A 461,373-nucleotide genomic window follows, 5' to 3' on the forward strand; every position below is an offset into this window, starting at 1 on the left:
CTCTCCTCGTGACAATCGACCTGACAACTCCGATTCGTCGCCATCTGCAACGACACAGGCGCCGGTGCCGCAGCCCATGGAGAGGCTGCACCTGACTGACAGTCAGGCATGCCCTAGGTGTCCAGGTCTTTGCCTTCTCCCACCCAGGATCTGTAGGTGCCGAACTCGTCAGTCGGCACAGCCTCTGCCCGCCCGCATCTTCGGATGCGCTAAGGAGGCCAAGTTCATGGGGTCATGCCCTCGCTCCCGGTCGTAAGGAGCCGTTCGTTCCGCGTCAGTGAACACCTCACAGGTCGCAGGGGCCTTGATCCCTGATAACACTCAACAGCTTTGGCGGGAGTACGTGAGGACAACCAGCAATCACCGAGGAGAGGGCCCATGCAGCAGTTAGATCCGAAGCTTGAACTACCACGATCCCCTCGACCGTTAATCGAGTCGAATCCGGAGGCCGAACCTTATCCGGTTCAGGCGTTGGGGGGCATTCTTGGTCCCGCGGTCGAGCGCATGGCCGAGGTGATCGGCGTGCCTCAAGCACTGGCAGCACAATCGGTCTTGGCTGCCTCAGCGCTGGCCACTCAAGGTCATGCAGGCTTACACCTCGACGGAAGAAATTACCACCTGTCGCTGTACCTGATCACGGTGGCCGCGTCAGGTGATCGCAAGACCGCCGCAGACAGGTTTGCATTGCTGCCAGCACGACAATGGGAGCGTGAACAGTGGCAGCGCTACCGCGAACAGCTCTCCCGGTACCGCGCCGCACAGCGACAGGCGCAGCGTATCAATCCTGCCGACCCCGACTCCGCAAATGACGTGCTGCTCGAAGCGGAGCCCTCTGCACCTCGGCTGATCACCACAGACCCGACTATCGAGGCCTTAATTAAGGGGCTTTGTCATGACTTGCCCAGCATGGGGCTGTTCTGTGATGAGGGCGGACAATTCCTCGGTAGCAGCACCATGAGTCGCGATAACCGTTTGAAAGCGATCACGACCTTGTCGTCACTCTGGGACGGGAGCCCGATTGATCGTGCTCGCTCCATGGTCGGTGAAAGCCTACGAGCCTACGATCGGCGCGTGAGCCTGCACCTGATGCTGCAACCGTACTTGGCCATGCAGTTACTCAGTGATCCGTTGCTGCAAGGGCAAGGCATCCTCGGTCGCTGTCTGATGACCTGGCCCACGAGTCTGGCTGGACAACGCAGCTACCAGGCTGTCGACTTGTCCAAAGACGCCGCACTAAAGCGATATCACCAACGCCTTTCGGCCCTGTTTCATCAGCCTTGGTCACTTTCCGCTGACGGTGCTCTCCAGCTATCACCGTTGAACCTCAGTCCATTGTCCCGTCGTCGCTGGATTGATTTGCATGACGCCATCGAAGCCCAGTTGGGTGAATTTGGGGAGCTGGCCAGCGTGCGGCCTAGCGGATCGAAAGCCGCCGACAACCTGCTGCGCGTCGCTGGCATTTTGGCCGTGGTGGAGGAGAGCAGTGTCGTGGAGGTCGATCATATCCAACGAGCCTCCGCTTTAATCGGCTACTACCTCAACGAGATCCAGCGCCTGACTGAACAGGAACCGGTGTGCCGGGTAAAGGAAGAGGCGGACCGGCTGCTGCGCTGGCTCCAGATCAAAGATTGGAAGCGCTTCAGTATTCGAGAGCTGAATCGCAACGGTCCCCGCTTTGCCCGTAAGAGCAGCCGTCATGCCGCTAAGCTGCTGGTCGAGTTGATTGATCATCAGTGGCTGATCACCGACGGGAATACCTTCGAGGTGCGCCATGTTCAATCTTGATGAGGCGCTGCGCAACCATCTGGCTCAGCGCCAAAAGGAGCCGAAAGCGCGATTTGTCGCCGCGACTGTCGCCACTTTGTCGCCACGCTCAAAGCCAGGCAGGACAAGGGTTGTCGCCGCTGTCGCCGCTGTCGCCACCACCCGTAAAGCTATCACCTCGACGACAGCCATCATCCAATGCTTGAAAGAGGAGGGCGCGCATCTCTATGTCACCGACAACACGCTGTGTTTTCGCCCGACTGATTGGGCTCAGCTCGCCATCGTGAGCGCGCACTGGCGAGCCCTTTTACATGATCTTGCTGCAGTCAATCAGGAGCAGAAAAATGGCTCGGGTCGGTAAGCGAGCTGGGCGCAATTTTGGTTTCGGTCGCCAGCTCAGCTATGCCGGACCGCAAGCCCTGAAAGAACTGTTTGGCGATGGCCATTTTGGTACCGTCAAAGCCCATAGCGATCGCTGGCAGGCCTTCGTGCAATGGTGTCGATCCGAAGAAGGACCGAGGCTCAATGACGCGCGACAGATCGACCGCGAGATCCTCATGCGGTACGCCGCCCACGTGCGCGAGCAGGTTAATCAGGGCAACGTCGGCATCGCCACCGCGCAGAATCGCCTGTCCAGTGTGAACCGAACCATAGCCGCGCTGCGCGGTGATCAGTACGTCAAAATCCCCAGTCCAAGTAAGGCGCTTGGCTTGCAGCGTTCAAGCGTTCGTAGTGAGGCGCCGCAAGGCCAAGACCGTGGGCAGGTCGAGTTGATCGCACAGGCGTTGTCAGAGCTAGGCCAGCAATCGAGGGTGAGTGCCATTGTGCTCCTTGCTCGGGAGACCGGCATGCGCCTGCGCGAAGCGATCTTGGCGGACTTGCTCCGGCTGAAACGTGAGGCTCGGCAACTGGGCAAGATCAATATCCAGGACGGCACCAAAGGCGGTCGATCAGGCGCATCGGCACCGCGTTGGATTGCGGTCACGGATCAAGTTCGTGGCGCCCTGAATAGAGCCAGTGAGGTCTCACCCAGTGGCAGTCGGAATTTGTTGGCGCCCGACGAAAGCTACAAAGACTTCATGCAGACAGTCGTGCGACCGGCGCGGGACCTCCTGCATGAGCAGGGGGTGAAGGGTTTTCATGAGCTGCGGGCGGCTTACGCCTGTGAGCGCTATGAGCAACTGACGGGTTTCCCTGCACCCGTCAATGGCGGTCGTGGTCATCGAGAGGATCAAGAGCTTGACCAGCGTGCACGAGAGCAAATCAGCCACGAGCTGGGACATAACCGCATCGATGTGGTCAGCGCCTACATCGGAGGTCGGCGATGAAGTCCGAGTTTGATATGACGTTGTTTCTGAATCCGGTGCTCAAAGGTGCGCATGCCACGCGGCAGCGGCACATCAGGCAAGCAGAAAGGATGCACGAAGTAATTCGTGAGCAATGGGGGTGTGCCACTCCTTGGGGCTGGCGGGAAAAGCATGTGAGATGGTTTTTTGGTCACTATCTGCGTTGTTCAGCACCAGCGACCGTCTACTACTACGAATTAACAGCAGGGCTGATCCGCCGCAGAAAGGCGCAAGTCGTAATTGTTTGATAGACGCTTTAAGCGTGAGCCCCTGAGTATGGGAATGCGGAGCCTTCCCATACTCAGGGGCTTGGCTGAAGAGGAGCAGGCATACCAGAGATTTAGCGACAGTCGTCACTCCTGTCGCCCTGCTGCACGACACGGATTGTAGCCGGCGTCGCGTATCTTTGGATGCTCAGCGAATGGGTACGACGTTGCGGTCCCTGGTTTGATTGATGGCCGATGCCGACAGGCTGCCGGTGGCCGCCTTCTGGATATGTTCACTCCACCAGGCCATCATCGGACGCCGGCGTTCGATATAATCCGCCCGGTTGTAGGCGCTACGAACTTCGTCCTTGTCGACATGCGCCAGCGCGACCTCGATCAGCTCCGGATCCCAGCCATGCTCATTCAGGATGGTGCTCGCCATCGAGCGCAAGCCGTGGCTGACTAGACGGTCCTGAAAGCCCCTGCGCTTCAACGCCATGTTGGCGGTCTGGCTATTGGCATGGGTGCGGGGGTTTCTATCTGAGGGGAACACGTACTCTCTGTTACCGCTGAGTTGCTTGAGTGTCTCCAGTAACGAAAGTGCCTGATCGGTAAGAGGGATTGTGTGCGGCCGACGCTTTTTCATGCGCTCTGGCGGAATGGTCCAAATGCGCTTGTCGAAGTCGATATCTGACCATCGCGCGGTGGCTGCTTCGGCAGGGCGGGTCATCGTGTGCAGTTGCCATTCGATCAGGCAGCGGGTCGTGCGCTTGATGCTGGCGTTCGCGATTTCCATCATGAGCTCGGGAAGCTCCTCAGGTGGTAGCGCAGCCATGTTCTCTTTCTTGGGTTTCTTGAACACCGCCCGAATTCCATTGAGGGGGTTCGCAAATATTAGCCCGGAGTTGACCCCGTAGGTCATGATCTCGTTGAGTCGTTGGCTCAATCGTTTCACGGTTTCGAGGCTCCCTTTGGCCTCGATTGGGCGAAGGATCTTGATAACCATCGGAGCAGTGATTTGAGAGAGCGGTGTTGTTTTCATACTTGGGAAAACATGAAGCGTCAGCGATCTCCAAATGTCTTCGGCGTAGGCTTTGGTTACGGAGTCTTTCTTCAGCTCGAACCAGGCCGTGGCCACCTTCTCGAAAGTGTGTTCACTCTCAGCAAGTTTGGCTTGCCTTACCTCATCACGCTGGGTTTTGGGATCAATGCCCAAAGCGAGCAACTCACGCGCTTCTGCGGCTTTCTTCCGGGCGTTGGCTAGCGAGAGGTCGGGGTATGGACCAAGCGCCATGTTGATACGACTTCTGGCCAACGGTTCGCGGTAATTGAAATTCCACATCATCGAGCCGCTGGCGCGTACTCGAAGCTGCAAGCCATCGCCGTCGCTGAGGACGAAGTCTTTACCAGTTGCCTTGACTGCCTTGAGCTGGCGATCGGAGAGGCGGGTTGCGTTAGTAGGCATGGGGACTACCTCCAGCACCGTTTTGGTATCCTGAAAATAGCATTTGGTAGTCCGGGATACCACCTGGGATACCAAAGCGCCTGGAACTCAGAAATCCTCCAAAGCCCAAAAAAGCGCTGAACCCCCTGTATTCACTGGATTTCAGACACAAAAAAAGACGTCCGTGGACGTCTTTAGATGATGAAGTGGTGGAGCCGGGGGGATTTGAACCCCCGTCCGCCAGTACTCCGCTGTCGGTACTACATGCGTAGCCGTGTCTATTAAGTTAACCCTCAGCGACCCGACGGGCAGGGTGCTTTGGGCGAGTTGTGTAAGTTTTAGCCGCTTCGTCCACAACGTACTGCACGGCGATTCTGTTCTATATGACAATCATTTCGGGTTTACAGACATCCCCTGATGATTGCTGGACCCGAAGGTACCAGGAGCATTGTCAGCTGCAATTAAGCAGCGAGAGCAACACCGTATTGGTCGTCATTGGCAACTATAAGTAGTTGCAACAGTGGATTTACGACTTCTGTTACCAAGTCGGCATGCACCTAGAGTTTCGCAACCGGCGTCGAATCCTAAACGGCCCCGAACTCATTGCCCGGTGAATCTGATCGGGCAACAAGCGTGCACAGTGTACGTCAATCTGCCGACGAGGCCAACCCGCAGGTTGGCCCGTCAGCATGGATCAGTTGTTGGTGCCGGTGGCTTTGCGCAGTTCTACGATGGTTTGCGAGGTTTCCGCAACGCAGTCGTCGATTTTGCCTTCGGCTTTGAGCGATTGGGCCTTGGTTACGCTGGCTACGGCGCGCTGGCTCAATTCCGGATTCGCCGACAACTGCCCTTTGGCGTTGTTGATCGTCTGGATATTGGCATCGCACAGATCGGCAGGCTTGTCTGCGGCGAACGAAGTGGACGCCATCATCGAGGCAGTAACGAACAGACCTAACAGTACAGAACGCTTCATGTGTATCTCCTTGAACTGAGGGATCCAGGCTTCGCTGACCGCTGCGCGAGCCACCGAATGGAGGAAAAGCCCCGATTTGTCGGGGCCTGTTCTGTGGATTGCCGCTTCGCTCAAGAGTTCTATTTTTCTTCAGACGACTTTTGCCCGTGTCACCCGATCCACCAGATAAACCAGCCCGTGGTAGTCGATTCCACCGTGCTGGGTCAGGCCGATTTCGCACGTGCGGCTGGTGGAAATCCCCTCGCTGCAGTGCTGCACGGCGTCCTTGAGCGTACGCAGTGAATGGCGGTTCAACTCCGGTGTGGTGAAGCCTTTGTCGCCGGCGAACCCGCAGCAATGTATGCCTTCGGGAATCACCACTGTCTTGCTGCACTTTCGCGCCAGATCGATCAGCGCCTGGCTTTCGCCCAAGTGCTGAGTGCTGCAGGTCACGTGCACGGCAATCGGTGCTTCCTGGGGTGTGAAGTCCAGACGATCCAGCAGATGCGTACGGATGAAGCGCACCGGATCGTACAGATCCAGTCGCGTTTCGCCGATGTCCTGAACCAGACGCAACGTACACGGGCTGGTGTCGCAATAGATCGGATCGAGTCCGCCGCGACTCGCATGGAGCAGGGCGCTGATCAGTTCCTGGCGTTTGTGCTCGGCCTGTTCGGCGTAGCCTTTGGAGGCGAACGGCTGACCGCAGCAGAGGTTGTCCTGGTTGTCGGGGAAGACTACCTGGTAACCGGCTTTTTCCAGCAGGCCACGGGTTTTGTCGTACAGCGACATCTGTTCCATGTCGCCCGCCGCCGGGCCCATGACCCGCGAGACGCAAGCCGCCAGATAGACCACGCGCGGGCGCTCATCGGCCACGCTCGGGCTGAAGCGAATGGCTTTTTCCGGTTGTGGCATGGCGTTGGTCCACAGCGGGACCTGGCCTTTGGACAAACGCGTAAGCGTTGCCGACAGCTTCGCCAGACGCGCCGCCCCGAGCATCATTCGCGCGCCGTTGGCCACATGCAGAGTGAAGCGCGCGCCTTGCAGGGTCTTGGCGAAATTTCCTTCGATCCAGTCGGCGGTTTTCTGATGCGTGGCGTGTCGGCCACGGAGCTTTTTCACCAGCTCGCCGGTATTGATGCCTACAGGGCAGCGTTGTGCACACAGGCCCGTCGCGGCGCAGGTGTCGATGCCTTGGTAGTCGAAGGCTTTTTCCAGTTCGGTGGTGTCGACGCCAGCGCGTTTTTTCGCCTGGATATCGCGCCAGATGACGATGCGCTGGCGCGGGCTCAGGGTCAGGCCTTTGGATGGGCAGACCGGTTCGCAAAAGCCGCACTCGATGCACTTATCCACAATCTCGTCCGCCGCCGGCAGTGGTTTCAGGTGCTTGAGATGGATCTGCGGATCTTCGCTAAGCACCACGTCCGGATTGAGAATGCCGTTGGGGTCGAGCAGGCGTTTGAGCTGCCACATCAGTTGGTAGGCGTCGCTGCCCCATTCCAGTTCCACGAACGGTGCCATGTTGCGGCCGGTGCCGTGTTCGGCCTTCAGCGAGCCGCCGAATTCCACTGCGACCAGTTGCGCGACGTCGTCCATGAACGCTTGGTAGCGTGCGATTTCTTCCGGGCTGTTGAAGCCTTGGGTGAAGACGAAGTGCAGATTGCCTTCCAGTGCGTGTCCGAAAAGGATCGCTTCGTCGTAGGCATGTTTGTCGAACAGCTCGATCAGGCGATTGACGCCGATCGCCAGTTGTTCGACCGGGAAGGTCACGTCTTCGATGATCACTGTGGTGCCGGTTTTGCGCACGGCGCCGACGGCAGGGAAGGTGTCCTTGCGAATGGCCCAGAGTCGGGCGTTTTCCACTGGGTCTTCGGTGAAATCGACCTGCTTCTCTACGGGAAAATCGCGCAGCGACGCCATGATTTGCGCCAGTTGTTCCTGCAGTAATGTCGACGAGGCGGCGCGGGATTCGATGAGCAGCGCGCAGGCATTTTCCGACAGCAGCTGTACGAAAGCCGGCATGCCTTTTTTGTCCTGCACCGAGCGCAGACTGCGTCGGTCGAGCAGTTCCACTGCGGATACCGGTTGGCTTTTCAGCACGGTGACGGCGTTGCAGCAAGTTTCGACATCGGGGAACACGATCAGCGCCGAGGCCTTGTTCGGGTGATCGATGACGGTGTCGTAAGTCACCGCGCTGATAAAGCCGAGGGTGCCCTCGGAGCCGACCAGCAGGTGGCTCAAGATATCCACAGGCTCGTCGAAATCCACCAAGGCATTCAGCGACAGACCGGTGGTATTTTTCAGACGGTATTTGTGGCGAATTCTCGCGGCCAGTTCGGCATTGGCGCGGGTCTCGCGTCCCAATGTCGCCAGTCGTTCGAGCAGTTCGCCGTGGCTTGAACGAAATGCCGCGACGCTGACGGGGTCTTCGGTGTCGAGGCGCGTGCCGTCGGCCAGCACCAGACGAATCCCGGCCAGGGTGTGATAGGTATTTTGCGCGGTGCCGCAGCACATGCCGCTGGCGTTGTTGGCGACGATGCCGCCGATTTTGCAGGCGTTGATCGACGCCGGATCCGGGCCAATCTTGCGCCCGAACGGTGCCAGCCAGACGTTGGCTTGCGCGCCGATCACTCCCGGTTGCAGGCGGATTTGCGTGCCCTGGCCACGAATCTCGCGGGCGTTCCAGTTATCCCCAAGCACGATCAGCACGGAATCGCTGATCGCCTGCCCGGACAGGCTGGTGCCGGCGGCGCGGAAGGTCACCGGCACCTTGTCGCGCTGGGCCAGTTGCAGCAGCGCCACCACTTCGTCTTCGGATTCGACGCGGATTACCAGTTTCGGGATCAGTCGATAGAAACTGGCGTCGGTGCCAAAGGCCAGGGTCGACAGCGGATCGTCGAAGCGCCGCTCTGGCGGTATCAGTTGCTCGGCATCACGCAGGAAAGCGGCAGAAAGACTCATTGATCCTCCAGAATCAGCACGACCAGATCTTTCGGGCCATGGGCGCCATAGGCGAGGACCTGTTCAATATCGGCGGTTTTCGACGGGCCGGAGACCAGCAGCGCGTTGGTCGGCATGCCTTGCGCCCATTCGAACTCCTGTTGCACTTGATAGAAGTTGTCGCGGATTTCGCTGGCCTTGAGCAGGGCGAAATGCACCGGTGGTACCAGGCTCATCAAGCGTGGCTCTTCACGGGTTGGCCAGATGATCAGGCTGCCGGTCGCGGCGATCGCACCGAGGGTGCCGGTGAGGCTGGCCGGGGTGTCGTTGAATAGCTCGGCTTTCCATTCTTCCATCGGCCGGTCGTAGGATTTCAGCGCTGGCAGCTCGGGATTATTCGCCCAGTGCTGTGTGATGCGTTGCCCGTGGGTTGTTGTCGGAGCGATCAGCAGGCTCGGCAATTGGCGGTCGCGCAGCAGTTGCGCCAGTAATGCCGGCCACTCGGCGCCCGAGGTCAGGTGGATTTCGGTGTGCACCGCTTCCATCAGTTTGCGCAGTTGCGGGATGCGTTGCTCGGCGCTGTAGGTGTAGGTCTGGGTGACCAGATCGACGTCGAAGGTGTCGGCGATCGGCGTGGTGCCGGTCAGACTTTTCCGCAGCTTGCCGAGGATATTTTGCTTGGCGCTCATCGACGCTCTCCCTGTTTGCCCAGATGCTCGCGGGCCATGTCATGCAACGAACGCGCGGCGGGTTTTGGTGCGCTGTGGTTTTGCGTCCACGGGCCGACGTTGCTGGGTGTCAGCCCGCGCAGGCGCGTGGCGAAAAAAGCAAAGATTCGGTACAGCGTTGGCGAGCTGTTGAGCCTGGCCCAGGCGTTCCAGATAAAACGCTCCTTGCGTGAATATTTGCTGCCCTGACCGCGCATCACCTGATTCGGCGCGTCCGGGGCTTTGACGTTTTCTTCGCGCAGACGGCGCAGGATCGCCGGGATCGGAATTTTCACCGGGCAGACTTCACCGCAGGCGCCGCACAATGAGGACGCGCTCGGGTGGTCCGGAACCTTGGCCAGGCCGACCATGTGTGGGGTGATGATTTTGCCGATCGGCCCCGGGTAGACCTCGCCATAGGTGTGGCCGCCGACGCGGGTGTACACCGGGCAATGATTCATGCAGGCGCCGCAGCGGATGCAGTTCAGGGTCTGGCGCAATTCACTGTCGGCGAAGGCCTGGCTGCGACCATTGTCGAGCAGGACCAGATGCACTTCCTGCGGGCCGTCGAGTTCATGTTCCTTGCGCGGGCCGGAGATCATGTTGACGTAGGTGGTGATCGGAATGCCCAGCGCCGAGCGCGTCAGCAGTGACAGCAGCGGCACCACGTCGCGCAGGTTTTCCACGACTTTTTCGATGCCGGTCACGGCGATGTGCACCGGCGGCACGGTGGTGGTCATGCGGCCGTTGCCTTCGTTTTCCACCAGCAGCAGGGTGCCGGTTTCGGCCACGGCGAAGTTGACGCCGGAGACGCCGATGTCGGCTTCGAAGAATTTCTGCCGCAGGACCCTGCGACCGATCTGAATGAGTTGGTCAACGTCCTTGGTGTATTCCACGCCAAGTTTGTCGTGGAACAAGGACGCGACCTGACCGGCATTCTTGTGGATCGCCGGCATAATGATGTGTGAAGGCTTCTCGTGGTCGAGCTGGACGATGTACTCCCCCATGTCGGACTCCAGACATTCAATGTCCCGAGCCTCGAGGAAATGGTTCATCTCCATCTCTTCGCTGACCATCGATTTGCCCTTGATCACTTGCCGCGCCTCGTGAGCGCGGATGATCGACAGGACGATGCCATTGGCCTCGTCCACCGTTTCCGCCCAGTGCACTGTCACACCGTTGCGGGTCAGGTTCTGTTCCAGTTGCTCGAGCAGGTCGGGCAACTTGGACAGCGCGCGGGCCTTGATCGAATTGCCCAGTGCGCGCAAGTGTTCTCTTTCGTGGGCATCGCTGAAAGCCGCTGCCCGCTTGGTCATCAGTGAATCCATGGCAGTGCGGAAGTTGTTCCGCAACTGCTGATCGCCCAAAGCGTTGTGCGCCCGGGTGCGAAAATCTTCTTCTACGGCGACCGTAGGAATAATCGTCGAGGTGCTCATTGCGCACCTCCGGTTCGCTGCCAGAGAAAGCTCGCCAGATGTTGCCCGCGTAACGCTTCCTGCTGTTTCTCCAGCGCGCCGTTGATGTTCATCAAACAGCCGCAGTCTGCACTCAGTACCTTGTGCGCGCCTGATTCCTTCAGTGCGCGGGTCTTGTCAGCCACCATCGCGCCGGAAATGTCTGGCATACGGACGCTGAATGTCCCACCAAAGCCACAGCATTCACTTTCGTGGTCGTGATTGACCCGTTCCACATTGCTCAACTGCGCCAACAACTCGCGGCCGTGCAGGTGGGTGTTCATTTCGCGGCGTGCCGAACACGACGTGTGCAGCGCGACTTTCACCGGTTCGCCGCTGTCCTTGAGCTGCACCTTGCAGACAAACAGCAGAAATTCGGCCAGTTCATAGGTGCGAGCCGCAAGGGCCTGCACCTGTTTCAACGTCTCCGGCTCGTCCTTGAACAAGTCGGCGTAATGCTCGCGCAGCATGCCGGCGCAGGAACCCGAGGGCACCACCACCGGATAATCCCCGGCAAACAGCGCCAGTTGCGAGCGCGCTACGGTCCGCGCCTGCTCGGTGTAACCCGAGGTGTAGGCCGGTTGGCCGCAGCAACTCTGCCCCTGCGGATACTCGACCCGGATCCCTTCGCGCTCCAGCAGATGGATCGCGTCCATCCCGGCTTCGGGGTAGAACAGGTCGACCACACACGTGCCGAACAGGTAGACCCGCGACGGTTTTTCGCTGGGGTATTGCCGAGGTTCGGGCAGTGGCGGTGCCACGCGGGTCGCGTTCGGCACAGCGTTGTAGAAAAGCTCGCTCATCAGGCGTGTCTCCGGGTGGGCCCGGTTATCCGTCTGCTGCGGCTGCCGAATATAAAGCGCGTTGCTTTCAGCAGCCTTACAGACCCGGTGGTGAATTGCTGACGCCGGATCACGGGCCGGCGTCGGTTTTTTCTGTGTTTCTTGTAGGCTTCTTGTAGGTATTAGTGCTGCACCAGCATGCCGGTGAACCAGTAGGCCTGAGCCAGGGTGATCAAACCGACAATCGTTGCAAAGAATAGGCTGTGCTTGAGGGTGAAGCGGAACAGATCCGATTCCTTGCCGACCAGACCGGTCGCGGCGCAAGCCACGGCGATCGATTGCGGCGAGATCATCTTGCCGGTCACGCCGCCGCTGGTATTGGCCGCCACCAGCAAGGTGTCGTTGACGCCGATCTGGTGCGCCGTGGTCGCTTGCAACGAACTGAACAGCGCGTTCGACGACGTATCCGAACCGGTGAGGAACACGCCCAGCCAACCGAGGAACGGCGAGAAGAACGGGAACGCGGCGCCAGTACCCGCCAGCACCAGGGCCATGGTCGAGGACATGCCGGAATAGTTGGTCACGAAGGCAAATGCCAGCACCATGCCGATCGACAGGATCGGCCAGCGCAGTTCGTAGAAGGTCTCTTTCAAAGTGGTCAGACCAGTTTTGAAATCGATCTTCAGCACCAGCATCGAAATCAGCGCGGAGAAGAAAATCGCCGTGCCGGTGGCGGAAATCGGGTCGAGTTTGAACACCGCTGGAATGGCAGTCGGGTTGGCTACGATCGGTGCAGTCTTGATTACCACTTGATCAAGGTGCGGAATCGCGAAGTTGAATACCCAGCTGTACATCGAGCCGCCAGCAGCGAACATCGCTTTGAAAGGCTTCAGCGTCCAGATCGTCACCAGTACGGTGAGGATCAGGAACGGCGACCAGGCCTTGAAAATTTCCCCGAGGCTGTAGGGCGAAGCCACGGTGGTGCGCTTCTGGCCAAAACCGCCGACGCTGGCGCTGACCACCGAAGCCGACACGGCGCCGACGATGTGCTGGCCGGCGGCGCGGCGTGGTTGCCAGACCTTGAGGAACAGGGTCAGGGAAATCAAACTGGCCAGCGCCGAGGTGATGTCCGGCAGTTCCGGGCCGATGAAGTTCGAAGTGAAGTACTGGGTGATGGCGAAACTCAAACCTGCCACCAGCGCGGCTGGCCAGGTTTCGCGCACACCGCGCAGGCCGTCCATCATGAACACCAGCCAGAACGGCACGAACAGCGACAGCAGTGGCAACTGGCGACCGGTCATGGCGCCGATCTTGAAGGCGTCAATGCCAGTGACCTGACCCGCAACGATGATCGGAATCCCCAGCGCGCCGAATGCCACCGGAGCGGTGTTGGCGATCAAGCACAGGCCGGCGGCGTACAGCGGATTGAAGCCCAGTCCTACAAGGAGTGCGGCAGTAATCGCGACCGGCGCGCCGAAACCGGCGGCACCTTCCAGAAATGCGCCGAAGCAGAAACCGATCAGCAGCACCTGCAAGCGTTGGTCATCGGTGATCGAAAGAACCGAGCTGCGGATGACCTCGAACTGACCGCTCTTCACCGTCAGTTTGTAGAGGAATACCGCCGCGACAATGATCCAGGCAATCGGCCACAGACCATAAGCGAAACCATAACCGGCGGCGGCGAACGCCATGTCCACTGGCATCTGGAAAGCGAAAATCGCCACGGCAATCGAAAGCGCGAGGGTGATGCTGCCGGCCACGTGGCCTTTGAGGCGGAACACCGCCAGGGCGAGAAAGAAGAACACGATGGGAATGACGGCCGCGAGTGCGGAGACGCCAAGACTGCCGAGCGGGCTGTAGAGCTGTTGCCAGGTTTGCATAGTGGGGTGGCCCCTAATTGTTGTTGGTCAGGCACTGTCAGCGTATTTGGATAATTGGTAAGACCAATTTACAAGCGCTGTTGGCTAGGGTAAAAGCCTTAGCGTAGGTGTGTCAATTTGCCGCCCTGAAACTTTCGTCGAAGATACGGTGCAGGGGCCAGCTGATCCGGTTTGGCGAAGTGCTGTCTGGCAGGTGTCGGCGGCGCGCGGATAGGCCAGAATAGACAGCCCGGCGAGCGGTCGGGGTCGTGGAGAAATGAGTTATGGGCTTTGATCAGATACGTCAGCGCCGTTTGTCTGACGATATTGTTGAGCGCCTCGAAGGGATGATCCTTGAGGGCACGCTGAAGTCAGGCGAGCGGCTGCCGGCCGAGCGCACCCTGGCCGAACAATTTGGCGTATCACGCCCGTCGTTGCGCGAGGCGATTCAGAAACTCGCGGCCAAAGGCTTGCTGGTCAGCCGCCAGGGCGGCGGCAATTACGTGGTGGAAGGGCTTGGTTCGACGTTTAGCGATCCGCTGTTGCAATTGCTTGAAAGCAACCCCGAAGCGCAGCGCGATTTGCTCGAGTTTCGGCACACCCTGGAGGCGTCGTGCGCTTATTACGCCGCGTTGCGCGCCACCGATGTCGATCGTGAGCGACTGACTACTGCGTTCGAAGAGCTGCAGGATTGCTACTCGCGCCATGAAGAGGTCAGCCGCGCGGAAGAGGGCGCGGCGGATGCGAAATTTCATCTGGCGATTGCCGAGGCCAGCCACAACGCGGTGTTGCTGCATACCATTCGCGGTTTGTTCGATCTGCTCAAGCGCAACGTCGTGACCAACATTGGCGGCATGTACAAACAGCGCACGGAAACCCGCGACATGCTGATCTCGCAGCATCGGGAATTGTATCTGGCAATTATCGAAGGGCGCGCGGAGCAGGCCAGGGAAGTGTCCAGCCGACATATTCTGTATGTGCAGGAAGTGCTGGAAGAGGTGCGTCAGGAGGTGCAGCGCATGGCTCGGGCGGAGCGGCGCAAGGGGATGTGAAGTAGCGCATCAATTGTGGCGAGGGAGCTTGCTCCCGCTCGACTGCGCAGCAGGCGCATTCGACTCCCGCGACCCAGAAAAAAGCGAGAGCCGCTGCGCGCCTCAGCGGGAGCAAGCTCCCTCGCCACAGTTGTGCTTCAGGGCGAGGACTAGTCTTCCTTGCCCTTGTTGCGCACCGCTCGCTGCAATTCACGACCGGCGTCGCGCTCGCGCTCGGTGTCACGCTTGTCGTATTCCTTCTTGCCCTTGCCCAGAGCGATCTCGCACTTGACCATGTGCTTGCTCCAGTACCAGGACAGGCAGACGCAGGCGTAACCCTTTTGCTGCACGGCGGCGGCGAGCTTGTCCAGCTCGCGGCGGTTGAGCAGCAGTTTGCGTGTGCGCACCGGGTCGGCGATGACGTGAGTGCTCGCGGTCATCAGCGGCGTGATGTGGCTGCCGAGCAACCACGCTTCGCCATCCTTGAGCAGGACATAGCTGTCGACCAGCTGCAACTTGCTCGCCCGCAGACTTTTTACTTCCCAGCCGGCCAGGACCAGACCAGCCTCGAACTTGTGCTCGATGAAGTAATCGTGTCGCGCCTTTTTGTTCTGCGCGATGGTCCCTGTTGGGTGTTTCTTCTGTTTAGCCATAGGGGCGGCATTATATGGAGTTGTTCGGCTGTCGGCTACGGTGTTGCTGCGTGCTTGAGCAGGTTGAGTGAATCCCGGACAATGCGGCCTCTTTTTCTAACGCTTGGGCGTGATAAACGATGTCGACAGACAAGGTTTCTGTCCACGGCAGTTGGGCTAGCCGCTGGGTATTCATACTCGCCGCGACCGGTTCGGCCGTGGGACTGGGTAGTATCTGGAAGTTCCCCTACATGGTCGGGGTCTACGGTGGCGGCGCCTTCGTGCTGATGTTCCTGGCGTGCATCGCGCTCATCGGTGTCCCGGTCATGCTCGCGGAAACCCTGATCGGCCGACGCGCCCGGCAGAGTCCGGCGAACGCCTTGAAGGTGCTGGCGCTGGAGGCGGGCCACTCGGCCAAATGGTCGTGGGGCGCGTTTGCCGGGATGATCACGGCTCTGCTGATCCTGTCTTTCTATAGTGTGGTCGGCGGCTGGTCGCTGGACTACATCGTCGACATGGGCCGTGGCGACTTCCAGGGCGCGACGGCCGATCAGGTCGGCGCCTATTTCGGCAATGTCATCTCCAATCCATGGCGCCTGACACTTTGGCACACGATTTTTATGCTCCTGTCGGCCTATGTGATCGCCAAAGGCGTGGTCGCCGGGCTTGAGCGCAGCTTGCGGATCATGATGCCGCTGCTGTTCGTGATGGTGTTGGTGTTGCTGGGCTACAGCATGACCACCGGGCATTTCATGGAAGGCGTGCATTTCATGTTCGACTTCCACCCGGAAAAAGTCCTCGACGGCCTGCTGCCAGCGATGGGCCACGCGTTCTTTTCGCTGAGCGTTGGCGTCGGCTCGATCATGATCTACGGCGCCTACATGCCGAAGAACACCTCGCTGTCGGGCACGGTGGTCGGTGTTGCGCTGCTGGATACTTTCGTATCGCTGGTAGCCGGTCTGGCGTTGTTTCCGATTGTGTTCGCCGCGGGCCTGAACCCGAGCGAAGGCCCGGGCCTGATGTTCGTCAGCCTGCCATTTGCTTTTGGTAACGTATTTCTCGGCCAGTTGATGGGCGTGGTGTTCTTCGTGCTGGTCGCGGTGGCCGCGTGGAGTTCGGCGATTTCTCTGCTCGAGCCGATGGTGGCTTACCTCGTTGAGCGCACGAAAATCAGCCGCGCCTGGGTGACTTTCTGGCTGGCGTTCACCTGCTGGTTTGTCGGTCTGGGCACGGTGTTTTCCTTCAACATCTGGAAGGAAGCCAAGTTTTTCGTGAACGAAGGCGGGGTGTTCAGCCTCTACCAATGGGGTGCGCAGAGCGGTCTCGACTTCTTCGGCGTGATCGATTTCTTCACCTCGCGGATCATGTTGCCCCTAGGTGGCTTGTGTTTCGTGCTGTTCGCGGGATGGGTGATGGGGCGAGAAGCGGTGCGGGATGAATTGTCCATCCGTAACCCGGTTCTGTTTGCCCTGTCCCTGTTCTTGATGCGCTACGTGGCGCCTATCGGCATTCTTGTAGTCTTTGCCGCTCAGCTCTGGAAGTAACGCTTACATGACGACACATATCCAACGATCCGCGCTACTGCCGTACCCGGCGCAATTTCTCTACGACCTGGTCAACGACGTCGCGCGGTACCCGGAGTTTCTGCCGTGGTGCTCGGAGGCCGAAGTGCTGGAAAGCTCCCCGGAACACATGCGCGCCAGTGTCGGCGTGGCTAAGGGCGGCCTCAGCCAGCATTTCGTCACGCGCAATACGCTGGTGCCGGGGCAGTCGATCGAGATGAACCTTGAAGAAGGCCCGTTCACTCAGTTGCACGGCATCTGGGTGTTCAAGGCGCTGAACGAAAAAGCCTGCAAGATCAGTCTGGATCTGTCGTTCGATTACGCCGGGCCGCTGGTGCGCGCTACGTTGGGCCCGTTGTTCAATCAGGCGGCCAATCAGCTGGTGGATGCTTTCTGCCAGCGCGCCAAGCAGATGCACGGTTGAGTCGGTGATCGACATAGAAGTTGTGTACGCGGCGGTTGATCGGCAGGTTCTGCGTGCGATCAGCGTCGCTGAAGGCGTTAGCGTTCGGACGGCGGTGCACGAATCGGGCATCGCGGCTGAGTTTCCTGAGCTGAATCTGGCGGAATGTCCGCTGGGGATTTTTGGCAAAGTCGTGACTGACGCGGATGCGCGTGCTGTTCAGGCCGGCGATCGCATCGAAATTTACCGGCCGCTGCTGGCGGATCCCAAAGAGGTTCGACGCCTGCGTGCGGCCAAGGCTGCCGAGGCTAAGGCGCGCAATTCCTGATCAAGCCAAACGGCAGGCAATAAAAAACCCGGAATCTCCGGGTTTTTTATTGCCTCGCGTATTACTGCGGCGAGGTGTCCAGCGGTTCTGGTGTCGGAACCGGTACGGTTTCCACACCATCGACGTCCTTCTGGATCTGATCCAGCAAGGAGCCTGGCTTGGCTGGTTTCTCAGCTTCTGGCTTCTCGGCGTTTTCAGCAGGCGCGGTCACGTTCGTGCCGCTGTCCTTGCCGAGAATGGCTTCGTCACGGCTCACGCCCGGCATGAAGTCACCGGACAGGCTGACAAGCTGGTCGTTGGAATTGAAGATAACGCTGATTCGTTCCTGCTGGCGTTCACCGCCACCCGGTTGCAGGCTGTACAGATAATCCCAGCGATCGGCATGGAACGTGTCGGCAAGCAGAGGGTTGCCCATGATAAACCGTACTTGCGGCCGGGTCATTCCCGGGCGTAACTGGTCTATCATGTCCTGCGTGACGACATTGCCCTGCTGGATGTCGATTTTGTAAACCCCGGGGAATGAACAACCGGCGAGTGCGAGCAGTCCCACAAAGGTGAAACTGGTTAGCAAGAGCTTGGTGTTTTGCATCGGTGGGCGACTTCCACTATCTTGGCTGGGACAACGTAAACGCCGATCATACCCGCATTAAGAGAAGCTGCGAAGCAGCATCGCGAGAAAGCTGACCATGGTTGAAAATAGCGAACTACGCAAAGCCGGCCTCAAAGTGACCCTGCCACGGGTCAAGATCCTGCAAATGCTCGACTCTACCGAGCAGCGCCACATGAGTGCCGAGGACGTCTACAAGGCGTTGATGGAAGCTGGTGAGGACGTCGGCCTGGCCACGGTTTACCGTGTACTGACCCAGTTCGAAGCGGCCGGCCTCGTGGTCCGCCACAACTTCGACGGCGGCCACGCGGTCTTCGAACTGGCTGACGGTGGCCACCACGACCATATGGTCAACGTGGAGTCGGGTGAAGTCATCGAATTCTTCGACGAAGAAATCGAAAAACTTCAGAAATCGATCGTCGAGAAGCACGGTTTCGAGATGGTTGATCACAATCTTGTACTGTACGTACGCAAGAAAAAGTAAGCATGTCGCGCGAATTTCACATTCGCGAAACGAACGAAGGCGACCCAAGGGTCGCCTTCGTGCTTTCTACTATTTGTTACGCCTTGGCGGTCACCACCATTTTTTTCGCGTGAGCCAGGGATTCCTTGGTCAGATCGATGCCACCGAGCATGCGCGCGACTTCTTCGATGCGTTCGTTCTTGGTCAGCTTCGCGACGGCGGTGTGAGTCGCCTTTTCGTCGCGGACCTTGTGCACGAACAGATGCTGATGACCCTGCGCCGCCACTTGCGGCAAGTGGGTCACGGTCAAGACCTGGCCGCGATCACCGAGGCGCCGCAGTAGCTGGCCGACGATCTCGGCAGTCGGGCCGCCGATACCCACGTCCACTTCGTCGAATACCAGCGTTGGCACACGGGAGGTCTGGGCGGTGATCACCTGAATCGCCAGACTGATCCGCGACAGCTCACCGCCGGACGCGACTTTTGCCAGCGCCTTGAGCGGTTGGCCGGGGTTGGCGCTGACCAGCAGTTCGACCTGTTCCAATCCGTTCGGCAGCAATTCGTCGCTGCTGTTGGCTTTCAGTTCGATGGTGAAGCGGCCGCCGGGCATGCCCAGGCGCTGGATTTCCTGCTCCACCGCACTGGCGAGACTGCCGGATGCCTGTTGACGGAGGTCGCTCAGCTCGCGGGCTTTCTCTTGATAGTGACGGGCGTAGGAGGCCAGCTCTTCGCCCAGGCGCTCGATGGATTCATCGTTGGCGTTCAGGGTTTCGATTTCTTCCAGCAACTTCTGCTGCATTTCGCCGACTTCGGTCGGTTGAATCCGGTGTTTGCGCGCCAGGGTGTAGATCGCGTCCAGGCGCTCTTCCAGATATTGCAGGCGAGCCGGGTCGGCATCGAAGTTGTCGAGAAAGCGGTTGAGCTCGCCGACCGCTTCTTCTACCTGAATCTGCGCGCTGGTCAGCAGGCTGCTGGCTTCACCCAGCGCACCCACTGAATTATTCACGCTGGACAGGCGATTGAGGCTGGCGGTCAGCGCATTCAGCACATTGCCGGAATCGCTTTCGCTGCACTGCTCGACCACTTGCCGGCAAATGCCCAGCAAGGTTTCGGCGTTGGTCAGGTTCTTGTGTTCCTGCTCCAGCTGTTCGAGTTCGTTTTCGCCGAGGCCGAGGTTTTCCAGTTCTTCGAGCTGGTAGCTGAGCAGTTGATGACGTGCACGTTGTTCATCACCAGAGTTGGAGAGGCGCTCGAGTTCCTGGCGGGTCTGGCGCCAGCGCTGGGCGGCAAGTTGCACCTGACGCGCCAGATCGGTCGCGCCGGCGTACTCGTCGAGCAGGCGGCGATGGGTGTCGGTTTTCAGCAGTGATTGATGTTCATGCTGGCTGTGGATATCGATCAGCAGCTCGCCAAGGGCTTTGAGGTCGCCAAGCGGGCAGGGCGTGCCGTTGATATAGCCGCGCGAACGACCTTCGGAGGTGATGACCCGACGCAGAATGCACGGCCCGTCGTTTTCCAGGTCGCGCTCGGTCAGCCAGGCGCTGGCTTCAGGGATATCAGCCAGGTCGAACGTGGCGAGAATGTCGGCTTTATCGGCGCCCGGGCGGACCACGCCGCTGTCGGCGCGATCACCCAGGGTAAGGCCCAGGGCATCGAGCATGATCGACTTGCCGGCGCCGGTTTCCCCTGTGATCACGCTCATCCCGCGATCGAGTTCGAGATCGAGATGTTCGACGATGGCGTAGTTGTGTACGGACAGGTGCACCAGCATAAGGGCCGCTCCCAGGCTTGAGGTCTGGTTATTTATACAGTGTTTTGTTCAGGCCTGACAATGCCCCCGCTTAGCTCGATTTGCTTGATCGAAAAGTTTTCTTAGCGCATTCGAGAATGACTATTCAGCACTTTTTTGTAGGGACAATCGATTGCAGCCCTTGAAGCCTGATTTTGCGGCCCCATATATCGGGGCAGAAGCGCGAGTCAGGCTCGCGGACGAAATTGAAAGGAGAATTCTATGGCTGACGAACAGACAGTAGATACGCAAAACCCAGATGCCAATCAGGCGCCCGAAGGTTCGGGTGACGACCTGGCGACCCGTGTGCAAGTGCTCGAAGAGCAATTGGCCGCCGCGCAGGATCAGTCTCTGCGTGTTGCTGCCGATCTGCAGAACGTTCGCCGCCGTGCCGAGCAGGACGTCGAGAAGGCGCACAAGTTTGCCCTGGAAAAATTCGCCAGCGACCTGCTGCCGATCGTCGACAGCCTGGAGCGCGGCCTCGAGCTGTCGAGCCCGGACGACGAAAGCATCCGTCCGATGCGCGAAGGCATCGAGCTGACCCTGAAAATGTTCCACGACACCCTCAAGCGCTACCAGCTTGAAGCTATCGATCCGCATGGCGAACCGTTCAACGCCGTTCACCATCAGGCGATGGCCATGCAGGAAAGCGCCGACGTCGAGCCGAACAGCGTGCTGAAGGTTTTCCAGAAGGGCTACCAGCTCAATGGTCGCCTGCTGCGCCCGGCAATGGTCGTGGTCAGCAAGGCACCGGCACCGGTTTCGCCTTCGATTGACGAGCAGGCTTGAAATTAGCCGCAAGGCCCCCATTTAGAAGTCAAGCGTTTAAGTGCTACCGCAGTCAGCCACCACTGCTGCGGCAACAAAATCCAAAGTTTCGGGAGAGTGAACATGGGCAAAATTATCGGTATCGACCTGGGGACTACCAACTCCTGCGTCTCCGTGCTGGAAAACGGCAAAGCCAAAGTTATTGAAAACGCTGAAGGCGCGCGTACCACGCCGTCGATCATCGCTTACGCCAACGATGGCGAAATTCTGGTAGGTCAGTCGGCCAAGCGTCAGGCTGTCACCAACCCGCACAACACCCTGTACGCAGTAAAGCGTCTGATCGGTCGTCGTTTCGACGAAGAAGTTGTGCAGAAAGACATCCAGATGGTCCCATACAAGATCGTCAAGGCTGACAACAATGACGCCTGGGTTGAAGTGAACGGCCAGAAAATGGCTCCGCCACAAATCTCGGCTGAAATTCTGAAGAAGATGAAGAAGACCGCCGAAGACTACCTCGGCGAGGCAGTGACCGAAGCGGTGATCACCGTTCCGGCCTACTTCAACGACAGCCAGCGTCAGGCCACCAAAGACGCCGGCCGCATCGCTGGTCTGGACGTAAAACGTATCATCAACGAACCAACCGCAGCCGCTCTGGCTTACGGTATGGACAAGGCCAAGGGCGATCACACCGTGATCGTTTATGACCTGGGTGGCGGTACTTTCGACGTTTCCGTAATCGAAATCGCTGAAGTTGACGGTGAGCACCAGTTCGAAGTGTTGGCCACCAACGGTGACACCTTCCTCGGCGGTGAAGACTTCGACATTCGTCTGATCGACTACCTCGTTGACGAATTCAAGAAAGAAAGCGGCATGAACCTCAAAGGTGACCCGCTGGCCATGCAGCGCCTGAAAGAAGCCGCTGAGAAAGCCAAGATCGAGCTGTCGTCCGCTCAGTCGACCGACGTCAACCTGCCGTACATCACTGCAGACGCGACCGGTCCTAAGCACCTGAACGTGAAAATCTCGCGTGCCAAGCTCGAAGCACTGGTTGAAGACCTGGTTCAGCGCACCATCGAACCTTGCCGCATTGCCATGAAAGACGCTGGTATCGACGTCAGCGCGATCAACGACGTGATTCTGGTCGGTGGTCAGACCCGTATGCCGCTGGTGCAGAAGCTGGTGACCGATTTCTTCGGTAAAGAAGCGCGTAAAGACGTCAACCCGGACGAAGCCGTTGCCATGGGTGCTGCGATTCAGGGCGCTGTTCTGGCCGGTGACGTTAAAGACGTGCTGCTGCTCGACGTCAGCCCGCTGACCCTGGGTATCGAAACCATGGGTGGCGTGATGACCGCGCTGATCGAGAAAAACACCACGATTCCTACCAAGAAATCGCAAGTGTTCTCGACTGCCGACGACAACCAGGGCGCTGTGACCATTCACGTTCTGCAGGGCGAGCGCAAGCAAGCCGCACAGAACAAATCGCTGGGCAAGTTCGACCTGGCCGACATTCCACCAGCTCCACGTGGCGTGCCGCAGATCGAAGTGACCTTCGACATCGACGCCAACGGCATCCTGCACGTCGGCGCGAAAGACAAGGCTACCGGCAAGACCCAGTCGATCGTGATCAAGGCCAACTCCGGTCTGTCCGACGAAGAAATCGAGCGCATGGTGCGTGACGCCGAGGCGAATGCCGAGGAAGACCGCAAGTTCGAAGAGCTGGCCGCTGCCCGTAACCAGGGTGATGCACTGGTGCACTCGACTCGCAAGATGATCGCTGACGCGGGCGACAAGGTCACCGCCGAAGAGAAGACTGCAATCGAAGCTGCAGTGGTTGCTCTGGAAGCCGCCGTCAAAGGCGACGACAAGGCTGCCATCGAAGCCAAGGTTGAAGAGCTGTCGAAAGTCTCCGCTCCGGTTGCTCAGAAGATGTACGCCGAACAGGCTCAGCCAGCTGATGGCGCAGCCCCGCAAGGCGAATCGGCTGAGAAGGCTGACGACGTTGTCGACGCCGAGTTCGAAGAAGTAAAAGACCACAAGTAAGTTGTTGGTCGCCCGGTTGACTGCCTTGCGGCGGTGACTGGTAGGATGTCGCCGCGCGGGAGCTTGCCTCCCGCGTTGGCGTATCTGGAATACGCGAATTTTTACAGCATGCGACAGCGTTCGGATGCTGGCGGTATGGCCGGGAATGCTCCTGCTTTTCGCGCCGCAGATACCGCATCAATCAAGACCAGGATCGTTGAATTGACGTGAGTTGGGTCCGGGCCTTAATGGGGGCTCAACGAGTTTGGCGAGGCTCAGGAGGGGTTTGCCGAACGTCCTTAAGAGTGCAAAGAACTTATGGCAAAGCGTGACTATTACGAAGTATTGGGTGTCGAGCGGGGCACGAGCGAAGCGGACCTGAAAAAGGCCTATCGCCGTCTGGCCATGAAGCACCACCCCGACCGTAATCCCGGCGACAAAGCTTCGGAAGAAGCATTCAAAGAGGCCAACGAGGCCTATGAAGTGTTGTCCGACGCCAGCAAGCGCGCGGCATACGACCAGTACGGGCATGCCGGCGTCGATCCGAGCATGGGCGGCGGCGGTGCCGGTTTCGGTGGCCAGAATTTCTCGGACATCTTTGGCGATGTCTTCAGTGACTTCTTTGGCGGTGGTCGCGGCGGTTCCCGTGGCGGCGCCCAGCGAGGCAGCGATCTGCGCTACACCCTGGAGCTGAATCTGGAAGAAGCGGTGCGCGGGACGTCGGTGAATATCCGCGTTCCGACACTGGTCAACTGCAAGCCGTGCGATGGTTCCGGCGCCAAGAAAGGCTCCTCGCCGACGACATGCCCGACCTGCGGCGGTATCGGCCAGGTGCGCATGCAGCAGGGCTTCTTCTCGGTGCAGCAGACCTGCCCGCGCTGCCATGGCCAGGGCAAGATCATTTCCGATCCGTGCGACTCCTGCCACGGCGACGGTCGCGTCGAAGAGTACAAAACCCTGTCGGTTAAAGTGCCGGCCGGTGTTGATACCGGCGACCGCATTCGTCTGTCCGGCGAAGGCGAGGCGGGTACCCAGGGCGGGCCGACTGGCGACCTGTATGTTGTGATCAATGTGCGCGAGCACGACATCTTCCAGCGTGACGGCAAGCATCTGTTCTGCGAAGTGCCGATCAGCTTCGTCGACGCAGCGCTGGGCGGCGAGCTGGAGATTCCGACCCTCGACGGTCGCGTCAAACTGAAAATCCCCGAAGGCACGCAGACCGGCAAGCAGTTCCGCGTACGCGGCAAAGGCGTTGCGCCAGTGCGTGGCGGCGGTGCCGGTGACCTGATGTGTCGTGTGGCTGTGGAAACGCCGGTCAACCTCAACCGTCGTCAGCGTGAACTGCTGGAAGAATTCCGCAGCTCCCTGGCCGACGACAACAGCCATTCGCCGAAAACCACCGGTTGGTTCGACGGTGTGAAGCGTTTCTTCGGCGATTTGTAAGGAGTCGGCATGCGACGTATTGCAGTGATGGGCGCCGCCGGGCGCATGGGCAAGACCCTGATCGAAGCGGTGCAGCAGACGCCGGGCGCCGGTCTGACCGCGGCGGTCGATCGCCCCGACAGCACGCTGGTTGGCGCGGATGCCGGTGAGCTGGCAGCGCTGGGCCGTATTGGCGTGCCGCTGTCCGGTGATCTGGATCGTGTGGTTGAAGAGTTCGATGTGTTGATCGACTTCACCCACCCGACCGTGACCCTGAAGAACCTCGCATTCTGCCGCAAGCACGGCAAAGCGATGATCATCGGCACCACCGGTTTCAGTGTTGAAGAGAAGCAGTTGCTGGCCGAGGCGGGTAAGGACATTCCGATCGTTTTCGCTGCCAACTTCAGCGTCGGCGTCAACCTCTGCCTGAAGTTGCTCGACACCGCTGCGCGCGTGCTGGGTGACGATGTCGATATCGAGATCATGGAAGCCCATCACCGGCACAAGGTCGATGCCCCGTCGGGTACCGCCGTGCGCATGGGTGAAGTGATTGCCGATGCGCTGGGGCGTGATCTGAAGAAGGTCGCGGTCTATGGTCGCGAAGGTCAGACCGGTGCGCGTGAGCGTGAAACCATTGGTTTCGCCACTGTGCGTGCCGGCGACATCGTCGGTGACCACACCGTTCTGTTCGCTGCCGATGGCGAGCGCGTCGAGATCACCCACAAGGCTTCGAGCCGCATGACCTTCGCCAAGGGCGCGGTGCGTGCGGCGCTGTGGCTGGATGGTCGCGAGCCGGGCCTGTACGACATGCAAGACGTGCTCGACCTGCGTTGAGTCGTTGCTGAACCCGGCGCAAACGTCCCGATTTGCGCCGGTTTTCACCGCTTGGCGACGACCTGTCGCATTCTCCGGCCTTTAAGGCTCTTTAGCGGTGGACCAAAAACGGCCTTTTCTGTAAGCTACAGCTTTAGTGTGTCCACTAAAAGCGCGCAGAATAATTTCAGTGAAGAAGCGGGGTGACGTGTCCATACGTCACTCCGCTTTTTTACAACCTGCGATTGCCCTTTCATGCGTTATTTACGGGAGGTCTTCTTGACTAAGCCAGCCATACTCGCCCTTGCTGATGGCAGCATTTTTCGCGGCGAAGCCATTGGAGCCGACGGTCAGACCGTTGGTGAGGTGGTGTTCAACACCGCAATGACCGGCTATCAGGAAATCCTTACCGATCCTTCCTACGCCCAACAGATCGTTACCCTGACTTACCCGCACATCGGCAACACCGGCACCACGCCGGAAGACGCCGAGTCCGACCGCGTATGGTCCGCTGGCCTGGTCATCCGTGACCTGCCGCTGGTAGCGAGCAACTGGCGTAACACGATGTCCCTGTCCGACTACCTGAAAGCCAACAATGTAGTGGCAATCGCTGGTATCGACACCCGTCGCCTGACCCGCATCCTGCGTGAAAAAGGCGCACAGAACGGCTGCATCATGGCCGGCGACAACATCTCCGAAGAAGCGGCCATCGCCGCTGCGCAAGGCTTCCCGGGCCTGAAGGGCATGGACCTGGCGAAAGTCGTCAGCACCAAGACTCAATACGAATGGCGCTCGACTGTCTGGGATCTGAAAACCGACAGCCACGCGACCATCGAAGCCTCCGATCTGCCATACCACGTGGTCGCCTACGACTACGGCGTCAAGGTCAACATCCTGCGCATGCTGGTCGAGCGCGGCTGCCGCGTCACCGTGGTGCCGGCTCAGACTCCAGCCGCCGATGTGCTGGCGCTCAAGCCGGACGGCGTGTTCCTGTCCAACGGCCCTGGTGACCCGGAGCCATGCGACTACGCGATCCAGGCGATCAAGCAAGTGCTGGAAACCGAGACGCCGGTGTTCGGCATTTGCCTCGGCCACCAGTTGCTGGCTCTGGCCTCCGGCGCCAAGACCCTGAAAATGGGCCACGGCCACCACGGTGCCAACCACCCGGTGCAGGACCTGGACACCGGCGTGGTAATGATCACCAGCCAGAACCACGGTTTTGCGGTAGACGAAGCCACCCTGCCAGCCAACGTGCGCGCGATCCACAAGTCGCTGTTCGACGGCACCCTGCAAGGCATCGAGCGCACCGACAAGAGCGCGTTCAGCTTCCAGGGTCACCCTGAAGCGAGCCCGGGCCCGAACGATGTCGCGCCACTGTTCGACCGCTTCATCAACGAGATGGCCAAGCGACGCTAAGCGTTCGCCTTGAGACTGTAGAGAGAAGCCCGCGAGGGCGGCCCCGGTTCCGGCGGCCCCCTCGGGACTTCAGAAATCGATCAAGACGGCTTGCCGACTGACCTGCGGATTTGAGTGACAAACCATGCCAAAACGTACAGACATTAAAAGCATCCTGATTCTCGGCGCTGGCCCGATCGTTATCGGCCAGGCCTGCGAATTCGACTACTCCGGCGCCCAGGCCTGCAAAGCCCTGCGCGAAGAGGGTTACCGCGTCATCCTGGTGAACTCCAACCCGGCTACCATCATGACCGACCCGGACATGGCCGACGCTACCTACATCGAACCGATCAAGTGGCAGACCGTTGCCAAGATCATCGAGAAGGAGCGTCCGGACGCCGTACTGCCAACCATGGGCGGCCAGACTGCACTGAACTGCGCCCTGGACCTGGAGCGCGAAGGCGTTTTGGAGAAGTTCGGCGTAGAGATGATCGGTGCCAACGCCGACACCATCGACAAGGCTGAAGACCGTTCGCGTTTCGACAAGGCGATGAAATCCATCGGCCTGGCGTGCCCGCGTTCCGGGATCGCCCACAGCATGGAAGAGGCCAATGCGGTCCTCGAAACCCTCGGTTTTCCGTGCATCATCCGTCCGTCCTTCACCATGGGCGGCACCGGTGGCGGTATCGCCTACAACCGTGAAGAGTTCGAAGAAATCTGCGCCCGTGGTCTGGACCTGTCGCCGACCAAAGAGCTGCTGATCGACGAATCGCTGATCGGCTGGAAAGAATATGAAATGGAAGTTGTCCGCGACAAAAAGGACAACTGCATCATCGTCTGCTCGATCGAAAATTTCGACCCGATGGGCGTGCACACCGGTGACTCGATCACCGTGGCTCCTGCGCAAACCCTGACCGACAAGGAATACCAGATCCTGCGTAACGCCTCCCTGGCGGTCCTGCGCGAGATCGGCGTCGAGACTGGCGGCTCCAACGTGCAGTTCGGTATCTGCCCGAACACTGGCCGTATGGTCGTGATCGAAATGAACCCGCGGGTATCGCGTTCCTCGGCACTGGCTTCGAAAGCCACCGGTTTCCCGATCGCCAAGGTCGCGGCCAAACTGGCTGTGGGGTACACCCTCGACGAGCTGTCGAACGACATCACCGGCGGCAAGACCCCGGCGTCCTTCGAACCGTCGATCGACTACGTCGTCACCAAGCTGCCACGCTTCGCCTTCGAGAAATTCGCCAAGGCTGACGCGCGCCTGACCACGCAAATGAAGTCGGTCGGTGAAGTCATGGCCATCGGCCGCACCTTCCAGGAATCCCTGCAGAAAGCCCTGCGTGGTCTGGAAGTCGGCGTTTGCGGTCTGGACGAGAAGCTTGATCTGAGCAACCCGGAAAGCATGAGCGTGCTCAAGCGCGAACTGACCGTGCCGGGCGCCGAGCGTATCTGGTACGTGGCTGACGCCTTCCGCGCCGGTCTGTCGGTCGAAGACATCTTCGGCATGAACATGATCGACCCGTGGTTCCTGGTGCAGATCGAGGACCTGATCAAGGACGAAGAGAAGGTCAAGACCCTCGGTCTGTCCTCGATCGACCGCGACCTGATGTTCAAGCTCAAGCGCAAAGGCTTCTCCGATCAGCGTCTGGCCAAGCTGCTGGGCGTCACCGAGAAAAACCTGCGCACCCATCGTCAGAAGCTCGAAGTATTCCCGGTCTACAAGCGCGTTGACACCTGCGCCGCCGAGTTCGCCACCGACACCGCTTACCTGTACTCGACCTACGAGGAAGAGTGCGAAGCCGCGCCGTCGGGTCGCGACAAGATCATGATCCTGGGCGGCGGTCCGAACCGTATCGGCCAGGGCATCGAGTTCGACTACTGCTGCGTTCACGCTGCTCTCGCTCTGCGCGAAGACGGCTACGAAACCATCATGGTCAACTGCAACCCGGAAACCGTTTCCACCGACTACGACACTTCCGACCGTCTGTACTTCGAACCGGTAACTCTGGAAGACGTGCTGGAAATCTGCCGCGTCGAGAAGCCGAAGGGCGTGATCGTCCAGTACGGCGGCCAGACTCCGCTGAAACTGGCTCGTGCGCTGGAAGCCGCTGGTGTGCCGATTATCGGCACCAGCCCTGACGCCATCGACCGTGCCGAAGACCGCGAGCGCTTCCAGCAAATGGTCGAGCGCCTGAACCTGCGTCAGCCGCCAAACGCCACTGTGCGCAGCGAAGACGAAGCCGTTCGTGCTGCCGCGAAAATCGGTTATCCGTTGGTGGTGCGCCCGTCGTATGTATTGGGCGGCCGTGCGATGGAAATCGTTTACAAGGAAGACGAGCTCAAGCGTTACCTGCGTGACGCGGTGCAAGTGTCCAACGACAGCCCGGTGCTGCTCGACCACTTCCTCAACTGCGCCATCGAAATGGACGTGGACGCGGTTTGCGACGGCAAAGACGTGGTAATCGGCGCGATCATGCAGCACATCGAACAGGCGGGCGTTCACTCCGGTGACTCCGCATGCTCGCTGCCGCCGTACTCGCTGCCGGCGCACATCCAGGACGAGATGCGCGAACAGGTCAAGAAAATGGCCCTTGAACTGGGCGTTGTCGGCCTGATGAACGTGCAATTGGCTTTGCAGGGCGAAGACATCTACGTCATCGAAGTCAACCCGCGCGCCTCGCGTACCGTGCCGTTCGTTTCCAAGTGCATCGGTGTTTCCCTGGCGATGATCGCAGCGCGCGTGATGGCCGGTAAGACCCTGAAGGAAATCGGCTTCACCAAGGAAATCATCCCGAACTTCTACAGCGTGAAAGAGGCGGTGTTCCCGTTCGCCAAATTCCCTGGCGTTGACCCGATCCTCGGCCCAGAGATGAAGTCCACCGGTGAAGTGATGGGCGTCGGCGATACCTTCGGCGAAGCATTCGCCAAGGCGCAGATGGGCGCCAGCGAAGTGCTGCCGACCGGCGGTACCGCGTTCATCAGCGTGCGCGATGATGACAAGCCGCTGGTTGCAGGCGTGGCCCGTGATCTGATCAACTTGGGCTTCGAAGTGGTCGCCACTGCCGGCACTGCCAAGCTGATCGAAGCGGCAGGCCTGAAAGTGCGCCGCGTGAACAAGGTGACCGAGGGGCGTCCGCACGTGGTCGACATGATCAAGAATGACGAAGTCACGCTGATCATCAACACCACCGAAGGTCGTCAGTCGATCGCCGATTCGTACTCCATTCGTCGTAACGCCCTGCAGCACAAGATCTACTGCACCACTACCATCGCTGCGGGCGAAGCGATCTGCGAAGCGCTGAAGTTCGGTCCGGAAAAAACCGTGCGCCGCTTGCAGGATCTACACGCAGGATTGAAGGCATGAGCATAACCAAGTACCCAATGACTGTTCAGGGCGCCAAAGCCCTGGAAGAAGAACATGCTCACCTGACCAAGGTCGTTCGTCCGAAGCTCAGCCAGGACATCGGTACGGCCCGCGAGTTGGGTGACTTGAAGGAAAACGCTGAATACCATGCCGCTCGCGAACAGCAGGGCATGGTCGAGGCGCGGATTCGTGATATCGAAGGCCGGATCCAGAATCAGGTCATCATCGATGTCACGACCATTCCGCATACCGGCAAAGTGATTTTCGGTACCACCGTCGAAATCGCCAACGTCGAGACTGATGAAAGCGTCACTTACCACATCGTGGGTGAGGATGAGGCTGACTTCAAACTCGGCAAGATTTCCGTCGGTTCGCCGCTGGCCCGCGCCTTGATTGGCAAGGAAGAGGGCGATGTAGTTGCCGTCAAAACGCCAGGCGGCGTGATCGAGTACGAGATTGTCGAAGTTCGTCACATCTGAAAGAAGGCGCCCGCTGCACGCGGGCGCCATGCTTTGGCAGCTGACCCAGATGCTTTGGGTCGGTGGTCTATGGTTGATTCACCTTGGTTTGCAGCCGGCGTTAGGCCAGATCGGCCTGGCGCCGCTGTTGATCGACGAAGTAGCCAGTGCATTCGAAGTGCTGGTGGTGGGATTCGCCGCTCTGTGCGTGATCTTTCAGGCTTTAGTGCTGGTACAGGCCGAAGGCCTTGGCAGTCTATGGCGGGATTTTCGCGGGCAGGTGCTGTTGATGGCGTTGTACGCGTGCGCGATGTATGTCGCTGTGCGTGTCGGCTGGCCGGATGCGCAGCGCTGGCAGGTATTCAGTTATCTGGTGCTGGGGTTTTCCGGGCTGGTGCTGATCATGCAGCCGGTGCCGGGATGGAGTGGCAGGGTGCGCGAAGCACACCCTTGACCCTGCGCATCACTTGAAGCGATGAACGTTCGACAGCTGCTTGTTGGCGCTGAAGTTCTTGCGATAGACCAGAGCCATCTTGCCGATGACCTGAACCAGGTCTGCTTTGCCGACCTTGCACAGTTCGGCGATGTGCGCCAAGCGCGACTCGCGATCGAGGATGTTGAGCTTGATCTTGATCAGCTCGTGATCCGCCAGGGCGCGTTCAAGTTCGGCTAAAACACCTTCAGTCAAACCGTTGTCCGCCACCGTCAACACTGGTTTGAGGTGGTGGCCGATGGATTTGTACTGTTTCTTCTGCTCTGGAGTGAGCGGCATAATCTGACCCTTTCGTCTGGATTCTGTAAAATGGCGGCCATTTTACCCGAGGGTTCGTGGATCCGCCCAACTAATCACGACCCTAATCATCGAGGTGCCCAATGGCGCGTTCCAAGACAAGCCTTGGTTGGCTGAAAAGACATGTCAACGATCCTTATGTGAAGCAGGCGCAGAAGGATGGCTACCGTTCGCGTGCAAGTTACAAGCTTCTGGAGATCCAGGAAAAATACAAATTGATCCGTCCGGGCATGAGCGTGGTCGACCTCGGTGCGGCCCCGGGCGGCTGGTCGCAGGTCACCAGTCGGCTGATCGGTGGTCAGGGGCGTCTGATCGCTTCTGACATCCTTGAGATGGATGGCATTCCGGACGTGACCTTCATTCAAGGTGACTTCACTGAAGACTCGGTGCTTGCCGAAATCCTCGAGGCCGTCGGTAATTCGCAGGTGGACCTTGTGATTTCCGATATGGCCCCCAATATGAGTGGTACACCCGAAGTGGATATGCCCAAGGCCATGTTCCTTTGTGAGCTGGCGCTGGATCTGGCGGAGCGGATACTCAAGCCCGGTGGCAATTTCGTCATCAAGATTTTCCAGGGCGAAGGGTTCGATGTTTATCTGAAGGATGCTCGCAAGAAATTCGACAAGATCCAGATGATCAAGCCAGACTCTTCCCGTGGCAGCTCCCGTGAGCAGTACATGCTGGCCTGGGGTTATCGCGGCGGTGATGCGTAAAACGAGGTTTTTCGGCAGGGCGATAGGTTTTTCATATTTCGCTCTGCGGGCATAAGCGAATATTGTGTAGAAAGTGTTTCACAAAGGGTTACAGACGGCGCCTGCCAGAGTTGTAGGTAATGTAGTAAGTTAGGCCGGTGAATATCATGCGAAGCGCGCGCCAGTAGCGGAGCTTGCTTCAGAGGGTAGTTAATTGAACGATATGGCAAAGAATCTGATCCTGTGGTTGATCATCGCGGCTGTCCTGGTGACGGTGATGAACAACTTCTCCAGCCCTAACGAGCCGCAGACCCTCAACTATTCCGACTTCATCCAGCAGGTCAAGGATGGCAAGGTCGAGCGCGTAGCCGTCGATGGCTATGTGATTACCGGCAAGCGCACCGATGGCGACAGCTTCAAGACCATTCGTCCGGCAATCCAGGACAATGGCCTGATCGGCGATCTGGTCGACAATCACGTTGTGGTTGAAGGCAAACAGCCTGAACAGCAAAGCATCTGGACCCAGCTTCTGGTGGCCAGCTTCCCGATCCTGGTGATCATCGCGGTGTTCATGTTCTTCATGCGCCAGATGCAGGGTGGTGCCGGTGGCAAGGGCGGGCCGATGAGCTTCGGCAAGAGCAAGGCGCGCCTGCTCTCCGAGGATCAGGTCAAGACCACGTTGGCTGACGTTGCCGGTTGCGACGAAGCCAAGGAAGAAGTCGGCGAACTGGTCGAGTTCTTGCGTGATCCGGGTAAATTCCAGCGTCTGGGCGGGCGTATCCCGCGCGGTGTGCTGATGGTAGGCCCACCGGGTACCGGTAAAACCTTGCTGGCCAAGGCGATTGCCGGCGAAGCGAAAGTGCCGTTCTTCACCATTTCCGGTTCCGACTTTGTCGAAATGTTCGTTGGTGTTGGCGCCAGCCGTGTCCGCGACATGTTCGAGCAGGCCAAGAAGCACGCACCGTGCATCATCTTCATCGACGAAATCGATGCCGTGGGTCGCCATCGTGGCGCCGGTATGGGTGGTGGTCACGATGAGCGTGAGCAGACTCTCAACCAGTTGCTGGTAGAGATGGACGGCTTCGAAATGAACGACGGCATCATCGTGATTGCCGCCACCAACCGTCCCGACGTACTCGACCCTGCGCTGCTGCGTCCGGGCCGTTTCGACCGTCAGGTGGTGGTTGGCTTGCCGGACATTCGTGGTCGCGAGCAGATTCTGAAAGTGCACATGCGCAAAGTGCCAATGGGCGACGACGTTGCTCCGGCAGTAATCGCACGTGGTACTCCGGGCTTCTCCGGTGCTGACCTGGCCAACCTGGTCAACGAGGCGTCGCTGTTCGCTGCCCGTAGCGGCAAGCGTATCGTCGAGATGAAAGAGTTCGAACTGGCCAAAGACAAGATCATGATGGGCGCCGAGCGCAAATCCATGGTCATGTCCGAGAAAGAAAAACAGAACACTGCTTATCACGAAGCTGGCCACGCCATCGTGGGTCGCGTCGTACCTGAGCATGATCCGGTCTACAAGGTATCGATCATCCCGCGCGGTCGTGCGCTGGGTGTGACCATGTTCCTGCCGGAAGAAGATCGCTACAGCCTGTCCAAACGTGCGTTGATCAGTCAGATCTGCTCGTTGTACGGCGGCCGTATCGCTGAAGAAATGACGCTGGGCTTCGATGGTGTGACCACCGGTGCCTCCAACGACATCATGCGTGCAAGTCAGATTGCCCGGAATATGGTGACCAAGTGGGGCTTGTCGGAAAAACTCGGTCCGCTGATGTACGCCGAAGAAGAGGGTGAAGTGTTCCTCGGTCGCGGCGGTGGCGGTCAGGCTGCCAGCTTCTCGGGTGAGACAGCCAAGCTGATCGACTCCGAAGTGCGCAGTATCATCGATCAGTGCTACGGCACCGCCAAGCAGATCCTCACGGATAACCGTGACAAGCTGGATGCCATGGCTGATGCGCTGATGAAGTACGAAACCATCGATGCCGAGCAGATCGACGACATCATGGCCGGTCGCACACCTCGCGAGCCGCGTGACTGGTCCGGTGGCACCGGTACGCCTCCGCCGCCTGTCGTGCAGGACGAGCGTCCGGAAAAACCGATTGGCGGTCCGGCTGCTGACGTTTAAGGTTTGAAATGACTTCTGTTCAGTCCCTGACCCGGTTGCCTTGCGGCAACCGGGTTCTTGATTTGGCCCATACGCATGTCATGGGCATTCTCAATGTCACTCCCGATTCCTTTTCCGACGGTGGCCGTTACAGCCAGCTGGACGCAGCGCTGCGCCACGCCGAAGCCATGGTGCTGGCTGGTGCGACGCTGATCGATGTCGGCGGCGAATCGACCCGGCCGGGTGCTCGAGCGGTTTCTCCTCTGGAGGAGCTTGAGCGCGTCGCACCGATAGTCGAGCTGATCAATCGCGAGCTGGATGTCATCATCTCGGTCGATACTTCCACACCAGCGGTCATGCGCGAAACCGCACGGCTGGGTGCCGGGTTGATCAACGATGTACGTTCGCTCCGTCGCGATGGCGCGCTGGACGCGGCGGCGGCGACCGGATTGCCGGTGTGTCTGATGCACATGCTCGGCGAGCCGGGCGATATGCAGGACAATCCTCACTATCAGGATGTCACCCGCGAGGTGGGCGAATTTCTCGCCGAGCGTATGGATCAATGCGCGCTCGCGGGCATTCCCGCCGAGCGGATCATTCTCGATCCCGGCTTCGGCTTCGCCAAAACCTTGCAGCACAATCTAAGCTTGTTCAAGCACATGGAGGCCCTGCACGCACTGGGTCGGCCACTGCTGGTGGGTGTTTCGCGCAAGAGTATGATTGGCCACGCTTTGAACCGTCCCGTGGGTGAGCGTCTGCATGGCGGTCTGGCGCTGGCGGCGCTGGCGTCGGTCAAGGGCGCGCGAATATTGCGCGTCCACGACGTGGCGGAAACCGTCGATGTGGTGCGAATGATCGCGGCCGTAGAATCAGCCGAATAAGAATGATGGAGCACTTATGAGCAAGAAATATTTTGGTACCGACGGCATTCGCGGTCGCGTTGGTGAATACCCGATCACGCCTGATTTCATGCTCAAGCTCGGCTGGGCGGCTGGCATGGCGTTCCGCAAAATGGGTGCGTGCAAGGTGCTGGTCGGCAAGGACACGCGAATCTCCGGCTATATGTTCGAGTCCGCACTCGAGGCCGGGCTGACCTCGGCGGGCGCCGATGTGATGCTGCTCGGCCCGATGCCGACGCCAGCCATTGCCTATCTGTCGCGTACCTTCCAGGCTGAAGCCGGGATCGTGATCAGTGCATCGCACAATCCGCATGACGACAACGGCATCAAGTTCTTCTCCGGCAAAGGCACCAAGCTGCCGGATGAATTGGAGTTGATGATCGAAGAGTTGCTGGATACGCCGATGACCGTCGTCGAATCGAGCAAGATCGGCAAAGTTTCGCGAATCAATGATGCATCGGGTCGCTACATCGAGTTCTGCAAAAGCAGCGTGCCTTCCGGAACCAATTTCTCCGGCCTGAAAATAGTCATCGACTGTGCGCACGGTGCGACCTATAAGGTGGCGCCGAGCGTCTTCCGTGAGCTGGGCGCCGAAGTTGTCGTGCTGTCTGCCCAGCCGAACGGGCTGAACATCAACGATAACTGTGGTTCCACGCACATGGGGCCCTTGCAGGCTGCGGTGCTGGCCGAACACGCCGACCTCGGCATCGCTTTCGATGGTGATGGCGATCGCGTGTTGATGGTTGATCACACCGGTACCATCGTCGATGGCGATGATCTGCTGTTTATCATTGCCCGCGATCTGCATGAGCGCGGCAAGTTGCAGGGTGGAGTGGTCGGTACGCTGATGAGCAACCTCGGCCTTGAACTGGCCCTGGCAGATCTGTCGATCCCGTTCGTTCGTGCCAATGTCGGTGACCGCTATGTCATCGCTGAGCTGCAAGAGCGCAACTGGCTTGTCGGCGGAGAGAACTCCGGGCATGTGGTCTGCTTCAATCACACCACCACGGGCGACGCGATCATCGCGGCCCTGCAGGTGTTGATGGCTCTGAAATCCCGCAATGAAGGTCTCGCCCAAACCCGACAGGCTTTGCGCAAGTGCCCTCAGGTGCTGATCAACGTCCGCTTCGGCGGCGGTGAAAGCCCACTGGAGCATCCGGCTGTCAAGGAAGCCAGCGCCCGCGTAACCCAGGCGATGGCGGGGCGCGGTCGCGTGCTTCTGCGCAAGTCCGGCACAGAGCCTCTGGTGCGCGTAATGGTCGAAGGCGAGGACGAAAACCAGGTTCGCGGCTATGCCGAAGAGCTGGCAAAACTGGTAACCGAAGTTTCTGCCTGATACGGCTTGCAAGCCATGATTGTGTTGGGTAACATCTGCGCCCACTTTGACCGACGAGGTACAGCATGCGTCGCCCTATGGTAGCTGGTAACTGGAAGATGCACGGTACCCGCGCCAGCGTCGCTGAGCTGATCAACGACCTTCGTCATCTGGCCTTGCCAAGCGGTGTTGATGTCGCGGTGTTCCCGCCTTGCTTGTATATCAATCAAGTGATTGATGGCTTGAAAGGCAAGTCGATTTCGGTCGGCGCGCAGAATTCTGCGGTGGAAGCCATGCAAGGTGCGCTGACCGGTGAGATTGCTCCCAGTCAGTTGGTGGATGCAGGTTGTTCCCTGGTGCTTGTCGGGCACTCCGAACGCCGCCAGATTCTGGGCGAGCGAGACGGGATGCTGAATCGCAAGTTCGCAGCTGCACAGGCATGTGGCTTGATTCCGGTGTTGTGTGTGGGGGAGACCCTCGAGCAACGCGAAGCCGGAAAAACTCTTGAAGTTGTCGGGCGTCAGCTGGGCAGCATCATTGAGGAGCTGGGTGTCGGTGCTTTTGCCAAGGCAGTGATTGCTTACGAGCCGGTCTGGGCCATTGGTACCGGGCTGACTGCAACGCCGCAACAGGCTCAGGATGTGCATAAAGCCATTCGCGAGCAGTTGGCGGCAGAGAATTCTGAAGTCGCACGAAATGTGCGGCTTCTATACGGCGGCAGCGTGAAGGCGGCCAATGCGGTCGAACTGTTCGGCATGCCGGATATCGATGGGGGGCTCATTGGTGGAGCTTCCCTGAATGCAGATGAGTTCGGTGCGATCTGTCGCGCCGCGGGAAACTGAAAAAATGCTGGAAACAGTCGTAGTCGTTTTTCATCTGCTGGGTGCATTGGGCGTAGTTGCTCTGGTTTTGCTGCAGCAGGGTAAGGGTGCGGACGCTGGCGCGTCTTTCGGAGCAGGTGCTTCAAATACTGTGTTCGGAAGCCAAGGTTCCTCTACCTTTCTTAGTAAGTTTACTGCTATACTTGCCGCCGGTTTCTTCATAACCAGCCTGGGGTTAGGTTACTTTGCTAAAGAGAAGGCTCATCAGCTGACTCAAGCAGGTTTGCCAGATCCAGCAGTGTTGGAAGTACCTAAGCAACAACCGGCTTCTGATGATGTCCCGGTGCTTCAAGAGCAAAAGTCGGCTACTCCAGCGACTGACGTGCCTCCAGCTCAAGAGCAGAAGTAAGAAGAGTTTCAAACGTAGTATTGCCGAGGTGGTGGAATTGGTAGACACGCAACCTTGAGGTGGTTGTGCCCATAGGGTGTAGGGGTTCGAGTCCCCTTCTCGGTACCAATTAGTCAGGAGAGCCCGCTGTTGCGGGCTTTCTTGCAGGTGGAAGGTTACATTGACCCTAAAAGGGATCGGTCGTATACTTCCGCCCCAGCTTTGTCGCGGGGTGGAGCAGTCTGGTAGCTCGTCGGGCTCATAACCCGAAGGTCGTCGGTTCAAATCCGGCCCCCGCAACCAGTTTAAGGAGCCCCTTTTAAGGGGCTTTTTGTTAGCTGGATACTTTCAACGCCGCTGTTCGACGGCGTTTCAAGGATGGGCGTTATGCCCATTTTTTTATTTTGCAAAGCATGCACATATCATGCACTAGGGGGTTCAGGTGTCGAGCAAGCTAGAAGAGTTGCAGGCCTTGCTGGCCCCGGTGGTCGTGGCCCTGGGCTATGAATGCTGGGGTATCGAGTTTTCGGCTCAGGGTCGGCACTCGATGTTGCGCGTTTATATCGATAAAGAGGGTGGCGTGCTGGTGGACGACTGCGCCATTGTCAGCCGTCAGATCAGCGGTGTCCTGGATGTTGAAGATCCAATCTCCGTTGAATACACCCTTGAAGTTTCCTCGCCTGGCATGGAGCGCCCGCTGTTCACTCTTGAGCAGTTTGCCAAATTTGCCGGTGAACAAGTGAAGATCAAGCTGCGCTCGCCTTTCGAAGGTCGACGCAACTTTCAGGGCCTTCTGCGCGGTGTAGAAGAGCAGGACGTCGTGGTGCAGGTAGAAGACCACGAGTTCCTGTTGCCGATCGATATGATCGACAAGGCCAACATTATTCCCAGTTTTGACTGAGACGCGGATCCCGCGGATCCAATGGCTTGCGAAAGGCGAGGCGTACGATGAGCAAAGAAGTACTGCTGGTTGTTGAGTCGGTATCCAATGAAAAGGGTGTACCGGCAAGCGTAATTTTTGAAGCGCTGGAGCTGGCTCTGGCCACTGCTACCAAAAAGCGTTTTGAAGACGAAGTGGACCTGCGTGTGGAAATCAACCGCCACACCGGTTCCTACGAAACCTTCCGTCGCTGGACGGTCGTCGAAGAGAATGATCTCGACGATCCGGCCATCGAGACCTGGCCTAGCAAGGTTGCCGAAACGCATCCTGGCGCCAAGGTCGGTGACGTCGTCGAAGAGAAAATCGAATCCATCGAGTTCGGCCGCATCGCTGCACAGACTGCCAAGCAGGTCATCGTGCAGAAAGTTCGCGAAGCCGAGCGCGCTCAAGTGGTCGACGCCTATCGCGAGCGCCTGGGGGAAATCATCTCCGGCACCGTGAAAAAAGTCACCCGCGACAACGTGATCGTCGATCTGGGCAACAACGCTGAAGCGTTGCTGGCCCGTGAAGACATCATTTCTCGCGAAACCTTCCGTGTCGGCGTGCGCCTGCGTGCGCTGCTCAAGGAAATCCGCACCGAGAACCGCGGCCCGCAGCTGATCCTGTCGCGTACCGCGCCGGAAATGCTGATCGAGCTGTTCCGTATCGAAGTGCCGGAAATCGCTGAAGGCCTCATCGAGGTCATGGCCGCCTCCCGTGATCCGGGTTCGCGCGCCAAGATCGCCGTCCGTTCCAAGGACAAGCGCATTGATCCGCAAGGTGCCTGCATCGGTATGCGCGGTTCGCGCGTCCAGGCGGTATCGGGTGAGTTGGGCGGCGAGCGTGTTGATATCGTGCTGTGGGACGACAACCCGGCCCAGTTCGTGATCAACGCCATGTCCCCGGCCGAGGTTGCGGCAATTATCGTTGACGAAGATGCCCATGCCATGGACATCGCCGTTGGCGCAGACAATCTGGCTCAGGCCATCGGTCGCGGTGGTCAGAACGTGCGTCTGGCCAGCCAGTTGACTGGCTGGACCCTGAACGTGATGACCGAATCGGACATCCAGGCTAAGCAGCAAGCAGAAACCGGCGACATCCTGCGCAACTTCATCGACGAGCTGGAAGTCGACGAAGAACTGGCTCAGGTGCTGGTAGATGAAGGCTTCACCAGCCTGGAAGAGATTGCCTACGTACCGGTGGAGGAGATGCTCAACATCGACGGCTTTGACGAGGACATCGTCAACGAGCTTCGTGCTCGCGCCAAGGATCGCTTGTTGACCAAAGCCATCGCTACTGAGGAAAAGCTGGCAGACGCCCATCCGGCCGAAGACCTGCTCTCGCTTGAGGGTATGGACAAGGATTTGGCGATGGAACTGGCGGTGCGCGGCGTAATTACCCGCGAAGACCTGGCCGAGCAGTCTATTGACGACCTGCTCGACATCGACGGCATTGACGATGATCGTGCCGGCAAGTTGATCATGGCCGCCCGAGCCCACTGGTTCGAGTAATTAGGCGCGGCCTGAGGAGAGAAGTGCATGACGCAAGTCACGGTGAAACAACTGGCCGATGAGGTCAAAACACCGGTAGAGCGCCTGTTGCAGCAGATGCGTGAGGCAGGTCTGCCGCACACCGCCGCCGACGAAAATGTGACTGACAGTGAGAAGCAATCCCTGCTGACTCACTTGAAGAGCAGTCACAAGGCGAAAGTGGAAGAACCACGCAAGATCACGCTGCAGCGTAAAACCACCAGCACCCTGCGTGTGGCTGGTAGCAAGAGCATCAGCGTTGAAGTTCGCAAGAAGAAAGTTTTCGTACAGCGTAGCCCGGAAGAAATCGAAGCCGAGCGCAAGCGTGAACTGGATGAGCGCCGCGCAGTAGAAAATGCTGCCCGTCAGAAGGCTGAAGAAGAAGCCAAGCAACGCGCCGAAGAAGAAGCGCGTCGCCAGCCTGCTGCTGCGCAAACCGCTGCCAGCGACGCCGTCGCGGCGCCGGCTGCCGCTGCCGAACCTGTTCGCGAAAGCGCACCGGTGGCTGCTGCTCCTGCTCCATCGGCTGACGTTCGCAACAAGCAGAACGAACAGCGCCGTCCGGACAAGCCACGTGCCGACGACAACAATCGTCGCAGCGGTGGCGGTGATGGCGAGCGCAAAAACGCTCCGCATCGCGCATCGGTCAAGGAAAAAGCTCCGGCGCCACGTGTGGCACCACGCACTACCGACGAAGAAAGCGATGGCTTCCGTCGTGGTGGTCGCGGCAAGGCCAAGCTGAAGAAGCGCAACGCCCACGGTTTCCAGAGCCCTACCGGCCCTGTCGTGCGTGATGTGCAGATCGGCGAGACCATCACGGTTGGCGATCTGGCCAACCAGATGTCGGTCAAGGCTGCTGAAATCATCAAGTTCATGTTCAAACTGGGTACCCCAGCGACCATCAACCAGGTGCTTGATCAGGAAACTGCTCAACTGGTAGCCGAAGAACTGGGCCACAAAGTGACCCTGGTCAGCGACACCGCTCTGGAAGATTCCCTGGCCGAGTCCCTGAAGTTTGAAGGTGAGTCGTTCTCCCGTGCTCCAGTCGTGACCGTAATGGGCCACGTTGACCACGGTAAGACTTCCCTGCTCGACTACATCCGTCGTGCCAAGGTAGCTGCTGGCGAAGCCGGCGGTATCACCCAGCACATCGGTGCGTACCACGTTGAGACTGATCGCGGCATGGTCACTTTCCTCGACACCCCGGGTCACGCCGCGTTTACCGCAATGCGTGCTCGTGGTGCCAAGGCGACCGACATCGTGATCCTCGTGGTTGCAGCGGACGACGGCGTGATGCCGCAAACCATCGAAGCCGTTCAGCATGCTCAGGCAGCTGGCGTGCCGCTGGTGGTCGCAGTGAACAAGATCGACAAGCCGGGCGCCGATCTCGATCGCATCCGCAGCGAGCTGTCGGTTCACGGCGTGACTTCCGAAGACTGGGGTGGCGACACACCATTCGTTCCGGTTTCGGCGAAGATGGGTACTGGCGTGGACGAGCTGCTTGAAGCCGTTCTGCTGCAGGCCGAAGTTCTCGAACTGAAAGCTACTCCATCGGCTCCTGGCCGTGGTGTCGTGGTTGAATCGCGTCTCGACAAGGGTCGTGGCCCGGTGGCAACCGTGCTGGTTCAGGACGGTACGCTGCGTCAAGGCGACATGGTTCTGGTCGGTTCGAACTACGGCCGTGTACGTGCCATGCTCGACGAGAACGGCAAGCCAATCAAGGAAGCCGGTCCATCCATCCCTGTCGAGATCCTCGGCCTGGACGGTACGCCGGACGCTGGCGACGAGATGAGCGTGGTTGCCGACGAGAAGAAAGCCCGTGAAGTGGCTCTGTTCCGCCAAGGCAAGTTCCGCGAAGTCAAACTGGCTCGCGCTCACGCCGGCAAGCTGGAAAACATCTTCGAAAACATGGGTCAGGCCGAGAAGAAGACGCTCAACATCGTCCTCAAGTCCGACGTCCGTGGTTCGCTGGAAGCGTTGAACGGTGCCTTGAATGGCCTGGGCAACGACGAAGTGCAAGTGCGCGTCGTGGGTGGCGGTGTCGGTGGTATCACCGAATCCGACGCCAACCTGGCACTGGCTTCCAACGCTGTACTGTTCGGCTTCAACGTGCGTGCCGATGCTGGCGCTCGCAAGATCGTCGAGCAGGAAGGTCTGGATATGCGTTACTACAACGTGATCTACGACATCATCGAAGACGTCAAGAAAGCCCTGACCGGTATGCTCGGCAGCGATGTTCGCGAGAACATCCTGGGTGTGGCCGAAGTGCGTGACGTGTTCCGTTCGCCGAAGTTTGGCGCGATCGCCGGTTGCATGGTGATTGAAGGTGTCGTGCACCGTAACCGTCCGATCCGCGTACTGCGTGAAGACATCGTTATCTTCGAAGGCGAGCTGGAATCCCTGCGCCGCTTCAAGGATGACGCTTCCGAAGTACGTGCCGGCATGGAGTGCGGTATCGGCGTGAAGAGCTACAACGACGTCAAAGTCGGCGACAAGATCGAAGTCTTCGAGAAGGTTCAGGTTGCTCGCAGCCTCTGACTCGCGCACTTCAAGGGCCACGATGGGCCGTAGCATGCAAATGCACGGCCCAGCGTCCGGACTCTAAACGCAACGCCCGGTCTGGCTTTTGTCAGGCCGGGCGTTTGCCGCTTTCAGACCTTGCGGGTTTCACCGCTGGGCAGTAACAGGTAACAAATCATGGCAAAAGAATACAGCCGTACCCAACGTATCGGCGATCAGATGCAGCGCGAGCTGGCGCAACTGATCCGTCGCGAAGTCAAAGACCCGCGCGTCGGCCTGGTCACCATCACTGCTGTGGAAGTGTCCCGTGACGTCGGTCACGCGAAGATTTTCATCACCGTGATGGGGCAGGACAACGCTGAAGACATCGCGCAAAGCATCAAGGTGCTCAATGCCGCCGCAGGTTTCCTGCGCATGCAACTGGCCCGCGAAATGAAGCTGCGCAGTGTGCCGCAACTGCACTTCCACTACGACGAATCTGTCGTGCGTGGTGCGCACCTGTCGGCACTGATCGAGCGCGCCGTGGCTGAAGACAATCAGCACGTTGCCGCTCCAGCACCTGAAGACACCAAGGAGTAATTCGGTGGCTCAGGTCAAACGTATCCGTCGTAACGTCAGCGGCATCATCCTGCTCGACAAGCCGTTGGGGTTCACTTCCAACGCCGCGTTGCAGAAGGTGCGCTGGCTGCTCAATGCCGAGAAGGCCGGGCACACCGGCAGCCTCGACCCGCTGGCCACCGGCGTATTGCCGCTGTGCTTCGGCGAGGCGACCAAGTTCTCGCAGTACCTGCTCGATTCCGATAAGGGCTATGAAACCCTGGCGCAACTCGGCAAGACCACCACCACGGCCGATGCCGAAGGCGAAGTTTTGCAGGAGCGTCCGGTGACCGTTGGTCGCGCCGATGTCGAAGCAGTTCTGCCGAAATTTCGCGGGCAAATCAGTCAGATACCGCCGATGTACTCGGCGCTCAAGCGTGATGGCCAGCCGCTGTACAAACTGGCACGTGCAGGCGAAGTAGTGGAGCGCGAACCGCGTTCTGTTACTATTGCGCGCTTGGAATTGCTGGCCTTTGAAGGCGATACTGCGCGGCTTGCGGTGGACTGCAGCAAGGGCACCTATATTCGTACCCTGGTGGAGGATATCGGTGAGCAACTCGGTTGTGGTGCGTACGTCGCAGAATTGCGCCGGACCCAGGCCGGGCCTTTCACCCTCGCGCAGACCGTGACCCTCGAAGAGCTGGAAGCGGTACATGCCGAAGGTGGCAACGAAGCGGTCGACCGTTTCCTGATGCCTTCGGACAGCGGCCTGCAGGATTGGCCGTTGCTGCACTTCTCCGAAGCGAGCGCGTTCTACTGGCTCAACGGCCAGCCGGTGCGTGCCCCGGATGCGCCGAAGTTCGGCATGGTGCGAGTACAGGATCACAATGGTCGCTTCATCGGTATCGGTGAAGTGAGCGAAGACGGGCGCATCGCGCCGCGTCGCTTGATTCGGTCAGAATGACCGGAACCGGTCTGCGTCAAGCGGGCCGGCGAGTGTGGCTGTTAACAGGCATGGTCACTACTCATTTATAGATACAGGGATTTGTCCCTGGCCTGTTGAAGCTGTTTCCCTGAAACAGTTTCCTGATAAGGAAGGATTGCCTCATGGCTCTCGACGTTCAAGAAAAAGCTCAAATCGTTGCTGACTACCAGCAAGCTGTTGGTGACACTGGTTCGCCAGAAGTGCAGGTTGCACTGCTGACCGCCAACATCAACAAACTGCAAGGTCACTTCAAGGCCAACGGTAAAGATCACCACTCCCGTCGTGGTCTGATCCGCATGGTTAACCAGCGTCGCAAGCTGCTGGACTACCTGAAAGGCAAGGACGTGAGCCGGTACGCCGCTCTGATCGCTCGCCTGGGTCTGCGTCGCTAATCAGCGATTGCGCTATGAGGTTGGTGGTCTGTCGGGCGTCAGCGGTTTTCCGCTGGCGCCTTGCAGGCTCCCAGCCTCAAGTTTTATCTGCAGCATGGCTTTACCTGTAACACCCGGACAATTGCCATCGGGCCGATTCCCGAGATTGCCCAAGAATTCGCAAGAAACCGTTTCCCCCAAGAGCCACAAAGAAGGTAGGACACCGTGAACCCGGTAATCAAAAAATTCCAGTTCGGTCAATCGACCGTTACCCTCGAGACAGGCCGTATCGCCCGTCAGGCCTCCGGCGCAGTATTGGTCACCGTTGACGACGACGTCAGCGTGTTGGTGACTGTTGTCGGTGCAAAGCAAGCCGATCCGGGCAAGGGTTTCTTCCCTCTGTCCGTTCACTACCAGGAAAAGACTTACGCTGCCGGTAAGATCCCTGGCGGTTTCTTCAAGCGTGAAGGCCGTCCTTCCGAGAAAGAAACCCTGACTTCCCGACTGATCGACCGTCCGATCCGTCCGCTGTTTCCAGAAGGCTTCATGAACGAAGTGCAGGTTGTCTGCACCGTCGTTTCCACCAGCAAGAAGACCGATCCGGACATCGCTGCGATGATCGGTACCTCGGCTGCCCTGGCCATTTCCGGCATTCCATTCGACGGCCCGATCGGCGCCGCTCGCGTGGCTTTCCACGAAAGCACCGGCTACCTGCTGAACCCGACTTATGAACAGCAAGCCGCTTCGAGCCTGGACATGGTCGTTGCCGGTACTTCCGACGCCGTGCTGATGGTTGAATCGGAAGCCAAAGAGCTGACCGAAGACCAGATGCTGGGCGCGGTACTGTTCGCTCACGACGAATTCCAGGTTGTGATCAACGCAGTCAAGGAACTGGCTGCCGAAGCCGCCAAGCCAACCTGGAACTGGGCTCCACAGCCTGAAGCCACCGAGTTGCTGGGCGCGATCCGTGCCGAGTTCGGCGAAGCGATCTCCCAGGCTTACACCATCACCGTCAAGGCCGACCGCTACGCGCGTCTGGGCGAGTTGCGTGACCAAGTGGTTGCCAAGCTGTCCGGTGAAGAAGGCCAGCCTAGCGCTGCTGAAGTCAAGGCAGCCTTCGGCGAAATCGAGTACCGCACCGTTCGCGAAAACATCGTCAACGGCAAGCCACGTATCGACGGCCGCGACACCCGCACCGTACGTCCGCTGAACATCGAAGTCGGCGTTCTGCCGAAGACTCACGGTTCGGCGCTGTTCACCCGTGGTGAAACCCAGGCACTGGTTGTGGCAACACTGGGCACCGCCCGTGACGCGCAACTGCTGGACACCCTGGAAGGCGAAAAGAAAGACCCGTTCATGCTGCACTACAACTTCCCGCCGTTCTCGGTAGGCGAGTGTGGTCGCATGGGTGGCGCCGGTCGTCGCGAAATCGGTCACGGCCGTCTGGCCCGTCGTTCGGTTTCGGCCATGCTGCCAGCCGCTGACGTGTTCCCGTACACCATCCGCGTGGTGTCGGAAATCACCGAATCCAACGGTTCGAGCTCGATGGCTTCCGTGTGCGGCGCTTCCCTCGCGCTGATGGACGCCGGTGTACCGATGAAAGCACCGGTGGCCGGTATCGCCATGGGTCTGGTTAAAGAAGGCGAGAAGTTCGCCGTCCTGACCGACATCCTCGGCGACGAAGATCACCTGGGCGACATGGACTTCAAGGTAGCCGGTACCGCCAAAGGTGTGACCGCGCTGCAGATGGACATCAAGATCAAGGGCATCACCGAAGAGATCATGGAAATCGCTCTGGGCCAGGCCCTTGAAGCGCGCCTGAACATCCTCGGCCAGATGAACCAGATCATTGGCCAGTCGCGTACCGAGCTGTCGGCCAACGCTCCGACCATGATCGCGATGAAGATCGACACCGACAAGATCCGTGACGTTATCGGTAAAGGTGGCGCGACCATCCGTGCGATCTGCGAGGAAACCAAGGCTTCGATCGATATCGAAGACGACGGTTCGATCAAGATCTTCGGCGAAACCAAGGATGCCGCAGAAGCCGCGCGTCAGCGCGTTCTGAGCATCACGGCAGAAGCCGAGATCGGCAAGATCTACGTCGGCAAGGTTGAGCGCATCGTCGACTTCGGCGCATTCGTCAACATCCTGCCGGGCAAGGACGGTCTGGTGCACATCTCGATGCTGAGCGACGCTCGCGTAGAGAAAGTCACCGACATCCTCAAAGAAGGCCAGGAAGTCGAAGTGCTGGTACTGGACGTGGACAACCGCGGCCGTATCAAGCTGTCCATCAAAGACGTGGCAGCTGCCAAGGCTTCGGGCGTTTAATCACCCCAACGCTTTAGCGCAATGAAGATGCCCCCGCCGTGCAAACGGCGGGGGCATTTTTTTGCCTTGAATAAAGAGCAAAAGATCGCAGCCTGCGGCAGCTCCCACAGAAGCGGTTTGATAATCCGATCATGTGGGAGCTGCCGCAGGCTGCGATCTTTGCTTTTGTGAAAACCGATGCTAGGTTTAGCCCATCGCCCGTGTAGCTCAGCCGGTAGAGCAGCGCACTCGTAACGCGAAGGTCGCAGGTTCGATTCCTGTCTCGGGCACCATCCTCGTTTATTTCACCTTGCGGCTCAGATCCTCGACAGTACGTTTAAGCTGATCCATGTCCCGATCCTGATTGTTGACCATCTGCTTCAAATTCGAGATCTCGCTGCTGTTCGAGTTGGAGCTTGAGCCGCTGTTTCGCTTGAGTTCTTCAACCTGGCGGCCGAGGCTTTCCAGTTCGCGGTCCTGTTCCTTGACCCTGTTCTTCAGTTCGTCGATCTCCTTGGCGCTGGCGGTTGAACCCGAACCGCTGCTACGTTTGAATTCTTCGATCTGGCGCGACTGGTCATTGAGGGTGTCGCGCATCTTTTGCAGCTCATCAATGCTGATATCGCTTTTGATCACGACGTCCTTGCCATAATCGTTGTGGATGAGTGAAACCTTGTCGCCATAGGACGCGCTGCTCGAACTCAGCTCAACGGCCATGGCGCTGGCGGGAAAGGCCAGAGCTGCGATCAAAGTGGTAGTAGAGACAATCGCGGAGATTTTCAAGAAGCTGCGCATCACTGGTTTTCCTTGTGAACAGCATGTTGTGTACCGAAGTGGCACATCGCTATGACTTGGATTACGCGTTTATGTTCCGCAGGTCAGCTTTTTGTGCAAGAGATGTAAAGAGCCGTGTAATTCGTCATGCAAACGTCCTATATTCTGTGCCTGCATGAGCATCGCTTAGCAGTTTTCAGATGATCCCGAATGGTTCCGAAGGCCGGCCAGTCCGCGTCAGAGAGATCCTTGATGATCCAGATCCATCCTCCATTCCTAAGATCAGCGAGAACCCCATGACTGAATTGACCCAAGAGCAACGCCACGAACAAGCGCTGGAAAAATACCTTCTGGATGTGCCGGACTTGAAGGAAGAGATCAAGGACTTGAGTCCCGATGATCAGAAAGACCAGATCCAGTGGGCCTTCGAAGACGAAGCCGAAGCGCAGGGCTTGCAGCCTTGGGAGCTGACCCTCAAGTACACCAGCACGCCGGAAGAGTTCGAAGCGCAGCGCCTCGTACTGCACAAGGAAGCGGCTGAAGTCTTGGGTGTCGAGTGGGATGAGTACTGCGAGATGAATAATCTCGTCGTTTAAAAGCAGCCACAAGTTTCAAGCTGCAAGCTACAAGTAAAAGCACAATCGCTCAGCTTGCAGCTTGCAGCTTGCAGCTTGCAGCTTGCAGCTTGCAGCTCAGAGACTGAGTCGCATCGACAGATCCACCGCTTTGACATCCTTGGTCATCGCGCCAATCGAGATGTAATCCACGCCCGTTTCGGCGATCGGCAGCAGTGTGCTTTCGTTGATGCCACCGCTGGCTTCCAGTTTCGCTTTGCCGGCGGTCAGGCGCACCGCTTCGCGCATGTCGTCCAGACTCAGTTCGTCGAGCATGATGATGTCGGCGCCGGCTTCCAGCGCTTTCTGCAACTCCTCAAGGCTTTCCACTTCGATCTCCACCGGTTTGCCCGGGGCGATCTTGTGCGCGGCGGCCACGGCTTCAGCGATGCCACCGCTGGCGGCGATGTGGTTTTCCTTGATCAGGAAGGCGTCGTACAGACCGATCCGGTGGTTGTGGCAGCCGCCGCAGGTCACCGCGTATTTCTGCGCCAGGCGCAGGCCCGGCAGGGTCTTGCGGGTGTCGAGCAACTTGACCTGCGTCGCGCCGACGAAGTCAGCCAGGTACTGCGCGCGCGTCGCCACGCCGGACAGCAACTGCAGGAAGTTCAACGCGCTGCGTTCACCCGTCAGCAGTGAGCGAGCCGGGCCTTCCAGGTGAAACAGCGGCTGATTGGCCTTGACCCGCTGGCCGTCGACCACTTGCCAATGCACCGCCACACGCGGATCGAGCTGGCGAAACACCGCATCGACCCACGCGGTGCCGCAGATGACGGCCTCGTCACGGGTGATGATGGTGGCTTTGGCCAGGCGTTCGGCCGGGATCAGTTGCGCGGTGATGTCGCCGCTGCCGACGTCTTCGAGCAACGCACGGCGCACGTTGTTTTCGATTTCGGCGGTCAGATCGGCGAGACGTAGATTCGGCATAACGGACTCCACAAACAAAGTGATTCGATTATAGGGGCAGGGCGCGAGCCAACCCAAGGCGAGAACGCGCGTGCCTGCCTGCATCAGGTCGATTTTCTCAGCCGAGTGCGGGGTTCGTGGCGTATAGGGGAAACCCTGAGGCCTATAGCATCGCCGCCATCTTTTGCCAGATAATCCGCCTTGTATTTGACGTCATGGCTTTGACGAACGACTCTGCGAGAGGCGGTGTCAAAGCGACGAACCGAATCACTGTTCCAGGAGGCTTGGATGCGTAACGACGGGAAAGTGGTGCCTCTGCACCGGGCGACTGCCGATTTGGCGGAGCACTCGCCGCTTGCCCGCCTGCCGGTGATTCTGCTGCAGGTTCGCGACAAGGCTGCGCAGCAGCTGCGCCACGATCTGCAGGAACTGTTCGATAACGCCGACGACACGCTGTTCGAAATGGCCGACCGGGCGCGCAACGACGTCGATCAGAACATCTTTTTCGAAGCCATGCGCGACCTGCGCCTCAAGCGCAAGAACATCGAGCGCGGCTTTCTCGAGCTGTTTTTCGAAGCCTTCGCCGGTCTCACTCAATACGACCCTGCCACCATTACCTTGCCACGCACGCTGGTGGTCGAAGATGCGGCGCCGCGCACCGATGCCATGGAACGCACCGTCGCCGTGCAGACCATGGTCAGCCGCGTGCTCAAGCGCGACGGCTTCGCCCTCGATCAACTGACCGCGCGGTTCAGCTCGATGCTCGGCAAGCGTCTCGACGATCAGCACAATCCGCTGAGTCCGGCGATGCTCTGCGAATATTTCCTGCAGGCCGGGCGTAATCTTGGCGTCGAGATCAAGGTCAAGCTGATCCTGCTCAAGCTGTTCGAACGCTACGTGCTGGCCGACACCGAACAGCTGTATGCCGAGGCCAATCAGTTGCTGCTCGCCACCGGCGTATTGCCGCATCTGAAACCGGCCACAACGCGGCGTCCTGTTGAGCGTGGGGAAGGCGACCCGTTCGTTGAAGAACTCGACGCGCCGCCGCCAGCGGACGAAGGCGTCGAGGAAGTATTTGCCGCGCTGCAGCAACTGCTCGCTCACGTGCGCGGCCGTGTCACCCCGACACTGGAGCCCGGCGCCCCGGCGCATCCGATCAATACCCGCGACCTGCTGCGGTTGTTGTCGCACTTGCAGCAATACGTACCCGCGCTGGAGGCTCAGGAAGATTTCGATCTGCGTCATCAGCTCGAACAGCTGCTGACCCGGGTCAGCGTCAGAAGTGGCCGCTCCCGCGTCGTCGCGACTGCCGATGAAGATGTGATCAACCTGATCGCCATGGTCTTCGACTGCATCCTCGAGGATCGCAACGTGCCCGACGCGCTCAAGGCACTGATCGCCCGATTGCAGATTCCGATGCTCAAGGTCGCCGTACTGGACAAGAGTTTCTTCAGCCGCAGCACCCATCCGGCGCGGCGCCTGCTCAATGAAATCGCCGAGGCCGCAATGGGCTGGAGCGATTGCGATGGTGCTGAGCGGGACAGCCTCTACGTGCGCATCGAGCAAGTGGTGCAGCGCTTGCTGAGCGAGTTCGTCGACGACCCGGCGATCTTCTCCGAACTGCTTGCCGATTTCCTCGCCTTCACCCAGGACGAACGCCGCCGCACCGAACTGCTCGAACAACGCCTGCGCGATGCCGAGGAAGGTCGGGCGAGAGCCGAGCTGGCTCAGCGTCGCGTAGCGCAGGCGCTGCAGCAGGCGTTATCGGGCAAAGTGCTGCCGGCCTCGGTGGTCGGTTTCGTTCAGCAGGCCTGGAGCAACGTGCTGTTGCTGACCTGTCTGAAGCATGGCGATCAGTCCGCCGAATGGCACGCCGACGTGCAGACCATGGAACAGTTGATCTGGAGTGTGCAACGCCATGACGACGGCGAATCCAGCCTGCGTCTGTTGGCACTGGTGCCCGGCTTGCTCAAGTCGCTGCGCGATGGCCTGAGCAGCACGGCGTTCGACCCGTTTGCCACCAGCGAATTCTTCAGTGAACTGGAGGCGCTGCACGTGCGCGTGCTGGAACGCTCCGACGACGCCGATCACAGCCTGATCGAAGTCACGCCGCAGCTCTTGCAGCACAGCGCCGACCTGACTGATGCCGCTACGCCATCGCCGCGCCCGGCGCAAGACGATGCCGGTCTCTGTCAGGTCGAGCAGTTGCGTGTGGGCAACTGGGTGGTGTTCGACGAGAACGACGAGCAGACCTTGCGTTGCAAGCTCGCGGCGATCATCGATGAGACCGGCAAGTACGTTTTCGTCGACCGCACCGGCATGAAAGTACTGGAGCGCGATCGCACCGATCTGGCCATGGCGTTCAGCCGTGGTGGCGCCCGCGCGCTGGAGGACACTTTGCTGTTCGACCGCGCACTTGAAACGGTGCTGGGCGACCTGCGGCGACTCAATCGCGGCAAGTGATCGCGCGGCAAGGGCGGATCGCGGCATACTGGGCGCCCACATGGTCGGCGTTGAAGGAATCGGTATGCAGTTGGATCCCGCGAGCGGGTGGTGTCATGGCGTGCAGATCTGCCCGTCACCCAACTTCAATGAGCGCCCGGCGGGCGAAGTGTCCCTGTTGGTCATCCACAACATCAGCCTGCCGCCGGCGCAATTCGCCACGGGCAAGGTGCAGGAATTTTTCCAGAATCGTCTGGATGTCACCGAACACCCGTACTTTGCAGGCATCGCTGACCTGCGCGTCTCGGCGCATTTTCTGATCGAACGTGACGGCAAGGTCACCCAGTTTGTCTCCTGTCTGGAGCGGGCGTGGCATGCCGGCGTTTCGCTGTTCGAAGGTCGTGAAACCTGTAACGATTTTTCCGTGGGCATCGAGCTGGAAGGCACCGATGATCTGCCGTTCACCGACGAACAATATCGCTCGCTGATTGCGCTGACCCGGCAGTTGCAGGAGCGTTTTCCAGCGATCACCGATCAGCGCATCTGCGGCCACAGCGATATCGCGCCGGGGCGCAAGACCGATCCGGGACCGGCATTCGACTGGGCACGCTACCGCGCGGCCCTGGCAAAAGAGGAAGGACAATGAGTTTTCTGGTGTTACTGCTGGCGCTGTGGATCGAGAAGTTTTCGGCCCTGCGCCATCGGCTTCAACGCGATGGCGGATGGATCCGCGAACTGCACAAACTCGAAGCCGGTGAGCGGCTGGCGAAACAACCGTGGCTGGTGCTGACGATACTGGTGCTGTTCCCGGTGGCATTGCTGGCGCTGTTGTTGCTGGTGCTGGAGCCGGTGGCGTACGGTTTGCTGGCGCTGCCGGTGCATTTGCTGGTGGTGATTTACAGCCTCGGACGCGGCGATCTGCTCGGCGGCCTCGGCCCGTTCCGCGATGCCTGGCGCCGCGAGGATCTGCAAGCGGCGGCGCACGTGGCCAAGCGCGACCTGAACATCTGCGCCGACAGCGGCGAGCAATTGCTCGAGCGGGTGCAAGGGCATCTGCTGTGGCAGGCCTATCAGAGTTTCTTCGCGGTGATCTTCTGGTACTTCCTCCTCGGCCCGGTGGCGGCATTGGCCTATCGCTTGCTGGCGCTGGCCGAAGAGCACGGCAACAATCCGGCGCTGGTCGAGCGTGCGGCGCAGTTGCGTCACGCTTTCGATTGGGTGCCGGTGCGTTTGCTGGCGGCGAGTCTGGCCCTGGTCGGCAACTTCGTCGCGGTCAGCCGAGTGATGCTGCATGAGCTGCTCAACTGGAACATCAGCGCTGCACAGTTGATCAACAAGGTCGGCCTGGCCGCCGGGGAAATCCCGCCGCCAGCGGTCGGCCCGGACGGCATCAACACCCTCGACTGCCTGTGGGAACTGCTGCTGCGCGCGGCAGTGCTGTGGTATGCCGGGTTTGCCTTGTGGACTGTTCTGGTTCACTGACGATCTGAAATGAACATATTGTGGCGAGGGAGCTTGCTCCCGCTGGGTGGCGAAGCCGCCCTCGCTGTTCGTCACCTGCAACGCTTTTGTCTGATTGGCGCCTGCTACGCAGCCGAGCGGGAGCAAGCTCCCTCGCCACAGTGGTCTGTTGCTGGTTCTTGCGTTGTTAACCTTAAGTTACAAAACCCCCCGCCGTTTTGCGCTATACAGGGATAGCGCCCGATAGTGGCTATCTGCTGTCGCCCCGCGCCTGCCAATAAAAACAAGAAAAACCAAGGGAGACTTCCAGTGAAGAGCTTGCTCTATCCCGCCGTCTCGCTGATGAACCGTCTGAGCTTCGGCATGAAGTTCAGCCTGATCAGCGTGCTGTTCCTGGTGCCGATGCTGGTGACCAATTTCTATCTGGTGCGCGACTCCTATCGCGAATTTCAGGGCACCCGTGTCGAACTGCAGAGCCTCGACCTGCTGGGCAGCAGCCTGAGCCTGCGTCGGGATCTGGAAACCCTGAACAATCTGGTGCAGATCGACGTCACCCTCGGCCAGTCCGGCAAGGCGGGCAATGTCGAAGCGCAGATCCAGACCTTGGAGCAGGCCGTGCTCGCGCGCCTCGAAGGGCTGACGGCGATGACCGAAGACCCCGAGCAGATCAGGCAATTCGAAGCCAAACGCGATGAAATGATCGCCGCGTTCAAAGCCCAACAAGCGGAAAGCTCGCTGCAAAGCAAAAGCGCGTTGATCGGCAAGTTGCTGGCCAGTGCGCAGATTTTCAGCCAGATCATCACCAGTCAGGCGGGGCTGAGCCGCGATAACCAGAGTGATATTCGCCAGCTCAGCGAACTGGTCACGCTGATCACCCCGAGCGTCACGCAGACGCTCGGCGAAGGCCGGGCGATGGGTTCGTATTCGTTGGGCCAGGGCTTTCTAAACAGTTCTTCGAGTACACGTTTTGACGAGTTGCTGGTGCAGATCGAAAAACTCCAGGCCGAGTACGCCCTGAAGCTGCAAGACGCCCTCGGTTCCAGCAGCGCTGCCCGTGAATCGCTCAGCGCCCAGGCCGACAGCAGCAAGGCCTCGCTCAAGCAGGCCAGCGAATTGTTCGAAGAACAAGTGGTGATGGCCGACACCCTCGATGCGCCGTGGCAGGGGTTTTACGATCAGGTCACCGGCCTGTTGGAACACACCTATCAGCTGAATCAAGCCACGCTGAAATTTCTCGACAACCAGTTGCAGCAACGTCTGGCGCAGAACCGCATGCACATGGTTCTGCAAGCCTCGGCGCTGTCGGTGGTGTTCGTGTTGATTTTCTATCTTTACGGCGGTTTCTACGCCTCGACCCGCACCACCCTGAAAAGCCTCGGGGCGATGATGGACAGAGTCGCGGCCGGTGACATGACCGTCAACTTCAAGGCCAGCAGCCGCGATGAACTGGGCGAATTGGGCGAGGTGTTCAACGGCACGGTGAAGAAGATTCACGACCTGATCGAACGCGTTGGCCACACCGTCGGCGAAGTCGAGCGTCAGGCCGGGCAAGTGGAGCGCGTGTCGGCGCAGAGTAATCAGGCTGTCGCCGGGCAGCGTACGCAAATCGAACAAGTGGCGACGGCGATGAACCAGATGTCGGCGACCTCAATGGAAGTTGCCCGCAGTGCTGCGGCAGCGGTGAGTAGCGCCCACAGCGTCAACGACGAAACCCTGAGCGGGCGGGGTCTGGTGGAATCGCAGCAGGGCAGCATTGCCGCGCTGGCCAGCGAGATTGATCAGTCGGTGCTGGTGATCAATCAATTGGCCAGTGACAGCCAGTCGATCAGCCGTGTGCTTGAGGTGATCAAGAGCATCGCCGAGCAGACCAACCTGCTGGCGCTCAACGCCGCGATCGAAGCGGCCCGGGCCGGCGAGCAGGGGCGCGGTTTTGCCGTGGTCGCCGACGAAGTACGCACCCTGGCAAAGCGCACCCAGCAATCGACCGAGGAGATCGAGCAGATGATTGCCAAACTGCATGGCGGCGTCGGCGCGGCGGTGAAGGCCATGGGCGTCAGCCATCAGATGGCCAATGGCACGGTCGGGCAGTCGGAGAAGGTCCAGCAAGCGCTGGAAAATATTCTCGGCGCGGTGGGCATGATCGTCGACCAGAACCAGCAGATCGCCGCTGCCGTGGAACAGCAAACCGCCGTGGCCCATGACATCGATCAGAACATCGTCGAGATCAACCGCGCCGGCGAACGCACGGCGCAAGGGGCACACCAGACCGAAGATGCCAGCCGCGCGCTGTCGGCGCAGGTGGTTGAACTCAAACAACTGATCAGCGCATTTCGCGTCTGAGAGGCTGGTGCCGGATCAAAAATGTGGGAGCGAGCCTGCTCGCGAAGGCGGTGGGGCAGGCACTGACGATCTCACCGACAGATCGCTTTCGCGAGCAGGCTCGCTCCCACAGGGGATAGCGGTGTTACCAGCCGAAGACTTCGCAGCAGTTGGTGGTGCTGACGTTGGCGAGTTGTTCAGGGGTGATATTCATCAGCTCGGCCAGCGCCGCGCAAATCGCCGGTAGATGCGCCGGGCTGTTGCGCTGGCCGGGGAACATGGCGGGGGCCATGTCCGGTGAGTCGGTTTCCAGCACCACCGAGTGCAGTGGCAGTTCCGGCAGGACCCGATGCATGCGCAATGCCTGCGGCCAGGTCGGTGCACCGCCAAGACCCAGTTTGTAACCGAGCTTGATGTATTCCCGCGCTTCTTCGCGGCTGCCGGCGAAGGCGTGGATGATGCCGGCGCGTTTGAGATTGAAGCGTTTGAGCGTGGCGATTACCGCCGCATGGCTGCGGCGAACGTGGATCAGCGCCGGCAAGTCGAAATCCGCCGCCAGTTGCAGTTGCGCATCGAACAACGCTTGCTGGCGCTCCCGGTCCAGGGTTTCGATGAAATAATCCAGACCGATCTCGCCCACCGCACACAACTGCCGATGCCCGCGCAGGCGTGTCAGCCAGTCACCCAGTGCGAGCAAATCCTCGCGGCGGTGCTGATCGAGGAACACCGGATGCAGACCGAACGCCGCATACAGGTCGGCATCGCTCTGGACCAGGTCCCACACCCGTTGCCAGTTGCCCTGATGCACGCCGAGCACGACCATGCGCCGCACCCCGAGGGCGCGGCTTTCGGCCAGCAGCGCCGCGCGATCGGCGTCGAAGTCGGGAAAGTCGAGATGGGTGTGACTGTCGATCAGCTCCACGCTTCAGTCCCGATGAATACGCTGCTTGAAGGTCCGCGCAATGGCTTGCACGCCCGGCTGGTAATCGTCCTGCTCGACCGCGGCCAGGGCCAGTTCCAGGGCCTTGTCGGCGATCAACTGGTGTTGCTGGGACATGGCGTTGACCGGCAGCGGCAGGAAATCCAGCAACTGCGTGTCGCCGAAGGTGCCAAGGCGCAGCGGCCGTGATTTCAGCGGGAAATCATGCAGTGCATCGAACACGCCCTGCAGCAGCACGTAAGAAGTGGTCACCAGCGCGTCAGGCAAATGCCCCAACCGCTGCAGGAGTTCTTCCATCAGTTGCTTGCCGCACTCGCGGCTGAACGACTCGGCGTGCTCGACCAGCACCTCGCCTTGGAAATCTTTGAGCGCTTCGCGGAAACCGGCGGCACGTTCCTGGCTGATGCTCAATTCCGGACGGGCGCCGAGCAGCACGATCTGCTTGGGCTGTGGATCGAGCAGGCTCTGGGTCAGGTGCAGGCTGGCCTCGCGGTCGTCGCTGATCACCGAGCAGAAATGCTCCGGCTCCATGACCCGGTCGATGGCGATGATCGGCAGACCCTTGGCCTGCAACTGGCGATAGCTGTCATCACCAGCGGGCAGACAACTGGCGACGATCAGCGCGTCGCAACGCCGGGCGCGGAACAGTTGCAGGAGCTGACGTTCGCTGTCCGGCGCATCGTCGGAGCTGGCGATCAGCAATTGATAACCGCGCGCCCGCGCGCCTTGTTCGAGCAACTTGGCGATCCGCGCGTAACTGGGGTTTTCCAGATCCGGCAGGATAAAGCCCAGGGTGCGCGTGTGCCGACTGCGCAGGCCGGCCGCTTGCGGATTGGGCGTAAAGCCATGCAGATCGACCACCGCGCGCACGCGCTCGACGGTCGCGTTACTGATGCGTTGCTGTTCGGCCTTGCCGTTGATGACGTAGCTGGCGGTGGTGACGGAGACGCCGGCCAACCGCGCGATATCACTGAGTTTCAACCCGGTATTTCCTTGTTTTTTCGAGCATGCCGCGACATTTTCGCCAATCCTACCCGATAAGGGCAGCCGACTTATTGCCTAGGCAGATCCGACCAGTTGGACTTCAAGGATGAGACATTATCGAGTAACGTGCCGATCAATCTAGATTAAACGTTTCAGCAAGCGTATTTTCTACGTTTTAGACGCCTTTGCCCGGTCCTGCCGTGAAACCGCCAAAGCTGCCGCTGAAAAGCGCGGCAGAGCGCCTAAGCTGTGAACCATTCAAAACAATACCTGGCGTTGAACTGCGCCAAAAAGGAGATCGCATGCTTGAGCTCACTATAGAGCAGATATCCATGGGCCAGTCGGCCGTGGATAAACCCGCCGCCCTGCAATTGCTCGCCAGTCATCTGGTCGCCGACGGTCTGGTGGCCGACGGCTACCTCGCCGGCCTGCAGGCTCGGGAAGCCCAGGGCTCGACCTTTCTCGGTCAAGGCATCGCCATTCCCCACGGTACCCCGGAAACCCGCGATCAGGTATTCGCCACCGGCGTGCGCCTGATGCAGTTTCCTGACGGCGTCGACTGGGGCGATGGCCAGATCGTCTATCTGGCGATCGGCATCGCGGCGAAATCCGACGAACACCTGCGTCTGCTGCAACTGTTGACCCGCGCCCTCGGCGAGACCGATCTGGGCCAGGCCCTGCGTCGCGCCAGCTCGCCCGAAGCGTTGCTGAAGTTGCTGCAAGGCGCGCCGCAGGAACTGGCGCTGGACGCACAGATGATCGGCCTCGGTGTGTCGGCCGACGATTTCGAAGAACTGGTCTGGCGCGGCGCGCGTCTGCTGCGTCAGGCCGATTGCGTGAGCAACGGTTTTGCCGGCGTGTTGCAGCAAGTCGAAGCGCTGCCATTGGGCGATGGCCTGTGGTGGCTGCACAGCGAGCAGACCGTGAAGCGTCCGGGGCTGGCATTCGTCACCCCGGACAAACCGATGCGCTACCTCGGCCAGCCGCTCAGCGGTCTGTTCTGCCTGGCGAGCCTGGGCGAAGCGCATCAGGCACTGCTCGAGCGTTTGTGCGCGTTGCTGATCGAAGGTCGCGGCCACGAACTGGGCCGCGCCACCAGCAGCCGCAAAGTCCTCGAAGTATTGGGCGGTGAGTTGCCGGCTGACTGGCCGAGCGCGCGTATTGCCCTAGCCAATGCCCACGGTTTGCATGCGCGCCCGGCGAAGATCCTCGCGCAACTGGCGAAAAGTTTTGATGGCGAAATTCGCGTGCGCATCGTCGACAGTCAGGACAGTGCCGTGTCGGTGAAGAGCCTGAGCAAACTGCTCAGCCTCGGCGCCCGGCGCGGTCAGGTGCTGGAGCTGATCGCCGAACCGAGCATCGCCGCCGATGCCTTGCCGGCCCTGCTCGCGGCGATTGAAGAAGGCCTCGGTGAAGAGGTCGAACCGCTGCCGGCCGTGAGTCAGCAGCGCGAAGTGATCGCCGACATCGCCGAAGTGCTGGTCGCTCCGGCGTCCGGTAGCCTGTTGCAAGCGATTCCCGCCGCCCCGGGCATCGCCATCGGCCCGGCGCACATTCAGGTGCTGCAGGCCATCGATTACCCGTTGCGCGGCGAGTCGGCGGCGATCGAGCGCGAGCGCCTCAAGCAAGCGCTGAGCGACGTGCGCCGCGACATTCAGGGCTTGATCGAACGCAGCAAGGCCAAAGCAATCCGCGAGATTTTCATCACCCACCAGGAAATGCTCGACGACCCGGATCTGACTGACGAAGTCGACACTCGCCTCAAGCAAGGCGAAAGCGCCGAAGCGGCGTGGATGGCGGTGATCGAAGCAGCGGCCAAACAGCAGGAATCACTGCAGGACGCTTTGCTCGCCGAGCGAGCCGCGGATCTGCGTGACATCGGTCGCCGGGTGCTGGCGCAGTTGTGTGGCGTGCAAACCGCGAACGAGCCGGAGCAGCCGTACATTCTGGTGATGGACGAAGTCGGCCCGTCCGATGTTGCGCGTCTGGATCCTGCACGGGTCGCGGGGATTCTCACTGCGCGCGGTGGCGCTACCGCGCACAGCGCCATCGTCGCCCGTGCCCTCGGAATTCCGGCATTGGTCGGTGCGGGTGCGGCGGTGTTGCTGCTCGAACCGGGCACGCCACTGTTGCTCGACGGTCAGCGTGGCCGTCTGCATGTCGACGCCGATGCCGCGACGCTGCAACGCGCCGCTGAAGAACGCGACACCCGCGAGCAACGCCTGAAGATTGCCGCCGAACAACGCCATCAACCGGCGCACACCACCGATGGTCATGCGGTCGAAGTGTTCGCCAACATCGGTGAAAGCGCAGGCGTGACCAGTGCGGTGGAGCAGGGCGCCGAAGGCATCGGTCTGCTGCGCACCGAACTGATTTTCATGGCCCACCCGCAGGCACCGGACGAGGCCACGCAGGAAGCTGAATACCGTCGCGTCCTCGACGGTCTCGCCGGGCGCCCGCTGGTGGTGCGTACGCTTGACGTCGGCGGTGACAAACCGCTGCCATATTGGCCGATCGCCAAGGAAGAAAACCCGTTCCTCGGTGTGCGCGGCATTCGTCTGACCCTGCAGCGTCCGCAGATCATGGAAGCGCAACTGCGCGCCCTGCTGCGCTCAGCGGATAACCGCCCGCTGCGGATCATGTTCCCGATGGTCGGCAGCGTCGAAGAGTGGCGCCAGGCCCGCGACATGACCGAGCGTCTGCGCAAGGAAATTCCGGTCGCCGATCTGCAACTGGGGATCATGATCGAAGTGCCGTCGGCCGCATTGCTCGCGCCGGTGCTGGCCAAGGAAGTGGATTTCTTCAGCGTCGGCACCAACGACCTCACGCAATACACCTTGGCCATCGACCGTGGTCATCCGACCCTGTCGGCGCAGGCGGATGGCTTGCACCCGGCGGTGCTGCAACTGATCGACATCACCGTGCGCGCCGCCCATGCCCATGGCAAATGGGTGGGCGTTTGCGGCGAGCTGGCGGCCGATCCGCTGGCGGTGCCGGTGCTGGTCGGCCTCGGTGTCGACGAGCTCAGCGTGTCCGGTCGCAGCATTGCCGAAGTCAAGGCGCGCATCCGTGAACTCAGCCTGACCCAGGCGCAAACCCTCGCTCAACAGGCCCTGGCCGTGGGCAGCGCGAATGAAGTGCGCGCATTAGTGGAGGCCCTGTAATGGCCAAGATTCTCACCCTGACCCTCAACCCGGCACTCGACCTGACCGTCGAGCTGTCACGGCTGGATGCCGGTCAGGTCAATCGCAGCGACGAGATGCACACCCACGCTGCGGGCAAAGGCGTCAACGTCGCCCAGGTGCTGGCGGACCTCGGCCATCAGCTCACCGTCAGTGGCTTTCTCGGCGAAGACAATCTGCAAGCATTCGAAAACCTGTTCGCCAAGCGTGGTTTTGTCGACGCGTTCATCCGCGTGCCCGGCGAGACGCGTAGCAACATCAAGGTCGCCGAGCAGGACGGGCGCATCACCGACATCAACGGCCCGGGCCCGGTGGTCGATGCAGATGCGCAGCAAGCGTTGCTTGATCGCCTGCTGCAGATCGCGCCGGGGCACGATGCGGTAGTGGTCGCCGGCAGTTTGCCGCGCGGGGTCACTGCGCAGTGGCTGCGCGAGCTGGTCGACAAGCTCAATGCACTCGGCTTGAAAGTCGCCCTCGATTCCAGCGGTGAAGCCCTGCGCGCCGCGTTGCAGGCAAGCCCCTGGCTGATCAAACCGAACACCGAAGAACTGGCCCACGCACTCGGCTGCGAAGTAGTGTCGCCAATCGCCGAAGCACAAGCCGCGGCACGCTTGCATGCGCAAGGTATCGAGCACGTGGTGATCTCCCACGGCGCTGACGGCGTGAACTGGTTCAGTGTCGGCTCGGCCCTGCATGCCTCGCCGCCAAAGGTCAGCGTGGCCAGCACGGTCGGTGCCGGCGATTCATTGCTCGCCGGCATGCTCCACGGTCTGCTCAGCGCCGACACCCCCGAACAAACCCTGCGCACCGCCACCGCGATTGCGGCGATGGCGGTGACCCAGATCGGTTTTGGCATCAACGACCCTGCGCAACTGGCGCAGCTCGAACAGGGCGTGCGCGTGCGCCCCCTGACAGAACAATAAGAGGGTTCGTCATGAAGTTAGCCATTGTTACGGCTTGCCCGAACGGCATGGTCACCAGCGTCCTGTGCGCGCGTCTGCTCGATGCAGCGGCGCAGCGTCAGGGCTGGAGCACCAGCGTCGAAGTGGTCGATCCAGCGCACCCGGAACGCGAATTGTCGGCCGCCACCATTGAAGCGGCGGAGTGGGTCTTGCTGGTCACCACTGGCGCGGTGGACATGAGTCGGTTTGTCGGCAAGCGCGTGTTCCAGATCGCTCCGGCGCAGGCCTTGCAGGATGTCGAAGCGGTGTTGCGTCGCGGTGCTGAAGAAGCAGAAGTCTACGTGGCGAGCGAAGTCGAACCGGCGATCGATACGCCGCGTGCGCCGCGCATCGTTGCTATCACCGCGTGCCCGACCGGTGTCGCCCACACCTTCATGGCCGCCGAAGCGTTGCAGCAGACTGCCAAGCGTCTGGGCTATGAATTGCAGGTCGAAACCCAAGGCTCGGTGGGCGCGAAAACCCCGCTCAGCGCAACGGCCATCGCCGAGGCCGATGTGGTCCTGCTGGCGGCGGATATCGACGTCGCCACCGAGCGTTTCGCCGGCAAGAAAATCTATCGCTGCGGCACTGGCGTTGCGCTGAAGCAATCCGAAGCGACGCTGAAAAAAGCCTTGGCTGAAGGCGCTGTAGAAAGTGCGGCAAGCGACGGCAAGGCTGCGGCCAAGTCCGAGAAAACCGGCGTCTACAAGCACCTGCTCACGGGTGTGTCGTACATGCTGCCGATGGTGGTGGCGGGTGGTTTGCTGATTGCGTTGTCATTCGTGTTCGGCATCACCGCGTACAAGGAAGAAGGCACGCTGGCGGCGGCGCTGATGCAGATCGGCGGCGAAACTGCGTTCAAATTGATGGTGCCGCTGCTGGCCGGGTACATCGCCTACTCGATCGCCGACCGTCCGGGCCTTGCGCCGGGGATGATCGGCGGTCTACTCGCAGGCACCTTGGGCGCCGGGTTCATCGGCGGGATCATTGCCGGTTTCATTGCCGGTTATGCCGCCAAAGCCATCGCCCGCTATGTGAAGTTGCCGCAGAGCCTGGAGGCGTTGAAGCCGATTCTGATCATCCCGTTGCTGGCCAGTCTGGTCACCGGTCTGGTGATGATTTACGTGGTCGGCAAACCGGTCGCCGGCATGCTCGCCGCGCTGACGCAGTTCCTCGACAGCATGGGCACCACCAACGCAATTCTGCTCGGCGTGTTGCTCGGCGGCATGATGTGCGTCGACCTCGGCGGGCCGATCAACAAGGCTGCCTATGCGTTTTCGGTGGGGCTGCTGGCCTCGCAGAGTTACGCACCGATGGCCGCGACCATGGCGGCGGGCATGGTGCCGCCGATTGGCCTGGGCATCGCCACGTTCATTGCCCGGCGCAAGTTTGCCCAGACTGAACGTGAGGCCGGCAAAGCGGCTTTCGTGCTCGGCCTGTGCTTCATCTCCGAAGGGGCGATTCCGTTTGCCGCGAAAGACCCGCTGCGGGTGATCCCGGCGAGCATCGCTGGCGGTGCGCTGACCGGCGCTTTGTCGATGTATTTCGGCTGCAAACTGATGGCGCCGCACGGTGGTTTGTTTGTGCTGGCGATCCCGAATGCGATCAACCATGCGCTGCTGTATCTGCTGGCGATTGTCGCGGGGAGCCTGGTCACGGCGGTGGTGTATGCGCTGCTCAAAAGGCCTGAGACTGTCGAGCTGGCAGTCGAACCCGTCAACGCCTGACAACGCGATCTCTTTGTAGGAGTGAGCCTGCTCGCGATAGCGATGTGTCAGTGAGTGTTGAAGTTACTGACCCACCGCAATCGCGAGCAGGCTCACTCCTACATTTGAATTGCTGTGTGGCCAATGTCATAGCGGGTTCATACACCCGTGTTTAAGTTTTCCCTTTTGCAGGGAGAACACCATGAGCGATTTCAATCTCGGCCGGCGTCGCGTCATGCAAGCGGTTGGTGCCGGGCTGTTGCTGCCGGGGCTGGCGCCGGCGGTGATTGCCTCGGTCAAGGATCGTCCGCAGCTCACCGACGGCGTGCAGTCCGGCGACCTGCTCGGCGACCGCGCGATGATCTGGAGCCGCAGCGATCGCCCGGCGCGCATGGTGGTCGAGTGGGACACCGGCAGCCTGTTCGGCAACCCGCGCAAATTCGTCTCGCCGTTAGCCGATGCGCGTAGCGATTTCACCGCCCGCGTTGAACTCACCGGCCTGCCGGCCAACCAGGCAATCTTCTATCGCGTGCACTTCGAAGACGCCCAGACCGGCGTGGCCAGCGAACCGTGGTTCGGTCATCTGCGCAGCGTGCCGACGGCCAGGCGTGACATCCGTTTTGTCTGGAGCGGCGACACCGTCGGCCAGGGCTTCGGCATAAACCCGGACATCGGGGGCATGCGCATCTACGAAGCCATGCGCCTGCGCCTGCCGGACTTCTTTATCCACAGCGGCGACACCATCTACGCCGACGGCCCGGTGCCTGCGCAACTGACCACCGAGAGTGGCCGCGTCTGGCGCAATATCACCACAGAAGCCAAGAGCAAAGTCGCGCAGACTCTCGACGACTATCGCGGCAACTATCGCTATAACCTGATGGACGAAAACATCCGCCGCTTCAACGCCGAAGTGCCGCAGATCTGGCAGTGGGACGATCACGAAGTGGTCAACAACTGGTCACCAGGCAAACAGCTGGATGAGCGCTATCAGGAGAAAGATATCCACAAGCTGGTGGGGCGCGCGCGGCAAGCATGGCTCGAATATGCGCCGATGCGCTTACAGGCGGCGGACGGTGGCGGGCGGATCTATCGCAAGCTCGGTTACGGGCCGATGCTCGATGTATTCGTGCTGGATATGCGCAGTTATCGCGAAGCCAATGATGACAATCTTGGCGCGGCCAAACCTTTTCTCGGCCGCGAGCAACTGGACTGGCTCAAGCGCGAATTAAAGGCATCGAAGGCGCAGTGGAAAGTCATCGCCGCCGACATGCCCATCGGCCTTGGCGTCCCGGACGGCGAGGTCAGCCCGGGCGTTGCGCGTTGGGAAGCCGTGGCCAACGGCGACCCGGGACCTGCGCAGGGCCGCGAAGTGGAAATCGCCGAATTACTCGGGTTTCTGCGTGCGCAGCAGGTGCGCAATTTCGTGTTTTTGACGGCGGATGTGCACTACTGCGCGGCGCATCACTATCACCCGGACCGCGCGGCGTTTCAGGATTTCGAACCGTTCTGGGAATTCGTCGCCGGGCCGCTGAATGCCGGCAGTTTCGGGCCTAATCCGTTGGACAAGACGTTTGGCCCGGAGGTGGTGTTCGAGAAAGCGCCGCCTGCGCAGAACACCTCGCCGTTTGCCGGGTTTCAGTTTTTTGGTGAGGTGAATATTGACGGGCAGAGTGGCGAAATGAGTGTGGTGTTGCGGGATCTGGATGGCGTGGCGGTGTTTGAGCAGAAGTTGCAGCCAGTCTAATTACTCCAGATCAAAAGCCCCTCACCCCAGCCCTCTCCCGGAGGGAGAGGGGGCCGACCGAGGTGTCTTGCGTCATACATCGACCTGGGAGACCGAGGCGATTATGGATCGGGTACCGCAATCAGCACGATTCTGGATTCAGTGCAGGACGTTCAGGTCGGTGTATAGCGTAAATGATTTGCGGTCGGTCCCCTCTCCCTCTGGGAGAGGGCTAGGGTGAGGGCATTCTCCTGTCCGCCGCAATTCTGATGATCTGCTCCAACACATTGTCCATCTGCTGAAGCACCTCAAGATTACTGAATCGCACGACTTGAATGCCTTGTTGATACAGGAAGTTCGACCGGCGCCGGTCGTGAATCATCCCGCCCGTTTCATAGTGTTGCCCCCCCATCCAGCTCAATCGCCAACTTCAAATCTACACAGTAGAAGTCCAGCACATACGGTGGACATGGAAACTGTCGGCGGAATTTCAGGTTGGCGATCTGCCGGGAACGCAGGCGCTGCCAGAGCAGGAGTTCGCAATCTGTCTGGTTGGTGCGTAACTGGCGGGCGAATTGGGCGAGGGTGGGGCGGATTGGCATGGCTTCACGATCCTTGTGAAGTTGACTGGAGATTTAACAGTAGTCCATTTCCCTCACCCAGGCCCTCTCCCGGAGGGAGCTGACCGAGGTGTCTTGCGTCATGCATCGACCTGGAAGACCGAGGTGATTATGGCTTTGGATTCAGTGAAGGACGCTCAGGTCGGCGTCGATCTCGAGCATCCCCCAATCGGTCCCCTCTACCTCCGGGAGAGGGCTAGGGTGAGGGGCTTCTCGCAGGTGTTAGTAAACATCCCGGCGATACCGTCCCAGCTCGATCAGCCGTTGAACTTCATCGGCACCCAGCAGATCATTGAGCACCTGATCCACCCCCGAAGCCATCCCTTGAAGGCTGCCGCAAATGTAGATGACGGCACCATCAGCCAACCATTTCTTCAATTCATCCGCTGACTCACGCAAGCGATCCTGCACATAAACCTTCTCGGCCTGATCCCGGGAAAACGCCAGATCCAGGCGCGCCAGATCACCATTGACCAGCCATTCCTCCAGCTCGGCGCGGCAGAGGAAGTCGTGCTCGCGGTTGCGCTCGCCGAACAGCAACCACTGCCGCTGCTGACCGTCGGCAATGCGTGCCTTGAGCAAGCTGCGCAGGCCGGCCAGGCCGGTGCCGTTGCCCAGCAGGATCATCGGCACCGGCTCGTTCGGCAGGTGGAAGCCGCTGTTGCGCCGCACCCGCAGGCTGATGCTGCCGCCCACGGGCGCATGCTCGGTGAGCCAGCCGGAGCCGATGCCGAGGCTGCCGTCGTTGTGCTGTTCCTGACGCACGATCAGCTCCAGCATGCCGTCGGCGGCGATCGAGGCGATGGAGTATTCGCGCATCGCCAGCGGCACCATTGCGTCGACCAGCGATTGCGCATGCAGGCCGACCAGATGCGCACGATGTTCAGGCAACTGGCGTGAAGCGAGTGCCACTTCCAGCGGCTCGTCGATGCCGTTGACCTTGACCGGAGTTTCGCCACGGATGCCGAGGCCGTCGAGGAAATGTTCGATGGCCCACGGGCAATTGCGTGGCAGCACTTCGACCAGGTCACCGGCCAGCCAGCTGCGCGTATCCGGGGCCTTGAGGCCGAGCATATAGACCGGCGCGCCGCTGCTGTCGGGGTTCATCAGTTCGCGACGGACCAGCGTCCAGTTGTCGTAGCTTGGCGCTTGCCAGGTTTCGCTCGGCGTTTGCCCGGTCAGCTGGCCGAGTTGCGTTTGCCAGTGGCGCAGTGCATAGGGATCGCCGCTGTCGACTTCCACCGGGGCGAACAGGGTTTTGCCGCCGTGTTCGCCGAGCCATTGATGCAAGCGTTTGGCGAAGCCGCAGAAGTGCGCGTATTGCCGATCGCCGAGGCCGAGCACGGCGTAGTTGAGGCCGTCGAGTGTCGAAGCCTTGGCCAGCACTTTGCGTTCGAAGCCACGGGCGCTGTCCGGTGCTTCGCCGTCGCCGAAGGTGCTGACCACGAACAACGCATTGTTCGAATCGCGCAGATCCTGTTCGCTGAGATTGGCCAGCGGCTGCACGTTGACCGGCAGTCCGGCGGCCTGCAATTGCCCGGCGGTCTGCCACGCCAGTTGCTCGGCGAAACCGCTCTGACTGGCGAAGCCGATCAGCCATGCCGACGCATCAGCGGACGGTTGCGCCAGACCCTGACGGGCATCCTTGATCTGCTTTTTCTTGCGCCGGCGATCCAGATACAGCAGCCAGCCGGTGATGAAAAACAGCGGCATGCACACCGCCGCCATCGTCACGATGATCCGCCCGACGAGGCCGAAATAACTGCCGACGTGCAGTGCGTAAATGCTGGTCAGCAGTTGTGCCTTGAAGCTTTTGTCGGCATAGCGGTCGACGCGTTTGACCACGCCGCTCGCCGGGTCGAGGGTGATCTGGTTCAGCGCGCGGTCATGGGGCGAGCTGTCGAGCAGGTAGAACACCGTCGCCGGCTGGCCGGCCACCGCTGGCATGCGGATGTTGTACGCCGCCAGACCCGGGCCGGCGGCGCTGTAGATGCTGCTCCACATCGCTGCGTAGTCGGCCGTCGGTGCCGGGCCTTCTGGCGCCGGTCCGCGACCGCCGCGTACGCGCTCGTTCTGTGGTGCGTCGGAAAGCAGCCGGGTCAGGCCCTTGTTGTACCACTCGTACGACCACGACAATCCGGTCAATGCCAGCAGCAGATAGACCAGCAGGCACCAGGTGCCGGCGACCGAGTGCAGATCCCAATTGAACGCGCGACCCTTCTTTTTCCAGTCCAGCGTCAGCCAAACGCGCCAGCTGTTCCACTGGCGTGGCCAGCGCAGATAAAGGCCGGAGAAACAGAAGAACAACAGCATCAGTGTGCAGGCGCCGGTGATGTTGCGCCCGGTGTCGCCCATGGCGAGGAAGCGGTGCAGTTGCAGCATCAGGCCGAAGAAATCCTGGCCAGTGGCGTCGCCCTTGAACTCGGCGGTGTACGGATCGAAGTAGCGCATCTCGCCCCGCCGTTCGCCCTTGGGCGGGGTGAAGTAAACCCGTGCGGCGTGACCGCTGTCGGTTTCGACCCAGAGCATGGCGACCTTCTTGCCGGACGCGGCTTCGATGCGCTCCACCAGTTCCACCGGCGGCAACACGCCGGCGACCTGCTTTTCCACCTGCAAAACGGACGGATTGAGGGCGCGCAGGATCTCGTCCTGAAACGAATACGCCGCGCCGGTGATGCCCATCAGGGCCAGCACCAGCCCTGCGGTGATGCCAAAAAACCAGTGCAACTGGAACAGGGTTTTCTTCAACACGTCACTCGCCGTCCGTTCGGAAATTGTCATCACGGCGGGCATTATGCCGTGGGTTATCAAGAAGCGTTTTGCGTAACACACAAAAGCCCCGTTCAACTGAATGAACGGGGCCGAGCCATACGGCATATCCCATGTAGGAGCGAGCCTGCTCGCGAAAGCGGTGTGTCAGTCAGCATCAATCCCTCTGACAGATAGCTATCGCGAGCAGGCTCACTCCTACAGGTTTCCACAGCAATCAGAAGTGGAAATTGGTACTCAACAGCGCCGTCCGTCCCGCCGCCTGATTGGCGAAGTGGGTCGAGAAGGCTTTGTCGTAATAGGTTTCGTCAGTCAGGTTCTGCACGTTGAGTTGCAGGTCGACGTTCTTGGTCAGCTTGTAGGCCGCCATCGCGTCGTAACGTACGTACGAGTCGACCATCGTTGTATTCGCCACACTGCCGTAGACGTCGTCGACGTAGAACGCGCCACCACCGATGGTCAGCTTTGGCGTGACCTGATAGGTGGTCCACAGGCTGGCGCTGTTTTTCGGTGTGTTCGGCAGATCGTTGCCGTCGTTGGCGCGACCCAGCGGGCCGCCGTCGACCTGTTCGCTGTCCATGAAGGCGTAACCGGCGAACACCTGCCACTTGTCGGTGATCCTGCCGCTGGCCGACAGTTCGAAACCTTGCACGCGGGTCTTGCCGGCGTTCTCGTACGAGCTGGTATCGACCTGCACGCGAGCGTTTTCCTTCTCGGTGCGGAAGATGTCGGCGGTCAGCGACAGGCGATCATTGAGCAGATCCCACTTGGTGCCGATCTCGTAGTTCCTGGTGGTTTCCGGCTCCATGTCGCTGCTCAGCAGGTTGCCGCTGCGATCCGGCGTACCGCCCAGCGGATTGCCTTCCTGACCTTCGCCCAAGGTGTTGCCCGGCGGCGTCGCCGAGGTCGCGTAGGAAGCATAGATGCTGCCGTTTTCCGCCGGCTTGTAGACCACACCGAACTGGCCGGTGACGAACTCGCTGGTGTCATCACCCTTGGAGGTGGTGCGGCCAGCGGCGTTGTAGGTCTTGTAATCGGTGTCGAAGTGGTCGTAGCGCAGGCCCATGTTCACCAGCCATTGCTCGGACAATTCCAGCGTGTCGAACACGTACAGCGCGTAGGTGTCGGCCTGGGTGTCGGTGCCGGCGTAGTTGCGCGAAATCGCGCCGTTCCACGGATCGTTCGGGTTCGGGTTCGACAGCGAGGTGCAGTTGTAACCGCTGGCCGCGCCGATCAGACCCGGGTTGCAGTTGGTCGTTACGGCGCTGGTGCGCGGTGTGGTGTCGGTGTTGACGTTGTACGAGGATTTTTCGCTCTGCTCACGGGTGTACTCGACACCGGTGGAGAAGCTGTTCTTGAAACCGGCCACGTAAAAGGTGCCGAACAGGTCGGTCTGGTTGGTGGTGGTTTCGGTGTTGCTCACCCGTGTGTTGGCGCGACGCCAGACGCTGCCATTGTTGACGTTGCCCTTGCTGTCGTCCGGCTGGGTGAGGATGTAATCCTGCATGCTGGTGCCGTGGCGCAGGGTGTTCTTGATGGTCAGCGCATCGTTCAGGTCGTGCTCGATGGCGAAGGTCGCGGTGTCGGTGCGGCCCTTGCGGAAGTCGCGATCCAGACCGTAGAAGTTGTCATGGTCGCCACCGGCGTACGGCTTGTCCGGGTTGGACTTGGTGCGTGCGGCCGAACCACCGGTCGGAATGGTGTACGGGATGCCCGAGTCCGGAGTGTCGTTGCTTTCCAGGTGGTAGTAGTCAAGGTTGACGCGGGTATCGGTACCCAGGCCGAAAGCCAGGGAGGGTGCGATGCCCCAACGGTCGTAATCGACCTTGTCGCGACCGGCGACGTTGCTCTCATGGCTCATCAGGTTGAGACGGCCGGCAGCGTTGTCGCTGAACTGGTAGTTGCCGTCGAGGGTGTAGCGTTGGGTCTGGTCGGAGCCGTAGGTGAAGCCGCCGTCGAACGAGTTGCCCAGGTGCGCTTTCTTACTCACCAGGTTGATGCTGCCGCCGGCGGCGCCACGACCGCCAATCGCCGAGTTCGGGCCTTTGCTGACTTCGATGTTTTCAACAGCGAAGATTTCGCGGCTCTGCGAACCGGTGTCGCGCACGCCGTCCAGGTAAGTGTCACCCTGAGCGTCGAAGCCACGAATGAACGGACGATCGCCCTGGGGGTTGCCGCCTTCACCGGCACCGAAGGTGATGCCCGGCACGGTACGCAGTGCGTCCTGCATGTTCAGCGCGCCGGTGTCCTTGAGCACTTGTTGCGGGATGACGGTGACCGAGCGCGGCGTGTCGACCAGCGGCGCGGTGTACTTGGGGGAGGAGGCTTTTTCGACCTGGTAGGAGGTCGCGTCCTGGGCTTCGCCGGTGATGGCGGTGGCGTCCAGGGCGATGGCGTTGCCGGACGCTTTGCTCTCGGTTTTTTCCGCTGCAAAGACTATCTGCCCCGCAGAGCCGGCGGTGATTGCGACACCGATTGCCGAGGCGAGCAGACGTGGTGAACTGACCGGTAGTTGTGCGTGTTGACGTGCCATTTTTATTCCCCTCCCCAAGGATTTGAGGCGGCGGAATATAGGGTAAACAGGTATTCGTATCAATTGCGAAACATTGTTATTCGCATTGAATTTACATTCTTTACAATTTGCCCTTACGGTTTCTGTTCGTTCATTCGTCTTGCGGGTTTTACACGGTCAATAAGAATCAATACCATTGCCGCCTTCTTGCCATCAGGTGACATTGCCATGCTGCTGCACATTCCCGGGCTGTTCGCAAAAGACGAAGTGCAGCGCATCCGCCGGGCCCTGGAGCAGGCGGACTGGGCCGATGGCAAGATCACTGCGGGCTTCCAGTCGGCCAAGGCCAAGCACAACCTGCAATTGCCCGAAGGCCATCCGCTGGCCAAGGAAATCGGCGCGGCGATGCTTGAGCGGCTGTGGAAAAATCCGCTGTTCATGTCCGCCGCATTGCCGCACAAAGTCTTTCCACCGTTGGTGAACTGTTACACCGCCGGCGGCAGTTTCGATTTCCATATCGACAATGCCGTACGCCAGCCCAAGGGCAGCATCGAACGGGTGCGTACCGATCTGTCGGCGACGCTGTTCTTCAGCGAGCCGGAAGATTACGACGGCGGCGAGCTGGAGATTCAGGACACCTACGGCAGCCAGCGAGTGAAGTTGCCGGCCGGCGACATGGTGTTGTATCCGGGCACCAGTTTGCACAAGGTCAATGCGGTCACTCGTGGCGCGCGTTATGCGTCGTTTTTCTGGACACAAAGCCTGGTGCGCGAGGACAGTCAGCGCGCGTTGTTGTTCGAGATGGACGCGGCGATTCAGCAGCTGACCCAAGACGTCCCCGATCATCCCTCGCTGATCCGCCTCACCGGCACTTATCACAACCTGCTGCGGCGGTGGGTCGAGGTATGAGTTTCCACCTGCGCCGCGAGGAAGTCCTCGATGCCGCCGGGTTGGCGGCGATGCTTGAAGAAAGCCCGGCTCGAGCGGCGCAGGCGATTTTGCTGGCGGCGGGTGAGGGCGAGGTTGAAGCGCAGGCGCTGCTCGGGCAGATCCTGCTCGACGGCCAAGGCATCGCGCAGGATCAAGCGCTGGCGCTGCGCTGGTTCGCCATCGCCGCCGGACGCGGGCACCTGATGGCGCGCAATATGCTCGGACGTTGCCATGAGCATGGTTGGGGTTGTGCGGCGGATGCCTCGGTGGCGGCGCAGCATTATCGAATCGGCGCCGAGGCGGGCCTGGACTGGGCGATGTACAACCTCGCCAACCTGCTGGCGACCGGGCGCGGGGTGACGGCTGATCATCGGCAGGCGTTGGCGTTGTATCGACGCGCGGCTGAGTTGGGCCATGCCAAATCGATGAATCTGCTTGGGCGCTATCTGGAGGAGGGGCAGGTGTGTCCGGCGGATCCGCCAGCGGCGCGTGACTGGTATCGGCGCTCGGCTGAAGCGGGGGATTTTCGTGGGCAGTTCAGTTATGCGGCGGTGTTGACGGCTGAGGGGCGGGTTGATGAGGCAGTCGATTGGCTTGAGAAAGCCCTGGCCGGGGGGAATCTGAATTTTCTGCGGGTGGCGAGTGAGGCGCTGGCTGGTGCGACAGATCCCAGAATTCAGGAGATGGTTGCTCAGTTCGCACTTCGATACGCAGAGTTGCAGCGCGGCTGAAACCGCAAAGCCCTCACCCTAGCCCTCTCCCAGGGGGAGAGGGGACTGACCGCGTCGTTCCTGCGCTATACATCGACCTGAAATATCCAGTCGAACTCAATTTTGAAAAGCATGCACATCGGCTCTCTCTCCCTCGGGAGAGGGCTGGGCGGGCGGCGTTCCGATGAGGGGCTTCGGTCTCAAGTGCAAATGAACCCCCAGCCGAACACCCACAAAAAAAGCCCACAACATCGTGGGCTTTTCACTTGCAGCTAGCAGCTTGAAACTTGCCGCTGCCTCTTACACGTAAAACGACTTCAACGGCGGAAAGCCATTGAATTCAACCGCGCTATAGCTGGTGGTGTACGCACCGGTCGACAACCAGTACAGGCGATCACCAATCGCCAGATTCAGCGGCAGACCGTACTTGTAGTTCTCATACATGATGTCGGCGCTGTCGCAGGTCGGGCCGGCGATCACGACTTCTTCCATCTCGCCTTTCTTCTCGGTCCAGATCGGGAACTTGATCGCTTCGTCCATGGTTTCGATCAGGCCGGAGAACTTGCCCACATCGGTATACACCCAGCGCTCGACGGCAGTGCGCGACTTGCGTGCAACCAGTACCACTTCGCTGACCAGAATACCGGCGTTGGCGATCAGCGAACGGCCCGGCTCGAGAATGATTTCCGGCAGATCATCACCGAAGTCTTCCTTGAGGAAACGGATGATTTCTTCGGCGTAGGTTTCCAGGCTGTTGGTGCGGGTGATGTAGTTGGCCGGGAAGCCACCGCCCATGTTGATCAGCTTCAGATGAATGCCATCTTCTTCCTTCAGGCGTTCGAAAATCACTTTGACCTTGGCGATCGCCGCGTCCCAGACGCTGATGTCGCGCTGTTGCGAGCCGACGTGGAAGGAGATGCCGTACGGCACCAGACCGAGGTCGCGGGCGAGGATCAGCAGGTCCATGGCCATGTCGGTCTGGCAGCCGAACTTGCGCGACAGCGGCCAGTCAGCTGTGGTCGAGCCTTCAGTCAGAATACGCACATAGACTTTCGAGCCCGGGGCAGCCTTGGCGATGTTGCGCAGGTCGGCTTCGGAGTCGGTGGAGAACAGACGCACACCCTTCTCGTAGAAGTAGCGGATGTCCTTGGATTTCTTGATGGTGTTGCCGTAGCTGATGCGGTCCGGGCTGACGCCACGATCCATCACTTTGTCCAGCTCGTAGATCGAGGCGATGTCGAAGCTCGAACCTTTGTCTTTGAGCAGGTCGATGATCTCGACGGCAGGGTTGGCCTTGACCGCATAGTAGACCTTGGCGAATTCGAAACCGGCACGCAGGTCATCGTAGGCCTGGGCGATCATCGCGGTGTCGATCACCACGAACGGGGTTTCCTGTTTGTCGGCGAACGCCTTCATTTTGTCGAATGTAGCGCGCGCGAAATAGTCTTCGACCTGGATCGACATGCTGGGAACTCCTACTGGCAAACTGTAATTAACAATGGGTGCATGAACGTCCTCCGTATCCCCACTTTGGTTCGCCTACTTCCCAAGGCATGTCGCCGAAAGCAAAAAGGCCCAGAGATGTGCCGCTATCCCTTGGCCTTGCTGTCTCGTCGTCAGTACTTGAGCCGGATGGATCGTTTCCAGCATGGACGTTCGGCGCGAACTTTAGGGCGTGAGGGGCGTGAGATCAACTAAAAATGTCGCGTTTTTGCACGCTTCTGACGTGCGCCGCGTTCATCACTCCTTGTACCCGACCGAGATGACGGACAGATGTTCCCGAGGGATTTTCGAGTGTTAAACATATCTGCACGTTCGTAGCTTTTGTCGGCTAGATCGCTGGTAAGTGTGATGGCGACAACATCGGCGACGTTGGCGGCGAGAGAGGTTGGTGAGGGGGATTTTGAGCCCGGAAGAAGGTAGATGGACAACGCTTTTTCAAGCGGGACTGTTGAGATTCTTTGTCACCTTGTGAAGATCAACAAAATCACGCAGATTCCTGTAGGAGTGAGCCTGCTCGCGATAGCTCTTTCATAGCCAACATCTCTATTGACTGTCATTTCGCCATCGCGAGCAGGCTCACTCCTACAGGAGATTGCATTTCAATCATGCAAGGATGGTTTACGCGACCACGGTCTCAGCCGGCGAGACGATATTGGTCTTCATCCCTCGCGAACGTCCCGAGCTCAGGTACGCCGCGATCGACTCCTGCGTCACCTCGCCGAGGAACACCCGTTCCGCGTCCATCACCGGCAGCCAGGCGCGGTTGAACTCGTACATGCGCGACAGCAGGATGCGCAGGTGCTCGTCGTACGCCGCCGTGGCGTTGAATTCACGCAGGAATTGCGCACAGGTGCCGGTCTGGCGATGCAGGTCGCGACGGCGCACGTAACCCAGCGCCTTGTTCTCGGCGCAGGTGACCACCACGTAGCGACGGTCGTGCTCGTCCATCAATTCCAGCGCATCGGCCACTGGCGTTTCCGGGCTCACCGACGGCGCGTTGTCCGCCGCGTCTTCAGCCTTCACCAATAGCAAGCGCTTGAGGGTGCTGTCCTGGCCGACGAAGTTGCTGACGAAATCGTCCGCCGGATGCGCCAGCAGGGTGTCGGGATGATCGATCTGCAGCAGTTTGCCGGCGCGGAAAATGGCGATCTTGTCGCCCAGCTTGATGGCTTCGTCGATATCGTGGCTGACCATGATCACGGTCTTGTTCAGCGCGCGCTGCATCTCGAAGAACTCGTTCTGGATCATCTCGCGGTTGATCGGGTCGACCGCGCCAAACGGCTCGTCCATCAACAGCAGCGGAGCATCCGCCGCCAATGCGCGGATCACGCCGATTCGCTGTTGCTGACCACCGGACAGTTCCCGCGGATAACGATGCAGATACTGCTTGGGCTCAAGCTTGATCATGCTCATCAGTTCGCGGGCGCGGTCGTGGCATTTCTGTTTGTCCCAGCCGAGCAGTTTCGGCACGACGACGATGTTCTCTTCGATGGTCATGTTCGGGAACAGACCGATCTGCTGGATTACGTAGCCGATGTTGCGACGCAGGGTCACCTCATCGAGATCGGTGGTGTCTTCGCCGTTGATGAGGATCTTGCCCGAGGTCGGTTTGATCAGGCGGTTGATCATCTTCAGCGTGGTGCTTTTGCCGCAACCCGATGGCCCGAGGAACACGCAGATCTCGCCTTCATTGACGGTCAGGCTTACCGAGTCCACGGCTTTGACATCTTTGCCGTTGCTTTGGAAGGTCTTGCTGAGGTTTTGAAGTTCGATCATTTCAGGAGTCCTTTTGGAGTCAGCGAGCGTTGCAGCCACTGCAAAACGAGATCGGCGAAAATCGCCAGAAGACTGACCAGCAGCGCGCCGACGATAAGCATCGACATGTCACTGCGACTGATGGAGGCGAGGATCAACACACCGAGGCCGCCGGCGCCGATGGTCGCGGCGATGGTCATCACGCCGATGTTCATCACCACTGCGGTACGCACACCGGCGAGGATCACCGGCACCGCAATCGGCAGTTCGACCATGCGCAGGCGCTGGCCGAAGGTCATGCCGATACCCCGTGCAGCTTCACGGATGCCCGGTTCAACGCCAGTCAGGGCGAGATAGGTGTTGCGCATGATCGGCAGCAACGAATACAGGAACACCGCAGTGATCGCCGGCAGTGGCCCCAGGCCCTGGCCGAACTTGGAGTAGAACGGCAGCAGCAGGCCGAACAGGGCAATCGACGGCACGGTCAGCAGCACCGTGGCGCTGGCCTGCAAGGGGCCGGCGAGGCTCGGAAAGCGCGTCATCAGAATGCCCAGCGGCACGCCGATGACAATCGCCAGGGTCACGGCGATGCCGACCAGAGTGATGTGCTGCCAGGTCAGGTGCATCACCTGCTGCCAGTCGAGATGGGAAAAGGCGTTCAGAAATTCCATGACTTCTCCTCTCTTAATTCAGTGGGTGCTGGCGCAGGAAATCGGCGGCAACGGACGATGGGCTTTCGTGGTCGACATCCACCCGCGCGTTGAGCTGGCGCATGGTTTCGTCATCGAACAGTTCGGCCAGCGGCTTGAGTTGTTCGGCCAGTTTCGGATTGGCATCCAGCGTGGCCTGACGCACCACGGGAGCTGCGGTGTAGTCGGGGAAGTAATGCTTGTCGTCTTCCAGCAATTTCAGGCCGAAGGCGTTGAGGCGGCCGTCGGTGGTGTAGACCAGACCGGCAAATACCTGACCGTTGCGCAGCGCGGTGTAGACCAGGCCGGCGTCCATCTGACGGATATTCTTGCGGGTCAGGTTCATGTCGTAGAGCTTGACCATGCCATCGAGACCGTCGGAGCGATTGGCGAACTCGGTATCCAGCGCCACCAGATGATTGGTCTTGGCTTCCGCACGCAGCACTTCGTTGAGCTGGCTGATGTTGTTGATCTGCGGATATTCCTCAGCCACTTTCTTGGGGAGGGCGAGGGCGTAGGTGTTGCTGAATTTCGACGGCGTCAGCCAGATCAGGCCTTTTTTCGCGTCGAGTTCTTTGACCCGGGCGTAGGACTGCGCGCTGTCGAGTTTTTCCGTGACATGGTTGTAGGCCACCAGCGACACGCCGGTGTATTCCCAGAGCAGGTCCAACTGGCCGCTTTCGTGGGCGCTGCGAGCGAGGTTGCTGCCCAGACCGCCAGTGATCTGCGCGTCGTAGCCTTTGCTGCGCAGGTATTGCGCGGTGATTTCGGCGAGCAGGGTCTGCTCGGTAAATACCCGCGCGCCAAGGCGGATAACCGGTTTTTCGGCGGCTTGCGCCAACCCTGCGAACAGCAGGACGCAGCCTAAGATCAAACTAAGACGTTTCATGAATATTCCTTCGCAAGGGCCTTAAGACGGGCGCAAACCGCGTTCCAGCCAGAGACGGCTGGCGAGGGTGACCACGCCATCGAGCAACAGCGCCAGCAGCGCGGTGCACGCGGCGCCGAGCAGCAGTTGCGGCTGATTGTTCAGGGCGATGCCGGGGAAAATCAGGCTGCCGAGGCTGTTGGCGCCGATCAGGAACGCCAGCGGCGCGGTGCCGACGTTGATGGCCAGTGCGACACGCACGCCACCGACGATGATCGGCACGGCGTTGGGCAATTCGACTTTCCACAACACTTGGCGCGGGGTCATGCCGATGCCGACGGCGGCTTCCTTGAGCGAGCCCTGAACGTTTTTCAGACCTTCGTAGGTATTGCGCACGATCGGCAACAGGGAGGCGAGGAACAGCGCAAAGATTGCCGGGCCACTGCCGATGCCGAGGATGCCCAGCGCGATCGCGAGCACGGCCAGCGGTGGCACGGTATTGCCGATATTGAAGATCTGCATGAAGCGTTCGGCGCGGCCGACCATGGTCGGGCGGCTGAGGAAGATGCCGGCGGGGATGCCCACGACAAGGGCGGCCAGCATGGACGCGAGGACAAGAATCAGATGAGCTTGCAGGTAAAACAACAAATCGTCGCGGTAGTGTTCGATCGTGTTGATGCCGATCCAGTGGACCAGCAGGGCCAGGAGCGCGATCACCACCGCACCTCCCATCAGCCCTTTGCCATAGCGGATAGCCACAGGCGGACTCCTTTTTTTGTAGTCGGCGAGCGCTGCTCCGCGTGGCAAGCCCATTTCTGGTTGCCGCAGTCAGCGTTCGCGAAAAGTAGCCGTTTTCCAGCACCGGCCAAGCGGCGTGAAAGCGAGCCATGAGCGCAGCCTCGTCAGGCTAACTTGCTGATTTTTCAGCCCCTGACGAAGATTCGTAACAGGGGATGGACGTCTCCAGGCTTTAAAAGGTTCCCACGTTAGACACTATTTGGCCACCCTGTTGGCGCTGCCGAAGGCTGCGATCTTTTGACTTTGCTGCTGAAAACAAGATCAAAAGATCGCCGCCTGCGGCAGCTCCTGCGGGGTTTCGCGCGGCCGAGGGACGGTGGTTCGGCGATCACTTTTTAAGCTATACTCGCCGCCCTTTTTTGAATCACCGCCAGGCGATTTCCCATGACCCAACAGGCCGCCGAAGTCGCGAAACGCCGCACTTTCGCCATTATTTCCCACCCCGATGCCGGTAAAACCACGATCACCGAAAAGCTCCTGTTGATGGGCAAGGCGATTGCAGTGGCCGGTACGGTGAAATCCCGTAAATCCGATCGCCATGCGACATCCGACTGGATGGAGATGGAGAAGCAGCGGGGTATTTCCATTACCACGTCGGTCATGCAGTTCCCCTATCGCGAACACATGATCAACCTGCTCGATACGCCGGGCCACGAAGACTTCTCCGAAGACACCTACCGCACCCTGACGGCGGTGGACTCGGCCTTGATGGTTCTCGACGGCGGTAAGGGTGTAGAGCCACGGACCATTGCGCTGATGGACGTCTGCCGTCTGCGTGACACGCCGATCGTCAGCTTCATCAACAAACTCGACCGCGACATCCGCGACCCGATCGAACTGCTCGACGAAATCGAAGCCGTTCTGAAGATCAAGGCGGCGCCGATCACCTGGCCGATCGGTTGCTATCGCGACTTCAAAGGCGTGTATCACCTGGCCGATGACTACATCATTGTCTACACCGCCGGTCACGGTCACGAACGCACCGAAACCAAGATCATCGAAAAACTCGACTCCGACGAGGCGCGCGCACACCTGGGCGATGAGTACGAGCGCTTCATCGAGCAACTGGAACTGGTGCAGGGCGCCTGCCACGAGTTCAATCAGCAGGAATTCCTCGACGGTCAACTGACCCCGGTGTTTTTCGGTACCGCACTGGGCAACTTCGGTGTCGACCACGTGCTCGATGCTGTCGTCGATTGGGCGCCGCGCCCGCTGGCCCGTGTGGCCAACGAGCGCACGGTCGATCCGGTGGAAGAGAAGTTCTCGGGCTTCATCTTCAAGATCCAGGCGAACATGGACCCGAAACACCGCGACCGCATCGCCTTCATGCGTATCTGCTCCGGCAAGTACGAAAAAGGCATGAAGATGCGTCATGTGCGTACCGGCAAGGACGTGCGCATCGGCGACGCCCTGACGTTCTTCTCCTCCGAGCGTGAACAGCTCGAAGAAGCCTACGCCGGCGACATCATCGGCCTGCACAACCACGGCACCATCCAGATCGGCGACACCTTCAGCGAAGGCGAAGTCCTCGGTTTCACCGGCATCCCGCACTTCGCCCCGGAACTGTTCCGTCGTGTGCGTCTGCGTGATCCGCTGAAATCCAAGCAATTGCGTCAGGGCCTGCAGCAGTTGGCGGAAGAGGGCGCGACGCAGGTGTTCTTCCCCGAGCGCAGCAACGACATCATTCTCGGCGCCGTGGGTGTACTGCAGTTCGATGTGGTCGCCAGCCGTTTGAAAGAGGAATACAAGGTCGAATGTTCATATGAGCCGATCACCGTGTATTCCGCGCGCTGGATCGAGTGCGACGACAAGAAGAAGCTTGAGGAATTTTCCAACAAGGCGGTGGAGAACCTCGCGCTGGATGGCGGTGGTCATCTGACCTATCTGGCGCCGACGCGGGTGAATCTGGCGTTGATGGAAGAGCGCTGGCCGGATGTGAAATTCCGCGCGACGCGTGAGCATCATTAAAGTTTGAGTTGGTTCTCTGAAAGCCCCTGAGGTTTAGGCCTTGGGGGCTTTTTATTGTCTTGGGTTTGGGTGTTTATCCATTTCTGCGGGTGTTGCGGCTGGCGGTTTCGCCCGTACGGCGAGAGACGCCAAAAAGATACCCCAAAAGGCTTGCTCCTGCGTTCGGCCCTCGCAGGCTCGGGTTCCTTCGCTGCGGAACCGATCCGCTCAGCCTTCCGACGTTTCCCGTGGATCAAGAGCACTCGAGCTAACGCTCATTGTTGAGTGGTGCGGCTTCGCTGCTTTGCTTTTCTGTGGGAGCGAGCCTGCTCGCGAAGGCGGCCTGTCAGCCGTCGTATTTCAAAAGCCCCGTGGTGCAGGCCTTGGTTTTTAAAACGTTCGACTTTATATACGAGGCGAAGCCTTATTGGGTTTCGCCCCTTTTTTCATTAAATTCTTTATCCCATGTTTTTTAATTTCTCTTGTATGTCCGAAGGCACTAATTGGAGGAATCCATCAATGCTAACGTAGCCAGTGATTAAGCTTACAACTCCAGTCGTTGAGGTAACTGAAAACTCAAAAGAGGCTTTTACGATTTCCCCGGCCAAGTCGTAGTATTCAATTTTTATTCCTCCTGAATTGACGAGCCATTGATCGTCGGTGGCGGACTCCTTATAAATGACACTGGCCTCTCTATCAGGTCCCCTCTCTACTAGATCGCAGGTTTTGCCGGCTTTGATATCATCTAGATGGTGCAGCCAGAAGGATATTGCATATATCTCGTCCGTTAAATAAACGGCTGCAAAGTTAAGTTCGTTATCAATTGTCTTTGATCGAAAATACAAAGGCTCCTTAGAAGTGCCAGAGTTTTTTTTTGCGGTAAATGTTGCTACGCCTTTGTTTGTCATGGTGATCTCCTGAGTTGGCGCTTATAGGGCAAGCACAAAGAGGTTTGTAACACCCCCGTTCCACTGCCATCCACTGTCATTGTTGACAGTTAAACGATTCAGCAGTTACTCATGAGTAAGTCTGAGGACCAGCAATGCGTGCAAACGAAACTCAACTTTGTTGCGAAGAATGATCACGATAATCGTACGAGAACGGTTGAGGGGGAGATGGATCTGACTGCAAGAGAAACCATAATTCGCAATTAGCCAACCGCGCCAGCAAAACCAGATTATCCAAGGGTTTTCAACCATCGAGGCTCGGTGCGCCCGAGCTCTGAGCCGTCCTTATATTATTACTCGAGTAGAATTGTTCCCTGATGAAAGACCATGTGCCACTGTTCGCCCTGTTTGCGCCAGATCGAGCTACGCAGCGTATTGACGGTGACACCTCGAGCCATATCCATGTTCTGGCAGTGATAGGTCACCAGCGTAATGTCGTCCGACAGATAACTACTGCTGAATTGACTGATGGTGCGCTGCGTAAAGGACTGTTTTGGCAATTGCTCGATGACTTCTGCCTTCGACCATTTAACGCCGCGAGCACCAATCTCGACAAAGTCATCTGCGATCAATTGCGAAAGCTCTTTGGCATCGCTTCGAACAGCTCGCGATAGCAGTGATTGTTCGAGATCCAGCAAAGTCTTTGACAGGTCCATTGCAGCAGCCTTTGTTCAAATGTGCAGCGATACCTTACCCGATGACTTTGCGGCACTGGCGAATTACCTGGGTTGAGTGGCGTTTGAGGAAATTTCCGTCAGTTGTTTGCTTCGCGAGCGTAGCCCAGCTCTGCTTTTACATTTCAAAACCTCACCCCCACGACATTCCAATCCAACCCGTCTACTGTTCAGCGAACCCTCGCCCACAGCGGACGTTACATGCTCAAAGGACTGACTCATCTGTTGCACCCCAACGGCTATTTCACCCCCATGGCCTGGGTCCTCGCAGCGCTTTTGTTCATCAATCGCCTCAGCGCCATGGTCAAGCTGTTCATGGCGTTGTACCTGCGTCAGGAACTGGGGTTGGCGATTGAAACCGTCGGCTGGTTGCTCTCGGCGTATGGCGCGGGGTTGTTGGTTGGTTCGATGCTTGGCGGTTGGCTCAGTGATCACGTGCGCACGGCGCGGCTGACGGCGGCGCTGTTTTTCGTTTCGGTGTGGGTGCTGGTGCTGTTGGGGCTGGTGACGCAGGTGCCGTGGCTGGCCGGTTTGTTGCTGCTCAGCGGAGTCATCGACGGGGCGATTCGCACGTTGCACCAGCGGCTGATCATGGAATATTGCGAAGTTGCGCAGCGCTCGCGGGCGCAAGCATTGAGTCGGGTGGCGCGCAATCTGGGCATGGCGGCTGCCGGGGTGGCGGGTGGGGTGTTGGCGCAGGCGGATTTTCGATGGGTGTTTTTTGTCAGTGCGGCGATGACCATGCTGGCGCTGCTGTGGTTCGTGCGCACGACGTGGCGGCGGCCGGTGCTGGTGCTTGAAGACGAATCCGCCGATGGCTCAAGCGTGCCGCTTCGCGACAAGCCGTTCCTCTGGCTGCTGGCGGCGACGGCCGTGCTCGGCATTGCGTTCGACACGGTCTACAGCACGCTGGGCAATTATCTGCGTGACTACTACCACCTGAGCACAGAGGCGATCGGTTGGCAGTTCGGGCTCAATGCGCTGTTGGTGATCGCGCTGCAGATCCCGCTGTCGCACTCGGTCGAACGCTGGGGCTCACGTTGGCAGATGCTTGTCGGCAGCGTGCTGTTGGCCTGTGGGCTGGGCATGTTGCCGTTCGGTTCCGGGTTGGCTTTTGTCTGTCTGTCGACACTGATATGGACCTTGGGCGAGGCCTTGTTCATGCCGCCGTTGAATGTACTGGCGATGCACTTTGCGCAGAGCGGCAAAAGCGGTCAGTACTTCGGCTTGTTCTTTATGAGCTGGAGTGCCAGCGCGCTATTGTCGCCGGTGCTCAGCGGTCAGCTCTACGGCCAGTTTGGCGGGCACAGCGTGTGGTTGATGAGTGCGCTGCTGGTGCTGCTCTCCATTCCACTGACTTGGCAGGCCACGCGAGCCGCTTAGCTGCATCGGTTATTACTGTTATTCGAAAGCAATCTGTGGCTCCAGGGCATTTCTTTCCGCGTCGCCGCGTCCTAAGTGGTGAGCCGGGCGGATCGCGACTAGATTTCACACGAAGCCAGTCCGGCAAGCATGTCTTAGCGCAACAGGATGGAGTCGGCCATGAAAAGCAGATTGCTACGGATTTTGATGTTGTTGAAAGTGATGGTGATGCTGTCCCTCGGCACTGCAACGGCCTGGGCCGAGTGCGAGGATCACGATTCACAGGCGTTCAACGGCCAGGTCGGGCATAGCGGGCTGATGCTCGCCAAGTCCGAGGCGGAGCCGGGGGATATGAATCAGGGCGGCAGCGCCGATGATGACGACTCGACCACTGACGAGCCGGACACCGATGACCCGGATGATGAAGGCGATAGCCAGACGTAATTCACCGGGCAAAGAAAAACCCCTTCTGCCTCGATTGATGCGCAATCGAGGTGGAAGGGGTTTGGTTAACTCTGGTTCGACGCAAATCCCCTGTAGGAGCTGCGGAACGCTGCGATCTTTTGATCTTGATTCTGAAAATCAAAAGATCGCAGCCTCGTTGCACTCGTCAGCTCCTACAGGTTTTGCTGTGGCTTACGCCGCGCCGTCGAGGAACTGCTCGGCGTAGTGGCAAGCCACCTGCCGGTTATCCAGTTCACGCAACAGCGGTTCTTCCGTGCTGCAACGCTCGGTTGCGTACGGGCAGCGCTTGTGGAATGCGCAACCCGGTGGCGGGTTCAGCGGGTTGGGCAGTTCGCCGACGATCTTGATTTTCGGCTTGTGCGGATCCGGGTGAATGGTCGGGGTCGCTGACAGCAGCGCCTGGGTGTACGGGTGCAGCGGGCGCTCGTAGATGTCGTTCTTCGGACCCAGTTCAACCGGGCGACCCAGATACATCACCATCACATCATCGGCCACGTGCTGCACCACCGCGAGGTTGTGCGAGATGAACACGTAGGCAGTGTTGAACTCCTGCTGCAGGTCCATGAACAGGTTGAGCACCTGGGCCTGAATCGACACGTCCAGCGCCGAAGTCGGTTCGTCTGCCACCAGCACTTTCGGCTGCAGCATCATGGCCCGCGCGAGGGCGATACGCTGACGCTGACCACCGGAGAACATGTGCGGATAGCGCTGGTAATGCTCGGGACGCAAGCCGACCTGCTTCATCATCGCCTGGACTTTCTCGCGACGCTCAGTGGCCGACAGTTTGGTGTTGATCAGCAGCGGCTCGGCCAGTTGATCACCGATTTTCTGCCGTGGGTTCAACGACGCATACGGGCTCTGGAACACCATCTGCACGTCTTTGCGCAGTTGCTTGCGCTCGGCCTTGTCGGCGCCGGCAACTTCCTGGCCGGCGATCTGCAGCGAGCCCGACGATGGCTCTTCAATCAGCGTCAGGGCGCGGGCGAGGGTGGATTTGCCGCAGCCCGATTCACCCACCACGGCGAGGGTCTTGCCGGCTTCCAGTTCGAACGACACGCCGTTGAGCGCGCGCACGGTGGCGTGGCCCTTGAACAGGCCACGGGAGACTTCATAGTGACGGGTCAGGTCGCGGGCGGTAAGTACGACGGCCATTACGCCACCTCCTGGTTCAGCGGGTAGAAGCAGCGGGCGAGGCTGTTGGCTTTCGGATCGAGGCCCGGACGCTGGGTGCGGCAGTTGTCCTGCACGTACGGGCAGCGCGGCGACAGCAGGCAACCCTGCGGACGGTCGTAGCGGCCCGGGACGATGCCCGGCAGGGTCGACAGACGCGAGGCGCCGAGGCTGTGCTCGGGAATCGCCTTGAGCAATGCTTCGCTGTACGGGTGCGCCGGAATGTCGAACAGTTGCGGCACCTGGCCGACTTCAACGGCCTGGCCGGCGTACATCACGCAGACGCGCTGAGCGGTTTCGGCAACGACGGCGAGGTCGTGGGTGATCAGCACCAGGCCCATGTTCTGCTCTTTCTGCAACGCCAGCAGCAGATCCATGATCTGCGCCTGAATCGTCACGTCGAGGGCCGTGGTCGGTTCGTCGGCGATCAGCAGTTTCGGCTCGCCGGCGATCGCCATGGCGATCGCAACACGCTGGCTCATACCGCCAGACAGTTGATGCGGGTAGGCGTCCATACGGCTGGCGGCGCCCGGGATTTCAACTTTTTCCAGCAGTTCGATGGCACGCTTGCGCGCTTGCTTGCCGGACATTTTCAGGTGCAGGCGCAGTACTTCTTCGATCTGGAAACCGACGGTGTAGCTCGGGTTCAGCGCGGTCATCGGGTCCTGGAAAACCATCGACAGGTCTTTGCCAACGATCTGCCGACGCTGACGATTGCTCAGTTTGAGCATGTCCTTGCCGTCGAAGCTGAGTGAGTCGGCGGTGACGATGCCGGGATGCTCGATCAGACCCATCAGCGCCATCATGGTCACGGATTTACCCGAACCCGACTCGCCAACGATGGCCAGTACTTCGCCTTTGTCGACTTTCAGGTCGAGGCCGTCGACCACCGGCGTGGCGGTCTTGTCGCCGAAGCGGACGTTGAGATTCTTGATTTCTAGCAGTGACATTTGAATCTCCTCAGGCGGCGTTCTTGAGTTTCGGGTCCAGCGCATCGCGCAGGCCGTCGCCCATCAAGTTGATTGCCAGCACGCTGAGCAAAATGGTCAAACCAGGCAGACTTACGACCCACCAGGCGCGTTCGATGTAGTCGCGGGCCGAGGCCAGCATGGTGCCCCACTCGGGGGTTGGCGGTTGTACGCCGAGACCGAGGAAGCCCAGTGCGGCGGCATCGAGAATTGCCGAGGAGAAGCTCAGGGTCGCCTGCACGATCAGCGGCGCCATGCAGTTGGGCAGCACGGTGATGAACATCAGACGCGGCAGACCGGCACCGGCCAGACGCGCGGCGGTGACGTAATCGCGGTTCAATTCGCCCATCACGGCAGCACGGGTCAGACGCACGTAGGACGGCAGGGAAACCACGGCAATCGCGATCACGGTGTTGATCAGGCCAGGGCCGAGGATGGCGACGATCGCCACAGCCAGCAGCAGCGACGGCAGGGCCAGCATGATGTCCATCAGACGCATGATGGTCGGGCCGACCACTTTCGGGAAGAAACCGGCGAACAGACCCAGCAGGATCCCGGGAATCAGCGACATCACCACCGACGACAAACCGATCAGCAGCGACAGGCGCGAGCCCTGGATCAGACGCGACAGCAGGTCACGGCCAAGTTCGTCGGTGCCGAGCAGGAACTGCATCTGCCCGCCTTCGAGCCACGCCGGCGGCGTCAGCAGGAAGTCACGGTATTGCTCGCTCGGGTTATGCGGCGCGACCCACGGCGCGAAGATCGCGCAGAAAATGATCAGCAGCATGAACAGCAGGCCGGCAACCGCGCCCTTGTTTTTCGAGAACGCTTGCCAGAATTCTTTGTACGGTGACGGGTACAGCAGGCTTTGATCCACGGCGGACGTGGCGGTGGCTACTGAGGAAGTTGGAGTGCTCATGGGTATTGACCTCAGCGCTGATGACGGATGCGTGGGTTGGCAAAGCCGTAGAGGATATCCACCACGAAGTTGACCAGAATCACCAGGCAGGCGATTAACAGGATGCCGTTTTGCACCACCGGATAGTCCCGGGCGCCGATGGCTTCGATCAGCCATTTACCGATGCCGGGCCAGGAGAAAATGGTTTCGGTCAGCACCGCACCGGCCAGCAACGTGCCGACTTGCAGGCCGACCACGGTCAGCACCGGAATCAGAGCGTTGCGCAGACCATGCACGAACACCACGCGCGACGGCGACAGGCCTTTGGCCTTGGCGGTGCGGATGTAATCTTCGCGCAGCACTTCGAGCATCGACGAACGGGTCATCCGCGCGATCACCGCCAGCGGAATGGTGCCGAGTACGATGGCTGGCAGGATCAGGTGATGCAGGGCGTCGAAGAACGCGCCGACGTCATCGGCCAGCAGCGTGTCGATCAGCATGAAGCCGGTTTTCGGCTCGATGTCATACAGCAGGTCGATGCGCCCGGAAACCGGGGTCCAGCCCAGGCTCACCGAGAAGAACATGATCAGGATCAGGCCCCACCAGAAGATCGGCATCGAGTAGCCCGCGAGGGAGATGCCCATCACCCCGTGGTCGAACAGCGATCCTCGTTTGAGTGCCGCGATCACCCCGGCCAAGAGCCCGAGAATGCCAGCGAACAGCAGGGCGGCCATGGACAGTTCCAGGGTCGCCGGGAAAAGAGAGGTGAACTCGGTCCACACACTTTCACGGGTACGCAACGACTCACCGAGATCGCCCTGGGCCAGTTTGCCGATGTAGTCCAGATACTGGGCATACAGCGGCTTGTTCAGCCCCAGGCGTTCCATTGCCTGAGCGTGCATTTCGGGGTCGACCCGACGTTCGCCCATCATCACTTCCACGGGGTCGCCCGGAATCATGCGAATCAACGCGAAAGTCAGCAAGGTGATGCCGAAAAACGTGGGGATCAACAACCCCAGTCGGCGGGCAATAAAACTAAACATCTTGTGTGGTACCTCATCAGCCGGTTAGGCGTGTCCGGCGTCCCTCAGGTCAGGGACGCCGGGCGTTTCTTATCTACTTCACCTGGGTGGTGGCGAAGTTATTAGTGGTGAGAGGGCTGATGTGGTAGCCCTCTACATTTTTGCGCATTGCAGTGAACATCCGAGTATGGGCCATGCTGATCCATGGCTGGTCCTGATTAAACAGCACTTGAGCCTGTTCGTAGAGCGCGGCGCGTTCGGCCGGATCTACTTTAGCCCGTGCTTCATCCAGCAGTGCCTGGAATTTCTCGTTGCACCAGCGTGCGTAGTTTTCGCCGTTCTTGGCGGCCTCGCAACTGAGCATAGGCGTCAGGAAGTTATCCGGGTCGCCGTTGTCGCCCGCCCATCCGGCCGAGACCATGTCGTGCTCGCCGGCCTTGGCGCGCTTGAGCATCTCGCCCCATTCCATGACGCGGATGTCGATCTTGATCCCGACTTTCGCCAGGTCAGCCTGCATCATTTGTGCGCCGAGCATCGGATTGGGGTTGGTCGGACCGCCGCCGTTACGGGTGAACAGGGTAAACGTGGTGCCTTCCGGAACCCCGGCTTCCTTGAGCAGCTTGCGCGCTGCATCGAGGTCGCGTGGCGGGTTCTTCAGGTCATGGTTGTAGCCGAGCAGGGTAGGCGGGTACGGGTTGACCGCCACCGACGCGTTGCCCTTGCCGAACAGCGCGTTGACGTAGGCTTCCTTGTCGAACGCGATGTCGATGGCTTTGCGCACACGCACATCGCTCATGTACTTGTGCTGAGTGTTCATCGCGACGTACGAAACGGTCATCGCGTCGAGCTCGTCGACTTTCAGGTTGCTGTCTTTCTTGATGCTCGGGATGTCATCCGGTTTCGGATACAGGGCGACCTGACATTCGTTGGCCTTGAGCTTCTGCAGACGCACGTTGTTGTCGGTAGCAATCGCCAGGATCAACGCGTCGGCCGGTGGCTTGCCACGGAAATAATCCGGGTTGGCCTTGAAGCGTACCTGGGCATCCTTGGCGTAGCGCTGGAAGATGAACGGACCGGTGCCGATCGGCTTGTTGTTGAGGTCGCCGGCCTTGTTGGCCTTGAGCAACTGGTCGGCGTATTCGGCCGGGTAGATCGACGAGAACGCCATGGCGAGGTCGGCGAGGAACGGCGCTTCGCGGCGGGTCAGGGTGAACTTGACCGTGTTGTCGTCGATTTTCTCGACGCTTTTCAGCAGTTCCTTGAAGCCCATGCTCTCAAAGTACGGGAAGCCCACGCTCGACAGTTTGTGCCACGGGTGATTCGGGTCCAGCTGGCGCTGGAAGCTCCAGACCACGTCGTCGGCATTCATGTCGCGGGTCGGCTTGAAATATTCGGTGGTGTGAAACTTGACGCCTTTGCGCAGGTGGAACGTGTAGCTCAGGCCGTCTTCACTGATGTCCCAGGAGTCGGCAAGTGCCGGGATCACTTCAGTGGTGCCGGGCTTGAAATCGGCGAGCCGGTTGAAGATGGTTTCGGCCACAGCGTCCGCCGTGACTGCAGTTGTGTACTGGACCATATCGAAGCCTTCCGGGCTGGCTTCGGTGCAGACCACCAAGGGTTTGGCCGAGGCGCCGACAGCGACACTCAGCAACGCAGCCGCGATGGCCGCACGTAGGGGAAGCATTTTCATCGATAACCCTCTGCAATCGGTTGAAGACAGAAAACCGAACGGCCGACTCATCATGAGTCAGCCGCCGGTTGCGTTTTTACAGAATGTTGAACGGGATGGTGGTCACGAGACGGAACTCGTTGATGCTGCCGTCAGCCTGGTTTTCGCTGGCACGGTGCGCGGTGTAGGTGCCGCGAATCGTCGTGGCTTTGAGCGGGCCGCTTTGTACTGCATAGGCTGCACCGACGCCGTATTCATAGTGGTGTTCGCCGTCCATCGCCTGCACGCCATCGTAGCCGCCACCCTTGTAGTGAGTGCCGTCGATGCCCCAGCCGCGTGCCTGGTAGATGTTGAATTTCAGGCCAGGCACGCCGTATTCAGCCATGTTGATGCCGTAGGAAACCTGGAAGGATTTCTCGTTCGGGCCGTTGAAGTCCGAGAGCAGGGAGTTGGCCAGGTAGATACCGTTGGTTTCGTGCAGGTAGTCGAAGTACTCGTTACCGTTCACTTCCTGATAGGAGAAGGTCACGGTGTGCGCCTGATGCGTCAGGCCGAACGACAGCGAGTAGGTGTCGTTATCGATGTCCCCCAGCAGTTTTTTGCCTTCGTCGACGGTCTTGTAGTAGTTCAGGCCGGTGGTCAGGCTCAGCACCGAGCTATCGCCCAGCACGTGGGTGGCGCCGAAGTAGTACTGGTTCCACAGGTCTTCGGCCTGGGTGCCCCACAGGCTGGTGGTCAGGCTGGCGAACGGCTGGTAAGAGATACCGGCGGTGTTGACGTGATCGGCTTCGGCGTTGATGTCACCGTATTCCGAGCGGAATTTGCTCAGGCTTTCTTCGGTACGTGGCGAAACGCGGTCGAAGGTGGCGACGTCGAACGCCAGGTTGTTCAGCTCTTCGCTGTGGATCGCGATACCTTCGAAGCTCGATGGCAGCGGACGGTTACCGATCACATCGACTTGCGGGCTGCTGAAGTTCATGCGGCCGGCGGTCAGGGTGGTGTTGGAGATGCGCGCCTTGACGTTGGCCAGGCCCAGCTTGCTCCACTGGCCTACCGCGTCACCGCCTTCACGGGTCAGGGTACGGTTGTTGCCCGCGCCTGGGCGGGTGCCCGGAGCGCCGCCGTTGTTCGCGGCGAGGTTCTCGCGGTCGCGCTCAAGGGCGATTGCATTGTAGGCAGCCACTTCGGTGCTGAAGCCGACAGTACCTTCGGTGAAGCCCGAGTTGTACTTGATGATCGTGCCTTGCACCCAGTTGATCCGGCGATCGGTTTCGGTCGACTGGCCGTTCTTGCGGTAAGCGAACTTGCCGCCACGCTTGAGTTGTTCGTTGGCGTACCAGTTACGGGTCGAACCGCTGATCGATTGCCCTTCGAGGAAGCCGGTGGCTTCGGCCTGGGCGCTCTTCTCGTTGACCGTTACCGGGGTAAACGCCTGACTCTGGGTTTCCGCATAAGCCGTGGCGGTGATGCTGCTGATGGCCAAGGCCAGTATCGCGGTGCTGCTCAGTTTCATGGGTGAAGCTCCTTTACTTTCTTTTTATCCCGGCTTTTTTTGGTATGCCGGTTATTGGTTTAGAACTCGTTCACACATCGCAAACGTTTGCAAAAGGCCGGATTGGCGAATTTCGGCAAAGCGCTTGCGTGAGGGGAGTAGACGGCTCCCCTCAGCATTGCGGCTAATCGGTTGGTTTAATCGATACTGACACCCGAGAACACATTGCGGCCGAACGGGCTGACTTTGAACCCTTCGACCCTGGTGCTTAACGGCTGGTTGACCGTCGAGTGGGCGACAGGCGTGATCGGCACTTGCTGTTTAAGCAATTGCTGGGCCTGTTTATAAAGCTCGGTGCGCTGATCACGATCGGTGACGACTTTGGCCTGTTTGATCAGCTTGTCGTACGCCGGATCGCACCACATGGAGTAGTTGTTGCCACCGATCGCGTCGCAGCTGTACAGCGTGCCCAGCCAGTTGTCCGGATCCCCATTGTCACCGGTCCAGCCGATCAGGCTGATGTCATGCTCGCCGTTCTTGGTGCGCTTGATGTACTCGCCCCATTCGTAGCTGACGATCTTCACTTTCAGACCGATCTTGGCCCAGTCGGACTGGAGCATTTCGGCCATCAGTTTGGCGTTCGGGTTGTACGGGCGCTGCACCGGCATCGCCCACAGGGTGATCTCGGTGCCTTCTTTCACACCGGCAGCCTTGAGCAGCTCTTTGGCTTTTTCCGGGTTGTAGGCGGCGTCCTTGATGGTGTCGTCGTAGGACCACTGGGTAGGCGGCATGGCGTTGACGGCCAGTTGGCCGGCGCCCTGATAAACAGCGTTGAGAATCCCCTGTTTATTCACCGCCATGTCCAGCGCCTGACGTACTTCCAATTGATCGAACGGCTTGTGGCGCACGTTGTAGGCGATGTAGCCGAGGTTGAAGCCAGGCTTGGTAATCAGTTGCAGCTTCGGATCGGTTTTCAGCGCTTCAACGTCGGCAGGGCGCGGGTGCAGGGTGATCTGGCACTCGTTGGCCTTGAGTTTCTGCACGCGGACCGAGGCGTCGGTGTTGATCGCGAAAATCAGGTTCTTCAGTTTGACCCGGCTCGGATCCCAGTACTGCGGGTTGCCGGTGTAGCGGATGTTCGAGTCTTTCTGGTAGCTCTTGAACACGAACGGCCCGGTGCCGATCGGCTTCTGGTTGATGTCGCTCGGCTTGCCGTCGGCCAGCAACTTGTCGGCGTATTCGGCGGACAGAATCGAGGCGAAACTCATGGCGATGTTCTGGATGAACGCGGCGTCGACGCTGTTGAGCGTGAACTCCACGGTCAGCGGCCCGGTCTTTTCGACCTTGGCGATGTTCTTGTTCAGGCTCATCCCGTTGAAGTACGGAAACTCGGTGGGGTAGGCCTTACGGAACGGCTGTTGCGCGTCGAGCATGCGATTGAACGTGAACAACACGTCGTCGGCGTTGAAATCGCGGCTCGGCTTGAAGTAAGGGGTTGTATGAAATTTCACGCCTTCACGCAGGTGAAAGGTGTATTTCAGGCCATCTTCGGAAATGTCCCATTGGGTCGCCAGACCCGGTACGACGTTGGTCGCGCCCTTTTCGAACTCGACCAGACGGTTGTACAGCGGCTCGGCGGCGTCGTTGTCAGTGGCCGTCGTGTATTGCGCGGTATCGAAACCCGCCGGACTGCCTTCCGAGCAAAACACCAGGCTGTCGCTGGCGGCGTAGCTTGCAGACGTGGCGGCCAACAGGCCGGCGCCCAACAGTGCGGAAAAAAACAAGGTATGGCGCATGACGCTCCCTCTTTTTTAGTGTTGTGCAATGCGCCTCGGCCCGATCCCGGGACTTTTTGGCCGCATTGAGCTCAATCCAATACGTACGGCAAAACCGGTCGCCCACGCAGACACTGGTCAGTACGCGACGGTAGGCACCGTGCTGCTGGCAGTAAATACGTAATTGCCTTAATGCTCGTAGGAAAAGTCGACGCGCCTATACCGAAGCAATCATCTGCGGCGGATTTGGGTGTAGGCCTTTTCCTTTTTTCCCGGTAGATAAAGCAACGGCGACGTCAGAAACGCCGCCGCTGCAATGTCTTACTTGCTGACGCTGACGCCGTAGAAGGAATTCAGGCCAAATGGGCTGATCTTGAAATCCTGCACGTTGGCGCGCATGGGTTGATACACCGTCGAGTGAGCGATAGGTGTCATTGGGACTGCATCTTTAAGGACGTGTTGCGCCTGTTTGTACAGCTCGGTGCGCTTGCCCTGGTCGGTGGTACGTTTGGCTTCTTTCACCAGTCCGTCGAACTTCTTGTCGCACCACTTGGAGAAGTTGTTGCCGCTCAGCGAGTCGCAGCCAAACAGCACGTTGAGCCAGTTGTCCGGATCACCATTGTCACCGCTCCAGCCAATGATCATGGCCTGGTTCTCGCCACCTTTGGAACGCTTGATGTACTCGCCCCATTCGTAGCTGGTGATCTTCACTTTCAAGCCGATCTTGGCCCAGTCGGACTGGAGCATCTCAGCCATCAGTTTGGCGTTAGGGTTGTACGGACGCTGCACCGGCATCGCCCACAGAACGATTTCGGTACCTTCCTTGACGCCGGCTTCCTTGAGCAGCTGCTTGGCTTTCTCAGGATCGTACTTGGTGTCTTTGATGGTGGTGTCGTAGGACCACTGGGTCGGCGGCATGGCGTTGACGGCCAGCTGGCCAGCGCCCTGGTAAACCGAATCGATGATCTGCGGCTTGTTCACGGCCATGTCCAGCGCCTGGCGAACGCGCAGGTCAGCCAGCGGGTTGGCCTCGTTGCTGCCCTTGACCTTGTCCATCACGTTGTAGGCGATGTAGCCAAGGTTGAAGCCGGCCTGATCCGGCATCTTCAGCGACTTGTCTTCTTTCAGCGCTTTCAGATCGGCCGGACGCGGGAACAGGGTGACCTGGCACTCGTTCTTTTTCAGCTTCTGGATACGCACCGACGGGTCGGTGGTGATGGCGAAGATCAGGTTGTCGATCTTCACGTCTTCAGGCTTCCAGTAATCCTTGTTGCCGGTGTAACGGATGTTCGAGTCTTTCTGGTAGCTCTTGAACACGAACGGGCCAGTGCCGATCGGCTTCTGGTTGATGTCGGCGGCTTTGCCATCCTTGAGCAACTGGGCGGCATATTCGGCGGACTGTACCGAAGCGAAGCTCATGGCCAGGTTCTGGATGAACGCGGCGTCGACTTCTTTCAGCGTGAACTTGACGGTGTGGTCATCGACTTTGTCGATCTTGGTGATGTTGGTGTCCATCCCCATGTCGGTGAAGTACGGGAATTCGGTCGGGTACGCCTTACGGAACGGGTCGTCCTTGTTGATCATGCGGTTGAACGTAAACAGCACGTCGTCGGCGTTGAATTCACGGGTCGGCTTGAAATACGGGGTGGTGTGGAACTTGACGCCTTCGCGCAGGTGGAAGGTGTAAGTCAGGCCATCGTCGGAAATGTCCCACTTGGTCGCCAGACCAGGAATCACGGCGGTGCCGCCGCGCTCGAACTGGGTCAGGCGGTTGAACATGGTTTCGGCTGAGGCGTCGAAGTCGGTTCCGGTGGTGTACTGGCCTGGATCAAAACCGGCCGGGCTCCCTTCGGAGCAGAACACCAGGTTAGTCGCAGCGGTGGCGAAAGGTGCGGAGGCTAACAAGCCTGCGCCGACTAGAAACGGAATGACCGCGTGTTTAAGCATGTTGGCCTCATGATTTGTTGTCATTTTTTAGTAGTGAGGTACGACCTCGTGAGTCGTGCCTGCGGATACTTATGCAGGGCCCATACCCAATGCAAGATCCAGAGCGGTCGGCGGCGTTAAACGGTGGCACGTACGTACCTTAATGTCGCATCCGTGTAACTTTTGACGCATTTGACCGTTTGCGGGTGGTTTTTAAGGTGCAAACCGAGCCCCAAAACGGTGCGGTAGTCATGTTCTGCGCGCCGCCTTGGGGCTGGGTGTTACTTATTTATACCCACGCCATAAAAAGGGGTTAGACCGAAAGGACTGATACGGAAGTCAGTGACCTCTTTGCGCAACGGCTGGAAGACCGTGGAGTTGGCGATCGGCGTGATCGGCACTTGCTGTTTAAGGATCAGTTGCGCCTGTTGATACAGTTTTACCCGTTGCGCTTTATCCGTGGCCACTTTGGCCTGCTGCACCAGTTTGTCGTAGGCGGGATCGCACCATTTCGCATAGTTGCTGCCTTTGACGGCCGCGCAGCTGTAAAGCACGCCGAGCCAGTTGTCCGGGTCGCCGTTGTCGCCGGTCCAGCCGTAGATCATGGCGTCATGTTCGCCATTCTTGGCCCGCTTGATGTACTCGCCCCATTCATAGCTGACGATGTTGGCCTTGATGCCGATCCTGTCCCAGTCCTGCTGGATCATCTGCGCCGACATCCGCGCATTAGGGTTCGAGGCGCGCTGCACTGTCATCGCCCACAGGTTGATGGTTGTACCGGGTGCAACCCCGGCTTCCTTGAGTAGCGCCTTGGCTTTGACCGGGTCGTAAGGCGCGTCTTTTATGTTCGGATCGAACGACCATTGCGCGGGTGGCAAAGCGTTCTGCGCCAGTTGGCCGGCGCCCTGGTAAACCGCCTTGATGATTGCCGGTTTGTCGATGGCCATGTCCAGCGCCTGACGCACCTTGAGCTGATCAAGCGGCGGATGGGTAGTGTTGTAGGCGAGGAAGCCAAGGTTGAATCCGGCCTGTTTGAGCACGCGCAGGTTCGGGTCTTTTTCCATCACCTCGATATCGGCCGGGCGCGGGTAACCGCTGACCTGGCATTCACCGGCCTTGAGCTTCTGCAGGCGCACGGCGGCATCGGGTGTGATCGAGAAAATCAGGTTGTCGATTTTCACGTCTTCGGGTTTCCAGTAGGCCTTGTTCGCGGCGTAGCGGATCTGGGAATCCTTCTGATAGCGCTTGAACACGAACGGACCGGTGCCGACCGGTTTCTGGTTGAGGTCGGCGGCTTTGCCGTCCTTCAACAGTTGTGCGGCGTATTCGGCCGATTGTACCGAGGCGAAGCTCATGGCGAGGTTCTGTACGAAGGCTGCATCAACGTTGTTGAGGTTGAAGCGCACGGTGTGGTCGTCGAGTTTTTCCACCGATTGGATCGTGGTGTTCAGGCCCATGTCGGTGAAGTAGGGGGATTCGGCGGGGTAGGCCTTGCGGAAAGCGTTGTCCGGGTCGAGCAGGCGCTGGAAGGTGAACAGGACGTCGTCGGCATTGAAGTCGCGGGTCGGGGTGAAGTAGTCGGTGGTGTGGAATTTCACCCCTTCGCGCAGGTGGAAGGTGTAGTGCAGGCCGTCGCTGGAGACGTCCCATTTGGTCGCCAGGCCAGGCTCGATGTCAGTACCGCCGCGCTGGAATTGGGTGAGGCGATTGAAGACGGTTTCGGCGGAGGCGTCGAAGTCGGTGCCACTGGTGTATTGGCTCGGGTCGAAGCCGGCGGGGCTGGCTTCGGAGCAGTAGACGAGGGTTGTGGCGGCGTTGGCGATCGGTGCGGTGGCGGCAAGGGCCAGGGAGATCAAGAGCGGTTTGAGGGTGGATCTTGGCATGGAGTCCCCGGGGAATTGGCGGTGGTTATTGGTTCAGGGTAGCTGGGGTTTGGGGGGCTTCGGAAATATCGTTTTTCTTGGGGGAGTGTCTATCTCGGTATATCTGAGCGTTTTTTTGATTGGGGGCATATCCGTTGCTGCGGTAATGGCGGCTTAGGGTTTCGCCCTGACGGCGACTCACTTTTTTTACAAACCCCTCCGTGTCAGGCTACCTGTCGCCCGTGGATCAAGATCAAGAGCAGGCGAGCTGGCACTCGGCCTATTGAGTGGTGAAAAGCGTGGGGGGCCGGCTTTTGATTTGTGTTGTTGCTGCCCCTCACCCCAGCCCTCTCCCGAGGGAGAGGGGGCCGATTTGGGTGGTGTTCAAAACCTGCATTCGACTCGGTACCTCACGTCGGCGTAGCTCTCGCAATCACCTCGGTCAGTCCCCTCTCCCTCCGGGAGAGGGCTAGGGTGAGGGGCTTTTGATCTTCTGCATATTTGCATTCAGCTGGGTATTCCACGTCGGCGCAGGTCTGCCAAACACCTCGGTCAGTCCCCTCTCCCTCTGGGAGAGGGTTAGGGTGAGGGGCTTGTGATCTTCTGCATATTTGCATTCAGCTCGGTATTCCACGTCGGCGCAGGTCTGCCAAACACCTCGGTCAGTCTCCTCTTCCTCCGGGAGAGGGTTAGGGTGAGGGTTTGCTTTTGGCTGTTTAAATCCGCTGCCAAATAACCCGAACCTTCCCACAAGGTTTTCAGGTTGTCCGTCGGACGTCCGCTCTCTAGGCTTGGGTCGTCGCTGGATGTTCAGCGATCGGGTGTGAGAACCCGGAAAATTAGTGATTCAGTGCGCATGTCCGCATAATTGCCGCCAGCTCTTCAGTTGTCTGCAATAGCGATATGGCGGCTGTGTGCGGGCAGACTTCGGTCTGGCCGGTTTTCCTATTTTTCCGGTTTCTCACCCCGCACATAGCTGCCACCCACTTCGCCGCGTGAGAAACGGCAGGTGATGGCGTTCATTTAGCAAAGTAGGGCTATTTAATGACCAAGCCAGTCCCCGACCCACCCGAAGAAACCCCAACCCCCCTCGAAGCCGCGCTGCGCGCCGACGATCTCGCAAAAAACCGCGAAGCCATCAAGCGTGCCCTCGATTTCTATCTCTGCCCGGCACCCAGCAAACCCCATCCACCCAGCACGATGTTTCTGATCCAGCCCGACATCGACACCGAAAGTCTGCTGGCTCATGCCTGTGAATCCCTCGCGTCAGCCAACACGCTGGCCAGCGATTTCGCCGATCAGCTCGGCCGTCCGCAGCGCAACACGGCGCTGGCGATTCAGCAGATCATCATGCTCGCGGAGCTGGCGGTGAATCGGGCGCTGGATCGGGTTGATCCACAGGCCTGACGATCGCGTTATCGTTCATCGCGAGCAGGCTCACTCCTACAGGTGAGCGCATTTCAAACTGTGGGAGCGAGCTTGCTCGCGAAGAGGGTGGTTCATCCACAGCAAATCCCGGGCATAAAAAAACCGCCGATCATTCAACGATCGGCGGTCCTGCATTGAGCCAAGCTCAAATCACTGCATCAACACTTCAATCGCGCCATCAGCCGTCATGCTGACCTGGCTGGTGCCGGCTTCAACTTCCGGTGTCACCGGGGCGGAATCCATGGCCGCTGCTTTCATCATCATCGGCGCACGCAGGTACGGCTGTGGATAACCGTTGCTGTTGAGGTTCAGGTTGACGATTTTATAGCCCTTGCCGCCCAAGGCATCGGTGGCCAGTTGCGCGCGGTTCTTGAAGGCGGTGACGGCTTCTTTGAGCAATTGGTCTTCACTGGCCTTGCGGGTCGGGTCGGCGATGGCGAAGTCCATGCCGCCCATTTTCAGGTCGGTCAGCAGTTCGCCGGTGAGTTTGGACAGGGCGGCGAAGTCGGTGCTTTCCAGGCGCAGTTCGGCGCGTTCGCGCCAGCCGGTGATCTTCTGGCCTTTGGTGTCATAGATCGGATAACTGTTGCGGCTGCCCGTGCGCAGGGTGATGTCTTTGACCTGTTTGGCCTGGGCGGTGGCCTTGTTCATGGTGGTGCTGATGGCGGCGGCGAGTTTGGCCGGGTCGGTGTTCTGCTCTTCGGTGTAGAGCGTCACGATCATCTGGTCGCGGGCGACTTCCTGGCTGACTTCGGCGCGCAGGGAAATCTGGTTGTAGTGCAGCTCATCGGCGGCCAGCGCCGGAAGGCTGGCGACGCTGCCGACGGTCAGGGCGAGGAGGGCGGCGCTGCGGCGAAATGTGTGCATGAAGGCTCCTTGAATGAGGCGCAGGTGTTGGGTCTCGGCCTGCGTGAACCATCAGACTCTAACTTCTATGATCCGGTTCGCCCAGTTACAACTTCGATACAGATCGGCCTGGTGGGGCGGCAGTGCCTTTGTGGCGAGGGAGCTTGCTCCCGCTCGGCTGCGCAGCAGTCGTAAAATCAGCAGCAGCGCTGTTTCAGAAAGATCATGGTAGCCGGGTTCGGGCCTGCTTCGCAGGCCAGCGGGAGCAAGCTCCCTCGCCACAGGTGATATGCCGCAACAAAAAATCGCCTCGTTTGAATTTACGGACAGCGCCATGTGGTCGTTTGCCGCACTTTCGCCTCTGAACCCCGCGCCTTGGTTATACTCCGTGCGATCCGCCTGGAGCGCTCATCAGGAGAGCTCATGCTCGCCCCCGTACAACTGACTTCCGCCACTCGCCAGAACCTCTGGCGGCTGACTTTCATCCGCACCCTGGTGCTGGCCGCGCAGGCCGGGTCCGTGGGCCTGGCGTACTGGCTGCAATTGTTGCCATTGCCGTGGGTGCAGCTGGCGATGACCCTTGGCTGTTCGATTCTGCTCTGCGTGTTCACGGCTGTGCGCCTGCGTACGTCGTGGCCGGTGACCGAGCTTGAATATGCGCTGCAACTGGCCTGCGATCTGGTGATCCACAGTGCGCTGCTGTATTTCTCCGGCGGCTCGACCAACCCGTTCGTTTCCTATTATCTGGTGCCGCTGACCATCGCGGCGGTGACGTTGCCGTGGCGTTATTCGGTGATTCTGTCCGGCATCGCACTGGCGCTGTACACGGTGATGCTGACGCGTTTCTACCCGCTGGAAACCTTGCCGGTCGCCCGTGAGAATCTGCAGATCTACGGCATGTGGCTGAGCTTCGCCCTCGCCGCTGCGGTTATCACATTCTTCGCCGCGCGCATGGCTGAAGAGCTGCGCCGGCAGGAAGAGTTGCGCGCGATTCGTCGCGAAGAAGGTCTGCGCGATCAGCAGTTGCTGGCCGTTGCGACCCAGGCTGCCGGTGCGGCGCATGAGCTGGGCACCCCGCTGGCGACCATGAGCGTGTTGCTCAAGGAAATGCAGCAGGATCACCCCGATGCACTGCTACAGGACGATCTGAAAGTGCTGCAGGATCAGGTCAAGCTGTGCAAGGAAACCTTGCAGCAACTGGTCCGCGCCGCTGAGGCCAACCGGCGTCTGGCGGTGGAGATGCAGGACGTCACCGATTGGCTCGACGAAGCGCTGAACCGCTGGCACCTGATGCGCCCGGAGGCCAGTTATCGCTTCCAGCGTCTCGGCCAGGGCACGGTGCCTCGCATGGCGCCGCCGCCGGATCTGACTCAGGCGCTGCTTAATTTGCTGAACAACGCTGCTGACGCCTGCCCGGAAAATCTCCAGGTGACGCTGGATTGGGATGCGGAAACGTTGACCATCAGCATTCGCGACCACGGCGCCGGTGTGCCGCTGGCCATTGCCGAGCAGATCGGCAAACCGTTTTTTACCACCAAGGGCAAAGGTTTCGGCCTGGGCCTGTTTTTGAGCAAGGCCAGCGTGACACGCGCCGGCGGCTCAGTGAAACTCTATAGTCATGAGGAAGGCGGCACGCTCACCGAGCTGCGCCTGCCTCACGGCGCCCGAGGAGACCAACATGAGTGACGAAATCCAAGTCGAAGGCGAAGAACTGCCGCATCTGCTGCTGGTCGACGACGACGCGACCTTCACCCGCGTCATGGCCCGTGCCATGGCCCGCCGTGGCTTTCGCGTCAGCACCGCCGGTTCCGCTGAAGAAGGCCTGACCATCGCCCAGGCCGATCTGCCTGATTACGCCGCGCTGGACCTGAAAATGGACGGCGATTCCGGCCTGGTGCTGCTGCCCAAACTGCTGGAGCTGGACCCGGAAATGCGCGTGGTGATCCTCACCGGTTATTCGAGCATTGCCACCGCGGTCGAGGCGATCAAGCGCGGCGCCTGCAACTATCTGTGCAAACCCGCCGATGCCGACGACGTACTGGCCGCGCTGCTGTCCGAGCACGCCGACCTCGACAGTCTGGTGCCGGAAAACCCGATGTCGGTCGACCGTCTGCAATGGGAGCACATCCAGCGCGTGCTCACCGAGCACGAAGGCAACATCTCCGCCACGGCGCGAGCGCTGGGCATGCACCGCCGCACCCTGCAGCGCAAACTGCAGAAACGTCCGGTGCGTCGCTGAACCTGCGCTGAACGACTATCGCCTGCCCTCGCGATAAATCGCGCCGATCATCTATGATCGGCGCGTGTCTGTTGTTTTTTCTATCGAGCCTTATCCATGAATCAGAACGCTGAATATTCCGCGGTCAACGATGCTGTGCGCGGGCAGTTTTTTCGCAAAGTCTGGGCGATGACCACGCCTTACTGGCGCAGCGAAGAGAAGGGCAAGGCCTGGACATTGCTGATTGCCGTGATCGCGCTGACGTTGTTCAGCGTATGGATCGCGGTGTGGCTGAACAGTTGGTACAAGGATTTCTACAACGCCCTGCAGAAAAAGGACGAGGCGGCGTTCTGCCAGTTGATCCTGTACTTCTGCGGTATTGCGGCTGTGGCGATTCTCGCTGCGGTTTATCGCCAATATCTGACGCAGATGCTGACCATTCGCTGGCGGGCATGGCTGACCGAAAAGCACTTCACCCGTTGGCTTGAACACAAGAATTACTATCAGCTGGAGCAGGGCGGTTACACCGATAACCCCGATCAGCGAATTTCCGAAGACCTTAATAAATTCACCGCGAACACGCTGGCGCTGGGCTTGGGCTTGATCCGTACGGTCGTCAGTCTGGTGTCGTTTTCGATCATCCTGTGGGGTGTGTCCGGGAGCATCGAGGTGTTCGGTTTCACTATTCCCGGCTATATGTTCTGGTGTGCACTGGTCTATGCGGCGGTCGGCAGTTGGCTGACGCACTTGATTGGTAGACGTCTGATCGGTTTGAACAACAACCAGCAGCGCTTTGAAGCCGACCTGCGTTTTTCGATGGTTCGGGTACGCGAAAACGCTGAAAGCATCGCGTTGTACAACGGCGAGCCGAATGAAAACCGTCGTTTGAGCAATCGCTTCGGACTGGTCTGGCATAACTTCTGGGACATCATGCGCGTGTCCAAGCGCCTGACGTTTTTCACTTCGGGCTATGGCCAGATCGCAATCATTTTTCCGTTCATCGTTGCAGCGCCGCGGTATTTCAGCGGCAAGATCGAGCTGGGTGAGCTGATGCAAATCAACTCGGCGTTCGGCAATGTGCAGGAGAACTTCAGTTGGTTCATCAGCGCTTACCAGGATCTGGCCGAGTGGCGGGCCACTTGCGATCGTCTGCTGAGTTTCCGCAATGCCATGAGCAACAACGAGGAGCGCGTGCCCGCCATCGGTGTGCAGAATCAGGGCAGCGAATTGCAAGTACATGACCTCGGCCTGGATCTGGCCGACGGTCGTCACCTGCTGACCAACGCCGATTTGACCGTGGAGGCGGGTGAGCGAGTGATGCTCAGCGGCCGTTCCGGCAGCGGCAAGTCCACTCTGCTGCGGGCGATGGGGCATTTGTGGCCGGCGGGGCACGGCAATATCCGGTTGCCGGCAGCGCGTTATCTGTTCCTGCCGCAGAAGCCTTATCTGCCCATCGGTACATTGCGTGAGGCACTGAGTTATCCACAACCGGGCGACACCTACGCGCCAGAGCGTTATGCACAAGTACTGGAAACCTGCCGTCTGCCGCACCTGGTTGGACGTCTGGATGAGGCCAATCACTGGCAGCGCATGCTCTCGCCGGGCGAGCAGCAACGCCTGGCCTTCGCCCGCGCACTTCTCTATGCACCGCAATGGCTGTACATGGACGAAGCCACTTCGGCGATGGATGAAGAGGACGAGGCGACGCTTTATCAGGCGTTGATCGATGAGATTCCGGGGTTGAGCATTGTCAGCGTCGGCCATCGAAGCAGTTTGAAACGATTCCATCCACGGCATGTGCGGATCGACAGCGGGCGTCTGGTGGAGCAACCCGTGACTGCCTGACGCCCACACAACCCCTGTAGGAGTGAGCCTGCTCGCGATAGCGTCGATAAATTCAACATGGATGTGGCTGATAGAACGCTATCGCGAGCAGGCTCACTCCTACAAAGGGTATGTGATCTGGGCGGTGATCGTACAACTCGCTTGAGCTATGATGGCCGCAAGCCGAACTTTCGAGACAAGATACAAATCATGGAAAAGCTGATCGACACCCCGCGCCTCCCCCGCAAGCGCCGCAGCCTCGCCCAGGAACTGGTGACGGTGTTGAGCGAGCAGATCCGCGATGGCCTGCTCAAGCGTGGCGACAAGTTGCCCACCGAGTCGGCGATCATGGAAGCCCATGGTGTCAGCCGCACTGTGGTGCGCGAAGCGATTTCCCGTTTGCAGGCTGCCGGTCAGGTGGAAACCCGCCACGGCATCGGCACCTTTGTTCTCGACACACCGAGCCCGAGCGGTTTCCGCATCGACCCGGCCACTGTCGTCACTCTGCGTGACGTCCTGGCGATTCTCGAATTGCGCATCAGCCTCGAAGTCGAATCCGCCGGCCTCGCCGCGCAACGTCGCAGCCCCGAGCAACTGGCAACCATGCGCGCCGCCCTCGACGCCCTGAACGAAAGCGCCTCGCATGCCAGCGATGCGGTGTCTTCGGACTTCGCTTTCCACCTGGAAATCGCCCTGTCCACTGGCAACCGCTACTTCACCGACATCATGACCCACCTGGGCACCAGCATCATTCCGCGTACGCGGCTGAACTCGGCGCGCCTGGCCCACGATGATCAACAGCATTACATGAGCCGCCTGAGCCGCGAGCACGAGGAAATCTACGACGCGATTGCCCGGCAGGATTCCGATGCGGCGCGTGCGGCGATGCGTCTGCACCTGACCAACAGCCGCGAAAGACTGCGCCAGGCCCATGAAGAAGCGCAGGCGCAGGGCTGAGGTTGGATCAGCCTTTAAGCGTGATTTCCAATGGTAATGATTGCCGGACGTTGCCTGCTCTGTCGTTGGAGTACTGCAAGCGCGCATTCATGCCAGCTTTGAGCATTCTTTCAAATGGCGCTTTCGGGATTGCAAACTCAACGGACTTTCCAGCGGAGCTTTCAGTCAGTACTACGGAATGTGACCACTGCTCGGCGCCGTCAGAGTCGTACACGTTCAGTGTAATTGTGTCCCCTGAGGCCGCTTCTTGAGACGCAGGTACTATTCCGTGAGCGGGGTCCACCAGGCTAGGTACGTGCAGGACGCCATTGATTGCTTCCTTCAGCACAGGCGCTGGCAGCATTTGGATAGCGAAACGTTTATCTGTCATGTTCAAAATCCTTTTAGTTGTCGAAACGAGCCGTTGGCAGCTCAAGCTGATTAACGTATGGATCGCGAAAGCCTGGCACCTGTAAGAAATACCAGTCCCGACCAACGGTCATTCCTCAAACACCCAATCCCTCACGCCTCAACCCGCAACCTCAACGCCTGCGAATACGGTTCCATACTCGACTCATCGCGAAATTTGTACCTCAGCTCCACCTCGCGGTTCAGATACGGTTGCAGTGCCTCTTTCGGCAGTTGCACCTCGATGTCGAACAGCTTTTCCATTTCATCCTCGGCGTCGTCCCACGCGCCAGTGTCCACTTCATCGCCTTCCCATTCAGGCTCTTCGGCATCGCTGCCGAGGATCGCGTAAACGCTCCAGTTCGCTGCGAAATCGCTGGAATCCGGCACCTGCACGGTGAGGATGTCCGGCAGTCGCGAGAGTTGAACGGTGACGCAGTCGTCCTGCGCAGGGGCGGCGTGGGGGAGGGTGGGGGCGGCAAAATGCATCGACATAAAGGCTTCCTTTGAGTGGTCCGCCACGATCCTTCGTGGCAGTCGACGTACTTTACGAGCCGCTGGTCCCTCAGGAATTAAACGAATCCAGACCAGATATTTCCGCGAGCGAAGGCTTCAAGGACAGGCCTTCCAGCGATTTCAGCAAGCGCAAAAAGCGATTTTGTCGGACAAAAAAGCGCTGCCAACGATGAAATGCAGTTGACGGTTATCTTTTAAGTTGTACGATGACCTACAACTTCGGCGAAGGCTGAACGGTCCACTCACAATAAAACGTTGCTACCAGGGTGTTCGAATAATGAATCCACAAGAACTGAAGTCCATCCTCTCTGCCGGCCTGCTGTCTTTCCCGGTGACCGATTTCAACGCGCAGGGCGATTTCAACCGCGCGGGCTACATCAAACGCCTGGAATGGCTGGCTCCGTATGGCGCTTCGGCTCTGTTCGCTGCCGGCGGCACCGGTGAGTTCTTCTCCCTGGCCGCCAGCGAATACTCGGAAATCATCAAGACTGCCGTCGACACCTGCGCCACCAGCGTGCCAATCCTCGCCGGCGTCGGTGGTTCGACCCGTCAGGCCATCGAATACGCTCAGGAAGCCGAACGTCTGGGCGCCAAAGGCCTGTTGCTGCTGCCGCACTACCTGACCGAAGCGAGCCAGGACGGTGTTGCCGCGCACGTTGAAGCCGTGTGCAAATCGGTGAAGATCGGCGTGGTCGTCTACAACCGCAACGTTTGCCGCCTCACCGCACCGCTGCTGGAACGTCTGGCCGAGCGCTGCCCGAACCTGATCGGTTACAAGGATGGCCTGGGCGATATCGAGTTGATGGTGTCGATCCGTCGCCGCCTCGGTGATCGTTTCAGCTACCTGGGTGGTCTGCCGACCGCCGAAGTCTACGCCGCTGCCTACAAGGCGCTGGGCGTGCCGGTGTACTCCTCGGCGGTGTTCAACTTCATCCCGAAAACCGCGATGGACTTCTACCACGCGATCGCTCGCGAAGATCACGCCACCGTCGGCAAGATCATCGACGACTTCTTCCTGCCATACCTGGACATCCGCAACCGCAAGGCCGGTTACGCCGTGAGCATCGTCAAGGCAGGTGCAAAAATCGCCGGCTATGACGCAGGCCCGGTGCGGGCACCGCTGACCGACCTGACCGGCGAAGAGTACGAAATGCTCGCTGCGCTGATCGACAAGCAAGGCGCGCAGTAAACGAGAAAAGCGAGGCCGCTGAGCAATCAGCGGCTTTTTGCGTGAAGGCTTTTAGAGTTGAGGGCTGCCCTGTGACAACTGCAAAACGCTACGACAACTACATCAACGGCGAATGGGTCGCCGGTGCCGATTACTCGGCCAACATCAACCCGTCCGAACTCAGCGACACCATCGGCGACTACGCCAAGGCTGATCTGACTCAGGTCAACGCCGCCATCGACGCCGCTCGCGCTGCGTTTCCGGCGTATTCCACTTCGGGCATTCAGGCCCGTCACGATTCGCTGGATAAAGTCGGCACTGAAATCCTCGCCCGTCGCGAAGAACTCGGCACGCTGCTGGCCCGTGAAGAGGGCAAGACCCTGCCGGAAGCGATCGGTGAAGTGACCCGCGCCGGCAACATTTTCAAATTCTTCGCCGGTGAGTGCCTGCGTCTGTCCGGTGACTACGTGCCGTCGGTACGCCCGGGCGTCAACGTTGAAGTCACTCGCGAAGCGCTGGGCGTGGTCGGTCTGATCACCCCGTGGAACTTCCCGATCGCCATCCCGGCGTGGAAAATCGCCCCGGCGCTGGCCTACGGCAACTGCGTCGTGCTCAAGCCTGCCGATCTGGTTCCGGGCTGCGCCTGGGCGCTGGCGGAAATCATCTCCCGCGCAGGCTTCCCGGCCGGTGTGTTCAACCTAGTGATGGGCAGCGGTCGTGTGGTTGGCGATGCCTTGGTGCAGAGCCCGAAAGTCGACGGCATCAGCTTCACCGGTTCGGTAGGCGTTGGCCGGCAGATCGCGGTCAACTGCGTTTCGCGTCAGGCCAAGGTTCAGCTGGAAATGGGTGGCAAGAACCCGCAGATCATTCTCGACGACGCCGACCTCAAGCAAGCGGTCGAGCTGTCGGTGCAGAGCGCGTTCTACTCCACCGGCCAGCGTTGCACGGCGTCGAGCCGTCTGATCGTCACCGCCGGCATTCACGACAAGTTCGTTGAGGCCATGGCCGAGCGCATGAAGTCGATCAAGGTCGGTCACGCGCTGAAAGCCGGCACTGACATCGGTCCGGTGGTCTCCCAGGCGCAGCTTGAACAGGACATGAAGTACATCGACATCGGCCAGTCCGAAGGTGCACGTCTGGTCAGCGGTGGTGGTGTGGTGACCTGCGATACCGAAGGCTACTTCCTCGCACCAACGCTGTTCGCCGACAGTGAAGCGTCGATGCGTATCAGCCGCGAAGAGATCTTCGGCCCGGTCGCCAACATTGTGCGGGTGGCCGATTACGACGCCGCGCTGGCGATGGCCAATGACACCGAATTCGGCCTGTCGGCCGGCATCGCGACCACCTCGCTGAAGTACGCCAACCACTTCAAGCGCCACTCCCAGGCCGGGATGGTGATGGTCAACCTGCCGACTGCCGGCGTGGATTACCACGTACCGTTCGGTGGCCGTAAAGGCTCGTCCTATGGCTCCCGTGAGCAAGGCCGCTATGCGCAAGAGTTCTACACGGTCGTGAAGACCAGTTACATCGGCTCCTGATACACGCAATACCCCTGTAGGAGCTGCCGAAGGCTGCGATCTTTGCTTCTGAAGATCAAAAGATCGCAGCCTTCGGCAGCTCCTACAGGGAACACCCGGCAAACCGGGGACCAAAGAAGCTTCACCCGCGCATAAAAATAATCAGTGGGAGTACATCTGCATGCAATCCTCCAAGCCGACTCACGTCCGCTATTTGATCCTGCTCATGCTGTTTCTGGTGACGACGATCAACTACGCCGACCGTGCCACGATCGCCATTGCCGGTTCCAGCCTGCAAAAGGATCTGGGCATTGACGCCGTTACCCTCGGCTACATCTTCTCCGCATTCGGTTGGGCCTACGTCGCCGGGCAAATTCCCGGTGGCTGGTTGCTTGATCGCTTCGGCTCGAAAAAAGTCTATGCCCTGAGCATTTTCACCTGGTCGCTGTTCACCGTGCTGCAAGGCTTCGTCGGTGAATTCGGCATGTCCACGGCAGTGGTTGCGCTGTTCATGCTGCGCTTCCTCGTGGGCCTGGCCGAAGCGCCATCGTTCCCCGGCAACGCGCGCATCGTCGCCGCGTGGTTCCCGACCGCTGAACGCGGCACCGCTTCGGCGATCTTCAACTCGGCGCAGTACTTTGCCACCGTGTTGTTCGCGCCGCTGATGGGCTGGATCGTCTACAGCTTCGGCTGGGAGCACGTGTTCATCGTCATGGGTATCCTCGGCATCGTGTTCTCGCTGGTATGGCTGAAAGTCATCTACAGCCCGCGTGAGCACCCACGCGTCAACGAGGCCGAGTTCAAGCACATCGCTGACAACGGCGGCATGGTCGACATGGATCAGAAGGGCAAGAAGTCCGACGGTCCGAAGTGGGACTACATCCGTCAGCTGCTGACCAACCGCATGATGCTCGGCGTTTATCTGGGCCAGTACTGCATCAACGGCATCACCTATTTCTTCCTGACCTGGTTCCCGGTGTATCTGGTGCAAGAGCGTGGCATGACCATTCTCAAGGCCGGTTTCATCGCTTCGTTGCCGGCGATCTGCGGCTTTATCGGCGGCGTGCTCGGCGGGGTGATTTCCGATTACCTGCTGCGCAAGGGCCACTCGCTGACCTTCGCCCGCAAGGCGCCGATCATCGCCGGTCTGCTGGTATCGAGCAGCATCGTTGCGTGCAACTATGTTGAAGTGGAATGGATGGTGGTTGGCTTCATGGCCCTGGCATTCTTCGGCAAAGGCGTTGGCGCACTGGGCTGGGCGGTGGTCTCCGACACTTCGCCGAAACAGATCGCCGGTCTGAGCGGTGGCCTGTTCAACACCTTCGGCAACATCGCTTCGATCACCACGCCGATCGTGATTGGCTACATCATCAGCTCCACCGGTTCGTTCAAATGGGCGCTGGTGTTTGTCGGCGCCAACGCACTGGTCGCGGTGTTCAGCTACCTGGTGATCGTCGGCCCGATCAAGCGTGTGGTGTTGAAAGAGCCGCCAGCCAAGGGCGGCAACGAAGCCACCGGCAATTTGTCTCAAGCGCATTCCTGAGGAGCGGCGTCATGCAGTTGATTGAACATTCCGACTCGCCGCGCTACATCCGCCTGCACGAGCGGGACAACGTTGTAGTGGTGGTCAACGATCAGGGCGTACCGGCCGGTACCGAGTTTGCCGATGGCCTGGTCACCGTGGATTTCGTGCCACAGAGCCACAAGGTCACCCTGGAGGAAATTCCCGAGGGCGGCCCGGTGATTCGTTACGGGCAGATCATTGGCTACGCATTGCAGCCGATCCGTCGTGGCAGTTGGGTCAAGGAAGATCAACTGCGCATGCCGACCGCGCCGCCGCTCGACAGCCTGCCGCTGTCCACCGACGTGCCGGCCGCGCAGGCACCGCTGGAAGGCTTCACCTTCGAGGGGTATCGCAACGCCGACGGCACCGTCGGCACGCGCAACATTCTCGGGATTACCACGACCGTACAGTGCGTCACCGGCGTGCTCGATCACGCGGTCAAGCGCATCAAGGAAGAGCTGCTGCCGAAGTACCCGCACGTCGATGACGTGGTGGCGCTGACTCACAGTTACGGCTGCGGCGTGGCGATCACCGCCACCGACGCCTACATCCCGATTCGCACCGTGCGCAATCTGGCGCGCAACCCGAACCTGGGCGGCGAGGCGCTGGTGATCAGTCTGGGCTGCGAGAAATTGCAGGCCGGGCAGGTGATGCACGAGGACGATGCGTCTGTGGATCTCAGCGATCCGTGGCTGTACCGCTTGCAGGACTCCAGTCACGGTTTCACCGAAATGATCGAGCAGATCATGGAACTGGCTGAAGTCCGTTTGAAGAAACTCGACCAGCGCCGCCGCGAAACCGTGCCGGCCTCCGAGCTGATTCTCGGCATGCAGTGCGGCGGCAGTGACGCGTTCTCTGGCATCACTGCCAATCCGGCACTGGGTTATGCCTCGGACTTGCTATTGCGTGCGGGGGCGACGGTGATGTTTTCCGAAGTCACCGAAGTGCGCGATGCGATCTACCTGCTGACCTCACGGGCGCAGACGCAGACCGTCGCCGAAGAGCTGGTGCGCGAGATGGACTGGTACGACCGTTACCTGGCCAAGGGCGAGGCTGATCGCAGCGCCAACACCACGCCGGGCAACAAGAAGGGCGGGTTGTCGAACATTGTCGAGAAGTCGCTGGGCTCGATCGTCAAGTCCGGCAGCAGCGCGATCAACGGCGTGCTCGGCCCGGGCGAGCGTTTCAAGCAGAAGGGTCTGATTTTCTGCGCAACGCCGGCCAGCGATTTTGTCTGCGGTACGCTGCAACTGGCGGCGGGGATGAATTTGCACGTGTTCACCACTGGTCGCGGTACGCCTTACGGGCTGGCCATGGCGCCGGTGGTCAAAGTGTCGACCCGCACCGAACTGGCGCAGCGCTGGCCGGACCTGATCGACATCGATGCCGGGCGCATTGCTACCGGGCGCGCGACCATCGAAGAACTCGGCTGGGAGCTGTTTCACTATTACCTGGATGTTGCCAGTGGCAAGCAACAGACCTGGGCGGAGAAACACAAGCTGCACAACGACATCACCTTGTTCAACCCGGCGCCGATTACCTGATCGTTGCAGGGAAGATCAAAAGCCCCCTCACCCCAGCCCTCTCCCGGAGGGAGAGGGGGCCGACCCGGGAATATTCGCGAAGCACACCGACCTGAAACGGCTTTACCGAATCCATAGTCGACTCGGTCTTTCAGGTCGATGTATGACGCAAGACATCTTGGTCAGTCCCCTCTCCCTTCGGGAGAGGGTTAGGGTGAGGGGCTTTTGCCTTTCAGCTTTCGGCTTTTGGATTGAGGCCATAGCGCCGCAAGTGGCTTATCATTAGCCCCCTATCGACGCTCACCCAAGGCTCTCCGGCATGCTGGCAATCTTTCTCGAAACCCTGAACATCACCGCGCCGGTGTTTGCCATGCTGTTTCTCGGTGTGCTGCTCAAGCGCATCGACTGGATCAACGACAACTTCATTCACACGGCCTCGTCGCTGGTGTTCAACGTCACGATGCCGGCGCTGCTGTTTCTCGGCATCCTCCACGCTGACCTGCACGCCGCGCTGCAACCTTCGCTCCTCATTTACTTTTCCCTGGCCACCCTGGTGAGCTTTGCCGTGGCCTGGGGCTGGGCGATTTTCAAGTGTCCGCGTGAAGATCGCGGCATTTACACCCAGGGCGCGTTTCGCGGCAACAACGGCGTGATCGGTCTGGCGCTCGCCGCGAGCATGTATGGCGATTATGGTATTTCCCTCGGGGCGATTCTCGCGGCGCTGGTGATCCTGTTCTACAACACGCTGTCGACCATTGTGCTGGCGGTGTACAGCCCGGTGATCAAATCCGATCCGTGGAGTATCTGTAAAAGCGTGTTCAGCAATCCACTGATCATCAGCGTGATTTCGGCTGCGCCGTTCGCCTATTTCAAGATCGGCCTGCCGGGCTGGCTGGAAACCTCCGGCCAGTATCTGGCGCAGACCACTTTGCCGCTGGCGCTGATTTGTATCGGTGGCACGCTGTCACTGGCGGCGCTGCGCAAGAGCGGCAACATGGCGCTCAGCTCCAGTCTGGTGAAGATGGTCGGTCTGCCGATACTGGCAACCCTCGGAGCCTGGTTGTGGGGCTTTCGCGGCGCGGAGTTGGGGATTCTGTTTCTCTACTTCGGTAGTCCGACGGCGGCGGCGAGTTTCGTCATGGCCCGGGCGGCGCAGGGCAATCATGAGCTGGCGGCGGCGATTATCGTGATGACCACGTTGATGGCGGCGATCACCACCAATGTCGGGATCTTCGTGTTGCAGTGGGGTGGGTGGATCTGATCTGGATTTTGCGGTGTTGCTCATGGCCCCATCGCGAGCAGGCTCGCTCCCACATGTGAAATGCATTCCCCTGTAGGAGTGAGCCTGCTCGCGATGGCTATTTCAGCCGCGCCGAATCACTCCGGCTTCTGGTAGGTCTCAATCACTTCCTGCGCCGCGCGAAACGCATCAATCGCCGCCGGCACGCCGGCATACACCGCGCAATGCAGCAACGCCTCACGAATCTCGTCCACCGTGCAACCGTTGTTCAACGCACCACGCACGTGGCCCTTCAACTCCTGCGGGCACTTCAATGCAGTCAGCGCTGCAAGGGTAATCAGGCTGCGGATTTTCAGCGACAAGCCTTGGCGATTCCACACGCCGCCCCACGCATGTTCATTGACGAAATCCTGCAACGGCTGGGTAAATTCAGTGGCATTGCCCAGCGCGCGATCAACGAACGCATCGCCCATGACCTGACGACGGATTTCAACCCCGGACTGCTTCGACTCGCTCATGGCACATCTCTCTTGTGGTGTTGGCGACGCCAGGCGCGGATCGACGTGAACGCCAGAAACGTCAGCAGCGCCGGCAGGACATAAAACAGCATCAAGCGCTCGAGCTTGCCGGCCAGCGGCATGCCGGTGGTGAACGACACCACGTGCAGCCCGTAGACCAGATACAAACCCAGCAGCAGCAAGCCTTCAGCCCGGGTCACGCGGTAGCCGGAATAGAACACCGGCAGACACAGCGCGGCGACGCCGAGCATCACCGGCAAGTCGAAATCCAGCGCGTTGGGCGAAACCGAAAGCGGCGCCGGTGCGAGCAACGCGGTCAGCCCCAGCACCCCGAGCAGGTTGAACAGATTGGCGCCGATCACGTTGCCCACGGCAATGTCGCGCTGCCCGCGCAACGCGGCGATCAGCGAGGTCGCCAGTTCCGGCAGCGAAGTGCCGACCGCGACGACCGTCAGGCCGATGACCCGTTCCGACAGCCCAAGGTCGGTGGCCACGGCCACGGCGGCGCCGAGCAACAAGCGGCCGGCGAAAACCAGCAGGGTCAGGCCAGCGAGAATCATCAGCACACTGATCAGCCAGGATTGCTGCGTTTCCGGCGGCTCTGCGCCATGGGGGCGGGTCGAATGTCGCGACTGGCGAAACAGCAAGCCGAGATACAGCGCCAGAGCGCCGAGCAAAAGAATGCCGTCGAAGCGTCCGAGGTCTTTGTTCCAGGCGAGGATGAACACCAGCAGGCTGGCGCCGATCATCAGCGGGATATCCAGGCGCACCAGTTGCCGAGACACGCGCAGTGGGATGATCAGCGCCGACAGGCCGAGGGTCACCAGAATGTTGAAGATGCCGCTGCCGACCACGCTGCCGACGGCGATGTCGGGGTTGTGGGTCAGCGCCGCTTGCAGGCTGACGGTCATCTGCGGCGCGCTGCTGCCGAGGGCGACGATGGTCAGGCCGATGATCAGCGGACGTACATGCAGCCGCTCGGCCAGGCGCACGGCGGCCCGCACCATCAGCTCGGCGCCGATGATCAAGAGACACAAGCCGCTGAACAGTTCGATGACGTTGATCAGCGGCAGATCAGCTAGTGCGAAAATGGTCGGCGCTCCATCAGTCGAGGGCCTGCACGCGAACCCGCGCGGTGCCGCTGCGCAGCATGCCGAGCTGTTCGGCGGCCTCGCGGGACACGTCGATCAGGCGTCCACGGGTATGCGGGCCACGATCATTGATACGGACCACGACGGATTCATCGTTTTTCAGGTTGGTGACCTTCACCCGTGTGCCGAAGGGTAGTTGGCGGTGGGCGGCGGTCAGGGAATTCTGGTTGAACGCCTCGCCGCTGGCGGTGCGTTTACCGTGGTGTCTGGCTCCGTAATAGGAGGCGACGCCGGTCTGGTCGTAACCGTGCGGGTCGATGGTGTCAGTACTGGCGCAACCGGCCAGCAGGGAGAGCAGGGCGCTGCTCAAAAACAGGCGCTTCATTCAAGGTTTCCCGGATCAAATGTAGGAGTGAGCCTGCTCGCGATAGCGGTTCGACAGTCACTTTTTCAGTGTCTGACATTTCGCTATCGCGAGCAGGCTCACTCCTACAGGGGATGGAGCCAGGCTTTGGATCTGGCTCCATTGTGGTCAGCCTTCGAGCTTGCTTTTCAGCAGTTCGTTCACCTGCTGCGGGTTGGCCTTGCCTTTGGAGGCTTTCATGGCCTGGCCCACGAAGAAGCCGAACATCTTGCCGCGTTTGGCTTCGTCTGCCGCGCGGTACTGTTCGACCTGTTCGGCGTTGGCTGCGAGCATTTCGTCGAGCACCGCGGAGATTGCGCCAGTGTCGGTGACCTGCTTGAGGCCGCGCTTTTCGATGATCTCGTCAGCACTGCCTTCGCCATTGGCCATCGCTTCGAACACCACTTTGGCAATCTTGCCGGAAATGGTGTTGTCCTTGATGCGCTGGAGCATGCCGCCCAGTTGCTCGGCGGACACTGGCGAATCCTCGATGTCCAGGCCCTGCTTGTTGAGCAGGCTGCCCAACTCGACCATCACCCAGTTCGCCGCCAGTTTCGCGTCGCCACCGATGGCCGCGACTTTCTCGAAGTAATCCGCCTGCTCACGGCTGGTGGCCAGCACGTTGGCGTCGTAGGCCGACAGACCGAACTGGCTCTGGAAGCGCTCGCGCTTTTGCGGTGGCAGTTCCGGCAAGGTCGCACGCACTTCACCGAGGAACGACTCTTCGATGACCACCGGCAGCAAGTCCGGATCGGGGAAGTAACGGTAGTCGTTGGCTTCCTCTTTCGAACGCATTGGACGGGTCTCGTCCTTGTTCGGATCGTACAGGCGAGTCTGCTGAATCACTTTGCCGCCGTCTTCGATCAGTTCGATCTGGCGCTGGATTTCGGAGTTGATCGCCTTCTCGATGAAGCGGAACGAGTTGACGTTCTTGATCTCGCAGCGGGTGCCGAATTCGACCTGGCCTTTCGGGCGCACCGAGACGTTGCAGTCGCAACGCAGCGAGCCTTCGGCCATGTTGCCGTCGCAGATGCCCAGATAACGCACCAGCGCGTGGATCGCCTTGACGTAAGCCACGGCTTCCTTGGCGCTGCGCATGTCCGGCTCGGAGACGATTTCCAGCAGCGGCGTGCCGGCACGGTTGAGGTCGATGCCGGTGGCGCCGTTGAACTCTTCGTGCAGGCTCTTGCCGGCGTCTTCTTCCAGATGCGCACGGGTGATGCCGACGCGTTTGACCGTGCCGTCTTCCAGGGCGATGTCCAGGTGGCCCTTGCCGACGATCGGCAATTCCATCTGGCTGATCTGGTAGCCCTTCGGCAGGTCCGGATAGAAGTAGTTCTTACGGGCGAACACGTTGTGCTGGCCGATCTCGGCGTCAATCGCCAGACCGAACATCACCGCCATGCGCACCGCTTCCTGGTTGAGCACCGGCAGCACGCCGGGCATGCCCAGGTCGATCAGGCTGGCCTGGGTGTTCGGCTCGGAACCGAAGGTGGTGGAACTACCGGAAAAGATTTTCGACCGGGTGGTGAGCTGAGTGTGAATCTCCAGCCCGATCACGACTTCCCATTGCATGTGTGTCTCCTCAGAAGCCGGTTGGGGTGCGGGTGTGCCAGTCAGTGTTGAGCTGATACTGGTGGGCAACGTTCAACAGGCGGCCTTCCTGGAAATACGGCGCGAGCAACTGCACGCCCACCGGCAGACCGTCGACAAAACCGGCCGGCATCGACAGGCCCGGCAGGCCGGCGAGGTTGGCGGTGATGGTGTAGACGTCTTCCAGATAGGCAGCGACCGGGTCGCTGTTCTTCGCGCCGAGTTTCCACGCCGGGTTCGGTGTGGTCGGGCCGAGGATGATGTCGACTTCATTGAAGGCAGCCATGAAATCGTTTTTCACCAGACGACGGATCTTCTGCGCTTTCAGGTAGTAGGCGTCGTAGTAACCGGCGGACAGCGCATAAGCACCGACCATGATCCGGCGCTGTACTTCCGCGCCGAAGCCTTCGCCACGGGAGCGCTTGTACAGGTCGATGAGGTTTTCCGGGTTTTCGCAGCGGTGGCCGAAACGCACGCCGTCGAAACGCGACAGGTTGGAAGACGCTTCTGCCGGGGCGATCACGTAGTACGCAGGAATGGCGTGCTGCATATTCGGCAGGCTGATTTCCTTGATCACTGCACCGAGCTTCTGCAACTGCTGGATGCTGTTCTGGATCAGCTCGGCGATGCGCGGGTCGAGACCGGCGCTGAAGTATTCCTTCGGCACGCCGATGCGCAGGCCTTGCAGCGAATCACCGAGGCTGGCGGAGTAATCCGGCACCGGCTCATCGATGCTGGTGGAGTCGTTCGGATCGAAGCCGGCCATGCCTTGCAGCAGGATCGCGCAGTCTTCGGCCGTGCGCGCCAACGGACCGCCCTGATCGAGGCTGGACGCGTAGGCGATCATGCCCCAGCGCGAAACGCGACCGTAGGTCGGCTTCAGGCCGGTGAGGTTGGTGAACGCCGCCGGCTGACGGATCGAGCCGCCGGTGTCGGTTGCGGTGGCCGCCGGCAACAGACGAGCAGCAACCGCCGCCGCCGAACCACCGGACGAACCGCCCGGCACATGTTCCAGGTTCCACGGGTTTTTCACCGCGCCGTACCAGCTCGACTCGTTGGCCGAACCCATGGCGAATTCGTCCATGTTGGTCTTGCCCAGGGTCACGGCGCCGGCAGCGGCCAGTTTCGCGACTACGGTGGCGTCGTACGGAGCCTTGAAGTTGTCGAGCATTTTCGAGCCGCAGCTGGTGCGAATGCCCTGGGTGCAGAACAGATCCTTGTGAGCGATCGGCGCGCCGAGCAGGGCGCCGCTCTCACCGTTGGCCCGGCGTGCGTCGGCGGCTTTCGCCTGCTCGATGGCCAGGTCCTCGGTGAGGCTGATGAAACTGTTGAGCTGCGGATCGAGCTGGGTAATACGCGCCAGCAGGACTTTGGTCAGCTCTTCGGAGGAAAACTTTTTATCGGCGAGACCGCGGGCGATCTCGGCCAGAGTCATTTGATGCATTGCAGGCTCTTTCCCTTTAGTCGATGACTTTCGGAACCAGATACAGGCCGTTTTCGACCGCTGGTGCGATGGACTGGTAGGCCTCGCGATTATTCGTCTCGGTCACCACGTCGGCGCGCAGGCGCTGACTGGCTTCCAGGGGGTGGGCCAGCGGCTCGATACCATCGGTATCAACGGCCTGCATTTCGTCGACCAGCCCGAGAATGCTGTTGAGGGCGGAAGTAATGTGCGGAAGATCGGCATCGTTGAGGCCAAGGCAGGCCAGATGCGCGATTTTTTCCACGTCGGAGCGTTCTAGCGCCATCGGGATTCTCCAGTGGAAAACAGAACGGACGGCGTCCGTGTGTTAGATTGTCGGAACACTACCGCACTTCTACGGTCATAAGGCCGCGATTGTGGGGCTTGGTGCACAGAAAAGCGGCCAATTTAACATATTGGCGCCTTGCCCAAAATCCCTGTCGTTGTTAGAGTTTGCCGCACTTTTTTACCCACGCGTTGCCTAGGGTCCCTTTCCCATGTTCAAGAAACTGCGTGGCATGTTTTCCAGCGATCTTTCCATTGACCTGGGCACTGCCAACACCCTTATTTACGTGCGCGAGCGCGGTATCGTCCTGAATGAGCCATCGGTTGTGGCCATTCGGACACACGGTAACCAGAAAAGTGTCGTCGCTGTCGGCACCGAGGCCAAGCGCATGCTCGGCCGTACGCCGGGCAACATTGCTGCCATTCGTCCGATGAAGGATGGCGTGATCGCCGACTTCAGCGTCTGCGAAAAGATGCTGCAGTACTTTATCAACAAGGTTCACGAAAACAGTTTCCTGCAGCCCAGCCCTCGTGTGCTGATCTGCGTTCCATGCAAGTCCACCCAGGTTGAGCGTCGTGCCATCCGTGAATCGGCCCTTGGCGCCGGTGCCCGTGAAGTGTTCCTGATCGAAGAGCCGATGGCCGCTGCGATCGGTGCCGGTCTGCCGGTCGAAGAAGCGCGCGGTTCGATGGTCGTGGACATCGGTGGTGGTACCACTGAAATCGCCCTGATCTCCCTCAACGGTGTGGTTTACGCCGAATCCGTCCGTGTCGGCGGCGACCGTTTCGACGAAGCGATCATCACCTACGTGCGCCGCAACTACGGCAGCCTGATCGGTGAATCCACCGCTGAGCGCATCAAGCAGGAAATCGGTACCGCCTACCCGGGCGGCGAAGTCCGCGAAGTCGATGTTCGCGGTCGCAACCTGGCCGAAGGCGTTCCACGCGCATTCACCCTGAACTCCAACGAAGTGCTCGAGGCTCTGCAAGAGTCGCTGGCGACCATCGTTCAGGCCGTGAAAAGCGCTCTGGAGCAATCGCCGCCGGAACTGGCTTCCGACATCGCCGAGCGTGGCCTGGTGCTGACTGGTGGTGGCGCGCTGCTGCGTGACCTCGACAAGTTGCTGGCCCAGGAAACCGGTCTGCCGGTGATCGTTGCCGAAGATCCGTTGACTTGCGTTGCTCGCGGCGGTGGCCGTGCATTGGAAATGATGGATAAGCACACCATGGATCTGCTTTCGAGCGAATAATCAAACGGCGTGAAAGCTACTCAGGGCTGGGAGCCTTCGGCTTTACGCGCGCAATACTGCGTTAAAAACAGGCTCGGAATGCTCATTTACAACCCGTAAACTCCGCTTCCTCGCCTGTTTTTGCCTTGTCTTGCCGTCGCTCGCTACGCTTTCACACCATTTGATGCTTCGAATGCAATACGTGGGTGAACGCACAGGCAGCACTTTGCAGTGCTGCCTGTTGGCGTTTATCTTCTGTCAGTCTTCATCCAGGCCGGTTTGATGCCGTATGAATAAACAGAACATTTGCCTGGGAGGAGCGGCTTATTAAACCGCTTTTCACCAAGGGCCCTTCGTTGGGCGTGCGCCTGTTGGTGCTGGCCGTGCTCGCGGTCGCGCTGATGGTGGTCGATGCGCGTTTCGACCTGCTCAAGCCCGCGCGCAAACAAGCGTCGCTGGTGCTCATGGACGCCTACTGGATCACTGACCTGCCCGGCCGCTTGTGGGAAGGGGTCGCCAGCCAGTTCGGCAGCCGCACCGAGCTCGTCGCCGAAAACGAAAAACTCAAGACCGAAAACCTGCTGTTGCAGGGACGCATGCAAAAGCTCGCGGCCCTGACCGAGCAGAACGTTCGGCTGCGCGAGCTGCTCAATTCCTCTGCGCTGGTCAACGAAAAGGTCGAAGTGGCCGAGTTGATCGGCATGGACCCCAACCCCTTCACCCATCGCATCATCATCAACAAAGGCGAGCGCGACGGCGTGGTGCTCGGCCAACCGGTGCTCGATGCACGGGGGCTGATGGGCCAGGTGGTTGAATTGATGCCTTACACCTCGCGTGTCCTGCTGCTGACCGACACCACCCACAGCATTCCGGTGCAGGTGAACCGCAACGGTCTGCGCGCGATTGCCAGTGGCACCGGTAACCCGGAGCGCCTGGAATTGCGTCATGTCGCCGACACGGCGGACATCAAGGAAGGCGATCTGCTGGTCAGTTCCGGTCTCGGCCAGCGTTTTCCGGCCGGCTATCCGGTGGCCACGGTCAAGGAAGTCATCCACGATTCCGGCCAACCGTTTGCCATTGTCCGCGCTGTGCCGACCGCCGCCCTGAACCGCAGCCGCTACCTGCTGCTGGTGTTCAGCGACAGCCGCACCGCCGAGGAGCGCGCCAATGACGCCGCCCAAGCCCAGGAACAGCTCGACGCCCACGGTGGCGGGCCGATGTTGCCGGCCAGCGTACCGAAACCGTTGATCATGCCTGCCACGCCTTCCACCGCTACCGCCGCGCCGGCCGCCGAAGCCGCAGCGCCTGCCGCCACGCCAGCCAAGCCCGCCGCGAGCAAACCGCCCGCTGCCGCGCCCGCCGCGGCCAAGCCACCGGCCGCCAGCAAACCACCGGCGAAACCGCCAGCGACTACCGGGGGACGAGAATAATGGTCGGCGCGAAAAAATCCGCAAACGGCTGGATGATCTGGCTGACCTTCTTCGTCGGCATCCTGCTCAGCGTTTCACCGTTGCCGATCTTCATGGAAATCCTCCGCCCGCTGTGGCTGGCCTTGCTCGTGACCTTTTGGGCGCTGTACATGCCGCACACGGTCGGCATGGTCACCGCGTTCTGTCTGGGGCTGGCCGAAGATGTCCTGCAGGGCGACCTGCTTGGGCAGAACGCGCTGATCCTGACCCTGATCACGTTCCTTGTACTGTCGTTGCAGCAGCGTCTGCGCATGTTCCCGATGTGGCAACAGTGCCTGGTGATCCTGGTGATCTTCGGCCTCGCACAATTGGCGCAACTGTGGCTCAGCGCCTTGACCGGCAATCGCCAACCAACCCTGGCGTTGGTCTTGCCGGCACTGGTCAGTGCCTTGCTCTGGCCGTGGGTCAGCTTCGCCCTGCGCGGGATGTGCCGACGCTACAGAATCTATTGAGCCGGTGAAGCAGGGCACTGAACAGGGAGATGTTTTGATGAAACTGCTTTACCTCGCCTCCGGCTCACCGCGTCGCCGTGAATTGCTTACGCAGGTCGGCGTGCAATTCTCCGCCATCAGTGCGGATATCGACGAAACCCCGCTTCCTGATGAATCCCCTTCGGCCTATGTCGAACGCCTCGCGCGCGGCAAGGCTGAGGCCGGTCGCCGCTCGGTCGTCTCTGACCAGCCGTTCTGCGTGCTCGGCGCCGACACCGCTGTGGTGCTCGACGGCAAAATTCTTGGCAAACCGGTGGACGAAGCCGATGCATGCGCCATGCTGATGATGTTGTCCGGCAACGAACACGAAGTGCTGACGGCCATCGCCGTGCTCGAAGGCGAGCGCTGCGAGTCGCGGGTGGTGCGCAGTCGGGTGCATTTCCGCACGATCAGCCGCGATGAGGCCGCCGCCTACTGGGCCAGTGGCGAACCGCGTGACAAGGCCGGCGGTTACGGCATTCAAGGCCTCGGTGCAGTGTTTGTCGCCGGGCTCGAAGGCAGCTATTCGGCGGTGGTCGGCCTGCCGTTGTGCGAAACCTGCGAGGTGTTGGGCCATTTCGGCATACCCTGTTGGCAAAACCTGAACACGCCCTGAGCGTCGTACGAATCCAGATGCGGCCACTATCGTGAACATGCCTGAACGAGATCCTGCCATGAGTGAAGAGATTCTGATCAACATCACGCCGATGGAGTCGCGCGTGGCGGTGGTCGAAAACGGTGTGCTGCAAGAAGTCCACGTCGAGCGCACGCAGAAACGCGGGATCGTCGGCAACATCTATAAAGGCAAGATCGTCCGTGTTCTTCCGGGCATGCAGGCGGCATTCGTCGACATCGGTCTCGATCGCGCCGCCTTCATTCACGCCGCTGAAATCTCCCTGCGCGAAGGCCCGGCGGTAGAAAGTATCAGCTCGCTTGTGCATGAAGGCCAGAGTCTGGTGGTGCAGGTCACCAAGGATCCGATCGGTTCCAAAGGCGCGCGCCTGACCACGCAACTGTCGATTCCTTCGCGTTATCTGGTGTACATGCCGCGCACCGCTCACGTTGGCATTTCCCTGAAGATCGAAGACGAAGCCGAACGCGAGCGCCTCAAGCAGGTGGTCAGTGATTGCGTGGCCAAAGAAGGCATCAAGGAAGCCGGCGGCTTCATTTTGCGCACCGCCGCCGAAGGCGCGGGCGCTGACGAAATCCTCATGGACATCCGTTACCTGCGCCGGCTCTGGGAACAGATCAATGAGCAGATCAAGACCATCGCCGCGCCAAGCGTGATTTACGAAGACCTCGGCCTGGCCCTGCGCACCCTGCGTGATCTGGTCAATCCGAAGATCGAGAAGATCCGCATCGATTCCCGGGAAACCTTCCAGAAAACCACGCAGTTCGTCGCCGAACTGATGCCGGAAATCGCCGATCGTCTGGAGCACTATCCGGGTGAGCGGCCGATCTTCGATCTGTACGGTGTCGAAGACGAAATCCAGCGCGCGCTGGAGCGCAAGGTACCGCTGAAGTCCGGTGGCTATCTGGTCATCGATCCGGCGGAAGCCATGACCACCATCGACGTCAACACCGGGGCGTTCGTCGGTCACCGCAACCTCGAAGAAACCATTTTCAAGACCAACCTCGAAGCGGCCACCGCGATTGCCCGGCAGATGCGCCTGCGCAATCTCGGCGGGATCATCATCATCGACTTCATCGACATGGAAGATGAAGAGCACCAGCGTCAGGTCCTGCGCACTCTGGAGAAACAGCTGGAGCGCGATCACGCCAAGACCAACATCATCGGTATCACCGAGTTGGGCCTGGTGCAGATGACCCGCAAGCGCACCCGTGAAAGCCTTGAACAGGTGCTGTGCGAACCATGCAGCAGTTGCCAGGGACGCGGCAAACTGAAAACCGCCGAAACCATCTGTTACGAGATTTTCCGCGAGATTCTGCGCGAGGCTCGTGCCTATCAGGCCGAGGGTTACCGGGTACTGGCCAACCAGAAAGTGGTCGATCGCCTGCTCGACGAAGAGTCCGGTAACGTCGCCGAGCTTGAAGGCTTTATCGGTCGCACCATACGCTTCCAGGTGGAAACCATGTATTCCCAGGAACAATATGACGTGGTGCTGCTCTGAAGCCCTGCAACACCTTTCATTCAACGCGGCTGGCCTCAGCTTTTCGCAGTTTTTTTGCCATGGGAGCCAACTGACATGGAGCGTCTGACACGCATACTGGCCGCACTCACCCGCTGGGGGCTGGGCCTGTGCGCGTTGGTTCTGGTGTTGATGGCGCTATACGTCAGCCTCGGCCGCGAGCTGACGCCACTGGTGGCCGAGTACCGCGCCGACATCGAAGACAAGGCCAGTGCCGCCCTCGGCATGCCCTTGCAGATCGGTGAGCTGGAAGGCAACTGGAGCGGTTTCGCGCCGATCCTGCTGGCCCATGACGTGATGGTCGGCGACGGTGCCAACGCACTGCGCCTTGATCGCGTGCGGGTAGTGCCGGATCTGTGGGCCAGTGTGTTGGCTCGCGAAGTGCGCCTCGCGCATATCGAACTCAATGGTCTGAAGATCAGCCTCAAGGAAGCCGAAGACGGCACCTGGGCGCTGGAAGGCTTGCCGGTGCAGAAGGATCAACCGTTCGATGCGGCGCAACTGTTCCAGCGCTCGCAGATGATCAGGCAGTTGTCGGTGCTCGATAGCCAGGTGACCCTGCAACCGCTTGATCACCCGCCCATGACGCTAACCTATGTCGGCCTCAATCTGCGCACCGGCGCAAGCCGTCAGCGGCTCGACGCGCGTCTGACCTTGCCTGATGGCCAGCCCGTTGCGCTGAGCCTGCGCAGCCAGCTTCGTCCCGATCAATGGCAGAACAGCGCCATCGAGGGTTACGCCAGCCTGCCGCAGAGCGACTGGTCGAAGTGGCTGCCCGAGCGGCTGACCCAGCAATGGAATTTTTCCGAGATCAAGGCCGGCGGCGAACTCTGGGTCGATTGGGCCGAAGGCGCATTGCAGAGCGCCGCGTTGCGCCTGAATGCGCCGCAAGTGACGGGCGCCTACGCCGAGCGCAAGCCAATCCAGATCAATAATCTGGCGCTCAACGCCTACTACCGCAACAGCGCCGAGGGCGTGAACGTCACCCTCGATTCACTGGCGATGAGCTTTGGCGAAACCCGCTGGGAATCCCGCGTGCAGATACAGCAGACCCGCGCCAGCGCCAAGGCTGAAGAGCTCTGGCATTTGCAGGCGGATCGCCTCGATCTGACCCCGATTACGCCGCTGCTCAATGCGCTGGGCCCGTTGCCGCAGAGTCTTGCCACGGTGGTTGAACGCTTGAAAGTGACCGGCGGCCTGCGCAATGTTCTGATGGATTTCCGTCCGACTGCCACCGACGGCAATAAATTCGGCTTCGCCGCCAACCTCGACAACGTCGGTTTTGACGCCTACCACGGCGCTCCGGCGGCGCGAAATGTCAGCGGCAGCCTCAGCGGCAATCTCGACGGCGGCGAGTTGCGCCTCGACAGCAAGGATTTCGTCCTGCACCTCGATCCGATTTTCGCCAAGCCATGGCAATACCTGCAGGCCAATGCGCGCCTGACCTGGAAACTCGACAAGGATGGCTTCACCCTGATCGCGCCGTATCTGAAGGTGTTGGGCGAGGAGGGCAAGATTGCCGGCGACTTCCTCATCCGCCTGCACTTCGACCATAGCCAGGAAGACTACATGGACCTGCGCGTCGGTCTGGTCGACGGCGACGGTCGCTATACCGCCAAATACCTGCCGGCCGTGTTGAGCCCCGCGCTTGATGAATGGCTGCGCACGGCGATCCTCAAAGGTGCGGTGGATCAGGGCTTCTTCCAGTATCAGGGTTCGCTGAACAAGAACGCCGGTGAGGCTGACCGCAGCATCAGTCTGTTCTTCAAAGTGCACGACGCCGAACTGGCCTTTCAGCCGGGGTGGCCACATGTGAGCAAGGTCAGCGGTGACGTGTTCATCGAGGACAGCGGTGTGCGCATCTGGGCCAGTAAAGGCCAGTTGCTCGACACGCAGGTCAGCGATGTCTTCGTCAATATTCCTCATGTACCGGCCGGACAGAATTCGCATCTGTTGCTTGATGGCGCATTTGCCGGTGGCCTGGGCGATGGCTTGAAGATCCTCCAGGACGCGCCGATCGGCACTGGCGAGACCTTTGCCGGTTGGGAAGGCGCGGGTGATCTCAACGGCAAGCTCAAGCTCGATATTCCGCTGGCCAAGGGCGAGCAGCCGAAAATCCTCGTCGACTTCAAAACCGCCAATGCGCGGCTGAAACTGGCCGAACCGAAGCTGGAACTGAGCCAGCTCAAGGGCGATTTCCGCTTCGACAGTAACAAAGGCCTCAGCGGTCAGAACATTTCTGCGCGGGCCTTCGACAAACCGGTCACTGCGCAGATCTTCGCGGATGGCAGCCCCAACCAGATCAAGACTCGGGTGGCGGCGTCGGGGCAGGTCGAAGTCAAAAAGCTTACCGACTGGCTGGGCGTCACCCAACCGTTGCCGGTGTCCGGGACCCTGCCTTATCAGTTGCAGCTGAATCTTTCCGGGGCCGACAGCCAGTTGATGGTCAGCTCCAGCCTCAAAGGCGTGGCGGTGGATCTGCCGGCGCCTTTCGGCATGGCCGCCGATGTCGGGCGGGACACGGTGTTCCGCATGACCCTGCAAGGTCAGGAGCGGCGCTACTGGGTCAACTACGACCAATTGGCCAATTTCACCTTCGCCGCGCCACCGAGCAATTTCGCCGATGGCCGTGGCGAGCTGTTTCTCGGCACGGGCGAAGCCGTCCTGCCGGGTGCCAAAGGCCTGCGGATTCGCGGCGTGCTGTCGGAGCTGGACGTGGCGCCGTGGCAGGATCTGGCCAATAAATACGCCGGGCAGGATCCTGGCGGTAGCGCCAAACAGCTGCTCAGCAGCGCTGACATCAAGGTCGGCAAACTGACTGCGTTCGGCACCACACTGGATCAGGCCTCGGTGCAGATCAATCGCAAGCCCGGCGCATGGAATCTCGCTCTCGACAGCCAGCAGGCCAAGGGCAGCGCCAGTCTGCCGGACGCCAAAGGCGTGCCGATCGCGGTGAATCTGCAGTACGTGAAACTGCCGGCGCCGGACCCGGCCGTGCAGGCTGACGAAAACGCGCCGGATCCACTGGCCTCTGTCGACCCGACGAAAATTCCGGCGCTGGATATCACCCTTAACCAACTGTTCCTCGGTCCCGATCTGGTCGGTGGCTGGTCGCTGAAAGTAAGGCCGACCGCCAAAGGCATCGCCCTGAACAACCTCGACATGGGGCTCAAAGGCATCCTTCTGCAAGGCAACGGCGGCTGGGAAGGCACGCCGGGTTCGACCAGCAGCTGGTACAAGGGCCGCATTGGCGGCAAGAACCTGGCTGACGTGCTCAAGGGCTGGGGCTTCGCGCCGAGCGTGACCAGCGAAGAATTCCACATGGACGTCGACGGCCGTTGGCCGGGCTCGCCGGCGTGGCTGGCGACCAAGCGTTTCTCCGGCACCCTCGACGCCTCGCTGAACAAGGGACAGTTCGTCGAGGTCGAGGGCGGCGCTCAGGCGTTGCGGGTGTTCGGCCTGCTCAACTTCAACTCGATTGGCCGGCGTTTGCGTCTGGATTTCTCCGACCTGTTCGGCAAAGGCTTGAGCTACGACCGGGTCAAAGGTTTGCTGGTGGCGAACAATGGCGTCTACGTCACCCGTGAGCCGATTCGCCTGACCGGGCCTTCGAGCAACCTCGAGCTGGACGGCACGCTGGATCTGGTTGACGACAAGGTCGATGCGAAATTGCTGGTGACCTTGCCGGTGACCAACAATCTGCCGATTGCTGCGCTGATCGTCGGCGCACCGGCGGTAGGCGGCGCGCTATTTCTCATCGACAAACTGATCGGTGACCGCGTGGCGCGCTTCGCCAGCGTCAAGTACACCGTCAAAGGCCCATGGAAAGAGCCGAAAATCACCTTCGACAAGCCTTTTTAACTAGCAGACACTAGCCCCGTAGGAGCTGCCGAAGGCTGCGATCTCTTGATCTTGTTGTTGAAGATCAAGATCAAGATCAAGAGATCGTCCGATCGCGGCCCGAGCCTTCGGCAGCTCCTACACAGTTCTGCGTAAATCCCGAGGAGCGGCCATGTCTTTAGCGGTGATTCAAATGGTCAGCCAGAGCGACGTGCTGGCCAACCTGGCCCAGGCCCGACGCCTGCTTGAACAGGCAGCCGCCAGCGGGGCGAAACTCGCGGTGCTGCCGGAAAATTTCGCCGCCATGGGCCGTCGCGACGTGGCCGATATCGGCCGCGCCGAGGCTTTGGGCGAAGGGCCGATCCTGCCCTGGTTGAAACAGACCGCCCGCGACCTCACCTTATGGATAGTCGCCGGTACATTGCCCTTGCCACCGCTGGGCCAACCCACGGCCAAAGCCAATGCCTGCTCGCTGTTGGTCGATGAACACGGCGAGATCGTCGCGCGTTATGACAAGCTGCATCTGTTTGATGTCGATGTCGCCGACAATCGTGGCCGGTATCGTGAATCCGATGACTATGCTTATGGCGGTGGCGTGGTGGTGGCGGATACGCCGGTAGGCCGCGTCGGTCTGAGCGTGTGTTACGACTTGCGCTTCCCGGAGCTGTACAGCGAATTGCGCGCCGCCGGTGCCGAGTTGATTACCGCACCGTCGGCGTTTACTGCCGTGACCGGCGCCGCGCATTGGGATGTGCTGATCCGTGCACGGGCCATCGAAACACAATGTTATGTGCTGGCGGCAGCACAGAGCGGCACCCATCCGGGGCCTCGGGAAACCTTCGGGCATGCGGCGATTGTCGACCCGTGGGGACGCGTGCTGGCCCAGCAGGATCAAGGCGAGGCGGTGTTGCTGGCCGCACGCGACAGCGATGAACAAGCGTCCATCCGGGCGCGCATGCCGGTGACGCGTCATCGGCGGTTTTTCTCGCAGGGCGCCCAGCGGCCTGCTTCAGAACACGAATTTAAGGCGTAAACCTATGAGCGAGTTGTTGTCCTCAGTCAGTGATCACCTGTTGGCACCCGGCGGTGTCACGATCGAGAGCCTGCAAGGCGTGCTCGGCGATCTGGCCGGGCCGGGCATCGATGCCGCCGACCTGTATTTCCAGGGCCAGATCTCCGAGTCGTGGGCGCTGGAAGACGGCATCGTCAAGGAAGGCAGCTTCAACCTCGACCAAGGTGTCGGTGTACGTGCGCAGTCCGGTGAAAAAACCGGATTTGCCTACAGCAATGCGATCACCCTCGAAGCCCTCGGCGCCGCGGCCCGTGCCGCGCGCTCGATCTCCCGCGCCGGGCAGAACGGCACCGTGCAGGCGTTCACCAGCCAGGACGTCGCGCAACTGTACGCGCCGGATAATCCGCTGGAAGTGCTCAGCCGCGCGGAAAAAGTCGAATTGCTCAAACGCATCGACGTCGCCACCCGCGCACTCGATCCACGCATTCAGCAGGTCAGTGTGAGCATGGCCGGTGTCTGGGAGCGGATTCTGGTTGCCTCCACCGACGGTGGTCTGGCCGCTGATGTGCGCCCATTGGTGCGCTTCAATGTCAGTGTCATCGTTGAACAGAATGGCCGGCGCGAGCGCGGCGGGCATGGCGGCGGCGGGCGTACCGATTACCGCTACTTCCTCGCCGAAGACCGCGCCATGGGCTATGCCCGCGAAGCACTGCGTCAGGCACTGGTCAATCTGGAAGCGATTCCGGCGCCGGCCGGTACCTTGCCGGTCGTGCTCGGTTCCGGCTGGTCCGGCGTGCTGCTGCACGAAGCGGTCGGTCATGGTCTGGAAGGCGATTTCAACCGCAAGGGCAGCTCCGCCTACAGCGGGCGCATGGGCGAAATGGTTGCTTCCAAGCTCTGCACCATCGTCGATGACGGCACCTTGAGCGGCCGTCGCGGTTCGCTGAGCGTCGACGACGAAGGCACGCCGACCGAGTGCACCACGCTGATCGAAAACGGCGTGCTCAAAGGCTACATGCAAGACAAGCTCAACGCGCGGCTGATGGGCGTGGCGCGTACCGGTAACGGTCGCCGCGAATCCTATGCGCATCTGCCGATGCCGCGCATGACCAATACCTACATGCTCGGTGGCGAAAGCGATCCGGCGGAAATCATCGCCTCGGTGAAGAAGGGCATCTACTGCGCCAACCTCGGCGGCGGTCAGGTCGATATCACCAGCGGCAAGTTCGTGTTTTCCACCAGCGAGGCTTACCTGATCGAAGACGGCAAGATCACTGCGCCGGTCAAAGGCGCGACGTTGATCGGCAACGGCCCAGAGGCGATGAGCCGGGTGTCGATGGTCGGTAACGATCTGGCGCTGGACAGCGGTGTGGGTACGTGCGGCAAGGATGGGCAGTCGGTGCCGGTGGGTGTCGGCCAGCCAACGCTGAAAATCGATGCGATCACCGTGGGTGGCACGGGCGCATAAGAACGGTGGGGCTTTCGGGTGGCGCGCAGGACGGCCACCCGGTGGCGATGATCAACGCAGGCCGCGTTGCGTCTCGTCCAGCTCCCGAATGTATTTGAAGATCTTGCGGCTCGAAGCAGGGGGTTTGTTTTGCGCAACCTCATGCTGGGCCTGACGGATCAGGGAACGCAATTGCTGGCGATCGGCGTCCGGGTACTCGACGACGAATTTCTCCAGCACGGCGTCATCGCCCGCGATCAGGCGGTCACGCCAGCGTTCCAGATTATGGAAACGCTCGTTGTACTGGCGAGTGGAGGCATCGAGTTGATCGAGCAGAATCAGAATCGCGTCAGTGTCCTGATCGCGCATCAGTTTGCCGATGAACTGCAAATGCCGTTTACGCGCGATGTTCGCGGTGTGCTTGGGCGCATCGGCCAGTGCCCGGCGCAGAGCGTCGGTCAAGGGCAGTTTGGCGACCAGATCAGGCTTGAGTGTGGTCAGGCGCTCGCCGAGGTCAACCAGCGCATGCAGCTCGCGTTTGACCTGAGATTTGCTTTTTTCTCCCGTATCGAGGGAGTCGTCGTAAGAATCAACCATGGTGGCAGTCCGCAAAGAAACGCCGCCATGATAACCAGTCGGGGGCCGCTTGTCCGGCCCGGTCGCTCGATGACCCCAGCCGAAAGCAGAATTTGAGTGGAGATGAGCATGAGTGCAGTTCAAAGCGTCGGCCCGCAGGCATTGCCGGCACTGCAAGAACAGGTCGAGCAGATCATCGCCGAAGCCAAGCGCCAGGGCGCCAGCGCCTGTGAAGTCGCGGTGTCGCTGGAGCAGGGCCTGTCGACCTCGGTGCGTCAGCGCGAGGTCGAAACCGTTGAGTTCAATCGTGATCAGGGTTTTGGCATCACCCTGTACGTTGGCCAGCGCAAAGGCTCGGCCAGCACCTCGGCCACTGGCCCTGAGGCGATCCGTGAAACGGTCGCAGCAGCGCTGGCCATCGCCAGACACACTTCCGAAGATGAAGCCTCGGGCCTCGCCGATGCGGCACTGATGGCCAGGGATGTGCAGGATTTCGACCTGTTCCACGAGTGGGACATCACCCCGGAGCAAGCCATCGAGAAGGCCCTGCTCTGCGAGGCTGCGGCTTTCGACGCCGATGCGCGGATCAAGAACGCCGACGGCACCACCCTCAGCACCCATCAGGGTTGCCGCGTTTACGGCAACAGCCACGGTTTCATCGGCGGTTACGCGTCGACCCGGCACAGCCTGAGTTGCGTGATGATCGCTGAAGCCGACGGCCAGATGCAGCGTGATTACTGGTACGACGTCAATCGCCAGGGCAGCTTGCTCGCCGATCCGGTGAGCATCGGCCAGCGTGCCGCGCAGCGGGCGGCCAGCCGTCTGGGCGCGCGTCCGGTGCCGACCTGTGAAGTGCCGGTGCTGTTTTCCGCGGAGCTGGCGGGTGGTCTGTTCGGCAGCTTCCTCTCGGCAGTATCCGGCGGCAGTCTGTATCGCAAATCGTCGTTTCTCGAAGGCACGCTGGGGCAGAAGCTGTTCCCGGAATGGCTGACCATCGATGAGCGTCCGCATCTGATGCGCGCCATGGGCAGTGCTTCCTACGACGGTGACGGCCTGGCGACTTACGCTAAACCGTTCGTCGAGAAGGGCGAGTTGGTCTCGTACATCCTCGGTACGTACTCCGGGCGCAAACTGGGCATGCCAAGCACCGCCAACGCGGGCGGTGTGCACAATCTTTTCGTCACCCATGGCGATGAGGATCAGGCAGCGCTGTTGAAACGCATGGGCCGAGGACTGCTGGTTACCGAGTTGATGGGCCATGGCTTGAACATGGTCACTGGCGACTACTCGCGCGGTGCGGCGGGTTTCTGGGTGGAGAACGGGGAGATCCAGTTCGCCGTGCAGGAAGTGACCATCGCCGGCAATATGCGCGACATGTTCAAGCAGATTGTTGCGGTGGGTAACGACCTGGAGCTGCGCAGCAACATCCGCACCGGTTCGGTATTGATTGAGCGGATGACCGTCGCGGGCAGCTAAACCGCGATTCCGCCCATTCAAAAAGGCGCGCCATCCGTTGTGGATGGCGCGCCTTTTTTATTCGCTTCGCCACAAACTCCTTGTGGGAGCGAGCCTGCTCGCGAAAGCGGTGGACCGGACAAAACATCCCAACCGGCCAGAAGCATTCGCGAGCAGGCTCGCTCCCACAAATGGGCAGCGCAAACTCGATCGCTTGTGTTGGTTCTCATTATCATCTAATAATGAATCTCATCTCCGAACGAGTCCCGGATCATGAGTTCTGCCTTGCACGAGCAGCCCTACCTCGAAAGCTGGCGCTGGATGAGCCGCCAGATCCGTTGCGCACTGGATCCTGACGAACCGCGTCTGATCGAACACTATCTCGCCGAAGGGCGCTATCTGTCCTGTTGCACAGCCACTTCGCCCTGGACCGTCGCCGAAACGTCTTTCCGTCTGCTGCTCGACACGGCCAGCGACACCGCGTTGCCGTGGCACTGGCGCAGCGTCTGTCTCGATCAAGCCTGGCGCCCGTTGCGTGACATGGAGCGCCTGTCGCTGTGCCAATGCCGCCTGCAGCGCTGGCAACGCTACACCTGGCAGCTCGCCACTTGCGAGTTGCAACCGTCGATTCCTCTTATTGATTTGCTGCAAGGACATTCGAATGACCAAGACACGTATTGAGCGCGACAGCATGGGCGAGCTGCAGGTGCCGGTCGACGCGCTTTATGGCGCGCAGACCCAGCGCGCAGTGGACAACTTCCCGATCAGCGGCAAGCCGATGCCGACGCAATTCATCCGCGCGCTGATTCTCGCCAAAGCCGCCGCGGCCCGGGCCAATGTTGAGCTGAACCAGATCAGCGTGGACCAGGGCAAAGCCATCAGCGATGCCGCGCAAGGTCTGCTCGAAGGCGATTTCATGCAGCATTTTCCGGTGGATATCTTCCAGACCGGTTCCGGCACCAGCTCGAACATGAACGCCAACGAAGTGATCGCCACGCTGGCCAGCCGCATGCTCGGTGAGCCGGTCAATGCCAACGATCACGTCAACTGCGGGCAGAGCAGCAACGACATCATCCCGACCACCATTCACGTCAGCGCCGCGCTGGCGCTGCATGAACAATTGCTGCCGGCGCTGTTGCATCTGGTCCAGGTCATCGAGCGCAAGGCCGGACAGGTGCATCATCACGTCAAAACCGGACGCACCCATCTGATGGACGCGATGCCGGTGCGCATGAGTCAGGTGCTCAACGGCTGGGCGCAGCAGCTCAAGGCCAACGTCGCACATCTGCAGGATTTGTTGCCGAGCCTGCAATCCCTGGCGCAGGGCGGCACCGCGGTGGGTACCGGGATCAACGCGCATCCGGAGTTCGCCACGCGATTCAGTCGGCATCTGAGCCAATTGACCGACGTGCAATTCACCCCGGGCAAGGATCTCTTCGCTTTGATCGGCTCGCAGGACACCGCCGTCGCTGTCTCCGGCCAACTCAAGGCCACCGCCGTGTCGCTGATGAAAATCGCCAATGACCTGCGCTGGATGAACTCCGGCCCGCTGGCCGGCCTCGGCGAAATCGAACTCGAAGCACTGCAGCCGGGCTCGTCGATCATGCCCGGCAAGGTCAACCCGGTGATCCCGGAAGCCACCGCCATGGTCGCCGCGCAAGTGATCGGCAACGACTCGGTGATCACCGTGGCCGGGCAATCGGGCAACTTCGAACTGAACGTGATGCTACCGATCATCGCGCACAACCTGCTGAGCAGCATCGAACTGCTGGCCAATTCCAGTCGCCTGCTCGGTGACAAGGCGATTTCCAGCTTCAAGGTCAACGAATCGCGGTTGCAAGAAGCGTTGTCGCGCAACCCGATTCTGGTCACCGCCCTCAACCCCATCATCGGCTACCAGAAAGCCGCCGACATCGCCAAGCAGGCCTACCGGGAAGGCCGCGCGGTGATCGACGTTGCCCTGGAACACACCGACCTGTCGCGCAGCCAGCTGGAAGAGTTGCTCAACCCCGAGAAGCTCACCGCCGGCGGCGTGTAAACCCCGCAACTGCTTTGGAGGCTCACCATGGAGCACTGGAAACGCACGATCGAACGGGCCAATCGCTGCTTCATGCTGGGCGAATTGATCGACGCCCGCGAGGCTTACCTGCAAGCCCTGGCCCTGGCGCAAGTGCTGTTCGAACGCTGGGCGGATGCCGACGAAGCAGTGGCGGCCTGCGTCGTCTCTCATCACAACCTCGCCGACCTGCATCTGCGCCTGAACCAACCGGAGGAGAGCGCCGAGTACCTGTGCGCCATCCATCAACGCCTGTTGCAGACCATGCAGGACGAACGCCTGCGCCCGGCCCTGCGTGAAGCGGCGCTGCGCCAGAGCAGCAAGACCTACGTCGAGCTGTTGAATTTCATCAGTGAGCATGGGGAATACCCGCGCACCCAGCGTCTGCTGCATCCCGACACCGGCAATGCCCGCCGCGCCTCAACTTCTCATCAGTACGGAGTCCATTGAAATGGCTTTTACCTTGCCCGCCTTGCCCTACGCCTACGATGCCCTCGAGCCGCACATCGATGCGCAGACCATGGAGATCCATTACACCAAGCATCACCAGACCTACATCAACAACCTCAACGCCGCCGTGGAAGGCACCGAGTTTTCCGAGTGGCCGGTGGAAAAGCTCGTCGCCAGCGTGCAGCAACTGCCGGAAAAACTTCGCGCGGCGGTGATCAACCAGGGCGGCGGTCACGCCAATCATTCGCTGTTCTGGGAAGTCATGGTGCCCAACGGTGGTGGTAAACCCGACGGCGAGCTGGCCCGGGCCATCGACGAGCAACTGGGCGGACTGGACAGTTTCAAGGAAGCGTTCACCAAAGCCGCGCTGACCCGCTTCGGCAGTGGCTGGGCCTGGCTCAGCGTGACCCCGGAGAAAAAGCTCATCGTGGAAAGCAGTGGCAACCAGGACAGTCCGTTGATGAACGGCAATACCCCGATTCTCGGGCTCGACGTCTGGGAGCACGCCTACTACCTGCGCTACCAGAACCGTCGCCCGGAATACATCAGCGCGTTCTACAACGTGATCAACTGGCCGGAAGTTGCTGCGCGCTATCAGGCCGCACTGGTTTGAGCCTTCAATAAAAACAATCCAGGGCTGACTATGGGCACTGAAACACTGGCGATTGGCAGCGGGCGGATGTTTCGTTACGCGGTGGGCTCGCTGTTGCTGTTGGCGGGGATGACTCTGCTGGTCGCCCACGGTTTGCACTGGCTGAATCTTGAACCCAGGTTGCTGCGCGCATTGCAGGGCGGCGCTATCTGCGCCTTGGGCACGGCGCTCGGCGCGGTGCCGGTGCTGATAATCCGGCGCATGCCGCAGGCACTCAGCGACACCTTGCTGGGATTTGGTGCCGGGGTGATGCTGGCGGCGACGGCGTTTTCGCTGATCGTGCCGGGCATTGCTGCGGCTGAGAGTCTTGGCCTGACGCCGTGGGCCGCCAGTGGTTTGATCTGCTTTGGCATCCTGCTCGGCGCGTTCGGCCTGTATCTGGTGGATCGCAGGGTTTCCGGTGCTACGCCGGAGATGCTCGTCGGCACGCTTGAGCGTCCCGTGATTCCACCGCGCATCTGGCTGTTCGTGTTCGCCATCATCGCGCACAACATTCCGGAAGGCATGGCGGTCGGCGTTTCTGCCGGTGGCGGTATGGCGGATGCCGACAGTCTGGCGATGGGCATCGCGTTGCAGGATGTGCCGGAAGGTCTGGTGATTGCACTGGTGCTGGCCGGGGCGGGAATGTCGCGGGTCAGGGCCTTTCTGATCGGCGCGGCGTCAGGGCTGGTCGAACCGGTGTTCGCGTTGTTATGCGCGTGGCTCGTCAGTCTGGCTCAAGTGCTGTTGCCACTGGGGCTGGCGCTGGCGGCCGGGGCGATGTTGCTGGTGGTGACTCACGAAGTGATTCCGGAGTCGCGCCGGCACGGACATGACAAGCTGGCCAGCCTTGGCTTGTTGATCGGGTTTTGTCTGATGATGGTGATGGATACGGCGTTGGGTTGAATGAAGGTGAGGAGGGAGCAAGCTCCCTCATTGGCGGATCATTCGCCTTCGTCGAAGTAGTTGTTGATCAGTTCGACCAAGGCGTCCATAGCTTCCTGAGCCTGTTCGCCTTCGGTGCTCAAATGGATTTTGGTGCCCTTGCCAGCCGCGAGCATCATCATCGCCATGATGCTTTTACCGTCCACTGCTGTCTCGGGCGTGCGGCCGACTCTTATCGTAGTCTCCGGAAACTTGCCGGCCACGCCGACAAATTTGGCCGATGCCCGGGCATGCAGGCCCAGCTTATTGATGATTTCGATTTCACGAGCAGGCATCGCGGTGTGAATCCTTTAGGTGAGGTCGCGGTGGCGAACCTGGACGTTCTTCAGGGTTTTCTGCAGGGCCTGACCCAGGCGTTCGGTCAGGTAGACGGAGCGGTGGTGCCCGCCGGTGCAGCCAATGGCAATGGTGACGTAGGCGCGGTTGCTGGCGGCGAAACGTGGCAGCCACTTGTTCAGATAGGCGTAGATGTCCTGATACATTTCTTCGACATCCGGCTGTTCCGCCAGGTACTCGGCCACTGGTGCATCGAGACCCGACTGCGCACGCAGCTCCGGTTTCCAGTACGGATTGGGCAGGCAGCGGACGTCGAAGACCAGATCGGCATCGACTGGCATGCCGCGCTTGAAACCAAACGATTCGACCAGGAACGCCGTACCCGGCTCGGGCTGATTCAACAGGCGTAACTTCAGGGTGTCGCGCAGTTGATACAGATTGAGGTGGGTGGTGTTGATTTTCAGGTCGGCCAGATCGGCGATCGGGCCGAGCAGGGCGCTTTCATCGTGGATGGCTTCGGCCAGGGAGCGATTGGCGTTGCTCAACGGGTGACGACGACGGGTCTCGGAAAAACGCTTGAGCAGGGTTTCTTCGTCGGCGTCCAGATAGAGCACATCGCACTTGATATGCTTGGCCCGCACGTCTTCGAGCAATTCGGGGAAACGAGACAGATGGCTCGGCAGGTTGCGCGCATCGATCGATACCGCGACCAGCGGCTGCGCCAGCTCGGTGTGGATCAACGCGCGCTCGGCCAGTTCCGGCAGCAAGCCGGCCGGGAGGTTGTCGATGCAGTAGTAACCGTTGTCTTCAAGGACATTCAGGGCGGTACTTTTACCCGAGCCCGAACGGCCACTGACGATGATCAAACGCATGATTAGTGCCCGTTCTGCTCGTCCAGTACAACCTGGTACAAGGCCTCGTTGCTCGGAGCGCTGCGCAGTTTTTCGCGCACTTCCTTGCGGTCGAGCATGCTGGCGATCTGGCGCAGCAATTCCAGGTGCGCATCGGTCGCGGCTTCCGGGACCAGCAGCACGAACAGCAGGTCCACCGGGGCGCCGTCGATGGCGTCGAAATCGATCGGGGCTTCGAGGTGCAGCAGCGCGCTGACCGGCGCCGTGCAGCCCTTGAGGCGGCAGTGGGGAATGGCGATGCCGTTGCCGAAACCGGTGGAGCCGAGTTTCTCACGGGCGATCAGCGCCTCGAAGACATCCTGCATCGCCAGATCCGGCACTTCGCGGTGGATCAGGTTGGCAATCTGTTCGAGGGCTTTTTTCTTGCTGCCGCCCGGCGCGTTCACCTGGGAACGGCCGGGGGTCAGGATGGTTTCAAGTCGGATCATGGGATAGGGGGGTTAACGACCGGTTGCGCCCTGGAGGAGGCTCTGGGTCTTTTCCTTATGCTTTTTGAGTTGGCGATCCAGCTTGTCGGTGAGTGAGTCGATCGCAGCATACATGTCGGTATCTTCTGCGTTGGCGACCACTTCGCTGCCGGGGATATGCAAGGTGGCTTCGATCTTCTGCTTCAGCTTTTCGACGCACATCGTGACCTGCACGTTGGTGATCTTGTCGAAATGTCGCTCCAGTCGTTGGAGTTTTTCCTCGATGTAGGAACGCAGAGGTTGGGTCACTTCCAGTTGGTGTCCACTGATGTTGACTTGCATACAGCTTCTCCTTCGTTGCCAGTGCATAAAGCGGCAGGCCGAAAAGCCTGCCACTGGAACGCTGTAACGTGGCTTACATCAACCGCTTGCGTTCGCTCGAAGGCGCGATTCCGAGGGATTCGCGGTACTTGGCGACGGTGCGGCGAGCCACCTGAATGCCTTGTGCCTCCAGTAAACCAGCGATCTTGCTGTCACTCAACGGCTTTTTCTGATTTTCCGCCGCGACCAGTTTCTTGATGATCGCGCGAATCGCCGTGGACGAGCATTCGCCGCCTTCGGAGGTGCTGACGTGGCTGGAGAAAAAGTATTTCAGTTCATAAATACCGCGCGGGGTATGCATGAATTTTTGGGTGGTCACCCGTGAGATCGTCGACTCGTGCATGCCGACCGCTTCGGCGATGTCATGCAGCACCAGCGGCTTCATCGCTTCGTCGCCATATTCGAGGAAACCGCGCTGATGTTCGACGATCTGCGTGGCCACTTTCATCAGGGTTTCGTTGCGGCTCTGCAGGCTCTTGATGAACCAGCGGGCTTCCTGCAACTGATTGCGCATGAAAGTGTTGTCGGCGCTGGTGTCGGCACGCTTCACAAAACCGGCGTACTGGGCGTTGACGCGCAGGCGTGGCACCGATTCCTGGTTCAGTTCCACCAGCCAGCGCTCGTTGTCCTTGCGCACGATCACATCGGGAATGACGTATTCGGCTTCGGTCGATTCGATCTGCGAGCCCGGACGCGGATTGAGGCTCTGCACCAGTTCGATGACCTGGCGCAGTTCGTCTTCCTTGAGCTTCATGCGCCGCATCAACTGGCTGTAATCGCGGCTGCCGAGCAGGTCGATGTAATCGGCGACCAGACGTTTGGCCTCGGTGAGCCACGGCGTCTTCGCGGGCAGCTGGCGCAATTGCAGCAGCAGGCATTCGCTGAGGTTGCGTGCGCCGATCCCGGCGGGCTCGAATTGCTGGATGCGATGCAGGACGGCTTCGATTTCGTCGAGCTCGATGTCCAGTTCCGGGTCGAACGCTTCGAGAATTTCTTCGAGCGTTTCGTCCAGGTAACCCTGATTGTTGATGCAATCGATCAGGGTCACGGCGATCAGGCGATCGGTGTCGGACATCGGCGCCAGGTTCAGTTGCCAGAGCAGATGGCTCTGCAGGCTCTCGCCGGCGGAAGTGCGGGTGGTGAAATCCCACTCGTCGTCATCGCTGCTGGGCAGGCTGCTGGCGCTGGTCTGATAAACATCTTCCCAGGCGGTGTCTACCGGCAGTTCGTTGGGGATGCGCTCGTTCCATTCGCCATCTTCAAGGTTGTCCACCGTCGGCGCGGCTTCCTGATACGAGGGTTCCTGGATTTCGGCGGGCTTCTGTTCGGCGTTGTCGGCCAAGGGGTCGGCGTTATCGAAGTCGTCGCCTTCTTCCTGGCGTTCGAGCATCGGATTGGATTCCAGAGCCTCCTGGATTTCCTGTTGCAGGTCCAGGGTCGACAATTGGAGCAGGCGGATGGCCTGTTGCAGCTGCGGTGTCATCGTCAGCTGCTGGCCCATTCTCAAGACTAGCGATGGTTTCATGGCAGGGGCTTAACACCTTATTCGCCGGCGCTTTGCGCCATCCACTACAGGGCGCCGAAGCGCCAAACTTAAGCAAATTATATGCCTGAAACTGAAGTGTTTGCCTAGAGCGCTGTAACAATTAAAGCGGATAAATGCGCCTTGAATCGATACAGCGCTGGCGCGCTTACAGGCGGAACTCGTGACCCAGATACACTTCCTTGACCAGATCGTTGGCCAGGATGGTCTCGGCATCGCCTTCAGCGATCAGTTGACCGTCGTTGACGATGTAAGCGGTTTCGCAGATATCCAGCGTCTCACGGACGTTGTGGTCGGTGATCAGCACCCCGATGCCCTTGGCCTTGAGGTGGTGGATGATCTGCTTGATGTCGCCGACCGAGATCGGGTCGACACCGGCGAACGGTTCGTCGAGCAGGATGAATTTCGGCGCAGTGGCCAGAGCGCGAGCGATTTCCACCCGGCGACGCTCGCCACCGGACAGGCTCATGCCGAGGTTGTCGCGGATGTGGCTGATGTGGAATTCCTGCAACAGGCTTTCCAGCTCCTTGCGACGACCGGCCTTGTCGAGTTCAGGACGGGTCTCGAGGATCGCCATGATGTTGTCGGCGACCGACAGTTTGCGGAAGATCGACGCTTCTTGCGGCAGATAGCCGATACCGGCCTTGGCGCGGCCGTGCATCGGCTGGTGGCTGACGTCCAGATCATCGATCAGCACCCGGCCCTGATCGGCCTGCACCAGGCCGACGATCATGTAGAAGCAGGTCGTCTTGCCGGCGCCGTTCGGGCCGAGCAGGCCGACGATCTGCCCGCTGTCGATCGACAGACTGACGTCACGCACGACCTGGCGGCTTTTATAGGCCTTGGCCAAGTGCTGAGCTTTCAGAGTTGCCATTACTGGGATTTCTCTTCGGTTTTCTTCTTCGGCTGGATCACCATGTCGATGCGCGGACGCGATTCGGTGACCTTGCTGCCCGTGGCGCGACCGGCGCTGGCCAGTTTCTTCACGGTGTCGTAGACGATTTTTTCGCCCTGGGTGACGTTGTTATCCTTGTCGATAACCTTGGCCTTGTCGATCAGCACCACGCGGTTCTGCTGGGCGTGGTATTGAATCGTCACGCCGTAGCCCTTGACCGGGTTGGCGTCGCCCTGGGTCTGCAACTGCTCGAAGTAAGCCAGGTTGCCCACCGAGGTCACCACGTCGATATCGCCGTTGGGCGCGCGAGTCATGGTCACCGTGTTGCCTTTAACGATCATCGAGCCCTGGGTAATGATCACGTCACCTTTATAGGTGGCGATGCCATTCTTGTCGTCCAGTTGGGCGTCGTCGGCCTGAATGCGGATAGGTTGCTGCTGATCGTTCGGCAGGGACCAGGCGCTCGCGCTTCCCAGTGCTGCGCCCAGACTGAGCAAAATAGGGAGGGTTTTAACGAGCCTCATACTGTCCTCTTACGTTCGATTGCAGGTGTATCCTGCTGTCCTTCAGGTACGCTTTCATTCCGACGCCAGTCGACACGCCGCCAGCGCCCTCGATTCTAACGGGTTGCGCAGTCTGCGCATATTCCTGCTGCGGGAACACCGTCATGCGGGTGCTGGTGATCAGGGTGCCGCGCTTTTTCTCATCGGTGCGCTGTACGCGGACCGAATCGATCAATTCCACTTCGGTACCGCCCGAGTTCACTTCGCCGCGCTCGCTGGTCACGTGCCACGGGAAGTCGGTGCCGCGATACATGTTCAAATCAGGCTTGGTCACCAGCGTGACATCGGTGGCCTTGACGTGCTCGGCCTTGTCGGAGGTCATCTCGTATTGCACCTTGCCGTCGGGCAGGTACTGGATGGTGTGCGTGTTGGTCGCGTACCAGTCGATCGGGTTCTCGGCAGTCGAGACCGGCGGCTTGTCGAGGAAGCGTTCCGGGCTGATGTTCCAATAGCCGACCGCGGCGAAAATCGCCGCGATGCAGCCGAACAGCAGGAAGTTGCGAAACTTTTTGCTAAACATGGTCTGGCTCACAGGTACGCGGCGTTGGCCGCTTCAAGGCGGCCCTGGGCGCGCAGGATCAATTCGCAGAATTCGCGGGCGGCACCTTCGCCGCCACGGGCGCGGGTAACGCCGTGGGCGTGTTCGCGGACGAAATCGGCAGCGTTGGCCACCGCCATGCCCAGCCCTACGCGGCGGATTACCGGCAAGTCTGGCAGATCGTCGCCCAGATAGGCGACTTCTTCATAGCTTAGGCCCAGTTGTGCGAGCAGGCCGTCGAGCACCACCAATTTGTCTTCGCGCCCCTGAAACAGATGCGGGATGCCGAGATTCTTCGCGCGGCGCTCGACCACCGGGGTCTTGCGACCGCTGATGATCGCGGTTTGCACGCCGGCATTCATCAGCATCTTGATGCCCTGGCCGTCGAGAGTATTGAAAGTCTTGAACTCGCTGCCGTCTTCGAGGAAGTACAGCCGACCGTCGGTGAGTACACCGTCGACATCGAAGACTGCCAGTTTGATCGCTTTGCCGCGTTGCAGCAGATCGTTGCTCATTACATGACTCCTGCGCGCAGCAGATCGGAGAGGTTGAAGGCGCCGATCGGGCGATCCTCCTCGTCGACGACTACCAGGGCGCTGATTCGATGGTCTTCCATGATTTTCAGGGCTTCGGCGGCAAGCATGTCGGGCCGCGCGGTTTTGCCATGTGCGGTCATCACTTCGTCGATGGTCGCGTTGCGAATGTCGATGGTGCGATCCAGGGTGCGGCGCAAATCACCATCGGTGAAGATCCCGGCGAGTTTGCCGTCGGCCTCAAGGATAGCGGTCATGCCGAGGCCCTTGCGGGTCATTTCCATCAGCGCATCCTTGAGCAGGGTGCCGCGTTGGACCTGCGGCAGTTCCTCCCCGGCGTGCATGACGTTTTCCACTTTCAGCAACAGGCGCCGGCCAAGTGCGCCGCCCGGATGCGAGAAGGCAAAATCTTCGGCGGTAAAACCACGCGCTTCCAGCAAGGCCACGGCCAGGGCGTCTCCCATGACCAGCGCTGCGGTAGTCGAAGACGTCGGTGCCAGGTTCAACGGGCAGGCTTCGTGCTCAACGTGCACATTGAGATTGACCTCGGCAGCCTTCGCCAGCGGCGACTGCGGGTTGCCAGTGACGCTGATCAGCTGGATGCCCAGGCGTTTGATTAATGGCAGCAGGGTAATGATTTCGTTGGTCGAGCCGGAGTTCGACAGCGCCAGAATCACGTCGTCGCGGGTGATCATGCCCATGTCGCCATGGCTGGCTTCGGCGGGATGGACAAAAAACGCCGGAGTGCCGGTGCTGGCCAGGGTCGCGGCGATCTTGTTGCCGATGTGCCCGGATTTGCCCATGCCGACCACGACCACACGGCCCTTGCTGGCCAGAATCATCTCGCAAGCGCGTACGAAATCGGCGTCGATATGGGCCATCAAGCCTTGGACGGCTTCCACTTCGAGGCGGATGGTGCGTTGTGCCGATTGAATCAGGTCGCGGGTTTTGCTCATGTCAGAATCGTATGGGCCGATGAAAAGGCGGCGATTATAGCGGTTATGTGGCAAAGCCTCACGCAAGTTCGTCGTGCTTTGTCATTACTGGTTACCAAAACCCTCTGAAAGTCGCTGCGACCCTCATCTGTCGGCGATTCAGGCCGGGTTCTCGCTTGGGCGCTCAGCCTTTGCAGTGATATAGTTCGCCGCCAGTTCGGCCTGCCCGGGATGCAGGTGTTTCCGAGGAAAGTCTGGCATCCCAGTGAGAGGCTGCATCGCAAGGAGTTTAGATGAGTGCCGATAACGCCTACGCGGTCGAGCTGAAGGGAGTCTCCTTCAAGCGCGGTGCGCGGAGCATTTTCAATAACGTCGATATCCGCATCCCGCGCGGCAAGGTCACCGGCATCATGGGGCCTTCCGGCTGCGGCAAGACCACGCTGCTGCGTCTGATGGGCGCGCAGTTGCGCCCGTCCAGCGGCGAAGTCTGGGTCAACGGGCAGAACCTGCCGACGCTGTCGCGCAGCGATCTGTTCGATGCGCGCAAGCACATGGGCGTGCTGTTTCAGAGCGGTGCGCTGTTCACCGACCTCGATGTGTTCGAGAACGTGGCCTTTCCGCTGCGGGTTCACACGCAACTGCCGGAAGACATGATCCGCGACATCGTCCTGCTCAAGTTGCAGGCCGTGGGGCTGCGCGGTGCCATCGAACTGATGCCGGACGAGCTGTCCGGCGGCATGAAGCGCCGCGTCGCGCTGGCCCGGGCGATTGCCCTCGATCCGCAGATTCTCATGTACGACGAGCCTTTCGTGGGCCAGGACCCGATCGCCATGGGCGTGCTGGTGCGACTGATCCGCCTGCTCAACGATGCACTGGGCATCACCAGTATCGTGGTGTCTCACGATCTGGCGGAAACCGCGAGCATTGCCGACTACATCTATGTAGTGGGCGATGGTCAGGTGCTGGGGCAGGGCACGCCGGATGAGCTGATGAATTCGGATGAGCCGCGTATCCGCCAGTTCATGACCGGCGATCCCGATGGCCCGGTCCCGTACCATTTTCCAGCGACGGATTACCGCGCAGATCTTCTGGGGAAGCGCTGATGCGCAGAATTTCATTGATGGAACGCGTGCGTCGGTTCGGCGAATCGGCGATCGACGCGGTCGCGGTGTTTGGTCGGGCGACCCTGTTCCTGTTTCACGCCCTGCTGGGCCGTGGCGGTATCAGCGGTGGTTTCGGCCTGTTGGTCAAGCAGCTGCACTCGGTCGGCGTCATGTCGCTGGTGATCATCGTGGTCTCCGGCATTTTCATCGGCATGGTGCTCGCGCTGCAGGGCTTCAGCATTCTTTCCAGCTATGGTTCAGAGCAGGCTGTGGGGCAGATGGTCGCCCTGACGTTGCTGCGTGAACTGGGGCCGGTGGTCACGGCGTTGCTGTTTGCCGGTCGCGCCGGTTCGGCATTGACCGCCGAGATCGGCAACATGAAATCCACCGAGCAGTTGTCCAGCCTGGAAATGATCGGTGTCGATCCGCTCAAGTACATCATTGCCCCGCGCCTGTGGGCCGGGTTCATTTCCCTGCCGGTGCTGGCGATGATCTTCAGTGTCGTCGGCATCTGGGGCGGTTCGTGGGTCGCGGTCGACTGGCTGGGCGTCTACGAAGGCTCCTACTGGGCGAACATGCAGAACAGCGTGACCTTCACCAGCGACGTGCTCAACGGCGTGATCAAGAGTGTGGTTTTCGCTTTCGTCGTGACGTGGATCGCCGTATTCCAAGGCTATGACTGTGAACCCACTTCCGAGGGAATCAGTCGTGCCACCACCAAGACCGTGGTGTTTGCCTCGCTGGCAGTGCTCGGTCTGGACTTTATTCTGACCGCTTTGATGTTTGGAGATTTCTGATGCAAAACCGCACCCTGGAAATCGGTGTCGGCCTGTTCCTGCTGGCAGGGATCCTGGCTTTGCTGCTGCTCGCCTTGCGCGTCAGCGGCCTGTCTCCGACTTCGTCTACCGACACCTATAAGTTGTATGCCTATTTCGACAATATCGCCGGTCTGACGGTCAGAGCCAAAGTGACCATGGCCGGTGTGACCATCGGCAAGGTCACCGCCATCGATCTGGATCGCGACAGTTTCACCGGTCGGGTCACGCTGCAGGTGGATAAAAAGGTCGACAACCTGCCGGTTGATTCGACTGCGTCTATCCTCACCGCGGGCCTGCTGGGCGAGAAATACATCGGTATCAGCGTCGGCGGTGAAGACACTCAGTTGAAAGACGGTGGAACCATCCATGACACGCAGTCGTCACTGGTACTGGAAGACCTGATCGGTAAATTCCTGCTCAATACCGTTAGCAAAGACGCCAAATGAGGAGCTTTTGAATGATCTCTATCTTGCGACGTGGCCTGTTGGTGTTGCTCGCGGCCCTGCCGTTGATGGCTAACGCTGCACCGGGACAATCGGCTCATGACCTGATTCAGGACACCACGAACCGGATGCTTGCCGATTTGCAGGCCAATAAAGAGAAGTACAAGCAGGATCCGCAGGATTTCTATGCGGCGCTGAATAGCATCGTCGGTCCCGTGGTGGATGCCGAGGGCATCTCCAAAAGCATCATGACCGTGAAGTATTCGCGCAAGGCCACGCCTGCGCAGATGCAGCGCTTCCAGGAAAACTTCAAGCGCGGTCTGTTCCAGTTCTACGGCAACGCTCTGCTGGAATACAACAACCAGGGCATCACCGTTGACCCGGCCAAAGACGAATCGGGCGACCGCACCAGCGTCAACATGACCGTCAAGGGCAGCAACGGCGCGATCTATCCAGTGCAGTACACCCTTGAGAAGATCAATGGCGAGTGGAAGCTGCGCAACGTGATCATCAACGGCATCAACATCGGCAAGCTGTTCCGTGACCAGTTCGCCGACGCCATGCAGCGCAATGGCAACGATCTGGACAAGACCATCGATGGCTGGGCCGGTGAAGTGGCCAAGGCCAAGCAGGAAACCGACAAAGCCGCCGCGAAGCCAGCCCAATGAGTGAGGCGGCAGTACGGATGAGTGATGTCGACGAATTGGTACTCAGCGGCGTGCTGGATTACCGCACCGGGCCTGACCTGCGCAAGGAAGGGCAGGCGCTGATCAAGTCGAGCAAGGCGTCGGCGCTGGTCATCGATTGTTCGGCGGTGCAGAAGTCCAGCAGCGTCGGCCTGTCGTTGCTGCTGTGCTTCATGCGTGATGCTCAGGCGGCCGGCAAGGCCGTCAGCATCCGCGCGATGCCCGAAGACATGCGCGAAATCGCTCAGGTCAGCGAGTTGACCGAGCTGTTGGCGCACCCCTGAACCCTCATCTATAAAGAAGCCCCCCGTCAGAGTCCTGCGTTGCGGGGTTCGCAGGCGCGGGGCTTTTTTGTATGATGTCCGACCCGTGCGCACAGGGCGCCGATTGAGGTTGAGCATGCAGGCCGTAGAAGTGAAGAGCTTCCTTGAAGGAAAGCTGCCAGGAACGCTGGTAGAAGTTGAAGGCGAAGGCTGCAACTTCCAGCTGAACGTGATCAGCGATGAACTGGCGGCGTTGAGCCCGGTGAAGCGTCAGCAGCAGGTCTATGCCCATTTGAACCCATGGATCGTCGATGGCAGCATCCATGCGGTCACTATGAAATTTTTCAGCAGCGCGGCCTGGGCCGAGCGCACCTGAGCCCTAGGGCGTCGAGATACTAATGGATAAATTGATTATTACCGGTGGCGCTCGTCTTGATGGCGAGATCCGCATTTCCGGGGCAAAGAACTCTGCCCTGCCGATCCTGGCCGCGACCCTGCTGTGCGATGGCCCGGTGACCGTTGGCAACCTGCCGCACCTGCACGACATCACCACCATGATCGAGCTGTTCGGGCGCATGGGCATTGAGCCTGTGATCGACGAGAAGCTCAGCGTCGAAATCGACCCGCGCACCATCAAGACTCTGATCGCGCCGTACGAGCTGGTGAAAACCATGCGTGCGTCGATCCTCGTACTGGGCCCGATGGTCGCGCGTTTCGGTGAGGCCGAAGTCGCACTGCCTGGCGGTTGCGCCATCGGTTCGCGTCCGGTCGACCTGCACATCCGTGGTCTCGAAGCCATGGGCGCGGTCATCGACGTCGAAGGCGGCTACATCAAGGCCAAGGCGCCTGAAGGTGGCCTGCGCGGCGCGCACTTCTTCTTCGACACCGTCAGCGTGACCGGTACCGAAAACATCATGATGGCCGCAGCACTGGCCAAAGGTCGCAGCGTGTTGCAGAACGCCGCCCGCGAGCCTGAAGTGGTTGACCTGGCGAATTTCCTCAACGCCATGGGCGCCAAGGTTTCCGGCGCCGGCACCGACACCATCACCATCGATGGCGTCGAGCGTCTGGGTTCGGCTTTCTATAAGGTCATGCCTGACCGTATCGAAACCGGCACCTACCTGGTTGCTGCAGCCGTCACCGGTGGCCGCGTCAAGGTCAAGGACACCGATCCGACCATCCTCGAAGCGGTGCTGGAAAAGCTGCGTGAAGCCGGCGCGGAAATCACCTGCGGTGAAGACTGGATCGAGCTGAACATGCACGGCAAGCGCCCGAAAGCGGTCAACGTGCGCACCGCGCCGTACCCGGCGTTCCCGACCGACATGCAGGCACAGTTCATTTCGCTCAACGCCATTGCCGAAGGCACCGGTGCGGTGATCGAGACGATCTTCGAAAACCGCTTCATGCACGTTTACGAACTGCACCGCATGGGCGCCAAGATCCAGGTCGAAGGCAACACCGCGATCGTCACCGGTACCGAAATCCTCAAGGGCGCGCCTGTGATGGCCACCGACCTGCGGGCTTCCGCCAGTCTGGTGATCTCGGCACTGATGGCCGAAGGCGACACGCTGATCGACCGCATCTACCACATAGACCGTGGTTACGAGTGCATCGAAGAAAAACTGCAGATGCTCGGCGCCAAGATCCGTCGCGTTCCGGGCTGATCGCTGCAGCGGGACACACGGACGTGTCCACTGAATTCGTTTCGAGTCGAGGGTGTGCGCACCCTCGATGTGTGTCCGGCGCCGATTGCGACCGGGCATGAGTACCTTGATAAGGACTGACTTTTCCCATGTTGACCATCGCACTGTCCAAGGGCCGCATCCTTGACGACACTCTGCCGCTTCTCGCTGAAGCGGGCATCGTGCCGACCGAGAATCCGGACAAGAGCCGCAAGCTGATCATCCCCACGACCCAGGACGACGTGCGTCTGCTGATCGTGCGCGCCACCGACGTGCCGACGTATGTCGAGCATGGCGCAGCCGACCTCGGCGTCGCCGGTAAGGACGTGCTGATGGAATACAGCGGCCAGGGCCTGTACGAGCCGCTGGACCTGCAGATCGCGCAGTGCAAGCTGATGACCGCCGGCAAGATCGGCGCGGCCGAGCCCAAGGGTCGTCTGCGCGTGGCGACCAAGTTCGTCAATGTTGCCAAGCGTTACTACGCCGAGCAGGGCCGTCAGGTCGACATCATCAAGCTGTACGGCTCGATGGAACTGGCGCCGCTGATCGGTCTGGCCGACAAGATCATCGACGTGGTCGACACCGGCAATACCCTGCGCGCCAACGGCCTGGAGCCACAGGAACTGATCGCCACGATCAGCTCGCGCCTGGTGGTCAACAAGGCTTCAATGAAAATGCAGCACGCCCGAATCCAGGCGTTGATCGACACCCTGCGCAACGCAGTGGAATCGCGACACCGCGGCTGATCTACCTGCGTGGCCCAAGGCCGCGCCGTCTATCCGCCTCATAGCCAGAATTCTCAGGTGCCCAAGCGGATCGAATGCTAGTTTCGGGCGCCTGAGTTATTTGCCATTCCTATGAGGCTCTCGCTATGACCGCAACCACTGCAATTCGCCGACTCAACGCTGCTGACCCGGATTTCGCGCATCATCTGGATCATCTGCTGAGCTGGGAAAGTGTGTCTGACGACTCGGTCAATCAGCGCGTGCTGGACATCATCAAGGCTGTGCGCGAGCGCGGTGACGCGGCGCTGGTCGAGTTCACCCAGAAGTTCGACGGCCTCGAAGTCGCCTCGATGGCCGAGCTGATCCTGCCGCGCGAGCGCCTCGAGCTGGCCCTGACCCGCATCACCGTGCCACAGCGCGAAGCACTGGAAAAAGCCGCCGCCCGGGTGCGCAGCTATCACGAAAAACAGAAGCAGGATTCCTGGAGCTATACCGAAGCCGACGGCACGGTGCTCGGCCAGAAAGTCACGCCGCTGGATCGTGCCGGCCTGTATGTGCCGGGTGGCAAAGCGTCGTATCCGTCGTCGGTGTTGATGAATGCGATTCCGGCCAAGGTTGCCGGCGTGACCGAAGTGGTCATGGTCGTGCCGACCCCGCGCGGTGAGCTCAACGAACTGGTGCTGGCCGCTGCCTGCATCGCCGGTGTTGACCGGGTATTCACCATCGGCGGTGCGCAAGCGGTTGCTGCGCTGGCGTACGGCACTGAAAGCGTGCCACGTGTCGATAAAGTCGTCGGCCCGGGCAACATCTACGTCGCCACGGCCAAGCGTCATGTGTTCGGCCAGGTCGGCATCGACATGATCGCCGGCCCTTCGGAAATCCTTGTGGTCTGCGATGGCCAGACCGATCCGGACTGGATCGCCATGGACCTGTTCTCCCAGGCCGAGCACGATGAAGACGCGCAAGCGATTCTGGTCAGCCCCGACGCCGAGTTCCTCGACAAGGTCGCCGCGAGCATCGACAAACTGCTGCCGACCATGGACCGCGCAACCATCATCGAGACCTCGATCAATGGCCGCGGCGCGCTGATCCAGGTGAGCGACATGGCCCAGGCCATCGAAGTCGCCAACCGCATCGCGCCGGAACACCTGGAGTTGTCGGTCGCTGATCCGCAAGCCTGGCTGCCGCAGATCCGTCACGCTGGCGCGATCTTCATGGGCCGCCACACCTCCGAAGCGCTGGGCGACTACTGCGCCGGCCCGAACCACGTCTTGCCGACTTCGGGCACTGCGCGTTTCTCCTCGCCGCTGGGTGTCTACGATTTCCAGAAACGTTCTTCGATCATCTTCTGCTCCGAAGCCGGTGCTTCGGAACTGGGCAAGACTGCATCGGTACTGGCCCGTGGCGAATCGCTTAGCGCCCACGCGCGTAGCGCCGAATACCGCATCAAAGATGAAGACTTTCTGAAAGAGCAGGGGGAATGAGCATGAGTAAATTCTGGAGCCCGTTCGTCAAGGATCTGGTGCCGTACGTACCGGGCGAACAGCCGAAGCTGACCAGACTGGTCAAGCTCAACACCAACGAAAACCCCTACGGCCCGTCGCCAAAAGCATTGGCGGCGATGCAAGCCGAGCTCAATGACAACCTGCGCCTGTACCCGGACCCGAACAGTGATCTGCTGAAAAACGCCGTGGCCGAATACTACGGCGTGCAAACCAGTCAGGTGTTCCTCGGCAACGGTTCGGACGAAGTGCTCGCGCACATTTTCCACGGTCTGCTGCAACACGATCAGCCGCTGCTCTTCCCGGATATCAGCTACAGCTTCTATCCGGTCTATTGTGGGCTCTATGGAATTGAGTTCGACGCGGTGCCGCTGGATGCGCAATTCCAGATCAACCCGGCGGACTACGCCAAGCCGAACGGCGGGATCATTTTCCCCAACCCGAACGCCCCGACCGGCTGCCTGCTGGCGCTGGACGCCGTCGAGCAAATCCTCAAGGCCAGCCCGGATTCGGTGGTCGTGGTGGACGAGGCCTACATCGACTTCGGCGGCGAAACCGCGATCAGTCTGGTGGACCGCTATCCGAACCTGCTGGTGACACAGACATTGTCCAAGTCCCGCTCGCTGGCCGGCCTGCGCGTCGGCCTGGCGGTAGGGCATCCGGATCTGATCGAGGCGCTGGAGCGCATCAAGAACAGCTTCAACTCCTATCCGCTGGATCGTCTGGCGATTGTCGGTGCGGCGGCGGCGTTTGAAGATCGCGAATATTTCGACGAGACCTGTCGTCAGGTGATCGAGAGCCGCGAGTGGGTGGTGGCGCAGTTGCAGGCCAAAGGCTTTGAAGTGCTGCCGTCGGCGGCGAACTTCATCTTCGCTCGCCACCCGGAGCATGACGCGGCGGGGCTGGCGGCGAAACTGCGCGAGCAGGGCGTGATCGTGCGGCACTTCAAGCAAGAGCGGATTGCGCAGTTCTTGCGGATTTCGATTGGCACGCCGGAGCAGAATCAGGCGCTGATCGATGGGCTCGGCGACCTCTAAAAGCAAAAGCCCCTCACCCTAACCCTCTCCCATAGGGAGAGGGGACTGATCGGGGGATATTGCTGAGGTACGCCGACCTGAATTTGCTTTACCGAATCCATAATCGACTCGCTCTTTCAGGTCGATGTATCCCGCAAGATAACTCGGTCGGCTCCCTCTCCCCCGGGAGAGGGCTGGGGTGAGGGGAGCTTTTTATTCGTGATGCGGCTCGCCAAGGAACGTCAGCGAACTGAACAACCCTCGACTATCCACATCCACACTGTCCTTCACCGGCACTTCAACCTGCGCCGCAATCACATTCAAACCCTCATTTCTCACCAGCACCTGCGCACGCCCATCCGTGTCGGTCTCGGTGCTCAGCGTATTCGGCGCGCTGCGATAGTCGCCGTACAACTTCACCCCCGCCGCCGGTTTACCATCGAGCAACACCCGCACCGGCAACGATTTGCCCGGCCCTACCGTCAGCGGATCGACCTCCGGCAGGATCAGCAGTTTGATTTGATCCAGCTTCGGCAACTTTGCCCCCGGTTGATAAATCGCCAGGCTGTACTTGAACGTTTGTGTGGCCTCGGTGGCGCCGGGCACTTTGCTGCGTCCTTCGTTGATCCACTTCTTGTCCGCCGTCTGCGACCACATGCCATTGTTCAGCGCTACGGCCATCACTGCCGGCGGCTTCAACGGTTTCAGCCGTGCATGATCAGCCAGGCGCTCGACGCTGACCGGGATCATCTTGCCGCCCGCGTCATAAGCCCAGGCACCGCTGATTTTCTGCGCCTTGAAGGCGTTGTCTTCGGCGCCGTGGCCGTAGATCACTTCGATATTGCCGCGCCGTTCCTCTGTCCACAGGCCGTGGGCCGAAACCTGGCCTGCGAACAGCGCAGCGATGAGCAGAAGGGGTTTGCCGTAGTGCATGGTGACGTCCTTTTACAGGTTGAGTGTCAGGCTGACGGTGAAATTGCGCGGTTCGCCGGGGTTGACCCAGTAGTTGCTGTAGGAGCGCTCGTAGTATTTCTCGTCGAAGATGTTGTTCAGGTTCAGGCCGACCGTGACGTTGTCGCTGGCCTTGTAGTGCGCGAGCAGGTCGACGGTCTGGTAGGCCGGCAATTCGAAGTCGCTGCCTGACTCGCCCGAACGGTCGCCGACGTAAGTGAACGCTGCGCCGACGTCTGAACCGCGCAGATGGCCATCCTGAAATTCATACACACCCAGCAGGCTGCCGCTGCGTTTGGCCACGCCGAGGATGCGGCTGCCGGCGGGAATGGTCGCGTCACCCTTGGTCACCTCGGCGTCGATGTAGGCGAAGGCGCCGATGACCCGCACCGCGTCGGTCACCTGGCCGCTCAATTGCCAATCGAAACCCCGGCTTCGCGCCTTGCCCATGGCGCGGCTGGTGTCGGTGCCCGGATCGAGGGCGAGGACGTTTTCCTTGTCGATGTGGAAGAAGGCGAGGGTGCTGCTCACACGCTCATCGAACAATTCGTTCTTGATCCCCACTTCGTAACCGACGCCTTCTTCCGGATCGAAGGATTTGCCCGAAGCATCCAGCCCGTTGTTCGGTTTGAACGAGGTCGAGGCGTTGGCGAACAGGCCAGTGTTCGGCGTGAGTTGATAGAGCAGGCCGGCGCGTTGGGTCAGCGCGTCGTGGCGCTGCTGGCTCTTGGCGTTACGGCTGTGGTCGTCGATGCGCTGATCGAAGTGTTCGAAGCGCGCGCCGAGCATGCCGCGCAGCTTATCGGAGAAGATGATCTGGTCCTGCAGGTTCAACGCATGGCTTTCGACGTGTTCGAAGAAGTCAGTGCCCGAGCGCGCACCGTTGGGTTTTGGCTGGCCGTAGACCGGCTTATAGATGTCGATGGCGTAGGGGCCGCCGGCGACGGTGGTGACGCGTTCGTCCTTGCGGTAATTCTCGTACTCGGTGCCCACCAGCAATTCATGCTGCCACGGGCCGAGGTCGAACAGACCGCGCAGTTCCAGTTGGGTGATGCTGTCGTGCCAATTCGTATCGCGTTCGCGCAAGCGGCGGTTGACCGTGTGGCCGTCGGCGTTCAGCGCGCGTTGTTCCGTGGCGTCGCCCCAGAGCTTGCCTTCCTTGAAGTGGCTGGCCAGACGCAGTTTCCAATTGTCGTTCAGATGGTGCTCAAGCGTGGCCTGAAGCAGGTTGTTGTGGTTGTCGATATTGCCGTCGTTGGGTTCGCCCAGGAACGTCGAACGCGATACGCCGCTCCATTTATTGTTTGGCGCCACCACGCCGCGATCGAACGTCGAGTTGTGACGAACGATTTCGCTTTCCACCAGCAGCGAGGTGTCCGGGTTCAACTGCCAACTGATCGAGGGCGCGACGAAGACCCGCTGGCTGTCGACGTGATCGCGAAAGCTGTGGTTGTCCTCGACGGCGAGATTGATGCGCGAGAGTACGTCGCCCTGTTCATCGAGGGGCGTATTGACGTCCAGCGCGGTGCGATAGCGGTCCCAACTACCGGCGCTGGTTTGTAGAGTGGTGAACGCTTGCGGCTGGGGTTTCTTGGTGACGATGTTCACCGTGCCGCCGGGATCGCCTCGACCGTAGAGGCTGGCGGCCGGGCCTTTGAGCACTTCGATGCGTTCAATGTTGGCCGCATCCGGCGTGCTCGGGTAGCCGCGATTGGCGCTGAAGCCATCCTTGTAGAACTCGGATGTGGTGAAGCCGCGCACGCTGTATTCGTACAGGGTCAGGCCGCCGAAGTTGTTCTGTTTCGATACCCCGCCAGCGAAATCCAGCGCGCGTTCAACGCTGGCGCTGCCCAGATCCGAAAGCACGCTGGCCGGGACTACGCTGATGGCTTGCGGGATATCGCGAATCGCCGTGTCGGTTTTGGTCGCACTGGCGGAGCGAGTCGCGCGATAGCCGCTGACCGGGCCGGTAGGAGATTCATAGTCGGAGGTGACGCTGATGGCTTCGAGCTCAACGGGCTGCGGTTCATCGGCGAAGGCGGGATCGCAGAGCAAACCCAGGGTCAGGCCCAGCAGCGAAGCCTTTTTTCGAGACGACATGTTATGTTGTTCCAATTGTCAGAATTGAAACAATATAACATGCCCGTTGAGAATGTCTGTTATTCGCGCCGCTGGCGCGAAAACATTTTTACTCTTCTTTTTCTTTCACTGGTGCCGGCGGTGGACGCAGGCCGATTTCAGCGCTCAGCTTCAGCTCCTTGCCGTTGCGCATGACCTGGATCGTCACCTTGTCAGTCGGTTTGATTCGCGCCACCTGGTTCATCGAACGGCGACCATCGCCGGCCGGTTCGCCATCGATACTCAGAATCACATCGCCCAGCTGCAGGCCGGCTTTCTGCGCCGGGCCGTCACGGAAAATCCCCGCGACGACAATTCCCGGGCGCCCGGACAAGCCAAACGACTCGGCCAGTTCCTGGGTCAGCGGTTGCACTTCAATGCCCAGCCAGCCACGGATCACCTGACCGTGCTCGATGATCGACTTCATGACTTCCATCGCCAGTTTCACCGGAATGGCAAATCCGATGCCTTGCGAGCCGCCGGACTTGGAGAAGATCGCCGTGTTGATGCCGGTGAGGTTGCCATTGGCATCGACCAGCGCACCGCCGGAGTTGCCCGGGTTGATCGCCGCGTCGGTCTGGATGAAGTCTTCGTAATTGTTCAGGCCCAACTGATTACGCCCGGTGGCGCTGATGATGCCCATGGTCACGGTCTGGCCGACGCCGAACGGGTTGCCGATGGCCAGCGCGACGTCGCCGATGCGAATGCTGTCGGAGCGGCCGACGGTGATCGCCGGGAGGTTTTTCAGGTCGATTTTCAACACCGCGAGGTCGGTTTCCGGGTCGCTGCCAATCACCCGTGCCAGCGTCTCGCGACCATCCTTGAGCGCCACGACAATCTGGTCGGCGCCGCTGGTGACGTGGTTGTTGGTGAGGATATAGCCCTCCGGGCTCATGATCACGCCGGAACCGAGGCTCGATTCCATGCGCTTCTGTTTCGGCGAGTTGTCACCGAAGAAGCGGCGGAACTGCGGATCCTCGAACAACGGATGCGCCGGTTTGTTGATGACCTTGGTGGTGTACAGGTTAACCACCGACGGTGCGGCGATACCTACCGCATCCGCATAGGACACCGGCCCCTGTTGCACGATCGTTGTCTGTGGCGCCTGTTGCAGATTGACGTCGAGGCTCGGTAGCCCGACCCACTCGGGGTAACGCTGAATAATCAACAGAGCGATAAGCACACCGGCCAACAGTGGCCAGCCGAAAAAACGCAGCGCCTTGAGCATTAAGCACGTTCCTGGAAAGGTTGCAGGCGAGGTCAGACCGCCCATAATGTCGCGCATTATACGAGGCCGCGCGTGCCTCTGAACGGGATATTTAGGAGTCTTTCATGGCCGTTGCCCTCAGCACCCTCGTCGAAGAAGCCGACCGTTACCTGACCAGTGCGAAAATTGCCGATTATTGCCCCAACGGTTTGCAGGTCGAAGGCCGCCCGCAGGTGATGCGCATCGTCAGTGGCGTTACCGCCAGCCAGGCTTTACTGGACGCCGCCGTGGAAGCCGAGGCCGATCTGATCCTGGTCCACCACGGTTATTTCTGGAAAGGCGAAAACCCCTGCGTCACCGGCATGAAACAGCGTCGCTTGAAAACCCTGCTCAAGCACGACATCAGTCTGCTGGCGTATCACCTGCCGCTGGATCTGCACCCGGACGTCGGCAACAACGTGCAACTGGCGCGTCAGCTCGACATCACTGTCGAAGGGCCGTTGGACCCGAGCGACCCGAAAGTCGTGGGTCTGGTCGGTTCGCTGAATGAGCCGATGACTGCCCGGGATTTCGCGCGCAAGGTACAGGAAGTCATGGGCCGCGAGCCACTGTTGATTGAAGGCAGCGGCATGATCCGCCGCGTCGGCTGGTGCACCGGTGGCGGCCAGGGTTATATCGATCAGGGCGTGGCGGCGGGGGTCGACCTGTTCATCAGTGGCGAGGCCTCCGAGCAGACGTTTCACAGTGCGCGGGAAAACGACATCAGCTTCATCGCCGCCGGCCATCACGCCACCGAACGCTATGGCGTGCAGGCGCTGGGCGATTATCTGGCGAAGCGCTTTGCCCTTGAGCACATCTTCATCGACATCCCGAACCCTATCTGACACACCGCGTTTCCCCTGTAGGAGTGAGCCTGCTCGCGATAGCTTTGTCATATCCAACATAGCTGTGACTGATTCACCGCTATCGCGAGCAGGCTCACTCCTACAGGGGGCTTTGCGCCCAAACGAGTGGGCATATTCATATACCCTTTCGATCTAGTTGGCGTCCTGATTAGAAGAGGTCGCTGTGCTAGGATTCCCCGCTCGAACACGGCCCGCTGGCCGTTCATAAGAAAGCTTTCGTGAGTAGCCATGGTCGACAAACTGACGCATCTGAAACAGCTGGAGGCGGAAAGCATCCACATCATCCGCGAGGTGGCCGCCGAGTTCGATAACCCGGTGATGCTGTACTCCATCGGTAAAGACTCCGCCGTGATGCTGCACCTGGCACGCAAGGCGTTCTTCCCGGGCAAACTGCCGTTTCCGGTGATGCACGTCGACACCCGCTGGAAATTCCAGGAGATGTACAAGTTCCGCGACAAGATGGTCGAAGAACTGGGCCTGGACCTGATCACCCACATCAACCCCGATGGCGTGGCGCAGAACATCAACCCGTTCACCCACGGCAGCGCCAAGCACACCGACATCATGAAAACCGAAGGCCTGAAGCAGGCACTCGACAAGCATGGTTTCGACGCAGCCTTCGGCGGTGCCCGTCGCGATGAAGAGAAGTCCCGCGCTAAAGAGCGCGTGTACTCGTTCCGCGACAGCAAGCACCGCTGGGACCCGAAAAACCAGCGTCCCGAACTGTGGAACGTCTACAACGGCAAGGTCAACAAGGGCGAATCCATCCGTGTATTCCCGTTGTCGAACTGGACCGAGCTGGACATCTGGCAGTACATCTACCTCGAAGGCATCCCGATCGTGCCGCTGTATTTTGCCGCCGAACGCGAAGTGATCGAGAAGAACGGCACGCTGATCATGATCGACGACGAGCGCATCCTTGAACACCTGTCCGACGAAGACAAAGCGCGCATCGTGAAAAAGAAAGTGCGGTTCCGCACCCTGGGCTGCTACCCGTTGACGGGCGCGGTAGAGTCCGAGGCCGAAAGCCTCACGGACATCATTCAGGAAATGCTCCTGACGCGAACTTCCGAGCGCCAAGGCCGGGTCATCGACCACGATGGCGCAGGCTCGATGGAAGACAAAAAACGTCAGGGTTATTTCTAAGGGGTTGTCATGTCGCACGCATCTGATTTGATCAGCGAGGACATCCTCGCCTACCTGGGCCAGCACGAACGTAAAGAGCTGCTGCGCTTTTTGACCTGCGGTAACGTCGACGACGGCAAGAGCACCCTGATCGGGCGCCTGCTGCACGACTCGAAGATGATCTACGAAGATCACCTCGAAGCGATTACCCGCGACTCGAAGAAATCCGGCACTACCGGTGACGACATCGACCTGGCGTTGCTGGTCGACGGTCTGCAGGCCGAGCGTGAGCAGGGCATCACCATTGATGTGGCCTACCGCTATTTCTCCACCGCCAAGCGCAAATTCATCATCGCCGACACCCCCGGCCATGAGCAGTACACCCGCAACATGGCCACCGGTGCATCCACCTGTGACCTGGCGATCATTCTGGTCGATGCCCGTTACGGCGTGCAGACCCAGACCCGTCGCCACAGCTTCATCGCTTCGTTGCTGGGCATCAAACACATCGTCGTCGCGATCAACAAGATGGACCTGAAGGACTTCGATGAAGGCGTGTTCGAGTCGATCAAGGCCGACTACCTGAAGTTCGCCGAAGGCTTGAAGATGAAGCCGACCAGCATGCACTTCGTGCCGATGTCTGCCCTCAAGGGCGACAACGTGGTGAACAAGTCCGAACGCTCGCCGTGGTACACCGGCCAGTCGCTGATGGAAATTCTCGAGACCGTGGAAGTGGCGGGCGATCGCAATTTCACCGACCTGCGTTTCCCGGTGCAGTACGTCAACCGTCCGAACCTGAACTTCCGTGGTTTCGCCGGCACCCTGGCCAGCGGCATTGTGCACAAGGGCGACGAAGTCGTAGTGCTGCCGTCCGGCAAGAGCAGCCGGGTGAAGTCCATCGTCACGTTCGAAGGTGAGCTGGAACACGCAGGTCCCGGTCAGGCGGTGACGCTGACCATGGAAGACGAAATCGACATCTCCCGTGGCGACCTGCTGGTGCATGCCGACAACGTGCCGCCGGTCACCGACAGCTTCGAAGCGATGCTGGTGTGGATGGCCGAAGAGCCGATGCTGCCGGGCAAGAAATACGACATCAAACGTGCCACCAGTTACGTGCCAGGCTCGATTGCCAGCATCGTCAACAAGGTCGACGTCAACACCCTGGAAGAAGGCCCGGCGAGCGCGTTGCAGCTCAACGAAATCGGCAAGGTGAAGATTGCACTCGATGCACCGATCGCCCTCGACGGTTACGAAAGCAACCGCACCACCGGCGCATTCATTGTCATCGATCGCCTGACCAACGGCACCGTTGGCGCCGGCATGATCGTCGCTCAGCCAGTAGCTCATGGCACCGCCACGCACCACGGCAAACTGGCTCACGTGGCAACTGAAGAACGTGCCCAGCGCTTCGGCCAGCAACCGGCCACCGTGCTGTTCAGCGGCCTGTCCGGTGCGGGTAAAAGCACCCTGGCGTATGCGGTCGAGCGCAAGCTGTTCGACATGGGCCGTGCGGTGTTTGTACTGGATGGCCAGAACCTGCGTCACGATCTGAACAAAGGTCTGCCACAGGATCGCGCCGGTCGCACCGAGAACTGGCGTCGTGCTGCACACGTGGCGCGTCAGTTCAACGAAGCGGGCCTGCTGACATTGGCCGCCTTCGTTGCGCCGAGCGCTGAAGGTCGCGAGCAGGCCAAGGAACTGATCGGCAAGGATCGTCTGCTGACGGTCTACGTGCAGGCATCGCCAACCGTCTGCGCCGAGCGTGATCCGCAAGGTCTGTATGCCGCTGGCGGCGACAATATCCCTGGCGAATCCTTCCCCTACGACGTGCCGCTGAACGCCGATCTGGTGATCGACACCCAGTCGCTGAGCCTGGAAGAAAGCGTCAAGCAAGTGCTGGAGCTGCTGCGTCAGCGTGGCGCCATATAAGCGTTAGCGCCAAATAAAAAGCCCGCCGATGAGCAATCATCGGCGGGCTTTTTATTCGGGCCAGCTCGGTCAATTGTAGGAGTGAGCCTGCTCGCGATAGCGGTGTGTCATTCAACAATGGTGGCGGCTGATCCACCGCTATCGCGAGCAGGCTCACTCCTACAGGCGGCTCAGTGTTTGGGCGGATACTCGCGGTGCATCTGCTCCAGCAGCGCATCCTTGTCCAGCCACAGCTGATTGATCCAGCCCTGAAACTGCAAACGGTACTCGCCGTCCTGGTCGTAGTTCTTGCCGATGAAGGCCGGCGGGATTTTGATTTCTTCAAAATGCACCACCACATCGCGCACGTTGCCGCAGAGCAAATCCCAGAACCCCGGACGCCCGGCCGGGTAGTGAATCGTCACGTTGACGATCGACTCCAGCTGTTCGCCCATCGCATCGAGCACAAAGGCGATCCCGCCAGCCTTGGGCTTGAGCAAATACTTGAACGGCGACTGCTGTTGCGCATGCTTGCCTTCGGTAAAGCGTGTGCCTTCGACGAAGTTGAAAATCCCCACCGGGTTATGCCGGAATTTTGCGCAGGTCTTGCGCGTGGTCTCCAGGTCCTTGCCTTTCTTCTCCGGATGCTTTTCCAGATACGCCTTGGAGTAACGCTTCATGAACGGAAAGCCCAGCGCCCACCAGGCCAGACCGATGACCGGCACCCAGATCAGCTCCTGCTTGAGGAAAAACTTCAGCGGCTGAATCTTGCGGTTGAGCACGTATTGCAGGACCAGAATATCCACCCAGCTCTGGTGGTTGCTGGTGATCAGGTACGAGTGCTGATAGTCGAGACCCTGCAGGCCGCTGAGGTGCCAGCGAGTGCGCCGTACCAGATTCATCCAGCCCTTGTTGTTGCTGATCCACGCCTCGTGGGTGTGGCTCATCAGCCAACCGGCAATGCGCTGGGTAACGGCAAACGGCAGGGCCTTGACCAGCGCAACGCAGAACAGGAACGAGCAGAGCAGAATCGTGTTGAGCGCCAACAGCAGCGAGGCGATCACGCCGCGCACGGGTGCGGGTAGAAAATCCAGCATTTACACATCCATAGGTCGGTTGGCGGCTTGAATCGCGGTGAGTGCGATGGTGTAGACGATGTCATCGACTTGCGCGCCGCGCGGCAAGTCGTTCACCGGTTTGCGCAGGCCTTGCAGCATCGGCCCGAGGCTGACGCAATCGGCGCTGCGTTGTACGGCTTTGTGCGTGGTGTTGCCGGTGTTGAGATCGGGGAACACGAACACCGTGGCGCGTCCGGCGACCTGACTGTTCGGCGCCAGTTGCCGGGCGACGTCGGCGTTGGCCGCAGCGTCGTATTGCAGCGGGCCGTCGATCAACAGTGAGTTTTGTTGCTCATGGGCGAGCAGGGTCGCCTCGCGGACTTTTTCGACTTCTTCACCGCGGGCCGATTCGCCGCTGGAATAACTGATCATCGCCACCCGTGGGATGATGCCGAATGCCGCTGCTGAATCCGCGCTTTGCAGGGCGATCTCCGCCAGTTCGGCAGCGCTCGGGTGCGGGTTCATCACGCAGTCGCCGTAGACCAGCACTTCTTCCGGAAACAGCATGAAGAACACTGACGACACCAGCGTGCAGCCCGGCGCGGTCTTGATCAGTTGCAGGGCCGGGCGGATGGTGTTGGCGGTGGTGTTGATCACCCCGGACACCAGCCCGTCGACCTCGTCCAGCGCAAGCATCATGGTGCCGATCACCACGGTGTCTTCCAGTTGCTGCTCGGCCATCGGTGCGTTGAGGCTTTTGCTCTTGCGCAGGGCGACCATCGGTTCGACGTAGCGTTCGCGGATGTGGTCCGGGTCGAGAATTTCCAGACCCGGCGGCAGCACGATGCCTTGGGCGCGGGCGACCGCTTCGACGTCTTCGGGTTTGGCCAACAGCACGCAGCGGGCGATCCCGCGTTCCTGGCAGATCGCCGCCGCTTGCACGGTGAACGGCTCGCTGCCTTCAGGCAGGACGATGCGCTTGTTCGCCGCCTGCGCACGCTGGATCAATTGATAACGGAACACCGCCGGCGACAGGCGCATTTCCCGTGGCGTGCCGCAGCGCTGGTGTAGCCAGTTGGCGTCGAGGTGGCTGGCGACGAAATCGGTGATGATCTCCGCGCGCTCGCGGTCATCGATCGGGATTTCCTTGTTCAGGCCATTGAGCAGGTTGGCGGTGTCGTACGAGCCGGTGCTCACCGACAACACCGGCAAACCGGCCTGCAACGCGCCCCGGCACAGGTCCATGATGCGTGGGTCGGGCAGGGTGTCGCTGGTCAGCAGCAGGCCGGCCAGCGGCACACCGTTGATGGCTGCGAGGCTGACAGCGAGGATGATGTCGTCGCGATCACCCGGCGTCACCACCAGCACGCCGGGCTTGAGCAGCTCGACGGTGTTGCGCATGGTTCGTGCGCAAATGATGATTTTGCTCATGCGCCGGGTTTCGTAGTCGCCGGCATTGAGCACCTGCGCGCCCATCAGGTCGGCGACGTCGCGGGTGCGCGGCGCGTTGAGTTCCGGCTGAAACGGGATGCAGCCAAGCAAGCGGAAATCACCGCTGCGCAGCAACGGCGAATGCTCCTTCAGACGCGTAGCGAAGGCTTCCATGCTCTCATCGGTCTTGACCTTGTTGAGGATCACGCCGAGAACTTTCGGATCTTTCGGGCCGCCGAACAATTGCGCTTGAAGCTCGACCCGACCAGAGAGTTCGGCGAGCACTTCGTTTTCCGGAGCCGAGACCAGAATCACCTCGGCATCCAGGCTCTTGGCCAGGTGCAGATTGACCCGCGCGGCGTAACTGGCGCTGCGAGTCGGCACCATGCCTTCGACCACCAGCACATCCTTGCCGACTGCCGCTTGCTGATACAGGGCGATGATTTCTTCGAGCAACTCGTCGAGCTGACCGTCACCGAGCATGCGCTCGACATGCGCCAGGCCCAACGGTTGCGGCGGTTTCAAACCGTGGGTGCGTGCCACCAGTTCGGTGGAACGCTCAGGGCCGGTGTCGCCCGGGTGCGGCTGGGCGATCGGTTTGAAGAAACCGACTTTGAGGCCGGCGCGTTCAAGCGTGCGCACCAGCCCGAGGCTGATGGAGGTCAGACCCACGCCAAAATCGGTGGGTGCGATAAAAAAAGTTTGCATGGGAATTCTCTATGCAAGGGTGTCAGCCTATGTCTGGCCGACTACCGAAATTCAGTCGCCAAGGTTAGCGCTAACCGAGCCCTGTGCACACCAACCGCAGGCAAAGGGTTGACCTGTTTTTTCAATACGTTGCGCCGGATCCAGGACCCAGGCGCGGGTTTGCCATGGCGGCTGGTGGCGCAGGTGCTGGGTGTGGCCACAGGAAAGCTCGACCACCCAGTGGCCGTCTTCGTCCTGATGAAAGCCGGTGATGGTCGAAACCCGTTTGTCCGGGTTGTGGTCGCTTTCACGCGATTGCTTCGCTAAACTTGGCCTTTCTATATTCTTCTGCAAAAGGTCTCGCCCCATGCTGATCGCCGCCAATAAGGCTGTCTCCATCGACTATACCCTGACCAACGACGCTGGTGAGGTCATCGACAGCTCCGCCGGCGGCGCTCCGCTGGTTTACCTGCAAGGCGCAGGCAACATCATCCCGGGCCTGGAAAAAGCCCTGGAAGGTAAAGCCGTCGGTGACGAGCTGAAAGTGGCCGTTGAGCCGGAAGACGCTTACGGCGAATACGCCGCCGAGCTGGTCAGCACCCTGAGCCGCAGCATGTTCGAAGGCGTTGACGAGCTGGAAGTCGGCATGCAGTTCCACGCTTCGGCGCCGGACGGCCAGATGCAGATCGTCACCATCCGTGATCTGGACGGCGACGACGTCACCGTTGATGGCAACCACCCTCTGGCCGGTCAGCGCCTGAACTTCGAAGTGAAGATCGTTGATATCCGTGACGCCAGCCAGGAAGAAATCGCTCATGGTCACGTCCATGGCGAAGGTGGCCATCACCACTGATTTTCTGCGCTAAGCTTCGAGTACTGGAGAGGCGCCTGTGGGCGCCTTTTTAGTCCGCGGCTGTCCTTGGTGGCCTCGCCAAGTGGCTGTTTCGAGTAGAACACGAGAATCCTGGAGTTCGGCATGAGTGCTTTTCACGACCTTAAGTTGACAGCCCTGGATGGTCAGGAGCTACCGCTGGCGCCGTTCAAGGGCCAAGTGGTGCTGGTGGTCAACGTGGCCTCCAAGTGCGGCTTGACCCCCCAGTACGCAGCACTGGAAAACCTCTATCAGCAATACAAAGGCAAAGGTTTTACCGTGCTGGGCCTGCCGTGCAATCAGTTTGCCGGTCAGGAGCCGGGCTCTGAGAAAGAAATCCAGGAGTTCTGCAGCCTCAACTATGGCGTGACGTTTCCGTTGTCGAGCAAGCTCGAAGTCAACGGCCACGAGCGGCATCAGTTGTATCGCCTGCTGGCGGGTGAGGGCGCCGAGTTTCCCGGTGACATCACCTGGAATTTCGAGAAATTCCTGCTCGGCAAGGACGGCCGGGTGCTGGCGCGGTTTTCGCCGCGAACGGCGCCGGATGATCCGACGATCGTGCATGCGATTGAAAAAGCGCTGAGCTGAAAAGCAGGATCAAAAGATCGCAGCCTTCGGCAGCTCCTACAGGGGACCACAAACTCCGTGTAGGAGCTGCCGAAGGCTGCGATCTTTTGCTTTTCATTCTTTTAATCCTTAATCACCAAAATCAATAATGCTGTTCAAAGGCTCCGGCTCTCCATATTATAGCCGTCATAAAGCGATCGCCATGGAGCCTCCCGATGCCCGTTCAAGCCCTGTTCAAACCATTCCACCTCGGTGCCCTCGAACTGCCGACCCGCGTGGTCATGGCGCCAATGACCCGCTCGTTCTCGCCGGGCGGCGTGCCCAATTCCAAGGTCATCGAGTACTACCGCCGGCGCGCGGCCGCTGGCGTCGGTTTGATCATCACCGAAGGCACGACGGTGGGCCACATCGCTTCCAACGGCTATCCGAATGTTCCGCAATTCTTCGGTGACGCGCCGCTGGCCGGCTGGAAAAAAGTCGTCGACGCCGTACACGCCGAAGGCGGCAAGATCGTCCCGCAACTGTGGCATGTCGGCAGCGTACGCCGCCTCGGCACCGAGCCGGACGCCAGCGTGCCGGGCTACGGCCCGTCGGAAAAACTCAAGGACGGTCAGGTCGTGGTTCACGGCATGACCAAACAGGACATCCAGGACGTGATCGCTGCGTTTGCCCAGGCTGCCAAAGATGCGCAGAGCATCGGCATGGACGGCGTGGAAATCCACGGCGCCCACGGCTATCTGGTCGATCAGTTCTTCTGGGAAGGCAGCAACCAGCGCAACGACGAATACGGTGGCAGCCTGGCCAACCGCTCGCGCTTTGCCATCGAATTGATTCAAGCCGTGCGCGCGGCCGTCGGTGAAGGCTTCCCGATCATCTTCCGCTTCTCGCAATGGAAACAGCAGGATTACACCGCGCGTCTGGTGCAGACCCCCGAAGCACTGGGCGAATTTCTCAAGCCGCTGTCCGACGCCGGCGTAGACATTTTCCACTGCTCGACCCGACGTTTCTGGGAACCGGAGTTCGACGGATCCGATCTGAACCTGGCCGGCTGGACGCGCAAGTTGACCGGCAAGCCGACCATCACCGTCGGCAGCGTGGGCCTGGACGGCGAGTTCCTGCAGTTCATGGTCAACACCGACAAGGTCGCGCAACCGGCCAGTCTGGAAAACCTGCTGGAGCGTCTGAACAAAGAGGAATTCGATCTGGTGGCGGTAGGCCGTGCGCTGCTGGTCGATCCGGACTGGGCGCAGAAAGTTCGTGAAGGGCGCGAGCAGGATATCCTGCCGTTCAGCCGAGAGGCGTTGATGACCTTGGTCTAAGCGGCGCCAGTTCGAACCATTCGCGAGCAGGCTCGCTCCCACCCTTGATCGCATTTCCTATGACGGAATGCGGTGCCCATGTGGGAGCGAGCCTGCTCGCGAAAGCTGTTTTTATGTCGACGAAAATCTAAGGTTGTGTCTGCGCCCGAGGAATCGCTTGCTCCCCGATACAAGCCCCGCGCAAATACCCCTCGAACTGCTCGATAATCGCCGCCCACCCCTGGCGACTGCCATGCTGACGCGCATTCAGCCGCACGCAACGCAAGCGCTCATCCTCCTCCAGCAACCACGCCGCCGCTTCGCAAAACGCCTGCTCATCGCCGGGCATGGCTGACACGCCGTTGTAGCCGTGGCGAATATGTTGCGCCGCCGCTGCCTGGTCATACGCCACCACGCCGAGTCCCGAAGCCAGGGCTTCCAGCACAACGTTGCCGAAGGTTTCCGTCAGGCTGGGAAACACGAAAAGATCACCGCAAGCATAGTGCGCCGCCAGTGCTTCTCCACGCTGAGCACCGCAGAAAATCGCGTCCGGCATTTGTTTTTCCAGCAATGAACGCTGCGGGCCATCTCCGACCACGATCAGTTTCAAACGGCGCTGTGGATAGGTTTCCCGCAGGGTGTCAAAGCAACGCTTGAGCAGTCCCAGATTCTTCTCCGGGGCGAGTCGTCCTACGTGAATCACAGCGATATCCTGCTCGGACAGTCCCCATTTCTCACGCAACGCGTTCTGCCGTTTGCTCGGGTGGAACAGCTGGCTGTCCACTCCCCGCGACAACAACGCCAGGCGCTCGAAGTGCCGGCGCTCCAGCTCCAGGCGTTGGCTGACGCTTGGCACCAGGGTCATTGCCGAACGATTGTGAAACCAGCGGAGGTAGTGGGTGAGCAAACGTGTCAGCAGCTCCAGACCATACTGGCTGGTGTACTGCTGAAAGTTGGTGTGAAAGCCGCTGACGACCGCAATCCCCAGGCGCCGGGCGGCGCGCAATGCCGACAACCCGAGTGGGCCTTCGGTGGCGATGTAAAGCACGTCCGGACGTTGGCGTTTCCAGCGGCGCAGCAATTTATGCATCGACGACTGGCCCCATTGCAGCCCCGGATAGCCCGGCAGCGGCCATCCGCGACACAGCAACAGCGCATCGTCTTGGCTGCGCTGCGGATCACCGGCCTGACGTGGGCGCACCAGCTCCACCTGATGCCCGCGCGCGCGCAAGCCCTCGCACAAACGGCCAAGGGTATTGGCCACGCCGTTGATTTCCGGTGGGAAGGTTTCGCTGATGAGGGTGATGTGTAGAGCTGTCGTCATGACCTCAGTGTCGGCTGAGGCCATGTCGACGTTGTGACGTTCGGATGACGGATTTGTGACGCGATCAGTGTTGTATCACCAGATTCTCGGCACCACGCTCGCGCACCCAGAACAACGTCGCTCCCGCCACCGCTGCCGGCATCATCAGAATGTTGACCACCGGAATCAGCAGCACCAGATAGACAATCCCGCCAAAACTCATGCTCTGCCAGCGCTTCTGCCGCAGCCAGGCGAGCATCTCGTTCCAGCCCAGCTTGTGGTTGTCCGCCGGGTAGTCGATGTACTGGATCGCCATCATCCACACACCAAACAACAACCACAGCGGCGCGGCGACGATGTTCACTACCGGGATAAACGAGAGGATGAACAAGCCGATGGCACGCGGCAGGAAGTAGCCGAGCTTGCGCATTTCCCGGGCCAGAGTGCGGGGGATCATTGCGATCAGTTCGCCCCAGCTGAACGCCGGGAAATCATCGGTGCCGCGCACGACCACTTCGACTTTTTCCGCGAGAAAACCGTTGAACGGTGCGGCAATGATGTTGGCGAGCATGGTGAACGTGAAGAACACCATCAAGGCCACGAGGACCACGAACAGCGGCCACAGAATGTAGCTGAGAAAACTCAGCCATTCGGGTAACGACGGCATCAGCGTGTCGACCCACAGGCTGAACTGGTGGCCGGCCAGATAGATCAATCCGACGAACAGCACCAGGTTGATCGCCAGCGGCAGCAACACGAACAGGCGCAAGCCCGGGCTCAAGACCAGTTTGAGGCCTTCGCGCAGGTATTGCGGGCCGGACAGAACGGGGGCGGGCATAAGGTGCTCCGAAGCAAGGGAAAACGCGCCGACGTTACCGGCTTTGTCGCAGCGGTGAAAGCGTGGCAGAGCGATCGACATTCACTGTAACAAAGACGCTCATCTGGTCAGCGACTCGGCATAGAGACCACCTATGAGCTGGATTGTTAAACCGTATTTCCTTAATCTTGCCCCCCTCGATACGCTGCACCCAACTTTTTACAGGACTGTCGAGTTCAAGCCTTCCCCAAGGTGTCCACGGTCCTTTTTTATTCCGCCGGCAGTCCGGCGTCCGCGCCAGAGATCTTTCATGGCCGGCCAACAGGAGCAGATTCATGTCTGAAGTCCGTCATTCGCGAGTGATCATTCTCGGTTCCGGCCCTGCCGGTTACAGCGCTGCGGTCTACGCGGCCCGCGCCAACCTCAAGCCACTGCTGATCACCGGTATGCAGGCTGGCGGTCAACTGACCACCACCACCGAAGTCGACAACTGGCCGGGCGATGTTCACGGCCTTACCGGTCCGGTGCTGATGGAGCGCATGCGCGAGCACGCCGAGCGTTTTGAAACCGAGATCGTGTTCGATCACATCAACGCCGTGGACTTTGCAGCCAAGCCGTACACCCTGACCGGCGACAGCGCCGTCTACACCTGCGACGCGCTGATCATTGCCACTGGCGCCAGCGCCCGCTACCTGGGCCTGCCGTCGGAAGAAGCGTTCATGGGCAAAGGCGTGTCGGCCTGCGCGACCTGCGACGGTTTCTTTTATCGCAACAAACCGGTCGCCGTGGTTGGCGGTGGCAACACTGCCGTGGAAGAAGCGCTGTATCTGGCCAACATCGCCAGCACCGTGACCCTGATCCACCGTCGCGAAACCTTCCGCGCCGAGAAGATCCTGATCGACAAGCTCAACGCCCGTGTGGCCGAAGGCAAGATCATCCTCAAGCTGAACGCCAACCTGGACGAAGTCCTCGGCGACAACATGGGCGTCACCGGTGCGCGTCTGCGTAACAACGATGGCAGCTTCGACGAGATCAAAGTCGACGGCGTGTTCATCGCCATCGGCCACACCCCGAACACCTCGCTGTTTGAAGGCCAGTTGACCCTCAAAGACGGTTACCTGGTGGTGCACGGTGGCCGTGAAGGCAACGCAACGGCCACCAGTGTCGAAGGCATCTTCGCTGCTGGTGACGTGGCTGACCACGTTTACCGTCAGGCGATCACCTCGGCCGGTGCCGGTTGCATGGCGGCGCTGGACACCGAGCGTTACCTGGACGGCCTGCAGAACGCCACGTTCTAAGACCGCAGGGCACAAAAAACCGGCCAGAGATTGGCCGGTTTTTTTATGCTCGCTATTCACCGCCACCACCTATCCAGTGTGGGAGCGAGCCTGCTCGCGACAGCGGTCTATCAGTCGACATCAACGATAATGTCAGTCCGTCTTCGCGAGCAGGCTCGCTCCCACAGGGGTTATGGGTGGCTTTGGGATCAGCGGCGGGTCAGTGGCTGCGCGGTGAACTTTACCCCGGCCAGGCCGTGCTTGATCAACGCGCGGATGTTGCCGTGATCGCTGCCCTCAGGCGTCGCCAGCACCGAGCGGTAATGCTCGCCGAACGCCAGCAACGCTTCTTCATCGCTCAAGCCTTCCAGCAGGGCCAGACCCAGCGTCTTGCAAGAACCTTCGTTTTGCCCGGCAGCGTTTTCCACGCCGCCATTGTTGAATGCCTGAGGCTGGTAGTCGTAACCGGCGGCAATGAATGCCAGGGTGTCGGCAAAAGCGTGTTCGCCGCCCTTGAGGCTGGCGCGCAGGGTGGTCAGATCAGTCATTGGGTTTTCCTTTGGCGAATGCCGCTTGCTGCTCGGCGCTTGCTTCTTGCTGGTATTGGGCCTTCCACTCGGCGTAGGGCATGCCATACACCACTTCGCGGGCGTCATCGAGGCTGACGTCGATCTGACGTTGGTCGGCTTCAGCCTTGTACCACTTGGACAGGCAGTTGCGGCAGAACCCGGCGAGGTTCATCAGGTCGATGTTCTGCACGTCCTTGCGGCTGTCGAGGTGAGCGACCAGTCGGCGGAAGGCGGCGGCTTCGAGTTCCAGGCGTTGTTGATCAGTCATGGGAGTCTCTGCGAGACAGCTTCAAGCGGCAAGCTTCAAGCTGCAAGATGGGTGTCGGTGAACGAAGTTTACAGCTTGCGGCTTGAAGCTTGTAGCTAGCGGCTTGCCGCGAGCGTGATCGATACCGACTCGGCAAAGCGCAGCGCGTGGGGTTTGTCGACTTCGACTTCGGCGTACAGCACCGATGCATTGGTCATCACCAGATCGAGCAATTCTTGCGTCAGGCGTTCGAGCAGCGCGAAGCGGTTGCCTTCGACGTGAGCGATGATCGCTTTGGTGATGGTGCGGTAATTCAGCGCGTGGTCGATATCGTTGTCGCGCACCGCTTCTTGAGCTGCGTACAGGATGGTCAGATTGATCAGCACATCCTGTTTGTTGAGGATTTCGTCCTCGTTGATGCCGATAAAGGTGCGCAGGCGCAGATCCTTGACCCGGATGCGCGCCATTCCCGGTTGAAGTTGTGGCATTGATTAGCTCCGTCCAGACTATTGCAGGCGTTCTGGTGGATCTTACTCGACTCGCGGCCGAAGCGGGACGGCCTATTTGACGTGCCGGCCGCCGTTGACGGTGAGCGTCGTGCCGGTGACATAGGGATTGTCGAGCAGATAGCGCAGGCTCTGGTAGATCACTTCGCTGCCGGGCTCGATCCCCAATGCAGATTTGGCCAGTGCCTTGGCGCGGTAGGCGGCGGCGTCGTCGGGGTTGAACAGCACCAGTGCCGGAGCGATGCCGTTGACCTTGATGGCGGGCGCAAAGCGCGCGGCAAACGACAGGGTCAAGCTGTCGAGGCCGGCCTTGCTGGCGCAATAACCGATGTGTTTGCTGCTGCCCTTGCGGGTCACGTCGTCGCTGATGTGGATGATGTCGGCTGGCGTCGAGCGCTGCAGCAACTCGGCGCAGTGCAGGTTGATCAGATAGGGCGCGAGCATGTGAATGTTGAGCATGCGACTGAAAGCTTCAGCTTCGCTGCCCTGGGTTTCCGCCAGCCATTCGGAGGCGTTGTGCACGATCGCGCGCAAACTGTCGGTGTGGGCCTTCAGCACTTCGATAAAGGCAAGAATCCCGGGCTCACCGGAAAAGTCCGCGTACAGGCCTGTCGCGCCCAGATCGCGCAATCGCTGCACGCCCGGGCGTTCGGTCCGGTACGTGAAGATGACCCGATGGCCATCCTCGAGCAGACGCTGCGCACAGTGCAGGCCGACACGCTGGCCGGCGCCGGTGATGAGGATCGGGGCTGCGGAATCTGGCATGGGCGGCTCGTATCGCGGTTGAAGCGAAAACTATAACAGGCTCGCCGCCCCTTGGAGATCAACGATTCTGCGTCGACGCCGTGGCCGGTAATGGCCTCGTCGGCGTGCTGTTCAACCAGTTTGCCAGCAGGCGCGTCGACAACGGGATGAAGAAATACACCATCAGCGGTGTCAGGCAAGCCGTGCCGATCAAGATGCGTGGCAACAGACTCAGCTCAGCCAGCAGCGGGCCGAGGACAAAATTGAATATCAGCGACACCGGGAAAAACGCCAGCCAGATCGCCACGGCCTGTTTCCAGCGCGGTGGGCGTTGCCCGGCAGCGCCGAACCAGCCTTCGATGCCGCTGACCCGATGCTCCTTGGGGTGTTCGAACAAGTCGCTGCCGCGGTTCAGCCAGGCTGTGCGCGACGCAGAATATTCCCACGCATGCAGCGTCTGCTCATCGACAAAACGGAAAATGATCTGGAATTCGTTATCGCCGGGCGGTGGCGCAAGGACGCCGGAACCGAGGTAGCCGGGGAAGTCGGTAGCCAATTGTTCGCCTTCGCGCAGCCAGGCGATCAGATCGTGATAACGGCCATCGGCGACGCGACGCGCTACCATCAGCGTGACAGGGGAAGTAGACATTTTGTATCTCCGTATTTCGAGCGCGTTGCTCCGGGTAAGAGCTTCGCCTGACGCAGGCCGGGGTAGAGGCCTGCGCTTTACTACAAGCAAGGATTATTCCTGATTTTGTCGATTAAACCAGCCACTTTCGTCGCAGATCATTACTTGAACGCTTGCGCCCCATCGTGTTTAGAATGGGATCCAATTCACCGACATGGAAGTTGACCGCCACATGCCTGTAATCACGGACATTCGCCCGGCTTCGACAGTGCCCGTCACGCTCGAGCGTGAGGAGCTGTTTCCCATCCGCGAAGTGGCGCGCGTGACCGGCGTCAACCCAGTGACCCTGCGTGCCTGGGAGCGTCGCTATGGATTGATCCAGCCGACCCGCACCGAAAGCGGGCATCGCCTGTATTCAATGAACGATATCGAGCGCGTTCGCAGCATTGTCGACTGGATCGACCGCGGCGTGGCCGTGAGCAAAGTCGGCAAGATCCTGGCGAAGACAGAGCCGTTGAAGGTGCTGGCGAACTTCATCCCCGAAGACCATGTGCAGGCCGATTACAAGCAATGGCAGGAGCAGATTCAGCAGGCGGTGAGTGCGTTCGACGACCAGCAACTGGATCGCGTCTATGGGCAGATCTTCTCGTCGTACACGCTGCCGGTGGTTTTTGAGGCCATCATCATGCCGTTGTGGCGGCAACTGCTGCAGCGGCAGGAGGCTTTCGGGCAAACCAGCGAATGGTTGTTTCTCGACGGTTTTCTCCGGGCGCGTGTGTTGCAGCGCATCGTCATGCTGCGTGGCGCGCAGCCGCGGCGAATAATCGTCAGTGCGCTCGCCGGGCAGTGTCGTGAGCTTGAGTTACTGGTGGCGGCGCTGTTTCTCAGCGGCAACGATTCCGGCGTACGGGTGCTGACCACCGGCCAACCCTTCGACGAGCTGACGCTGGTCTGCGAAAAGGTCAAACCTGAGGCACTTGTGCTGTTTTCCAATCATGCCCCCGGGCCAGAGCTGCCCCGGCGCCTGAATCGTCTGGCGCTGAGCCTGGATTGTCAGTTGATGCTGGCAGGCGATGCCTCCGAACTGGCCGAAGACAGCCTGGCCGGCTCGGCAGTGGCGTGCCTGGGGAACGAGGGCGGGACAATGCGGCAACGCATGAAGCAATTCATGGCAGGCAAACTGGATACCTGAACCTCAGGCGTGCAGGGCGGGGTGGGTCAGCCGATGCTGTTGCAGAATGAACTGGCGCAGGCGCTCGGTTTCGTCGGCATCGGTCTGGCTCAGTTCGTAGGCGTAGAAACCTTGCTCGTTTTCACGCTCGAAATGGCCGCGTAACGAGATACGCTCATAACCGGAAGGGCTGAACCACAGGGCGAAGTTCTTCGGTGGTTTGGTCTTGTTGCGCACTTCCAGCAATACGCCTTTGTGCGACACTTCGTGCACCCACAGCATGCCAGGCTGGCCCTTGGCATTTTCCAGCGCCACCGGCTCTTCAAGTACCAGGCGCCACGGGCGCACCATCGGCCCGTCTTCGTAAATGCTCGGCACACCGAGACGCAGATGCAGCGCGTGAAACTCGTCTTCCACCAGATGCAGCGGAAAAGTCATCTGCTGATTTTCGAAGTTCGCCTGGATCGTCACTTGCTCATGAGCGGCAAGACGGGTCAGCAGATCACGGATCTGCGAACCGCCATTAACCAGCAGACTCGACGTCGCATCCCGCACATTCAGTTGCGGGTTGTGCTGCATGGTCTGGATGAAATCCAGCTCGTCCTGGGTGAGGAGGGCGTCGCGCTGCATGGTTAACTCGAAGTGAATAGTTACAAAGTCATTGGTGATTGTAGTTAATGACCGTCAGTTCGCGGTTTTGTTTGCGCCGTTCGTCGCTTTGACTGTCGCGAGTTCGTTTTGCAATGCCGCCACTTGTGCTTCCAGCTGCGCAACCCGTTGCTGCGCCTTGACCTGAACAGTCACATCCTTTTGCACGCCGATGAAATACGTCTGCCCGTCATCGGCATTCTTCACCGTCGACAGCGACAGCTCGTTCCAGAATGGCGTGCCGTCCTTGCGATAGTTACGCAGGATTTCCCGGCACGAACCGCCCTCTCGCAATGTCTCGCGAATCAGCTGCAGACTCGGTTGGTCACGGTCTCCAGCCTGCAGGAAACGACAGTCCTGATAAAGAATCTCCTCACTGCTATAACCGGTCATGCGCTCGAAGGCAGGGTTGACGTAGATGAGAATGTTGTCCTGATCCCCCTCCTTTTCCGCCACCACGATCCCATCGTTCGAGGCATTGATCACCAATTGCAGCAGACTGGCGTTGATCATCCGAGAATCCCTTCCGTTGTGTCAGTGGCAGGCATTCTAGAAGAATGGCGCGGACTGTCTATAGGCCGTCAGCGTGGAGTGGGAGCTGATCGCAACTGCCGCGCGAGGGCTGTTACTATCGCGGCTCTTTTTTTCAGTTTCAGGATCAGATTGATGAAAGTCGCCATCCTCTCCGGTTCGGTCTACGGCACCGCCGAAGAAGTCGCCCGCCACGCCCAGAATCTGCTGAAAGCCGCCGGCTTTGAAACCTTTTACAACTCGCGCGCCTCGCTGGCTGATATTCAGGCGTTCGGCCCTGAGGCCCTTCTCGCTGTGACTTCGACCACGGGCATGGGCGAGCTGCCGGACAACCTGCAACCGTTGTATTCGTCCCTGCGCGATCAGTTGCCTGCTACGTTACGCGGGCTGCCAGGCGCAGTGATCGCCCTGGGTGATGCCAGCTACGGCGACACCTTTTGCGGCGGTGGCGAGCAAATGCGTGAATTGTTTGCCGAACTGGGTGTGAACGAGGTGCAGGAAATGCTGCGCATCGACGCCAGCGAAAGCGTCACGCCGGAAACCGATGCCGAGCCCTGGCTGGCGCAGTTGATGGACGCGCTCAAGGGCTGATTGCCAGACATTCTCGCTGCACCTTGCAAGCGTGGTTGCACTGGAACGGCTACAGGCCGTTTGCCCGGCTGACTCGTTCAGTCATCAAGCTGGCTGCCAATGCAACTACGCGATGCCCCGCGCCTGACTAGACTGCTGACACGAGCAGAACAAGAAGAACGCAGAGGTGCATACAGTGAGCGTAGCCCCCGTCCAATCGTCGCCGAGTGTCAAAGACCAGGTCAGCGCTGCCGAGTGGCAGACCCGTGTCGACCTTGCCGCCTGTTATCGTCTGGTCGCGCTGCACGGCTGGGACGATCTGATCTTTACGCATATCTCCGCCAAGGTGCCCGGCACCGAAGACTTCCTGATCAATCCGTTTGGCCTGATGTTTCACGAGATCACCGCCTCGAGCCTGGTGAAAGTCGATCAGGCCGGCAACAAACTGATGGACAGTCCGTACGAGATCAACCCCGCCGGCTACACCATCCACAGCGCCGTCCACGAAGTGCGCCATGATGTGGTTTGTGTGCTGCATACCCACACTGCGTCGGGTGTTGCGGTGTCGGCGCAAAAGCAGGGGATGTTGCCGATCAGTCAGCAGTCGCTGTTCGTGTTGTCGAGCCTGGCTTATCACGCCTACGAGGGCGTGGCGCTCAATCACGAAGAGAAAGCACGCTTGCAGGCCGATCTGGCTGACAACAATTTCCTGATGCTGCACAACCACGGTCTGCTGACCTGCGGCAGCACCATCGCTGATACCTTTCTGATGATGTTCACGTTCCAGCGTGCCTGTGACATTCAGGTCATGGCGCAAACGGGCGGCGCGGAACTGATCGCCATCGAACCGCAGATTCTCGCTGGCGCCAAGGCGATGATTGCCGGCGTCACCAAGAGCGCGCAAGGCATGGGCGGCGCGCTGGCCTGGCCGGCGCTACTGCGCAAACTCGATCTACAAGACCCGGGGTATAAATTCTAATGCCGCTCGCCGAGATTCCTCTGTGTGTCTGGCGCAAGCGCAGCCGGACCTTCGTTTTTCGTGGTCAGTCGATCCGCTACTGGATGGTCGGGCAGGGTGAGCCGCTGCTGTTGATCCACGGTTTCCCCACTGCCAGTTGGGATTGGCATTACCTCTGGCAGCCACTGGCGCAGCGTTATCAGGTGATCGCCTGCGACATGCTCGGCTTCGGCGACTCGGCGAAACCGCGCAATCACACCTACAGCCTGCTGGAACAGGCCGATCTGCAACAGGCGTTGCTCGCCCATCTGCTGGTCGAACAGCCGGTGCATATTCTCGCTCACGACTATGGCGACAGCGTTGCTCAGGAATTGCTCGCGCGGCATTACGAGAAACGCATCGAAGTAGCCAGTTGCGTGTTCCTCAATGGCGGTCTGTTTCCGGAAACCCACCGGCCGTTACTGATGCAGAAACTGCTGCTCAGCCCGATTGGCTGGCTGCTCGGTCGCACATTCAGTCGTGAGGCGCTGGTCAAAGGTTTCCGGCAGATCTTCGGCCCGCAGACGCAGCCGAGCGAAAGCGAACTGGATGATTACTGGAGTCTGGTCGACAGCAACCATGGCCCGCGCATCCTGCACAAATTGATTACTTACATCCCCGAGCGCCGGGTTCAACGTGAGCGCTGGGTGACGGCCATGCAGCGTGGTGACATCCCCTTGCGGGTGATCGACGGCGCGGTCGATCCAATTTCCGGTGTGCACATGGTTGAGCGTTATCGCGAGTTGATTGCTGATGCGGACACCGTGCTGTTGCCGGGCATTGGTCACTATCCGCAAACCGAGGCGCCGGTGCAGGTACTCAAGTACTATCTGGCGTTTCGTGATCGTCTGGTATTGCCTCCGCGCAAAGTGGCGTACTCCTGACAGATCAAAAGATCGCAGCCTTCGGCAGCTCCTGCATTGGATTTGTGTAGGAGCTGCCGCAGGCTGCGATCTTTTGATCTTTTGACGCCTTCATCATCGCGCAACCTTATCGCGCACCATTCAGCCTCAGCCGTGTTCGTTGTGACTCAAAGCCCTGTGCCTGACACTCAGGATCAATACTGGCCTGCTGGAGTTGCTGCGATGAATGAGCCTGTGCGCTTCGAAGATAAAGTCGTAATAGTCACTGGCGCCGGTGGCGGCCTCGGTCGTGCCCATGCGCTGCTGTTCGCCAGACAGGGCGCCAGGGTGCTGGTCAACGACCTCGGCGGCTCGACACAGGGCGAGGGCGCCAACGCCTCGGCTGCCGACCGCGTGGTGGCGGAAATCCGCGAGGCTGGCGGTATTGCCGAAGCCAACCATGACTCGGTCACCGACGGCGACAAACTGGTGCAGAACGCCCTCGATGCCTTCGGGCGCGTTGATGTGGTGGTCAACAACGCCGGGATCCTGCGCGACAAATCGTTTCACAAGATGGACGACGCCGACTGGGATCTGGTTTATCGCGTGCACGTCGAAGGCGCCTATAAAGTGACCCGCGCCGCATGGCCGCATCTGCGCGAGCAAAACTACGGCCGGGTGATTTTCACTGCGTCAACTTCGGGCATCTACGGCAACTTCGGTCAGTCCAACTACGGCATGGCCAAACTCGGGCTTTACGGTCTGACCCGAACATTGGCGATCGAAGGGCGCAAGAACAACATTCTGGTCAACGCCATCGCCCCCACCGGCGGCACACGGATGACTGAGGGCCTGATTCCGCCGCAGGTATTCGAGCAACTGAAGCCGGAACTGGTCAGCCCGCTGGTGGTGTATCTGGCCAGCGAGCAATGCCAGGAAACGTCCGGGCTGTTCGAGGTCGGGGGCGGCTGGATGGGCAAGGTGCGTTGGGAACGCAGCCTCGGCGCCGGTTTCGATCCGCGCGAGGGCTTCTCGCCAGAAGATGTCGCGGCGCACTGGCAGCAGATTTGTGACTTCGAAGGGGCGGCGCACCCAAAAGACAATATCGAGGCGCTGAAGGAAATGATGGCGAATTTGCAGAAGTATTCGGTTTAACCCCTACCCTCGATCGACAGGGCTCCAGCGAGCCCTGATTTCCGCTCCCATGCGCATCGCACAAGAAATCGCCCATAAAAAAGGCCGCTGCAAACACAGCGGCCAAGGTAAGACGTTGGATCAAGGAGCTACAAATCAACGTCAGTGAACAGCGGGGCGATAGACCGAAAAATCGATTTATCCGAAATCGGTAGCCAATCGCTTGCGCTATCTGCGCAGCGGGCTTCGCGCTTTCCGGCGTGTTCCGGGAAAGCGCGCTCAGGATAAGGGCTTGAGTCTGTAGGAAAAATACCAATTCCAGACATGCACTGTTACGGGGCGCGCAACAGTTGCGTGCCCATGCATGGCGCTGATGATGGGCCATCCAGCCAGTCCATGAACCGTTCCAGGCCCCGCCCTGCAAGGACATTCATCCTTTCGAGCGACAACGCAAATACCTCCTTGGTGCGCTTATCGACCGCTTCCCCCGGCAGTAGGGTGGGGCCTTCTGTCACTCACCGGGGAAGACGCATGACAAAAACAACAATGCGCGCCATCTTCACACCGCAGGCGCTGGCCGCTGCGGTGGCTTTGGGTTGCTGTGCCCAGGCGCAAGCGGTTGCCTTCAACATCGGCGAAATCGAAGGCACCTTCGACTCGTCACTCTCGATCGGCGCGAGCTGGGGCCTGCGCGATGCCGACAGCTCGCTGGTCAGCACGGTCAATGGCGGCAGCGGACAATCCTCCACCGGTGATGACGGGCGTCTGAATTTCAAGAAGGGCGAAACCTTCTCGAAAATCTTCAAGGGCATCCACGACCTCGAACTGAAGTACGGCGACACTGGCGTGTTCGTTCGTGGCAAATACTGGTACGACTTCGAACTCAAGGACGAAGACCGCGAGTTCAAGCAGATCAGCGACAGCGGCCGCAAGGAAGGCGCCAAGTCTTCCGGCGCGCAGATTCTCGATGCCTTCGTCTATCACAACTACGCCATCGCCGATCTGCCGGGCACCGTGCGGGCCGGCAAGCAGGTGGTGAGCTGGGGCGAAAGCACGTTCATTGGCAACTCGATCAACAGCATCAACCCGATCGACGTCTCGGCATTCCGGCGGCCCGGTGCCGAGATCAAGGAAGGCCTGATCCCGGTGAACATGCTGTTCGGCTCGCAGAGCCTGACCGACAAACTCTCGGTCGAAGGCTTCTATCAACTGGAATGGGACCAGACCGTTCTCGACAACTGCGGCACGTTCTTCGGTGTCGACGTAGCCGCGGACGGTTGCAACAACGGCTACACCGTCGGCAGTCCGGCGGTGGCGCCACTGGTGCCGCTGACCACCGCGTTCGGCCAAGGCATTCAGGTCACCCGCGAAGGCGTGGTGATCCCCCGTGGCGGCGACCGCGATGCGCGCGATTCGGGGCAGTGGGGCACGGCGCTGCGCTGGCTCGGCGAAGACACCGAATACGGCCTCTACTTCATGAACTACCACAGCCGTACGCCGACGGTCGGCACCACCACGGCGGGCCTGTCGACACTGGCGGCGTTGCCTGGTCTGGTCGGCATTGCCAACGGCCTGGCGCCTGGCAGCGGCGCGGGGCTGGCGCAAAGCGTGATGCTCGGGCGCGGTCAGTACTACCTCGAATACCCGGAAGACATTCGCCTGTACGGCGCGAGCTTCTCGACCACTCTGCCGACCGGTACCGCGTGGACCGGCGAGATCAGCTACCGGCCGAACGCGCCGGTGCAGGTCAACACCAACGACCTGACCCTGGCGCTGGTCAACCCGATTGCCGGCGGCACCGCATCGCCAGTCGCCACTTCGCCGGGCGCGGACAACAAAGGCTACCGGCGCAAGGAAGTCACGCAGATCCAGAGCACCCTCACACACTTCTTCGATCAGGTGCTGGGCGCTGAACGCCTGACCGTGGTCGGCGAAGCGGCCGTGGTGCATGTCGGTGGCCTGGAGTCGCGCAGTGAGCTGCGTTATGGCCGTGATTCGGTCTACGGCCAGTACGGTTTCGGCGGCGACACCGACGGTTTCGTCACCTCGACCTCGTGGGGCTATCGCGCCCGGGCGATTCTCGATTACGCCAACGTCATCGGCGGGATCAACCTCAAGCCCAACCTGTCGTGGTCGCACGACGTCGCCGGTTACGGCCCCAACGGCCTGTTCAACGAAGGTGCGAAAGCCGTGAGCTTCGGCGTCGATGCCGACTACCGCAACACCTACACCGCGAGCCTCAGTTACACCGACTTTTTCGGTGGCGACTACAACGTCCTCGAAGACCGTGACTTCGTGGCCCTGAGCTTCGGCGTGAACTTCTGATCTGCCCGAGAAGGATGACTGCAATGCGCAAAACGATTCTGCAATGTGGCGTGCTGGCCTTGAGTCTGCTGGCGGCCAATGTGATGGCGGCGGTTTCGCCGGATGAAGCGAACAAACTCGGCACCAGCCTGACCCCGCTTGGTGCCGAGAAGGCCGGCAATGCCGACGGTTCGATTCCGGCGTGGACCGGCGGCATCGCGAAAAACGCCGGCGCGGTGGACAGCAAGGGTTTCCTTGCCGACCCCTTCGCCAACGAAAAACCGCTGTTTACCATCACTGCGGCGAACGTCGAGCAGTACAAGAGCAAGCTCTCCGATGGCCAGATAGCGATGTTCAAACGCTACCCGGAAACCTACAAGATCCCGGTTTATCCGACCCACCGCACCGTGGGCGCACCGGCGGAAATCTACGAGTCGGCCAAGCGCAGCGCCCTGAATGTGAATGCGATCAACGACGGTAACGGCTTGGCCAATTTCACCGGCAATCGCTATTACGCCTTCCCGATTCCGAAGAACGGCGTCGAGGTGCTGTGGAACCACATCACCCGTTATCACGGCGGCAATTTGCGGCGGATCATCACCCAGGTCACGCCGCAGACCAATGGCAGCTACACGCCGATCCGCTTCGAAGAAGAGATCGCCGTGCCGCAACTGATGAAGGACATCGACCCGGATAAAGCCGCCAACGTGCTGACCTTCTTCAAGCAATCGGTGACCGCCCCGGCACGGCTGGCCGGCAACGTGCTGCTGGTCCACGAAACCCTCGATCAGGTGAAGGAACCGCGTCTGGCGTGGATCTATAACGCCGGTCAGCGCCGCGTCCGGCGCGCGCCGCAAGTGGCGTATGACGGCCCGGGCACAGCGGCAGATGGTCTGCGCACTTCCGACAACTTCGACATGTTTTCCGGCGCGCCGGATCGCTACGACTGGAAACTGGTCGGCAAGAAGGAAATGTACATTCCCTACAACAGCTACAAGCTCGACTCGCCGAAGCTCAAGTACGACGACATCGTCAAGGCCGGGCACATCAATCAGGACCTGACCCGCTATGAACTGCACCGCGTCTGGGAGGTGATCGGCACGGTGAAGCCGAACGAGCGACACATCTACGCCAAGCGCCACATGTACATCGACGAGGACAGCTGGCAAGTGGCACTGGCCGATCACTACGACGGTCGCGGGCAACTGTGGCGCGTTGCCGAAGGTCACGCGCAGTACTACTACGATCACCAGGCCCAGGCCTACACACTCGAAGCGCTCTACGACATCATCGCCGGCCGCTACATTGCCTTGGGCATGAAGAACGAAGAGAAACACAGCTTCGAATTCGGCTTCGAAGCCAAGGCCGCCGACTACACCCCATCGGCCCTGCGCGCCGAGGGCGTGCGCTGAGGGTTCTGCCACACCGCTGGAAAGAAGGCGACCGCACGGTCGCCTTTTTTATGGTCGTCAATCAGCGTGCTGAATACTCGTCAACAAGCTCGCGGGAGAGGGCTAGGGTGAGCGCATAACGATAAGAAGGCTCAGCCGATGACCGCCATGACAGCATGCCTGGATCGACCCGGATTTCAGCCCAGGCTTTCTTCACATCATCAGCCTCGCACTCGCTTGAGCGAACCGTTGCTGGCCGCCAACGCGCGGGTCAGGCTGTTGTGTGCGCCTGCGGGCAGTGGCAAAACCGCACTGCTCACTGAATGTCTGCTGCAAGTGCGTGGGGAGTGCGAGGCGATTTGGCTGCCGCTGGCGGGAGTTGCGCTCAGCCCGGAGGCATTCTGCCTGCGACTGACTCGGGCGCTCGGGCTGGCCGAAGGCCTGGACGTTACACAACTGATGGCGGAGCTGGCACATTGGTCCAGGCCGACCTCGCTGTTTATCGACGACTACAGCCGTCTGCCGGATCCGGCGCTGGATGCTTTACTGGATCGGTTGCTGACGGTCAGCGGCCCGGCGCTGACCTGGTGGATCAGCACTCGCCGCCGGCCACAGTGCAACTGGCCGCGTCTGTTGCTCGATGACGAGCTCTACGAGTCCGAGTGCGCCAGTCTGGCGCTGACTCATGATGAGGTCGTAGCGGTGTTGGGCCATTTGCCGCCAGATCAGGCGAGCCGTGTCGCTGCCCATATCATCCAGCGTACCGGCGGTTGGTGCGCGGGGGCGCGCATGGCGATCCTGCAAAAATGCGACTGGTCGCAAAACCTGCAGCCGCAGCAGCGTGTCGACACGCTGCTCGATTACCTGCAGCACGAACTCTTCAGCCACCTGACCCCGGAACAGGACGAGGCGTGGCGTGTTCTGGCTCATCTGCCACGGTTCAACGCGCCGTTATGCGAGTATTTGTTCGGCCCCGGCGAAGGCGCGCAGCTGCTGCATGATCTGCAAGTGCTGGGCTGCTTTATCGAACCATGGCAGCAATCCGCTGCCTGGCTTCAGGTCTTCCGCCCGCTGTCGCGCATCATGCAGGAATCGCATTGGCCGTGTGCGCGTTCCTGGCACCGGCGCGCCTGTCAGTGGTTCACCGCGACGCTGGATTGGCGAGCTGCGTTCGAGCAAGCGTTGCTGGCCGAGGAATACGAAACCGCCATAAGCCTGTTGCAGCATTTGAGCTTCGAGGATTTGTTCGAAGACCAGATCGTGGTCCTGCTGTTGCGCCTGCATGAGCGTCAGAGCCAGGAGCTGACCCTGATGACACCGCAGTTGATCGGGCTGGTCACCGGGGCTTTGCTGTTCGCCGGCCGCTTCGAACAGGCCGGGCAATGCCTCGGCCATCTCGCCCGCTTCATGCCGCAGCCGACCGCACACCTTGAGCAGCAATTGCTGGCCCGTTGGCTGGCGCAACACGGCTGGCTGTGCCACTTGCAAGGGCAGATGGAGCCTGCGCACGCGTGCTTTCAGGAGGCGTTGTCAGCGCTGGCTGACGACGCCTGGCAGGCGCGTTTGTTGTGCCTGTCGGGACTGACCCAGCAGGCGTTACTGTGCGGTGAGCTCGATCAGGCCCATGCTCTCAACCGCGAAGCGCTGTGCCTGGCGCGTGCGCACGGTTCCCTGCTGTTCGAAGGGTTGCTCGAGCTTGACCATGCGCAATGGCTCGAGCAGCGAGGAGCGCCTGTGCGCGCCGAAAGTCTGCTGGTGGACATCGAGCACTTGCTGCGCCAGCGCGCCATGGCACCCACGCCGCTGCTGGGCCGGATTGCGCTGCGCCGCGGACGGCTGGCGCTGTGCATGGGACTTGAAGCGCAGGCTGCGGATCTGTTCAGCCGGGGTCTTGAGGATTGCCTGCGCAGCCAGGACAAGCGGGTCTTGTATGGCTACGTGGGGCAGGCGCAACTGGCCGGCAATCGCGGTGATTATGCCTGCGCGTTCGAGCGTCTGCGCGAGGCCGAAAGGGTGATGCAGCAGCGACAGATTCCCGATACCGTCTATCGCGGTGTCGTGCTGCAGGTCAGCAGTCAGTTCTGGTTACAGCAGGGCCGGCCGCAACGGGTACAGGAGGCGTTGAGCCGGCTGTTACGGCATTACCGTGGACCCTCCGGACTGCAGGCTCCGCCCGCTACATTCGAGCTGATCATCCGTATTGAATACCTGCTGGCCTGCGCGCAGGCGCAATTGAATCCGGGCGAAAACCGTCTGCCAACCATTGAGCGATGGTTGGATCACGCCCAGGCCAGAGGCATGTTGACGGCACAAACCGAGTTGCTGCTGGCCTTCGCCCAGTTGGCGGAATCCAACGGTGACACGCTGGCGGCGCAGCAGGCTTTGCAGCGAGCCGCAACGCTGGTGGAACGTTGCCGGTTGCAGCAAGCCATGCGGGAGTGGGAATTACGCCGAGGCGGCGTTGGCACGGTGTCTGGCAAGCAGGTTCCTGTCTGGCCGGGCGATAACGGCGATCCTGCCCCGGGCCTCAGCCGACGCGAGCGCGAAGTGCTGATGTTGATTGCTCAAGGTGCTTCGAATCAGCAAGTTGCCGAACAACTTTTTATTTCGTTGCATACAGTAAAGACCCATGCGCGGCGAATAAACGGAAAGTTGGGTGTAGAACGCCGAACTCAGGCGGTGGCAAAAGCGAAGTTGATGGGGATATTGGCCTGATCAGTGAAGTTTTGTAGTGCAAAAAGGTTCTGTCTGTTTGTTGGCATGTTTTGTAAATTGTTCGCCCTTCATGTCGGTTGGAAAAGAAACTACCTTGCAACTATCTACAGCGGCTGCATTCGCGGTTCTGGATAGTATAAGTAAGGAAAAGTTATGGTTAAGTTGTTCAAAAGTCTGATGCGTGGCTCTTTGGGGGAGCAAGTTTCCTGGGCTGAGGAATGGGAGAAGGCCAGCCGGGCAAAAGCAGATCTGTTCAAGATTATCGACGCCATGCCGAGCGTGCTGGGTATTCTTCGCAACATGCTTGAAAATGAATTGAAGCGTTTGGGCAAAACGGTTGATATCGACAAGGTCTACATCAATACCGACCCTGCTTTCCCCGCTGACCAAAAGCGCCCTTCGGGGACTCTTTGGGATGTTACTGTTCATTGTCTGAATAATGATGTCAGTCCCGCCTACATACTCGGCGGCGATGGTGTTTTCTTTCTGCCAAACACATTCAGTGAACAATTCAAAGTCAATGTCCTCAATACTCTTATTGTCGAAGATCTGATCGCTGCCGTAGCAGGCGGATTTGAAAAAACGTTGCGAGCCGAGATCGCAAAGTTCTGGGCGGCGCCAGCCAGATCCATGCGCCCGGACTCAGCACCGTTGTCCAATAAGCAGGCTTTCATCGAAGCGTACGCCGTGGTCACGAGTGCGGAGCTGTCGCTGTCGGTCATGGCCAACAATTTCGATGCCCGGTTGGGTGAGCGGTTCGCCCGTCTGCTCGACGCAGACGCCGGTCGCGCAGCGTTTGAAGTCAAGTTGCAACCGGCGCAGGATTACCTGCTTTCGCTCCAGCCGTGTTTCGTTCTGGACAATGCCGAGCGTGCGGACGCTGAAATGCCGCTGGGCAATGAGTCAACTTCCTACCTTATGCACACGCCGGAAAACGGCTTCGAGTTCTTTGACAAAAATACCGAGCTGCACAGCAAACTCCAGCAGCGGCTGTCTTTGCGCAGCGAGCAGATCCGATACCTGAAAGCGACACAGAGTCCTCACACCTTCTGCGCAGAGACCCACCTGAAGGGCCAGCTGGAAAGCGTGTCCTCGTTGCTCAGCGGCTGGGACCAACTGGAGAGTCCACTGACCTCCGTGCTGCAGGAAAACCAGGGCCTGCATGTGCTGCGCTACGGTATCGACACCCGCTTCTATCTGCTTTGGGCAGCATTGAAACGTACCGATTGGCCGCTTTGGCTTCATGCCGCAGGTAGCGATGTTCAACAGCGCTACACTGAACTTGAAGAATCCAGGGATGAATACCAGGCAGCCTATTCGAGCGCGTTCGATGCGTGCTTTTCGTTCAAGGATTATGTGGCGCGAACGTTCGCTGAATGGGCAGACAGAGTGCTCGGGGAACACCTGGACCCAGAGACGATAAGTGTCCATAGCTCGTACAGGCTGCAAATTGCCGGGCGTACCATCGAGCAGGAAGACACCCGGACGTTGACCGAATTTATCGTTTTCGGGCTGCATGACACGGGTTATCAAGCGACCCTGACTATCACCGGCGCGCCCGACGGAAGTCGGCTGACGGCCGCAGCGCTTGAGCAGTGGCTGGCAAATCGCAACCTGCGGCTGGAATATACCGGCAGCCTGGCGTTCTCGCCGTCGGTTGATTACCAGGAGGCTTATCGCAACTATCTCTTCAGCCAGATGGAGTTTGCAGTTTTCGTTGCTCGCTACTCCGGGAAGCTGGATTCCACCGATGCGAACATCATCGCTCGCGCCATGGCCAATGACCCCGCGGTGACTATTCAGGGCGTGCGAATCAATTTACAGGTACCAGCGTTGAAAGACGTCCTGATGATTTCGGCCAGAGAATATGTACCGTCGCTGATGCTGGTAAAAACACCTGGCGGTGAATTCGAACTGCAAAAATTCTCGGATATTTACGCAGCTAATCGCTGGCTGGAGTCGGCATTGTCCGCAAATCGTGAATATGCTGCTTTGCTGATCCATCCAGACTACCTGCACGACGCGGGTGAGTTGCTCGGCAGCGATCCAACGCAGTTGCACTACCGCTATAAGCTCGATAGCCGACCGGTCGATCTTGGCCTGAATGCCAAAACACCGCTGGCGGACTACGTAAATGTCGCTTACCGAGCCGAAGTTGCCCTGCACAAGGCCATTGCCCCTGCAGGTTATCGGTCACTTGGCGTCGAGGGCCGCAAGCGCTACTCGCGTCTGACAACCGAACTCAAGGCGCTGTCCACCGTTGATGCACGAGACAATGGTTTCCCGACATTCGAACAGTTCACCTATGACGCGGTGAAAGCTCAGATCGAAGACATTTTGCGCCAGCGTGGCAGCAACGTTTCGGTCAACCCCGACCACATCATGGTTCAGACCGAAGAGTTTCGTAAGAGCGTGACCGACGTTCTGCTCGAGGGACTCGCCTTTGAAGCGGTGCATCCGGCCTATCAAACGAAGTTCAGCCCGAAATACTATTTGGTGAATGGGCATCCTGCTGTCGAAAAACTTGATATCCGTGACCTTTCTTCGCTGTCGAAGACCTTCCGTCCCGGTGACAGATATACCGCGATGCTTAAGGAGCAATTTCAGAACAAGGCTCATCCTGATTACGCGTTCAAACGCGCTGTACACGCCCGGAAAATCCGCTGTGAGATGTACCGCAACGCTTATGCGGACTTTACCAATGGCAGGTTATCGACAGAGTTGTTCTCTGCTGTCCAGGGGATTATCGATAATCTGAAAGAGAGCGGCGGCTATCATTCAATTCGAGACAGCAGCTCTGAAGGTGGCATCGGGCTGTACAAGTTCAACATTGGCCGGCTGGGGCTGACGGCTGCCGGGGATCGCGCAGTGGGCGGCGTTTATATTTTCCGGCTGAAGTTGTCGTCAGGGTTCTTCGATTTGCTCTATACGCCTGACGCGCCGGATCTCGTCAGCTTCCGGCCAATCGCTGAGTTCATCCCTTCGATTCGTTTTCGGAACGGCCCGTTCCGTCATTACTACAGCGAGCGGATATTGCTGGTTGATCAGAAAGTGATCAGTGACTACTTCGATAATCTGGTCGCAACGGTCGACACCAAACCGGTTATTCGCACGGCGGAGCGCTCGTTATTGCCTGATCTGTTCACTTTCCACGACGAACGAGTGCGCCGTGTATTGAAGGATATCGATGAACGCACTACCAGTCTCAATGAAATAATCGCCGGCATTGTCTACAACAACCTGTTGAAGGTCGCGAATATCGTCAGCCTGTTGGTGCCTCCCGTGGGCACTGTCGTGGTAGCTGTGCAGGTGATGAAAAGCATCTACGACGCCTCGCAATCTGACCGACGGGGTGATTATTCTGCTGCGCTCGGGCATGTACGGGACGTAATGAGCGGACTGCTGACGTTGGGGCAGGCTGCGGCGGCGGGCGCAACCGTGAAACAACTTACCCGTGTGCAGCGCTCGTTTCTCGATATGTTCGAAGACGCGCGGACGGTCGCCGAACTCGTTACGTATTACACCGGCCATGAAGACCCCCAGGATGAGCTGATCGGCTTCTTCAAATCACTGATGCAAGATGCTGACGCCGCATTGAGCAAGACCACGGTTCGTTGATAGGCCAGGCTTATCGTTCATAGCCCATTCGCCAACTTACGGCCCGCGTCGCAGCCAACAACCGCTGCGCCGCCGGGCCGTTTTCGTCGGCGTGGAACAGCGAGGTCGGACCGACAATGGTCAGCACGGCGGCGATCTGCCCGACCGCGTTGAACACCGGGGCAGAGAGCGCATCCACCCCCGGCATCAACAAACCATGCACGTGATGCAGGCCACGTTCGCGGATCTGTTCACAGAGCGCTGCAAAGGCTTTTTCGTCCTTGAGCGGATGCTCCGCGACAGCGATTTCCTGCGCGCGCAATTCATCGGTTTCCCGGTGCGGCAGATAGGCGCTGAACACCAGTCCTGTGGACGAACTGAGCAGCGGCAGGACCGAACCCAGTTGCGTCACCACCGTCACCGCGCGCACCGCCGGTTCGATGTGCACCACGGTTGCGCCCTGATTGCCCCATACCGCGAGGAAGCAGGTTTCATTGAGTTCATCACGTAAATCGGACAGCGGCAGGGCGGCGACTTTCAGCACGTCCATGCTGTTGAGTGCCGCCAGCCCTACGCGCAGCGCTTCACGGCCGAGGCCGTAATGGTTGGTGGCGGTGTTCTGTTCGGCAAATCCCGAGGCAATCAACGCCTGCAAATAGCGATGCACCTTGCTCGCCGGCATCTGCACGTGTTCGGCCAGACGCGACAGCGAAGTCGACGGTGACAACTCGGCCAGGGCCTTGAGGATGTCGGTGCCGACTTCGGCGGAGCGGACTTTCTGTTTGCCGTTGCTGTCGCTGGTTTTTTCCATGGGGCTGGCGGTTCCGGTTCGAATGGGCGTCTTTATAGCTTGACGCTGGATAGCGAGCAAATTACGTTATGCGTAATCAGATTACGATAATAACAACCCCGGCGTGCCGAGACCTCTGAGCCAGAGCGATGGGCCACTGCCGACTCCCTGTTCAGGAGGCTCCATGAACCTCGATTCAACCGCGCAGGCCTTGGCTTATCAGTCAGGCTTCGGTAACGAATTCAGCACTGAAGCGTTGCCCGGCGCGCTGCCCGTTGGCCAGAATTCCCCGCAGAAGGCCCCTTACGGCCTGTATACCGAATTGTTTTCCGGCACCGCGTTCACCATGCCGCGCAGCGAAGCGCGGCGGACCTGGATGTACCGGATTCAGCCGTCGGCCAATCATCCGGCGTTCGTCAGACTGGAGCGGCAACTGGCGGGCGGACCGTTGGGTGAAGTGACCCCCAATCGTCTGCGCTGGAATCCACTGGATCTGCCGACCGAGCCGACGGATTTCATCGATGGCCTGGTGAGCATGGCGGCCAACGCTGGCGCCGAAAAACCGTCCGGCATCAGCATCTACAACTACACCGCCAACCGTTCGATGGAGCGCGTGTTCTTCAACGCCGACGGAGAAATGCTGCTGGTGCCGCAACTGGGCCGCCTGCGCATCGCCACCGAACTGGGCGTGCTGGAAGTCGCGCCGCTGGAGATCGTGGTGCTGCCGCGTGGCCTGAAATTCCGCGTCGAACTGCTCGATCCGCAGGCGCGCGGTTACCTCGCCGAGAACCACGGCGCGCCGCTGCGCTTGCCGGACCTGGGGCCGATCGGCAGCAACGGCCTGGCCAATCCACGGGATTTCCTCACCCCGGTCGCCGCCTACGAAAACCTGCAACAACCCACCACCCTCGTGCAGAAATTCCTTGGCCAGTTATGGGTCACTGAACTCAATCACTCACCGCTCAATGTGGTCGCCTGGCACGGCAACAACGTGCCGTACAAATATGACCTGCGCCGCTTCAACACGATCGGCACGGTGAGTTTCGATCACCCGGATCCATCGATCTTCACGGTATTGACGTCGCCGACCAGTGTGCACGGTCTGGCCAACCTCGATTTCGTGATCTTCCCGCCGCGCTGGATGGTCGCCGAAAAAACCTTCCGGCCACCGTGGTTCCACCGCAACCTGATGAATGAATTCATGGGCCTGATCCAGGGCGAGTACGACGCCAAGGCTGAAGGTTTCGTGCCCGGCGGCGCTTCGCTGCACAGCTGCATGAGCGCCCATGGTCCGGACGGCGAGACCTGCACCAAAGCCATCAATGCCGAGCTTGCGCCGGCGAAAATCGATAACACCATGGCCTTCATGTTCGAGACCAGCCAGGTGTTGCGCCCAAGCCGTTTCGCCCTCGACTGCCCACAATTGCAATCCAGTTACGACGCCTGCTGGGCGACCCTGCCCGCCACGTTCGACCCGACCCGGAGATAACCCATGACACACAATTCCATCCCCCGCAGTTGGGTCGCTTCGGCCAATGGTCACAGTGATTTTCCCTTGCAGAACCTGCCGCTGGGCGTGTTCAGCCTGTACGGTTCGACGCCGCGCGCGGGCGTGGCGATTGGCGAGCACATCTTCGATTTGCAGGTGGCGCTTGAGGCCGGTCTCTTCGACGGTGTCGCCCGCAGCGCGGTGGAAGCCATGCACGGCGGACACTTGAACGCGTTCTTCGAACTCGGTCGGGAGGCACGGGTTGCCTTGCGCGAGCGCCTGATCGAACTGTTCAGTGAAGGCAGCACCCTGCGCGGCAACATCGAAGCGCAAGGTGCGACAGTGCTGCCGTTGGCTGCCGATTGCCAGATGCACCTGCCGGCGCGAATCAGCGATTACACCGATTTCTACGTCGGCATCGAGCACGCGCAGAACGTCGGCAAACTGTTCCGCCCGGATAACCCGCTGCTGCCGAACTACAAGCACGTGCCGATTGGCTATCACGGTCGCGCGTCCACCGTGCGTGCATCCGGCACCGACGTGCGCCGGCCGAAAGGCCAGACGCTGCCGGCCGGGCAGACCGAACCGGTATTCGGACCCTGCGCACGTCTGGATTACGAACTGGAACTGGGCATCTGGATCGGCCCGGGCAACGAGATGGGTGAGCCGATTGCCATCGGGGACGCCGCCGAGCACATCGCCGGTTTCTGTCTGCTCAATGACTGGTCGGCGCGGGACATCCAGGCTTGGGAATATCAGCCGCTGGGGCCATTTCTGTCGAAGAGTTTCATCACCAGCGTCTCGCCCTGGGTTGTAACGGCCGAAGCGCTGGAGCCGTTCCGCACGGCACAGCCGGCGCGTCCCGAAGGCGATCCACAGCCGCTGCCGTATCTGCTCGACAAGCGCGATCAGGACGGCGGCGCCTTCGACATCGAACTGGAGGTGCTGCTGCGCACCGAAGCCATGCGCGAGCAGAACCTGCCGGCCCATCGCCTGACTCTGAGCAACACCCGGTACATGTACTGGACGGTCGCGCAAATGGTCGCGCATCACAGCGTCAACGGCTGCCAGTTGCAGGCCGGTGACCTGTTCGGTTCGGGCACCTTGTCCGGCCCGGAAAACGGTCAGTTCGGCAGCCTGCTGGAAATCACTGAGGGCGGTAAGAAACCGATCGAACTGGCGTCCGGCGAAGTGCGCAAATTCCTTGAGGACGGTGACGAAATCATCTTGCGCGCCCGCTGCGCCCGCGACGGTTTTGCGTCGATCGGCTTCGGCGAATGCCGCGGCACCGTGATTGCGGCGCGCTGACAGGAGCGGCTTATGGATCTCTATTCCTATTACCGCTCCACTTCCTCTTATCGGGTGCGGATTGCGCTGGCGTTGAAGGGGCTCGATTACCAGGCGCTGCCGGTCAACCTGATCGCACCGTCGGGTGGCGAACATCGGCAAGCGGCGTATCTGGCGATCAATCCGCAGGGTCGAGTGCCGGCGCTGCGTACCGATGACGGCGCGGTGCTGATTCAGTCGCCGGCGATCATCGAGTATCTGGAGGAACGTTATCCACAGGTGCCGTTGCTGCCGGATGATCTGGTGGCGCGCGCGCAGGTGCGCGGTGTCGCGGCGGTGATCGGCTGCGATGTGCATCCGCTGCACAACGTCAGCGTACTCAATCGCCTGCGCCAGTCGGGGCAGGATGAGGCGCAGGTGGTGGAGTGGATCAGTCACTGGATCAGCCAAGGGCTGGCGACGGTGGAGCAGCTGATTGGTGACAGTGGCTTTTGTTTTGGCGAATGGCCGTGCGTGGCGGATGTTTATCTGATTCCCCAGTTGTATGCGGCGGAACGGTTCAACGTCAGCCTTGAGGCGTATCCGAAAATCCGCCGTGTGGCCGCGTTGGCGGCTGAACATCCGGCGTTTATCAAGGCGCATCCTGCCAATCAACCGGACACCCCGTAGTCCCTGTGGGAGCGAGCCTGCTCGCGAAGACGTGGTGTCAGTGGCCTTTCATTCAGCTGACCCACCGCTTTCGCGAGCAGGCTCGCTCCGACAAGGGCTGGGTTGCGACATAAAAACCATAAAAACAAAAACAGGTACCTTGCGATGCATAACCAGATTGCCAGCTTCCGCGCGGCGCTCGACGCCCGGCCTGTGTCTCGTTATCAGTGGTTGCTGCTGATTCTGCTCGCCTTGCTGCTGGTCACCGACGGTTACGATGCCCAGGTGCTCGGTTATGTAGTGCCCGCGCTGGCCCAGGATTGGGGGCTGGAAAAATCCGCGTTCGGGCCGGTTTTCAGCGCCAACCTGCTCGGTCTCACTCTCGGGTCTCTCGCGGTTACGCCGCTGGCTGATCGCTTTGGTGTGCGGCGAATTCTGCTTGCCTGCGTATTGATCTACGCCACGCTTACGATGCTGATGGTTTTCGCCGATTCGCTGAACACGTTGATGATTGCGCGGTTCATCTGCGGCATCGGCATGGGCGGCGCGATGCCCAGCGCCATGGCCTTGATGTCGGAATATTCGCCGCCGCGTCTGCGCACCTTGATGGTGACCCTGGCAGCCTGTGGCTTCTCGTTCGGTGGCGCCGCGGGCGGTTTTGTCGCGGCCGGTTTTATCGACCAGTTCGGTTGGCAGGCAGTGTTCCTCGCCGGCGGCGTGACGCCATTGCTGCTGTTTCCTTTCCTCTGGTGGATGCTGCCGGAGTCGCTTCCGCGCTTGCTGCGTGATGCACCGCCGTATGCACGGCTGCGCAAGGTCACCACGCGGATGTTGCCGGACTGGCAGCCACCGGTGGCCAGCGTCGAGCAGAACGAGCGCGAGCTGGGCAGCAAACTGACCGTGGTCGAGTTGTTTCGCAACGGCTATGGGCGGCCGACCCTGCTGATCTGGGCGACATTTTTTGTCAGCCTGATTCTGTTGTATTTCATGATCAGTTGGCTGCCAACGCTGCTGCTGGAAAGCGGTTTGAAACTTAACGAGGCCAACCTTGTTACCTCGATGTTCCTGTTCGCCGGGACCCTTGGCGCGATTTGCATGGCCTGGTTCGCCGACCGTTTGCACCGCAAGGTGCGCCTGCTGTCCGGGGTATTGGCAGGTGCGGCGCTGTGCACGACTCTGCTCGGGCTCAACCACGATGATCCGCGTTTTCTGGTGGCCTGTGTGTTTGCCGCCGGGTTCTGCATCATCGGCGGGCAATTGACGCTGAATGCCTTTGCCAGCAATTTTTACCCGGCTCATGTGCGTGCCACCGGTACCGGATGGGCACTGGGCGTGGGGCGTTTCGGTTCGATCCTCGGGCCGCTGTTTGGCAGTCTGCTGTTGGCAATGCACATACCGGTGGAGCAGATTTTCTTCTTCTGCGCGATCCCGGCGGTGATAGCTGCGCTGCTGATCATTCAGGTGCGCTCGCCGACTGAGATCCGCCGATCCAGTGTGGGAGCGAGCCTGCTCGCGAAGAACGATAACGCGGTTTGACCGGGAGACCGAGGTGCCTGCTTCGCGAGCAGGCTCGCTCCCACACAGGTTGTACGGGCCTCAAGGATGGGGGCAAGCCTGCAGAAGGTGGTTAATGGACGACGGAGTTGGGTGGCAGATGGCCGAGGCGTTCGGTCAGGCGCAGGCGCTGGATCGGGTCTTCGCTGAGCAACAGCGCGTGCTCCAGATCGAAGCGCTCAGCGTTGGGGCAGTCGAGCCGCTGGTACAGACTGGCCCTGGCCATGTAATCAGCCGCCTTGGCGCCGCCCAGTTCGAGCACCCGTTCTGCGTCAATGAGCGCGGCGATGTAATCGTCGTGGGTCAGGTGCAATTGCCGCAGGTTGCGTGACAGGCGCTGCAGCATCTGCGCCGGCGTTGCCGTCAGCAGATGCTCGGCGCTGAGCTGCATGTTCGGCCCGTACTGGCGCTGTAACAATTCGCGACAGTCATTGGGATACAACCGCCGCCCGCCGCAAGGGTCGAGCAAATGATCGGCGCCGGGAACCCGCAGCAGAAAATGCCCGGGGAAATTCACCCCGACCAGAGGAATTTCCAGGCCGTGGGCCAATTCCAGCGCAATCAACGCCAACGCCAGCGGCTGACCACGTTGAGTGTGCAAGACGCGATGCAGCAGCGCCGCCTGTGGACGCAGCGGCAGGAAATCATCCTGGGCGAAACCGAGATCGACCATGCGCCGCAACAGCGGTTGCGCCAGTTCGCTGACCGGCAGCATCGGCAGGCCGTAGCTGACCCGTAATTGCAGATCCTTGAACGTGCGCAACCAGGCTTCGGGTTCTAGGGTTTTGTCATGCTCGGCACTTATCCACAGCGCAGCTTCCAGCAGGGCTGGCGGCGAACGGTGCAGGCAGTCGAAAAAGCGTTGGCGCGGACTCATCTAAATCTCCCTCCAATGCCTCGTTTTAGCCCCGTCCGGGTGCTTCGTCCAGTGTCTGGCTCATTGAGCGCAAGTTATCGCGGCACGACATTGCCCGCTCGGCGGCTTATGCCGGCGCGCGCCAGCAATTTTCAGGGGCAAGCCTATACTGGCGTTCTACAAGAAGTGATTCGGGAGCCTGTCGATGTTCGCTCTCATGCAAAGCACTCGCCTGGAATCGCTGCACCTGAGCGTTGACCCGGTCACCGGGTTGAAGGCGGTCATTGCCATTCATAACAGCCGTCTGGGGCCAGCCTTGGGCGGGTGCCGTTACCTTGCCTATCCCAACGACGAATCTGCGGTCGAGGACGCCATTCGCCTGGCGCAAAACATGAGCTACAAAGCGGCGCTGGCCGGCCTTGCGCAGGGTGGTGGGGTGGCGGTAATCGTGCGGCCGATCCATGTCGAGAATCGCGGCGCGTTGTTCGAGGCTTTCGGTCGTTGCATCGAGCAGCTCGACGGCCGCTACATCACCGCCATCGACAGCGGCACCTCGGTGGCGGACATGGACTGCATTGCCCAGCAGACCCGGCATGTCACCAGCACCACTTCGGCAGGCGACCCGGCGCCGCACGCAGCCATGGGCGTGTTCACCGGCATTCGCGCCACGGCGATGGCGCGCCTGGGCAGCGACAACCTGGAAGGTTTGCGCATCGCCATTCAGGGCCTTGGCAATGTCGGTTATGCGCTCGCGGAGCAACTGCACGCTGCCGGCGCCGAGTTGCTGGTCAGTGACATCGATCACGGCAAGGTGCAACTGGCGATGGAACAGCTCAATGCCCACCCGATCGCCAACGATGCCCTGCTCAGCACGCCCTGCGACATTCTGGCGCCGTGCGGATTGGGCGGGGTGCTCAACAGTCATTCAGTCTCGCAATTGCGCTGTTCGGCGGTCGCCGGCTCGGCGAACAATCAACTTTCCCATCTGGACGTGGCGGATCAACTGGAACGACGCGGGATTCTTTATGCGCCGGACTATGTGATCAATGCCGGCGGGCTGATTTACGTTTCGCTGAAGCATCGTGGCGAGGAGTTGCCGACCATCACTGCGCATCTGTCGAAGATCAGTTCGCGGTTGACCGAAGTGTTCGCTCACGCCCAGGCGGAAAAACGTTCACCGGCACGGGTGGCGGATGAGTTGGCCGAAAGGGTTTTGTATCGCTGAAAAGCAAAAAATCGCAGCCTTCGGCAGCTCCTACACATGTCAATGTAGGAGCTGCCGAAGGCTGCGATTTTTTATTGGGCGCGAATTACTTCGGCGCTTTCGCTGCTTTGGCGGGCTTCGCCGGTGCCTCGTCAGGTTCTGCAACTTCGGTCTTTTCCACAGGCTCGGCCGGCGCATTGATCAGCTCCGACAGCGCATCGGGCTGGCTCTTGAACGCCCGGGCGAACACATCACGATTCTTCGCCATGTAGATCCCGGCTTCTTCCACTTGCTGTTCGGTCAGGGACGGAACGGCTTTTTGCAGCACATCGGCCAGATATTCGGCCAGTTCGAGCATTTTGTCATGACGATCAGCTTCGGCTTTATCCATGAACAAGCGCTCCAGATCTCGGCTGCTGCGGTATACCACTTCGACGGCCATTCACCACCTCACATGCCTTCACGTTAAGTTGTCTTGACGACTACTGTATCCATATACAGCGAAAAGGATAAGCGAATCCCTGCGCCATGGGTAGTGGCTTTTCAATGTAGACCGGATTTGGTGTTTGTCAGGGGGACGGTGTCGCTGCTATCGCGAGCAGGTTCGCTCCCACGGAAACTCCAGCGGTGCGACCAAACGCCACGGCGCGGGATTTGCGGCGGATCGCCATGATGCGTGGCCCTGAACCTGCATGAAAACCGTGGCTACAAGGCGCACGCGCAAAACCGTCACGTGCGATACGCATCATCCGCCCGATACGGGCTAAGGAAACTCATCGTGAAAATCAACTGGGCCGAGAAACTGCGGCGCAACGTGCATCAACTGGCCGAGTCCCTGGGCAACCTGTTCGTCGAAACCTTTCACTACCTGGCGTTGTTCGCCATCGGTGCGGTGACGGCATGGGCGGCGGTGATGGAGTTTCTCGGCATGCTCGAAGTCGGGCATATCAAGATTGATGACATTCTGTTGCTGTTCATCTATCTGGAATTGGGCGCGATGGTCGGGATTTATTTCAAGACCAACCACATGCCGGTGCGCTTTCTGATCTACGTTGCGATCACCGCGCTGACGCGCTTGCTGATCTCCAACGTCTCGCACCACAACCCGCCGGACATGGGCATCATCTACCTGTGCGGCGGCATTCTGCTGCTGGCGTTCGCGATCCTGGTGGTGCGTTACGCCTCGTCGCAGTTCCCCTCCGTGAAGATCGAGAACCCGCAGCGCAAGATCGGCACGGGCTCCAGTGAACATCCTGAAGTGGAGAAGGGCGAGCTTTAAAGGCCCGCCGCCTGGCCGGGCTGGCCTTTGACCCGTGGCGGTGGCGGGGTCAGCCCGGCGCCGTTGGTCATGGCCTCGAGAATCGACATGGCGCTGTGGCCTTGTTCGATGGCGATGCCGAATTGAATGCTTTGCACCAGCCGCTTCAGCCGCTCCGGATCGTTGCGCTGTTCGGCGCTGATCATGCGTTTGGCCACGATGCGGCCGGCGTTGGACAGGGTCAGCATGATGCTGCCGTCCAGGCCCTGAATGCTCAGATTGATCTGATAGTCCGGCGCAAAAGCATCGGTAATGATTTGAAATGGGTTGTCCATGATGCGTCACCGCCTGATTGAACGTGCAGTTGTTGACCGGCCATGATCCGATTTGGTTCGCAACACCAGACCACTGGCATCTCGTTCGCTGAGGTTCGCAATGTCCGTTTGCCTCAAGAGTGATGTAGCAAGGCGCATGCCGGAAAAATTGTCGAACAATAAACCCGGTGAAAAAAACGGCGAGCCTCGGGGCTCGCCGTTTTTTTGGGGCGCGTTTTCAGGGCAGGAATGAGTCAACGACCGCTGACGGTGCAGTCAGGTCAATCAGCACTCCACCCAGTTCACGGCCAGCCCGCCCCGCGAGGTTTCCTTGTACTTGTCGTGCATGTCGGCGCCGGTGTCGCGCATGGTGCGGATCACCCGGTCGAGCGAGATGAAGTGATTGCCATCGCCGCGCAGGGCCATTTGCGTGGCATTGATCGCCTTCACCGCCGCGATCGCATTGCGCTCGATGCACGGCACTTGCACCAGGCCGCCGACCGGATCGCAGGTCAGACCCAGGTTATGCTCAAGGCCGATTTCGGCAGCGTTTTCCAATTGCTCTGGCGTTGCCCCGAGTACGTCGGCCAGGCCGGCGGCGGCCATCGCACAAGCGGAGCCGACTTCGCCTTGGCAACCGACCTCGGCGCCAGAGATCGACGCATTTTTCTTGCACAAAATGCCGACGGCGGCTGCGCCGAGAAAGAACGCAACGACGTCATCGTCAGACGCATCCGGATTGAATTTCATGTAGTAGTGCAGAACGGCCGGAATGATCCCGGCGGCGCCGTTGGTCGGCGCGGTGACCATGCGCCCGCCCGCGGCGTTTTCTTCGTTGACGGCGAGGGCGAACAGGTTGACCCATTCCATTGCCGACAAAGTCGAACTGATCACATTCGGTTTGCCGATTTCCAAAAGGCTGCGGTGCAGTTTCGCTGCGCGGCGCGGCACTTTCAGACCGCCGGGCAGGATGCCTTCGTGGCGCAGACCTTGTTCGACGCATTCGCGCATCACCGACCAGATGTGCAGCAGGCCTTGGCGAATCTCGGCATCGCTGCGCCAGGCGCGCTCGTTGGCCATCATCAATTCGGACACGCGCAGATTGTGTTGCTTGCACAGGGCGAGCAGTTCGGCGGCGCTGGAAAAGTCGTACGGCAACACCACGTCACTGGTCGGCGCCACGCCTGACTCGGCTTCAGCGGCTTCGACGATGAAACCGCCGCCCACCGAGTAATAGGTTTGCGTGAACAACTCGGCGCTTTCGCCAAAGGCGGTCAGCGACATGGCGTTGGGGTGGTAGGGCAGGCTCTCGTCGAGCAGCAGCAGATCACTCTGCCAATCGAAAGCAATCGAACGCTGACCGGCGAGGGACAGTTGCCCGGTTTCGCGCAGTTGCTGGATGCGTGGATCGATGGTCGAGGGATCGATGCTGTCCGGCCACTCGCCCATCAGGCCCATGACGGTCGCGCGGTCGGTGGCATGGCCAACGCCGGTGGCCGACAGCGAGCCATACAAACGGATTTCCACCCGTCGCACGTCATTGAGCAGATGCTGGTCGATCAGGGTCTGGGCAAACGTCGCCGCTGCGCGCATCGGGCCGACGGTATGGGAACTGGACGGGCCGATGCCGACTTTGAATAGATCGAAAACACTGATAGCCATGCTAAACCCTCACAAGCAATGGAGTAGGAATCGCTGCCATTTTTTGTCGGACAAGCGCAATGTCGGCGATACTGCCTGCCTCGGTTCGAGGTGACCAACGAAACCTCCTAAGACAGCCTTTAGCAGGACTAAACAATGAGTCGTCAATTGCATGCCCAGACCTATGTCTGGCTGCAGGTATTTGCCTGTGCGGCCCGGCACCTGTCGTTCACCCGCTGCGCCGAAGAGCTGCACATCACCCCGGGGGCGGTCAGCCAGCAGATTCGCCAATTGGAAGAGCGCCTGGGCTTTCGCCTGTTTCATCGGCGAGCGCGCGGCGTTGAGTTGAGCGCGCAGGGGCAGCGGCTGGCGATTACTGTCAACGAAGCCTATGGCAGCATCGATGCGGAGTTGCGCCGACTGGATGCCGGGATGATCAGCGGGACGTTACGGCTGCGTTCGATTCCGTCGTTTCTCGGCAAGTGGCTGACGCCGCGTCTGCCGCGTTTGCAGCAACGCTTTCCGGACATCCAGTTGCGCTTGGTGGCGGAGGACAGCAGCGTGCCGTTGCACGAAGGCGATTTCGATCTGGCCATCGATCTCAACGATGGCAGTTACCCCGGATTGTTATCCACAGCCTTGCTCGACGAGCAGATATTTCCGGTATGCGCGCCGAGCCTGCTGCGTGGGCGACCGCCGTTGCACGGGCCGGCGGATCTGGGGCATTTCCCGCTGCTGCACGACATCACCGCCTGGCGTGGCAGTTACGAATACGCGGAATGGGAGTTCTATTTGAATGCGATCGGCTTCGAAGGCGCCGATGTGCGCCGCGGGCATACGTTCAATCGCAATCACCTGACCATCGAAGCGGCGATTGCCGGCATGGGCGTGGCAATTGCCCGGCGCACGCTGCTCAACGACGAGCTGGAACGCGGCACTCTGATCGTGCCGTTCGGCTTGTCGGTGCCTAACCATAAACGCTACGTGCTGCTGTATGCGCCGGGGGCGTTGAGCCATCCGGGCGTACGTGCCGTGCACGATTGGCTGGTGGAGGAGGCGGGGATTTTTCGCAGTCTGCACCCGCTGAATGAGCAGCAGATGTGAGTAGATTTTTCAGCGGAGCGGGTCGACCCAACTCCCGACCTTAGCAGCGCTTTGCTCGGTTGTCCGGCTTTTTTTGCGAATGAATATTTTTCTTTTTTCAGGGGTTGAAATGTTCGGCGCTCGGGCCGATTGTTGTAACCAGGAGGTCAGGAAATTCAACTCAAGGCCTCCAGCGAGCTAGCTGAAATAAGGGATGAACTATGCAAATCCAAGTCAACAGCGATAACCATATTCAAAGCAGTAAGCGACTGGAGGAGTGGGTACGTACAACTATTGAGAGCACGCTCGACCGTTATGAAGAAGACCTGACCCGTGTCGAAGTCCACCTGAGCGACGAGAACGGCGAGAAGCCAGGTCCCCATGACTTGCGCTGCCAACTGGAAGCGCGGCCAAAAGGCCACCAACCGATTTCCGTGACCCACAAGGCCGATTCGCTGGAACAGGCGATCGACGGTGCTGCCGAAAAACTCGAGCACAAACTGGATCATCTGTTCGGCAAACTGCGAGGTAAACCACGCGCCGCGGTAGTGCCATTTACCGGCAAGGCCAACGACAAGCTGCTGGCGGAAGAATTCGACGAGAACGAACAGGCAGCCATCAACAGTTGATGCGCTGATTTCACAAGTCACACAAGGAGAACGGGCCTGCTGATGCAGGCCCGTTTTTTGTTGGTAGCAGAAAAGCCCCTCACCCCAGCCCTCTCCCAGAGGGAGAGGGGGCCGACCGGGGTGTCTTGCGTGATATATCGACCTGGAAAACCGAGTCGATTATGGGTTCGGTGAAGTACTTTCAGGTCAATGAATTTCTGAAGCATCCCGCAATCAGTTCCCCCTCTCGGGGAGAGGGCCGACCGAGGTGTCTGAAGAGGTACATCGACCTGAAAGACCGAGTCGATTATAGATTCGGCAAAGCAGAATCAGGTCGGCGTACGTCGCAAGCATCCCACGATCAGTCCCCTCTCCCTCAGGGAGAGGGTTAGGGTGAGGGGCTTTTCAACCCTCAGAACGCCACAGAAGTCTGCACATAAACCGTCCGCGGTTCACCCACATACTTACCCTTGTTGTTGTCATCAAACGAGCGCGTGAAGTACTGCGTGTTGAAGATGTTCTTCACGCCTACCGCCACATTCAAATCCGCCAACTGCGGCCCGAAGTCATACCCGGCGCGGCTGCTGAACAGCATGTACCCCGGTATCTTGCCGGTGCTGCCATCGGCACTTTCCTTCGAGGTGTTGGCGTTGTCGGCGAACTGATCGCTCTGGAAACTGCTATCCAGATTCAACTTCAAAGGGCCTTCGGTGTAACCGACACCAATCGTGCCTTTGTGTTTCGACGAGAACGGCACGCGATTGCCCTTGTTCGGCCCGTCTTCGCGGATAGTCGCGTCAACATAAGCGTAGCTGGCGTAGACATCGAAACCGGCCAGCGCCGGACTCAAGTCATCGAGGGCGTAATTGACGCTGGTCTCGATGCCTTGATGACGGGTTTCACCGCGGGCGATCACCGAATCGTTGGTCTGGTTGCTTTCGTACTGGTTATCGAAGTTGATCAGGAATGCGCCGATTTCCGCGCGCAGGGCACCATTGTCATAACGCGTGCCGAGTTCCCAGGTGCGGGCCTTTTCCGGTTTCACCTCGCCGCTGCTCACGCGGTTGGGCATCTGACTGTACTGCACGCTGCCGAACGAGCCTTCGGTGTTGGCGTACAGGTTCCAGCTGTCGGTCAGGTGATAGAGCACGTTCAGCGCCGGCAGCGCGGTGTTGTAGTCGCCCTTGTATTTGACGTTGGTCAGGTTGTTGGTCTGCTGCGACTCGATCATCTCGTAACGTATGCCCGGGGTGATGGTCCATTTGCCGATGTCGATACGGTCGTCGACGAAGAACGCATTGGCCTCGGTGCCGCCACGGGTATCGCGGTCGTTGCGGCTGCTGGTGGTCGGGTATTCGTTGGCGCTGATCGGCGTGCGGTAGCGCAGTTCGTGGCCCGCCTCGTTGATGTAGCGGTAGCCGACGCCGACTTCATGGCTGCTCGGACCCAGGTCGAAGCCTTGGGCGAAGCGGGTTTCCAGGCCACGCACCCAATACTCCCGTGGCGACAGCGAAAGGAACGTGCCCTGATCCAGATAACCGCTGCGCAAAGTCTTGGTGAAGAAGGTGCTGGCGGTGAACTCGCGGCGATCTTCCTGATAGCGATAGCCGAAGTTGAACATCGTCCGGCGCCCCCAGAACTGGTCTTTCGGGCGCGTCGACTGATAGGGATCGGCATCGTAATCGGCGACGTTCAGACCGCCGGGCATGTCGGCCTTGCCTTCGTAATACTGGGCCATGGCGTTGAAACTGTTGGCTTCGTCGAGCTGGTATTTGCCCTTGAGAATCAGGTCGTCGATCTCGCTATCGCTGTGCTCACGCCAGTCACCACCACGGGTGCCGGAGTACAGCAAGGCGCCGCCCAGGCCGTTGGCGTTGGTGCCGCCGGCCAGCAGATTGGCGCTGGTCTTGAAACCGTCGTGGCTCGACGACGGGCTGGTTTCAGTCTGGAAACCACCCTTGACCGTCGGCTCGTCGGGGATTGCCCGGGTCACGAAGTTGACCACGCCGCCGACGTTCTGCGGGCCGTAACGCACGGCGCCACCGCCGCGCACCACGTCCACGGCATCCATGTTGCCCATGCTGATTGGCGCGAACGACAACTGCGGCTGACCGTACGGCGCGAAAGGCACCGGAATGCCGTCCATCAATACTGTCGAGCGCGCGGCCAGACGTGGATTCAAACCGCGAATGCCGAAATTCAGCGCCATGTCATGACTGCCGGTGCCGTTGTTCTCCGGCGCATTGACGCCGGGGATGCGGTTGAGCACGTCACGGGCCTGCGTCGCGCCCTGGCGTTCGAATTCGTCGCGGCGAATCACATCACGCGCGCCCGGGTGTTCGAAGACATTGACCTGCGCCGCATCGCCGAGCCAGTCGCCGACCACGGTCGAAGTGCCCAACTCAAGCGCGGAATCTCCCAGCGGTTGCAGGCTGAAGGCATTTTCGCCCTCGGCGCGGGCTTGCAGGCCGGTGCCTTCGAGCAATGCATCGAGACCTTGCTGCGTCGTGTAATTGCCTTCCAGACCACGGCTTTGCACACCGCTGGTGACTTGCGAACCGAAGGAGATCAGCACGCCGGCTTCACGGCCAAACTGGTTGAGCGCGGTTTCCAGCGACGCCGGGGCAATGTGATAGACCTTGGTCTCGGCGCCCAGCGCGGCGGGCAGGGCGGTGAAACTCAGGCTGGCGCCGAGCAGTAGATTGCGCAGGCTGCGGGCCAGTGGCGTAAGGCGGGTGGGCTGCATGTGGATGATCCTGAGAAGGTGGAATCAAGGGGCTTTCCTTCTCTGTCACGCCAGATCTGAAAAACGGCTCATTTTTTTTGAAAATAAAAAGATCGCAACCTTCTGTAGGAGCCGCCGAAGGCTGCGATCTCTTGATCCTGCTTTTCAAACCCGCGCTTCAACGCTCACCCAATATCGGGTAAAGCGCCTCACTTTCACTGGCAAACTGATTTCCAGCAGGTCGAGAATCCGCTCACTGTCATCCAGCGGATACGTCCCGGAAATCAGCAGATCGGCGACCTGGCTGGCGCAACTCAACTGACCGCGCCGGTAGCGGCCAAGCTCTTCGAGAAAATCGCCGAGGCGCATATGGGCGGCGACCAGCATGCCATCGGTCCAGGCGCCGCTGTTGGCGTCCAGCGGTTTAGCCTCGCTGACCGAGCTGGCAGTAAAACTCAACTGCCGCGCGACCGGCAGCAGCAGGGGCGCGCGCGGGTTTGCGGTGAGTTCGACTCGCCCTTCAAACAGCGCGATCTGCGTGCGATCGGCAAACTGCCGCACGTTCAGACGCGCCCCTTGGCTTTTCAACACGCCGTGCGCCGTGTGTATGTCGAACGGGCTCGCAGCGCTCAGGAGCATTTCGCCTTCAAGCAGACGAATCTGGCGCTGCGCGTTATCGACATCGGCGGAGCTGGCGGTATTGAGCTGCAAGGAATCGGCGCCGCCCAGGGCAATCTTGCGCCGCTGCCCGACCGGTGTGCGGTAATCGGCGAGCAGCGACGGCAGCGGCGTGTGCTCGCGCAGGCCCCAGGTCGCCGCTGAGCCGGCACCGAAAATCAGCAGCATTTTCAGCGCCTGACGACGGCTGGCGGACTTCGGCCCGTTCAACGCCGCGTGGGCCAAGGGTGACGACACGCCGCGCAAGCGCTGGTTGACCCGTTGCATGTGCTCCCACGCCCGGCGGTGCTCGCTGTGCGCATCCAGCCATTGTTGCCAGGCCTGTTGCTGGCGCGGGGTGAGCGTGCCCTGCTGCATTTCCAGCAGCCAGTGGACCGCCTGTTCGGCGACCTGAGCGGAAAATTCCGGCACTCGATTCATAAAGCGAAATAGCAGCGCATCGCCGCTTTATTCAGATGGCGTTTGACCGTGGCTATCGAGATACCCAGTTCAGCGGCGATCTGTGGATAAGTCAGGCCATCGACCTGCGCGAGCAGGAAGGCGCGTTTGATCGGCTGCGGCAAACCGTCGAGCAGCTCATCGAGTTCGAGCAACGTCTGCAGGATGATCGCTTTGTGTTCTTCCGACGGCGCGACCATCTCGGGCATTTGCGCCAGCGTCTCGAGGTAGGCGCGTTCCAGATCCTGCCGCCGGTAATGGTTGAACAGCACACGCTTGGCCAAGGTGGTGAGAAACGCGCGCGGTTCGATGATCACCGGCGGCTCGCGGGCGGTGAGCACTTTGACGAACGTGTCCTGAGCCAGATCCGCCGCGCTGTCCGGGCAGCCGAGCTTGCGTCGCAGCCAGCCGGTGAGCCAACTGTGATGGGCGTGATAGAGCGATTCGACAGGATGGGCGGGCGGCAACGAAATGACTCCGGACGCAATGCTTGCGTAGAGAACGTGCGTTAGAGAACAAGAACGGTTCGCATTGTAGGGGCTGGGGACCGTGTCCGGCAATCAGATGCTTTTGCGTATGAGAATATTTATCATTAATATTGCTCGCCTGTAGATTCGGCTTGTCGGCCGAACGTTTTTCGTTTCAGGGTCGAAACATGAAAGGCAAACTCGCCACGCTTCCCATGTCCTATCGTCTGGCCGTCACTTCGCGAGTGCTGGCGGCGGTTTTCGGCGGCTATCTGGTCGCGGCGCTGGCCAGTGTCACCCTGACGCTGTGGCTGCCGTTGAACCGCGCTGAAGCCGTGGTCACCGGCATGACCGTGTCCTTTCTCGTCTATCTGGTCGCAGTGCTCTGGTGCTTTGCCTGCCGCAGCGCATGGTCGGCATGGGTCGGCTTGCTGGTGCCGAGCGTGATTCTCGCCACCATTTCCGGTGTCGCGCGCGGTCTGGGGCTGGCATGAAAGAGGGTTTCCGCCAGGCGATGGCCTGGCTGCACACCTGGGCCGGACTGGTGTTCGGCTGGTTGCTGTTCGCGATCTTTTTCACCGGAACGCTGGCTTACTTCAAAGACGAAATCAGTCACTGGATGCAGCCGGAAATGGCTGCGCATCCACTCGATGCCGAAGCGAGCCTGACCCTGGCGCAAAACTATCTGCAGCAACACGCCACCGGCGCCTCGTGCTGGCTGATCGATTTGCCCGATGCCCGCGATCCCGGCCTTACCGTGCGCTGGCAGCAGGCACCGGGCAAGCCCGGGGAGCGCGGTCGCTTCGAATCCAGGACCCTCGACGCCCAGAGCGGGGCCGAAGTACAGGGCCGCGAAAGCATGGGCGGCGAGTTCTTCTACCGCTTCCACTTCCAGTTGCAGATGCCTTATCCGTGGGGCCGCTGGCTGGCGACCATCGCTGCGATGGTGATGTTCGTCGCGTTGATCAGCGGCATCATCACCCACAAGAAAATCTTCAAGGACTTCTTCACCTTTCGCCCGCGCAAGGGCCAGCGTTCCTGGCTCGACGGGCATAACGCGGTGGGTGTGCTGGTGCTGCCGTTTCACTTGATGATCACCTACAGCAGCCTGGTGATTTTCATGTCGATGGTCATGCCGGCGAGCATCGTTGCCTCTTACGGCAGTGACGTGCGCAAGTTTTACGACGAAGTCTTTCCCGCCTCGAAGACGCCGGAACGTGCTGATATCGCCGCGCCGCTGACCGCCATGGCTCCGCTACTTGCCAAGGCCAGCGAGCAGTGGTCGGGCGGCCACACCGCGCGCCTGTCGGTGAGCAATCCGGGCGATGCCAGCGCCACGGTGGTGCTGTCCCGCGCAGGCGATCAAGTGGTGCATGATTTCGGCCGGGCGGTGACGTTCAACGGCGTCACTGGGCAGCTTCTGAGCAGTACCCACGATCAACCCATGGCGATGGCGGTGGGTGGCGCATTCTACGGTCTGCACATGGGCCATTTCGCTGGGCCGCTGTTGCGCTGGCTGTATTTCATCTGCGGACTGGCCGGCACGGCGATGATCGGCACCGGGCTGGTGATCTGGCTGGGCAAGCGTCAGCTCAAGCACGCAAAAAGCGCAGCGCTGCCGTTCGAATTGCGTTTGGTCGAAGTGCTTAATATTGCCAGCATGGCCGGGCTGGTGTCGGGGGTGGCGGTATTCTTTTTGGCCAATCGGTTGTTGCCGGTGAGTCTGACGGGACGGGCCGACTGGGAAGTGAATGCGTTCTTCATTGCCTGGGGCCTGAGCCTGGTGCATGCGGTGTTGCGTCCGGGCCGCAAGGCCTGGATCGAACAGCTGACGCTCGGCGCCGCGCTGTTTATCGCGGTGCCGCTGATCAATGCGCTGACTACGCCGTGGAATCTTGGCGCGACCCTGATACAGCACGACTGGGCACTGGCCGGGTTCGATCTGACCTGCCTTGCGACCGGACTTTTTCTGGGTTGGGCTGCGCGCAAGATGCAGCGTGCCGGCAACCGCGTCAGCGTTCGCGAAGTAAAGTCATCGCCTCGGTCGATTACCCTTGAACAGAGTGCCAACTGATGCTGCTGGCCCTGTTACTCACCTACGCCGGCTTCACCGCATTGTGTCTGTCGATGCCTCGCCATCACGCTGAATTGCTCGGCGCCAAACCTTCGACTGGACGGCAGCGAGCGATGTCGTTGGCGGGATGGCTGTTGCTGGCGCTGTCGCTGTGGGCGGCGGTCGCAGCCAATGGCTGGAGCTTTGGTCTGGTCGACTGGTTCGCGGTGCTGATGCTCAGCGCTTTGGCACTGGTGCTGTTGCTGCCGTATCGCCCGCGTCTGGCCTTGGCACTGGCCGGGTTGAGCCTATTGGCCAGCCCGGTTGCGGCATGGGCGCAGTGCTGAAGTGCTGATCGGTCTGCCGCCGGAATCGCGTGATGATGAAGCGCGTGGCGCGCGTGCGCATTTTCTCCAGGTGTTTCTGTCCCAGCGTGCGCAAATGGAAGCGCTGGTGAGCCGGCGCGTCGGTTGTCGGGCAACGGCGGCGGATCTGGTCCAGGACCTGTTTTTGCGCTTCTGGCGGCGGCCGCTGGTCCAGGTCGAAGAACTCAGCACTTATCTGCTGCGCTGCGCCGGCAACATCGCCATCGATCATCTTCGCAGTGAAGGCACGCGCACGCGGGTCAACGAAGGCTGGCTGCCGGACGAACCCGACAGCTACGGCAGCGAACCCCAGGCCGCCCTCGAAGCCGGCAACGATCTGCGCCATGTCGAAGCCGCGTTGCGTGCGTTGCCCGAACGCACGCGGCAGATTTTTCTGCTCAATCGCATTCACGGGCGCAAGTACGCCGAAATCGCCAAGGTCATGGGGCTGTCCCAAAGTGCCGTGGAAAAACATATGATGCGCGCCCTCGAGGCCTGCAAAGCCAGCCTGCGCGACCCCGCGCCACGCCTGCCAGGGAAAGCACCGTGAAGCCATCCACTCCGATCACACCGACACCGGCCCAGGAGCAGGCCGCACTGGCCTGGCTGAGCCTGTTGCACGACCGCCCGAGCACTGGCGATCAATTGACCTTCAGCCAATGGCTGCGCGCCGATCCCGCCCACGCCGAGGCGTATGCGCAGGCGCAGGTGATCTGGGAACTCAGCGAAGCCCCAGCGCGCACGCTGGCCGATGAAGAGGCGTTCGCGTTGCAAGGTTATCTGCAGGCGATGGATGCGCCACGGCGTTCGCCATTGTTGCGTTGGTCTGGGGCGCTGGCGGTGGCCGCGTGTCTGCTGCTGATGGTCAGCCTCGGCACCGGCTGGCAAGCGCAGCGCTGGCTCGACGATCTGCGCGCCGATCATGTCTCGGCGCCCGGTGAAATCCGCACGGTGACCTTGGTCGACCAGTCGCAAGTGACGCTGGATGCTGATAGTGCGATTGCCGTGGATTTCAGCCACGGTCAGCGCCGCGTGCAGTTGATCCGTGGCGCCGGTTTCTTCAGCGTCAGCCACACCGGCGAGCCGTTTGTGGTGGCGGCGGAGCAGGGCGAAGCGCGGGTACTCGGCACGCAGTTCGAAGTGCGCCGGCAACCTCACGGCGCGCAGGTCACGGTGTTGTCCGGGCGTGTCGCGGTGACGGCGGATGAGCATGGCGAACAGCAGATTCTCACTGCCGGCCAGCAAGTTGCCTATGCCAACGGCACGGCGGAAAAACTGCATGCCGTGGACAGTGACGCACAACTGGCCTGGCGTCAGGGTTGGCTGACTTACTACAAAACCACGTTGGCTGATGTGGTCGAGGATCTGCGCCGCTATTACCCGGGGCGAATTGTGCTGCTCAACGATGACCTGGCAGCGCGCAAGGTCAGCGGCAGCTTTCCGAGCAAGGACCCGCAGGCGGTGCTGAATTCGCTGCAGGGAGTGTTGGGGTTTGAGCAGCATCGGGTGTTGGGGCACCTGATCATTTTGCGCTGAGGCAGCAAAAGATCGCAGCCTTCGGCAGCTCCTACATTGGAATGCGTTCCCCTGTAGGAGCTGCCGAAGGCTGCGATCTTTTGATCTTCAAAATTATTTTCGATTTATGGTGAGGTAACTCCGGGCCCCATCCGTGTAGTGACTGAAACTGCGAGCCATTCGCATCCGTTGCGGTTCTACACAGGTCATTGAGCAATGAAGTCCAGGGCAAAATCCGGTTCGGTCAAACAGTGGTTAAGCGTGTCGGCGTTAAGTTTTTCCGCGTTGGCAGCGTTGCCGATGAGCATGGCGCTGGCGGCAGAAGCAGTGAGCAATCAGGCGCAACAGCAATTCAATTTCGCCCTCGCCGCCAAACCGCTGCCGCAAGCCCTGAGCGATTTCAGCCGCGTGACCGGGCAAAGCGTGGTCTACACCGACGAAGCGCCGTTCGGCCTCAATGCTCCGGCAGTCAACGGGCAGATGAGCGCCGAGCAGGCCCTGCAACGCCTGCTCGGCAACTCCGGCCTGAGCTTTCGCCGCACTGACAGTCACACCCTGGCACTGGAGCCGGCACCGACCGAAGGCGCGCTCAATCTCGACGCTACAACGATCACCTCAACGCGCGATGAATCGCTGAGTTATCAGCCGCCGGAAACCAGTTCGGTGATGCGCTCATCGGCGTCGCTGCAAGAAATTCCGCAGACCGTCAATGTCATCCCGGCGCAGGTCATTCGTGATCAGGCGCCGCGCAATCTCGACGACGCGCTGGCCAATGTCAGTGGCATCACTCAGGGCAACACCTTGGGCAGTACGCAGGATTCGGTGATGACCCGCGGTTTCGGCGACAACCGCAATGGCTCGATCATGCGCGATGGCATGCCGCTGGTGCAGGGCCGCGGCATGAACGCCAGCGTGGACCGCGTCGAAGTGCTCAAGGGCCCGGCCTCGTTGCTCTACGGGATTCAGGATCCTGGCGGTGTGGTCAATCTGGTCAGCAAGAAGCCGGAACTGACCCAGTACAACGCTTTGACTCTGCGGGGTTCGACCTATGGTGACGGCAAGAACGGCAGCGGCGGCGCCTTTGACAGCACCGGTGCGCTGGGCGACTCCGGCTTCGCCTATCGCATGATCGTCGATCATGAAGACGAAGATTACTGGCGCAACTTCGGCACCCACCGCGAGACCCTGATCGCGCCGTCGCTGGCCTGGTACGGCGAACGCACCAAGCTGCTGTTTGCCTACGAGCACCGCGAATTTCTCACCCCGTTCGACCGTGGCACCTTGATCGATCCGCGCACCAATCATCCGCTGGATATCTCGCGCAAGGAGCGTCTCGATGAGCCGTTCAACGACATGGAAGGGCGCTCGGATCTGTACCATTTCGAAGCCGACCACGAACTCAACGACGACTGGAAAGCCCACTTCGGCTACAGCTGGAACCGCGAAACCTATGACGCCAGCCAGGTCCGCGTTACCGCCATCAATACCCGCAACGGCACACTGACGCGCAGCATGGACGGCACCCGGAATGCGATCAGCACCGACCGTTTCACCACCGCCAGCCTCGAAGGCAAAGTCAATGTACTGGGCATGCAGCACGACCTGGTATTCGGCGTCGATGACGAGTACCGCAAGATCTACCGCGAAGACTTGATTCGGCAAAAAAGCCTGAGCACCTTCAGCTACCTCAATCCGGTGTATGGCCGCGAAGTGATGGGCACCACCGTGAGTGCGCCCGACAGCGCACAGACCGATGAGCTGCGCAGCGATTCGGTGTTCCTGCAGGATTCGATTCACCTCAACGAGCAGTGGATTCTGGTCGCCGGAGGACGCTTTCAGGAGTACGACCAGTACGCCGGCAAAGGCGTGCCGTTCAAGGCCAATACCGACAGCAACGGGCAGAAGTGGGTGCCGCGCGCCGGTCTGGTCTATCGCTACACCGACGCTTTGTCGTTCTACGGCAGCTACACCGAATCGTTCAAACCCAACTCGACCATCGCCCCGCTGAGCGGCAGCAGCACGGTACTCGACGGCAGTATCGCGCCGGAGGAAGCCAAGTCCTGGGAGCTGGGGGCGCGACTGGAAATGCCGGGTAGCATCACCGGCAATATCGCGTTGTTCGATATCAAGAAGCGCAACGTGCTGGTGGCCAACTCCGAAGGTCCGACGACGATTTACAGTGCGGCAGGCGAAGTGCGTTCACGCGGGCTGGAAGTCGATGTCAGCGGGCAACTCAGCGAGCGCTGGAACCTGATCGGCAGCTATGCCTACACCGATGCCGAAGTCACCGAGGACCCTGAGTACAAAGGCAAGCGCCTGCAGAACGTCGCGAAGAATTCCGGGTCGCTGTCGGCGGTGTACGACTTCGGCAATGTGTTTGGCGGCGATCAATTGCGTGTCGGTGCCGGCGCACGTTATGTCGGCGAGCGGGCCGGCAACGCGGTGAATGATTTCGATCTGCCGAGCTACACCGTGGCTGATGCATTTGCCACTTACGACACCAGAGTCGAAGGGCAGAAGGTCAAGTTTCAGTTGAACGTGAAGAACCTGTTTGATCGCACTTACTACACGTCATCAGCGAGCCGGTTCTTTGTCTCGATGGGGGACTCGCGGCAGGTTTCGCTTTCCAGCACTCTGGAGTTTTAAGTCAAAGTCAAAAGCCCCTCACCCTAGCCCTCTCCCGGAGGGAGAGGGGACTGACCGTGGATATTCCAGAGGTACACCGCCTTGAACGTGATGCTTTGAATCCATAATCGATTCGGTGTTTCAGGTCGACGTATAGCGCCAGACACCTCGGTCGGCCCCCTCTCCCCCTGGGAGAGGGCTGGGGTGAGGGGAATGGGCTCACCGCAAAAACGCCTGCCGATACTCGCCCGGCGTCCCACCCAGAACCTGGCGAAACCGATTGGTGAAATGACTGGCACTGGCAAACCCGCACGCCAGCGCAATCTCGCCCAAGGGCAACGTCGTCCCGCGCAACAATTCCCGTGCCCGGCTCAAGCGCCGCGCCAGCACATATTGATGCGGTGGAAGTCCGAAGCTCACGCGAAACATCCGGGCGAAGTGGTATTCCGATAACGCGCAGAGTCCGGCCAATTGGCCGAGGCTGATTGCTTCGCTCAACTGATTGTCGATGAACTCCACCAACTGCCGGCGCTGATGCGGCGCCAGCCCGCCCTTCAAGCGCAAGCCCTGGCGCGCGCCGACCTGACTGAGCAAGGTGTGGCTGATCAATTCATGGGCGAGGCTACTGGTCAGCAGACGTTCGGCAGGCTCCTCCCAATTCAGCGTCAGCAGCTGCCGGAAGCGCTGCGCCTGCTGCGGATCTTCGAGAAAGGTCTGTTCGCGCAACTGCATCTCGCGGGGTTCGCGATCGAGCAACGTCACGCAACCGAGGGCGAATTGTTCGGCGCTGAAATACAGGTGCGCCAAGCGGATATCACCGTTGATCACCCAGCCTGACTCGTGATCGGCCGGCAGGATGCACAGCTTGTCCGGCCCGCCCTTGCGGCCCGGCTGGCCGCGCCGGAATGTACCGGTGCCGCCGGCGATGTAGCAGGACAGCGTGTGATGACTCGGCGCTTCGTATTCCTGGGCGTCGTGGTGGTTGGTCCACAAGGCCGCTGACAAGCCGTCACCGAGCTCGGCGCTATGCACGAGGCGTGCGTTCGGCGAGCGGTTGAGGGCTTGAAAGACTTGCAGGGTATCGATGGCGGCCATGTTCGGTTCTCTTCAACGCCTTCGCATCCTACTCCGTAGACGTGGCGCTGCCAGCCTGCTGGCGGACAAAAGCGCAAGATTCTGCAAGCGTGCATGGGCGATCGAGGCAGACACTCAAGGCCTGTTTGAGGAGCGTCTGCCATGAACCTGTCGTTGTACCTGCTGACCGTGCTGATCTGGGGAACCACGTGGATTGCCTTGAAATGGCAATTGGGCGTGGTCGAAATTCCGGTGTCGATTGTCTATCGCTTCGGCCTGGCTGCGCTGGTCCTGTTTGCGCTGTTGCTGCTCAGTCGTCGCCTGCAGCCGATGGACCGTCGCGGGCATCTGATCTGCGTGGCTCAGGGTTCGTGTCTGTTCTGCATCAATTTCATGTGTTTCCTGACCGCCAGTCAGTGGATTCCCAGCGGACTGGTGGCGGTGGTGTTTTCCACCGCGACGCTGTGGAACGCACTGAATGCGCGGGTGTTCTTCGGCCAGCGCATTGCGCGCAATGTATTGATGGGCGGCGCGCTCGGGCTGTTCGGTCTGGGACTGTTGTTCTGGCCGGAGGTGGCCGGGCATCAGGCCACTCCGCAAACCCTGCTCGGCCTCGGGTTGGCGTTGTGCGGAACCTTGTGTTTTTCGGCCGGCAACATGCTCTCGAGTTTGCAACAGAAAGCTGGCCTCAGACCGCTGACCACCAACGCCTGGGGCATGGCCTATGGCGCGGCGATGTTGTCGGTGTGGTGTCTGCTCAAAGGCATCCCGTTCGAGATGGACTGGTCACCACGTTATGTCGGCGCGTTACTGTATCTGGTGATTCCCGGCTCGGTGATCGGCTTCACCGCGTACCTGACGCTGGTCGGGCGCATGGGCCCGGAGCGTGCGGCTTACTGCACAGTGCTGTTTCCGGTGGTGGCGCTGAACGTGTCGGCGTTTGCCGAAGGTTACCAATGGACCGCGCCGGCGCTGGTCGGGCTGGTGTTGGTGATGCTGGGCAACGTGTTGGTGTTTCGTAAACCGAAAACGCTGTTGTCAGCAGGGCAGGGGAAGTTGGCCTGATAGAACGAGCGCTGCTGTTCAGCGCTCAACTTTCAATGTGATGTAAATCATCACCGGGAAGATGAAGTCGACAATATGTCTTGCCCAGTCTTTGGCGTTCCATGATTGCGAAGTGTCCATGTCGAACCATTCGACGCCGACCGTTTGCAGGCACACGTAGTAAATGAAGATGGCAACCAATATGCCCATGATCGAAAACTTCTTGGCTTCATGAAATTCCGCGGCCGATGCATCGACGTAGCGATATAACTGGTAAGTGCCGATCAGGCACAGCACCGTGTAAGTTACTTCCATGGTGATGATGAACCAGTAGATCCGGTGATGGATCATGGGTGAGTCAATCGCCCGGTACATGATGTTTTCACTGGCATTGGTGGTGTCCATGCTCAGGATGTGCGCGACGTAAGTGTAGTTGGACTCATAGTCGGTGAAATTGTGGATCATCACCAGCAGGCCAAAGAAACTTATATAAGTCATCAAGATGACTTTGCTGTAACGAATGAGTTTGTCGGTGGTCAGGGTGTTCACGGGATTGGCTCTCCATGGCAATTAATCAATAAGTTGATAATTCCCGAGAGCTTATAGTGCAGTTAGTTGGTATGGCTTTATTGTTCGGTTGCAAGTTATGTAGGGAGAATGAATCAAGGGCCAGCGCAACACTACGCTGGCCCCTTTTTTCAGCCGCGCCAGACTTGGGGGTTGACCAGATCCTGCGGTCGTTCGCCGAGCAGCGCGCTGCGCAAGTTGGCCAATGCGCGATTGGCCATCGCTTCACGGGTCTCGGTGGTGGCCGAGCCGATGTGCGGCAGGGTGACGGCGTTTTTCAGCTGGAACAGCGGCGATTCGGCCAGCGGTTCTTTCTCGTAGACGTCCAGCCCGGCACCGCGGATGCGGTTGTTTTGCAGGGCTTCGATCAGCGCCGGTTCGTCAACCACCGGGCCGCGAGAGATGTTGACCAGGATTGCACTCGGCTTCATCAGCGCCAGCTCGCGATGGCTGATCAGGTGGCGGGTCTTGTCGCTGAGCGGTACTACCAGGCAGACGAAGTCGGCTTCGGCGAGCAGTTGATCGAGGCTGCGGAACTGCGCGCCGAGTTCCTGTTCCAGTTCGCTCTTGCGGCTGTTGCCGCTGTAGATGATCGGCATGTTGAAGCCGAAGCGGCCACGGCGGGCGACGGCGGCGCCGATGTTGCCCATGCCGACAATGCCGAGGGTCTTGCCGTGCACATCACTGCCGAACAGCGGCGCGCCGACACTGGCTTGCCATTGGCCGGCCTTGGTCCAGGCGTCGAGTTCGGCAACGCGGCGGGCGCTGCTCATGATCAGCGCAAAGGCGAGGTCGGCGGTGCTTTCGGTGAGCACGTCGGGGGTGTTGGTGAGCATGATCCCGCGTTCGTTGAAGTAGTCGAGGTCGTAGTTGTCGTAGCCGACGGAGACGCTTGAGACCACTTCGAGTTTGGTCGCGGATTCCAGTTGCGCGCGGCCGAGTTTGCGACCGACGCCAATGAGGCCGTGGGCGTGGGGCAGCGCTTCGTTGAACTGGGCGTTGATGTCACCAGTCTTGGGGTTGGGGACGATGACGTCGAATTCGTCTTGCAGGCGTTCGATCATGGGCGGGGTGATGCGGCTGAAGGCCAGGACTGTTTTTTTCATTGGGCTTGGGCTCGTCGGGGCTTGATTGCAAGCACGCTAACATTTTCTCGCTCGGGTTGTCTTGGCGGCCTCTGGGCCGACCATGCCTTGGGTGGTTTGGGTGTATATCCGTTTTTGCGGGTGTTGCTGATTACGGTTCCGCCCTTACGGCGGGTCACCTTTTTCAAACGCCAAAAAGGTAACCCAAAAGGCTTGCTCCTGCGTTCGGCCCTCGCAGGCTCGGGTTCCTTCGCTGCGGGATCGATCCGGGCGCAGCGGCTCCGGTTTGCTTCGCTGCACCTACACTCGCTGTGTTTGGCTGCGCCAAACGGTCGCTGCGCTCCCACCCCCGGATCAATCCCTCCACTCAGCCTTCCGAAGTCGCCCGTGGATCAAGATCAAAAGCACTCGAGCTTGCGCTCATTGTTGAGTGGGGCGGCTTCGCCGCGGGCAGCTGCGCTGCTTTGCGAGCCTGCTCGCGATGGCGGCCTGCCAGCCGACCTGTTTCTCGCTGATGTACTCGATTCAAACTGTAGGAGCGAGCCTGCTCGCGATGGCGACCTGACAGCCGACCTGTTTCTCGCTGATGTACTCGATTCAAACTGTAGGAGCGAGCCTGCTCGCGATGGCGACCTGACAGCCGACCTGTTTCTCGCTGATGTACTCGATTCAAACTGTGGGAGCGAGCCTGCTCGCGATGGCGGCCCGCTAGTCAACAAATTACTATCGAGTTCACGCGATCCAGCGGTAGGAGCTGCCGAAGGCTGCGATCTTTTGATCTTGCTTTTGCTTTTCTGTGGGGGCTGGCTAGCCAGCGATGGCGACCTGACAGCCGACCTGTTTCTCGCTGATGTACTCGATTCAAACTGTGGGAGCGAGCCTGCTCGCGAAAGCGGTTTATCTGACACCTCGAATGTTGAATGTGCCGAAGCCCTCACGGTCGGGCTCGCTCCCAGAAGGTCAGCTGCGTGACGGGGGCTGGTGGATTTCGTAATTATCCAGCACCCGGTTCACCGCCAGTTCCGCCAGCATGATTACTTGTTGGATAGCCAATATCGTGTGCCGTTGTGGGCTGTCGACATGGGCGGCGATGTCGCTGCTCATGATGCTGGCCGAGGCGAGGGATTCGCAGGCGTGGGCCAGCAGGCTTTCGTTGTCCTGGTCCGGGGCGACCTGGAACATGGTGCTGGGTTTGTGGTTTTGCTGCGTGCTGGCGGAGGGTTTGAGGTAGTGATCCAGCGCACGCTCGGCGGCGCCGTGGAGTTTTTTCGAGTCGGGGGATTGGTAGGGGGAGGTGCTTTCGGATTCGGGGGGATTGGGTGTGGGTTTGAACATGGCAAAGATCCTTTTGGATTAATGGAGCTGCCATTTTTCGTTTTCCAGGCGAAAGGGGTGGCAGCTGTACGCGGACTGGAAAAACCGGCAAAGGATCAAACCCGGCAGACCCGAAGGTCTCCCACGTACAGCCGCCATAACTGAATACCGGCGCTGAAAGAGCGCGGCATTATGTCATGCGCTGTGATCCTGCGGGTTTTCCAGACCCGGTCGCTGATTCGTCAGCAACCGCCAAATCCTAGCCAGCGCACTTCCGACGGACAACCTGCAAAACCTGTCGGAAACTTCCGTGAAAATACCGTGGTGTAGGAGCCGCCGTAGGCTGCGATCCGTTGATTTTTAAACAGCAAAATCAAAAGATCGCAGCCTCGTTGCACTCGTCAGCTCCTACATGAAGTCAGCGGTGTTTAAAGTCAGGTGGCGACGCGCGCGCCAGCCAGGCTCCCGCTCAATTCGTACGCGACCAATTCCGCCTGATGCGCCGCCAATATCTCCGGCAACGATCCACGCAAATATTCCACCCAGGTTTTGATCTTCGCATCCAGGTACTGCCGCGACGGGTAAATCGCGTAGAGGTTGAGTTCCTGGGAGCGGTAGTTCGGCATCACGCGCACCAGGGTGCCGTTGCGCAGGCCTTCGATGGCGGCGTAGACCGGCAGCACGCCGACGCCCATGCCGCTGGTGATCGCGGTTTTCATGGCGTCGGCGGAGTTCACCAGAAACGGTGAGGTGTTGATCGTGACCATTTCCTGACCGTCCGGGCCGTCGAAGGTCCATTTCTCCAGCGGAATCACCGGGCTGACCAGGCGCAGGCAGGCGTGGTTGAGCAGGTCGCTGGGTTTCTGCGCGGCGCCGTTGGCTTTCACGTAGGCCGGCGAGGCGCAGACGATGCTGTAGGTGATACCCAAGCGCTGAGAAACGAAGCCGGAATCGGGCAGTTCACTGGCGAGCACGATGGACACGTCGTAGCCCTCGTCGAGCAGGTCCGGGACGCGGTTGGCCAGGGTCAGGTCGAAGGTCACGTCGGGGTGGGTCTTGCGGTAGCGGGCGATGGCGTCGATGACGAAGTGCTGGCCGATGCCGGTCATGGTGTGCACTTTCAACTGACCGGCCGGGCGCGCGTGGGCGTCGCTGGCTTCCGCTTCGGCTTCCTCAACGTAGGCGAGGATCTGCTCGCAGCGCAGCAGGTAGCGTTTGCCGGCCTCGGTCAGGGCGATGCGCCGGGTCGTACGGTTGAGCAGGCGGGTTTGCAGGTGGGCTTCCAGGTTGGAGACCGCGCGCGAGACGTTGGCGGTGGTGGTGTCCAGTTGCACGGCGGCGGCGGTGAAGCTGCCCGCTTCGGCAACACAACTGAAGGCGCGCATGTTTTGCAAAGTGTCCATGGGGTGCTCTCAAGGGAGATGGCAAATTGTGACACGAAGTTTCAGGGGCTGAGACCCCCGACCAAGGGATTATCTCGTTAACCGTAACAAAGATTCACAGAAATCCCAGCTTATCGCCGCAGAGGCACCTCCATAGAATTGCGCCGATCCCTGGGTAGGAGCTGCCGAAGGCTGCGATCTGTAGATTTTGTTTTAAGGGAAGCAAGATCAAAAGCTCGCAGCCTTCGGCAGCTCCTGCACAAGTCCCTCGATTGATCCTTTTCTCAGGAATTCGCAGCTGTGCCGCGTCGCATCAACAGAGCGCTTTTGCCGCTCAGTGTTCTGGCTTTAACCCTGGCTCTCGGCGGCTGCATCTCCACCCAAGGCATTGCCCCACACGGCGAGGCGCTGGAGGCCGATTCACTGGCCACTGACGCGGCCATTGCCGAGGCCGCCAAAGACGCCCACTGGCCCACCGCCCATTGGTGGCAGGCGTTTGGTGATGCGCAACTCAATCGCTGGATCGACCTCGCCGTGCAAGGCAGCCCGAGCATGGCCATGGCCGCCGCGCGTGTGCGTCAGGCGAAAGCGATGGCCGGTGTTGCCGAGGCGGCCGAGGCGTCGCAGATCAACGGCCAGTCGACCCTCAAGCGGCACAACTGGCCCACCGATCAGTTCTATGGCCCGGGCGACCTGGCCAACACCACGACGTGGGACAACAACGCCGCGCTGGGCTTCAGCTACGCCCTCGACCTCTGGGGCCGCGAGCGCAATGCCAGTGAACGGGCGGTGGATCTGGCGCATGTCAGCGTCGCCGAAGCGCGTTTGGCGCAGCTGGAGTTGCAGAGCAACATCGTCCGGGCCTACATCGAACTGTCGCTGCATTACGCCCAGCGCGACATCGTTGCCGCGACGCTCAAGCAGCAACAGCAGATTCTCGATCTGGCGCAGAAACGCCTTAGCGGCGGTATCGGCACGCACTTCGAAGTCAGCCAGGCCGAAGCGCCGCTGCCAGAAACCCATCGGCAACTCGATGCGCTGGACGAGGAAATCGCCCTGAGCCGCAACCAGATTGCTGCGCTGGCCGGCAAAGGTCCTGGCGCGGGTGCGCTGCTGCAACGGCCGACGCTGTCCTTGGCGGCGCCGTTGAAGTTGCCCTCGGCGTTGCCCGCCGAACTGCTCGGCCAGCGTCCGGACGTGGTCGCCAGTCGCTGGCAAGTGGCGGCGCAGGCACGCGGCATCGATGTTGCCCACGGCGGTTTTTACCCCAACGTCGACCTGGTCGGCAGCCTCGGTTACATGGCCACCGGCGGTGGGGCGCTGGAGTTTTTGACCGGCAAGAAACTCAACTACAACGTTGGCCCGGCCATCTCGTTGCCGATCTTCGACGGCGGCCGACTGCGGAGCGAATTGGGCGAAGCGGCGGCCGGTTATGACATCGCCGTGGCGCATTACAACCAGACCCTCATCAACGCGCTGAAGAACATTTCCGATCAGTTGATCCGCCGCGAGTCGATGGACAAGCAACAGGACTTCGCCGCCGAGTCCGTCGCCGCAGCGCAGAAGACTTACGACATCGCGATGATCGCCTATCAACGCGGCCTCACCGATTACCTCAATGTGCTGAATGCGCAGACGCTGCTGTTCAAGCAGCAGCAGGTGCAGCAGCAGGTGCAGGCCGCGCGGTTGAGTGCGCATGCTGAACTGGTGACGGCGCTGGGTGGTGGCCTCGGTGCGGGTGAGGACGTGCCGACGGCCGAGCAGACCCAAGCCCCGAAAACCCCGGCGCTCCTGCGGTGAAGCCAGTTCGGGATTACGCCGATCCCTGTGGCGAGGGAGCTTGCTCCCGCTCGAGTGCGCAGCGCTCGCAAGATTTTTGCGGCCGCTGCGCAGCCCAGCGGGAGCAAGCGCCCTCGCCACAGGTTTTGTGTACTGCATAAAAAATTCTTCGATCCTCATTTATTGAGCAGGATTCAATGACTCCCTTGCCCGCATCTCTACGCTGGCTCCACTCCCTGGAATGGCGTCGCGGTTTCTTCGACTGGGCACGCAGCGATGGCGTGACCTGGGTGTATATCTTCAAGGTGTTGCTCGCTGCGTTTCTCACCCTGTGGCTGGCGATGCGTCTGGAGTTGCCGCAACCGCGCACGGCGATGATCACTGTGTTCATCGTCATGCAGCCGCAGAGCGGCCAGGTGTTCGCCAAGAGTTTCTATCGCTTCCTCGGCACGCTGGCCGGGTCGGCGATGATGGTCACGCTGATCGCTTTATTCGCGCAGAACACCGAACTGTTTCTCGGCTCGCTGGCGATCTGGGTCGGCATCTGCTCGGCCGGTGCCGCCCGTTGCCGCAACTTTCGCGCGTATGGTTTTGTCCTTGCCGGTTACACCGCGGCGATGGTCGGATTGCCGGCGTTGGCGCATCCCGACGGCGCATTCATGGCTGCAGTGTGGCGGGTGCTGGAGATCTCGCTGGGGATTCTCTGTGCGACGCTGATCAGCGCCGCGATTCTGCCGCAGACCGCCAGCGCAGCAATGCGCAACGCCTTGTATCAGCGCTTCGGTGTGTTCGCCCTGTTCGTCACCGACGGCTTGCGCGGGCGCAGCAAAGCCGAGGCCTTCGAAGCCAGCAACGTGCGCTTCATTGCCGAGGCCGTCGGCCTGGAAGGACTGCGCAGCGTGACCGTGTTCGAAGACCCGCACATGCGCCGGCGCAACGGTCGGCTGAGTCGTTTGAACAGCGAGTTCATGGGCATCACCACGCGCTTCAACGCCTTGCATCAGTTGCTTGAACGCCTGCGCGGCAATGGCGAGGAACATGTCGTGGCGGCAATCAAACCGGGTCTGCAGGATCTCGCCGAAGTGCTCGACGGCTTCAGCGGCCGCGCCCTGACCAGCCCCGACGCGGCACGTTTGGCTTCCGCGCTTTCGATCTACAAGGAAGGCTTGCCGACGCGGGTGCGCACCCTGCGCGGGATCTTCCAGGGCACCAGTCCGAGCGAAGCTGAACAACTGGATTTTCACACCGCCTACGAATTGCTCTACCGCTTCGTCGATGACCTGCACAGTTATGCCCAGACCCACGCGTCCCTGGCCGAACACCGCCACGAACGTGAACGCTGGGACGAGCCGTTCACCCCGCAAACCAACTGGTGGGCGGCGGCCGCCTCAGGGATCCGTGCCTCGTTCATCCTGGTCGTGCTGGGCAGTTACTGGGTCGCGACCGCGTGGCCGAGCGGGGCGACCATGACCCTGATCGCCGCCGCCACTGTCGGTTTGTCTGCGGCTACACCGAACCCGAAACGCATGGCTTTTCAGATGGCCTGCGGGACTTTTCTCGGCGCGTTGATCGGCTTCGTCGAGATGTTTTTCATCTTCCCGTGGATCGACGGTTTCCCCTTGCTCTGCGTGATGCTCGCACCGGTGATCGTGCTCGGTTCGTTCCTCGCCTCACGGCCGCAGTACGCCGGTGTCGGGCTGGGCCTGCTGATTTTTTTCAGCACCGGTTCGGTGCCGGACAACCTCACGATTTACAACCCTTACACCTTCATCAACGACTACATCGCCATGGTCATGGGCATGCTCGTGTGTGCCGCCGCTGGGGCGATTATTCTGCCGCCGAACAGCCGTTGGTTATGGCAGCGCCTGGAGCAGGATCTGCGCGGGCAAGTGGTCTACGCGATCAGCGGCAAGCTCAAGGGCCTTGCCTCGAGTTTCGAGAGCCGCACCCGCGACCTGCTGCATCAGGCCTATGGCCTGGCGGCCGGGCAACCGACGGTGCAGAAGAGTCTGCTGCGCTGGATGTTCGTGGTGCTCGAAGTCGGTCACGCGATCATCGAGTTGCGCAAGGAGCAGGCGATCCTGCCGGTGCATCCGGCGTACGCCGAATCGCAGCCGTGGCGCCAGGCAATCCGTGTGATGGGCCGCGCGCTGGTACGCCTGTTCCTGCAGCCGAACGCGAGCAATCTTGAGCGTGCACTGGTGGCGGTCGATCACGCCATCAGCCGCGTCGCCGCCACCGATGAACCGTTCGCGCCGCACTTCGATACCTCGGCGCTACGGCGGGTGAAAAGCTATCTGCACTTCATCCGCACCTCATTGCTCGACCCGCAATCACCCCTCGCCGAATTCGCTCCCGCCAGGCCCGAAGGACTTGCCCATGCCTCGTGAAATCGCTTTCCACGGCGTTTACATGCCGACCATGACCCTGATGTTTTTCGTCGCTGCGGGGCTGGCCTGGGCGCTGGACCGCTTTCTCTCGGGGTTCGATCTGTACCGTTTTTTCTGGCACCCGGCGCTGCTGCGTCTGAGCCTGTTTACCTGTCTGTTCGGCGCCATGGCGCTGACTGTCTACCGCTGACTCTCTCTGAAGAAGGCCCCGATGAAAAAGTTTTTCAGCCTGCTCGCGACCCTGCTGGTACTGGCCCTGGCGCTGTGGATCGGCCGCACGTTGTGGGAGCACTACATGAACACGCCGTGGACTCGCGATGGCCGCGTTCGTGCCGACATCATCAACGTCGCCGCCGACGTCACTGGCGAAGTGGTAGAAGTGCCGGTGCGTGACAATCAGTTGGTGAAGAAGGGCGATCTGCTGATGCGCATCGACCCTGAGCACTACCGCATCGCGGTCAGGCAGGCGCAGTCGCTGGTTGCCTCGCGCAAGTCGACCTGGGAGATGCGCAAGGTCAACGCCCACCGCCGCGCCGACCTCGACAACCTGGTGATCTCCAAGGAAAACCGCGACGACGCCAGCAACATCGCCGACGCCGCGCTGGCTGACTACCAACATGCCCAGGCACAACTGGAAGCGGCCGAACTCAACCTCAAACGCACCGAAGTGCGCGCCGCGGTGGACGGCTACGTGACCAACCTCAACGTGCATCGCGGCGACTATGCACGCATCGGCGAGGCGAAAATGGCTGTGGTCGATATGAACTCGTTCTGGGTTTACGGCTTCTTCGAAGAGACAAAACTGCCGCACGTGAAAGTCGGTGACGAAGCCGATATGCAATTGATGAGCGGCGAAGTGCTCAAGGGCCATGTCGAGAGCATTTCACGCGGCATCTACGACCGCGACAACCCGGAAAGTCGCGAGCTGATCGCCGATGTGAATCCGACGTTCAACTGGGTGCGCCTGGCGCAGCGCGTGCCGGTGCGGATACACATCGATGAAGTGCCGGAAGGGGTTTTGTTGGCGGCGGGGATTACTTGCACGGTGGTGGTCAACCAGACTGCTGCGAAGCTCTGACAGACCGCGTCGTCCCCTTCGCGAGCAGGCTCGCTCCCACACTGAATCCAGGCTGCACCGAAGATCCCTGTGGGAGCGGGCCGCCCTGTCTAGAGTTTCGCGCGCAAGCCGAACCGCTTCATCAACGTCGATTCCAGCAAACCCTTGGGCAGCAACGCCGCCAACAACGGCAACGCGCGGCTGCCATTGCCGATGCGGATCAAGCGTGGCGGGTTGCTCTGCTGCACAGCCTTGAGCACCTCGGCGGCAAACTCATTGGCCGGTGTCGGCTTGTCCTGCGACGCCTTGGCCCGCGCGCGAATGCCCTCACGCAGCGGAAACCACGGCGACTGCTCGTTGATCAACTGCTCGGCCTCGTGCCCGGCGTTTTTGGCAAAACTCGATTGAATCGCGCCGGGCTGGACTTCCATCACGCGGATACCGAACGGCGCCAGCTCCATGCGCAGGGCATCGCTCAGCGCATGCACCGCCGCTTTCGACGCGCAGTAGGCACCGGCGAATGGCGTGACCAGCACACCGGACACGCTGCCGATATTCACCACCAGACCTTTGGCCTGACGCAGCAGCGGAAACAGCGCGCGGGTGACGCCGACAATCGAGAAGACATTGGTCTCGAACTGGCGCTGCATGGCCGCTACGCCGCCGTCGAGCAACGGCCCCATGGCGCCGTAACCGGCGTTGTTGATCAATACATCGAGGCCGCCGTGTTGCTGGTGGAGTCGCTCGGCGAGTAGTTCCAGCGCGGCGCCATCGTTGACGTCCAGCTGGATCGCGATGAAACCGGCGGCGCTGAGCGCGGCGACGTCTTGCGTCTTGCGCGCGCTGGCCCAGACTTCGTAGCCGGCGGCTTTGAACGCATCGGCAAGGGCGCGGCCGATGCCGCTGGAACAACCGGTAATCAACGCAACGGGCATGGCGCATTCCTTGTGCAAAATAAGGTGTGGAGGAGATCAGTCGGAGAAACTGCCCTGCAAATGCTCGGCGCGAAACTCCAGGCTTTGCGGGCGATAGCCGGGGCGCAGCGGCGGCAGTGGCAAGCAGTCCTCCCAAGTGGCGCCGGCCTGCAGTTCGCCGGGGCCGCGATAACGCGGGGCTGTGTATTGATTGTCCGCCAGGTTGACCGTATCGCCCGGCGCATAGGCAGCGATGCGCCAACGCAGTTCGGTCAGCGGCACGTCGTTGCCGTTGTTCATTTTCAATTGCAGCGGACGGTCGGCCGGGCATTGTTCGGGAGCGTAAGCGATGCGCAGTTCCAGGCGCGCGAGTTGCTTGATCTCGCGGTTGTCCAGCCACACCACCCACATGGCCACAAAACCCAGCCCGATCGCCGCCGCCACCGAAACCGGCAAGGCCTTGGCCGGATAGCGCAGCAGCAGGATCAACCAGGTGATGACCAGCAGGATGCCGATGAACATGTCGGATAACCTCGCAGAGACAGAGAGGCATCCTACCTAAGCGCAGGGGAGGTTGGCGATGGGCATCGGGACTAGGGGTGTCCGAGAGGGCCTCTTCGCGAGCAGGCTCGCTCCCATAGGGGAAAGCATTTCAAGTGTGGGAGCGAGCCTGCTCGCGAAGAGGCCATTTCTGGCGACACAGAATCAAGACAAAAAAAACCCCCGCCCAGCCCGCTGCGGATAGGGGACGCAACGGGCTGGACGAGGGCTTCTTGTTTCAGCGAGCGATTACTGCGCGATGGTTTTCACCGAGACGCCGCGCTCGACCGGGGTGGAGCGGCCGTAGATATCTTCGAAACGCTCGATATCGTCTTCGCCCAGGTAGCTGCCCGATTGCACTTCGATGATTTCCAGCGGGATCTTGCCTGGGTTGCGCAGGCGGTGCACCGAGGCGATCGGGATGTAGGTCGACTGGTTTTCAGTGAGCAGGAACACGTTCTCGTCGCAGGTCACTTCGGCGGTGCCGCTGACCACGATCCAGTGTTCGGCGCGGTGGTGGTGCATTTGCAGCGACAGGCACGCGCCCGGCTTGACCGAGATGTGCTTGACCTGGAAACGCCCGCCCATGTCCACCGAGTCATACGAGCCCCACGGACGATACACTTCGCAATGGTTCTGGGTTTCGCTGCGGCCCTGCTCGTTGAGCGTGTTGACCATCTGCTTGACGCCCTGGACCTTGTCCTTGTGGGCGATCATCATCGCGTCCTTGGTTTCGACCACGACGATGTTTTCCAGACCGATTACCGAAACCAGTTTGCCGTTGCCGTGGATCATGCAGTTCTTGCTGTCCTGAATCACCACATCGCCTTTGCTGACGTTGCCGTTGGCGTCTTTTTCATTGACTTCCCACAGCGACGACCAGCAACCGACATCACTCCAGCCTGCAGTCAGCGGCACCACGCAGGCGCGCTGGGTCTTTTCCATCACCGAGTAGTCGATGGAGTTGTCCGGGCAGCAAGCGAAGGTGGCTTCATCGAAAGTGACGCTGTCGGCGTCCTGCTGGCTGCGCTCGAGGGTCAGCAGGCAGGTGTCGTAGATGTCCGGATCGTGCTTTTTCAGTTCTTCGAGGAAGCGGCTGGCGCGGAACAGGAACATGCCGCTGTTCCAGTAGTAACCGCCGGATTCGACGTACTCGGTGGCGCGCTTCACGTCCGGTTTTTCGACGAAGTGCGAGACACGGCTGACGCCTTCGGGCAGCAGCGAATCAGCGGTGGACTTGATGTAGCCGTAGCCGGTTTCCGGTTTGGTCGCCGGCACGCCGAACAGGACCATTTCGCCGTTTTCCGCCGCGACGGTGGCCAGGGCCAGGGCGCGTTGCAGGGCTTTCTGGTCTTCCAGCACGTGGTCGGCCGGCAGCACCAGCATCAGTTCGTCGCGACCTTCATTGACCAGCATCATCGCGGTCAGGGCCACGGCCGGCGAAGTGTTGCGGCCGAACGGTTCCATCAGGATGCGCTGGCATTCCAGATTGCGTGCGGCCAGTTGCTCGTTGACGATGAAACGGTGCTCTTTGTTGCAGACCACGATCGGCGTGTCCATGCCTTCGAACACCAGGCGCTCGAGGGTTTGCTGGAACAGGGTGTGTTCGCCGGTCAGGGCGAGGAATTGCTTGGGGAATTGCTTGCGCGAAAGAGGCCACAGACGCGAACCGCTACCACCTGACAAGATCACCGGAATCATAGTTTTTACTCCATAAAATCAATTTGGTTAGAGCCCTGTGGGAGCGAGCCTGCTCGCGAAAGCGCTGGCTCAGTCGACATTGATGCTGCATGTCAGACCGTATTCGCGAGCAGGCTCGCTCCTACAAGGGTTACTGCGTCAGTTCGGGAAAAGGGTTAGCGAGTCGACACCGGGCGTTTTACCCAGACTGGCGACAGGTTGCTGCCGTTGCCGGTGACGTACAGCACGGCTGCCTCACCACGCTCCAGCGCGACCGGTTTTACGTCGCCGACTTTCTTGTCGCCTTCGTACAGCGCCAGGCTGACTTTCACCGGGTTGATTTCACGTTCGCCACGGCCTTTGGCGGCGACGTTCGGCACCACTTCGGTCTTGCCGTCGGCGGTCTTCAGGGTCAGCGGCTTGTCGCTGAGGTTCTGCACGCGTACCAGGGATTTCTGCTTGTTCTTGAACGGTGGTTCTTCGATCAGTTGTGGCGCGCCGGAAGCGTTGTTGACCAGGGTGTAGTAGTGGTCACCGGCGAGTTTCACTGGCAGGGTCTGGCTGCCGATCTTGGCGCTGTAGTCGCCGCCCGGCATGAAGCTGAAGTCACTGCTGGCCAGTGGCGCGATATCGCTCAGGCTGGTGCTGCCGACAGTGGCGCTGACTTCAGCGTTGCTGGCGTTGTAGACACGTACGAAGGTCGAGCCTTTCGGCGCGGTCGGGCCGTACAGTGCAGCATCGCCACCGGCGAAGGCTGGGACGGAAAGCACGCTGAGGCCAGCAACCAGTGCGAAGCTTTTAGCGAGACGACGAGGAGTAGTAGTGAAAGTCATGGTGTACCTCTCTTTCAGTTTTGCGCCCGATCGGGCGTCTCGGATTTAGTGTTGATGGCTACGTTTTGTTGGCGGGCGCCGGCTTGTTTGAGCTCTGCGACCCACTGTGGGTCGGCGTCGCCGATTTCGTTGTTCACAGGCAGATATCGTTCAGGAAACTCCCAGATCAGCACTTGTGGCGGGCTGTTCTTGAAGTCATCGCTTTTCAGGTAGCTGAGCATTGGCAGAATCGGGCCGTGGCCGTCTTCGGCGTAGTTGACGACGTCGCTGTGCAGCGCTTGCTTGAGCGCACCGACGAAGTTCCAGTTGGGGTTGGCGCTGTAGCTGGTGCCGATCAGTGCCACCGGTACTTCGCTGTTGGCGAACAGGGCGTCGTCACCGGCAGATTGCTCGGCGGCCACGGTGTTGCGTTTGAGCAGAGGCTCAGGCGCCGGCATCATGTTTTCGAACAGCGGATCGAGCGGCAGGAACAGACGCAGATCGCCCTTGTGCGTGACCTTCTCAGCTGGCGTGGTGACGAAGCGCTGTGGCTCGCCGCTCAGCGGGAATTTCTCGGCAATGGTTTTCGCCAGCGTATTGGCTGCGATTTCGGCGCCTTCCGGGGTCCAGTGGGTGTCGGTGCGCAGGAACACTTGCTCACCGTTCTGCTTGGCCTGTTGCAGCGGGCCGAGCAGGTCAGGGGCGAGGATCTTGTCGGCAGCGACACGGGCGTGGAAATCCTGATACAGGTTCTGGTGAATGCTCGCAGGCTTCACTTCACCCAGATGCTCCGGGTACAGACGCACCTTGGCCGGCACGATCGCCATCACCAGTTTCACGCCTTTCTCTTTCAGGGTCTGGCGCACGCCTTCGACCAGCGCGTAGTTGCCTTGCAGGTTCTGCTCTTCGTTGACGATCGGATTGAATTCCTCATCGCTGTACAACCACTGGTCGCGGCCGAGCACGACGCCCGGACGACCTTCGTTGAACAGTTTGAAATCCAGCGCGGCCCAGAGGTTGGTGCCCAGACGCTTGATCGGGAATTCATCGTCATAGTGGGTTTCCACAGCTTTGGTCCAGCGGCCGTTGAGCACCGTCGCATCGGCGTTGGTGCTGAAGCCGAAGAAGCTGCGAATCGACCACAGGCCCAGGACCAACAGCGTCACCAGGAACAGGGCGATGTAGAAGATGCGTAATGAGCGGGTCATGTCAGATCCCTCAGAACTGGAAGTAAAGGAACGGCGAGAAGCTTTGCGCCGAGAGTTTGAGAATCGAGGCGATGAACAGCAGCAGGATCAGCCCGCGCATCACGTAGCGCGACCAGTCCGCGGTCCAGTAGGCCGGTTGCACCTGGGCTTCGACGCCGACGGTGTAGCCAGGTTCATGGATGCTCGCAGGATTTTCACCAGGCGCTGCCTTGATCATTCCCGGGGTCGCAGTGGCAGGGCCATCGGCTTCGACGTTGACTTCAGGTTTGGTCTTGACTGGCGGCTGATTGGTGTACAGATCACGCAGGCCGAAGAACGCCAGGGTCACGTAAGCCACCACCAGGGTTGCCACTTGCAGGCCGGTCAGACTGGCCTGATTGAGTTCCGACAGCGACCAGTCACCGAAGCTGAACATTGCACCGTACATACGGCCGGCAACGTGCAGGTTCTCGGCACGGAAGATCACCCAGCCCATCACCACCAGCAGGAAGGTCAGTGCCCAGCGGATCGGATTGAGGCTGCGCGGCGAAGTGTTCAGGCCGAGCATTTTTTCGATCGCCAGCCACATGCCGTGCCAGGCGCCCCAGATGATGTAAGTGATGTTCGCGCCGTGCCACAGACCACCGAGCAGCATGGTCAGGAACAGGTTGCGATAAGTCATCAGCGTGCCTTTGCGGTTACCGCCGAGGGTGATGTACAGATAGTCACGCAGCCAGGTCGACAGGCTGATGTGCCAGCGGCGCCAGAACTCGGTGATCGATTGGCTGATGTACGGCTGCTTGAAGTTTTCCATGAAGCGGAAACCCATCATCAAGCCCAGGCCGATGGCCATGTCGCTGTAACCGGAAAAGTCGAAATACAGTTGCGCGGTGTACGCCAGCGCACCGAGCCAGGCGTCGCCCGTGGTCGGGTTCTGCAGGGCGAAGCAATGGTCGGCGACCACGGCGAGGGTGTCGGCGATGAAGACTTTCTTGATGAAACCCTGCATGAACCGCGTGCAGCCCTCGGAGAACTTGTCGAGAGTGTGCGTGCGGTTGTTGAACTGATCGGCGAGGTCGCGGAAACGCAGAACCGGGCCGGCAATCAGGTGCGGGAAGATCGCCACGAACGCTGCGAAGTCGATCAGGTTGCGCGTCGCCGGAGTGTCGCCACGGTACACGTCGATGATGTAGCTGATCGATTCGAAGATGTAGAACGAAATACCGATCGGCAGCAGTACGTGGGTGAGGATGAACGGCTCGAGACCGAACGAGGTCATGATCGCATTGATGCTGTCGACGCCGAAGTTGGCGTACTTGAAGTAGCCGAGGATGCACAGGTCCACCGCCACGCCGAGCAACAGCCAGCGCTGCGCCGGTTTGGTCCTGACGCCGGCGGCACCGACTTTAAGGCCGATCCAGTAGTTCCACAGCGTGACGCCGGCGAACAGTGCGAGGAAGTCCACTCGCCACCAGGCGTAGAACACGTAGCTGGCGATCAGCAGCAGCAGGTTGCGATAGCGTTGCCCGCTCAAGTAGTACAAGCCGAGAAAGATCGGCAAGAACAGAAACAGGAACACGTTGGATGAAAATACCATCCCGATCTCTCCATGTTTGAACCAACAGTCAAGGGCCAAAGCCCCCCCAAACCCCCCGTGGTAGTGGAGGGGTGACACAGTGTTTGCTTGAGGTCTGGGCTGGCCGTCAAACCACGCCCCTCACCCCCCGCCCTCTCCCGGAGGGAGAGGGAGCCTGATCTCCATGGTTTTCAAAAATGGAGATCGACTCGGTATTTCAGGTCGGCGAATTTCAGAAAAGCACCTCGTCAAGTTCCCTCTCCCTCCGGGAGAGGGTTAGGGTGAGGGGCTTTTGCTCTTCGCCTTTCAAGAACCCTTGTTGCCCTTTTCATGGGACGGGTCGTAGACCTTGGTCAGGTCGCCGCCAAGGCGGAAGGTCTTGAACGGCTGCATGCCGTGCTTCTTCTCGATCACATCCGGCGCGCAGGTGTAGAGCGTGCAGAACGGTTCGAGCCAGGCGAATTTCATGTCCTCTTTCAGGTCAGTCATGTCCTGCTTTTTGCCGTTCTTTTCTTCGAACTCGTCAGGGTCCTTCACACCGGCCAGCACACGATCACCGAGACGCTTCAGCGCGCCGTTGTTTTCCTGACGCAGATCGACACCGTTGACCTGAGCGAAACTGGCGATCATCGCCAGCGGCGGCAGGGCGTAGTTGTGATAGGCGAGGGCGCGTTGCTGGCGCTTGAGTTCGTTGGGCAGGAAGCCGTCGGCGTCGACTTGATTGACGCCGACCTTGTATTCCTTCACCGCCCAATCAAACAGGTCGCGGCGGTTGGTGGCGACGGCGGTGGCCATCACCGACCAGGCGGCCCAGTACGAGTGGTTGTTGGTTTTTTCCAACGGCAGGTTGTCCCAGTCGCTGACCACCTGATCGGCCATTTTGCTGAACCAGGCTTCGATCAGCTGCGCTTCCTGCTGATGCTGGGCCAACGGATGCGAGTCGGAAAACTTCAGGCGAATGTACGACGAGGCCATGCTGCCCAGCGCCCATTTGCGCATCGACTTGCCGGTGTGGTTGAAGTCTTTCGACATCAACGCATCGGCCTTGGCCCACGCGGTCAGCCAGTTGAGCGTGCATTCGAGCTGCTCCGGGCGACCGTCGCGCATGAACTGCATGACGCGTTTGGCGGTGCCGCGCTCCAGCGTGGTGATGTCTTTGGTGGTGTCGCGAAAGGCTTTTTCCGACTGCACGTTCAGCGTTGCGCGGGCCTTGTCCGAACCTTCGTATTTGCTGCGAAATTGCAGCGGTCCGGTGTACGGCGCCGGCATGGCATCGCAGCCATCGCTGTTGTCGCCGGTCTTGAATTTATCCACCGGAGCGAAGTAGCCCTGCGGTGGACGCAATGGCGCAGCGGCCTGGGTCGCCCCGGCGAACATCGCCAGGCTCAGGAGCGTCGGTGCCAACAGATTTTTCAGTTTCGGATTTCGCATAGCAGACCTCATTGCCCGAGCTGCGCGGTCTGTTGACCAGCGCCCGGGAATACGTTGCGTTTGCAGATTTTCGCTTCGACTTTTTGTGGCGCGGCGCCAGGTCCGGCTTCAGGACCCTGGACTTCGACCGCCAGCAGGTTTTGCGAGGCCCAGTCTTCGTCCGTGCGCAGCTCAAAGGCGAAACGACCGTCGGTGTCGGAGGTTTCCGGTTTCTCGATCTTGATGTCCTCGTGGCGACCGTTCATGTACCAGAGGGTGGCTTGCAGGGTTTTCACCGAGGTGTCGGCGAAGCGGATGTCGACCTGATGACTGGCGTTCTGCAGGTTCAGGTTCTTGCTGTTGACCAGCAGTTCTTGCTTGCTGCCCGGTTTCAGCGTGGTGCTGGCGGACATCTGTGCGTCTTTGCCTTCGCAACCGTTGTCGAGCAGCGCCATCATCTGGCGATAGATGGTTTCCTGGTCGAGGCGGTACAGCGGCGAGAATTCCCAGATGAGAATCTTCGGCGGGGTCTTCTGGAATTCTTCGCTGCCCAGGTACTGCAACATCGAACCTTCCAGACCGCCGCCGGGGAAGGCCACGTTGAGAATGTCGGCGCCGATGGCTTCTTCAAGGAAACCGGCGAAGTTGTAGTTCTTGCCGCTGTGCGACGTACCGACCAGAGTGATCTGCGGATTGCCGGAATCGCCGAACAGATCGCCGTCGCCTGCCTCGCCTTTCGGCTCGGTGGTGAACTGGTCCATGTACTGGATCGCGTAGCTGGTGCCACACAGTTGCCCGGCCATGTTGTGCAGGGTGCCGGTCTTGCCCATGCGCCCGGACTTCTTGGTCTCGAATTCACGCTTGGGAATGTCGGCGAAAGCCGGGATCTGCTTGACCTTTTCCGCCACGATTTTTGCCGTGCGCTGAGCGCCGTATGGCGTCCAGTGCTGGTCGCCACGGAAGTAGAAATCGTGGGCGGGCAGGGTGTCCGGCAACGATTCGTTGGTCAGCGGCGACAGGTCCGGCACCACGTAACCCATCTTGGCGAAACGACCGAGCATGGTCTTGTAGTTGCCCAAGGCTTTCTCGTAGTCGAACGCGGCTTTCTCCTGCGGGTTGAGCTTGTTGCGGTTCACCAGGCCTCGGGTCGGCTGGTAAACGATCACCAGTTCGACGCCTTTGCTCTTGAACGCATCGTGCAACTGTTGCAGGCGCTTGTAGCCGGCCGGCGTGGTGTTGAACTCGGTGCGCAGATCTTCCTGGGTACGGAACAGCCAGTCGCCCTGCGCCTGTACCAGGGTGGTGAAGTTCTGCTGATAACGCGTGGTGTAGTTTTTTGCGTCATGGGCCGCCGGGCACAAGTTGCAGCACGGCTCGGCGTTGAACTTCGGTGGCGTGACGCTTGCGCCTTCAGCGTCGGCGCGTGCGTTGCCGGCAGCAAGAATGCCGAGAGTCAGGGCCGAGAGGCTGAGCAGTTTGATCATGTGTGGGTGCATAAAAATTATCCTCAGTCCTGCAATTCGGTCTGGCGTTCGACAGGGTCGATCAGCACGGCTTTCTGCTGGCGCACCAGCAGGTCGAGAATTTCATCCTGGCGCTCGCCGAGGATGCCGTTGAAGCTGATGCCGCTGGACTTGGTCGGCGCCAGCATCGACACGCGATACAGCTCGACGCTCAGCGGCGAGTCGATCGACAGCGGGCCGCTGCCATTGGCCGCCAGTTCGCCGCCAACCACGATCAGCGACACCTGCGCGTCGAACGGGTCGAGCTTGATGTCACGGTCGGTGTCGGTCAGGTCCTTGATGTGGCCGTAGATACCGGTCAGGCCGTTGGTCATGGCGACGTTTTCGTAGAGGCGGATGTTCACGCTGTTACGAATACGGATGCCGTGACGGGTATTGCTGATGACCTTGTTGCCCCACAGCAGGTTGTCGGCGGACTCATAGAGCGTGATGCCGTCGGTGTGGTTCTTGTAGATCTCGTTGTAGGCAATGATGTTGTTGACGCTGTTACGGTCGATCACCAGGCCCGACAACTTGTTGTCGTAACTCTTGTTGTTGAAGATGAAGCTGTCGTTGACCTCACGGGAAATGATGATCCCGTGCTTCTTCTTCGTGCCGTGAACAGTGTTCTCGGCAATGATCAGACGGTGCGAGCGGTCATGCGGGTCGATGCCGTAGACGATGTTGTCTTTGTAGGTGTTGCCCTTGACCACGAAGTCGCGGGTTTCGTAGCAGTAGAAGCCGTACCACATGTCCGAGAACTCGGAGCCGACGATCCAGCCGGTCGGTTCCGGGCGCTTGAGGACCTTGGCCATGTTCGGCGTGTACTGGGAAATACTCACTCCGTACGACTTACTGTTGGCGTAACCGAAACTGGCCATCTTGCTGTTGACGATGTAGGTCTCGGTGCCGCCCCAGGCGAGCAGGAACGGACGGAATTCCTTCGGCGAACGGAAGGTTGCCGGGCCGTTGTCCTTTTCGCGCCAGCCGGTGACTTTGGTGTCACGCACGAACAACTGACCGTCGTTGATCAGGAACGAACCGGCCTCTTGCGACAGGCGCAATTCCTGGGTCTGACCGTCGATTTCGAGGATGCCTTTCTCGCCGACCACGATCGGCAATTTGGCCAGGTACACGCCCGGCGAGGTCTCGCTGAAATACTGCTTGGGCAGTTTTTTCGCCAGATCCTTGAGGTTCATGTAGCCGTCGTCGATGAAGATCGCCTGCGGGATGCCGTGCTGACGCACAACCCATTCGGCCATCTTGTTATCGCCGCCGATGAAATCCTTCAGGGCGTTTTCCTGCATCATCCGGCGCACGCTGATCTTGCCCGGTTTGCTGCGCACGATTTTCGCCGCAGCGGCCTCGGCGGTGAAGCCGGACAGGTCGGGCAGTTTCGGCTTGGCCAGTTGCAGCGCCTCGGTCGGCGCGCTGCTGACGGTGTAGGTCTTGGCCTGTTGCAATTCCTTGGCCACGGTCGCAGGTTTCGCCGGTTCAACATTGGCGAAGGCGCCGGCGCTGGCCAGCAGCATCGCGCCGGCCAGCAGGCTGAGTGAGCCTGTTCTGGTGCTGATCATGTCGGGCACTCCCTTGGCGGTTTGCATCAGAAGCGCCAGATCACGTCAATGAATGCGCGGTGCATGTAGGAATCAACCTGGCTGCCGTAGGCATCGCCCGGTTTGAACACACCGCCACGGAAACGCACCAGTGCCGAAGGCTCGTCGATCGACTGGCTCAACGCCGCCGGCAACAGGCCTTGCTTGAAGTACTTGGTGACGACCAGGTCCATTTCCTGACCCAGGTCCTTGTTGCCATCTTCAAGCGGCAGCGAGGTGCTGGAGAGGATCGCGCCGGTGACGTCGTCGGTGTTGTTTTCCACCGCGTTGATGCCGTTGCTGCCGACCGGCTTGTTGCCGTCGACACGCCAGAACTTGTGGTAGATCAGGCTGGCGTCGTACTCGTCGTTGACCATCCACGAACCGAACAGGGTGGCGGTCTGCATGTTGTTCATTTCGCCACGGAACGCTTCGCCGAAACGGTGCACGCGCGAGCGGGTACCGGTGTAGTTGGAGCGGTTGCTCTCCAGACCGTTCTGTTCGTAATCGGCACTGGCGCGGGCGTAGGCACCGCCGACTTGCCATTGCGGATCGAGGCGCAGGCGCACGCCGACATCGGCGGCCCAGCCGCTGATGTCATCGCTGCGCTTGGCTTGTGTCGGGCGCGTGCCATCGGCGTTCAGCGCGTTGACCGTATCGCGGTCGCCGCTCATGCCGGTGATGCTGCCCCAGTAGTTGACGGTGTTGGTGTTGCGCCAGTTGTAGGCGTCGCTGTCGGCAGTCAGGCCGATCCAGCTGATGTCGCCGTTCTCGGTCTTGTCCAGCGAGTCACGCGGGACGCCCGGCTCGGCGTAATCGAGTTTGCCGTCGTCGTGAGTGTGGTGACCGCGAATGCCGACCCACTGGCCCGGTGTCCACTGGTAAGCGGCGTCGGCGTAGGCGTGCAGGCGATCCTTGTCTTTCGGTGCCAGCTCTTTGAGGTCGGTGCGGTATTCGCTGAAACGCTCGGCCACACCGGCATTGGCGCGCAGCAGAGTGGTGTCGAAGGTCCAGTTCAGCGCTTCGATGTTGGTGTCGCGCCATTGGCCGTCGTCATTGCGCAGACGCTGGCGACCGAACTTGAGGATCTCGCCAGGGTACGGCGTGAAGCCGCTGTAGCCGACCCAGAACTCGCGCATCGCCAGGTAGTTTTTCTTGGTTTCGCGATCGCCGCTGTCGGTGGTCTGTTCACCGTCGGACTGCTGCAGGGTGTCGGTCTCGATGATGTCGGTGGAGGTCACCGCCTGGCCCATCGCGTAGGCGCTCCACGCGCCGCTTTCGCCGTAGATCCACGGACGCAGGTCCAGGCCGACGCCGTTGACGTCGCCGCCACCGGCAGTGCCGAGGTCACGGTCGTCTTCGGACTGACCGGTGAGTTTCACTTCCAGACCGAAGTTCTTGCTTTCAGTCATCGCAGCCAGTGTCGGGCAAGACCAGATCAGCGCGAAGGTGAGGCCAATACCGGCCTTCACGAATGGGTTCAGCTTCATAGTTTTTCCTCGCCGTCTTCTTCTTGCAGGGCGTGCAGTTGCAGCGTGTTCGAGTTCAGGGCGCCACGGCTGGCCTGTTCCTGTTGCAACAGGCGGCGGGCTTCGGGCAGGCGCTCGGGCGGCAATTGCGCCTCGAGGGTCGCTGCCAGTTCATCGGCTTGCGGGGTGTTCTGCGCCTTGGCCAGTTGGCTGAATACGTAGGCGTTCAGCGGATCGGGCTTGGTGCCCTTGCCTTGGGAAAACAGCTGGGCGATGGCGAAGTCGGCACTGTTCTGACCGTTGCGCGCAGCGGTCAGCAGGTGGTCGAGGGCCTTCTGCGGATAGACCTTGCCGAGGTAGCCACGGCGATAGATCTGGCCGAGGTAGTAGTCGGCGGCCACTTCGCGGCCAACGGCTTTCTGGAAGTGTTCCTCGGCGACTTTGGCGTCGGCCGGAACCATTTTGCCTTCGTAGTAGACCTTGCCCAGCAACAGTTCGGCGCGCGGCTGATCGGCGGCGCGGCCATTGTCCAGGTACTTCATCATCTGGTCGACGTCGCCCAGTTCGGGGAAGTCGTAAAGCAATTGGGCGAGGGTGACCCACGACGCCGGGTAGCCCGGAGCGATCGGCTCGAGCAGCGCCTGGGCAGTTTTTTCGTCGGTCTTGCCCAGGGTCGAATCGGCCAGCACGCGGGCCACGGAATCGACTCGCTGCGCGGTGACGGTGCCACGGCTGTAACCAGCCTGCATCTGCTTGATCAGTTCGGCCTGTTGCTCCGCCTGGCCACGTTTCTGGTAGACGGTAGCCAGTTCGACATAGCAGATGTCGGTGGTATTGATTGCGGCCTTGCAGATCTTTTCCACGTCATCCAGGTGCTGGTCGTAAGTGCCCTGGGTGCGATACAGCAGCACCTGCGCCAGACCGGCTTCCGGGTAGCCCGACTTGCGCCACTGATCGATCTGCTGCTGGGCGTTGATGTTCGGGAAGCTGTGCGGGTATTGCAGGTACAGCATCGCCAGCGGGATCAACGTATTGCCTTCGCCATTGGCGGCGGCTTTTTTCAGCAGGGTTTCGGCTTCGTGGTGCTCGGCTTCGGTGGAGCCCGGCTTGGCCACCAGCAGACGACCCAGACGTGCCTGGGCACGCGGCGAAACGCTCGCCGCTGCGCGATAGGTCGCTTCGGCCTGTTTCATCTGCGCCGGGTCACGGCTGTCGACCTGGATATCGGCCAGACCGACTTGCGCCTCGCTGTAACCCAGATCGGCCAGTTGCTGGTAATTCTGCGCGGCGGTGGCGGTGTCGCCACGCTTGAGCGCTTCGTTGGCCAAACGCTGATCGGGCAGCCCGGCGCAACCGGCCAGACTCACTGCCAATGCCAGGGCACACACCGTTCCCTTGTAGGAGTGAGCCTGCTCGCGATGCAAGCGACTCGGTACATCAGACAAACCGCGGCGATCCCATCGCGAGCAGGCTCGCTCCCACAGGGTCGGCGGTGTGTTCAAGTTATGCGTAGTCACAGGCATGTCCTCGACTTAAAGACCGGCAGCCATGGCTTTGTCGATCAGCCAGTTCAGGTTCGGGCCACGGTCGCTGTTCACTTCCACCGGGCGGCCGGCGAGGCTGCTGTCGAGCGGCTCGTCTGGCTGGATCTGCACGCGGATGTCGGAGGACAGGTCGGCGCTCTTCAGGCTGGTGCTGCTGACGATCTTGCCGGTGCGGGTCTTGTCTTCGCCGGCGATCTGGAAGCTGACTGGCGTACCCGGACGCACGTCGCCGAACTGGCGATAGGAGAAGCGTGCTTCAACGTTGGCCTGGGTGTTGCGCGGCACCAACTGGAAGATCACGTCGCCCTTGCTCGCGTACTGACCGTCAGCCACCAGTTGCTGGGCCACGGTGCAGTCGCACGGCGAAGTCAGGGTGCCGGTCATTTGCTTGCCGAACAATTCTTCAACCTTGGCCGGGGCCAGTTGATCTTCGGCCAGATGGCCCTTGAGCACGTCGAGCATGCTGGTGCTGAAGGTCGCCAGCGGTGCGCCTTTGGCAGCGACGCCGTCGGACTTGACCAGACTTTGCACGGTGCCGTCGCGCGGCATGGTGATGTTCATCCCCGGCACGCTGACCAGACCGGCCTGCGCATGGCTGACGAAGTACATGCCGTACACCGACTTGAAGATGAAACCGGCAGCGACCAGGCCGACAGCGAAAATACCGGCGCTGAAGGTCACGGCTTTCAGACGGCCGAACGGGGTCATGCCGGTATCGTCGGTCTTGTTCTTGCGCGCCTTGGTGAAGTTGTCGCGCTGCAGGGTCGCCAGCACTTCGCCGATGCTGACGATGTCGCCGGCCAGGTGCGAAGTGATCAAGTGGCGCAGGGTGGAAATGTCCTGCGGTTCGAGGTTCTGGAACTGGCAGCCGGCACGGCCGGTGGCGCGATCAAAGGAGCGCACCTGCAGTTCAACGTCCATGGCCAGGCCGAGGTTGTCGATGACGAATTGCAGACGCGCCTTGTACACCTCGCCGATGGTCAGCGGCATCTGCCCGGCGTTGAACGCCAGACCGCCAGCGGACAGATCGAGGACCCGCGCTTCGAGCGGAGTCCGGTCAGGGCCGAAGAAACGCAGCTTGGCCGGGATTTTCACGCGAGCGTGCTGGCGCTGGGCTTCGGATTCATGCACTACGTTGACGTTGACGGCGGTATTCATAGGGGCGATTTCCTTGTTAATTCAATAGGAGCGGGTCAGACCATCATCAGCAGCACGGCGACAAAAATGCTGCCGGCGGAGAAGGTCATGGTCCGAGACGACCAGGTGTTGAACCAACGTTGAAAGCTGGCGAGATCACGGGTCAGGGATGTGGGCTGGCGAGTCCAGGATTGTTGGTCGAGGCGGAAGAACACGTAGATCTTCACCAGGGCGCCAACGATCTGGTTGTAATACAGAATCGCCGGGTAAGCAGGGCCGATGCGGTGGCCGGAACACGACAGCAACAGCGTCAGGATCAGGCGGGTGATGCCGATCCACAGCAGGTACACGAGGATGAACGCGGTGCCGTATTTGAAGCTGGCGATCAGTGCCACGGTCAGACCGAGCAGCGAGGTCCACATCGACACGCGCTGGTCGAACAGCACCACCGAGGTGAACACGCCGAGGCGACGGATACCCAGGCCCAGTGCGCGCGAGTTCTGGCGCAGGTTGTTGCCGTACCAGCGGAACATCAGCTTGCGGCTGGCCTTGATGAAGCTCTTTTCCGGCGGGTGCTCAACGGTGTTGATCGCGGCGTCCGGCACGTAGAAGGTGTCGTAACCCAGGCGCATCAGGCTGAACCAGCTCGACTTGTCGTCACCGGTCAGGAACTTGAAACGCCCCAGACGCCAGTGTTGCAGCGAGTCGCTTTCAACGTCGGCGATGAATTCCGGATTGGTCACCACGGAGGCTTTGAACACCGACATCCGACCGGTCATGGTCAGCACGCGCTTGGACAGGGCCATCGAGCACATGTTGATGTGGCGCTGGGCGAAACGCAGCTTGTGCCATTCGCTCATGATGTAGCCGCCGCGCACTTCGCAGAACTCGTTGGTGGTCAGGCCGCCGACATTGCCGAACAGCTGGAACCACGGCACGGTCTTGCGCACGACGCCTTCGCCGAGCACGGTGTCGCCGTCGATCACGGCCACCACGGCACGGTCGTCCGGCAGGTGACGGGAGATCGCGCGGAATCCGAACGCCAGACCATCGCGCTTGCCGGTACCGGGAATGCGTACGAAGTCGAGCTTGACTCGCTCCGGCGGATTCATCCGCGCCCACAGCGCCTTGACCAGCAACTCGTCGGACATTTCCACGATCGAGCAGACAATGGTGGTCGGCAGTTCGCAGTCGATGGCTTCGCGGATCACCGAGCTGTAGACCTGCGCGGTTGTCAGCGCGTCAATACGGAAGCTGGTGACCATCAGAAACACATGCGACGGGTCGGCCGCTTTACCCAGCTTGCGTACTTTGCGACGCAGGTGCGGGTAAACGATGTAGAGAAAAATCATGCCGCGCACAAAGTGCGTTGCACCCATCGAGTAGCGCCAGATACCCACGGCGCCAATCAGGAAAATGAAGTCCTTCGACTCGGAGTCGAATGTGGACGTGGGCAGCATCAAGGCCAGGCCCATCAGCAGACTGAGATAAAAAAGCCAGCCGGCTGATTGCAGAAAAAAATGTTTGAGCTTGGTCATAACCGTCATCCGAAGGTGATGGAGGCTTCAAGCCGCAAGCGTGTTGCTTTTGCTTGCGGCTTGAAGCTTGAGGCTTGCCTTACCAGCAAATGCCTTCGGTGCGGCTACCGGCGCTGGTGGCTTTGGACATGAAGCCCACCAGGTCGATGACTTGCTTGCCTTGCGGCGCTTCGTGGGCCAGCGAACGGAATTTCTCGTCGCGGTTACCGAGGATGATCACGTCGGAGTTGTTGATCACCGAATCGAAGTCCGAGTTGAGCAGGGACGACACGTGCGGAATCTTCGATTCGATGTAGTCCTTGTTCGCACCGTGGACGCGGGCGTACTCGACGTTGCTGTCGTAGATGCTCAGGTCGTAGCCCTTGCCGATCAGCATTTCCGCCAGTTCGACCAGCGGGCTTTCGCGCAGGTCGTCGGTGCCTGCCTTGAAGCTCAGACCGAGCAGGGCGACTTTGCGTTTGTCATGGCTTTCAACGATGTCGAAAGCGTTCTGCACTTGCGATTCGTTGCTGCGCATCAGCGAGTTGAGCAGCGGTGCTTCGACGTCCAGGGAGCCGGCGCGGTAGGTCAGCGCACGTACGTCCTTGGGCAGGCACGAACCGCCGAAAGCGAAGCCCGGGCGCATGTAGTACTGGGACAGGTTGAGTGTCTTGTCCTGGCAGACCACGTCCATCACTTCACGGCCATCGACGCCGACCGCTTTGGCGATGTTGCCGATCTCGTTGGCGAAGGTCACTTTGGTGGCGTGCCAGACGTTGCAGGTGTACTTGATCATCTCGGCAACGGCGATGTCCTTGCGGATGATCGGTGCGTCGAGTTCTTCGTACAGCGATTGCAGAACGTCGCCCGAGGCGGTGTCGAACTCGCCGATGACGGTCATCGGTGGGTGATCGTAGTCGGCGATGGCGGTGGATTCACGCAGGAATTCCGGGTTGACCGCTACGCCGAAATCGACGCCAGCTTTCTTGCCCGAGCAGTCTTCGAGAATCGGGATTACCACGTTGGCCACGGTGCCTGGCAGCACGGTGCTGCGTACGACGATGGTGTGACGGGTGGTTTTTTCACGCAGGACAAAACCGATCTCGCGGCACACGGCCTCGATGTAGTTCAGTTCCAGGTCGCCGTTCTTTTTGCTTGGCGTGCCGACGCAGATCATCGACAGGTCAGTATCACGAATCGCCTCGGCGAAGTTGGTCGTACCGCGCAGACGAGCGGTCTGGACGCCCTGTTGCAGAAGTTCGCCCAGGCCCGGTTCAACGATTGGCGATTTGCCGGCGTTAATCATGTCGATCTTGTCTTTGGCAACGTCGACGCCAACTACGTCATGGCCCCGTGCAGACAGGCAACCGGCACATACTGCGCCAACGTAACCCAAACCAAATATGCTGATGCGCATCGCAATTACCTCTGTATATATCTGGCCTTAGATGGCCGGAGTTAATGGTGTTCAGCGGTCACTAGTGCACTCGAAAGTGCGGCTTACAGGCGCCACAATGCCGTGTGCAGGCATACAAAGTTCCGAGTGTCTAATAAATGCACTCAAGAAGTGCGCAACTAGGCCTTGTTGTTATGACTTGCCCTGTTATGCAGCCGATCTTCCGTGCGGGAAGACTCTTGTGCAGTTATGTAGCCTGCTCGACGTCGGGTAGGGGGCCCGTAAATCAAGCAGTTAGGTGCTCAGGCGAGCACGTTTATAGGGGCGCGGCCTTGGCCTTAGTAGGGGATATTAATGGTGCGTATCTCCTGTCCTTCGATTGTTTTGAGACTCGTTAGTCACTCAGGCAAGTTGGTGTGACAACTTGGTTACATGGCTATCAGCTCTGCGTAAGTTATCTCGTACAAACTCGGCGAGAATCGTTACCGGTGGTATGAGCAACGCATTTGGACATAGTTCCAGCCCGCTCATCGTGCCACCCGAAATTTTTTGAAATATTGACCAAGATGGCACTGAGAGCAAATTGATAGCACTAGCGACTTGGGCCTTTATTGATCGGGGTGAAAACGGCGTCGATAGTTTTGTGCCACTACGGGTAAAAAATTTAGGTGCCACTACTGAAAAAAAACTTGAGTGTCGAGTGAAACTAAAATTAGAAAACAGGTCGTGGTTTTATTGGCGCCATGAAATTGGCGATATGCTGCGGGGGGATTTTGACTTCGGGCGGACTGCACGACTCCCAGAGAAAAGAGTCGTGCAAAGGGCATGCTTTATTCCGGGGCGTGGTCGCGTAAAAACACCAGATTGTCGGGTTTCGATTGCTCGGCGCTGTAGCGATAACCCTGCACATCGAACTGCTTGAGCTGAGCCGGGTCGTTGATGCGTTCCTGAATCACAAAACGGCTCATCAGGCCGCGCGCTTTCTTCGCGTAGAAACTGATGATTTTGTACTGGCCGTTCTTCTGGTCCTTGAACTCGGTGTTGATGATCCGCGCCTTCAGAGCGTTGCGCTTGACCGCGGAAAAGTACTCGTTTGATGCAAGGTTGAGCAGCACGTCATCGCCTTGCTCGGCCAGCGCCTCATTCAGCCATTCGCTGATGCGCGTGCCCCAGAACGCATACAGATCCTTGCCACGGGCGTTGGCCAGTTTGGTGCCCATCTCCAGACGATACGGTTGCATCAGGTCGAGCGGGCGCAGCAGGCCATAAAGGCCGGAGAGCATGCGCAAGTGCTTTTGCGCGTAATCGAATTGCGCCTCGCTGAAGGACTGAGCGTCGAGGCCGGTATAGACGTCACCCTTGAATGCGAGCAGGGCCTGCTTGGCGTTCTCTGGGGTAAAGGCTGGCGTCCAGCTGCCGAATCGCGCGGCGTTGAGGCCACCGATCTTGTCGGACACGTGCATCAATTCGCTGATCTGCGCCGGGCTCAGCTCGCGCAGCTGCTGGATCAACTCCTGGGAATGGTCGAGGTATTGCGGCTGGGTGAAGCGCTGGGTCGCCGGCGGTGTTTCGTAGTCGAGGGTCTTGGCGGGGGAAATCACCATCAGCATGAAGTCGTCTCCTTTAATCGTGGGGGCGATTCTAGGGGGTTGTCCTTGTTGACTCCAGCTATGAGCGTGATAGGTGATCGGTGGTGTCATGGAACAAGATCGCAGCCTTCGGCAGCTCCTACAGATTGCGCTCGAGATGAAACCGCAATGAATTCAATGGGGACAGGTAGGAGCTGCCGAAGGCTGCGATCTTTTGATCTTTGTTTTGATCCACCCGCGATATAGTGCCGCGCGGGTTTTGTTATGGAGGCATCCCTTTGCGCATTGTTCTTTTATTCACCGCGTGGCTGCTGAGCTACGCGGCCTTGGCGGCGCCCGGCGATGCGGCGACGCTGGACCGCACGACCTGGCCGGAGCAGTTGAGCAATCCGACCTTGTTCGACGTCGCGTCTCGGGCGGAAATCCTCATGTTCGCTCGCGGCCTGCTCGGCACCGAATCCATCGACGAGGCGGCACTCGCCCAGCGCCTGGGCCTGCGCACGGTCAATATCGATGCGATCAATCAGTTGCGCCAGCGTCTCTGGCAGCGCTTGCTGACCAATTACAATCACGCCCAGCAAAGCTGCGATCAGGACGCCTCGTTCTGCTTCCTCGTCGAAGACCTGCCGACTCTGCGCGAGCAGGCCGCCAAGTTCGTGGTCAGCGACGACAGTTATTACACCAAATGGGCCGAGCCGAGCCGGATCTTCCATTTGCAGTATCTGGACGAGCTGATGCGCAAGGCCGCGCTGTCGCCGCAAACCAGCAATGAATTCGATCGTTTCGGTGACTACGAGCGTAACGGCGAAGACATGCACGACCGGCTGTTTCTGCTGACTTTCGACAGCGCCGCCAACCTGCAACCGGACAACACCGACTGGCTGACCGAATATCTGCGCAAATCGAATCTGAGCGGAACATTTTTCGTCTTGGGCAAGGATATCCAGGCGCGGCTCGCCGGCCGTTCGGTCAGCAGCCTGCAAGCGAGCTTCTCCCGGCAGTGCGTTGGCGTGCAGGGCTGGGAATTCCGCTTCCACAGCCATTGGCAGGACTGGCAGGATTCGGTACGGCGCAGCGCCGATCTGGTGAAGAACAAACTGCCGGAAAACTTCGTGCCGCTGTTCCGTCCGCCGGATGGCCAGCGCCGCAGCGACGCGCAAGGTTTCTTCAATACCCAGGGCCTGCAAGTGGCGCTGTGGGACATCGATGCCCAGGACGGTGCCGGCAAGCTCAAGGGCCCGGCCAGCGCGCAGCGGGTGTTGACCCTGATGCTGTTGTGGCGTCACGGGGTGATCAATTTCAACATGAAACAGGACGCTGTGAAGACTTCGTTGCCGTGGCTGATTACCCAGACTGCGCAGAGCGGTATCGGTTGGGAAGACTGCCAGGACGCGTTTCGTTGAGAAACTAAACAAAGCCCGGAAACATTGGGCTTGGGGTGATTTTTGACGGGAATTCGATGCAGGGGGACTTCCGACTTTAGCGGTGTCTGGGGAGTCCGCCAAGGCCTTTTCGTCACTCTGCAAAATAAACTTAAAAAAACCGTCAAAGTACTTTTTTATGTCATCGGTTTTGGAGTATTACGAAGACAGACCGCCGAAACCTGCAACACAGGTGGCGTCTTCCCAGACTCCTATTGTGTGCAGTTCATCCAGGCCCTCGTGGATGAATTCGGCAGTCACCTCGAGGCGCAGCACTGTCACGGTATTGCGTCGAATGGCTCCCACATAGGTGACCGAGTATGGATGATCACGGACGCAGCCCTTCCTCCAACCAGCCAATCCTGTATGTACTCGATACCAACGTATTGATTCACGATCCAAATGCCCTGCTGAATTTCGAAGAACACCACGTCGCCATCCCGATGACCGTGCTGGAAGAGCTGGACAAGCTCAAGAGCGGCCATCACAGCGTGGCCGCCGAATGCCGCCAGGCGATCCGCCTGATCGACAAGACCCTGGGCGACGCGTCTCCCGAAGACGTTGAGCTCGGTGTGCCGATCCAGCGTGGCAAGGGCGGGCCGAAGGGCTTGCTGTCAATTCTGATGAGCAAGCAGGCCGAGTCGAATCTGATTCTGCCCGAGCACCTGAACGACAACAAAATCATCAACCAACTGATCGATCTGCACACTCGCGATCCGCAGAAACCGGTGGTGCTGGTCACCAAAGACATCAACATGCGCCTCAAGGCGCGCGCCTGCGGCATCGACGCCGAGGACTACAGCACCGACCAATTGGTCGATGACGTGTCCCTGCTGCCCAATGGCTACCACAACATGACCGGCTCCTTCTGGGACCGCGTGAGCAAGGTCGAAACCCGCCAGGACCATGGCCGCACCTGGCACCAGGTGCAGTTGATCGACAACCTGCCAGCAGTGCATATCAACGAATTCATTATCGACGAGCAGGGCTTTGTCGGCTGGATCAAGGAAATCCAGGAAGACAAACTGCTGATCCTCGACCTGCATCAGGAACCGCTGCTGCATCAGGAGGCGTGGGGGCTGAAGCCGCGCGACATCTATCAGAGTCTGGCGCTGTACGCGTTGCTTGATCCGGACATTCATCTGGTCAACCTGTCCGGCGCCGCCGGTTCGGGTAAAACCATCCTGGCGCTGGCCGCTGCGATCGAGCAGACCATGGTCAGCAAGCGCTACCGCCGCATCATCGCCACCCGCAGCGTGCAGGGCCTGGATCAGGAAATCGGTTTCCTGCCCGGCACCGAAGCGGAAAAAATGGAGCCTTGGCTGGGCGCCATCACCGACAACCTCGAAGCCTTGCACATGGATGACGAGAACACCCATGGCAGCGTCGACTACATCCTCAGCAAAGTGCCGTTGCAGTTCAAATCGCTCAACTACATTCGCGGTCGCAGCTTCCAGCAGAGCCTGATCCTGATCGACGAATGCCAGAACCTCACGCCGCACCAGATGAAGACCATCATCACCCGTGCCGGCGCCGGTTCCAAAGTGGTGTGCCTGGGTAACCTCGCACAGATCGATACCCCTTACCTGTCCGCGACCAGCTCCGGGCTGACCTACCTGACCGAACGCTTCAAGGATTTCCCCAACGGTGTGCACATCACCCTGCAAGGGGTGCCTCGCTCGATCCTGGCCGAATACGCCGAATCGCATTTGTAATCCTTCACCGAAAACCGGGCGGCCAGTCGGCCGCCCGTTTTTATGGCCTATGCAAATCAAAATGTAGGAGTGAGCCTGCTCGCGATAGCGGTCGATCAGTCGACATCAATGTTGAATACCAGACCGCTATCGCGAGCAGGCTCACTCCTACAGGTGATAGCGGTGATTTCATAATCAGTGATGCGGATATCTGACCCACAGGTTTACAATCCACGCTCCTGATCAGGAGTAATCCCGTGCTGACTCATCTCGATTCCCAAGGTCGCGCCAACATGGTCGACGTCACTGAAAAAGCCGTGACGTTCCGTGAAGCGACGGCTCAAGCGCTGGTGCGCATGCTCCCTGAAACCCTGCAGATGATCGTCAGCGGCGGCCATCCCAAAGGTGATGTGTTCGCCGTGGCACGCATTGCCGGGATTCAGGCAGCGAAGAAAACCAGCGATCTGATTCCGCTGTGCCACCCGCTGATGCTGACGGGCGTCAAAGTCGAACTCAGCGCCGAAGGCAAAGACAGCGTGCGCATCGTCGCCCGCTGCAAGTTGTCCGGACAGACCGGCGTCGAAATGGAGGCGCTGACCGCCGCCAGTGTCGCCGCCCTGACCATCTATGACATGTGCAAAGCCGTCGATCGTGGCATGACCATCGAAAGCGTGCGTCTGCTGGAAAAAGTCGGCGGCAAGAGCGGCCATTTCCAAGCGGAGCCGGCATGAAACTGACCGTGAAGTTTTTTGCCCGTTACCGCGAGGCGCTGGGCGTGGATTCAGTCGTGGTTGAAGGCGATTTCGCCAGCGTCGATGACGTTCGCGCATTGTTGGCGCAACGTGATGGCGCTGAGGTGTTGAGCGAGCAGAACCTGATGTGCGCACGCAACGAGGATCTTTGTCAGCTTGACGAGCCAGTGACCGATGGCGACGAAGTGGCGTTTTTTCCAACTGTGACCGGGGGCTGAACATGGCGATTCGCGTGCAGGCCATGCCGTTCGATCCGGGCGCTGAAGTCAATGCGATGCACGCGGCCAATGTGGGCGTCGGTGCGGTGGTGAGCTTTGTCGGTTACGTGCGCGACTTCAACGACGGGCTCGACGTCGCGGGGATGTTTCTCGAGCACTACCCGGGCATGACCGAAAAAGCCCTCGGCAAGATCGCTGTCGAAGCGCAGCAGCGCTGGCCGCTGCTGAAACTGGAAGTGCTGCACCGCATCGGCGCTCTGGAGCCGGGCGAGCCGATCGTCTTCGTCGGCGCCGCCAGCGCCCATCGCCAGGCCGCGTTCGATGCCTGCGCGTTCGTCATGGACTACCTGAAAACCCGCGCGCCGTTCTGGAAGAAAGAAAACACCAGCGATGGGCCCCGTTGGGTTGAGGGGCGGGACAGTGATCATGCGGCTGCGGATCGCTGGAAGAAGTAAGTTCTGTATTGCCCTCAAATTCGCTATCGCGAGCAGGCTCGCTCCCACAGTTGAAATGCGTTCCCCTGTGGGAGCGAGCCTGCTCGCGAAGGCGTCATCTGCAACACCGAAATCCTCCCTCTCTACCCGATTGACGATTTGTACCTGAGAGTCCAGTATGGATTTACAAGTACAAAAAAGCTTCTGTCTTGCAGCTAATAGCTTGCCGCTTGTAGCTGCTTTCTTGCCAAACCAACAACAACTTCGCGAGAGAACGAACATGAAGAAACTCCCCCTCATCACCGGACTGGCCCTCAGCCTGTTGGCCTCCGCCAGCGTCTTCGCCGCCGAGAAAACCCTGCGCATCGGCATCGAAGCGGCCTATCCGCCGTTCGCGTCGAAAACCGACAAGGGTGAAATCGTCGGTTTCGACTACGACATCGGCAATGCCTTGTGTGCGCAGATGAAGGTCAAGTGTGTGTGGGTCGAAGGTGAGTTCGACGGGCTGATTCCTTCGCTGAAAGTGAAGAAGATCGACATGGCGCTGTCGTCGATGACCATCAACGAAGATCGCAAGAAGTCAGTGGATTTCAGTCATAAGTACTACTTCACATCCTCGCGCCTGGTGATGAAGGAAGGCGCCAGCGTCGATGATCAGTACGCCAGCCTCAAAGGCAAGAATGTCGGCGTGCAGCGCGCGACCACCACCGATCGTTACGCCACCGAAGTGTTCGAACCCAAGGGCATCAACGTCAAGCGCTACAGCAATAACGAAGAAATCTACATGGACCTGGCGGCGGGGCGCCTCGATGCGATTTTCGCCGACACCATTCCGCTCAATGACTTCCTGTCGATGCCCCGCGGCAAGGGTTATGCGTTTGTCGGTCCGGAGTTGAAGGATCCCAAGTATGTCGGTGAAGGCGCGGGGATTGCGGTGCGCAAGGGCAATGCCGAGCTGGTCAGCCAGTTGAACAGCGCCATCGACGGGATTCGCGCGAGTGGCGAGTATCAGAAGATTTCCCAGAAGTATTTCCAGACCGACATCTACGGCGACTGATAAAAAGATCGCAGCCTTCGGCAGCTCCTACATGGGAATGCGTTCTCCTGTAGGAGCTGCCGAAGGCTGCGATCTTTTGCTTTTCAGCCCTTCAATTCCTTCAAATGCTTGTACACCGTAGCCCGGCCCATGTTCAGCACATTGGCCACGTAGTTCGAGGCGCTTTTGCCCTTGAACGCGCCCTCGGCGTGCAGCGCCAGCACCAGTTCGCGTTTGTGATCACGGGTCAGCAGATTCAGGCTCAACTGCCGCTCGCGCAGCCACGCGTGGAGGAAGGTGTTGATGCGTTCCTGCCAGTCGTCACGGAACAGTGAATCCGGTTGCGGAATCAGTTTGCTCGGCGACAGAAACAGGTCGAGCGCCGCTTTGGCGTTCTCGAACAGGGAAATATTCAGATTGATGCACAGCACTGCGAGCGGTCGATCTTCACTGTCGCGCAGCACAGTGCTCAGGCTGCGAATCTTCTGACCGTCCCAGTTGAGCTTTTCGTACGGGCCGATGTTTCTTTCGCTGACCTCCTCGCTGAGCATGTCTTCCAGCGAGGAGTCGTCGCCGATCTCACGCTTGGACAGGTTATTGGCGATGTAGTCGACCTTCTGCGTGCGCAGGTCGTGCAGCACCACCTCGGCATGGGGAAAGAACAGCGTGGCGATGGCATCGGCGATGGCGCGGAAGTTATCCAGCGCCGGGTCGAATTCGGGGGCGGTCATGACAGTGGAGCTCCAGGCAGCGTCAGCGCCCCATGTGCCGGGGCGCTGCGAGTGTGCCGCAATCTCTTGGGCGAGTCGATGCGATCACGCCAGTCGGGCGGGGGAGAGCATGGCGCTGTCCAGACCGAATTGCTGCAGCTGCTCGGGGAACGGCTCGCCGCGCACCAGCGCCGCACTGGCCTGACCCATCGCCGGCGACGTCTGAATGCCGTAACCGCCCTGTGCCGCAACCCAGAACAGCCCCGGCACTTTTGAATCGAAACCGCTGAGCAGATCACCGTCGGCAACGAAACTGCGCAGACCGGCCCAGGTGCGGGTCGGGCGGCGGATGGTCAGTGTGGTGGCTTCTTCGATCTGATAAATACCCATGGCGATGTCGAGTTCTTCCGGCTGCACGTCGTGCGGTTCAACCGGGTCGGCGTTGGCCGGTGAGCCGAGGAACATGCCGGCGTCGGGCTTCATGTAGAAGGATTCGTCGAGGCTGACCAGCATCGGCCAGTGATGAATATCCACGCCTTCAGGACCGGCAAAGATAAACGCAGCACGACGTTTCGGTAGCAGTCCCAGCGGCTGCGCACCGGCCAGGGCGCCGATCCTGTCGGCCCAGGCACCGGCGGCGTTGATCAGCACCGGTGCGCTGAACGTCTCGCCGTTGGTTTGCACGATCCACAGGCCATCGGCATCGCGATCCAGGCCAAGCACTTCGCAATCGGTGTGGACTTCGCCGTGGTTGCGCCGGATGCCGCGCAGGTAGCCCTGATGCAGCGCGTCGGTGTCGATGTCGCACGCCGAAGGATCGTAGATCGCACCGTGGACTTTGTCCCGGCGCAGGATCGGCAGGCGTGCGCAGGCTTCGTCGGCGCTGAGCAGCTGCATCTGCGGCACGGTGGCTTTGGCGCTGAGGTATTGGTTGTTGAGTTCGGCAGGGTCGCCGATGAAGTCGACGGTCATTTCGCCGCGTGGGGTGAGCAGCGGATGCTCGCAGAAGCCGCTGGGAGGATTGTCGAAGAACGCGCGGCTGGCCTGAGTGAGTGCGCGTACCTGGGCGGTGCCGTAGGCGGCGGTGTACAGCGCGGCGGAACGACCGGTGGAGTGATAGCCGGGATGGGTTTCACGTTCGAGCACGAACACTTTGCCGTGCGGCGCCAGCCAGAACCCGGTGGAAGCGCCGGCAATCCCGCCGCCGATGATGATGAAATCTGCGTGGTTCATGAAACTCTCCGGTGTGTACGCGATATCCAGAAATGACGTCGCCCCCTGTAGGAGTGAGCCTGCTCGCGATAGCGGTCGATCAGCCGACATCAATATCGAATGTCAGACCGCTATCGCGAGCAGGCTCACTCCTACAAGAGATTTGTGGTGAGGTGATAAACCGCATTGGCCAAGGCAATGTCTTCCAGGCCCAGACCGATCGAACGGAAAAACACATGCCGCTGGTAATCAGGGCGCGGGACTTTGTCGCTGAGCAAATCCGCCAGATCGCCCACAATCGATTCCTTGTGCCACCCATGCTGCTCAGCGGCAATCAACATCTCACCCGCCGACCCTGGCGTGGTCTGACGATAGTCGCAGAACACCTGCATGTCGTTGAGGCTGCCCGGCGGCACTTCATGTGCGCGGGGGGCGTTGGTGCTGATCGAGGTGATCAGCGCCGGTTTGCTCAATTCGGCAGGCTCGATCACCGGCCCGGCAGATGAGGTGCAGAGCATGATCACGTCAGCTTCGGCGATAGCGGCCTCGCGGCTGTCGGCAATCTTCAGTGACGGCGCGATGGTCCTCAACACGGCCTGTGTTTCAGGATCTTCCAGCAGCGATGGCGAGTACACGCTGATGCTTTGCCATTCGCGCAAGGTTTTGACGTAATGCAGATGCGCCTGAGCGACTTTCCCGCTGCCGATGATCGCCAGGCGTTGGGCATTCGCCGGTGCGAGGGCGTCAACCGCCACTGCCGTGGTCGCGGCGGTGCGCGCGGTGGTCAGTTCGCCGGCATCGCAGAGCAGCAGCGGTTGGCCGGTTTTCATCGACATCAACAATGTCCACGCCGTCACCAGCGCACCCTGCTCACGAACGATATACGGCGAAGTCTTCACGCCGTACACGCCGTCCTCGGCCAGCACGCCCAGATAATTGATGAAGTCGCCGGCGCCCTGTGGGAATTCCACTAACTGCTGAGCTGGCTGCACGGCGTGACCGGCCGCCAGATCACGGAACAGTTTGCGCAGGATCTGCGGCACGTCGATTCGCGTCAGCAGATCACGGGCTAGGGCTTGATCGATCACGTACGGGGTACCGGACATCTCGCTCTCCAGATCTAAACTTATTTTTCCATTATGGACTTTTAGTTCTGGCGGGCAACCGTCGGGCGTAAAAAAAGCACAGTCCGTTTCCGGCTGCGCTTTTTCGTATCGCGAGGCTTATTGTGGGCGCTTGCGCTCAACCGCGCGGAGCAGATGCGTCGGCGGTGTTTCGCAGCTGATCTTGCGACCGAGCTTTTCTTCGATGGACGGCAACTGATAGGAGTCGTCCTCACCGGCGAAGCTGATCGACACACCGTCAGCGCCGGCGCGACCGGTACGGCCGATGCGGTGCACGTAATCGTCCGGCACTTCCGGCAGGGTGAAGTTGATCACGTGGCTGATACCGTCGATGTGAATGCCGCGACCGGCGACATCGGTGGCCACCAGCACGCGAATCTTGCCTTCGCGGAAACCTTCCAGGGTCTTGATGCGCTTGTGCTGCGGCACGTCACCGGACAATTGCGCGGCGTTGATGCCGTCACGCACAAGGCGCTCCTCGATGCGGCGCACTTCGTCCTTGCGGTTGGCAAACACGATGACCCGCTCCCAACCGTTGTCGTTGACCAGGTTGTAGAGCAGTTTGTATTTGTCGGCGGCGGCCACGGCGTAGATGTGCTGCTCGACGTTCTCGTTGGCGACGTTGGTGATTTCGATTTCGACGATCGCCGGATCCGTGGTCCATTGCTTGGCAAGGTTCATCACGTCTTCGGTAAAGGTCGCGGAGAACAGCAAGGTCTGGCGCTCGGACTTCGGCGGGGTCTGACGAATGATCTGCCGAACCTGCGGGATGAAACCCATGTCGAGCATGCGGTCGGCTTCGTCCAGCACCATCACTTCGACCATGTCCAGGTGCACGTCGCCGCGCTGGTTGAAGTCGAGCAAGCGGCCCGGGGTCGCGACGAGAATGTCGCAATGGCGCGCTTCGAGGTGCTTGAGCTGTTTGTCGAAGTCCATGCCGCCGACGAACGTCATCACGTTGAGGCCGGTGTACTTGGTCAGGTCTGCGGCGTCCTTGGCGATCTGCACCACCAGTTCGCGGGTCGGCGCGATGATCAACGCGCGCGGTTCACCCATGTAGCGCTCTTTGGGCGGCGGCGTCTGCAGCAGTTGGGTGATGATCGAGATCAGGAACGCGGCGGTCTTGCCGGTGCCGGTCTGCGCACGGCCGATGGCATCTTTGCCGGCGAGGGTGAAGCCCAGCACCTGCGCCTGGATCGGCGTGCAGTAAGGAAAGCCCAGGTCCTGGATGGCGTGCATCAGTTCCGGGGCGAGCTTGAAATCGTGAAAGCGGGTTTTGCCTTCCTGCGGCTCGACGACGAAGTCTTCGAGTTTCCAGGGAATTACCGCCGCCTTGGGCTTCGGTTCGCGACGCGGTCTGGCCGGTTTCGGCGCTTCGCTGCGCGCAGGCTCGGCGGCAATTGGCGCGGCCGTAGCGGGTTTTTCTTCTGGCTTCGGTGTGGCTGCGGGAGCGGGGCGGTCGGCCTGTGGGGCATCGGTGCGATGACCGGGGGCGTGCGACGGCGCGCTGGAAACTGGCGCGAGCTGCTCAGCCTCGCTTTTACCGAACATCTTCTTGAGTGCTTTGAGCACGGTCATCTCATCAATTGGTTAAGGAATGTACGCCGGCCAGTGTAATGCAAGAAACGGGCGCGGCGTAGTAGGAGGGATCAAAGGGCAGGGATTGGTCGCCAATCAGCGCAGGCGCTCACTCAACCAGACGCCGATGTCGCGAATCTCTTCAGGTAACACTTCGTGCTCCATTGGGTATTCCTGCCATGTCACGGTGACACCATGCTTCACCAAATGCTCATAGGCACTGCGCCCCATCGAGTTCTGCACCACCCCATCGAACTGACCGTGCAGACACAGCGCAGGAATGCGCTGCTGACTGGCGCAAAGCTCCATCTCGTCAGTGAAGGTCGGCGCATATGTCGACAACGCCAGCACCCCACCCAACGGCCCCTGCCATTTCAGGAATGCGGTGTGCAATACCACGGCGCCGCCCTGGGAGAATCCGGCCAGAAAGATCCGCGAGGCGTCTATTCCGCTGGCGCGTTCGCTTTCGATCAGTTCGATGATGCGATCCGCCGACGCTTCCAACTGGTCACGGTCAATCGCCCGGGCCGGGCTCATGGCCTTGATGTCGTACCAGCTGGGCATGGCATATCCGCCATTTATCGTCACTGGAAGAGTGGGTGCCTGGGGCAGCACAAAACGTGTGCTCAGCAGGCTTTCCTGCAGCGCCTCGGCGACCGGCAGGAAGTCGTAACGGTCGGCGCCGAGGCCGTGCAGCCAGATCACGCAGGCATCCGCGGGCTTAACAGGCTGAAGAATCAAGGGCTCGGTCATGTCTGCTCCAAAAATGTGCGGGCGCTCTCATTGAGTGCGTGATTGAAGTGCGCGCCCGGTTGATCCGTTAACAAGATGTCGCAAGGTTACAAGTTTAGCTATTGACGTGTCGCGCAATGACTTCGGCAAGCGGTGTGGTACGGCCTTTGCTATGAAGCTTTGCGTACGAAGCATCCGTTGCGCGGCGGTAACACTATCAGTGTCAGTCGCGCGATGGGATAGCAACGAATCCGGTGATGGATGTTCGCCAATGGCCGCTACGGGCTTAGCGAACGTGAAAGGGCTACAGCCCGTTCGGCCGATTGGTGAGAAGTGAGTGATCCATGATGTGGATCTTCTCCTACTAGACTCATAGCGAAGGTCTTACGTCGGTTGACCCCAAAAAAAGCCAACACGGGTCAACAACGCCTCAAAAGGGTGCGACAGGACTCAAGCTCCGACACAACAAGAGCAAAACTGGAGGTTTGAATGAAGATGTTGAAATCCACTCTGGCGGTCGTGACTGCTGCAGCAGTACTCGGTGTCAGCGGGTTCGCTCAGGCGGGTGCAACCCTGGATGCGGTACAGAAAAAAGGTTTCGTGCAGTGTGGCGTGAGCGACGGTCTGCCGGGCTTCTCGGTACCGGATGCGACCGGCAAGATCCTCGGCATCGACGCCGACGTTTGCCGCGCTGTGGCCGCTGCCGTTTTCGGCGACGCCAACAAGGTCAAGTTCAGCCAGTTGAACGCCAAGGAGCGCTTCACCGCGCTGCAGTCCGGCGAGATCGACATCCTGTCGCGCAACACCACCATGACCAGCTCCCGTGACGCGGGCATGGGTCTGAAATTCCCGGGCTTCATCACCTACTACGACGGCATCGGCTTCCTGGTAAACAACAAGCTGGGCGTGAAAAGTGCCAAAGAGCTCGACGGCGCGACCATCTGCATCCAGGCCGGTACCACCACCGAGCTGAACGTTTCCGACTACTTCCGTGGCAACGGTCTGAAATACACTCCGATCACCTTCGACACCTCCGATGAAAGCGCCAAGTCGCTGGAATCCGGTCGTTGCGACGTGCTGACCTCCGACAAGTCCCAGCTGTTCGCCCAGCGCAGCAAGCTGGCCTCGCCGAAGGACTACGTGGTTCTGCCGGAAACCATATCCAAGGAGCCACTGGGCCCGGTCGTACGTAATGGCGACGACGAGTGGCTGGCGATCGTGCGTTGGGTCGGCTACGCGCTGCTCAATGCCGAAGAAGCCGGCATCACTTCGAAGAACGTCGAAGCTGAAGCCAAGTCGACCAAGAACCCGGACGTGGCCCGTATGCTCGGCGCTGACGGCGAATACGGCAAAGATCTGAAACTGCCGAAAGACTGGGTTGTGCAGATCGTCAAGCAGGTCGGCAACTACGGTGAAATCTTCGAGAAAAACCTCGGCAAGAGCACTCCGCTGGAAATCGACCGTGGCCTGAACGCCCTGTGGAACAACGGCGGCATTCAGTACGCACCACCAGTGCGCTAATGGTTCTATCACCCGGCGGGCCAACCGCCGGGTGATGTTCTTGTTCCATTTCTTTCGGGGCACTTCATGCAAAATTCTATCGGCGCACCAAAGCAGAGGCTCAGCCTCAGCGATCCACGAGTGCGTGCGTGGCTATTCCAGATCATCACGGTTGTGGCGGTGGTCTCGCTTGGCTGGTACCTGTTCGACAATACGCAAACCAACCTTCAGCACCGGGGCATCACTTCCGGTTTCAGCTTTCTGGAGCGCAGTGCCGGGTTCGGCATCGCTCAACACCTGATCGACTACACCGAAGCGGACAGCTACGCGCGGGTGTTTGTCATCGGCCTGCTCAACACCCTGTTGGTAACCTTTATCGGCGTGATTCTGGCGACGATTCTCGGTTTCATCGTCGGCGTGGCGCGCCTGTCACAGAACTGGATCATCGCCAAACTGGCGACGGTATATGTGGAAGTGTTCCGCAACATTCCGCCACTGCTGCAGATCCTGTTCTGGTACTTCGCGGTATTCCTGACCATGCCGGGGCCGCGCAACAGCCATAACTTCGGCGACACCTTCTTCGTCAGCAGCCGTGGCCTGAACATGCCGGCCGCACTTGCAGCTGACGGCTTCTGGGCGTTCGTGGTCAGCATCGTGCTGGCGATCGTCGGCATCGTGCTGATGTGCCGCTGGGCCAACAAGCGCTTCGAAGAAACCGGTGTGCCGTTCCACAAGTTCTGGACCGGCCTGGCAATTGTGCTGGTGATCCCGACCTTGTGCGCGCTGATCTTCGGCGCTCCGCTGCACTGGGAAATGCCCGAGCTCAAGGGCTTCAACTTTGTCGGCGGCTGGGTGCTGATTCCGGAACTGCTGGCCTTGACCCTGGCGCTCACCGTGTACACCGCGGCCTTCATCGCCGAAATCGTGCGTTCCGGGATCAAGTCGGTCAGCCATGGCCAGACCGAAGCGGCGCGTTCGCTTGGCCTGCGCAACGGCCCGACCCTGCGCAAGGTGATCATCCCGCAAGCTTTGCGCGTGATCATTCCGCCACTGACCAGCCAATACCTCAACCTGGCGAAAAACTCCTCGCTGGCCGCCGGTATCGGTTACCCGGAAATGGTTTCGCTGTTCGCTGGCACCGTGCTCAACCAGACCGGGCAGGCCATCGAAGTGATTGCCATCACCATGAGCGTGTACCTGGCGATCAGTATCAGCATTTCCCTGCTGATGAACTGGTACAACAAGCGCATTGCGCTGATCGAGCGGTAAGGAAAAGCGCATGAGTACTCATACTTTCAAACCCGACATGCCTCCACCCAACAGCAGCATCGGCGTGGTGGCGTGGATGCGCGCGAACATGTTCTCCAGCTGGCTCAACACCCTGCTGACGCTGTTTGCGTTCTACCTGATTTATCTCGTGGTACCTCCGATCCTCAGTTGGGCGATCGTCGATGCCAACTGGGTTGGCACCACCCGCGCCGACTGCACCAAGGAGGGCGCCTGCTGGGTGTTCATCCAGCAGCGGTTCGGCCAGTTCATGTACGGTTATTACCCGATCGAACTGCGCTGGCGCGTGGACCTGACCGTGTGGCTGGCGGTCATCGGCGCAGCACCCCTGTTCATCTCGCGGATGCCGCGTAAAGCGGTCTATGGCCTGAGCTTTCTGGTGCTGTACCCGATCATCGCCTTCACCTTGTTGCACGGCGGTTTCGGTCTGACCACCGTGCCGACCAGCCAGTGGGGCGGGCTGATGCTGACCCTGGTGATCGCCACCGTCGGCATTGCCGGCGCTTTGCCGCTGGGCATCGTGCTGGCGCTGGGGCGGCGTTCGAATATGCCAGCGATTCGTGTGGTCTGCGTGACCTTCATCGAATTCTGGCGCGGCGTGCCGTTGATCACGGTGCTGTTCATGTCCTCGGTGATGCTGCCGCTGTTCCTGCCCGAAGGCATGAACTTCGACAAACTGCTGCGGGCGCTGATCGGCGTGATCCTGTTCCAGTCGGCCTACGTCGCCGAAGTGGTGCGCGGCGGTCTGCAAGCGATTCCCAAAGGGCAGTACGAAGCGGCTGCGGCGATGGGCCTCGGTTACTGGCGTTCGATGGGCCTGGTGATTTTGCCGCAGGCCTTGAAGCTGGTGATTCCGGGCATCGTCAACACGTTCATTGCGCTTTTCAAGGACACCAGCCTGGTGATCATCATTGGCCTGTTCGACCTGCTCAACAGCGTCAAGCAAGCCGCCGCCGACCCGAAATGGCTGGGCATGGCCACCGAAGGCTACGTGTTCGCCGCCCTGGTGTTCTGGATTTTCTGTTTTGGTATGTCGCGCTATTCCATGCATCTGGAACGCAAGCTCGACACTGGCCACAAGCGTTAGGAGTTCTCTGTAAATGAGCGAAGCAATCAAAAAGCCTGTGGGTCCGGAAGGCATCATCCAGATGCAGGGCGTGAACAAGTGGTACGGCCAGTTTCACGTACTCAAAGACATCAACCTCAACGTCAGGCAGGGCGAACGCATCGTCCTCTGCGGCCCGTCGGGTTCCGGTAAATCCACGACGATTCGTTGCCTGAATCGTCTGGAAGAACACCAGCAGGGCCGCATCGTCGTCGACGGCGTGGAATTGACCAACGACCTCAAGCAGATCGAAGCGATCCGCCGCGAAGTCGGCATGGTGTTCCAGCACTTCAACCTGTTCCCGCACCTGACCATTTTGCAGAACTGCACCCTGGCGCCGATGTGGGTGCGCAAGATGCCCAAGCGCAAGGCCGAGGAAATTGCCATGCATTACCTGGAACGCGTACGCATTCCGGAGCAGGCGCACAAATACCCGGGGCAACTGTCCGGCGGTCAGCAACAGCGTGTGGCGATCGCCCGCGCCCTGTGCATGAAGCCGAAAATCATGCTGTTCGACGAACCGACTTCAGCACTCGATCCGGAAATGGTGAAAGAGGTTCTCGACACCATGATCGGCCTGGCCGAAGACGGCATGACCATGCTCTGCGTGACCCACGAAATGGGCTTCGCCCGCACCGTGGCGAACCGAGTGATCTTCATGGACAAGGGCGAGATCGTCGAGCAGGCAGCGCCGAACGACTTCTTCGATAACCCGCAGAATGATCGGACCAAGTTGTTCTTGAGTCAGATTTTGCATTGATGGCGGATGAGTAAAAACCAACCCGGCGATGTGCCGGGTTTGTTTTTTCTGAACGGTTCAGGACACGGAGAGGGATTCGTGTTCTTTGTGGACGATGTGCTCGAAACCTCTCAAGTCTGCACCTTCGCCGAGAGTCTTTACATCGGTTAGCAAGTACGGATAACGATCCAATAAACGCATCAACAGTATGAGCGCCTTGGGCGGCAATACATCGCCGCGCTCATAGCGGGAAAATGCGTTATGCCCACCCCCAGACAGCAGTTGTACCGTCTCTTTTTGCGTCAGGTGCAATTTGCGACGGATACGCTTCATCTCGTCACCAATCATTTGCCTCGCAGCGATAACCAACTCATCACCTGCTTTGCAATACCGCTGCGCACTATCGGTGTCGGGGTCCCATTCGATCTCACCGCACTTCTGGCATTCCCATCCAGAAAGATTATCGACACGACGCTCCATGTCTTTGACTCTCAGGGTTTCGCCGCGCCCCTGAAAATGCCTCATTCCCTCACGCGCCCCGCAGCTGACACATTGCTGGGTTTTCATGGGTTTTTCTCCTTAAAGGAGATCACCGGTGGGCTGCCGCCGGGGCGGTATGTCACCTTGATGTAAATCTCCTGATCTCGCGAATTGATGTGCTACACGTCTTGCCAGATTCGATGATCGTCATAGGTAGTCATCGATTTGTACAACATCCTGGTTTGTAGCTCGAAAACAATCTCCTGCATTTCGCTGACGTTGAAGCCGAGCTTCTCAGCTGACCTTACTGAAGTTTTGGTGAAAGCATTTTGACCCAGTCGCCTCACTTCAGACTTGATCACCGCCAAGTCGTAATGGGGTGTGTTCTTTTCCATAAGAAGCCAAAACCCTGTCCCTGAAATTACCCTTAAAGGGTAATTTTGACCAATCGAAAATGCCGCTCCATGTGTCTCCGATTGACCCTAGGTGGTTGCCGTCCTACATGAGTCTGACTAACATGTCGGAAAATTCATCCTATGATTGGATGAAAAGGCGAGGCTCATGTCCGAAATTTCCCCTTTGATCAAGCGGTCCCTGGTCGATCAGGCTCTGGACCAACTGCGTCAGCGCATCAACAGTGGTGTCTGGCAGGTCGGCGAGCGTCTGCCCACCGAGCCTGAGCTGTGCGCCGAGCTGGGCATCAGCCGCAACACGGTGCGCGAAGCGATGCGCGTTCTGGCGTTTTCCGGGCTGATCGAAATCCGTCAGGGCGACGGCAGTTATCTGCGTGCAGTGGTCGACCCGCTGGATACGCTGAAGGCGTTGTCCCGCTGTTCCCTGGAGCAGGCCCGGGAAACCCGGCACATCCTTGAAGTCGAGGCCATCGGCCTGGCGGCGTTGCGCCGTACCGATGAGGATCTGGCCGCACTGCGCGAAGCGCTCGGCACCAGCGGCAGCCATTACCACGGCGATCTCGACACCTACATCGCCTGCGATCTGGTGTTCCATCGACGTCTGGTCGACGCCGCGCATAACCCGACTCTCAGCGAGCTGTATCGCTATTTCTCCAGCATCGTCGGCGCGCAATTGCGCCAGACCCTGAATATCTCCCCGCGCCGCCAGGAAGTCTTCGACTTGCATATCGACTTGCTCGATGCGGTCGAGCAACGCGACCCGGAACGGGCCAAAGCCTTGTCGAGGCAGTTGATCAATGAACCTTGAAACCGAGAACACCATGTCCCGCACCGAGTTACCCACAGCGTCGAAACGCACCACCGAGCTGGATGAGTTGCTGATTGATGCCGAAGCCGATGACGAGCAGGTGCAGCTAAGCCACCCGTTGGTAAAACGTCCGTGGCTGTTGCTGCTCGGACTGATTCTGGTGGCATTGAACCTGCGCCCGGCGCTGTCGAGCATGGCGCCGTTGCTCAGCGAGGTCTCCAGGAGTCTCGGGCTGTCCGCGGCGCAGGCGGGATTGCTGACTACGTTGCCGGTGCTGTGCCTGGGCCTGTTCGCGCCGCTGGCGCCGATTCTGGCGCGACGTTTCGGCGCTGAACGGGTGGTGTTGGGCATTCTGCTGACGCTGGCCGGCGGGATTATCCTGCGCAGCAACTTCGGTGAGATCGGCCTGTTCGCCGGCAGTGTGCTCGGCGGCGCCAGCATCGGCATCGTCGGCGTGCTGCTGCCCGGCATCGTCAAGCGCGACTTCGCCAGACACGCCGGCACCATGACCGGTGTCTACACCATGGCCCTGTGTCTGGGCGCGGCAATGGCGGCGGGTTCGACCGTGCCACTGAGTGAACACTTCGGTAACAGCTGGGCGATGGGCCTGGGTTTCTGGGTCATTCCAGCCTTGGTGGCGGCGGTGTTCTGGTTGCCTCAGGTCGGCTCGAAGCACGGCGCGCACAACGTCGCCTATCGCGTGCGCGGGTTGCTGCGTGATCCGCTGGCCTGGCAGGTGACCTTGTACATGGGCCTGCAGTCATCGCTGGCCTACATCGTGTTTGGCTGGTTGCCGTCGATCCTCATCGGACGCGGGCTGACACCGACCCAGGCAGGATTGGTGCTGTCCGGTTCGGTGATCATTCAACTGGCCAGTTCGCTGGCCGCGCCGTGGCTGGCGACCCGTGGCAAGGATCAGCGTCTGGCGATCGTAGTGGTCATGGCGCTGACGCTGGCGGGCCTGTTCGGCTGCCTGTACGCACCGATCGAAGGCCTGTGGGGCTGGGCGATTCTGCTCGGACTGGGGCAGGGCGGTACCTTCAGTCTGGCGTTGACGCTGATTGTGCTGCGTTCGCGCGATTCCCATGTCGCGGCGAACCTGTCGAGCATGTCCCAGGGTTTCGGTTACACGCTGGCGTCGATGGGGCCGTTCGCCGTGGGCGTGGTGCATGACTGGACCGGCGGCTGGAATGCCCTGGGCTGGATTTTCGGCATTATTGGCGCCGGCGCAATCCTGGCCGGGCTGGGTGCCGGACGGGCGCTGTATGTGCAGGTGCAAAGCGAAAAGATCTGACGCTATTGAAACTGTAGGAGTGAGCCTGCTCGCGATGGCGGTGCTTCAGTCAGCACAATGTCGACTGCAAGGGCGCTCGCGAGCAGGCTCGCTCCCACAAGGGTTTTGCGTATTGCCGATAGTGTTTCTGGGCGCGGCGGATTATGGTGCTGGCAATCTGTACCTATTTCTTTGGAGATTGCCTTGAGCGAAGCCCATAGCGCCCTGATCACCCGCTTCTACCAGGCCTTTCAGCGCCTCGACGCCGAAGCCATGGCCGCCTGCTACACCGACGATGTCGTGTTCAGCGATCCGGCCTTTGGCGAGCTGCACGGGCGCGATGCCGGCGACATGTGGCGCATGCTCACCACCCGCGCCAAAGACTTCTCGCTGACCTTCGACAACGTCCGCGCCGACGAGCGTACCGGTGGCGCGCATTGGGTCGCGACCTACCTGTTCAGCCAGACCGGCAACATCGTTATCAACGATATCCACGCGCGTTTCGTCTTCCGCGACGGCAAGATCTGCGAGCACCACGACCGCTTCGATCTGTGGCGCTGGTCGCGTCAGGCACTGGGTTTCAAAGGCCTGCTGCTGGGCTGGACGCCGCTGGTGCGCAACGCCGTACGCGCGCAAGCGTTGAAGGGACTGAAGGCATTTCAGGCCGGGCGCTGATAAGATCGCCGCCTGTTTTCCTACACGTTCAGATCCCGAAGTGACCAGCCTTAGCGAACAATCCGTCGATGTTGCCGAACCCGTGAGCAAATCCTGGTTCGTCTACCTCGTGCGTGCCGCCAATGGCTCGTTGTACTGCGGGATCAGCGATGATCCGGTGCGCCGTTTCGCCAAGCATCAAAGCGGTAAAGGCGCACGGTTCTTCCTCTCCAGCCCGGCCATGGCGCTGGTTTATACCGAGCTGTGCCGCGACAAGAGCGATGCACTGCGCCAGGAACGCTTGATCAAGAAACTCAGGAAGAGCGCCAAGGAGTGCCTGGTGGCGTCTTATCAATCTGACTGATTGGTTCCCATCAGGCAGATCTGTAGGCTGCTAAGCAAATGCGCGCTAAGCTGCTGGCTCACTATCTGAGCGGCGGAGCCGAGCATGTCCGAGTTGATTCTCCATCATTACCCGACCTCCCCCTTTGCCGAGAAGGCCCGCCTGCTGCTGGGGTTCAAAGGCTTGTCGTGGCGCTCGGTGCATATCTCGCCGGTGATGCCGAAACCGGATCTGACCGCTCTGACCGGTGGCTACCGCAAGACCCCGGTGCTGCAGATTGGCGCAGACATTTATTGCGACACTGCACTGATTGCTCGACGCCTGGAACAGGAAAAAGCCCTGCCGGCGTTTTTCCCCGAAGGCCAGGAAATGACCAGCGCCAGTTTTGCGGCGTGGGCCGATTCGGTGGTGTTTCAACACGCGGTGAGCCTGGTGTTCCAGCCGGAATCGGTGGCCGTGCGTTTCGGCAAATTGCCGCCGGAAGCGATCAAGGCGTTCCTCGCCGATCGAGCGGGTTTGTTCAGCGGCGGCAGCGCCACGCGTCTGTCCGCCGAGCAGGCCAAACATCAGTGGCCGACGATCATGGCGCGTCTCGAGCAGCAGTTGCAACGCGAGCAGGGGGACTTCCTGTTTGGCGAACCATCGATTGCTGACTTCGCCCTGGCGCATCCGCTGTGGTTCCTCAAGGCGACCCACGTGACGGCGCCGCTGGTGGATGACTATCCGGCGGTTGCGGCGTGGCTGGGTCGGGTGCTGGGGTTCGGCCATGGTGCGGCAAGCGAGATGAGCTCTGCAGAGGCGCTGGAGGTGGCGCGTAACGCGACGCCGGCGGCGTTGCCGGATGAGCAGTTCGTTGATCCGAACGGGTTCAAGCCCAGGCAGCAGGTGGCGATTGCCGCTATCGATTACGGCGTCGATCCGGTGGCAGGCGAATTGCTGTTTGCCGGCAGTGAAGAGCTGATCATTCGCCGTGAAGACGAACGTGGCGGCGTGGTGCACGTGCACTTTCCGCGTTTTGGTTTCCGTATCGAAGCCAAATAACGGATCACACGCAACACTCTGTGGCGAGGGAGCTTGCTCCCGCTGGGCTGCGAAGCGGCCCCTGCTTTTCAGCGCGATAGCAGGTTTGCAGGTTTTGCGACTGCTGCGCAGTCGAGCGGGAGCAAGCTCCCTCGCCACAGGTTATGTGTTATTTCAGGGCGGCGAGAATTTCTTCCGGATCAAACCCGCGAATCAACGTGCCGTTCACATCGATCAGCGGAATCCCGCGTCCGCCCAATGCTTCATACGCCTTGCGCGCTTGGGCATCCTTCTCGATATCAAACTCCTTGAAAGGTATGCCCTTGCTGTCGAGAAAGCGTTTGGTCTGCTTGCAGTAGCCGCACCAGTCGGTGGCGTAGAGCACGACATTGGCCTGCGCGCGCGTCTGCTCCGAGACCATTTGCGAGGGATTGAACACCCGCTCGATCTTGCCCCAGTTCTGGTAGACCACGACTACCAGCAGCACCAGGGCAACCTTCTTCAACACATTGCCGAGCATCAGTTACGCCGCTTCAACTGATCAGTCAGCGAAGTCGGCAGGCCTTTGATGATCAGCGTGCCGTTCTCTTCGTCGTATTCGATCTTCGAACCCAGCAGATGCGCTTCGAAGCTGATCGACAGGCCTTCGGCGCGGCCGGTGAAGCGGCGGAACTGGTTGAGGGTGCGCTTGTCTGCCGGAATCTCTGGTGACAGGCCGTAGTCCTTGTTGCGGATGTGATCGTAGAAGGCTTTCGGGCGCTCCTCGTCGATCAGCTCCGACAATTCTTCCAGGCCCATCGGTTCGCCGAGCTTGGCCTGGCTGCTGGCATAGTCGACCAGGGTCTTGGTTTTCTCCCGGGCCGAGTCTTCCGGCAGGTCCTCGCTTTCGACGAAGTCACTGAAGGCCTTGAGCAACGTGCGCGTTTCGCCGGGGCCGTCGACGCCTTCCTGGCAGCCGATGAAGTCGCGGAAGTATTCCGAGACTTTCTTGCCATTCTTGCCCTTGATGAACGAGATGTACTGCTTGGACTGCTTGTTGTTCTGCCACTCGGAGACGTTGATCCGCGCGGCGAGATGCAGTTGGCCAAGGTCAAGATGGCGCGACGGCGTAACGTCCAGCTCATCGGTCACCGCGACGCCTTCGCTGTGGTGCAGCAGGGCGATCGCCAGGTAACCGGTCATGCCTTGTTGATAGTGGGCGAACAACACATGGCCGCCCACCGACAGGTTGGATTCTTCCATCAGCTTCTGCAGGTGCTCGACCGCCACTTTGCTGAATGCGGTGAAGTCACGGCCGCCTTCCATGTACTCCTTCAGCCAGCCGCTGAAGGGAAACGCGCCGGACTCCGGATGGAACAGGCCCCAGGCTTTGCCCTGTTTGGCGTTGTAGCTCTCATTGAGGTCGGCGAGCATGTTTTCGATGGCTGCGGACTCCGCCAGTTCAGAGTCACGGGCGTGCAGAACTGCGGGCGTGCCGTCGGGTTTTTTGTCGATCAGGTGGACGATGCAATGACGGATCGGCATGGGCTTCTCGGCTGTTGGAAGGGAGGAGGGCAGGCTCCCCCGAAAAAGCGCTCAGTGTACCGCAACCACTGGTTTTGGCGCGGGTTGCACGGCAAAACCGGGGCGCGCGCCGGGCCTTATGCGGTTTTTTACCGATTTAGCGCAATAAAGCTGACCAAATGGGTAGCTAGAGGCGGATATTTCCTTGTCGCTGTGCTAGTTTTGCGCGGTCTTACGCGAAGTCACTGCGTTAAGCGTGCATTCAGCATTTGTCAGGTCGAACCAAACCCTGATTTCGGCATCTATAACCCGACTCGTCGTGGTTATCGCCGAGGGTGCCAGATCCAGAAGATCGGGCTCGATGGCTGACACTGCACTCTGCAATCCATATGAATTTGATAGGGAAGGAACACTACATGGCTCTTACTAAAGACCAACTGATCGCCGACATCGCTGAAGCTATCGACGCGCCGAAAACCACCGCGCGTAACGCTCTGGACCAACTGGGCCAAATCGTTGCCGATCAGCTGGAAAACGGCGGCGAAATCACCTTGCCAGGTATCGGCAAGCTGAAAGTGACCGAGCGTCCTGCCCGCACTGGCCGTAACCCTTCGACTGGCGCTGCCATCGAAATCCCTGCCAAGAAAGTGATCAAGCTGGTTGTGGCCAAAGGCCTGACCGACGCTGTGAACAAGTAAGACGCAGCGATAAAAAAACCGTGCTTCGGAGAGATCCGGGGCACGGTTTTTTTGTGTCTGCAATTCGGCGGGTATGTCACTGAACCATTGTGGGAGCGAGCCTGCTCGCGAATGCGGTGGTTCAGTCACCTTGGATGTCGACTGATAGACTGCTTTCGCGAGCAGGCTCGCTCCCACAAGGTAATCCGCAGTGTGTTAGCGTACCCAGCGCTCGCGCCGCCAGATCTGCTGCTCGGACTTGGTCTGGAAGGTCCAGGCCACGAAGCGGCTCTGCTTCTGTCCCTGGGACATCTCCACGACCTGGCTTTCCAGCACGCCGGCCTTTTTCAGCGCGGTTTCGATGGCTGGCAGGTTCGAAGCTTTTGACACCAGCGTGCTGAACCACAGCACTTTGTGCTGGAAGTTCGCGCTCTCGGCGATCAATTGCGTCACAAAACGTGCTTCTCCGCCTTCACACCACAGTTCCGCCGACTGGCCGCCGAAGTTCAGCACCGGCAACTTGCGTTTCGGATCGGCCTTGCCCAGGGCGCGCCATTTGCGCTCGCTGCCCTTGGTCGCTTCTTCCATCGAAGCGTGGAAGGGCGGGTTGCACATGGTCAGGTCAAAGCGCTCGCCCGGCTCCAGCAAGCCGATCAGGATGTGCTTGCGGTTTTCCTGCTGGCGCAGCTGGATCACCTTGCTCAGGTCGTTGGATTGCACGATGGCTCGAGCCGCCGCCACGGCCGTCGGATCGATCTCCGAGCCGAGGAAGTGCCAGCGGTATTCGCTGTTGCCGATCAGCGGATACACGCAGTTGGCGCCCATGCCGATGTCCAGCACATTGACGATTGCGCCGCGCGGGACCTTGCCGTCGTTCATGCTCGCCAGCAGGTCGGCGAGAAAGTGCACATAGTCGGCTCGCCCCGGAACCGGAGGGCAGAGGTAGTCCGCCGGAATGTCCCAATGCTGGATGCCATAAAACGACTTGAGCAGCGCCCGGTTGAACACGCGTACCGCGTCGGGGCTGGCGAAGTCGATGCTTTCCTTGCCGTACGGGTTGGTGATCACGTACTTGGCCAACTCGGGCGTGGTCTTGATCAGCGCCGGGAAGTCGTAACGACCCTGATGGCGATTGCGCGGATGCAGGCTGGCCTTCTCACGCGGCTCTACGGTCTTGGCCGGGGTCGCGGAGTCAGGCTTCTTGCGCGCAGGTTTGGGTGTGCGGGGGGCGGTCATGGGCGTGGTCGATTCGGGTATGGCTGAAAGTGGCGGGTATTGTCCCACATTGATGCGCCATACGCCGAACCCATGTAGGAGCTGCCGGAGGCTGCGATCTTTTGATGTTGATTTTTAGAAGCAAATCAAAAGATCGCAGCCTTCGGCAGCTCCTATAGGGAAATGTGGGAAACAAAAAGGGAGGCCACCTGGGCCTCCCTTTTTCATTGCGATTTACCGTTACAGGCTGGCAATCCGCGCGTGCTGCTCGGCCAGTTTGCCCAAGGCCTGTTCAGCCTCGGCCAGTTTGGCGCGTTCCTTCTCGATGACTTCGGCCGGGGCCTTGTCAACGAAACCGGCGTTGGACAGCTTGCCGCCAACCCGCTGGACTTCGCCCTGCAGACGCAGGATTTCCTTGTCCAGACGTGCCAGTTCGGCGCCTTTGTCGATCAGACCGGCCATTGGCACCAGCACTTCCATCTCGCCGACCAGTGCGGTGGCGGACAGAGGTGCTTCTTCGCCAGCCTTCAGAACGGTGATCGATTCCAGACGCGCCAGCTTCTTCAACAGCGCTTCGTTCTCGGTCAGACGGCGCTGGTCTTCAGCGCTGACGTTCTTCAGGTAGATCGGCAGTGGCTTGCCCGGGCCGATGTTCATTTCGCCACGAATGTTGCGCGTGCCGAGCATCAGGCCTTTCAGCCATTCGATATCGTCTTCGGCCGCCGGATCGATGCGCTCTTCATTGGCCACCGGCCAAGGTTGCAGCATGATGGTCTTGCCCTGAATGCCGGCCAGCGGCGCGATGCGCTGCCAGATTTCTTCAGTGATGAACGGCATGAACGGATGTGCCAGACGCAACGCCACTTCCAGCACGCGCACCAGCGTACGGCGAGTGCCGCGCTGACGTTCGACCGGCGCGTTCTCGTCCCACAGCACGGGCTTGGAAAGCTCCAGGTACCAGTCGCAGTACTGGTTCCAGATGAACTCGTACAGCGCTTGCGCGGCGAGGTCGAAACGGAACTGATCCAGTTGACGGGTCACTTCGGCTTCGGTGCGTTGCAGTTGCGAGATGATCCAGCGATCGGCCAGCGACAGCTCGTAGGCTTCGCCGTTCTGGCCGCAGTCTTCGCCCTTGTCCAGAACGTAGCGCGCGGCGTTCCAGATCTTGTTGCAGAAGTTGCGATAGCCTTCGACGCGGCCCATGTCGAACTTGATGTCGCGACCAGTCGAGGCCAGCGAGCAGAACGTGAAGCGCAGGGCGTCGGTGCCGTAGCTTTCGATGCCGTTGGCGAACTCTTCGCGGGTCTGCTTTTCGATCTTCTTCGCCAGTTTCGGCTGCATCAGGCCCGAGGTGCGCTTCTGCACCAGCGACTCGAGGTCGATGCCATCGATGATGTCCAGCGGGTCAAGAACGTTGCCCTTGGACTTGGACATCTTCTGGCCCTGGCCGTCGCGCACCAGGCCGTGTACGTACACAGTCTTGAACGGAACCTGTGGCGTGCCGTCTTCGTTCTTCATCAGGTGCATGGTCATCATGATCATCCGGGCAACCCAGAAGAAGATGATGTCGAAACCGGTGACCAGAACGTCGGTGGAGTGGAATTTCTTCAGGAACTCGGTCTGCTCAGGCCAGCCCAGGGTCGAGAATGTCCACAGGCCGGAACTGAACCAGGTATCGAGTACGTCGTTGTCCTGTTGCAGCGCAACGTCCGGGCCGAGGTTGTGCTTGGCACGCACTTCGGCTTCGTCGCGGCCGACGTAGACCTTGCCGGACTCGTCGTACCAGGCCGGAATCCGGTGGCCCCACCACAGCTGACGGCTGATGCACCAGTCCTGGATGTCACGCATCCACGAGAAGTACATGTTTTCGTACTGCTTGGGCACGAACTGGATGCGCCCGTCTTCGACCGCAGCAATCGCCGGCTCGGCCAAAGGCTTGGTCGATACGTACCACTGGTCAGTCAGCCACGGCTCGATGACCGTGCCGGAGCGGTCGCCTTTCGGCGTTTTCAGGTTGTGATCATTGACGCTCACCAGCAGGCCGGCGGCGTCGAACGCGGCGACGATCTGCTTGCGCGCTTCGAAACGTTCCAGGCCAGCGAACTCGGCCGGAATCTTGCCGTCGATGCTTTCGTTCAGCGTACCGTCGAGGTTGAACACCTGGGCTGCTGGCAGCACGTTGGCGTTCTTGTCGAAGATGTTCAGCAGCGGCAGGTTGTGGCGCTTGCCGACTTCGTAGTCATTGAAATCGTGCGCCGGAGTGATTTTCACGCAGCCGGTGCCGAATTCCGGGTCGCAGTAATCGTCGGCGATGATCGGGATACGACGGCCAACCAATGGCAGCTCGACGAATTTGCCGATCAGGGCTTTGTAGCGCTCATCGTTCGGGTTAACCGCGACGGCGGAGTCTCCGAGCATGGTTTCCGGGCGGGTGGTGGCAACGATCAGGAAGTCATTGCCCTCAGCGGTCTTTACGCCGTCGGCCAGCGGGTATTTCAGGTTCCACAGGAAACCTTTCTCTTCGTGGTTCTCCACTTCGAGGTCGGAAATCGCCGTGTGCAGTTTGGTGTCCCAGTTGACCAGACGCTTGCCGCGGTAGATCAGGCCGTCTTCATGCAGACGCACGAATGCTTCTTTCACCGCTTCCGAGAGGCCGTCGTCCATGGTGAAGCGCTCGCGGCTCCAGTCGACGGACGAGCCGAGGCGTCGGATCTGCCGGCTGATATTGCCGCCGGACTGATCTTTCCACTCCCAGACTTTCTCGAGGAATTTCTCGCGACCCAGATCGTGACGATTCTGGCCCTGGGCTTCGAGTTGGCGCTCCACCAGCATCTGCGTAGCGATACCGGCGTGGTCGGTGCCCGGTTGCCACAGGGTGTCGCGACCTTGCATGCGGCGGAAACGGATCAGGGCGTCCATGATCGCGTTGTTGAAGCCGTGACCCATGTGCAGGCTGCCGGTGACGTTCGGCGGCGGGATCATGATGGTGTAGGACTCGCCCGCGCCTTGCGGGGCGAAGTAGTTCTCGGACTCCCAGGTCTTGTACCAGGAAGTTTCAATGGCGTGCGGCTGGTAGGTCTTATCCATGCGCGGCGGGACCCTATTGGCATTTATTCAGGAAAAGCCGGGAAGTATAGCGGGGCATGGTGCCGAGGGCGAGCGGGGTGGGCCGGATGGAGATCTAAATGTGATCGCGAACTCTGTGGCGAGGGAGCTTGCTCCCGCTCGGCTGCGCAGCAGTCGTAAACACTGTCACGCAGGCTTCGCGGCAAAAAACACTGTTGAATGGTTTTGGGGGCGCTTCGCACCCCAGCGGGAGCAAGCTCCCTCGCCACAAAAAATACCGAAGGCGGGGTTATTCGTACTGGCTGAGCAGCCGCTCCATTCGTGCATCGAGGCGGCGTTTGATTTCGGTTTCGATGTGCGGAGCGAAGTCGTCGATCACGTCTTGCATGATCAGTTGCGCGGCGGCGCGCAGTTCGCTGTCCAGATGGAGAAGGGCGTCCGGGCCTTTGTCGACCGGTGCCGCAGCCTGGGCAGCCGGGGCTGGTGCCGGGGGTGGCGCGACGGCCGCCGGCTCGTTGCCGACGGAATCGAACAGCATTGGAATCTGTTCCTGTTCGCTGTCATCGACCGTGTCGGTCAAGAGCGGCGGTTGCAGGTTGTCATCGCCGAGCAACTGGCGGATCGATTCAAGATCGTCCAGCAGGTGTGCGGATTTCTGTTGCGGTTTCGGAGTGTCCATTGGAATGCTCAGAGTCGCTGTAAACGGTGGTCTTGCAGAGAATAGCCCTGTTCGCGATAGAAGCGGAAACTCTCCCGCGCCGCCGCTCGGATGGTCGGGTCTTCCACCACCACCTCCGCCACGCGGGCGAACTTGCTGGCGAAGGCCGGGACTTTCAGGTCGAGGTTGACCAGAAGATCCTGATGCTCACCGCAGTCTTCCCCGAATCCCAGCACGATCAAGCCGTTCGGTTCACTGTCGGCAGGGCCGTGGGGCACGAAGCTTTCGCCCTTGAAAGCCCACAGGCGCGCATCGAGATCGTCCCGCTGGCTCGCATCGCTGCAATGCAGGTAGATGCGATGGCCCATGCGCCAGGCTTTCTCGGTGAGCTTGCAGGCAAAATCCAGGCGCGCCGAAGGATCGGCGCTCGGCAGGATGTAGAAGTCGACTTTGGTCATTACGGTTCCAGAGCAGCGAGCGGCGTCGCCATGAAGCGACGCCGCCCCTCAGCAGGTTCAGGCTTTGGCGCGATCCAGCAGGTACTGGGTCAGCAGTGGAACCGGACGGCCAGTGGCGCCCTTGTCCTTGCCGCCGCTGGTCCATGCGGTGCCGGCGATGTCCAGGTGCGCCCAGTTGAGGTTCTTGGTGAAGCGCGACAGGAAGCAGGCGGCGGTGATGGTGCCGGCCTTCGGCCCGCCAATGTTGGCGATGTCGGCGAACGGGCTGTCCAGTTGCTCCTGGTACTCATCGAACAGCGGCAGTTGCCAGGCGCGGTCGTCGGCGGCCTTGCCGGCGCTGAGCAACTGGTCGATCAGTTCGTCGTTGTTGCCCAGCAGGCCGGAAGTATGGGCGCCCAGGGCTACCACGCAAGCACCGGTCAAAGTGGCGATGTCGATCACCGCTTGTGGCTTGAAGCGCTCGGCGTAGGTCAGCGCATCGCACAGCACCAGACGGCCTTCGGCGTCGGTGTTGAGGATTTCCACAGTCTGGCCGCTCATGGTGGTAACGATGTCGCCCGGACGCGACGCGTTGCCGCTCGGCATGTTTTCGGCGCAGGCGAGGATGCACACCAGATTGATCGGCAGTTTCAGCTCAAGCACCGCACGCAGCGTACCGAACACAGAGGCAGCGCCGCCCATGTCGTACTTCATCTCGTCCATGCCGGCGCCCGGCTTCAGGCTGATGCCGCCGGTGTCGAAGGTGATGCCCTTGCCGACCAGCGCGTACGGCTTCTCGGATTTCTTGCCACCGTTGTATTGCATGACGATCAGGCGCGGCGGCTGGGCGCTGCCCTGGCCAACGGCATAGAACGAACCCATGCCGAGGGATTTGATCTTCTTCTCGTCGAGTACTTCGACTTTCAGATCCTTGAACTCTTTGCCGAGGTTTTTCGCCTGTTCGCCCATGAACGTCGGGTGGCAGATGTTCGGCGGCAGGTTGCCCAGATCGCGGGTGAAGGCCATGCCGTTGGCGATTGCGGTGGCGTGGTTCACGGCGCGCTGTACTTCGGCCTGTGCAGCCTTGATGGTCAGCAGGGTGATTTTCTTCAGGGCGCGCGGTTCGGCTTTCTGGCTCTTGAACTGGTCGAAGGTGTAGCCGCCGTCGACCAGGGTTTCCGCCAGCAGGCGGGTCTTGCCGTAGCTGTCGCGGCCTTTGACGATGACTTCATCCAGCGCCAGCACGGCATCGCCGCCGCCCAGGCCTTTGAGGGTGTTGAGGATGCCGGCGACGATTTTGCGGAACGGACGGTCGCCCAGTTCTTCGTCCTTGCCCACGCCGACCAGCAACACGCGCTCGGCTTTCAGGTTCGGCAGGCTGTGCAGCAACAGGCTTTGCCCGACCTTGCCGGCCAGGTCGCCACGCTTGAGCACGGTGCTGATCGCACCACCGCTCGACTCGTCGACCAGTCTGGCGGCGACACCGAGTTTGCGGCCTTCGCCGACGGCAACCACCAGGGTGGCGGTTTTCAACGTTTCTGGGCTAACGCTTTTTACAACCAGTTCCATGTCCGGATCCCTAATGAATGGTCAACATGCAGGCGTTCGACGCTGTCCGCAGTCGCCTGCTTATAAATAGAAGAGGCGCAGGCCAAAGCCCGCGACAAGGGCCGCAGTTTGAACCTCGCTCCCCGCGCCTGACAACCCTAGGGGGCGTTCTCAATTGGTTTTCACACCGCGTTGTCGCCTTAAAGCCAGCCAGGCAAGGCGCAGGCCGCTGGGAATGGTTGTTCCCTTTTCAAGGCCTGCAACGCAGACTGGCCGGCTTTAAGGCACAACCCGAAGGGCCGGGCCTGCTGTTGTGCAGGGCTGCGTTGCTCGAAGCTTATCTGGAATGACCAAACCACGCTTCTCGCGCCTTGTCCTGCACAACAGCAGACCCGGCGCGGTGTGAAAACTAATTGAGAACGCCCCCTGGGTTGTACGATCAGCAAAGGATTACAGAGATGGATGAGTGTGCGCAGTGACAGGCGCACCCAATCACAGGATAATGCCGCATCTTTTTTCGACCGCTCTGCATGGCGGGCGGTCGATGTGTTTGCTTGTTTGGCCGCCTTAGCCTGACAACCCTGGAGTGTCTGGTTTGATCGTCTTCCGTTATCTGTCCCGCGAAGTCCTGTTGACCCTCAGCGCCGTAAGTGCCGTGCTGCTGGTCATCATCATGAGCGGTCGCTTCATCAAATACCTGGCGCAGGCTGCGGCCGGTCAGCTCGATCCGGGCTCGCTGTTCCTGATCATGGGCTTTCGTCTGCCGGGTTTCCTGCAACTGATTCTGCCGCTGGGTCTGTTCCTCGGGATCCTGCTGGCCTACGGTCGCCTGTACCTCGAAAGCGAAATGACCGTGCTCTCGGCCACCGGCATGAGCCAGCAGAAACTGTTTCGCATGACCCTGTTTCCGGCGACGCTGGTGGCACTGGTGGTGGCGTGGCTGAGCCTTGGCCTGGCTCCGCAGGGCGCCAACCAGTTTCAGCTGTTGCTGAACAAGCAGGACGCGCTGACCGAGTTCGATACGCTCGAACCGGGCCGCTTCCAGGCGTTGCGTGACGGTACTCGAGTGACCTATACCGAAACCCTGAGCGACGATCGAGTCAATCTCGGCAGCGTGTTCATCTCGCAGAAAAACCTTGGCGCCGACCAGAAGGATCGCGGGATTTCCGTGCTGGTTGCCGAATCGGGCCGTCAGGAAATTCGCCCCGACGGCAATCGCTACCTGATTCTCGACAACGGTTATCGCTATGACGGCAGTCCGGGTCAGGCCGACTATCGTGCCATCCATTACGAAACCTACGGCGTGCTGCTGCCCAAGCCGGATGTCAGCGAAGAAGTCACCGATCGTGACGCGATGCCGACCTCGTCCCTGTGGGGCAGTGACGACATCCGTTCGAAAACCGAACTGCAATGGCGCATGTCCCTGCCGTTGCTGGTGTTCATCGTGACCCTGATGGCGGTGCCGCTGTCGCGGGTGAATCCGCGTCAGGGGCGTTTCCTCAAGCTGCTGCCGGCGATTCTTCTTTATATGGCTTACCTGACCATCCTGATTGCCGCCCGCGGCGCCCTTGAAAAAGGCAAGATCCCGCCGGCCCTTGGCTTGTGGTGGGTGCACGCGATCTTTCTGGTCATCGGCCTCGGCCTGCTCTATTGGGAGCCGATGCGCCTGAAGCTGGCCAGCCGTCGCAGCGCCGCGCTGGAGGTGGCCCGTGGTTAAACTCGACCGCTACATCGGCAGCAGCGTATTCATGGCGATCATCGCCGTGCTGGCGATCATCCTCGGCCTGGCGACGCTGTTTGCCTTCATCGATGAAATGGGCGACGTCAGCGACACCTACACCTTGGTCGATGTGCTCGGTTTCGTGGTGTTGACCGCGCCGCGCCGGCTCTACGAAATGCTGCCGATGGCTGCACTGATCGGCTGCCTGATCGGTCTCGGCAGTCTGGCCAGCAGCAGTGAGCTGACCGTCATGCGCGCCGCCGGCGTGTCGATCGGCCGTATCGTCTGGGCCGTCATGAAGCCGATGCTGGTGCTGATGCTCGCCGGCGTGCTGATCGGCGAATATGTTGCCCCGGCCACCGAGAGCATGGCCCAGGCCAATCGCTCGCTGGCCCAGGGCAGCGGCGATGCGCAAAGCGCCAAACACGGTATGTGGCACCGTCAGGGTGAGGAATTCATCCACATCAACGCGGTGCAACCGAACGGTCTGTTGTACGGCGTGACGCGCTATCACTTCGACAAGGAGCGCCATCTGCTCAGCTCCAGCTTCGCCAAAAAGGCCGAGTTCGACGGCAACAAGTGGCAGCTCACCGACGTTGCCACCACGCTGTTCCATGAGCGCAGTACGGAAGTCGTCAATACCCCGAGCGAGCAATGGGACGTCGCGTTGAGCCCGCAACTGCTCAGTACCGTGGTCATGGCCCCTGAATCGCTGTCGATCAGCGGGCTGTGGGGCTACATCCACTATCTGGCCGAGCAGGGCCTGAGCAATGGCCGTTACTGGCTGGCATTTTGGGTCAAGGTGTTGCAGCCGCTGGTGACTGCGGCACTGGTGCTGATGGCGATCTCGTTCATCTTCGGCCCGCTGCGTTCGGTGACCCTCGGTCAGCGGGTCTTTACCGGCGTGCTGGTGGGATTCACCTTCCGTATCGTCCAGGATCTGCTGGGCCCATCCAGTCTGGTATTCGGTTTCTCGCCGCTGTTTGCGGTGCTGGTGCCGGCCGGCGTGTGTGCGCTGGCGGGTGTCTGGCTGCTCAGGCGAGCGGGCTGATGAACAAGCTTTCATTCAGCGCCTGAACCCTGAAAACGCCTCGGTCGCCAGACCGGGGCGTTTTTGCATGCGATCCGGGTGACAGGCGAACGTGACGCTTGCGCCGTGTATCAGGTACAATTCCCGGCTATTTTTCGGCGGGCCAAGCCTGCAGCCTTTTTGAGTGTTGATCCGTGAGTGATTTGAGTCATATCCGCAATTTCTCCATCATCGCCCACATTGACCATGGCAAGTCGACGCTGGCTGACCGTTTCATCCAGATGTGCGGCGGCCTGGCCGAGCGTGAAATGGAAGCCCAGGTACTGGATTCCATGGACCTTGAGCGTGAACGCGGGATCACCATCAAGGCCCACAGCGTTACCCTCTATTACAAAGCCAAAGATGGCATCACCTACCAGCTGAACTTCATCGACACCCCGGGCCACGTCGACTTTACCTACGAAGTCAGCCGTTCCCTGGCCGCGTGCGAAGGCGCCTTGCTGGTGGTCGATGCGGGGCAGGGCGTGGAAGCCCAGTCCGTGGCCAACTGCTACACCGCCATCGAGCAGGGCCTCGAGGTCATGCCGGTGCTGAACAAGATCGACCTGCCCCAGGCCGAGCCGGATCGCGTCAAGGACGAGATCGAGAAGATCATCGGCATCGACGCCACCGACGCCGTCACCTGCAGCGCCAAGACCGGCCTGGGTGTCGACGAAGTGCTCGAGCGTCTGGTCCACACCATTCCCGCGCCGACCGGCAACATCGAAGATCCGCTGCAAGCGTTGATCATCGACTCCTGGTTCGACAACTACCTGGGCGTTGTCTCCCTGGTACGTGTACGCCATGGCCGGGTGAAGAAGGGCGACAAGATTCTGGTCAAGTCCACCGGCAAGGTGCACCTGGTCGACAGCGTCGGTGTGTTCAACCCGAAACACACCGCCACCGTTGATCTGAAGGCCGGCGAAGTGGGCTTCATCATCGCCAGCATCAAGGACATTCACGGTGCGCCGGTCGGTGACACCCTGACCCTCAGCTCCACCCCTGATGTGCCGGTGCTGCCGGGCTTCAAACGTATCCAGCCGCAGGTTTACGCCGGTCTGTTCCCGGTCAGCTCCGATGACTTCGAGGATTTCCGCGAAGCACTGCAGAAGCTGACCCTGAACGACTCGTCGCTGCAGTACACCCCGGAAAGCTCCGACGCCCTGGGCTTCGGCTTCCGTTGCGGCTTCCTCGGCATGCTGCACATGGAAATCATCCAGGAGCGCCTCGAACGCGAGTACGACCTGGACCTGATCACCACCGCGCCGACGGTAATTTTCGAGCTGGTGCTGAAAACCGGTGAAACGATTTACGTCGACAACCCGTCGAAGCTTCCGGACGTGTCGGCGATCGAGGACATGCGCGAGCCAATCGTGCGCGCCAATATCCTCGTACCGCAGGAGCACCTGGGTAACGTCATCACCCTGTGCATCGAGAAACGCGGCGTTCAGGTCGACATGCTGTTCCTCGGCAATCAGGTGCAAGTCACCTACGACCTGCCGATGAACGAAGTGGTCCTGGACTTCTTCGACCGTCTCAAATCCACCAGCCGCGGCTATGCTTCGCTGGACTACCATTTCGATCGTTACCAATCGGCTAATCTGGTGAAACTGGACGTGCTGATCAACGGCGATAAGGTCGATGCCCTGGCATTGATCGTGCACCGTGACAATTCGCACTTCAAAGGTCGCCAGTTGACCGAGAAGATGAAAGAACTGATTCCTCGTCAGATGTTCGACGTGGCGATTCAGGCCGCCATTGGTGGTCAGATCGTGGCCCGGACAACCGTCAAGGCGCTCAGAAAGAACGTATTGGCCAAATGCTACGGCGGTGACGTCAGTCGTAAGAAGAAACTGCTCGAGAAGCAGAAGGCCGGTAAGAAACGCATGAAACAGGTCGGCAACGTGGAAATTCCACAGGAAGCCTTCCTCGCCGTGCTCAGGTTGGAATAATCAGGTCCTATGTCGCTAAATTTCCCGCTGTTGCTGGTCATCGCCGTGTTCGTCTGCGGCCTGTTGGCGTTGATTGATCTGCTGTTCCTGGCACCGCGTCGGCGGGCTACCATTGCCTCTTATCAAGGCAGTGTCAGCCAGCCAGAGCCTGTGGTGGTCGAGAAGCTGAACAAAGAGCCGCTGCTGGTCGAATACGGCAAGTCGTTCTTTCCGGTGCTGTTCATTGTGCTGGTGCTGCGTTCGTTCCTGGTGGAGCCGTTCCAGATTCCGTCCGGCTCGATGAAACCGACCCTGGACGTCGGCGACTTCATTCTGGTGAACAAGTTTTCCTACGGGATCCGTTTGCCGGTGATCGACAAGAAGATCATCGAAGTCGGTGATCCGCAGCGCGGCGATGTCATGGTGTTCCGCTACCCGAGCGACCCGAACGTCAACTACATCAAGCGTGTGGTCGGCCTTCCGGGTGACACGGTGCGTTACACCGCCGACAAGCGTCTGTTCGTCAACGGCGAATCGATTGCCGAGAAGATGGTCGGCGCCGAAGCGGGATCGCTGGGCAGCGCGGAGCTCTACCAGGAAAAACTCGGTGCAGCCGAGCACCTGATCCGCAAGGAAATGAGCCGCTACCGCGCCACTCCGGATCGGTCGTGGACGGTGCCTGCCGGGCACTACTTCATGATGGGTGACAACCGCGACAATTCGAACGACAGTCGCTATTGGGATGATCCGAACATTCCCAAGGATCTGCTGGGCATGGTCCCCGACCGCAATATCGTCGGCAAGGCCTTCGCGGTCTGGATGAGCTGGCCGGAGCCGAAACTCAGCCACCTGCCGAATTTCTCGCGGGTCGGTCTGATCAAGTAACTACACACGGCGCTGTTGACCACAGCGCCGAATGCATTTCTGGAGCCGATACAATCGGCTTCGCAATCGCCAGGATCTATTTTTTGAACACAGCGTTAATTGTCCCAGGCCTGCGCCGTACCCCGGCGATGGCCGTGGAAACCAGCCACGAACTCAGCGTGGGTAAACCGTGAGCGTTTCTCTAAGCCGTCTCGAGCGCCAGCTCGGTTACACCTTCAAGGACCAGGAACTGATGCTGCTGGCCCTCACGCACCGCAGTTTTGCCGGGCGCAACAACGAGCGTCTGGAATTCCTCGGCGATGCCATCCTCAACTTCGTCGCTGGCGAGGCGCTGTTCGATCGCTTTCCGCTGGCCCGCGAAGGTCAGTTGTCGCGTTTGCGCGCACGCCTGGTGAAGGGTGAGACGCTGGCCGTACTGGCTCGCGGTTTCGACCTCGGTGATTATCTCCGCCTGGGTTCGGGTGAACTGAAGAGCGGTGGGTTCCGTCGTGAGTCGATTCTCGCCGATGCCCTCGAAGCCCTGATCGGTGCGATCTACCTCGACGCCGGCATGGACGTCGCCCGTGAGCGCGTACTGGCCTGGCTGGCCGGTGAGTTCGAAGGCTTGACGCTGGTCGACACCAACAAGGATCCGAAAACCCGCTTGCAGGAACACCTGCAATCGCGCAGTTGCGAACTGCCCCGCTACGAAGTGGTGGATATCCAGGGCGAACCGCACTGCCGAACCTTCTTCGTCGAGTGCGAAGTGGTCTTACTGAATGAGAAAAGCCGAGGTCAGGGTGTGAGCCGTCGCATTGCCGAACAGGTAGCGGCCGCTGCAGCACTGATTGCCCTGGGCGTGGAGAATGGCAATGACTGATACAAACGCAACTCGCTGTGGCTATGTTGCCATCGTCGGCCGTCCCAACGTCGGCAAGTCGACGCTGCTCAACCACATCCTCGGGCAGAAGCTCGCGATCACTTCGCGCAAGCCGCAGACCACGCGGCACAACATGCTCGGCATCAAGACCGAGGGCGATGTGCAAGCGATCTACGTCGACACCCCGGGCATGCACAAGGGCGGCGAAAAGGCCCTGAACCGCTACATGAACAAAACCGCTTCGGCGGCGTTGAAAGACGTCGACGTGGTGATCTTCGTCGTTGACCGCACCAAGTGGACCGACGAAGACCAGATGGTGCTCGAACGTGTGCAGTATGTGACCGGTCCGCTGATCGTCGCGCTGAACAAGACCGATCGCATCGAAGACAAAGCCGAGCTGATGCCGCACCTGAGCTGGTTGCAGGAACAATTGCCTAACGCCCAGATCATCCCGATTTCCGCGCAGCACGGGCACAATCTCGATGCGCTGGAAAAGGTCATCGCCGATCACCTGCCGGAGAACGATCACTTCTTCCCGGAAGACCAGATCACCGACCGTAGCAGCCGTTTCCTCGCTGCCGAACTGGTGCGCGAGAAAATCATGCGCCAGATGGGCGCCGAGCTGCCGTACCAGATCACCGTCGAAATCGAAGAGTTCAAGCAGCAGGGCAAGACCCTGCACATTCACGCGCTGATTCTCGTCGAACGTGACGGCCAGAAGAAAATCATCATTGGCGACAAGGGCGAGCGCATCAAGCGCATCGGCACCGAAGCGCGCAAGGACATGGAGCTGCTGTTCGACTCCAAGATCATGCTCAACCTGTGGGTCAAGGTGAAGGGCGGCTGGTCCGATGACGAGCGCGCGCTGCGTTCGCTGGGTTACGGCGACCTGTAGGTAGCGATCTCGAGAACACCGATACCCACTGTGGGAGCGAGCCTGCTCGCGAAGAGGATGTAACATTCAGCATCGATGTTGACTGTCACTCCGCTTTCGCGAGCAGGCTCGCTCCCACAGTGGTTTTGAGTTGAATGTAAACCCGCGTTTCTTCATCGAGAACTCAATGTCGCAAACCCCGCCTCCCGCCCAACCCGCTTACGTCCTGCATTCGCGCGCCTACCGCGAAACCAGTGCACTGGTGGATTTCCTCACGCCGCAAGGGCGGCTGCGGGCGGTGTTGCGCAGTGCGCGGGGCAAGGCCGGCACACTGGCGCGGCCGTTCGTGGCGCTGGAGGTTGAATTCCGTGGCAAGGGTGAGCTGAAGAATGTCGGGCGTATGGAGAGCTCCGGCACCTCCGCATGGCTCAACGGCGAGGCGCTGTTCAGCGGTCTCTACCTCAATGAATTGCTGATTCGCCTGTTGCCCGCGGAAGATCCGCACCCAGGAGTGTTCGACCACTATGCCGCAACCCTGCTGGCCTTGGCCGAAGGTCGACCACTGGAACCGTTGCTGCGCTCCTTCGAATGGCGATTGCTTGATGATCTCGGCTACGGCTTCTCCATGAACACCGACATTCACGGTGAGCCTGTGGCTGCGGACGGTCTCTATCGGTTACAAGTGGACGCCGGACTCGAGCGGGTTTATCTGCTGCAGCCGGGCCTGTTCAACGGCACTGAACTGCTGGCCATGGCCGAAGCCGACTGGTCGGCGCCCGGTGCGCTGTCAGCGGCCAAGCGTCTGATGCGCCAGGCACTCGCGGTACATTTGGGCGGGCGTCCGCTTGTCAGTCGCGAGCTGTTTCGCAAGCCCTGATATGCTGTGCGCCGAATCTCTCAATTCAGGAGCGCATCCGTGACCAGCAGCAATCGCATTCTTCTCGGCGTGAACATCGACCACGTCGCCACCCTGCGTCAGGCCCGTGGCACGCGCTACCCGGACCCGGTCAAGGCGGCGCTGGACGCAGAAGAGGCGGGCGCCGATGGCATCACCGTGCACCTGCGCGAAGATCGCCGGCATATCCAGGAGCGCGACGTGCTGCTGCTCAAGGATGTGCTGCAAACGCGCATGAATTTCGAAATGGGCGTCACCGAAGAAATGATGGCGTTCGCCGAGCGCATTCGCCCGGCGCACATCTGTCTGGTCCCGGAAACCCGTCAGGAATTGACCACCGAAGGTGGCCTGGATGTAGCGGGCCAGGAAGAGCGCATCAGGGCTGCGGTCGAACGTTTGTCGAAAATCGGCAGCGAAGTGTCGCTGTTCATCGATGCTGACGAGCGCCAGATCGCCGCGTCCAGGCGCGTTGGTGCGCCGGCCATCGAGCTGCATACCGGGCGCTACGCCGATGCCGAAACCCCCACCGACGTGGCCGAAGAGCTCAAGCGTGTCGCTGATGGCGTGGCATTCGGTCTGGCGCAGGGCCTGATCGTCAATGCCGGGCATGGCCTGCATTACCACAACGTCGAGGCCGTGGCGGCGATCAAGGGCATCAACGAACTGAACATCGGCCACGCGCTGGTGGCGCATGCGTTGTTCGTCGGCTTCAAGTCGGCTGTGTCGGAAATGAAAGCGCTGATCCTCGCGGCCGCCAAGCAATAAGCCACACCGCAACCCCCTGTAGGAGTGAGCCTGCTCGCGATAGCGGTGTGTCAGCCAACATCAAATTGACTGACACACCGCTATCGCGAGCAGGCTCACTCCTACAATTCGATTTGTGGTGTGGGTTAGAGCGGGGCGGGCTCTTGCGTTGGCTTTGATTTGTCGATCGCCGGCACATGCAGGTTGCCTTCGGCGACCTGGTCGCCCTCAAGCTGCGGCTGGGTCACCCAGGTCAGGATGTCGTAGTAGCGCCGGATGTTCGCCACGAAATGCACCGGTTCGCCGCCGCGGGCGTAGCCGTAACGGGTCTTGCTGTACCACTGCTTCTGCGACAGGCGCGGCAGGATCTTTTTCACGTCCAGCCACTTGTCCGGATTCAGTCCTTCCTTCGCCGCCAGTTTGCGCGCGTCATCCAGATGGCCGCTGCCGACGTTGTACGCCGCCAGGGCAAACCAGGTGCGGTCCGGCTCCTGGATCGAATCGTCGAGCTGATCCTTCATGTAAGCCAGGTACTTGGCGCCGCCCATGATGCTTTGCTTGGGGTCGAGGCGGTTGGACACGCCCATCGCCTGGGCGGTGTTCTGGGTCAGCATCATCAGACCGCGGACGCCGGTTTTCGAGGTCACCGTCGGCTGCCACAGCGATTCCTGATAACCGATGGCGGCGAGCAGGCGCCAGTCGACTTTCTCTTTCTTTGCGTAATTCTTGAAGTGCTGTTCGTATTTCGGCAGGCGCTGCTGCAGGTGCTGGGCGAAGGTGGTAGCGCCCATGTAACCAAGGACGTCGACGTGGCCGTAGTAGCGGTCTTTCAGGCGTTGCAGGGTGCCGTTCTTCTGCACCTTGTCCAGGTAGGCGTTGATTTCGTTGAGCAGGCTGTTGTCTTCGCCCGGACCAACCGCCCAGCTTTGACTGCGCGCGTCGCCAAGGTCGAAGGCCACGCGGATGTTGGTGAAGTACACCTGATTCATCGCCACTTCGTTGGAGTCGACCAGGGTCAGGTCAATCTGGCCCTCATCGACCATGCGCAGCAGATCGACCACTTCAACCGCGTCGGATTCTTCGTATTCGATACCGGGATATTTCTGTTTCAGCTCGGCCAGTTGCTCGGCGTGGGTGCTGCCCTTGAGCACGGTGATCTTCTTGCCGACCAGATCCGCCGGATCGGTGGGCCGCGACTGGCCGTTGCGGTAGATGATCTGCGGGGTAACTTCAAGGTAGGAGTGGGAGAACCGCACCTGCTTCTTGCGCTCGTCGCTGCTGACCAGACCGGCCGCCGCGAGCACCGGGCCGTTCGGCTTGCCGACCTGATTGAACAGGTCGTCGAGGTTGTCGGCGGTTTCGATCTTCAGCTCGACGCCCAAATCGTCGGCAAAGCGCTTCACCAGCTCGTATTCGAAGCCGGTTTCACCGCTGCGATCCTGAAAGTAGGTGGCGGGGCTGTTGCGGGTAACCACGCGCAGCACACCGTCCTCCTTTACGCGCTCGAGTGTGTTGGGTTTATCAACACAACCACCGAGCATCAGGAAGAGTCCGGTTGCGATCAGCCATTTGGCGTATCGCGGACGCAAAGCCGTTGGGAAAAACATCTGCGCAGTATACGCAAACGGCCACGGGCGCCATATCTCGACAGCGTAGGAGTAGTCTGCTAGCGATCACAAATCCGAGCGAAATCCCTTGAATACGGGCCTTGCCGGCATTTTGTTACAGTAAAAATAAGCCGTCCCTGAACGCCCGATTTACCTGACCCTGGAGGCAGAAACACAGATCGCCACCCGAGTGCAACCGTGCGTAGCGTTTCGGGTGATGTTGAGGTCGGTTTAGGCTAGAATGCACGGCCTCAAAGCACACCCCTTCCCGAGGCTGTCCCGAAGATGTTGATCCTGCGCGGCGCTCCTGCCCTTTCTGCCTTTCGCCACAGCAAACTCCTTGAGCAACTGAGCCAGAAGGTTCCAGCTGTCAGTGGCCTGTATGCTGAATTCGCTCACTTCGCCGAAGTCACCGGCGTCCTGACCGGCGACGAACAGCAGGTGCTAGCGCGCCTTCTGAAGTACGGCCCAAGTGTTCCGGTTCAAGAGCCGACCGGTCGTCTGTTTCTGGTGTTGCCGCGTTTCGGCACCATCTCGCCGTGGTCGAGCAAGGCCAGCGACATCGCTCGCAACTGCGGCCTGAGCAAGATCCAGCGCCTGGAACGCGGCATCGCCTTCTACGTCGCCGGCCAGTTCAGCGAGGCCGAAGCCCGGCTGATTTCGGACGCCCTGCATGACCGCATGACCCAGATCGTGCTGGCCAACCTTGAGCAGGCTGCCGGTCTGTTCAGCCACGCCGAGCCGAAGCCGCTGACCGCCATCGACATTCTTGGTGGCGGCCGCGCCGCGCTGGAAAAGGCCAACACCGAGCTGGGCCTGGCCCTGGCCGAAGACGAGATCGACTACCTGGTCAATGCCTTCAACGGTCTCAAGCGCAACCCGCACGACATCGAACTGATGATGTTCGCCCAGGCCAACTCCGAGCACTGCCGCCACAAAATCTTCAACGCCAGTTGGGACATTGACGGGCAGAGCCAGGAAAAAAGCCTGTTCGGCATGATCAAGAACACCTATCAGATGCACAGCGAAGGCGTGTTGTCGGCTTACAAGGACAACGCTTCGGTGATCGTCGGCAATGTTGCCGGCCGCTTCTTCCCGAACCCTGAAACCCGCCAGTACGGCGCGGTGCAGGAGCCGGTGCACATCCTGATGAAGGTCGAAACCCACAACCACCCCACCGCGATCGCCCCGTTCCCGGGCGCATCCACCGGTTCCGGTGGCGAGATCCGTGACGAAGGCGCAACCGGTCGCGGCGCCAAGCCGAAGGCCGGCCTGACCGGTTTCACCGTATCGAACCTGCAGATCCCGGGCTTCGAACAGCCGTGGGAAGTGCCGTACGGCAAGCCTGAGCGCATCGTCACTGCGCTGGACATCATGATCGAAGGCCCGCTCGGCGGCGCCGCGTTCAACAACGAATTCGGCCGTCCGGCGCTGACCGGCTACTTCCGTACCTTCGAGCAGTCGATCAGCACCCCGCACGGTGATGAAGTGCGCGGTTACCACAAGCCGATCATGCTCGCCGGCGGCATGGGCAACATCCGTGAAGAGCACGTCAAGAAAGGCGAGATCGTCGTCGGCTCCAAGCTGATCGTGCTCGGCGGCCCGGCGATGTTGATCGGTCTGGGCGGCGGCGCGGCTTCGTCGATGGCCACCGGCACCAGTTCGGCGGATCTGGATTTTGCTTCCGTGCAGCGTGAAAACCCTGAAATGGAGCGTCGCTGCCAGGAAGTCATCGACCGTTGCTGGCAGTTGGGTGACAAGAACCCGATCAGCTTCATCCACGACGTCGGCGCGGGCGGTCTGTCCAACGCCTTCCCGGAACTGGTCAATGACGGCGACCGCGGTGGCCGTTTCGAACTGCGCAACATCCCCAATGACGAGCCGGGCATGGCCCCGCACGAGATCTGGTCCAACGAATCCCAGGAACGTTACGTCTTGGCGGTCGGCCCGGAAGACTTCGAGCGCTTCCAGGCGATCTGCGAACGCGAGCGCTGCCCGTTTGCCGTCGTCGGTGAAGCCACCGCCGAACCGCAACTGACCGTGACCGACAGCCACTTCGGCAACAACCCGGTGGACATGCCACTGGAAGTGTTGCTCGGCAAGGCGCCGCGCATGCACCGGTCGGTGGTTCGCGAAGCCGAACTGGGCGATGACTTCGATCCGTCGAACCTCGACATCAGCGAGTCCATCGAACGCGTTCTGCATCACCCGGCCGTGGCGAGCAAGAGCTTCCTGATCACCATCGGCGATCGCACCATCACCGGCCTCGTCGCTCGTGACCAGATGGTCGGCCCGTGGCAGGTACCGGTGGCCGACGTTGCCGTCACCGCCACCAGTTTCGACGTCTACACCGGTGAAGCGATGGCGATGGGCGAGCGCACTCCGCTGGCTCTGCTGGACGCCCCGGCATCGGGCCGCATGGCCATCGGCGAAACCATCACCAACATTGCCGCGTCGCGCATCAACAAGCTCTCCGACATCAAACTGTCGGCGAACTGGATGTCGGCGGCCGGCCACCCGGGTGAAGACGCGCGTCTGTATGACACCGTCAAAGCGGTCGGCATGGAGCTGTGCCCGGAGCTAGGCATCACCATTCCGGTGGGTAAGGACTCGATGTCCATGGCCACGCGCTGGAACGACAACGGCGAAGACAAGACTGTCACCTCGCCGATGTCGCTGATCGTTACCGGTTTCGCGCCAGTGGCTGACATCCGTCAGACCCTGACCCCGGAACTGCGCATGGACAAGGGCACCACCGACCTGATCCTGATCGACCTCGGTCGCGGTCAGAACCGTATGGGTGCTTCGATCCTTGCTCAGACACACGGCAAGCTCGGCAAACACGCGCCGGACGTCGATGACGCCGAAGACCTGAAAGCCTTCTTCGCCGTGATCCAGGGCCTCAACGCCGACGGTCACCTGCTGGCTTACCATGACCGTTCCGACGGTGGTCTGCTGACCTCCGTGGTGGAAATGGCTTTCGCCGGCCACTGCGGTCTGAGCCTGAACCTGGACAGCGTTGCCGAATCCGCGTCGGAAATCGCCGCGATCCTGTTCAACGAAGAACTCGGCGCAGTGATCCAGGTTCGCCAGGACGCCACCCCGGACATCCTCGCGCAATTCAGCGCCGCCGGTCTGGGCGACTGTGTGTCGGTGATCGGTCAGCCGATCAACAATGGCCAGATCAACATCACCTTCAACGGTGACACCGTGTTCGAAGGCCAGCGTCGTCTGCTGCAGCGTCAGTGGGCCGAGACCAGCTACCAGATCCAGCGTCTGCGTGACAACGCCGACTGCGCCGAGCAGGAATTCGATGCGCTGCTGGAAGAAGACAACCCGGGCCTGAGCGTCAAGCTCAGCTACGACGTCAATCAGGACATCGCTGCGCCTTACATCAAGAAAGGCATCCGCCCACAGGTTGCCGTGCTGCGTGAGCAGGGCGTCAACGGTCAGGTGGAAATGGCCGCCGCATTCGATCGCGCCGGTTTCAGCGCGATCGACGTGCACATGAGCGACATCCTCGCCGGTCGTGTCGACCTCAACGAGTTCAAAGGCCTGGTGGCCTGCGGCGGTTTCTCCTACGGCGACGTGCTCGGCGCCGGTGAAGGCTGGGCCAAGTCGGCGCTGTTCAACAGCCGCGCCCGCGACGCGTTCCAGGGCTTCTTCGAACGTAACGACAGCTTCACGCTGGGCGTGTGCAACGGTTGCCAGATGATGTCCAACCTGCACGAGCTGATCCCGGGCAGCGAGTTCTGGCCGCACTTCGTGCGCAACCGCTCCGAGCAGTTCGAAGCGCGGGTGGCGATGGTGCAGATCCAGGAGTCGAACTCGATCTTCCTGCAGGGCATGGCCGGTTCGCGCATGCCGATCGCCATCGCCCACGGTGAAGGACATGCCGAGTTCGCCAGCGAAGAAGCGCTGCTGGAAGCCGATCTGTCCGGTTGCGTGGCGATGCGTTTTGTCGACAACCACGGCAAGGTCACCGAAGCCTACCCGGCCAACCCGAACGGCTCGCCGCGCGGGATCACCGGTCTTACCAGCCGTGACGGTCGCGTGACGATCATGATGCCGCACCCGGAGCGAGTGTTCCGCGCGGTGCAGAACTCGTGGCGTTCGGAAGACTGGAACGAAGATGCACCCTGGATGCGTATGTTCCGTAATGCTCGCGTCTGGGTGAACTAAGGCCTGTGTACAAGCTGGCGTTTTTTGTTCCTGACAGTCATGTCGAGGTGGTCAAAGGGGCTGTGTTCGCTGCCGGTGGTGGGCGGATCGGTGACTATGACCACTGTGCGTGGCAGGTGCTCGGTCTGGGCCAGTTTCGACCTTTGGACGGGAGTCAGCCGTTTATTGGTGAGGCGGGGCAGGTTGAGCGGGTTGAGGAATGGAAGGTTGAGCTTGTTGTTGCGGATGAGTTGATTGTTGCTGTTGTGGCGGCTTTGAAGCTTAGCCATCCGTACGAGACGCCGGCTTATGAGGTGTGGCGGCTGGAAGATTTCTGATCTTCTTGGCTGCTTGAACGGGAAACCCGCAGATGAGGGATTGTCTGCGGGTTTTTTGTTGCCTGCGATTTGCTTTTCTGTAGGAGTGGGCCTGCTCGCGATGGCGCCCTTATAGGCGACCATGCTCTGGCTGACTGAGTGAATATCCGTTTCTTCGGGGGCTGCGGCTGGTGGTTTCGCCCTTACGGCGAGTCACCTTTTTCAAACGCCAAAAAGGTAACCCAAAAGGCTTGCTCCTGCGTTCGGCCCTCGCGGGCTCGGGTTCCTTCCTTACGGGATCGATCCGGGCGCAGCGGCTCCGGTTTGCTTCGCTGCACCTCCTTCCGCTGTGTCTGGCTGCGCCAGACGGTCGCTGCGCTCCCACGCCCGGATCAATCCCTCCACTCAGCCTTCCGACGTCGCCCGTGGATCAAGATCAAAAGCTTTACTCGAGCTAACGCTCATCGTGTAGGAGCTGCCGAAGGCTGCGATCTTTTGATCTTGCCTTTGCTTTTCTGTGGGAGCGAGCCTGCTCGCGAAGGCGGCCTGACAGCCGACCTGTTTCTCCCGGATGCCAAGATTCCAATTGTAGGAGTGAGCCTGCTCGCGATGAGGCCCATCCAGGCGCCCGAGAATTTGAGATTGTTTAAGTCCGGTACCCGATGACCAGAACCTTCCCACAAGGTTTTCAGGTTGTCCGTCGGACGTGCGATCTCTAGTCTTTTCCCGTCGCTGCGAATCAGCGATCGGGAGTGAGATCCCCGGATAGCTTGCAACTGGCGCCAGCACCACGATAATTGGCGCCAGCTCAATCTGCTGCCTGCTTTATGGCGGCTGTGTGCGGGCAGACTTCGGTCTGGCCGGTTGCCTGCTCCGGTGGATCTCACCTCGCACATAGCTGCCACCTACTCGCCGCGTGAGATCCGGCGATCGATGGCTGCTCATCAATATCAGCAGGAGTAGCACTGTGGACAAAATCGTTCCCGACCCACCCCTCGAACCCACAACCCCCCTCGAACAAGCCATCCGCGCCGACGACCTCGCCAAAAACCGCGAAGCGATCAAGCGTGCTCTGGATTTTTACCTGTGCCCGCAGCCAGGCAAACCGCATCCGCCCAGCACCATGTTTGTGATCCAGCCGGAAATCGACACCGAAACCCTCCTGGCCCACGCCTGTGAATCCCTCGCTTCAGCCAACACTCTGGCCAGCGATTTCGCCGATCAACTGGGGCGGCCACAGCGCAATACGGCGCTGGCCATTCAGCAGATCATCATGCTCGCGGAGCTGGCGGTGAATCGGGCGCTGGATCGGGTTGATCCGCGAACCTGAAACCCGGGTCCCTGGCCGTTCGCTTGCTTTCGGTCATAAAAAAAACCACTGGGCTTCCAGACCCAGTGGTTTTTACACAACGCGCAAGCGAACCGGTGTTATTTCACCTGGGTCAGTTTCACGTCGGTCACAAGCATCTCGATCAGCGTTCGCAGGTATTTGAACCCCTGGTCTTTCTTATCCCAGCGATCTATGAACAACAAGCCTTGGTCGTTGGCCTGAATCGGCGTGACGACAATTTCACCCGCTTTGGATTTATGCACCAGACGTGTTCCGCTAGTGCCTTCGTTTTCGATCAGGAACATACCGGGGTGGGTCAGTTTGCTGCGTCTGACAGGCGGCGTCGGCGCAATGTTCTTTTTGCCAGGCACCGCGATGTTCAGGGTGAAATCACTGCGCACGGCCCGTGTGTTGACCGCTTTTTCCGGAATCATTGTCGACCACGCGCCCTGTTGGATCGAGCTGGCCAGACCAGGCGTACTGTCGCGGACGTGAAGACTGACCGCGCCCAGCGTCTCGCCCAGCCCCGGAACCCCCAGACTGTAGTTGGTCTGCGTGGCGTCAACGAGGGCCATCCATTTATGCGGCCCGTGGACCAATTGGTCATTCTTGATCACTTGCGTGGCGAAATAGCTGAATATCTCTTTCCTCGACAGCTCGGGATCCGGCAGCCCTTTGACGTGGTAGCTGGCGACGCAATCGATGGCGCGGATACGGATGTTGTATTTGGCCGCCGCCTCACAGACCTCGTTGAAATTGTCGTTACCCACATAACCACTCGGGCGGTCCGCGCTCAGCTTTTGCAGATGGGCTCTGAGGCGCTCGGGCATGCGCTGCGTCAGATGAAAAATATCCAGTTCGGCCTGATGCAGATCGGTGAACATATTCGCAAGGTACAGCGTGTCATAACCCGCATCCTTGAATGCCTTCATGTGTTTCCTGAGCAGCGCCTTGCCTGACACCTCGGTTGGATTTTCTCCGATCAGCAGATTCAAGCGGCCGTCGGCCAGTTTTTGCAGAAACGTGTCAAAGGTTTCGTCGCTGGCAATCACCGGCAGCGCGTCTGGCTTCGCATGTTTGAATTCGCTGGAGGCGTCTCTGGCCGCTTTGCCCAGGCGCTGTCGGGTAGCGATAAAGGCCGTGAACAATTCACGGTCTTCTTTCGCGGGATTGAAGAAAGTGTCGAGGCCGTTTCGGTCGCGCATCAGCCTGACCACACCCTCGTGAAACGACGACGCCATGTCGTAGTCGCCCAATTGAGCGGAAGCCGCGGCCGGTGCCACTGGCTTCGGGACGGCCCTTGGTGCCTTGTACGCAGTCGGCATTTGCACAAGATAATCTCCCTTCGCGGCTGCATCACCGCTGATCGCACCGGGTGAATCGAGGCTGATGCGTGCGGATTGACCCAGGTCGATGTCTTCAATCCGCACGGCGATGGCATCGTGCAGGTCGGCCAGGCCTGGTGTCTCGTCGAAGGTGCACATGCGTGACTGTTCGGTGAGGACGATCCAGCGTTCGTCGGGGGCGTCGGCGATATCGGCAGACAGTTTCCTGTGCGAATAAAAATTTCTGATGCTGTTGCTTCGTGGGGTCAACGGCGAGGCGTCGGCCAGCGTCATGGCGCGCTCCAGTTGATAACTGGTCGAGGCGTCCAGAGCATGGACGCGCAAGTTCTTTTTCCGGGCGGCGCGCATAAGTGCCAGATAGGAGAACGGCGCCTTCTCCGTGTGCCCCAGCGCGTGGTCAACACCTCTGAGGTGGGTTTTGATGTTTTCCCAGCTGAGCTTCTTGTTGAAATTTTCCAGCTTGGCATGAAAGATGTCGTCCGCCAGATACTCGACATGCAAGCGCTTGAAACCGCTGGCAATGAGTTCGTCCAGAGAATCGATCAGCACCTGTTTGCTGGCGATGGAACCGGGTTGGGCGCCGATCACCAGGTTTTTCCCTTTGAATGCGTCGCTGTTGATCAACTGCGCAAATGAAGTATCGGCAGCAACTGCCGGGACTTCGGCGCGAGCGGGCAGGGCGGCGAGTTCGGCGAAATGACCTGTGGCATCGGTGGTGAGTTTTTCTACCTGATCCATATAGGCGGCGCGTGTCGAGGCCAGACCGTCAACTACGCCGGTCATGGTTGAGAGGGGCGAGACGCCCATGTAGTCTTGACCTCTCTTGATTACGTCGTCGCGGAATTGCGGATTCATCACCATCGCGACGCGCTCCCGGTATTTGGGCACCACGCCGTAGTCTTTGCGTGGGCTCGGTGTGTCTGGCACGGCATCGTATTTCGGCGCGCCGCCGACCATGCCACTGCGCACCATCACCCCGTCTGAATTGCGAACAACGAGGATGCCGGTCGAGACGATGTCAGGGGAGTTCGGCTTGCTGCGATAGAGCAGATAACGACCGAGTGCGTCGGGATTTTTCCCGGCAAGGTAAATCCGGCCTCTGAAAACCACCGGACGCATGTCATCCCAATCAGGTCGAGGCGCTACCTGATCGACCAAGGTCACGACATTCTGCTGTTCGTTGCCAGCACTGGCGATCGCTTGGCGCAGCGGTCGGCGCGCGAGCTTGAGTGAGCGCAGGGCGGGGCGCAGATCGGTCAGCACCGCGCCGACACTGTTGAACAGGTAACCGAGCAAATGCTGGAAAGCTTCACCGTGGTCACCCTGCCGATAAGCGTGCAGGGCGAGCATCGCGTCCTTGAAAGCCAGCAGCAGGCCGGTGCTCAGACTGAGCAGCGGGAAAGGGGCGGTGGCAATGGCCGCGAGCCATTCGACACTGGTCCAGATCAGCCCGGCGATCATCTGCGCTCGACTGGTGGTCGTGGCGTGGACGTTGTCGATCCGGCGCTGCAGCTTCATGTTGTACAGCGCCGAGCGCAAATCGCTGACGGCAGCGGTGGCGGGCGTTGAATCGTAGCGCGCCGGGCTGGGCGTAGTCTTGTCGAGGTCTTTGGGGAGCTGTTTTTTTGCGTTTTCGAGGAACGTCCGCACTCGCGTCTGAGCACTCACGCCTACCCGAGAGGTGAGGTATTCGATCATGCCGGCCTGCTGTTGGAGCAGGTAGTTGAACAGCCGCGCTTCGCGAAACCTGACACCGTCGGGTGCGTCCGGGGTATAGAGCAACACCGGGTTATCGGAATGGCTGAACAGCCACACATCCATCACCCACTCGCCATCGATCATCAATCGATGGATCGGGTATTTGGTGCGCGTCGGCCCCGAGGTTTCCTCCATGCTGGTGATGCTTTGCTCGAGCCATTGCCGATCGCTGCGGCTGATATGTCCTTGCAGCTGGCATTCCAGCGCGGCGCCCTTCATCTGGCGCTGAGTAATCGCCAGGGTCGCGTTGCGTCTGAAATCGTAGCCCTCGCTGGTCGAGCTCTGCAGGTCATCCCTGACCTTGTTGGTGTAGCGTTCGCCGATCCACACCCCGGTGACCGAGCGTGCGACGTTCTGTGCGGTCAGGTTGCTGACATCGATGCCCGGCGGCCCCTTGAAACGTGCCGAGCGGGAGAATTTCTCATCGAGAAAACCGACGCCATCGGCATAGCCGTCGCGATACAACTGGGTATACGTCAGCGGTTTCGGCGTCAATGAGGGCACGATGGACATCGGCGCGTAGGCCCAGACGGTATCCGGGTCGACATCATTGGCCGAGCGCTTGAGCAGGCGGTTCAGACTGATCTTCGCCTGTTGGTGCACGTAGTCATCAAAAGCCGGAAATTGGCTGCCGGACAAGGCGTGCTGGTTGAACCCGCGCAACGCGCCTTCGGCCTCTTCGCTCAGGGTCGAGAGTTGTCTGCGATCGGCAGCGGTGGTCGAGCGATACCACAGGGGGGTGCTGAAGTCGTAGTCATCGACGCGGGTGGCGAGCATGTGAACGGCCATCGCCTTCAGGCAGACGAGATGGTCGCCACAGTGTTCGAAAGTGACCTTCTGGTGTTCCATCGCTTCAGGTCTGAAGCTCAGGCCCGCCAGTACTTTGCGCAGCGCCGGGCGAAAGCGCATCGGTGCGCGGCTGATCAGGTAGCCCGTCATGCTGTCGGCGGTATCGCTGTGTGTGGCCCAGCCCAGCAGATGGGTCTGGCATTCAAGCTCACTGTCGAAGGCCTGGAACTGTCGCTCGCGAGGGGCCTGCGGCGTGCACAGCAAGACACGCTTGACCGCGCCGCTGGCGTCGCTCTGGCGCAAGACCCATACATCCTGCAGTTGTGCGCCGTGCACCGACAGAGTGGCGGCGCTCAGGAGCGGATCGCCGCCGCTGCGCAAGCGCTGGATCAACGACAAATCACTGTCGAGCAGGTGCCCCTGCAGGACTGCCGTATGGGCGAGGGCGACGATGCGTTGATCAAGCATTCGCTCAATGGCGGGCTTGATTGCGGCTCGGGCGTGCATGTCTTTTTGCAGGCGACTGAAGCCAACCCGCGGCTCCAGGCTTATCGCTTCCTTGACCAGCCATTGCGGTGTCAAGTCGGCATAACGCTCCGGCAAGGGCGCGCCGTCGTAGGTGAGCGTGGTGTAGCTCAGGAATTCCGAGCCCGGCAATTCATCGCCCGTGTGCGGGCCGCGCAAGGACAGATCGAGCAGATTGCATTGATGCGTATAAACGCCATAGCCCGGCACTCGGCGATCGGTGCTGATCTGCAGTTTTTCCGGCTCGAGATCGTCGATCTCCAGATCATCGCTCAGGCGTTCCAGCCATTGCTGGCGCGCCAGTGCGGTCAGACTGCCGACGGGCTCCATCAGATCGAGCAAACGTTCCCGCGCCTGCTGGTAGTTGCTCAAGTGCTGCGCCAGTTCGATCTGTTTTGTGCTGCTGGCGCTGCGGTACCAGTCCGGTGCGCTGTAGCGCAAGTGGCGTTCGAACAGGGTCAGTGCGCGTAACTCCAGGCGCGGCGTGAGATCCGGCAGGGTGGCGGTGACCGCTTTTTCCAGCGCTGTGACCAACAGCGCGGGGTCTTGTTGCGGGTTGTCGGCGAAGCTCAAGGCGCGCTCGATATCCTGCGTGCGTTTTTCGATCAGCGCGTCGTAGGTGTGTTCGAACAGGGGTTTACTGTCGATTGGCGCGAGCGATAGCGGCCAGATCCCGGCGGCACCGACGTCGTGATAGCGCGTCGGCAGCATTTGGATGAAGTCGAGACGGCCACTGCGCGAATTCAGCGACTCGCGCAGGTGACTATCGAGATCGGTCAGAGAATTGAAGAACTCGATGCCTCGTGCGGGCGTGAACAGCACGGCGTAGCCGACGTTTGAGCCGTTCAGCAGGTCGGTGACTCGCGGGCTGTCATTTTGCGTGACGACAAAGGCGCCGGCCAATTCGACGGTGGTGGCCTGATAGCTGAACTGCAGTGCATACATGGCGGGACGCAGCATCGGGCCCAGGCCGGTTTTTTTCAGCAACTCGCCGGCTTGCGGGTGCAGCAGGCGATCACTGACGGCCTGTTGTGCCTCGTGTTCGATGGCGGTGAAGCCCGCGTCATATTTGAGGAAGGTTTTTGCCGGCTTGCCGTCGATCTGGTCCCGCAGGTCCATGTTGATCAGTTGGGTGTTGAGCCTGATCTTCAGGGTTGCGATCAGCTTCTTGCCGTTTTCGCTTTGCAGGTCGCTGGTGTCCAGCTCCTGAAAAAGCAGACGGCTGCGTTGCTGATAGCTTGTCCGGTAGGTTTTCAGCTGTTCGTTGAGGCGTTTAAGGTAGGTCTGTCCGGTGGTCGGTTTGAGTTCGGGAAGCAGCGGCGTGGGTGTGTTGAACAGATAATCGCCGATCTGGTTGAGGTCGCTTCTGATCTCTTCGGGGGTGGGGGCTTTGGGGGTGGGGGCTTTGGGGGTGCTCACGGGCACTTTCTCCAGGCTGAGGATGAAGGCTCAGCATGGCGAGGGAGGTGTTTTGCGGGGTGGTATATATGTATGTGTCGGGAGCCTCTTTGTGGATGCCTGTCTGGGTGGCGGCGAGCCTGCTCGAAGAGGCCCGCCAGCGCAGATTCAAACCTGCGCGCTGACCTCCCGGCGACTGACCAACCCCTCCAGCGCCCCACTCAAACTCGCTGCCTTGTCGCCCACCAGCAAATGCCAGACCCCACCGTCCAGGCGGCTGACACCCAGGCAGCCCAGCGCTTTGAGCTGCGTCTCGGACAACGCCTTGTCATCGGCCAGTTGCAGGCGAATCCGGGTCATGGCGATGCAATCAAGCTGCAGTACATTGTCGCGGCCGCCCAGAGCATTCAGCCACTGCTGCGCCTCGTTGCTGGCAAGTGCAACGGTCTTCGGCTCCTCGACGGTCACAGCAGTGTCAACCAGCGCCCCACGGCCCAGCGCCGGCATCGCCAAGCGGATTTCATCAGCGATGCTATCGGCCAGCGGTCCGACCACGACCTGCAAACTGCCACCCTTGCCCGGGCGCACCACGGCCATCGCGCCCAGCGCTTTCAGCCCGGCGTCCGACGCCTTGTTGCGGTCGACCATTTCCAGGCGCAGTCGGGTCGTGCACGCGCCGACGGTCAGCAGATTCTCTGCGCCGCCCAAGGCCTTGATGTAAGCGCTGGCGCGTTCGGTCTGCGAAAGTACGGCTTTTTCTGCCGTGGCCACGTCTTCACGCCCCGGCGTCTTGAGGTTGAAGCGGCGGATACAGAAGTCGAACACCAGGTAATAAATGACCGCGTAAGCCAGGCCGACAGGCACCACCAGCCAGCCGTTGGTGGACTTGCCCCAGCCGAGAATCATGTCGATGAAGCCACCGGAAAAGGTAAAGCCCAGATGAATGTTCAGGCCGTTGGTGATCGCCATCGACAGCCCGGTCAGCAGCGCATGCAGGAGGAACAGCAGCGGTGCGAGAAACATGAAGGCGAACTCGATCGGCTCGGTCACGCCGGTCAGAAACGAGGTCAGCGCCATCGATAAAAAGATCCCGCCCATCACCTTGCGCCGCTCCGGCAGGGCATTGCGGTACATCGCCAGACAGGCGGCGGGGAGGCCGAAGATCATCATCGGGAACATGCCGGTCATGAACTGGCCGCCCTTCGGGTCGCCGGCGAAATAGCGCGACAGATCGCCAGTCACCAGCGCCCCAGTGGTCGGATCGGTGAAGTTGCCGAAGACGAACCACGCCATGTTGTTGAGGATGTGATGCAGGCCGGTGACGATCAGCAGGCGGTTGAACACGCCGAAGACGAACGCGCCAATGCTGCCGCTTTCCATCATCAGCGCGCCGAACGCGTTGATGCCCTGCTGGATCGGCGGCCAGATGTAGCCGAACAGCACGCCCAGCCCGACCGCCGCGAACCCGGTGACAATCGGCACGAAACGCCGGCCACCGAAGAACGCCAGATACTCCGGCAGCTTGATGTCCTTGAAGCGGTTATACAGCGCGCCGGCCAACAGGCCGCTGACGATCCCGGCGAGCATGCCCATGTTGATGGTCGAATCGAGCACCTTGAGGGTAGAGATCATCACCAGATAACCGATCACCCCGGCCAGGCCGGCGGTGCCGTTGTTGTCTTTGGCGAACCCGACGGCGATGCCGATGGCGAAGATCATCGCCAGGTTGGCGAAGATCACTTGCCCGGCATCGTGAATGATCGCGATGTTCAACAGGTCGGTGTCGCCCAGGCGCAGCAGCAGGCCGGCGATCGGCAGGATCGCGATCGGCAGCATCAGGGCGCGGCCGAGGCGTTGCAGGCCTTCGATGAAGAGTTGGTACATGGCGTATGTCCTTGTTGTTTTTGTTAGCGCAGTGGCCAATGTTGATGACAGGCGTGGCGAACGGCGGCGGCGCTGGAGAGCTTGAGCAGATCGCGGCTCAGGCGCTGGCACTCGGCTTCGTGCACCTGGCGGACGCGGTCCTTGATCTCACCGATCTGCACCGCGCTCACCGACAGCTCGGTGACGCCCAGGCCGATCAGCACCGGCGTCGCCAGCGGGTCGGAGGCGAGGGCGCCGCAGACGCCGACCCAGCGCTTGTGCACCGCCGCGCCTTCGCAGGTCATGGCGATCAGGCGCAGCAGCGCCGGATGCAGGGCGTCGACCCGCGCCGCGAGGCCGGCGTGATCGCGGTCCATGGCCAGGGTGTATTGCGACAGATCGTTGGTGCCGATCGAGAGGAAGTCGGCGTGTTCGGCCAGTTGTTCGGCCTGCAGCGCGGCGGCGGGGACTTCGATCATCACGCCGATCTCCGGGCGCTCGGCAATGCCCAGCTCAAGACACAAGGCGTCGACGCGCTGGCGAATCTGCAGCAGTTCGTCAACTTCGGTGACCATCGGCAACAGAATCCGGCAACGTTGCAACGGCTTGACCTGCAGCAGCGCGCGCAGTTGCTGATCGAGAATTTCCGGGCGCGCCTGGGCCAGACGAATGCCGCGCAGACCGAGCACCGGATTGGCTTCGGCGGGCAGTGGCAGATAGTCGAGTTGCTTGTCGCCACCGACGTCGATGGTGCGGATGATCACCGACTTGTTGCCCATGGCATCGATGACCGCTTGATAGGCGCTGCGCTGTTCTTCGACGTCCGGTGCCGTCTGGCGATCGACGAAGAGAAACTCGGTGCGCAACAGGCCGACGCCATCGGCACCGTTGGCAAAAGCGTCTGCGGCTTCGCTGCTGGAGGCGACATTGGCGACCACTTCGATGTGTACGCCATTGCGGGTTTCAGCGGGCAAATGGGCTTTGGCTTGTTGGCTTTCGCGACGCTGCTGGCGCTGGATTTGCGCCTGTTGCACTTCGCTCAGGCGCTCGGCGTTTGGCGTCAATTCGAGACGACCGCCGTCGGCGTCGAGTACCACGGCCTGATCTTGCGGTTGATCGAGCAATTGCGCACCCAAAGCGACGATGCACGGCAGGCCTTTGCCGCGCGCCAGGATCGCGACGTGCGAGGTGGCGCCGCCCTCGGCCATGCACAACCCGGCGACACCTTGCGCGCTGAGTTGCAACAGATCCGACGGCGTCAGTTCCTGCGCCGCGACGATGGCGCCGGCCGGCACCTGGTATTGCCAGGCCTCGCCAAGCAGGGCGCGCAGGACGCGCTGCCTGAGGTCGCGCAAATCGTTGGCACGCTCGGCCAGCAGCGGACTGCCGGTGCCTTGGAGCATGGCGCACTGGGCGTCGATCGACTGACTCCAGGCGTGCGTCGCCGCGGTGCCTTGCGCGATGAATTGCTGCGCGGCGTCGAGCAGGGCCGGATCTTCGAGCAGCGCCATGTGCGCGGCGAAGATCGCTTCTTCGTCGGCGTTGCTGTGCTTTTTCGCTTGGGCGAGAGTAGCGGCGATTTCGCTGCGCACCGCGTTCAACGCCGTTTCGAGAGTCTGTTGCTGTTGCACCGGATCGTGGTTGCCCATATCCGCCGGCAACGTGATTGCGTTCAAGCGAAACAACGGCCCGGCGACCAGCCCCGGCGCCGCGCAGACGCCGTGCAACACGCCAGCCTCGGCCGGGCGTTTCAGCGCCGCAGTGCTGACCGGCGCTTGCGCGTGATGATCGTCCGGCAGCGCCGTGGCCAATGCGCTGAGCAGCGCTTGCAATGCGGCATCGGCGTCCGGCCCCTGACAACTGACCTGCACTTCATCCTGTTCACCAATCGCCAGCCCCATCAAGCCGATCAGGCTGTTGCACGGCGCTGATTTGCCGTTGAAGTGCAGCTGTGCCTGGCTGTTGAAACCCTGGGCGGTTTGCCGGATCAGTGCAGCGGGGCGCGCGTGCAGGCCGCCGCGATGAGCGACCCGCACCTTGCCCCGAGCCTCGGGGCCGCCGCTTGTATCGGCATTCGCCGCCACTGCTTGGCGCGCGATGATGTGCAGCAGTGGCTCGCCGACCTTCACCGTTTTGACGTTGATCGGTCGCACCTGAAAATCCGCGCTGTTGGTCAGGATCAACAGGCTGACCAGGCTTTTGCACTGCTGGCCGACTTTGTCCAGGTCATAGCGCAACAGCGGTTGACCGAGGCTGACGCGATCGCTTTCCTTGACCAGCATGGCGAAACCCTCGCCGTTCAGCTCAACGGTGTCGAGGCCCAGGTGCAGGAGGATTTCCGCGCCGTTGTCAGCGCGCACGGTCACTGCGTGGCTGCTGCGCGCGACGTGGATGACCACGCCAGCGCAGGGCGAATACAGCGTGTCGTTTAGCGGGTCGATGGCGATGCCGTCGCCCATCGCGCCGCTGGCGAACACCGCGTCCGGGACGTTGGCGAGCGTCAGCACGGGGCCGCTGAGCGGGGCGCTGAGGGTCAGCTCTTTATTGTTGTCGGGCATGGCTGGGTCTCATCAGGTGTGCAGTCAGTCGGACTTAATGCGTGCGGGTCACTTTGCTCAAATGGCGCGGCTGATCCGGGTCCATGCCCCGTGCCACGGCCAGGCCTGCGGCCATCACGTAGAAACTCTGGATCGCCAGAATCGGGTCGAGGACCGGGTGCTCGGCGCGGGTCAGGGTCAGGTCGCGTTCGCTGACGTCATCCGGGGCGGCGAGCAATACCCGGGCGCCGCGTTGACGCATTTCTGCCGCGAGGCTCAGCAGGCCAGCCTGCTCGGCGCCGCGTGGGGCAAAGACCAGCAGTGGATAGTGTTCGTCGATCAGCGCCATCGGCCCGTGACGGACTTCGGCGCTGCTGAACGCTTCGGCCTGAATCGCCGAGGTTTCCTTGAATTTCAGCGCCGCTTCCTGGGCGATGGCGAAACCCGCGCCACGGCCGATCACCATCAGGCGCTGACAATCGCGCAGCGTTTCGATGGCGACGCTCCAGTCCTGTTTTGCGGCTTCGCGCAAACCTTCAGGCAGGGCGTTGCCGGCCTCGAGCAATTCGCTGTCTTCTTTCCAGTGCGCGATCAAGCGGGCGCTGGCGCTAAGGGTGGCGATAAAACTCTTGGTCGCGGCGACGCTGCTTTCAGTCCCGGCAAGCAGCGGCAGGCTGAATTCACAGGCTGCTTCCAGTGGCGAATCGGCGGCATTGACCATCGACACACTTAGCGCGCCACGCTTGCGCAACAGGCGCAGGCTGTTGACCAGATCCGGGCTCTGCCCCGACTGCGAAAACGCGAACGCGACCTGACCGCTGACTTTCAATGGCGCTTGCTGCATGGTCACTACGGACATCGGCAATGAGGCCACGGGCACGCCCAGTTGCTGCATGGTCAGGTAGGCGAAGTAGCTCGCCGCGTGGTCGGAGCTGCCACGAGCGACGGTCATCGCCACTTGCGGCGGCTGCCGGCGCAGGCGCCCGGCGATTTCGATCATCGGCGCGTCGAGCTGTTGCAGTTGGGCTTGCACGGCCTCGAACGAGGACAGCGCCTCTTCAAGCATTTTTGAAGTCAATGTCTTCTCCTTCGACCATGACGGCGGTCAGTGTGAGTGAGCGATCGAGCCGCACGCAGTCGGCCCAGGCACCCGGGGCCAGGCGCCCGCGTTCGGTAATGCCGAGGTAGTCGGCGGGAAATTGCGACAGACGTTGCGAGGCCTCGGCGATCGGCAAGCCGATCTTCACCAGATTGCGCAGAGCCTGATCCATGGTCAGGGTGCTGCCGGCCAGCGTGCCGTCGGGCAGGCGCACGCCGCCCAGGCATTTGGTCACGGTGTGGCTGCCGAGCTTGTATTCACCGTCGGGCATACCGGCGGCGGCGGTGGAATCGGTCACGCAATACAGGCACGGGATCGAGCGCAGGGCCACGCGAATGGCGCCGGGGTGCACGTGCAGCAGATCGGGGATCAGCTCGGCGTACTGCGCATGGGCGAGTGCCGCGCCGACGATGCCCGGCTCGCGGTGATGCAGCGGGCTCATGGCGTTGTACAGGTGAGTGAAGCTGGTCGCACCGGCAGCCAGCGCGGCGACGCCTTCCTCGTAGCTGCCGAGGGTGTGGCCGATCTGCATGCGGATGCCACGGCTGCTCAGTTCACGAATCAATGCATCGTGGCCGGCGATTTCCGGGGCGATCGTAATCACGCGGATCGGCGCCAGCGCCAGATATTCTTCGACTTCGGCGATCAACGCGGTATGGGCGAAATTGGGTTGGGCGCCGAGTTTTCCCGGGTTGATGTACGGGCCTTCAAGGTGCACGCCAAGCACTCGCGCGGCGCCTTTCGGACGCTGTTCGCAGAACTCTCCTACCGCTTTGAGGACGCTGGAGATCTCGGCGCTCGGCGCAGTCATGGTGGTGGCCAGCAACGAGGTGGTGCCAAAACGCACGTGGGTTTTGCTGATGGTTTCGAAGGCATCGGCGCCTTCCATGATGTCTTTGCCGCCGCCGCCGTGAACGTGCAGGTCGATGAAGCCCGGCAGCAGATAAGGCAGATCGTTATCGGCCGGATCGCAGGGCACGCCGTCGATCGACACGACCTTGCCGTGTTCGTGGATCAGCCGGCCGCGAACCCAGCCGCTGGCGGTGAGGATGTTGTCTTCGGACATTTTCGTTCTCGCTTGGGGCCGCGCTCAGCGGCGCAGCTCTGCAACAAAGTCGTAGTAATCGTTGCGGCAATAGGTGTCGGTGACTTCGATCGGCGTGTTGTCTTCCAGATAGCCGACCCGAGTCATCAGCAGCATGGCGGTGCCGGGGGCGATGCCGACCAGGGCGGCGAACTCGTCAGAGGCGTTGATCGCCTGGATGTGCTGGAGGGCGCGGACGATCGGTTTGCCGATGCCGTCGAGGTATTCGTAGAGCGAATCACCCACCGCTTGCGGTTTGGGCATGATCGACGCGGGCAGGGTACTCATTTCAATCGCCATGACCGTGTCATCGGCTTTGCGCAAGCGCTTCATCCGCGCGACTTTGTCGTTGGGCGACAGGCCGAGGCGGATCAGTTCTTCGTGGGTCGGCAGAGTGATTTCCCGCTCCAGCCACTTCGAGCTGGGTACGAAGCCTTTCAAACGCAGCATTTCGCTGAAGCCGGAAAGCCGCGACAGCGGTTGTTCCAGACGTGGGGTGATGAATGTGCCAGAGCCTTGCAGGCGGCGGATCAGACCTTGATCGAGCAAGACTTCCAATGCCTTGCGCGCGGTGACCCGGGAGATGCCGAGCTGGTCGCTGAGGTTGCGTTCGGACGGCATTGCCTGTTCGGCCTTCCACTGCCCGGCATGAATCGCCGCTTCCAGATTGCGCGCCAGCTGCAAGTACAGCGGCGTCGGCTGGGCGTCGTCGGGACGTAGGGATTGGAGGTCGTTCATGTAGGTCGTTTCCGTCGCGAGTATAGGATTGTTGTGGCTCGCTTGTGGGGCGGAAACTAATACCACTTGAATACCATGTCAACGCAGGTAAATGGCCTCTAACCTAGTGAAATGGCGGTGTTCAGGGGCGGTGGTATCAAGTGGTATTAACGATAGGCGATAAAAAGCAAAAGATCGCAGCCTGCGGCAGCTCCTGCAATTCGGAGTGGTATCACCCCTGTAGGAGCTGCCGAAGGCTGCGATCTTTTGATTTATTTTTTTACGGGTGACCAGCGGTCGAGGTTACGGGCGAATCTCGATCATGGTGCCGTCCGGCACCAGGGTCCACACTTCACGCATGTCGACGTTGCGCATGGCGATGCAGCCATCGGTCCAGTCGAGGGTGTGGAACAGCTGCTCCGGGTTGTCTTCCGAGTCCGGGGTGCCGTGGATCATGATCATCCCGCCGGGCTCGACACCTTCACGGCGTGCGCGGGCGGCGTCGCTGATGTTCGGGTAGGAAATGTGCATCGACAGGTTGAATTTCTCGCTGGTCTTGCGCCAGTCGATCCAATAGAAACCTTCGGGTGTGCGTTTGTCGCCCTCGATCAGTTTCGGCCCTTTCTTCGCCCCCTTGCCCAGGGAAATGCGATAGGTCTTCAGCGGCTTGCCGTCGGCGATCAGCTGTAGTTGGTGGGCCGATTTGAGTACCAGGACTTTTTCGATCAGCGGGGTATTCGATGGCGTCACGGTGGTCACGAATGACGCTTGCGAAACGCTGACGAACGACAGGCAGAACAGGGCAAGCAACCAGCGCATTGAAACGATTCCCCAGGGAGTGACGCAATCAGGTTTTAGGTAGGAGCTGCCGAAGGCTGCGATCTTTTGATCTTCTAGCCAACAATGACCGGCTGCACCAGTGGCGGGATCGATTCCGAACGCACCGGGTAGTTCTCGACGCGCCGATCAGCGAAGAAGCATTCTAAGGTACGCCCGACCGTGCGGAAAGCCAGCTCGTCCCACGGGATGTCGGCTTCATCGAACAACTGCACTTCAAGGCTTTCGGGGCCGGCGGCGAATTCCAGGTCGGCCAGTTCGGCGCGGAAGAACACGTGCACCTGACTGATGTGCGGCACGTCGATCAACGTGTAGATGCTCAGGTTACGCACCCGGGCGCAGGCTTCCTCGGCGGTCTCGCGGATGGCCGCCTGTTCGATGGTCTCGCCGTTTTCCATGAAGCCGGCCGGCAGCGTCCAGTATCCGAGACGCGGCTCGATGGCGCGGCGGCAGAGCAACACTTGCGTGCCCCAGGTCGGCACGCAACCGGCGACGATATTGGGATTCTGGTAGTGAATGGTCTGACAGCTGTCGCAGACAAATCGCAGCCGCGAGTCGCCTTCGGGAATGCGCTGGGTGACCGGGTTACCGCAGTGGCTGCAAAATTTCATGCTCGGGTTCCTGAATGCTGCGCCTATCTTGGCGTGCAGCGGGGCCGGTCGGCAAGTTGTCGTTTCGCGACACGACGGGTTTCGGGGGCTTGGGCGCTCGCTTTGATTGGTGCATGATGCGGAGCAAGGCACCGATCGAGAACACTCATGCTGGACGAGCTACTGCATAGGGTAAGCAACCACACACCGCGCACGCTGGAGACCGACGCACGTTTCCCCGAGGCCGCCGTGCTGGTGCCGATCACCCGCAGTGACGAACCGGAACTGGTCCTGACCCTGCGCGCCAGCGGGCTTTCGACCCACGGCGGCGAAGTCGCCTTTCCTGGTGGACGCCGCGACCCGGAAGACCCGGACCTGATCTTCACCGCGCTGCGTGAAGCCGAAGAAGAAATCGGACTGCCGCCGGGGCTGGTCGAAGTCATCGGCCCGCTGAGTCCGCTGATTTCCCTGCACGGTATCAAGGTAACGCCGTATGTCGGGGTGATTCCCGACTTTGTCGAATACCAACCCAACGATGCCGAAATCGCCGCCGTCTTCAGCGTGCCCTTGGAATTCTTCCGCAAAGATCCCCGCGAGCACACCCATCGCATCGACTATCAGGGCCGCAGTTGGTATGTGCCGAGCTATCGCTTCGGCGAGTACAAGATCTGGGGCCTGACGGCGATCATGATCGTCGAGTTGATCAACCTGCTCTATGACGCCAAAATCAGCCTGCACCAACCGCCGAAAAGTTTTATCGATACCTGAGCCGTCGTTCGAGCGGCCGTGAGCCCCGAGGAAAACAAGATGAAATATCGCCTGGGCGACGCCCGTGTCGAAACCCATCCGCAGAGCTGGGTCGCGCCCAATGCCGTGCTCGTCGGCAAGGTCCGCCTGGAAGAGGGCGCCAACGTCTGGTTCAACGCCGTGTTGCGCGGCGACAACGAACTGATCCTCATCGGCAAGAACAGCAATGTGCAGGACGGCACGGTGATGCACACCGATATGGGTTATCCGCTGACCATCGGCACTGGCGTGACCATCGGCCACAACGCCATGCTCCACGGCTGCACGGTCGGCGATTACAGCCTGATCGGTATCAACGCGGTGATTCTCAATGGCGCGAAGATCGGCAAGAACTGCATCATCGGCGCCAATTCGCTGATCGGCGAAGGCAAGGAAATTCCTGACGGTTCGCTGGTGATGGGCTCACCGGGCAAGGTTGTGCGCGAACTCACCGAGCCGCAGAAAAAGATGCTCGAAGCCAGCGCCGCGCACTATGTGCATAACTCGCAGCGGTACGCCCGCGATCTGGTTGAGCAGGAAGAATGACCAGTATCGAACGACCTGTTGCCTCGCCATGCGTGAATATTTGCGCGCTGGATGACGACGATATCTGTACCGGCTGCCAGCGTACGGTCGCGGAGATCACCCGCTGGGGCCGTATGACCAACGACGAGCGACGGGTGGTGCTGGGGTTGTGTCATGAGCGGGCGAAGGCGAGTGGATTGGTGTGGATGATTGGTAAGACAACTGGGCATTAAGATCAAAAGATCGCAGCCTTCGGCAGCTCCTACATTTGAAATGCGTTTTCCCTGTAGGAGCTGCCGAAGGCTGCGATCTTTTGATTCTACTTTGGCTGAAGTAATCTGTGCGCCAATCTGCCAGGTCGCCTCCATGATTTTCCTCATCGCCTACATCAGCAGCGTCGTGCTGATCAACTTCGCCTTTTCCACCGCGCCGCACTTGGACATCATCTGGTCGGCCTGGGGCGGGCTGGTGTTCGTACTGCGCGACATGGTGCAAACGCGCTTCGGTCATGGTGCGATCATGGCGATGCTGGCGGCGCTGGTGCTTTCCTACATTACCTCCGACCCTTCCATCGCACTGGCCAGCGCCACGGCGTTTGCGGTCTCCGAGTGCATCGACTGGCTGGTGTTCAGCATCACCAAGCGGCCGTTGCGCGACCGCTTGTGGATCAGCTCGGCGCTGAGCATTCCGCTGGATACCTTCATCTTTTTCGGCATGATCGACGCCCTGACGCCACCAGTGATCATCACTGCGCTGGCTTCGAAGTTCGCCGGCGTCACTGCCGTCTGGCTGATCATGGTCTGGCGTGATCGCAAACAGGCTGTCGCCAGCTGAAGCCAAACCGTCGGGTTCATGTAAAATGCCGCGCTTTCTCCCCATGGAAAGTGCACTTGCGTGGCTTTCCTCGATGATCCGCTTCCTTTGAGGACCTGAGATGACCCGTATCGGAACTCCATTGTCGCCAACCGCGACCCGCGTATTGCTGTGTGGCTGTGGTGAGTTGGGCAAGGAAGTGGTAATCGAACTGCAGCGCCTGGGCGTTGAAGTGATTGCCGTCGACCGCTACGCCAACGCGCCGGCCATGCAAGTCGCCCATCGCAGCCACGTGATCAACATGCTCGACGGCGCCGCCCTGCGTGCAGTGATCGAAGCGGAGAAGCCGCATTTCATCGTGCCGGAAATCGAGGCCATTGCCACCGCCACGCTGGTCGAGCTGGAAACCGAAGGCTTCACCGTCATTCCAACCGCGCGTGCGGCGCAACTGACCATGAACCGTGAAGGCATCCGTCGTCTGGCCGCCGAAGAGCTGGACCTGCCGACCTCGCCGTACCACTTTGCCGACACCTTCGAGGACTACAGCAAAGCCGTTCAGGATCTGGGTTTCCCTTGCGTGGTCAAGCCGGTAATGAGTTCGTCGGGCAAGGGCCAGAGCCTGCTGCGCAGCGCCGAGGACGTGCAGAAAGCCTGGGATTACGCGCAAGAGGGCGGTCGCGCCGGCAAAGGACGGGTGATCATCGAAGGCTTCATCGATTTCGATTACGAAATCACCCTGCTGACCGTGCGCCACATCGGCGGCACTACGTTCTGCGCGCCGGTCGGTCACCGTCAGGAGAAAGGTGACTATCAGGAATCCTGGCAGCCACAAGCGATGAGCCCGATTGCCCTGGCTGAGTCCGAGCGCGTTGCCAAAGCAGTGACTGAAGCGCTGGGTGGCCGTGGTCTGTTCGGCGTCGAGCTGTTCATCAAGGGCGACCAGGTGTGGTTCAGCGAAGTCTCGCCACGTCCGCATGACACCGGTCTGGTGACGCTGATTTCCCAGGACCTGTCGCAATTCGCTCTGCACGCCCGCGCCATTCTCGGCCTGCCGGTGCCGCTGATCCGTCAGTTCGGCCCGTCGGCGTCGGCGGTGATTCTGGTGGAAGGCCAGTCGACCCAGACTGCATTCGCTAACCTCGGCGCTGCACTGAGCGAGCCAGACACGGCGCTGCGCTTGTTCGGCAAGCCGGAAGTGAACGGCCAGCGCCGCATGGGCGTGGCGCTGGCGCGGGATGAATCGATCGAGGCGGCGCGTGCAAAAGCGACCCGTGCTTCCAAGGCTGTTGTTGTAGAGCTGTAAGCGAGTCGCGCCGATCGCGAGCAGGCTCACTCCTACAATTTGAAATGCGTTCCCCTGTAGGAGTGAGCCTGCTCGCGATAGCTATCTATCAAGCGACACGATTCAGGTCGTTGCCGCGCGTCTCCTTCAAGCACAGCACCGCAATCAGACTCAACACCGCTGCCGCCGATACATACCCGCCGACATAGCTCAATCCACCCATCGCCACCAGTTTCTGCGCAAAGAACGGCGCCGCCGAGGCCCCGACGATGCCGCCCAGGTTGTACGCCGCCGAAGCGCCGGTATAACGCACGTGGGTCGGGAACAGTTCAGGCAACAGCGCGCCCATCGGCGCAAACGTCACGCCCATCAAGAACAGCTCGATGCACAGAAACAGCGCCACGCCCCAGGTCGAACCCTGAGTCAGCAACGGCTCCATCAGAAAACCGGAAAGAACCGCCAGTACGCCACCAATGATCAGTACCGGTTTGCGCCCGTAACGGTCGCTGGCCCAGGCCGACAATGGCGTAGCCGCCGCCATGAACAACACGGCGAAGCACAACAAGCCAAGAAACGTCTCGCGGCTATAACCCAGCGTGGATACGCCGTAGCTGAGCGAAAACACCGTCGAGATATAAAACAGCGCATAGCAGACCACCATCGCTGCCGCACCGAGCAGGGTTGGCGCCCAGTACTGGCTGAACAACTCGACCAGCGGCACCTTCACCCGCTCCTGACGGGCGATGGCATTGGCAAACACTGGCGTTTCATGCAGCTTGAGGCGCACGTACAGGCCGACCATCACCAGCGCCGCGCTGAGCAGAAACGGAATGCGCCAGCCCCAACTGCGGAATTGCTCGTCATCCAGGGTCATGGCCAAGGTCAGGAACAGGCCGTTGGCCGCCAGAAAACCAATCGATGGCCCGAGCTGCGGGAACATGCCGAACCAGGCCCGTTTGCCCTTCGGCGCGTTTTCCGTGGCCAGCAGCGCCGCACCGCCCCATTCCCCGCCAAGGCCCAGACCCTGACCGAAGCGCAGCACACACAACAGAATCGGCGCCCAGGCACCGATGCTGTCGTAGCCCGGCAAGACGCCAATCAAGGTTGTGCAAACCCCCATCAACAGCAGCGAGGCAACCAGCGTGGATTTACGACCGATGCGGTCGCCGAAGTGGCCAAACAGTGCCGAACCCAGTGGTCGGGCGAGAAAGGCGATACCAAAAGTGAGAAACGCTGAAAGCATCTGCGCCGTGCCGGAGGTCTGCGGAAAGAACACCGGCCCGATTACCAGCGCCGCAGCAGTGGCGTAGACGTAGAAGTCGTAGAACTCGATAGCGGTGCCGATAAAGCTTGCCGTGGCCACGCGGGTGGCGGAATTGGTCGGCTGGGCAGGCGCGGTTTCGCGGTAAGCGGTATGGGTCGTCATGCGGTGATCCCTGACAGTCATGAGCTCCAGTGGAGCGAATTATTATGGTCGAACACCCAGGGATGTGGGGTAGGGCGCGAGCGCTGTTTCGAGTAGGAACAGTCGTCGGTTTGCAGCGGAAACAGTCAGGATCCGGGTAGTGCCGGGTAGGCACAGGGATCGACGGCGCTTGGGTAAGCGCCTCGATTATAGGAAGGGGGCTAACGATCAAACAAGCGCAAAAGATCGCAGGGTAGGAGCTGCCGAAGGTTGCGATCTTTTGATCTTTTGATTTTTATCTGGCGGGCACCAAAGCAGGAGCAGAAGAGGTGTGCCAGATCAGCACCTTGCTCACCCGGTTCTCCTCGGTCTCGAGGATTTCCAGTCGATAACGCCCGATCTTCAGGCACACCGCGCTTTCCGGAATGGTTTCCAGCGCTTCGGTGACCAGGCCATTGAGCGTCTTCGGCCCGTCGCTTGGCAGATGCCAGCCCAGGCACTTGTTCACATCGCGGAGCGACGCGGCGCCATCGATCAGCATGCGCCCGTCGGCTTGTGGATGGATATGCGGGTTGTCGAGGCTGTGTTCGCTTTCGAATTCGCCGACGATCTCTTCGAGAATGTCCTCGAGGGTGACGATGCCCAGAACTTCGCCATACTCGTCGACGACCATGCCCAGGCGGCGCTGCTGCTTGTGAAAATTGAGCAATTGCAGTTGCAACGGCGTGCTTTCCGGGACGAAGTAGGGCTCGTAACTGGCGGCCAGCAGCGCTTCGCGGGTCAGTTCGCCATTGCTCAGCAAATGGCCGATCTGCCGGGTGTTGAGCACCGCTTCGACCTGATTGATGTCGCTGTGAAACACCGGCAGGCGCGTGCGTGTGTTGTTGCGCAGTTGCTCGATGATCTCTTCGATCGAATCGTCGAGATTGATGCCGTCGACATCACTGCGCGGCACCAGGATGTCGTTGACCGTAATGTTGTCCAGCGCGTGAATGCCCGCGACCGGGTGGGCGCGAACCGGGTGCTCTGGGGCGTCGTCAGGATCGGCCGGCAAATCATCTTCGCTCTGCTGCACCACCTGAGCCGTTCGCGTGAACGGAGTCGTCAGCAAAACGCTGAGACGGCTGAGCAGCCAGGCGAACGGGTAGACGATTTTCATCGGCACGGCCAGCAGAGCGTTGCCGAACGCCAATACGGCGTCGGGATAGCGCCGGGCTACGGCGCGCGGGAAATAATCGGCGAACACCAGCAGGATGGCGCCGGCGCCAAGGCAGGCCGCCCACGGGCCGTTTTCTTCACAGAGGAAGATCGCCAGCAGCGTCGCGATGATCACCGCAAGGGCGCGGCACAGGGTGTTGCAGAGGATCAGGCTGTCGAGCGGGAAGCTCAGCCTGGCCAGCGGTTTATCGCTGGCGCGCGAGGCGACACGTTGCGCAAGCAGGTACTGCTGCGCGATTTCGACGGCGGTAAACAGCCCCGACCATAAAATCAGCAGGACAAATACCGCGAGCATCGGCCCTATGGGCAAACCGTCCATTTATGCCGCCCGTCAGATGTGCAGAATGTATTCACGAACCAGTTTGCTGCCGAAGTACGCCAGCATCAGCAGGCAGAAACCGGCGAGGGTCCAGCGAATCGCCTTGTGGCCACGCCAGCCCAGACGGTTGCGGCCCCACAGCAGCACGCTGAAGACGATCCACGCCAGGCAGGCCAGCAGGGTCTTGTGCACCAGATGCTGGGCAAACAGGTTCTCGACGAACAGCCAGCCGGAGATCAGCGACAGCGACAGCAGCGTCCAGCCGGCCCAGAGAAAACCGAACAGCAGGCTCTCCATGGTTTGCAGCGGCGGGAAGTTCTTGATCAGCCCGGACGGGTGCTTGTGCTTGAGCTGATGGTCCTGCACCAGCAGCAGCAACGCCTGGAACACCGCGATGGTGAACATGCCGTAGGCGAGGATGGACAATAGAATGTGGGCGAGGATGCCCGGCTCTTCATCGATGATCTGCACCGTGCCGGTCGGCGCGAACTGCGCCAGCAATACCGTGATCGCGCCCAGCGGGAACAGCAGCACCAGCAGGTTTTCCACCGGGATCCGCGAACAGGCGAGCAGGGTCAGGGCAATCACCGCGGCGGCAATCAGGCTCGAGGCGCTGAAAAAGTCCAGGCCCAGGCCGATCGGGGTCAACAGATGAGTGAGCAGGCTGGCGCCGTGGGCGAGCACGGCGAACACGCCGAGGCTGACCAGCAGGCGCTTGTTCGCCTTGGCGCCGGTGGCCAGGCGGGTACTTTGATAGACGGTCGCAGCGGCATAGAGCAGGGCGGCGGCGAGGGTGGTCAGCAAACTGGGTGACAAGGGGAGCATAAATCCTGTTAGGCGAGCCCGAAAGGCGCTGAGTTTGGCATAGAACCGCCACGGCACGAAAGACTCCGCAAGCTGACGGCGAGGTGTCCGCCGGCCGCAGTCTTCGCTATAATCCGCGACCTGCCCACGCCGCAGGCTCGCCGAGCACATGTTGATTCCGGTCTGGGCCGCCATTATCCCGGTCTGTACAGGGCCTGAAAGGATCGCGCAATGTTTGAAAACTTAACCGACCGTCTCTCGCAGACGCTGCGCCATGTTACCGGCAAGGCGAAGCTGACCGAGGACAATATCAAAGACACCCTGCGTGAAGTGCGCATGGCGTTGCTCGAAGCTGACGTCGCATTGCCGGTGGTCAAGGACTTCGTCAATTCGGTCAAGGAGCGCGCTGTCGGCACCGAGGTGTCGCGCAGCCTGACGCCGGGCCAGGCGTTCGTGAAGATCGTCCAGGCCGAACTCGAAAGCCTGATGGGCGCGGCCAACGAAGATCTGAACCTGAGCGCTGTTCCTCCTGCCGTGATTCTGATGGCCGGTCTGCAGGGCGCGGGTAAAACCACCACTGCCGGCAAGCTGGCGCGCTTCCTTAAAGAGCGCAAGAAGAAGTCGGTCATGGTCGTGTCTGCGGACATCTACCGTCCGGCCGCGATCAAGCAGCTGGAAACCCTGGCCAACGACATCGGCGTGACGTTCTTCCCGTCCGACCTGAGCCAGAAGCCGGTCGACATCGCCAACGCGGCTATCAAAGAAGCAAAACTGAAATTCATCGATGTGGTGATCGTCGACACCGCCGGTCGTCTGCACATCGATGAAGAGATGATGGGCGAGATCAAGGCGTTGCACGCCGCGATCAACCCGGTGGAAACCCTGTTCGTGGTCGACGCCATGACTGGTCAGGACGCCGCCAACACGGCCAAGGCCTTTGGCGATGCGCTGCCGCTGACCGGTGTGATCCTGACCAAGGTCGACGGCGACGCCCGTGGCGGTGCCGCGCTGTCGGTGCGCGCCATCACCGGCAAGCCGATCAAGTTCATCGGTATGGGCGAGAAGAGCGAGGCGCTCGACCCGTTCCATCCTGAGCGGATCGCCTCGCGGATCCTCGGCATGGGCGACGTGCTCAGCCTGATCGAACAGGCTGAAGCGACCCTCGATAAAGACAAGGCCGACAAACTGGCCAAGAAGCTGAAGAAGGGCAAGGGCTTCGACCTCGAAGACTTCCGCGATCAGCTGCAACAGATGAAGAACATGGGTGGCCTGGGCGGGCTCATGGACAAACTGCCGAGCATCGGCGGCGTCAACCTGTCGCAAATGGGCAATGCCCAGAACGCCGCAGAGAAGCAATTCAAGCAGATGGAAGCCATCATCAATTCCATGACCCCGGCCGAGCGCCGCGACCCTGAGCTGATCAGCGGTTCGCGCAAGCGTCGGATCGCCATGGGTTCCGGCACGCAGGTGCAGGACATCGGCCGCTTGATCAAGCAGCACAAGCAGATGCAGAAGATGATGAAGAAATTCACCGCCAAGGGCGGTATGGCAAAAATGATGCGCGGCATGGGCGGTATGTTGCCCGGCGGCGGCATGCCGAAGATGTAAGACGTTCTGTCTGATCCATTCTTCTTATATATGGCGAGAGAAATGGGTAAGGCGGGCACAAGATCCGCGCCGGTCGTCGCACCGGCGCAGACCCTGCAAGGAAGCAGGATCAACAGCAAACCCGCACTCGGCGGGAGCTGACTGGCCGTTTTCATCGACGGCTCTCTATGCAAATCTGCACGGCATGCCATGGGCGCCGGAAAAAGGCATTTGCAAAAGTCCGGATATTCCTTAGAATATGCGGCCTTTCGGGCACCCATGCCCGCTGTGCATTTAGATTTGCAGCACCGACTACAGGAACGATGTTCACATGCTAACAATCCGTCTTGCCCTTGGCGGCTCCAAAAAGCGCCCGTTTTACCACCTGACCGTAACCGACTCGCGTAACCCGCGTGACGGCTCCCACAAAGAACAGGTTGGTTTCTTCAACCCTGTTGCCCGTGGTCAGGAAATCCGTCTGTCCGTGAACCAAGAGCGCGTTGCCTACTGGCTGAGCGTTGGTGCACAACCTTCTGAGCGCGTTGCTCAGTTGTTGAAGGAATCTGCCAAGGCTGCGGCCTGAGCAATATGAACGCGACGCCAGCCCCTGCCGATGATTTGATCGTTATTGGCAAAATTTATTCTGTTCATGGCGTTCGCGGCGAAGTGAAGGTTTATTCCTTTACTGATCCGACTGAAAACCTGTTGCAGTACAAAACCTGGACGCTCAAGCGCGAAGGCAATGTCAAACAGGTCGAGCTGGTCAGTGGACGCGGGAGCGACAAGTTTCTGGTCGCCAAGCTCAAGGGTCTCGATGATCGTGAAGAAGCTCGTCTTCTGGCCGGTTATGAGATCTGCGTGCCGCGCAACCTGTTCGCTGAATTGACCGAAGGCGAGTACTACTGGTACCAGTTGGAAGGTCTGAAGGTCATCGACACTCTTGGGCAATTGCTCGGGAAAATCGATCATCTTCTGGAAACCGGCGCCAATGATGTAATGGTCGTCAAGCCTTGCGCTGGCAGCCTGGATGATCGCGAACGCCTGTTGCCCTATACGGAGCAATGCGTGTTGGCCGTCGACCTGGAAGCGGGCGAGATGAAGGTGGATTGGGACGCGGATTTCTGAACGTGGCTAACTTGCGCGTAGAAGTGATCAGTCTGTTTCCCGAGATGTTTTCCGCCATTGGCGATTACGGCATCACCAGTCGTGCGGTCAAACAGGGGCTCTTGCAGCTGACCTGTTGGAATCCGCGAGATTACACGACGGATCGGCATCACACTGTGGACGATCGCCCGTTTGGCGGTGGTCCGGGCATGGTGATGAAGATCAAGCCCCTGGAAGATGCTCTGGCCCAGGCCAAGGCAGCAGCCGGGGAGGCGGCGAAGGTGATTTACCTGTCCCCCCAAGGCCGTCAACTGACTCAGTCGGCGGTACGCGAGCTGGCACAATCGGATGCATTGATCCTGATTGCCGGCCGCTACGAAGGCATTGACGAGCGCTTTATTGAGGCTCATGTCGATGAAGAGTGGTCGATTGGCGACTATGTACTGTCTGGCGGCGAGCTGCCGGCCATGGTCCTGATCGATGCGGTTACACGACTGCTGCCTGGAGCTTTAGGGCATGCGGATTCCGCTGAGGAAGATTCCTTTACGGATGGTCTGCTGGATTGCCCGCACTACACCCGACCGGAGGTGTATGCGGATCAGCGTGTTCCCGACGTGTTGCTGAGTGGCAATCACGCGCATATCCGGCGTTGGCGTTTACAGCAGTCCCTTGGTCGGACCTATGAACGACGCGCCGATCTTCTGGAAAGCCGCTCGCTTTCTGGAGAAGAGAAGAAGCTGCTCGAGGAATACATCCGCGAGCGGGACGATAGTTAACAACGTATCGATGGTAGATCGAACGATTTACCTTAGGAGCACAGCATGACCAACAAAATCATCCTTGCACTCGAAGCAGAGCAGATGACCAAAGAAATCCCTACCTTCGCCCCAGGCGACACTATTGTCGTTCAGGTGAAAGTGAAGGAAGGCGATCGTTCCCGTCTGCAAGCGTTCGAAGGCGTTGTAATCGCCAAGCGTAACCGCGGCGTGAACAGTGCGTTCACCGTTCGTAAAATCTCCAACGGTGTTGGCGTAGAACGTACTTTCCAGACCTACTCCCCGCAGATCGACAGCATGGCTGTTAAACGTCGCGGTGACGTACGTAAAGCCAAGCTGTACTACCTGCGCGACCTGTCGGGTAAAGCAGCCCGCATCAAGGAAAAACTGGCTTAAGCCCAGCTTCCGATGCAGAAAAAAGCAGCCTACGGGCTGCTTTTTTGTTGCCTGCGATTTACCGGACGCCTTGCACGCGCCTCGTTTAATGAAGCTGCCTGTTTCTTGAACTGGCCGGCTATGAAAGACTGGCGCCCCTTTACTGACTATTTGCACGCCGCGCGAAAAGCAGCCTGCCCGAGCCCCCATGCCTGCCATCGACCATCTGCTGATTGATCAATTCCTCGACGCTTTATGGCTGGAAAAAGGCCTCTCCGACAATACCCGCGACGCCTATCGCAGCGATCTCGCGCTGTTCAACGGCTGGTTGCAGGAGAAGAATCTCGAGCTGATCAATGCCGGCCGAGAGTTGATCCTCGATCACCTGGCGTGGCGTCTGGAGCAGAACTACAAGCCGCGCTCGACCGCCAGATTTCTCTCCGGGGTGCGTGGCTTTTATCGCTATCTGCTGCGGGAAAAGCTGATCAGTGTCGATCCGACGTTACGCGTCGACATGCCACAACTGGGCAGGCCGTTACCCAAGTCGCTTTCGGAAGCCGATGTCGACGCGCTGCTCAAGGCGCCGGATTTGAGTGACGCCATCGGCCAGCGTGACCGCGCGATGCTGGAAGTGTTGTATGCCTGTGGTTTGCGCGTGACCGAACTGATCAGCCTGACGCTGGAGCAGGTCAACCTGCGCCAGGGCGTATTGCGGGTGATGGGCAAGGGCAGCAAGGAACGGCTGGTGCCGATGGGCGAGGAGGCGATTGTCTGGGTCGAGCGTTATATGCGTGATGGCCGTCAGGAATTGCTCGGTGGCCGCCCCAGCGATGTGCTGTTCCCCAGCCAGCGCGGCGAGCAGATGACCCGGCAGACGTTCTGGCACCGGATCAAGCACCAGGCCAAGGTCGCCGGGATCAACAAGTCGCTGTCTCCGCATACCTTGCGCCACGCGTTTGCCACGCACCTGCTCAACCATGGCGCGGACTTGCGCGTGGTGCAGATGCTGCTTGGCCACAGCGACCTTTCCACCACGCAGATTTATACCCACGTCGCCCGCGCCCGCCTGCAGGACTTGCACGCCAAACACCACCCCCGCGGCTGAACACCAAACCCTTGTAGGAGTGAGCCTGCTCGCGATAGCGGTCTGTTAGTCAAAGCCGTGTCGGCAGGACTACCGCTATCGCGAGCAGGCTCACTCCTACAAGGATTCTGCGGTGACGTTCAAATGTGTGGCGACAGGCGCATTCGGCCCTCGCGGCCTTATGTGTTAGGCTTTCCCGGTTTGCACGATGGACGGTTATGACCCGGTGTTTCGCACGGGCGTTCTGATCGTTTCATTGGCCCGCCCTCAGGAGTACTCATGCGTCTGACCCAGATTTTCGCCGCCGCCGCTATTGCGCTGGTGAGCACCTTTGCCGTCGCCGACGACGCGGCCGACAAAGCCATTCGTCAAAGCCTGGAAAAACTCGAACTCGAGGTTCCGGTCGAAAGCATCAATGCCAGCCCGTTGCCCGGCATGTACGAAGTCAAACTCAAAGGCAGTCGCGTGCTCTACGCGAGCGCCGATGGCCAGTACATCGTGCAGGGCAACCTGTACCAGTTGGAGAGCGGCAAACCGGTCAACCTGACCGAGAAGACCGAACGCCTGGGCATTTCCAAACTGATCAATGCCATTCCGGTCGCCGAAACCGTGGTCTACCCGGCGGTGGGCGAGACCAAATCGCACATCACCGTGTTCACCGACACCACCTGCCCGTATTGCCACAAACTGCACGCCGAAGTGCCCGAGCTGAACAAGCGCGGCATCGAAGTGCGCTACGTGGCATTCCCGCGCCAGGGCCTGAATTCGCCGGGCGACGAACAGCTGCAAGCGGTGTGGTGTTCGAAAGACAAGAAAGCTGCCATGGACAAAATGGTCGATGGCAAGGAAATCAAGGCCGCCAAGTGCGATAACCCGGTTTCCAGGCAGTTCGCCCTCGGTCAGTCGATCGGCGTGAACGGCACACCGGCCATCGTTTTGGCTGACGGCCAGGTCATTCCGGGCTACCAGCCTGCGCCACAAGTCGCCAAACTGGCGCTGGGCGCGAAGTAATTCGCATCGTCACGGGCAGCCGTTGACGATCGTGGTCCGGCAGCAACAACGCCGGGCCATCAACAGAGAGCCGCGAGCACGCGGTTGTTTTCCGGCCGACCCTGCGTCGGCCGTTTCATGGGGAGTTCACAGTGAATCCGGTCAAAGTAGGCATCTGTGGGTTAGGGACCGTCGGTGGCGGTACCTTCAACGTACTTCAGCGCAACGCCGAGGAAATTGCTCGTCGTGCCGGGCGTGGAATCGAAGTGGCACAAATTGCCACGCGCACGCCAAAGCCTCAGTTCCAGACGACCGGTATTGCGATTACCAACGATGTCTTCGAAGTGGCCACGAACCCTGAGATCGACATCGTCATAGAGCTGATGGGCGGCTACACCGTTGCCCGCGAGCTGGTACTCAAGGCCATCGAGAATGGCAAGCATGTGGTCACCGCGAACAAGGCACTGATTGCCGTTCACGGTAATGAAATTTTCGCCAAGGCCCGCGAGAAAGGCGTGATCGTGGCGTTCGAGGCCGCGGTGGCCGGTGGCATTCCGGTGATCAAGGCGATCCGCGAAGGCCTGTCCGCCAACCGTATCAACTGGGTCGCCGGGATCATCAATGGCACCGGCAACTTCATCCTCACCGAAATGCGCGAGAAGGGCCGTACGTTCGAAGACGTGCTGGCCGAAGCGCAGGCGCTGGGTTATGCCGAAGCCGACCCGACCTTCGACGTCGAAGGCATCGATGCCGCGCACAAGCTGACCATTCTGGCGTCGATTGCGTTCGGTATTCCGCTGCAATTCGACAAGGCATACACCGAAGGCATCACCAAACTGACCACCGCCGACGTCAACTATGCCGAAGCGCTGGGCTATCGCATCAAGCACCTCGGTGTGGCGCGCAGCACTGACGCCGGCATCGAGTTGCGCGTACACCCGACGCTGATCCCGGCCGATCGCCTGATCGCCAACGTCAACGGGGTGATGAACGCAGTGATGGTCAACGGTGACGCCGCCGGTTCGACGCTGTTCTATGGTGCCGGCGCTGGCATGGAGCCAACCGCTTCGTCGGTGATCGCCGATCTGGTCGACGTGGTTCGCGCGATGACTTCCGACCCGGAAAACCGCGTGCCGCACCTGGCCTTCCAGCCGGACTCGCTGTCGGCACATCCGATCCTGCCGATCGAAGCATGCGAAAGCGCTTACTACCTGCGCATTCACGCCAAGGACCACCCGGGCGTACTGGCTCAGGTGGCGAGCATCCTGTCGGAGCGCGGCATCAATATCGAATCGATCATGCAGAAGGAAGTCGAAGAGCATGACGGCCTTGTGCCGATGATCCTGCTGACCCACCGCGTGGTCGAGCAACGTATCAACGATGCGATCACTGCGCTGGAAGCACTGGCTGGCGTCGACGGCCCGGTTGTACGGATCCGCGTCGAACACTTGAACTAAAAGCAGCGGCAAGCTTCGGGCGGCAAGCGGCAAGAGAGAAGCAGTCTGGCTTTTACTTGCAGCTTGCAGCTTGCAGCTTGCAGCTCAAACCGAAGGTTTGAAAAAATGCGATATATCAGTACCCGCGGCCAGGCACCGGCCCTGAATTTCGAAGACGTCCTGCTGGCCGGTCTTGCGACCGATGGCGGTCTGTACGTCCCGGAAAACCTGCCACGTTTCACTCAGGAAGAGATCGCCTCCTGGGCCGGTCTGCCCTATCACGAACTGGCCTTCCGGGTGATGCGCCCGTTCGTAACCGGCAGTATCCCGGATGCCGATTTCAAGAAGATCCTCGAAGAAACCTACGGTGTGTTCGCCCACAGTGCCGTTGCGCCACTGCGTCAGTTGAACGGCAACGAGTGGGTGCTGGAGCTGTTCCACGGTCCGACCCTGGCGTTCAAGGACTTCGCCCTGCAACTGCTGGGGCGTCTGCTCGATTACGTGCTGGAAAAGCGCGGCGAGCGCGTGGTGATCGTCGGCGCCACTTCCGGTGATACCGGTTCGGCGGCCATCGAAGGCTGTAAGCACTGCGAGAACGTCGACATCTTCATCCTGCACCCGCACCAGCGCGTATCTGAGGTGCAGCGTCGGCAGATGACGACGATCTTCGGCGAGAACATCCACAACATCGCCATCGAAGGCAACTTCGATGACTGCCAGGAAATGGTCAAGAACAGCTTCGCCGACCAGAGCTTCCTCAAAGGCACGCGTCTGGTGGCGGTGAACTCGATCAACTGGGCGCGGATCATGGCCCAGATCGTTTACTACTTCCATGCGGCCCTGCAGTTGGGCGGTCCGGCGCGTTCGGTGTCGTTCTCGGTACCCACCGGCAACTTCGGCGACATCTTCGCCGGTTACCTGGCACGCAACATGGGCCTGCCGATCAACCAGTTGATCGTCGCAACCAACCGCAACGACATCCTGCACCGCTTCATGAGCGGCAACCAGTACGTCAAGGAAACCCTGCACGCGACCTTGTCGCCGTCGATGGACATCATGGTTTCGTCCAACTTTGAACGCCTGCTGTTCGACCTGCATGGTCGCAATGGTGCGGCGATTGCCGGCCTGATGGGCTCGTTCAAAAAGGACGGCAGCTTCAGCGTCGAACAAGAGCGCTGGACCGAAGCGCGCAAACTGTTTGATTCGCTGGCGGTGGATGACGCCCAGACCTGTGAAACCATCGCCGAAGTCTACGAGCAGACCGGTGAAGTCCTCGATCCGCACACCGCCATCGGCGTCAAAGCCGCGCGCGAGTGCCGTCGCAGTCTGGACATCCCGATGGTGATTCTGGGCACTGCCCATCCGGTCAAGTTTCCCGAGGCAGTGGAGAAAGCGGGTGTAGGAAAAGCGCTCGAACTACCTGCACATCTTTCTGATTTGTTTGAGCGAAACGAGCGCTGCACGGTTCTGCCGAACGACCTGAAAGCCGTGCAAGCCTTTGTCAGCCAGCATGGCAACCGCGGCAAGCCACTCTAAGCCTGAAAAAGCTGTCACATTTTGAAGCCCGTCTCCTGACGGGCTTTTTTGTTTCTGCTGCCACACTGCTCGGGTTTTCACCCACGAAGGACGGGTGAGTCGATCACGAAGGAAATGGCAATGCTGTTTTACAGAGGTTTGAAACCGGCACTGGGCTGGTTGTTTTTGTCGGCGGTGCTGGGGTGGATGCACAGCGCCATGGCAGCGCAAATGGTACTTGATCAGGCGAATGCGCCCGTCAATGTGCAGCCTGTCGAACTGGACGCACGCGAACGTCAATGGATTCGCGAAAACCCGAAGGTGACAGTGGCATCAGTGCAATACCCGCTGTATCTGTTTCAGGACGAGCACGGGCAGTGGAACGGTCTGAACAACGATGTGCTCAAGCGTGTCACCGCGATGACCGGGCTGCAATTCGAGCATCAGGAATCCTTTTCCACCGACCACATGCTCGAACGCCTGCAAAGCGGGGTTGCGGACATCAGTACGACCCTGGCCATGAGCGATGATCGCAAGCTGTTCCTTGATTTCAGCCACGCTTTCGGTGGTGCGGGCTGGGTTTTTGTCGGCCATGCGGACGCGCCAGTGGTGGACTCTTTCGAGCAACTGGCGAGGCGCGTGTTGGTGCTACCTGCCCGGCACGCACTGGAAGATGTGATTCGGCGTGATTTCCCTTCGATTGAAATACGCTCAGTGAAAACCTACGCCGAAGCCCGGGCGCTGGTTGAAAGTGGTGAAGCCTACGCCACGATCGAAAACGAAATCGGCGCGCAGCTCTATCCGCTGGGCATGCTCAAAGTCGGTGGCTTGGTGGAGGGCAAGTGGGAAGCCGATCACCTGGCTGTACGAAAAGGCATGCCCGAGCTGCTGAGTATTCTCAACAAGGCACTGGAAGCTTTCCCGGCCGCTGAGTTGCGAGCGATCCGGCTTAAGTGGCTCGAAGGCATTTCACCGGCGCCCGTGCCATCGATCTGGCAGCAGTTGGTTGAATGGGGATGCTGGGCGATGGGGGTGATCGGTGTTTTCGGGATACTGTCGCTGGTGTGGAACAGGCGTCTGGCGGCGGTGATCAAGTTGCGCTGTGAGGCGGAGAAGGAGTTGGGTGATCAGTTGGCGTTTCAACATGCCCTGATCGATTCCATGCCGGATCCGGTGTTCGTGCGCGATCTCCAGGGGCGTCTGATCATCTGCAACCGCAGTTACGAAGAGGCGCTGTCGGTGCGCCTGGACCAGATGCAGGGGCGGTTGTTGATCGAGGTCGATGCGTTTCCCGAAACGACCGCGCGGATGCTGCACGATGAGTTCATCGCGCAGCTGCAGACTCGCAAGTCGCGCTTCAGCAAGCGCGAGCTGCTATTCAATGGCGGCCCACGTGAGGTCTATCAGTGGACGGTGCCGTTTTACAGCGGTGACGGCAAATTGCGCGGCTTGTTGGGTGGCTGGACCGACATCACTCAACGCCGGACTGAGAGCGGCTGCCGATGTCTGCATTGAAGAAGGGAAATGTCCTGCAAGACGCGACTACTTTTCTGATGGGAGGCTTAAGACGCCTGGCCTAGAGTGGACGACAACTGCGGTGAGAGTCCGCGATGATCGCTCCAGAGGTCGCCCATGCGCTCGCTTAAAGTCCTGATTCTTGAACCCAATCCGTTCCAGCTGATGGCATTGCATCAAATGCTCAATGCCATCGGCATCTACGACGTCCTGACCGCCCCCTCGTTAGCGTCAGCCTTATGTTCCCTGGGACACCGCGGTGCGGTCGATATCGCCATTTGCGATCCGCAACTCAGGGGTGGGGATGGCCTGGCCCTGATCCACCATCTGGCCGCGCACCATGAGGCACGGGCGCTGATTCTGCTGGGGTCGGTCGCGCAGAGCCTGTTGACTGACCTGGAACCGGTGCTTCGCCAACAACGACTGCGCCTGCTGGGGCGTCTGCAAACGCCGGTCTCGGCAGTGTTGATGAGGGGCCTGCTGGACAGTTATCTGATCTCGCCGCCGGAACTCATCGAGGCCTGAAGGGGACGGTTATTTTTCTGTCATCTTCGCCGTGCATGCTCTGTCAGACGCAGCCCCCACGAGATTGGGGCGTGAGAGGCAGAACTTTCTTCTCGGGCCGGTGGTCATTTAATGTGAACACGCCCCAGGCACTGTGTTTTCGGACTATTGAGTGGAGATCGAGATGGAAAGTATCAGTCTATTGCTCGGTGAGGCTCTGAGCCCGTATCAGGTGACGCTGACCCCTCGCGGCAGCCATGGTGAATGTCTGGTGACGCTGAAGAACAGCAGCGGCGCCATTGTGGTGGAACGCGAATTCAATCAGGCCCAGTTGAGCGACAAGCGCTTGCTGACAGATGTGGTGGACGGCCTGCACCGCGACGTGATGATCGCCGAAGGACGGCTGGAACCCTGCGTCATCGCGGCGTTGCGCAATGCGGCACTGGACAAGCGTCCGGCCCTGTAAAGATGAAATATGTTTTGTGGGAACCTTCCTGCATCCCTGTCAGTCAGACCCCATAACAGCAGGATCAAGCATTGTGCTCCGGTGCTTGTCGCTTGCTGCTACGGGTCTCGAAGCAGACCACGTTTAACCCCGAGTCGTCTCCCCACTTCTCGGGGTTTCTTTTTGCCTGGCGTTTGCTCACGGCGCATTGGGTTGCGCGAAAACCAGAATGCTCAGCGGTGCTTAAATGGCTCCGTCTTCACGCAACCTGGCGATCTGCGCTGCGTCGTAGCCCAGTTCGCCAAGCACCTGCGCGGTGTGTTCGCCAAGCTGTGGTCCGACCCATTCCGACGAACCCGGCGTTTCGGAGAGTTTCGGCACGATGCCGGGCATCTTGAAATCCTTGCCGTCCGGCAGCTTGGCATGCAGGAACATCTCCCGCGCCAGGTATTGCGGATCGTTGAACATGTCCTCGGCGCTGAAGATCCGGCTGACCGGTACGTCGGCCTGATTGAGCAAGTCGAGAACGGTCTGCAGCGGTAAGGAATTGACCCAGCGATCAATCACGCCATACAACTCGTCGCGACGACTGTCGCGGCCGTCATTGCTGGCCAGTGCCGGGTCGTTCGCCAGGTCGTCGCGCCCGATGACCTGCATGAACCGTTTGAAGATTGCATCGCCATTGGCGCCGATCTGCACATGCTTGCCGTCGGCGCTGGTGTGGATCGAAGAGGGCGTGATGCCCGGCATGATGTTGCCGCTGCGCTCGCGGATGAAACCGAAGACGTCGAACTCCGGCACCATGCTTTCCATCATCGCGAAAATCGCCTCATACAGGGCGACGTCGACCACTTGGCCAAGTCCGCCATTGACCTCACGATGACGCAAAGCCATCAACGCACCAATCACGCCCCACAGCGCGGCAATTGAATCGCCGATGGAAATCCCGGTGCGCACCGGCGGCCGATCCTCGAAACCGGTGATGTACCGCAGGCCGCCCATGGATTCGCCAACCGCGCCGAAGCCTGGCTGATCCTTCATTGGCCCGGTCTGGCCAAAACCGGACAGGCGCACCATCACCAGTTTCGGGTTCAGCGCATGCAAGGTTTCCCAGCTCAGGCCGAGTTTTTCCAGCACGCCGGGGCGGAAGTTTTCGATGAGGATGTCGGCTTCGCCAAGCAGCTGTTTCAGGATCGCCAAGCCGTCGGGGTGTTTCAGATTGAGGGTCAGGGACTTCTTGTTGCGCGCCTGGACGAACCACCACAGGGAGGTGCCTTCGTACAACTTGCGCCATTTGCGCAGGGGATCGCCGCCGTCCGGCGATTCGATCTTGATCACTTCGGCGCCGAATTCGCCGCAGATGCGCGAGGCAAACGGCCCGGCGATCAGCGTACCCAATTCAATGACTTTCAGACCCGAGAGCGGTTTGCTGGTGAACGGCATGCGAAATCCTGTAGGACAAGGCTGAGCGGATAGAGGGTTTTAACATAGCCGGCTGTCCGACGCCGCAGCTTGATCGCCATCAATTCGATGATTGCCTGTGGCATCGGTTAGACTTGCCGACTTTCCTCGTATCAAGAAGCCCGTTCATGGCCCAGCCGTCCACTACCTACAAATTTGAACTGAACCTCACCGACCTCGACCGCAGCGTCTACGAGAGCGTCAAGCAGACCATCGCCCGTCATCCTTCGGAGACCGAAGAGCGCATGACCGTGCGGCTGCTGGCCTACGCGCTCTGGTATAACGAGCAGCTGTCGTTCGGCCGTGGTCTGTCAGACGTGGATGAACCGGCCTTGTGGGAAAAGAGCCTGGATGACCGCGTCCTGCACTGGATCGAAGTCGGCCAGCCGGACGCCGACCGCCTGACCTGGTGCTCGCGCCGCACCGAACGCACCAGCCTGCTGGCCTACGGCAGTCTGCGCGTATGGGAAACCAAGGTGATCCCGGCGATCAAGAATCTGAAAAACGTCAACATCGCTGCCGTCCCGCAGGAAGTGCTGGAAACTCTGGCCAAGGACATGCCGCGCGTCATCAAGTGGGACGTGATGATCAGCGAAGGCACGATCTTCGTCACCGACGATCGCGGTCAGCACGAAGTCCAGTTGCAATGGCTGCAAGGTGAGCGCGGCTAAGTCGCGGCACCGTCGATATTTCCCACGAATCAAAGAGAAGCCTCCGTCACCCCATGCGTATCGAACCTCGCCAACTGCCTGCCACACTGCCTTTTCTCGGTGATCTGCCGCCACTGCTGACCCGGCTTTACGCGGCGCGGGGCGTGCAGTCGGAGGCGGAGCTGGACAAAAGTCTGGCGCGCTTGATCCCGTTTCAGCAGCTCAAAGGCATCGATGCGGCGGTGGACCTGCTGGTGACGGCACTGGAGCAACGCCAGCGCATTCTGATCGTCGGAGACTTCGACGCGGACGGCGCCACCGCCAGCACCGTCGGTGTGCTCGGTTTGCGCCTGTTGGGCGCGGCGCATGTCGATTATCTGGTGCCGAACCGTTTCGAATACGGCTATGGCCTGACTCCGGAAATCGTCGAAGTTGCGTTGACCCGCGAACCGCAATTGTTGATCACCGTCGACAACGGCATTTCCAGTGTCGAAGGCGTCGCGGCGGCCAGGCGCGCCGGGCTGAAAGTGCTGATCACCGACCACCACTTGCCCGGCGATGAACTGCCGCAGGCCGACGCGTTGGTCAATCCGAACCAGCCGGGCTGCGAGTTTCCGAGCAAGGCACTGGCCGGCGTCGGGGTGATTTTCTATGTATTGATGGCCTTGCGCGCGCGCCTGCGCAGCCTCGGCTGGTACGAGAGCAAACCGCAACCGAACATTGGCGAGCTGCTGGATCTGGTAGCGCTGGGTAGCGTCGCGGACGTGGTGCCGCTGGATGCCAACAACCGTATCCTCGTGCATCAAGGTCTGGAGCGGATTCGCGCCGGGCGGGCGCGGCCGGGGATCAAGGCGATCCTCGAAGTCGCCAAGCGAGAGGCGGCGCGGATCACTTCCACCGATCTTGGCTTTATCGTCGGCCCGCGCCTCAACGCCGCAGGACGCTTGGACGACATGAGCCTGGGCATCGAATGCCTGCTCACCGCCGACGCCAATCTGGCCCGGGAAATGGCTGCACAACTGGACGGCATGAACCAGGATCGCAAATCCATCGAGCAGGGCATGCAGCGTGAAGCCCTGGCGCAGCTCAAGGATCTGCCGGTCGAATCGATGCCGTTTGGTCTGTGCCTGTTCGATCCGGAGTGGCACCAGGGTGTGATCGGCATTCTCGCTTCGCGCATGAAAGAACGCTATTTTCGCCCGACCATTGCCTTCGCCGATGCTGGTGATGGCTTGCTCAAGGGCTCCGGTCGTTCGGTGCAGGGCTTCCATATACGTGATGCGCTGAGCGTGGTCGCGGCGCAGCATCCAAACCTGATCGCCAAATATGGTGGTCACGCGATGGCCGCTGGTCTGACCTTGCCGCAGGAGAATTTTCCGCTGTTCGCCGAGGCATTCGACGCCGAAGTGCGTAGGCAACTTCGCGAGGAAGACCTCACCGGGCGCATGTTGTCGGACGGCACGCTGGCCGTCGAAGAGTTCCACCTCGAACTGGCCCGCGCCTTGCGCCACGCCGGGCCGTGGGGTCAGCATTTTCCCGAGCCGCTGTTTCATGGCGTGTTTCAGCTGGTCGAGCAGCGCGTGGTTGGCGAACGGCATTTGAAAGTGGTGCTGAAAAGCGAATGCGGCTCGGTGAAACTCGATGGCATCGCGTTTGGGATCGATCGGGATATCTGGCCGAACCCGACGATTCAGTGGGTCGAGTTGGCCTACAAACTTGACGTTAACGAGTTTCGTGGCAACGAGACTGTGCAGTTGATGATTGCTCACATCGAACCGCGCTGACGCCATTCGCGAGCAGGCTCGCTCCCACAGGTACGGTGCAGTTTTGTGGGAGCGAGCCTGCTCGCGAAAGTGTCCTTTCACACACTGAATTACTCTGAACCCTCCGTCATTCCCGGTTGTCGACTAGGCTCTAAGCACTGCTTGATTGGCCTTGTGACGTCTTGTCGAATTTTTGCCCGCGGGGGCGGGTGCTGCACCCTTTTTCTGTCACTCGTCGACTTTTCAAACAGAACCCTGGAGCCTGCCCACTGATTCGAGAGGTGCCCCATGAGTCTGCTGCTTGAACCCTTTACCCTTCGCCAACTGACCCTCCCCAACCGCATTGCCGTGTCGCCGATGTGCCAGTACTCCAGCGTCGACGGCCTGGCCAACGACTGGCATCTGGTGCACTTGGGCAGCCGCGCGGTGGGCGGTGCCGGGCTGGTTTTCACCGAAGCCACGGCGGTCACTGCCGACGGGCGCATTACCGCCGAAGACCTCGGCCTGTGGAATGACGAACAGATCGCTCCGCTGCAACGCATCACCCGCTTCATCACCGCCCAGGGCGCGGTCGCCGGTATTCAACTGGCCCATGCCGGGCGCAAGGCCAGCACTCACCGGCCGTGGATCGGCAAGCATGGCAGCGTCAAACCCGAAGATGGCGGCTGGACCCCGGTCGGGCCATCGCCGATTGCTTTCGATCCGCAGCATACGCAGCCGAAACAGCTGGATGAAGGACAGATCGCTGAAGTGATCCAGGCCTTCGTCGACGCGGCCAAACGCGCGCTGACGGCCGGTTTCAGCGTGGTTGAGGTACATGCCGCGCATGGCTATCTGCTGCATCAGTTTCTGTCGCCGCTGAGCAATCAACGCCGCGATCAGTACGGTGGTTCGTTCGAGAATCGCATCCGTCTGGTGCTGCAGGTCACAGAAGCGGTGAGGGCGGTGTGGCCGGAAGAACTGCCGGTATTCGTCCGCGTTTCGGCGACCGATTGGGTTGAAGATGGCTGGAATCCGGATGAGACCGTGGAGCTGGCGCGGCGTCTGCACACCCTTGGCGCGGATCTGATCGACGTGTCGTCGGGCGGGACTGCGGCCAACGCGGAGATTCCGGTCGGGCCGGGTTATCAGACGCGCTTCGCCGAGCGTGTACGCAAGGAGTCAGGCATTGCCACTGGCACTGTCGGAATGATCACCGAGCCTGCGCAGGCCGAGCACATTCTGCGCACCTGTCAGGCCGATATCATTTTCCTCGCCCGCGAGTTGCTGCGTGATCCGTACTGGCCGCTGCACGCCGATGATGATCTGGGCGGGCGCAAGGCGGTGTGGCCGGCGCAGTATCAGCGCGCGACCCATCGCGATCAGCCGATTCATGAGTCTGATTTGCGCGATTGATCGAAGGCTGGAAAGCAAAAGCCCCGAGCCGGTGATGGTCGGGGCTTTTCTATTCGGCACAAGTTTGCGATGTCAGGCGGGCCTCTTCGCGAGCAGGCTCGCTCCCAAAATAGGAATGCTGACCCCTGTGGGAGCGAGCCTGCTCGCGAATGACGCCAGAACAGCCGCCTTAGAACCTCAAGGATATTTACGCTTGTCCGGCGCCGGCGGGAAATACTGGTACAGCCAGGTCTCGCTCAACGTGCGATCGTTGGTGCGAATGAACAAGCGCAGTTCCACTGGCTCGACGCTGTCATTGGTCGGGTACCAATCGAACAGAATCCGATAACCCTTGATGTCATCCAGCACCAGCACGCTGAAGTCCTGCACCTTGCCGTTGGAGCAAGTGATCACGGGCTCGATCCCGGTGCCCTGTGGCAGGCGCTCGAGGCCGCCACCGGTGAAGTCCACGGCAAAACGCCGGGCCCAGACCGGCGGGTAGTGCTCACCCGGCGCCCAGCCCTCGGTGAAGCCGCCCATGCCCGAACGCGTCGCGTGCACCCGTGCCAGTGGCGTGCCCACCGGTGGCAGTGCGCTCCAGTACAGCTTGTAACCGTAATTCAGCGAATCACCGGCAGCCACTGGTTTCTTCGGCGTCCAGAACGCGACGATGTTATCCAGCGTCTCGCCGGTTGTAGGAATTTCCAGCAGATCGATAGAGCCTTCGCCCCAGGCGGTTGTAGGTTCTACCCACAGGCTCGGGCGTTTGCTGTACCAGTCGACAGTGTCCTGATAGTTGGCGAATTCGTGATCGGTCTGCACCAGGCCAAAGCCCTTCGGGTCCTTGTCGGCAAATGCGTTGAATTGCAGCGTCGCCGGGTTGTTCAACGGACGGCAGATCCACTCGCCATTGCCGCGCCACATGGCCAGGCGATCGGAGTCGTGGATTTGCGGGTGAATGGTGTCGCACATGCGCCGTTCGTGGGTGCCGCAGCTGAACATGCTGGTCATCGGCGCCACGCCGAGTTGCTCGATGGTGGTTCGAGCGTTGATGTGCGCGTCGATTTCCATGACCACGCGCTCGGCCTGGCAATCGATGTCGAAGCGATAGGCGCCTGTGGCGCTCGGCGAGTCGAGCAGGGCGTAGACCACAAAACGCGTGGCGTTTTTATCCGGCGTTTCGAACCAGAACTTGGTGAAGTCGGGAAACTCCTCGCGCTTCTTAGCGTAGGTGTCGATGGCCAGGCCGCGTGCGGAGAGGCCATATTGGCCAGTGGCGTCGACTGCGCGGAAATAGCTGGCGCCGAGAAACGACACCACGTCATGGCGATCCAGCTCCGGCGCCTTGAACAGTTTGAAACCGGCGAAACCCAGGTCGCCCTTGAGCTGCTGGGTGTCGACCGAAGTGTTCTCGTAATTGAACAGCGCCGGACGGAAATGCACTTCGCGAGCCATGCGTGTCTTCGGATCAACGCTGTACATGCGCACCGGTTGACGGAAACCCATGCCGACATGGAAGAACTGTACGTCCAGCTGGCCTTTGTTCTCCTTCCACAGGGAATGCTCGCCGTCGTAGCGGATCGCGTTGAAATTCTGTGGAGTCATTGTCGCCAGGGTCGGCGGCAATACCTGTTTCGTATCCTGATAGGCATTGCCGGCGAGCTGCTTGGCCTGACGCTTCAACGACTCGAAATCGAAGGCCTGAGCCTCGCCATCGGCGGCGCCACCATTGGCCGCCCAGGCGCGAGCGGCCAACAGGCCCGACGCGGAAAGACCGGTATAGGCCGCAATGGCCATGGACGCTTTGAGCAAATTCCTGCGGTGCATAAATACAACCTGTCGTGTGCAATCCCGCGCCTTTCCTGGCACGTGTCGGATCGGAAATTACGGTTCGGTCATGCCTTCGGCCAAACGCAACGGACTATAAACAGATGCCCGCTAGCTTAATCGGTTCGATTGTCGGGCAAAAAGGGTTGTTTGCACCGTGTCATCTGGCAATGAAACAAGACATGTCTGTAATTTTTCTGACAGGGCTCTCTGATTTAGAGGGCATATCTGCTTTTTTCGATTAATTACTCTAAAAACCACTTTTCAACGCCGATTTAATTCCTATTCTATGGGCAAGACCGGATACAAGCCTTCGTGCCGGCGGGGCACACGACGCTGCTCGAAGAGGCAGGGCGATGTGAGGTTCAGCAGTTTCTTGACTCAATAGAGAAGGACATCGTCCATGGCAAAAATACAAGGCATCACCGAAATGTTAGGCATCTTCCCTTGCTTGGGCGGCGGGCGCAGAAGACGCCGCCTCAACTCCGAGGAACTGAAACTGGTGGAACGTTATCGAGAGCTGTCAGAGAGCGATCGGATCGCCATGCGCTATCTGGTGGATGCGATGCGCAGTGTTTCGCGGTTTTAGCGCTGAAGCAGTCACCGTGAAAGCCATTTGGCTTCCACGGTGGACGGATAAATCAACCTGACCTGTGGCGAGGGAGTTTGCTCCCTCGCCACAGTTTTTTGGCAGCAGCGGGATGATGCCGTAGGAAATGGGAGTTTTTCAGGAAGGTCGTATCTGTAGGAAATGCCTGTTTTTGTGCAGGCATCAGCGTGACCACCCCTAGCAGGTGTTTTTTCCGTTATTTGTTTGATCTTGCGCGTCGCTGCAGATGCTCGGCCCTTGGTTTCAGGGCTTAAGAGATTGTCATGAATAACGGAGAATTCGATGAAAGTATCCCTCAAGCAGATCAACGGCCCTTGGGATCAGGGCTGGGCAACGATGATCGCGGACACCCATGTTTCGATGATCAGCGTACCGAGATAGGTGAGGCAACCTACCAGCTCAAGTACCAGAAGGATTGGAACCAGGTCGGCCCACTTGCTCAAGCCGTAGCGACGAATGTGTCCCCAGACTGGACCAGGTCGGGTTTGTAGTGCCTATGCCAGCTTCGAATATCCGTCAGCGACAACCGGTGACTGAGGTTGCCCTGGCGTTGGGACGAATCATCGGGCGGCCGGTTTTTTCGGATTTGCTCAGAAAGGCGGCGACGGGAAAGTCGCTCAAGGATCTGCATTCCAAAGCAGAGAAAGTTGCTGCGATTGGAAACAGTTTTAGCATCAATGATGAAATCACTACTGACGGGCGCTGGAATGTTTTGGTAGTAGATGATCTGTTTGATAGTGGGGCGTCGATGGACGCGGCCTGCGCCGTTTTACGTAAATATCCAAAGGTCGGAAAGATCTACGTAGCGGCACTAACCTGGAAATGAACTCAATGACCACTGTATTTATTGCTGGCTCTATCAACATCAAGAACCTTGATCCTAAGGTTAAAGAGCGCATCAATAATATCGTTGCGTCTGATTTTGAGGTGGTGGTGGGTGATGCGGGTGGCGCTGATAGCTCCATTCAGGAGTACCTGCTGAGTCTCGAAGCTTCCAGAACAACGGTGTTCTGCAGCGGCTCGGTGCCCAGGAATAAACTTGGGCAATGGCCCGCCAGGCCCGTGACCTCAAAACATACCAAGGGATCAAGAGCCTTTTTCACCGAAAAAGACGTGGTCATGGCCGAAGCGGCTGATTATGGCTTGATGATCTGGGATGCCAAGAGTACCGGTACGCTCAGCAATGTCATTGAACTGTTATCGCGAAAAAAGAAGTCTCTTGTATTCGTCAACAAGGAAAAGCAATTCAAAGTGGTCGGAGATGTCAGCCAGCTCGAGGAGTTGATTGCAGTCATGTCCGACCACGCCAGGCAAAAAGCCAACGAAAAAATCAGGCTGTTCGATCGTATTTCCTTGTTGAAACACGATCAGGCAGAGCTTTTGTTTTGATGATGCTTTTCGGGTTCTTATGATTTCGGCAGAGTGTGGTAGCCGGCGCGAAGGGCGTTGGCGACGCACCCGAAATACCCCCCGGGCCGGAAGACCAAAATGACGGTTTGACGCAGCGTAAGCAGCAGACGTTAACCGTCGTTGGTTTGATTGATTGGCTGTACATCCCACACGGCTGCTGGTTGAGCAACATCTCGAAGCACACTCGCGGGGCGGGTTCGGGCACTTTCGAACTAGGCTGAGGGCCTTAGATCCGGATAACCCTTGTTTGGAGACGGAACATGAACACCCGTGGATTGCTCGATCAACTGCTCAAGTCCGGGCAGGAAATGCTGCAGAACAAGACTGGTGGCGCTTCCAACAAGTCGGCTGCCAGCGGACTGGGCGGCTTGCTCGGCGGCTCGTCAGGCTCCAGCGGCCTCGGCGGGCTGCTCTCCGGCGCGGGCGGCGGCGCATTGGCCGCTGGCGCGATGGGCCTGCTGCTCGGCAACAAAAAAGTTCGCAAGGTCGGCGGCAAAGTCGCCATCTACGGCGGCCTCGCCGCGCTGGGCGTGCTGGCCTACAAGGCCTACGGCAGCTACAACGCCCAGAAAGGCAGCGCACCCCAACGCGAACCACAAACTCTCGACCGCCTGCCCCCCGCGCAAGTCGAAGAACATAGCCAGGCGATCCTCAAAGCCCTGGTCGCCGCCGCCAAGGCCGACGGCCACATCGACGAGCGGGAGCGCGAACTGATCGAAGGCGAATTCACCAAACTCGACAACGACCAGGAGCTGCAACACTGGCTCCACGCCGAACTCAACAAACCCCTCGACCCCACCGACGTCGCCCGCGCGGCCAGCACGCCGGAAATGGCGGCGGAGATGTACATCGCCAGTGTGATGCTGGTGGATGAGGAGAGTTTTATGGAGAAGAGTTATCTGGATGAACTGGCACGGCAGTTGAAATTGGAGCCGGGGTTGAAGGTGGAGTTGGAGAGGCAGGTGCGGTTGGCGGGGGCTTAAAGTTATCGTTTAAAAAAATCGCAGTGTTAGGCTGCGATTTTTTTTCCTGCGGACTGGAGGAAAGCGACAGTTGAGCACGGTTAGAAAGATCTGCTTTTTGCGCCTGTGATCACAGCTGTCTGGCTGCTGCAGGAAGCGCGAATCAAACCTCCTGCCGCCAGGCGGAGAACGTGATTACTGTGCCTTCGTCTGTTCTATTAGTGATTTCTACCTTGTAAGTTCCACCATCAATGTGACCCTCAACCAGTGCTTTGCGCTCGTTGCCGCTGACTTCGGCGTCCTTCGCATGCTGCTGATAGAAGTCGATAACATCCGCATATTCGGTAAAAGTCCTGAGAATGACCTCATATTCATGCTGAGGGCGTCCGGCTATTTTGTCCCAGTCACCGTCAATTGGCGTGTCTTCCATACCCGGTGTCGTAAATACACCGTGAGCGCCAGCGCCAATCAGGTGAGCTTGCTGCGGAAGCAATGCCAGCATCGCTTTTGGAAAATCGGACGGTAATTGAGCCGCAGTCCAGGCTCCCTGTTTCGGCTGAGTCACGATGTACTCAACGTGGGCAATCTTCTGCGCGGCGGCTCGGCGTTCTGGGTCATCACTCTCCGCCCACAGCGCCATCATAGGAGGCAGTTGCTTACTCCAGGGGATCAAAGAGTCAGCGTCAGCCTTCTTGGCGCCTTCTGGCTGGAAAATAGTCAGCACTGTTTCCGGCGCATCGTTACAAGTCAATGCTTCCTCACGAGACTTGACGGTGCAGTGGCCATTGACCAATCCTACGGCGAGCAAATGCCCCTTGTCGTCCAATAGTAATGCGCCGCGCTCAAATCCATTGTTACCGTCGTCCATGGCGGTGATCATTTTTCTGCCGGGAGGCACGCCATCAACAAACGTGGCCATCTGCGAATCGAGCGCTTCAAGAACCTGCTGCACGATCATCGTATTGTCATTGGTGTAACTTCCGGTTTGGTACCCAAAAAAATTAACGAGTGCAGAGCGAACCGCCGGGTCTTGGTTGAGCTTGGAAGCCCGTTCTGGACTGGCTTCGTTTGTGAGCAACAAGGCAGTTGTGCCGTCGGGACGTTGTTCGGATCGAAGTGACAGCGCGATTGCGCTTAGGGAGAAGGTGAAGGCTAGAAACAAGGCGAGAGTGCGGCTCAAGTGTTTCAAGATAACAGTCCTTTGGTTATTTAATCCGTGAGAGTGATCGCAGAGATTTGATCGGGTGATTATGCATTGAGCGTAAGTTTTCTGTTTTTTTCATTATTCTTGATTGGGGATTTTAATTTGACAGTGGCCTTGCAGGTCTCAGTATCGCGCCTTCCATGCTTATCAGGCGGCCCAGCAGATTTCTTCGTACAACTAATCAGTCAAGGCTTCCAGAACTCAATTCCTTCCATATGACGCTCTATGTCATCCATGTCATCCTCACCAAGAGTTGAGTCAAAATTTTTGCTGATAATTGTTCTGATTTTTGCTAGTCGCTGAGTTACGTTTTCACCGTCAATGAACTCAGTTGTAGCTTTCCGGTATTCTTCAACCGGTTTGTCGCTATAGTAACTTCCCATTTTATGTAGAGAAATCAAGATGAATTCAATATTTGCGAGTGCTTCCAGAGCATCTTCGCCAGTCAGTATGATTTTTTGTTTTTTTTTCTAACATTATTTTCTCTGATAGGGCATTGCGACAATTGGGGGCGGATTTATTTCAATGGAAAATAAATCTGTCCCTGTATGTCCAGACTGGCTCTTATTGATTTTTATCTGATTTTTTAGCTTTTTCCAAAAGGTTGTACAGCTCTGGATAATAGTCGAATTCTTCTGGCGGCAGTTGGTCAATTATATTTTGTATTTTTTCGGCATATTTTGTTTCAATTGGTGTTTCTGTCCAGTCTAGCTCTGAGGCGGCGGCGATAGATACCTCGATAAATTCGGAGTCAAGAAGTAGTTTTAAAATCTCTATGGCATCTGCTGACCGCAATTCACCCAGTGCCGCAGCACTTCGCTCTTGCCAATATTGCTCCATAGAGAGAATAGTGTCGTGCAAATGTTTCCAATCTTCCGCGTTGAATTTTTTCAATACTCCCTTAGCTACTTGCTCCGTTATGTACTCGTTCCAATTGGAGTCTTCATTCTGCCCAAGCCAGTGATTGTACTCTTCGTAAATTTTGCTGTTCATTCGCTATCTCAACTTAAGTTGATGGTGACATAGGCGCGTCGCCTGCAGGAAATGAAGACGTAATAACTCCGTCGTCCTTTAAAACCTGCCACTTCACACCGTCAACCGTTTTGGTGTGTAGGGTGGTTGTAACGCCGTCAACTTCCCGCATGAATACACCGGGTGTAGCGGCTACTTCATCTGTAACCCAAAGTATCTTGTCGTTGCTCCAGGTTTCTGGGGCTAGTGTATGTTTTCCGCCTTTCTTGGCTGACATACCGACGGTACCGTCTTTTCGTACAAGAACCATTTTGAAGTCTTGAACTTTTATCGTACCGTCTGCGTTTGTCTGTACAACGGTCATTTCGTGTTTTGGGGATTTTAAAACTTCAGAGGAATGCCCCCCAATCGGCTTATTACTGTTCGGGCTGCGCGTGCCGAACAGAATCTTATCTTGCATCTGGGCAGGCAGTGCCCCGGCGTATGGGCGATTATATGGATCAGGTGGCGCTTTTCCTTCGTCGTGTTCAGCTTTTTCCGAATCATCGGGCCTCTTACCTTTAGGTTCGTCCCCTGCGCCAGGACAGGTATTCAGCCCCAACGGATCCACCCACCCCGTTGGGTTAGGCACGTACTGGTAGCTATTCAACCCACCCGCAAGCTTGATCGGATCGGGCGTCAAGAACCGTCCAGTCCCCGGATTGTAGTAGCGGTGGCGGTTGTAATGTAACCCTGTCTCGGCGTCGAAATACTGACCCTGGAAGCGTAACGGGTTATCGATTTCGCTCACATCCAGCGCCGCGAGGTTGCCGTAGGCGCGGTATTTCGCCGACCACATGATCTCGCCGCTGTAGTCGGTGAGTTCCTGCGGCGTTCCGAGGTGGTCGAGTTGGTAGTAGAAGGGTGCCGCTCTAAGCGGGCCCTCTCCATCAAGCATGGCCAAAGGGCGGAAACTGCCCGGTTCGTAGATGTAGCTGCGATAGCGGTTCTCTCCGCTTTCAGCGATGAGGCGTTCGCCTTGCCAGAGGAATTCAATGGTGTGGCCGTCGACGGTTTTCTCGATGCGGCGGCCGAAGGCATCGTATTTGTAGGATGCGGTGCTGCCGCCTGGCAGGCTGACGCCGATCAGGCGGTGTTGGCAATCGTAGCGGTATTCGGTGACGAGTTTTTGTCCGGTGCCGCGACTTTCACGGGTCAGGTTGCCATAGGCGTCGTAATCGTAGTGGCGGTCGCCTTGCATGAGCAGGCGATTGCCTTTGACGTTGGCGAGATTCGCAACGGGCAGGTCATTTTGTCCGAGGAGGTTGCCTGCCGGGTCATGGGCGAAGCTCTCTGGCATGGCGCCGCGCACGCTGATCAGTCGGTCGAGCGGATCGTAGTGATAGCTGCGGTTGCCTTTGCGGCTGTCGTCGATGCCGGCGAGATTGCCGTTGGCGTGGTAGTGGTAGCGACGCTGGAACAGGTTTTTGTCCCGCTGGCTGACGCTGTGTGCTTGCAGGCGGCCCTGTTCATCGTATTGGTATTGGCTGAGTAGCAAGCCTTACTGGCGCTGTTGTTCGCGACCAGCGCTGAATTGGTGGCTGGTCAGGCGTGAACCGTTCAGGTCAATGCCGCTCAGCCGTCCACCGGACGAATGACGGTAATCGAGTTTGCTGCCATCGGGCAAACGGCAGTGCTTGAGTTGGCCGACGCTGTCCGTAGCGCAGAGTGCCCCAGCCCTGGTGTTCTTCGATGAGTCGGTCTTGCAGATCGTATTTATAGGCGAGCGGCCAGTGGCCGTCGTCGACGTTAACGAGGCGACCAAGCGCGTCGTAGCTGTAGTGAATCTCCTCACCATCGGGCAGCGTCTTGACCAGCAAACGGCCGGCGGTATCCCGGTGATATTCGGTGATCAGTTCGCTACCGTCATTGCCGAATTCGGTTTTCTTCAGCAGTTGGCCGTTGAGGTCGTATTCGTACGCGGTGCGGCGGCCGTCGAAGCCGGTTTCTTGTTGAATCAGCCCGTTGCCGTAGTAATCAAGGTGGTAGTGCTCGCCGCGCTCGTTTTCGATTTCACTGAGCAGCAGGCGCGAGTTGTCGTAGCGGTAGCGCAGTTGGCTGCCGTCGGGATTGATGCGGCGGCTGACGAGGTGCAGGTTGTCGGCGTATTCGTAGCGGGTGATGCGGCCGAGCTCGTCGCGTTAGGCGGTGACGCGGCCATACGGATTGTAGGTAAAGGGCTAATGGTGATCGCTTTCTAAGCGCAGATTGAAGGGCTGAACTTTGGATAGTTGTTACCATAATTTCCTATGGTATATTCGAGCTTTGACATGAGCCAGCTTTTGTTGGCTGCGTAAGTTTTTTTATAAATGTTTAACAAGTTTTTAAGGTTTTCCTGTTTAGGGTGTTATATGCGTGATTCTCTTGAAGATTCAGTAGGTTTTTGAGTTATGTGTTGCGTCACAAACCCGAGGTAATTGGCTTGCTGTTGGATGTTGAGGGGTGGGCAAGTATAGAAGGCTTAATCAAAGAAGCGGAGAGTGTAGGAAAGTTTTTAAGCTATGAAACTATTAGTAATATTGTATCGCGCAGTGATAAAAAGCGTTTCGAGAGATCCGAGAATGGGGCAAATATTCGAGCTGTACAGGGGCATTCGTCAGAATCGGTTAAGCGAAAATACTCTGCACTTCAGCCTCCTGATTTTCTATATCATGGCACGGCCACACGCTTCCTAGATTCTATTCGGAAGAAAGGACTGTTGCATGGAGCCAGGCATCATGTTCATCTGACCGAAAATGAGGTATTAGCTCACGATGTTGGGCTACGTTACGGTAGGTCTGTAGTTTTACGTATCAAGAGCTATCAAATGTTTTTAAATGGCTTTAAGTTCTTCAGGGCGGAGAATGATGTTTGGCTAACTTTGAAAGTGCCGCCAGAATTTATAGATATGTGGGATTGAATTATTTTTCTGTAAGCATATCTATTCCTCTTGGTTCCACTCGGCGTGCATATCAGTGGCACTTCTTAGCCAGTCAGTAAAACGGGGGTACTCGTTATGTAGCTCCCACCCTTCGGATGCGTATGCATGGATTATTAAAATTTTTGGATCGCCAGAGAGATCTTCGCCATCAAAACATGCAATATCATCATTCGCGCTGAATTTGGCAAATGGTACCAGCGTGCGCTTGGGATAGAGCTCTTTCAATTTATTATGCCAACTGTTGATTTTTCCCTCTTTGTATACAAGTAACCACCATGGCTCAATGTCAATTTTCGGTTCTGCTTGTGCAAACTCGACAAATCTTTGCGGGAAAGGGTAGTTGGGTAGTTTGTCAATATCTAAATATAAGTTCATTTTTGTCCCGTCAGCTTGGGTAGTTCGTGAGATCCATATGGATTTTCGTTGCCAAATCTCTTAGGTTTTTGCTTCTGAATTCTAAGTTGCAATGCTTCTCCCCAGATATCAGGCGTTACATCATTGACTTCGAATCGCTCTTTATTACTTTGAGATAGCGGATCGTCCATCTTCCATTCTCTAGCTTCTACCTTGATACCCGCCTCGCGTGCGGCACGCACTCGAGTGTTATCCATACTGGTAAGATGACCATCAGGCATGCGCACTACATCAATAGGCTCGCCCTGCCAACCTTCCTTTTCATCGAGCTTACAAGATCATCGTAACTAAAGTTTTCGCCGGTAGCCCTGTCAATCTTATTATAAGAAACACTATTTTGGGAAAAGCGAACTTCGTTGGGATTTATCGATTTAACTATTGGACACGCACCTGGTTTGCAACTCAGCCCCAACGGATCCACCCACCCCGTAGGGTTAGGCACATACTGGTAGCTATTCAACCCACCTGCAAGCTTGATGGGATCCGGGGTCAAGAACCGTCCAGTCCCCGGATTGTAGTAGCGGTGGCGGTTGTAATGTAAGCCTGTCTCGGCGTCGAAATACTGCCCTTGAAAACGCAGCGGGTTATCGATTTCGCTGACGTCCAGCGCCGCTAGGTTGCCGTAGGCGCGGTATTTCGCCGACCACATGATCTCGCCGCTGTAGTCGGTCAGTTCCTGCGGCGTGCCGAGATGGTCGAGTTGGTAGTAGAAGGGTGCCGCTCTAAGCGGGCCCTCTCCATCAAGCATTGCCAACGGGCGGAAGCTGCCCAGTTCGTAGATGTAGCTGCGATAGCGGTTCTCTGCGCTTTCAGCGATGAGGCGTTCGCCTTGCCAGAGGAATTCAGTGGTGTGGCCGTCGACGGTTTTCTCGATGCGGCGGCCGAAGGCGTCGTATTTGTAGGATGCGGTGCTGCCACCCGGCAGGCTGACACCGATCAGGCGGTGCTGGCAGTCGTAGCGGTATTCGGTGACGAGCTTCTGGCCGCTGCCACGGCGTTCACGAATCAGGTTGCCGTAGGCGTCGTAGTCGTAGTGGCGGTCGCCTTGCATCAGTAGGCGATTACCTTTGACGTTGGCGAGGTTGGCTGTGGGCAGGTCATTTTGTCCGAGCAGGTTACCCGCTGGGTCGTGCGCGAAGCTTTCTGGTGTGGCGCCGCGTACGCTGATCAGTCGGTCGAGCGGATCGTAGTGATAGCTGCGGTTGCCTTTGCGGCTGTCGTTAATGCCGGCGAGGTTGCCGTTGGCATCGTAGTTGTAGCGACGCTGGAACAGGTGTTTGTCCCGTTGGCTGACGCTGTGCGCTTGAAGGCGGCCCTGTTCATCGTATTGGTATTGGCTGAGTAGCAGACCTTGCTGGCGCTGTTGTTCGCGACCAGCGCTGAATTGGTGGCTGGTCAGGCGCGAGCCATTGAGGTCGATGCTGCTCAGGCGCCCACCGGACAAATGACGGTAATCGAGCGTGCAGCCATCCGGCAGACGGCAGTGGCTGAGTTGGCCGACGCTGTCGTATTCGTAGCGCAAGGTGCCCCAGACTTGGTGTTCCTCGATGAGTTGGTCTGCAAGTCATATTTATAGGCGAAAGGCTAACGACCGTCGTCGACGCTGGCTAGTCAACGCGAGCTCGTCGATCCATTAAATTTTTACTTTATTCAATGTATGGTCTAACGCTTTTTCAAGATCGGCCCAGGTTTTGGCCGTTTCGGTGTATATAGGCGATGCCCAATTTTGATTTGCGATTAATGAGATTCTGAAGGCGCCGTGTTCACTGAATTCGGGATACCAACCAATATCTATTGTTTGCTCGTGCGGGAGTAGCGCTTGCAAAAGATCCTCCCTTAATTCATCTGTAATGAGCGAAATATCCGATCCGACTAGGCTGGATATTTCGTCAAAAGTTATCTTGCCACCAAGTTTTTCTATGTTTTCAAGATTCATAAATCATTTCTTCTTTTTCGTTAGTTTTCTAAACGATTCTTCTGATATTGGATGTCCATGTATTGTGTTTGCACTTAACTCCACTCTCATGTACTGAGTTTCTTTTCCGTCATTGGCGCCTATGGTTTTTCCCATGTCAATTACTTTCCATGGTTTTCCGTTGTTAACATCTTGACCATTTGCAAACGCGTGCCGCTCTAACGCTTCAATGTCCGTGCCGGGTAGATATTTAGCTGCACCTCCATTAGCGGTCGATTTTACAACAGATGGCCAAGGAGCCTTAGGCGCCACATGTTTATTGCCATGATTTGTCCATTGAACGTCGGGAGGAGGCGGGGCTCCATCGCTTACCCTGGCTTTTCCTTCAGGTATTTCAGCGCTTTGCCCCGGAACGCATTTATCTCCGCCTGGACAAGTATTCAACCCTAGGGGATCCACCCACCCCGTAGGGTTAGGCACATACTGGTAGCTATTCAACCCACCTGCAAGCTTGATGGGATCCGGGGTCAAGAACCGTCCAGTCCCCGGATTGTAGTAGCGGTGGCGGTTGTAATGTAACCCTGTCTCGGTGTCGAAATATTGCCCTTGAAAACGCAATGGGTTGTCGATTTCGCTGACGTCCAGCGCCGCGAGATTGCCGTAAGCGCGGTATTTTGCCGACCACATGATTTCGCCGCTGTAGTCGGTGAGTTCCTGCGGGGTGCCGAGGTGGTCGAGTTGGTAGTAGAAGGGAGCCGCTTTTAGCGGGCCTTCTCCGTCGAGCATTGCCAACGGGCGGAAGCTGCCCAGTTCGTAGATGTAGCTGCGATAGCGGTTCTCTGCGCTTTCAGCGATGAGGCGTTCGCCTTGCCAGAGGAATTCAGTGGTGTGGCCGTCGACGGTTTTCTCGATGCGGCGGCCGAAGGCGTCGTATTTGTAGGATGCGGTGCTGCCACCCGGCAGGCTGACACCGATCAGGCGGTGCTGGCAGTCGTAGCGGTATTCGGTGACGAGCTTCTGGCCGCTGCCACGGCGTTCACGAATCAGGTTGCCGTAGGCGTCGTAGTCGTAGTGGCGGTCGCCTTGCATCAGTAGGCGATTACCTTTGACGTTGGCGAGGTTGGCTGTGGGCAGGTCATTTTGTCCGAGCAGGTTACCCGCTGGGTCGTGCGCGAAGCTTTCTGGTGTGGCGCCGCGTACGCTGATCAGTCGGTCGAGCGGATCGTAGTGATAGCTGCGGTTGCCTTTGCGGCTGTCGTTAATGCCGGCGAGGTTGCCGTTGGCATCGTAGTTGTAGCGACGCTGGAACAGGTGTTTGTCCCGTTGGCTGACGCTGTGCGCTTGAAGGCGGCCCTGTTCATCGTATTGGTATTGGCTGAGTAGCAGACCTTGCTGGCGCTGTTGTTCGCGACCAGCGCTGAATTGGTGGCTGGTCAGCCGCGAGCCGTTGAGGTCAATGCTGCTGAGTTGCCCGCCAGGTTGGTGGCGGTAATCGAGTTTGCTGCCATCGGGCAAACGGCAGTGCTTGAGCTGGCCAACGCTGTCGTATTCGTAGCGCAGAGTGCCCCAGCCTTGGTGTTCTTCGATGAGTCGGTCTTGCAGATCGTATTTATAGGCGAGCGGCCAGTGGCCGTCGTCGACGTTAACGAGGCGACCAAGTGCGTCGTAGCTGTAGTGAATCTCCTCACCATCGGGTAGCGTTTTTACCAGCAAGCGGCCTGCGGCATCGCGCTGGTATTCGGTGACCAGTTCACTACCGTCGTCACCGAACTCGGTTTTCTTCAGCAGTTGGCCATTGAGGTCGTACTCGTATGCGGTGCGGCGTCCGTCGAAACCGGTTTCTTGTTGAATCAGACCGTTGGCGTAGTAATCGAGATGGTAATGCTCGCCACGCTCGTTTTCGATTTCAGTGAGCAGCAGGCGCGAGTTGTCGTAGCGGTAGCGTAGTTGGCTACCGTCGGGATTGATGCGGCGGCTGACTAGGTGCAGGTTGTCGGCGTATTCGTAGCGGGTGATACGGCCGAGCTCGTCGCGTTCGGCGGTGACTCGACCGTACGCGTTGTATGTAAATGCCCGTGTTGCTCCACCGGGCAAAGTAATTTGTGCCAGGCGATTCGCGGCATCCCATTGGAAGTGCGTGATGGCACCGTTTTCGTCCTGACGTGTGATCTGCCGGCCGAGTGCGTCGTAACGGTATTTGCGCTGACTACCATCGGGCAGGCGCTCTTCTAGTAGCTGGCCGAGACTATTCCAGCCCAACTGGTGCCGGCTGCCATCGGGCAGGCCGATTTCCTGCAAACGCCCCCGACGGTCATAGCTGTAGTAGGTGGTGTTGCCGTCCGGATCTGTCTGCTGGGTGATATCGCCTTGATTATTGCGCTGATATTTCCAGACTGCTTTACCGCGAACGACCTTACTTACGAACCCACGGCTATATTCATAGCCCGTTGGTTCGTCTTCTGGAGGTATGACCGCGACCAGATGCCCTGATTCGTTGTATCGGTATTCGGTGATAGCTCCGAGCGGATTTTGCTCTGCAACCAAGCGTCCCTTATCGTCATATGCTTTGAGATTTTCGGCTCCGTCCGGATCAATTTGAGCAACCAGTCGGGCCTGGTCGTCGTGGGTGTATATCTCTTCGCTACCGTCTGCGTTCGTGACAGTAACGCTTCCTTTATCATCCCAAACATAGCGAGTATCCATCTGCGAGAAGTTCGCCCAGTGATGAATACAGCGTGCAGATTTGCCCTCTTTTTCCCATTCCCAATAGAAACTGGCACCTCCGGCTAAACGGCGCTCGAGAATGACGTTTTGATCGTTATAGGCGTAACGCTCGGCTTCTCCGGCGGCGTTTTTCGCTTCAATCAAGCGATGTTGCGAATCGTAGGCATAACTGATGATCGTCTGGACAGTGGTCCATACATCTTCCAGATTGTCTGCGGGTGTGAACTGTTGATAGTCGACTGCCACAATGTGTTTACGGTCGTAGCGCAACAGCAGGGCACGACCGGCACCATTGTCGATACGTTTGATCCGACCGTGAATATCGCGCGTGACATGAAGGCGGTTGTCGTATTTGTCACTGATGGCTATCAGTGTTGCGCCTTTGCGATCGTAGCGGAAGTGATAGAACTGAGCATGCTCGCCAGCCTGAGTGAGAATAAGTTCTGAAGGATCGTCCCCGATGAAGATGGCTGCTTCCGAGAGGCTATTGGTTATCGCCGGGCGTTGGATGCTTGGAAGTGGGAAGGTGATCACCCGGTTTTCATGATCAGTCCATACCACTTCATCGGCGTTGATTTCTATCCGTTGGGCTAACGCGTGGCTCCAGCCAAAACCCAGCCCACAATCGATTTCCGCTGCGCTGGTCCGATAGAGACGAGTCCAGCTAAATGGTGCAGGCCCTCCGAGCTCTCCATCGGTCAGCGTCAGTAGCTCTTCGCCAGTGACCATGGAGACCGGGCAGCCGTTAGTGCAAGTGTTCTTTGCGCAAGTTGCGCTTTTTTCATCTGGGGTCTTGGATTGTGCAGGGGCATCGTGCCGGGTTTTCGGGGTTTCGACGGTGGTCACACGCTTCCCATCAAAACGCAACTCGGAAATCCCGTTTCTGACCTTCGCCGTCACCCCACGCGCCGCCACAGCGGTGTACTTGGCGACATACTCCATAAAGCCGTTGATGATCTTGAACACCGACTTCACGAAGCCGATGACAGCCTTGATGACGAGCTCTCCGTACTTCTTCAATCGGGCGGCAAGGTAGATGACGCCGGTACCTTCCGCAGCAACGGTCAATACGACACCGATCACGATGTCGATCGCAATGCCGACGACAATGGCCGTGGTCATCTTCGCTACATCGCCCGCCATCTTCATCGGCGGCAAGGCCGCCAGCCAGATCACCGCACTGCGCACGAGCAAAAACAAAGCGGCTTCGTCACTGGCCAGCAACATGGCTTTTTTCATGACGTCCGGCGTGCTTTTTGCCACTTTGATCAGTTCGTCCGCGCCAGCGCCGAGATCCTTCGCAAACTTTCCTGGGTCCTGAAGGATGTCGAGTACGAGACTGATGCCGTCCCATACACCCTTGATCGCTTCCCAGCCACCTTCCAGAATGCCGTTGCCGATGGCCATGGCTGTACCGGAAGTCGACAGATTCGACCATTGCGGTTTGAAGCCGACCCACTCCTTGCGCAGGAAACCTTCGAGGTCAGCGGTCACACCGCTATAGGAGCTGAAGAGGGCGTCGATCTGCGCCGGAGTCACTACGTTATGCACACGAATTTTGTAGAACTTGCCTGGCACACCGCCGGTCCATGCGGCTTTGCCTTGAGCGTCGAGTTTGACCTTGCTGACCGCACCACCGTCCACGGCCACGATTTCGACTTCGATATCGCCGACTGGAATGTCGTAAACCGATTCGAATTTGCTCTCGATCAGCAACGGCCCTTTGAGCGGGCATTGAGCCACGTTCGAAGTGAAGTTACCGTCGGTCATGCTCACCGCTTTGCTGGTGTTGCCCACCTTGATGACACGTTCCATGCCCAGCAAAGACGGCATGTCAGCGGCACGGCTACCTTTGTCTAGCGCCTGCGCGTACCAGGTTTTGGTTTGTTCCCGATACAGCTTCAGACTGTCCTTGAAGGTGTTCAGTTGGTTGTCAACAAAGGCAACGCGATCCATCAGCCTTGCTCCAGAATCAGGTGGTTTATCAAAGCTTCTTTAAGATTTTGCGGCGCATCCGGGCGGCGCACGAAGCGGGTGATTTTCAGCTTCAGATTGTTCTCGGGCCACGCGGTATAGAGGTCCGGGCGGTCTTCTTCCAGCCACTGCATCAGGTTGCTGACCAGCGTCGCCGGATTGTCCTTGCTCAACCCATCCAGCAACTCCTTCGGCACCTCCCACCACGGCCAGTCCCTGACCTTCGGCACCACCCGTGTGCCCACTTCCAGCGCTTGTCCATTAATCAGATACCGCTCAAACACCGGCAGCACCTCTCCGGCCTTCTCCCCAAGCCCCCGCAGGATCGGATAAATATGCCGCCCATCCCAAAACCGGAAAAACACTTCAGTGCCGTCCGGCATCTTCACCTGCGTCAGGCTGCGCAGATGTTCGAACACTTCGTTCGGCGCTGAACGCGATGTCGCCAGCCAGCCCCAGTCCAGCGCATCAGTTTCAGCGATCCAGGGCAGGAAGGCCGAATTCGGCTTGAGTTCGGTGAGGTAGGGCATCACCGGTTGCCAAGTGGAGTAGGGCGTGCCGCCCCAGATCGGGATGAGCTGGGCGGTGGGTTCGGTGAGGTACAGGGTTTTCAGCGCGTCGGCGTCGCTGGCCGCGCTGATGATCAGGTACAACCGCTCGCCACTTTGCAGCGGCTGTTGCGCCAGCCAGTCCTTGGGGGTGGTTCGTTCAGATGGCACAGGCACCTGCCTTGCATTTTTCGCATTCTTCACAGAATGGGGCGTTACGTTTTAGGGTGTTGATTTGCGCCGGGGTCAGGACCTGGCCAGCCTTGTCGGCATCCGCCTGTTTCAGCACGCCGGGCATCAATGGCGCGGCGCCCGTACCAACGCCGGGGCTGCCGCCGGAGTTCATGTTGATCACCGGCCCACTCATGGTCACGCCACCAGCGTCGATCTTGATGAAGCTGCCGCCGCCGATCAGCGTGAGTTCCGCACCAGCCTCCATCACCACTTTCATGCCGCTGCTCAGGTGGATTTCCTGGCCGGCGTCGATGAACTGGCCGGTGCCGATCTTGATGTGCTGGTTCACGCCGACGGTGAGGTGGTCGTTGGCGCGGGTTTCTACTTTGCGGTCGGCGTAGACGGTGTGGTGTTCTTCGGCCTTGAATTCGCTGTAGCTGTTCTGTTCGACGGTGTCGTGGCGTTCGTTGCCGACGCGGATCTTCTGGTCGTGCTCGATGTTTTCGTCCCAGTCGCGCTGGGCGTGCAGGTAGATCTGTTCCTGACCTTTCTTGTCTTCAATGCGCAGTTCGTTGTAACCGCCACCACCCATGGAGCTCAGGGTCTTGAAGGTGCTGCGGGTCTTGTTCGCCGGCAGTGGATAGGGGACGGTGTTTTCCTTGTGGTACAGGCAGCCGCTGATCAAGGGCTGGTCGGGGTCGCCCTCAAGGAACGTGACCAGCACTTCCATGCCGATGCGCGGGATGGCGATGCCGCCGTACTGGGCGCCGGCCCAGGCGCTGGAGACGCGCAGCCAGCAGCTGGTCTTGTCGTCGGCCTGACCTTCGCGATCCCAGTGGAACTGGACTTTGACCCGGCCGTATTCGTCGCAGTGGATTTCTTCGCCTTTCGGGCCGGTGACCACCGCGCTCTGACTGCCGAGGATGCGCGGTTTCGGGTGGCGCAGCGGTGGACGGTTGGGCACGTCCCACGGCGTGGCCTGAAAGCGGTTGCGATAACCCTGATGGAAATCGTCTTTCAGCGCCGTGGTGTCGCTGGTCACCGACTCTTCGAGCACCTGCGGCTGCTTGCCTTCGTGCAGGACTTCGGTGAGCAGCCACAGATCGTTCCACTTGGCTTTCGGGTGGTCGGTCAGGGCGAGGAAATGGCCGCTGACCAGCAACGGCTGATCACTCTTGCCTTCGGCGAGCTGGAAGTCGCTGCGGTGGCGTTCGAGGGCGCGTTTGGCCAAATGCTTGCCGCGCTCGCGGTCGATGAAGCGGCCCGGGTAATCGTAATCTTCAAGGTCGGGCAGGGCGTCGCCACGGTTCTCGCTTTCCAGGGTCAGGCGCGGTTTTTCGAAGTCGTAGTCGCGGCGGGTGGTGCGGCTGGTGCGGGTTTCCAGGCGCAGGTCGAAGCGCTTGATCACCGGGTTGCTGGCGACCATGCCGGAGTCTTGCTGATAGGGCACAGGCGCCAGTTTCGGAAACACCGTCTGGTCATCGCCGAACAGCAGTTTGTGGCCTGTTGTGGTGTGCTGGAAGTGGTAGTGAATACCTTCCTCTTCGCACAGGCGCTGGATGAAGTGCAGGTCCGACTCGTCGTATTGCACGCAGTAGATGCGCTCGGGATAGATCGAGCCGGTCTTGAATTCGTAGGCGTTGCTTTGGATGCCGTGCTCTTCGAGCACCATGCCGATGATTTTCGGCACGCTGAGGTTCTGGAAAATGCGCTGGTTGATGCGATGCGCGAGGTACGCCAGTCGCGGGCGCAGGGTCACCGAATAACGGGTCAGGCGCTTGCCGGAATCGCCTTGCGCGGCGCGGTAGATCTGGCCATGAATGCCGCTGCCGTCGGGTGACAGCTGCAGAAAGGCCGGTTTGTGCAGCAGGGTTTCGAGGTCCAGCGACGGCTGCTCACTGACCAGCTCCACCTCAAAGACAAAAGGCTGGCTGATGGCTTCCCGGCCTTGCAGGGTAAACACCTGAAAGTCGGCGGAAAGCCCTTCGATGGTCAGGGCAAAGTGGGTTTCATTGGCCGGCGCGAACATCCCTTGTTCCTCGTGCTGTACAGCGGCGCTCGTCGACGGCCGCAAAAAGCGGCTCAACGTACGCGAAATTCTGGAGGGGCGTAAACAACATCGACCAGCAGAGCTGGCCGATGCGTGTAACGGTCAGCCGTAATTAAACGACTGGAGCACGCCAGTCATCGGAACCCGAAGTACCGGATACTTCGTGGGTCCAGGTGATTTTGCGGTAGGTGAACTGCACTTCTTCCAGGTGGGTGAAGTGCGCGTTGCCTGGATCCTGGCAGTTGTGCATTTTGTTGTTGATGGCGACGATGATCGCGTCTTCCAGTTTGGTGGTGTAGTAGTGCTCTTGGGTGCCTTGGGCCGAAGTGCGGTACCACTGGATAACGATTTCGCTCATGCGCTCGCCGGAAGTCAGTGCGGCTTGCAGCAGAGGCGAAGCCTTGTCGTAGACCTTGGTGATCACAACTGGCTTGTGCACGCGCTGACCGGTTGGCTGACCGGATTGCGGGTCACGCGGGATGATCACGTCGTGGGTGAAAGCCTGAACCATGACCTGGTCTTCGTGGCCTTCCTGATAGGTGTTGCCAACGGAGTCGGCGGTGAACGCGCCGGCAGTGATCAGGCCTTGTTTTTCGCCGGTAACCGACATGTACGCTGGTGTTGCCATGGGGTGCTCTCCTTGCGGATAAATTGAGGGTGCCCGGAGGCGAAATCGCCCGGTGGGTGGCTGAGGGGTATCAAGGAGCGTGCCAGGTTTGGAGAGGTGCCCGGCTGGCGGGGGCGCCATGGTGGTCGGTGATCTTTCGGGGCGATTTTCAGCGGAATAATCAGAAGAAAGTGCGCAAGAAGTTGCGCAGTACTGCGCAACTTCTTGCGCACTTGGCTGCAGGCCTTGCACTGCTTGGGCTGCAGAGGATTTAGGCCCTGAAATATTACGACCTACTGCGCAACTTCTTGCGCAGTTGGGGATTTGCCGGGACCGAGGGGGTTGCTTCGCGAGCAGGAAATTTTGGTGTGCCGGAAAGCGTTAGCGCACCTCGAAACTTTCGATGGCGTGATCGCAGAATCACTATGTAAAAGCTGGATGTAGGAAGTCGAGTATTTTCGGCACGGCTATGTCTGTAGGAAATTCCTGTTTTTGCACTCGCTTCAGCGAAATGCCCCCCAAACGATGCTTTTTCCATTATTCATTCTAAGTGCACGTATCGCTGCGGATGCTCCGCTCTTCGCGGAACCTGACCGAGCCTGACGAATGACATAGGTTGTTTGCAGTGCAAAGTGCCGCAGATAGCCCATTGCTCAAAGGCCCGCGGCAAGAGTTGACCTCAACCATGGTGGTGAGCGCCTCTTCAGAGCGCAAGCAACATCTGGAAGCACACTTGAGCGCAGAGCAGAGAAATTTTCGATCCAGGCTGAAGGCTCGAGGTCCGGGTAACCCTTGTTTGGAGACCGAACATCAATACGAGTGGATTAACCCGATCGCTTACTCAAGCGGGGCCACGTTTCGGATTGTTACTGCAGTGAGATCAAGGCAATTAATAAACATATAACTCCTAGTCACTTGTTCAACGGAGCAGGTCATTGAAAAAGGATATTTCAAGCAGAATGGTCAGCAGTCATCGTTTGACTTACCTCGATTCGCTCAGGGCCTTGGCGGCGCTGACAGTCATGGGCTCTCACTATATTGAAAGAACGCCACTCCTCAGCTGGGTGGTATTCGATTACTTTCGGCCGGGGCAGTTCGGCGTCGTGGTTTTTTTTATGGTCAGCGGTTTCGTAATTCCGTTCAGTTTCAAGGATTATCCCGGAAAGAACCGGCGGTTCATGATTTCAAGGTTTTTCAGGTTGTACCCTGCCTATTGGCTCTCAGTAATATTGGCCTGCTTTGCTATTGTTTTTTTTATTTCGGGGGAGCTTGAAGAGAGCAGGGTATTGGCAAACATCACCATGGTTCAGGCAGTGTTAGGGTACGCCAACTTGTTTGGTGTGTATTGGACCTTATTTGTCGAGCTGGTTTTCTATGGTCTTTGTATCGCGCTGAGTCTATTCGGATTGCTGGGGTGCCTGAAAACAAGGTTCTGGTTGGCAATAGCACTACTATTGCTTGCGCTGACCGGAGCGGCGGCACGACATTATTACTCTGTCTCGGCCCCTGTTGGAATCCTGTCATCGCTTTCATTGATGTTGTTTGGAGGGATATGGCGCAACTATCAAATCGATCGAAATCCGTCGGGAAAGAAATACAGCATGATCTGGATCGCTATGTTTGTTACCGCATTTCCGATCATCGCACTGCTGGCTTACGATATCGATCAAGGGCTGCAAGAGAGTGCCTGGAATTTTACCGGTAGTTATTTTGCTGCGCTGGCGTTCTTTGTGTTGGCTACCACGGTGTTGAAACTGGAAAGCCGGGTGCTCGCTTTTCTAGGGACGATCAGCTATTCAGTCTATCTGATCCATCCGTTCTTCCTGGAGTTGGCTGACTCGAAGGTGCATCTGCAGAACGGTTTCAATGCTCCTGTTTTTGTTATTTATTGTCTGAGCACGCTTGTCTTCTCATCACTTTGTTATTTCTTGATAGAGAAGCGCTCGATTCGATTGGGCCAGCATATCAATGCAATTCTCGATGCGCGATTGACGAACAGCAAAGCGGCCGGCGCAGCGAAGGCATCATCGATCGAAGCGGGAGTCTGAGATCCTTGAAAATCTTACCCTTTGCTAATGACTGGGCAGGAAGTCCGGTAGATCGACTGACGCATCTGGATGCCTTGAGAGGCATCGCTGCAATGTTCGTGGTGGTAGCACACTTCATCGAACGAACCCCGCTCAAGGACTCTTTCTTCTTTGCTCATGTGAACTTGGGGCAGGTAGGGGTGGTGATCTTCTTCGTGATCAGCGGGATGGTCATTCCTTATAGTTTGAAACAGGGCCGGCATGCGCTGGCGGTTTTCGCCGTTTCCCGGTTTTTCAGACTCTATCCGGCGTATTGGTTCTCCATAGCTCTGGCGGTTGCGAGTTCGGACTGGTTTTTGTCGACGCCCGTACCGCTCTCCACAGTATTGATCAACATGACGATGCTGCAGGCCGCTGTGCAAACACCGGATCTGTTCGGCGTGTATTGGACTCTGATCATCGAGATGTTTTTCTACGTGGCTTGCGCGGCGTTATTCAGCGTCGGCCTCCTGGGTAAAGCCTGGGTGCGACTCAGCGCGGCAATCGGGTTGCTGGCAGTGGCGCTGATCTTTGCGATCACCAGGTTCTATCTGGCCAAAAAGATCCCCGTTGCGCTGCCGTTGTGCCTCTCAATCATGTTTTTCGGCAGTCTGTGGCGGGATGTCAGCCTGGGCCTGGCGCATGGGCAAGCTCACCGATACGTCGCTGTCTGGTTGGCATTATTCGCGTGTTTGCTTCCGATTATCTGCCTGCTGGCTTACAGCGCCGATCAGGGCTACAAGGAAAATCCGCTGGTTTATATGACCAGTTATCTGATCGGTATGGCCATTGCCCTTGTGGTGACGTTGTTCCTGCGCAAAAGCATCAACAGCCTGACGTTCCTGGGCACGATCAGTTATTCGATGTATCTGATACACCCGTTCTTTCTGGAGTGGGCGGCGTATGCGACAGACCTGCAGGCACAATTCGAAGTTGTGGTTTTTCTGAGCTACTTGCTGGCGACGCTGGTAATGGCCAGTGTCGTTTATGCATTGCTGGAAAAACCAGGTATTGGCTTGGCCAAGGCGATCAATTCGAAATTGCAGCGCGGCGCCAGCAAAAGAGCGCAGGCCTGAGGATCGAGAGCGTCTTATAAATGAAACACCGCCCTCGGCTATACTCCCCGCATTTCGATCAGGCACGAGGATTCACTGTGAAGAACTGGACGTTGCGCCAACGCATCTTGGCGAGCTTTGCGGTGATTATCGCCATCATGCTGTTGATGGTGGTGCTGTCCTACTCGCGGTTGCTGAAAATCGAGGCCAGTGAAAACAGCGTGCGCGACGATGCCATCCCCGGCGTCTACTACAGCTCGATGATTCGCGGCGCGTGGGTCGACAGTTATTTGCAGACCCAGGAGCTGCTCGGCCTCAAGGAAGGCCAGGGCATTTCCAGCGAAGATGCGGCGGACTACAAGGCATTCGAGGCGCGTCTGCAAGAGCAGATGGCCAACTATCGTAAAACCATGGCTACCGACGAAGACCGTTCCGAGTTCGCCCTGTTCGAGAAATATCACGATACCTACATCGAGATTCAAAACGCTGTACTGGACCTGCGCAGTCGTAATCTTGAAGCGGATGCGGTCAAGTTATTCAACGAAAAACTGACTCCGGCCTGGTACACCGGGCGCATGAAACTCAACGACATCATTGGCGAAAACAAAGTCGTCGCTGATACCGCCATGGCCAACATCGACGACGCGGTGGCGACGGCCAAAGTCAGCATGGTCATTTCCCTGCTGGTCGCGGTGCTGGCCGCGGGCCTCTGTGGGTTGCTGTTGATGCGCGCAATCATGGCGCCGATGAACAGGATCGTGACCATCCTCGACATCATGCGCACCGGCGACCTGAGCACGCGCCTGAACCTCGATCGCAAGGACGAGTTCGGCGCGGTCGAAACCGGCTTCAACGACATGATGACCGAGTTGACGTCGCTGGTCTCCCAGGCCCAGCGCTCTTCGGTGCAGGTGACGACCTCGGTGACCGAGATCGCCGCCACCTCCAAGCAGCAACAAGCCACCGCTACCGAAACCGCAGCGACCACCACCGAAATCGGCGCGACCTCCCGCGAGATCGCCGCGACCTCGCGGGATCTGGTGCGGACCATGACCGAAGTGTCCACAGCTGCCGATCAGGCCTCGGTGCTCGCCGGTTCCGGCCAGCAAGGCCTGGCGCGCATGGAAGACACCATGCACTCGGTAATGGGCGCGGCCGATCTGGTCAACGCCAAACTGGCGATCCTCAACGAGAAGGCCGGCAACATCAATCAGGTGGTGGTGACCATCGTCAAAGTGGCCGATCAGACCAACCTGCTGTCGCTCAATGCGGCGATCGAAGCCGAGAAGGCTGGCGAGTACGGCCGCGGTTTCGCCGTGGTCGCTACCGAAGTCCGGCGTCTGGCGGATCAGACCGCCGTGGCCACTTATGACATCGAGCAAATGGTCCGCGAGATCCAGTCGGCGGTGTCGGCCGGAGTGATGGGCATGGACAAGTTTTCCGAAGAAGTGCGCCGTGGGATGTCCGAAGTGCAGCAGGTCGGCGAGCAGCTGTCGCAGATCATCCATCAGGTGCAGGCGCTGGCCCCGCGAGTGTTGATGGTCAATGAGGGCATGCAGGCCCAGGCGACCGGCGCCGAACAAATCAACCATGCGCTGGTGCAGTTGGGCGATGCCAGCAGCCAGACCGTCGAATCGCTGCGTCAGGCCAGTTTCGCCATCGACGAACTGAGCCAGGTGGCCGTCGGCCTGCGCAGCGGCGTTTCGCGATTCAAAGTCTGATGAGCGAAATCATCGCCAAGCGTGGCGCCGCGCCAGTGGCGAAACCGGCGCTGTTTCTGCTGTTTCGCATCGGCAGCGAACGCTATGCCCTGCGCGCCACCGAAGTGGCCGAAGTGCTGCCGCGCCTGCCGTTGAAACCGATTGCCCGCGCGCCGCATTGGGTGGCCGGGGTGTTCGCCTATCGCGGCGCGGTGGTGCCGGTGATCGATCTCAGCGCGCTGACGTTTGGCCAGCCCGCCGAGGCGCGCACCAGCACGCGGCTGGTGCTGGTCAATTATCAGCCGGATCACTCGCAGCCCGCGCAATGGCTTGGGCTGATTCTCGAACAGGCCACCGACACACTGCGCTGTCATCCGCAAGATTTTCAGCCCTACGGCCTCGATAACCGCGCGGCGCCGTACCTCGGCCCGGTGCGCGAAGATGCGCAAGGATTGCTGCAATGGGTGCGGGTCAATGACTTGCTCGATGACGCCGTGCGCAGTTTGCTGTTCCCCGATCCGCCGCGCGATCCGGCGCAGCTTGAGGCGCTGCCATGAGTGGTGATCAGCGCTTTTTTGATTTCCTCAAGGAACGCATCGGCCTCGATGTCGCCTCGGTGGGCGCGGCGATCATCGAACGTGCCGTACGCCAGCGCACCACACTTTCCCAGGCCGCGCACGCCGACGAATATTGGCAATTGTTGCAAGGCTCGCGGGATGAACAGCAGGCGCTGATCGAAGCGGTGATCGTCCCGGAGACGTGGTTTTTCCGCTACCCGGAATCCTTCGCTACGTTAGGCAAACTGGCGCGAGCTCGGCTTAAAGAACTCAACAACATGCGCGCGTTGCGCATCCTCAGCCTGCCGTGCTCTACGGGCGAAGAACCCTATTCGATTGCGATGGCCTTGCTTGATGCCGGATTGCAGCCGCATCAATTCAAGGTCGACGGTATGGACATCAGTCCGCTCTCGGTGGAAAAGGCCCGGCGTGCGTTGTATGGCAAGAATTCGTTTCGCGGTCAGGATCTGGAATACCGCGAACGACATTTTTTTGCCGAGCAGGACGGCCACCGGGTCAACGAATACGTTCGCGAACAAGTGCGCTGGCAAGTCGGCAATGTGCTCGATCCGACGCTGTTGGCGAACGAGCCTGCCTTCGATTTCGTGTTCTGCCGCAATTTGCTGATCTACTTCGACCAACCGACCCAGAAGCAGGTGTTCGAAGTGCTCAAGCGCCTGACCCATGTCGACGGCGTGCTGTTTATCGGCCCGGCGGAGGGCAGTCTGCTCGGGCGCTTGGGCATGCGCTCGATCGGTATCGCGCAGTCGTTCGCTTTCAGCCGTCACAGTGAGCCGCACCCCGAACCACTGCCGACGCCCAAACCAGTTGCCGTACCAATCAGCCAACCACCCCGCAGCACGCCGCCAGCGCCAGTGCGCAACCGGCCGTTCGCTGCCGTGACGCCTTTGCCGGTAACGAAAAAAACTGCTAACCCCGACGCCGCGACATTGCTGGCCCAAATCGCTGCACTTGCCAACGAAGGCAAAAGCGCCGAGGCCCGTGCCGCGTGCGAACAGTATCTGCGCAGTCATGAACCGGTGGCGCAGGTGTTCTACTGGCTCGGCCTGCTCAGCGATGTCGCCGGGCTGAGCCTCGAAGCCCAGGGTTATTACCGCAAGGCTTTGTATCTCGAACCGCAACACCCCGAAGCACTGATGCACCTGGCCGCGTTGCTCCAGGCCCAGGGCGACTCGGTGGGTGCCCGACGATTGCAGGAGCGCGCCGCCCGCAGCGGGCGCACCGCCGACAGTGAGCGTAAATGATGAGCGCGTCCGACACCTTGAACGTTACCCACGAAGACGCCCGCGCCATCGACGATTGCTGGAACCGCATCGGCATTCATGGCGACAAGTCCTGCCCGTTGCTGGAAGAGCACATCCATTGCCGCAACTGCTCGGTGTATTCCGCCGCCGCCACGCGCCTGCTCGACCGCTATTCGTTGCAGCAGGACCAGCGCGACGCGGTGGTCAGCAAAGTCGAAACCGACGTCAAGACCCGCTCTTTGCTGATGTTCCGTCTCGGCGAGGAATGGCTTGGACTGGCGACGCGCAGCCTCGTTGAAGTCGCGCCGCTGCAGGCGATTCATTCGCTGCCGCACCAGCGCTCGCGCGCCCTGCTCGGCGTGGCCAACGTGCGTGGCGCACTGGTCGCGTGCCTGTCGCTGGTGGAATTGCTCGACCTTGACGGCAGCGTTGCGCCGGTCGGCGGCGGACGAGTCATGCCGCGCATGCTGATCATCGCCGCACACGGCGGGCCAGTGGTGGTGCCAGTGGATGAGGTGGACGGCATCCATGCCATCGACGAACGTATCCTTGATGCCGCGTCGCAGTCCGGTGCGCAGACCAGTGCCAGGTACACCCGTGGCGTTCTGCAATATCGCGGTCGCAGCCTGCGCTGGCTGGACGAAGAACAGTTGTTGTCCGCCGTGACCCGGAGCCTGACATGACCCCCGAGCAAATGCGCGACGCCTCTCTGCTCGAACTGTTCAGCCTCGAAGCCGAGGCCCAGACCCAGGTGCTCAGCGCCGGGCTGCTGGCGCTGGAGCGCAATCCGACCCAGGCCGATCAACTGGAGTCGTGCATGCGCGCGGCGCACTCGCTCAAAGGCGCGGCGCGGATTGTGGGCATCGACAGCGGCGTCAGCGTCGCCCACGTCATGGAGGATTGCCTGGTCAGCGCGCAGGAAGGCCGTTTGTTACTACGTCCCGAGCACATCGACGCGTTGTTGCAGGGCACCGACCTGCTGATGCGCATCGCCACGCCGGCCAACGCGCCGCAATCGACTGACATTGAAGCCTACGTGGTGTTGATGGGGCGTTTGCTCGATCCGTCGGCAGCAGCCGCTGTCGTTGCTTCGCCGCCGATGGCCGATTTGCAGATCGAGCCAGCGCCAGTGGTGTCGGCGCCGATTATTGACGAGCCCGCCGAGCCGACACCGCGCAAAAACAAACGCACCACCGAAGGCGGCGAGCGCGTTTTGCGCGTCACCGCCGAGCGCCTGAACAGCCTGCTCGATCTGTCGAGCAAATCGCTGGTGGAAACCCAGCGGCTGAAACCGCATCTGGCGACCATGCAGCGTCTCAAGCGCATGCAGAACAACGGCCTGCGCGCGCTGGAAAATCTCAACGTTCACCTGAAGGAGCACGCGCTGAGTCTGGAAGCGCTCGAATCGCTGGAAGATGCGCGACGCCTGCTCGCCGAGTCGCAGCAACTGCTCAGCGAGAAAAACGCCGAACTCGACGAGTTCGCCTGGCACGCCAGCCAGCGTGCACAAGTGCTCTACGACACCGCGCTGGCCTGCCGCATGCGCCCCTTCGCCGACGTGCTGAGCGGGCAGGCGCGCATGGTTCGCGACCTCGGTCGCAGCCTCGGCAAACAAGTGCGCCTGGAGATCGAAGGCGAGAAAACCCAGGTCGATCGCGACGTGCTGGAAAAGCTCGAAGCGCCGCTCACGCATCTGCTGCGCAACGCCGTCGATCACGGCATCGAAACCCCGGAACAACGCCTGCTCAAGGGCAAGCCCGAAGAAGGCCTGATCCGCCTGCGCGCCTCCCATCAGGCCGGTTTGCTGGTGCTGGAATTGAGCGATGACGGCAATGGTGTCGATCTGGAGAAAGTCCGCCGCAGCATCATCGAACGGCAGTTATCCCCAGCCGAAACTGCAGCGCAATTGAGCGAAGAAGAACTGCTGACCTTCCTGTTTCTGCCCGGTTTCAGCCTGCGCGACAAGGTCACCGAAGTGTCCGGCCGTGGTGTCGGTCTGGACGCTGTTCAGCACATGGTTCGCCAATTGCGCGGGGCCGTGGTGCTGGAACAGACGGCGGGCGAGGGCAGCCGTTTCCACCTGGAGGTTCCGCTGACCTTGTCGGTGGTGCGCAGCCTTGTGGTCGAGGTCGGCGAAGAGGCCTATGCGTTCCCGCTGGCGCACATCGAACGCATGTGCGATCTGGCCCCCGAAGACATCGTGCAGGTCGAAGGCCGTCAGCACTTCTGGCACGAGGGCCGCCATGTTGGCCTGGTGGCGGCGAGTCAGTTGCTCAATCGCCCGGCCAGCCAGAACGCCGGCGCTACCCTCAAAGTCGTGGTGATCCGCGAGCGCGAGGCAATCTACGGCGTGGCGGTCGAGCGTTTCGTCGGTGAGCGCACGCTGGTGGTGCTGCCGCTGGATGAGCGCCTGGGCAAGGTTCAGGACATCTCCGCCGGGGCCTTGCTCGATGATGGTTCGGTGGTGCTGATCGTCGATGTCGAAGACATGCTGCGGTCGGTGGACAAACTGCTCAATACCGGGCGCCTGGAACGCATCGCTCGCCACGGCAACCAGGCTGCCGAAGCGGCGCGCAAACGGGTGCTGGTGGTCGATGATTCGCTGACCGTGCGCGAGCTGCAACGCAAACTGCTGCTCAATCGCGGCTACGATGTCGCGGTGGCGGTGGACGGCATGGACGGCTGGAACGCGCTGCGTTCGGAGAACTTCGATCTTCTGATCACCGACATCGACATGCCGCGCATGGACGGCATCGAGCTGGTCACCCTGTTGCGCCGCGACAACCGTCTGCAATCGCTGCCGGTGATGGTCGTGTCGTACAAGGATCGCGAAGAAGACCGTCGCCGTGGACTGGACGCCGGCGCCGACTATTATCTAGCCAAAGCCAGTTTTCATGACGACGCCCTGCTCGATGCAGTGGTCGAGCTCATTGGGGGAGCGCGGGCATGAGGATCGCAATCGTCAACGACATGCCCCTGGCGGTGGAGGCCTTGCGCCGAGCACTGGCCTTCGAGCCGGCGCATCAGGTGATCTGGGTCGCCAGCAACGGCGCCGAGGCGGTGCAACGCTGCGCCGAATACACCCCGGACCTGATTCTGATGGACCTGATCATGCCGATCATGGACGGCGTCGAAGCCACGCGGCGGATCATGGCCGAGACCCCGTGCGCGATTGTCATCGTCACCGTCGACCGCCAGCAGAACGTGCACCGCGTGTTCGAGGCCATGGGCCACGGCGCGCTGGACGTGGTCGACACCCCGGCGATCGGCGCCGGCAATGCCCAGGAAGCGGCGGCACCGTTGCTGCGCAAGATCCTCAACATCGGCTGGCTGATCGGCGACAAGGCGCCACGTTCGCGCCCGGCGCCGAGTTCGCCGCGCAGTTCGCCGTCACGCCAGCGGCTGGTGGCGATCGGTTCGTCTGCTGGCGGGCCGGCGGCGCTGGAGGTTTTGCTCAAAGGCCTGCCGAAGGATTTTTCCGCGGCGATCGTACTGGTGCAGCATGTCGATCAGGTGTTTGCCGCCGGCATGGCCGAATGGCTGGCCAGCGCCAGCGGTCTCGATGTGCGTCTGGCCCGTGAAGGCGAGCCGCCGCAAAGTGGTGCGGTGTTGCTGGCCGGGACCAATCACCATATTCGCTTGTTGAAAAACGGCACGCTGGCCTACACCGCCGAACCCGTCAACGAGATCTATCGCCCCTCGATCGACGTGTTTTTCGAGAGCGTGGCCAGTTACTGGAACGGTGACGCGATCGGGGTTTTATTGACCGGGATGGGGCGCGATGGTGCGCAAGGGCTTAAGCTCATGCGCCAGCAGGGTTATTTGACCATCGCTCAGGATCAGCACAGCAGTGCGGTGTACGGCATGCCCAAGGCTGCCGCGGCGATCGATGCCGCGGTGGAAATTCGCCCGCTGGAAAAGATAGCGCCACGATTGCTGGAGATTTTCCCCAAATGAACAGGTTGATCGGCAATCCAGGCCCCCGCAGTACTCAGGTGACCGCTCATGAATGATTTACAGATCGACGACATTAAAACCGACGAGAACGCCGCCATGGTGTTGTTGGTGGATGATCAGGCGATGATCGGCGAAGCGGTGCGCCGTGGGCTGTCGGATCAGGAAAACATCGACTTCCACTTCTGCTCCGACCCGCAGCAGGCCATCGCCCAGGCGGTGCGGATCAAGCCGACGGTGATCCTCCAGGACCTGGTGATGCCCGGCCTCGATGGCCTGAGCCTGGTGCGCGAATACCGCAATCACCCGGCGACCAAGGACATTCCGATCATCGTCCTCTCGACCAAGGAAGATCCGCTGATCAAGAGCGCGGCGTTCTCTGCTGGCGCCAACGACTATCTGGTGAAACTGCCGGACACCATCGAACTGGTCGCGCGCATTCGCTATCACTCGCGCTCGTACATGACGCTGCTGCAACGCGATGCGGCCTACCGTGCGTTGCGGGTCAGCCAGCAGCAATTGCTCGACACCAATCTGGTGCTGCAACGGCTGATGAACTCCGACGGCCTGACCGGGCTGTCCAACCGCCGTCACTTCGACGAGTACCTGGAACTGGAGTGGCGCCGTTCGCTGCGCGATCAGACGCAGCTGTCATTGCTGATGATCGACGTCGATTACTTCAAGTCGTACAACGACAGTTTTGGCCACGTAGAAGGCGACGAAGCGTTGCGCAAGGTCGCGACGGCGATCCGCGAGGCCAGCGCGCGACCGTCGGATCTGCCGGCGCGTTATGGCGGCGAGGAGTTTGTGCTGGTCCTGCCGAACACCTCGCCGGGCGGCGCGCGGCTGTTGGCCGAGAAGCTGCGCCAGACCGTGGCCTCCTTGAAAATCCCGCACAACACCCCGGCGGAAGGGGCGAGCCTGACCATCAGTATTGGTCTGGCGACGATGGTGCCGCAGGCGGGTAGCGATTGTCGGTTGCTGATCTCGGCGGCGGATCGTGGCCTTTATCTGGCTAAAAACAACGGTCGTAACCAGGTCGGGATCGAATAACGGCTTTCCCTCACCCCAGCCCTCTCCCGGAGGGAGAGGGGGCCGACCGAGGTGTCTGGCGCTGTACATCGACCTGATCGACCGAGTCGATTATGGATCTTCAGGCTTGGCGATTCCGGATTCGGCAAAGCCCTTTCACGTCGGCGTACCTCTCAAATATCCCCCAATCGGTCCCCTCTACCTCAGGGAGAGGGTTAGGGTGAGGGCAAAGGCTTTAATGATCCCCACACCCGCCAGACGGGCTGCCGTCACAGCCTGATTACGTTATACTCGCCGGCTTTCAAAAGTTCGCCAACGAGTGCTGCCCGTCATGGAAATCAACCCGATCCTGAACACCATCAAGGACCTGTCCGAGCGCTCCGAAACTATTCGGGGGTATCTTTGACTACGATCAAAAGCATGAGCGTCTGACCGAAGTCAATCGCGAGCTTGAAGATCCGAGTGTCTGGAACAAACCTGAATACGCCCAGGAGCTGGGCCGCGAGCGTGCCGCGCTGGCGCAGATCGTCGACACCCTCGACGAACTGAACGGCGGTCTGGCTGATTGCCGCGACCTGCTGGAAATGGCCGTCGAAGAAAACGACGAAGGCGCAGTGGGCGATGTCGTCGCCGAGCTGGCCCGTCTCGAGGAAAATCTGGCCAAGCTGGAATTCCGCCGCATGTTCAGCCATGAAATGGACCCGAACAACGCCTACCTGGACATCCAGGCCGGGTCCGGCGGTACCGAAGCGCAGGACTGGGCCAACATCCTCCTGCGCATGTACCTGCGCTGGGCTGACAAACGCGGTTTCGACGCCACCATCATGGAACTGTCCGCCGGTGAAGTCGCCGGGATCAAGGGCGCGACCGTGCACATCAAGGGCGAATATGCCTTTGGCTGGCTGCGTACCGAGATCGGCGTGCACCGTCTGGTGCGCAAGAGCCCGTTCGACTCCGGTAACCGTCGCCACACTTCGTTCTCCGCCGTTTTCGTCTCGCCAGAGATCGATGACAAGGTGGAAATCGAAATCAACCCGGCAGACCTGCGGATCGACACCTATCGTTCCTCCGGTGCCGGTGGTCAGCACGTAAACACCACCGACTCGGCCGTACGTATCACCCACGTGCCGACCAACACCGTGGTCAGCTGCCAGAACGAGCGTTCCCAGCACGCCAACAAGGACACCGCGATGAAAATGCTGCGGGCCAAGTTGTACGAGCAGGAAATGCAGAAGCGCAACGCCGCCTCGCAAGCGCTGGAAGACACCAAGTCGGACATCGGCTGGGGTCACCAGATCCGCTCTTACGTGCTCGATGCCTCGCGGATCAAGGATCTGCGTACCAACATCGAACGCAGCGATTGCGACAAGGTGCTCGACGGCGATATCGACGAGTATCTGGAAGCCAGCCTGAAATCGGGCCTGTAACAGACGCCAAAACAGGATCGAGCGACTCGACTCGATCCCTGTAGGAGCCAGCCTGCTGGCGATCCCCGGGCCGCAGGGCCCGGGGGCAACGAACCTGATGGAATACTTAAAGACATGAGCGACCTACAACTCGACCCGCAAGCCCTGCAACAGGAAGAAAACTCCCTGATCGCCCTGCGCAAGGAAAAGCTTGCTGCCGAGCGCGCCAAGGGCAATGCCTTCCCGAACGACTTCCGCCGCGAAAACTACTGCGATGCCTTGCAGAAACAGTACGCGGACAAGACCAAGGAAGAGCTGGCAGAGGCTGCAATCCCGGTCAAGGTAGCCGGTCGCATCATGCTCAACCGTGGCTCGTTCATGGTGATCCAAGACATGACCGGGCGCATCCAGGTCTACGTCAACCGCAAGACTTTGCCTGAAGAAACCCTGGCCGCGGTGAAAACCTGGGACATGGGCGACATCATTGCTGCCGAAGGCACTCTGGCGCGTTCCGGCAAGGGTGACCTGTACGTTGAAATGACCAGCGTGCGCCTCCTGACCAAGTCGCTGCGCCCGCTGCCGGACAAGCACCACGGCCTGACCGACACCGAACAGCGCTACCGTCAGCGCTATGTCGACCTGATCGTCAACGAAGACGTGCGCCAGACCTTCCGCGTCCGTTCGCAAGTGATCGCGCACATCCGCAGCTTCCTGATGAAGCGCGACTTCCTCGAAGTCGAAACGCCGATGCTGCAGACCATTCCCGGCGGCGCCGCGGCCAAGCCGTTCGAAACCCACCACAATGCGCTCGACCTGCCAATGTTCCTGCGTATCGCCCCAGAGCTGTATCTGAAGCGTCTGGTGGTTGGCGGTTTCGAGAAAGTGTTCGAGATCAACCGCAACTTCCGTAACGAAGGTGTTTCGACTCGTCACAACCCTGAATTCACCATGTTGGAGTTCTATCAGGCGTACGCCGATTACGAAGACAACATGGATCTCACCGAAGAACTGTTCCGCGAGCTGGCGCAACTGGTTCTGGGCAGCACCGACGTGCCGTACGGCGACAAGGTGTTCCACTTCGGCGAACCGTTCGTGCGTCTGTCGGTGTTCGACTCGATCCTCAAGTACAACCCTGAGCTGACCGCCGATGATCTCAACGATATCGACAAGGCCCGCGCCATCGCCAAGAAAGCCGGCGCCAAGGTGTTGGGCTTCGAAGGCCTGGGCAAACTGCAGGTGATGATTTTCGAAGAGCTGGTCGAGCACAAACTGGAACAGCCGCACTTCATCACTCAGTACCCGTTCGAAGTGTCGCCGCTGGCCCGTCGCAACGACGACAACCCGAACGTCACCGACCGTTTCGAGCTGTTCATCGGTGGTCGTGAAATCGCCAACGCCTACTCCGAGTTGAACGACGCGGAAGACCAGGCCGAGCGCTTCATGGCGCAGGTGGCCGACAAGGACGCCGGCGACGACGAAGCGATGCACTACGACGCCGACTTCGTCCGTGCGCTGGAGTACGGCATGCCGCCAACCGCCGGTGAAGGTATCGGCATCGATCGTCTGGTGATGTTGCTGACCAACTCGCCGTCGATCCGCGATGTGATCCTGTTCCCGCACATGCGACCGCAAGCGTAAACGTTTCAGTTGAAAAGCCGCCTAAAACAGGCGGCTTTTTATTGCCTGTCTGGTACAAATGTATCAATTGGTTAATTTGCAAATAGCAGAGGAAGTGCTGTCGTGATGGGTGCAATAGCTCAAGAAGGTGCAGCGGGTATCGCCACTGCGGTCGCTGAAAGTGTTCAGTACCAGGGCCGCAAGGCCAGCCGACAGGGCAGTGAGCAGCGTCGCCAGGACATTCTCGACGCAGCAATGCGCATTGTCGTGCGCGACGGCGTGCGTGCCGTGCGCCATCGTGCGGTCGCGGCGGAGGCGGGTGTGCCGCTGTCGGCGACCACGTATTACTTCAAGGATATCGATGACCTGCTCACCGATACCTTTGCCCAATACGTCGAACGCAGCGCGGCGTACATGGCCAAGTTGTGGGTCAACAACGAAGGTCTGTTGCGTGAGATGGTGGTCAGCGCCGACGGCAGCCCCGAATCGCGCTCGCAACTGGCCGATGACATTGCGCGGCTGATGGCCGATTACGTGCACCGGCAATTGATCAACCGCCGCGAGCATTTGATGGCTGAACAGGCATTCCGTCAGGAAGCGCTGCTCAACCCGCGTCTGGCGATTCTGGTGCGTTCGCATCAGCAGATTCTGCTGCAGGGTACTTGCCAGTTGTTCCAGGTATTGGGCTCGCGCGAACCGCAGCAGGATGCCAAGGTGTTGACGGCGATTATCGGGCGGATGGAATATCAGGGCCTGCTCAATGACGCCGAGCCCCTGGCCGAAGAGGACATGCTCGGGATTCTGACGCGGTATATGCACCTGGTGCTGGCATCGGTCTAGCGTTTGACGCTACACCTGTGGGAGCGAGCCTGCTCGCAAAAGCGCTCTGATATTCAACATCTCCGTTGTCTGACACAGTGCATTCGCGAGCAGGCTCGCTCCCACAAAGGCTTAAAGTCTGAGTTTCAGCACGTCACGTTTTCTACAGGAGTTTCGGGTGGACGATTACCAGCAGACGATACGCATGTTGTCCGATCGCATTGTGCTGGCGCAGACGCCGATCCGCGTGCTCGATGCGGTCAAGTGGGACGACAACGTGCGCAAGGGCTTCCTCAAGGCCAAAGGCAAGGAAATGCCGGCGGTGGATCGCGACTACTACCTCAACCGTCCGCTGTCATTCGATTCGAGCCAGGTCAAACTGGAATTCCAGAACATCGAGCGTGACATTACCCGTCAGCTCGGCCAGTTCAACCCGGTCGGGCAGATCATGCGGCGCATGTGCAAGGAATACCGCATGGTCGTGCGCATGCTCGAAGCGCGCGGCACCGAGGATTTCGGCCTGATCTCGCAAGAGCTGTACGGCGCGGCGTCCGATGCCTTCCACGCCGGTGACCCGACCCTGGCCGATCTTGGCCTGATGATGTCCGACTACCTGAACAACATCGACGGGCGCGGCGACCTCAAGGACGAGCCGAAAATCCTTACCGCCAAAGACGCCGTGCACCTGCTGCAAACCCGACTCAACAAGGTATTCGGCGAGGCCGAGGAAACCATTCGCGTATTCGAGTCCGACGGCATCGTCGCCGACGCCGCAGCGGGCGCCGACTACATCAAGATCCGCACCGACGCGCTGTTCAACGACCGCGATGTGCGCGCACTGGAAGTCCACGAAGGCCTCGTGCACGTCGGCACCACGCTTAACGGTTTGAACCAGCCGATCTGTACGTTCCTGTCGAAAGGCCCGCCCTCGTCGACGGTAACGCAGGAAGGTCTGGCGATCCTGATGGAAATCATCACCTTCGCCTCCTACCCGAGTCGCCTGCGCAAACTGACCAACCGCACCCGTGCGATTCACATGGTCGAGGAGGGCGCGGACTTCTTGCAGATCTACGAATTCTTCCGCGAGCAGGGTTTCGAAATGGCCGAAAGCTACGGCAATGCCAGCCGGGTTTTCCGTGGCTCGACGCCGACCGGTCTGCCATTCACCAAAGACTTGTCCTACCTCAAGGGCTTCATCATGGTTTACAACTACATTCAGTTGGCCGTGCGCAAAGGCAAGCTTGAGCAGATTCCGCTGTTGTTCTGCGGCAAGACCACCCTGGAAGACATGCGTACCTTGCGGCAACTGGTGGATGAGGGGCTGGTGGTGCCGCCGAAGTATCTGCCGGACCAGTTCCGGGACTTGAACGCGTTGTCGGCGTGGATGTGTTTCTCCAACTTCCTCAACCATTTGAGCCTGGACCGGATCGAAGCGGATTACTCCAATATCCTCTAGACCCAACGCACACCCCTGTAGGAGTGAGCCTGCTCGCGATAGCGGTGTGTCAATCAACCGATATATCGACTGACACAATGCTATCGCGAGCAGGCTCACTCCTACAGGTTTGTTCTGCATTCCAACCTGAATTCTGCGAGGTTTCACCGGATGAGAATCCTCGGCATCCTTTGCCTGCTCTTGACCCTCGGTGGTTGCAGTTCGCTGCTGTTCTACCCCGAACCTGGCCAGATCTTTACCCCGGACAAAGCCAGACTCGAATACCGCACTGTCACCCTGACCACCGCCGACGGCCTGAAACTCAATGCCTGGTGGCTGCCGGCCAAACCCGGCGTCGAGGTCAAAGGCACGGTCCTGCATCTGCACGGCAACGGCGGTAATCTGCCAATGCATCTGGGCGGGAGCTGGTGGTTGCCGAAGAATGGCTATCAGGTGCTGCTGGTCGACTATCGCGGTTATGGATTGTCCGAGGGCAAGCCGAGCCTGCCGGCGATCTATCAGGACATCGACGCGGCGTTCGCCTGGCTCGACAACGCGCCCGAGGTCAAAGGCAGACCGCTGGTGTTGCTCGGACAAAGCCTGGGCGGCGCCATGTCGGTGCATTGGCTGGCGCAGCACCCGGAACGGCAAAAACAGCTCAAGGCCTTGGTGCTGGATGGCGTGCCCGCCAGTTATCGCAGTGTCGGCCAGTTCGCCCTAAGCACTTCATGGCTGACCTGGCCGTTGCAGGTGCCGCTGTCGTGGCTGGTACCCGATGGCGACAGCGCAATCAACTCAATGGCGCAGCTGACTGGCGTGCCCAAGCTGATCTTCCACAGCATCGACGATCCGCTGGTGCCGATGGCCAACGGCATTCGCCTGTATCAGGCAGCGCCGCAGCCGCGCGTGTTGCAGCTGACCCGTGGCGGTCATGTGCAAACCTTCGGCGACCCGGTGTGGCGTCAGGTCATGCTGCGCTATCTCGACGATCCCCAACACTTCGACGGCCTGCGCCGCCTCGGCGAAATCCCCAACTATCCGCCGCCTCCGAACAATGAAGATGAGACCCCGCAATGACTGAAGAACGCAACGCCATCCCGCTGATCATCACCGGTATCTGCAGCATCCTCGGCACCGTCGGAGCGCTGTGGTACTACGGCTATCTGCATTTCGCCAAGCCTGAGGATGCGTTGCTGCTGAACGAATTCACCATGCTCAAGACCGTACCGGGCGAGGACTACAAAGTCTCGCTGACCCCAGCGCCGCAAGTGGCGCAGTGTATTGATGGCGTGCTGGTGTTGTTCGATACCGAACAGAAAGGCCTGACCGGGGTGCTGGTCAATGCGCAGAAGAAAGCCGTGCGTTGCATGGGCGAAGAGACCCCGCAGAAGCCCTCACCCTAACCCTCTCCCAGAGGGAGAGGGGACTGACCGAGGTGTCTCGGGCTATCCATCGACCTGACAGACCAGGTCGATTATGGATTCAAAACAAATCTTACCCGCCGGCACATCTCACCAGCATCCCCTGATCGGCTCCCTCTCCCTCGGGAGAGGGCTGGGGTGAGGGGCTACGATGTCTGCTCCCACAAAAAAGCCCCGCCTGATCAAGTCAGGCTGGGCTTTTGCGTTACGACGTGAAGCTTAGTTCGAGCTCACCGAAGAACGCGGTGCTACCGGCTGGTTGTCGTTGGAGATGGTCACTTCCACACGACGGTTCATCGCACGGCCCGAGACGCTGCCGTTATCTGCTACCGGGTATTCCTTGCCATAACCCTGAGTGACAATACGGGCTGGATCAACGCCCATTTTCACCAGCGCTGTGCGCACGGAGTTGGCGCGGCGCTCGGACAGCGACTGGTTGTAGTTCGCGGCGCCAGTGCTGTCGGTGTAACCCTCGACGATCACTTTGCGATCCGGGTTTTCCTGGAGGAACTGCGCCAGTTTGTTGATGTTCACCAGACCGCTGGACTTCAGATCAGCCTTGTTGGTGGCGAACAGCACGTCACCGAAAGTCACCAGCGTACCGCGATCGGTCTGCTTGGCGTTGAGGCTGTCCTGCAGCTGTTTGATCTGCTGGTCACGGGCATCCAGACGAGCCTGAGCGCGCTGTGCAGCGGCGTTTTTCAGGTTGTTTTCAGCGGTGCGCAGGGCGATGGTCTGCTTGGCCACTTCGACGCGCTGGTTGGTCAGGTAGGCCAGTTGGTCAACCTTGGCCGCGTCTTCTTTATCCAGATAAGCCTTGTCGGCCTTGTCCAGGTAGTCGCTGGCGTCTTTGGTTTCCAGTGCCGCGACTTTGCTTGCCTGTGGGTTGGCCTGCAGGCCGGCGTAGTTGGTGCGCGCCTGTTCCAGGTTCGGGTTAGGCGGGGTGGAGCAGGCAGCCAGTGCAACGCTTGCGGCCAGAAGAGCGGGAATCATCAGTTGCTTACGCATAATTTGTCGTCCTTTCTATCGGTAAGAGTTTCAGCTTTGCGGTCGGGATGCGCGCTTACTGCACAGTGCGCTGGCTTTCCTGACGCAGTTCCTGAACACCTTTCTGGGAATCCTTCACAGCCTGTTCGGCCTTGGCGGCCTGAGCCTTGCGTTCAGCGACGCGAGCGTCCCATTCAGCCTGTTCGGACAGGCGACGGGCCTCGTCATACTTCTTGTCGTGCATGGCGATTTCAGCTTGTTTCAGTTTGTCCTGAGCCTGCTTCATTTCCACCGCAGCGAACTCGGTACCACCAGCGCTGACAGCGCTGTTGACGGCCGATTGGGTCACGGCGTACTGCTCGGTCGGTGGATTACCCGCGCAACCGGCCAGCACGAAGCTGGTGCCGATGGCCAGAGCGGCCAGTTTCAGACCGCGCAGGTGGGAAAACGAGGTTTGGGTTTTCATGGTCTTCAACTCCATTAGGCATCTCCTGAAAATACAACTGAATCCATCCTGGCAGAGGAGCCGAAAGCATCGCTTGTTGACGCGAATTGAAACGCTCGTTCCAGGCGTGGTTACCAGTTCCGACCGGCGGCATTTTTGAAAAGTTCAGAAAAGATGGCCTATCGCCAAAAATTAAATTGACCGATTGGACAAGGCTTTGGGACGGGAACTTTGATGGTCGGAAGCGGTACGCGCGGGGTAAATATTCAGGATGTCACGACCCATTGTAGGAGTGAGCCTGCTCGCGATAACGGTGTGTCAGCCACATATGGGGTAGCTGAAAAACGCCATCGCGAGCACGCTCGCTCCTACAGTTTTGATGTGTGTAGGGTCAGTGCTTCTGCTTGTTCTCAGCCGACGACAAGTCATGCAGATGTCGCCGCGACAGCGCCAGAAAACGCGGGGTCGGGCCGACATCTTCATACAACGGGTCACCTTCCTCATCCGTCGCCACCACCGTCGAACCCTTCACATACGGAAGGCTCGCTTCGAACTCCTCGAGCGCGGCGCCGATCAGTTCGCCGAGCAGTTCCTCGGGATGACGCTTGGGGTACATTTCGGCAATCGCCGCCAGGCGAGCAGCGGATTCCACATCCAGGTGAATCGTGTAGCCAGTGTCGGTCAGGCGACCTTTGGCGTTTTCTTCCCAATGCTGGGCGAGTTCACGAATTTTCATGATGACCTCATTTCGCGCCTGCTGCTGGCAGGCCTGGGTGAGTGTCCGGCAGCGCCGGCGGCGGGCCTTCGTACGGCTTACTGTTGAGACTGGCTTTCGCGCGCAAGGTTTAAGTCGATTCGTCGCCTGCTTGTAAGAAGCGGCGCAGAGCGGCACTCTCTGGCAAAGCATTCATTTCTGCGCTGTCCCCGATTACCGCTGGAGAACTGCTGATGACCGATATTGATGCACGCTTGCGCGAAGACGTTCACCTGCTCGGAGAGCTGTTGGGCAACACCATTCGAGACCAGTACGGCGAGGCGTTCCTCGACAAGATCGAGCAGATTCGCAAAGGCGCCAAAGCCGACCGGCGCGGCTCGATGGACGCCGAACTGAGCGCCAGCCTCAATCAATTGAGCGAAGACGAATTGCTTCCGGTCGCGCGGGCCTTCAACCAGTTTCTCAACCTGGCCAACATCGCTGAGCAGTACCAACTGATCCATCGCCGCGAGGAGTCGCAGCCGGCGCCGTTCGAGTCGCGGGTATTGCCGGAACTGCTCGCGCGCCTGCGCAGTGAAGGCCACAGCGCTGAATCTCTGGCCCGGCAACTGGCGCGGCTGGAAATCGAACTGGTACTCACCGCACACCCGACCGAAGTGGCGCGGCGCACCCTGATCCAGAAGTACGACGCGATTGCCGCGCAACTGGCCGCACAGGACCATCGCGACCTGACCAGCGCCGAGCGCGAGCAGATCCAGACCAAACTGCAGCGGCTGATCGCCGAAGCCTGGCACACTGAGGAAATCCGCCGCACCCGACCGACCCCGGTCGATGAAGCCAAGTGGGGCTTTGCGGTGATCGAGCACTCCTTGTGGCAGGCGATCCCCAACCATATGCGCAAGGCCGATCAGGCGCTGTTCGCTGCGACGGGCCTGCGCTTGCCGCTGGAAGCCGCGCCGATTCGCTTCGCCTCGTGGATGGGCGGCGACCGTGACGGCAACCCCAATGTCACCGCGGCAGTGACCCGAGAAGTTTTACTCCTGGCGCGCTGGATGGCCGCTGATTTGTACCTGCGCGATGTCGATCATCTCGCTGCCGAACTGTCGATGCAGCAGGCCAGCGCCGCGCTGAAGGCCAAGGCAGGCGACAGCGCCGAACCCTATCGCGCAGTCCTCAAGCAATTGCGCGAACGCTTGCGAGCTACGCGTAATTGGGCGCATGCCGCGTTGACCGCGCCGACCCCGGCACCCGCCGATGTGCTGCACGACAATCGCGATCTGCTCGAACCTTTGCAGCTGTGTTTCAACTCGCTGCACGAATGCGGCATGGGCGTCATCGCCGACGGGCCGTTGCTCGATTGCCTGCGTCGGGCGGTGACGTTCGGCCTGTTCCTGGTGCGCCTCGATGTGCGCCAGGATTCCACGCGGCACAGTTCGGCGATGACGGAAATCACCGATTACCTCGGCCTCGGCCGCTATGAAGACTGGGACGAAGAGCAGCGCATCAACTTCCTCACCGAGGAGCTGAGCAACCGTCGTCCGCTGCTGCCGGCGCATTTCAAACCGTCGGCGGACACCGCTGAAGTGCTCAACACCTGCAAGGAAATCGCCGCCGCGCCTGCTGCGTCGCTGGGCTCCTACGTGATCTCCATGGCGGGCGCCGCTTCCGATGTGCTGGCTGTACAACTGCTGCTCAAGGAATCCGGCGTGCTGCGGCCGATGCGTGTAGTGCCGCTGTTCGAAACCCTCGCCGACCTCGATAACGCCGGGCCGGTGATGGAACGTCTGTTGCTGTTGCCGGGCTATCGCGCGCGCCTGCACGGCCCGCAGGAAGTGATGATCGGCTATTCCGATTCGGCCAAGGATGCCGGCACCACCGCTGCGGCCTGGGCGCAATATCGCGCGCAGGAGCGCCTCGTGGAAATCTGCCGCGAGCAGCAAGTCGAACTATTGTTGTTCCACGGTCGCGGCGGCACCGTGGGCCGTGGTGGCGGCCCGGCGCACGCGGCGATTCTGTCGCAGCCGCCGGGCTCAGTGGCGGGGCGCTTCCGGACCACCGAGCAGGGCGAAATGATTCGTTTCAAATTCGGCCTGCCAGACATCGCCGAGCAAAACCTCAATCTCTATCTGGCCGCCGTGCTCGAAGCGACCTTGCTGCCGCCGCCGCCGCCGACCCCTGAATGGCGGCATCTGATGGACGAATTGGCGGCTGACGGTGTCAGCGCTTACCGCCAGGTGGTGCGGGAAAATCCGCAATTCGTCGAGTATTTCCGTCAGTCGACCCCGGAGCAGGAACTGGGACGTTTGCCTTTGGGCAGTCGTCCCGCCAAACGTCGTGCCGGCGGTATCGAAAGCCTGCGGGCGATCCCGTGGATTTTCGGCTGGACCCAAACGCGGCTGATGCTGCCGGCCTGGCTCGGTTGGGAGACGGCGCTGAGCAAGGCCCTGGAGCGCGGCGAGGGGGAGTTGCTCGGGCAGATGCGCGAGCAATGGCCGTTCTTCCGCACCCGCATCGACATGCTGGAAATGGTTCTGGCCAAAGCCGACGCGGATATTGCGCAGTCCTACGACGAGCGTTTGGTCGAAGCCGAACTGCTGCCGTTGGGCGCGCAGTTACGCGACCTATTGTCGCAGGCATGCTCGGTGGTGCTCGGTCTGACCGGGCAGTCGCAGCTGCTGGCGCACAGCCCGGACACCCTCGAATTCATCCGCTTGCGCAACACCTACCTCGACCCGCTGCATCTATTGCAGGCGGAGTTGTTGGCGCGCTCGCGGCAGCAGGAAGTCGAGCAGGGCAGCCCGGTGGAACAGGCGCTGCTGGTGTCTGTAGCGGGGATTGCCGCCGGCTTGCGCAATACCGGCTAAGGTTGCTCATCACGTCAGGCGGCATTCGCGATGAGGGTCGGATGTCGCCACGCCTGCCGTAGGAAAGTCCCGCGAGGCGACAGTTAATGTTGGGGTTGCGACTTGGGTTACCGCGTCGCGAGGTCACGGCGGGCGTCGGTTTCTCCGACTTTTGGCGTCTTGTGTGGGCGCAGCCTGCTGTGTATCTTGATCAGCCTTTGGCCGTTTGTGCGGCCACGACCCGTATTTTCAGGATCCGCCGGTTACGTGCGAATCCTTTGTTTTGTAAAGCTTTTATATAAAAAATTGAGGAGCACATCGATGCGCGTCATTCTGCTGGGAGCTCCCGGGGCCGGTAAAGGTACTCAGGCAAAGTTCATCACCGAGAAATTCGGCATTCCGCAAATCTCCACCGGCGACATGCTGCGTGCTGCGGTCAAGGCTGGCACTCCCCTGGGCGTGCAAGCCAAGAGCATCATGGATGCCGGCGGCCTGGTGTCGGATGACCTGATCATCGCGCTGGTCAAGGACCGCATCGCTCAACCTGATTGCGCCAACGGTTTCCTGTTCGACGGCTTCCCGCGCACCATTCCGCAGGCTGAAGCACTGGTCACTGCCGGTGTCGAACTGGACGCCGTGGTGGAAATCGCTGTTGAAGACGAAGAAATCGTCCAGCGCATCGCCGGTCGCCGTGTTCACGAAGCCAGCGGCCGCGTTTACCACATCGTCTACAACCCGCCGAAACTGGCTGGCAAGGACGACATCACCGGCGAAGAGCTGGTGCAGCGCAAGGACGACACAGAAGAAACCGTGCGTCATCGCCTGTCGGTCTACCATTCGCAGACCAAGCCGCTGGTGGAGTTCTACCAGAACCTGTCTGCCGCCAATGGTGGCAAGCCGAAGTACAGCCACATTCCAGGCGTGGGTTCGGTCGATGCGATCACCGCCAAGGTGCTGGCCGCGCTGAGCTGAAAAGTCTGAACCGCAGCATCAATCCACGGCCCGCTTGCGGGCCGTAGTTGTTTATACTGACGCACTTTTTCCCCACCCCTGTTTTGGAAACATCGATGAGCACCTTGCTGGCCCTGGACACCGCGACTGAAGCTTGCTCCGTTGCCTTGCTGCATGACGGCAAGGTCACGAGCCATTACGAGGTGATCCCGCGTTTGCACGCGCAGAAGCTGCTGCCGATGATCCAGCAATTGCTCGCCGATGCGGGCACCACATTGCAAGCGGTCGACGCTATCGCTTTCGGTCGTGGCCCGGGCGCGTTTACCGGTGTGCGAATTGCCATCGGCGTAGTGCAAGGTTTGGCGTTCGCGCTGGATCGTCCGGTGCTGCCGGTATCCAATCTTGCGGTGTTGGCGCAGCGTGCCTTGCGTGAGAAGGGCGTCAGCCAGGTGGCGGCCGCCATCGATGCGCGGATGGATGAAGTGTATTGGGGCTGCTATCGCGAGACGGCGGGGGAGATGCGTCTGGTTGGCGCCGAAGCCGTGCTGCCGCCGGAAGTGGCTGCGTTGCCGGCCGATGCCAGCGGCGACTGGTTCGGTGCCGGAACCGGTTGGGGTTATGGTGAGCGCATTGCGGTCAATCTGAGCGGCTCCGACGCCGGCATGTTGCCCCACGCCGAAGACCTGCTGACGCTGGCGCGTTTCGCCTGGGAGCGCGGCGAATCGATCCCGGCGGATGACGCCCAACCGGTTTACCTGCGCGATAAAGTCGCCACCCCCAAAGCCCGCTGATCTCCGGTCTGTGCTGTTCCCTGTGGCGAGGGAGCTTGCTCCCGTTCGGCTGCGCAGCAGTCGCAAACCCTGCATTCGCGATTTGACTGATGAATAAACGCGGCCGCTTCGCTGCCCAGCGGGAGCAAGCTCCCTCGCCACAAAAGCGCCCGCCGGGTATTCAGTGCCTTATCCCGAATCCAGTCAATCGTCAGTTTCTACCCCCTCGCTTAAAACCTTTTGCGCTTTCTGTGTTCTAGTTATCACTCGGCGGTTTGCTAAGTCGGTCAAGTGCCGCTAAATTGCCATCATCGATACCGAGCATGACATTATGCGTATAGACGGCGTTTCCACTCAGTCCTATCCCATCAAGCGCAAGCCCCGCAAAGGCAATGCGGCGCTGGATGAGTCCGTCGACATCATCGACGGCGAGCTGGAATTCCCGAGCGAAGAGCAGTTGGCCGCCCGTGCTGCCCAAGCTACCGCGCAACGCCTGAGCAACCTGCCTGCTCGTCAGCAAGACATGATCTACCACCGCGCAATGAAGAAAAGCGTAGCGATGGCCTTGGCCAGCTACCTGAGCACCGCCGGTTTTGTCGATTGGGATGCGGACGTGCTGGGCCTCGATCTGTATATCTGATGGATCTGCCTTACTACCTCGGATGTCCGTCCTGGAGCGAAAATGCCTGGCGCGAGTATCTGTATCCGGTAGATGCAAAAACCTCCGATTTTCTCGCTCTCTATTGCCAGGTGTTCAACGCCGTCGAAGGCAACACCACCTTCTACGCCAGCCCTTCGCCAGCCACTGTGCAGCGCTGGGCCGAGATCATGCCGGCGCACTTTCGCTTCACCGCCAAATTCCCCGGCGACATCAGTCACAGTGGCGACCTGCGCGAGCAACTGACTGCTGCCGAAACCTTCCTGCAATTACTCAAGCCGTTGGGCGAACGTGTTTCACCGCTGTGGCTGCAATTGTCGAAAAGCTTTACACCGCAGCGTCTGCCGGAACTGGTGGCGTTCATCGACGCGCTGGATTGCCCGCTTGCAGTGGAAGTACGCAATGAACAGTTCTTCGCCAAGGGCGAGAGCGAGCGCCTGCTCAATCGCCTGCTGCTGGATCGCGGCGTGGAGCGCATCTGTCTCGACCCGCGTGCGCTGTTCAGTTGCCTGTCGACTGAGTCTTCGGTGATCCACGCGCAATCGAAAAAGCCACGCGTGCCGACCCGTCCGGCGGCGTTCACGCAGTTTCCGCAGGTGCGCTTCATCGGCCATCCCGAGCTTGAGGCCAACGATGCGTTTCTCGTGCCGTGGGTGGCGAAAATCGCCGAATGGATCGAGGAGGGCCGCACCCCGTACATCTTCCTGCACACCGCCGACAACCTGTTGGCAGCGAAACTCGCGCAACGTTTTCACGCGCAACTGATGCAACGTTTGCCTGGCTTGCCCGCGCTGCCTGAGCTATACAGAGAACCCGCCGTCGAGCAGCTTGGCTTGCTCTGAGGCGGTTTTTTTCTGCCCGGGAGCCCGTCGATGAACGTCCAAGCCAGTCAGGCGCAACTGCTTAAAGCCCAAGCCTTCAAGGCCCTGCATGATCGTCAGGAGGCTTTCGTGATTCCCAATCCGTGGGACGCCGGTTCGGCGAAGATGCTCGCCAGTCTGGGTTATCCGGCCTTGGCCACCACCAGCGCCGGTTACGCGTTCTCCCAAGGCAAGGCGGACGGCGCGTTGAGTCTCGACGAGACCCTGGCCAATGTCCGCGCGATCGTCGCAGCGACTGATCTGCCGGTGGCGGTGGATCTGGAAAACGGCTTTGCCGATGACCCGGTCGAGGCTGCGCAGAGTCTTCTGCGCGCAGCCGAGGCGGGGGCGGTGGGTGGTTCGATCGAAGATGCCACGGGGCGTCCGGACGCGCCGATCTATTGCTTCGAACACGCTGTGGTGCGCATTGAAGCCGCCGTCGCCGCGGTGCGCACGCTGCCGTTTCCCTTTGTCCTCACCGCTCGCGCGGAAAACTACCTGCACGGTAATCCCGACCTCGATGACACCATTCGCCGCTTGCAGGCATTTGCCGCCGCAGGTGCCGACGTTCTTTATGCGCCGGGTTTGCGCAGCGCCGAAGAAGTGCGCGCAGTGGTGCAGGCCGTGGCGCCGAAACCGGTCAATGTGTTGATGTCTGGCGGTTTGAAACTGACCGTACAACAGCTCGAGGAAATGGGCGTACGGCGGATCAGCACCGGATCGGCGCTGGCGCTGGCGGCGTTCGGCGAATTTTTCCGCGCGGCTGAAGAAATCCAGCAGTCCGGCACGTTTGGCTTTACGTCGCAGTCGATGCCGTACGCCCGGGCCAATCAATTCTTCAAGGACTGAGCATGGGGCGCTGGCTGTTCTGGTTGGTGTTGCTGGCGATCGGCGGTGCGGCGGTCAGTGTCTGGCGCGGCTGGCTGGACGTGCCAGCGCAGTGGAATCCGTGGGCACCGCTGGACGTAAAAGCCGCGCCCAACTGGCTGACCGGTTACAAACTCATGCGCCTGCGCAGCGATCCTGAGCTGTGCGCACAGGCGCTGGGCAGCGCGGATCTGCGCGTCAGCCGCCAGGCCGACAGTCCCGGTGCGAAGTGCCCGCTGATCGGCGCTCTGCGTGTGCAGGGCGGTGAAGTGGCGCTGAGCAGCAGTTTCATCGCCAGTTGCCCGCTGGCGGTGGCCTACGCGATGTTCGAACACCACACCCTGCAACCGGTCGCGCAATCGGTGTATGGCCAGAAAGTCACGCGTGTCGACCATCTCGGCAGCTTCGCCTGTCGCAATGTCTACAACCGTGAGAACGGCGCGCTCAGTCGACACGCCAGTGCCGACGCGCTGGACATCGCCGGCTTCCGCCTGGCTGATGGACGCACGATCAGCGTGCTCAAGGATTGGCCCAAACAAAATCAGGACGCACAGTTTTTGCGTCAGCTGCGTGGCGGCGCCTGTGAGTCATTCAGTGTGGTGTTGAGCCCGGATTACAACGCCGCCCATCGCAATCACTTTCATGTCGATGTCGGGCGCTGGAGCGTGTGTCGCTGAGGGTCAGGCGGCGAGGCGCAGGTTCTGCAGAACGATCGGGCGAGCCCAGCCGTTGTCGAAGTCCAGGGCCTTCTGCTGCTCGACGATTTCTTCCGGCGGGAACGGTGGGTACGGCTTCTGCAGCAAGTCCAGGTCGAACTCGGCGATCGGCAGGTACAGCGGGCGTTTTTGCGGAGCGGGGCCTGGCTCAGGCAGCGGCTGGCCATTGTTGATCACGATCGGGCGCACCCAACTGCTGTCGAAATCCTGCTGCTCTTGCTGGGCTTTGAGTTCTTCTGGCGGGAACGGTGGGAACGGCTTGTCCAGCAGCTCCATTTCGAATTCGGCGATTGGCAGGAACAGCGGCTCTGGCGGGCGAACTTCGGTTTCAACCACATCGCACTCGCGCTGGCTGACGATGTGCGCGTGCAGCTCGCTGCCAACGGTCGGTTCTTCCGGGCTGTTCAGGTCAACCGGTGGAAACGTGCCACAGGCCGGCACCACTTCACTCGTCTGTTCGGCCAGGGCCTGGGCAAAGAAATCCTGCCACAGGTGACTGACGCCGCTCAGTGCTTGAGTGTTATGACGGCTGAAGTCGCCATGGGGCGAAACGTAGCCAATCGATGTGGGAAGAATGCCTGACATTTTTTTCGGTTGCCGCTCAGCTCTGGCAAAATGCGCGTTGAATGGTTTATCGGCGGTTTTTGTCGATCCTTAACTTTTTTGAGCGTTTTTTCATGATCGAGTCACCCGCGGCCTGCCGCATCCAAGTCCAGGCCCTCGCCCCGACGTTTCAAGCACAAGCCGAGCACTGGGCCGAGCGTCTCGGCCTGCCGCTCGGCGAGGCCGACGGCGAGTTCGCCTTGCAGGTCGGCGAGCAGGGGTTGCAGTTGCAGCAGCTTGGTCCGGACGCCCCGGGCCCGGTGCGGGTCGACTTTGTCGAAGGCGGCGCGGCGCACCGGCGTTTGTATGGCGGCGGCAGCGGGCAGATGATCGCCAAAGCGGTCGGCATCGCCCAAGGCGTGCGTCCGCGCGTGCTGGACGCCACGGCAGGGCTGGGCAAGGATGCGTTCGTGCTGGCCAGTCTGGGTTGTGAGATGAGCCTGATCGAGCGTCAGCCGTTGATCGGCGCGCTGCTCGAGGATGGGCTGGCGCGGGCGGCGGAAGATTTCGACGTGGCGCCGATCGTGGCGCGGATGAAATTGCTCAAGGGCAACTCCATCGAAGTGATGCGCAGTTGGGAAGGGGAGCCGCCGCAGGTGATCTATCTCGACCCGATGTTCCCGCATCGCGAGAAAACCGCGTTGGTGAAAAAGGAAATGCGCCTGTTTCGCCCGCTGGTGGGCGATGATCCGGATGCACCGGCCCTGCTTGAAGCGGCGCTGGCACTGGCCACGCACCGGGTAGTCGTCAAACGCCCGCGCAAGGCACCGTGCATCGAAGGGCCGAAACCGAGCCATGCGCTGGATGGCAAATCGAGCCGGTATGACATTTATCCGAAGAAAGCGCTGAAGCCCTGAGACCGCGTCGCCCCATTCGCGAGCAGGCTCGCTCCCACAGTTGAAATGCATTCCAATGTGGGAGCGAGCCTGCTCGCGAAGCGGTCTGCACAAGCACCGCAAAACTGTCAGGGTTTGTACGCCCTCATAAACAACCCCACCACCTCCCTTACATGGCGCTCTGCCGCCTCACCCGTCAGCGGCTCGCCGCAGCCATACAGCAAACGGAAATTCCCTGCGCCTTTGATCAGGCAGAAGAAATGCTCAGCGGCATTGCGTGGCTGGTCGATGCTCAGCGCGCCGCTCGCATGGATCTTCGCCAGCAAACCTTCCATGCCGTTGACCACACGCTCGGGGCCGGCCTCGAAGAAGATCAGCGACAGCTTCGGGTCCTGGCTGCCCAGCGCCATGATCAAGCGGTGCAGGTTGACTGATTCATCGCTGTTGATCAGTTGGTGGAAGCCTCGGGCAATGTTCAGCAACACATTTTCCACCGGGATGTTTTCCGGCAACTCGAAGAACAGCGGCGGCAGTTGTTCCTCGCATTTCGCGACGACGGCGGCGGAAAACAGCGTCTCCTTGTCGTTGAAATGGCTGTAGACCGTCAGTTTCGACACGCCGGCCTCGCTGGCGACCGCGTCCATGCTGGTGTTGGCGTAGCCATGACAGAGAAACAGGGTTTTCGCCGCGTCGAGGATCGCCTGGCGTTTGGCCAGATCCTTGGGGCGGCCCGGGCCGTTTGGAACTGAAAGATTGTTCGACATTCTTCGCTTTTAATACTGGACTGGTGAGTTTGCTATTAATACCATACCCGCCAGTATAAATATTCCAAGCCTCATTCGCGAAAGGTCCGTCACCATGTTCCGCCATGCGTTGTCCTTTGCCGTGCCAGTCAGTCTGGCGTTCCTGTTATCGGCGTGCGGTCAGGAAGAGGTGACGAAAGTCACCGTGCGACCGGCCATGGTGGTGCAACCCGAGCCTTCGGCGCAGGCGATGGAAAGTTATCCGGGCGAGGTTCGCGCCCGTTATGAGCCTGATCTGGCGTTCCGCATCGGCGGCAAAGTCAGCCGACGACTGGTCGACGAAGGTCAGCGGGTCAAGGCCGATCAGCCCTTGGCCGAACTCGATCCGCAAGACGTACGATTGCAACTGGAGGCCACCCGCGCGCAGGTCGCCGCTGCCGAGGCCAATCTGAACCTGGTGCGCGCCGAGCGCGATCGCTACAAAACCCTGATGGAGCGGCAGATGGTCAGCCGCTCGGCCTACGACAACGCGGAAAATCTATACCGCTCCGGCGAAGCCCGCCTTAAACAAATCAAAGCCGAATTCAACGTATCGACCAACCAGGCCAGTTACGCGGTGCTGCGTGCGCCACAGGACGGTGTGGTGGCCAAGCGTTCGGTGGAAGTCGGGCAAGTGGTCGCCGCCGGGCAAACCGTGTTCACCCTCGCCACCGACGGCGAGCGCGAAGTCCTGATCAGTCTGCCGGAGCAAAGCTTCGGCCGCTTCAAGGTCGGTCAGCCGGTCTCCGTGGAATTGTGGGCGCAGCAGAATCAACGCTTCGCCGGGCAGATCCGCGAGCTGTCGCCATCCGCCGACCCGCGCTCACGCACCTTTGCCGCGCGTATCTCCTTCACCAGCGGCAAAGTCCCGGCGCAATTGGGGCAGAGCGCCCGGGTGTTCGTGCAAGCGGCCGACAGTGTTTCGCTGTCCATTCCGCTTTCGGCGCTGACCGCTGAGAACGGCGCGACCTACGTCTGGGTGGTCAACGGCAACAACACGTTGAAGAAAACCCCGGTGCGGGTCGGCCCGTTCGGCGAGAAAAGCGTGGCAGTCCTCGAAGGCCTGAATGCCAGCGACTGGGTGGTGGCCGCCGGCGTCCATGTGTTGCTCGATGGTCAGCAGGTGCGACCGGTGGATCGCTCCAACCGTGTGGTCAATCTGGCGAACAAGGAGTAAGCCCCGATGCGCTTCAACCTCTCCGAATGGGCGTTGCGTAATCGCCAGATCGTACTGTTCCTGATGCTTTTGCTCGCCGTTGTCGGCGCGCTGTCCTACACCAAACTTGGCCAGAGCGAAGACCCGCCGTTCACTTTCAAGGCGATGGTCATCCAGACCCGCTGGCCCGGTGCGACCGCGCAGGAAGTCTCGCGCCAGGTCACCGAACGCATCGAAAAGAAGCTGATGGAAACCGGCGAGTACGAACGCATCATGTCGTTCTCCCGCCCCGGCGAATCCCAGGTCACTTTCATTGCCCGCGATTCGATGCACTCCAAGCAAATCCCCGACCTCTGGTACCAGTTGCGCAAAAAGGTCGGAGATATCCGCCAGACCTTGCCGCCGGGAATTCAGGGGCCGTTTTTCAACGATGAGTTCGGCACCACCTTCGGCAATATCTACGCGCTGACTGGCGACGGTTTCGATTACGCCGTGCTCAAGGATTACGCCGACCGCATCCAGATTCAGCTGCAACGGGTCAAGGACGTCGGCAAGGTCGAACTGCTCGGCCTGCAGGACGAGAAGATCTGGGTCGAGCTGTCCAACGTCAAACTCGCCACCCTCGGCTTGCCGCTGGCAGCGGTGCAGCAGGCACTGGAGGAGCAGAACGCGGTCTCCACGGCGGGGTTCTTCGAAACCGGTAGCGAGCGCTTGCAGCTACGCGTTTCAGGGAATTTTCAGACAGTCGATGAGATAAAGAACTTTCCGATCCGCGTCGCCGATCGTACGTTCCGCATCTCCGATATCGCCGATGTGCGTCGCGGTTTCAGCGACCCCCCGGCGCCGCGCATGCGTTTCATGGGCGACGATGCGATCGGTCTGGCTGTGGCGATGAAGGATGGCGGCGACATTCTGGTGCTCGGCAAGGCGCTCGAAGGCGAGTTCTCGCGCATCCAGAAAAATCTCCCGGCCGGGATGCAGCTGCGCAAGGTCTCCGATCAGCCGGCCGCAGTGAAAACCGGGGTCGGCGAGTTCGTTCAGGTGTTGGTCGAAGCGCTGGCAATCGTCCTGCTGGTGAGTTTCTTCTCTCTCGGCGTGCGCACTGGCATGGTCGTCGCGCTGACCATTCCGTTGGTGCTGGCGATGACCTTCGCCTGCATGTACTACCTCGGGATCGGCCTGCACAAGATCTCCCTCGGTGCGCTGGTGCTGGCGCTGGGGCTGCTGGTGGACGACGCGATCATCGCCGTGGAAATGATGGCGATCAAAATGGAGCAGGGTTTCGATCGCATTCGCGCCGCGAGTTATGCCTGGACCAGCACCGCATTCCCGATGCTCACCGGCACGTTGATCACCGCCGCCGGGTTCCTGCCGATTGCCACCGCGCAGTCCGGAACCGGCGAATATACCCGCTCGATTTTCCAAGTGGTGACCATTGCCTTGCTGGCCTCATGGGTCGCGGCGGTAATGTTCGTGCCGTATCTGGGGGAAAAACTCCTGCCGGATCTGGCGAAAATTCATGCGGCAAAACACGGCACTGGCGATGGTCAGCCGGACCCGTACGCGACGCCGTTTTATCAGCGCGTGCGGCGACTGGTGGAGTGGTGCGTGGCGCATCGCAAGACTGTGATCGTGCTGACCGTGGGCCTGTTCATCGCCTCGGTGATGCTGTTCCGTTTCGTCCCGCAGCAGTTCTTCCCGGCTTCGAACCGGCTGGAGTTGATGGTTGATCTGAAACTCGCCGAAGGCGTTTCGCTGGCCAACACCACTAGTGAAGTCAAACGCCTCGAGGCGCTGCTCAAGGAGCGCGCCGGTATCGAGAATTATGTGGCCTATGTCGGCACTGGCTCGCCGCGTTTCTACCTGCCGCTGGATCAGCAATTGCCGGCGGCGAGTTTTGCCCAGTTTGTGGTGTTGGCGAAAACCATCGAAGAGCGTGAAGCGCTGCGCAACTGGTTGATCGAAACCCTCAACGAACAATTCCCGGCCCTGCGTTCGCGGGTTACTCGTTTGGAAAACGGTCCGCCGGTTGGCTATCCGGTGCAGTTCCGCGTCACCGGCGAACACATTGAAGAGGTTCGAGCGCTGGCGCGCAAAGTGGCGGCCAAGGTTCGCGAGAACCCGCATGTGGTCAATGTGCATCTGGACTGGGAAGAGCCGAGCAAAGTCGTCTACCTGAACATCGACCAGGACCGCGCCCGTGCACTTGGCGTGAGCACCGCCAATCTGGCGAAATTCCTCCAGAGTTCGCTGGTCGGCTCAACGGTCAGCCAGTATCGCGAAGATAACGAATTGATCGAGATTCTGCTGCGCGGCACCGTGCATGAACGCACTGAGTTGTCGTTATTGCCGAGCCTCGCGGTGCCGACCGATAACGGCCGCAGTGTGGCGCTGTCGCAGATTGCCACGCTGGAATATGGCTTCGAGGAAGGCATCATCTGGCACCGCAACCGCCTGCCGAACGTGACCGTGCGTGCCGATATTTATGGCAAGGAGCAACCGGCGACGCTGGTCAAACAGATCATGCCGACGCTTGACCCGATTCGCGCCGAATTGCCCGATGGTTATCTGCTGGATGTCGGCGGCACGGTGGAGGATTCCGAGCGCGGGCAGAAGTCGGTGAATGCCGGGGTGCCGATGTTTATTGTCGTGGTACTGACCTTGCTGATGGTGCAACTGCGCAGTTTCTCGCGTACGGCGATGGTGTTTCTCACCGCACCTCTGGGGTTGATCGGGGTGACGCTGTTTCTGATGGTGTTCCGGCAGCCGTTCGGGTTTGTGGCGATGTTGGGGACGATCGCGCTGTCCGGGATGATCATGCGCAACTCGGTGATTCTGGTGGATCAGATCGAGCAGGATATTGCTGCCGGGCTCAGGCCTTGGCAGGCGATCATCGAGGCGACTGTGCGGCGCTTTCGGCCGATTGTGTTGACGGCGCTGGCGGCGGTGCTGGCGATGATTCCGTTGTCGCGCAGTGTGTTTTTCGGGCCGATGGCGGTGGCGATCATGGGTGGGTTGATTGTGGCTACGGCGCTGACTTTGTTGTTTTTGCCGGCGTTGTATGCGGCCTGGTTCAGGGTTCGCAAAGACTCCGTTTGAGTTGTGGTTGCGTGGCGGCCTGAGGGCCGACCATGCTTTGGGTGTTCTGAGTGAATATCCGTTTTTTTTGGGTGTTGCGGCTGGCGGTTCCGCTCTTACAGCGGGTCACTTTTGCAGACGCCCAAAAGTAACCAAAACGCTGGGCCCCGGCGTTCGGCCCCTCGCTGGGGCTCGGGGTTCCTTCGCTCTGGGATCGATCCGGGCGCAGCGTCTCCGGTTTGCTTCGCTGCACCTCCTCCCGCTGTGTTTGGCTGCGCCAAACGGTCGCTGCGCTCCCACGCCCGGATCAATCCTTCCACTCAGCCTGCCGATGGGGCCGGCACGGCAAGATCAAAAGCGGTACTCGAGCTTGCGCTCATTGTGTAGATACCGTCTTGAGCCTTACCGGGCAAGCGCAAGTTTCGGGTCATATGGCAGTCCTGACTTGAGCACTCCGTAAACGAAGTGCAGCAGCTTGCGCATTGCTGCGCAGATGATCTGCTTGGGAGCCTTGCCGTTGGCTTCCAAGCGTTCTTTCATCGCCTTGATCGCCTTATTGTGTTTCAGCGCCACCATGCCAGGCATGTAGAGGCCTGCACGCAGCCGTGCTGACCCTACTCTTGAGATCAGGGTATGACCTTTGAGCTTTCCTGATTCCTGCAGCTTTGGATTGAGCCCCGCAGCAGCGACCAGTTGGCGAGGGTCACTGTATTTGCGCAAGTCACCCAGTTCGGCCAGCAATCGTTCAAGCGTTTTTTGTCCGATGCCGTCGATGGTTACGATCAGATTCCGCATCTGACGCATATCCGGGTCGTCATCGATGTGTTTTTTGATCGCCTTATGCGTTTCCACGATCTCTTTTTCGATATGGCGCAGAACAGAGTTGATCGAGTCTTTGACCTTTTCGTCGGAAACGTCCAGACGATTAAGCTCCATTTGTTCCATTTCCTGAAGGTCATCCAGGCGGCGCACCATTGCTTTCAACTGGCGGTATTTCAGCGGCTCAGGCGCCCATGGGTGAAGTTTTTGATCCTTTTCCCGGGCAAAGTCGGCGATCAGTTTGGCATCACTTTTATCAGTCTTTATGCGGCGCAGTTCGCTGTCAGCGTACGCTTTGGTCGTAGCCGGGTTCACGACGCAGACCCGGAAGCCTTTGTTGTAAACGAACTCCGCGAGCTCCAAGTGGTAGACGCTCGTGGCTTCCATCACGATCAGGGCCGAACGCTCGGCGTTTTTTTCTAGCCACGCCTCAAACTCTTTAAAGCCCTTTGGGTCGTTGGCCAGCTTGGCCTTGGTTTTGTGCTTGCCGTTGGGCAGGTGTGTAGCGATATCAAAGGTGTTCTTTGCGATGTCGACGCCAACGAAACCAGACATGATCGTTTCTCCACTTGTTCCCTGTTGCGATCATCACTTCACTCTGTCCAACCTTGCGAATGCGGGCTCTCGCCGGAGGCGGGCCCAAGATACCGTGCGAACTGTACGAGTGAGTGTGGAGGGCTGGAGCACGATCTACGTCACAGGCAAAAAGCCTAAGGAGCTGCGCGGCTTCCAAGTCCCTCCCTCGATGATCAGTCGAGAACTATCGCTCCTGGCGGAGCGCTAGTCGAGATACAAGGAGCTGCCGAAGGCTGCGATCTTTTGATCTTGATTTTGCTTTCTGTGAGAGCGAGCCTGCTCGCGAAGGCGGTCTGACAGCCAATTCATTTCAACTCGCCAATTCACGCTGCCTTCCTACAGCTTTTTCAGAAACCTCCGATCTTGAGGCGCTGCCCGTCGAATGCTGTACTCCGGGTTCTGTTTTTCCGAGTCCTTGAGGCTGTCCCATGAAGAAGCCACCGACATCAAGCGGCGGAACGGATCCTGTTTTCGACCTGTTGGCCCGCTCGCCCCACAAGCAACGACTTGCGGATTATCTGGCGCTGCTCAAGCCCCTCGATGATCAGGGGCGCTATCTGCCATTCGAGGCGTTGCGCTATCGCTGGCCTGCGGGATTGGACGCCAACCTTTGTTGGGCGTTGGTGAAGAAGGCGCGGGCAGCCCAGTACATCCGTTTGTTGCCGTTGGGCGAGCCGGTGCAGTGGGGCAAATATGTGCCAACGCCGTTGGCGCAGAAAACCTTGGCTGTGGTGGATCGTCACGCCAGTACGGCCGCGCTGGATTACATGACCAGTCAGATCGGCGAACGTGTGCATTTCTCTTGTCTGCTTAATGACTTGATCGAAGACGAAGCCATCGCAAGTAGCCAGTTGGAGGGCGCGGCGACCACGACTCGTGTTGCCAAGGACATGCTCAAGCATCAGCGCCAGCCGCGGACGCCGGATGAGCGCATGGTCATGGGTAATTATCGAATGATGAATTTCGCTTGGGAAAAGCGTTATGAACCTCTGAGCATTGAGCTGATTGCAGAGATCCATCGAGTGGGTGTGGAGGGGATTGATGACGAGCAGTATTCCCCTGGATTGTTCAGAACCAATGATGAGGTGGTTGTTCAGGATGGTTCGGGCAACACCGTGCACCGACCGCCTCCTGCGGTGGGTCTGGTTTCGCGGTTGGCGAGGCTGTCCGGCTGGATCAACCAGCCCGATGCCTCGATCCTGGAAAAAAACTATTTGCATCCACTGATCAAGGCCATCACGCTGCATTTCGCCATGGGTTACGAACATCCTTTTCGCGACGGTAACGGGCGGGTTGCGAGAGCCTTGTTTTACTGGTTCATGTTCAAACATGAGTTCGCGGGCTTTCGCTACATTACGATCAGCCTGTTGCTACGCAATGCACCGGTGAAATACGGGCGCTCCTATCTGCACACCGAGGCGGATGAGCTGGATCTGACCTATTTCATCGAGTTCCAGTGTTCTGTCATTCTGCGAGCCGTGGTCGGCTTTACCGATATTTACCGCAAGAGCGTGGCAGACACCGAGGATTTTGACCGTTGGCTGATCAGCTCTGGCGTATTTGAGCAACTGACGCAACAGCAGCGCGCCCTATATCAGGTGGCTAAAAGCGGGGAAGCGAAGGAATTTACGGCGAGCAACGTCGCGGAAAATTTTTCCTGCACGGGCAGTGAGGCGAAATCGATATTGGAAGGGTTGGAGCAGTTGCAAATATTCGCCAGAAGAAAGATGGGCCGGGAGGCGGTGTATTTTTTGTGCGGGCCCGTAGAAGAAAAAAGACACGGGGTCGAATCACTTCGCCCCGCGTGATGCCCGTTTACAACGTACCAAACACCTTCTTCGCCAGACTCGTCGCCGCAGCGGCCGGGTTCTGACGAATCGTTTCTTCCTGCTTGCCGATCATCTCGAACAGGCCATTAAGTGCTTGCTCGGTGACGTAACTCTCAACATTGGCGCTCTTGGCATCAACTACGCCGAATGCCGCTGCCTGCCCGGCAAACGAATTGTACTTCTGCGCGACGCCGACCTTGTCGGTGGCTTGTTTGACGATGGGCAGGAATTTCGCGCGGATCTGTTCGCGGCTGGATTTGTTCAGGTATTGGGTCGCCGAATCGTTGCCGCCGCTGAGGATGCCTTTGGCGTCGGCCACGCTCATTTTTTTCACCGCGTCGACGAGGATTGGCTGCGCCTGGGTCACGGCGGATTCGGCGGCTTTGTTCATCGCGGTTTCCAGTTCTTCGACTTGGGCGCCCATGCCGAAGGCTTTCATCTTGCTCGCGGCTTTGCCGAGTTTGCCCGGCAGCTCGATTTTCACCTCGGGGTTGTTGCTGAAGCCGCCCGGGGTGCCGAGTTGTTTCACGGCGATCTGCGCGCCCTGGGTCAGGGCGTCCTTGAGGCCGCCGGTGGCGTCTTGCTGCGACAGGTCATTGAGCGACAGGGCCAGGGCGTTGGCAGAGATCAGCAGGCCGGCGCAGACGGCGGCGAAGCGAAGGGTAGGGCGGCGCATGGCGGCTTCCTTGTGGCGAAAAATGGATTAACGAACGGCGTCAACGCGGATTTTCAGCGGCTGCGGGTCGTTGCCGTCGAGTTGCACGGCGTGGTTTTCGGTGGTGATGAACATCAGCTCGCCGTTGACCTCGATGCGTGCGCTGACCGAGTAACGGTGGCCGGGTTTGACCTGCGCCGGATCGTAGCTCAAATGAAACGGCAGCGGCACCTGGCCTTCGATTGGGCCTTTTTGTTGGGCAAGGACCACGGCCGGCGCATCGGCCAGCGACACGTCTTGCAGGCTGACGCTCAGGGTCGCGCTCGGCGGCAGGGCGATGCGTTGCAGGTAGAAGACTTCACCGTCGAGGCTGGCCTTGCCGGGGGTGGTTGATTGGCAGGCGCTGAGCAGCATGGCGGCGGCGAGGGTTAGCAGTTTGTTCATGTAGTACTCCATTCAATTGTAGGAGTGAGCCTGCTCGCGATAGCGGTGTGTCAGACGACACTGATTATGACTGAAAAACCGCTATCGCGAGCAGGCCCACTCCTACAGGGATTTGCGTCAGGCTTCCGGCAACGCGGTAATCTGCTCCGCCGCATCTTCACTGCGGTGCAGCGCGACCTGGCGGATCGACAGGCGAATTTCCGCCGGCAACACGCGCTTGGCCGCGCCTTCGGCCAGCTCGCCAAGCAGTTCGTGGTAGCTGAGCTTGCCGGCTTCGTCGCGGCGCAGTACGTCGAGGTCGAGCAGGGTCTGGATGAAATGGCGGAACAGGCTCTTGTCGAAAAACTCCGGGGCGTTCAAGCCGTGGAGGATCGACAGGCGCTGGGCCATGACCGTGCACAAGTCTTCCAGCTCTTCGGCGCTGATGCTGTTCTGGCCGCTGTTGAGCAGCAGGGACACGGTCATGTAGAAACGCTGCAAGGTCTGCGCGATGCTTTTCGACAGCAGCGTCAGCAGCACGAAATGCCGCGAACTCGGTGCCGGACGCAGATAAACATCCTTCTCGAAACGCAGCAGGCCCTGCTCGACGAACGCTTCCAGCCATTGATCGATCACCGCGTCGAGTTCGTCAAGGCTCCAACGGATGAACAGCTCCGATTGGAGGTACGGATACAGCGCGCGGGTATAGCGCAGGATCTGCTCGCGGCTCATGCGCGAGGTGCTCTGGAAGAAACTCGCCAGCAACGAGGGCAGGGCGAAAATGTGCAGGACGTTGTTGCGGTAGTAAGTCATCAGGACGGCGTTCTGCTCGTCCAGATACAGAATCTTGCCCAGCGCATCGTTCTGCTCGGCGAGCAGATCCATGTCTTTCACATGCTCGATCAGCGCGCGGCCATCGCCTTCCGGCAAGGTGGTGTGCGGCGAATACGGGACTTTGCGCAGCAATGCCAGATACAGATCCAGCACCCGTGCCATGGCGCGATCGTCCAGGGCCAGACGCGTGGTCGACAGCAGCGCCAGCGCCACCAGATTGACCGGGTTGATCGCCGCCGCTTCGTTCAGGTGTCGAGCGACCTTCTCGCCGAGGCGGTTGGTGGTTTCGTTGAGCCACGCCGGTTTGAACTGCGGGCCGAGTTCCTGCTGGCGCCAGTCTGGTTGCTCGGCGTCGAGGAATTCCGCCAGTTTGATCGGCTCACCGAAGTTCACCGCGACCTGACCGAAGCGCTGCTTCAGCGCGCCGATCACTTTGAAGATGTCGAAGATCGACTCTTTCTTCTTGCTCGCCCCGCGCAGCTCGCCCAGATAGGTGCGCCCTTCGAGCACGCGCTCGTAACCGATGTACACCGGGACGAACACGATCGGCATCCGCGACGAACGCAGGAAACTGCGCAGAGTAATCGCGAGCATGCCGGTTTTCGGTTGCAGCATGCGCCCGGTGCGCGAGCGGCCGCCCTCGACGAAATACTCGACCGGGAAACCTTTGGTGAACAGGGTGTGCAGGTATTCGTTGAACACCGAGGTGTACAGCGGGTTGCCCTTGAACGTGCGACGCATGAAAAACGCGCCGCCACGGCGCAGCAGGCTGCCGATCACCGGCATGTTCAGGTTGATCCCGGCGGCGATGTGCGGCGGGGTCAGACCGTTGCGGAACAGCAGATACGAGAGCAGCAGATAGTCGATGTGGCTGCGGTGGCATGGCACGTAGATCACTTCGTGACCTTGCGCGACGTTCTGCACGCCCTCGATGTGGTTGACCTTGATGCCGTCGTAGATCTTGTTCCAGAACCAGCTCAGCACCACTTCGAGAAAACGGATCGCGGTGTAGGTGTAGTCCGAAGCAATCTCGTTGCCATAGCGCAGGGCCTGGGCCTTGGCTTTTTCCGGGGAGATATTTTCGCGCTCGGCTTCGTCGAGGATCGCCTGCTTGACCAGCGGCTGGTTGAGCAGGCCCTTGACCAGATTGCGTCGGTGGGAAATATCCGGGCCGATCACCGCCGCTTTCAGGTTGCGGAAGTGCACCCGCAGGATGCGCTGAGCCATACGCACGGTGCGTTCGTGGCCCTTGTTGTGATCGATCAGCTCACGCAGATGAATCGGCGCGGAAAACTGCACGCGGGTCTTACGCCCGAGGACGATGATGCTCAGCAGCCGGCGCAGGCGTCCGGTAACGGCCCAACTGTCGGCGAACAACAGTTTCCACGGGCTGTTTTCGCTGTCTGGCGACTGACCCCAGAACACGCTGACCGGAATGATCTGCGCGTCTTCGGCCGCGTTCTGCGTCAGCGCGCTGACCAGACGGGTCAGGGTCGGCGGCGCACCGCGTTTGTCCTGGCGGCCGAGCCAGTCCGGGTCCGGGGTCAGATAGAAAAACGCCGCCGGCTCGATCAACGAACCCACCGACACTGCCAGCACCGGACGCGGCAGGCCGGCCTTGGTGCACTCGGTGTCGACCACCGCCAGATCGGTCAGCGAAGGGTTTTGCAGGACGTAGAACACCGGACGACTGCGGTCGAGGTTGAGGGTGAACGACGACTGGTTGATCGTCTCCGAGCGGACCCAGAGGTACAACAGTCGGCGCAAGGTGCCAAACACAAGACGGCGGAACGGGGAACGGGTCATACGGCTTCTGCGTGAGTGAATAAAACCGAGCAAGTGCTCGGGCGGTCGATAGTGTGCCGGATTCGCTGAAAATCGGCAAAAAAGCGGCGAAGTAATCTCCTGTTGAGACTTTTCGCACCTGTCATATACTCGGCGGTCTGTCGCCGGGGCCCTTTTAGGACGTCGGACGCAGGCTGACGTTCCTCGAAGGCTTTCCTGCGAAAAGCCTGTTCAATAATAAAAAAGGAGTATGAACAGATGGCAACACGCGAAACCGGCAACGTGAAGTGGTTCAACGACGCCAAAGGCTACGGCTTTATCCAGCGCGAAGACGGGGTGGACGTGTTCGTGCACTACCGCGCGATTCGCGGCGAAGGGCATCGCTCGCTGACCGAAGGTCAACAGGTCGAGTACGCCGTGATTACCGGCGAGAAGGGCTTGCAGGCTGAGGATGTTGTAGGCCTGTAACCTTGAAGACCAAAAGATCGCAGCCTTCGGCAGCTCCTACAGGTGTACACATGACCCCGTAGGAGCTGCCGAAGGCTGCGATCTTTTGCTTTCAGGCAGTTTTCCAGGTGATCTCTTCTTCTCCGTCTGCGCTGATGCGAATCCAGCGATCGGCGGTTTCTTCACCCTCTTCTTCGACCCACGTTCCCGGTGCGCAACGCACTTCGACGTTCAGCGCGGCAAAGGCTGCGCGGGCGCAGGCGATGTCATCGTCCCAAGGCGTCTGGTCGCTTTCCAGGTACAGACTGTTCCACTTGCCCACGGCCTTCGGCAGCCAGGTCACCGGTACGTTGCCGGCCTTGCACTTGTACGTGTGGCCTTTCTGCACCCAGTCGCTGCACGGGCCCAGCGCTGCGCCGAGCCAGGCGGAAATGGCCTTGTGGTCGACGTCGGCGTCTTTCAGGTAAATCTCGATGTCCGGTTGGCGCATGGATGTCCTCACTGCGGGTCTGAAAAATCCATTCGCGGATTTAGCCGGCCCCGGGCCTGTGCCCGAGACCAAAAGTTATTGAAGAACGAAATAATCGTAGCGCATCGACACGGTGGTCTCGAACGGCTCGGCCTGTTCGATCACGGCCGCGCGACGCTCGGCACTGGCACGCCAGCCGTGGGGCGTCATCGCCAACAGGTTGGCGCGATCCTCAGGCTTGTCCAGGGTCAGCTTGAATTCCAGCGTCTCGCTATGTGCCAGCGCCATGCCGGCCGGCACCAGAGCCAGGTGCTTGTCGTCGGTGTACTCGCGCACTTCGTCGTACAGGCGCTCGCGCAGTTCCATCAGATGGCCGCTGGTCGGGCCGACTTTCATCAGACCGCCGCCGACGCTGAGCAGACGCTTGGCTTCCTCCCAGTCCAACGGACTGAAGACGCTGGCGAGAAACTGGCAACTGCCCGAAGCCAACGGCACGCGGGCCATGCTGGCAATCAACCAGGTAATCGCCGGGTTGCGCTTGCAGGCGCGTTTGACGGCTTCGCGGGAAATGTCCAGCGCATAGCCATCCGCATGGGGCAAAGCCTCGGCGATTTGCGCGGTGTAATAACCCTCGCCACAGCCGATGTCGACCCAGCGCTCCGGGGCAAAACTGGCCGCCAATTCAGCCAGACGTTTGGCCACTGGCGCGTAATGTCCGGCGTTGAGGAAATCACGTCGCGCTTCGACCATCGCCTGATTGTCGCCCGGGTCGCGGCTGTTCTTGTGCTGCACCGGCAGCAGGTTCAGATAACCCTGGCGCGCACGGTCGAACCGATGCCCGGCAGGGCAGACCACGCCGTTGTCCACCGCATTGAGCGGTTCACTGCAAATCGGACACGCGAGCATCAGGCGAGCAACTTGATCAGGGTCTGGTAGTAAATCTCGGTCAGTACATCGAGATCCGCCGCCAGCACGCGCTCGTTGACCTGGTGAATGGTCGCGTTGACCGGGCCCAGTTCAACCACTTGCGTGCCCATGGTCGCGATGAAGCGGCCATCGGAGGTGCCGCCGCTGGTCGACGCCTTGGTTTCACGACCGGTGATGTCCCTGATGCTCGACGACACCGCATCGAGCAGCGCGCCCGGCTCGGTGAGGAATGGCAGGCCGGACAGTGCCCAGTCGATGTGCCAGTCCAGACCATGTTTGTCGAGGATATCGGCAACGCGCTTTTGCAGGCCTTCGACAGTCGATTCGGTGGAAAAGCGGAAGTTGAACACCGCCACCAGATCGCCCGGGATCACGTTGGTCGCGCCGGTACCGGAATTGAGGTTGGAAACCTGGAAACTGGTCGGCGGGAAGAAGTCGTTACCATTGTCCCAGTGCTCGGCGGCCAGTTCGGCCAGCGCCGGAGCGGCGAGGTGAATCGGGTTCTTCGCCAGGTGCGGGTAGGCCACATGACCCTGCACGCCTTTGACCGTGAGCTTGGCGCCGAGGGAACCGCGACGGCCGTTTTTCACCACATCGCCGACCAGCGTGGTGCTCGATGGCTCGCCAACGATGCACCAGTCCAGACGCTCGTTGCGCGCCACCAGACGCTCGACCACCGCCTTGGTGCCGTGATGCGCCGGGCCTTCTTCGTCGCTGGTGATCAGGAACGCAACCTTGCCTTTATGATTCGGGTAATCGGCGACGAAACGCTCGGCGGCGACGGTCATCGACGCCAGGCTGCCTTTCATGTCCGCCGCGCCACGGCCACAGAGCATGCCGTGTTCGTCGATCACGGCGTTGAACGGGTCGATCTGCCACGCCGTTACCGGGCCGGTCGGCACCACGTCGGTGTGACCGGCGAAGCACAGCACCGGGCCATCGTTGTTGCCGTGGGTCGCCCAGAAGTTATCCACATCTTCGATGCGCATCGGCTCCAGGGTGAAACCGGCGTCGCCCAGGCGCTGCATCATCTGCTTCTGGCAGTCGGCGTCGACCGGGGTCACGGAGGGACGGCGGATCAGGTCGATGGCCAGTTGAAGGGTCGGCGATAGGTCGGCGTGGGCCGTCATGGAAAACTCCGAAGATCATGAATGTGGGCGCGGACAACTGTAGGAGTGAGCCTGCTCGCGATAGCGGTTAATCAGTCAACATACATATCGACTGTTACACCGCCATCGCGAGCAGGCTCACTCCTACAGGGATTGGGTTCGGTCAGTCGAACCGGGGACGCCGCCAAGCCCCGCAAAATGGCGGTTATCTTAAAGCAAAACGGCGACCGTTGGCCGCCGTTTAGTGCTGCGTTGCGGATTTAGACGACCGGTGCCGGCTCAGCCTTGGCCACAGGTTTGGGCAGCGACGACAGGAACGCCATGATCAGCGCTGCCAGATACGGCAGCGACTGCACCAGCAGCATGGTCACCCAGAAGCGCATGTCATTGCTCGGCATGCCGTTGACCAGGAAAATCCCCAGCGCCGCACCCCACAGCAACAGCATGATGAACAGCTCTTCACGCGCTTCGCTGATCGCCACCCAGAAACCGTGGTTGTCGGCGTTTTTCGGCGTGCGGAAGAACGGAATGCTGCTGGTGAAGAAGCCGTACAGCACCGCTTTGGCAATGGTGTGCGACAACGCCAGGCCGGCCAATGCCGCGCAGAACGCATCCTTCAGATTCACCCCCACCGCGCGGCGGTAGAGGAAGATGATCTTGCCGACCTTGAACACAAACAGCGCCAGCGGCGGGATTGCGAAAATCAGCAACGGCGGATCGACCCGTTGCGGGACGATGATCATTGCCGCCGACCACAACAGCGCGCCGACGGTGAAGAAAATGTTCATGCCATCGGCAACCCACGGCAGCCACCCGGCGAGGAAGTGATAACGCTGGCCGCGGGTCAGCTCGGTGTCCTTGCCGCGCAGCAGGCTGCGGGTATGACGCTTGATGATCTGGATCGCGCCGTAGGCCCAGCGGAAACGCTGTTTCTTGAAGTCGATGAAGGTATCCGGCATCAGGCCCTTGCCGTAGCTGTCGTGGTAATACGCCGCCGACAGGCCTTTTTCGAACACGCGCAGGCCCAGTTCGGCGTCTTCACAGATGCACCAGTCAGCCCAGCCCAACTCTTCCAGCACCGAGCGGCGGGTCATGGTCATGGTGCCGTGCTGAATGATCGCGTCACGGTCGTTGCGAGTGACCATGCCGATGTGGAAGAAACCTTTGTACTCGGCGTAGCAAAGCTTCTTGAAGGTGCTTTCGTTCTGGTCGCGATAATCCTGCGGCGATTGCACCACGGCGATTTTCGGGTCGGCGAAATGCGGCACCATGTGCTTGAGCCAGTTCGGGTGCACGCAGTAATCGGAGTCGATCACCGCAATCACTTCGGCATCCTTGGCGGTGTGCGGGATCAGATAATTCAGCGCGCCGCCCTTGAAACCTGCCAGCGGCGATACGTGGAAGAACTTGAAGCGCGGGCCCAGTGTTTCGCAGTAATCGCGCACCGGTTCCCACACCGCCGGGTCCTTGGTGTTGTTATCGATGATCAGAACTTCGAAGTCCGGATAATCGAGCGCGGCCAGTGCATCGAGGGTCTGTTTGACCATCTCCGGCGGCTCGTTGTAGCAGGGCACATGGATCGAGACTTTCGGCCGGTAGTCCGAGTCGCCAAGCACCGGCAGGAATTCGCGCCGGCGCTTGTGAATCCACACCGCTTCGGCCAGTTCATGGGCCTCGGTGAGCAGGACGATGAACACCCCGAGCGCACCGAGTGCCAGAAGAAATCCGACTGTGAGGCTGAACCACGTGCTGTATTGCTGGCTGTAGTCGTAACCGATGTACACCAGCACCGAACCGCACAGGAACGCGATAAAGGTCAGGAACGTCCGGCCGCGCTGGCGCAGGGCCGAGCCGTCGATCATCAGCAGGGTCAGCGACAGCAGCGCCAGCACCACCGAGCCGATCGCCAGCACGCGCCATTGCGGAATCGCTACTACCGGGCCTTCGAAATTGAATTTCTGCTGGCGCGCGGCATTGAACACGCCCCAATAGGCGCCGACGGAACCTTCATCGCTGGCTTTCCACGGCTGGTCGAAGGCTTCGATCACGAAGTAGTTGAAGCCTTGGCGATTGAGCTTGTTGACCAGTGTGCGCAGATAAATCGCTTGATCCGCTGGCGATGCATCGGCACCACCGCGCATGCGCCCGTTGCTCGGCCAGCCGACTTCGGACAGCAGCAGCGGTTTTTTCGGGAACAGTTTTTTCAGATCGCGGGCGCGGTCGAAGACGAACTGGCCGGCCTTGTCGACGGGAATGAACTCCCAGTAGGGCAGGACGTGGGCGGCGATCAAATCAACGTGCTTGGCCAGTTGCGGGTATTTTTCCCAGATGTGCCATTGCTCGGAGGTAGTCACTGGTACCTTGACGGCAGCGCGCACCCGATCCAGCAGAACGATCAACGCCTCAGGGGTGATCTCCTCGCGAAACAGTGCCTCGTTGCCGACCACTACACGCACGACGCTGCGCGAGGTGTTGGCCAGTTCGATGGCTTTAACGATCTCCCGTTCGTTGCGTTCCTGATCCGGACTGATCCAGATGCCGAGGGTGACCCGCAGGCCGAATTCTTCAGCCAGTTTCGGAATGTCTCCCAGCGAACCGTCGACCGAATAGATACGGATGTTGTCGGTCAGCTTGCTCATGATTTCCAGGTCACGGCGCATCTCGTCGTCCGACGGGTACTGATCCCTTTGGGGGTACTGCCCCTGCTGGAATGGCGAATACGAGAAGCCGGAGATCTGCTGCGGCCAGTTCGGCGCCGTGACCGGGCGATTGACCAGCGCCCAGAAACCGGTGAACAGGGCAGCGATGGCCAGCACCACCACCAGGTTGAGTCCAAATTTACGCGATGACATAGCTGTTTCGGGTTCCAAAGGCTGTGGAACGAAGATTCGGTCGGATAGACGTCCGAGGGGCGCGCATCCTACACCGGCGGTTAACCAGTCGTACAACTGCCGGGAAAATGCCTGACATTGGGCATCCGACTCTGACTTAAGTTCTTACACTTGTCGCTTGCAGCTTAAAACTTACCGCTGCGTAGCCCTATAATGCGCGCCGGTTTTTGGGGTAATGGTCATGAGTACAGAAGATCCGCGGTTTGCAGGCATCGCCCGTTTGTATGGCATCGAGGGCCTGGAACGCTTGCGCGCTGCCCATGTGGCGATCGTCGGCGTCGGTGGCGTCGGTTCCTGGGCGGCGGAAGCCATGGCCCGTTGCGGGGTGGGAGAGATCTCGCTGTTCGACCTTGATGACGTCTGCGTCAGCAATGCCAACCGCCAATTGCACGCCTTGGACAGCACCGTGGGCAAACCCAAGGTCGAGGTGATGGCCGAGCGTCTGCGCGGCATCAATCCTGATTGCACGGTGCACGCCGTGGCCGATTTCGTTACCCGCGACACCATGGCCGAATACATCACGCCGAACATCGACTGCGTGATCGACTGCATCGATGCGGTCAACGCCAAAGCGGCGCTGATCGCCTGGTGCAAACGCCGCAAGATCCAGATCATCACCACCGGCGGCGCGGGCGGGCAAATCGACCCGACGCTGATTCAGGTCTGCGATCTCAACCGCACCTTCAACGATCCGCTGGCCTCGAAAGTGCGCTCGACCTTGCGCCGTGACTACGGCTTCTCCCGCACCGTGACCCGGCACTACAGCGTGCCGTGTGTGTTCTCCACGGAACAGCTGCGCTACCCGAAACCGGACGGCAGCATTTGTCTGCAGAAGAGCTTTGTCGGCGACGGCGTGAAACTCGACTGCGCCGGCGGGTTTGGCGCGGTAATGATGGTCACGGCGACGTTCGGCATGGTCGCGGCGACCAAGGCTGTGGACAAGATTGTCGCGGGGGTGCGGCGCCCTGCTGACCGAGTAAAACCTCAGGCTTGAAGTTGAGGCTGAGGGCGCTATCGCGAGCAGGCTCACTCCTACAGGGGAACGCATTCCAAATTGTAGGAGTGAGCCTGCTCGCGATGGCTGCGGAGCAGCCGCTTTTATTGAGCTAACTCATTCATCCGCGTGAGCACGGCATTGAGGCCATTACTGCGCGAAGGTGACAACTGCCGCGACAACCCCAACTGAGTGAACCACTCCGGCAGATCCACCTGCTGCAACTCCGCCGCTGACAAGCCGTTGACCCGCAGGAGCAACAACGCCACCAGACCACGAATCATCCGCGCATCGCTGCTCGCCCTGAACTGCCAGTGCCCGTCGCGCAAATCCCCCACCAGCCACACTTGGCTTTCACAGCCATGCACTCGATTGGCCTCGCACTTTTGCGCGTCAGCCAACGGCGGCAGACGATCACCAAACTGCATCAGCAACCGCGCTCGCTGTTCCCAGCCCGCTGCATTCTGAAAAGTCTGCAGCGCTTCAGCTGCCTCGACCGGCAAGCTCATCGCAACAACTCCAAGGCCTGATCCAGGGCCTCGAAAAAGCGCTCGAGATCTTCCGAATCGTTGTACAGCGCCAGCGACACGCGAATCGCGCCGGCCAGTTCGAAGCTTTTCATCAGCGGCATGGCGCAGTGATGCCCGGCGCGCACGGCGATGCCCTGTTCGGTCAGCAAGTGCGCGAGATCGGCGTTGTGCACGCCTTCGACGACGAAACTGGCCAGCGCCAATTGCGGCTTGCCCAGCAGACGAATGCCATTACGAGCAGCGAGGCCGCGCAGCAGATAGTCGTGCAGCGCCGCCTCGTGGGCCGACACGGCTGGCTGATCCAGCCCGGCCAGATAATCCAGGGTCGCACCGAGGCCAATGACACTGGCAATCGGCGGTGTGCCCGCCTCGAAACCCAGTGGCGCCGGGCGAAAGCGCGAATCGTGATAGTTGGCGTCCAGCACCATCTCGCCGCCGAATTGCCATGGCTGCAATTGCTCCAGCGCAGCGTTGCGCCCGAACAGCACGCCAAGGCCATCGGGGCCATAGAGCTTATGGCTGGAGAACACATAGAAGTCGCAACCCAGCGCCTGCACATCATGGCGACCGTGCACCACACCCTGCGCGCCATCGACCACGGTCAGAGCGTTGTGCGCCTTGGCCATGCCAAGCAAAGCGGTCAGTGGCTGCCAGGCACCCAGCACATTGGACAACTGGCTGACCGCCAACAAACGGGTGCGCGAGCCGATCAGCTGCACGGCGGCGGCGAGGTCGATCAGGCCGTCTACGTCCAGCGGCAGGATCACCAGCTTCAAGTTGCGGCGTTGCGCCAGTTGCTGCCACGGCAGCAGGTTGGCGTGATGCTCCAGAGCGCTGATGACAATCTCATCGCCGGGCTCGAACAGATGCTCGAGACCGTAAGCCAGCAGATTCAACGCACTGGTGGCGCCGTGGGTGAAAATGATCTGCCCGCTGTCACCCGCGTTCAGCCACTGGGCAACCTTCAGCCGACTGTCCTCGAACGCCTGCGTGGCGTGGGCGCCGGGCAGGTGTTGCGCGCGATGCACGTTGGCCGAGCCATTGGCGTAGTAATGCGTCAGCGCGTCGAGCAGGGCCTGGGGTTTTTGCGTGGTGGCGGCGTTGTCCAGATAGGTCTGGTCTTGCCGTTGCAGCGCGGCGATAGCCGGGAAATCGGCGCGCCAGGGGGAGGGAATCATCATGGGTTCAGCCCTGTGAAATTGGGCGGGATGTACGCCAAACCTGTAGGAGTGAGCCTGCTCGCGATGACGGTGTGTCAGTCAACGTATCCGCAACGGATACACCGCTATCGCGAGCAGGCTCACTCCTACAATCGATCGTCCAGGCGCTTAGTTGTGAGCGTGCAGCGCTTCGTTCAGTTCGATCGCCGATTTGTGGGTCTTGCATTCCACAGCACCGGTTACCGAATTGCGACGGAACAGCAGGTCAGTCTGACCGGCCAGCTCACGCGCCTTCACCACCTTGACCAGATTGTTGTGTTCGTCGAGCAGCGCAACCTTGGTGCCGGCGGTCACGTACAGGCCCGACTCGACGGTGTTGCGGTCGCCCAGTGGAATGCCGATACCGGCGTTGGCGCCGATCAGGCAGCCTTCGCCGACCTTGATCACGATGTTGCCGCCGCCCGACAGGGTGCCCATGGTCGAGCAACCGCCGCCCAGGTCCGAACCCTTGCCGACGAATACGCCAGCGGAAACGCGGCCTTCGATCATGCCCGGGCCTTCGGTGCCGGCGTTGAAGTTGATGAAACCTTCGTGCATCACGGTGGTGCCTTCACCGACGTAAGCGCCCAGACGCAGACGTGCTGCATCAGCGATACGCACGCCGGCCGGTACCACGTAGTCGGTCATTTTCGGGAACTTGTCTACCGAGAACACTTCCAGCAGTTCGCCGCGCAGACGCGCTTCGAGTTGCATTTCCGCCAGTTCGCTGAGGTCGATCGCGCCCTGGCTGGTCCACGCCACGTTCGGCAGCAGCGGGAAGATACCGGCGAGGCTGACGCCGTGCGGCTTGACCAGGCGGTGCGAGAGCAGATGCAGCTTGAGGTAGGCCTCAGGCGTGGAGGTCAGTTGCGCGTCTTCGGCCAGCAGGGTGGCGACCAGCGGCTTGTGGCTTTCGGCCAGACGGGTCAGCAGCTTGCCTTGCACGGCATCGATGCCTTTCACCGCTTCGGCCAGTTGCGCAGCCTGGGCGGTGGTGAAGGTGATGGCCTGGTTGCCTTCGCTGTATCCGAGGATCGGCGCAACCGCCGCGACCAGCTCGGCTGAAGGATTGAGCAGTGGCTGTGCGTAGAACACTTCCAGCCATGCGCCTTGACGGTTCTGGGTGCCGACACCAAAGGCGATGCTGAACAGGGAATTGGACATGTGAATACCTCTACGAAGAGTGACGGGCTGCTTACTTCAGAGCGGCCGCGTAGATATCTGGCTTGAAGCCAATCAGGGTTCGGTCACCGAGATCGAGCACCGGGCGCTTGATCATCGAGGGTTGAGCGAGCATCAGTTCGATGGCTTTCGGCTGGTCGAGATCGGCTTTGCGTTCGTCGTCGAGTTTGCGAAAGGTCGTGCCGGCGCGGTTCAACACGGTTTGCCAGCCGTGCTCGTCGCACCATTGGGTCAAGTGCTCACGGTCAATGCCGGCGGTCTTGTAATCGTGAAAGTCATAGCTGACAGCGTGTTCATCGAGCCAGGTGCGCGCCTTTTTCATGGTGTCGCAGGCTTTGATGCCGAAAAGGTGCAACGTTTTACTTGAAACGGCCAAGGAATCGCCCCCTTTACAGGTGCTGGAAAAAAATGGTGACGGATTATGCCATGACCGGACGGTTTCGCGGCGCTCACGGTCGATTTCCAACGCAAAACCCTGTAGGAGCTGACGAGTGAAACGAGGCTGCGATCTTCTGATCTTGACCACAGGAATAAAAAGATCGCAGCGTTCCGCAGCTCCTACAGGAGAGTCATGCACAGAGGCTGCGACATAGGTGCAACGGTCAGCCACAGCCTAAGGCGCTAATATGGCAGTTCAACGCTGTCGATCGCCTGAGATTTCCGTTTTATGCAAACTGCTTACACCGTCCTGATCCTGCTGATGCTGGTCAGTGTCTCGCGCCTGGTCGGGCGGGTCATCCCGCTGCCGTTGCCGCTGGTGCAAATCGCCGCCGGTGCCTTGCTCGCCTGGCCGAACCTGGGCCTGCACGTCGCCCTCGATCCCGAGCTGTTCCTGTTTCTGTTCCTGCCGCCATTGCTGTTTTCCGATGGCTGGCGCATGCCCAAACGCGCGCTCTGGCAATTGCGCGGACCGATTTTGACTCTGGCGGTCGGCCTTGTTCTGTTTACGGTTGTCGGCGCCGGCTATTTCATCCATTGGCTGTTGCCGACGATTCCACTGCCCGTGGCCTTCGCCCTGGCGGCGGTTCTGTCGCCGACCGACGCCGTAGCCGTTTCAGCGATTTCGCAGAACCGCTTGCCGACGCCGCTGATGCACATGCTGCAAGGCGAGGCGCTGATGAACGACGCTTCGGGTCTGGTGACGTTCAAGTTCGCCCTCGCTGCAGCGGTCACGGGGGTGTTCTCGTTGACCAATGCCAGCCTGACGTTCGTCGCGGTGGCGCTGGGCGGTCTGGCGGTCGGCGTGGCGCTGAGCTGGCTGGTCGGGCGCCTGCGGGCGTGGATGATCGCGCGTGGCTGGGACGACCCGGCGACCCACGTGGTGTTCATGTTGCTGCTGCCGTTCGCCGCTTACGTGTTGGCGGAACGTCTGGGCGCCTCGGGCATTCTTTCGGCGGTGGCGGCGGGGATGATGCAGAGCTGGCTCGATCTGTTGCCACGCCAGACCAGTACGCGATTGCTCAATCGCAGCGTCTGGTCATTGCTCGAATTTGCTTTTAACGGCTTGATCTTCTTGCTGCTCGGCCTGCAATTGCCGGACATCATCAAAGCCGTGGTCAGCCACGAACCGACGCTGTGGCCGACGCTGTTCTATCGCTGCCTCGATGTACTGGCGATTTTCGTGGCGCTGGTGCTGCTGCGGTTCATCTGGGTGCAAAGCATCTGGCGTTTGTCGGTGTTATTGCGCCGATTGCGCGGCAAGGGCGAGCTGACGCAAGTGCCGACGGCGCGCTCCTGCTGGTTGCTGACCGTAGGCGGTGTGCGCGGGGCGGTGACGCTGGCGGGCGTGATGTCGGTGCCGATGCTGATCGGCACCGAGGCTTTTCCTGAACGCGACTTGCTGATCTTCATCGCTGCCGGGGTGATCCTGCTGTCGCTGGTCTCGGCCTGTATTGCGCTGCCCTTGCTGCTGCGCGGTATCGAAAAAAGTCCGGACGACAAGCGTCGCCAGGAAGTGCGTGATGCCTGGCGCAAGACCGCTGAAGCCGCGATTCATTCCTTGGAAACCGAAGAGGTTGTGCCGCAGGATGCTGCGCAAGCGGCGTTGGCAGCGGAGCTCAAGGCGCGGATCATGTCTGAATATCGTCATCAACTCGATGTGTTCAACGATTCCGCCGAAGCCCAGGCGCTGGCGTTCCAGATGGATCTGCTGGAGCGGCGCTTGCGGTTGAAAGCGCTAAGGGCGCAGCGGCTTGAGCTCTACAGCCTGAGCCGTCAGCACCAGATCGGTGATGACGTGTTGCGAGAAGTGCTGGGGGAACTGGATTTGAGCGAGGCGAATCTGGGGCAGGTCAAATAGCCGTTTGAACGCTTGCAGCAGGGCCGCTGCTGCAAGCGATCGCTGATCACTGCTGTCGGGTGATGAAGGCGCGAATTCGTTCGGCGGCTTCAACGCATTCAGCCAGCGGCGCAACCAGTGCCATGCGCACACGGCCGGCGCCAGGATTGACGCCATCGACATCGCGAGACAGATACGAGCCCGGCACCACGGTCACATGCTCCTGCTCGAACAGATCACGGCAGAACGCCGCATCATCGCCCTGCACATTCGGCCACAGGTAGAAGCTGCCATCCGGACGCTGCACGTCCAGCACCGGGCTGAGGATCTCCAGCACCGCATCGAATTTCTCGCGATACAGCGCGCGGTTGGCGCGCACGTGCACTTCGTCATTCCATGCGGCAACGCTGGCCAGTTGGGTTTGCACCGGCATCGCACAACCGTGGTAAGTGCGATAGAGCAGAAAGCCTTTGAGGATGTCGGCATCGCCGGCAACGAAGCCTGAACGCAGGCCCGGCAGGTTGGAGCGCTTGGACAGGCTATGGAAGACCACGCAGCGCTTGAAGTCGTTGCGGCCCAGTTCAACGCAGGCGCTGACCAGGCCCGGCGGCGGGGTTTGCTCGTCGAAGTACAGTTCGCTGTAGCACTCGTCGGCGGCAATCACGAAGTCGTACTGATCGGCGAGGGCGATCAACTTCTTCAAGGTCTCGACCGGAATCAGCGCGCCGGTCGGGTTGCCGGGCGAGCACAGGAACAGGATCTGGCAGCGTTTCCAGATATCTGGCGGAACGGCATCGAAATCCGGGTTGAAGCCGTTTTCATCCAGGCATGGAAGGTAATGCGGCTTGGCCCCGGCGAGAAACGCCGCGCCTTCGTAGATCTGATAGAACGGGTTGGGGCTGACCACCAGTGCATCGTCGCCACGGTTGACCACGGTCTGGGTGAAGGCGAACAGCGCTTCGCGGGTACCGTTGACCGGCAGCACATTGCGCGCCGGATCGATCCAGCCGCTCGGCACGCCAAAGCGGCGCTCGCACCAGCCGGCGATGGCTTCGCGCAGGGCCGGAATGCCGAGGGTGGTCGGGTACACCGCCATCTGATCCAGATTGTTCGCCAGGGCTTCGGCGACAAAACTCGGTGAACGGTGTTTCGGCTCGCCGATCGACAGGGCAATCGGACGCTTGTCCGGGTTCGGCGTGACGCTGCCGAGCAGGGCACGGAGCTTTTCGAACGGGTACGGCTGGAGCTGGTTAAGAGCGTTGTTCATCGGGGCCTCGGTCAAGGTGGGGCAAAACACCGATCCTGGACTGTTCATCAGACCTGTAGGAGTGAGCCTGCTCGCGATGAGGGCCGCACATTCAATGTCTATGCAAGCGGGTGCATCGCCATCGCGAGCAGGCTCACTCCTACAGGGATTCGATTAACAGGCTGGAATCTGAGCAATCCTTCCCACCGGGGTAATGGGTTGATTCAAATACTGATCCGCGAAAGTTTGATATCCGGTTCCTGATTGACGCTCAGCTGTTCGACGATCGCATCCTGCAAACGGCTGCACAGCAGCGGATCGGACAGCGGCTGGTTGTGCGCATCGGTGATGAAGAACACGTCTTCCACGCGCTCGCCCAGGGTCGCAATCTTGGCGTTCTGCAGCGACAGGTCGAACTCGAGGAAAATCCCCCCGACCCGCGCCAGCAGGCCCGGCCGGTCGGGCGCCGTCAGTTCCAGCACGGTCACCGGACGCTGGGCGTCGTTGTGGATCGTCACTTGCGGCGCAAAGGCGAAGTGCTTGAGCTGGCGCGGTACGCGGCGCTGGATGATCGTCGGGTAGTCGTCCGGGTTGCGCAGGGCTTCGGTGAGGCCTTCGCGGATCTGCTTGATGCGTGCCGGGTTGTCGCCGATCGATTCGCCTTCGTTGTCGAGCACGATATAGGTGTCGAGGGTGAACTGGCTGCTGGATGTGATGACCCGGGCGTCGTGAATGTTCAGGTTGAGCTGGTCCATCGCCGCCACGGTCACGGCGAAGAAGTCATGCTGGTCCGGCGCATAGATGAAGATCTGCGTGCCGCCCTCGAACTCGCGCTGGGTGGTTTCCTTGATCAGCACCAACGGCCCGCCGTCGACCGGTTGCTGCAGGATCGCGTCGCTGTGCCAAGCGACGTCGCCGGCGGTATGACGCAGGAAATAGTCGTCGCCCAGTTGCGCCCAGAGTTGCTCGACGTCGTCCGGGTCGGTGCCACCGCGCACCAGAATGTCCAGCGCGGCGCTCTGCGTCTGGCGGATCTGCTCTTCGCGATCCACCGGATTTTCCAGACCCCGGCGCAGGGCTCGTTTGGTTTCGGTGTAGAGCTGGCGCAACAGGCTGGCGCGCCATGAATTCCACAGTGTCGGGTTGGTCGCGTTGATGTCGGCCACGGTCAGCACATAGAGGTAGTCGAGGCGGGTTTCGTCGCCGACCGCCTGGGCAAAATCGTGTATCACCTGCGGGTCGGACAGATCCTTGCGCTGCGCGGTGGTCGACATCACCAGGTGGTTTTGCACCAGCCAGACGATCAGGCGGCTGTCCCACACCGGCAACTGGTGGCGCTGGCAGAACGCTTCGGCATCGACCGCGCCGATCTCCGAGTGATCGCCATGCCGGCCCTTGCCGATGTCGTGGTACAGGCCGGCCATGTAGATCAGTTCGGGCTTGGGCAACTTGGCCATGAGTTTGGCGGCCAGCGGAAATTTCTCCGAGACCTGGGTGTACTGAAGTTTGCGCAGGTGCTTGATCAGATTCAGCGTGTGCGCATCGACCGTATAGATGTGGAACAGGTCATGCTGCATCTGCCCGACGATAAAGCCGAACTCCGGCAGATAACGCCCGAGAATGCCGTAACGGTTCATCCGCCGCAGATTTCGGTGGATGCCGATCTTGCACTTGAACAGCTCGATGAACAGGCTGGTGTTGCGGATATCGTTGCGGAAGTTGTCATCGATGAGATGACGATGTTCGCGCAGCAGACGAATCGTGTCGGCGCGCACGCCTTTGATTTCCGGCTGCTGGGCCATCAGCACGAAAATCTCCAGCATGGCGAACGGCGTGCGGCGGAACACATTGTCATTGCGCGCTTCGATGTAACCGTCGTGCAACTGGAAGCGTGAGTTGATCGGTTGCGGCGGCGCTTCATCTTCCGGAGCGAGGATGACCTCCTCGAAATGCTGAATGATCAGGTCGCTGAGTTGGGCGATGCTCATCACCGTGCGGAAATACTGCTGCATGAAGTTTTCGACTGCCTGTTTGGCGTCGTCACCTTCAAAACCGAGCAGGCCGGCAATGGTGCGCTGGTGATCGAACAGCAGCCGGTCTTCCGAGCGCCCGGCGAGCATGTGCAAGGCATAACGCACCTTCCAGAGGAATTCCTGGGAGGAGGCGAGCAGGGCGTTTTCGCTCTCGACCAGAAAGCCTTCGCCAGCGAGCGCGCGCAGGTTGAGGGTGCCGTACTGACGGCGGGCGACCCAGAGAATCGTCTGAATATCGCGCAGGCCGCCGGGCGAACCTTTGACGTTGGGTTCGAGGTTGTACTCGGTGTCGTTGTATTTGTGGTGACGGGCCTTTTGCTCGGCACGCTTGGCCAGGAAGAACTCCTTGGCCGGCCACATGTGCGCGGTACTCGTCACCTCGATCATGCGCTGGCGCAGACGCTCGGGGCCGCAGATGGTGCGACTTTCCATCAGGTTGGTGACCACGGTCAGGTCGGCGCGGGCCTCTTCGGCACACTCGTCGACCGAGCGTACGCTCTGGCCGACTTCCAGGCCGATGTCCCACAGCAGCGTAAGAAAACGCTCGATGGAATCGCGGAAAACTTCGTGGTCAGCGCTGTCGAGCAGGATCAGCAGATCAATGTCGGAGTAGGGGTGCAGTTCGCCGCGACCGTAGCCGCCCACTGCCACCAGAGCGATGTCGGCGTCTTCACTCCAGTTGAACTGCTCCCAGGCCTTTTGCAGGATGTTGTCGACGAACCAGGCGCGGTCTTCGATCAGGCGGCGGATGTCGCGGCCATTGCGAAAACGCGTGTCGAGGACCTCGCGGGCCTGGCGGATCGCCTTCTTGAACGCCGCGATAGGACTCGCTTTGAGGGCCAGTTCAGCCTGGAACTGGCCGCGGTCGAAGAGTTCGGGATCCACCTGCGGCATCGATTGGCTTTCCTTCTATAGGCTGGGAGCGTTTTGTGAATCAGGCCGAGACGCGCGGGATGGTGTCATCGCTGCGCAAAGTGAAGATCTCGTAGCCGGTGTCGGTGACCAGCAGGGTGTGTTCCCACTGGGCCGAGAGCTTGCGGTCCTTGGTGATCGCCGTCCAGCCGTCGCCCAGTACCTTGGTGTCGGCCTTGCCCTGGTTGATCATCGGCTCGATGGTGAAGGTCATGCCAGCCTTCAGTTCCATGCCGGTGCCGGCGCGACCGTAGTGCAGGATCTGCGGTTCTTCGTGGAAAACCTTGCCGATACCATGGCCGCAGAACTCGCGCACCACCGAGAAACCATTCTTTTCTGCATGCTTCTGGATCACTTCACCAATGTCGCCGAGGCGGCAGCCGGGTTTGACGATCTCGATGGCCTTGTACATGCATTCCTGAGTGACTTGCGACAGGCGCTCGGCCCAGACCGGTACTTCGCCGACGTGGAACATGCGGCTGGTGTCGCCGTGGTAGCCGTCCTTGATCACTGTGACGTCGATGTTCAGGGTGTCACCGTTTTTCAGCGGCTTGTCATTCGGGATGCCGTGGCAGACCACATGGTTGATCGAAGTGCAGATCGACTTCGGGTAACCCTTGTAGTTGAGCGGGGCAGGGATGGCTTCCTGCACATTGACGATGTAATCGTGGCAGATCTGGTTGAGCTGATCAGTGGTCACGCCCGGTTTGACGTGTTCGGCAATCATTTCCAGCACATCGGCGGCCAGTTTGCCGGCGACACGCATGCCAGCGATGTCCTCGGGGGTTTTGAGGTTGACGGTCATACAGGCTCTCTCTGCGCTCGGCGGCGCTTACGGATACGAATAGGGTGGCAGGTGTGGATTGTGCGACCCTGAAAAACGCGATTCTACCAGACGGGAGGCGCAAATCCGCGCCTGCATGTCTGGCTTCTCTCTATACAATGGAGTCCGTCAGGCCGATTCCAAGGGGGCCGCGCCCCGGTCGCGGGTGCGAATACAGATTCCGGGTTCCGTTTCTGCGCACCCTGTGGTATAAAATGCGCCGCTTTCCGGGGATGCCCCGAAAAGCTTAAATCCACACACGTGTCGACACGATGACCTGGGTGCCTTGGGCTTTATGCCTCTGGTTGGTCATTGGGATACGTGGAGGCCAAACCCGACTTATCAAGGAACTATCATGTCCCAAGTCAACATGCGCGATATGCTGAAGGCCGGTGTGCACTTCGGTCACCAAACCCGTTACTGGAATCCGAAAATGGGCAAGTACATTTTCGGCGCGCGTAACAAGATTCACATCATCAACCTTGAAAAAACCCTGCCAATGTTCAACGAAGCTCTGACTTTCGTAGAGCGTCTGGCTCAGGGCAAAAACAAGATTCTGTTCGTCGGCACCAAGCGTTCCGCTGGCAAGATCGTTGCTGAAGAAGCAGCACGTTGCGGTTCGCCGTACGTCGATCACCGCTGGTTGGGCGGCATGCTGACCAACTTCAAGACCATTCGTGCTTCCATCAAGCGTCTGCGTGACCTTGAAGTTCAAGCCGAAGACGGTACTTTCGCCAAGCTGACCAAGAAAGAAGCGCTGATGCGCTCCCGTGATCTTGAGAAGCTGGATCGTTCGCTGGGCGGCATCAAGGACATGGGCGGTCTGCCAGACGCACTGTTCGTGATCGACGTTGACCACGAGCGCATCGCGATCACCGAAGCCAACAAGCTGGGCATCCCGGTCATCGGCGTTGTCGATACCAACAGCAGCCCGGAAGGCGTTGACTACATCATCCCAGGCAACGATGACGCAATCCGCGCTATCCAGCTGTACATGGGTTCGATGGCTGACGCAGTGATCCGTGGTCGCAACAATGTTGCTGGCGGTACTGTTGAATTCGCAGCTGAAGAAACTCAGGCTGCAGCTGAGTAATCGACGCCCCTGGCGTTGACTCAGTAAGCAAAAAGGGGGCTTGGCCCCCTTTTTGCCACCTCGAAAACCATTTGTCGGCGCCCACGTCTGTATTTGTCATGTGCGGCAGCCAACATGGGTGGTTCGGGAAGAATTGAACGCCCGTTCGATCGGGTGGAATGGTTGAAAACCTATCCAAGAGGAATTTGAAAATGGCAGCAATTACTGCAGCGTTGGTCAAAGAACTGCGCGAGCGTACCGGCGAAGGCATGATGGATTGCAAGAAAGCCCTGGAAAAGGCTGACGGCGACATCGAAAAAGCCATTGATGACATGCGTGCTTCGGGCGCCATCAAGGCTGCGAAAAAAGCCGGCAACGTTGCCGCTGAAGGCGCAATCGCCATCAAATCGAATGACAAGGCAGCCGTGCTGCTGGAAGTCAACTCGCAGACCGACTTCCTGGCCCTGCAAGACGATTTCAAGAACTTCGTTGCTGCCAGCGTAGAAAAAGCTTTCGACGAAAAACTGACCGACGCAGCTCCGCTGATCGCCGCTCAGGAATCGGCTCGTGAAGCTCTGGTTGCCAAAGTCGGTGAGAACGTCAACATCCGTCGTCTGGTACGCGTAGAGGGTGACGTTGTCGGCACTTACCTGCACGGTAACAAGATCGGTGTTGCTGTTGTCCTGAAAGGGGGTGACGTCGAGCTGGCCAAAGACATCGCGATGCACGTTGCTGCAAGCAACCCTGAGTTCCTGCTGCCTTCGCAAGTCTCCGACGAAGCGATCGAGCGTGAGAAAGCCGTGTTCCTGCAGCTGAACGAAGAGAAGATCAAAGGCAAGCCGGAAAACATTGTTGAGAACATGGTCAAGGGCCGTATCAGCAAGTTCCTGGCAGAAGCAAGCCTGGTCGAGCAGGCGTTCGTCAAGAACCCTGAAGTCAAGGTTGGCGAACTGGCCAAGAAAGCCGGTGCTGAAATCGTTTCCTTCACTTACTTCAAAGTAGGCGAAGGCATCGAGAAGCCGGTCGACAACTTCGCTGAAGAAGTTGCTGCCCAGCTGGCTGCCGCCAAGCAATAAGACGGTTTTTCAACTGTCGCCCGAAAGAGGCTGCCCGCTTACGCGCGCAGCCTCTTTTCAGATGGGTTACCAATTTTTATTTGGTTTCCACCCGGAACTGACTTACAAAGCCATGTTCCGATGGCGCTGCAGCAGCGCCAAGCTAGAGTGAACGCCAGCTGTAAACAGCTCGCAAAGAATTTTAAATACGCCGCAGGAGAGATTCGCAATGGCTCAGCAGGGCAGTGGTTATCAGGCTCGCTATAAACGCATTCTACTCAAGCTTAGCGGCGAGGCCCTGATGGGCTCGGAAGAGTTCGGGATCGATCCTAAAGTGCTGGACCGCATGGCGCTGGAAGTCGGCCAACTGGTCGGTATCGGTGTCCAGGTCGGTCTGGTGATCGGCGGTGGCAACCTGTTCCGTGGCGAGGCCCTGAGCAAAGCCGGTATGGATCGGGTCACGGGCGACCACATGGGCATGCTGGCCACTGTGATGAACGCTCTGGCCATGCGCGATGCGCTGGAACGTGCCAATATCTCGGCCATCGTCATGTCGGCCATTTCCATGGTTGGGGTGACCGATCACTACGATCGCCGCAAAGCCATGCGCCACCTGAACTCCAAGGACGTCGTGATCTTCGCGGCCGGTACCGGCAATCCGTTCTTTACCACGGATTCGGCAGCCTGCCTGCGTGCAATCGAGATCGACGCCGACGTTGTGCTCAAGGCCACCAAGGTTGATGGCGTCTACACCGCAGATCCGTTCAAAGACCCGCATGCCGAGAAGTTCGATCATCTGACTTATGATGAAGTACTGGATCGCAAGCTGGGTGTAATGGATCTGACTGCTATCTGCCTGTGCCGCGATCACAAGATGCCGCTGCGCGTATTCAACATGAACAAGCCCGGCGCCCTGCTGAACATTGTGCACGGCGGCGCTGAAGGGACTTTGATCGAGGAAGGCCAACAATGATCAACGAAATCAAGAAAGACGCCCAAGCGCGTATGCAGAAATCCCTGGAATCTCTGAACCACGCGTTCGGCCAGATTCGTACCGGCAAGGCTCACCCGAGCATCCTCGGCAGCGTCATGGTGCCTTACTACGGCACTGACACCCCGCTGAGCGGCGTTGCCAACGTCACCGTGAAGGACTCGCGTACCCTGCAGGTCGTGGCGTTCGAGCGCAACATGCTCGCTGCCGTCGACAAGGCGATCCAGAGCGCCGGTCTGAACCTCAACCCGACCAACCTGGGCGAGTTGCTGCTGATCCCGATGCCGGCCCTGACCGAGGAAACGCGTAAAGGCTTCACCAAACAGGCCCGTAGTGCCGCCGAAGACGCACGCGTTGCCGTGCGCAACATTCGTCGTGACGCATTGGGCGAGCTGAAAAAACTGGTCAAGGACAAGGAAATCAGCGAAGACGAAGAACGTCGTGCCATCGCTGATATCGATAAGCTGACCAAAGAATCCGAGGCCCAGATCACCAAGGCCACGGACGAGAAAGAAAAAGACCTGATGGCCGTATAAGGGTCGAGCTTTAAATGGACAAGACCAAGCAGACTGCGCCGTCCGCGGTGCCGCGCCATGTCGCGATCATCATGGATGGCAATAATCGCTGGGCGAAAAAACGCTTTATGCCGGGTGTCGCCGGGCATAAAGCGGGCGTGGATGCTGTGCGGGCGGTGATCGAGGTGTGCGCTGAGGCCAAGGTCGAAGTCCTGACCCTGTTCGCCTTTTCCAGTGAAAACTGGCAGCGCCCGGCCGATGAGGTCAGCGCCTTGATGGATCTGTTCTTCAAGGCGTTGCGTCGTGAGGCCAAGCGCCTCAACGACAACAACATCAGCCTGCGCATCATTGGCGATCGGTCGCGCTTCCACCCTGAGCTTCAGGCAGCGATGCGCGAGGCCGAGGCCATGACCGTCGGTGCCAACCGCTTTGTCCTGCAGATCGCCGCCAACTATGGCGGCCAGTGGGATATCGCGCAGGCCGCGCAACGTCTCGCACGGGAAGTCCAGGCCGGGCACCTGCGCCCGGAGGACATCACCCCGGATCTGCTGCAGACGTGTCTGGCCACCGGCGATCTGCCGTTGCCAGACCTGTGCATCCGCACCGGTGGCGAGCATCGCATCAGCAACTTCCTGCTGTGGCAGCTGGCCTACGCCGAGCTGTACTTCTCCGACCTGTTCTGGCCGGACTTCAAACACGAAGCCATGCGCACCGCGCTGGCCGATTTCGCTTCACGCCAGCGTCGTTTCGGTAAAACGAGCGAACAGGTCGAAGCTGGAGCCCGGGTTTAATGCTTAAACAACGAATCATCACTGCACTGATCCTGCTGCCGATTGCCTTGTGCGGGTTTTTCCTGCTCAAAGGTGCCGGTTTCGCGCTGTTCATCGGTCTGGTAGTCAGTCTCGGTGCCTGGGAGTGGGCGCGACTGGCGGGCTTTACCGCGCAGTCGTTCCGCGTCGGTTTTGCTGCCGTGGTCGCTCTGATGCTGTTCGTCATGTATGTGCTGCCGGGGCTTGCTCCCTGGGTGCTCGGTGCATCGGTGATCTGGTGGGCGGTTGCCACTTATCTGGTGCTGACGTATCCACGCTCCAGCGCGCATTGGTCCACGGCGGCGACCAAGCTGCTCATTGGTCTGCTGATCCTGCTGCCTGCGTGGCAGGGCCTGGTGCAGATCAAGCAGTATCCGCTGGGTAACTGGTTGATCATGGCGGTGATGGTGCTGGTCTGGGGCGCAGACATCGGCGCTTATTTCTCCGGGCGCAAATTCGGCAAGCGCAAGCTCGCGCCGCAAGTCAGCCCGGGCAAAAGCTGGGAAGGGGTTTACGGTGGTCTGGCTCTGAGCCTGGTGATTACCGCAATTGTCGGGCTGGTGCGCGACTGGACTGTGGCCGAGCTGCTCAAAGGCTTGATCGGCGCTGCGGTGATCGTCTTCATTTCTGTGGTCGGTGATCTCACCGAAAGCATGTTCAAGCGTCAGTCCGGCATCAAGGACAGCAGTAATCTGCTACCCGGGCATGGCGGCGTGCTGGATCGCATCGACAGCCTGACTGCGGCCATTCCGGTGTTCGCCGTATTGCTCTGGATGGCCGCACCGTGAGTCGTCCCCAGCAGATTACGGTATTGGGTGCGACCGGTTCGATCGGTCTGAGCACCCTGGATGTGATTGCCCGCCACCCTGAGCGTTATCAGGTTTTCGCTTTGAGTGGCTTCTCGCGGCTCAGCGAATTGCTCGCGTTGTGCGTGCGGCATGTGCCGCAATTTGCGGTGGTGCCCGAAGGCGCCGCAGCGCGCGGGTTGCAGGATGACCTGCGTGCAGCCGGCTTGCCGACTCGCGTACTGGTCGGCGAGGAGGGCCTGTGTCAGGTCGCCTCCGCGCCTGAAGTCGACGCAGTAATGGCGGCCATTGTCGGTGCGGCCGGGCTGCGTCCGACCCTGGCGGCAGTCGAGGCGGGGAAGAAGATTCTGCTGGCGAACAAGGAAGCGCTGGTGATGTCCGGCGCTCTGTTCATGCAGGCCGTGCGCAAGAGCGGCTCGGTGCTGCTGCCGATCGACAGCGAACACAATGCGATTTTTCAGTGCATGCCCGCGGATTTCGCGCGCGGCTTGAGTTCGGTAGGGGTACGTCGGATTTTGCTGACAGCCTCTGGCGGCCCGTTCCGGCAGACGCCGCTGGCCGAGCTGGCGCATGTGTCGCCTGAACAGGCGTGCGCGCACCCGAACTGGTCCATGGGGCGCAAGATCTCCGTGGATTCGGCGAGCATGATGAACAAAGGTCTGGAGCTGATCGAAGCCTGCTGGCTGTTCGATGCCAAGCCGGACCAGGTCGAAGTGGTGATTCATCCGCAGAGCGTGATCCACTCTCTGGTGGATTACGTCGATGGATCGGTGCTGGCGCAGTTGGGTAACCCGGACATGCGCACACCGATCGCCAACGCCTTGGCCTGGCCGGAGCGCATCGATTCCGGCGTACCGCCACTGGATCTTTTTGCCATTGCGCGACTGGATTTCGAAGCGCCCGATGAAAGCCGTTTCCCGTGCCTGCGTTTGGCCCGGCAGGCCGCCGAAGCCGGTAACAGCGCGCCGGCGATGCTCAACGCGGCCAATGAAGTGGCAGTGGCAGCGTTTCTCGATGGACGGGTTCGCTACCTGGAAATCGCGAGTATGATCGAGGAGGTCTTGAATCTGGAGCCAGTGGTGGCGCTGAACGACCTCGACGCGGTATTTACGGCGGACGCGAAAGCGCGAATGCTGGCCGAGCAATGGTTGAGTCGGCACGGCCGATAGTTTTTGCAACACAATGGCGACACGCGACACTGAACAGGATTGCGGAGAAAGTAGATGAGCGCGCTCTATATGATTGCCGGCACCCTGATCGCCCTGGGTGTGCTGGTCACCTTCCACGAATTCGGCCACTTCTGGGTCGCGCGTCGCTGTGGCGTCAAGGTTCTGCGTTTTTCCGTGGGCTTCGGCATGCCGCTGCTGCGCTGGCATGACAAGCAAGGCACCGAGTTCGTGGTTGCCGCGATTCCGCTGGGCGGCTACGTCAAGATGCTTGATGAGCGCGAAGGCGAAGTGCCGGTCGATCAGTTGGATCAGTCCTTCAACCGCAAGTCGGTGCGGCAGCGTATCGCGATTGTAGCGGCCGGACCGATTGCCAACTTTCTTTTGGCCCTGGTGTTCTTTTGGGTGCTGGCCATGCTCGGCAGCGAGCAGGTGCGCCCGGTCATCGGTGCGGTCGAGTCCGGCAGCATTGCCGCCAAGGCCGGTCTGAATGCCGGTCAGGAGATTGTTTCGATTGATGGTGAGCCCACGTCGGGCTGGGCTGCGGTCAATTTGCAGCTGGTTCGTCGTCTGGGTGAGAGCGGCGCCATTCAACTGCTGGTGCGCGAGCAGGGTTCGAGCGCTGAGTCGCCGCGCACGCTGGCACTGGATAACTGGCTCAAAGGGGCCGACGAGCCGGATCCGATCCGCTCGCTGGGCATTCGCCCGTGGCGTCCGGCGTTGCCGCCGGTGCTTGCCGAGCTTGACCCGAAGGGCCCGGCCCAGGCAGCCGGGCTGAAAACCGGTGATCGGCTGCTGGCGCTTGATGGCCAGCCGCTCGATGACTGGCAGCAAGTGGTCGATACCGTTCGTACGCGTCCTGATACCAAAATCATGCTGCGCGTCGAGCGCGACAATGCTCAAATCGACGTCCCGGTGACGCTGGCGGCGCGCGGTGAAAGCAAAGCGCCGAGCGGTTATCTCGGCGCTGGCGTCAAAGCCATCGACTGGCCGCCGGAAATGATCCGCGAGGTCAGCTACGGCCCGCTGGCCGCGATCGGCGAGGGTGCCCGTCGCACTTGGACCATGAGCATTCTGACGCTGGATTCACTGAAGAAAATGCTGTTCGGCGAGCTCTCGGTAAAAAACTTGAGTGGACCGATAACCATTGCTAAAGTGGCGGGCGCTTCTGCCCAGTCGGGCGTCGCTGATTTCCTGAATTTCCTTGCTTATCTGAGTATTAGCCTGGGCGTTCTGAATTTGCTGCCCATTCCTGTACTGGATGGGGGGCATTTGTTGTTTTATCTGATCGAGTGGGTGCGTGGTCGCCCCTTGTCGGATCGGGTGCAAGGTTGGGGGATACAGATCGGTATCAGTTTGGTGGTCGGGGTGATGTTACTTGCTCTGGTCAACGATCTGGGTCGACTGTAACGCTTCGCTGAATTGCGAATCTGCCGCATTTTGCGGCAGTTTGTTTATTGCCAGTTGGAATAAGAAAGGACTTCATGAAACGTCTGCTGCTAACTGCGGTTCTCACCGTATTGATGATCGCCGAAGTTCACGCCGAGTCCTTCACTATCTCTGATATTCGCGTCAATGGCCTCCAGCGGGTCTCCGCGGGTAGCGTCTTTGGTGCCTTGCCGTTGAACGTCGGCGAGCAGGCGGATGATCGTCGCCTGGTGGAATCCACTCGTGCGTTGTTCAAAACCGGTTTCTTTCAAGATATCCAGCTGGGCCGCGAAGGCAACGTTCTGGTCATCACCGTGGTCGAGCGTCCATCGGTCGCCAGTATTGAAATCGAGGGCAACAAAGCGATTTCCACTGAAGACCTGATGAAAGGCCTCAAGCAATCCGGTCTGGCCGAAGGCGAAATCTTCCAGCGCGCCACCCTCGAGGGTGTCCGTAACGAACTGCAACGTCAGTACGTCGCCCAGGGTCGCTACTCGGCCACTGTCGATACCGAAGTGGTCTCGCAGCCGCGTAACCGCGTGGGTCTGAAAGTTAAGATCAACGAAGGTACGGTTGCCGCCATCCAGCACATCAACGTGGTAGGCAATACGGTATTCCCTGAGGAAGACCTGACCGACCTGTTCGAACTGAAAACCACCAACTGGCTGTCGTTCTTCAAGAACGATGACAAATATGCCCGTGAAAAACTCTCCGGTGACCTGGAGCGTCTGCGTTCCTACTATCTGGATCGCGGCTACATCAACATGGACATCGCTTCGACCCAGGTGTCGATTACCCCGGACAAGAAGCACGTCTACATCACCGTCAACGTGACCGAGGGTGAGAAGTACACCGTTCGTGACGTCAAGCTCAGCGGTGACCTGAAAGTTCCTGAAGACCAGGTCAAGTCGCTGTTGCTGGTGCAGAAAGGCCAGGTGTTCTCGCGCAAGCTGATGACCACCACTTCCGAGCTGATCACCCGTCGTCTGGGTAACGAGGGTTACACCTTCGCCAACGTCAACGGCGTGCCTCAGCCTCACGATGACGACCACACTGTGGACATCCTCTTCGCTGTCGATCCGGGCAAGCGTGCCTACGTCAACCGCATCAACTTCCGTGGCAACACCAAGTCTGAGGACGAAGTGCTGCGTCGTGAGATGCGCCAGATGGAAGGCGGCTGGGCTTCGACCTACCTGATCGACCAGTCCAAGACCCGTCTGGAACGTCTGGGCTTCTTCAAGGAAGTCAACGTTGAAACCCCGGCCGTGCCAGGTGTCGACGACCAGGTTGACGTGAACTATGCGGTTGAAGAACAGGCTTCCGGTTCGATCACTGCCAGCGTCGGTTTCGCCCAGAGTGCCGGTCTGATCCTCGGTGGTTCGATCACCCAGAACAACTTCCTCGGTACCGGTAACCGCGTCAGCATCGGCCTGACCCGCAGCGAATACCAGAGCCGCTACAATTTCGGCTACGTTGACCCCTACTGGACCGCCGATGGCGTGAGCCTGGGTTACAACGCGTTCTACCGCACCACCGACTACGATGAACTCGATGCCGATATTTCCAGCTATGCGGTAGACAGCCTCGGTGCCGGCGTCAACGTCGGTTACCCGATCAGCGAGACTTCGCGTCTGACGTTCGGTCTGTCTGCCCAGCAGGACAAGATCAACACCGGTCGCTATACCGTTGACGAGATTTTCGACTTCGTTAAAAAGGAAGGCGATCAGTACCTGAACTTCAAGGCGTCGGCTGGTTGGTCCGAGTCGACGTTGAACAAGGGTGTTCTGCCGACCCGTGGCCGTTCCCAGAGCCTGACCCTGGAAACCACCATCCCGGGTAGCGACCTGTCGTTCTTCAAACTTGACTACCGTGGTCAGCTGTTCCAGCCGATCACCGAAAACTACACCATGCGTCTGCACACCGAACTTGGTTACGGCGACGGTTACGGCTCGACTGACGGCTTGCCGTTCTATGAAAACTACTATGCCGGTGGCTTCAACTCGGTACGTGGCTTCAAGGACAGCACTCTGGGTCCGCGCAGTACGCCGAGCCGCGGTGCAGCTGAAACGGGTAATACGGGGACACTTCGTGACCCGGATCAGGATCCGCTGCCATTCGGCGGTAACGTATTGATTCAGGGTGGTGTCGAGGTTTTGTTCCCGCTGCCGTTCGTGAAAGATCAGCGTTCACTGCGGACCTCGGTATTCTGGGACGTGGGTAACGTATTCGATTCCAAGTGCGACAAGACGACCAACGCGAGCGCCGGTTCGACTTCCAGCACTCAGTGCAACGACATCAGCCTGAGCAACATGGCCAGTTCCGTCGGTGTCGGCGTGACCTGGGTCACCGCACTGGGGCCTTTGAGCTTCGCCCTGGCGATGCCGATCAAGAAACCGGATGACGCTGAAACTCAAGTGTTCCAATTCTCCCTCGGCCAGACGTTCTAAGCGTCTGACCCAAGACAACGACAATGGATTTTGTAGGAGTGCATCGTGCGTAAGTTGACTCAATTGGTTCTCCTGGCCTCCGTACTGGTGGCAGGCCCGGCGTTCGCCGACATGAAAATTGCCGTGCTGAACTATCAGATGGCACTGCTGGAATCCGACGCGGCGAAGAAATACGCCGTGGATGCCGAGAAGAAGTTCGGTCCGCAACTGACCAAGCTGAAAACCCTGGAAAGCAGCGCCAAAGGCATTCAGGACCGTCTGATGGCCGGTGGCGACAAGATGCAGCAGGGCGAACGTGAGCGTCTGGAGCTGGAATTCAAGCAAAAGGCCCGCGACTTCCAGTTCCAGTCCAAGGAACTGAACGAAGCCAAGGCCGTTGCCGACCGCGAAATGCTCAAGCAGCTGAAGCCGAAACTGGACAGCGCTGTGGAAGAAGTCATCAAGAAAGGTGGTTTTGACCTGGTGTTCGAGCGTGGCGCAGTCATCGATGTCAAACCTCAGTACGACATCACGCGCCAGGTTATCGAGCGCATGAATCAGCTGAAGTAACCCATGACCGTAACTATCAGGCTCGGCCAGTTGGCCGAGCACCTCGGCGCCACCCTGCGTGGCGACCCCGAGACGCAAATTACTGGGCTAGCCACTTTGCAAGAGGCTGGCCCAGCTCAGTTGAGCTTTCTGGCAAATCCCCAATACCGTAAATACCTGGCCGGTTCACAGGCCGCTGCGCTGCTGCTCAAGCAAGCGGACGCTGAAGGTTTCGCCGGTAATGCCCTGGTGGTGCCGGATCCTTATCTGGCCTACGCGCGTATCTCGCATTTGTTCGATCCAAAGCCAAAAGCTGCTGCGGGTATTCACCCGACAGCCGTGATTGCGCCGGACGCGGTAGTTGATCCGAGTGCCAGCATTGGCCCGTTCGTGGTCATCGAGGCCGGTGCTCGTGTTGCGGCACAGGTGACGCTGGGCGCGCATTGCGTGGTCGGCGCTCGCAGCGAGATCGGTGAGGGCGGCTGGCTGGCTCCTCGCGTCACGCTGTATCACGACGTACGCATCGGCAAACGTGTGGTGATTCAGTCCGGCGCGGTGATCGGTGGCGAGGGCTTCGGCTTCGCCAACGAAAAAGGCGTCTGGCAGAAAATCGCCCAGATCGGTGGCGTAACCATCGGCGACGATGTCGAGATTGGTGTGAACACCGCCATCGACCGCGGCGCCCTGGCCGATACCGTGATCGGCAACGGCGTGAAGCTCGACAACCAGATTCAGATCGCACATAACGTCCAGGTCGGTGACCACACCGCTATGGCTGCGTGCGTCGGCATTTCCGGCAGCACCAAAATCGGTAAGCACTGCATGCTCGCCGGTGGTGTCGGTCTGGTCGGCCACATTGATATCTGCGACAACGTTTTCCTGACCGGGATGACCATGGTGACCCACTCGATTACCGAGCCGGGCGCCTATTCTTCCGGCACAGCCATGCAACCGGCGGCCGAATGGCGCAAAAGCGCGGCCCGCATCCGTCAGCTCGATGACATCGCGCGACGGTTGAAACAGCTGGAAAAGCGCGTAGGGGAAGTGACCCCTGACGGCAATGCTTCATCTGATGGCTGATACCATTTCCATATCAAGTGTGCACAGCCTCTAGACTGCCTCCTTGATTTGCTAGAGGAGTGCGCGTCAGTCGCGCTCCCAATCTTTACATAGGCTTTCCCCTGAAATGATGGACATCAACGAGATTCGCGAATACCTGCCTCACCGTTACCCGTTCCTGCTGGTGGACCGGGTGGTGGAACTGGACACTGAAGGCAAGCGAATTCGCGCCTACAAGAATGTCAGCATCAATGAACCGTTCTTCAATGGTCACTTCCCTGCGCATCCGATCATGCCGGGCGTGCTGATCATCGAAGCGATGGCTCAGGCTGCCGGGATCCTCGGTTTCAAGATGCTCGACGTCAAACCGGCCGACGGCACCCTGTATTACTTCGTCGGTTCCGACAAGCTGCGCTTCCGTCAGCCAGTCAAGCCGGGCGACCAGTTGATTCTTGAAGCGACCTTCATCAGTTGCAAGCGCAAGATCTGGAAATTCGAGTGCCAGGCTTCGGTCGATGGCAAGCCGGTCTGCTCGGCGGAAATCATCTGCGCGGAACAAAAAGTATGAGTTTGATTGACCCTCGCGCAATCATCGATCCGTCCGCCGTTCTGGCTGACGGCGTCGAGGTCGGCCCGTGGTCGATCATCGGCGCAGGTGTGGAAATCGGCGAGGGTACCGTGATCGGGCCGCATGTGATCCTCAAGGGGCCGACCCGCATTGGTAAGCACAATCGCATCTACCAGTTTTCTTCGGTAGGCGAAGACACCCCGGATCTGAAATACAAAGGCGAGGAAACCCGCCTGGTGATCGGTGACCACAACGTCATCCGCGAAGGCGTGACCATTCACCGTGGCACCGTTCAGGATCGTTCGGAAACCACCCTGGGTGATCACAACCTGATCATGGCCTATGCCCACATCGGTCACGACAGCGTCATCGGCAATCACTGCATTCTGGTCAACAACACTGCGCTGGCTGGCCATGTGCACGTTGACGACTGGGCGATCCTCTCCGGTTTCACCCTGGTGCATCAGTACTGCCACATCGGCGCGCACAGCTTTTCCGGCATGGGCACGGCGATCGGCAAGGACGTTCCGGCGTTCGTCACCGTTTTCGGCAACCCGGCCGAGGCGCGCAGCATGAACTTCGAAGGCATGCGCCGTCGCGGTTTCAGCGAAGATGCGATCCACGCCTTGCGCCGTGCCTACAAGACCGTCTACCGCCAGGGCCTGACGGTCGAGCAGGCGCTGGCCGAGCTGGTCGAGCCGTCTGCGCAGTTCCCTGAAGTCGCCGTGTTCCGCGATTCGATCCAGGCATCGACCCGCGGCATCACCCGCTGATCATGGCCAGTCTGCGTATTGCGCTGGTGGCGGGTGAGGCTTCCGGTGACATTCTCGGCGCCGGCCTCATGCGCGCGCTCAAGGCACAACATCCGGCGATCGAGTTCATCGGTGTCGGCGGGCCGCTGATGCAGGCCGAAGGCCTGACCTCGTACTTCCCCATGGAGCGCCTGTCGGTCATGGGCCTGGTGGAAGTGCTCGGTCGGCTGCGTGAATTGCTCAAGCGCCGCAAGGACTTGATTGCCACGCTGATCGGCGCCAGGCCGGACGTGTTCATCGGCATCGACGCGCCGGATTTCAACCTCAATATCGAACTCAAGCTGCGTCAGTCCGGGATCAAGACCGTGCATTACGTCAGCCCGTCGGTGTGGGCGTGGCGGCAGAAGCGGGTGCTGAAGATCCGCGAAGGTTGCGATCTGATGCTCACCCTGTTGCCGTTCGAAGCGAAATTCTACGAAGAGAAGGGCGTGCCGGTACGTTTCGTCGGTCACACCCTCGCCGATACGATTCCGCTCGAGGCTGACCGCGCCGCTGCACGTGCCGAGTTGGGTTTGCCCGACGGCCCGCTGGTGGCACTGATGCCGGGCAGCCGTGGCGGTGAAGTCAGTCGCCTCGGCGCACTGTTTCTGGATACTGCCGAGCGCCTGCGAGGCATGCGTCCGGGCGTACGCTTTGTCATTCCCTGTGCCAATTCGGAACGCCGCGTGCAATTGGAAGCGCTGCTGGTCGGCCGCGATTTGCCGGTGACATTGCTCGATGGTAAATCGCATCTGGCCCTCGCCGCGTGCAACGCCGTGTTGATCGCATCGGGCACTGCTACCCTTGAAGCGCTGCTGTACAAGCGGCCGATGGTGGTGGCGTATCGATTGGCGCCGCTGACATTCTGGATTCTCAAACGCATGGTCAAGAGCCCCTACGTGTCGCTGCCCAACTTGCTCGCCCAGCGCTTGCTGGTGCCGGAGTTGTTGCAGGATGATGCGACTGTCGAGGCGTTGGCGCAGACGCTGTCGCCATTGATCGAAGGCGGAGAGGAACAGACCCGCGGTTTCGACGAGATCCACCGCACGCTGCGGCGCGATGCTTCCAATCAGGCGGCGGACGCCGTCCTTAACCTGATCGGCAAACCACAATGAGCAAGACAAGCATGCAGATGGGCCTCGATTTCAGCCTGGTCGCCGAAGTCGAAGAACTGGTCGCCGGTGTCGATGAAGTGGGTCGTGGCCCCTTGTGTGGCGCGGTGGTGACGGCGGCGGTGATCCTCGATCCGAACCGGCCAATCCTCGGCCTCGACGATTCGAAGAAGCTCACCGAAGCCAAGCGTGAAAAACTGTACGACGAGATCTGCGAAAAGGCCCTGAGCTGGTGCATTGCCCGCGCCGAGGTCGAAGAAATCGATGATCTGAACATTCTCCACGCCACCATGTTGGCGATGCAGCGTGCGGTCGCTGGCCTGCACGTTCAGCCGAAACTGGCGATGATCGATGGCAACCGCTGCCCGCATCTGCCGATGCGCGCCGAAGCGGTGATTCAGGGTGATGGCAAGGTTCCGGCCATCGCAGCGGCGTCGATTCTGGCCAAGGTCAGTCGCGATCGCGAGATGGCGGCATTCGAATTGATCTACCCGGGCTACGGCATCGGCGGCCATAAAGGCTACCCGACGCCCGTTCATCTGGAAGCGCTGGCGCGGCTCGGCCCGACGCCGATTCACCGCCGCTCGTTCGCCCCGGTCCGCCTGGCTTATGAGGCGCGGGAAAGCCTCACGCAGGTTTAGGCACAAGGCTGATGTTTTATTCGAGGCCCGGTACAATCCGGGCCTCGTTGTCTCTATGTAACTGGACAGGATCACTATGCCGGCTTCATTCGTTCATCTACGCCTGCACACTGAGTACTCCCTGGTCGACGGGCTGGTGCGGATCAAGCCCCTGGTCAAGGCGCTGACCGCCATGAACATGCCGGCGGTCGCGGTCACCGATCAGAACAACATGTGTTCTCTGGTCAAGTTCTATAAAAACGCCATGGGCGCCGGCATCAAGCCGATCTGCGGTGCCGACCTGTGGCTGGCGAACAAGGACCCGGATGCGCCGCTGAGCCGCATCAGCCTGCTGGTGATGAACGCTCAGGGTTATCGCAATCTCACCGAACTGATCTCCCGCGGCTTCATCGAAGGCCAGCGCAACGGCATGGTCATCGTCGAGCGCGAGTGGGTGGCCGAGGCCAACGAAGGCCTGATCATGCTGTCCGCCGCCAAAGAAGGCGAGATCGGCATGGCCATGATCGGCGGCAATCCGGCGGAAGCCGAAGTGCTGACCCGCGAGTGGATGGCGGTGTTCCCGGATCGCTTCTATCTGGAAATCCAGCGCACCAACCGTCCCAACGATGAAGAGCAACTGCACGGCGCCGTGGCCCTGGCCGACAAACTCGGCGCGCCGCTGGTGGCGACCAACGATGTGCGCTTCATCAAGCAGGAAGACTTCGCCGCCCACGAAACCCGCGTGTGTATCGGTGAAGGCCGCGCACTCGACGATCCGCGCCGCTCAAAGAATTACAGCGATCAGCAATACCTGAAAAGCGCCGAGGAAATGCTCGAGCTGTTCAGCGATATTCCCGACGCCATCGAAAACACCGTCGAGATCGCCAAGCGCTGCAACATCGACGTTAAGCTGGGCACGCACTTCCTGCCCAACTTCCCGATCCCCGATGGCATGACCATCGACGAATATTTCCGCAAGGTTTCCTTCGAAGGTCTCGAAGAACGCCTGGCGGTGCTGCTGCCCAGGGACACCACCGAAGACTACGAAGCCAAGCGTCAGGTGTATGTCGATCGCTTGAATTTCGAGCTGGATATCATCATCCAGATGGGCTTTCCCGGTTACTTCCTGATCGTGATGGACTTTATCCAGTGGGCCAAGAACAACGGCGTACCGGTAGGTCCGGGCCGTGGGTCGGGTGCCGGTTCGCTGGTGGCTTACGTACAGAAGATCACCGACCTCGACCCGCTGGAATATGACCTGCTGTTCGAACGTTTCCTTAATCCGGAACGGGTCTCGATGCCCGACTTCGACGTCGACTTCTGCATGGACGGTCGCGACCGCGTGATCGATTACGTGGCCGAGAAATACGGTCGCAACGCGGTGAGCCAGATCATCACCTTCGGTTCCATGGCCGCCAAGGCTGTGGTGCGTGACGTGGCGCGGGTGCAGGGCAAGTCCTACGGCCTGGCGGATCGTCTGTCGAAGATGATTCCGTTCGAAGTCGGCATGACCCTGGAAAAAGCCTACGAACAGGAAGAGATCCTGCGCGACTTCATCAAGGTCGATGAAGAAGCGGCGGAAATCTGGGAGATGGCGCGCAAGCTCGAGGGCGTGGTGCGTAACGTCGGCAAACACGCCGGTGGTGTGGTGATCGCACCGACCAAGCTGACCGACTTCTCGCCAATCTATTGCGACGAGGCCGGCGACGGTCTGGTGACCCAGTTCGACAAGGACGACGTTGAGGCAGCCGGTCTGGTGAAGTTCGACTTCCTCGGCCTGCGTACGCTGACGATCATCGACTGGGCGCTGAAAACCATCAACCGCGACCGCGCCAAGGTCAACGAGCCACCGCTGGATATCGCTTTTATCCCGCTGGACGACAAGCCGACCTACCAGTTGCTGCAAAAAGCCGAAACCACCGCGGTGTTCCAGCTTGAATCCCGCGGCATGAAGGAGCTGATCAAAAAGCTCAAGCCCGACTGCCTGGAAGACTTGATCGCACTGGTGGCCCTGTTCCGTCCGGGTCCGCTGCAATCGGGCATGGTGGACGACTTCATCAACCGTAAGCACGGGCGCGCCGAACTGGCCTATCCGCACTCGGATTACCAGTACGACGGCCTCAAGCCAGTATTGGCGCCGACTTACGGCATCATCCTGTATCAGGAACAGGTGATGCAGATTGCCCAGGTCATGGCCGGTTACACCCTCGGTGGTGCGGACATGCTGCGTCGAGCGATGGGTAAGAAAAAGCCCGAGGAAATGGCCAAGCAGCGCGGCGGTTTCATTGAAGGTTGCGCGACCAACGGCATCGACGCCGACCTTGCCGGTAACATTTTCGACCTGGTGGAAAAATTCGCCGGTTACGGCTTTAACAAGTCCCACTCCGCTGCCTACGGCCTGGTGTCGTACCAGACCGCCTGGCTGAAAGCCCACTACCCGGCGCCGTTCATGGCCGCGGTACTCTCGGCGGACATGCACAACACCGACAAGGTCGTGACCTTGATCGAGGAAGTGCGGACGATGAAGCTGCGTCTCGACGCGCCAGACGTGAACACTTCGGAGTTCAAGTTCACGGTGAACGACGACGGCCGTATCGTTTATGGCCTCGGCGCGATCAAAGGCGTCGGTGAAGGCCCGGTGGAAGCGATCACCGAAGCGCGTCAGGCCGGTCCATTCAAGGATCTGTTCGATTTCTGCGCGCGGGTCGACCTCAAGCGCATCAACAAACGCACCCTCGATGGCCTGATTCGCAGCGGTGCGCTGGATCGCCTCGGCCCGTATTTCCATGACGAGCAGAAAGCCTATCAAGCCAACATCGACCGCAACCGCGCGGTGCTGCTGGCGGCGATGGAAGAAGCTATCAAGGCGGCCGAGCAGACTGCGCGTACTCACGACAGTGGTCACGCCGATCTGTTTGGCGGTTTGTTCGTCGAAGAAGATGCCGACGTTTATGCATCCCATCGCAAGGCCAAGGAGCTGACCCTCAAGGAACGTCTCAAGGGTGAAAAAGACACCTTGGGCCTGTACCTGACCGGTCACCCGATCGACGAGTACGAAGGCGAGATTCGCCGCTTCGCCCGTCAGCGCATCATCGACCTGAAACCGGCGCGCGATACGCAGACTGTGGCGGGGATGATCATTGCCCTGCGGGTGATGAAGAACAAGAAGGGCGACAAGATGGGCTTCATCACCCTCGACGACCGTTCCGGGCGGATCGAGGCGTCGCTGTTTGCCGATGCGTTCCATTCCGCGCAGTCACTGCTGCAGACCGACGCGATGGTGGTGGTCGAGGGCGAAGTCAGCAACGACGACTTCTCCGGCGGCCTGCGCCTGCGGGTCAAGCGCGTGATGAGTATGGAGGATGCGCGGACCAATCTGGCCGAAAGCCTGCGCCTGAAGCTGCACACCCAGGATCTCAAAGGCGATCAGCTACGCTGGTTGGGCGAACTGCTCAAGCGTCATCGCGGCGCGTGCCCGGTGACCATGGAGTACACCAGCCCGGATGCGAAGACCTTGCTGCAGTTCGGCGAGACCTGGCGGATCGACCCGGCGGATGCCTTGATTCAAGCCCTGCGTGACCAGTTCGGGCGAGACAACGTCTTCCTCCAATACCGTTGACCGGCAAGTGCCATCATTGCGCTTGCCCGCAACCTGAATTTTTAATCTCGACCTCAGCGCGCCTCTCCCTTAAGGTAGGGCGCGAATAGACAACCGGCCGGCCCAAGCTCACTTGGGACACGACCCAAGACGGACGCCTATGAACCCGAATTTTCTAGATTTCGAACAGCCGATCGCCGACCTGCAAGCCAAGATCGAAGAGTTGCGCTTGGTCGGTAATGACAATTCGCTGAATATCGGCGATGAGATCTCCCGCCTGCAGGACAAGAGCAAGACGCTGACCGAAGACATTTTCGGCAAGCTGACCAGCTGGCAGATCGCACGCCTGGCGCGTCACCCGAAACGCCCTTACACCCTCGACTACATCGAACACATCTTCACCGAGTTCGACGAGTTGCACGGCGATCGTCACTTCTCCGACGACGCAGCCATCGTTGGCGGTATCGCCCGTCTGGAAGACCAGCCGGTAATGATCATCGGCCACCAGAAGGGCCGGGAGGTACGCGAGAAAGTCCGCCGCAACTTCGGCATGCCGCGCCCGGAAGGCTACCGCAAGGCCTGCCGCCTGATGGAGATGGCCGAGCGCTTCAAGATGCCGATCCTGACCTTCATCGACACCCCGGGTGCCTACCCGGGCATTGACGCCGAAGAGCGCAACCAGAGCGAAGCCATCGCCTGGAACCTGCGCGTGATGGCGCGTCTGAAAACCCCGATCATCGCCACCGTGATCGGTGAGGGTGGTTCCGGCGGCGCACTGGCCATCGGCGTCTGCGATCAACTGAACATGCTGCAATATTCGACCTACGCGGTGATCTCGCCGGAAGGTTGCGCTTCGATCCTGTGGAAAACCGCCGAGAAAGCGCCGGATGCCGCTGAGGCAATGGGCATCACCGCCGAGCGTCTGAAAGGCCTGGGGATCGTCGACAAGGTGATCAGCGAGCCACTGGGCGGCGCCCACCGTGATCCGGCTGCGGCGGCTGCGTCGATCCGCGCCGAACTGAGCTCGCAACTGGCGATGCTCAAGCAGTTCGATAACGAAGCGCTGCTCAAGCGCCGTTACGATCGCCTGATGAGCTACGGTCTCTAAGTCGAGCGCTACCCCCTGTAGGAGTGAGCCTGCTCGCGATAGCGATGTAACATTCAACCCATGTGTTGGCTGTCACACCGCTATCGCGAGCAGGCTCACTCCTACATTTGATTGGGGCAAAGAGAAAGTTATGGGTCAGTCCATGAGTGATTTGCCGTCGCAGCTTCTGCTGAACCTTGAGCCTTGGCGCAACGCCGCTCACTGGCGCGTCGCCTTCTCCGGCGGCCTCGATTCCACCGTCCTCCTGCATCTGCTCGCCACTCTGGCGAAAACCGAATCCCTCCCAGCGCTAAGCGCCATTCATATCCATCACGGCCTTCAGGCTGCGGCCGATGCGTGGCCGCAACATTGCCAGGCCATTTGCGAAGCGCTGGATGTTCCTTTGCACGTGGAGCGGGTAACCGTGAAGGGCGGGGCGAGCCTGGAGCGGGCGGCGCGGGATGCGCGTTATGCCGCGTTCAATTCGCTGACGCAGACCAATGAAGTGCTTCTGACCGGCCAACACCGCGACGACCAGGCGGAAACGCTGTTGTTTCGCCTGTTGCGCGGAGCCGGTGTACGTGGGCTCGGCGGTATGCCGCAGCAGCGCGCGGTGGGGCAGGGCATGCTGGTTCGACCGTTGCTCGATGTCAGCCGCGCTGAGCTGGAAAGTTATGCACAGGCACATCAGTTGCGCTGGATCGAAGATCCGTCAAACCAGGATCGGCAGTTTTCGCGCAACTACCTGCGTCATCAAGTCTTGCCGGTACTGACCGAGCGCTGGCCGCAGGCGCAGGCGAGCATGGCGCGCACGGCGGCGCATCTGCGTGAAGCGCAGGGCTTGCTTGATGAGCTGGCGCAGATCGATCTGGCGCAGGCTGAAACTTCACATGAGTTTGATTGGCTCGGCGTGCCAGCCCTGGCGCTGGCGCCGTTGGCAGCGCTGGCTGACGCGCGCCAGCGAAATGCCCTCAGCCACTGGCTCGAACCGTTGACCCGGCTGCCAGACGCTGACCATTGGTCGGGCTGGATCGACCTGCGCGATGCCAGCGCCGACTCCGCTCCGATCTGGCGGCTGGCCGACGGCGAATTGCACCGCAGCGCCGGCCGCATCTGGTGGCTGAGTGGTCATTGGCTGCGCCTGCCAGTGATCGGCGCCGACTGGCAGACCCCGACGTCAGCGCTACGCTTGGCCGATAACGGGCGCGTCATGTTTCACGGGCAAGCTCCATTCGGGCCTTTGCGCATTGCCTATCGGCAGGGCGGTGAGGTCATGCAACTGGCCGAGCGCGGTCGTCGTGATCTCAAGCGTCTGCTCAATGAGCGCGCGGTGCCGGCATTCGTGCGTGGCAGATTGCCGCTGCTGTTTCGTGGCGAAGAATTGCTCGCGGTGGCGAACCTGTCGGGTCTCGATGGTCAGATGCACGAAGGCTGGACATTGCACTGGCAGCCAACAGACGAAGATCAAGGTTTGAGCTGAAAGGAGCATTCCGGTAGACTACGCTCCCTTCTTGATACAACTTCTGTGGATTCGCCTGAATTGCAGGAGTTGCCGATTACCAAGCAGTCTTTGCTGGGCGATTCCAAAAAATGTGTAGCGAGCAACGTACCGGTGTTTCATCTGCCGGTCTGTCACAACGCGGCGGTTTTTTCGAAAGGTGCACTGTGATTAATGCAGGTGATCGGGGGCTTCGGCCTTCCTTCGCTTTCCCCGGCGGCTCGTTCCGCTTTAACGCAGACTTCTAGGGTTTTTCATGACGCGCTACATATTCGTCACGGGCGGTGTTGTTTCTTCATTGGGGAAAGGCATTGCCTCGGCTTCATTGGCGGCTATCCTGGAGGCGCGGGGGCTTAAGGTCACCATGCTGAAGCTGGATCCGTACATCAACGTCGATCCAGGCACCATGAGCCCGTTCCAGCACGGTGAAGTGTTCGTCACCCACGACGGCGCCGAGACCGACCTGGACCTGGGTCACTACGAGCGGTTCATCCGCACGACCATGACCCAGAACAACAACTTCACCACCGGCCGCGTCTACGAGCACGTGCTGCGCAAAGAGCGCCGTGGCGACTACCTGGGTGCAACCATCCAGGTGATCCCGCACATCACCGACGAAATCAAGCGCCGCATCATCAAGGGTGCCGGTGATGCAGACGTGGCGATGGTCGAAATCGGTGGCACCGTCGGTGACATCGAGTCGCAACCGTTCCTCGAAGCCATCCGCCAGCTGCGTTTCGAAGTCGGCGCCAAGCGCGCGATGCTGATGCACCTGACGCTGGTGCCGTACATCGCCACCGCAGGCGAAACCAAGACCAAACCGACCCAGCACTCCGTCAAGGAACTGCGTTCGATCGGTCTGCAGCCAGACGTGCTGGTGTGCCGTTCCGATCACCCGATCGACGTGTCCTCGCGTCGCAAGATCGCGCAGTTCACCAACGTTGAAGAACGTGCGGTGATCGCCCTGGAAGACGCCGATACCATCTACAAGATCCCGGGCATCCTGCACTCGCAGGGTCTGGACGATTTCGTCGTCGAGCGTTTCGGTCTGCAATGCGGCAGTGCCGATCTGTCCGAGTGGGACGCAGTGGTCGACGCCAAGCTGAACCCGGAGCACGAAGTGACCATCGCCATGGTCGGCAAGTACATGGAATTGCTCGACGCCTACAAGTCGCTGATCGAAGCGATGAGTCACGCCGGCATCAGCAACCGCACCAAGGTCAACTTGCGCTACATCGATTCCGAAGACATCGAAAACCAGGGCACTGCGCTGCTCGAAGGTGTCGACGCGATTCTGGTGCCGGGCGGCTTCGGTCTGCGCGGTGTGGAAGGCAAGATCACTGCCGTTCAGTACGCTCGCGAAAACAAGGTTCCGTACCTCGGCATCTGCCTCGGCATGCAAGTGGCGGTCATCGAATTCGCTCGTAACGTGCTGGGCTGGAAAGACGCCAACTCCACCGAGTTCGATCGTGCCAGCGGCCATCCGGTTGTCGGCCTGATCACCGAGTGGGAAGACGCCACCGGCGCTGTTGAAGTGCGTACCGAAGCGTCCGATCTGGGCGGCACCATGCGCCTCGGCGCGCAGGATTGCCTGCTCGAGCCGGGCTCCAAAGTGCACGATTGCTACGGCAAGGATGTGATCGTCGAGCGTCACCGTCACCGTTACGAAGTGAACAACAACCTGCTGCCGCAGATCATCGAAGCCGGCCTGAAAATCTCCGGTCGCTCCGCCGATGCTGCGCTGGTCGAAGTGGTTGAAGCGCCGGATCATCCATGGTTCGTCGCCTGCCAGTTCCACCCTGAGTTCACCTCGACCCCACGCGACGGCCACCCGCTGTTCAGCGGTTTCGTCAAAGCCGCGTTGGCTCAACACCAGAAGAAGGCGTAACCCGATGGCACAGAAGATTATCCGCGTCGGCGACATCGAGATTGCCAACGACAAGCCGATGGTCCTGTTCGGCGGCATGAACGTGCTGGAAAGCCGTGATATGGCCATGCAGGTTTGCGAAGAGTACGTAAAGGTCACCGAAAAACTGGGTATCCCGTACGTGTTCAAGGCCAGCTTCGACAAGGCCAACCGGTCTTCTGTGACCTCCTATCGCGGTCCTGGCCTGGAAGAGGGCATGCGCATCTTCCAGGACATCAAACAGGCCTTCGGCGTGCCGATCATCACCGACGTCCACGAGCCGGATCAGGCTGCGGTCGTCGCTGAAGTCTGCGACATCATTCAGCTGCCGGCCTTCCTGTCGCGCCAGACCGATCTGGTTGTCGCGATGGCCAGGACCAACGCCGTGATCAATATCAAGAAAGCCCAGTTTCTCGCGCCTCAGGAAATGAAACACATCCTGAACAAGTGCGTCGAAGCCGGTAACGATCAGTTGATCCTCTGCGAGCGCGGTTCGAGCTTCGGCTACAACAACCTCGTGGTCGACATGCTCGGCTTCGGCATCATGAAGCAGTTCGAATACCCGGTGTTCTTCGACGTGACCCACGCGCTGCAAATGCCTGGTGGTCGTGCCGACTCCGCCGGTGGTCGTCGTGCCCAGGTTCTGGATCTGGCCAAGGCCGGCATGAGCCAGTCGCTGGCGGGTCTGTTCCTCGAAGCGCACCCGGATCCGGACAACGCCAAATGCGACGGCCCTTGCGCCTTGCGTCTGGACAAACTGGAGCCATTCCTGGCCCAGCTCAAAGCTCTGGACGAACTGGTGAAGAGTTTTCCGACGGTAGAAACCGCGTAACGCTCGATTCTCCGGTAAAGTACCGCACGATTTGTCGCTCATGCCCTCGGGCGTGAGCGTTGTCGTCTGCAAGTCTGCCCGCTGTACTTCGCTTGCCGACGATAAAGATTTCCTCTAGCTGCGTCGTTTTCGTCAACTTTGGAGTGTTTACAACAATGGCAAAAATCGTCGACATCAAAGGTCGTGAAGTTCTCGACTCCCGTGGCAATCCCACCGTGGAAGCGGACGTGCTTCTCGACAACGGCATCATCGGCAGCGCCTGCGCGCCGTCCGGTGCATCCACTGGCTCGCGTGAAGCACTCGAGCTGCGTGATGGCGACAAGAGCCGTTACCTGGGCAAGGGCGTGCTCAAGGCGGTAGCCAACATCAACGGTCCGATCCGCGATCTGCTGCTGGGCACTGACCCAAGCGACCAGAAAGCCCTCGACCAGGCGATGATCAAGCTCGACGGTACCGAAAACAAAGCGACCCTGGGCGCCAACGCCATCCTCGCCGTGTCCCTGGCTGCGGCCAAGGCGGCTGCGCAGGATCAGGACCTGCCGCTGTACGCACACATCGCCAACCTCAACGGCACCCCGGGTGTGTACTCGATGCCGGTACCGATGATGAACATCATCAACGGTGGCGAGCACGCCGATAACAACGTCGACATCCAGGAATTCATGGTGCAGCCAGTCGGCGCCAAGTCTTTCTCCGAAGGTCTGCGCATGGGCACCGAGATATTCCATCACCTGAAAGCCGTGCTGAAGGCCCGTGGCCTGAGCACCGCCGTTGGCGACGAAGGCGGTTTTGCACCGAACCTGGCGTCCAACGAAGACGCGCTGAAAGTGATCTCCGAAGCCGTGGCCAATGCCGGTTACAAGCTGGGCACCGACGTGACCCTGGCGCTGGACTGCGCTGCGAGCGAGTTCTACGAAGACGGCAAGTACAACCTGTCCGGCGAAGGTCAGGTGTTCACTGCTGAAGGTTTCGCCGACTACCTCAAGGGCCTGACCGAGCGTTACCCGATCATCTCCATCGAAGACGGTCTGGACGAGTCCGACTGGGCTGGCTGGAAAATTCTCACCGACAAGATCGGCGAGAAGACCCAGCTGGTAGGCGACGACCTGTTCGTGACCAACACCAAGATCCTGAAAGAAGGCATCGATAAAAAGATCGCCAATTCGATCCTGATCAAGTTCAACCAGATCGGCACCCTGACCGAAACCCTGGAAGCCATCCAGATGGCCAAGGCTGCCGGTTACACCGCAGTGATCTCGCACCGTTCCGGTGAAACCGAAGATTCGACCATTGCCGACCTGGCCGTGGGCACCTCGGCTGGCCAGATCAAGACCGGTTCGCTGTGCCGTTCCGACCGCGTTTCCAAGTACAACCAGCTGCTGCGTATCGAAGAGCAGTTGAACGGCAAGGCCAAGTACAACGGCCGCGCCGAGTTCCGCGGTTAAGCGCAACCTGATCAAAGGACACCGGATTGTGTCGGAAAAGTCGTGACAGCGATGGATTTGCCACTAATCTGATGCCTTAAGCACAAGCCTGGATCTTTCCAGGCTTGTGCTATCAGATGCAGCAACATGATGCGTGGCTGTCTTTTTTCACTGGATACCTGATATTCGATGCGCAGTCCTTACTGGTTGTTTCTCGTTTTGCTCTTGCTGCTGGCCGGTCTGCAGTACCGCCTGTGGGTGGGCAATGGCAGTCTGGCGCAGGTCGCCGAGCTGAAACAGCAGATCGCCGATCAACATGCCGAAAACGAAGGCCTGCTGGAGCGCAACCGGGTGATGGATGCTGAAGTCAGCGAGTTGAAGAAAGGCATGGAGACCGTCGAAGAGCGGGCTCGCCACGAACTGGGCATGGTCAAGGACGGCGAAACCCTTTACCAGTTGGCCCAATGATCGATTCCCTGCCGGCCTTCTGGGCCGTGATTCCTGCCGCGGGCGTCGGTGCCCGAATGGCCGCGGACCGTCCCAAGCAATACCTGCAACTGGGCGGACGCACAATTCTCGAACACAGCCTCGGCTGTTTCCTCGATCACCCGCGCCTCAAGGGGCTGGTGGTCAGTCTTGCGGTTGACGATCCTTATTGGCCGAACCTGGCCTGTGTCAACGATTCGCGCATTCAGCGGGTCGACGGCGCAGCCGAGCGTTCCGGTTCGGTGCTCAACGCCTTGCTGCATCTGCATGCGCAGGGTGCCGACGATGACGATTGGGTGCTGGTGCACGATGCGGCCCGGCCCAATCTGAGTCGTGATGATCTCGACAAGTTGCTCGCTGAACTGGCGGATGACCCGGTGGGCGGTCTATTGGCGGTTCCCGCACGCGACACGCTTAAACGCGTTGATAAAAACGGGCGTGTGGTTGAAACGGTGGATCGCAGCGTGATCTGGCAGGCGTATACGCCGCAGATGTTTCGCCTTGGGGCTTTGCATCGGGCGTTGGCGGACAGTCTGGTCGCTGATGCGGTGATTACCGACGAGGCTTCGGCGATGGAGTGGGCCGGTCTGGCGCCGCGTCTGGTCGAAGGGCGGGCGGATAATCTCAAAGTGACCCGGCCGGAAGATCTGGAGTGGTTGCGCCAGCGTTGGGCGAACCGCCGCTGAGTTGTGCGCTGTCAGTGCTATTGCCTTCGCGAGCAGGCTCGCTCCCACCCTTGACCGCTTTTTCGACAGGTAGATGCGCTTACCCTGTGGGAGCGAGCCTGCTCGCGAAAGCGGTCGCACAGGCAACCCATCACTCAAAGCTTGTACTCTGGACGCTCCGCCAGTCCCACCTTCAAATAATCCACCAACTTGCGCACCTTCGGCGACAAATGCCGCTGCTGCGGATACAGCGCCCACACCGCCGTATTCGGCGGCTGATGCGTCTCCAGCAAGGAAATCAGCGCGCCGCTGTGCAAATGCTCGAGCACGTAATAGTCCGGCAACTGACACAACCCGACCCCCTGCAGCGCCGCATCCAGCACCGCCTGCCCACTGTTGCAGCGCCAGTTTCCCTGCACCCGCTGGGAAAATTCCCGGCCGTTCTGTTCCAGTTGCCAAATATCCGAACTGCCGATCAGGCAGTTGTGCCGACTCAACTCCGACAAACTGTGTGGGCGCCCGTACCGTTCAAGGTAGGAAGGTGACGCGCACAGGTACATGCGCCGCGGCGCCAGGCGTGTCGCGACCAACCGGGAATCCTGCAGTCGACCGAGGCGAATCGCCAGGTCCAGCCCTTCATGCACCAGGTCCAGCTGGCGATTGCTCAACTCGATGTCGATGCGCAACTGCGGATACAGGCTCATGAAGCGAGTCACCAGCGGCACGATGAAGCGTTCACCATAGGCCACCGCGCAGGTCATGCGCAGCATGCCTTTCGGTTCGCTGGTCAGATCGCCCACCGCGCGCAAGGCTTCCTCACGACCGTCCTGCAGGCGCTGGCAATGTTGCAGGAAAGTCTGCCCGGCTTCGGTCAGCGTTACGCGACGGGTACTGCGGTAGAGCAGACGCGTCTGCAAACGCTCTTCGAGCCGTACGATTTGTCGACTGATGTGTGAGGAAGAAACCCCAAGACGTTCGGCAGCGGCGGTGAATTGGTTGCACTCGGCGACGGCGACAAACTCGTCAATGCCTTCCCAGCGGTTTTCCGACACTTGGATTATCCCTGTATGGCAATAATGTTTTGCTTTCGTCCGGATTATTCCTCAGAGCGCGCTGAACTACACTGTCTGTCTGCTTTTTTATTCACTGGATTTACTGGAGAGTCAGCATGATCAAGTCACGCGCCGCCGTTGCCTTCGAGGCCAAGAAGCCCCTGGAAATCGTAGAAGTCGATGTCGCCATGCCCAAGGCCGGTGAAGTGCTGCTGCGCGTCGTCGCTTCGGGCGTGTGCCATACGGACGCCTACACCTTGTCCGGCGCAGATCCGGAAGGCATCTTCCCGTCGATCCTCGGTCACGAAGGCGGCGCTATCGTTGAAGCGATTGGCGAGGGCGTGACCTCGGTCGCCGTCGGCGATCACGTCATCCCGCTCTACACCCCTGAATGCGGCCAGTGCAAATTCTGCAAATCGGGCAAGACCAACCTCTGTCAGGCCATTCGCGCTACCCAAGGCAAAGGCCTGATGCCAGACGGCACTTCGCGTTTTTCCTACAAGGGCGAAACGATTTTCCACTACATGGGCACGTCGACCTTCTCTGAATACACCGTGCTTCCGGAAATTTCCGTGGCCAAGATCTCCAAAGATGCGCCGCTGGAAAAGGTCTGCCTGCTCGGCTGCGGCGTCACCACCGGCATCGGCGCCGTGCTCAACACCGCCAAGGTCAAACCGGGTGACACCGTGGCTATCTTCGGTCTCGGTGGTATTGGCTTGTCGGCCGTGATTGGCGCGGTGAAAGCCAAGGCCGCGCGCATCATCGCCATCGACATCAACCCGGCCAAGTTCGAAATTGCCAGGCAGCTGGGTGCTACCGACTGCGTGAACCCGAAAGACTACGATCGTCCGATTCAGGAAGTAATCGTCGACATGACCGACGGCGGCGTCGACTTTTCCTTCGAGTGCATCGGCAATGTGCAACTGATGCGCGCCGCGCTTGAGTGCTGCCACAAAGGCTGGGGCGAGTCGGTCATCATCGGTGTGGCCGGTGCCGGCCAGGAAATTGCCACTCGCCCATTCCAGCTGGTCACCGGTCGCGTCTGGCGCGGTTCGGCGTTCGGCGGCGTGCGTGGCCGCAGCGAATTGCCAAGCTACGTCGACATGGCCCAGAGCGGCGAAATCCCGCTGGATACCTTCATCACCCACACCATGGGCCTGGAAGATATCAACAAGGCGTTCGACCTGATGCACGAAGGCAAGAGCATCCGCACCGTCATACATTTCTAACAGCAGCTCCGAGCTGCAAGTTTCAAGCTGCAAGTAAAGGCATACGTGCTTTTTCTTGAAGCTTGCGGCTTGCAGCTTACAGCTAGGGAGAATCCCTTGAATCTGGAAAATATTTCCTGTCAGAAGAGTTTCGGTGGTTGGCACAAGCGCTATCGCCATCGCTCCGAAGTGCTTGATTGCGATATGGTCTTTGCCGTCTACCTGCCGCCGCAGGCGGAGCAGGGCGGCAAGCTGCCGGTGTTGTACTGGTTGTCGGGGCTGACCTGTACCGATGAGAACTTCATGCAGAAGGCCGGTGCGATGCGCATGGCCGCGCAGCTCGGTCTGATCATCGTCGCGCCGGACACCAGCCCGCGTGGCCCGGATGTCCCTGACGATGCAGAGAAGGCCTGGGACTTTGGCCTCGGCGCGGGGTTTTATCTGAACGCCACGCAGGCGCCATGGGCGCGTCACTATCGGATGCATGACTATGTCGTGAAGGAATTGCCTGCACTGGTTGAGGCGCATTTCCCCGCCTCCGACAAACGCAGCATCAGCGGCCACTCCATGGGCGGTCACGGTGCTCTGGTTTGTGCTTTGCGCAACCCCGGGCGCTATAAATCGGTGTCGGCCTTTTCGCCGATCACCCATCCGATCGATTGCCCGTGGGGCCAGAAAGCCTTTTCTCATTACCTGGGCGAAGATCGCTCGAAGTGGAAAGAGTGGGACGCGTGCGTGCTGATTGCCGATGCTGCCGAGAGGTTGCCATTGCTGGTCGATCAAGGTGATCGCGACGACTTCCTCGCCACTCAGCTCAAGCCCGAAGCCCTGCAACACGCAGCAAAACAAGCGGGGCATCCGCTGGAGTTGCGCCTGCAACCGGGCTACGACCACAGCTATTTCTTCATCTCAAGCTTCATTGACGACCACTTGCAGCATCACGCGCGCGCTCTAGGCGCCTAATGTCTGACAAAGCAGGTAGAATCACGCCCTGACAAAAATCGGGGCGTTTTTTTATGCGTATTGGCCACGGCTACGATGTGCACCGTTTCGCTGAAGGCGATTTCATTACTCTGGGCGGCGTGCGGATTGCACACGGCTTCGGGCTGCTCGCTCATTCCGACGGTGACGTCCTGCTGCACGCCTTGAGCGATGCCTTGCTCGGCGCCGCGGCGCTGGGTGATATCGGCAAACACTTCCCGGACACCGACCCGCAATTCAAGGGCGCCGACAGCCGCGTGCTGTTGCGTCACGTGGTCAGCCTGATCCACGCCAAAGGCTGGAAAATCGGCAACGTCGATAACACCATCGTTGCCCAGGCGCCGAAAATGGCGCCGCATATCGAATCGATGCGCGCGCTGATCGCGGCGGATCTTCAAGTTGAGTTGGATCAAGTGAACGTCAAAGCTACCACCACCGAAAAGCTTGGCTTTGTCGGTCGCGAAGAAGGCATCGCCGTGCACTCCGTTGCCTTGTTGCTGCGCGCATGAATGAACTGCAATTGCTCGGCCCGCGGGCCTATGGCGAGCCCCTCGGCACAGCGGTACTGAAGGCCATCGCCGAAGATTTTCAGGTCGATGAAGTGCTGGATATCCCGTTCAGCGGTGACGGCGAACATCTGTGGATCTGGGTGGAAAAGCGCGGCCTCAATACCGAAGAAGCGGCGCGGCGTATTGCCAAGGCCGCGGGCGTGCCGTTGCGCACCGTCAGCTATGCCGGGCTCAAGGATCGTCAGGCCCTGACCCGACAGTGGTTCAGCGTGCAACTGCCGGGCAAGGCCGATCCGGATCTGTCGGCAGCGGAAAACGACGCGCTGAAGATCCTCAAGACCACGCGCCATAAACGCAAGCTGCAGCGCGGCGCGCATTCGGCCAATGGCTTCACCCTGCGCCTGACTCAATTCAATGGCGACAGAGACGCGATCGAACAGCGGCTGCAACTGATCGCCAGACAAGGCATCCCCAATTATTTCGGCGCCCAGCGCTTTGGCCATGACGGCGGCAACGTTGTCGATGCGCGTGCCTGGGCCGCACGCAAGGCCTTGCCGGAACAGCGCAATGTGCGTTCGCGCTTGCTGTCGACGGCACGTAGTTATCTCTTCAACCAAGTGCTGGCGGCGCGCGTCGCCGATGGCACCTGGAATACCGCACTGGTCGGCGATCTGTTGGCGTTCACCGACAGCCGCAGTTTTTTCCCCGCCGGTGAGGCCGAGTGCAGCGACCCGCGTCTGGCGATTCTCGACCTGCACCCGACCGGTCCGCAGTGGGGCGAAGGTGACTCGCCTGCCGCTGGCGCAGTCCATGAACTGGAGCAGGCGATCGCCGCCCGCGAAGCGGATCTGCGCGACTGGTTGATTCACGCCGGCATGAGCCATGAACGTCGCATCCTGCGTCTGCCCATTGGCGGGTTGACGTGGCATTATCCCCAACCTGACATTCTGCAACTGGAATTCGTCCTCCCGGCCGGATGCTTTGCCACCGTATTGGTGCGCGAGCTCGTTGATCTGGTGCCGGTGGGGCAGACGGACAGCCCATGCGTATTCTGATTTCTAACGACGATGGGGTAACCGCACCCGGTCTTGCCGCGCTTTATGCTGCGCTGGCGGATTACACCGAATGCGTGGTTATCGCCCCGGAACAGGACAAAAGCGGCGCCAGCAGTTCGCTGACGCTCGACCGTCCGCTGCACCCGCAATACCTGGCCAACGGCTTTATCAGCCTCAACGGCACACCGACCGATTGCATTCACCTGGGGCTCAATGGCCTGTTGGAACGCGAGGCCGATATGGTGGTTTCCGGCATCAACCTGGGCGCCAACCTCGGTGACGACGTGCTGTATTCCGGAACCGTGGCGGCTGCGCTTGAAGGACGATTTCTCGAGCGTCCAGCCTTTGCATTCTCATTGGTCTCGCGTCAGGTGGATAACCTGCCGACGGCGGCGTACATCGCGCGTAAGCTGGTCGAGGCCCACGCCGGGCTCGATCTGCCACCGCGCACGGTGCTCAACGTGAACATTCCCAATCTGCCTATCGATCACATCCGTGGCATCCAGCTGACCCGCCTCGGCCATCGCGCCCGCGCGGCGGCGCCGATGAAAGTGGTCGATCCGCGTGGCAAGGCCGGTTACTGGATTGCCGCCGCCGGCGACGCCGAAGACGGCGGCCCGGGCACTGATTTTCATGCCGTCATGCAGGGCTATGTGTCCATCACGCCGTTGCAGCTCGATCGCACCTTCAATGATGCGTTCAGAAGTCTCGATGGCTGGCTGGGAGGATTGAGCTGATGCGTGAGCATGATGATCGCCTGCGCAGCGGCATAGGCATGACTTCCCAGCGCACCCGCGAGCGGCTGATCCAGCGTCTGTATGAAGAGGGCGTGTCGAACGCCAAAGTGCTGGAAGTGATCCGCCGCACGCCGCGTCACCTGTTTGTCGACGAGGCGCTGGCGCACCGGGCTTACGAAGACACCGCGCTGCCGATCGGCAACAACCAGACGATTTCCCAGCCTTACATGGTGGCGCGCATGAGCGAGCTGCTGCTGGAGGCGGGCCCGTTGGACAAGGTACTGGAGATCGGTACCGGCTCCGGCTACCAGACGGCGGTATTGTCGCAACTGGTTGAGCGGGTGTTTTCGGTCGAGCGCATCAAGGTTCTGCAGGATCGCGCCAAGGAGCGTCTGGTCGAGTTGAACCTGCGTAATGTGGTGTTTCGCTGGGGTGATGGCTGGGAAGGCTGGCCGGCGCTGGCGCCGTATAACGGCATCATCGTCACCGCTGTGGCGACCGACGTGCCGCAAGCGTTGCTTGATCAACTGGCGCCCGGTGGACGCATGGTGATTCCGGTCGGCTCCGGTGAAGTGCAACAACTGATGCTGATCGTGCGCGAAGAACACGGCTTTTCCCGACACGTTCTGGGGGCCGTCCGCTTCGTGCCTTTGCTCAACGGGCCACTGGCCTGAGCATTTGCAGACAGGCGCTGAATTCCTTTCAACGGCGCCGGTCTTACAGCGGCAGCCAGAGATTAAACGCAGCGTACTTGCCACTGGCAAACGTGTGCGTCCGGTGATTTCGCTTCATTAAAGGTAAAGCCGATTCGGCCCGTTATACTTGCGACACCTCATGCCGCGGTGCGGCATTCAGAATTTTCAGCCACCACAAAGGGAGCGGCGGGTGAGTCTCACAGTCATTGCGCAGCGTATGGGTAACACGAGCTTTCAGCGCCTGGTGACTGGCCTTGTCTTGAGCACCTTGCTGGTCGGTTGCTCCAGCACCAAATCGAGCAACGTGCGCGTTGTTGATCGCAACAATGCGGTGGCGCAACGTCCTACCGTCACCACCGGGCAGTATGTAGTCCGTCCCGGCGATACTTTGTTTTCGATCGCCTTTCGTTACGGCTGGGACTACAAAACCCTCGCCGCGCGGAACAACATTCCTACGCCGTATACGATCCATCCTGGTCAGACAATTCGCTTTGACGGCCGTAGCGGTTCAACACCGACGGCGGTGGTGAGCAACTCCAGTTCTTCACCTTCTTCGTCGAGTAAAACCACGGTAATCCGGCGCCAGGCGAATGGCACCACCACCACTACAACCACCGGTTCCAAAGGGGTTGTACCGTCCGTCGCGAGCAAACCGGCGCCCGCTCCTCTGCCTCCGGCAGGCCCGGCCCCGACCGGCTGGGGATGGCCATCTAATGGCGTTCTGATTGGAAAATTCTCTTCAAACGGTAGTTTGAATAAAGGAATTGATATCGCCGGAGATTTGGGACAGCCTGTTTTAGCTGCGTCTGATGGGACCGTCGTATACGCCGGGAGTGGCTTAAGGGGCTACGGCGAATTGGTGATCATCAAACACAGCGAAACCTACGTCAGTGCTTACGGACATAACCGCAGGCTGTTGGTTCGGGAGGGGCAGCAGGTCAAGGTCGGACAGACAATTGCCGAAATGGGGTCAACGGGTACAGACCGGGTGAAACTGCATTTTGAGATTCGCCGCCAAGGTAAACCAGTGGATCCGCTGCAGTTCCTGCCAAGACGTTGATTTGAAGGCCAGCCTGTTCCGTCGCGTAGAGGGGACAGGCTCCAGCGTTGCCAAGGATAAAGGCGTCGCTTGAGCTTGGGGTCGAACTCACCAAAGGACTATAACAATGGCTCTCAGTAAAGAAGTGCCGGAGTTTGACATCGACGATGAGGTTCTCCTTATGGAGGCCGGCATCGATTCGGAATCTTCGATGTCGAATGATGAAGGGGCTGCTCCACCTTCCGTTCGTTCCAAATCCAGACAATCCGCTTCACTTAAACAACACAAGTACATCGACTACACCCGGGCACTTGATGCCACGCAGCTGTATCTCAACGAAATCGGCTTTTCCCCTCTGCTCTCCCCGGAAGAAGAAGTTCATTTTGCGCGCTTGTCGCAAAGTGGCGACCCGGCCGGACGCAAGCGCATGATCGAAAGTAACCTGCGGCTGGTCGTCAAGATCGCTCGGCGTTACGTCAATCGGGGGCTGTCGCTGCTGGATCTGATTGAAGAGGGCAACCTCGGATTGATCCGCGCGGTAGAAAAATTTGATCCCGAGCGCGGCTTCCGCTTCTCGACCTACGCCACGTGGTGGATCCGTCAGACCATCGAACGCGCGATCATGAATCAGACCCGGACCATCCGGTTGCCGATTCATGTGGTCAAGGAGCTCAATGTGTACCTGCGGGCTGCACGGGAGCTGACGCAAAAACTCGATCACGAACCTTCACCCGAAGAAATTGCCAACCTGCTGGAAAAACCGGTGGGCGAGGTCAAGCGCATGCTCGGCCTGAATGAACGGGTTTCTTCGGTCGACGTCTCGCTGGGTCCGGATTCGGATAAAACCCTGCTGGACACCCTCACTGACGATCGTCCGACCGATCCGTGCGAACTGCTGCAGGATGACGACCTGTCGCAAAGCATTGATCAATGGCTGTCGGAACTGACCGACAAGCAGCGCGAGGTGGTGATCCGCCGCTTCGGCCTGCGCGGTCACGAAAGCAGCACGCTGGAGGACGTAGGCCTGGAGATCGGTCTGACCCGTGAACGGGTACGGCAGATCCAGGTGGAGGGCCTCAAGCGCCTTCGCGAGATCCTTGAGAAAAATGGCCTGTCGAGCGAGTCGCTGTTTCAATAAGCGCTTGCCCGACCGCCCGCAAAAAGCCCCGGCTGATTTGATCAGCCGGGGCTTTTTGTTTTTCGAGCACGGCTAATCGTGCTTTCGGCAGCCACCAGACAAGCGGTTGGCAATTTCTGAATTTGTAGTCTCGCGCTGTAAGCCTTTGCTTACTATGCCGTAAGTGTTCGTTATTTTTACACTTCGGTGGAAGGCGATTGCGTTCGCTTCCATTACGCAACCGTCTGTTTCTATTGGGTTTCATGTAAATGTTATGCGCTTATGACAGCGCGAGCGCGTGCCTGAGGCCAATTGCTCGTCTGGGGAAACTCTCTAATATCTCAACTGTGTCGACGGACAGACACGCCCTTCAAGGAAGAGGGGAACGGACATCGCAGGAGGCGATTCATCAGGACGATGAAAAGGAATACAGGGAATAGGGAAAAAATGTGGGCGGGTCATACCGCCCCTTTTTTCGCCTGCAGAAAAGTAATCTCTGCAAAAAGAAAAAAGGCCCGCAAGGGGCCTTTTCATTCGAACGCGGGGCAGATCAGCGTTCGAGTTGTTCGATCTTGTTCGGCTTGCCATCCCACTCGGCAGACTCCGGAAGGGGATCCTTGCGCTCGGTGATGTTCGGCCAGACATCCGCCAGCTCGGCATTGAGCTCGATGAAGTTTTCCATGCCGCTGGGGATCTCATCTTCCGAGAAGATCGCCACAGCCGGGCATTCTGGTTCACACAGCGCGCAATCGATGCACTCGTCCGGGTGGATCACCAGGAAGTTCGGGCCTTCGTAAAAGCAGTCCACCGGACAGACTTCTACGCAGTCGGTGTACTTGCACTTGATGCAGTTGTCGGTGACGACGAAGGTCATTTCTAATTTTCTCCTCAGGCGGCGGCAGCGTAGCCCCTTCACGGTTGGGGTCGCCAGGTTCGGGAGCGATACCTGCTGACCAGGCTATGAGCCAGCAGCATCCCGAACCGCGCGAGATTCTAACAGCTTGAAGCGATTTGCGTTATATCCGCTTCTTCAGTGCTTATATCCGGTTCTTCAGTGCATAGAGCATTTCGAGCGCACGCCGTGGCGTCATGTCGTCGAGGTCGACTTTGGCTAATTCGTCCAGCACCGGATGTGGCAGCGAGGCGAACATGTCGCTTTGCTGCGGCGTCGACGGTTTGCCCTTGGCTGCAGGTTTCGGCGCCTCGTGGGGCAGGGCGGTGTCTTCCAGCCGACTCAAATGCTCACGCGCGCGCAGGATCACTTCGCTCGGCACACCCGCCAGTTGCGCCACCGCCAGGCCATAGCTCTGGCTGGCAGGCCCGGGCAGAACGTGGTGCAGGAACACGATGCGCTCGTTGTGCTCGGTAGCGTTGAGATGCACGTTGGCTACCAGAGGTTCGGCTTCTGGCAGCACGGTCAGTTCAAAATAGTGCGTGGCGAACAGGGTATAGGCGCGCAGATGGGCCAAGCGCTCGGCGGCTGCCCACGCCAGCGACAGACCGTCGAAGGTGCTGGTGCCGCGGCCGACTTCGTCCATCAGCACCAGACTGCGTTCGGTGGCGTTATGCAGGATGTTGGCGGTTTCGCTCATCTCGACCATGAAGGTCGAACGGCCACCGGCGAGGTCATCGCTGGAACCGATGCGGGTGAAGATGCGGTCGACCAGCGACAACTCGCAACTGGCGGCCGGTACGAAACTGCCGATATGCGCCAGCAATACGATCAGCGCGGTCTGACGCATGTAGGTGGATTTACCGCCCATGTTCGGGCCGGTAATCACCAGCATGCGCGTGTTGTCGTCGAGGCTCAGATCGTTGGCCACGAACGGTGTGGTCAACACTTGCTCGACCACCGGGTGACGACCCTGGGTGATGCGCATGCACGGCTCGCTGACAAATTGCGGGCAGTTCAGATCGAGGTTCAGCGCACGCTCGGCGAGGTTGCTCAACACGTCCAGTTCGGCCAAAGCCCCCGCGGTGTCCTGCAACGGCGGCAACTGGCTGATCAGATCTTCCAGCAGCGCTTCGTACAGCATCTTCTCCCGGGCCAGCGCGCGACTCTTGGCGGACAGTGCCTTGTCTTCGAACTCTTTCAGCTCAGGGGTGATGAAGCGCTCGGCGCCTTTCAAGGTCTGGCGGCGGATGTAGTCGGCCGGCGCCGATTCGGCCTGCTTGCTCGGCAGTTCGATGAAGTAGCCGTGGATGCGGTTGTAGCCGACTTTCAGATTGGCCAGACCGGTACGGGCCTTCTCCCGGGCTTCGAGATCGATGAGGAACTGGCCGGCGTTTTCGCTCAGTGATTGCAGTTCATCGAGTTCGCTGTCGTAACCGGTTTTCAACACGCCGCCGTCACGGATCACCGCTGGCGGGTTATCGATGATGGCTTTTTCCAGCAATGCAGCCAATTCCGGATAGGTGCTGGTGGTGGCCGCCAGATGCTGCAAGTGCGGCGCCTCCAGATCGGTCATCGCCACTTGCAGTTCGGGCAGCGCGCCGAGGGCATCACGCAGACGTGCGAGGTCGCGAGGGCGGGCATTGCGCAGACCGATCCGCGCGAGAATCCGCTCGATGTCGCCGATTTCCTTGAGCTGCGGTTGCAGCTTTTCAAAGCGATAACCGTCGAGCAGGCAGCGGATCGACGTCTGGCGTGCCAGCAGCACGGTGAGGTCGCGCAACGGCCGGTTCAGCCAACGAGTGAGCAAGCGGCTGCCCATGGCGGTCTGGCAGCGATCGACCACCGATTGCAGGGTGTTATCTCGGCCGCCGGCCAGGTTAGTGTCCAGCTCCAGATTGCGCCGGCTGGCGCCGTCGAGCACCACGGTGTCGTCGAGACGTTCGTGACGCAGGCTGCGCAAGTGGGGAAGGGCAGTGCGCTGGGTTTCCTTGGCGTAGGCCAACAGGCAACCGGCGGCGCCAATGGCCAGGGTCAGGTTCTCGCAGCCGAAGCCTTTCAGGTCCTGAGTGGAAAACTGCTGGCAGAGACTTTTCAGCGCCGAATCACGCTCGAAATCCCACGGCGCGCGACGGCGTACGCCACGGCGTTTTTCTGCTGGCAGGTCTTTCGGCCAGTCATCCGGAATCAGCAATTCCACCGGGTTGACCCGCTCCAGTTCCGCGAGCAGGTTTTCCCAGCCTTTGATCTCGAGCACGGTGAAGTTGCCGCTGGTGATGTCCAGCACCGCCAGACCGAATAGACGCTCATCGCCCAATACCGCTGCAATCAGGTTATCGCGGCGCTCATCCAGCAGCGCTTCATCACTGACCGTCCCCGGCGTGATGATCCGCACCACCTGGCGCTCGACCGGGCCTTTGCTGGTGGCCGGGTCGCCGACCTGCTCGCAAATCACCACAGACTCGCCGAGCTTGACCAGTTTCGCCAGGTACCCTTCCGCCGCATGGTAAGGAATCCCACACATCGGAATCGCCTGACCTGCCGACTGCCCGCGCGCGGTCAGGGTGATGTCCAGCAACTTGGCGGCTTTCTTCGCATCTTCGTAGAAGATCTCGTAGAAATCGCCCATGCGATAGAACATCAGCTGATCCGGGTGCTGGTTCTTCAGGCGCCAGTATTGCTGCATCATCGGAGTGTGGGAGGACAGGTCGGAGACGGCTTTATTCATCGGATTGTCGGGCAACTCGTTAGAAGATGTAGGGCAAAGCGCGGGCAGTGGCCGGGCTTTTCCGCGATGGGCGCAAGGTTACCATGGGCGGTCTGCCTGACGCAGGCGCTGCGGTCGGGTGAGCCTTTACTTGCAGAGAAAAGTTGATCCATGCACGATTTATGCAAATCAGCATTTGTCTTCACGAAAAACTTCAAGCACTATGCGCGTTATGCAAAAACGCAACGTTTCCTCCGTCTTAAGAGCACTGCTCGACCAGCACGGGATCTCCCCCACGGAGCTCCACCGTCGCACCGGCGTGCCTCAATCCACGCTCTCGCGGATTCTCAGCGGGAAGATTGTCGATCCTTCGGATAAGCACATCTCGAAGATCGCTGAATACTTCAACGTCAGCACCGATCAATTGCGCGGGCGTGCGGACGTTGCATCGACCGCGGGCGGCGCCCGCGAAGACGTGCATGCGGAACTCAAGGACATCATGCTGTGGGACGATGACACCCCCGTCGAGGATGACGAAGTGTCCGTGCCCTTTCTACGCGAGGTTGAATTGGCAGCTGGATCAGGAAGATTCGTCATCGAAGAGAGCGAACGCTCCAGCCTGCGCTTCGGCAAGCGCAGCCTGCGCCACAACGGCGTGCAGTTCGACCAGGCCAAATGCGTAACGGTGCGCGGCAACAGCATGTTACCGGTCCTGCGCGATGGGGCGACTGTCGGCGTCAACGCCGGCAAGTGCGGTATTGGCGACATCATTGATGGCGACCTGTATGCGATCAATCACAACGGCCAGTTGCGCGTGAAGCAACTCTATCGACTGCCCACCGGCATTCGTCTGCGCAGCTTCAACCGGGACGAGCATCCGGACGAGGACTACAGCTTCCAGGAAATCCAGGAAGAGCAGATCGTTATCCTCGGTCACGTCTTCTGGTGGGGCATGTACGCCCGCTAACCCCTTTCGATCCAACTGAAACCTGCCGCTCGGCAGGTTTTTTTTCGCCTGCAGAAATCCATCCAGCCCTTGTCCTGCGCGGTTTCCATGCATGCGTGCAAAACAAATGCATAAATAAATGCATTTATGCATTGACTGTATATGCATCCATGCATATTCTTGCCGCCAAGCCGCTCGACAAAGCGGCTGGCAAGACAAGCTCTTTAGTTCCACAAGAACAGGCAGCGATGAACCGGCCTCAACGGTTCAGAGGGTTGGCAACTGACCCGGGTGTGCAGCGTAAAGCACCAGAAGCAGTTATCCGGCGGGCAGGGACCGCGGTCGGAAAAACAATTTGAACGGACTCGTACCGCGCCAGTAGCGCCGAAAAGTCAGCTTCCTTCTCGAACACAGGATTTGAAGGAAGGCGAAGGAGCGCATTACTGAAAAGCCCGGCGTGCAAGCGCCGGGCTTTTTGGAATGCCTGCCTTGTTCATCAGCTTCGATGAAAGGTGCGCAGATGCGCAGAACGGTATTTGCCAGTCAATCAAAGGAAAACATATATGAACCGATACGTGCTTCTTGAATCCGCCGGTACCAGCTTCTCTGTTGTCGTACAGGTCGTTGATACTGATAGCTACACCTCCCCCCCAGTGCCGGACGGGTCCACTGGTTTCTGGTTGCGGGTAGCAGAAAATACAGTCGTGCAGGTGGGATGGATTTCCCGCAACAGCGCTTCCGGACCGACATTCAATGCACCCACTCATGACGATCAAATCGCCATTGCCGCTGGCCGCGTGAGAATGCTGCTGCTTGCCGCTCTCGACTGGCTGCCACACCACACCCTGCAATACAAAGTTGAGCTCGGTGTGGCCAGCCCCGCCGAACAGGTCCTGTTGTTGACTTTCAAGCAATACGTTATTGCCCTCGATGAAGTAAAAAACCAGGCGGGTTATCCGACCGAGATCAGCTGGCCGATCGCTCCCTTCTGATTCGTCATCCTGACCAAAACAATCAAAACCAACGCACACTGGAAAGTCTGGAAATTACCGGGCTTTTGGAATGCCTACCAAGGCAGCACTGCAACGCCGGAATGCCGGCACTCAATAAGGATAATGAGCATGAAGAAGTACGCACGTGTCGTTGCTGGCCAAGTCGATAACATTTATGAAACCGCTAACCCGATCACCGATGAGTTTCCGGCGGACCAGGTCTGGGTGGATGTCAGCGCATTGCCCAAGATCGATTATTCCTGGAACGCGGTGAACACCGACGGCGTCTGGACATTTACCGATAGCGACATGTGGGGGCAACCGACCCTGTTGGCTATTCGCATGCGTAACGAACGAGTGACTCGCTTCGATAAAGTCAACTTCACCCTGGCATCGTCAGCGCTGGTACAAAAAGTCGAACTGGGGCTGGCAACACCTGCTGAAGAGGCCGCACTGCTCGCCTACAAGCAGTTCTTCATCGAGATGAGCCAAGTCAACAAACAGCCGGGCTATCCACTGAGCGTCATTTGGCCTGAAGTGCCATAAGCGACAGGGCCCGGCTGTTGGCCCACAAGCAATACTGCATCGCCCTCAGCGACATCGATCAGCAGTCGGGTTATCCGGCGAACATCACGTGGCCAGTCGCACCTTACTGATTCCAGCCCGAGTAATCGATCGGCGGGACCGCATTACTGAAAAGCCTGGCGCAAGGCCGGGCTTTTTGGAATGCCTGCCTGAAGAGACATTATTTGAACTCAATTCCCATCTATCACCCACTGCCCACGGAGGCGTGACATGACAAACGAGCAACAAGCGTTGGCGGACATGCCGATCTGGCTGGTCATCCTGCTCGCCGTGATCGGTGGGGTGTCCGGCGAAATGTGGCGCGCCGACAAGGAGGGCGCACGCGGCTGGTCGCTGGTGCGGCGTCTGGCCCTGCGCTCCGGCGCCTGCATGATCTGCGGCGTCTCGGCGATCATGCTGCTGTACGCCGCAGGCTTGTCGATCTGGGCCGCTGGCGCGTTCGGCTGCCTGACCGCGATGGCCGGCGCCGACGTCGCCATCGGTCTTTACGAACGCTGGGCGGCCAAGCGCATCGGCGTCTGCGAAGTCCCGCCGCGCGACCACCCTTAACCCTGAATATTTCTCCGTGCCGCCATTTTGGCGGCAGGGCTGCGCGTGGACGATTGAAAAGGAGGTCATCTATGCCCACACCGATCCAACAGCCGTCGCACCTGTTTACAGCCATCGCGACGACCCTGCGTAACACCACCGGTTTGAACGTCAATGTCGGCAGTCACGATGACTTCACAGCGGCGGGCGATCAGGCCTGGGTACTGATCGACTTTGACCGGAATGCATCCGGCGTGCGCGCCGCTGATGGGCGTATCGCTCATGTAATGACGTTGTCACTGCAAGTCGTCCCGGCGCTTTCTGCGACCGCTTTTGCTTCGTGCGACCTGATCGCTGTGCTGAAAAACCTGATCACCGACAATCGCTGGGGATTGCCCGGCGACCAATGCGATCTGCCCATGAATATCGACGGATTGCCCTCGTTGCTTATCCGTGCCGATCAACAATACAAGGCCTGGACCCTGACCTTCGAGCAGACCCTCTACCTCGGTCCGACCCTGCTCGACGATCCGCTCGGCGTGCCCAAATTTGCCCGCACCTGGGAAGTCAGCAATATCGACGATCCCGAGCAATACACCGCGCTGGAGGATTGACCAATGTTCGACGCATTACTGCGTATGCAGCTCGGCCCGATCATTGAGCGTCTGGCGGAAATGGAAGCGGAAATCGAAGACCTGCATCGCCGCGCCGAGAGTTTCTGCCGTATTGGTATCTGTCAGTCGGTCGATGCGGCGAGCAACACTTGCCAGGTCAGCCATGGCGGATTGCTCACGCCGGCGATCAAGTTCTTCAACCCTAGTGCCGGTACGCAAAGCGAATCGCGCATCCCGACCGTGGGCGAGCAGTGTCTGCTGTTCAACTATGGCAGCGGTGAAAGCGGTGCGCAGAGTGTCGCGTTATTCGGCTTGAACAGTGACCGTTTCCCCCCTGCGTCGACTGTACCGACGCTGACCCGTCGGGTGCATCAGGACGGCAGTGAAAGCGGTTACGACGACGCCAGCCACGCCTTGCACTGGCTGAACGGACCCACGCAATTCATCGGGTCTCGCGAGTCGCTCGAACTGAGCATCGGCCCGGCACGTCTGGCCATGACGCCACAACTGATCACCCTGCAACTGGGCGCAGTCGGCCTGAGCATCGACGCCTCGGGCGTGCACTTCAGCGGCCCCTTGGTCGACCACCAGGGCCGCATCATCAGCCCCTGATTCAAGAGCTTGCCATGATTGGAATCGATAGAGACAACGGGGCCACGGTCGACGACTGGCTGCAGTTTGTGCAGCGCGCGACCCGGGCCCTGACCACGCCGCTGGGCACCCGGCAAAAACGCCCTTTGTATGGATCGCTGATCCCTACATTGCTTGGGCAGAACCTCGGTGACGACGTTCTGCTTCTGGCGCAGAGCCACGCCGCGCAGGCGTTCTACAACCCGCAAAACGGCATCGACGATTTTCTGCCGCAAGTAATTGTCGCCAGTCGTCACGGCGACGGTCTGCTGCTGCGGTTTGCCGGCACCTGGAAAAACCGGCAACAGACTTTTGAGGTGGTGACATGAGCATGCTGATCCCTGGCCAGAATCAGTTGGCCGAACCTTCACTGATCACTGTTGAGGCCTTCGAAGACCTGCTCGCAGAGTTCAAGACTTTCGTCGTCGAGTATATCGGTGCACGTTCGCCGACCAGCGCCGAGAAACTCAAGACCAGCCTGGAAAACCAGAGCGAATTGCTGACCCTCGCGCTGGAAGCGTTCTGCGTGCGTCTGCAAACCCATGAGCGCAAATACAACGCACGCATCAAGCAGATGCTGGCGTGGTGGGCGACCGGCAGCAATCTGGATGCGCGGCTGGCGGACATGGGGCTGGAGCGGCAATTGCTCGACCCCGGCGACCCGGCGGCATTCCCGCCGGTGCCGGCAATTTACGAGAGCGATGACGATGCGCGCCTGCGCTACTACCTCGCCCCCCATGCACCGGCAGCCGGCTCGCGGATGCAGTATCGCCGCGAGGTGTTCACGCTTGGCGAGCGGCCAACGGTGCAGGTCGAATCTGCTGATTCCGGCGTGGTAAACGTCACCTACACCTTCAACCCGGACGGCCTCGCTGCGCAGGTCAAGGATGGCAACGGGCGGCGCACCGCGCCGGGGGAAGTGCAGGTCACCGTGCTTTCGCGCGAAGGCGATGGCACACCTTCCGAAGCATTGCTCGACGGCGTCCGTCAGCATTTCGCCCGCCCCGACGTGCGCCCGGAAACCGACCTCGTCACCGTCAAGGCTGCCGAGATCCAGCGCTACAAAATCCGCGTCGTCGCCAAAATCAATTCCGGCCCCGATTCGGGCCTGACCAAAGTCGCCGCGCAGCAACAATTGCAGGCCTACGCCGACAGTTGCCATCGCCTCGAAGGCCGGGTCGATCCGAGCTGGATCGACTACACGCTGCACAGCGCCGGTGCCGTGCAACTGCAGATTCTCGAACCGCTGGCGCCGATCGTGACGACGGCGTTTCAAGCGCCGTATTGCACGGCGGTCGAGGTTGAGGTGCTGACGCTATGAGTGAAAAAACTCAGCGCCCAACGCTGCTGCCGGCCAACAGTTCGGCACTGGAACGAGGTCTGGATCTGGGCTTTGGCGCCTTGCTTGATCGCATCGCACCGCCGTTCCCGGAACTGATGAATCCCGCAGAAACCCCGGTCGCCTTTCTGCCGTATCTGGCTGCGGATCGCGGTGTTGCTGAATGGAGCACCGCCGCACCTGAAGCTGAAAAACGCCTGACCGTCGAACTGGCCTGGCCCACCGCGCGCCAGGCCGGCACTCGCAAGGCGCTGGAAAACGCTGCCAAGGGTTTGCAACTGCGCCCGGAAATCCGCGCCTGGTACGAACAGACGCCGCCCGGCGCGCCGTACAGTTTTTCCGTGCGTGCCTTCAGCGAGCAACCCTACAGCGAAGAAATCGACGCCCGTCTCGACCGACGCCTGGCCGATGCGAAAAGCGAGCGGGACATTCTCACCGTGTCGGTGGGCTTGAGCGCATTCGGCAATCACGTCATCGGCGCCGCGACATTTTGCGGCGAGCTGACCACGGTTTATCCGGTGTTCATCGAAGGCCTTGAAACCTCTGGCGAGGCGTTCCTGGCCGCTGCGTTGTACACCGTCGAAACATCCACTATTTATCCTCAGGGGGCCTGAATGGCTGACTATTACACCCTGCTCACCAACGCAGGGATTGCCTACGAAACGGCGTGCAAGGCCGCGGGCGTGCCGATCAAGTTGACGCATTTTTCTGTCGGCGACGGCAATGACAAGGTCTACAACCCGTCTGCCACCGCGACCGCGCTGGCCCGTGAAGTCTGGCGCGGACCGATCAACGCACTGTTCCAGGATGAGAAGAATCCGAGCTGGCTGCTCGCCGAAGTCACCATCCCGCCGGACGTCGGCGGCTGGTACGTGCGAGAAGCCGGGTTGTGGACCGACACCGGCATTCTCTACGCCATCGTCAAATATCCGGAGTCGTTCAAACCGGTTCTCGCCAACTCGGGGTCGGGTAAAGAGTTCTACATCCGCTCGATTTTCGAGACCAGCAATGCCTCGCTGGTAACGTTGTTGATCGATGACACGGTGGTCAAGGCGACCCGTGCCTGGGTTATGAGTTACCTGGCCGAAGAACTCGGCAAGCTCGATGGCAAGCAATCGGTGCGCGTCGCTGCGACTGGCAATGTCGTACTGAAAGGCGCCCAGCAGATCGATGGTGTTGCCGTGGTTGCCGGTGACCGCGTGCTGCTGCCGAGCCAGACCCTGGCCAAGGACAACGGTCTGTGGATCGTCGCCAATGGTGACTGGCTGCGGGCGACCGATGCCAACAGCAGCGCCAAGGTTACCCCGGGCCTGACTGTGATGGTGGAGGAGGGCGTAGCGAATGGAGATTCGCTGTGGCACCTGACTACCAACGCACCGATCAACCTCGGCACCACAGCATTGACGTTCAAGATGCTCGCCGGGCGCACCGGCATTGCTGCCGGGACTTACAAGAGTCTGACGGTCGATGAATATGGCCGCGCGACTGCGGGTGCAAACCCGGAGACGCTGGCCGGATTTGGTATCAAGGATTCGTACACTAAGGCTGAAGTTGAAGCGCTGATTGCCAAGGCTTCGGCGTTGCCCGTAGGTTCGATTGTGGCCTTTCCGGTTGATGCGCCGCCACCGGGGTTTCTTGAGTTGGATAACAGCGTCAAGAGCAGCGCGACTTACCCGGACTTGAGCGCTTATCTGGGCGGCAAGTTCAACAAGGGTGACGAGGGTGTTGGGAATTTCCGGTTGCCGGAGGCGCGTGGGGAGTTTTTGCGTGGCTGGGATCATGGGCGGGGTGTTGATGGAGGTCGGGGAATCGGCAGTTCGCAAACCGATACCTTAAAGGCACACAGCCATTATCTTCCGACAGGTTCCGGCGGCGGGCAGGCTGTCGATCCTAACGGCGAAATTCCATCCGTCGTATTGAAGGATACGGCAGCGGATTGGGCGTTACGTTCCACGTTCGGAGGGGACAACGCCGAGCTGTCAATTGGTAGCGTCAGAACTTACAACTATGGTTCTGCAACAGAAACCCGCCCCCGCAACATCGCCGTGATGTGGTGCATCAAAGCCTGGAACGCCCCGGTCAATCAGGGAACCATCGATGTCGCCGCACTGGCCAAGGAAGTTGAACGGCTTAAATCCGCCGTTCCGGTGGGCGCTGTTCTGGCCTTTCCGACCGGCATCGTCGCCCCTGGATATCTGGAGCTCGACGGCAGTGTGCAGAGCGTTGCGGCTTATCCTGATCTGGCCGCGTATCTCGGTACGAAATTCAACAAGGGCGACGAGGGCGCAGGCAACTTCCGGCTGCCAGATTCGCGTGGGGAATTTTTGCGGGGTTGGGATCATGGACGGGGTGTTGATAGCAACCGTGACCTCGGCAGTTATCAGATTGACACTTTGCAGAACGTAACCGGTGTCTTTGACGGCTACCTCGACATCACTTCCGCAAGTGGAGCCTTTGAAAGAAGTAACCTGAACACAGCGCCGAATCCTGTTAGCCAGAAGAACGCTTATCACGCCGTCACGTTTGACGCCTCCAGAGTGGCGCGCACCTCTGCTGAAACACGTCCACGCAACATCGCTGTCATCTGGTGCATCAAAGCCTGGAACGCTTCGGTCAACCAGGGAAACATCGATATAGCTGCGTTGGCTGTGATGGCGCAGCAAGCGACTGAACTGAATCAAGGCACAGCAAAAGTCGCCACTCAAACCCAGACAGACGCTGGCACTGATGACAAAACTGTCGTCACTCCAAAGAAAATGCGCTGGGGATTTTCGATTGGAATTTCTGAAAACTTGGGAAGTAACTACGTTGTATTTCCAACCTGGCTTGGAGGTTTGATCATTCAGTGGGGGATGACGAACGCAATCGCATCCGGCGCAAATTACCTCCAGGCTTTCCCCGTAGCGTTCCCGTTGTTCGTGCCAGCCGTGTTTACCACTTATCCCAACGCTGCGGTAGATGCGCCGACGGGGTCGACCTATATCGGTCAGGTTCGCGCCCAGAGTAAGGCCAACGTGACTATTCGCAACATTGGGCCCACCCCTGCACAATTTTATTTCCTGGCGATCGGCCGTTGAGGCGAAGAACTGGTTGAGGATTAACTATGAAATTCGCAACATTTAGTGAGACCGGTGAATTGACCGGACGTTATGACTCGGCGCTTCACTCGGTCATTCCTGAGCAAGCGGTCGAACTGAGCGATGAACTTTTCCTGGCGACCAGAACCGATCGGACGGGCGCTTGGAAGTTGGTAGACGGGCAAGTCGTCAAAGTACCATTTGCAGTAGAAGAGCCGAATTACCCTGAGCTGTTCGCGGCAACTCGGTTCCTGCATGAAACGCGCGGTATCGCTGTAGAGGGATTGAAAGTCGAAACAACACGCGACAGTCAGGCGCTGATCGCCAGCACCTGTCTCTCGGCTGTTATTGATCCTGGATATGTCTGCAATTTCAAGACGCTCAACGGTTTCGTGAAGTTAGGCGCGACGCAGATTCTCTTCATTGCCAAGGCAGTCCGCGCACATGTGCAGGCCTGCTTTGATAAAGAATTCGATCTCCTCAGAGCGCTGGAAGCTGGCACCTACACCGACGACATGCTCAATGAAGGCTGGCCAGATTCACTTTCAGCCGTATCTGCAGGCCCGCAATAAGCGCCCCGCATCGTGGCTTTTGTTACCAACATAAAACATTGATCACCCGCCAAAGCCCCTCCCTCCGAGGGGCTTTCCCGTTTATGGAGAAACGAAAAATGGCAACCCGCCAAACCTACACCGTGCTCGTCCCATTCCCCACCGGCGGTGGGCACTGGTCGAGCGCTGGTCAAGAACTCGATCTGCTCGATGTCGAGGCCAGTGCCTTGCACTTTGCCGGTCGACTCGAACCGAAAACCCCTATCACCCAGGCCAAAAAGGCCGCTGCCAAGAAGGCTGACTGAACATGGCTGAGGTTCTGAACTTCGAGCACAACGGCATTACCGTGAATGCCAGCGAATCTCCCGAGGCCATGGGTGGCCTGGGTGACAACGTCATCGGTCTGGTCGGCACCGCGCCGAAGGCTGATCCGCTGATTCCGCGCAACGCACCGTTTCGCATCAACAGCTTCACCACCCATGCGCTGCTCGATCCGACCGGGTCGGAAGAGGGCACTCTGTATCACGCGGTCTACCAGATCCTCAAAGTGGTGAAGGTGCCGGTGTACGTAGTCATCGTCGAGGCCGGCGCGACGCCGGCCGACACGGTCAACAATGTCATCGGCGGCGTCGAGCCGGCGACCGGTCGCAAGCTCGGTCTGGCGGCGCTGGGCAGTGTCCCGGAAGACCTGACCATCATCGGCGCGCCGGGCTTCACCGGCACTAAAGCGGTGGCCGGCGAGTTCGCTTCGTTCGGCAAGCGCATCAAGGCCCGTGTAGTGCTGGACGGCAAGGATGTGTCGGTAGCCGATCAGGTGCTGTACAGCCAGGAACTGGGCGGCGCCGAGCTCGGTTTCGACCGTTGCCTTGTGGTGCACAACATGCCGGCGGTGTATTCGAAAGCAGCGAAGAAAAACGTCTTCCTGTCGCCGTCCAGTCTGGCGATTGCCGCACTGGCCAAGGTCAAGCAGTGGGAGAGCCCGGGCAACCAGGTGACCTTCGCCGAAGACGTTTCGCGTGTCGTCGAATACAACATTCTTGACACGTCCACCGAAGGCGATCTGCTCAACCGTTACGGCGTCAGCTACTACGCCCGCACCGTGCTCGGCGGCTTCTCGCTGCTGGGTAACCGCTCGATCACCGGCAAGTTCATCAGCTACGTCGGACTCGAAGACGCGATCAGCCGCAAGCTGGTCAAGGCCGGCCAGAAAGCCATGGCCAAAAACCTCACCAAGTCGTTCATGGATCAAGAGGTCAAGCGCATCAACGACTGGCTGCAAACCCTGGTCGCCGACGAAACCATTCCTGGCGGCAGCGTGTACCTGCACCCGGAACTCAACAGCGTCGAGAAGTACAAGAACGGCACCTGGTACGTGGTCATCGACTACGGCCGCTACGCGCCGAATGAACACATGGTTTATCAACTCAACGCCCGCGATGAAATCATCGAGCAGTTCCTGGAGGACGTTCTCTAATGTTTACCAACCGCGTAAGACAGGCCATCGCGGCCACCCTGCAAGGTTTGCCGTTGTCGGCGACCGTTGAGGAATTCACCCCGCCGAAAATCGAATTCGACATGGAAGAGATGCGCGGCGGGCGCTTCATCGTCGAAGAAATGGCCAAGGGCGGCAAAGCGCTCGGCGCCAAGCTGACCCTGCAAGGCCTCGGTGCCGAAGTGCTGCTGGCGCTGGGCGTGAAGCTGGGCGACGACATCCTGCTGAACGTGCGTGAGGCCGGTCAGGATCAGGACGGCAACACCTGGTTCACCTATCACACCGTCGGCGGCCAGCTGAAATCCCTTGAGGAAACCGCGGTGAAAATGGGCGAGAAACCCAAGACCAATCTGGAACTGTCCTGCCGCACCTACAACCGCCTGGAAAACGGCGTGCCGGTGATCGACATCGACGTGCGCACGCAGAAGTTCGTGCTCAACGGCGTCGACATCCTCGGTGATGCACGGCGTGCGGTGTTGATGCCGTAAGCCTCGGTTTACCGGCAAATCACAAAACCCTGTGGGAGCGAGCTTGCTCGCGAAAGCGGTCTGATGTTCAACAACGATGTTGACTGACCCGACGCCTTCGCGAGCAAGCTCGCTCCCACAGTGGATCTAACGAATCACCAAGGAATTCATACATGCCGTGGATGCCACCCCAACACGAACTGCTGTCGCCGATCACCGGCGATGACGGTTCGCAAATCGAAAAGATCCAGCTCAAACCGCTGTTCTACGCCGCACAGAAGGAAGCGCTGGAACGCGCCGGCGACGATGAAGACGATCAGTTCTTCGAACTGGCGCTGCTCGCCACCGGCCTGTCGGTCAAAGAGCTCGATCAACTCAAACGCCCGGATTACGTGAGCATCGCTCAGTACGTCCATGAGATGTCGACCCGGCCGAGTGCGTACTTTCTCGACCAGGTTGAAGGCGCGGAGAAATCCGACGATCCCGATCAAGTGCAATTGCTGCAACCGCTCGCCGTGACCGGCCGCACCGTGACCTCGCTGTCGCTGGAAATGCCCGTGCTGCGCGCCACCAAAGTGATGAAGAAACTGAAAACGGCCAAGGAACGCGCCGAGTTCATCACCGCTCACTGCACCGGCCTGATGATCCCCGATCTGGCCCATCTGACCGTCCCCGACTGGACGCAATTGCAGGTGCGCATCGACGATTTTTTAAACCAGCCGGCGGCCTACTTTCGGAACGCGACATCGAAGTAATCCTCGATATCGTCCCGCTCATTTACCCGGTAAGTGAGGCGGAGATTCTGGAATGGGACGCCGAAAAGGCGTTGCGCCGCTACGACATAGCGATCACTCGCCTTGGCGTGAAACAGGAGTAGAGCGGCATGGCAGCGAATCAATTTGTGCTGGCGAATGCTGGCGACAACAAGGGTGTCGCGATGGGCGATATCAGCCTGAGCGCAGCAACGCTGAGGGCAGCGAACGGACCACCTCTCGCCACAGACCAGACTGGTGGGCTCCGTCAGGTACTACTGATCGCCAGCGGCAAGATCAGTGTGCTGACAACAGCGATCGATGCGCTGAATGTGACGCTCGCCGCCCTGCGTTCTTTGCCACTGACAGCGAATACTGCGGTGAAGAGCGAAACATCCGCCACAAACAAAACGGCAGAAAAAAACTCAGCGAACGCCGAGCTTCCAGCAACCCGCAAGTCGGCACTGGCAATGGATACGGCGGCAGCCGCGCTCAGCAGTGTCGCCGAGATCTCCCGTGATGACGGTAAAGACATTGCTCAGTCCAGTCTGGTGATGGCTAGCGCCCCGTTAGTAGCCGCCGGAGGCACCACCGGGGAGGATCTGGTCAATGTCGCGAGCGTGGGCGCCAAGGCGGGAATAGGCAGCCAAAATGCCAATGCATCCGACAAAAAGCTCGAGTTGCTGACCTTTGCCAATGACGTTGCTATCACGGCGTCGGCATTCAAACTCCCAGCGCTCGAAGTCGCGGAAATGGCGAAGGTCTGGCGCACCTCCATGAAGCTCACGCGGGATCAAGCGGTTGATCTGGCAGACGCGGTCAACCACCTCGGCAAGCTGACCGGGGATGTCCAGGCAGCCGATATCGGTGCTGTCCTGCAACAGTCGGGTGAATCAGCAGTGGTCGCAGGCCTGCAACCCGAAAAGGCAGCTGCGTTGTCGGCAGCATTGCTGAATACAGGCACGAAAAAGGATGATGCCGGCGTTGCGCTGAAAAACATTGCCGATGCGTTGGGCAGAGGCGATCAAGCTTCTGCGGCCGAAGCGGCTGCCTGGCAACAATTGAAACTTGACCCAAAAGCAGTTGCACAAGCCCTGCGTGACCCGGAGCAACAGGGCACGCAACAAGGTACTGTGCTGACCGTACTGGCTGCACTGAATGCCAAACCCGTTGAGCAACGGACGGCATTGGCCCGCACGTTATTCGCGGACAGCAGCAACGCCGCCCTCGCACTTTCGCAGAACCTGGGTCTGGTCAACGAAGCGTTTTTGCAAGTCGCGGACAAACGCCAATATGCGACTTCGGAACTGGGCAACAACGCTTCGGTGAAAGCGTCCGCGCTGGCGCTCGCCAATACCCAGCAAGGACAGTTGAACATCAAGAATGCGCGAGAGGAGCGCTTGTCGGTTGCCAAGGGCAATGCTCTGGCGCCCGATATCGAAAAGCCGGGTGATGCACATTCGACTGATATGTTGAGTGAACTGGCCGAAACCTATCCGAAAACCACAGGTGCCGTTCTAACGGCGGCTGCGTGGGCTAAACCGGTGCTCGACTTCGTACTTGAATCCGTTGGCGAGGAACTGAAAGATCGTTTAGGCAAAGGCATCGTCGATAAAGCCGCCAGCCGCATTCCTGATCGCTGGAAACCCGCGGGATCAGCAGGTGCTGCGGTGAATTCGCTCACTCCAGGGGCAGTTCCCCCGATTGCCAATAGGGCTTCCGGCGCCAGCAATGGATTGAAAATACTTGAACAGGCAGCGTGGCCCAATGCTCCGCGCCTCGGCGTTGCGGTCGCTGAAATGCGGCCAGTGTCACGGATGATGCCTTGGCCTGCGAAGGTGGCAATCGGAACCGCCGATGTCATCGAAGGCGTAGCCAGCGGTGACAAGCGGAAAATTGCTTCAGGTCTTGGCGCTGCGGGCGGCGGATGGGCTGGTGCGGTGGCTGGCTCCGCCATCGGTGCGTCGATCGGCAGCATCGGGTTGGCACCAGGTATGGCGTTGGGAGGCCTCATTGGAGGACTCATCGGCGGATGGCTTGGCTCGGAGGGCGGTAGTTCGCTGGGAGAGAAACTTGTAGTGCCACCACCGGACAAGCTCTCTGCGCCCGAACAAGTCAGCAAAGAGCTGACAACTGCCCAGCTACCCGGTCAGCCCCTGACATATGCACCCACTGTCCAGGTCTACTGCAGCGATCCCGGCAGCTCGGACAAGATAGGCATGTTGGTCGCACAGCATCTGCAAAACCAATTTATGCAAATGACCCCGCTGCTGACCAACAACCCCCTCGCCACCCGCCGTGACGCAGCCCTCACCGACGGAGCCGCCACATGAAACAACAAATGGCACTGGGCACTTTCATCTTCGGCCTGTCGCGCAACTTTGCGTATCACCAGTTGCTGCGCAAGGCTGATGGCGGCTGGACCGAGATACAGATCCTCACCAGCAAACCCAAGTCCAGCCAGACTGGCCAGAAGCCCGAAACCCTGACCATCACCGGCAAATCGATGTACGCCGTAGCCATGGATCGGCTCGATGAATTGCGTGCGCTCCAGGCACTGCGTACTCCGCTGCCGTTGATTGACGGCATCGGTCGCAACTGGGGTTTGTGGCGGATCAATTCGGTTCAGGAAACACAGGGGCAGATCATCGATGACGGCACGGCGATGGTGGTCGATTGGGTCGTCGAGTTAGCGGAGTTCAACAATGCGTAAAGCACGAAGCCTGGCCGGTGACTCGGTGAATCTGCTGCTCTATCGGGAAACCGGGCGCAGTGACGACGCCGCCGAAGAAGCACTGTGGAAGCTCAACCCGACCCTGGCCGAACACGGGCCGGTTCTGCCTGCTGGCGTCTGGGTCGTGTTGCCCGAACTGGATGTGAAACCCGCCGTGATCAAGGCGGCCACGGCCTGGGATTAAGGAGGCGGCATGGCACTGGGATTCACGCCCGCAGTAAATATCTACGGGGCCAACGCGGCCCTGCTCAATCAGCGCCTGATCAGTTGGGAGCACATCGATGCCGCCGGTTTCGAGTCCGATCAACTGACGTTGACCATCGATCTGGAGGGCCTTGAAGGGTTGCCGAGTCTGGGTGGAAAGATTGGTCTGCAAGTCGGTTATCGGGAAACCGCAATGGTCGATAAAGGCCTGTTCAAAGTGACGCGTCTGACGCCGACACTGTTTCCGTTTCGCCTCACACTGGTGGCCACCGCGGCGCCGTTCAGCAAGGATGATGAAACCGGCTTCAAGCAGCGCCGCACCGTTAGTCATGGGCCAACGACGCTGGGTGGATTATTTCGCAAGCTGGTGGAGCTGCACGGTTTTTCGCCACGGGTCGCGCCTGAAATTTCGTTGATCCGGATCGAGCACATCGACCAGTCCAACGAAACTGACATGGGCTTCATCACGCGTCTGGCGAAAAAGTACAGCGTCGTTGCCAAGCCGTATGGCGATGTATACGTGCTGGCGCGGCCCGGGCAGACCAAGTCGTTGTCGGGACAGGTTCTGCCGGACGTGACCCTGTCGGTTACTCACAATAACCGACCCGGCGATCACGCCTTCATCAGCGCCACGCTGGAAGAATCTGCCCGCGAGCAGGCCAAGGGCTGCAAGACCTGTTTCTGGGATGCGGCGTCCGGGGTGTTGCGCTGGGTTGAAACGGGCGTTGCGCCGTTCAAGACCTTGCGCCAGAAGCAGCCCAGCGAAGCCGATGCGATCGCAGTAGGCGAGGGCGAAGTGCGCAAGATGCTGCGGCAGAAGTACAAGGTGAAAATCACCTGCCCGGGCGATCCACGGCTGGCCGCCGAAGGTCTGGTGTTGCTCGACGAGAGCTGGCCGGACTTCATGCGCGGGCGCTGGTCGATCGACAAGGTCACCGCCAGCGGCAGTCGAGACAACAGCTATCGCTGCCTGATTGATGCCTCCGGCCTGGATCCCAAGGCTGATTTACAAGACTGATTCCGCAGCGACCCGGTTCCTTTATAGGAGTGAGCCTGCTCGCGATAGCGGTGCCACAGCCAAAATCAATGTGTCTGATCCACCGCTATCGCGAGCAGGCTCACTCCTACAGGGGCCTGTGGTCATTTTCATAATCTGGAACACCCCATGAAGATCACCCCGATCCTCACGCAACTGCGTGGGCAATGCCCTGGGCTTGCCAATCATATTTCGGTGGGCGTTGATCTGGCGTTGCTGCAGGGCAACCCCGATCTCCCGACACCCTCGGCCCACGTTCTGCCGCTGGCCGATCTGGCCAGTGTCGGCAGCGCACAGAACCTCACCGCCCAACCGATCCGCGAGCGCTTCGAAATCGTCCTGGCGCTTGATGCCTCTGACCCTACAAAAGCGCTGGATCTGTTGCACGACCTGCGCGCCGAACTGTGGCGCGCGCTGGTGGGGTTCAAGCCCGACTCCGACTACAGCGCCATCGTCTATGACGGCGGTGAGCTGGTGTCGATCAACACCAGCCGCGTGTTCTATCGCCTGCGTTTTTATGCCGAGTTCCAGCTCGGTCGCAATCTGCCCGGTCAGCCTGCGGAGAGTTGGCACGAGCGCGAACTGGACGCTTTGTCGTCCTTTACCGGGATGACGGTGCGGGTCGACGCGATCGATCCGGCCGACCCCAACCTGCAACGCCCGGGCCCGGATGGCCGGGTGGAAATGACTTTCTCTGGAGACGTAATCCCATGAGCAACCGCATCACTGTTGTGCCCGCCACCGGCCGAGTCGTACCTGACCCGGAGGCGGGCGATCTGCTGCCGACTATAGGCCGTGAAGTGTCGGACAGCGCCTGGTGGCGCCGTCGTCTGGCGGACGGCGACATCACACTCAAAACCGCAAAAGCGGCTAAACCACAGGGAGCCAAATAATGGCGATCGGATTCAGCAACATCCCGGCGGACATTCGTGTGCCGCTGTTCTATGCCGAAATGGACAATTCGGCCGCCAACAGCGCGACGTCGGCCATGCGCCGTTTGATCGTCGCGCAGGTCAACGACAACATTGCCCCGACCGAAGTCGGCAAACTGGTGCTGGTCTCCAGCGTGGCACTGGCGAAAAGCATCGGCGGCCAGGGCTCGATGCTCGCTTCGATGTACGAGACCTTCCGCAAGGCTGACCCGATCGGCGAGATCTGGTGCCTGCCGCTGCACAACGCCGAAGGCGCCATCGCCAAAGGTGTACTGACCCTGACCGGAGCTGCGACCCAGGCTGGCATGCTCAACCTTTATGTTGGCGGCGTGCGTGTGCAGGCCACCGTGGTCAATGGCGCCACTGCTGCTCAAGCGGCCACTGCGCTGGCGCAGAAAATCAACGCCACTGCCGACTTGCCGGTGAGCGCTGCCGCTGCCGAAGGTGTCATCACCCTGACTGCCAAGTGGACGGGTGACAGCGGCAACGACATCAGCCTGCAATTCAATCGCCTGGGCAAGAGCAACGGCGAAGAAACCCCGGCTGGCCTGACCACCGCAATCACCGCCATGACCGGTGGCGCCGGTGTGCCGGATCAGATCGCCGCCGTCGCGGCACTGGGCGATGAACCGTTCGAATTCATCGCCTTGCCGTGGTCCGATCTGGCGACCCTCAACACCTGGCAAGCGGTCATGGATGACAGCACCGGACGCTGGTCGTGGGCCAAGCAGTTGTTCGGTCACGTCTACAGCGCCAAGCGCGGCACGGTCGGCACGCTGGTCGCTGCAGGCCAGGCGCGCAACGATCAGCACATGACCATTCAGGCGCTGGAACCGGGTGTGCCGCAACCGTTCTGGGTACAGGCCGCCGCGCTGGCTGCGCGCACTGCGGTGTTCATCTCCGCCGACGCCAGCCGTCCGACGCAAAGCGGCAGTCTGCCGGGCGTTGATCCGGCGCCGGCGAGCGAGCGTTTCACCCTGACCGAGCGTCAGTCGCTGCTCAACTACGGCATCGCCACTGCTTACTACGAAGGCGGTTACGTGCGCATCCAGCGCTCGATCACCACGTACCAGAAGAACGCCTACGGTCAGGCCGACAACTCCTATCTGGACAGCGAAACCATGCACCAGTCGGCGTTCATCGTGCGTCGTCTGCAAAGCGTGATCACCAGCAAATACGGCCGTCACAAACTGGCTTCTGACGGCACGCGTTTCGGCGCCGGCCAGCCGATCGTGACGCCAGCGACCATTCGCGGCGAGCTGATCGCCCAGTACGCCAAGCTGGAACTGGAAGGCCACGTCGAGAATGCCGAACTGTTCGCCGAGCACCTGATCGTCGAGCGCGACGTGCAGGACCCGAGCCGCGTGAACGTGCTGTTCCCGCCGGATTACATCAACGGTCTGCGCGTGTTCGCACTGCTCAACCAGTTCCGTCTGCAGTACGACGACGCGGCCTGATTTGCGCAGTCGACGTCAGCATTCAGCCCACCTCGCGTGGGCTTTTTATTTGAAGGGAGAAACACCATGGGTCAACTGATTGCAGGCACCTGCTACGTCAAGGTCGACGGCGCACAACTGACCATCAATGGCGGCTGCGAAGCCCCGCTGATGGCCGTCAAACGTGAAACCGTCGTGCCCGGTTTCTACAAGGAAACCGATATTGCGCCGTCCTTCAAAGTGACCGCGCTGCACACCGCCGACTTCCCGCTGAAGAAGCTGATCGAAGGCACCGATATCACCGTCACCTGCGAATTCAGCAACGGGAAAGTCTACGTGCTGGCCGGCGCCTATCTGGTCGAAGAGCCAGTATCCAAGGGCGATGACGCCACCATCGAACTGAAATTCGAAGGCATCAAGGGGACCTGGCAATGAGCGCCGCCGTGAAGCTTCAGGTAGCGATCGAAGCCCACGGCGAGCCCCTGACCGAACTCGTTCTGCGCCGTCCGACGGTGCAGGAAGTGCGAGCGATCAAGGCGCTGCCTTACAAAATCGACAAGAGCGAAGAAGTCAGCCTCGACATGGACGTGGCGGCCAAATACATCGCCGT

General features: G+C 59.9%; 408 protein-coding genes, 3 tRNA genes, 1 other RNA gene and 4 pseudogenes (1 of these 416 running past the window's edge). 254 read left to right on the forward strand and 162 right to left on the reverse strand.

The window, feature by feature from the left end; translation table 11 throughout:
• Positions 1-378: 378 nt before the first annotated feature.
• Genes LIS66_RS03655 through LIS66_RS03670 form a run of 4 tightly spaced genes read left to right on the forward strand, consistent with a single transcriptional unit; the run spans position 379 to position 3,358 of the window.
• Positions 379-1,785 (forward strand): YfjI family protein, encoded by a 1,407-nt coding sequence (locus tag LIS66_RS03655; protein ID WP_227973656.1) that lies wholly within the window; start codon positions 379-381, stop codon positions 1,783-1,785.
• Positions 1,772-2,125 (forward strand): hypothetical protein, encoded by a 354-nt coding sequence (locus tag LIS66_RS03660; RefSeq protein ID WP_227973657.1) that lies wholly within the window; start codon positions 1,772-1,774, stop codon positions 2,123-2,125. The genes LIS66_RS03655 and LIS66_RS03660 overlap by 14 nt, the downstream gene beginning before the upstream one ends.
• Positions 2,109-3,092, forward strand: a complete 984-nt coding sequence (locus tag LIS66_RS03665) for an integrase domain-containing protein (RefSeq protein ID WP_227973658.1) — start codon at positions 2,109-2,111, stop codon at positions 3,090-3,092. Before LIS66_RS03660 ends, LIS66_RS03665 begins: the two co-directional genes overlap by 17 nt.
• Positions 3,089-3,358, forward strand: coding sequence for a hypothetical protein (locus tag LIS66_RS03670; RefSeq protein ID WP_227973659.1), 270 nt, complete (start codon positions 3,089-3,091; stop codon positions 3,356-3,358). Before LIS66_RS03665 ends, LIS66_RS03670 begins: the two co-directional genes overlap by 4 nt.
• A 166-nt stretch (positions 3,359-3,524) precedes the next feature.
• Here the strand turns inward: LIS66_RS03670 and LIS66_RS03675 are convergent, their stop codons facing one another.
• The 8 genes from LIS66_RS03675 to LIS66_RS03710 all read right to left on the reverse strand — a co-directional run bounded on the left by LIS66_RS03675 (position 3,525) and on the right by LIS66_RS03710 (position 13,475).
• Positions 3,525-4,781 carry an integrase domain-containing protein gene (locus tag LIS66_RS03675; RefSeq protein ID WP_227973660.1) on the reverse strand — a complete coding sequence of 419 codons (1,257 nt, stop codon included), beginning with the start codon at positions 4,779-4,781 and terminating at the stop codon, positions 3,525-3,527.
• Positions 4,782-4,967: 186 nt separating this feature from the next.
• Positions 4,968-5,356, reverse strand: a transfer-messenger RNA (tmRNA) gene (gene ssrA, locus LIS66_RS03680).
• A 98-nt stretch (positions 5,357-5,454) separates the two neighbouring features.
• On the reverse strand, positions 5,455-5,733 hold the full coding sequence (locus tag LIS66_RS03685) for a hypothetical protein (RefSeq protein ID WP_042608847.1): 279 nt from the start codon (positions 5,731-5,733) through the stop codon (positions 5,455-5,457).
• 129 nt (positions 5,734-5,862) lie between these two features.
• On the reverse strand, positions 5,863-8,673 hold the full coding sequence (locus tag LIS66_RS03690) for an FAD-binding and (Fe-S)-binding domain-containing protein (protein ID WP_227973661.1): 2,811 nt from the start codon (positions 8,671-8,673) through the stop codon (positions 5,863-5,865).
• Complete coding sequence (locus tag LIS66_RS03695) at positions 8,670-9,341, reverse strand: LutC/YkgG family protein (protein ID WP_227973662.1); 672 nt, start codon at positions 9,339-9,341, stop codon at positions 8,670-8,672. Before LIS66_RS03695 ends, LIS66_RS03690 begins: the two co-directional genes overlap by 4 nt.
• Positions 9,338-10,795 (reverse strand): LutB/LldF family L-lactate oxidation iron-sulfur protein, encoded by a 1,458-nt coding sequence (locus LIS66_RS03700; protein ID WP_227973663.1) that lies wholly within the window; start codon positions 10,793-10,795, stop codon positions 9,338-9,340. The genes LIS66_RS03695 and LIS66_RS03700 overlap by 4 nt, the downstream gene beginning before the upstream one ends.
• The gene (locus LIS66_RS03705) at positions 10,792-11,616 is read right to left on the reverse strand and encodes a (Fe-S)-binding protein (RefSeq protein ID WP_041477925.1); all 825 of its coding nucleotides are present in this window, start codon (positions 11,614-11,616) and stop codon (positions 10,792-10,794) included. Before LIS66_RS03705 ends, LIS66_RS03700 begins: the two co-directional genes overlap by 4 nt.
• A 161-nt stretch (positions 11,617-11,777) precedes the next feature.
• Positions 11,778-13,475, reverse strand: coding sequence for a lactate permease LctP family transporter (locus LIS66_RS03710; RefSeq protein WP_227973664.1), 1,698 nt, complete (start codon positions 13,473-13,475; stop codon positions 11,778-11,780).
• 263 nt (positions 13,476-13,738) lie between these two features.
• Here LIS66_RS03710 and LIS66_RS03715 point away from each other — a divergent pair, with 263 nt between their 5' ends.
• On the forward strand, positions 13,739-14,506 hold the full coding sequence (locus LIS66_RS03715; protein ID WP_042608853.1) for a GntR family transcriptional regulator: 768 nt from the start codon (positions 13,739-13,741) through the stop codon (positions 14,504-14,506).
• A 149-nt stretch (positions 14,507-14,655) separates the two neighbouring features.
• Here LIS66_RS03715 and smpB read toward each other — a convergent pair whose 3' ends face one another.
• Positions 14,656-15,138 carry an SsrA-binding protein SmpB gene (gene smpB, locus LIS66_RS03720; RefSeq protein WP_007953781.1) on the reverse strand — a complete coding sequence of 161 codons (483 nt, stop codon included), beginning with the start codon at positions 15,136-15,138 and terminating at the stop codon, positions 14,656-14,658.
• Positions 15,139-15,257: 119 nt separating this feature from the next.
• Here smpB and LIS66_RS03725 point away from each other — a divergent pair, with 119 nt between their 5' ends.
• Genes LIS66_RS03725 through LIS66_RS03735 form a run of 3 tightly spaced genes read left to right on the forward strand, consistent with a single transcriptional unit; the run spans position 15,258 to position 17,410 of the window.
• The gene (locus LIS66_RS03725; RefSeq protein ID WP_042608854.1) at positions 15,258-16,661 is read left to right on the forward strand and encodes a sodium-dependent transporter; all 1,404 of its coding nucleotides are present in this window, start codon (positions 15,258-15,260) and stop codon (positions 16,659-16,661) included.
• A 7-nt stretch (positions 16,662-16,668) separates the two neighbouring features.
• A complete protein-coding gene (locus LIS66_RS03730; protein ID WP_016771773.1) occupies positions 16,669-17,103 on the forward strand; it encodes a type II toxin-antitoxin system RatA family toxin in 435 nt (144 codons plus the stop codon).
• Positions 17,066-17,410 carry an RnfH family protein gene (locus LIS66_RS03735; protein ID WP_227973665.1) on the forward strand — a complete coding sequence of 115 codons (345 nt, stop codon included), beginning with the start codon at positions 17,066-17,068 and terminating at the stop codon, positions 17,408-17,410. Before LIS66_RS03730 ends, LIS66_RS03735 begins: the two co-directional genes overlap by 38 nt.
• Before the next feature lie 61 nt (positions 17,411-17,471).
• Here the strand turns inward: LIS66_RS03735 and LIS66_RS03740 are convergent, their stop codons facing one another.
• The gene (locus tag LIS66_RS03740) at positions 17,472-17,999 is read right to left on the reverse strand and encodes an outer membrane protein assembly factor BamE (RefSeq protein WP_042608857.1); all 528 of its coding nucleotides are present in this window, start codon (positions 17,997-17,999) and stop codon (positions 17,472-17,474) included.
• A 97-nt stretch (positions 18,000-18,096) separates the two neighbouring features.
• On the opposite strand from LIS66_RS03740, the gene fur reads away from it, so the two are divergent.
• Positions 18,097-18,501, forward strand: a complete 405-nt coding sequence (gene fur, locus LIS66_RS03745; protein WP_016771770.1) for a ferric iron uptake transcriptional regulator — start codon at positions 18,097-18,099, stop codon at positions 18,499-18,501.
• 76 nt (positions 18,502-18,577) lie between these two features.
• Here fur and recN read toward each other — a convergent pair whose 3' ends face one another.
• The gene (gene recN / locus LIS66_RS03750) at positions 18,578-20,251 is read right to left on the reverse strand and encodes a DNA repair protein RecN (RefSeq protein ID WP_042608858.1); all 1,674 of its coding nucleotides are present in this window, start codon (positions 20,249-20,251) and stop codon (positions 18,578-18,580) included.
• Positions 20,252-20,491: 240 nt separating this feature from the next.
• Here recN and grpE point away from each other — a divergent pair, with 240 nt between their 5' ends.
• The 8 genes from grpE (at position 20,492) to LIS66_RS03790 (ending at position 30,965) form a co-directional block, all read left to right on the forward strand.
• Positions 20,492-21,058 carry a nucleotide exchange factor GrpE gene (grpE, locus tag LIS66_RS03755; protein WP_039759570.1) on the forward strand — a complete coding sequence of 189 codons (567 nt, stop codon included), beginning with the start codon at positions 20,492-20,494 and terminating at the stop codon, positions 21,056-21,058.
• A 102-nt stretch (positions 21,059-21,160) separates the two neighbouring features.
• Positions 21,161-23,077, forward strand: coding sequence for a molecular chaperone DnaK (dnaK, locus tag LIS66_RS03760; RefSeq protein ID WP_042608859.1), 1,917 nt, complete (start codon positions 21,161-21,163; stop codon positions 23,075-23,077).
• Between the two features lie 297 nt (positions 23,078-23,374).
• Positions 23,375-24,499: a molecular chaperone DnaJ gene (gene dnaJ, locus LIS66_RS03765; protein WP_039759565.1), complete on the forward strand. Its 1,125-nt coding sequence runs from the start codon at positions 23,375-23,377 to the stop codon at positions 24,497-24,499.
• Between the two features lie 9 nt (positions 24,500-24,508).
• Positions 24,509-25,312 carry a 4-hydroxy-tetrahydrodipicolinate reductase gene (gene dapB, locus LIS66_RS03770; protein ID WP_016771766.1) on the forward strand — a complete coding sequence of 268 codons (804 nt, stop codon included), beginning with the start codon at positions 24,509-24,511 and terminating at the stop codon, positions 25,310-25,312.
• A gap of 258 nt (positions 25,313-25,570) precedes the next feature.
• A complete protein-coding gene (carA, locus tag LIS66_RS03775; RefSeq protein WP_227973666.1) occupies positions 25,571-26,707 on the forward strand; it encodes a glutamine-hydrolyzing carbamoyl-phosphate synthase small subunit in 1,137 nt (378 codons plus the stop codon).
• 124 nt (positions 26,708-26,831) lie between these two features.
• A complete protein-coding gene (carB, locus tag LIS66_RS03780; protein ID WP_039759558.1) occupies positions 26,832-30,053 on the forward strand; it encodes a carbamoyl-phosphate synthase large subunit in 3,222 nt (1,073 codons plus the stop codon).
• A 2-nt stretch (positions 30,054-30,055) separates the two neighbouring features.
• A complete protein-coding gene (greA, locus tag LIS66_RS03785; RefSeq protein WP_039759729.1) occupies positions 30,056-30,532 on the forward strand; it encodes a transcription elongation factor GreA in 477 nt (158 codons plus the stop codon).
• 28 nt (positions 30,533-30,560) lie between these two features.
• A complete protein-coding gene (locus tag LIS66_RS03790; protein WP_227973667.1) occupies positions 30,561-30,965 on the forward strand; it encodes an MFS transporter in 405 nt (134 codons plus the stop codon).
• 9 nt (positions 30,966-30,974) lie between these two features.
• Here the strand turns inward: LIS66_RS03790 and LIS66_RS03795 are convergent, their stop codons facing one another.
• Entirely contained in the window at positions 30,975-31,283 is a 309-nt protein-coding gene (locus tag LIS66_RS03795; RefSeq protein ID WP_016771761.1) for a YhbY family RNA-binding protein, read from the reverse strand.
• A 101-nt stretch (positions 31,284-31,384) separates the two neighbouring features.
• On the opposite strand from LIS66_RS03795, the gene rlmE reads away from it, so the two are divergent.
• The 16 genes from rlmE (at position 31,385) to LIS66_RS03875 (ending at position 46,990) form a co-directional block, all read left to right on the forward strand.
• Positions 31,385-32,014 carry a 23S rRNA (uridine(2552)-2'-O)-methyltransferase RlmE gene (gene rlmE / locus LIS66_RS03800; RefSeq protein WP_039759551.1) on the forward strand — a complete coding sequence of 210 codons (630 nt, stop codon included), beginning with the start codon at positions 31,385-31,387 and terminating at the stop codon, positions 32,012-32,014.
• Between the two features lie 202 nt (positions 32,015-32,216).
• Positions 32,217-34,124: an ATP-dependent zinc metalloprotease FtsH gene (gene ftsH, locus LIS66_RS03805; protein WP_016771759.1), complete on the forward strand. Its 1,908-nt coding sequence runs from the start codon at positions 32,217-32,219 to the stop codon at positions 34,122-34,124.
• A gap of 8 nt (positions 34,125-34,132) precedes the next feature.
• Positions 34,133-34,984 (forward strand): dihydropteroate synthase, encoded by an 852-nt coding sequence (gene folP, locus LIS66_RS03810; RefSeq protein WP_042608860.1) that lies wholly within the window; start codon positions 34,133-34,135, stop codon positions 34,982-34,984.
• Between the two features lie 16 nt (positions 34,985-35,000).
• Positions 35,001-36,338, forward strand: a complete 1,338-nt coding sequence (glmM, locus tag LIS66_RS03815; RefSeq protein WP_042608861.1) for a phosphoglucosamine mutase — start codon at positions 35,001-35,003, stop codon at positions 36,336-36,338.
• A 65-nt stretch (positions 36,339-36,403) separates the two neighbouring features.
• Positions 36,404-37,159 carry a triose-phosphate isomerase gene (tpiA, locus tag LIS66_RS03820; RefSeq protein WP_227973668.1) on the forward strand — a complete coding sequence of 252 codons (756 nt, stop codon included), beginning with the start codon at positions 36,404-36,406 and terminating at the stop codon, positions 37,157-37,159.
• A 4-nt stretch (positions 37,160-37,163) separates the two neighbouring features.
• On the forward strand, positions 37,164-37,547 hold the full coding sequence (gene secG, locus LIS66_RS03825) for a preprotein translocase subunit SecG (protein ID WP_016771756.1): 384 nt from the start codon (positions 37,164-37,166) through the stop codon (positions 37,545-37,547).
• A gap of 22 nt (positions 37,548-37,569) precedes the next feature.
• A tRNA-Leu gene (locus LIS66_RS03830) sits at positions 37,570-37,655 on the forward strand.
• A 97-nt stretch (positions 37,656-37,752) separates the two neighbouring features.
• Positions 37,753-37,829 (forward strand) — tRNA-Met (locus LIS66_RS03835).
• A 139-nt stretch (positions 37,830-37,968) separates the two neighbouring features.
• Positions 37,969-38,427, forward strand: coding sequence for a ribosome maturation factor RimP (gene rimP / locus LIS66_RS03840; protein ID WP_007973115.1), 459 nt, complete (start codon positions 37,969-37,971; stop codon positions 38,425-38,427).
• 47 nt (positions 38,428-38,474) lie between these two features.
• Complete coding sequence (nusA, locus tag LIS66_RS03845; protein ID WP_024011569.1) at positions 38,475-39,956, forward strand: transcription termination factor NusA; 1,482 nt, start codon at positions 38,475-38,477, stop codon at positions 39,954-39,956.
• Between the two features lie 27 nt (positions 39,957-39,983).
• Positions 39,984-42,512: a translation initiation factor IF-2 gene (infB, locus tag LIS66_RS03850; protein WP_024011570.1), complete on the forward strand. Its 2,529-nt coding sequence runs from the start codon at positions 39,984-39,986 to the stop codon at positions 42,510-42,512.
• A gap of 159 nt (positions 42,513-42,671) precedes the next feature.
• Positions 42,672-43,073 carry a 30S ribosome-binding factor RbfA gene (gene rbfA / locus LIS66_RS03855; protein WP_016771753.1) on the forward strand — a complete coding sequence of 134 codons (402 nt, stop codon included), beginning with the start codon at positions 42,672-42,674 and terminating at the stop codon, positions 43,071-43,073.
• A 4-nt stretch (positions 43,074-43,077) separates the two neighbouring features.
• A complete protein-coding gene (gene truB / locus LIS66_RS03860) occupies positions 43,078-43,995 on the forward strand; it encodes a tRNA pseudouridine(55) synthase TruB (protein ID WP_024011571.1) in 918 nt (305 codons plus the stop codon).
• A gap of 143 nt (positions 43,996-44,138) precedes the next feature.
• The gene (rpsO, locus tag LIS66_RS03865) at positions 44,139-44,408 is read left to right on the forward strand and encodes a 30S ribosomal protein S15 (RefSeq protein ID WP_016771751.1); all 270 of its coding nucleotides are present in this window, start codon (positions 44,139-44,141) and stop codon (positions 44,406-44,408) included.
• Positions 44,409-44,612: 204 nt separating this feature from the next.
• Entirely contained in the window at positions 44,613-46,718 is a 2,106-nt protein-coding gene (pnp, locus tag LIS66_RS03870) for a polyribonucleotide nucleotidyltransferase (protein ID WP_042608864.1), read from the forward strand.
• 196 nt (positions 46,719-46,914) lie between these two features.
• Positions 46,915-46,990, forward strand: a tRNA-Thr gene (locus LIS66_RS03875).
• A 7-nt stretch (positions 46,991-46,997) separates the two neighbouring features.
• On the opposite strand, the gene LIS66_RS03880 is transcribed toward LIS66_RS03875, so the two are convergent.
• Positions 46,998-47,492 (reverse strand): hypothetical protein, encoded by a 495-nt coding sequence (locus LIS66_RS03880; RefSeq protein ID WP_064364497.1) that lies wholly within the window; start codon positions 47,490-47,492, stop codon positions 46,998-47,000.
• Between the two features lie 275 nt (positions 47,493-47,767).
• Between LIS66_RS03880 and LIS66_RS03885 the strand changes: the two genes are divergently transcribed.
• Complete coding sequence (locus tag LIS66_RS03885; RefSeq protein WP_042608866.1) at positions 47,768-48,067, forward strand: DUF6388 family protein; 300 nt, start codon at positions 47,768-47,770, stop codon at positions 48,065-48,067.
• 96 nt (positions 48,068-48,163) lie between these two features.
• Here the strand turns inward: LIS66_RS03885 and nadC are convergent, their stop codons facing one another.
• Positions 48,164-49,012, reverse strand: a complete 849-nt coding sequence (nadC, locus tag LIS66_RS03890) for a carboxylating nicotinate-nucleotide diphosphorylase (protein WP_227973669.1) — start codon at positions 49,010-49,012, stop codon at positions 48,164-48,166.
• 267 nt (positions 49,013-49,279) lie between these two features.
• On the opposite strand from nadC, the gene LIS66_RS03895 reads away from it, so the two are divergent.
• The 4 genes from LIS66_RS03895 to LIS66_RS27885 all read left to right on the forward strand — a co-directional run bounded on the left by LIS66_RS03895 (position 49,280) and on the right by LIS66_RS27885 (position 55,234).
• Positions 49,280-51,454 (forward strand): DUF1631 domain-containing protein, encoded by a 2,175-nt coding sequence (locus LIS66_RS03895; protein WP_227973670.1) that lies wholly within the window; start codon positions 49,280-49,282, stop codon positions 51,452-51,454.
• A gap of 64 nt (positions 51,455-51,518) precedes the next feature.
• Entirely contained in the window at positions 51,519-52,079 is a 561-nt protein-coding gene (ampD, locus tag LIS66_RS03900; protein WP_042608869.1) for a 1,6-anhydro-N-acetylmuramyl-L-alanine amidase AmpD, read from the forward strand.
• Positions 52,076-52,915: a regulatory signaling modulator protein AmpE gene (gene ampE, locus LIS66_RS03905; protein ID WP_042608870.1), complete on the forward strand. Its 840-nt coding sequence runs from the start codon at positions 52,076-52,078 to the stop codon at positions 52,913-52,915. The genes ampD and ampE overlap by 4 nt, the downstream gene beginning before the upstream one ends.
• Positions 52,916-54,544: 1,629 nt before the next feature.
• Positions 54,545-55,234: a methyl-accepting chemotaxis protein gene (locus LIS66_RS27885; RefSeq protein ID WP_370695133.1), complete on the forward strand. Its 690-nt coding sequence runs from the start codon at positions 54,545-54,547 to the stop codon at positions 55,232-55,234.
• A gap of 124 nt (positions 55,235-55,358) precedes the next feature.
• On the opposite strand, the gene LIS66_RS03915 is transcribed toward LIS66_RS27885, so the two are convergent.
• Both LIS66_RS03915 and cra read right to left on the reverse strand, forming a co-directional pair.
• The gene (locus tag LIS66_RS03915) at positions 55,359-56,135 is read right to left on the reverse strand and encodes a TatD family hydrolase (protein WP_227973671.1); all 777 of its coding nucleotides are present in this window, start codon (positions 56,133-56,135) and stop codon (positions 55,359-55,361) included.
• A gap of 3 nt (positions 56,136-56,138) precedes the next feature.
• Positions 56,139-57,134, reverse strand: a complete 996-nt coding sequence (gene cra, locus LIS66_RS03920) for a catabolite repressor/activator (RefSeq protein WP_227973672.1) — start codon at positions 57,132-57,134, stop codon at positions 56,139-56,141.
• 305 nt (positions 57,135-57,439) lie between these two features.
• Here cra and ptsP (LIS66_RS03925) point away from each other — a divergent pair, with 305 nt between their 5' ends.
• The 4 genes from ptsP (LIS66_RS03925) (at position 57,440) to LIS66_RS03940 (ending at position 64,710) form a co-directional block, all read left to right on the forward strand.
• Complete coding sequence (gene ptsP / locus LIS66_RS03925; protein WP_083354206.1) at positions 57,440-60,301, forward strand: phosphoenolpyruvate--protein phosphotransferase; 2,862 nt, start codon at positions 57,440-57,442, stop codon at positions 60,299-60,301.
• On the forward strand, positions 60,301-61,242 hold the full coding sequence (gene pfkB, locus LIS66_RS03930; protein ID WP_227973673.1) for a 1-phosphofructokinase: 942 nt from the start codon (positions 60,301-60,303) through the stop codon (positions 61,240-61,242). The genes ptsP (LIS66_RS03925) and pfkB overlap by 1 nt, the downstream gene beginning before the upstream one ends.
• An 11-nt stretch (positions 61,243-61,253) precedes the next feature.
• On the forward strand, positions 61,254-62,987 hold the full coding sequence (locus tag LIS66_RS03935; RefSeq protein ID WP_227973674.1) for a PTS fructose-like transporter subunit IIB: 1,734 nt from the start codon (positions 61,254-61,256) through the stop codon (positions 62,985-62,987).
• 181 nt (positions 62,988-63,168) lie between these two features.
• Complete coding sequence (locus LIS66_RS03940; protein ID WP_227973675.1) at positions 63,169-64,710, forward strand: alkaline phosphatase D family protein; 1,542 nt, start codon at positions 63,169-63,171, stop codon at positions 64,708-64,710.
• A gap of 211 nt (positions 64,711-64,921) precedes the next feature.
• Here the strand turns inward: LIS66_RS03940 and LIS66_RS27890 are convergent, their stop codons facing one another.
• The 4 genes from LIS66_RS27890 to LIS66_RS03955 all read right to left on the reverse strand — a co-directional run bounded on the left by LIS66_RS27890 (position 64,922) and on the right by LIS66_RS03955 (position 70,611).
• A complete protein-coding gene (locus LIS66_RS27890; RefSeq protein WP_371919889.1) occupies positions 64,922-65,101 on the reverse strand; it encodes a DUF559 domain-containing protein in 180 nt (59 codons plus the stop codon).
• A complete protein-coding gene (locus tag LIS66_RS27895) occupies positions 65,082-65,291 on the reverse strand; it encodes an endonuclease domain-containing protein (RefSeq protein ID WP_371919890.1) in 210 nt (69 codons plus the stop codon). The genes LIS66_RS27890 and LIS66_RS27895 overlap by 20 nt, the downstream gene beginning before the upstream one ends.
• 240 nt (positions 65,292-65,531) lie before the next feature.
• Entirely contained in the window at positions 65,532-68,060 is a 2,529-nt protein-coding gene (locus LIS66_RS03950) for a PepSY domain-containing protein (RefSeq protein ID WP_227974485.1), read from the reverse strand.
• A 235-nt stretch (positions 68,061-68,295) separates the two neighbouring features.
• Positions 68,296-70,611, reverse strand: coding sequence for a TonB-dependent receptor (locus tag LIS66_RS03955; protein ID WP_227973676.1), 2,316 nt, complete (start codon positions 70,609-70,611; stop codon positions 68,296-68,298).
• Positions 70,612-70,818: 207 nt separating this feature from the next.
• Here LIS66_RS03955 and LIS66_RS03960 point away from each other — a divergent pair, with 207 nt between their 5' ends.
• Positions 70,819-71,499: a Fe2+-dependent dioxygenase gene (locus LIS66_RS03960; protein WP_083354211.1), complete on the forward strand. Its 681-nt coding sequence runs from the start codon at positions 70,819-70,821 to the stop codon at positions 71,497-71,499.
• On the forward strand, positions 71,496-72,251 hold the full coding sequence (locus LIS66_RS03965) for a tetratricopeptide repeat protein (protein ID WP_227973677.1): 756 nt from the start codon (positions 71,496-71,498) through the stop codon (positions 72,249-72,251). The genes LIS66_RS03960 and LIS66_RS03965 overlap by 4 nt, the downstream gene beginning before the upstream one ends.
• A 279-nt stretch (positions 72,252-72,530) precedes the next feature.
• Here the strand turns inward: LIS66_RS03965 and LIS66_RS03970 are convergent, their stop codons facing one another.
• From LIS66_RS03970 to LIS66_RS03990, 5 genes are all read right to left on the reverse strand, one after another.
• On the reverse strand, positions 72,531-73,694 hold the full coding sequence (locus LIS66_RS03970) for a type III PLP-dependent enzyme (protein ID WP_016771733.1): 1,164 nt from the start codon (positions 73,692-73,694) through the stop codon (positions 72,531-72,533).
• Between the two features lie 657 nt (positions 73,695-74,351).
• Complete coding sequence (locus tag LIS66_RS03975) at positions 74,352-75,509, reverse strand: betaine/proline/choline family ABC transporter ATP-binding protein (protein ID WP_039759487.1); 1,158 nt, start codon at positions 75,507-75,509, stop codon at positions 74,352-74,354.
• The gene (locus LIS66_RS03980) at positions 75,506-76,159 is read right to left on the reverse strand and encodes an ABC transporter permease (protein WP_042608800.1); all 654 of its coding nucleotides are present in this window, start codon (positions 76,157-76,159) and stop codon (positions 75,506-75,508) included. Before LIS66_RS03980 ends, LIS66_RS03975 begins: the two co-directional genes overlap by 4 nt.
• Before the next feature lie 13 nt (positions 76,160-76,172).
• Entirely contained in the window at positions 76,173-77,066 is an 894-nt protein-coding gene (locus LIS66_RS03985) for a glycine betaine ABC transporter substrate-binding protein (RefSeq protein WP_042608799.1), read from the reverse strand.
• Positions 77,067-77,087: 21 nt separating this feature from the next.
• Positions 77,088-77,777, reverse strand: a complete 690-nt coding sequence (locus LIS66_RS03990; protein WP_172667905.1) for an ABC transporter permease — start codon at positions 77,775-77,777, stop codon at positions 77,088-77,090.
• A 450-nt stretch (positions 77,778-78,227) separates the two neighbouring features.
• Between LIS66_RS03990 and LIS66_RS03995 the strand changes: the two genes are divergently transcribed.
• The gene (locus LIS66_RS03995; protein WP_227973678.1) at positions 78,228-79,811 is read left to right on the forward strand and encodes a peptide chain release factor 3; all 1,584 of its coding nucleotides are present in this window, start codon (positions 78,228-78,230) and stop codon (positions 79,809-79,811) included.
• Between the two features lie 437 nt (positions 79,812-80,248).
• Here LIS66_RS03995 and LIS66_RS04000 read toward each other — a convergent pair whose 3' ends face one another.
• Positions 80,249-80,698, reverse strand: a complete 450-nt coding sequence (locus LIS66_RS04000) for a hypothetical protein (protein ID WP_227973679.1) — start codon at positions 80,696-80,698, stop codon at positions 80,249-80,251.
• A 332-nt stretch (positions 80,699-81,030) separates the two neighbouring features.
• On the reverse strand, positions 81,031-81,393 hold the full coding sequence (locus LIS66_RS04005; RefSeq protein WP_042608797.1) for a DUF4440 domain-containing protein: 363 nt from the start codon (positions 81,391-81,393) through the stop codon (positions 81,031-81,033).
• Between the two features lie 219 nt (positions 81,394-81,612).
• Between LIS66_RS04005 and LIS66_RS04010 the strand changes: the two genes are divergently transcribed.
• Positions 81,613-82,794: an MFS transporter gene (locus LIS66_RS04010; protein ID WP_227973680.1), complete on the forward strand. Its 1,182-nt coding sequence runs from the start codon at positions 81,613-81,615 to the stop codon at positions 82,792-82,794.
• A 159-nt stretch (positions 82,795-82,953) separates the two neighbouring features.
• Complete coding sequence (locus LIS66_RS04015) at positions 82,954-83,217, forward strand: hypothetical protein (RefSeq protein WP_042608795.1); 264 nt, start codon at positions 82,954-82,956, stop codon at positions 83,215-83,217.
• Between the two features lie 192 nt (positions 83,218-83,409).
• On the opposite strand, the gene LIS66_RS04020 is transcribed toward LIS66_RS04015, so the two are convergent.
• The 9 genes from LIS66_RS04020 to LIS66_RS04060 all read right to left on the reverse strand — a co-directional run bounded on the left by LIS66_RS04020 (position 83,410) and on the right by LIS66_RS04060 (position 96,041).
• Positions 83,410-84,390, reverse strand: coding sequence for a peptide ABC transporter ATP-binding protein (locus tag LIS66_RS04020; RefSeq protein WP_042608794.1), 981 nt, complete (start codon positions 84,388-84,390; stop codon positions 83,410-83,412).
• Positions 84,390-85,358: an ABC transporter ATP-binding protein gene (locus tag LIS66_RS04025; RefSeq protein WP_016771722.1), complete on the reverse strand. Its 969-nt coding sequence runs from the start codon at positions 85,356-85,358 to the stop codon at positions 84,390-84,392. Before LIS66_RS04025 ends, LIS66_RS04020 begins: the two co-directional genes overlap by 1 nt.
• A 10-nt stretch (positions 85,359-85,368) precedes the next feature.
• Positions 85,369-86,295, reverse strand: a complete 927-nt coding sequence (locus LIS66_RS04030; RefSeq protein WP_016771721.1) for an ABC transporter permease subunit — start codon at positions 86,293-86,295, stop codon at positions 85,369-85,371.
• Positions 86,296-86,306: 11 nt separating this feature from the next.
• Positions 86,307-87,317 carry an ABC transporter permease subunit gene (locus tag LIS66_RS04035; protein ID WP_016771720.1) on the reverse strand — a complete coding sequence of 337 codons (1,011 nt, stop codon included), beginning with the start codon at positions 87,315-87,317 and terminating at the stop codon, positions 86,307-86,309.
• Positions 87,318-87,390: 73 nt separating this feature from the next.
• On the reverse strand, positions 87,391-88,986 hold the full coding sequence (locus LIS66_RS04040) for an ABC transporter substrate-binding protein (protein ID WP_227973681.1): 1,596 nt from the start codon (positions 88,984-88,986) through the stop codon (positions 87,391-87,393).
• A gap of 76 nt (positions 88,987-89,062) precedes the next feature.
• Positions 89,063-90,478: an OprD family porin gene (locus LIS66_RS04045; RefSeq protein ID WP_042608792.1), complete on the reverse strand. Its 1,416-nt coding sequence runs from the start codon at positions 90,476-90,478 to the stop codon at positions 89,063-89,065.
• 176 nt (positions 90,479-90,654) lie between these two features.
• The gene (locus LIS66_RS04050; protein WP_227973682.1) at positions 90,655-92,253 is read right to left on the reverse strand and encodes an ABC transporter substrate-binding protein; all 1,599 of its coding nucleotides are present in this window, start codon (positions 92,251-92,253) and stop codon (positions 90,655-90,657) included.
• Positions 92,254-92,553: 300 nt separating this feature from the next.
• Entirely contained in the window at positions 92,554-94,179 is a 1,626-nt protein-coding gene (locus LIS66_RS04055) for an ABC transporter substrate-binding protein (protein ID WP_042608790.1), read from the reverse strand.
• A 260-nt stretch (positions 94,180-94,439) separates the two neighbouring features.
• Positions 94,440-96,041, reverse strand: coding sequence for an ABC transporter substrate-binding protein (locus tag LIS66_RS04060; protein ID WP_227973683.1), 1,602 nt, complete (start codon positions 96,039-96,041; stop codon positions 94,440-94,442).
• Between the two features lie 1,023 nt (positions 96,042-97,064).
• On the opposite strand from LIS66_RS04060, the gene LIS66_RS04065 reads away from it, so the two are divergent.
• Positions 97,065-97,427, forward strand: a complete 363-nt coding sequence (locus tag LIS66_RS04065) for a DUF6124 family protein (RefSeq protein ID WP_227973684.1) — start codon at positions 97,065-97,067, stop codon at positions 97,425-97,427.
• A gap of 171 nt (positions 97,428-97,598) precedes the next feature.
• Here the strand turns inward: LIS66_RS04065 and LIS66_RS04070 are convergent, their stop codons facing one another.
• Positions 97,599-98,315 carry an SIMPL domain-containing protein gene (locus LIS66_RS04070; RefSeq protein WP_064364477.1) on the reverse strand — a complete coding sequence of 239 codons (717 nt, stop codon included), beginning with the start codon at positions 98,313-98,315 and terminating at the stop codon, positions 97,599-97,601.
• Positions 98,316-98,717: 402 nt separating this feature from the next.
• Here LIS66_RS04070 and LIS66_RS04075 point away from each other — a divergent pair, with 402 nt between their 5' ends.
• From LIS66_RS04075 to LIS66_RS04090, 4 genes are all read left to right on the forward strand, one after another.
• Positions 98,718-99,980 (forward strand): ATP-binding protein, encoded by a 1,263-nt coding sequence (locus LIS66_RS04075; RefSeq protein WP_042608786.1) that lies wholly within the window; start codon positions 98,718-98,720, stop codon positions 99,978-99,980.
• Positions 99,973-100,533 (forward strand): response regulator transcription factor, encoded by a 561-nt coding sequence (locus LIS66_RS04080; RefSeq protein ID WP_003221630.1) that lies wholly within the window; start codon positions 99,973-99,975, stop codon positions 100,531-100,533. The genes LIS66_RS04075 and LIS66_RS04080 overlap by 8 nt, the downstream gene beginning before the upstream one ends.
• A gap of 96 nt (positions 100,534-100,629) precedes the next feature.
• Positions 100,630-102,357, forward strand: coding sequence for an ABC transporter ATP-binding protein/permease (locus LIS66_RS04085; RefSeq protein WP_227973685.1), 1,728 nt, complete (start codon positions 100,630-100,632; stop codon positions 102,355-102,357).
• A 189-nt stretch (positions 102,358-102,546) separates the two neighbouring features.
• Entirely contained in the window at positions 102,547-103,293 is a 747-nt protein-coding gene (locus LIS66_RS04090) for a FadR/GntR family transcriptional regulator (RefSeq protein ID WP_110603732.1), read from the forward strand.
• A 7-nt stretch (positions 103,294-103,300) separates the two neighbouring features.
• On the opposite strand, the gene LIS66_RS04095 is transcribed toward LIS66_RS04090, so the two are convergent.
• Together LIS66_RS04095 and LIS66_RS04100 are read right to left on the reverse strand one after the other, a co-directional pair.
• Positions 103,301-103,663: a hypothetical protein gene (locus LIS66_RS04095; protein ID WP_227973686.1), complete on the reverse strand. Its 363-nt coding sequence runs from the start codon at positions 103,661-103,663 to the stop codon at positions 103,301-103,303.
• Positions 103,664-103,794: 131 nt separating this feature from the next.
• Entirely contained in the window at positions 103,795-104,175 is a 381-nt protein-coding gene (locus LIS66_RS04100) for a hypothetical protein (protein WP_227973687.1), read from the reverse strand.
• Between the two features lie 298 nt (positions 104,176-104,473).
• Between LIS66_RS04100 and kdgD the strand changes: the two genes are divergently transcribed.
• The 5 genes from kdgD to LIS66_RS04125 all read left to right on the forward strand — a co-directional run bounded on the left by kdgD (position 104,474) and on the right by LIS66_RS04125 (position 111,229).
• Positions 104,474-105,385 (forward strand): 5-dehydro-4-deoxyglucarate dehydratase, encoded by a 912-nt coding sequence (kdgD, locus tag LIS66_RS04105; RefSeq protein ID WP_039759443.1) that lies wholly within the window; start codon positions 104,474-104,476, stop codon positions 105,383-105,385.
• A gap of 71 nt (positions 105,386-105,456) precedes the next feature.
• Positions 105,457-106,902: an aldehyde dehydrogenase family protein gene (locus LIS66_RS04110; RefSeq protein WP_042608781.1), complete on the forward strand. Its 1,446-nt coding sequence runs from the start codon at positions 105,457-105,459 to the stop codon at positions 106,900-106,902.
• Between the two features lie 160 nt (positions 106,903-107,062).
• Entirely contained in the window at positions 107,063-108,424 is a 1,362-nt protein-coding gene (locus LIS66_RS04115; protein WP_051600602.1) for an MFS transporter, read from the forward strand.
• An 11-nt stretch (positions 108,425-108,435) separates the two neighbouring features.
• A complete protein-coding gene (gene garD, locus LIS66_RS04120) occupies positions 108,436-109,989 on the forward strand; it encodes a galactarate dehydratase (RefSeq protein WP_042608779.1) in 1,554 nt (517 codons plus the stop codon).
• Between the two features lie 298 nt (positions 109,990-110,287).
• Complete coding sequence (locus LIS66_RS04125; RefSeq protein ID WP_042608778.1) at positions 110,288-111,229, forward strand: AEC family transporter; 942 nt, start codon at positions 110,288-110,290, stop codon at positions 111,227-111,229.
• A gap of 116 nt (positions 111,230-111,345) precedes the next feature.
• Here the strand turns inward: LIS66_RS04125 and LIS66_RS04130 are convergent, their stop codons facing one another.
• From LIS66_RS04130 to gatC, 6 genes are all read right to left on the reverse strand, one after another.
• A complete protein-coding gene (locus LIS66_RS04130) occupies positions 111,346-111,726 on the reverse strand; it encodes a carboxymuconolactone decarboxylase family protein (protein ID WP_227973688.1) in 381 nt (126 codons plus the stop codon).
• The gene (locus tag LIS66_RS04135) at positions 111,723-112,733 is read right to left on the reverse strand and encodes a calcium/sodium antiporter (RefSeq protein ID WP_064364547.1); all 1,011 of its coding nucleotides are present in this window, start codon (positions 112,731-112,733) and stop codon (positions 111,723-111,725) included. The genes LIS66_RS04130 and LIS66_RS04135 overlap by 4 nt, the downstream gene beginning before the upstream one ends.
• Positions 112,734-112,830: 97 nt before the next feature.
• Positions 112,831-113,202, reverse strand: a complete 372-nt coding sequence (locus tag LIS66_RS04140) for a septal ring lytic transglycosylase RlpA family protein (protein WP_227973689.1) — start codon at positions 113,200-113,202, stop codon at positions 112,831-112,833.
• Positions 113,203-113,349: 147 nt separating this feature from the next.
• Complete coding sequence (gene gatB, locus LIS66_RS04145) at positions 113,350-114,795, reverse strand: Asp-tRNA(Asn)/Glu-tRNA(Gln) amidotransferase subunit GatB (protein WP_016771702.1); 1,446 nt, start codon at positions 114,793-114,795, stop codon at positions 113,350-113,352.
• A gap of 10 nt (positions 114,796-114,805) precedes the next feature.
• Entirely contained in the window at positions 114,806-116,257 is a 1,452-nt protein-coding gene (gene gatA / locus LIS66_RS04150) for an Asp-tRNA(Asn)/Glu-tRNA(Gln) amidotransferase subunit GatA (protein WP_042608774.1), read from the reverse strand.
• Between the two features lie 16 nt (positions 116,258-116,273).
• A complete protein-coding gene (gene gatC, locus LIS66_RS04155) occupies positions 116,274-116,561 on the reverse strand; it encodes an Asp-tRNA(Asn)/Glu-tRNA(Gln) amidotransferase subunit GatC (RefSeq protein ID WP_024011606.1) in 288 nt (95 codons plus the stop codon).
• Between the two features lie 211 nt (positions 116,562-116,772).
• On the opposite strand from gatC, the gene mreB reads away from it, so the two are divergent.
• The 8 genes from mreB (at position 116,773) to tldD (ending at position 128,198) form a co-directional block, all read left to right on the forward strand.
• Complete coding sequence (mreB, locus tag LIS66_RS04160) at positions 116,773-117,810, forward strand: rod shape-determining protein MreB (protein ID WP_002555108.1); 1,038 nt, start codon at positions 116,773-116,775, stop codon at positions 117,808-117,810.
• Positions 117,811-118,145: 335 nt separating this feature from the next.
• Positions 118,146-119,219, forward strand: coding sequence for a rod shape-determining protein MreC (gene mreC, locus LIS66_RS04165; protein WP_024011607.1), 1,074 nt, complete (start codon positions 118,146-118,148; stop codon positions 119,217-119,219).
• Positions 119,219-119,710 (forward strand): rod shape-determining protein MreD, encoded by a 492-nt coding sequence (gene mreD / locus LIS66_RS04170; protein WP_042608773.1) that lies wholly within the window; start codon positions 119,219-119,221, stop codon positions 119,708-119,710. The genes mreC and mreD overlap by 1 nt, the downstream gene beginning before the upstream one ends.
• 37 nt (positions 119,711-119,747) lie before the next feature.
• Positions 119,748-120,344, forward strand: a complete 597-nt coding sequence (locus LIS66_RS04175) for a Maf family protein (protein ID WP_227973690.1) — start codon at positions 119,748-119,750, stop codon at positions 120,342-120,344.
• Between the two features lie 58 nt (positions 120,345-120,402).
• The gene (gene rng / locus LIS66_RS04180; RefSeq protein WP_227973691.1) at positions 120,403-121,860 is read left to right on the forward strand and encodes a ribonuclease G; all 1,458 of its coding nucleotides are present in this window, start codon (positions 120,403-120,405) and stop codon (positions 121,858-121,860) included.
• Between the two features lie 75 nt (positions 121,861-121,935).
• A complete protein-coding gene (locus tag LIS66_RS04185) occupies positions 121,936-125,739 on the forward strand; it encodes a YhdP family protein (protein ID WP_227973692.1) in 3,804 nt (1,267 codons plus the stop codon).
• A gap of 151 nt (positions 125,740-125,890) precedes the next feature.
• The gene (locus LIS66_RS04190; RefSeq protein ID WP_227973693.1) at positions 125,891-126,751 is read left to right on the forward strand and encodes a carbon-nitrogen hydrolase family protein; all 861 of its coding nucleotides are present in this window, start codon (positions 125,891-125,893) and stop codon (positions 126,749-126,751) included.
• Positions 126,752-126,755: 4 nt separating this feature from the next.
• Entirely contained in the window at positions 126,756-128,198 is a 1,443-nt protein-coding gene (tldD, locus tag LIS66_RS04195; protein ID WP_016771693.1) for a metalloprotease TldD, read from the forward strand.
• A gap of 51 nt (positions 128,199-128,249) precedes the next feature.
• On the opposite strand, the gene yjgA is transcribed toward tldD, so the two are convergent.
• On the reverse strand, positions 128,250-128,774 hold the full coding sequence (yjgA, locus tag LIS66_RS04200; RefSeq protein ID WP_042608768.1) for a ribosome biogenesis factor YjgA: 525 nt from the start codon (positions 128,772-128,774) through the stop codon (positions 128,250-128,252).
• A gap of 108 nt (positions 128,775-128,882) precedes the next feature.
• On the opposite strand from yjgA, the gene pmbA reads away from it, so the two are divergent.
• The 6 genes from pmbA (at position 128,883) to LIS66_RS04230 (ending at position 134,251) form a co-directional block, all read left to right on the forward strand.
• Positions 128,883-130,229: a metalloprotease PmbA gene (gene pmbA / locus LIS66_RS04205; protein ID WP_042608767.1), complete on the forward strand. Its 1,347-nt coding sequence runs from the start codon at positions 128,883-128,885 to the stop codon at positions 130,227-130,229.
• 252 nt (positions 130,230-130,481) lie between these two features.
• A complete protein-coding gene (locus tag LIS66_RS04210; protein WP_042608766.1) occupies positions 130,482-130,889 on the forward strand; it encodes a hypothetical protein in 408 nt (135 codons plus the stop codon).
• Entirely contained in the window at positions 130,870-132,246 is a 1,377-nt protein-coding gene (locus LIS66_RS04215; protein ID WP_227973694.1) for a class II fumarate hydratase, read from the forward strand. The genes LIS66_RS04210 and LIS66_RS04215 overlap by 20 nt, the downstream gene beginning before the upstream one ends.
• Positions 132,247-132,273: 27 nt before the next feature.
• Entirely contained in the window at positions 132,274-132,714 is a 441-nt protein-coding gene (locus tag LIS66_RS04220) for a hypothetical protein (protein ID WP_042608764.1), read from the forward strand.
• A 1-nt stretch (position 132,715) separates the two neighbouring features.
• A complete protein-coding gene (locus tag LIS66_RS04225) occupies positions 132,716-133,327 on the forward strand; it encodes a superoxide dismutase (RefSeq protein ID WP_227973695.1) in 612 nt (203 codons plus the stop codon).
• A 30-nt stretch (positions 133,328-133,357) separates the two neighbouring features.
• Entirely contained in the window at positions 133,358-134,251 is an 894-nt protein-coding gene (locus tag LIS66_RS04230; RefSeq protein WP_083354225.1) for a ZIP family metal transporter, read from the forward strand.
• 38 nt (positions 134,252-134,289) lie between these two features.
• Here LIS66_RS04230 and LIS66_RS04235 read toward each other — a convergent pair whose 3' ends face one another.
• The 10 genes from LIS66_RS04235 to LIS66_RS04280 form a co-directional block, all read right to left on the reverse strand.
• Complete coding sequence (locus LIS66_RS04235) at positions 134,290-134,565, reverse strand: HPr family phosphocarrier protein (protein ID WP_123418211.1); 276 nt, start codon at positions 134,563-134,565, stop codon at positions 134,290-134,292.
• Between the two features lie 15 nt (positions 134,566-134,580).
• Positions 134,581-135,438: an RNase adapter RapZ gene (gene rapZ, locus LIS66_RS04240; protein ID WP_042608760.1), complete on the reverse strand. Its 858-nt coding sequence runs from the start codon at positions 135,436-135,438 to the stop codon at positions 134,581-134,583.
• Positions 135,439-135,440: 2 nt separating this feature from the next.
• The gene (gene ptsN, locus LIS66_RS04245; protein ID WP_042608759.1) at positions 135,441-135,905 is read right to left on the reverse strand and encodes a PTS IIA-like nitrogen regulatory protein PtsN; all 465 of its coding nucleotides are present in this window, start codon (positions 135,903-135,905) and stop codon (positions 135,441-135,443) included.
• Between the two features lie 12 nt (positions 135,906-135,917).
• On the reverse strand, positions 135,918-136,226 hold the full coding sequence (gene hpf, locus LIS66_RS04250) for a ribosome hibernation-promoting factor, HPF/YfiA family (protein ID WP_007912419.1): 309 nt from the start codon (positions 136,224-136,226) through the stop codon (positions 135,918-135,920).
• A gap of 73 nt (positions 136,227-136,299) precedes the next feature.
• Entirely contained in the window at positions 136,300-137,790 is a 1,491-nt protein-coding gene (locus LIS66_RS04255) for an RNA polymerase factor sigma-54 (protein ID WP_042608757.1), read from the reverse strand.
• A 166-nt stretch (positions 137,791-137,956) separates the two neighbouring features.
• The gene (gene lptB / locus LIS66_RS04260) at positions 137,957-138,682 is read right to left on the reverse strand and encodes an LPS export ABC transporter ATP-binding protein (protein ID WP_024011621.1); all 726 of its coding nucleotides are present in this window, start codon (positions 138,680-138,682) and stop codon (positions 137,957-137,959) included.
• Complete coding sequence (gene lptA, locus LIS66_RS04265) at positions 138,682-139,227, reverse strand: lipopolysaccharide transport periplasmic protein LptA (RefSeq protein WP_016771679.1); 546 nt, start codon at positions 139,225-139,227, stop codon at positions 138,682-138,684. The genes lptB and lptA overlap by 1 nt, the downstream gene beginning before the upstream one ends.
• On the reverse strand, positions 139,214-139,786 hold the full coding sequence (gene lptC / locus LIS66_RS04270; RefSeq protein WP_042608756.1) for an LPS export ABC transporter periplasmic protein LptC: 573 nt from the start codon (positions 139,784-139,786) through the stop codon (positions 139,214-139,216). The genes lptA and lptC overlap by 14 nt, the downstream gene beginning before the upstream one ends.
• A gap of 8 nt (positions 139,787-139,794) precedes the next feature.
• Positions 139,795-140,319 carry a KdsC family phosphatase gene (locus LIS66_RS04275; RefSeq protein ID WP_016771677.1) on the reverse strand — a complete coding sequence of 175 codons (525 nt, stop codon included), beginning with the start codon at positions 140,317-140,319 and terminating at the stop codon, positions 139,795-139,797.
• A complete protein-coding gene (locus LIS66_RS04280; RefSeq protein WP_042608754.1) occupies positions 140,319-141,293 on the reverse strand; it encodes a KpsF/GutQ family sugar-phosphate isomerase in 975 nt (324 codons plus the stop codon). Before LIS66_RS04280 ends, LIS66_RS04275 begins: the two co-directional genes overlap by 1 nt.
• 272 nt (positions 141,294-141,565) lie before the next feature.
• Between LIS66_RS04280 and LIS66_RS04285 the strand changes: the two genes are divergently transcribed.
• The 10 genes from LIS66_RS04285 to hisC all read left to right on the forward strand — a co-directional run bounded on the left by LIS66_RS04285 (position 141,566) and on the right by hisC (position 149,531).
• Positions 141,566-142,375, forward strand: a complete 810-nt coding sequence (locus LIS66_RS04285) for an ATP-binding cassette domain-containing protein (protein ID WP_039759369.1) — start codon at positions 141,566-141,568, stop codon at positions 142,373-142,375.
• Positions 142,375-143,172 (forward strand): lipid asymmetry maintenance ABC transporter permease subunit MlaE, encoded by a 798-nt coding sequence (mlaE, locus tag LIS66_RS04290; protein ID WP_042608753.1) that lies wholly within the window; start codon positions 142,375-142,377, stop codon positions 143,170-143,172. Before LIS66_RS04285 ends, mlaE begins: the two co-directional genes overlap by 1 nt.
• Positions 143,172-143,639: an outer membrane lipid asymmetry maintenance protein MlaD gene (mlaD, locus tag LIS66_RS04295; RefSeq protein ID WP_016771673.1), complete on the forward strand. Its 468-nt coding sequence runs from the start codon at positions 143,172-143,174 to the stop codon at positions 143,637-143,639. Before mlaE ends, mlaD begins: the two co-directional genes overlap by 1 nt.
• 11 nt (positions 143,640-143,650) lie before the next feature.
• Positions 143,651-144,304 carry an MlaC/ttg2D family ABC transporter substrate-binding protein gene (locus LIS66_RS04300; RefSeq protein ID WP_042608752.1) on the forward strand — a complete coding sequence of 218 codons (654 nt, stop codon included), beginning with the start codon at positions 143,651-143,653 and terminating at the stop codon, positions 144,302-144,304.
• Positions 144,301-144,606, forward strand: a complete 306-nt coding sequence (locus LIS66_RS04305; protein ID WP_039759362.1) for an STAS domain-containing protein — start codon at positions 144,301-144,303, stop codon at positions 144,604-144,606. The genes LIS66_RS04300 and LIS66_RS04305 overlap by 4 nt, the downstream gene beginning before the upstream one ends.
• 115 nt (positions 144,607-144,721) lie before the next feature.
• Positions 144,722-144,961: a BolA family protein gene (locus tag LIS66_RS04310; protein WP_042608750.1), complete on the forward strand. Its 240-nt coding sequence runs from the start codon at positions 144,722-144,724 to the stop codon at positions 144,959-144,961.
• A gap of 22 nt (positions 144,962-144,983) precedes the next feature.
• Positions 144,984-146,249 (forward strand): UDP-N-acetylglucosamine 1-carboxyvinyltransferase, encoded by a 1,266-nt coding sequence (gene murA / locus LIS66_RS04315; RefSeq protein ID WP_042608749.1) that lies wholly within the window; start codon positions 144,984-144,986, stop codon positions 146,247-146,249.
• A gap of 128 nt (positions 146,250-146,377) precedes the next feature.
• On the forward strand, positions 146,378-147,013 hold the full coding sequence (gene hisG / locus LIS66_RS04320) for an ATP phosphoribosyltransferase (protein ID WP_016771668.1): 636 nt from the start codon (positions 146,378-146,380) through the stop codon (positions 147,011-147,013).
• A 125-nt stretch (positions 147,014-147,138) separates the two neighbouring features.
• The gene (gene hisD / locus LIS66_RS04325; protein WP_227973696.1) at positions 147,139-148,476 is read left to right on the forward strand and encodes a histidinol dehydrogenase; all 1,338 of its coding nucleotides are present in this window, start codon (positions 147,139-147,141) and stop codon (positions 148,474-148,476) included.
• 2 nt (positions 148,477-148,478) lie between these two features.
• Positions 148,479-149,531, forward strand: coding sequence for a histidinol-phosphate transaminase (gene hisC / locus LIS66_RS04330; RefSeq protein WP_227973697.1), 1,053 nt, complete (start codon positions 148,479-148,481; stop codon positions 149,529-149,531).
• 192 nt (positions 149,532-149,723) lie between these two features.
• On the opposite strand, the gene LIS66_RS04335 is transcribed toward hisC, so the two are convergent.
• The 3 genes from LIS66_RS04335 to algW all read right to left on the reverse strand — a co-directional run bounded on the left by LIS66_RS04335 (position 149,724) and on the right by algW (position 153,807).
• Positions 149,724-150,443, reverse strand: a complete 720-nt coding sequence (locus tag LIS66_RS04335) for a DUF4198 domain-containing protein (protein ID WP_065615793.1) — start codon at positions 150,441-150,443, stop codon at positions 149,724-149,726.
• A 12-nt stretch (positions 150,444-150,455) separates the two neighbouring features.
• Positions 150,456-152,561, reverse strand: coding sequence for a TonB-dependent siderophore receptor (locus LIS66_RS04340; RefSeq protein WP_227973698.1), 2,106 nt, complete (start codon positions 152,559-152,561; stop codon positions 150,456-150,458).
• Positions 152,562-152,649: 88 nt separating this feature from the next.
• Positions 152,650-153,807: a Do family serine endopeptidase AlgW gene (gene algW / locus LIS66_RS04345; RefSeq protein WP_042608743.1), complete on the reverse strand. Its 1,158-nt coding sequence runs from the start codon at positions 153,805-153,807 to the stop codon at positions 152,650-152,652.
• Positions 153,808-153,911: 104 nt separating this feature from the next.
• On the opposite strand from algW, the gene LIS66_RS04350 reads away from it, so the two are divergent.
• The 3 genes from LIS66_RS04350 to cysN all read left to right on the forward strand — a co-directional run bounded on the left by LIS66_RS04350 (position 153,912) and on the right by cysN (position 157,745).
• Positions 153,912-154,670, forward strand: a complete 759-nt coding sequence (locus LIS66_RS04350; RefSeq protein ID WP_227973699.1) for a Nif3-like dinuclear metal center hexameric protein — start codon at positions 153,912-153,914, stop codon at positions 154,668-154,670.
• 249 nt (positions 154,671-154,919) lie between these two features.
• The gene (gene cysD / locus LIS66_RS04355) at positions 154,920-155,837 is read left to right on the forward strand and encodes a sulfate adenylyltransferase subunit CysD (RefSeq protein ID WP_007912374.1); all 918 of its coding nucleotides are present in this window, start codon (positions 154,920-154,922) and stop codon (positions 155,835-155,837) included.
• A 9-nt stretch (positions 155,838-155,846) separates the two neighbouring features.
• Complete coding sequence (gene cysN / locus LIS66_RS04360) at positions 155,847-157,745, forward strand: sulfate adenylyltransferase subunit CysN (protein WP_083354229.1); 1,899 nt, start codon at positions 155,847-155,849, stop codon at positions 157,743-157,745.
• A gap of 170 nt (positions 157,746-157,915) precedes the next feature.
• On the opposite strand, the gene LIS66_RS04365 is transcribed toward cysN, so the two are convergent.
• The 3 genes from LIS66_RS04365 to LIS66_RS04375 are packed head-to-tail and all read right to left on the reverse strand — an operon-like array spanning position 157,916 to position 161,299.
• Entirely contained in the window at positions 157,916-158,821 is a 906-nt protein-coding gene (locus LIS66_RS04365; protein ID WP_064364458.1) for an acyltransferase, read from the reverse strand.
• Complete coding sequence (pta, locus tag LIS66_RS04370; RefSeq protein WP_227973700.1) at positions 158,822-160,921, reverse strand: phosphate acetyltransferase; 2,100 nt, start codon at positions 160,919-160,921, stop codon at positions 158,822-158,824. It lies immediately after the preceding gene.
• 51 nt (positions 160,922-160,972) lie between these two features.
• Positions 160,973-161,299, reverse strand: a complete 327-nt coding sequence (locus tag LIS66_RS04375; RefSeq protein WP_065615798.1) for a DUF3565 domain-containing protein — start codon at positions 161,297-161,299, stop codon at positions 160,973-160,975.
• On the opposite strand from LIS66_RS04375, the gene LIS66_RS04380 reads away from it, so the two are divergent.
• The 3 genes from LIS66_RS04380 to LIS66_RS04390 all read left to right on the forward strand — a co-directional run bounded on the left by LIS66_RS04380 (position 161,268) and on the right by LIS66_RS04390 (position 163,657).
• Positions 161,268-161,753, forward strand: a complete 486-nt coding sequence (locus LIS66_RS04380; protein ID WP_016771661.1) for an FKBP-type peptidyl-prolyl cis-trans isomerase — start codon at positions 161,268-161,270, stop codon at positions 161,751-161,753. The genes LIS66_RS04375 and LIS66_RS04380 overlap by 32 nt on opposite strands.
• Positions 161,754-161,876: 123 nt before the next feature.
• Positions 161,877-162,359: a glutathione peroxidase gene (locus tag LIS66_RS04385; RefSeq protein ID WP_064364456.1), complete on the forward strand. Its 483-nt coding sequence runs from the start codon at positions 161,877-161,879 to the stop codon at positions 162,357-162,359.
• 194 nt (positions 162,360-162,553) lie between these two features.
• Positions 162,554-163,657 (forward strand): NADH:flavin oxidoreductase, encoded by a 1,104-nt coding sequence (locus LIS66_RS04390; RefSeq protein WP_064364455.1) that lies wholly within the window; start codon positions 162,554-162,556, stop codon positions 163,655-163,657.
• Between the two features lie 127 nt (positions 163,658-163,784).
• On the opposite strand, the gene LIS66_RS04395 is transcribed toward LIS66_RS04390, so the two are convergent.
• The gene (locus tag LIS66_RS04395; RefSeq protein ID WP_227973701.1) at positions 163,785-164,984 is read right to left on the reverse strand and encodes a glycosyltransferase family 4 protein; all 1,200 of its coding nucleotides are present in this window, start codon (positions 164,982-164,984) and stop codon (positions 163,785-163,787) included.
• A 40-nt stretch (positions 164,985-165,024) separates the two neighbouring features.
• Positions 165,025-165,777, reverse strand: coding sequence for a sulfate transporter CysZ (gene cysZ / locus LIS66_RS04400; protein ID WP_042607646.1), 753 nt, complete (start codon positions 165,775-165,777; stop codon positions 165,025-165,027).
• Positions 165,778-166,091: 314 nt separating this feature from the next.
• Between cysZ and trxB the strand changes: the two genes are divergently transcribed.
• Positions 166,092-167,054, forward strand: a complete 963-nt coding sequence (gene trxB, locus LIS66_RS04405; RefSeq protein WP_042607647.1) for a thioredoxin-disulfide reductase — start codon at positions 166,092-166,094, stop codon at positions 167,052-167,054.
• Positions 167,055-167,242: 188 nt separating this feature from the next.
• On the opposite strand, the gene LIS66_RS04410 is transcribed toward trxB, so the two are convergent.
• The 5 genes from LIS66_RS04410 to LIS66_RS04430 form a co-directional block, all read right to left on the reverse strand.
• Complete coding sequence (locus tag LIS66_RS04410) at positions 167,243-167,581, reverse strand: HopJ type III effector protein (protein ID WP_227973702.1); 339 nt, start codon at positions 167,579-167,581, stop codon at positions 167,243-167,245.
• Positions 167,574-167,870 carry a DUF1244 domain-containing protein gene (locus LIS66_RS04415; protein WP_042607649.1) on the reverse strand — a complete coding sequence of 99 codons (297 nt, stop codon included), beginning with the start codon at positions 167,868-167,870 and terminating at the stop codon, positions 167,574-167,576. The genes LIS66_RS04410 and LIS66_RS04415 overlap by 8 nt, the downstream gene beginning before the upstream one ends.
• A gap of 95 nt (positions 167,871-167,965) precedes the next feature.
• On the reverse strand, positions 167,966-168,337 hold the full coding sequence (gene folX, locus LIS66_RS04420; protein ID WP_016771653.1) for a dihydroneopterin triphosphate 2'-epimerase: 372 nt from the start codon (positions 168,335-168,337) through the stop codon (positions 167,966-167,968).
• Positions 168,338-168,409: 72 nt separating this feature from the next.
• Complete coding sequence (gene folM, locus LIS66_RS04425; protein ID WP_227973703.1) at positions 168,410-169,120, reverse strand: dihydromonapterin reductase; 711 nt, start codon at positions 169,118-169,120, stop codon at positions 168,410-168,412.
• 58 nt (positions 169,121-169,178) lie between these two features.
• Positions 169,179-169,748, reverse strand: a complete 570-nt coding sequence (locus LIS66_RS04430; RefSeq protein ID WP_042607651.1) for an antibiotic biosynthesis monooxygenase — start codon at positions 169,746-169,748, stop codon at positions 169,179-169,181.
• 211 nt (positions 169,749-169,959) lie between these two features.
• Here LIS66_RS04430 and LIS66_RS04435 point away from each other — a divergent pair, with 211 nt between their 5' ends.
• Entirely contained in the window at positions 169,960-170,919 is a 960-nt protein-coding gene (locus LIS66_RS04435; RefSeq protein WP_227973704.1) for a MerR family transcriptional regulator, read from the forward strand.
• Between the two features lie 3 nt (positions 170,920-170,922).
• Here LIS66_RS04435 and LIS66_RS04440 read toward each other — a convergent pair whose 3' ends face one another.
• Entirely contained in the window at positions 170,923-171,528 is a 606-nt protein-coding gene (locus LIS66_RS04440; protein ID WP_064364449.1) for a hypothetical protein, read from the reverse strand.
• Positions 171,529-171,582: 54 nt separating this feature from the next.
• Positions 171,583-172,059: a PAS domain-containing protein gene (locus tag LIS66_RS04445; RefSeq protein ID WP_227973705.1), complete on the reverse strand. Its 477-nt coding sequence runs from the start codon at positions 172,057-172,059 to the stop codon at positions 171,583-171,585.
• A 153-nt stretch (positions 172,060-172,212) separates the two neighbouring features.
• Between LIS66_RS04445 and LIS66_RS04450 the strand changes: the two genes are divergently transcribed.
• The 8 genes from LIS66_RS04450 to LIS66_RS04485 all read left to right on the forward strand — a co-directional run bounded on the left by LIS66_RS04450 (position 172,213) and on the right by LIS66_RS04485 (position 185,648).
• Positions 172,213-172,668: a flavodoxin gene (locus LIS66_RS04450; RefSeq protein WP_042607655.1), complete on the forward strand. Its 456-nt coding sequence runs from the start codon at positions 172,213-172,215 to the stop codon at positions 172,666-172,668.
• Positions 172,669-172,843: 175 nt separating this feature from the next.
• The gene (locus LIS66_RS04455) at positions 172,844-173,626 is read left to right on the forward strand and encodes a class II aldolase/adducin family protein (RefSeq protein ID WP_123418202.1); all 783 of its coding nucleotides are present in this window, start codon (positions 172,844-172,846) and stop codon (positions 173,624-173,626) included.
• A complete protein-coding gene (locus tag LIS66_RS04460) occupies positions 173,626-174,528 on the forward strand; it encodes an alpha/beta fold hydrolase (protein WP_227973706.1) in 903 nt (300 codons plus the stop codon). Before LIS66_RS04455 ends, LIS66_RS04460 begins: the two co-directional genes overlap by 1 nt.
• 201 nt (positions 174,529-174,729) lie before the next feature.
• Positions 174,730-175,641, forward strand: coding sequence for an SDR family oxidoreductase (locus tag LIS66_RS04465; protein WP_227973707.1), 912 nt, complete (start codon positions 174,730-174,732; stop codon positions 175,639-175,641).
• Between the two features lie 510 nt (positions 175,642-176,151).
• Positions 176,152-177,945: a DUF1302 domain-containing protein gene (locus LIS66_RS04470; RefSeq protein WP_042607659.1), complete on the forward strand. Its 1,794-nt coding sequence runs from the start codon at positions 176,152-176,154 to the stop codon at positions 177,943-177,945.
• 23 nt (positions 177,946-177,968) lie between these two features.
• Positions 177,969-179,336, forward strand: a complete 1,368-nt coding sequence (locus LIS66_RS04475; protein ID WP_042607660.1) for a DUF1329 domain-containing protein — start codon at positions 177,969-177,971, stop codon at positions 179,334-179,336.
• Between the two features lie 138 nt (positions 179,337-179,474).
• A complete protein-coding gene (locus tag LIS66_RS04480; RefSeq protein ID WP_227973708.1) occupies positions 179,475-182,030 on the forward strand; it encodes a helix-turn-helix transcriptional regulator in 2,556 nt (851 codons plus the stop codon).
• A 153-nt stretch (positions 182,031-182,183) separates the two neighbouring features.
• Positions 182,184-185,648: a dermonecrotic toxin domain-containing protein gene (locus LIS66_RS04485; RefSeq protein WP_227973709.1), complete on the forward strand. Its 3,465-nt coding sequence runs from the start codon at positions 182,184-182,186 to the stop codon at positions 185,646-185,648.
• Between the two features lie 10 nt (positions 185,649-185,658).
• On the opposite strand, the gene LIS66_RS04490 is transcribed toward LIS66_RS04485, so the two are convergent.
• Positions 185,659-186,438: an IclR family transcriptional regulator gene (locus LIS66_RS04490; protein ID WP_042607663.1), complete on the reverse strand. Its 780-nt coding sequence runs from the start codon at positions 186,436-186,438 to the stop codon at positions 185,659-185,661.
• A gap of 163 nt (positions 186,439-186,601) precedes the next feature.
• Between LIS66_RS04490 and hmgA the strand changes: the two genes are divergently transcribed.
• From hmgA to LIS66_RS04510, 4 genes are all read left to right on the forward strand, one after another.
• On the forward strand, positions 186,602-187,906 hold the full coding sequence (gene hmgA / locus LIS66_RS04495) for a homogentisate 1,2-dioxygenase (RefSeq protein ID WP_227973710.1): 1,305 nt from the start codon (positions 186,602-186,604) through the stop codon (positions 187,904-187,906).
• 3 nt (positions 187,907-187,909) lie between these two features.
• Complete coding sequence (gene fahA / locus LIS66_RS04500; protein WP_227973711.1) at positions 187,910-189,214, forward strand: fumarylacetoacetase; 1,305 nt, start codon at positions 187,910-187,912, stop codon at positions 189,212-189,214.
• Positions 189,215-189,226: 12 nt separating this feature from the next.
• On the forward strand, positions 189,227-189,862 hold the full coding sequence (gene maiA, locus LIS66_RS04505) for a maleylacetoacetate isomerase (protein WP_042607666.1): 636 nt from the start codon (positions 189,227-189,229) through the stop codon (positions 189,860-189,862).
• A gap of 144 nt (positions 189,863-190,006) precedes the next feature.
• Positions 190,007-191,377 carry an MFS transporter gene (locus tag LIS66_RS04510; protein ID WP_227973712.1) on the forward strand — a complete coding sequence of 457 codons (1,371 nt, stop codon included), beginning with the start codon at positions 190,007-190,009 and terminating at the stop codon, positions 191,375-191,377.
• A 91-nt stretch (positions 191,378-191,468) separates the two neighbouring features.
• Here LIS66_RS04510 and LIS66_RS04515 read toward each other — a convergent pair whose 3' ends face one another.
• Entirely contained in the window at positions 191,469-192,272 is an 804-nt protein-coding gene (locus tag LIS66_RS04515) for a SirB1 family protein (RefSeq protein ID WP_227973713.1), read from the reverse strand.
• Positions 192,273-192,456: 184 nt separating this feature from the next.
• Between LIS66_RS04515 and LIS66_RS04520 the strand changes: the two genes are divergently transcribed.
• The gene (locus LIS66_RS04520; RefSeq protein ID WP_227973714.1) at positions 192,457-193,476 is read left to right on the forward strand and encodes a Glu/Leu/Phe/Val dehydrogenase family protein; all 1,020 of its coding nucleotides are present in this window, start codon (positions 192,457-192,459) and stop codon (positions 193,474-193,476) included.
• A gap of 166 nt (positions 193,477-193,642) precedes the next feature.
• Here LIS66_RS04520 and LIS66_RS04525 read toward each other — a convergent pair.
• Positions 193,643-193,897 (reverse strand): annotated as a pseudogene (locus LIS66_RS04525) (YebG family protein); the annotation flags it as partial.
• Between the two features lie 336 nt (positions 193,898-194,233).
• On the opposite strand from LIS66_RS04525, the gene LIS66_RS04530 reads away from it, so the two are divergent.
• A complete protein-coding gene (locus LIS66_RS04530; RefSeq protein WP_016771633.1) occupies positions 194,234-194,734 on the forward strand; it encodes a phosphate-starvation-inducible protein PsiE in 501 nt (166 codons plus the stop codon).
• Here LIS66_RS04530 and LIS66_RS04535 read toward each other — a convergent pair.
• Positions 194,731-195,048: a DUF3509 domain-containing protein gene (locus LIS66_RS04535; RefSeq protein WP_042607671.1), complete on the reverse strand. Its 318-nt coding sequence runs from the start codon at positions 195,046-195,048 to the stop codon at positions 194,731-194,733. The two genes, LIS66_RS04530 and LIS66_RS04535, sit on opposite strands and share 4 nt — an antisense overlap.
• Before the next feature lie 264 nt (positions 195,049-195,312).
• Entirely contained in the window at positions 195,313-196,689 is a 1,377-nt protein-coding gene (locus LIS66_RS04540) for an L-serine ammonia-lyase (protein WP_227973715.1), read from the reverse strand.
• Positions 196,690-196,824: 135 nt separating this feature from the next.
• Here LIS66_RS04540 and LIS66_RS04545 point away from each other — a divergent pair, with 135 nt between their 5' ends.
• Together LIS66_RS04545 and LIS66_RS04550 are read left to right on the forward strand one after the other, a co-directional pair.
• Positions 196,825-197,772 (forward strand): LysR substrate-binding domain-containing protein, encoded by a 948-nt coding sequence (locus LIS66_RS04545; RefSeq protein WP_065615820.1) that lies wholly within the window; start codon positions 196,825-196,827, stop codon positions 197,770-197,772.
• Positions 197,773-197,972: 200 nt separating this feature from the next.
• Complete coding sequence (locus LIS66_RS04550) at positions 197,973-198,380, forward strand: HPF/RaiA family ribosome-associated protein (RefSeq protein ID WP_016771629.1); 408 nt, start codon at positions 197,973-197,975, stop codon at positions 198,378-198,380.
• Between the two features lie 391 nt (positions 198,381-198,771).
• Here LIS66_RS04550 and fecA read toward each other — a convergent pair whose 3' ends face one another.
• The 3 genes from fecA to LIS66_RS04565 form a co-directional block, all read right to left on the reverse strand.
• On the reverse strand, positions 198,772-201,105 hold the full coding sequence (fecA, locus tag LIS66_RS04555; RefSeq protein WP_227973716.1) for a TonB-dependent Fe(3+) dicitrate receptor FecA: 2,334 nt from the start codon (positions 201,103-201,105) through the stop codon (positions 198,772-198,774).
• A 144-nt stretch (positions 201,106-201,249) separates the two neighbouring features.
• A complete protein-coding gene (locus tag LIS66_RS04560) occupies positions 201,250-202,182 on the reverse strand; it encodes a DUF4880 domain-containing protein (protein WP_227973717.1) in 933 nt (310 codons plus the stop codon).
• Complete coding sequence (locus tag LIS66_RS04565; RefSeq protein ID WP_042607676.1) at positions 202,179-202,667, reverse strand: sigma-70 family RNA polymerase sigma factor; 489 nt, start codon at positions 202,665-202,667, stop codon at positions 202,179-202,181. The genes LIS66_RS04560 and LIS66_RS04565 overlap by 4 nt, the downstream gene beginning before the upstream one ends.
• A gap of 188 nt (positions 202,668-202,855) precedes the next feature.
• Here LIS66_RS04565 and LIS66_RS04570 point away from each other — a divergent pair, with 188 nt between their 5' ends.
• From LIS66_RS04570 to LIS66_RS04595, 6 genes are all read left to right on the forward strand, one after another.
• Positions 202,856-203,161 carry a DUF3649 domain-containing protein gene (locus LIS66_RS04570; RefSeq protein ID WP_042607677.1) on the forward strand — a complete coding sequence of 102 codons (306 nt, stop codon included), beginning with the start codon at positions 202,856-202,858 and terminating at the stop codon, positions 203,159-203,161.
• Positions 203,158-204,741: a PepSY-associated TM helix domain-containing protein gene (locus tag LIS66_RS04575; RefSeq protein ID WP_227973718.1), complete on the forward strand. Its 1,584-nt coding sequence runs from the start codon at positions 203,158-203,160 to the stop codon at positions 204,739-204,741. The genes LIS66_RS04570 and LIS66_RS04575 overlap by 4 nt, the downstream gene beginning before the upstream one ends.
• Complete coding sequence (locus LIS66_RS04580; protein WP_083354250.1) at positions 204,741-205,067, forward strand: DUF3325 domain-containing protein; 327 nt, start codon at positions 204,741-204,743, stop codon at positions 205,065-205,067. The genes LIS66_RS04575 and LIS66_RS04580 overlap by 1 nt, the downstream gene beginning before the upstream one ends.
• A 1-nt stretch (position 205,068) precedes the next feature.
• Positions 205,069-205,635: an RNA polymerase sigma factor gene (locus tag LIS66_RS04585; protein WP_065615825.1), complete on the forward strand. Its 567-nt coding sequence runs from the start codon at positions 205,069-205,071 to the stop codon at positions 205,633-205,635.
• Positions 205,632-206,621 carry a FecR family protein gene (locus tag LIS66_RS04590; RefSeq protein WP_227973719.1) on the forward strand — a complete coding sequence of 330 codons (990 nt, stop codon included), beginning with the start codon at positions 205,632-205,634 and terminating at the stop codon, positions 206,619-206,621. The genes LIS66_RS04585 and LIS66_RS04590 overlap by 4 nt, the downstream gene beginning before the upstream one ends.
• Before the next feature lie 195 nt (positions 206,622-206,816).
• Positions 206,817-209,246: a TonB-dependent siderophore receptor gene (locus LIS66_RS04595; RefSeq protein ID WP_227973720.1), complete on the forward strand. Its 2,430-nt coding sequence runs from the start codon at positions 206,817-206,819 to the stop codon at positions 209,244-209,246.
• A 198-nt stretch (positions 209,247-209,444) separates the two neighbouring features.
• Here LIS66_RS04595 and LIS66_RS04600 read toward each other — a convergent pair whose 3' ends face one another.
• Positions 209,445-210,320: a helix-turn-helix domain-containing protein gene (locus LIS66_RS04600; protein WP_042607683.1), complete on the reverse strand. Its 876-nt coding sequence runs from the start codon at positions 210,318-210,320 to the stop codon at positions 209,445-209,447.
• Between the two features lie 141 nt (positions 210,321-210,461).
• On the opposite strand from LIS66_RS04600, the gene LIS66_RS04605 reads away from it, so the two are divergent.
• Positions 210,462-211,364, forward strand: a complete 903-nt coding sequence (locus tag LIS66_RS04605) for a DMT family transporter (protein ID WP_227973721.1) — start codon at positions 210,462-210,464, stop codon at positions 211,362-211,364.
• Positions 211,365-211,382: 18 nt separating this feature from the next.
• On the opposite strand, the gene LIS66_RS04610 is transcribed toward LIS66_RS04605, so the two are convergent.
• Positions 211,383-211,892, reverse strand: a complete 510-nt coding sequence (locus tag LIS66_RS04610; protein WP_064364425.1) for a DUF2165 domain-containing protein — start codon at positions 211,890-211,892, stop codon at positions 211,383-211,385.
• A 149-nt stretch (positions 211,893-212,041) separates the two neighbouring features.
• A complete protein-coding gene (locus LIS66_RS04615; protein WP_064364424.1) occupies positions 212,042-213,016 on the reverse strand; it encodes a 2-hydroxyacid dehydrogenase in 975 nt (324 codons plus the stop codon).
• A 366-nt stretch (positions 213,017-213,382) separates the two neighbouring features.
• On the opposite strand from LIS66_RS04615, the gene LIS66_RS04620 reads away from it, so the two are divergent.
• Positions 213,383-213,967 (forward strand): hypothetical protein, encoded by a 585-nt coding sequence (locus tag LIS66_RS04620; RefSeq protein WP_227973722.1) that lies wholly within the window; start codon positions 213,383-213,385, stop codon positions 213,965-213,967.
• Here LIS66_RS04620 and LIS66_RS04625 read toward each other — a convergent pair.
• Positions 213,956-214,330, reverse strand: coding sequence for a DUF6124 family protein (locus tag LIS66_RS04625; protein ID WP_042607687.1), 375 nt, complete (start codon positions 214,328-214,330; stop codon positions 213,956-213,958). The genes LIS66_RS04620 and LIS66_RS04625 overlap by 12 nt on opposite strands.
• 413 nt (positions 214,331-214,743) lie before the next feature.
• Complete coding sequence (locus tag LIS66_RS04630) at positions 214,744-215,712, reverse strand: LysR family transcriptional regulator (protein ID WP_227973723.1); 969 nt, start codon at positions 215,710-215,712, stop codon at positions 214,744-214,746.
• 279 nt (positions 215,713-215,991) lie between these two features.
• On the opposite strand from LIS66_RS04630, the gene LIS66_RS04635 reads away from it, so the two are divergent.
• The 4 genes from LIS66_RS04635 to LIS66_RS04650 all read left to right on the forward strand — a co-directional run bounded on the left by LIS66_RS04635 (position 215,992) and on the right by LIS66_RS04650 (position 220,938).
• Positions 215,992-217,491, forward strand: a complete 1,500-nt coding sequence (locus tag LIS66_RS04635) for an efflux transporter outer membrane subunit (protein WP_227973724.1) — start codon at positions 215,992-215,994, stop codon at positions 217,489-217,491.
• Positions 217,492-217,667: 176 nt separating this feature from the next.
• Positions 217,668-219,860 carry an FUSC family protein gene (locus tag LIS66_RS04640; protein WP_227973725.1) on the forward strand — a complete coding sequence of 731 codons (2,193 nt, stop codon included), beginning with the start codon at positions 217,668-217,670 and terminating at the stop codon, positions 219,858-219,860.
• The gene (locus LIS66_RS04645; RefSeq protein WP_041479478.1) at positions 219,850-220,050 is read left to right on the forward strand and encodes a DUF1656 domain-containing protein; all 201 of its coding nucleotides are present in this window, start codon (positions 219,850-219,852) and stop codon (positions 220,048-220,050) included. The genes LIS66_RS04640 and LIS66_RS04645 overlap by 11 nt, the downstream gene beginning before the upstream one ends.
• A gap of 21 nt (positions 220,051-220,071) precedes the next feature.
• Entirely contained in the window at positions 220,072-220,938 is an 867-nt protein-coding gene (locus LIS66_RS04650; RefSeq protein ID WP_042607692.1) for an HlyD family secretion protein, read from the forward strand.
• 89 nt (positions 220,939-221,027) lie between these two features.
• Here the strand turns inward: LIS66_RS04650 and LIS66_RS04655 are convergent, their stop codons facing one another.
• From LIS66_RS04655 to yaaA, 15 genes are all read right to left on the reverse strand, one after another.
• Positions 221,028-221,852 carry an SDR family oxidoreductase gene (locus LIS66_RS04655; protein ID WP_123418171.1) on the reverse strand — a complete coding sequence of 275 codons (825 nt, stop codon included), beginning with the start codon at positions 221,850-221,852 and terminating at the stop codon, positions 221,028-221,030.
• A 36-nt stretch (positions 221,853-221,888) separates the two neighbouring features.
• Positions 221,889-222,353, reverse strand: coding sequence for a hypothetical protein (locus tag LIS66_RS04660; RefSeq protein ID WP_042607694.1), 465 nt, complete (start codon positions 222,351-222,353; stop codon positions 221,889-221,891).
• 267 nt (positions 222,354-222,620) lie between these two features.
• Positions 222,621-224,072 carry a mannose-1-phosphate guanylyltransferase/mannose-6-phosphate isomerase gene (locus LIS66_RS04665; RefSeq protein ID WP_042607695.1) on the reverse strand — a complete coding sequence of 484 codons (1,452 nt, stop codon included), beginning with the start codon at positions 224,070-224,072 and terminating at the stop codon, positions 222,621-222,623.
• Positions 224,073-224,227: 155 nt separating this feature from the next.
• The gene (locus LIS66_RS04670; RefSeq protein WP_042607696.1) at positions 224,228-224,884 is read right to left on the reverse strand and encodes an alginate O-acetyltransferase AlgF; all 657 of its coding nucleotides are present in this window, start codon (positions 224,882-224,884) and stop codon (positions 224,228-224,230) included.
• A gap of 14 nt (positions 224,885-224,898) precedes the next feature.
• Complete coding sequence (locus LIS66_RS04675) at positions 224,899-226,071, reverse strand: alginate O-acetyltransferase (protein WP_227973726.1); 1,173 nt, start codon at positions 226,069-226,071, stop codon at positions 224,899-224,901.
• A 10-nt stretch (positions 226,072-226,081) separates the two neighbouring features.
• Positions 226,082-227,647, reverse strand: a complete 1,566-nt coding sequence (locus tag LIS66_RS04680) for an MBOAT family O-acyltransferase (protein WP_227973727.1) — start codon at positions 227,645-227,647, stop codon at positions 226,082-226,084.
• A gap of 285 nt (positions 227,648-227,932) precedes the next feature.
• Positions 227,933-229,057, reverse strand: coding sequence for a mannuronate-specific alginate lyase (locus LIS66_RS04685; protein WP_064364419.1), 1,125 nt, complete (start codon positions 229,055-229,057; stop codon positions 227,933-227,935).
• An 8-nt stretch (positions 229,058-229,065) separates the two neighbouring features.
• On the reverse strand, positions 229,066-230,532 hold the full coding sequence (locus LIS66_RS04690) for an alginate O-acetyltransferase (RefSeq protein ID WP_227973728.1): 1,467 nt from the start codon (positions 230,530-230,532) through the stop codon (positions 229,066-229,068).
• Positions 230,533-230,543: 11 nt separating this feature from the next.
• Positions 230,544-232,115 carry a mannuronan 5-epimerase AlgG gene (gene algG, locus LIS66_RS04695; protein ID WP_064364545.1) on the reverse strand — a complete coding sequence of 524 codons (1,572 nt, stop codon included), beginning with the start codon at positions 232,113-232,115 and terminating at the stop codon, positions 230,544-230,546.
• A 26-nt stretch (positions 232,116-232,141) separates the two neighbouring features.
• Positions 232,142-233,623: an alginate export family protein gene (locus tag LIS66_RS04700; protein ID WP_042607701.1), complete on the reverse strand. Its 1,482-nt coding sequence runs from the start codon at positions 233,621-233,623 to the stop codon at positions 232,142-232,144.
• Entirely contained in the window at positions 233,620-235,125 is a 1,506-nt protein-coding gene (gene algK / locus LIS66_RS04705; RefSeq protein ID WP_173867379.1) for an alginate biosynthesis TPR repeat lipoprotein AlgK, read from the reverse strand. Before algK ends, LIS66_RS04700 begins: the two co-directional genes overlap by 4 nt.
• A 9-nt stretch (positions 235,126-235,134) precedes the next feature.
• Positions 235,135-236,304 carry an alginate biosynthesis protein Alg44 gene (locus LIS66_RS04710; RefSeq protein WP_042607703.1) on the reverse strand — a complete coding sequence of 390 codons (1,170 nt, stop codon included), beginning with the start codon at positions 236,302-236,304 and terminating at the stop codon, positions 235,135-235,137.
• A 35-nt stretch (positions 236,305-236,339) separates the two neighbouring features.
• A complete protein-coding gene (alg8, locus tag LIS66_RS04715) occupies positions 236,340-237,821 on the reverse strand; it encodes a mannuronan synthase (protein WP_161806094.1) in 1,482 nt (493 codons plus the stop codon).
• Positions 237,822-237,900: 79 nt separating this feature from the next.
• Positions 237,901-239,217 (reverse strand): nucleotide sugar dehydrogenase, encoded by a 1,317-nt coding sequence (locus LIS66_RS04720; RefSeq protein ID WP_042607705.1) that lies wholly within the window; start codon positions 239,215-239,217, stop codon positions 237,901-237,903.
• Between the two features lie 809 nt (positions 239,218-240,026).
• A complete protein-coding gene (gene yaaA / locus LIS66_RS04725; protein ID WP_227973729.1) occupies positions 240,027-240,806 on the reverse strand; it encodes a peroxide stress protein YaaA in 780 nt (259 codons plus the stop codon).
• A 257-nt stretch (positions 240,807-241,063) separates the two neighbouring features.
• Here yaaA and LIS66_RS04730 point away from each other — a divergent pair, with 257 nt between their 5' ends.
• From LIS66_RS04730 to LIS66_RS04755, 6 genes are all read left to right on the forward strand, one after another.
• On the forward strand, positions 241,064-242,188 hold the full coding sequence (locus LIS66_RS04730; protein WP_227973730.1) for a polysaccharide deacetylase family protein: 1,125 nt from the start codon (positions 241,064-241,066) through the stop codon (positions 242,186-242,188).
• Between the two features lie 338 nt (positions 242,189-242,526).
• The gene (locus LIS66_RS04735; protein ID WP_042607708.1) at positions 242,527-243,921 is read left to right on the forward strand and encodes a PhoH family protein; all 1,395 of its coding nucleotides are present in this window, start codon (positions 242,527-242,529) and stop codon (positions 243,919-243,921) included.
• A gap of 236 nt (positions 243,922-244,157) precedes the next feature.
• Complete coding sequence (moaC, locus tag LIS66_RS04740; protein WP_227973731.1) at positions 244,158-244,631, forward strand: cyclic pyranopterin monophosphate synthase MoaC; 474 nt, start codon at positions 244,158-244,160, stop codon at positions 244,629-244,631.
• Positions 244,628-244,870 (forward strand): MoaD/ThiS family protein, encoded by a 243-nt coding sequence (locus LIS66_RS04745; RefSeq protein ID WP_042607710.1) that lies wholly within the window; start codon positions 244,628-244,630, stop codon positions 244,868-244,870. Before moaC ends, LIS66_RS04745 begins: the two co-directional genes overlap by 4 nt.
• 2 nt (positions 244,871-244,872) lie before the next feature.
• Positions 244,873-245,325, forward strand: coding sequence for a molybdopterin synthase catalytic subunit MoaE (moaE, locus tag LIS66_RS04750; protein WP_123418165.1), 453 nt, complete (start codon positions 244,873-244,875; stop codon positions 245,323-245,325).
• Between the two features lie 259 nt (positions 245,326-245,584).
• Complete coding sequence (locus LIS66_RS04755) at positions 245,585-246,361, forward strand: ABC transporter substrate-binding protein (protein ID WP_042607712.1); 777 nt, start codon at positions 245,585-245,587, stop codon at positions 246,359-246,361.
• Between the two features lie 83 nt (positions 246,362-246,444).
• Here LIS66_RS04755 and LIS66_RS04760 read toward each other — a convergent pair whose 3' ends face one another.
• The 5 genes from LIS66_RS04760 to LIS66_RS04780 form a co-directional block, all read right to left on the reverse strand.
• Positions 246,445-247,071: a helix-turn-helix transcriptional regulator gene (locus tag LIS66_RS04760; RefSeq protein ID WP_042607713.1), complete on the reverse strand. Its 627-nt coding sequence runs from the start codon at positions 247,069-247,071 to the stop codon at positions 246,445-246,447.
• Positions 247,072-247,155: 84 nt separating this feature from the next.
• Positions 247,156-248,283, reverse strand: coding sequence for an NAD(P)/FAD-dependent oxidoreductase (locus LIS66_RS04765; RefSeq protein WP_227973732.1), 1,128 nt, complete (start codon positions 248,281-248,283; stop codon positions 247,156-247,158).
• A gap of 131 nt (positions 248,284-248,414) precedes the next feature.
• Complete coding sequence (locus LIS66_RS04770) at positions 248,415-249,368, reverse strand: ornithine cyclodeaminase family protein (RefSeq protein ID WP_227973733.1); 954 nt, start codon at positions 249,366-249,368, stop codon at positions 248,415-248,417.
• Between the two features lie 117 nt (positions 249,369-249,485).
• Positions 249,486-250,964 carry an ATP-dependent RNA helicase RhlB gene (rhlB, locus tag LIS66_RS04775; RefSeq protein WP_123418162.1) on the reverse strand — a complete coding sequence of 493 codons (1,479 nt, stop codon included), beginning with the start codon at positions 250,962-250,964 and terminating at the stop codon, positions 249,486-249,488.
• A 96-nt stretch (positions 250,965-251,060) separates the two neighbouring features.
• The gene (locus tag LIS66_RS04780; protein ID WP_042607717.1) at positions 251,061-251,717 is read right to left on the reverse strand and encodes an alpha/beta hydrolase; all 657 of its coding nucleotides are present in this window, start codon (positions 251,715-251,717) and stop codon (positions 251,061-251,063) included.
• Positions 251,718-252,185: 468 nt separating this feature from the next.
• On the opposite strand from LIS66_RS04780, the gene LIS66_RS04785 reads away from it, so the two are divergent.
• The 4 genes from LIS66_RS04785 (at position 252,186) to LIS66_RS04800 (ending at position 256,348) form a co-directional block, all read left to right on the forward strand.
• Entirely contained in the window at positions 252,186-253,217 is a 1,032-nt protein-coding gene (locus LIS66_RS04785; RefSeq protein ID WP_016771583.1) for an amino acid ABC transporter substrate-binding protein, read from the forward strand.
• A 66-nt stretch (positions 253,218-253,283) separates the two neighbouring features.
• Positions 253,284-254,465, forward strand: coding sequence for an amino acid ABC transporter permease (locus LIS66_RS04790; RefSeq protein WP_064364408.1), 1,182 nt, complete (start codon positions 253,284-253,286; stop codon positions 254,463-254,465).
• A gap of 10 nt (positions 254,466-254,475) precedes the next feature.
• On the forward strand, positions 254,476-255,570 hold the full coding sequence (locus LIS66_RS04795; protein WP_227973734.1) for an amino acid ABC transporter permease: 1,095 nt from the start codon (positions 254,476-254,478) through the stop codon (positions 255,568-255,570).
• Positions 255,571-255,583: 13 nt separating this feature from the next.
• Complete coding sequence (locus LIS66_RS04800; RefSeq protein ID WP_007957337.1) at positions 255,584-256,348, forward strand: amino acid ABC transporter ATP-binding protein; 765 nt, start codon at positions 255,584-255,586, stop codon at positions 256,346-256,348.
• Positions 256,349-256,405: 57 nt separating this feature from the next.
• Here the strand turns inward: LIS66_RS04800 and LIS66_RS04805 are convergent, their stop codons facing one another.
• On the reverse strand, positions 256,406-256,894 hold the full coding sequence (locus LIS66_RS04805; RefSeq protein WP_042607720.1) for a type II toxin-antitoxin system MqsA family antitoxin: 489 nt from the start codon (positions 256,892-256,894) through the stop codon (positions 256,406-256,408).
• Positions 256,891-257,202 (reverse strand): annotated as a pseudogene (locus tag LIS66_RS04810) (type II toxin-antitoxin system MqsR family toxin). Before LIS66_RS04810 ends, LIS66_RS04805 begins: the two are co-directional and overlap by 4 nt.
• Before the next feature lie 166 nt (positions 257,203-257,368).
• Between LIS66_RS04810 and LIS66_RS04815 the strand changes: the two are divergent.
• The 5 genes from LIS66_RS04815 to LIS66_RS04835 all read left to right on the forward strand — a co-directional run bounded on the left by LIS66_RS04815 (position 257,369) and on the right by LIS66_RS04835 (position 261,339).
• Positions 257,369-258,028 (forward strand): FadR/GntR family transcriptional regulator, encoded by a 660-nt coding sequence (locus LIS66_RS04815; RefSeq protein WP_042607722.1) that lies wholly within the window; start codon positions 257,369-257,371, stop codon positions 258,026-258,028.
• Positions 258,018-259,322, forward strand: coding sequence for a CynX/NimT family MFS transporter (locus LIS66_RS04820; protein ID WP_227973735.1), 1,305 nt, complete (start codon positions 258,018-258,020; stop codon positions 259,320-259,322). The genes LIS66_RS04815 and LIS66_RS04820 overlap by 11 nt, the downstream gene beginning before the upstream one ends.
• Positions 259,323-259,505: 183 nt before the next feature.
• A complete protein-coding gene (locus tag LIS66_RS04825; RefSeq protein ID WP_042607724.1) occupies positions 259,506-259,976 on the forward strand; it encodes a nuclear transport factor 2 family protein in 471 nt (156 codons plus the stop codon).
• 40 nt (positions 259,977-260,016) lie between these two features.
• Positions 260,017-260,319: a GIY-YIG nuclease family protein gene (locus tag LIS66_RS04830; protein ID WP_042607725.1), complete on the forward strand. Its 303-nt coding sequence runs from the start codon at positions 260,017-260,019 to the stop codon at positions 260,317-260,319.
• Between the two features lie 84 nt (positions 260,320-260,403).
• Positions 260,404-261,339, forward strand: a complete 936-nt coding sequence (locus tag LIS66_RS04835) for a glutathione S-transferase family protein (RefSeq protein ID WP_227973736.1) — start codon at positions 260,404-260,406, stop codon at positions 261,337-261,339.
• A gap of 148 nt (positions 261,340-261,487) precedes the next feature.
• On the opposite strand, the gene LIS66_RS04840 is transcribed toward LIS66_RS04835, so the two are convergent.
• Together LIS66_RS04840 and yejK are read right to left on the reverse strand one after the other, a co-directional pair.
• Positions 261,488-261,838 (reverse strand): glutaredoxin family protein, encoded by a 351-nt coding sequence (locus LIS66_RS04840; protein WP_083354270.1) that lies wholly within the window; start codon positions 261,836-261,838, stop codon positions 261,488-261,490.
• Positions 261,838-262,842 carry a nucleoid-associated protein YejK gene (yejK, locus tag LIS66_RS04845; protein WP_227973737.1) on the reverse strand — a complete coding sequence of 335 codons (1,005 nt, stop codon included), beginning with the start codon at positions 262,840-262,842 and terminating at the stop codon, positions 261,838-261,840. Before yejK ends, LIS66_RS04840 begins: the two co-directional genes overlap by 1 nt.
• Positions 262,843-263,237: 395 nt before the next feature.
• Between yejK and LIS66_RS04850 the strand changes: the two genes are divergently transcribed.
• Positions 263,238-263,519 (forward strand): HU family DNA-binding protein, encoded by a 282-nt coding sequence (locus LIS66_RS04850; RefSeq protein WP_003221909.1) that lies wholly within the window; start codon positions 263,238-263,240, stop codon positions 263,517-263,519.
• 195 nt (positions 263,520-263,714) lie between these two features.
• On the opposite strand, the gene rlmF is transcribed toward LIS66_RS04850, so the two are convergent.
• From rlmF to LIS66_RS04875, 5 genes are all read right to left on the reverse strand, one after another.
• Positions 263,715-264,734, reverse strand: a complete 1,020-nt coding sequence (rlmF, locus tag LIS66_RS04855) for a 23S rRNA (adenine(1618)-N(6))-methyltransferase RlmF (RefSeq protein WP_064364401.1) — start codon at positions 264,732-264,734, stop codon at positions 263,715-263,717.
• Positions 264,735-264,953: 219 nt separating this feature from the next.
• Positions 264,954-267,800: a valine--tRNA ligase gene (locus tag LIS66_RS04860; protein WP_065615843.1), complete on the reverse strand. Its 2,847-nt coding sequence runs from the start codon at positions 267,798-267,800 to the stop codon at positions 264,954-264,956.
• A gap of 268 nt (positions 267,801-268,068) precedes the next feature.
• Complete coding sequence (locus tag LIS66_RS04865) at positions 268,069-268,458, reverse strand: DNA polymerase III subunit chi (protein WP_227973738.1); 390 nt, start codon at positions 268,456-268,458, stop codon at positions 268,069-268,071.
• 8 nt (positions 268,459-268,466) lie between these two features.
• Positions 268,467-268,895: a DNA polymerase III subunit chi gene (locus LIS66_RS04870; protein ID WP_227973739.1), complete on the reverse strand. Its 429-nt coding sequence runs from the start codon at positions 268,893-268,895 to the stop codon at positions 268,467-268,469.
• Between the two features lie 57 nt (positions 268,896-268,952).
• Positions 268,953-270,443, reverse strand: coding sequence for a leucyl aminopeptidase (locus LIS66_RS04875; protein ID WP_042607732.1), 1,491 nt, complete (start codon positions 270,441-270,443; stop codon positions 268,953-268,955).
• A gap of 574 nt (positions 270,444-271,017) precedes the next feature.
• Between LIS66_RS04875 and lptF the strand changes: the two genes are divergently transcribed.
• The 8 genes from lptF (at position 271,018) to pdxJ (ending at position 279,420) form a co-directional block, all read left to right on the forward strand.
• Complete coding sequence (gene lptF, locus LIS66_RS04880; RefSeq protein WP_042607733.1) at positions 271,018-272,139, forward strand: LPS export ABC transporter permease LptF; 1,122 nt, start codon at positions 271,018-271,020, stop codon at positions 272,137-272,139.
• The gene (gene lptG / locus LIS66_RS04885; RefSeq protein ID WP_042607734.1) at positions 272,132-273,193 is read left to right on the forward strand and encodes an LPS export ABC transporter permease LptG; all 1,062 of its coding nucleotides are present in this window, start codon (positions 272,132-272,134) and stop codon (positions 273,191-273,193) included. Before lptF ends, lptG begins: the two co-directional genes overlap by 8 nt.
• 173 nt (positions 273,194-273,366) lie before the next feature.
• Positions 273,367-275,163: a translation elongation factor 4 gene (lepA, locus tag LIS66_RS04890; RefSeq protein WP_016771564.1), complete on the forward strand. Its 1,797-nt coding sequence runs from the start codon at positions 273,367-273,369 to the stop codon at positions 275,161-275,163.
• Between the two features lie 9 nt (positions 275,164-275,172).
• A complete protein-coding gene (gene lepB, locus LIS66_RS04895; protein ID WP_227973740.1) occupies positions 275,173-276,027 on the forward strand; it encodes a signal peptidase I in 855 nt (284 codons plus the stop codon).
• Positions 276,028-276,196: 169 nt separating this feature from the next.
• On the forward strand, positions 276,197-276,886 hold the full coding sequence (rnc, locus tag LIS66_RS04900; protein WP_042607736.1) for a ribonuclease III: 690 nt from the start codon (positions 276,197-276,199) through the stop codon (positions 276,884-276,886).
• Positions 276,879-277,781: a GTPase Era gene (gene era / locus LIS66_RS04905; protein WP_007909024.1), complete on the forward strand. Its 903-nt coding sequence runs from the start codon at positions 276,879-276,881 to the stop codon at positions 277,779-277,781. Before rnc ends, era begins: the two co-directional genes overlap by 8 nt.
• A 166-nt stretch (positions 277,782-277,947) precedes the next feature.
• The gene (recO, locus tag LIS66_RS04910; protein ID WP_064364395.1) at positions 277,948-278,637 is read left to right on the forward strand and encodes a DNA repair protein RecO; all 690 of its coding nucleotides are present in this window, start codon (positions 277,948-277,950) and stop codon (positions 278,635-278,637) included.
• Positions 278,638-278,676: 39 nt separating this feature from the next.
• Positions 278,677-279,420: a pyridoxine 5'-phosphate synthase gene (pdxJ, locus tag LIS66_RS04915; RefSeq protein ID WP_227973741.1), complete on the forward strand. Its 744-nt coding sequence runs from the start codon at positions 278,677-278,679 to the stop codon at positions 279,418-279,420.
• Positions 279,421-279,545: 125 nt separating this feature from the next.
• On the opposite strand, the gene mltF is transcribed toward pdxJ, so the two are convergent.
• Positions 279,546-281,006 (reverse strand): membrane-bound lytic murein transglycosylase MltF, encoded by a 1,461-nt coding sequence (gene mltF / locus LIS66_RS04920; protein WP_082367907.1) that lies wholly within the window; start codon positions 281,004-281,006, stop codon positions 279,546-279,548.
• Between the two features lie 285 nt (positions 281,007-281,291).
• Here mltF and purL point away from each other — a divergent pair, with 285 nt between their 5' ends.
• From purL to LIS66_RS04935, 3 genes are all read left to right on the forward strand, one after another.
• On the forward strand, positions 281,292-285,188 hold the full coding sequence (gene purL, locus LIS66_RS04925; RefSeq protein WP_065615847.1) for a phosphoribosylformylglycinamidine synthase: 3,897 nt from the start codon (positions 281,292-281,294) through the stop codon (positions 285,186-285,188).
• A gap of 5 nt (positions 285,189-285,193) precedes the next feature.
• Positions 285,194-285,505 carry a YqfO family protein gene (locus tag LIS66_RS04930; protein WP_042607740.1) on the forward strand — a complete coding sequence of 104 codons (312 nt, stop codon included), beginning with the start codon at positions 285,194-285,196 and terminating at the stop codon, positions 285,503-285,505.
• Positions 285,506-286,451: 946 nt separating this feature from the next.
• The gene (locus LIS66_RS04935) at positions 286,452-286,814 is read left to right on the forward strand and encodes a DUF6124 family protein (RefSeq protein ID WP_116657764.1); all 363 of its coding nucleotides are present in this window, start codon (positions 286,452-286,454) and stop codon (positions 286,812-286,814) included.
• Positions 286,815-286,912: 98 nt separating this feature from the next.
• Here LIS66_RS04935 and LIS66_RS04940 read toward each other — a convergent pair whose 3' ends face one another.
• The 8 genes from LIS66_RS04940 to LIS66_RS04975 form a co-directional block, all read right to left on the reverse strand.
• Positions 286,913-292,651 (reverse strand): membrane-targeted effector domain-containing toxin, encoded by a 5,739-nt coding sequence (locus LIS66_RS04940; protein WP_227973742.1) that lies wholly within the window; start codon positions 292,649-292,651, stop codon positions 286,913-286,915.
• Positions 292,652-292,798: 147 nt separating this feature from the next.
• A complete protein-coding gene (gene nagE, locus LIS66_RS04945; protein ID WP_227973743.1) occupies positions 292,799-294,514 on the reverse strand; it encodes an N-acetylglucosamine-specific PTS transporter subunit IIBC in 1,716 nt (571 codons plus the stop codon).
• Between the two features lie 23 nt (positions 294,515-294,537).
• The gene (ptsP, locus tag LIS66_RS04950) at positions 294,538-297,051 is read right to left on the reverse strand and encodes a phosphoenolpyruvate--protein phosphotransferase (protein ID WP_227973744.1); all 2,514 of its coding nucleotides are present in this window, start codon (positions 297,049-297,051) and stop codon (positions 294,538-294,540) included.
• A gap of 34 nt (positions 297,052-297,085) precedes the next feature.
• Positions 297,086-298,108, reverse strand: coding sequence for an SIS domain-containing protein (locus LIS66_RS04955; protein ID WP_227973745.1), 1,023 nt, complete (start codon positions 298,106-298,108; stop codon positions 297,086-297,088).
• Positions 298,089-299,195: an N-acetylglucosamine-6-phosphate deacetylase gene (nagA, locus tag LIS66_RS04960; protein WP_065615854.1), complete on the reverse strand. Its 1,107-nt coding sequence runs from the start codon at positions 299,193-299,195 to the stop codon at positions 298,089-298,091. The genes LIS66_RS04955 and nagA overlap by 20 nt, the downstream gene beginning before the upstream one ends.
• Positions 299,196-299,219: 24 nt before the next feature.
• A complete protein-coding gene (locus LIS66_RS04965; protein ID WP_065615855.1) occupies positions 299,220-299,951 on the reverse strand; it encodes a GntR family transcriptional regulator in 732 nt (243 codons plus the stop codon).
• A 282-nt stretch (positions 299,952-300,233) separates the two neighbouring features.
• Positions 300,234-300,749: a L,D-transpeptidase family protein gene (locus LIS66_RS04970; protein ID WP_227973746.1), complete on the reverse strand. Its 516-nt coding sequence runs from the start codon at positions 300,747-300,749 to the stop codon at positions 300,234-300,236.
• 74 nt (positions 300,750-300,823) lie between these two features.
• Positions 300,824-301,378, reverse strand: a complete 555-nt coding sequence (locus LIS66_RS04975; RefSeq protein ID WP_042606910.1) for an NUDIX hydrolase — start codon at positions 301,376-301,378, stop codon at positions 300,824-300,826.
• Between the two features lie 147 nt (positions 301,379-301,525).
• Between LIS66_RS04975 and LIS66_RS04980 the strand changes: the two genes are divergently transcribed.
• The 5 genes from LIS66_RS04980 to purT all read left to right on the forward strand — a co-directional run bounded on the left by LIS66_RS04980 (position 301,526) and on the right by purT (position 304,784).
• The gene (locus LIS66_RS04980; protein ID WP_042606911.1) at positions 301,526-302,125 is read left to right on the forward strand and encodes a CoA pyrophosphatase; all 600 of its coding nucleotides are present in this window, start codon (positions 301,526-301,528) and stop codon (positions 302,123-302,125) included.
• A gap of 39 nt (positions 302,126-302,164) precedes the next feature.
• On the forward strand, positions 302,165-302,689 hold the full coding sequence (locus LIS66_RS04985; protein WP_042606912.1) for a gamma carbonic anhydrase family protein: 525 nt from the start codon (positions 302,165-302,167) through the stop codon (positions 302,687-302,689).
• A complete protein-coding gene (locus LIS66_RS04990; RefSeq protein WP_227973747.1) occupies positions 302,686-302,901 on the forward strand; it encodes a DUF1289 domain-containing protein in 216 nt (71 codons plus the stop codon). The genes LIS66_RS04985 and LIS66_RS04990 overlap by 4 nt, the downstream gene beginning before the upstream one ends.
• A 133-nt stretch (positions 302,902-303,034) precedes the next feature.
• The gene (locus LIS66_RS04995) at positions 303,035-303,502 is read left to right on the forward strand and encodes a preQ0 transporter (RefSeq protein WP_227973748.1); all 468 of its coding nucleotides are present in this window, start codon (positions 303,035-303,037) and stop codon (positions 303,500-303,502) included.
• A gap of 100 nt (positions 303,503-303,602) precedes the next feature.
• A complete protein-coding gene (gene purT / locus LIS66_RS05000; RefSeq protein ID WP_227973749.1) occupies positions 303,603-304,784 on the forward strand; it encodes a formate-dependent phosphoribosylglycinamide formyltransferase in 1,182 nt (393 codons plus the stop codon).
• Between the two features lie 88 nt (positions 304,785-304,872).
• On the opposite strand, the gene LIS66_RS05005 is transcribed toward purT, so the two are convergent.
• The 3 genes from LIS66_RS05005 to LIS66_RS05015 all read right to left on the reverse strand — a co-directional run bounded on the left by LIS66_RS05005 (position 304,873) and on the right by LIS66_RS05015 (position 308,530).
• Entirely contained in the window at positions 304,873-306,189 is a 1,317-nt protein-coding gene (locus LIS66_RS05005) for an MFS transporter (protein ID WP_227973750.1), read from the reverse strand.
• Positions 306,190-306,463: 274 nt separating this feature from the next.
• Positions 306,464-307,705 (reverse strand): transporter associated domain-containing protein, encoded by a 1,242-nt coding sequence (locus LIS66_RS05010; protein ID WP_042606916.1) that lies wholly within the window; start codon positions 307,703-307,705, stop codon positions 306,464-306,466.
• Positions 307,706-307,717: 12 nt separating this feature from the next.
• A complete protein-coding gene (locus LIS66_RS05015; protein ID WP_016771539.1) occupies positions 307,718-308,530 on the reverse strand; it encodes a cytochrome C assembly family protein in 813 nt (270 codons plus the stop codon).
• 210 nt (positions 308,531-308,740) lie between these two features.
• Here LIS66_RS05015 and ffh point away from each other — a divergent pair, with 210 nt between their 5' ends.
• The 12 genes from ffh to LIS66_RS05075 all read left to right on the forward strand — a co-directional run bounded on the left by ffh (position 308,741) and on the right by LIS66_RS05075 (position 319,861).
• Positions 308,741-310,117: a signal recognition particle protein gene (gene ffh, locus LIS66_RS05020; protein ID WP_007967791.1), complete on the forward strand. Its 1,377-nt coding sequence runs from the start codon at positions 308,741-308,743 to the stop codon at positions 310,115-310,117.
• Positions 310,118-310,427: 310 nt separating this feature from the next.
• Complete coding sequence (gene rpsP, locus LIS66_RS05025; RefSeq protein ID WP_003185073.1) at positions 310,428-310,679, forward strand: 30S ribosomal protein S16; 252 nt, start codon at positions 310,428-310,430, stop codon at positions 310,677-310,679.
• 5 nt (positions 310,680-310,684) lie between these two features.
• On the forward strand, positions 310,685-311,221 hold the full coding sequence (gene rimM / locus LIS66_RS05030; RefSeq protein WP_016771538.1) for a ribosome maturation factor RimM: 537 nt from the start codon (positions 310,685-310,687) through the stop codon (positions 311,219-311,221).
• A 44-nt stretch (positions 311,222-311,265) separates the two neighbouring features.
• Entirely contained in the window at positions 311,266-311,976 is a 711-nt protein-coding gene (gene trmD, locus LIS66_RS05035) for a tRNA (guanosine(37)-N1)-methyltransferase TrmD (RefSeq protein WP_231507574.1), read from the forward strand.
• 45 nt (positions 311,977-312,021) lie between these two features.
• The gene (rplS, locus tag LIS66_RS05040; protein ID WP_003175895.1) at positions 312,022-312,372 is read left to right on the forward strand and encodes a 50S ribosomal protein L19; all 351 of its coding nucleotides are present in this window, start codon (positions 312,022-312,024) and stop codon (positions 312,370-312,372) included.
• A 187-nt stretch (positions 312,373-312,559) separates the two neighbouring features.
• Positions 312,560-313,456 (forward strand): site-specific tyrosine recombinase XerD, encoded by an 897-nt coding sequence (xerD, locus tag LIS66_RS05045; RefSeq protein ID WP_042606917.1) that lies wholly within the window; start codon positions 312,560-312,562, stop codon positions 313,454-313,456.
• Positions 313,457-313,714: 258 nt separating this feature from the next.
• Complete coding sequence (gene dsbC / locus LIS66_RS05050) at positions 313,715-314,446, forward strand: bifunctional protein-disulfide isomerase/oxidoreductase DsbC (protein ID WP_227973751.1); 732 nt, start codon at positions 313,715-313,717, stop codon at positions 314,444-314,446.
• 131 nt (positions 314,447-314,577) lie between these two features.
• Complete coding sequence (locus tag LIS66_RS05055) at positions 314,578-315,882, forward strand: homoserine dehydrogenase (protein ID WP_024011722.1); 1,305 nt, start codon at positions 314,578-314,580, stop codon at positions 315,880-315,882.
• Between the two features lie 105 nt (positions 315,883-315,987).
• A complete protein-coding gene (gene thrC, locus LIS66_RS05060) occupies positions 315,988-317,397 on the forward strand; it encodes a threonine synthase (RefSeq protein ID WP_042606919.1) in 1,410 nt (469 codons plus the stop codon).
• 120 nt (positions 317,398-317,517) lie between these two features.
• Positions 317,518-318,891 carry a transporter substrate-binding domain-containing protein gene (locus LIS66_RS05065; RefSeq protein ID WP_042606920.1) on the forward strand — a complete coding sequence of 458 codons (1,374 nt, stop codon included), beginning with the start codon at positions 317,518-317,520 and terminating at the stop codon, positions 318,889-318,891.
• A 117-nt stretch (positions 318,892-319,008) separates the two neighbouring features.
• Positions 319,009-319,416 carry a response regulator gene (locus tag LIS66_RS05070; protein WP_227973752.1) on the forward strand — a complete coding sequence of 136 codons (408 nt, stop codon included), beginning with the start codon at positions 319,009-319,011 and terminating at the stop codon, positions 319,414-319,416.
• Between the two features lie 163 nt (positions 319,417-319,579).
• Positions 319,580-319,861 carry a DUF3509 domain-containing protein gene (locus tag LIS66_RS05075; RefSeq protein WP_016771530.1) on the forward strand — a complete coding sequence of 94 codons (282 nt, stop codon included), beginning with the start codon at positions 319,580-319,582 and terminating at the stop codon, positions 319,859-319,861.
• A gap of 222 nt (positions 319,862-320,083) precedes the next feature.
• Here LIS66_RS05075 and LIS66_RS05080 read toward each other — a convergent pair whose 3' ends face one another.
• Positions 320,084-321,283: a CaiB/BaiF CoA transferase family protein gene (locus tag LIS66_RS05080; protein ID WP_227973753.1), complete on the reverse strand. Its 1,200-nt coding sequence runs from the start codon at positions 321,281-321,283 to the stop codon at positions 320,084-320,086.
• Positions 321,284-321,429: 146 nt separating this feature from the next.
• Between LIS66_RS05080 and LIS66_RS05085 the strand changes: the two genes are divergently transcribed.
• From LIS66_RS05085 to LIS66_RS05095, 3 genes are all read left to right on the forward strand, one after another.
• Positions 321,430-321,972 (forward strand): YaeQ family protein, encoded by a 543-nt coding sequence (locus tag LIS66_RS05085; RefSeq protein ID WP_007908961.1) that lies wholly within the window; start codon positions 321,430-321,432, stop codon positions 321,970-321,972.
• Between the two features lie 53 nt (positions 321,973-322,025).
• Positions 322,026-323,735: a single-stranded-DNA-specific exonuclease RecJ gene (gene recJ / locus LIS66_RS05090; protein WP_042606923.1), complete on the forward strand. Its 1,710-nt coding sequence runs from the start codon at positions 322,026-322,028 to the stop codon at positions 323,733-323,735.
• A 267-nt stretch (positions 323,736-324,002) separates the two neighbouring features.
• Entirely contained in the window at positions 324,003-325,109 is a 1,107-nt protein-coding gene (locus tag LIS66_RS05095; protein WP_041478189.1) for an NADH:flavin oxidoreductase/NADH oxidase, read from the forward strand.
• 177 nt (positions 325,110-325,286) lie between these two features.
• Here LIS66_RS05095 and LIS66_RS05100 read toward each other — a convergent pair whose 3' ends face one another.
• Entirely contained in the window at positions 325,287-326,915 is a 1,629-nt protein-coding gene (locus LIS66_RS05100) for a glucan biosynthesis protein D (RefSeq protein WP_064364377.1), read from the reverse strand.
• 403 nt (positions 326,916-327,318) lie between these two features.
• Here LIS66_RS05100 and LIS66_RS05105 point away from each other — a divergent pair, with 403 nt between their 5' ends.
• The 4 genes from LIS66_RS05105 to LIS66_RS05120 all read left to right on the forward strand — a co-directional run bounded on the left by LIS66_RS05105 (position 327,319) and on the right by LIS66_RS05120 (position 329,918).
• On the forward strand, positions 327,319-327,504 hold the full coding sequence (locus LIS66_RS05105) for a hypothetical protein (RefSeq protein ID WP_016771524.1): 186 nt from the start codon (positions 327,319-327,321) through the stop codon (positions 327,502-327,504).
• 550 nt (positions 327,505-328,054) lie between these two features.
• On the forward strand, positions 328,055-328,351 hold the full coding sequence (locus tag LIS66_RS05110; protein WP_227973754.1) for a ComF family protein: 297 nt from the start codon (positions 328,055-328,057) through the stop codon (positions 328,349-328,351).
• Between the two features lie 5 nt (positions 328,352-328,356).
• A complete protein-coding gene (locus tag LIS66_RS05115; RefSeq protein ID WP_227973755.1) occupies positions 328,357-328,914 on the forward strand; it encodes a hypothetical protein in 558 nt (185 codons plus the stop codon).
• Between the two features lie 281 nt (positions 328,915-329,195).
• Entirely contained in the window at positions 329,196-329,918 is a 723-nt protein-coding gene (locus LIS66_RS05120; RefSeq protein WP_227973756.1) for a tellurite resistance TerB family protein, read from the forward strand.
• A gap of 142 nt (positions 329,919-330,060) precedes the next feature.
• Here LIS66_RS05120 and LIS66_RS05125 read toward each other — a convergent pair whose 3' ends face one another.
• From LIS66_RS05125 to LIS66_RS05145, 4 genes and pseudogenes are all read right to left on the reverse strand, one after another.
• Complete coding sequence (locus tag LIS66_RS05125; RefSeq protein ID WP_227973757.1) at positions 330,061-331,086, reverse strand: hypothetical protein; 1,026 nt, start codon at positions 331,084-331,086, stop codon at positions 330,061-330,063.
• 200 nt (positions 331,087-331,286) lie between these two features.
• Positions 331,287-331,502, reverse strand: coding sequence for a hypothetical protein (locus tag LIS66_RS05130; RefSeq protein WP_253277634.1), 216 nt, complete (start codon positions 331,500-331,502; stop codon positions 331,287-331,289).
• Between the two features lie 163 nt (positions 331,503-331,665).
• Entirely contained in the window at positions 331,666-332,094 is a 429-nt protein-coding gene (locus tag LIS66_RS05135; protein WP_042606929.1) for a hypothetical protein, read from the reverse strand.
• 523 nt (positions 332,095-332,617) lie between these two features.
• A pseudogene (locus LIS66_RS05145) lies at positions 332,618-334,289 on the reverse strand (RHS repeat-associated core domain-containing protein); the annotation flags it as partial.
• 206 nt (positions 334,290-334,495) lie between these two features.
• On the opposite strand from LIS66_RS05145, the gene LIS66_RS05150 reads away from it, so the two are divergent.
• Positions 334,496-335,011, forward strand: a complete 516-nt coding sequence (locus LIS66_RS05150; RefSeq protein WP_227973758.1) for an RNA 2'-phosphotransferase — start codon at positions 334,496-334,498, stop codon at positions 335,009-335,011.
• A 21-nt stretch (positions 335,012-335,032) separates the two neighbouring features.
• Here LIS66_RS05150 and LIS66_RS05155 read toward each other — a convergent pair whose 3' ends face one another.
• The 8 genes and pseudogenes from LIS66_RS05155 to LIS66_RS05190 form a co-directional block, all read right to left on the reverse strand.
• Positions 335,033-335,407, reverse strand: a complete 375-nt coding sequence (locus tag LIS66_RS05155; protein WP_042606932.1) for a hypothetical protein — start codon at positions 335,405-335,407, stop codon at positions 335,033-335,035.
• Positions 335,404-335,628 (reverse strand): hypothetical protein, encoded by a 225-nt coding sequence (locus LIS66_RS05160; RefSeq protein ID WP_227973759.1) that lies wholly within the window; start codon positions 335,626-335,628, stop codon positions 335,404-335,406. The genes LIS66_RS05155 and LIS66_RS05160 overlap by 4 nt, the downstream gene beginning before the upstream one ends.
• Before the next feature lie 197 nt (positions 335,629-335,825).
• Positions 335,826-337,057: pseudogene (locus LIS66_RS05165) on the reverse strand (RHS repeat domain-containing protein); the annotation flags it as partial.
• A gap of 22 nt (positions 337,058-337,079) precedes the next feature.
• Positions 337,080-337,382, reverse strand: a complete 303-nt coding sequence (locus tag LIS66_RS05170) for a hypothetical protein (RefSeq protein WP_042606934.1) — start codon at positions 337,380-337,382, stop codon at positions 337,080-337,082.
• A gap of 3 nt (positions 337,383-337,385) precedes the next feature.
• Positions 337,386-342,041 carry an RHS repeat-associated core domain-containing protein gene (locus tag LIS66_RS05175; protein ID WP_042606935.1) on the reverse strand — a complete coding sequence of 1,552 codons (4,656 nt, stop codon included), beginning with the start codon at positions 342,039-342,041 and terminating at the stop codon, positions 337,386-337,388.
• Positions 342,041-342,778: a DUF4123 domain-containing protein gene (locus tag LIS66_RS05180; RefSeq protein ID WP_042606936.1), complete on the reverse strand. Its 738-nt coding sequence runs from the start codon at positions 342,776-342,778 to the stop codon at positions 342,041-342,043. The genes LIS66_RS05175 and LIS66_RS05180 overlap by 1 nt, the downstream gene beginning before the upstream one ends.
• Positions 342,768-344,810: a type VI secretion system tip protein TssI/VgrG gene (gene tssI, locus LIS66_RS05185; RefSeq protein ID WP_227973760.1), complete on the reverse strand. Its 2,043-nt coding sequence runs from the start codon at positions 344,808-344,810 to the stop codon at positions 342,768-342,770. Before tssI ends, LIS66_RS05180 begins: the two co-directional genes overlap by 11 nt.
• Before the next feature lie 133 nt (positions 344,811-344,943).
• The gene (locus LIS66_RS05190) at positions 344,944-345,459 is read right to left on the reverse strand and encodes an Hcp family type VI secretion system effector (protein ID WP_007949952.1); all 516 of its coding nucleotides are present in this window, start codon (positions 345,457-345,459) and stop codon (positions 344,944-344,946) included.
• A 914-nt stretch (positions 345,460-346,373) separates the two neighbouring features.
• On the opposite strand from LIS66_RS05190, the gene LIS66_RS05195 reads away from it, so the two are divergent.
• The 15 genes from LIS66_RS05195 to LIS66_RS05265 all read left to right on the forward strand — a co-directional run bounded on the left by LIS66_RS05195 (position 346,374) and on the right by LIS66_RS05265 (position 363,747).
• Positions 346,374-347,486, forward strand: coding sequence for an acyltransferase family protein (locus LIS66_RS05195; protein WP_227973761.1), 1,113 nt, complete (start codon positions 346,374-346,376; stop codon positions 347,484-347,486).
• A 5-nt stretch (positions 347,487-347,491) separates the two neighbouring features.
• Positions 347,492-348,580: an acyltransferase family protein gene (locus tag LIS66_RS05200; protein WP_227973762.1), complete on the forward strand. Its 1,089-nt coding sequence runs from the start codon at positions 347,492-347,494 to the stop codon at positions 348,578-348,580.
• Between the two features lie 77 nt (positions 348,581-348,657).
• Positions 348,658-350,280 carry a methyl-accepting chemotaxis protein gene (locus LIS66_RS05205; protein WP_042606940.1) on the forward strand — a complete coding sequence of 541 codons (1,623 nt, stop codon included), beginning with the start codon at positions 348,658-348,660 and terminating at the stop codon, positions 350,278-350,280.
• Entirely contained in the window at positions 350,280-350,816 is a 537-nt protein-coding gene (locus tag LIS66_RS05210; RefSeq protein WP_227973763.1) for a chemotaxis protein CheW, read from the forward strand. The genes LIS66_RS05205 and LIS66_RS05210 overlap by 1 nt, the downstream gene beginning before the upstream one ends.
• The gene (locus LIS66_RS05215) at positions 350,813-352,081 is read left to right on the forward strand and encodes a CheR family methyltransferase (protein WP_227973764.1); all 1,269 of its coding nucleotides are present in this window, start codon (positions 350,813-350,815) and stop codon (positions 352,079-352,081) included. The genes LIS66_RS05210 and LIS66_RS05215 overlap by 4 nt, the downstream gene beginning before the upstream one ends.
• Positions 352,081-352,764 carry a chemotaxis protein CheW gene (locus LIS66_RS05220; RefSeq protein ID WP_042606943.1) on the forward strand — a complete coding sequence of 228 codons (684 nt, stop codon included), beginning with the start codon at positions 352,081-352,083 and terminating at the stop codon, positions 352,762-352,764. The genes LIS66_RS05215 and LIS66_RS05220 overlap by 1 nt, the downstream gene beginning before the upstream one ends.
• Positions 352,761-355,031, forward strand: coding sequence for a hybrid sensor histidine kinase/response regulator (locus LIS66_RS05225; protein ID WP_227973765.1), 2,271 nt, complete (start codon positions 352,761-352,763; stop codon positions 355,029-355,031). The genes LIS66_RS05220 and LIS66_RS05225 overlap by 4 nt, the downstream gene beginning before the upstream one ends.
• Positions 355,028-356,038, forward strand: coding sequence for a chemotaxis response regulator protein-glutamate methylesterase (locus tag LIS66_RS05230; RefSeq protein WP_042606945.1), 1,011 nt, complete (start codon positions 355,028-355,030; stop codon positions 356,036-356,038). The genes LIS66_RS05225 and LIS66_RS05230 overlap by 4 nt, the downstream gene beginning before the upstream one ends.
• Before the next feature lie 48 nt (positions 356,039-356,086).
• On the forward strand, positions 356,087-357,088 hold the full coding sequence (locus LIS66_RS05235) for a response regulator (RefSeq protein WP_064364280.1): 1,002 nt from the start codon (positions 356,087-356,089) through the stop codon (positions 357,086-357,088).
• A 310-nt stretch (positions 357,089-357,398) separates the two neighbouring features.
• Positions 357,399-358,494 (forward strand): peptide chain release factor 2 gene (prfB, locus tag LIS66_RS05240; RefSeq protein ID WP_116658289.1). Its coding sequence is split into 2 segments (ribosomal slippage): positions 357,399-357,470 and positions 357,472-358,494, totalling 1,095 coding nucleotides; the frame shifts between segments, so codons are not numbered across the junction.
• 114 nt (positions 358,495-358,608) lie between these two features.
• The gene (gene lysS, locus LIS66_RS05245) at positions 358,609-360,111 is read left to right on the forward strand and encodes a lysine--tRNA ligase (protein ID WP_042606948.1); all 1,503 of its coding nucleotides are present in this window, start codon (positions 358,609-358,611) and stop codon (positions 360,109-360,111) included.
• Positions 360,112-360,216: 105 nt separating this feature from the next.
• Positions 360,217-360,930: a TetR/AcrR family transcriptional regulator gene (locus LIS66_RS05250; RefSeq protein WP_039762412.1), complete on the forward strand. Its 714-nt coding sequence runs from the start codon at positions 360,217-360,219 to the stop codon at positions 360,928-360,930.
• 184 nt (positions 360,931-361,114) lie between these two features.
• Positions 361,115-362,365: a flavohemoglobin expression-modulating QEGLA motif protein gene (locus LIS66_RS05255; RefSeq protein WP_166554750.1), complete on the forward strand. Its 1,251-nt coding sequence runs from the start codon at positions 361,115-361,117 to the stop codon at positions 362,363-362,365.
• A gap of 150 nt (positions 362,366-362,515) precedes the next feature.
• Positions 362,516-363,421, forward strand: a complete 906-nt coding sequence (locus LIS66_RS05260; RefSeq protein ID WP_227973766.1) for an alpha/beta hydrolase — start codon at positions 362,516-362,518, stop codon at positions 363,419-363,421.
• Complete coding sequence (locus tag LIS66_RS05265; RefSeq protein WP_116658287.1) at positions 363,418-363,747, forward strand: hypothetical protein; 330 nt, start codon at positions 363,418-363,420, stop codon at positions 363,745-363,747. The genes LIS66_RS05260 and LIS66_RS05265 overlap by 4 nt, the downstream gene beginning before the upstream one ends.
• A 237-nt stretch (positions 363,748-363,984) precedes the next feature.
• Here LIS66_RS05265 and LIS66_RS05270 read toward each other — a convergent pair whose 3' ends face one another.
• From LIS66_RS05270 to LIS66_RS05280, 3 genes are all read right to left on the reverse strand, one after another.
• Positions 363,985-364,773 carry an OmpA family protein gene (locus LIS66_RS05270; RefSeq protein ID WP_083352019.1) on the reverse strand — a complete coding sequence of 263 codons (789 nt, stop codon included), beginning with the start codon at positions 364,771-364,773 and terminating at the stop codon, positions 363,985-363,987.
• A gap of 55 nt (positions 364,774-364,828) precedes the next feature.
• Positions 364,829-365,233, reverse strand: coding sequence for a DUF4398 domain-containing protein (locus LIS66_RS05275; RefSeq protein ID WP_024011747.1), 405 nt, complete (start codon positions 365,231-365,233; stop codon positions 364,829-364,831).
• Between the two features lie 355 nt (positions 365,234-365,588).
• Positions 365,589-365,933, reverse strand: a complete 345-nt coding sequence (locus LIS66_RS05280) for a hypothetical protein (RefSeq protein WP_042606952.1) — start codon at positions 365,931-365,933, stop codon at positions 365,589-365,591.
• A gap of 212 nt (positions 365,934-366,145) precedes the next feature.
• Between LIS66_RS05280 and ppc the strand changes: the two genes are divergently transcribed.
• The 7 genes from ppc (at position 366,146) to LIS66_RS05315 (ending at position 373,538) form a co-directional block, all read left to right on the forward strand.
• Positions 366,146-368,776: a phosphoenolpyruvate carboxylase gene (gene ppc / locus LIS66_RS05285; RefSeq protein ID WP_227973767.1), complete on the forward strand. Its 2,631-nt coding sequence runs from the start codon at positions 366,146-366,148 to the stop codon at positions 368,774-368,776.
• A 300-nt stretch (positions 368,777-369,076) separates the two neighbouring features.
• A complete protein-coding gene (gene adk / locus LIS66_RS05290) occupies positions 369,077-369,727 on the forward strand; it encodes an adenylate kinase (protein ID WP_042606954.1) in 651 nt (216 codons plus the stop codon).
• 95 nt (positions 369,728-369,822) lie between these two features.
• The gene (gene tsaB / locus LIS66_RS05295) at positions 369,823-370,497 is read left to right on the forward strand and encodes a tRNA (adenosine(37)-N6)-threonylcarbamoyltransferase complex dimerization subunit type 1 TsaB (RefSeq protein WP_123418114.1); all 675 of its coding nucleotides are present in this window, start codon (positions 369,823-369,825) and stop codon (positions 370,495-370,497) included.
• A gap of 310 nt (positions 370,498-370,807) precedes the next feature.
• Complete coding sequence (locus LIS66_RS05300; protein ID WP_024011752.1) at positions 370,808-371,116, forward strand: hypothetical protein; 309 nt, start codon at positions 370,808-370,810, stop codon at positions 371,114-371,116.
• Entirely contained in the window at positions 371,116-371,976 is an 861-nt protein-coding gene (locus LIS66_RS05305) for a DUF72 domain-containing protein (protein WP_065615302.1), read from the forward strand. Before LIS66_RS05300 ends, LIS66_RS05305 begins: the two co-directional genes overlap by 1 nt.
• 30 nt (positions 371,977-372,006) lie before the next feature.
• On the forward strand, positions 372,007-372,843 hold the full coding sequence (locus tag LIS66_RS05310) for an isocitrate lyase/PEP mutase family protein (RefSeq protein ID WP_227973768.1): 837 nt from the start codon (positions 372,007-372,009) through the stop codon (positions 372,841-372,843).
• 2 nt (positions 372,844-372,845) lie between these two features.
• Entirely contained in the window at positions 372,846-373,538 is a 693-nt protein-coding gene (locus LIS66_RS05315; RefSeq protein ID WP_083352022.1) for an extensin family protein, read from the forward strand.
• 3 nt (positions 373,539-373,541) lie between these two features.
• Here the strand turns inward: LIS66_RS05315 and LIS66_RS05320 are convergent, their stop codons facing one another.
• On the reverse strand, positions 373,542-374,162 hold the full coding sequence (locus LIS66_RS05320) for a hypothetical protein (RefSeq protein ID WP_042606960.1): 621 nt from the start codon (positions 374,160-374,162) through the stop codon (positions 373,542-373,544).
• Between the two features lie 92 nt (positions 374,163-374,254).
• Between LIS66_RS05320 and LIS66_RS05325 the strand changes: the two genes are divergently transcribed.
• Entirely contained in the window at positions 374,255-375,037 is a 783-nt protein-coding gene (locus tag LIS66_RS05325; protein ID WP_042607052.1) for a class I SAM-dependent methyltransferase, read from the forward strand.
• Between the two features lie 107 nt (positions 375,038-375,144).
• Here the strand turns inward: LIS66_RS05325 and LIS66_RS05330 are convergent, their stop codons facing one another.
• Positions 375,145-375,780 (reverse strand): TetR/AcrR family transcriptional regulator, encoded by a 636-nt coding sequence (locus LIS66_RS05330; RefSeq protein WP_042606961.1) that lies wholly within the window; start codon positions 375,778-375,780, stop codon positions 375,145-375,147.
• Between the two features lie 94 nt (positions 375,781-375,874).
• Between LIS66_RS05330 and LIS66_RS05335 the strand changes: the two genes are divergently transcribed.
• Complete coding sequence (locus tag LIS66_RS05335) at positions 375,875-376,975, forward strand: efflux RND transporter periplasmic adaptor subunit (RefSeq protein WP_042606962.1); 1,101 nt, start codon at positions 375,875-375,877, stop codon at positions 376,973-376,975.
• 6 nt (positions 376,976-376,981) lie between these two features.
• Positions 376,982-380,053: an efflux RND transporter permease subunit gene (locus LIS66_RS05340; protein ID WP_227973769.1), complete on the forward strand. Its 3,072-nt coding sequence runs from the start codon at positions 376,982-376,984 to the stop codon at positions 380,051-380,053.
• A 381-nt stretch (positions 380,054-380,434) separates the two neighbouring features.
• On the opposite strand, the gene LIS66_RS05345 is transcribed toward LIS66_RS05340, so the two are convergent.
• Positions 380,435-381,406: an IS110 family transposase gene (locus tag LIS66_RS05345; RefSeq protein ID WP_083353292.1), complete on the reverse strand. Its 972-nt coding sequence runs from the start codon at positions 381,404-381,406 to the stop codon at positions 380,435-380,437.
• Positions 381,407-381,855: 449 nt separating this feature from the next.
• Here LIS66_RS05345 and LIS66_RS05350 point away from each other — a divergent pair, with 449 nt between their 5' ends.
• Entirely contained in the window at positions 381,856-383,235 is a 1,380-nt protein-coding gene (locus LIS66_RS05350; RefSeq protein WP_227973770.1) for a Fic family protein, read from the forward strand.
• Between the two features lie 7 nt (positions 383,236-383,242).
• Here LIS66_RS05350 and LIS66_RS05355 read toward each other — a convergent pair whose 3' ends face one another.
• From LIS66_RS05355 to plsB, 3 genes are all read right to left on the reverse strand, one after another.
• The gene (locus LIS66_RS05355) at positions 383,243-383,932 is read right to left on the reverse strand and encodes a DUF4197 domain-containing protein (RefSeq protein ID WP_042606965.1); all 690 of its coding nucleotides are present in this window, start codon (positions 383,930-383,932) and stop codon (positions 383,243-383,245) included.
• A gap of 27 nt (positions 383,933-383,959) precedes the next feature.
• Positions 383,960-384,355, reverse strand: a complete 396-nt coding sequence (locus LIS66_RS05360) for a YbaY family lipoprotein (protein ID WP_227973771.1) — start codon at positions 384,353-384,355, stop codon at positions 383,960-383,962.
• 117 nt (positions 384,356-384,472) lie between these two features.
• Positions 384,473-386,974 (reverse strand): glycerol-3-phosphate 1-O-acyltransferase PlsB, encoded by a 2,502-nt coding sequence (gene plsB / locus LIS66_RS05365; protein WP_065615293.1) that lies wholly within the window; start codon positions 386,972-386,974, stop codon positions 384,473-384,475.
• Between the two features lie 237 nt (positions 386,975-387,211).
• Here plsB and LIS66_RS05370 point away from each other — a divergent pair, with 237 nt between their 5' ends.
• Positions 387,212-387,421 (forward strand): cold-shock protein, encoded by a 210-nt coding sequence (locus LIS66_RS05370; RefSeq protein ID WP_007908870.1) that lies wholly within the window; start codon positions 387,212-387,214, stop codon positions 387,419-387,421.
• A gap of 91 nt (positions 387,422-387,512) precedes the next feature.
• On the opposite strand, the gene LIS66_RS05375 is transcribed toward LIS66_RS05370, so the two are convergent.
• From LIS66_RS05375 to LIS66_RS05390, 4 genes are all read right to left on the reverse strand, one after another.
• A complete protein-coding gene (locus LIS66_RS05375; RefSeq protein WP_227973772.1) occupies positions 387,513-387,890 on the reverse strand; it encodes a hypothetical protein in 378 nt (125 codons plus the stop codon).
• Between the two features lie 75 nt (positions 387,891-387,965).
• Positions 387,966-388,775 (reverse strand): putative RNA methyltransferase, encoded by an 810-nt coding sequence (locus LIS66_RS05380; RefSeq protein WP_227973773.1) that lies wholly within the window; start codon positions 388,773-388,775, stop codon positions 387,966-387,968.
• Positions 388,775-389,926: a succinyl-diaminopimelate desuccinylase gene (gene dapE, locus LIS66_RS05385; protein WP_042606970.1), complete on the reverse strand. Its 1,152-nt coding sequence runs from the start codon at positions 389,924-389,926 to the stop codon at positions 388,775-388,777. Before dapE ends, LIS66_RS05380 begins: the two co-directional genes overlap by 1 nt.
• A gap of 239 nt (positions 389,927-390,165) precedes the next feature.
• Positions 390,166-392,757 (reverse strand): glycosyltransferase, encoded by a 2,592-nt coding sequence (locus LIS66_RS05390; protein WP_083352028.1) that lies wholly within the window; start codon positions 392,755-392,757, stop codon positions 390,166-390,168.
• Between the two features lie 214 nt (positions 392,758-392,971).
• On the opposite strand from LIS66_RS05390, the gene tcdA reads away from it, so the two are divergent.
• Positions 392,972-393,790 carry a tRNA cyclic N6-threonylcarbamoyladenosine(37) synthase TcdA gene (tcdA, locus tag LIS66_RS05395; RefSeq protein WP_039762445.1) on the forward strand — a complete coding sequence of 273 codons (819 nt, stop codon included), beginning with the start codon at positions 392,972-392,974 and terminating at the stop codon, positions 393,788-393,790.
• Between the two features lie 104 nt (positions 393,791-393,894).
• Here the strand turns inward: tcdA and LIS66_RS05400 are convergent, their stop codons facing one another.
• The 4 genes from LIS66_RS05400 to LIS66_RS05415 form a co-directional block, all read right to left on the reverse strand.
• On the reverse strand, positions 393,895-394,299 hold the full coding sequence (locus LIS66_RS05400) for a SufE family protein (RefSeq protein ID WP_227973774.1): 405 nt from the start codon (positions 394,297-394,299) through the stop codon (positions 393,895-393,897).
• Positions 394,296-395,501: an aminotransferase class V-fold PLP-dependent enzyme gene (locus LIS66_RS05405; protein ID WP_227973775.1), complete on the reverse strand. Its 1,206-nt coding sequence runs from the start codon at positions 395,499-395,501 to the stop codon at positions 394,296-394,298. The genes LIS66_RS05400 and LIS66_RS05405 overlap by 4 nt, the downstream gene beginning before the upstream one ends.
• 147 nt (positions 395,502-395,648) lie before the next feature.
• Positions 395,649-396,683: a 2,3,4,5-tetrahydropyridine-2,6-dicarboxylate N-succinyltransferase gene (dapD, locus tag LIS66_RS05410; RefSeq protein ID WP_042606974.1), complete on the reverse strand. Its 1,035-nt coding sequence runs from the start codon at positions 396,681-396,683 to the stop codon at positions 395,649-395,651.
• A gap of 31 nt (positions 396,684-396,714) precedes the next feature.
• The gene (locus tag LIS66_RS05415) at positions 396,715-397,023 is read right to left on the reverse strand and encodes an arsenate reductase (protein ID WP_064364289.1); all 309 of its coding nucleotides are present in this window, start codon (positions 397,021-397,023) and stop codon (positions 396,715-396,717) included.
• 345 nt (positions 397,024-397,368) lie between these two features.
• Here LIS66_RS05415 and LIS66_RS05420 point away from each other — a divergent pair, with 345 nt between their 5' ends.
• On the forward strand, positions 397,369-399,000 hold the full coding sequence (locus LIS66_RS05420) for a Na+/H+ antiporter (protein ID WP_042606975.1): 1,632 nt from the start codon (positions 397,369-397,371) through the stop codon (positions 398,998-399,000).
• 46 nt (positions 399,001-399,046) lie between these two features.
• On the opposite strand, the gene dapC is transcribed toward LIS66_RS05420, so the two are convergent.
• The 3 genes from dapC to map form a co-directional block, all read right to left on the reverse strand.
• Positions 399,047-400,246, reverse strand: a complete 1,200-nt coding sequence (gene dapC / locus LIS66_RS05425) for a succinyldiaminopimelate transaminase (protein ID WP_227973777.1) — start codon at positions 400,244-400,246, stop codon at positions 399,047-399,049.
• Between the two features lie 203 nt (positions 400,247-400,449).
• A complete protein-coding gene (locus LIS66_RS05430; RefSeq protein ID WP_042606977.1) occupies positions 400,450-403,152 on the reverse strand; it encodes a [protein-PII] uridylyltransferase in 2,703 nt (900 codons plus the stop codon).
• Between the two features lie 40 nt (positions 403,153-403,192).
• On the reverse strand, positions 403,193-403,975 hold the full coding sequence (map, locus tag LIS66_RS05435; protein ID WP_042606978.1) for a type I methionyl aminopeptidase: 783 nt from the start codon (positions 403,973-403,975) through the stop codon (positions 403,193-403,195).
• A gap of 373 nt (positions 403,976-404,348) precedes the next feature.
• Between map and rpsB the strand changes: the two genes are divergently transcribed.
• From rpsB to ispD, 23 genes are all read left to right on the forward strand, one after another.
• Positions 404,349-405,086, forward strand: coding sequence for a 30S ribosomal protein S2 (gene rpsB / locus LIS66_RS05440; protein ID WP_003222119.1), 738 nt, complete (start codon positions 404,349-404,351; stop codon positions 405,084-405,086).
• Positions 405,087-405,277: 191 nt separating this feature from the next.
• Positions 405,278-406,141, forward strand: a complete 864-nt coding sequence (tsf, locus tag LIS66_RS05445) for a translation elongation factor Ts (protein ID WP_016771476.1) — start codon at positions 405,278-405,280, stop codon at positions 406,139-406,141.
• 208 nt (positions 406,142-406,349) lie between these two features.
• Positions 406,350-407,093 (forward strand): UMP kinase, encoded by a 744-nt coding sequence (pyrH, locus tag LIS66_RS05450; protein ID WP_003222124.1) that lies wholly within the window; start codon positions 406,350-406,352, stop codon positions 407,091-407,093.
• Positions 407,090-407,647, forward strand: a complete 558-nt coding sequence (gene frr, locus LIS66_RS05455) for a ribosome recycling factor (protein ID WP_007954771.1) — start codon at positions 407,090-407,092, stop codon at positions 407,645-407,647. Before pyrH ends, frr begins: the two co-directional genes overlap by 4 nt.
• 14 nt (positions 407,648-407,661) lie before the next feature.
• Positions 407,662-408,417 (forward strand): polyprenyl diphosphate synthase, encoded by a 756-nt coding sequence (uppS, locus tag LIS66_RS05460; RefSeq protein WP_039762463.1) that lies wholly within the window; start codon positions 407,662-407,664, stop codon positions 408,415-408,417.
• A complete protein-coding gene (locus LIS66_RS05465; protein WP_065615286.1) occupies positions 408,417-409,223 on the forward strand; it encodes a phosphatidate cytidylyltransferase in 807 nt (268 codons plus the stop codon). Before uppS ends, LIS66_RS05465 begins: the two co-directional genes overlap by 1 nt.
• Complete coding sequence (ispC, locus tag LIS66_RS05470; RefSeq protein WP_227973778.1) at positions 409,220-410,410, forward strand: 1-deoxy-D-xylulose-5-phosphate reductoisomerase; 1,191 nt, start codon at positions 409,220-409,222, stop codon at positions 410,408-410,410. The genes LIS66_RS05465 and ispC overlap by 4 nt, the downstream gene beginning before the upstream one ends.
• 54 nt (positions 410,411-410,464) lie before the next feature.
• A complete protein-coding gene (rseP, locus tag LIS66_RS05475) occupies positions 410,465-411,817 on the forward strand; it encodes a sigma E protease regulator RseP (RefSeq protein WP_042606981.1) in 1,353 nt (450 codons plus the stop codon).
• A 74-nt stretch (positions 411,818-411,891) separates the two neighbouring features.
• The gene (bamA, locus tag LIS66_RS05480) at positions 411,892-414,282 is read left to right on the forward strand and encodes an outer membrane protein assembly factor BamA (RefSeq protein ID WP_042606982.1); all 2,391 of its coding nucleotides are present in this window, start codon (positions 411,892-411,894) and stop codon (positions 414,280-414,282) included.
• Positions 414,283-414,327: 45 nt separating this feature from the next.
• On the forward strand, positions 414,328-414,831 hold the full coding sequence (locus LIS66_RS05485; RefSeq protein ID WP_003222140.1) for an OmpH family outer membrane protein: 504 nt from the start codon (positions 414,328-414,330) through the stop codon (positions 414,829-414,831).
• A 3-nt stretch (positions 414,832-414,834) separates the two neighbouring features.
• Complete coding sequence (gene lpxD / locus LIS66_RS05490; RefSeq protein ID WP_042606983.1) at positions 414,835-415,890, forward strand: UDP-3-O-(3-hydroxymyristoyl)glucosamine N-acyltransferase; 1,056 nt, start codon at positions 414,835-414,837, stop codon at positions 415,888-415,890.
• A 106-nt stretch (positions 415,891-415,996) separates the two neighbouring features.
• Positions 415,997-416,437: a 3-hydroxyacyl-ACP dehydratase FabZ gene (fabZ, locus tag LIS66_RS05495; protein ID WP_016771469.1), complete on the forward strand. Its 441-nt coding sequence runs from the start codon at positions 415,997-415,999 to the stop codon at positions 416,435-416,437.
• On the forward strand, positions 416,434-417,210 hold the full coding sequence (gene lpxA / locus LIS66_RS05500) for an acyl-ACP--UDP-N-acetylglucosamine O-acyltransferase (protein WP_064364255.1): 777 nt from the start codon (positions 416,434-416,436) through the stop codon (positions 417,208-417,210). The genes fabZ and lpxA overlap by 4 nt, the downstream gene beginning before the upstream one ends.
• 2 nt (positions 417,211-417,212) lie before the next feature.
• The gene (gene lpxB, locus LIS66_RS05505; RefSeq protein ID WP_416220739.1) at positions 417,213-418,343 is read left to right on the forward strand and encodes a lipid-A-disaccharide synthase; all 1,131 of its coding nucleotides are present in this window, start codon (positions 417,213-417,215) and stop codon (positions 418,341-418,343) included.
• A gap of 11 nt (positions 418,344-418,354) precedes the next feature.
• Complete coding sequence (rnhB, locus tag LIS66_RS05510; RefSeq protein ID WP_227974488.1) at positions 418,355-418,981, forward strand: ribonuclease HII; 627 nt, start codon at positions 418,355-418,357, stop codon at positions 418,979-418,981.
• 76 nt (positions 418,982-419,057) lie between these two features.
• A complete protein-coding gene (gene dnaE, locus LIS66_RS05515) occupies positions 419,058-422,579 on the forward strand; it encodes a DNA polymerase III subunit alpha (RefSeq protein ID WP_123418101.1) in 3,522 nt (1,173 codons plus the stop codon).
• Positions 422,580-422,718: 139 nt separating this feature from the next.
• Positions 422,719-423,666, forward strand: coding sequence for an acetyl-CoA carboxylase carboxyltransferase subunit alpha (locus LIS66_RS05520; RefSeq protein WP_016771465.1), 948 nt, complete (start codon positions 422,719-422,721; stop codon positions 423,664-423,666).
• A gap of 130 nt (positions 423,667-423,796) precedes the next feature.
• Complete coding sequence (gene tilS, locus LIS66_RS05525) at positions 423,797-425,125, forward strand: tRNA lysidine(34) synthetase TilS (protein WP_227973779.1); 1,329 nt, start codon at positions 423,797-423,799, stop codon at positions 425,123-425,125.
• A 274-nt stretch (positions 425,126-425,399) separates the two neighbouring features.
• Positions 425,400-427,031, forward strand: a complete 1,632-nt coding sequence (locus tag LIS66_RS05530; RefSeq protein WP_016771462.1) for a CTP synthase — start codon at positions 425,400-425,402, stop codon at positions 427,029-427,031.
• Positions 427,032-427,035: 4 nt separating this feature from the next.
• Positions 427,036-427,881 (forward strand): 3-deoxy-8-phosphooctulonate synthase, encoded by an 846-nt coding sequence (gene kdsA / locus LIS66_RS05535; RefSeq protein WP_065615281.1) that lies wholly within the window; start codon positions 427,036-427,038, stop codon positions 427,879-427,881.
• A gap of 155 nt (positions 427,882-428,036) precedes the next feature.
• On the forward strand, positions 428,037-429,326 hold the full coding sequence (gene eno / locus LIS66_RS05540; RefSeq protein ID WP_041478121.1) for a phosphopyruvate hydratase: 1,290 nt from the start codon (positions 428,037-428,039) through the stop codon (positions 429,324-429,326).
• A gap of 168 nt (positions 429,327-429,494) precedes the next feature.
• Positions 429,495-429,773, forward strand: coding sequence for a cell division protein FtsB (gene ftsB / locus LIS66_RS05545; RefSeq protein WP_007964293.1), 279 nt, complete (start codon positions 429,495-429,497; stop codon positions 429,771-429,773).
• A complete protein-coding gene (gene ispD / locus LIS66_RS05550) occupies positions 429,770-430,477 on the forward strand; it encodes a 2-C-methyl-D-erythritol 4-phosphate cytidylyltransferase (protein WP_042606991.1) in 708 nt (235 codons plus the stop codon). The genes ftsB and ispD overlap by 4 nt, the downstream gene beginning before the upstream one ends.
• Before the next feature lie 134 nt (positions 430,478-430,611).
• Here ispD and LIS66_RS05555 read toward each other — a convergent pair whose 3' ends face one another.
• The gene (locus LIS66_RS05555; protein WP_227973780.1) at positions 430,612-431,508 is read right to left on the reverse strand and encodes a LysR substrate-binding domain-containing protein; all 897 of its coding nucleotides are present in this window, start codon (positions 431,506-431,508) and stop codon (positions 430,612-430,614) included.
• Between the two features lie 116 nt (positions 431,509-431,624).
• On the opposite strand from LIS66_RS05555, the gene LIS66_RS05560 reads away from it, so the two are divergent.
• The 8 genes from LIS66_RS05560 to rpoS all read left to right on the forward strand — a co-directional run bounded on the left by LIS66_RS05560 (position 431,625) and on the right by rpoS (position 438,870).
• Positions 431,625-432,737 (forward strand): S-(hydroxymethyl)glutathione dehydrogenase/class III alcohol dehydrogenase, encoded by a 1,113-nt coding sequence (locus tag LIS66_RS05560; RefSeq protein ID WP_042606993.1) that lies wholly within the window; start codon positions 431,625-431,627, stop codon positions 432,735-432,737.
• A gap of 96 nt (positions 432,738-432,833) precedes the next feature.
• Positions 432,834-433,679 carry an S-formylglutathione hydrolase gene (gene fghA / locus LIS66_RS05565; RefSeq protein WP_064364246.1) on the forward strand — a complete coding sequence of 282 codons (846 nt, stop codon included), beginning with the start codon at positions 432,834-432,836 and terminating at the stop codon, positions 433,677-433,679.
• A 53-nt stretch (positions 433,680-433,732) separates the two neighbouring features.
• Positions 433,733-434,206, forward strand: coding sequence for a 2-C-methyl-D-erythritol 2,4-cyclodiphosphate synthase (ispF, locus tag LIS66_RS05570; RefSeq protein WP_042606995.1), 474 nt, complete (start codon positions 433,733-433,735; stop codon positions 434,204-434,206).
• Positions 434,203-435,261 (forward strand): tRNA pseudouridine(13) synthase TruD, encoded by a 1,059-nt coding sequence (gene truD, locus LIS66_RS05575; RefSeq protein WP_227973781.1) that lies wholly within the window; start codon positions 434,203-434,205, stop codon positions 435,259-435,261. The genes ispF and truD overlap by 4 nt, the downstream gene beginning before the upstream one ends.
• Positions 435,249-435,998, forward strand: a complete 750-nt coding sequence (gene surE, locus LIS66_RS05580; RefSeq protein WP_227973782.1) for a 5'/3'-nucleotidase SurE — start codon at positions 435,249-435,251, stop codon at positions 435,996-435,998. The genes truD and surE overlap by 13 nt, the downstream gene beginning before the upstream one ends.
• 38 nt (positions 435,999-436,036) lie before the next feature.
• Positions 436,037-436,672 (forward strand): protein-L-isoaspartate(D-aspartate) O-methyltransferase, encoded by a 636-nt coding sequence (locus LIS66_RS05585; RefSeq protein ID WP_160768345.1) that lies wholly within the window; start codon positions 436,037-436,039, stop codon positions 436,670-436,672.
• A 211-nt stretch (positions 436,673-436,883) separates the two neighbouring features.
• Positions 436,884-437,753, forward strand: a complete 870-nt coding sequence (locus LIS66_RS05590; RefSeq protein WP_041478115.1) for a peptidoglycan DD-metalloendopeptidase family protein — start codon at positions 436,884-436,886, stop codon at positions 437,751-437,753.
• 106 nt (positions 437,754-437,859) lie between these two features.
• On the forward strand, positions 437,860-438,870 hold the full coding sequence (gene rpoS / locus LIS66_RS05595) for an RNA polymerase sigma factor RpoS (RefSeq protein WP_042606998.1): 1,011 nt from the start codon (positions 437,860-437,862) through the stop codon (positions 438,868-438,870).
• A gap of 529 nt (positions 438,871-439,399) precedes the next feature.
• Here the strand turns inward: rpoS and fdxA are convergent.
• Both fdxA and mutS read right to left on the reverse strand, forming a co-directional pair.
• A complete protein-coding gene (gene fdxA, locus LIS66_RS05600; RefSeq protein ID WP_042606999.1) occupies positions 439,400-439,723 on the reverse strand; it encodes a ferredoxin FdxA in 324 nt (107 codons plus the stop codon).
• A gap of 163 nt (positions 439,724-439,886) precedes the next feature.
• Complete coding sequence (mutS, locus tag LIS66_RS05605) at positions 439,887-442,469, reverse strand: DNA mismatch repair protein MutS (protein ID WP_042607000.1); 2,583 nt, start codon at positions 442,467-442,469, stop codon at positions 439,887-439,889.
• 211 nt (positions 442,470-442,680) lie between these two features.
• On the opposite strand from mutS, the gene LIS66_RS05610 reads away from it, so the two are divergent.
• The 25 genes from LIS66_RS05610 to LIS66_RS05730 form a co-directional block, all read left to right on the forward strand.
• Complete coding sequence (locus LIS66_RS05610; protein ID WP_042607001.1) at positions 442,681-443,415, forward strand: LexA family transcriptional regulator; 735 nt, start codon at positions 442,681-442,683, stop codon at positions 443,413-443,415.
• Between the two features lie 542 nt (positions 443,416-443,957).
• The gene (locus LIS66_RS05615) at positions 443,958-444,386 is read left to right on the forward strand and encodes a tail fiber assembly protein (RefSeq protein ID WP_227973783.1); all 429 of its coding nucleotides are present in this window, start codon (positions 443,958-443,960) and stop codon (positions 444,384-444,386) included.
• A 129-nt stretch (positions 444,387-444,515) separates the two neighbouring features.
• On the forward strand, positions 444,516-444,932 hold the full coding sequence (locus LIS66_RS05620; protein WP_042607003.1) for a hypothetical protein: 417 nt from the start codon (positions 444,516-444,518) through the stop codon (positions 444,930-444,932).
• A gap of 17 nt (positions 444,933-444,949) precedes the next feature.
• Entirely contained in the window at positions 444,950-445,042 is a 93-nt protein-coding gene (locus tag LIS66_RS05625; protein ID WP_227973784.1) for a phage tail assembly chaperone, read from the forward strand.
• 139 nt (positions 445,043-445,181) lie between these two features.
• A complete protein-coding gene (locus LIS66_RS05630; protein ID WP_042607005.1) occupies positions 445,182-445,520 on the forward strand; it encodes a phage holin family protein in 339 nt (112 codons plus the stop codon).
• A 71-nt stretch (positions 445,521-445,591) separates the two neighbouring features.
• Positions 445,592-446,113, forward strand: coding sequence for a hypothetical protein (locus LIS66_RS05635; RefSeq protein ID WP_227973785.1), 522 nt, complete (start codon positions 445,592-445,594; stop codon positions 446,111-446,113).
• Between the two features lie 3 nt (positions 446,114-446,116).
• Positions 446,117-446,725, forward strand: a complete 609-nt coding sequence (locus LIS66_RS05640) for a phage baseplate assembly protein V (RefSeq protein WP_042607007.1) — start codon at positions 446,117-446,119, stop codon at positions 446,723-446,725.
• A gap of 14 nt (positions 446,726-446,739) precedes the next feature.
• Complete coding sequence (locus LIS66_RS05645; RefSeq protein ID WP_042607008.1) at positions 446,740-447,072, forward strand: phage baseplate protein; 333 nt, start codon at positions 446,740-446,742, stop codon at positions 447,070-447,072.
• Positions 447,069-448,064: a baseplate J/gp47 family protein gene (locus LIS66_RS05650; RefSeq protein ID WP_042607009.1), complete on the forward strand. Its 996-nt coding sequence runs from the start codon at positions 447,069-447,071 to the stop codon at positions 448,062-448,064. Before LIS66_RS05645 ends, LIS66_RS05650 begins: the two co-directional genes overlap by 4 nt.
• On the forward strand, positions 448,061-448,696 hold the full coding sequence (locus tag LIS66_RS05655) for a phage tail protein I (protein ID WP_042607010.1): 636 nt from the start codon (positions 448,061-448,063) through the stop codon (positions 448,694-448,696). The genes LIS66_RS05650 and LIS66_RS05655 overlap by 4 nt, the downstream gene beginning before the upstream one ends.
• A complete protein-coding gene (locus tag LIS66_RS05660) occupies positions 448,697-451,159 on the forward strand; it encodes a phage tail protein (protein ID WP_042607011.1) in 2,463 nt (820 codons plus the stop codon).
• A 26-nt stretch (positions 451,160-451,185) separates the two neighbouring features.
• On the forward strand, positions 451,186-451,731 hold the full coding sequence (locus tag LIS66_RS05665) for a DUF4376 domain-containing protein (protein WP_042607012.1): 546 nt from the start codon (positions 451,186-451,188) through the stop codon (positions 451,729-451,731).
• A 98-nt stretch (positions 451,732-451,829) separates the two neighbouring features.
• Positions 451,830-452,015 carry a hypothetical protein gene (locus tag LIS66_RS05670; protein WP_042607013.1) on the forward strand — a complete coding sequence of 62 codons (186 nt, stop codon included), beginning with the start codon at positions 451,830-451,832 and terminating at the stop codon, positions 452,013-452,015.
• A 2-nt stretch (positions 452,016-452,017) separates the two neighbouring features.
• Entirely contained in the window at positions 452,018-453,184 is a 1,167-nt protein-coding gene (locus LIS66_RS05675) for a tail protein (protein WP_042607014.1), read from the forward strand.
• Positions 453,184-453,690, forward strand: coding sequence for a phage major tail tube protein (locus tag LIS66_RS05680; RefSeq protein ID WP_039762530.1), 507 nt, complete (start codon positions 453,184-453,186; stop codon positions 453,688-453,690). Before LIS66_RS05675 ends, LIS66_RS05680 begins: the two co-directional genes overlap by 1 nt.
• A 152-nt stretch (positions 453,691-453,842) precedes the next feature.
• Entirely contained in the window at positions 453,843-454,424 is a 582-nt protein-coding gene (locus tag LIS66_RS05685; RefSeq protein ID WP_042607015.1) for a phage tail assembly protein, read from the forward strand.
• Between the two features lie 128 nt (positions 454,425-454,552).
• On the forward strand, positions 454,553-456,754 hold the full coding sequence (locus LIS66_RS05690) for a phage tail tape measure protein (RefSeq protein WP_042607016.1): 2,202 nt from the start codon (positions 454,553-454,555) through the stop codon (positions 456,752-456,754).
• Complete coding sequence (locus LIS66_RS05695) at positions 456,751-457,134, forward strand: phage tail protein (RefSeq protein WP_042607017.1); 384 nt, start codon at positions 456,751-456,753, stop codon at positions 457,132-457,134. Before LIS66_RS05690 ends, LIS66_RS05695 begins: the two co-directional genes overlap by 4 nt.
• Positions 457,127-457,339 carry a tail protein X gene (locus LIS66_RS05700; protein WP_042607018.1) on the forward strand — a complete coding sequence of 71 codons (213 nt, stop codon included), beginning with the start codon at positions 457,127-457,129 and terminating at the stop codon, positions 457,337-457,339. The genes LIS66_RS05695 and LIS66_RS05700 overlap by 8 nt, the downstream gene beginning before the upstream one ends.
• A 9-nt stretch (positions 457,340-457,348) precedes the next feature.
• Positions 457,349-458,377, forward strand: coding sequence for a phage-like tail protein (locus tag LIS66_RS05705; protein ID WP_042607019.1), 1,029 nt, complete (start codon positions 457,349-457,351; stop codon positions 458,375-458,377).
• A gap of 147 nt (positions 458,378-458,524) precedes the next feature.
• Complete coding sequence (locus tag LIS66_RS05710; protein ID WP_042607020.1) at positions 458,525-459,109, forward strand: hypothetical protein; 585 nt, start codon at positions 458,525-458,527, stop codon at positions 459,107-459,109.
• Complete coding sequence (locus tag LIS66_RS05715; RefSeq protein ID WP_042607021.1) at positions 459,106-459,288, forward strand: DUF2635 domain-containing protein; 183 nt, start codon at positions 459,106-459,108, stop codon at positions 459,286-459,288. Before LIS66_RS05710 ends, LIS66_RS05715 begins: the two co-directional genes overlap by 4 nt.
• The gene (locus tag LIS66_RS05720; protein WP_042607022.1) at positions 459,288-460,784 is read left to right on the forward strand and encodes a phage tail sheath subtilisin-like domain-containing protein; all 1,497 of its coding nucleotides are present in this window, start codon (positions 459,288-459,290) and stop codon (positions 460,782-460,784) included. Before LIS66_RS05715 ends, LIS66_RS05720 begins: the two co-directional genes overlap by 1 nt.
• A 66-nt stretch (positions 460,785-460,850) precedes the next feature.
• Positions 460,851-461,198, forward strand: coding sequence for a phage tail tube protein (locus tag LIS66_RS05725; RefSeq protein ID WP_007908779.1), 348 nt, complete (start codon positions 460,851-460,853; stop codon positions 461,196-461,198).
• Positions 461,195-461,373 carry the 5' portion of a phage tail assembly protein gene (locus tag LIS66_RS05730; protein ID WP_024011858.1) on the forward strand. Its footprint extends 118 nt past the window's final position, so 179 of the gene's 297 nt are visible here — the first part of the coding sequence; its start codon is at positions 461,195-461,197; the stop codon falls past the right edge of the window. The genes LIS66_RS05725 and LIS66_RS05730 overlap by 4 nt, the downstream gene beginning before the upstream one ends.

This window comes from Pseudomonas sp. HN2 (assembly GCF_020736465.1).
Classification (GTDB): domain Bacteria; phylum Pseudomonadota; class Gammaproteobacteria; order Pseudomonadales; family Pseudomonadaceae; genus Aquipseudomonas; species Aquipseudomonas moraviensis_A.

Bases quoted from the DNA above. Each gene is read 5' to 3' on its own strand.
- LIS66_RS04625 (WP_042607687.1), bottom strand. From the start codon at position 214,330: ATGTTCAAACCCACACCCAATCCCCCCGAATCCGAAAGCACCTCCCCC.
- nadC (WP_227973669.1), bottom strand. From the start codon at position 49,012: ATGCCGAATCTACGTCTCGCCGATCTGACCGCCGAAATCGAAAACAAC.
- lptB (WP_024011621.1), bottom strand. From the start codon at position 138,682: ATGGCAACTCTGAAAGCTCAGCACTTGGCCAAGGCCTATAAAAGCCGC.
- LIS66_RS03735 (WP_227973665.1), top strand. From the start codon at position 17,066: ATGCTTTCTGCCAGCGCGCCAAGCAGATGCACGGTTGAGTCGGTGATC.
- LIS66_RS03955 (WP_227973676.1), bottom strand. From the start codon at position 70,611: ATGGCACGTCAACACGCACAACTACCGGTCAGTTCACCACGTCTGCTC.
- LIS66_RS04990 (WP_227973747.1), top strand. From the start codon at position 302,686: ATGACCAGTATCGAACGACCTGTTGCCTCGCCATGCGTGAATATTTGC.
- pfkB (WP_227973673.1), top strand. From the start codon at position 60,301: ATGGCCAAGATTCTCACCCTGACCCTCAACCCGGCACTCGACCTGACC.
- eno (WP_041478121.1), top strand. From the start codon at position 428,037: ATGGCAAAAATCGTCGACATCAAAGGTCGTGAAGTTCTCGACTCCCGT.
- LIS66_RS04545 (WP_065615820.1), top strand. From the start codon at position 196,825: ATGAGTCGTCAATTGCATGCCCAGACCTATGTCTGGCTGCAGGTATTT.
- fahA (WP_227973711.1), top strand. From the start codon at position 187,910: ATGACACACAATTCCATCCCCCGCAGTTGGGTCGCTTCGGCCAATGGT.
- LIS66_RS05300 (WP_024011752.1), top strand. From the start codon at position 370,808: ATGCGTATAGACGGCGTTTCCACTCAGTCCTATCCCATCAAGCGCAAG.
- LIS66_RS03655 (WP_227973656.1), top strand. From the start codon at position 379: ATGCAGCAGTTAGATCCGAAGCTTGAACTACCACGATCCCCTCGACCG.
- LIS66_RS04865 (WP_227973738.1), bottom strand. From the start codon at position 268,458: ATGGACACTCCGAAACCGCAACAGAAATCCGCACACCTGCTGGACGAT.
- LIS66_RS04445 (WP_227973705.1), bottom strand. From the start codon at position 172,059: ATGATCAACGCCAGTCTGCTGCAATTGGTGATCAATGCCTCGAACGAT.
- LIS66_RS04375 (WP_065615798.1), bottom strand. From the start codon at position 161,299: ATGGAGACAGCCTTATTGGCGGCGATCAGCATGGGGCGAGACCTTTTG.
- tpiA (WP_227973668.1), top strand. From the start codon at position 36,404: ATGCGTCGCCCTATGGTAGCTGGTAACTGGAAGATGCACGGTACCCGC.
- LIS66_RS04025 (WP_016771722.1), bottom strand. From the start codon at position 85,358: ATGTCACTGCTAGAAATCAAGAATCTCAACGTCCGCTTCGGCGACAAG.
- LIS66_RS05680 (WP_039762530.1), top strand. From the start codon at position 453,184: ATGTTTACCAACCGCGTAAGACAGGCCATCGCGGCCACCCTGCAAGGT.
- rimM (WP_016771538.1), top strand. From the start codon at position 310,685: ATGAACGCGACGCCAGCCCCTGCCGATGATTTGATCGTTATTGGCAAA.
- LIS66_RS03980 (WP_042608800.1), bottom strand. From the start codon at position 76,159: ATGGAATTTCTGAACGCCTTTTCCCATCTCGACTGGCAGCAGGTGATG.
- LIS66_RS04115 (WP_051600602.1), top strand. From the start codon at position 107,063: ATGCAATCCTCCAAGCCGACTCACGTCCGCTATTTGATCCTGCTCATG.
- xerD (WP_042606917.1), top strand. From the start codon at position 312,560: ATGCCTGCCATCGACCATCTGCTGATTGATCAATTCCTCGACGCTTTA.
- recJ (WP_042606923.1), top strand. From the start codon at position 322,026: ATGCGTATCGAACCTCGCCAACTGCCTGCCACACTGCCTTTTCTCGGT.
- tsaB (WP_123418114.1), top strand. From the start codon at position 369,823: ATGAGCACCTTGCTGGCCCTGGACACCGCGACTGAAGCTTGCTCCGTT.
- LIS66_RS04835 (WP_227973736.1), top strand. From the start codon at position 260,404: ATGTCCGAGTTGATTCTCCATCATTACCCGACCTCCCCCTTTGCCGAG.
- LIS66_RS05690 (WP_042607016.1), top strand. From the start codon at position 454,553: ATGGCAGCGAATCAATTTGTGCTGGCGAATGCTGGCGACAACAAGGGT.
- LIS66_RS04520 (WP_227973714.1), top strand. From the start codon at position 192,457: ATGTTCGCTCTCATGCAAAGCACTCGCCTGGAATCGCTGCACCTGAGC.
- LIS66_RS04340 (WP_227973698.1), bottom strand. From the start codon at position 152,561: ATGTCGTCTCGAAAAAAGGCTTCGCTGCTGGGCCTGACCCTGGGTTTG.
- dnaE (WP_123418101.1), top strand. From the start codon at position 419,058: ATGCCGGCTTCATTCGTTCATCTACGCCTGCACACTGAGTACTCCCTG.
- rapZ (WP_042608760.1), bottom strand. From the start codon at position 135,438: ATGCGTTTGATCATCGTCAGTGGCCGTTCGGGCTCGGGTAAAAGTACC.
- smpB (WP_007953781.1), bottom strand. From the start codon at position 15,138: ATGGCTAAACAGAAGAAACACCCAACAGGGACCATCGCGCAGAACAAA.
- LIS66_RS04020 (WP_042608794.1), bottom strand. From the start codon at position 84,390: ATGGCCGTCGTACTTACCGCCCGCGACCTGACCCGTCACTATGAAGTC.
- LIS66_RS04720 (WP_042607705.1), bottom strand. From the start codon at position 239,217: ATGCGCATCAGCATATTTGGTTTGGGTTACGTTGGCGCAGTATGTGCC.
- LIS66_RS05120 (WP_227973756.1), top strand. From the start codon at position 329,196: ATGAACACCCGTGGATTGCTCGATCAACTGCTCAAGTCCGGGCAGGAA.
- recN (WP_042608858.1), bottom strand. From the start codon at position 20,251: ATGCTGGTGCACCTGTCCGTACACAACTACGCCATCGTCGAACATCTC.
- dapD (WP_042606974.1), bottom strand. From the start codon at position 396,683: ATGTCCAATTCCCTGTTCAGCATCGCCTTTGGTGTCGGCACCCAGAAC.
- LIS66_RS05465 (WP_065615286.1), top strand. From the start codon at position 408,417: ATGCTTAAACAACGAATCATCACTGCACTGATCCTGCTGCCGATTGCC.
- tsf (WP_016771476.1), top strand. From the start codon at position 405,278: ATGGCAGCAATTACTGCAGCGTTGGTCAAAGAACTGCGCGAGCGTACC.
- LIS66_RS05015 (WP_016771539.1), bottom strand. From the start codon at position 308,530: ATGCTCCCCTTGTCACCCAGTTTGCTGACCACCCTCGCCGCCGCCCTG.
- rpoS (WP_042606998.1), top strand. From the start codon at position 437,860: ATGGCTCTCAGTAAAGAAGTGCCGGAGTTTGACATCGACGATGAGGTT.
- LIS66_RS04615 (WP_064364424.1), bottom strand. From the start codon at position 213,016: ATGAAAAAAACAGTCCTGGCCTTCAGCCGCATCACCCCGCCCATGATC.
- LIS66_RS03790 (WP_227973667.1), top strand. From the start codon at position 30,561: ATGCTTTGGCAGCTGACCCAGATGCTTTGGGTCGGTGGTCTATGGTTG.
- LIS66_RS03990 (WP_172667905.1), bottom strand. From the start codon at position 77,777: ATGGGAGGTGCGGTGGTGATCGCGCTCCTGGCCCTGCTGGTCCACTGG.
- LIS66_RS05235 (WP_064364280.1), top strand. From the start codon at position 356,087: ATGAATGATTTACAGATCGACGACATTAAAACCGACGAGAACGCCGCC.
- LIS66_RS05530 (WP_016771462.1), top strand. From the start codon at position 425,400: ATGACGCGCTACATATTCGTCACGGGCGGTGTTGTTTCTTCATTGGGG.
- LIS66_RS03725 (WP_042608854.1), top strand. From the start codon at position 15,258: ATGTCGACAGACAAGGTTTCTGTCCACGGCAGTTGGGCTAGCCGCTGG.
- LIS66_RS04480 (WP_227973708.1), top strand. From the start codon at position 179,475: ATGACCGCCATGACAGCATGCCTGGATCGACCCGGATTTCAGCCCAGG.
- trmD (WP_231507574.1), top strand. From the start codon at position 311,266: ATGTTTTCCGCCATTGGCGATTACGGCATCACCAGTCGTGCGGTCAAA.
- nagE (WP_227973743.1), bottom strand. From the start codon at position 294,514: ATGTACCAACTCTTCATCGAAGGCCTGCAACGCCTCGGCCGCGCCCTG.
- LIS66_RS04030 (WP_016771721.1), bottom strand. From the start codon at position 86,295: ATGAGCACTCCAACTTCCTCAGTAGCCACCGCCACGTCCGCCGTGGAT.
- LIS66_RS04570 (WP_042607677.1), top strand. From the start codon at position 202,856: ATGAAAGGCAAACTCGCCACGCTTCCCATGTCCTATCGTCTGGCCGTC.
- LIS66_RS03700 (WP_227973663.1), bottom strand. From the start codon at position 10,795: ATGAGCACCTCGACGATTATTCCTACGGTCGCCGTAGAAGAAGATTTT.
- LIS66_RS05665 (WP_042607012.1), top strand. From the start codon at position 451,186: ATGAAATTCGCAACATTTAGTGAGACCGGTGAATTGACCGGACGTTAT.
- mlaD (WP_016771673.1), top strand. From the start codon at position 143,172: ATGCAAAACCGCACCCTGGAAATCGGTGTCGGCCTGTTCCTGCTGGCA.
- alg8 (WP_161806094.1), bottom strand. From the start codon at position 237,821: ATGACCAAGCTCAAACATTTTTTTCTGCAATCAGCCGGCTGGCTTTTT.
- bamA (WP_042606982.1), top strand. From the start codon at position 411,892: ATGAAACGTCTGCTGCTAACTGCGGTTCTCACCGTATTGATGATCGCC.
- ppc (WP_227973767.1), top strand. From the start codon at position 366,146: ATGACCGATATTGATGCACGCTTGCGCGAAGACGTTCACCTGCTCGGA.
- algK (WP_173867379.1), bottom strand. From the start codon at position 235,125: ATGCCTGTGACTACGCATAACTTGAACACACCGCCGACCCTGTGGGAG.
- LIS66_RS04985 (WP_042606912.1), top strand. From the start codon at position 302,165: ATGAAATATCGCCTGGGCGACGCCCGTGTCGAAACCCATCCGCAGAGC.
- fur (WP_016771770.1), top strand. From the start codon at position 18,097: ATGGTTGAAAATAGCGAACTACGCAAAGCCGGCCTCAAAGTGACCCTG.
- adk (WP_042606954.1), top strand. From the start codon at position 369,077: ATGCGCGTCATTCTGCTGGGAGCTCCCGGGGCCGGTAAAGGTACTCAG.
- LIS66_RS04680 (WP_227973727.1), bottom strand. From the start codon at position 227,647: ATGGTATTTTCATCCAACGTGTTCCTGTTTCTGTTCTTGCCGATCTTT.
- LIS66_RS03710 (WP_227973664.1), bottom strand. From the start codon at position 13,475: ATGCAAACCTGGCAACAGCTCTACAGCCCGCTCGGCAGTCTTGGCGTC.
- fabZ (WP_016771469.1), top strand. From the start codon at position 415,997: ATGATGGACATCAACGAGATTCGCGAATACCTGCCTCACCGTTACCCG.
- LIS66_RS05585 (WP_160768345.1), top strand. From the start codon at position 436,037: ATGACTTCCCAGCGCACCCGCGAGCGGCTGATCCAGCGTCTGTATGAA.
- LIS66_RS05650 (WP_042607009.1), top strand. From the start codon at position 447,069: ATGAGCATGCTGATCCCTGGCCAGAATCAGTTGGCCGAACCTTCACTG.
- LIS66_RS05230 (WP_042606945.1), top strand. From the start codon at position 355,028: ATGAGGATCGCAATCGTCAACGACATGCCCCTGGCGGTGGAGGCCTTG.
- LIS66_RS05330 (WP_042606961.1), bottom strand. From the start codon at position 375,780: ATGTCGAACAATCTTTCAGTTCCAAACGGCCCGGGCCGCCCCAAGGAT.
- LIS66_RS05430 (WP_042606977.1), bottom strand. From the start codon at position 403,152: ATGCCGCAGGTGGATCCCGAACTCTTCGACCGCGGCCAGTTCCAGGCT.
- mltF (WP_082367907.1), bottom strand. From the start codon at position 281,006: ATGTTTTTCCCAACGGCTTTGCGTCCGCGATACGCCAAATGGCTGATC.
- moaE (WP_123418165.1), top strand. From the start codon at position 244,873: ATGGCGATTCGCGTGCAGGCCATGCCGTTCGATCCGGGCGCTGAAGTC.
- LIS66_RS05275 (WP_024011747.1), bottom strand. From the start codon at position 365,233: ATGGAGTTGAAGACCATGAAAACCCAAACCTCGTTTTCCCACCTGCGC.
- LIS66_RS05210 (WP_227973763.1), top strand. From the start codon at position 350,280: ATGAGCGAAATCATCGCCAAGCGTGGCGCCGCGCCAGTGGCGAAACCG.
- LIS66_RS04860 (WP_065615843.1), bottom strand. From the start codon at position 267,800: ATGGATAAGACCTACCAGCCGCACGCCATTGAAACTTCCTGGTACAAG.
- LIS66_RS04820 (WP_227973735.1), top strand. From the start codon at position 258,018: ATGAACCTTGAAACCGAGAACACCATGTCCCGCACCGAGTTACCCACA.
- LIS66_RS05100 (WP_064364377.1), bottom strand. From the start codon at position 326,915: ATGCACCGCAGGAATTTGCTCAAAGCGTCCATGGCCATTGCGGCCTAT.
- LIS66_RS03740 (WP_042608857.1), bottom strand. From the start codon at position 17,999: ATGCAAAACACCAAGCTCTTGCTAACCAGTTTCACCTTTGTGGGACTG.
- LIS66_RS04805 (WP_042607720.1), bottom strand. From the start codon at position 256,894: ATGAAAACCCAGCAATGTGTCAGCTGCGGGGCGCGTGAGGGAATGAGG.
- LIS66_RS04095 (WP_227973686.1), bottom strand. From the start codon at position 103,663: ATGACAGATAAACGTTTCGCTATCCAAATGCTGCCAGCGCCTGTGCTG.
- LIS66_RS05670 (WP_042607013.1), top strand. From the start codon at position 451,830: ATGGCAACCCGCCAAACCTACACCGTGCTCGTCCCATTCCCCACCGGC.
- LIS66_RS03885 (WP_042608866.1), top strand. From the start codon at position 47,768: ATGACTGAATTGACCCAAGAGCAACGCCACGAACAAGCGCTGGAAAAA.
- LIS66_RS04255 (WP_042608757.1), bottom strand. From the start codon at position 137,790: ATGAAACCATCGCTAGTCTTGAGAATGGGCCAGCAGCTGACGATGACA.
- LIS66_RS05215 (WP_227973764.1), top strand. From the start codon at position 350,813: ATGAGTGGTGATCAGCGCTTTTTTGATTTCCTCAAGGAACGCATCGGC.
- LIS66_RS04335 (WP_065615793.1), bottom strand. From the start codon at position 150,443: ATGCACTACGGCAAACCCCTTCTGCTCATCGCTGCGCTGTTCGCAGGC.
- LIS66_RS04605 (WP_227973721.1), top strand. From the start codon at position 210,462: ATGAACCTGTCGTTGTACCTGCTGACCGTGCTGATCTGGGGAACCACG.
- LIS66_RS05345 (WP_083353292.1), bottom strand. From the start codon at position 381,406: ATGTCTGGTTTCGTTGGCGTCGACATCGCAAAGAACACCTTTGATATC.
- LIS66_RS04995 (WP_227973748.1), top strand. From the start codon at position 303,035: ATGATTTTCCTCATCGCCTACATCAGCAGCGTCGTGCTGATCAACTTC.
- gatB (WP_016771702.1), bottom strand. From the start codon at position 114,795: ATGCAATGGGAAGTCGTGATCGGGCTGGAGATTCACACTCAGCTCACC.
- LIS66_RS04470 (WP_042607659.1), top strand. From the start codon at position 176,152: ATGACAAAAACAACAATGCGCGCCATCTTCACACCGCAGGCGCTGGCC.
- LIS66_RS04785 (WP_016771583.1), top strand. From the start codon at position 252,186: ATGAAGATGTTGAAATCCACTCTGGCGGTCGTGACTGCTGCAGCAGTA.
- cysN (WP_083354229.1), top strand. From the start codon at position 155,847: ATGTCGCACGCATCTGATTTGATCAGCGAGGACATCCTCGCCTACCTG.
- LIS66_RS04670 (WP_042607696.1), bottom strand. From the start codon at position 224,884: ATGACTTTCACTACTACTCCTCGTCGTCTCGCTAAAAGCTTCGCACTG.
- purL (WP_065615847.1), top strand. From the start codon at position 281,292: ATGTTGATCCTGCGCGGCGCTCCTGCCCTTTCTGCCTTTCGCCACAGC.
- rplS (WP_003175895.1), top strand. From the start codon at position 312,022: ATGACCAACAAAATCATCCTTGCACTCGAAGCAGAGCAGATGACCAAA.
- LIS66_RS04510 (WP_227973712.1), top strand. From the start codon at position 190,007: ATGCATAACCAGATTGCCAGCTTCCGCGCGGCGCTCGACGCCCGGCCT.
- LIS66_RS04000 (WP_227973679.1), bottom strand. From the start codon at position 80,698: ATGACAAACAAAGGCGTAGCAACATTTACCGCAAAAAAAAACTCTGGC.
- LIS66_RS05220 (WP_042606943.1), top strand. From the start codon at position 352,081: ATGAGCGCGTCCGACACCTTGAACGTTACCCACGAAGACGCCCGCGCC.
- LIS66_RS05675 (WP_042607014.1), top strand. From the start codon at position 452,018: ATGGCTGAGGTTCTGAACTTCGAGCACAACGGCATTACCGTGAATGCC.
- LIS66_RS04130 (WP_227973688.1), bottom strand. From the start codon at position 111,726: ATGAGCGAGTCGAAGCAGTCCGGGGTTGAAATCCGTCGTCAGGTCATG.
- LIS66_RS04185 (WP_227973692.1), top strand. From the start codon at position 121,936: ATGGAGCGTCTGACACGCATACTGGCCGCACTCACCCGCTGGGGGCTG.
- LIS66_RS03715 (WP_042608853.1), top strand. From the start codon at position 13,739: ATGGGCTTTGATCAGATACGTCAGCGCCGTTTGTCTGACGATATTGTT.
- pta (WP_227973700.1), bottom strand. From the start codon at position 160,921: ATGCAAACTTTTTTTATCGCACCCACCGATTTTGGCGTGGGTCTGACC.
- LIS66_RS04050 (WP_227973682.1), bottom strand. From the start codon at position 92,253: ATGCGCCATACCTTGTTTTTTTCCGCACTGTTGGGCGCCGGCCTGTTG.
- lepB (WP_227973740.1), top strand. From the start codon at position 275,173: ATGTCGCTAAATTTCCCGCTGTTGCTGGTCATCGCCGTGTTCGTCTGC.
- LIS66_RS05620 (WP_042607003.1), top strand. From the start codon at position 444,516: ATGAAGAAGTACGCACGTGTCGTTGCTGGCCAAGTCGATAACATTTAT.
- LIS66_RS05615 (WP_227973783.1), top strand. From the start codon at position 443,958: ATGAACCGATACGTGCTTCTTGAATCCGCCGGTACCAGCTTCTCTGTT.
- LIS66_RS04655 (WP_123418171.1), bottom strand. From the start codon at position 221,852: ATGCCCGTTGCGTTGATTACCGGTTGTTCCAGCGGCATCGGCCGCGCC.
- LIS66_RS05715 (WP_042607021.1), top strand. From the start codon at position 459,106: ATGAGCAACCGCATCACTGTTGTGCCCGCCACCGGCCGAGTCGTACCT.
- LIS66_RS04065 (WP_227973684.1), top strand. From the start codon at position 97,065: ATGACCAAGCCAGTCCCCGACCCACCCGAAGAAACCCCAACCCCCCTC.
- LIS66_RS03690 (WP_227973661.1), bottom strand. From the start codon at position 8,673: ATGAGTCTTTCTGCCGCTTTCCTGCGTGATGCCGAGCAACTGATACCG.
- LIS66_RS03965 (WP_227973677.1), top strand. From the start codon at position 71,496: ATGAGTTTCCACCTGCGCCGCGAGGAAGTCCTCGATGCCGCCGGGTTG.
- LIS66_RS03895 (WP_227973670.1), top strand. From the start codon at position 49,280: ATGCGTAACGACGGGAAAGTGGTGCCTCTGCACCGGGCGACTGCCGAT.
- LIS66_RS05250 (WP_039762412.1), top strand. From the start codon at position 360,217: ATGGGTGCAATAGCTCAAGAAGGTGCAGCGGGTATCGCCACTGCGGTC.
- LIS66_RS05135 (WP_042606929.1), bottom strand. From the start codon at position 332,094: ATGAACAGCAAAATTTACGAAGAGTACAATCACTGGCTTGGGCAGAAT.
- LIS66_RS04435 (WP_227973704.1), top strand. From the start codon at position 169,960: ATGCCTGTAATCACGGACATTCGCCCGGCTTCGACAGTGCCCGTCACG.
- ftsH (WP_016771759.1), top strand. From the start codon at position 32,217: ATGGCAAAGAATCTGATCCTGTGGTTGATCATCGCGGCTGTCCTGGTG.
- LIS66_RS05400 (WP_227973774.1), bottom strand. From the start codon at position 394,299: ATGAGCTTGCCGGTCGAGGCAGCTGAAGCGCTGCAGACTTTTCAGAAT.
- LIS66_RS05085 (WP_007908961.1), top strand. From the start codon at position 321,430: ATGGCCCAGCCGTCCACTACCTACAAATTTGAACTGAACCTCACCGAC.
- surE (WP_227973782.1), top strand. From the start codon at position 435,249: ATGCGTATTCTGATTTCTAACGACGATGGGGTAACCGCACCCGGTCTT.
- LIS66_RS05685 (WP_042607015.1), top strand. From the start codon at position 453,843: ATGCCGTGGATGCCACCCCAACACGAACTGCTGTCGCCGATCACCGGC.
- dsbC (WP_227973751.1), top strand. From the start codon at position 313,715: ATGCGTCTGACCCAGATTTTCGCCGCCGCCGCTATTGCGCTGGTGAGC.
- LIS66_RS04210 (WP_042608766.1), top strand. From the start codon at position 130,482: ATGAGTTCTGCCTTGCACGAGCAGCCCTACCTCGAAAGCTGGCGCTGG.
- LIS66_RS05635 (WP_227973785.1), top strand. From the start codon at position 445,592: ATGCCCACACCGATCCAACAGCCGTCGCACCTGTTTACAGCCATCGCG.
- nagA (WP_065615854.1), bottom strand. From the start codon at position 299,195: ATGTCCGAAGACAACATCCTCACCGCCAGCGGCTGGGTTCGCGGCCGG.
- dapE (WP_042606970.1), bottom strand. From the start codon at position 389,926: ATGACGGCCCACGCCGACCTATCGCCGACCCTTCAACTGGCCATCGAC.
- mlaE (WP_042608753.1), top strand. From the start codon at position 142,375: ATGCGCAGAATTTCATTGATGGAACGCGTGCGTCGGTTCGGCGAATCG.
- ispD (WP_042606991.1), top strand. From the start codon at position 429,770: ATGATCGATTCCCTGCCGGCCTTCTGGGCCGTGATTCCTGCCGCGGGC.
- LIS66_RS04125 (WP_042608778.1), top strand. From the start codon at position 110,288: ATGCTGGCAATCTTTCTCGAAACCCTGAACATCACCGCGCCGGTGTTT.
- LIS66_RS05370 (WP_007908870.1), top strand. From the start codon at position 387,212: ATGGCAACACGCGAAACCGGCAACGTGAAGTGGTTCAACGACGCCAAA.
- fdxA (WP_042606999.1), bottom strand. From the start codon at position 439,723: ATGACCTTCGTCGTCACCGACAACTGCATCAAGTGCAAGTACACCGAC.
- kdgD (WP_039759443.1), top strand. From the start codon at position 104,474: ATGAATCCACAAGAACTGAAGTCCATCCTCTCTGCCGGCCTGCTGTCT.
- ampE (WP_042608870.1), top strand. From the start codon at position 52,076: ATGAGTTTTCTGGTGTTACTGCTGGCGCTGTGGATCGAGAAGTTTTCG.
- LIS66_RS04490 (WP_042607663.1), bottom strand. From the start codon at position 186,438: ATGGAAAAAACCAGCGACAGCAACGGCAAACAGAAAGTCCGCTCCGCC.
- LIS66_RS04430 (WP_042607651.1), bottom strand. From the start codon at position 169,748: ATGTCTACTTCCCCTGTCACGCTGATGGTAGCGCGTCGCGTCGCCGAT.
- fecA (WP_227973716.1), bottom strand. From the start codon at position 201,105: ATGCAGCCCACCCGCCTTACGCCACTGGCCCGCAGCCTGCGCAATCTA.
- LIS66_RS04980 (WP_042606911.1), top strand. From the start codon at position 301,526: ATGCTGGACGAGCTACTGCATAGGGTAAGCAACCACACACCGCGCACG.
- LIS66_RS03970 (WP_016771733.1), bottom strand. From the start codon at position 73,694: ATGTCGATCCAGGTCGAAGACTATTTCGCGCGCGCTACATTCGACAAA.
- ffh (WP_007967791.1), top strand. From the start codon at position 308,741: ATGTTTGAAAACTTAACCGACCGTCTCTCGCAGACGCTGCGCCATGTT.
- LIS66_RS04015 (WP_042608795.1), top strand. From the start codon at position 82,954: ATGAAAAGCAGATTGCTACGGATTTTGATGTTGTTGAAAGTGATGGTG.
- LIS66_RS04090 (WP_110603732.1), top strand. From the start codon at position 102,547: ATGGAAAAGCTGATCGACACCCCGCGCCTCCCCCGCAAGCGCCGCAGC.
- LIS66_RS04675 (WP_227973726.1), bottom strand. From the start codon at position 226,071: ATGACCCGCTCATTACGCATCTTCTACATCGCCCTGTTCCTGGTGACG.
- LIS66_RS05080 (WP_227973753.1), bottom strand. From the start codon at position 321,283: ATGCCGTTCACCAGCAAACCGCTCTCGGGTCTGAAAGTCATTGAATTG.
- rbfA (WP_016771753.1), top strand. From the start codon at position 42,672: ATGGCAAAAGAATACAGCCGTACCCAACGTATCGGCGATCAGATGCAG.
- LIS66_RS04645 (WP_041479478.1), top strand. From the start codon at position 219,850: ATGCCTCGTGAAATCGCTTTCCACGGCGTTTACATGCCGACCATGACC.
- LIS66_RS04215 (WP_227973694.1), top strand. From the start codon at position 130,870: ATGACCAAGACACGTATTGAGCGCGACAGCATGGGCGAGCTGCAGGTG.
- LIS66_RS04380 (WP_016771661.1), top strand. From the start codon at position 161,268: ATGCTGATCGCCGCCAATAAGGCTGTCTCCATCGACTATACCCTGACC.
- pyrH (WP_003222124.1), top strand. From the start codon at position 406,350: ATGGCTCAGCAGGGCAGTGGTTATCAGGCTCGCTATAAACGCATTCTA.
- mutS (WP_042607000.1), bottom strand. From the start codon at position 442,469: ATGAATAAAGCCGTCTCCGACCTGTCCTCCCACACTCCGATGATGCAG.
- LIS66_RS04700 (WP_042607701.1), bottom strand. From the start codon at position 233,623: ATGAAGCTGAACCCATTCGTGAAGGCCGGTATTGGCCTCACCTTCGCG.
- LIS66_RS05375 (WP_227973772.1), bottom strand. From the start codon at position 387,890: ATGCGCCAACCGGACATCGAGATTTACCTGAAAGACGCCGACGTCGAC.
- LIS66_RS04230 (WP_083354225.1), top strand. From the start codon at position 133,358: ATGGGCACTGAAACACTGGCGATTGGCAGCGGGCGGATGTTTCGTTAC.
- gatA (WP_042608774.1), bottom strand. From the start codon at position 116,257: ATGCATCAAATGACTCTGGCCGAGATCGCCCGCGGTCTCGCCGATAAA.
- LIS66_RS04550 (WP_016771629.1), top strand. From the start codon at position 197,973: ATGCAAATCCAAGTCAACAGCGATAACCATATTCAAAGCAGTAAGCGA.
- LIS66_RS04755 (WP_042607712.1), top strand. From the start codon at position 245,585: ATGAAGAAACTCCCCCTCATCACCGGACTGGCCCTCAGCCTGTTGGCC.
- LIS66_RS27895 (WP_371919890.1), bottom strand. From the start codon at position 65,291: ATGCCAATCCGCCCCACCCTCGCCCAATTCGCCCGCCAGTTACGCACC.
- LIS66_RS04665 (WP_042607695.1), bottom strand. From the start codon at position 224,072: ATGATTCCGGTGATCTTGTCAGGTGGTAGCGGTTCGCGTCTGTGGCCT.
- pmbA (WP_042608767.1), top strand. From the start codon at position 128,883: ATGAGTGCAGTTCAAAGCGTCGGCCCGCAGGCATTGCCGGCACTGCAA.
- LIS66_RS27890 (WP_371919889.1), bottom strand. From the start codon at position 65,101: ATGGGGGGGCAACACTATGAAACGGGCGGGATGATTCACGACCGGCGC.
- LIS66_RS04770 (WP_227973733.1), bottom strand. From the start codon at position 249,368: ATGTCCGGTACCCCGTACGTGATCGATCAAGCCCTAGCCCGTGATCTG.
- LIS66_RS04100 (WP_227973687.1), bottom strand. From the start codon at position 104,175: ATGTCGATGCATTTTGCCGCCCCCACCCTCCCCCACGCCGCCCCTGCG.
- hisD (WP_227973696.1), top strand. From the start codon at position 147,139: ATGACCGCAACCACTGCAATTCGCCGACTCAACGCTGCTGACCCGGAT.
- ispF (WP_042606995.1), top strand. From the start codon at position 433,733: ATGCGTATTGGCCACGGCTACGATGTGCACCGTTTCGCTGAAGGCGAT.
- LIS66_RS04140 (WP_227973689.1), bottom strand. From the start codon at position 113,202: ATGAAGCGCCTGTTTTTGAGCAGCGCCCTGCTCTCCCTGCTGGCCGGT.
- LIS66_RS04010 (WP_227973680.1), top strand. From the start codon at position 81,613: ATGCTCAAAGGACTGACTCATCTGTTGCACCCCAACGGCTATTTCACC.
- LIS66_RS04815 (WP_042607722.1), top strand. From the start codon at position 257,369: ATGTCCGAAATTTCCCCTTTGATCAAGCGGTCCCTGGTCGATCAGGCT.
- rnhB (WP_227974488.1), top strand. From the start codon at position 418,355: ATGCAGATGGGCCTCGATTTCAGCCTGGTCGCCGAAGTCGAAGAACTG.
- LIS66_RS04135 (WP_064364547.1), bottom strand. From the start codon at position 112,733: ATGGTGCGGGCCGCCGTGCGCCTGGCCGAGCGGCTGCATGTACGTCCG.
- trxB (WP_042607647.1), top strand. From the start codon at position 166,092: ATGTCTGAAGTCCGTCATTCGCGAGTGATCATTCTCGGTTCCGGCCCT.
- plsB (WP_065615293.1), bottom strand. From the start codon at position 386,974: ATGACCCGTTCCCCGTTCCGCCGTCTTGTGTTTGGCACCTTGCGCCGA.
- ptsN (WP_042608759.1), bottom strand. From the start codon at position 135,905: ATGATCCGACTTGAAACCATCCTGACCCCCGGCCGTTCCCAGGTGAAC.
- LIS66_RS03675 (WP_227973660.1), bottom strand. From the start codon at position 4,781: ATGCCTACTAACGCAACCCGCCTCTCCGATCGCCAGCTCAAGGCAGTC.
- LIS66_RS03935 (WP_227973674.1), top strand. From the start codon at position 61,254: ATGAAGTTAGCCATTGTTACGGCTTGCCCGAACGGCATGGTCACCAGC.
- LIS66_RS04540 (WP_227973715.1), bottom strand. From the start codon at position 196,689: ATGGCTATCAGTGTTTTCGATCTATTCAAAGTCGGCATCGGCCCGTCC.
- LIS66_RS04385 (WP_064364456.1), top strand. From the start codon at position 161,877: ATGAGTGCTTTTCACGACCTTAAGTTGACAGCCCTGGATGGTCAGGAG.
- LIS66_RS03995 (WP_227973678.1), top strand. From the start codon at position 78,228: ATGACCCAACAGGCCGCCGAAGTCGCGAAACGCCGCACTTTCGCCATT.
- ptsP (WP_227973744.1), bottom strand. From the start codon at position 297,051: ATGCCCGACAACAATAAAGAGCTGACCCTCAGCGCCCCGCTCAGCGGC.
- LIS66_RS05415 (WP_064364289.1), bottom strand. From the start codon at position 397,023: ATGAAAAAGGCGCGCACCTGGCTCGATGAACACGCTGTCAGCTATGAC.
- uppS (WP_039762463.1), top strand. From the start codon at position 407,662: ATGGACAAGACCAAGCAGACTGCGCCGTCCGCGGTGCCGCGCCATGTC.
- LIS66_RS05350 (WP_227973770.1), top strand. From the start codon at position 381,856: ATGAAGAAGCCACCGACATCAAGCGGCGGAACGGATCCTGTTTTCGAC.
- LIS66_RS04595 (WP_227973720.1), top strand. From the start codon at position 206,817: ATGAAGTCCAGGGCAAAATCCGGTTCGGTCAAACAGTGGTTAAGCGTG.
- LIS66_RS05700 (WP_042607018.1), top strand. From the start codon at position 457,127: ATGCGTAAAGCACGAAGCCTGGCCGGTGACTCGGTGAATCTGCTGCTC.
- cysZ (WP_042607646.1), bottom strand. From the start codon at position 165,777: ATGCCCGCCCCCGTTCTGTCCGGCCCGCAATACCTGCGCGAAGGCCTC.
- LIS66_RS04745 (WP_042607710.1), top strand. From the start codon at position 244,628: ATGAAACTGACCGTGAAGTTTTTTGCCCGTTACCGCGAGGCGCTGGGC.
- LIS66_RS05655 (WP_042607010.1), top strand. From the start codon at position 448,061: ATGAGTGAAAAAACTCAGCGCCCAACGCTGCTGCCGGCCAACAGTTCG.
- LIS66_RS04365 (WP_064364458.1), bottom strand. From the start codon at position 158,821: ATGCTGGATTTTCTACCCGCACCCGTGCGCGGCGTGATCGCCTCGCTG.
- LIS66_RS05190 (WP_007949952.1), bottom strand. From the start codon at position 345,459: ATGGCAACACCAGCGTACATGTCGGTTACCGGCGAAAAACAAGGCCTG.
- garD (WP_042608779.1), top strand. From the start codon at position 108,436: ATGCAGTTGATTGAACATTCCGACTCGCCGCGCTACATCCGCCTGCAC.
- rng (WP_227973691.1), top strand. From the start codon at position 120,403: ATGAGTGAAGAGATTCTGATCAACATCACGCCGATGGAGTCGCGCGTG.
- era (WP_007909024.1), top strand. From the start codon at position 276,879: ATGACTGATACAAACGCAACTCGCTGTGGCTATGTTGCCATCGTCGGC.
- algG (WP_064364545.1), bottom strand. From the start codon at position 232,115: ATGATCAGCACCAGAACAGGCTCACTCAGCCTGCTGGCCGGCGCGATG.
- LIS66_RS03940 (WP_227973675.1), top strand. From the start codon at position 63,169: ATGAGCGATTTCAATCTCGGCCGGCGTCGCGTCATGCAAGCGGTTGGT.
- LIS66_RS04485 (WP_227973709.1), top strand. From the start codon at position 182,184: ATGGTTAAGTTGTTCAAAAGTCTGATGCGTGGCTCTTTGGGGGAGCAA.
- LIS66_RS05610 (WP_042607001.1), top strand. From the start codon at position 442,681: ATGCAAAAACGCAACGTTTCCTCCGTCTTAAGAGCACTGCTCGACCAG.
- LIS66_RS04850 (WP_003221909.1), top strand. From the start codon at position 263,238: ATGGCTCTTACTAAAGACCAACTGATCGCCGACATCGCTGAAGCTATC.
- lysS (WP_042606948.1), top strand. From the start codon at position 358,609: ATGAGCGACCTACAACTCGACCCGCAAGCCCTGCAACAGGAAGAAAAC.
- LIS66_RS03975 (WP_039759487.1), bottom strand. From the start codon at position 75,509: ATGATCGAACTTCAAAACCTCAGCAAGACCTTCCAAAGCAACGGCAAA.
- ptsP (WP_083354206.1), top strand. From the start codon at position 57,440: ATGCTTGAGCTCACTATAGAGCAGATATCCATGGGCCAGTCGGCCGTG.
- LIS66_RS04450 (WP_042607655.1), top strand. From the start codon at position 172,213: ATGAAAGTCGCCATCCTCTCCGGTTCGGTCTACGGCACCGCCGAAGAA.
- LIS66_RS05280 (WP_042606952.1), bottom strand. From the start codon at position 365,933: ATGAAAATTCGTGAACTCGCCCAGCATTGGGAAGAAAACGCCAAAGGT.
- rlmF (WP_064364401.1), bottom strand. From the start codon at position 264,734: ATGACCGCCCCCCGCACACCCAAACCTGCGCGCAAGAAGCCTGACTCC.
- LIS66_RS05260 (WP_227973766.1), top strand. From the start codon at position 362,516: ATGAGAATCCTCGGCATCCTTTGCCTGCTCTTGACCCTCGGTGGTTGC.
- LIS66_RS03670 (WP_227973659.1), top strand. From the start codon at position 3,089: ATGAAGTCCGAGTTTGATATGACGTTGTTTCTGAATCCGGTGCTCAAA.
- LIS66_RS05520 (WP_016771465.1), top strand. From the start codon at position 422,719: ATGAACCCGAATTTTCTAGATTTCGAACAGCCGATCGCCGACCTGCAA.
- LIS66_RS04080 (WP_003221630.1), top strand. From the start codon at position 99,973: ATGAGTGACGAAATCCAAGTCGAAGGCGAAGAACTGCCGCATCTGCTG.
- LIS66_RS05010 (WP_042606916.1), bottom strand. From the start codon at position 307,705: ATGGACGGTTTGCCCATAGGGCCGATGCTCGCGGTATTTGTCCTGCTG.
- LIS66_RS05310 (WP_227973768.1), top strand. From the start codon at position 372,007: ATGAACGTCCAAGCCAGTCAGGCGCAACTGCTTAAAGCCCAAGCCTTC.
- LIS66_RS05255 (WP_166554750.1), top strand. From the start codon at position 361,115: ATGTTGTCCGATCGCATTGTGCTGGCGCAGACGCCGATCCGCGTGCTC.
- LIS66_RS04765 (WP_227973732.1), bottom strand. From the start codon at position 248,283: ATGAACCACGCAGATTTCATCATCATCGGCGGCGGGATTGCCGGCGCT.
- LIS66_RS04580 (WP_083354250.1), top strand. From the start codon at position 204,741: ATGCTGCTGGCCCTGTTACTCACCTACGCCGGCTTCACCGCATTGTGT.
- LIS66_RS04735 (WP_042607708.1), top strand. From the start codon at position 242,527: ATGGATGATCACGGACGCAGCCCTTCCTCCAACCAGCCAATCCTGTAT.
- LIS66_RS04275 (WP_016771677.1), bottom strand. From the start codon at position 140,319: ATGAGCAACGATCTGCTGCAACGCGGCAAAGCGATCAAACTGGCAGTC.
- hisG (WP_016771668.1), top strand. From the start codon at position 146,378: ATGTTGACCATCGCACTGTCCAAGGGCCGCATCCTTGACGACACTCTG.
- LIS66_RS05725 (WP_007908779.1), top strand. From the start codon at position 460,851: ATGGGTCAACTGATTGCAGGCACCTGCTACGTCAAGGTCGACGGCGCA.
- LIS66_RS04390 (WP_064364455.1), top strand. From the start codon at position 162,554: ATGCCCGTTCAAGCCCTGTTCAAACCATTCCACCTCGGTGCCCTCGAA.
- nusA (WP_024011569.1), top strand. From the start codon at position 38,475: ATGAGCAAAGAAGTACTGCTGGTTGTTGAGTCGGTATCCAATGAAAAG.
- frr (WP_007954771.1), top strand. From the start codon at position 407,090: ATGATCAACGAAATCAAGAAAGACGCCCAAGCGCGTATGCAGAAATCC.
- LIS66_RS04055 (WP_042608790.1), bottom strand. From the start codon at position 94,179: ATGCTTAAACACGCGGTCATTCCGTTTCTAGTCGGCGCAGGCTTGTTA.
- tilS (WP_227973779.1), top strand. From the start codon at position 423,797: ATGGGTCAGTCCATGAGTGATTTGCCGTCGCAGCTTCTGCTGAACCTT.
- LIS66_RS05155 (WP_042606932.1), bottom strand. From the start codon at position 335,407: ATGAACTTATATTTAGATATTGACAAACTACCCAACTACCCTTTCCCG.
- dnaJ (WP_039759565.1), top strand. From the start codon at position 23,375: ATGGCAAAGCGTGACTATTACGAAGTATTGGGTGTCGAGCGGGGCACG.
- yjgA (WP_042608768.1), bottom strand. From the start codon at position 128,774: ATGGTTGATTCTTACGACGACTCCCTCGATACGGGAGAAAAAAGCAAA.
- rlmE (WP_039759551.1), top strand. From the start codon at position 31,385: ATGGCGCGTTCCAAGACAAGCCTTGGTTGGCTGAAAAGACATGTCAAC.
- LIS66_RS05095 (WP_041478189.1), top strand. From the start codon at position 324,003: ATGAGTCTGCTGCTTGAACCCTTTACCCTTCGCCAACTGACCCTCCCC.
- LIS66_RS04790 (WP_064364408.1), top strand. From the start codon at position 253,284: ATGCAAAATTCTATCGGCGCACCAAAGCAGAGGCTCAGCCTCAGCGAT.
- LIS66_RS03695 (WP_227973662.1), bottom strand. From the start codon at position 9,341: ATGAGCGCCAAGCAAAATATCCTCGGCAAGCTGCGGAAAAGTCTGACC.
- LIS66_RS04085 (WP_227973685.1), top strand. From the start codon at position 100,630: ATGAATCAGAACGCTGAATATTCCGCGGTCAACGATGCTGTGCGCGGG.
- LIS66_RS04035 (WP_016771720.1), bottom strand. From the start codon at position 87,317: ATGTTTAGTTTTATTGCCCGCCGACTGGGGTTGTTGATCCCCACGTTT.
- LIS66_RS05315 (WP_083352022.1), top strand. From the start codon at position 372,846: ATGGGGCGCTGGCTGTTCTGGTTGGTGTTGCTGGCGATCGGCGGTGCG.
- purT (WP_227973749.1), top strand. From the start codon at position 303,603: ATGACCCGTATCGGAACTCCATTGTCGCCAACCGCGACCCGCGTATTG.
- LIS66_RS04965 (WP_065615855.1), bottom strand. From the start codon at position 299,951: ATGAACGACCTCCAATCCCTACGTCCCGACGACGCCCAGCCGACGCCG.
- rhlB (WP_123418162.1), bottom strand. From the start codon at position 250,964: ATGACCGTGCTCAAAGCACTCAAGAAGATGTTCGGTAAAAGCGAGGCT.
- LIS66_RS04600 (WP_042607683.1), bottom strand. From the start codon at position 210,320: ATGGCCGCCATCGATACCCTGCAAGTCTTTCAAGCCCTCAACCGCTCG.
- yaaA (WP_227973729.1), bottom strand. From the start codon at position 240,806: ATGCTGATGGTGATTTCCCCCGCCAAGACCCTCGACTACGAAACACCG.
- LIS66_RS04690 (WP_227973728.1), bottom strand. From the start codon at position 230,532: ATGCACCCACACATGATCAAACTGCTCAGCCTCTCGGCCCTGACTCTC.
- LIS66_RS04975 (WP_042606910.1), bottom strand. From the start codon at position 301,378: ATGAAATTTTGCAGCCACTGCGGTAACCCGGTCACCCAGCGCATTCCC.
- rpsB (WP_003222119.1), top strand. From the start codon at position 404,349: ATGTCCCAAGTCAACATGCGCGATATGCTGAAGGCCGGTGTGCACTTC.
- LIS66_RS05225 (WP_227973765.1), top strand. From the start codon at position 352,761: ATGACCCCCGAGCAAATGCGCGACGCCTCTCTGCTCGAACTGTTCAGC.
- murA (WP_042608749.1), top strand. From the start codon at position 144,984: ATGGATAAATTGATTATTACCGGTGGCGCTCGTCTTGATGGCGAGATC.
- LIS66_RS04710 (WP_042607703.1), bottom strand. From the start codon at position 236,304: ATGAATACCGCCGTCAACGTCAACGTAGTGCATGAATCCGAAGCCCAG.
- LIS66_RS05325 (WP_042607052.1), top strand. From the start codon at position 374,255: ATGATCGAGTCACCCGCGGCCTGCCGCATCCAAGTCCAGGCCCTCGCC.
- infB (WP_024011570.1), top strand. From the start codon at position 39,984: ATGACGCAAGTCACGGTGAAACAACTGGCCGATGAGGTCAAAACACCG.
- dapB (WP_016771766.1), top strand. From the start codon at position 24,509: ATGCGACGTATTGCAGTGATGGGCGCCGCCGGGCGCATGGGCAAGACC.
- LIS66_RS04040 (WP_227973681.1), bottom strand. From the start codon at position 88,986: ATGAAAATGCTTCCCCTACGTGCGGCCATCGCGGCTGCGTTGCTGAGT.
- LIS66_RS04305 (WP_039759362.1), top strand. From the start codon at position 144,301: ATGAGTGAGGCGGCAGTACGGATGAGTGATGTCGACGAATTGGTACTC.
- LIS66_RS05170 (WP_042606934.1), bottom strand. From the start codon at position 337,382: ATGAATCTTGAAAACATAGAAAAACTTGGTGGCAAGATAACTTTTGAC.
- mreD (WP_042608773.1), top strand. From the start codon at position 119,219: ATGGTCGGCGCGAAAAAATCCGCAAACGGCTGGATGATCTGGCTGACC.
- tldD (WP_016771693.1), top strand. From the start codon at position 126,756: ATGAGCGAGTTGTTGTCCTCAGTCAGTGATCACCTGTTGGCACCCGGC.
- LIS66_RS05005 (WP_227973750.1), bottom strand. From the start codon at position 306,189: ATGACGACCCATACCGCTTACCGCGAAACCGCGCCTGCCCAGCCGACC.
- lptA (WP_016771679.1), bottom strand. From the start codon at position 139,227: ATGAGGCTCGTTAAAACCCTCCCTATTTTGCTCAGTCTGGGCGCAGCA.
- LIS66_RS03660 (WP_227973657.1), top strand. From the start codon at position 1,772: ATGTTCAATCTTGATGAGGCGCTGCGCAACCATCTGGCTCAGCGCCAA.
- LIS66_RS04235 (WP_123418211.1), bottom strand. From the start codon at position 134,565: ATGCCTGCTCGTGAAATCGAAATCATCAATAAGCTGGGCCTGCATGCC.
- rpsP (WP_003185073.1), top strand. From the start codon at position 310,428: ATGCTAACAATCCGTCTTGCCCTTGGCGGCTCCAAAAAGCGCCCGTTT.
- tcdA (WP_039762445.1), top strand. From the start codon at position 392,972: ATGGTCATGAGTACAGAAGATCCGCGGTTTGCAGGCATCGCCCGTTTG.
- LIS66_RS03665 (WP_227973658.1), top strand. From the start codon at position 2,109: ATGGCTCGGGTCGGTAAGCGAGCTGGGCGCAATTTTGGTTTCGGTCGC.
- LIS66_RS03960 (WP_083354211.1), top strand. From the start codon at position 70,819: ATGCTGCTGCACATTCCCGGGCTGTTCGCAAAAGACGAAGTGCAGCGC.
- mreB (WP_002555108.1), top strand. From the start codon at position 116,773: ATGTTCAAGAAACTGCGTGGCATGTTTTCCAGCGATCTTTCCATTGAC.
- LIS66_RS05640 (WP_042607007.1), top strand. From the start codon at position 446,117: ATGTTCGACGCATTACTGCGTATGCAGCTCGGCCCGATCATTGAGCGT.
- LIS66_RS05115 (WP_227973755.1), top strand. From the start codon at position 328,357: ATGACCACTGTATTTATTGCTGGCTCTATCAACATCAAGAACCTTGAT.
- LIS66_RS05075 (WP_016771530.1), top strand. From the start codon at position 319,580: ATGGAAAGTATCAGTCTATTGCTCGGTGAGGCTCTGAGCCCGTATCAG.
- LIS66_RS04190 (WP_227973693.1), top strand. From the start codon at position 125,891: ATGTCTTTAGCGGTGATTCAAATGGTCAGCCAGAGCGACGTGCTGGCC.
- hmgA (WP_227973710.1), top strand. From the start codon at position 186,602: ATGAACCTCGATTCAACCGCGCAGGCCTTGGCTTATCAGTCAGGCTTC.
- LIS66_RS05705 (WP_042607019.1), top strand. From the start codon at position 457,349: ATGGCACTGGGATTCACGCCCGCAGTAAATATCTACGGGGCCAACGCG.
- LIS66_RS04350 (WP_227973699.1), top strand. From the start codon at position 153,912: ATGGCCGTTGCCCTCAGCACCCTCGTCGAAGAAGCCGACCGTTACCTG.
- LIS66_RS04780 (WP_042607717.1), bottom strand. From the start codon at position 251,717: ATGACCGAGCCCTTGATTCTTCAGCCTGTTAAGCCCGCGGATGCCTGC.
- LIS66_RS05695 (WP_042607017.1), top strand. From the start codon at position 456,751: ATGAAACAACAAATGGCACTGGGCACTTTCATCTTCGGCCTGTCGCGC.
- LIS66_RS04650 (WP_042607692.1), top strand. From the start codon at position 220,072: ATGAAAAAGTTTTTCAGCCTGCTCGCGACCCTGCTGGTACTGGCCCTG.
- LIS66_RS04175 (WP_227973690.1), top strand. From the start codon at position 119,748: ATGAAACTGCTTTACCTCGCCTCCGGCTCACCGCGTCGCCGTGAATTG.
- LIS66_RS05630 (WP_042607005.1), top strand. From the start codon at position 445,182: ATGACAAACGAGCAACAAGCGTTGGCGGACATGCCGATCTGGCTGGTC.
- gatC (WP_024011606.1), bottom strand. From the start codon at position 116,561: ATGGCGCTAGAACGCTCCGACGTGGAAAAAATCGCGCATCTGGCCTGC.
- LIS66_RS05105 (WP_016771524.1), top strand. From the start codon at position 327,319: ATGGCAAAAATACAAGGCATCACCGAAATGTTAGGCATCTTCCCTTGC.
- LIS66_RS04575 (WP_227973718.1), top strand. From the start codon at position 203,158: ATGAAAGAGGGTTTCCGCCAGGCGATGGCCTGGCTGCACACCTGGGCC.
- LIS66_RS04795 (WP_227973734.1), top strand. From the start codon at position 254,476: ATGAGTACTCATACTTTCAAACCCGACATGCCTCCACCCAACAGCAGC.
- folP (WP_042608860.1), top strand. From the start codon at position 34,133: ATGACTTCTGTTCAGTCCCTGACCCGGTTGCCTTGCGGCAACCGGGTT.
- rpsO (WP_016771751.1), top strand. From the start codon at position 44,139: ATGGCTCTCGACGTTCAAGAAAAAGCTCAAATCGTTGCTGACTACCAG.
- LIS66_RS04475 (WP_042607660.1), top strand. From the start codon at position 177,969: ATGCGCAAAACGATTCTGCAATGTGGCGTGCTGGCCTTGAGTCTGCTG.
- LIS66_RS04225 (WP_227973695.1), top strand. From the start codon at position 132,716: ATGGCTTTTACCTTGCCCGCCTTGCCCTACGCCTACGATGCCCTCGAG.
- LIS66_RS04075 (WP_042608786.1), top strand. From the start codon at position 98,718: ATGCTCGCCCCCGTACAACTGACTTCCGCCACTCGCCAGAACCTCTGG.
- LIS66_RS05265 (WP_116658287.1), top strand. From the start codon at position 363,418: ATGACTGAAGAACGCAACGCCATCCCGCTGATCATCACCGGTATCTGC.
- LIS66_RS04310 (WP_042608750.1), top strand. From the start codon at position 144,722: ATGCAGGCCGTAGAAGTGAAGAGCTTCCTTGAAGGAAAGCTGCCAGGA.
- LIS66_RS05420 (WP_042606975.1), top strand. From the start codon at position 397,369: ATGCAAACTGCTTACACCGTCCTGATCCTGCTGATGCTGGTCAGTGTC.
- folX (WP_016771653.1), bottom strand. From the start codon at position 168,337: ATGCCACAACTTCAACCGGGAATGGCGCGCATCCGGGTCAAGGATCTG.
- LIS66_RS04535 (WP_042607671.1), bottom strand. From the start codon at position 195,048: ATGGACAACCCATTTCAAATCATTACCGATGCTTTTGCGCCGGACTAT.
- LIS66_RS04045 (WP_042608792.1), bottom strand. From the start codon at position 90,478: ATGAAACTGAGCAGCACCGCGATACTGGCCTTGGCCATCAGCAGCATC.
- folM (WP_227973703.1), bottom strand. From the start codon at position 169,120: ATGCCAGATTCCGCAGCCCCGATCCTCATCACCGGCGCCGGCCAGCGT.
- LIS66_RS05720 (WP_042607022.1), top strand. From the start codon at position 459,288: ATGGCGATCGGATTCAGCAACATCCCGGCGGACATTCGTGTGCCGCTG.
- LIS66_RS03685 (WP_042608847.1), bottom strand. From the start codon at position 5,733: ATGAAGCGTTCTGTACTGTTAGGTCTGTTCGTTACTGCCTCGATGATG.
- LIS66_RS04005 (WP_042608797.1), bottom strand. From the start codon at position 81,393: ATGGACCTGTCAAAGACTTTGCTGGATCTCGAACAATCACTGCTATCG.
- LIS66_RS03795 (WP_016771761.1), bottom strand. From the start codon at position 31,283: ATGCCGCTCACTCCAGAGCAGAAGAAACAGTACAAATCCATCGGCCAC.
- thrC (WP_042606919.1), top strand. From the start codon at position 315,988: ATGCGATATATCAGTACCCGCGGCCAGGCACCGGCCCTGAATTTCGAA.
- LIS66_RS05560 (WP_042606993.1), top strand. From the start codon at position 431,625: ATGATCAAGTCACGCGCCGCCGTTGCCTTCGAGGCCAAGAAGCCCCTG.
- LIS66_RS05710 (WP_042607020.1), top strand. From the start codon at position 458,525: ATGAAGATCACCCCGATCCTCACGCAACTGCGTGGGCAATGCCCTGGG.
- LIS66_RS05335 (WP_042606962.1), top strand. From the start codon at position 375,875: ATGTTCCGCCATGCGTTGTCCTTTGCCGTGCCAGTCAGTCTGGCGTTC.
- dnaK (WP_042608859.1), top strand. From the start codon at position 21,161: ATGGGCAAAATTATCGGTATCGACCTGGGGACTACCAACTCCTGCGTC.
- LIS66_RS03705 (WP_041477925.1), bottom strand. From the start codon at position 11,616: ATGAGCGAGCTTTTCTACAACGCTGTGCCGAACGCGACCCGCGTGGCA.
- LIS66_RS04560 (WP_227973717.1), bottom strand. From the start codon at position 202,182: ATGAATCGAGTGCCGGAATTTTCCGCTCAGGTCGCCGAACAGGCGGTC.
- LIS66_RS04800 (WP_007957337.1), top strand. From the start codon at position 255,584: ATGAGCGAAGCAATCAAAAAGCCTGTGGGTCCGGAAGGCATCATCCAG.
- algW (WP_042608743.1), bottom strand. From the start codon at position 153,807: ATGCTCAAGGCGCTGCGTTTTTTCGGCTGGCCACTGTTGGCCGGTGTG.
- LIS66_RS04460 (WP_227973706.1), top strand. From the start codon at position 173,626: ATGCCGCTCGCCGAGATTCCTCTGTGTGTCTGGCGCAAGCGCAGCCGG.
- LIS66_RS04840 (WP_083354270.1), bottom strand. From the start codon at position 261,838: ATGCTCGGCAATGTGTTGAAGAAGGTTGCCCTGGTGCTGCTGGTAGTC.
- yejK (WP_227973737.1), bottom strand. From the start codon at position 262,842: ATGCCGATCCGTCATTGCATCGTCCACCTGATCGACAAAAAACCCGAC.
- LIS66_RS05355 (WP_042606965.1), bottom strand. From the start codon at position 383,932: ATGCGCCGCCCTACCCTTCGCTTCGCCGCCGTCTGCGCCGGCCTGCTG.
- tssI (WP_227973760.1), bottom strand. From the start codon at position 344,810: ATGTTCGCGCCGGCCAATGAAACCCACTTTGCCCTGACCATCGAAGGG.
- kdsA (WP_065615281.1), top strand. From the start codon at position 427,036: ATGGCACAGAAGATTATCCGCGTCGGCGACATCGAGATTGCCAACGAC.
- LIS66_RS04970 (WP_227973746.1), bottom strand. From the start codon at position 300,749: ATGCGCTGGTTGCTTGCCCTGTTCTGCCTGTCGTTCGTCAGCGTTTCG.
- secG (WP_016771756.1), top strand. From the start codon at position 37,164: ATGCTGGAAACAGTCGTAGTCGTTTTTCATCTGCTGGGTGCATTGGGC.
- LIS66_RS04410 (WP_227973702.1), bottom strand. From the start codon at position 167,581: ATGACTGATCTGACCACCCTGCGCGCCAGCCTCAAGGGCGGCGAACAC.
- LIS66_RS04515 (WP_227973713.1), bottom strand. From the start codon at position 192,272: ATGAGTCCGCGCCAACGCTTTTTCGACTGCCTGCACCGTTCGCCGCCA.
- LIS66_RS05390 (WP_083352028.1), bottom strand. From the start codon at position 392,757: ATGTCATCGCGTAAATTTGGACTCAACCTGGTGGTGGTGCTGGCCATC.
- carB (WP_039759558.1), top strand. From the start codon at position 26,832: ATGCCAAAACGTACAGACATTAAAAGCATCCTGATTCTCGGCGCTGGC.
- LIS66_RS04465 (WP_227973707.1), top strand. From the start codon at position 174,730: ATGAATGAGCCTGTGCGCTTCGAAGATAAAGTCGTAATAGTCACTGGC.
- LIS66_RS04685 (WP_064364419.1), bottom strand. From the start codon at position 229,057: ATGCGAAATCCGAAACTGAAAAATCTGTTGGCACCGACGCTCCTGAGC.
- LIS66_RS05070 (WP_227973752.1), top strand. From the start codon at position 319,009: ATGCGCTCGCTTAAAGTCCTGATTCTTGAACCCAATCCGTTCCAGCTG.
- LIS66_RS03730 (WP_016771773.1), top strand. From the start codon at position 16,669: ATGACGACACATATCCAACGATCCGCGCTACTGCCGTACCCGGCGCAA.
- cysD (WP_007912374.1), top strand. From the start codon at position 154,920: ATGGTCGACAAACTGACGCATCTGAAACAGCTGGAGGCGGAAAGCATC.
- LIS66_RS04870 (WP_227973739.1), bottom strand. From the start codon at position 268,895: ATGACCAAAGTCGACTTCTACATCCTGCCGAGCGCCGATCCTTCGGCG.
- LIS66_RS05320 (WP_042606960.1), bottom strand. From the start codon at position 374,162: ATGTCAGGCATTCTTCCCACATCGATTGGCTACGTTTCGCCCCATGGC.
- LIS66_RS03880 (WP_064364497.1), bottom strand. From the start codon at position 47,492: ATGCGCAGCTTCTTGAAAATCTCCGCGATTGTCTCTACTACCACTTTG.
- LIS66_RS05340 (WP_227973769.1), top strand. From the start codon at position 376,982: ATGCGCTTCAACCTCTCCGAATGGGCGTTGCGTAATCGCCAGATCGTA.
- lpxD (WP_042606983.1), top strand. From the start codon at position 414,835: ATGACCGTAACTATCAGGCTCGGCCAGTTGGCCGAGCACCTCGGCGCC.
- LIS66_RS05270 (WP_083352019.1), bottom strand. From the start codon at position 364,773: ATGCGTAAGCAACTGATGATTCCCGCTCTTCTGGCCGCAAGCGTTGCA.
- LIS66_RS05380 (WP_227973773.1), bottom strand. From the start codon at position 388,775: ATGCTCGCGTGTCCGATTTGCAGTGAACCGCTCAATGCGGTGGACAAC.
- LIS66_RS04875 (WP_042607732.1), bottom strand. From the start codon at position 270,443: ATGGAACTGGTTGTAAAAAGCGTTAGCCCAGAAACGTTGAAAACCGCC.
- dapC (WP_227973777.1), bottom strand. From the start codon at position 400,246: ATGAACAACGCTCTTAACCAGCTCCAGCCGTACCCGTTCGAAAAGCTC.
- LIS66_RS04660 (WP_042607694.1), bottom strand. From the start codon at position 222,353: ATGTTCATCGGCATCCTGCTGGTCATCACCTGGTTGATCCTGCTGCTG.
- grpE (WP_039759570.1), top strand. From the start codon at position 20,492: ATGGCTGACGAACAGACAGTAGATACGCAAAACCCAGATGCCAATCAG.
- recO (WP_064364395.1), top strand. From the start codon at position 277,948: ATGTCGCAAACCCCGCCTCCCGCCCAACCCGCTTACGTCCTGCATTCG.
- LIS66_RS04760 (WP_042607713.1), bottom strand. From the start codon at position 247,071: ATGACCGCCCCCGAATTCGACCCGGCGCTGGATAACTTCCGCGCCATC.
- LIS66_RS05645 (WP_042607008.1), top strand. From the start codon at position 446,740: ATGATTGGAATCGATAGAGACAACGGGGCCACGGTCGACGACTGGCTG.
- LIS66_RS04220 (WP_042608764.1), top strand. From the start codon at position 132,274: ATGGAGCACTGGAAACGCACGATCGAACGGGCCAATCGCTGCTTCATG.
- LIS66_RS04640 (WP_227973725.1), top strand. From the start codon at position 217,668: ATGACTCCCTTGCCCGCATCTCTACGCTGGCTCCACTCCCTGGAATGG.
- LIS66_RS04395 (WP_227973701.1), bottom strand. From the start codon at position 164,984: ATGGCCTCAGCCGACACTGAGGTCATGACGACAGCTCTACACATCACC.
- LIS66_RS04070 (WP_064364477.1), bottom strand. From the start codon at position 98,315: ATGCACACATTTCGCCGCAGCGCCGCCCTCCTCGCCCTGACCGTCGGC.
- LIS66_RS05660 (WP_042607011.1), top strand. From the start codon at position 448,697: ATGGCTGACTATTACACCCTGCTCACCAACGCAGGGATTGCCTACGAA.
- LIS66_RS05360 (WP_227973771.1), bottom strand. From the start codon at position 384,355: ATGAACAAACTGCTAACCCTCGCCGCCGCCATGCTGCTCAGCGCCTGC.
- lpxA (WP_064364255.1), top strand. From the start codon at position 416,434: ATGAGTTTGATTGACCCTCGCGCAATCATCGATCCGTCCGCCGTTCTG.
- lptC (WP_042608756.1), bottom strand. From the start codon at position 139,786: ATGTTTAGCAAAAAGTTTCGCAACTTCCTGCTGTTCGGCTGCATCGCG.
- LIS66_RS05305 (WP_065615302.1), top strand. From the start codon at position 371,116: ATGGATCTGCCTTACTACCTCGGATGTCCGTCCTGGAGCGAAAATGCC.
- rseP (WP_042606981.1), top strand. From the start codon at position 410,465: ATGAGCGCGCTCTATATGATTGCCGGCACCCTGATCGCCCTGGGTGTG.
- hpf (WP_007912419.1), bottom strand. From the start codon at position 136,226: ATGCAAGTCAACATCAGTGGACACCAACTGGAAGTGACCCAACCTCTG.
- hisC (WP_227973697.1), top strand. From the start codon at position 148,479: ATGAGTAAATTCTGGAGCCCGTTCGTCAAGGATCTGGTGCCGTACGTA.
- LIS66_RS03985 (WP_042608799.1), bottom strand. From the start codon at position 77,066: ATGAAACGTCTTAGTTTGATCTTAGGCTGCGTCCTGCTGTTCGCAGGG.
- LIS66_RS04440 (WP_064364449.1), bottom strand. From the start codon at position 171,528: ATGCAGCGCGACGCCCTCCTCACCCAGGACGAGCTGGATTTCATCCAG.
- LIS66_RS04630 (WP_227973723.1), bottom strand. From the start codon at position 215,712: ATGGACACTTTGCAAAACATGCGCGCCTTCAGTTGTGTTGCCGAAGCG.
- map (WP_042606978.1), bottom strand. From the start codon at position 403,975: ATGACCGTCAACCTCAAAACCCCCGAGGACATCGCTGGCATGCGTGTC.
- LIS66_RS05175 (WP_042606935.1), bottom strand. From the start codon at position 342,041: ATGGATCGCGTTGCCTTTGTTGACAACCAACTGAACACCTTCAAGGAC.
- ampD (WP_042608869.1), top strand. From the start codon at position 51,519: ATGCAGTTGGATCCCGCGAGCGGGTGGTGTCATGGCGTGCAGATCTGC.
- ftsB (WP_007964293.1), top strand. From the start codon at position 429,495: ATGCGCAGTCCTTACTGGTTGTTTCTCGTTTTGCTCTTGCTGCTGGCC.
- LIS66_RS05405 (WP_227973775.1), bottom strand. From the start codon at position 395,501: ATGATGATTCCCTCCCCCTGGCGCGCCGATTTCCCGGCTATCGCCGCG.
- LIS66_RS04280 (WP_042608754.1), bottom strand. From the start codon at position 141,293: ATGAGCAAAACCCGCGACCTGATTCAATCGGCACAACGCACCATCCGC.
- LIS66_RS04300 (WP_042608752.1), top strand. From the start codon at position 143,651: ATGATCTCTATCTTGCGACGTGGCCTGTTGGTGTTGCTCGCGGCCCTG.
- LIS66_RS27885 (WP_370695133.1), top strand. From the start codon at position 54,545: ATGGAAGTTGCCCGCAGTGCTGCGGCAGCGGTGAGTAGCGCCCACAGC.
- LIS66_RS04285 (WP_039759369.1), top strand. From the start codon at position 141,566: ATGAGTGCCGATAACGCCTACGCGGTCGAGCTGAAGGGAGTCTCCTTC.
- LIS66_RS04415 (WP_042607649.1), bottom strand. From the start codon at position 167,870: ATGACTGATCAACAACGCCTGGAACTCGAAGCCGCCGCCTTCCGCCGA.
- LIS66_RS04060 (WP_227973683.1), bottom strand. From the start codon at position 96,041: ATGCCAAGATCCACCCTCAAACCGCTCTTGATCTCCCTGGCCCTTGCC.
- LIS66_RS05065 (WP_042606920.1), top strand. From the start codon at position 317,518: ATGCTGTTTTACAGAGGTTTGAAACCGGCACTGGGCTGGTTGTTTTTG.
- maiA (WP_042607666.1), top strand. From the start codon at position 189,227: ATGGATCTCTATTCCTATTACCGCTCCACTTCCTCTTATCGGGTGCGG.
- lpxB (WP_416220739.1), top strand. From the start codon at position 417,213: ATGGCCAGTCTGCGTATTGCGCTGGTGGCGGGTGAGGCTTCCGGTGAC.
- truD (WP_227973781.1), top strand. From the start codon at position 434,203: ATGAATGAACTGCAATTGCTCGGCCCGCGGGCCTATGGCGAGCCCCTC.
- glmM (WP_042608861.1), top strand. From the start codon at position 35,001: ATGAGCAAGAAATATTTTGGTACCGACGGCATTCGCGGTCGCGTTGGT.